The organism is Methylobacterium sp. 10, assembly GCF_000519085.1.
Classification (GTDB): Bacteria; Pseudomonadota; Alphaproteobacteria; order Rhizobiales; family Beijerinckiaceae; genus Methylobacterium.
This window is the reverse complement of the sequence record NZ_KI912577.1, coordinates 4,056,800-4,516,617: the sequence shown is the minus strand read 5'-3', so window position 1 is coordinate 4,516,617 and position 459,818 is coordinate 4,056,800. Positions and strand designations below refer to the sequence as shown.

At 67.9% G+C, this 459,818-nt stretch carries 415 protein-coding genes, 2 tRNA genes and 2 pseudogenes (1 of these 419 cut by a window edge); 226 read left to right on the top strand and 193 right to left on the bottom strand.

Features of this window, described 5'->3' with window-relative positions:
• Both ilvD and K368_RS0121255 read left to right on the top strand, forming a co-directional pair.
• Positions 1-1,506: the 3' portion of a dihydroxy-acid dehydratase gene (gene ilvD, locus K368_RS0121260; protein ID WP_027174109.1), read on the top strand. Its footprint begins 225 nt before the window's first position; only the last 1,506 of its 1,731 coding nucleotides appear in the window; its start codon lies off the left edge, out of view; its stop codon occupies positions 1,504-1,506.
• Entirely contained in the window at positions 1,493-2,392 is a 900-nt protein-coding gene (locus K368_RS0121255) for a tetratricopeptide repeat protein (protein ID WP_027174108.1), read from the top strand. Before ilvD ends, K368_RS0121255 begins: the two co-directional genes overlap by 14 nt.
• A 52-nt stretch (positions 2,393-2,444) precedes the next feature.
• Here K368_RS0121255 and K368_RS0121250 read toward each other — a convergent pair whose 3' ends face one another.
• From K368_RS0121250 to xth, 4 genes are all read right to left on the bottom strand, one after another.
• Positions 2,445-3,068, bottom strand: coding sequence for a glutathione S-transferase family protein (locus K368_RS0121250; protein WP_027174107.1), 624 nt, complete (start codon positions 3,066-3,068; stop codon positions 2,445-2,447).
• 65 nt (positions 3,069-3,133) lie between these two features.
• Entirely contained in the window at positions 3,134-3,760 is a 627-nt protein-coding gene (locus tag K368_RS0121245) for a class I SAM-dependent methyltransferase (RefSeq protein ID WP_051439953.1), read from the bottom strand.
• 26 nt (positions 3,761-3,786) lie between these two features.
• On the bottom strand, positions 3,787-5,034 hold the full coding sequence (locus K368_RS0121240; RefSeq protein WP_027174105.1) for a DUF3419 family protein: 1,248 nt from the start codon (positions 5,032-5,034) through the stop codon (positions 3,787-3,789).
• 161 nt (positions 5,035-5,195) lie between these two features.
• On the bottom strand, positions 5,196-5,990 hold the full coding sequence (gene xth, locus K368_RS0121230) for an exodeoxyribonuclease III (protein WP_027174104.1): 795 nt from the start codon (positions 5,988-5,990) through the stop codon (positions 5,196-5,198).
• Positions 5,991-6,075: 85 nt separating this feature from the next.
• Between xth and K368_RS0121225 the strand changes: the two genes are divergently transcribed.
• From K368_RS0121225 to K368_RS0121210, 4 genes are all read left to right on the top strand, one after another.
• Positions 6,076-6,798, top strand: coding sequence for a ceramidase domain-containing protein (locus tag K368_RS0121225; protein WP_027174103.1), 723 nt, complete (start codon positions 6,076-6,078; stop codon positions 6,796-6,798).
• A gap of 214 nt (positions 6,799-7,012) precedes the next feature.
• Complete coding sequence (locus K368_RS0121220) at positions 7,013-8,335, top strand: homoserine dehydrogenase (protein ID WP_027174102.1); 1,323 nt, start codon at positions 7,013-7,015, stop codon at positions 8,333-8,335.
• Positions 8,336-8,465: 130 nt separating this feature from the next.
• Positions 8,466-9,461: a class II fructose-bisphosphatase gene (gene glpX, locus K368_RS0121215; protein ID WP_027174101.1), complete on the top strand. Its 996-nt coding sequence runs from the start codon at positions 8,466-8,468 to the stop codon at positions 9,459-9,461.
• Between the two features lie 5 nt (positions 9,462-9,466).
• On the top strand, positions 9,467-9,922 hold the full coding sequence (locus K368_RS0121210) for a GNAT family N-acetyltransferase (protein WP_027174100.1): 456 nt from the start codon (positions 9,467-9,469) through the stop codon (positions 9,920-9,922).
• Positions 9,923-9,992: 70 nt separating this feature from the next.
• Here K368_RS0121210 and K368_RS0121205 read toward each other — a convergent pair whose 3' ends face one another.
• The 4 genes from K368_RS0121205 to K368_RS0121190 all read right to left on the bottom strand — a co-directional run bounded on the left by K368_RS0121205 (position 9,993) and on the right by K368_RS0121190 (position 13,487).
• Positions 9,993-11,036 (bottom strand): YihY/virulence factor BrkB family protein, encoded by a 1,044-nt coding sequence (locus K368_RS0121205; protein ID WP_027174099.1) that lies wholly within the window; start codon positions 11,034-11,036, stop codon positions 9,993-9,995.
• A gap of 287 nt (positions 11,037-11,323) precedes the next feature.
• Complete coding sequence (locus K368_RS0121200; RefSeq protein ID WP_051439952.1) at positions 11,324-11,833, bottom strand: lysozyme inhibitor LprI family protein; 510 nt, start codon at positions 11,831-11,833, stop codon at positions 11,324-11,326.
• Positions 11,834-11,843: 10 nt separating this feature from the next.
• Positions 11,844-12,716 (bottom strand): tetratricopeptide repeat protein, encoded by an 873-nt coding sequence (locus tag K368_RS0121195; RefSeq protein ID WP_027174097.1) that lies wholly within the window; start codon positions 12,714-12,716, stop codon positions 11,844-11,846.
• A gap of 582 nt (positions 12,717-13,298) precedes the next feature.
• Positions 13,299-13,487 carry a hypothetical protein gene (locus tag K368_RS0121190; protein ID WP_245259638.1) on the bottom strand — a complete coding sequence of 63 codons (189 nt, stop codon included), beginning with the start codon at positions 13,485-13,487 and terminating at the stop codon, positions 13,299-13,301.
• Between the two features lie 1,492 nt (positions 13,488-14,979).
• On the opposite strand from K368_RS0121190, the gene K368_RS25245 reads away from it, so the two are divergent.
• Complete coding sequence (locus K368_RS25245; RefSeq protein WP_051439951.1) at positions 14,980-15,714, top strand: helix-turn-helix domain-containing protein; 735 nt, start codon at positions 14,980-14,982, stop codon at positions 15,712-15,714.
• Between the two features lie 7 nt (positions 15,715-15,721).
• On the opposite strand, the gene K368_RS0121180 is transcribed toward K368_RS25245, so the two are convergent.
• From K368_RS0121180 to K368_RS0121170, 3 genes are all read right to left on the bottom strand, one after another.
• Entirely contained in the window at positions 15,722-16,825 is a 1,104-nt protein-coding gene (locus K368_RS0121180) for a 5-(carboxyamino)imidazole ribonucleotide synthase (protein WP_027174095.1), read from the bottom strand.
• The gene (purE, locus tag K368_RS0121175; protein ID WP_027174094.1) at positions 16,822-17,319 is read right to left on the bottom strand and encodes a 5-(carboxyamino)imidazole ribonucleotide mutase; all 498 of its coding nucleotides are present in this window, start codon (positions 17,317-17,319) and stop codon (positions 16,822-16,824) included. The genes K368_RS0121180 and purE overlap by 4 nt, the downstream gene beginning before the upstream one ends.
• A gap of 167 nt (positions 17,320-17,486) precedes the next feature.
• On the bottom strand, positions 17,487-17,705 hold the full coding sequence (locus tag K368_RS0121170) for a DUF465 domain-containing protein (RefSeq protein ID WP_027174093.1): 219 nt from the start codon (positions 17,703-17,705) through the stop codon (positions 17,487-17,489).
• A 222-nt stretch (positions 17,706-17,927) separates the two neighbouring features.
• Between K368_RS0121170 and K368_RS0121165 the strand changes: the two genes are divergently transcribed.
• The 4 genes from K368_RS0121165 (at position 17,928) to K368_RS0121150 (ending at position 22,161) form a co-directional block, all read left to right on the top strand.
• Positions 17,928-18,110 carry a DUF465 domain-containing protein gene (locus tag K368_RS0121165; RefSeq protein WP_027174092.1) on the top strand — a complete coding sequence of 61 codons (183 nt, stop codon included), beginning with the start codon at positions 17,928-17,930 and terminating at the stop codon, positions 18,108-18,110.
• A gap of 150 nt (positions 18,111-18,260) precedes the next feature.
• Entirely contained in the window at positions 18,261-20,204 is a 1,944-nt protein-coding gene (locus tag K368_RS0121160) for a propionyl-CoA synthetase (protein ID WP_027174091.1), read from the top strand.
• Positions 20,205-20,665: 461 nt separating this feature from the next.
• Entirely contained in the window at positions 20,666-21,784 is a 1,119-nt protein-coding gene (locus K368_RS0121155) for an NADH:flavin oxidoreductase/NADH oxidase (RefSeq protein ID WP_027174090.1), read from the top strand.
• Positions 21,785-21,804: 20 nt separating this feature from the next.
• A complete protein-coding gene (locus K368_RS0121150; protein ID WP_027174089.1) occupies positions 21,805-22,161 on the top strand; it encodes a hypothetical protein in 357 nt (118 codons plus the stop codon).
• 10 nt (positions 22,162-22,171) lie between these two features.
• Here the strand turns inward: K368_RS0121150 and K368_RS0121145 are convergent, their stop codons facing one another.
• On the bottom strand, positions 22,172-22,933 hold the full coding sequence (locus tag K368_RS0121145) for a phosphodiester glycosidase family protein (RefSeq protein WP_036266574.1): 762 nt from the start codon (positions 22,931-22,933) through the stop codon (positions 22,172-22,174).
• 224 nt (positions 22,934-23,157) lie between these two features.
• Here K368_RS0121145 and K368_RS0121140 point away from each other — a divergent pair, with 224 nt between their 5' ends.
• Positions 23,158-23,652 (top strand): hypothetical protein, encoded by a 495-nt coding sequence (locus K368_RS0121140; protein WP_027174087.1) that lies wholly within the window; start codon positions 23,158-23,160, stop codon positions 23,650-23,652.
• A gap of 84 nt (positions 23,653-23,736) precedes the next feature.
• Here K368_RS0121140 and K368_RS0121135 read toward each other — a convergent pair whose 3' ends face one another.
• Positions 23,737-24,141 (bottom strand): DUF4174 domain-containing protein, encoded by a 405-nt coding sequence (locus tag K368_RS0121135; protein ID WP_027174086.1) that lies wholly within the window; start codon positions 24,139-24,141, stop codon positions 23,737-23,739.
• A gap of 175 nt (positions 24,142-24,316) precedes the next feature.
• On the opposite strand from K368_RS0121135, the gene K368_RS0121130 reads away from it, so the two are divergent.
• On the top strand, positions 24,317-25,333 hold the full coding sequence (locus K368_RS0121130) for an NADP-dependent oxidoreductase (protein ID WP_027174085.1): 1,017 nt from the start codon (positions 24,317-24,319) through the stop codon (positions 25,331-25,333).
• Positions 25,334-25,514: 181 nt separating this feature from the next.
• Complete coding sequence (gene ssb / locus K368_RS0121125; protein WP_027174084.1) at positions 25,515-26,081, top strand: single-stranded DNA-binding protein; 567 nt, start codon at positions 25,515-25,517, stop codon at positions 26,079-26,081.
• 251 nt (positions 26,082-26,332) lie between these two features.
• On the opposite strand, the gene K368_RS0121120 is transcribed toward ssb, so the two are convergent.
• On the bottom strand, positions 26,333-27,025 hold the full coding sequence (locus K368_RS0121120) for a haloacid dehalogenase type II (protein WP_027174083.1): 693 nt from the start codon (positions 27,023-27,025) through the stop codon (positions 26,333-26,335).
• A gap of 127 nt (positions 27,026-27,152) precedes the next feature.
• Between K368_RS0121120 and K368_RS25240 the strand changes: the two genes are divergently transcribed.
• The gene (locus tag K368_RS25240; protein ID WP_036266571.1) at positions 27,153-27,527 is read left to right on the top strand and encodes a YciI family protein; all 375 of its coding nucleotides are present in this window, start codon (positions 27,153-27,155) and stop codon (positions 27,525-27,527) included.
• A gap of 75 nt (positions 27,528-27,602) precedes the next feature.
• Here the strand turns inward: K368_RS25240 and K368_RS0121110 are convergent, their stop codons facing one another.
• Positions 27,603-28,571, bottom strand: coding sequence for a catalase family peroxidase (locus K368_RS0121110; RefSeq protein WP_036267228.1), 969 nt, complete (start codon positions 28,569-28,571; stop codon positions 27,603-27,605).
• A gap of 391 nt (positions 28,572-28,962) precedes the next feature.
• Between K368_RS0121110 and gyrA the strand changes: the two genes are divergently transcribed.
• The 7 genes from gyrA to K368_RS25235 all read left to right on the top strand — a co-directional run bounded on the left by gyrA (position 28,963) and on the right by K368_RS25235 (position 36,271).
• Entirely contained in the window at positions 28,963-31,719 is a 2,757-nt protein-coding gene (gyrA, locus tag K368_RS0121105) for a DNA gyrase subunit A (protein WP_027174081.1), read from the top strand.
• 200 nt (positions 31,720-31,919) lie between these two features.
• A complete protein-coding gene (locus K368_RS0121100) occupies positions 31,920-32,771 on the top strand; it encodes a porin family protein (RefSeq protein ID WP_027174080.1) in 852 nt (283 codons plus the stop codon).
• A gap of 195 nt (positions 32,772-32,966) precedes the next feature.
• Positions 32,967-33,467 carry a pantetheine-phosphate adenylyltransferase gene (gene coaD / locus K368_RS0121095; protein ID WP_027174079.1) on the top strand — a complete coding sequence of 167 codons (501 nt, stop codon included), beginning with the start codon at positions 32,967-32,969 and terminating at the stop codon, positions 33,465-33,467.
• Between the two features lie 59 nt (positions 33,468-33,526).
• Positions 33,527-34,078 carry a peptidylprolyl isomerase gene (locus tag K368_RS0121090; protein WP_027174078.1) on the top strand — a complete coding sequence of 184 codons (552 nt, stop codon included), beginning with the start codon at positions 33,527-33,529 and terminating at the stop codon, positions 34,076-34,078.
• 13 nt (positions 34,079-34,091) lie between these two features.
• Complete coding sequence (locus K368_RS0121085; protein ID WP_155935264.1) at positions 34,092-34,592, top strand: hypothetical protein; 501 nt, start codon at positions 34,092-34,094, stop codon at positions 34,590-34,592.
• 3 nt (positions 34,593-34,595) lie between these two features.
• Complete coding sequence (locus tag K368_RS0121080) at positions 34,596-35,054, top strand: peptidylprolyl isomerase (RefSeq protein ID WP_027174076.1); 459 nt, start codon at positions 34,596-34,598, stop codon at positions 35,052-35,054.
• 128 nt (positions 35,055-35,182) lie between these two features.
• Positions 35,183-36,271: a GSU2403 family nucleotidyltransferase fold protein gene (locus tag K368_RS25235; RefSeq protein WP_051439950.1), complete on the top strand. Its 1,089-nt coding sequence runs from the start codon at positions 35,183-35,185 to the stop codon at positions 36,269-36,271.
• A gap of 44 nt (positions 36,272-36,315) precedes the next feature.
• Here the strand turns inward: K368_RS25235 and K368_RS25230 are convergent, their stop codons facing one another.
• From K368_RS25230 to K368_RS0121050, 5 genes are all read right to left on the bottom strand, one after another.
• Positions 36,316-37,062, bottom strand: a complete 747-nt coding sequence (locus tag K368_RS25230) for a L,D-transpeptidase (protein ID WP_081739632.1) — start codon at positions 37,060-37,062, stop codon at positions 36,316-36,318.
• 264 nt (positions 37,063-37,326) lie between these two features.
• Entirely contained in the window at positions 37,327-37,566 is a 240-nt protein-coding gene (locus tag K368_RS0121065) for a hypothetical protein (protein WP_027174075.1), read from the bottom strand.
• Positions 37,567-37,822: 256 nt separating this feature from the next.
• The gene (gene mobA / locus K368_RS0121060; RefSeq protein WP_027174074.1) at positions 37,823-38,431 is read right to left on the bottom strand and encodes a molybdenum cofactor guanylyltransferase MobA; all 609 of its coding nucleotides are present in this window, start codon (positions 38,429-38,431) and stop codon (positions 37,823-37,825) included.
• 6 nt (positions 38,432-38,437) lie between these two features.
• Positions 38,438-39,574: an Mrp/NBP35 family ATP-binding protein gene (locus tag K368_RS0121055; RefSeq protein WP_027174073.1), complete on the bottom strand. Its 1,137-nt coding sequence runs from the start codon at positions 39,572-39,574 to the stop codon at positions 38,438-38,440.
• Positions 39,575-39,699: 125 nt separating this feature from the next.
• Positions 39,700-39,966, bottom strand: a complete 267-nt coding sequence (locus K368_RS0121050; protein WP_027174072.1) for a hypothetical protein — start codon at positions 39,964-39,966, stop codon at positions 39,700-39,702.
• 166 nt (positions 39,967-40,132) lie between these two features.
• On the opposite strand from K368_RS0121050, the gene K368_RS0121045 reads away from it, so the two are divergent.
• Both K368_RS0121045 and pncB read left to right on the top strand, forming a co-directional pair.
• Positions 40,133-40,636: a pyridoxamine 5'-phosphate oxidase family protein gene (locus K368_RS0121045; protein ID WP_027174071.1), complete on the top strand. Its 504-nt coding sequence runs from the start codon at positions 40,133-40,135 to the stop codon at positions 40,634-40,636.
• Positions 40,637-41,032: 396 nt separating this feature from the next.
• Positions 41,033-42,325, top strand: coding sequence for a nicotinate phosphoribosyltransferase (gene pncB / locus K368_RS0121040; protein WP_027174070.1), 1,293 nt, complete (start codon positions 41,033-41,035; stop codon positions 42,323-42,325).
• A 53-nt stretch (positions 42,326-42,378) separates the two neighbouring features.
• On the opposite strand, the gene K368_RS0121035 is transcribed toward pncB, so the two are convergent.
• The gene (locus tag K368_RS0121035; protein WP_036266570.1) at positions 42,379-43,473 is read right to left on the bottom strand and encodes a methyl-accepting chemotaxis protein; all 1,095 of its coding nucleotides are present in this window, start codon (positions 43,471-43,473) and stop codon (positions 42,379-42,381) included.
• A 371-nt stretch (positions 43,474-43,844) separates the two neighbouring features.
• Here K368_RS0121035 and K368_RS0121030 point away from each other — a divergent pair, with 371 nt between their 5' ends.
• The 3 genes from K368_RS0121030 to hisN all read left to right on the top strand — a co-directional run bounded on the left by K368_RS0121030 (position 43,845) and on the right by hisN (position 47,716).
• Positions 43,845-44,606: a 5-oxoprolinase subunit PxpA gene (locus tag K368_RS0121030; protein ID WP_027174068.1), complete on the top strand. Its 762-nt coding sequence runs from the start codon at positions 43,845-43,847 to the stop codon at positions 44,604-44,606.
• Positions 44,607-44,836: 230 nt separating this feature from the next.
• On the top strand, positions 44,837-46,771 hold the full coding sequence (locus K368_RS0121025; RefSeq protein ID WP_027174067.1) for an AI-2E family transporter: 1,935 nt from the start codon (positions 44,837-44,839) through the stop codon (positions 46,769-46,771).
• A gap of 156 nt (positions 46,772-46,927) precedes the next feature.
• Positions 46,928-47,716 carry a histidinol-phosphatase gene (hisN, locus tag K368_RS0121020; protein ID WP_027174066.1) on the top strand — a complete coding sequence of 263 codons (789 nt, stop codon included), beginning with the start codon at positions 46,928-46,930 and terminating at the stop codon, positions 47,714-47,716.
• Between the two features lie 88 nt (positions 47,717-47,804).
• Here the strand turns inward: hisN and K368_RS25225 are convergent, their stop codons facing one another.
• On the bottom strand, positions 47,805-48,809 hold the full coding sequence (locus tag K368_RS25225; protein WP_036266569.1) for an alpha/beta hydrolase: 1,005 nt from the start codon (positions 48,807-48,809) through the stop codon (positions 47,805-47,807).
• 179 nt (positions 48,810-48,988) lie between these two features.
• Here K368_RS25225 and K368_RS0121010 point away from each other — a divergent pair, with 179 nt between their 5' ends.
• Positions 48,989-49,462 carry an Hsp20 family protein gene (locus tag K368_RS0121010; protein WP_027174065.1) on the top strand — a complete coding sequence of 158 codons (474 nt, stop codon included), beginning with the start codon at positions 48,989-48,991 and terminating at the stop codon, positions 49,460-49,462.
• Between the two features lie 57 nt (positions 49,463-49,519).
• On the opposite strand, the gene K368_RS27500 is transcribed toward K368_RS0121010, so the two are convergent.
• Together K368_RS27500 and K368_RS0121000 are read right to left on the bottom strand one after the other, a co-directional pair.
• The gene (locus tag K368_RS27500) at positions 49,520-49,825 is read right to left on the bottom strand and encodes a hypothetical protein (RefSeq protein ID WP_027174064.1); all 306 of its coding nucleotides are present in this window, start codon (positions 49,823-49,825) and stop codon (positions 49,520-49,522) included.
• 90 nt (positions 49,826-49,915) lie between these two features.
• Positions 49,916-50,359, bottom strand: a complete 444-nt coding sequence (locus tag K368_RS0121000) for a DNA-directed RNA polymerase sigma-70 factor (RefSeq protein ID WP_027174063.1) — start codon at positions 50,357-50,359, stop codon at positions 49,916-49,918.
• 324 nt (positions 50,360-50,683) lie between these two features.
• Here K368_RS0121000 and K368_RS0120995 point away from each other — a divergent pair, with 324 nt between their 5' ends.
• Both K368_RS0120995 and K368_RS0120990 read left to right on the top strand, forming a co-directional pair.
• Positions 50,684-51,550, top strand: a complete 867-nt coding sequence (locus K368_RS0120995) for a Kdo hydroxylase family protein (RefSeq protein ID WP_027174062.1) — start codon at positions 50,684-50,686, stop codon at positions 51,548-51,550.
• Between the two features lie 37 nt (positions 51,551-51,587).
• Positions 51,588-51,887: an antibiotic biosynthesis monooxygenase family protein gene (locus K368_RS0120990; protein ID WP_027174061.1), complete on the top strand. Its 300-nt coding sequence runs from the start codon at positions 51,588-51,590 to the stop codon at positions 51,885-51,887.
• Positions 51,888-52,420: 533 nt separating this feature from the next.
• Here K368_RS0120990 and K368_RS26275 read toward each other — a convergent pair.
• Complete coding sequence (locus K368_RS26275; RefSeq protein ID WP_081739631.1) at positions 52,421-52,783, bottom strand: hypothetical protein; 363 nt, start codon at positions 52,781-52,783, stop codon at positions 52,421-52,423.
• Between the two features lie 217 nt (positions 52,784-53,000).
• On the opposite strand from K368_RS26275, the gene hemC reads away from it, so the two are divergent.
• Both hemC and K368_RS0120970 read left to right on the top strand, forming a co-directional pair.
• Positions 53,001-53,924 carry a hydroxymethylbilane synthase gene (gene hemC, locus K368_RS0120975; RefSeq protein ID WP_027174059.1) on the top strand — a complete coding sequence of 308 codons (924 nt, stop codon included), beginning with the start codon at positions 53,001-53,003 and terminating at the stop codon, positions 53,922-53,924.
• 254 nt (positions 53,925-54,178) lie between these two features.
• Positions 54,179-55,108 carry a diguanylate cyclase gene (locus tag K368_RS0120970; RefSeq protein WP_245259637.1) on the top strand — a complete coding sequence of 310 codons (930 nt, stop codon included), beginning with the start codon at positions 54,179-54,181 and terminating at the stop codon, positions 55,106-55,108.
• 8 nt (positions 55,109-55,116) lie between these two features.
• Here K368_RS0120970 and K368_RS25220 read toward each other — a convergent pair whose 3' ends face one another.
• Entirely contained in the window at positions 55,117-55,524 is a 408-nt protein-coding gene (locus K368_RS25220) for a response regulator (protein ID WP_036267218.1), read from the bottom strand.
• Positions 55,525-55,617: 93 nt separating this feature from the next.
• Here K368_RS25220 and K368_RS0120960 point away from each other — a divergent pair, with 93 nt between their 5' ends.
• The 6 genes from K368_RS0120960 (at position 55,618) to glmM (ending at position 62,824) form a co-directional block, all read left to right on the top strand.
• Positions 55,618-56,016 carry an Hpt domain-containing protein gene (locus tag K368_RS0120960; protein WP_027174057.1) on the top strand — a complete coding sequence of 133 codons (399 nt, stop codon included), beginning with the start codon at positions 55,618-55,620 and terminating at the stop codon, positions 56,014-56,016.
• A 324-nt stretch (positions 56,017-56,340) separates the two neighbouring features.
• Positions 56,341-56,841: a peptidoglycan-associated lipoprotein Pal gene (pal, locus tag K368_RS0120955; RefSeq protein WP_018043035.1), complete on the top strand. Its 501-nt coding sequence runs from the start codon at positions 56,341-56,343 to the stop codon at positions 56,839-56,841.
• Between the two features lie 117 nt (positions 56,842-56,958).
• The gene (ybgF, locus tag K368_RS0120950) at positions 56,959-57,927 is read left to right on the top strand and encodes a tol-pal system protein YbgF (protein WP_027174056.1); all 969 of its coding nucleotides are present in this window, start codon (positions 56,959-56,961) and stop codon (positions 57,925-57,927) included.
• Positions 57,924-58,937 (top strand): tRNA lysidine(34) synthetase TilS, encoded by a 1,014-nt coding sequence (gene tilS / locus K368_RS0120945; RefSeq protein WP_027174055.1) that lies wholly within the window; start codon positions 57,924-57,926, stop codon positions 58,935-58,937. Before ybgF ends, tilS begins: the two co-directional genes overlap by 4 nt.
• 145 nt (positions 58,938-59,082) lie before the next feature.
• Positions 59,083-61,002, top strand: coding sequence for an ATP-dependent zinc metalloprotease FtsH (ftsH, locus tag K368_RS0120940; RefSeq protein WP_027174054.1), 1,920 nt, complete (start codon positions 59,083-59,085; stop codon positions 61,000-61,002).
• Positions 61,003-61,483: 481 nt separating this feature from the next.
• Complete coding sequence (gene glmM / locus K368_RS0120935; RefSeq protein ID WP_027174053.1) at positions 61,484-62,824, top strand: phosphoglucosamine mutase; 1,341 nt, start codon at positions 61,484-61,486, stop codon at positions 62,822-62,824.
• On the opposite strand, the gene K368_RS0120930 is transcribed toward glmM, so the two are convergent.
• Positions 62,821-63,144, bottom strand: a complete 324-nt coding sequence (locus K368_RS0120930) for an MmcQ/YjbR family DNA-binding protein (protein WP_027174052.1) — start codon at positions 63,142-63,144, stop codon at positions 62,821-62,823. The two genes, glmM and K368_RS0120930, sit on opposite strands and share 4 nt — an antisense overlap.
• 230 nt (positions 63,145-63,374) lie before the next feature.
• Between K368_RS0120930 and K368_RS0120925 the strand changes: the two genes are divergently transcribed.
• The 3 genes from K368_RS0120925 to K368_RS0120915 all read left to right on the top strand — a co-directional run bounded on the left by K368_RS0120925 (position 63,375) and on the right by K368_RS0120915 (position 66,345).
• Positions 63,375-64,226 (top strand): outer membrane beta-barrel protein, encoded by an 852-nt coding sequence (locus K368_RS0120925; RefSeq protein WP_036266565.1) that lies wholly within the window; start codon positions 63,375-63,377, stop codon positions 64,224-64,226.
• Positions 64,227-64,455: 229 nt separating this feature from the next.
• On the top strand, positions 64,456-65,304 hold the full coding sequence (locus K368_RS0120920; protein ID WP_027174051.1) for an outer membrane beta-barrel protein: 849 nt from the start codon (positions 64,456-64,458) through the stop codon (positions 65,302-65,304).
• Between the two features lie 213 nt (positions 65,305-65,517).
• Complete coding sequence (locus tag K368_RS0120915; RefSeq protein ID WP_027174050.1) at positions 65,518-66,345, top strand: outer membrane beta-barrel protein; 828 nt, start codon at positions 65,518-65,520, stop codon at positions 66,343-66,345.
• Between the two features lie 376 nt (positions 66,346-66,721).
• On the opposite strand, the gene K368_RS0120905 is transcribed toward K368_RS0120915, so the two are convergent.
• Together K368_RS0120905 and K368_RS26890 are read right to left on the bottom strand one after the other, a co-directional pair.
• On the bottom strand, positions 66,722-67,270 hold the full coding sequence (locus tag K368_RS0120905) for an HNH endonuclease (protein ID WP_027174048.1): 549 nt from the start codon (positions 67,268-67,270) through the stop codon (positions 66,722-66,724).
• Positions 67,271-67,747: 477 nt separating this feature from the next.
• Positions 67,748-67,903: a hypothetical protein gene (locus K368_RS26890; RefSeq protein WP_155935260.1), complete on the bottom strand. Its 156-nt coding sequence runs from the start codon at positions 67,901-67,903 to the stop codon at positions 67,748-67,750.
• 162 nt (positions 67,904-68,065) lie between these two features.
• Here K368_RS26890 and K368_RS0120900 point away from each other — a divergent pair, with 162 nt between their 5' ends.
• The gene (locus K368_RS0120900; protein ID WP_036266564.1) at positions 68,066-70,552 is read left to right on the top strand and encodes a DUF3772 domain-containing protein; all 2,487 of its coding nucleotides are present in this window, start codon (positions 68,066-68,068) and stop codon (positions 70,550-70,552) included.
• 36 nt (positions 70,553-70,588) lie between these two features.
• Positions 70,589-71,086 (top strand): CAP domain-containing protein, encoded by a 498-nt coding sequence (locus tag K368_RS0120895; RefSeq protein ID WP_081739711.1) that lies wholly within the window; start codon positions 70,589-70,591, stop codon positions 71,084-71,086.
• Positions 71,087-71,101: 15 nt separating this feature from the next.
• Here K368_RS0120895 and K368_RS0120890 read toward each other — a convergent pair whose 3' ends face one another.
• Together K368_RS0120890 and K368_RS0120885 are read right to left on the bottom strand one after the other, a co-directional pair.
• Positions 71,102-71,932 carry a flagellar motor protein MotB gene (locus K368_RS0120890; RefSeq protein ID WP_027174045.1) on the bottom strand — a complete coding sequence of 277 codons (831 nt, stop codon included), beginning with the start codon at positions 71,930-71,932 and terminating at the stop codon, positions 71,102-71,104.
• Positions 71,933-71,952: 20 nt separating this feature from the next.
• A complete protein-coding gene (locus K368_RS0120885) occupies positions 71,953-72,726 on the bottom strand; it encodes a MotA/TolQ/ExbB proton channel family protein (RefSeq protein WP_027174044.1) in 774 nt (257 codons plus the stop codon).
• Between the two features lie 278 nt (positions 72,727-73,004).
• Here K368_RS0120885 and K368_RS0120880 point away from each other — a divergent pair, with 278 nt between their 5' ends.
• On the top strand, positions 73,005-74,786 hold the full coding sequence (locus tag K368_RS0120880) for a glucan ABC transporter ATP-binding protein/ permease (protein WP_027174043.1): 1,782 nt from the start codon (positions 73,005-73,007) through the stop codon (positions 74,784-74,786).
• Positions 74,787-74,940: 154 nt separating this feature from the next.
• Here K368_RS0120880 and K368_RS0120875 read toward each other — a convergent pair whose 3' ends face one another.
• Together K368_RS0120875 and K368_RS0120870 are read right to left on the bottom strand one after the other, a co-directional pair.
• Positions 74,941-75,768 (bottom strand): transglutaminase family protein, encoded by an 828-nt coding sequence (locus K368_RS0120875; protein WP_027174042.1) that lies wholly within the window; start codon positions 75,766-75,768, stop codon positions 74,941-74,943.
• A 123-nt stretch (positions 75,769-75,891) separates the two neighbouring features.
• Entirely contained in the window at positions 75,892-76,776 is an 885-nt protein-coding gene (locus K368_RS0120870; protein ID WP_027174041.1) for a YihY/virulence factor BrkB family protein, read from the bottom strand.
• A gap of 168 nt (positions 76,777-76,944) precedes the next feature.
• On the opposite strand from K368_RS0120870, the gene K368_RS0120865 reads away from it, so the two are divergent.
• Both K368_RS0120865 and K368_RS0120860 read left to right on the top strand, forming a co-directional pair.
• Positions 76,945-77,844: a DMT family transporter gene (locus tag K368_RS0120865; protein WP_036266563.1), complete on the top strand. Its 900-nt coding sequence runs from the start codon at positions 76,945-76,947 to the stop codon at positions 77,842-77,844.
• Between the two features lie 190 nt (positions 77,845-78,034).
• Complete coding sequence (locus K368_RS0120860) at positions 78,035-79,717, top strand: acyl-CoA dehydrogenase family protein (RefSeq protein ID WP_027174039.1); 1,683 nt, start codon at positions 78,035-78,037, stop codon at positions 79,715-79,717.
• 152 nt (positions 79,718-79,869) lie between these two features.
• Here K368_RS0120860 and K368_RS0120855 read toward each other — a convergent pair whose 3' ends face one another.
• Both K368_RS0120855 and K368_RS0120850 read right to left on the bottom strand, forming a co-directional pair.
• Complete coding sequence (locus K368_RS0120855) at positions 79,870-83,031, bottom strand: multidrug efflux RND transporter permease subunit (protein ID WP_027174038.1); 3,162 nt, start codon at positions 83,029-83,031, stop codon at positions 79,870-79,872.
• A 3-nt stretch (positions 83,032-83,034) separates the two neighbouring features.
• Complete coding sequence (locus K368_RS0120850) at positions 83,035-84,216, bottom strand: efflux RND transporter periplasmic adaptor subunit (protein WP_245259704.1); 1,182 nt, start codon at positions 84,214-84,216, stop codon at positions 83,035-83,037.
• 1,068 nt (positions 84,217-85,284) lie between these two features.
• Between K368_RS0120850 and K368_RS0120840 the strand changes: the two genes are divergently transcribed.
• Positions 85,285-85,821 carry a L,D-transpeptidase gene (locus tag K368_RS0120840; protein ID WP_081739709.1) on the top strand — a complete coding sequence of 179 codons (537 nt, stop codon included), beginning with the start codon at positions 85,285-85,287 and terminating at the stop codon, positions 85,819-85,821.
• A 62-nt stretch (positions 85,822-85,883) separates the two neighbouring features.
• Positions 85,884-86,687, top strand: coding sequence for a TSUP family transporter (locus K368_RS0120835; RefSeq protein ID WP_027174034.1), 804 nt, complete (start codon positions 85,884-85,886; stop codon positions 86,685-86,687).
• 9 nt (positions 86,688-86,696) lie between these two features.
• On the opposite strand, the gene K368_RS0120830 is transcribed toward K368_RS0120835, so the two are convergent.
• Both K368_RS0120830 and K368_RS0120825 read right to left on the bottom strand, forming a co-directional pair.
• On the bottom strand, positions 86,697-87,743 hold the full coding sequence (locus K368_RS0120830) for a MaoC family dehydratase (RefSeq protein WP_027174033.1): 1,047 nt from the start codon (positions 87,741-87,743) through the stop codon (positions 86,697-86,699).
• 50 nt (positions 87,744-87,793) lie between these two features.
• Complete coding sequence (locus tag K368_RS0120825) at positions 87,794-88,096, bottom strand: YggT family protein (RefSeq protein ID WP_027174032.1); 303 nt, start codon at positions 88,094-88,096, stop codon at positions 87,794-87,796.
• 112 nt (positions 88,097-88,208) lie between these two features.
• On the opposite strand from K368_RS0120825, the gene K368_RS0120820 reads away from it, so the two are divergent.
• Positions 88,209-88,284: transfer RNA gene (locus K368_RS0120820), tRNA-Ala, on the top strand.
• 202 nt (positions 88,285-88,486) lie between these two features.
• Here the strand turns inward: K368_RS0120820 and K368_RS0120815 are convergent.
• Positions 88,487-89,029: a sigma-70 family RNA polymerase sigma factor gene (locus K368_RS0120815; protein WP_027174031.1), complete on the bottom strand. Its 543-nt coding sequence runs from the start codon at positions 89,027-89,029 to the stop codon at positions 88,487-88,489.
• A 539-nt stretch (positions 89,030-89,568) separates the two neighbouring features.
• On the opposite strand from K368_RS0120815, the gene K368_RS0120810 reads away from it, so the two are divergent.
• On the top strand, positions 89,569-90,624 hold the full coding sequence (locus K368_RS0120810; protein ID WP_027174030.1) for a GNAT family N-acetyltransferase: 1,056 nt from the start codon (positions 89,569-89,571) through the stop codon (positions 90,622-90,624).
• A gap of 9 nt (positions 90,625-90,633) precedes the next feature.
• On the opposite strand, the gene atzF is transcribed toward K368_RS0120810, so the two are convergent.
• From atzF to K368_RS0120760, 10 genes are all read right to left on the bottom strand, one after another.
• Positions 90,634-92,433, bottom strand: a complete 1,800-nt coding sequence (gene atzF / locus K368_RS0120805) for an allophanate hydrolase (protein WP_027174029.1) — start codon at positions 92,431-92,433, stop codon at positions 90,634-90,636.
• A 127-nt stretch (positions 92,434-92,560) separates the two neighbouring features.
• Complete coding sequence (locus K368_RS0120800) at positions 92,561-96,310, bottom strand: 5-oxoprolinase/urea amidolyase family protein (protein WP_027174028.1); 3,750 nt, start codon at positions 96,308-96,310, stop codon at positions 92,561-92,563.
• Positions 96,310-96,963 (bottom strand): urea amidolyase associated protein UAAP2, encoded by a 654-nt coding sequence (locus K368_RS0120795; protein ID WP_027174027.1) that lies wholly within the window; start codon positions 96,961-96,963, stop codon positions 96,310-96,312. Before K368_RS0120795 ends, K368_RS0120800 begins: the two co-directional genes overlap by 1 nt.
• A 15-nt stretch (positions 96,964-96,978) precedes the next feature.
• Positions 96,979-97,788 carry an urea amidolyase associated protein UAAP1 gene (locus tag K368_RS0120790; RefSeq protein ID WP_027174026.1) on the bottom strand — a complete coding sequence of 270 codons (810 nt, stop codon included), beginning with the start codon at positions 97,786-97,788 and terminating at the stop codon, positions 96,979-96,981.
• Positions 97,789-97,884: 96 nt separating this feature from the next.
• Positions 97,885-98,346, bottom strand: coding sequence for a cupin domain-containing protein (locus K368_RS0120785; protein WP_245259636.1), 462 nt, complete (start codon positions 98,344-98,346; stop codon positions 97,885-97,887).
• Between the two features lie 229 nt (positions 98,347-98,575).
• Positions 98,576-99,949, bottom strand: a complete 1,374-nt coding sequence (gene glnT, locus K368_RS0120780) for a type III glutamate--ammonia ligase (RefSeq protein ID WP_027174024.1) — start codon at positions 99,947-99,949, stop codon at positions 98,576-98,578.
• A gap of 17 nt (positions 99,950-99,966) precedes the next feature.
• Positions 99,967-100,734 carry a creatininase family protein gene (locus tag K368_RS0120775; protein WP_027174023.1) on the bottom strand — a complete coding sequence of 256 codons (768 nt, stop codon included), beginning with the start codon at positions 100,732-100,734 and terminating at the stop codon, positions 99,967-99,969.
• Positions 100,735-100,906: 172 nt separating this feature from the next.
• Positions 100,907-101,848, bottom strand: a complete 942-nt coding sequence (locus K368_RS0120770; RefSeq protein WP_027174022.1) for an ABC transporter ATP-binding protein — start codon at positions 101,846-101,848, stop codon at positions 100,907-100,909.
• Positions 101,845-102,978 (bottom strand): ABC transporter permease, encoded by a 1,134-nt coding sequence (locus tag K368_RS0120765; protein ID WP_348625540.1) that lies wholly within the window; start codon positions 102,976-102,978, stop codon positions 101,845-101,847. The genes K368_RS0120770 and K368_RS0120765 overlap by 4 nt, the downstream gene beginning before the upstream one ends.
• On the bottom strand, positions 102,975-103,991 hold the full coding sequence (locus tag K368_RS0120760) for an ABC transporter substrate-binding protein (protein ID WP_081739630.1): 1,017 nt from the start codon (positions 103,989-103,991) through the stop codon (positions 102,975-102,977). Before K368_RS0120760 ends, K368_RS0120765 begins: the two co-directional genes overlap by 4 nt.
• A gap of 102 nt (positions 103,992-104,093) precedes the next feature.
• Between K368_RS0120760 and nikR the strand changes: the two genes are divergently transcribed.
• Positions 104,094-104,612 carry a nickel-responsive transcriptional regulator NikR gene (gene nikR, locus K368_RS0120755; protein ID WP_027174019.1) on the top strand — a complete coding sequence of 173 codons (519 nt, stop codon included), beginning with the start codon at positions 104,094-104,096 and terminating at the stop codon, positions 104,610-104,612.
• A gap of 79 nt (positions 104,613-104,691) precedes the next feature.
• On the opposite strand, the gene K368_RS0120750 is transcribed toward nikR, so the two are convergent.
• The 3 genes from K368_RS0120750 to K368_RS0120740 are packed head-to-tail and all read right to left on the bottom strand — an operon-like array spanning position 104,692 to position 111,415.
• Positions 104,692-105,609, bottom strand: a complete 918-nt coding sequence (locus K368_RS0120750; RefSeq protein ID WP_027174018.1) for a transglutaminase family protein — start codon at positions 105,607-105,609, stop codon at positions 104,692-104,694.
• Positions 105,606-108,149, bottom strand: coding sequence for a circularly permuted type 2 ATP-grasp protein (locus tag K368_RS0120745; RefSeq protein ID WP_036266561.1), 2,544 nt, complete (start codon positions 108,147-108,149; stop codon positions 105,606-105,608). Before K368_RS0120745 ends, K368_RS0120750 begins: the two co-directional genes overlap by 4 nt.
• Positions 108,146-111,415, bottom strand: a complete 3,270-nt coding sequence (locus tag K368_RS0120740; protein WP_027174016.1) for a transglutaminase family protein — start codon at positions 111,413-111,415, stop codon at positions 108,146-108,148. Before K368_RS0120740 ends, K368_RS0120745 begins: the two co-directional genes overlap by 4 nt.
• A 360-nt stretch (positions 111,416-111,775) precedes the next feature.
• On the opposite strand from K368_RS0120740, the gene K368_RS0120735 reads away from it, so the two are divergent.
• Positions 111,776-112,924 carry a putative zinc-binding peptidase gene (locus tag K368_RS0120735; RefSeq protein ID WP_027174015.1) on the top strand — a complete coding sequence of 383 codons (1,149 nt, stop codon included), beginning with the start codon at positions 111,776-111,778 and terminating at the stop codon, positions 112,922-112,924.
• 18 nt (positions 112,925-112,942) lie between these two features.
• Here K368_RS0120735 and yciA read toward each other — a convergent pair whose 3' ends face one another.
• The 6 genes from yciA to K368_RS0120705 form a co-directional block, all read right to left on the bottom strand.
• Positions 112,943-113,353 carry an acyl-CoA thioester hydrolase YciA gene (gene yciA / locus K368_RS0120730; RefSeq protein WP_027174014.1) on the bottom strand — a complete coding sequence of 137 codons (411 nt, stop codon included), beginning with the start codon at positions 113,351-113,353 and terminating at the stop codon, positions 112,943-112,945.
• A gap of 151 nt (positions 113,354-113,504) precedes the next feature.
• A complete protein-coding gene (locus K368_RS0120725) occupies positions 113,505-113,804 on the bottom strand; it encodes a hypothetical protein (protein ID WP_027174013.1) in 300 nt (99 codons plus the stop codon).
• 178 nt (positions 113,805-113,982) lie between these two features.
• On the bottom strand, positions 113,983-114,168 hold the full coding sequence (locus tag K368_RS0120720; protein ID WP_027174012.1) for a DUF1508 domain-containing protein: 186 nt from the start codon (positions 114,166-114,168) through the stop codon (positions 113,983-113,985).
• Between the two features lie 162 nt (positions 114,169-114,330).
• Positions 114,331-115,824, bottom strand: coding sequence for a DEAD/DEAH box helicase (locus K368_RS0120715; RefSeq protein ID WP_027174011.1), 1,494 nt, complete (start codon positions 115,822-115,824; stop codon positions 114,331-114,333).
• Between the two features lie 290 nt (positions 115,825-116,114).
• Positions 116,115-116,468, bottom strand: coding sequence for a hypothetical protein (locus K368_RS0120710; protein ID WP_027174010.1), 354 nt, complete (start codon positions 116,466-116,468; stop codon positions 116,115-116,117).
• Between the two features lie 2 nt (positions 116,469-116,470).
• Complete coding sequence (locus K368_RS0120705) at positions 116,471-116,713, bottom strand: hypothetical protein (RefSeq protein ID WP_027174009.1); 243 nt, start codon at positions 116,711-116,713, stop codon at positions 116,471-116,473.
• Positions 116,714-116,896: 183 nt separating this feature from the next.
• Here K368_RS0120705 and sseA point away from each other — a divergent pair, with 183 nt between their 5' ends.
• Together sseA and K368_RS0120695 are read left to right on the top strand one after the other, a co-directional pair.
• Positions 116,897-117,745 carry a 3-mercaptopyruvate sulfurtransferase gene (gene sseA / locus K368_RS0120700; RefSeq protein ID WP_027174008.1) on the top strand — a complete coding sequence of 283 codons (849 nt, stop codon included), beginning with the start codon at positions 116,897-116,899 and terminating at the stop codon, positions 117,743-117,745.
• Positions 117,746-117,773: 28 nt separating this feature from the next.
• A complete protein-coding gene (locus K368_RS0120695) occupies positions 117,774-118,634 on the top strand; it encodes an urease accessory protein UreD (protein WP_027174007.1) in 861 nt (286 codons plus the stop codon).
• Between the two features lie 177 nt (positions 118,635-118,811).
• Here the strand turns inward: K368_RS0120695 and aqpZ are convergent, their stop codons facing one another.
• Positions 118,812-119,552: an aquaporin Z gene (aqpZ, locus tag K368_RS0120690; protein ID WP_027174006.1), complete on the bottom strand. Its 741-nt coding sequence runs from the start codon at positions 119,550-119,552 to the stop codon at positions 118,812-118,814.
• Positions 119,553-119,826: 274 nt separating this feature from the next.
• Here aqpZ and K368_RS0120685 point away from each other — a divergent pair, with 274 nt between their 5' ends.
• From K368_RS0120685 to K368_RS0120670, 4 genes are all read left to right on the top strand, one after another.
• Entirely contained in the window at positions 119,827-120,096 is a 270-nt protein-coding gene (locus K368_RS0120685; protein ID WP_027174005.1) for an acyl carrier protein, read from the top strand.
• A gap of 54 nt (positions 120,097-120,150) precedes the next feature.
• Entirely contained in the window at positions 120,151-121,647 is a 1,497-nt protein-coding gene (locus tag K368_RS0120680) for an AMP-binding protein (protein ID WP_027174004.1), read from the top strand.
• Positions 121,640-122,941, top strand: coding sequence for a type III PLP-dependent enzyme (locus K368_RS0120675; protein ID WP_027174003.1), 1,302 nt, complete (start codon positions 121,640-121,642; stop codon positions 122,939-122,941). The genes K368_RS0120680 and K368_RS0120675 overlap by 8 nt, the downstream gene beginning before the upstream one ends.
• A gap of 140 nt (positions 122,942-123,081) precedes the next feature.
• Complete coding sequence (locus K368_RS0120670; RefSeq protein WP_027174002.1) at positions 123,082-123,657, top strand: hypothetical protein; 576 nt, start codon at positions 123,082-123,084, stop codon at positions 123,655-123,657.
• A gap of 261 nt (positions 123,658-123,918) precedes the next feature.
• Here K368_RS0120670 and K368_RS0120665 read toward each other — a convergent pair whose 3' ends face one another.
• From K368_RS0120665 to K368_RS0120650, 4 genes are all read right to left on the bottom strand, one after another.
• Complete coding sequence (locus K368_RS0120665; RefSeq protein WP_027174001.1) at positions 123,919-124,632, bottom strand: amino acid racemase; 714 nt, start codon at positions 124,630-124,632, stop codon at positions 123,919-123,921.
• A gap of 160 nt (positions 124,633-124,792) precedes the next feature.
• Positions 124,793-125,689, bottom strand: a complete 897-nt coding sequence (locus K368_RS0120660) for a LysR substrate-binding domain-containing protein (RefSeq protein ID WP_027174000.1) — start codon at positions 125,687-125,689, stop codon at positions 124,793-124,795.
• Between the two features lie 58 nt (positions 125,690-125,747).
• Positions 125,748-126,200 carry a manganese-binding transcriptional regulator MntR gene (gene mntR, locus K368_RS0120655; protein WP_026175811.1) on the bottom strand — a complete coding sequence of 151 codons (453 nt, stop codon included), beginning with the start codon at positions 126,198-126,200 and terminating at the stop codon, positions 125,748-125,750.
• A 66-nt stretch (positions 126,201-126,266) separates the two neighbouring features.
• Positions 126,267-127,202: a LysR substrate-binding domain-containing protein gene (locus K368_RS0120650; protein ID WP_197031046.1), complete on the bottom strand. Its 936-nt coding sequence runs from the start codon at positions 127,200-127,202 to the stop codon at positions 126,267-126,269.
• Positions 127,203-127,271: 69 nt separating this feature from the next.
• On the opposite strand from K368_RS0120650, the gene K368_RS0120645 reads away from it, so the two are divergent.
• The 8 genes from K368_RS0120645 (at position 127,272) to K368_RS0120610 (ending at position 134,771) form a co-directional block, all read left to right on the top strand.
• A complete protein-coding gene (locus K368_RS0120645; RefSeq protein ID WP_027173998.1) occupies positions 127,272-127,583 on the top strand; it encodes a septum formation initiator family protein in 312 nt (103 codons plus the stop codon).
• A gap of 133 nt (positions 127,584-127,716) precedes the next feature.
• Positions 127,717-128,802 carry a pyruvate dehydrogenase (acetyl-transferring) E1 component subunit alpha gene (gene pdhA, locus K368_RS0120640; protein ID WP_027173997.1) on the top strand — a complete coding sequence of 362 codons (1,086 nt, stop codon included), beginning with the start codon at positions 127,717-127,719 and terminating at the stop codon, positions 128,800-128,802.
• 136 nt (positions 128,803-128,938) lie between these two features.
• A complete protein-coding gene (locus tag K368_RS0120635) occupies positions 128,939-130,384 on the top strand; it encodes a pyruvate dehydrogenase complex E1 component subunit beta (protein WP_027173996.1) in 1,446 nt (481 codons plus the stop codon).
• 142 nt (positions 130,385-130,526) lie between these two features.
• A complete protein-coding gene (locus tag K368_RS0120630) occupies positions 130,527-130,817 on the top strand; it encodes a DUF5076 domain-containing protein (protein WP_027173995.1) in 291 nt (96 codons plus the stop codon).
• A gap of 44 nt (positions 130,818-130,861) precedes the next feature.
• Positions 130,862-132,301: a pyruvate dehydrogenase complex dihydrolipoamide acetyltransferase gene (locus tag K368_RS0120625; protein WP_027173994.1), complete on the top strand. Its 1,440-nt coding sequence runs from the start codon at positions 130,862-130,864 to the stop codon at positions 132,299-132,301.
• A 172-nt stretch (positions 132,302-132,473) separates the two neighbouring features.
• The gene (locus K368_RS0120620) at positions 132,474-132,923 is read left to right on the top strand and encodes a DUF559 domain-containing protein (RefSeq protein ID WP_081739629.1); all 450 of its coding nucleotides are present in this window, start codon (positions 132,474-132,476) and stop codon (positions 132,921-132,923) included.
• A 9-nt stretch (positions 132,924-132,932) separates the two neighbouring features.
• On the top strand, positions 132,933-134,372 hold the full coding sequence (gene lpdA, locus K368_RS0120615) for a dihydrolipoyl dehydrogenase (RefSeq protein WP_027173992.1): 1,440 nt from the start codon (positions 132,933-132,935) through the stop codon (positions 134,370-134,372).
• A 165-nt stretch (positions 134,373-134,537) separates the two neighbouring features.
• A complete protein-coding gene (locus K368_RS0120610) occupies positions 134,538-134,771 on the top strand; it encodes a hypothetical protein (protein ID WP_027173991.1) in 234 nt (77 codons plus the stop codon).
• A gap of 135 nt (positions 134,772-134,906) precedes the next feature.
• Here K368_RS0120610 and K368_RS0120605 read toward each other — a convergent pair whose 3' ends face one another.
• From K368_RS0120605 to K368_RS25210, 4 genes are all read right to left on the bottom strand, one after another.
• The gene (locus K368_RS0120605) at positions 134,907-136,382 is read right to left on the bottom strand and encodes a glycosyltransferase family 61 protein (RefSeq protein ID WP_027173990.1); all 1,476 of its coding nucleotides are present in this window, start codon (positions 136,380-136,382) and stop codon (positions 134,907-134,909) included.
• A 255-nt stretch (positions 136,383-136,637) separates the two neighbouring features.
• On the bottom strand, positions 136,638-137,984 hold the full coding sequence (locus tag K368_RS0120600) for a sorbosone dehydrogenase family protein (RefSeq protein WP_027173989.1): 1,347 nt from the start codon (positions 137,982-137,984) through the stop codon (positions 136,638-136,640).
• Between the two features lie 258 nt (positions 137,985-138,242).
• Complete coding sequence (locus K368_RS25215; protein WP_036266557.1) at positions 138,243-139,382, bottom strand: GSCFA domain-containing protein; 1,140 nt, start codon at positions 139,380-139,382, stop codon at positions 138,243-138,245.
• Between the two features lie 168 nt (positions 139,383-139,550).
• Positions 139,551-140,765, bottom strand: a complete 1,215-nt coding sequence (locus K368_RS25210; RefSeq protein ID WP_245259634.1) for an SDR family oxidoreductase — start codon at positions 140,763-140,765, stop codon at positions 139,551-139,553.
• 401 nt (positions 140,766-141,166) lie between these two features.
• On the opposite strand from K368_RS25210, the gene K368_RS0120585 reads away from it, so the two are divergent.
• From K368_RS0120585 to K368_RS0120570, 4 genes are all read left to right on the top strand, one after another.
• The gene (locus K368_RS0120585; RefSeq protein WP_027173988.1) at positions 141,167-141,457 is read left to right on the top strand and encodes a GlsB/YeaQ/YmgE family stress response membrane protein; all 291 of its coding nucleotides are present in this window, start codon (positions 141,167-141,169) and stop codon (positions 141,455-141,457) included.
• Between the two features lie 104 nt (positions 141,458-141,561).
• The gene (gene lipA, locus K368_RS0120580; protein ID WP_027173987.1) at positions 141,562-142,530 is read left to right on the top strand and encodes a lipoyl synthase; all 969 of its coding nucleotides are present in this window, start codon (positions 141,562-141,564) and stop codon (positions 142,528-142,530) included.
• A gap of 6 nt (positions 142,531-142,536) precedes the next feature.
• On the top strand, positions 142,537-142,992 hold the full coding sequence (locus K368_RS0120575; RefSeq protein ID WP_027173986.1) for a type II toxin-antitoxin system RatA family toxin: 456 nt from the start codon (positions 142,537-142,539) through the stop codon (positions 142,990-142,992).
• Between the two features lie 90 nt (positions 142,993-143,082).
• Positions 143,083-143,343, top strand: a complete 261-nt coding sequence (locus tag K368_RS0120570) for a PepSY domain-containing protein (RefSeq protein ID WP_027173985.1) — start codon at positions 143,083-143,085, stop codon at positions 143,341-143,343.
• 21 nt (positions 143,344-143,364) lie between these two features.
• On the opposite strand, the gene K368_RS0120565 is transcribed toward K368_RS0120570, so the two are convergent.
• Entirely contained in the window at positions 143,365-143,874 is a 510-nt protein-coding gene (locus tag K368_RS0120565; RefSeq protein WP_027173984.1) for a nicotinamide-nucleotide amidohydrolase family protein, read from the bottom strand.
• The gene (locus K368_RS0120560) at positions 143,871-145,151 is read right to left on the bottom strand and encodes a bifunctional 2-C-methyl-D-erythritol 4-phosphate cytidylyltransferase/2-C-methyl-D-erythritol 2,4-cyclodiphosphate synthase (RefSeq protein WP_027173983.1); all 1,281 of its coding nucleotides are present in this window, start codon (positions 145,149-145,151) and stop codon (positions 143,871-143,873) included. The genes K368_RS0120565 and K368_RS0120560 overlap by 4 nt, the downstream gene beginning before the upstream one ends.
• 134 nt (positions 145,152-145,285) lie before the next feature.
• Here K368_RS0120560 and dusB point away from each other — a divergent pair, with 134 nt between their 5' ends.
• Genes dusB through K368_RS0120540 form a run of 4 tightly spaced genes read left to right on the top strand, consistent with a single transcriptional unit; the run spans position 145,286 to position 149,546 of the window.
• A complete protein-coding gene (dusB, locus tag K368_RS0120555) occupies positions 145,286-146,332 on the top strand; it encodes a tRNA dihydrouridine synthase DusB (RefSeq protein ID WP_027173982.1) in 1,047 nt (348 codons plus the stop codon).
• Positions 146,329-147,468 carry an ATP-binding protein gene (locus K368_RS0120550; RefSeq protein WP_027173981.1) on the top strand — a complete coding sequence of 380 codons (1,140 nt, stop codon included), beginning with the start codon at positions 146,329-146,331 and terminating at the stop codon, positions 147,466-147,468. The genes dusB and K368_RS0120550 overlap by 4 nt, the downstream gene beginning before the upstream one ends.
• A gap of 9 nt (positions 147,469-147,477) precedes the next feature.
• Positions 147,478-148,941 (top strand): nitrogen regulation protein NR(I), encoded by a 1,464-nt coding sequence (gene ntrC, locus K368_RS0120545; protein ID WP_027173980.1) that lies wholly within the window; start codon positions 147,478-147,480, stop codon positions 148,939-148,941.
• On the top strand, positions 148,938-149,546 hold the full coding sequence (locus tag K368_RS0120540) for a DUF6886 family protein (protein ID WP_027173979.1): 609 nt from the start codon (positions 148,938-148,940) through the stop codon (positions 149,544-149,546). Before ntrC ends, K368_RS0120540 begins: the two co-directional genes overlap by 4 nt.
• 175 nt (positions 149,547-149,721) lie before the next feature.
• Here the strand turns inward: K368_RS0120540 and K368_RS0120535 are convergent, their stop codons facing one another.
• The 5 genes from K368_RS0120535 to K368_RS0120515 form a co-directional block, all read right to left on the bottom strand.
• Positions 149,722-150,663: an alpha/beta hydrolase-fold protein gene (locus K368_RS0120535; protein ID WP_027173978.1), complete on the bottom strand. Its 942-nt coding sequence runs from the start codon at positions 150,661-150,663 to the stop codon at positions 149,722-149,724.
• 43 nt (positions 150,664-150,706) lie between these two features.
• Positions 150,707-152,917 carry a TonB-dependent siderophore receptor gene (locus K368_RS0120530; protein ID WP_027173977.1) on the bottom strand — a complete coding sequence of 737 codons (2,211 nt, stop codon included), beginning with the start codon at positions 152,915-152,917 and terminating at the stop codon, positions 150,707-150,709.
• A gap of 381 nt (positions 152,918-153,298) precedes the next feature.
• Positions 153,299-154,573, bottom strand: coding sequence for an oxalate/formate MFS antiporter (oxlT, locus tag K368_RS25205; protein ID WP_036266555.1), 1,275 nt, complete (start codon positions 154,571-154,573; stop codon positions 153,299-153,301).
• Between the two features lie 62 nt (positions 154,574-154,635).
• On the bottom strand, positions 154,636-155,511 hold the full coding sequence (locus tag K368_RS0120520) for a class I SAM-dependent methyltransferase (protein ID WP_036266554.1): 876 nt from the start codon (positions 155,509-155,511) through the stop codon (positions 154,636-154,638).
• Positions 155,512-155,563: 52 nt separating this feature from the next.
• A complete protein-coding gene (locus tag K368_RS0120515; RefSeq protein WP_027173975.1) occupies positions 155,564-157,162 on the bottom strand; it encodes a gamma-glutamyltransferase family protein in 1,599 nt (532 codons plus the stop codon).
• Positions 157,163-157,378: 216 nt separating this feature from the next.
• Between K368_RS0120515 and K368_RS0120510 the strand changes: the two genes are divergently transcribed.
• From K368_RS0120510 to hflX, 4 genes are all read left to right on the top strand, one after another.
• A complete protein-coding gene (locus K368_RS0120510; RefSeq protein ID WP_027173974.1) occupies positions 157,379-159,700 on the top strand; it encodes a PAS domain-containing sensor histidine kinase in 2,322 nt (773 codons plus the stop codon).
• On the top strand, positions 159,697-161,067 hold the full coding sequence (locus tag K368_RS0120505) for a sigma-54 dependent transcriptional regulator (protein ID WP_027173973.1): 1,371 nt from the start codon (positions 159,697-159,699) through the stop codon (positions 161,065-161,067). The genes K368_RS0120510 and K368_RS0120505 overlap by 4 nt, the downstream gene beginning before the upstream one ends.
• Positions 161,068-161,219: 152 nt before the next feature.
• Complete coding sequence (hfq, locus tag K368_RS0120500) at positions 161,220-161,474, top strand: RNA chaperone Hfq (RefSeq protein ID WP_003600267.1); 255 nt, start codon at positions 161,220-161,222, stop codon at positions 161,472-161,474.
• A 144-nt stretch (positions 161,475-161,618) separates the two neighbouring features.
• The gene (gene hflX, locus K368_RS0120495; RefSeq protein ID WP_027173972.1) at positions 161,619-163,028 is read left to right on the top strand and encodes a GTPase HflX; all 1,410 of its coding nucleotides are present in this window, start codon (positions 161,619-161,621) and stop codon (positions 163,026-163,028) included.
• A 221-nt stretch (positions 163,029-163,249) separates the two neighbouring features.
• Here the strand turns inward: hflX and K368_RS0120490 are convergent, their stop codons facing one another.
• From K368_RS0120490 to K368_RS0120460, 6 genes are all read right to left on the bottom strand, one after another.
• On the bottom strand, positions 163,250-163,822 hold the full coding sequence (locus K368_RS0120490) for a fasciclin domain-containing protein (protein WP_051439943.1): 573 nt from the start codon (positions 163,820-163,822) through the stop codon (positions 163,250-163,252).
• A gap of 243 nt (positions 163,823-164,065) precedes the next feature.
• Positions 164,066-165,037, bottom strand: coding sequence for a transporter (locus tag K368_RS0120485; RefSeq protein ID WP_027173970.1), 972 nt, complete (start codon positions 165,035-165,037; stop codon positions 164,066-164,068).
• A gap of 496 nt (positions 165,038-165,533) precedes the next feature.
• Positions 165,534-168,524, bottom strand: a complete 2,991-nt coding sequence (uvrA, locus tag K368_RS0120480; RefSeq protein WP_027173969.1) for an excinuclease ABC subunit UvrA — start codon at positions 168,522-168,524, stop codon at positions 165,534-165,536.
• Between the two features lie 286 nt (positions 168,525-168,810).
• Positions 168,811-170,718 carry a PAS domain S-box protein gene (locus K368_RS0120470; protein ID WP_036266551.1) on the bottom strand — a complete coding sequence of 636 codons (1,908 nt, stop codon included), beginning with the start codon at positions 170,716-170,718 and terminating at the stop codon, positions 168,811-168,813.
• 265 nt (positions 170,719-170,983) lie between these two features.
• On the bottom strand, positions 170,984-171,787 hold the full coding sequence (locus K368_RS0120465) for a Crp/Fnr family transcriptional regulator (protein WP_027173967.1): 804 nt from the start codon (positions 171,785-171,787) through the stop codon (positions 170,984-170,986).
• A 177-nt stretch (positions 171,788-171,964) separates the two neighbouring features.
• Entirely contained in the window at positions 171,965-172,213 is a 249-nt protein-coding gene (locus K368_RS0120460) for a hypothetical protein (protein ID WP_027173966.1), read from the bottom strand.
• A gap of 238 nt (positions 172,214-172,451) precedes the next feature.
• Between K368_RS0120460 and K368_RS0120455 the strand changes: the two genes are divergently transcribed.
• Positions 172,452-172,658 carry a hypothetical protein gene (locus K368_RS0120455; protein ID WP_027173965.1) on the top strand — a complete coding sequence of 69 codons (207 nt, stop codon included), beginning with the start codon at positions 172,452-172,454 and terminating at the stop codon, positions 172,656-172,658.
• 9 nt (positions 172,659-172,667) lie between these two features.
• Here the strand turns inward: K368_RS0120455 and K368_RS0120450 are convergent, their stop codons facing one another.
• On the bottom strand, positions 172,668-173,735 hold the full coding sequence (locus K368_RS0120450) for a hypothetical protein (protein WP_027173964.1): 1,068 nt from the start codon (positions 173,733-173,735) through the stop codon (positions 172,668-172,670).
• A 41-nt stretch (positions 173,736-173,776) separates the two neighbouring features.
• Entirely contained in the window at positions 173,777-176,848 is a 3,072-nt protein-coding gene (locus K368_RS0120445; protein ID WP_027173963.1) for a transglycosylase domain-containing protein, read from the bottom strand.
• A gap of 303 nt (positions 176,849-177,151) precedes the next feature.
• Between K368_RS0120445 and K368_RS0120440 the strand changes: the two genes are divergently transcribed.
• Positions 177,152-177,433: a type II toxin-antitoxin system RelE/ParE family toxin gene (locus tag K368_RS0120440; RefSeq protein WP_027173962.1), complete on the top strand. Its 282-nt coding sequence runs from the start codon at positions 177,152-177,154 to the stop codon at positions 177,431-177,433.
• A gap of 19 nt (positions 177,434-177,452) precedes the next feature.
• Positions 177,453-177,752 carry a HigA family addiction module antitoxin gene (locus K368_RS0120435; protein ID WP_027173961.1) on the top strand — a complete coding sequence of 100 codons (300 nt, stop codon included), beginning with the start codon at positions 177,453-177,455 and terminating at the stop codon, positions 177,750-177,752.
• Positions 177,753-177,770: 18 nt separating this feature from the next.
• Here the strand turns inward: K368_RS0120435 and K368_RS0120430 are convergent, their stop codons facing one another.
• Positions 177,771-179,405, bottom strand: a complete 1,635-nt coding sequence (locus K368_RS0120430) for an AarF/UbiB family protein (RefSeq protein WP_027173960.1) — start codon at positions 179,403-179,405, stop codon at positions 177,771-177,773.
• Between the two features lie 316 nt (positions 179,406-179,721).
• On the opposite strand from K368_RS0120430, the gene K368_RS0120425 reads away from it, so the two are divergent.
• Positions 179,722-180,366, top strand: coding sequence for an MBL fold metallo-hydrolase (locus K368_RS0120425; protein WP_027173959.1), 645 nt, complete (start codon positions 179,722-179,724; stop codon positions 180,364-180,366).
• 22 nt (positions 180,367-180,388) lie between these two features.
• On the opposite strand, the gene K368_RS25200 is transcribed toward K368_RS0120425, so the two are convergent.
• Both K368_RS25200 and K368_RS0120415 read right to left on the bottom strand, forming a co-directional pair.
• Complete coding sequence (locus tag K368_RS25200) at positions 180,389-180,766, bottom strand: XRE family transcriptional regulator (RefSeq protein ID WP_036266549.1); 378 nt, start codon at positions 180,764-180,766, stop codon at positions 180,389-180,391.
• A complete protein-coding gene (locus tag K368_RS0120415; RefSeq protein ID WP_027173958.1) occupies positions 180,763-181,131 on the bottom strand; it encodes a type II toxin-antitoxin system RelE/ParE family toxin in 369 nt (122 codons plus the stop codon). The genes K368_RS25200 and K368_RS0120415 overlap by 4 nt, the downstream gene beginning before the upstream one ends.
• Positions 181,132-181,390: 259 nt before the next feature.
• On the opposite strand from K368_RS0120415, the gene gyrB reads away from it, so the two are divergent.
• The 6 genes from gyrB (at position 181,391) to K368_RS25675 (ending at position 186,578) form a co-directional block, all read left to right on the top strand.
• Positions 181,391-183,844, top strand: a complete 2,454-nt coding sequence (gene gyrB, locus K368_RS0120410) for a DNA topoisomerase (ATP-hydrolyzing) subunit B (protein WP_027173957.1) — start codon at positions 181,391-181,393, stop codon at positions 183,842-183,844.
• A 24-nt stretch (positions 183,845-183,868) separates the two neighbouring features.
• On the top strand, positions 183,869-184,186 hold the full coding sequence (locus K368_RS0120405; protein WP_027173956.1) for a hypothetical protein: 318 nt from the start codon (positions 183,869-183,871) through the stop codon (positions 184,184-184,186).
• A 303-nt stretch (positions 184,187-184,489) separates the two neighbouring features.
• On the top strand, positions 184,490-185,323 hold the full coding sequence (locus K368_RS0120395) for a 3-keto-5-aminohexanoate cleavage protein (protein WP_027173955.1): 834 nt from the start codon (positions 184,490-184,492) through the stop codon (positions 185,321-185,323).
• A gap of 117 nt (positions 185,324-185,440) precedes the next feature.
• Positions 185,441-185,899, top strand: coding sequence for an alpha/beta fold hydrolase (locus K368_RS27495; RefSeq protein ID WP_245259633.1), 459 nt, complete (start codon positions 185,441-185,443; stop codon positions 185,897-185,899).
• Positions 185,900-186,025: 126 nt separating this feature from the next.
• On the top strand, positions 186,026-186,238 hold the full coding sequence (locus K368_RS27490; RefSeq protein WP_245259632.1) for an alpha/beta fold hydrolase: 213 nt from the start codon (positions 186,026-186,028) through the stop codon (positions 186,236-186,238).
• Positions 186,239-186,284: 46 nt separating this feature from the next.
• The gene (locus K368_RS25675; protein WP_051439942.1) at positions 186,285-186,578 is read left to right on the top strand and encodes a hypothetical protein; all 294 of its coding nucleotides are present in this window, start codon (positions 186,285-186,287) and stop codon (positions 186,576-186,578) included.
• Here K368_RS25675 and K368_RS27485 read toward each other — a convergent pair.
• Positions 186,513-186,688 (bottom strand): annotated as a pseudogene (locus K368_RS27485) (IS3 family transposase); the annotation flags it as partial. The gene K368_RS25675 and the pseudogene K368_RS27485 overlap by 66 nt on opposite strands.
• Before the next feature lie 165 nt (positions 186,689-186,853).
• Between K368_RS27485 and K368_RS0120375 the strand changes: the two are divergent.
• Together K368_RS0120375 and K368_RS0120370 are read left to right on the top strand one after the other, a co-directional pair.
• On the top strand, positions 186,854-187,063 hold the full coding sequence (locus K368_RS0120375; RefSeq protein WP_027173954.1) for a hypothetical protein: 210 nt from the start codon (positions 186,854-186,856) through the stop codon (positions 187,061-187,063).
• Positions 187,064-187,356: 293 nt separating this feature from the next.
• Positions 187,357-187,998, top strand: a complete 642-nt coding sequence (locus K368_RS0120370; protein ID WP_027173953.1) for a DUF2147 domain-containing protein — start codon at positions 187,357-187,359, stop codon at positions 187,996-187,998.
• A gap of 78 nt (positions 187,999-188,076) precedes the next feature.
• Here K368_RS0120370 and K368_RS0120365 read toward each other — a convergent pair whose 3' ends face one another.
• Entirely contained in the window at positions 188,077-189,294 is a 1,218-nt protein-coding gene (locus K368_RS0120365; protein WP_027173952.1) for a serine hydrolase domain-containing protein, read from the bottom strand.
• Positions 189,295-189,501: 207 nt separating this feature from the next.
• Complete coding sequence (locus K368_RS0120360; RefSeq protein ID WP_027173951.1) at positions 189,502-189,996, bottom strand: DUF427 domain-containing protein; 495 nt, start codon at positions 189,994-189,996, stop codon at positions 189,502-189,504.
• 241 nt (positions 189,997-190,237) lie between these two features.
• On the opposite strand from K368_RS0120360, the gene otsB reads away from it, so the two are divergent.
• Positions 190,238-190,984: a trehalose-phosphatase gene (gene otsB, locus K368_RS0120355; RefSeq protein WP_245259631.1), complete on the top strand. Its 747-nt coding sequence runs from the start codon at positions 190,238-190,240 to the stop codon at positions 190,982-190,984.
• A 126-nt stretch (positions 190,985-191,110) separates the two neighbouring features.
• A complete protein-coding gene (locus tag K368_RS0120350) occupies positions 191,111-192,121 on the top strand; it encodes a glucokinase (RefSeq protein WP_027173949.1) in 1,011 nt (336 codons plus the stop codon).
• A 9-nt stretch (positions 192,122-192,130) separates the two neighbouring features.
• Here the strand turns inward: K368_RS0120350 and K368_RS27155 are convergent, their stop codons facing one another.
• Both K368_RS27155 and purD read right to left on the bottom strand, forming a co-directional pair.
• Complete coding sequence (locus tag K368_RS27155; RefSeq protein WP_197031045.1) at positions 192,131-192,301, bottom strand: hypothetical protein; 171 nt, start codon at positions 192,299-192,301, stop codon at positions 192,131-192,133.
• A gap of 84 nt (positions 192,302-192,385) precedes the next feature.
• Positions 192,386-193,669, bottom strand: a complete 1,284-nt coding sequence (gene purD / locus K368_RS0120340; RefSeq protein WP_027173948.1) for a phosphoribosylamine--glycine ligase — start codon at positions 193,667-193,669, stop codon at positions 192,386-192,388.
• Between the two features lie 597 nt (positions 193,670-194,266).
• Here purD and xseA point away from each other — a divergent pair.
• The 15 genes from xseA to K368_RS0120260 all read left to right on the top strand — a co-directional run bounded on the left by xseA (position 194,267) and on the right by K368_RS0120260 (position 208,867).
• Positions 194,267-195,922 carry an exodeoxyribonuclease VII large subunit gene (gene xseA / locus K368_RS0120330; RefSeq protein ID WP_027173946.1) on the top strand — a complete coding sequence of 552 codons (1,656 nt, stop codon included), beginning with the start codon at positions 194,267-194,269 and terminating at the stop codon, positions 195,920-195,922.
• A 172-nt stretch (positions 195,923-196,094) separates the two neighbouring features.
• On the top strand, positions 196,095-196,322 hold the full coding sequence (locus K368_RS0120325) for a DUF4170 domain-containing protein (RefSeq protein WP_018043154.1): 228 nt from the start codon (positions 196,095-196,097) through the stop codon (positions 196,320-196,322).
• Positions 196,323-196,449: 127 nt separating this feature from the next.
• The gene (locus K368_RS0120320; RefSeq protein WP_019903469.1) at positions 196,450-197,394 is read left to right on the top strand and encodes a ribose-phosphate pyrophosphokinase; all 945 of its coding nucleotides are present in this window, start codon (positions 196,450-196,452) and stop codon (positions 197,392-197,394) included.
• A 293-nt stretch (positions 197,395-197,687) separates the two neighbouring features.
• On the top strand, positions 197,688-198,398 hold the full coding sequence (locus K368_RS0120315; protein WP_027173945.1) for a DUF1013 domain-containing protein: 711 nt from the start codon (positions 197,688-197,690) through the stop codon (positions 198,396-198,398).
• Between the two features lie 155 nt (positions 198,399-198,553).
• Positions 198,554-199,132 (top strand): hypothetical protein, encoded by a 579-nt coding sequence (locus tag K368_RS0120310; RefSeq protein ID WP_027173944.1) that lies wholly within the window; start codon positions 198,554-198,556, stop codon positions 199,130-199,132.
• Positions 199,133-199,416: 284 nt separating this feature from the next.
• Entirely contained in the window at positions 199,417-201,147 is a 1,731-nt protein-coding gene (gene rpsA, locus K368_RS0120305) for a 30S ribosomal protein S1 (RefSeq protein WP_027173943.1), read from the top strand.
• 724 nt (positions 201,148-201,871) lie between these two features.
• A complete protein-coding gene (mqo, locus tag K368_RS0120300) occupies positions 201,872-203,602 on the top strand; it encodes a malate dehydrogenase (quinone) (protein ID WP_197031044.1) in 1,731 nt (576 codons plus the stop codon).
• A gap of 395 nt (positions 203,603-203,997) precedes the next feature.
• Positions 203,998-204,978 carry a signal peptide peptidase SppA gene (gene sppA / locus K368_RS0120295; protein WP_027173941.1) on the top strand — a complete coding sequence of 327 codons (981 nt, stop codon included), beginning with the start codon at positions 203,998-204,000 and terminating at the stop codon, positions 204,976-204,978.
• A 78-nt stretch (positions 204,979-205,056) separates the two neighbouring features.
• On the top strand, positions 205,057-205,377 hold the full coding sequence (ihfB, locus tag K368_RS0120290; RefSeq protein WP_027173940.1) for an integration host factor subunit beta: 321 nt from the start codon (positions 205,057-205,059) through the stop codon (positions 205,375-205,377).
• 40 nt (positions 205,378-205,417) lie between these two features.
• Complete coding sequence (locus K368_RS0120285) at positions 205,418-205,789, top strand: LapA family protein (protein WP_027173939.1); 372 nt, start codon at positions 205,418-205,420, stop codon at positions 205,787-205,789.
• 13 nt (positions 205,790-205,802) lie between these two features.
• Entirely contained in the window at positions 205,803-206,447 is a 645-nt protein-coding gene (locus K368_RS0120280; protein WP_027173938.1) for a phosphoribosylanthranilate isomerase, read from the top strand.
• Positions 206,448-206,582: 135 nt separating this feature from the next.
• Positions 206,583-207,824, top strand: coding sequence for a tryptophan synthase subunit beta (gene trpB, locus K368_RS0120275; RefSeq protein WP_027173937.1), 1,242 nt, complete (start codon positions 206,583-206,585; stop codon positions 207,822-207,824).
• A gap of 116 nt (positions 207,825-207,940) precedes the next feature.
• A tRNA-Met gene (locus tag K368_RS0120270) sits at positions 207,941-208,017 on the top strand.
• A 308-nt stretch (positions 208,018-208,325) separates the two neighbouring features.
• Positions 208,326-208,598, top strand: a complete 273-nt coding sequence (locus K368_RS0120265) for a BrnT family toxin (protein WP_027173936.1) — start codon at positions 208,326-208,328, stop codon at positions 208,596-208,598.
• On the top strand, positions 208,577-208,867 hold the full coding sequence (locus K368_RS0120260; protein ID WP_027173935.1) for a BrnA antitoxin family protein: 291 nt from the start codon (positions 208,577-208,579) through the stop codon (positions 208,865-208,867). The genes K368_RS0120265 and K368_RS0120260 overlap by 22 nt, the downstream gene beginning before the upstream one ends.
• Before the next feature lie 124 nt (positions 208,868-208,991).
• On the opposite strand, the gene K368_RS0120255 is transcribed toward K368_RS0120260, so the two are convergent.
• From K368_RS0120255 to K368_RS0120245, 3 genes are read right to left on the bottom strand one after another with little or no spacing between them, the layout of a single operon-like run.
• On the bottom strand, positions 208,992-209,885 hold the full coding sequence (locus K368_RS0120255; protein WP_027173934.1) for an NAD(+)/NADH kinase: 894 nt from the start codon (positions 209,883-209,885) through the stop codon (positions 208,992-208,994).
• Positions 209,886-209,887: 2 nt separating this feature from the next.
• The gene (locus tag K368_RS0120250) at positions 209,888-210,871 is read right to left on the bottom strand and encodes an SPFH domain-containing protein (RefSeq protein ID WP_027173933.1); all 984 of its coding nucleotides are present in this window, start codon (positions 210,869-210,871) and stop codon (positions 209,888-209,890) included.
• Between the two features lie 17 nt (positions 210,872-210,888).
• A complete protein-coding gene (locus tag K368_RS0120245; protein WP_027173932.1) occupies positions 210,889-211,614 on the bottom strand; it encodes an NUDIX domain-containing protein in 726 nt (241 codons plus the stop codon).
• Positions 211,615-211,906: 292 nt separating this feature from the next.
• Here K368_RS0120245 and K368_RS0120240 point away from each other — a divergent pair, with 292 nt between their 5' ends.
• Genes K368_RS0120240 through hpxZ form a run of 3 tightly spaced genes read left to right on the top strand, consistent with a single transcriptional unit; the run spans position 211,907 to position 213,905 of the window.
• On the top strand, positions 211,907-212,113 hold the full coding sequence (locus K368_RS0120240; RefSeq protein ID WP_081739628.1) for a DUF4089 domain-containing protein: 207 nt from the start codon (positions 211,907-211,909) through the stop codon (positions 212,111-212,113).
• An 8-nt stretch (positions 212,114-212,121) separates the two neighbouring features.
• Complete coding sequence (locus tag K368_RS0120235) at positions 212,122-213,516, top strand: AtzE family amidohydrolase (RefSeq protein ID WP_027173930.1); 1,395 nt, start codon at positions 212,122-212,124, stop codon at positions 213,514-213,516.
• A gap of 8 nt (positions 213,517-213,524) precedes the next feature.
• Positions 213,525-213,905, top strand: a complete 381-nt coding sequence (gene hpxZ, locus K368_RS0120230; RefSeq protein ID WP_027173929.1) for an oxalurate catabolism protein HpxZ — start codon at positions 213,525-213,527, stop codon at positions 213,903-213,905.
• Positions 213,906-213,987: 82 nt separating this feature from the next.
• Here hpxZ and K368_RS0120225 read toward each other — a convergent pair whose 3' ends face one another.
• From K368_RS0120225 to K368_RS0120210, 4 genes are all read right to left on the bottom strand, one after another.
• Positions 213,988-214,578 (bottom strand): hypothetical protein, encoded by a 591-nt coding sequence (locus tag K368_RS0120225; protein WP_027173928.1) that lies wholly within the window; start codon positions 214,576-214,578, stop codon positions 213,988-213,990.
• 43 nt (positions 214,579-214,621) lie between these two features.
• Positions 214,622-216,052: a protein adenylyltransferase SelO gene (locus tag K368_RS0120220; RefSeq protein WP_027173927.1), complete on the bottom strand. Its 1,431-nt coding sequence runs from the start codon at positions 216,050-216,052 to the stop codon at positions 214,622-214,624.
• Between the two features lie 97 nt (positions 216,053-216,149).
• The gene (locus K368_RS0120215) at positions 216,150-216,644 is read right to left on the bottom strand and encodes a hypothetical protein (protein WP_027173926.1); all 495 of its coding nucleotides are present in this window, start codon (positions 216,642-216,644) and stop codon (positions 216,150-216,152) included.
• Between the two features lie 194 nt (positions 216,645-216,838).
• Complete coding sequence (locus tag K368_RS0120210) at positions 216,839-218,527, bottom strand: methyl-accepting chemotaxis protein (RefSeq protein WP_027173925.1); 1,689 nt, start codon at positions 218,525-218,527, stop codon at positions 216,839-216,841.
• 300 nt (positions 218,528-218,827) lie between these two features.
• Here K368_RS0120210 and K368_RS0120205 point away from each other — a divergent pair, with 300 nt between their 5' ends.
• A complete protein-coding gene (locus K368_RS0120205; protein WP_051440118.1) occupies positions 218,828-219,844 on the top strand; it encodes a KpsF/GutQ family sugar-phosphate isomerase in 1,017 nt (338 codons plus the stop codon).
• 83 nt (positions 219,845-219,927) lie between these two features.
• Here K368_RS0120205 and K368_RS0120200 read toward each other — a convergent pair whose 3' ends face one another.
• Positions 219,928-220,581 (bottom strand): TetR/AcrR family transcriptional regulator, encoded by a 654-nt coding sequence (locus tag K368_RS0120200; protein ID WP_027173923.1) that lies wholly within the window; start codon positions 220,579-220,581, stop codon positions 219,928-219,930.
• A 39-nt stretch (positions 220,582-220,620) separates the two neighbouring features.
• On the opposite strand from K368_RS0120200, the gene K368_RS0120195 reads away from it, so the two are divergent.
• The 3 genes from K368_RS0120195 (at position 220,621) to mutL (ending at position 223,915) form a co-directional block, all read left to right on the top strand.
• Positions 220,621-221,070 carry an ABA4-like family protein gene (locus tag K368_RS0120195; protein ID WP_027173922.1) on the top strand — a complete coding sequence of 150 codons (450 nt, stop codon included), beginning with the start codon at positions 220,621-220,623 and terminating at the stop codon, positions 221,068-221,070.
• Positions 221,067-221,891 (top strand): hypothetical protein, encoded by an 825-nt coding sequence (locus K368_RS0120190; protein ID WP_027173921.1) that lies wholly within the window; start codon positions 221,067-221,069, stop codon positions 221,889-221,891. Before K368_RS0120195 ends, K368_RS0120190 begins: the two co-directional genes overlap by 4 nt.
• A gap of 71 nt (positions 221,892-221,962) precedes the next feature.
• Positions 221,963-223,915 carry a DNA mismatch repair endonuclease MutL gene (gene mutL / locus K368_RS0120185; protein WP_027173920.1) on the top strand — a complete coding sequence of 651 codons (1,953 nt, stop codon included), beginning with the start codon at positions 221,963-221,965 and terminating at the stop codon, positions 223,913-223,915.
• A 24-nt stretch (positions 223,916-223,939) separates the two neighbouring features.
• On the opposite strand, the gene K368_RS0120180 is transcribed toward mutL, so the two are convergent.
• Positions 223,940-224,551 (bottom strand): FMN-dependent NADH-azoreductase, encoded by a 612-nt coding sequence (locus tag K368_RS0120180; RefSeq protein ID WP_027173919.1) that lies wholly within the window; start codon positions 224,549-224,551, stop codon positions 223,940-223,942.
• 76 nt (positions 224,552-224,627) lie between these two features.
• Between K368_RS0120180 and K368_RS0120175 the strand changes: the two genes are divergently transcribed.
• Positions 224,628-225,032 carry a helix-turn-helix domain-containing protein gene (locus K368_RS0120175; RefSeq protein ID WP_027173918.1) on the top strand — a complete coding sequence of 135 codons (405 nt, stop codon included), beginning with the start codon at positions 224,628-224,630 and terminating at the stop codon, positions 225,030-225,032.
• Between the two features lie 43 nt (positions 225,033-225,075).
• Here K368_RS0120175 and K368_RS25185 read toward each other — a convergent pair.
• The 4 genes and pseudogenes from K368_RS25185 to K368_RS0120155 form a co-directional block, all read right to left on the bottom strand.
• Positions 225,076-226,209 (bottom strand): annotated as a pseudogene (locus tag K368_RS25185) (spore photoproduct lyase family protein).
• 66 nt (positions 226,210-226,275) lie between these two features.
• Positions 226,276-226,833: a 16S rRNA (guanine(966)-N(2))-methyltransferase RsmD gene (gene rsmD, locus K368_RS0120165; protein WP_027173917.1), complete on the bottom strand. Its 558-nt coding sequence runs from the start codon at positions 226,831-226,833 to the stop codon at positions 226,276-226,278.
• Complete coding sequence (locus K368_RS25180) at positions 226,830-229,052, bottom strand: pseudouridine synthase (RefSeq protein ID WP_036266545.1); 2,223 nt, start codon at positions 229,050-229,052, stop codon at positions 226,830-226,832. The genes rsmD and K368_RS25180 overlap by 4 nt, the downstream gene beginning before the upstream one ends.
• 151 nt (positions 229,053-229,203) lie before the next feature.
• Positions 229,204-229,407 carry a CsbD family protein gene (locus tag K368_RS0120155; protein ID WP_026175827.1) on the bottom strand — a complete coding sequence of 68 codons (204 nt, stop codon included), beginning with the start codon at positions 229,405-229,407 and terminating at the stop codon, positions 229,204-229,206.
• Positions 229,408-229,549: 142 nt separating this feature from the next.
• Here K368_RS0120155 and K368_RS0120150 point away from each other — a divergent pair, with 142 nt between their 5' ends.
• Together K368_RS0120150 and K368_RS0120145 are read left to right on the top strand one after the other, a co-directional pair.
• Positions 229,550-230,023 (top strand): nucleoside deaminase, encoded by a 474-nt coding sequence (locus K368_RS0120150; RefSeq protein ID WP_027173916.1) that lies wholly within the window; start codon positions 229,550-229,552, stop codon positions 230,021-230,023.
• Between the two features lie 64 nt (positions 230,024-230,087).
• Entirely contained in the window at positions 230,088-230,789 is a 702-nt protein-coding gene (locus K368_RS0120145) for an SDR family NAD(P)-dependent oxidoreductase (protein ID WP_027173915.1), read from the top strand.
• A 34-nt stretch (positions 230,790-230,823) separates the two neighbouring features.
• On the opposite strand, the gene K368_RS0120140 is transcribed toward K368_RS0120145, so the two are convergent.
• Complete coding sequence (locus K368_RS0120140) at positions 230,824-232,302, bottom strand: MFS transporter (protein ID WP_027173914.1); 1,479 nt, start codon at positions 232,300-232,302, stop codon at positions 230,824-230,826.
• Between the two features lie 124 nt (positions 232,303-232,426).
• Between K368_RS0120140 and K368_RS0120135 the strand changes: the two genes are divergently transcribed.
• Together K368_RS0120135 and K368_RS0120130 are read left to right on the top strand one after the other, a co-directional pair.
• Complete coding sequence (locus tag K368_RS0120135) at positions 232,427-232,681, top strand: hypothetical protein (protein ID WP_027173913.1); 255 nt, start codon at positions 232,427-232,429, stop codon at positions 232,679-232,681.
• Between the two features lie 551 nt (positions 232,682-233,232).
• Positions 233,233-234,957 (top strand): sensor domain-containing diguanylate cyclase, encoded by a 1,725-nt coding sequence (locus K368_RS0120130; RefSeq protein ID WP_027173912.1) that lies wholly within the window; start codon positions 233,233-233,235, stop codon positions 234,955-234,957.
• Between the two features lie 84 nt (positions 234,958-235,041).
• Here the strand turns inward: K368_RS0120130 and K368_RS0120125 are convergent, their stop codons facing one another.
• The 6 genes from K368_RS0120125 to K368_RS0120100 all read right to left on the bottom strand — a co-directional run bounded on the left by K368_RS0120125 (position 235,042) and on the right by K368_RS0120100 (position 242,150).
• Positions 235,042-236,139 carry an ABC transporter permease subunit gene (locus K368_RS0120125; protein ID WP_027173911.1) on the bottom strand — a complete coding sequence of 366 codons (1,098 nt, stop codon included), beginning with the start codon at positions 236,137-236,139 and terminating at the stop codon, positions 235,042-235,044.
• A complete protein-coding gene (locus K368_RS0120120) occupies positions 236,136-237,059 on the bottom strand; it encodes an ABC transporter permease subunit (protein ID WP_027173910.1) in 924 nt (307 codons plus the stop codon). Before K368_RS0120120 ends, K368_RS0120125 begins: the two co-directional genes overlap by 4 nt.
• Before the next feature lie 13 nt (positions 237,060-237,072).
• Positions 237,073-238,671 carry a peptide ABC transporter substrate-binding protein gene (locus tag K368_RS0120115; protein ID WP_027173909.1) on the bottom strand — a complete coding sequence of 533 codons (1,599 nt, stop codon included), beginning with the start codon at positions 238,669-238,671 and terminating at the stop codon, positions 237,073-237,075.
• 8 nt (positions 238,672-238,679) lie between these two features.
• On the bottom strand, positions 238,680-239,114 hold the full coding sequence (locus K368_RS0120110; protein ID WP_027173908.1) for a heme-binding protein: 435 nt from the start codon (positions 239,112-239,114) through the stop codon (positions 238,680-238,682).
• A gap of 73 nt (positions 239,115-239,187) precedes the next feature.
• Entirely contained in the window at positions 239,188-240,204 is a 1,017-nt protein-coding gene (locus K368_RS0120105; RefSeq protein WP_027173907.1) for an alpha/beta hydrolase, read from the bottom strand.
• A gap of 71 nt (positions 240,205-240,275) precedes the next feature.
• Entirely contained in the window at positions 240,276-242,150 is a 1,875-nt protein-coding gene (locus K368_RS0120100; RefSeq protein ID WP_027173906.1) for an ABC-F family ATP-binding cassette domain-containing protein, read from the bottom strand.
• A gap of 107 nt (positions 242,151-242,257) precedes the next feature.
• Here K368_RS0120100 and K368_RS0120095 point away from each other — a divergent pair, with 107 nt between their 5' ends.
• Positions 242,258-243,193: an AEC family transporter gene (locus K368_RS0120095; protein WP_027173905.1), complete on the top strand. Its 936-nt coding sequence runs from the start codon at positions 242,258-242,260 to the stop codon at positions 243,191-243,193.
• Positions 243,194-243,214: 21 nt separating this feature from the next.
• Here the strand turns inward: K368_RS0120095 and K368_RS0120090 are convergent, their stop codons facing one another.
• A complete protein-coding gene (locus K368_RS0120090) occupies positions 243,215-244,129 on the bottom strand; it encodes a UDP-3-O-acyl-N-acetylglucosamine deacetylase (RefSeq protein ID WP_245259628.1) in 915 nt (304 codons plus the stop codon).
• A 334-nt stretch (positions 244,130-244,463) separates the two neighbouring features.
• Here K368_RS0120090 and K368_RS0120085 point away from each other — a divergent pair, with 334 nt between their 5' ends.
• The 4 genes from K368_RS0120085 to K368_RS0120070 are packed head-to-tail and all read left to right on the top strand — an operon-like array spanning position 244,464 to position 247,907.
• Positions 244,464-245,156 carry a Crp/Fnr family transcriptional regulator gene (locus tag K368_RS0120085; RefSeq protein ID WP_036266543.1) on the top strand — a complete coding sequence of 231 codons (693 nt, stop codon included), beginning with the start codon at positions 244,464-244,466 and terminating at the stop codon, positions 245,154-245,156.
• The gene (locus tag K368_RS0120080) at positions 245,153-246,238 is read left to right on the top strand and encodes an ABC transporter ATP-binding protein (RefSeq protein WP_027173902.1); all 1,086 of its coding nucleotides are present in this window, start codon (positions 245,153-245,155) and stop codon (positions 246,236-246,238) included. The genes K368_RS0120085 and K368_RS0120080 overlap by 4 nt, the downstream gene beginning before the upstream one ends.
• A complete protein-coding gene (locus K368_RS0120075) occupies positions 246,238-247,125 on the top strand; it encodes an ABC transporter permease subunit (RefSeq protein WP_027173901.1) in 888 nt (295 codons plus the stop codon). The genes K368_RS0120080 and K368_RS0120075 overlap by 1 nt, the downstream gene beginning before the upstream one ends.
• Positions 247,122-247,907, top strand: a complete 786-nt coding sequence (locus K368_RS0120070; RefSeq protein WP_027173900.1) for an ABC transporter permease subunit — start codon at positions 247,122-247,124, stop codon at positions 247,905-247,907. The genes K368_RS0120075 and K368_RS0120070 overlap by 4 nt, the downstream gene beginning before the upstream one ends.
• Here K368_RS0120070 and K368_RS0120065 read toward each other — a convergent pair.
• The gene (locus tag K368_RS0120065) at positions 247,895-249,826 is read right to left on the bottom strand and encodes an AsmA family protein (protein ID WP_027173899.1); all 1,932 of its coding nucleotides are present in this window, start codon (positions 249,824-249,826) and stop codon (positions 247,895-247,897) included. The two genes, K368_RS0120070 and K368_RS0120065, sit on opposite strands and share 13 nt — an antisense overlap.
• Before the next feature lie 429 nt (positions 249,827-250,255).
• On the opposite strand from K368_RS0120065, the gene K368_RS0120060 reads away from it, so the two are divergent.
• A complete protein-coding gene (locus tag K368_RS0120060; RefSeq protein WP_027173898.1) occupies positions 250,256-250,984 on the top strand; it encodes a CoA transferase subunit A in 729 nt (242 codons plus the stop codon).
• A gap of 20 nt (positions 250,985-251,004) precedes the next feature.
• Positions 251,005-251,664, top strand: coding sequence for a 3-oxoacid CoA-transferase subunit B (locus K368_RS0120055; protein WP_027173897.1), 660 nt, complete (start codon positions 251,005-251,007; stop codon positions 251,662-251,664).
• 180 nt (positions 251,665-251,844) lie between these two features.
• Here the strand turns inward: K368_RS0120055 and K368_RS0120050 are convergent, their stop codons facing one another.
• From K368_RS0120050 to K368_RS25175, 6 genes are all read right to left on the bottom strand, one after another.
• Positions 251,845-252,846 (bottom strand): polysaccharide pyruvyl transferase family protein, encoded by a 1,002-nt coding sequence (locus K368_RS0120050; protein ID WP_036266542.1) that lies wholly within the window; start codon positions 252,844-252,846, stop codon positions 251,845-251,847.
• A 239-nt stretch (positions 252,847-253,085) separates the two neighbouring features.
• Positions 253,086-253,790 carry an ABC transporter ATP-binding protein gene (locus K368_RS0120045; protein WP_027173895.1) on the bottom strand — a complete coding sequence of 235 codons (705 nt, stop codon included), beginning with the start codon at positions 253,788-253,790 and terminating at the stop codon, positions 253,086-253,088.
• Positions 253,777-255,693: a branched-chain amino acid ABC transporter ATP-binding protein/permease gene (locus K368_RS0120040; protein ID WP_027173894.1), complete on the bottom strand. Its 1,917-nt coding sequence runs from the start codon at positions 255,691-255,693 to the stop codon at positions 253,777-253,779. The genes K368_RS0120045 and K368_RS0120040 overlap by 14 nt, the downstream gene beginning before the upstream one ends.
• Positions 255,693-256,568, bottom strand: coding sequence for a branched-chain amino acid ABC transporter permease (locus K368_RS0120035; protein WP_018043210.1), 876 nt, complete (start codon positions 256,566-256,568; stop codon positions 255,693-255,695). Before K368_RS0120035 ends, K368_RS0120040 begins: the two co-directional genes overlap by 1 nt.
• Positions 256,569-256,579: 11 nt before the next feature.
• Entirely contained in the window at positions 256,580-257,893 is a 1,314-nt protein-coding gene (locus K368_RS0120030; protein ID WP_027173893.1) for a substrate-binding protein, read from the bottom strand.
• A 92-nt stretch (positions 257,894-257,985) separates the two neighbouring features.
• Complete coding sequence (locus tag K368_RS25175) at positions 257,986-259,008, bottom strand: carbon-nitrogen hydrolase family protein (protein WP_036266540.1); 1,023 nt, start codon at positions 259,006-259,008, stop codon at positions 257,986-257,988.
• 143 nt (positions 259,009-259,151) lie between these two features.
• Here K368_RS25175 and K368_RS0120020 point away from each other — a divergent pair, with 143 nt between their 5' ends.
• From K368_RS0120020 to K368_RS0120010, 3 genes are all read left to right on the top strand, one after another.
• Positions 259,152-260,120, top strand: coding sequence for a LysR family transcriptional regulator (locus tag K368_RS0120020; RefSeq protein ID WP_027173892.1), 969 nt, complete (start codon positions 259,152-259,154; stop codon positions 260,118-260,120).
• A gap of 589 nt (positions 260,121-260,709) precedes the next feature.
• A complete protein-coding gene (locus tag K368_RS0120015; RefSeq protein ID WP_197031043.1) occupies positions 260,710-261,273 on the top strand; it encodes a helix-turn-helix transcriptional regulator in 564 nt (187 codons plus the stop codon).
• A gap of 239 nt (positions 261,274-261,512) precedes the next feature.
• Positions 261,513-262,943, top strand: a complete 1,431-nt coding sequence (locus K368_RS0120010) for a phosphomannomutase (protein WP_027173890.1) — start codon at positions 261,513-261,515, stop codon at positions 262,941-262,943.
• Between the two features lie 134 nt (positions 262,944-263,077).
• Here K368_RS0120010 and K368_RS0120005 read toward each other — a convergent pair whose 3' ends face one another.
• Positions 263,078-263,842 (bottom strand): Crp/Fnr family transcriptional regulator, encoded by a 765-nt coding sequence (locus K368_RS0120005; RefSeq protein WP_027173889.1) that lies wholly within the window; start codon positions 263,840-263,842, stop codon positions 263,078-263,080.
• Positions 263,843-264,186: 344 nt separating this feature from the next.
• On the opposite strand from K368_RS0120005, the gene K368_RS0120000 reads away from it, so the two are divergent.
• From K368_RS0120000 to K368_RS0119990, 3 genes are all read left to right on the top strand, one after another.
• Positions 264,187-265,638, top strand: coding sequence for an ABC transporter substrate-binding protein (locus K368_RS0120000; protein WP_027173888.1), 1,452 nt, complete (start codon positions 264,187-264,189; stop codon positions 265,636-265,638).
• A complete protein-coding gene (locus K368_RS0119995) occupies positions 265,635-266,492 on the top strand; it encodes an ABC transporter permease (RefSeq protein ID WP_027173887.1) in 858 nt (285 codons plus the stop codon). Before K368_RS0120000 ends, K368_RS0119995 begins: the two co-directional genes overlap by 4 nt.
• Positions 266,493-266,569: 77 nt before the next feature.
• On the top strand, positions 266,570-267,367 hold the full coding sequence (locus tag K368_RS0119990) for an ABC transporter ATP-binding protein (protein ID WP_155935385.1): 798 nt from the start codon (positions 266,570-266,572) through the stop codon (positions 267,365-267,367).
• Positions 267,368-267,575: 208 nt separating this feature from the next.
• Here the strand turns inward: K368_RS0119990 and K368_RS0119985 are convergent, their stop codons facing one another.
• The 5 genes from K368_RS0119985 to K368_RS0119965 all read right to left on the bottom strand — a co-directional run bounded on the left by K368_RS0119985 (position 267,576) and on the right by K368_RS0119965 (position 271,814).
• Positions 267,576-268,589, bottom strand: a complete 1,014-nt coding sequence (locus tag K368_RS0119985; protein ID WP_027173885.1) for an NrtA/SsuA/CpmA family ABC transporter substrate-binding protein — start codon at positions 268,587-268,589, stop codon at positions 267,576-267,578.
• A gap of 34 nt (positions 268,590-268,623) precedes the next feature.
• Positions 268,624-269,358 carry an ABC transporter ATP-binding protein gene (locus K368_RS0119980; RefSeq protein WP_027173884.1) on the bottom strand — a complete coding sequence of 245 codons (735 nt, stop codon included), beginning with the start codon at positions 269,356-269,358 and terminating at the stop codon, positions 268,624-268,626.
• Positions 269,355-270,125 (bottom strand): ABC transporter permease subunit, encoded by a 771-nt coding sequence (locus K368_RS0119975; protein ID WP_155935383.1) that lies wholly within the window; start codon positions 270,123-270,125, stop codon positions 269,355-269,357. The genes K368_RS0119980 and K368_RS0119975 overlap by 4 nt, the downstream gene beginning before the upstream one ends.
• A 162-nt stretch (positions 270,126-270,287) precedes the next feature.
• Positions 270,288-271,250, bottom strand: coding sequence for a sulfonate ABC transporter substrate-binding protein (locus K368_RS0119970; protein ID WP_027173882.1), 963 nt, complete (start codon positions 271,248-271,250; stop codon positions 270,288-270,290).
• A gap of 18 nt (positions 271,251-271,268) precedes the next feature.
• The gene (locus K368_RS0119965; RefSeq protein WP_027173881.1) at positions 271,269-271,814 is read right to left on the bottom strand and encodes an OsmC family protein; all 546 of its coding nucleotides are present in this window, start codon (positions 271,812-271,814) and stop codon (positions 271,269-271,271) included.
• 455 nt (positions 271,815-272,269) lie between these two features.
• Here K368_RS0119965 and K368_RS0119960 point away from each other — a divergent pair, with 455 nt between their 5' ends.
• Together K368_RS0119960 and K368_RS0119955 are read left to right on the top strand one after the other, a co-directional pair.
• Positions 272,270-273,388 (top strand): MBL fold metallo-hydrolase, encoded by a 1,119-nt coding sequence (locus tag K368_RS0119960; RefSeq protein WP_027173880.1) that lies wholly within the window; start codon positions 272,270-272,272, stop codon positions 273,386-273,388.
• 46 nt (positions 273,389-273,434) lie between these two features.
• Positions 273,435-273,995, top strand: a complete 561-nt coding sequence (locus K368_RS0119955; RefSeq protein ID WP_051440109.1) for an SCO family protein — start codon at positions 273,435-273,437, stop codon at positions 273,993-273,995.
• Between the two features lie 34 nt (positions 273,996-274,029).
• Here K368_RS0119955 and K368_RS0119950 read toward each other — a convergent pair whose 3' ends face one another.
• The 5 genes from K368_RS0119950 to K368_RS0119930 form a co-directional block, all read right to left on the bottom strand.
• On the bottom strand, positions 274,030-274,920 hold the full coding sequence (locus tag K368_RS0119950; RefSeq protein ID WP_027173878.1) for an ABC transporter permease: 891 nt from the start codon (positions 274,918-274,920) through the stop codon (positions 274,030-274,032).
• Positions 274,917-275,822: an ABC transporter ATP-binding protein gene (locus K368_RS0119945; protein ID WP_027173877.1), complete on the bottom strand. Its 906-nt coding sequence runs from the start codon at positions 275,820-275,822 to the stop codon at positions 274,917-274,919. Before K368_RS0119945 ends, K368_RS0119950 begins: the two co-directional genes overlap by 4 nt.
• A 10-nt stretch (positions 275,823-275,832) precedes the next feature.
• The gene (locus K368_RS0119940) at positions 275,833-276,864 is read right to left on the bottom strand and encodes an ABC transporter substrate-binding protein (RefSeq protein WP_027173876.1); all 1,032 of its coding nucleotides are present in this window, start codon (positions 276,862-276,864) and stop codon (positions 275,833-275,835) included.
• Positions 276,865-277,179: 315 nt separating this feature from the next.
• Positions 277,180-277,845 carry a methionine ABC transporter permease gene (locus K368_RS0119935; protein WP_027173875.1) on the bottom strand — a complete coding sequence of 222 codons (666 nt, stop codon included), beginning with the start codon at positions 277,843-277,845 and terminating at the stop codon, positions 277,180-277,182.
• Positions 277,835-278,956, bottom strand: a complete 1,122-nt coding sequence (locus K368_RS0119930; protein ID WP_027173874.1) for a methionine ABC transporter ATP-binding protein — start codon at positions 278,954-278,956, stop codon at positions 277,835-277,837. The genes K368_RS0119935 and K368_RS0119930 overlap by 11 nt, the downstream gene beginning before the upstream one ends.
• A gap of 482 nt (positions 278,957-279,438) precedes the next feature.
• Here K368_RS0119930 and soxC point away from each other — a divergent pair, with 482 nt between their 5' ends.
• A complete protein-coding gene (gene soxC / locus K368_RS0119925; RefSeq protein ID WP_027173873.1) occupies positions 279,439-280,692 on the top strand; it encodes a sulfite dehydrogenase in 1,254 nt (417 codons plus the stop codon).
• On the top strand, positions 280,682-281,269 hold the full coding sequence (locus K368_RS0119920) for a cytochrome c (RefSeq protein WP_027173872.1): 588 nt from the start codon (positions 280,682-280,684) through the stop codon (positions 281,267-281,269). The genes soxC and K368_RS0119920 overlap by 11 nt, the downstream gene beginning before the upstream one ends.
• Here K368_RS0119920 and K368_RS0119915 read toward each other — a convergent pair.
• From K368_RS0119915 to K368_RS0119905, 3 genes are all read right to left on the bottom strand, one after another.
• Positions 281,233-282,051 (bottom strand): MetQ/NlpA family ABC transporter substrate-binding protein, encoded by an 819-nt coding sequence (locus K368_RS0119915; RefSeq protein WP_027173871.1) that lies wholly within the window; start codon positions 282,049-282,051, stop codon positions 281,233-281,235. The genes K368_RS0119920 and K368_RS0119915 overlap by 37 nt on opposite strands.
• 123 nt (positions 282,052-282,174) lie before the next feature.
• Positions 282,175-282,975 carry a MetQ/NlpA family ABC transporter substrate-binding protein gene (locus K368_RS0119910; RefSeq protein ID WP_027173870.1) on the bottom strand — a complete coding sequence of 267 codons (801 nt, stop codon included), beginning with the start codon at positions 282,973-282,975 and terminating at the stop codon, positions 282,175-282,177.
• 39 nt (positions 282,976-283,014) lie between these two features.
• A complete protein-coding gene (locus K368_RS0119905) occupies positions 283,015-284,412 on the bottom strand; it encodes an LLM class flavin-dependent oxidoreductase (protein WP_027173869.1) in 1,398 nt (465 codons plus the stop codon).
• 324 nt (positions 284,413-284,736) lie between these two features.
• On the opposite strand from K368_RS0119905, the gene K368_RS0119900 reads away from it, so the two are divergent.
• Positions 284,737-285,954, top strand: a complete 1,218-nt coding sequence (locus K368_RS0119900; RefSeq protein ID WP_027173868.1) for an acyl-CoA dehydrogenase family protein — start codon at positions 284,737-284,739, stop codon at positions 285,952-285,954.
• Positions 285,955-286,065: 111 nt separating this feature from the next.
• The gene (locus K368_RS0119895; protein WP_027173867.1) at positions 286,066-287,418 is read left to right on the top strand and encodes an LLM class flavin-dependent oxidoreductase; all 1,353 of its coding nucleotides are present in this window, start codon (positions 286,066-286,068) and stop codon (positions 287,416-287,418) included.
• Between the two features lie 45 nt (positions 287,419-287,463).
• Here K368_RS0119895 and K368_RS0119890 read toward each other — a convergent pair whose 3' ends face one another.
• The 10 genes from K368_RS0119890 to K368_RS25170 form a co-directional block, all read right to left on the bottom strand.
• A complete protein-coding gene (locus K368_RS0119890; RefSeq protein ID WP_027173866.1) occupies positions 287,464-290,790 on the bottom strand; it encodes a helicase-related protein in 3,327 nt (1,108 codons plus the stop codon).
• Positions 290,791-290,983: 193 nt separating this feature from the next.
• Positions 290,984-291,376, bottom strand: coding sequence for a hypothetical protein (locus K368_RS0119885; protein ID WP_051439939.1), 393 nt, complete (start codon positions 291,374-291,376; stop codon positions 290,984-290,986).
• A gap of 143 nt (positions 291,377-291,519) precedes the next feature.
• Positions 291,520-292,314, bottom strand: coding sequence for an ABC transporter ATP-binding protein (locus tag K368_RS0119880; protein ID WP_027173864.1), 795 nt, complete (start codon positions 292,312-292,314; stop codon positions 291,520-291,522).
• Positions 292,308-293,351 (bottom strand): ABC transporter permease subunit, encoded by a 1,044-nt coding sequence (locus K368_RS0119875; RefSeq protein WP_036266539.1) that lies wholly within the window; start codon positions 293,349-293,351, stop codon positions 292,308-292,310. Before K368_RS0119875 ends, K368_RS0119880 begins: the two co-directional genes overlap by 7 nt.
• A 9-nt stretch (positions 293,352-293,360) precedes the next feature.
• Positions 293,361-294,434: an ABC transporter substrate-binding protein gene (locus K368_RS0119870; protein ID WP_027173862.1), complete on the bottom strand. Its 1,074-nt coding sequence runs from the start codon at positions 294,432-294,434 to the stop codon at positions 293,361-293,363.
• 70 nt (positions 294,435-294,504) lie between these two features.
• Positions 294,505-294,789, bottom strand: a complete 285-nt coding sequence (locus K368_RS0119865; RefSeq protein ID WP_245259627.1) for a hypothetical protein — start codon at positions 294,787-294,789, stop codon at positions 294,505-294,507.
• A 257-nt stretch (positions 294,790-295,046) separates the two neighbouring features.
• Positions 295,047-298,139: an efflux RND transporter permease subunit gene (locus K368_RS0119860; protein ID WP_027173860.1), complete on the bottom strand. Its 3,093-nt coding sequence runs from the start codon at positions 298,137-298,139 to the stop codon at positions 295,047-295,049.
• A gap of 50 nt (positions 298,140-298,189) precedes the next feature.
• A complete protein-coding gene (locus K368_RS0119855) occupies positions 298,190-299,422 on the bottom strand; it encodes an efflux RND transporter periplasmic adaptor subunit (protein ID WP_027173859.1) in 1,233 nt (410 codons plus the stop codon).
• Complete coding sequence (locus tag K368_RS0119850) at positions 299,422-300,102, bottom strand: TetR/AcrR family transcriptional regulator (RefSeq protein WP_027173858.1); 681 nt, start codon at positions 300,100-300,102, stop codon at positions 299,422-299,424. Before K368_RS0119850 ends, K368_RS0119855 begins: the two co-directional genes overlap by 1 nt.
• Entirely contained in the window at positions 300,099-300,377 is a 279-nt protein-coding gene (locus K368_RS25170) for a hypothetical protein (protein WP_036266538.1), read from the bottom strand. Before K368_RS25170 ends, K368_RS0119850 begins: the two co-directional genes overlap by 4 nt.
• 62 nt (positions 300,378-300,439) lie before the next feature.
• On the opposite strand from K368_RS25170, the gene K368_RS0119840 reads away from it, so the two are divergent.
• On the top strand, positions 300,440-300,949 hold the full coding sequence (locus K368_RS0119840) for a hypothetical protein (RefSeq protein WP_245259626.1): 510 nt from the start codon (positions 300,440-300,442) through the stop codon (positions 300,947-300,949).
• A 398-nt stretch (positions 300,950-301,347) separates the two neighbouring features.
• On the opposite strand, the gene K368_RS0119835 is transcribed toward K368_RS0119840, so the two are convergent.
• From K368_RS0119835 to K368_RS0119790, 10 genes are all read right to left on the bottom strand, one after another.
• Positions 301,348-301,746, bottom strand: a complete 399-nt coding sequence (locus K368_RS0119835; protein WP_027173856.1) for a hypothetical protein — start codon at positions 301,744-301,746, stop codon at positions 301,348-301,350.
• Between the two features lie 190 nt (positions 301,747-301,936).
• Positions 301,937-302,806, bottom strand: coding sequence for a transporter (locus K368_RS0119830; RefSeq protein WP_027173855.1), 870 nt, complete (start codon positions 302,804-302,806; stop codon positions 301,937-301,939).
• 347 nt (positions 302,807-303,153) lie between these two features.
• On the bottom strand, positions 303,154-304,734 hold the full coding sequence (locus K368_RS25165; protein WP_036266533.1) for a cytochrome c: 1,581 nt from the start codon (positions 304,732-304,734) through the stop codon (positions 303,154-303,156).
• Between the two features lie 46 nt (positions 304,735-304,780).
• On the bottom strand, positions 304,781-305,119 hold the full coding sequence (locus tag K368_RS0119820) for a hypothetical protein (protein WP_051440104.1): 339 nt from the start codon (positions 305,117-305,119) through the stop codon (positions 304,781-304,783).
• 17 nt (positions 305,120-305,136) lie between these two features.
• Positions 305,137-305,658 carry a TspO/MBR family protein gene (locus tag K368_RS0119815; protein WP_027173853.1) on the bottom strand — a complete coding sequence of 174 codons (522 nt, stop codon included), beginning with the start codon at positions 305,656-305,658 and terminating at the stop codon, positions 305,137-305,139.
• On the bottom strand, positions 305,655-306,839 hold the full coding sequence (locus K368_RS0119810) for a geranylgeranyl diphosphate reductase (RefSeq protein WP_027173852.1): 1,185 nt from the start codon (positions 306,837-306,839) through the stop codon (positions 305,655-305,657). Before K368_RS0119810 ends, K368_RS0119815 begins: the two co-directional genes overlap by 4 nt.
• A 10-nt stretch (positions 306,840-306,849) precedes the next feature.
• Entirely contained in the window at positions 306,850-308,187 is a 1,338-nt protein-coding gene (locus K368_RS25160) for a BCD family MFS transporter (protein ID WP_036266531.1), read from the bottom strand.
• Positions 308,187-309,110 (bottom strand): chlorophyll synthase ChlG, encoded by a 924-nt coding sequence (gene chlG, locus K368_RS0119800; RefSeq protein ID WP_051439937.1) that lies wholly within the window; start codon positions 309,108-309,110, stop codon positions 308,187-308,189. The genes K368_RS25160 and chlG overlap by 1 nt, the downstream gene beginning before the upstream one ends.
• Positions 309,111-309,213: 103 nt before the next feature.
• Positions 309,214-310,656: a transcriptional regulator PpsR gene (gene ppsR / locus K368_RS0119795; RefSeq protein WP_051439936.1), complete on the bottom strand. Its 1,443-nt coding sequence runs from the start codon at positions 310,654-310,656 to the stop codon at positions 309,214-309,216.
• 35 nt (positions 310,657-310,691) lie between these two features.
• On the bottom strand, positions 310,692-311,435 hold the full coding sequence (locus K368_RS0119790) for a cobalamin-dependent protein (protein WP_027173849.1): 744 nt from the start codon (positions 311,433-311,435) through the stop codon (positions 310,692-310,694).
• A gap of 444 nt (positions 311,436-311,879) precedes the next feature.
• Between K368_RS0119790 and bchF the strand changes: the two genes are divergently transcribed.
• The 22 genes from bchF (at position 311,880) to K368_RS27150 (ending at position 339,334) form a co-directional block, all read left to right on the top strand.
• Positions 311,880-312,386, top strand: a complete 507-nt coding sequence (bchF, locus tag K368_RS0119785) for a 2-vinyl bacteriochlorophyllide hydratase (protein WP_027173848.1) — start codon at positions 311,880-311,882, stop codon at positions 312,384-312,386.
• Positions 312,383-313,666 (top strand): ferredoxin:protochlorophyllide reductase (ATP-dependent) subunit N, encoded by a 1,284-nt coding sequence (locus tag K368_RS0119780; RefSeq protein ID WP_027173847.1) that lies wholly within the window; start codon positions 312,383-312,385, stop codon positions 313,664-313,666. The genes bchF and K368_RS0119780 overlap by 4 nt, the downstream gene beginning before the upstream one ends.
• Positions 313,667-313,670: 4 nt before the next feature.
• A complete protein-coding gene (bchB, locus tag K368_RS0119775) occupies positions 313,671-315,419 on the top strand; it encodes a ferredoxin:protochlorophyllide reductase (ATP-dependent) subunit B (protein WP_027173846.1) in 1,749 nt (582 codons plus the stop codon).
• Complete coding sequence (locus tag K368_RS0119770) at positions 315,394-319,104, top strand: magnesium chelatase subunit H (RefSeq protein WP_027173845.1); 3,711 nt, start codon at positions 315,394-315,396, stop codon at positions 319,102-319,104. Before bchB ends, K368_RS0119770 begins: the two co-directional genes overlap by 26 nt.
• Entirely contained in the window at positions 319,101-319,994 is an 894-nt protein-coding gene (gene bchL / locus K368_RS0119765; protein WP_027173844.1) for a ferredoxin:protochlorophyllide reductase (ATP-dependent) iron-sulfur ATP-binding protein, read from the top strand. Before K368_RS0119770 ends, bchL begins: the two co-directional genes overlap by 4 nt.
• A gap of 11 nt (positions 319,995-320,005) precedes the next feature.
• A complete protein-coding gene (bchM, locus tag K368_RS0119760) occupies positions 320,006-320,749 on the top strand; it encodes a magnesium protoporphyrin IX methyltransferase (RefSeq protein WP_027173843.1) in 744 nt (247 codons plus the stop codon).
• Complete coding sequence (locus K368_RS0119755) at positions 320,746-322,206, top strand: BCD family MFS transporter (protein ID WP_027173842.1); 1,461 nt, start codon at positions 320,746-320,748, stop codon at positions 322,204-322,206. The genes bchM and K368_RS0119755 overlap by 4 nt, the downstream gene beginning before the upstream one ends.
• Before the next feature lie 2 nt (positions 322,207-322,208).
• Positions 322,209-322,982, top strand: coding sequence for a photosynthetic reaction center subunit H (puhA, locus tag K368_RS0119750; RefSeq protein ID WP_027173841.1), 774 nt, complete (start codon positions 322,209-322,211; stop codon positions 322,980-322,982).
• Positions 322,979-323,665, top strand: coding sequence for a photosynthetic complex putative assembly protein PuhB (gene puhB / locus K368_RS0119745; protein WP_027173840.1), 687 nt, complete (start codon positions 322,979-322,981; stop codon positions 323,663-323,665). Before puhA ends, puhB begins: the two co-directional genes overlap by 4 nt.
• Before the next feature lie 18 nt (positions 323,666-323,683).
• The gene (puhC, locus tag K368_RS0119740) at positions 323,684-324,157 is read left to right on the top strand and encodes a photosynthetic complex assembly protein PuhC (RefSeq protein WP_027173839.1); all 474 of its coding nucleotides are present in this window, start codon (positions 323,684-323,686) and stop codon (positions 324,155-324,157) included.
• Positions 324,154-324,453 carry a hypothetical protein gene (locus K368_RS0119735; RefSeq protein WP_036266529.1) on the top strand — a complete coding sequence of 100 codons (300 nt, stop codon included), beginning with the start codon at positions 324,154-324,156 and terminating at the stop codon, positions 324,451-324,453. Before puhC ends, K368_RS0119735 begins: the two co-directional genes overlap by 4 nt.
• Before the next feature lie 8 nt (positions 324,454-324,461).
• Positions 324,462-325,541 (top strand): magnesium-protoporphyrin IX monomethyl ester (oxidative) cyclase, encoded by a 1,080-nt coding sequence (acsF, locus tag K368_RS0119730; protein ID WP_280940258.1) that lies wholly within the window; start codon positions 324,462-324,464, stop codon positions 325,539-325,541.
• Positions 325,542-325,552: 11 nt separating this feature from the next.
• Positions 325,553-326,470: a putative photosynthetic complex assembly protein PuhE gene (puhE, locus tag K368_RS0119725; RefSeq protein ID WP_027173836.1), complete on the top strand. Its 918-nt coding sequence runs from the start codon at positions 325,553-325,555 to the stop codon at positions 326,468-326,470.
• 67 nt (positions 326,471-326,537) lie between these two features.
• Entirely contained in the window at positions 326,538-327,755 is a 1,218-nt protein-coding gene (hemA, locus tag K368_RS0119720; protein WP_027173835.1) for a 5-aminolevulinate synthase, read from the top strand.
• 364 nt (positions 327,756-328,119) lie between these two features.
• A complete protein-coding gene (gene bchI, locus K368_RS0119715) occupies positions 328,120-329,151 on the top strand; it encodes a magnesium chelatase ATPase subunit I (protein WP_027173834.1) in 1,032 nt (343 codons plus the stop codon).
• Positions 329,148-330,914 (top strand): magnesium chelatase subunit D, encoded by a 1,767-nt coding sequence (locus K368_RS0119710; protein ID WP_027173833.1) that lies wholly within the window; start codon positions 329,148-329,150, stop codon positions 330,912-330,914. Before bchI ends, K368_RS0119710 begins: the two co-directional genes overlap by 4 nt.
• Positions 330,915-330,924: 10 nt before the next feature.
• Positions 330,925-331,842 (top strand): alpha/beta fold hydrolase BchO, encoded by a 918-nt coding sequence (gene bchO / locus K368_RS0119705; protein WP_027173832.1) that lies wholly within the window; start codon positions 330,925-330,927, stop codon positions 331,840-331,842.
• Positions 331,843-332,167: 325 nt separating this feature from the next.
• Positions 332,168-334,981 (top strand): hypothetical protein, encoded by a 2,814-nt coding sequence (locus K368_RS25155; RefSeq protein ID WP_155935254.1) that lies wholly within the window; start codon positions 332,168-332,170, stop codon positions 334,979-334,981.
• A 105-nt stretch (positions 334,982-335,086) separates the two neighbouring features.
• Entirely contained in the window at positions 335,087-336,253 is a 1,167-nt protein-coding gene (locus K368_RS0119690; RefSeq protein WP_245259625.1) for a helix-turn-helix domain-containing protein, read from the top strand.
• Between the two features lie 333 nt (positions 336,254-336,586).
• Positions 336,587-338,116: a phytoene desaturase gene (locus tag K368_RS0119685; RefSeq protein ID WP_027173830.1), complete on the top strand. Its 1,530-nt coding sequence runs from the start codon at positions 336,587-336,589 to the stop codon at positions 338,114-338,116.
• On the top strand, positions 338,097-339,185 hold the full coding sequence (locus tag K368_RS0119680; RefSeq protein WP_027173829.1) for a phytoene/squalene synthase family protein: 1,089 nt from the start codon (positions 338,097-338,099) through the stop codon (positions 339,183-339,185). The genes K368_RS0119685 and K368_RS0119680 overlap by 20 nt, the downstream gene beginning before the upstream one ends.
• Positions 339,182-339,334, top strand: a complete 153-nt coding sequence (locus K368_RS27150; protein WP_018043277.1) for a hypothetical protein — start codon at positions 339,182-339,184, stop codon at positions 339,332-339,334. Before K368_RS0119680 ends, K368_RS27150 begins: the two co-directional genes overlap by 4 nt.
• A gap of 178 nt (positions 339,335-339,512) precedes the next feature.
• Here the strand turns inward: K368_RS27150 and K368_RS0119670 are convergent, their stop codons facing one another.
• Complete coding sequence (locus K368_RS0119670) at positions 339,513-340,391, bottom strand: SDR family oxidoreductase (protein ID WP_027173828.1); 879 nt, start codon at positions 340,389-340,391, stop codon at positions 339,513-339,515.
• A gap of 76 nt (positions 340,392-340,467) precedes the next feature.
• Here K368_RS0119670 and K368_RS0119665 point away from each other — a divergent pair, with 76 nt between their 5' ends.
• Complete coding sequence (locus tag K368_RS0119665; RefSeq protein WP_027173827.1) at positions 340,468-340,896, top strand: helix-turn-helix domain-containing protein; 429 nt, start codon at positions 340,468-340,470, stop codon at positions 340,894-340,896.
• A gap of 171 nt (positions 340,897-341,067) precedes the next feature.
• On the opposite strand, the gene arsH is transcribed toward K368_RS0119665, so the two are convergent.
• Entirely contained in the window at positions 341,068-341,814 is a 747-nt protein-coding gene (gene arsH, locus K368_RS0119660) for an arsenical resistance protein ArsH (protein ID WP_027173826.1), read from the bottom strand.
• 50 nt (positions 341,815-341,864) lie between these two features.
• Between arsH and K368_RS0119655 the strand changes: the two genes are divergently transcribed.
• The 3 genes from K368_RS0119655 to K368_RS0119645 are packed head-to-tail and all read left to right on the top strand — an operon-like array spanning position 341,865 to position 343,984.
• On the top strand, positions 341,865-342,224 hold the full coding sequence (locus K368_RS0119655; protein WP_027173825.1) for a metalloregulator ArsR/SmtB family transcription factor: 360 nt from the start codon (positions 341,865-341,867) through the stop codon (positions 342,222-342,224).
• A complete protein-coding gene (gene arsC, locus K368_RS0119650) occupies positions 342,217-342,654 on the top strand; it encodes an arsenate reductase (glutaredoxin) (RefSeq protein WP_027173824.1) in 438 nt (145 codons plus the stop codon). Before K368_RS0119655 ends, arsC begins: the two co-directional genes overlap by 8 nt.
• Before the next feature lie 34 nt (positions 342,655-342,688).
• Positions 342,689-343,984, top strand: a complete 1,296-nt coding sequence (locus tag K368_RS0119645; protein WP_027173823.1) for an arsenic transporter — start codon at positions 342,689-342,691, stop codon at positions 343,982-343,984.
• Between the two features lie 322 nt (positions 343,985-344,306).
• On the opposite strand, the gene K368_RS0119640 is transcribed toward K368_RS0119645, so the two are convergent.
• On the bottom strand, positions 344,307-345,206 hold the full coding sequence (locus K368_RS0119640) for a hydroxyneurosporene synthase (protein WP_027173822.1): 900 nt from the start codon (positions 345,204-345,206) through the stop codon (positions 344,307-344,309).
• Positions 345,164-346,726, bottom strand: a complete 1,563-nt coding sequence (gene crtD, locus K368_RS25150; RefSeq protein WP_245259624.1) for a 1-hydroxycarotenoid 3,4-desaturase CrtD — start codon at positions 346,724-346,726, stop codon at positions 345,164-345,166. The genes K368_RS0119640 and crtD overlap by 43 nt, the downstream gene beginning before the upstream one ends.
• A 74-nt stretch (positions 346,727-346,800) precedes the next feature.
• Here crtD and K368_RS25145 point away from each other — a divergent pair, with 74 nt between their 5' ends.
• From K368_RS25145 to pufC, 12 genes are all read left to right on the top strand, one after another.
• Positions 346,801-347,670 (top strand): polyprenyl synthetase family protein, encoded by an 870-nt coding sequence (locus K368_RS25145; RefSeq protein WP_036266526.1) that lies wholly within the window; start codon positions 346,801-346,803, stop codon positions 347,668-347,670.
• Between the two features lie 379 nt (positions 347,671-348,049).
• Positions 348,050-349,222 (top strand): acetylserotonin O-methyltransferase, encoded by a 1,173-nt coding sequence (locus tag K368_RS0119620; RefSeq protein WP_245259623.1) that lies wholly within the window; start codon positions 348,050-348,052, stop codon positions 349,220-349,222.
• A 100-nt stretch (positions 349,223-349,322) separates the two neighbouring features.
• Positions 349,323-350,258: a chlorophyll synthesis pathway protein BchC gene (bchC, locus tag K368_RS0119615; RefSeq protein WP_027173819.1), complete on the top strand. Its 936-nt coding sequence runs from the start codon at positions 349,323-349,325 to the stop codon at positions 350,256-350,258.
• Complete coding sequence (locus K368_RS0119610) at positions 350,255-351,241, top strand: chlorophyllide a reductase iron protein subunit X (RefSeq protein WP_027173818.1); 987 nt, start codon at positions 350,255-350,257, stop codon at positions 351,239-351,241. Before bchC ends, K368_RS0119610 begins: the two co-directional genes overlap by 4 nt.
• 5 nt (positions 351,242-351,246) lie before the next feature.
• Entirely contained in the window at positions 351,247-352,824 is a 1,578-nt protein-coding gene (gene bchY, locus K368_RS0119605) for a chlorophyllide a reductase subunit Y (RefSeq protein WP_027173817.1), read from the top strand.
• Positions 352,824-354,290, top strand: coding sequence for a chlorophyllide a reductase subunit Z (bchZ, locus tag K368_RS0119600; protein ID WP_027173816.1), 1,467 nt, complete (start codon positions 352,824-352,826; stop codon positions 354,288-354,290). Before bchY ends, bchZ begins: the two co-directional genes overlap by 1 nt.
• A 113-nt stretch (positions 354,291-354,403) precedes the next feature.
• Positions 354,404-354,652, top strand: coding sequence for a hypothetical protein (locus tag K368_RS0119595; RefSeq protein WP_081739626.1), 249 nt, complete (start codon positions 354,404-354,406; stop codon positions 354,650-354,652).
• 170 nt (positions 354,653-354,822) lie between these two features.
• Positions 354,823-355,050, top strand: coding sequence for a light-harvesting antenna LH1, beta subunit (pufB, locus tag K368_RS0119590; protein WP_018043292.1), 228 nt, complete (start codon positions 354,823-354,825; stop codon positions 355,048-355,050).
• A 14-nt stretch (positions 355,051-355,064) separates the two neighbouring features.
• Complete coding sequence (gene pufA / locus K368_RS0119585) at positions 355,065-355,253, top strand: light-harvesting antenna LH1, alpha subunit (protein ID WP_018043293.1); 189 nt, start codon at positions 355,065-355,067, stop codon at positions 355,251-355,253.
• A gap of 266 nt (positions 355,254-355,519) precedes the next feature.
• On the top strand, positions 355,520-356,344 hold the full coding sequence (pufL, locus tag K368_RS0119580; RefSeq protein WP_027173814.1) for a photosynthetic reaction center subunit L: 825 nt from the start codon (positions 355,520-355,522) through the stop codon (positions 356,342-356,344).
• 14 nt (positions 356,345-356,358) lie between these two features.
• On the top strand, positions 356,359-357,336 hold the full coding sequence (pufM, locus tag K368_RS0119575; protein WP_027173813.1) for a photosynthetic reaction center subunit M: 978 nt from the start codon (positions 356,359-356,361) through the stop codon (positions 357,334-357,336).
• Entirely contained in the window at positions 357,333-358,442 is a 1,110-nt protein-coding gene (gene pufC / locus K368_RS0119570) for a photosynthetic reaction center cytochrome PufC (RefSeq protein WP_027173812.1), read from the top strand. Before pufM ends, pufC begins: the two co-directional genes overlap by 4 nt.
• A 358-nt stretch (positions 358,443-358,800) precedes the next feature.
• On the opposite strand, the gene K368_RS0119565 is transcribed toward pufC, so the two are convergent.
• On the bottom strand, positions 358,801-361,674 hold the full coding sequence (locus tag K368_RS0119565) for an EAL domain-containing protein (protein ID WP_027173811.1): 2,874 nt from the start codon (positions 361,672-361,674) through the stop codon (positions 358,801-358,803).
• Positions 361,675-361,820: 146 nt separating this feature from the next.
• Between K368_RS0119565 and K368_RS0119560 the strand changes: the two genes are divergently transcribed.
• The gene (locus K368_RS0119560) at positions 361,821-362,171 is read left to right on the top strand and encodes a hypothetical protein (RefSeq protein ID WP_051439934.1); all 351 of its coding nucleotides are present in this window, start codon (positions 361,821-361,823) and stop codon (positions 362,169-362,171) included.
• A gap of 28 nt (positions 362,172-362,199) precedes the next feature.
• On the opposite strand, the gene K368_RS0119555 is transcribed toward K368_RS0119560, so the two are convergent.
• Positions 362,200-363,234 carry a hypothetical protein gene (locus K368_RS0119555; protein ID WP_245259622.1) on the bottom strand — a complete coding sequence of 345 codons (1,035 nt, stop codon included), beginning with the start codon at positions 363,232-363,234 and terminating at the stop codon, positions 362,200-362,202.
• A 349-nt stretch (positions 363,235-363,583) separates the two neighbouring features.
• Between K368_RS0119555 and K368_RS27145 the strand changes: the two genes are divergently transcribed.
• Positions 363,584-363,745: a hypothetical protein gene (locus tag K368_RS27145; protein ID WP_197031040.1), complete on the top strand. Its 162-nt coding sequence runs from the start codon at positions 363,584-363,586 to the stop codon at positions 363,743-363,745.
• 90 nt (positions 363,746-363,835) lie between these two features.
• Here the strand turns inward: K368_RS27145 and K368_RS0119545 are convergent, their stop codons facing one another.
• The 5 genes from K368_RS0119545 to K368_RS0119525 form a co-directional block, all read right to left on the bottom strand.
• On the bottom strand, positions 363,836-364,900 hold the full coding sequence (locus tag K368_RS0119545) for a cytochrome c peroxidase (protein ID WP_027173808.1): 1,065 nt from the start codon (positions 364,898-364,900) through the stop codon (positions 363,836-363,838).
• Positions 364,901-364,979: 79 nt separating this feature from the next.
• A complete protein-coding gene (nhaA, locus tag K368_RS0119540) occupies positions 364,980-366,179 on the bottom strand; it encodes a Na+/H+ antiporter NhaA (protein ID WP_027173807.1) in 1,200 nt (399 codons plus the stop codon).
• Between the two features lie 107 nt (positions 366,180-366,286).
• A complete protein-coding gene (locus K368_RS25140; protein ID WP_155935381.1) occupies positions 366,287-368,311 on the bottom strand; it encodes a TonB-dependent receptor in 2,025 nt (674 codons plus the stop codon).
• A gap of 642 nt (positions 368,312-368,953) precedes the next feature.
• Positions 368,954-369,889 (bottom strand): FecR family protein, encoded by a 936-nt coding sequence (locus tag K368_RS0119530; protein WP_027173806.1) that lies wholly within the window; start codon positions 369,887-369,889, stop codon positions 368,954-368,956.
• A gap of 104 nt (positions 369,890-369,993) precedes the next feature.
• Positions 369,994-370,503 (bottom strand): sigma-70 family RNA polymerase sigma factor, encoded by a 510-nt coding sequence (locus tag K368_RS0119525; protein ID WP_027173805.1) that lies wholly within the window; start codon positions 370,501-370,503, stop codon positions 369,994-369,996.
• Between the two features lie 801 nt (positions 370,504-371,304).
• Between K368_RS0119525 and K368_RS0119520 the strand changes: the two genes are divergently transcribed.
• Positions 371,305-372,774 carry an amino acid permease gene (locus tag K368_RS0119520; RefSeq protein WP_027173804.1) on the top strand — a complete coding sequence of 490 codons (1,470 nt, stop codon included), beginning with the start codon at positions 371,305-371,307 and terminating at the stop codon, positions 372,772-372,774.
• Between the two features lie 89 nt (positions 372,775-372,863).
• Positions 372,864-373,772: a transporter gene (locus K368_RS0119515; RefSeq protein WP_245259621.1), complete on the top strand. Its 909-nt coding sequence runs from the start codon at positions 372,864-372,866 to the stop codon at positions 373,770-373,772.
• A 50-nt stretch (positions 373,773-373,822) separates the two neighbouring features.
• Here K368_RS0119515 and K368_RS0119510 read toward each other — a convergent pair whose 3' ends face one another.
• The gene (locus tag K368_RS0119510; RefSeq protein ID WP_036266522.1) at positions 373,823-376,516 is read right to left on the bottom strand and encodes a glucosidase; all 2,694 of its coding nucleotides are present in this window, start codon (positions 376,514-376,516) and stop codon (positions 373,823-373,825) included.
• A gap of 475 nt (positions 376,517-376,991) precedes the next feature.
• Here K368_RS0119510 and K368_RS0119505 point away from each other — a divergent pair, with 475 nt between their 5' ends.
• Positions 376,992-378,416 (top strand): phosphatase PAP2 family protein, encoded by a 1,425-nt coding sequence (locus K368_RS0119505; protein WP_027173801.1) that lies wholly within the window; start codon positions 376,992-376,994, stop codon positions 378,414-378,416.
• Between the two features lie 61 nt (positions 378,417-378,477).
• Here K368_RS0119505 and K368_RS27140 read toward each other — a convergent pair whose 3' ends face one another.
• The gene (locus K368_RS27140) at positions 378,478-378,621 is read right to left on the bottom strand and encodes a hypothetical protein (RefSeq protein WP_197031039.1); all 144 of its coding nucleotides are present in this window, start codon (positions 378,619-378,621) and stop codon (positions 378,478-378,480) included.
• Positions 378,622-378,832: 211 nt separating this feature from the next.
• Here K368_RS27140 and K368_RS27630 point away from each other — a divergent pair, with 211 nt between their 5' ends.
• From K368_RS27630 to K368_RS25135, 5 genes are all read left to right on the top strand, one after another.
• Positions 378,833-378,958 (top strand): hypothetical protein, encoded by a 126-nt coding sequence (locus tag K368_RS27630; RefSeq protein WP_280940244.1) that lies wholly within the window; start codon positions 378,833-378,835, stop codon positions 378,956-378,958.
• A gap of 221 nt (positions 378,959-379,179) precedes the next feature.
• Entirely contained in the window at positions 379,180-381,585 is a 2,406-nt protein-coding gene (locus K368_RS0119490; protein WP_027173800.1) for a PAS domain S-box protein, read from the top strand.
• A 203-nt stretch (positions 381,586-381,788) separates the two neighbouring features.
• Positions 381,789-382,946, top strand: coding sequence for a Gfo/Idh/MocA family oxidoreductase (locus tag K368_RS0119485; protein WP_027173799.1), 1,158 nt, complete (start codon positions 381,789-381,791; stop codon positions 382,944-382,946).
• 98 nt (positions 382,947-383,044) lie between these two features.
• Positions 383,045-384,889, top strand: coding sequence for a glycoside hydrolase family 15 protein (locus K368_RS0119480; protein ID WP_027173798.1), 1,845 nt, complete (start codon positions 383,045-383,047; stop codon positions 384,887-384,889).
• A complete protein-coding gene (locus K368_RS25135) occupies positions 384,886-386,124 on the top strand; it encodes an MFS transporter (RefSeq protein ID WP_036266519.1) in 1,239 nt (412 codons plus the stop codon). Before K368_RS0119480 ends, K368_RS25135 begins: the two co-directional genes overlap by 4 nt.
• An 18-nt stretch (positions 386,125-386,142) precedes the next feature.
• Here the strand turns inward: K368_RS25135 and K368_RS0119470 are convergent, their stop codons facing one another.
• Positions 386,143-386,376: a hypothetical protein gene (locus tag K368_RS0119470; RefSeq protein WP_027173797.1), complete on the bottom strand. Its 234-nt coding sequence runs from the start codon at positions 386,374-386,376 to the stop codon at positions 386,143-386,145.
• A 378-nt stretch (positions 386,377-386,754) separates the two neighbouring features.
• Between K368_RS0119470 and K368_RS0119465 the strand changes: the two genes are divergently transcribed.
• The 5 genes from K368_RS0119465 to K368_RS0119445 all read left to right on the top strand — a co-directional run bounded on the left by K368_RS0119465 (position 386,755) and on the right by K368_RS0119445 (position 390,688).
• Complete coding sequence (locus K368_RS0119465; RefSeq protein ID WP_027173796.1) at positions 386,755-387,042, top strand: hypothetical protein; 288 nt, start codon at positions 386,755-386,757, stop codon at positions 387,040-387,042.
• Between the two features lie 49 nt (positions 387,043-387,091).
• The gene (locus K368_RS0119460; protein ID WP_027173795.1) at positions 387,092-387,853 is read left to right on the top strand and encodes an endonuclease/exonuclease/phosphatase family protein; all 762 of its coding nucleotides are present in this window, start codon (positions 387,092-387,094) and stop codon (positions 387,851-387,853) included.
• Between the two features lie 482 nt (positions 387,854-388,335).
• A complete protein-coding gene (locus tag K368_RS0119455) occupies positions 388,336-389,313 on the top strand; it encodes an HWE histidine kinase domain-containing protein (RefSeq protein WP_027173794.1) in 978 nt (325 codons plus the stop codon).
• Between the two features lie 44 nt (positions 389,314-389,357).
• On the top strand, positions 389,358-389,993 hold the full coding sequence (locus tag K368_RS0119450; protein ID WP_027173793.1) for an NAD(P)H-binding protein: 636 nt from the start codon (positions 389,358-389,360) through the stop codon (positions 389,991-389,993).
• 224 nt (positions 389,994-390,217) lie between these two features.
• Positions 390,218-390,688: a hypothetical protein gene (locus K368_RS0119445; protein ID WP_027173792.1), complete on the top strand. Its 471-nt coding sequence runs from the start codon at positions 390,218-390,220 to the stop codon at positions 390,686-390,688.
• Positions 390,689-390,999: 311 nt separating this feature from the next.
• Here K368_RS0119445 and K368_RS0119440 read toward each other — a convergent pair whose 3' ends face one another.
• The 3 genes from K368_RS0119440 to K368_RS0119430 all read right to left on the bottom strand — a co-directional run bounded on the left by K368_RS0119440 (position 391,000) and on the right by K368_RS0119430 (position 394,605).
• Positions 391,000-392,124 carry a metallophosphoesterase gene (locus K368_RS0119440; protein ID WP_027173791.1) on the bottom strand — a complete coding sequence of 375 codons (1,125 nt, stop codon included), beginning with the start codon at positions 392,122-392,124 and terminating at the stop codon, positions 391,000-391,002.
• Between the two features lie 177 nt (positions 392,125-392,301).
• The gene (locus tag K368_RS0119435; RefSeq protein ID WP_027173790.1) at positions 392,302-393,900 is read right to left on the bottom strand and encodes a phospholipase D-like domain-containing protein; all 1,599 of its coding nucleotides are present in this window, start codon (positions 393,898-393,900) and stop codon (positions 392,302-392,304) included.
• A gap of 24 nt (positions 393,901-393,924) precedes the next feature.
• Complete coding sequence (locus tag K368_RS0119430) at positions 393,925-394,605, bottom strand: TVP38/TMEM64 family protein (protein ID WP_027173789.1); 681 nt, start codon at positions 394,603-394,605, stop codon at positions 393,925-393,927.
• 350 nt (positions 394,606-394,955) lie between these two features.
• On the opposite strand from K368_RS0119430, the gene K368_RS27685 reads away from it, so the two are divergent.
• The 8 genes from K368_RS27685 (at position 394,956) to K368_RS0119385 (ending at position 403,764) form a co-directional block, all read left to right on the top strand.
• Positions 394,956-395,231, top strand: coding sequence for a DUF2934 domain-containing protein (locus tag K368_RS27685; RefSeq protein WP_036266517.1), 276 nt, complete (start codon positions 394,956-394,958; stop codon positions 395,229-395,231).
• A gap of 249 nt (positions 395,232-395,480) precedes the next feature.
• A complete protein-coding gene (locus tag K368_RS0119415) occupies positions 395,481-397,166 on the top strand; it encodes a methyl-accepting chemotaxis protein (RefSeq protein WP_027173788.1) in 1,686 nt (561 codons plus the stop codon).
• 228 nt (positions 397,167-397,394) lie between these two features.
• Positions 397,395-398,645: an ABC transporter substrate-binding protein gene (locus tag K368_RS0119410; RefSeq protein WP_036267178.1), complete on the top strand. Its 1,251-nt coding sequence runs from the start codon at positions 397,395-397,397 to the stop codon at positions 398,643-398,645.
• A gap of 11 nt (positions 398,646-398,656) precedes the next feature.
• Entirely contained in the window at positions 398,657-399,523 is an 867-nt protein-coding gene (locus K368_RS0119405) for a branched-chain amino acid ABC transporter permease (protein ID WP_027173786.1), read from the top strand.
• Positions 399,520-400,590, top strand: coding sequence for an urea ABC transporter (locus tag K368_RS0119400; protein ID WP_027173785.1), 1,071 nt, complete (start codon positions 399,520-399,522; stop codon positions 400,588-400,590). Before K368_RS0119405 ends, K368_RS0119400 begins: the two co-directional genes overlap by 4 nt.
• A gap of 20 nt (positions 400,591-400,610) precedes the next feature.
• The gene (locus K368_RS0119395) at positions 400,611-401,366 is read left to right on the top strand and encodes an ATP-binding cassette domain-containing protein (RefSeq protein WP_027173784.1); all 756 of its coding nucleotides are present in this window, start codon (positions 400,611-400,613) and stop codon (positions 401,364-401,366) included.
• Positions 401,367-401,374: 8 nt separating this feature from the next.
• Positions 401,375-402,145 (top strand): ABC transporter ATP-binding protein, encoded by a 771-nt coding sequence (locus K368_RS0119390; protein WP_245259620.1) that lies wholly within the window; start codon positions 401,375-401,377, stop codon positions 402,143-402,145.
• 62 nt (positions 402,146-402,207) lie between these two features.
• Positions 402,208-403,764 (top strand): amidase, encoded by a 1,557-nt coding sequence (locus K368_RS0119385; protein WP_027173782.1) that lies wholly within the window; start codon positions 402,208-402,210, stop codon positions 403,762-403,764.
• 319 nt (positions 403,765-404,083) lie between these two features.
• Here the strand turns inward: K368_RS0119385 and K368_RS0119380 are convergent, their stop codons facing one another.
• Together K368_RS0119380 and K368_RS0119375 are read right to left on the bottom strand one after the other, a co-directional pair.
• Positions 404,084-404,857, bottom strand: coding sequence for an MOSC domain-containing protein (locus K368_RS0119380; protein ID WP_027173781.1), 774 nt, complete (start codon positions 404,855-404,857; stop codon positions 404,084-404,086).
• Between the two features lie 178 nt (positions 404,858-405,035).
• Positions 405,036-406,406 carry a carbohydrate porin gene (locus K368_RS0119375; protein ID WP_155935377.1) on the bottom strand — a complete coding sequence of 457 codons (1,371 nt, stop codon included), beginning with the start codon at positions 406,404-406,406 and terminating at the stop codon, positions 405,036-405,038.
• 825 nt (positions 406,407-407,231) lie between these two features.
• On the opposite strand from K368_RS0119375, the gene K368_RS0119370 reads away from it, so the two are divergent.
• The 8 genes from K368_RS0119370 to K368_RS25125 all read left to right on the top strand — a co-directional run bounded on the left by K368_RS0119370 (position 407,232) and on the right by K368_RS25125 (position 416,358).
• Positions 407,232-407,984, top strand: a complete 753-nt coding sequence (locus K368_RS0119370; RefSeq protein WP_027173779.1) for a DeoR/GlpR family DNA-binding transcription regulator — start codon at positions 407,232-407,234, stop codon at positions 407,982-407,984.
• On the top strand, positions 407,959-409,281 hold the full coding sequence (locus K368_RS0119365; RefSeq protein ID WP_027173778.1) for a Zn-dependent hydrolase: 1,323 nt from the start codon (positions 407,959-407,961) through the stop codon (positions 409,279-409,281). Before K368_RS0119370 ends, K368_RS0119365 begins: the two co-directional genes overlap by 26 nt.
• Positions 409,278-410,228, top strand: a complete 951-nt coding sequence (locus K368_RS0119360) for a phosphotransferase (RefSeq protein ID WP_027173777.1) — start codon at positions 409,278-409,280, stop codon at positions 410,226-410,228. The genes K368_RS0119365 and K368_RS0119360 overlap by 4 nt, the downstream gene beginning before the upstream one ends.
• A gap of 151 nt (positions 410,229-410,379) precedes the next feature.
• The gene (locus K368_RS0119355; RefSeq protein ID WP_027173776.1) at positions 410,380-411,318 is read left to right on the top strand and encodes a choline kinase family protein; all 939 of its coding nucleotides are present in this window, start codon (positions 410,380-410,382) and stop codon (positions 411,316-411,318) included.
• A complete protein-coding gene (locus K368_RS0119350; RefSeq protein WP_081739624.1) occupies positions 411,318-412,118 on the top strand; it encodes an inositol monophosphatase family protein in 801 nt (266 codons plus the stop codon). Before K368_RS0119355 ends, K368_RS0119350 begins: the two co-directional genes overlap by 1 nt.
• Positions 412,119-412,186: 68 nt before the next feature.
• Positions 412,187-413,113 carry a histone deacetylase family protein gene (locus K368_RS0119345; RefSeq protein WP_027173774.1) on the top strand — a complete coding sequence of 309 codons (927 nt, stop codon included), beginning with the start codon at positions 412,187-412,189 and terminating at the stop codon, positions 413,111-413,113.
• A gap of 405 nt (positions 413,114-413,518) precedes the next feature.
• Complete coding sequence (locus K368_RS0119340) at positions 413,519-415,717, top strand: histidine kinase dimerization/phosphoacceptor domain -containing protein (RefSeq protein ID WP_027173773.1); 2,199 nt, start codon at positions 413,519-413,521, stop codon at positions 415,715-415,717.
• The gene (locus tag K368_RS25125) at positions 415,714-416,358 is read left to right on the top strand and encodes a biliverdin-producing heme oxygenase (RefSeq protein ID WP_245259619.1); all 645 of its coding nucleotides are present in this window, start codon (positions 415,714-415,716) and stop codon (positions 416,356-416,358) included. Before K368_RS0119340 ends, K368_RS25125 begins: the two co-directional genes overlap by 4 nt.
• Before the next feature lie 13 nt (positions 416,359-416,371).
• On the opposite strand, the gene K368_RS0119330 is transcribed toward K368_RS25125, so the two are convergent.
• Complete coding sequence (locus K368_RS0119330; RefSeq protein ID WP_036266514.1) at positions 416,372-416,677, bottom strand: hypothetical protein; 306 nt, start codon at positions 416,675-416,677, stop codon at positions 416,372-416,374.
• Between the two features lie 243 nt (positions 416,678-416,920).
• Between K368_RS0119330 and K368_RS0119325 the strand changes: the two genes are divergently transcribed.
• Positions 416,921-417,100: a hypothetical protein gene (locus K368_RS0119325; protein ID WP_018043340.1), complete on the top strand. Its 180-nt coding sequence runs from the start codon at positions 416,921-416,923 to the stop codon at positions 417,098-417,100.
• Positions 417,101-417,158: 58 nt separating this feature from the next.
• Positions 417,159-417,533, top strand: coding sequence for a hypothetical protein (locus K368_RS0119320; protein ID WP_027173770.1), 375 nt, complete (start codon positions 417,159-417,161; stop codon positions 417,531-417,533).
• A gap of 13 nt (positions 417,534-417,546) precedes the next feature.
• Here the strand turns inward: K368_RS0119320 and K368_RS0119315 are convergent, their stop codons facing one another.
• The 5 genes from K368_RS0119315 to K368_RS0119295 all read right to left on the bottom strand — a co-directional run bounded on the left by K368_RS0119315 (position 417,547) and on the right by K368_RS0119295 (position 424,265).
• Positions 417,547-419,157, bottom strand: coding sequence for an ABC transporter ATP-binding protein (locus K368_RS0119315; RefSeq protein ID WP_027173769.1), 1,611 nt, complete (start codon positions 419,155-419,157; stop codon positions 417,547-417,549).
• 3 nt (positions 419,158-419,160) lie between these two features.
• Positions 419,161-420,582 (bottom strand): M20 family metallopeptidase, encoded by a 1,422-nt coding sequence (locus tag K368_RS0119310; protein WP_027173768.1) that lies wholly within the window; start codon positions 420,580-420,582, stop codon positions 419,161-419,163.
• Positions 420,583-420,625: 43 nt separating this feature from the next.
• Positions 420,626-421,591, bottom strand: a complete 966-nt coding sequence (locus K368_RS0119305) for an ABC transporter permease (protein WP_027173767.1) — start codon at positions 421,589-421,591, stop codon at positions 420,626-420,628.
• Positions 421,588-422,502 carry an ABC transporter permease gene (locus tag K368_RS0119300; RefSeq protein ID WP_027173766.1) on the bottom strand — a complete coding sequence of 305 codons (915 nt, stop codon included), beginning with the start codon at positions 422,500-422,502 and terminating at the stop codon, positions 421,588-421,590. Before K368_RS0119300 ends, K368_RS0119305 begins: the two co-directional genes overlap by 4 nt.
• A 227-nt stretch (positions 422,503-422,729) precedes the next feature.
• The gene (locus tag K368_RS0119295) at positions 422,730-424,265 is read right to left on the bottom strand and encodes an ABC transporter substrate-binding protein (RefSeq protein ID WP_081739623.1); all 1,536 of its coding nucleotides are present in this window, start codon (positions 424,263-424,265) and stop codon (positions 422,730-422,732) included.
• A 168-nt stretch (positions 424,266-424,433) separates the two neighbouring features.
• On the opposite strand from K368_RS0119295, the gene K368_RS0119290 reads away from it, so the two are divergent.
• Complete coding sequence (locus K368_RS0119290) at positions 424,434-425,342, top strand: LysR family transcriptional regulator (RefSeq protein ID WP_027173764.1); 909 nt, start codon at positions 424,434-424,436, stop codon at positions 425,340-425,342.
• Positions 425,343-425,352: 10 nt separating this feature from the next.
• Here the strand turns inward: K368_RS0119290 and K368_RS0119285 are convergent, their stop codons facing one another.
• On the bottom strand, positions 425,353-426,363 hold the full coding sequence (locus K368_RS0119285; protein ID WP_027173763.1) for a 1-aminocyclopropane-1-carboxylate deaminase: 1,011 nt from the start codon (positions 426,361-426,363) through the stop codon (positions 425,353-425,355).
• Between the two features lie 159 nt (positions 426,364-426,522).
• On the opposite strand from K368_RS0119285, the gene K368_RS0119280 reads away from it, so the two are divergent.
• Positions 426,523-426,987, top strand: a complete 465-nt coding sequence (locus K368_RS0119280) for an Lrp/AsnC ligand binding domain-containing protein (protein WP_027173762.1) — start codon at positions 426,523-426,525, stop codon at positions 426,985-426,987.
• A gap of 87 nt (positions 426,988-427,074) precedes the next feature.
• The gene (locus tag K368_RS0119275; RefSeq protein ID WP_051440093.1) at positions 427,075-428,355 is read left to right on the top strand and encodes a D-serine ammonia-lyase; all 1,281 of its coding nucleotides are present in this window, start codon (positions 427,075-427,077) and stop codon (positions 428,353-428,355) included.
• 64 nt (positions 428,356-428,419) lie between these two features.
• Here the strand turns inward: K368_RS0119275 and K368_RS0119270 are convergent, their stop codons facing one another.
• The 3 genes from K368_RS0119270 to K368_RS0119260 form a co-directional block, all read right to left on the bottom strand.
• Positions 428,420-429,592 carry a zinc-dependent alcohol dehydrogenase gene (locus K368_RS0119270; protein ID WP_027173760.1) on the bottom strand — a complete coding sequence of 391 codons (1,173 nt, stop codon included), beginning with the start codon at positions 429,590-429,592 and terminating at the stop codon, positions 428,420-428,422.
• Positions 429,593-429,977: 385 nt separating this feature from the next.
• Positions 429,978-431,081 (bottom strand): tlde1 domain-containing protein, encoded by a 1,104-nt coding sequence (locus tag K368_RS0119265; protein ID WP_027173759.1) that lies wholly within the window; start codon positions 431,079-431,081, stop codon positions 429,978-429,980.
• Between the two features lie 311 nt (positions 431,082-431,392).
• Positions 431,393-431,689 carry a hypothetical protein gene (locus tag K368_RS0119260; protein ID WP_027173758.1) on the bottom strand — a complete coding sequence of 99 codons (297 nt, stop codon included), beginning with the start codon at positions 431,687-431,689 and terminating at the stop codon, positions 431,393-431,395.
• Positions 431,690-431,948: 259 nt separating this feature from the next.
• On the opposite strand from K368_RS0119260, the gene K368_RS0119255 reads away from it, so the two are divergent.
• A complete protein-coding gene (locus tag K368_RS0119255; protein ID WP_027173757.1) occupies positions 431,949-432,938 on the top strand; it encodes an Ldh family oxidoreductase in 990 nt (329 codons plus the stop codon).
• 87 nt (positions 432,939-433,025) lie between these two features.
• Positions 433,026-434,222: a phosphatase domain-containing protein gene (locus tag K368_RS0119250; protein WP_027173756.1), complete on the top strand. Its 1,197-nt coding sequence runs from the start codon at positions 433,026-433,028 to the stop codon at positions 434,220-434,222.
• A gap of 18 nt (positions 434,223-434,240) precedes the next feature.
• On the opposite strand, the gene K368_RS0119245 is transcribed toward K368_RS0119250, so the two are convergent.
• The 10 genes from K368_RS0119245 to mdcA form a co-directional block, all read right to left on the bottom strand.
• Complete coding sequence (locus K368_RS0119245) at positions 434,241-434,534, bottom strand: hypothetical protein (protein ID WP_027173755.1); 294 nt, start codon at positions 434,532-434,534, stop codon at positions 434,241-434,243.
• Between the two features lie 79 nt (positions 434,535-434,613).
• Positions 434,614-435,063 carry a GNAT family N-acetyltransferase gene (locus tag K368_RS0119240; protein ID WP_027173754.1) on the bottom strand — a complete coding sequence of 150 codons (450 nt, stop codon included), beginning with the start codon at positions 435,061-435,063 and terminating at the stop codon, positions 434,614-434,616.
• 233 nt (positions 435,064-435,296) lie between these two features.
• Positions 435,297-435,548: a hypothetical protein gene (locus tag K368_RS25120; protein WP_051439932.1), complete on the bottom strand. Its 252-nt coding sequence runs from the start codon at positions 435,546-435,548 to the stop codon at positions 435,297-435,299.
• A gap of 69 nt (positions 435,549-435,617) precedes the next feature.
• The gene (locus tag K368_RS0119230; protein ID WP_027173753.1) at positions 435,618-436,562 is read right to left on the bottom strand and encodes a malonate decarboxylase subunit epsilon; all 945 of its coding nucleotides are present in this window, start codon (positions 436,560-436,562) and stop codon (positions 435,618-435,620) included.
• A complete protein-coding gene (gene mdcB / locus K368_RS0119225; RefSeq protein ID WP_027173752.1) occupies positions 436,559-437,419 on the bottom strand; it encodes a triphosphoribosyl-dephospho-CoA synthase MdcB in 861 nt (286 codons plus the stop codon). The genes K368_RS0119230 and mdcB overlap by 4 nt, the downstream gene beginning before the upstream one ends.
• A complete protein-coding gene (mdcG, locus tag K368_RS0119220) occupies positions 437,416-438,087 on the bottom strand; it encodes a malonate decarboxylase holo-[acyl-carrier-protein] synthase (protein WP_027173751.1) in 672 nt (223 codons plus the stop codon). The genes mdcB and mdcG overlap by 4 nt, the downstream gene beginning before the upstream one ends.
• Positions 438,080-438,811 (bottom strand): biotin-independent malonate decarboxylase subunit gamma, encoded by a 732-nt coding sequence (locus K368_RS0119215; protein WP_027173750.1) that lies wholly within the window; start codon positions 438,809-438,811, stop codon positions 438,080-438,082. Before K368_RS0119215 ends, mdcG begins: the two co-directional genes overlap by 8 nt.
• Complete coding sequence (locus tag K368_RS0119210) at positions 438,798-439,730, bottom strand: biotin-independent malonate decarboxylase subunit beta (RefSeq protein ID WP_027173749.1); 933 nt, start codon at positions 439,728-439,730, stop codon at positions 438,798-438,800. Before K368_RS0119210 ends, K368_RS0119215 begins: the two co-directional genes overlap by 14 nt.
• Complete coding sequence (gene mdcC / locus K368_RS0119205; protein ID WP_027173748.1) at positions 439,730-440,041, bottom strand: malonate decarboxylase acyl carrier protein; 312 nt, start codon at positions 440,039-440,041, stop codon at positions 439,730-439,732. Before mdcC ends, K368_RS0119210 begins: the two co-directional genes overlap by 1 nt.
• Before the next feature lie 12 nt (positions 440,042-440,053).
• Positions 440,054-441,700, bottom strand: coding sequence for a malonate decarboxylase subunit alpha (gene mdcA, locus K368_RS0119200; protein WP_027173747.1), 1,647 nt, complete (start codon positions 441,698-441,700; stop codon positions 440,054-440,056).
• A gap of 224 nt (positions 441,701-441,924) precedes the next feature.
• Between mdcA and K368_RS0119195 the strand changes: the two genes are divergently transcribed.
• From K368_RS0119195 to K368_RS0119175, 5 genes are all read left to right on the top strand, one after another.
• Entirely contained in the window at positions 441,925-442,593 is a 669-nt protein-coding gene (locus tag K368_RS0119195) for a GntR family transcriptional regulator (protein ID WP_027173746.1), read from the top strand.
• A gap of 116 nt (positions 442,594-442,709) precedes the next feature.
• Positions 442,710-443,072, top strand: coding sequence for a hypothetical protein (locus K368_RS0119190; RefSeq protein ID WP_027173745.1), 363 nt, complete (start codon positions 442,710-442,712; stop codon positions 443,070-443,072).
• Positions 443,073-443,114: 42 nt separating this feature from the next.
• The gene (locus K368_RS0119185) at positions 443,115-444,506 is read left to right on the top strand and encodes a PepSY domain-containing protein (protein ID WP_027173744.1); all 1,392 of its coding nucleotides are present in this window, start codon (positions 443,115-443,117) and stop codon (positions 444,504-444,506) included.
• A gap of 25 nt (positions 444,507-444,531) precedes the next feature.
• Positions 444,532-444,945 (top strand): hypothetical protein, encoded by a 414-nt coding sequence (locus tag K368_RS0119180; RefSeq protein WP_027173743.1) that lies wholly within the window; start codon positions 444,532-444,534, stop codon positions 444,943-444,945.
• 63 nt (positions 444,946-445,008) lie between these two features.
• Entirely contained in the window at positions 445,009-447,372 is a 2,364-nt protein-coding gene (locus K368_RS0119175; protein WP_027173742.1) for a TonB-dependent receptor, read from the top strand.
• Between the two features lie 79 nt (positions 447,373-447,451).
• On the opposite strand, the gene K368_RS0119170 is transcribed toward K368_RS0119175, so the two are convergent.
• Entirely contained in the window at positions 447,452-449,671 is a 2,220-nt protein-coding gene (locus K368_RS0119170) for a TonB-dependent siderophore receptor (RefSeq protein ID WP_081739622.1), read from the bottom strand.
• 520 nt (positions 449,672-450,191) lie between these two features.
• Here K368_RS0119170 and K368_RS0119165 point away from each other — a divergent pair.
• From K368_RS0119165 to K368_RS0119140, 6 genes are all read left to right on the top strand, one after another.
• Entirely contained in the window at positions 450,192-450,989 is a 798-nt protein-coding gene (locus K368_RS0119165; RefSeq protein ID WP_027173740.1) for a lytic transglycosylase domain-containing protein, read from the top strand.
• Positions 450,990-451,141: 152 nt separating this feature from the next.
• On the top strand, positions 451,142-451,603 hold the full coding sequence (locus K368_RS0119160) for a DUF4126 family protein (protein ID WP_027173739.1): 462 nt from the start codon (positions 451,142-451,144) through the stop codon (positions 451,601-451,603).
• A 460-nt stretch (positions 451,604-452,063) separates the two neighbouring features.
• Positions 452,064-452,444, top strand: a complete 381-nt coding sequence (locus K368_RS0119155) for a response regulator (RefSeq protein ID WP_027173738.1) — start codon at positions 452,064-452,066, stop codon at positions 452,442-452,444.
• An 84-nt stretch (positions 452,445-452,528) separates the two neighbouring features.
• A complete protein-coding gene (locus tag K368_RS25115; RefSeq protein WP_036266511.1) occupies positions 452,529-454,439 on the top strand; it encodes an AI-2E family transporter in 1,911 nt (636 codons plus the stop codon).
• 3 nt (positions 454,440-454,442) lie between these two features.
• Positions 454,443-455,831: a pentapeptide repeat-containing protein gene (locus K368_RS0119145; protein WP_027173737.1), complete on the top strand. Its 1,389-nt coding sequence runs from the start codon at positions 454,443-454,445 to the stop codon at positions 455,829-455,831.
• A 67-nt stretch (positions 455,832-455,898) separates the two neighbouring features.
• Positions 455,899-458,871 (top strand): response regulator, encoded by a 2,973-nt coding sequence (locus tag K368_RS0119140; protein ID WP_027173736.1) that lies wholly within the window; start codon positions 455,899-455,901, stop codon positions 458,869-458,871.
• An 84-nt stretch (positions 458,872-458,955) separates the two neighbouring features.
• Here the strand turns inward: K368_RS0119140 and K368_RS0119135 are convergent, their stop codons facing one another.
• Complete coding sequence (locus K368_RS0119135) at positions 458,956-459,213, bottom strand: hypothetical protein (RefSeq protein ID WP_245259618.1); 258 nt, start codon at positions 459,211-459,213, stop codon at positions 458,956-458,958.
• 224 nt (positions 459,214-459,437) lie between these two features.
• Positions 459,438-459,635: a hypothetical protein gene (locus tag K368_RS0119130; RefSeq protein ID WP_027173734.1), complete on the bottom strand. Its 198-nt coding sequence runs from the start codon at positions 459,633-459,635 to the stop codon at positions 459,438-459,440.
• Positions 459,636-459,818: the final 183 nt, after the last annotated feature.

Genomic DNA, 459,818 nt, shown 5'->3' with positions numbered 1-459,818 from the left:
GGCACGCCGCGCGAGTTCTGCACCATCACCGTCACCGACGGCATCGCCATGGGCCATGCCGGCATGCGCGCGTCGCTGCCCTCGCGCGAAGTCATCGCCGATTCGGTCGAGCTGACCATGCGCGGCCATGCCTACGACGCCCTCGTGGGCTTGGCCGGCTGCGACAAGTCCCTGCCGGGCATGATGATGGCCATGGTGCGCCTCAACGTGCCGTCGATCTTCATCTATGGCGGCTCGATCCTGCCGGGCTCGTTCCGGGGCAAGCCCGTGACGGTGCAGGACCTGTTCGAGGCCGTGGGCAAGCACGCCGTCGGCGACATGTCCCTCGACGATCTCGACGAGCTGGAACAGGTCGCCTGTCCCTCGGCCGGTGCCTGCGGCGCGCAGTTCACCGCCAACACCATGGCCACCGTCTCCGAGGCCATCGGCCTCGCGCTGCCCTATTCGGCGGGCGCACCGGCCCCTTACGAGATCCGCGACAGATTCTGCATGACCGCCGGCGAGAAGGTGATGGAGCTCATCGCCAAGAACATCCGCCCGCGCGACATCGTCACCCGCAAGAGCCTGGAGAACGCCGCCGCCGCCGTCGCGGCCTCGGGCGGCTCCACCAACGCGGCCCTGCACCTGCCGGCGATCGCCCATGAATGCGGTATCAAGTTCGACCTGTTCGACGTGGCCGAGATCTTCAAGCGCACGCCCTACATCGCCGACCTGAAACCGGGCGGACGCTACGTCGCCAAGGACATGTTCGAGGTCGGCGGCATCCCGCTGCTGATCAAGACGCTCCTCGACCACGGCTTCATCCACGGCGACTGCATGACGGTGACCGGCCGTACCATCGCCGAGAACATGGAAAAGGTCGCCTGGAACCCCGACCAGGACGTGGTCCGGCCCGCAAACGCGCCCATCACCGTCACCGGCGGCGTCGTCGGCCTGCGCGGCAACCTCGCGCCGCAGGGCGCCATCGTGAAGGTGGCCGGGATGTCGGAGGAGAAGCAGGTCTTCACCGGCCCGGCCCGCGTGTTCGACGGCGAGGAGGCCTGTTTCGAGGCGGTCCAGAAGCGCACCTACAAGGAAGGCGACGTCCTCGTCATCCGTTACGAAGGTCCGAAGGGCGGCCCCGGCATGCGCGAGATGCTCTCGACCACCGCCGCCCTCTACGGGCAGGGCATGGGCGACAAGGTCGCCCTCATCACCGACGGGCGCTTCTCCGGCGCCACCCGGGGCTTCTGCGTCGGCCATGTCGGCCCCGAGGCCGCCATCGGCGGCCCGATCGGCTTGGTCCGCGACGGCGACCTGATCACCCTCGACGCGATCAAGGGCACCCTCGACGTGGCCGTGACCGACGAGGAATTCGCCAAGCGGCGGGCGGAATGGACGCCGCGGACCAACACCGCGACCTCCGGCTACCTTTGGAAATACATGCAGACCGTCGGGCCTGCGGTGGACGGCGCCGTCACCCATCCCGGGGGCGCCGAGGAGATCCAGACCTATGCGGATGTCTAGGACTGACCTTAGCCGGCCCGCGCGGCCGGCAGGGGCCGATCCCGGTCGCGCCGCTCGTCGGGTGAGGCGATTGGGGGCGGCCCTCGGCCTGCTCCTCGTCGGCGCCACCTCGGCGCTGGCGCTGGATCCCGCCGCGCGCACACCCGTGCCCGCGACGGGCGGTTACCGCACGGCGCGCGAGGCCCTGCGCTCGGGCGTCCGCGACTACAATGCCGGTGACAAGGAAGGGGCCGCCCGCGCCCTCGAATACGCCGCCGGCCAGGGCCATGCGCTGGCGCTGTGGAAGCTCGGCCGCATGTATGCCGAGGGCGACGGCGTGCCGCACGATGACCTGAAGGCCTTCGAGTTCTTCTCGCGGATCGCCGACGACAATACCGACGACGGGCCGGACACACAGAATTCAGGTGTCGTCGCCAGCGCCTTCACCGCGCTCGGCACGTATTTCCTCGACGGGATCAAAGGCACCTACGTGCGCCCGAACCCGGAGCGGGCCTACGACATGTTCAACTACGCGGCGTCGTATTTCGGCGACCCGAATGCGCAGTACAATCTGGCCCGCCTTTACCTCGAAGGGACCGGGGTGGATGCCGACCCGCGTCAGGCGGCGCGCTGGTTCAACCTCGCCGCCGAGAAGGGCCATGCCCCGGCCCAGGCCCTGCTGGGCGACCTTCTGGTGAACGGGCAGGGCGTTCCGGCGCAGCGGGCCCGTGGCCTGATGTGGCTGTCGCTGGCACGGGAAGCGGCCCAGGGACGCAAGGACGACTGGATCGTCACCCTCTCCGACAAGGCGTGGGCGACAGCCTCCGAGGAGGAAAAGGCCGCCGCCCAGGCCCAGGTTCTGCAGGCGCAGGCGCAGGTCACCGGTTCGTCGCGTCGTCGGCGCTAGGGCAAACAACCGGAGACGAAGGCCGGGCACTGGGCTCGGCGAGAGTGATGGCTTAGTTGGTCGCCGCCGCGATCGCCTTCACGAAGGACGGACGCGCTAGTGTGGCATCGATATAGGCCGCGAGCTTCGGCCAGCGACCGGCATCGACCGGCTCCTTGGCGAGTCGGAGGTTGTGGAAGGTCGTAGCAACCGCGATGTCGGCGATGCTGAAGGCGCCGCCCACGAGGTAGGGGCCGTCGATCTGGCTCTCCAGGTAGTCGTAGAGCTTCGGGAACTCGTCCGTCACCGCCTTCACCGCGACGGCCTCGTCGCCGGGCTTGCCCATCAGGACAGGCTTTACGACGCGCTCGGCGAAGGGTTTGATCAGCACAGGGAACAACTCGGTATCGCCGAACTTGTCGAACCAGACGGCGCGAGCCCGCTCCTTCGGTGCCTGTGGCCATAGGGCCGGATTCGGGTGCTTGGCCTCGATATAGGCCGAAATCGCCGTGGAATCAGCCAGCCGAAAGCCGTCATCCTCGAACGCCGGGATCTTGCCGAGCGGGCTGCAGGCCTGGAACGACTCGTCCGGCGCATGGAAGAAGACCGGCCTGTGCTCGAAGGCGACGTCCTTCTCGGCCAGGGTGACGAGAATCTTGCGGACGAAGGGCGAATAGCTCGTGCCGTAGAGAATCATGCGGTGAAACAACCTGTTGTGGCGGGAGGAGGGACTGGCCGTGATGGCTCATGCCGTCCGACGCCTCAGATAGGGCCGCGATCCCGTTCGATCACCCCATGGACGGCATAGCCGCGAAAACGCTGCGCGATCCGGGCGCGCCGCCGCGAGGGTCGAGCGACCTCGCCGAGGGCATCGGCGAGCCCCTGCCGCGGAGTGACGTCGAAGCCCGCGAGCCATCGGTTGAGCAGCCATCGGGCCGGCCTGGGCAAACCATCCTGATCGCCGAAATCGACGACGTGGAGGGCGCCACCGGGCGCGAGGTGACCGGCAGCCTCGGCGAGGACGGCGCGCCAGGGCGGGATCATGGAGAGAGCGTAGGAGATCACGATCCGGTCGAACTCCGCCTCTCCGAACAGTGCGGCGGGGTCGAAGGCCGTGGCATCGCCGCGGGCGAGGCGGATGCGGCGGGCGAGGCCCGCGCGCGCGGTGGCGCGAGCCGCCGTATCGAGCATCTCGGCCGAGACGTCGAGGCCGAAGCAGCGGGCATCCGGGTAGGTCCGCGCGATGCGCACGAGGTTGCGCCCTGTGCCGCACCCGATCTCCAGCACGCTGCCCCCGGCGGGGGGCCGAAGATCGGCGATCATGCCGTCGCGGCCGAGGAGATAGAACTTCCGGCTCGCATCGTAGATGTGCCGCTGGTGCCGGTACATCCGGTCCATCAGCCGCGCCGCCTCGCTCACGACGCGGCCAGCCGGTAGAGGTGGAACGCGCCGTAGATCGACGAGCGGTCCTGCTCGCCGAGGCGGCGGCTCTCCGCCTCGGCATAATCCCAGGCGCCGAGGATCGACTCCGGAACCCGGCCCGGCAGCCGGCGCTCGTCCGCCGCCGTCCGGAAGATCACGCGGGCGCCGGGCCGGGCGGCGCGGGTGATCTGGGTCCAGAGATCGGTGAGGTCGGCATCCGTCATCCAGTCCTGCGCGTCGAGGAGGATGACCGCATCGACGCTCGCGGCCGGACTCTCCCGGAGAAATTCGGTCATCGATTGCTGACGGAAGCTGAGGCGTCCGGCGCGCTCGCGGAGGGCCACATGGTTCCCGGCCTGGAGATAGGGCGGCAGCGATGCGTCGGGCGCGGTGTCGTAGGTACGCCCGAAGGCCTGCCAGGCGAAGTAGTTGGACCGGACCGGGAAGCCACAAGCGAGCCGCTCCAGACGGTGGCGCAGGATCGCCGCCATCCCGCCCGGACCATCGCCGGCGAGGGCGACGTATTGCGCGGGCGGGATGCCGAGACCGTAGAGGGAGGCCGGCTGGCGGATCAGCCAGCGGATGAAGGTCTTCTCGAACAGCGGCGCCAGTTCGGCCTCGAAGATCGCCCGCTGCTCCGCCATGTCGCGCGCCGTGAGCACGGCGCCGAGGTCGCAGCCGTAGCGGCGGGCGAGCCAATGCCCCGCGCCGATGAAACGCCCGAGCAGGCCGTAGCGGTAGAAACCGTGCTCGAAGGCCGAGATGCGACGGCGCCCGTCGAGGCGCCGTGCCTCCCAATAGGCGCGGGACGTGGCGTCGAGATGCGGTCGGATGGTCTCGTCATAGGCCGCGACGTTCTCGGGCCGGGCCGGGCGGCCGAAGAACCCGAAGAAGGCGGCATGGTCAGGCAGGTGACGGAGGGCGGCGAGCTTGAGCTTCCCCAGGGCCACATGGGCGCCGTTGAGGTCGACGGCACTGATCCGGCCGGGATTGGCGGTGAGATAGGACAGGGCGTTGCAGCCCCCCGAGGCGATGGTGACGACGTGGTCGTCCGGCCGCAGCCGGAGCGCCGCCATATCCACCACGGGGTCCTCCCAGATCTGCGGATAGACCAGACCGCTGAAGGCCGCCGTGAACAGGCGTTCCGACATTCCCGCCTTCGAGAAGGCTCGGTTGCGATGGACGGCCTGGGTGAGACCCAGACTCGTCTCGCGGCGGATGGCCCGTGCTGCGCGCGTCATGCTGGGTCTCGCCTCGCTGGTTGCGTGATCGACGCCAGCGCCGTTACGGCATCCGCATGACCGCCCGGTGACGGAGGATCATCCACGGGCGCCCCCCGGCCATGGAGAATCGCTTCCTCGCGGCGGTCCCGCCCGGCGGGTTCATCCCATGCGGGCCTCGTTCAGCGCGGTCGCAGCTCGATCGTCACCGGCACATGGTCGGAGGGTTTTTCCAGGCCGCGCATGTGCTTCTGGACGGAGGCCGAGACCAGGCGGTCCGCCGCCTGGGGCGAGAGCAGCAGGTGATCGATGCGGATGCCCTGGTTCCGCTGCCAGCAGCCGGCCTGATAATCCCAGAAGGTGTAGAGGCCGGGGGAGGGGTCGCAGGCGCGTAGGGCCTCGGTGAACCCCTCTGCCAGGAACGCGCGGAAGGCCGCGCGGGTCTCCGGCAGGAACAGCGCATCGTTCACCCAGGCGGCGGCGTCCGCCGCGTCCTCGGGCTCGGGGATCACGTTGTAGTCGCCCGCCAGCACCAGGGCTTCCTCGTCGGCCAGGAGCGCACGCGCATGCAGCCTCAGCCGCTCCATGAAGCCGAGCTTGTAGGTGTATTTCGGTCCCGGCGTCGGATTGCCGTTGGGCAGGTAGATCGAGGCCACCCGCACGGGCGCCACGTCCTCCCCCGAGATCAGCGCCTCGATGTAGCGGGATTGCTCGTCTGTCTCGTCGCCGGGCAGGCCGCGACGGACCTCGCTCATGCTGAGCGGCGCCCGCACCAGCAGCGCCACGCCGTTATAGGCCTTCTGCCCCAGGGTCTCGACGGCATAGCCCGCCGCCTCGATCTCGGCACGGGGAAAACCCTCGTCCTGGCATTTCAACTCCTGCAGGCAGACCACGTCGGGCTTGGCCTCGTGGAGGAAGCCCACGAGATGGCCGACCCGCTGCTTGATCGAATTGACGTTCCAGGTGGCGATCCGCATGGGCTCTGAGATCCGGTCGGAGAGGGCCGACCGTCATCGGGCCTTCGTGCCGGGCTGGCAAGGCGTGCAGGCGGAGGGAGACGGGATGTCCGACGGCTGGTTCACACCGATCCGGGCCTATTGCGAGCGCGGCGACGCGGCCTTCTGGGCAGAGCCGCTGAACGCCGCCTCCAACGCCGCCTTCCTCGTCGCCGCGTTCCTGGCCTTTCGCCTCGCCGGCTCCGGCCCCAAACGCGACCATGCGGCGACGGCGCTGGCCGGGCTCGTCGGCGTCGTCGGCATCGGCTCGTTCCTGTTCCACACCCTCGCCGTCCGCTGGGCGATGCTGGCCGACGTGATCCCCATCGCCCTCTTCATCTACGCCTACTTCTTGCTCGCCCTTCGCCGCCTCCTCGGGCTCTCCATCGTTCCGGCGATCCTGGCGACGCTCGGCTTCGCCGCCTTCGCCGCCGGGCTGGAACCGGCCCTCGACGCGCTCGCGGGCCAATCGGTCGACAGGTTCAGCAATGGCTCCATCGCCTACGCGCCCGCCATCCTGGCCCTGATCGGTGTCGCGGCCGGCCTGCTGATGCCGCAGACATGCTCCCTCGGCCCGGCACGGCGCCGCGCCGGCCTGTCGCTGCTGGCCATCGCCGGTTTGTTCGCCCTCTCGCTAAGCTTCCGGACCTTGGACGCCGCCCTCTGCCCGAGCCTGCCGATCGGCACCCACTTCCTCTGGCATGGCCTCAACGCCGCCGTCCTCTACGGCCTCATCGCCACCGCATGGCGCTTCAAGGCAGAGATGAACGATCGGCGCCCCGCACGATGAGTACAATGGCTGGTTGGTCTTCCGCTTGCCAACTCGCGCCCGCGCAGCGGCGCATTGGGAGGAACTACGGGCTTTCTCGCTCCTGCAGGTTTTCTTGCACCACACAGGGATTCGTTGCAGAAGAGCCGGCCGTTCGAAGGAGCGGCGTCGCGCACAGGCTTGAACGACGCGTTACCCGCGCTCGGCCGAGCGAAGTCAGATACGGATCGCGTCCATGTCACAGAGCCTCCGCCTCGGCGTCGCCGGTCTCGGCACCGTCGGTGCTTCCGTCGTCCGGATGGTGGCTCGCCGCGCCGAAGCCATCGCCGCCGCCACGGGGCGGGAGGTGCGCGTCACCGCCGTCTCCTCCCGCGACAAGACCCGCGACCGCGGCCTCGATCTCTCGGGCGTGACCTGGTTCGACGATCCCGTCGCCCTGGCCGCCTCGGGCGAGATCGATTGCGTGGTGGAGCTCATCGGCGGCTCGGAAGGCCCGGCCAAGGCCACGGTGGAAGCCGCCATCGCGGCCGGCAAGCACGTGGTCACCGCCAACAAAGCCCTGCTCGCCCATCACGGCGCGGCCCTGGCGAAGGCCGCCGAGGCCAAGGGCGTGACCCTGGCCTACGAGGCATCCGTCGCCGGCGGCATCCCCGTCATCAAGGCCCTGCGCGAGGGGCTCACCGGCAATGCCGTGTCGCGCGTCTACGGAATCATGAACGGCACCTGCAACTACATCCTCACCCGGATGGAGCGCGAGGGGCTGACCTTCGAGGCCTGCCTCAAGGACGCGCAAGCGCTGGGCTATGCCGAGGCCGACCCGACCTTCGACGTCGAGGGTTTCGACACCGCCCACAAGCTCGCCATCCTGGTGAGCCTCGCCTTCGGGGTGGAGATCGATGCCGAGGGCGTCTCGGTGGAGGGCATCTCGGCGATCCAGCCCCTGGATCTCACCATGGCCGAGGAGCTCGGCTACCGGATCAAGCTGCTCGGCGTCGCGCAGGTGGCCGAAGGCGGCATCGAGCAGCGCGTCCACCCGACCATGGTGCCGAAATCCTCCGCCATCGCGCAGGTGATGGGCGTCACCAACGCGGTCACCATCGACGCCGACGCGGTGGGGGAACTCACCCTGATCGGCCCGGGAGCCGGCGGTGAGGCGACCGCCTCGGCGGTGGTGGCCGACATCGCCGACATCGCGGCCGGCGTCACGCGCCCGACCTTCGGGCGTCCGGCAGCGAGCCTCGCCCCGTCCGAGCGGGTGGCGATGCAGCGGCACGAAGGCGGCTACTACATCCGCCTCACCGTCCACGACCGCCCCGGCGTCGCGGCCGGCGTCGCCACGCGGATGGCCGAGCGCGACATCTCCATCGAGAGCATCCTCCAGCGCCGCTCGGAGAGCGCCGCCACCAAGGACCCGCATGGCCGCTCCGGCCAGCCGGTGCCCCTGGTGCTGATCACCTACGCCGCCACCGAAGGGACCATCCGCGCGGCGCTCGACGCCATCGCGGCCGATGGCCTCCTCGCCGAGGCGCCGCAATTGATCAGGATCGAACGCGAATAAACGTGTCTCACAAAGCTTCCGATCACGGTCGGTTCTCGCTCCGAGCACGATGGCGCATCGGGAGTTTTGTGGGAGACACTCAGAAGGCCGCCCATCGCGGCCCAGACATCGGTTGAGGGGCGGGACCAGGATGGCGGATGACATCGTCGGGGTAGCGGGACGTCCGGTGTCCCGCACCATGAGCCTCGAACTGGCGCGGGTGACCGAACGCGCCGCCATCGCCGCCGCCCGCCTGCGCGGGCAGGGCCGGGAGAAGGAGGCCGACCAGGCCGCCGTCGACGCCATGCGGCACGAGCTTAACCTCCTGCCGATCAGCGGCACGGTGGTCATTGGCGAAGGCGAGCGCGACGAGGCGCCGATGCTCTTCATCGGCGAGCAACTCGGCACCGGGGCCGGGCCGAAGGTGGACATCGCCGTCGATCCGCTGGAGGGGACGACTCTCTGCGCCAAGGACATGCCCGGCGCCATCGCGGTGATGGCCCTGGCCGAACACGGATCGCTGCTGGCGGCACCCGACGTCTACATGCAAAAGATCGCCATCGGCCCCGGCTATCCCCAGGGCCTCGTCGATCTCGATGCCAGCCCGGCCGACAACATCGCCGCGCTCGCCCGGCACAAGGGCTGCGCCCCCTCCGAGATCACCGCCATCATCCTCGACAGGCCGCGCCATATGGGCCTGGTCGCCGCCGTGCGCGAGACCGGCGCGGGAATCCGCCTGATCTCGGACGGCGACATCGCGGGCATCATCCATACCACGAGCCCGGACGAGACCGGCGCCGACATCTATCTCGGCATCGGCGCGGCACCGGAGGGCGTCATCGCCGCCGGCGTCTTGCGCTGCATCGGCGGTCATATGCAGGGGCGTCTGATCCTCGACAACCACGACAAGCGCGAGCGCGCGGCCCGGATGGGCATCAGCGATCCGAACCGGAAATACGAGCTCGCCGACATGGCGCGCGGCGACGTGATCGTGGCCGCTACCGGCGTCACCGACGGGGCGCTGCTGCAGGGCGTGCGGTTCAAGACCGGCATGATCGTGACGGAGACGGTAGTCTACCGGTCGTCCACCGGCACGGTCCGCCGCATCGTCGGCGAGCATCGCCGCCCCGAGCGGTTCGAGGCCTGAACGCCGTGTCGGGTCCGACGATCCGCCCGGTCCGGCCCGACGAGCGCGAGGCCTGGGAAGGATTGTGGTCGGGCTATCTCGAGTTCTACCGGGCCGCGATCGGCCCGGAGATGCGCGCCCTCACGTGGTCGCGGCTGAACGATCCCCTCGTCCCGATCCATGCCTTCGTGGCCGAGGACGAGGGCGCGCTGGTGGGGCTCGTGCATTACCTCTTCCACGCCTCGGCCTGGACGCGCGGCCCCTACTGCTACCTGCAGGACCTGTTCACGGCGCCGTCGTCGCGGGGCAGGGGGATCGCCCGCGCCCTGATCGAGGCGGTGGCAGCGGAAGCCCGTCACGCCGGCGCCGACCGCATCTATTGGCTGACCATGGAAGACAACGCGCCGGCCCGCGCCCTCTACGATACGCTCGCCGACCGGTCGGGCTTCATCCAGTACCGGCGGATCCTGACTTCGGGTTGAGCGGACGACTGGTGGTAGACATCCGGCATCAGATTCTCGATCCGACCATTCGGGTTGGGTCGGAAGTGCTCTATTCCCGGCCCGGCCCGACGTTGTCGGCGGCGAAGGCGTCCCGGCCGCCGAGGGGTTTCGGCCGCCCCTCCGTGCTGTCGCGGCCGGTCTGGCGTTCCATCTCCGAGTTTATCTCGGCGCCGAGCAGGACGACCACGATCGACAACCACATCCATGACATCAAGCCGATGCCGGCGCCCAGCGATCCATAGATGCGGTTGTAGCTGTCGAAGCTGGCGACGTACCAGGAGAACACCCCGGAGGTGCAGACCCAGAGAAACGCCGCCAGCCCACCACCCCAGGTCACCCAGCGCCATTTCGCGCGGCGCCGGCTCGGGCCGTAGCGATAGATCAGCGACAGGCTCAGGCTCACTACGACCAGGATGACCGGCCACCGCGCCACGGACAGGATCGTGTCGGCCAATCCCCCGACCCCGAAGCGCTCCATGATCGCGGGAAGGACGACGACCACGCTGATCGTCAGGAGGAGAAACGCGGCGCCGCCGAGGGTGAACAGGAAGGTCGTTGCGTAGAACCGGACCAGGGTCCGATCCTCTCGCTCCCTGTAGATGACGTTGAGGGCATCGAAGAGGGCGCTGACTCCGGAATTCGCGCTCCACAGGGCGATGAGCAGGCTGATCGTCGAGGTGAGGCCGAGCGCCCCCGTGCTGCGTTCGGCGATCCGCACGAGCTGTTCGGTGAGCAGATCGATGGCCGCGGCGGGGAGAATATAGGTCAGGAGGCCGACATGCTGGCTGATGACGTTGGGATCGGAAAACACCCCGTAGATCGAGACCACGGCGACGAGACCGGGAAACACGGCGAGCAGGGCGAAGAAGGCGACGCCGCCGGCGGTGGTCAGCACGCGATCCTGCGGCAGGGCCCACAGGACACGCCAGAGGATGTCCTTCCATCCGGCCCCCGGAATGTCGGAGGGACGGCTGGCATCGCGGCCACGGTCCGGCTCCCGCGACCGCTGCCGTGCCGTCTCGAGGGAGGCGGCATCCTGCGAACGCGTGCCCACCGAGCGCCAGTCGTCTCCCTCGTCAACGTCCTGAGCCATAGCTACGTCTCTGGGGGGGCCGGCTACGCCTACTCGGACTCACGGTACCGACCGACACGCGTCCGACGCTGACGGTCCGCCGCGATGTCAGCTTATGGCATCGGGCACGGAGGTGCATCGGCTTTCGAGAAGGCCGACGCACGGGCAAACCGCTGATGGGCAAACCGTTCATGGGCAAACCGCTCATGGGCAAACCGCTCATGGGCAGGACCGATTGTCCGGAGCTGCTGCGAACGCTCATGACGGGTCGGCTGCGGAGCCATCAGCCTCGGACCATCACGCCGCAATCATCGCTCCGTCAGCGCCGCCTTGATCCGGTCGAGGTCGAGGGCGCGCCGTCCGGTCTGGATCTGCAGGCATTCGCCGCTGAGCGGGCCGATGATCGAGCCGCCAGGATAGACGAGGGACGGCCAGTCGCAGGCCTTGTCGCGGAACGCGATCCAGGCCCTCTGGGCGTCGCGCAGGGTGAGGCCGGCGCTCTCGCTCATGGCGGCGCCGACATCCTTGTAGGTCCGGTTGAGGCGCGTATCCCAGGCCGCGATCTCGCGGGCGTAGCACCCGCTCATGCCCATGGTGGACGAGCCCGAACCGTCCGGCGCATCGAGGCAGGGCTGGGAGACGCGCCCGATACAGGACAGGCGCGCCCCGTCGTCCTTGGCGGATGCGACGCAACGTTCGATCGTCGCGAGGTCGGACGAGGCCTGACGGCCCGTATCCGTCTGGGCGAGGGCGCCTCCGCCCGACGACAGCGCGAGCATCGCCAAGGCGGCGATGCCGTTCGGAACACCTCGGCGCATGGTGCGGACTTCAGTTGAAGAGCGACCCGACGCCGCCGGAGACGCGCCCCAGCCCCTGCTTGGCCACCGGGTTGCCCGGTTCCAACTGGGCGGCACGCTGGTAGCTCTCCATCGCCTCCTTCTTGCGGTTCGTCTTCTCGTAGGCGAGACCGCGATAGGCCCAGGAGCTGGCGTCCTTGTTGTTGACGTTGAGGGCCGCGTTGTAGTCTTCGATCGCCTTGTCGAACTGGTTCGTGGCGATGAGGCTCTGGCCCCGCGCGGCGTAGGGTGCCGCGACGAAGGGATTGCGGTCGATGGCGGCGTCGAAATCGCCGATGGCCTGGGTGTTCTGGCCCTGGCGCTGACGCACTAGGCCGCGCGCATGATACGCCTCCGCCGATTCCGGCGTCAGGCGGATCGCCTGGTTGAGGTCCGACATCGCACCGTCGAGATCGCCCTGGGCACGCAGCACGTTGGCGCGCCCGATATAGGCGGGGCCGTAGTTCGGATCGGCCGAGATGGCCTTCGAGAAGTCGGCGAGCGCCGCGTCGTTGCGGCCGGTCTGGCGGTAGGCCAGCGCCCGGTTGTTGTAGGCGGAGGCCGAGTTCGGGTCGATCTGCACGGCCTTCGAGAAGTCGCCGATGGCGTCGTTGAACTGGCCCGAGCGGGCATAGGCCGCGCCGCGGGTGACGTAGGCGCCGGCATCGTTGGGATTGCGCTGGATCACCTCGGTGAGCGAGGCGATGTTGACGTTGGTGGCGCCGGTGGCGTCGGTCTCGACCACGGCGAACTGGCGCGTCGCCGCTGCCCCGCCACCGCCATAGGTCTCGCACCCGGCCAAAGCCGCCGCGATCGCCACGGCCCCGACCAGACCCGCCTTCGCGCGCGGCACTACAAACGTCATTGCCCCTCTCCCCTCGGGATCGCCATGCCCCCCGAGGCACGCTCCCGTCCGCTGCTATCGATCATCCCATCCACCGTGGCGCTTCGAAGCGCTTCGGATGCCGGACAAGACGACGAGTGCCGGCACAGTCTCGCATCGCGGTGAACACGCGCTTAAAACCTGCCGGCTCACCCGCTGAAGCGGCGCGATGTGGCGAAGGTAAGGCTCGCTCCCACGCGGCGTCGCGAAGGTCGTCCCGCAGGTCGCGGCGAGGACAGACTGTGTCCGACAAGACGCAGTTTCGACACCCTCGCCGATAGCCGCGGGGCTTGTCCCGCCATGCCGCCATCGCCAGCCTCGGACAGATGCCGGGTGCCCGAATCGACAATTCGTAACGCATCGCAGTCCCGCCCGCCCGGCTTCGCCCCACCGATGAGGCGAAGACTTTCGGATGGTCTCGCCGATACGCGCGGCCGTGGGCGGATCGCCGACAGGGGACGGGTCGACGCAACAGGGCCGAGCACGGCGAAGGGGTGTTTGCGGCCCCCGCACTGCGCGACCCGGATCAGATTGGGTTTGTCCGCCCGATCCGATCGGCACGTCCTATCGCGATTTTATTCCCTGCTGGATATCCGTGAACGCACGCTCAGAATGCTCGGCCAGGATACCTTTGATCGATATCGGCGTCGCTGCCCACGCAACCGCCGCCAGGAACACCATCGCCGCAATCGCGTAGGCAAACGTCTCCATGATCCCCAGCCAGCCCAGCAGCAGTGGGACGAGGCTGATCACGAATGCAGCTCCAACATTTCTCGATATATACAGTATCGACACGAAACAAATGAGTCCCAAAGCAATAGGCTTGGCGAATGCGACGATAGTCCGTTGCACGGCGAGGCGCCTCAGATAACCTGTGTTTATTGGCGTGCTCATCTGGCATGAGTTCCGAAACTCAGCTTTCAGCGGCCACAACAAGAAAATACGATATGTTCCGTTAAATGTCCGTGAAATTAAATTTACTCACTTGAAAATCCATAGATTAACACAGGATAATATGCAGCACCGATGAACTTCATACCAGTATATATGTACCAGCGACCGTATCGTCATTTGCTTTCGAATCATCGTCCGCATGAGATAGCGCGAACCAAAGATGAGACGGACCTAGGAATGACCTGAATGTCTCGACGTTTCGGCCTGCCTGATAAAATCCATGACCTCTTCAGCCGGCTGGCTTACGTTGTTGCAGATCGGCCGTACCGTAGCTCCGGCGCCGGATTGTCTTACGTACCTCAATCTGGAACCGGCATTCGATGCAATGACATCAATCAGAAGAGACGTATTGGCGTAGACATCTTCGTCAGCTTGATCCAAGCCATGAACTTAGTTCTACCTATATCTTCTATCTGAAGTTGAATTTTGTTTCGGCATCGATCCCGGCAATGCCGCAACCATTATGCTCGTCCAGTATTTCTTCACGGCGCGCGGATCGAACACTCAACGACGACGGTCGCGCAAGCCTAAAACTGCGACCGAACCATGATCGCCATTATTGTCGTCGATGACATGCATCGACCAATAAGCGCAGCTCGCCCCTGCATAACTATTTCACCGATTAATATGAAAATTTCCAATAAATTACGGTTCTATCTTAATAAGACGTCCAATTAATCTTAACAAATCAAATAGACGACACAAAAATAGCAGTGATCTTTTCGATCGCCATGAATTGCGCAACGAGCGAGCTGCGTCGATGGCAATACCGGCATCGAGCGGCCCGGGTCAATGTGCAGGAATTGTCTCTCCGTCCCAAAATGATGGTTCGGAAAACCTGCGCACTGTGCGCTCAGCGTAATCGCCCGCGCCGACCAAACCACATTCCCCTGACTAATTAGGCACTCCAACGCAGCACATCGCACGGAAACCAATCACGCCGTCAGCTGTTGTGCGTTCGGTTCATGATCCTGGAATTGAATACGCATGCGGCATCGGCCCGACGGGATGGGCCGGATGCGTGCGTCCGGCACGAGTTCCGACCGAACGATATCAGGAGTTGTACGTGTCTTCCCCCCTCGAAGGTGCTGACGGTTGTCGAAACGACGAAGCACGTCGAGCCCATGCGAGCCTTTGAGTTCTGGCGAAACACCGCGTTGAAGAATCTCGGCATCGTGGACCGGTCGAATCCCCACGAAGCGTTTTCGGCCACCCGACTGGCCGCCCTTTCAGGGCACACGACATTGCCTCTCACAAAGCGGCCCGGTGAGCGTCGAGGGCGATCTACGCCATGTCCGTCGGGCCGGCGGCGACGGAGGTCGTCGTCAGCTTCTTCCTGGCGAGACATGGGTCCCTGGAACAGGGCAATTGCGGTCTTGTGGTCGGCGTCGGGGATATCGGTTTCATCAGGCTCGACCGCCCCTTTGCCGTGGGAGGTCTGTCGCCGTATCGGGAGATCCGTTTCAGCGTCCCCCGGTCGGACTTCGAAGCACGGGTCGGGAACGCCGATGCCCTGGCCGGCCGTCGCATCCGCGCGAGTCCCTCCACCGAGTTGCTGGCGATCGACATGCACGACGTCGCGCAATCTGCCACGGGGATGTGCGAGGCCGAGGTCGGGATCGCGGTGGAGGGGCGCGCTTCACATCCCGAGCTCATTGGTCGGAGATCGGGACGGGGACGACGAGGGTCGGGGTTCGCCCGACATGCTCCGGGTCTCGCGCGCGCGCGCACCGAACGACATTCGCACGACGGGTCGTATGGGCCGCAGGCAATGGCCGCGGCGCTCAACGTTTCCCGCTCGAAACTCTATCGTGCCTTTGCCGACGGCGAGGGGATCGCCGCAGAGATCCGCGATGCCCGGCTGGGCCGCGTCCATCGCTGGCTGACAGCGGCCTCCAACGACCGCACACCCATCAATGTCATGAAGCATGCGTGCGGCTTCACGGATGCACCCGGCTTCGGCAAGGCTTTCAAGGGGCGGTTCGGCATGTCGCCGAAGGACGCCCGCGCCCTTCGGCGGGGCTGATCCGGCCTCACGAAGCCGGGATCACCCGTGTGACGTGGCCCATCTTGCGGCCGGGCCGGGCGTCGCCCTTTCCGTAGAGGTGGAGATGCGCGCCCGGTTCGGCGAGGAGGGCCGGCCAGGCATCGATGTCGTCGCCGATCAGGTTCCGCATCTCCACGGAGGCGCCCGCGACGCGGGAGGCATCGCCCAGGGGCCAGCCGCAGACGGCGCGGACATGCTGGGCGAATTGCGACGTCACCGCCCCCTCGATGGTCCAGTGACCGGAATTGTGCACCCGCGGCGCGATCTCGTTGACGATCAGGTGCTCGTCGGCCTCGTCGCGCACCAGGAACATCTCGACGGCGAGGATCCCGACATAGTCCAGCGCCTCGGCGATCAGGCGGGCGATCTCCACCGCATTCCGGGCGGTTTCGTCCGACAGGTTCGGGGCCGGCACACGGGTGAGGGCCAGGATGTGGTCGCGGTGCTCGTTCTCGCACAGGTCGAAGGCCGCGAAGCTCCCGTCGGGGGAACGGGCCGCCACCACCGAGACCTCTCGCTCGAACGGCACGAACCCTTCGAGGATGAGGGGAGCGCCGCCGAACTCGGCGAAGATCGCGTTCCGGTCGCCCTCTTCGGCGGTGCGGATGATGCGCTGGCCCTTACCGTCGTAGCCGAAGCGGCGGGTCTTCAGAACGGCCGGCAAGCCGATCGCCTCCAGGGCCCTGGCGAGGTCGTCCGGCGTGTCGACCTGCCGGAACGGCGCGGTCGGGATGCCGAGACCGTTGATGAAGCTCTTTTCGGACAACCTGTCCTGCGTCGTCGAAAGGGCGTCGGCGCTCGGGCGAAGAGGCGCATGGCTTGCCAGCAGGTCGGCGGTCTGGCGCGGGATGTTCTCGAACTCGTAGGTCACGGCGTCGACACTCGCCGCGAACCGGGCCAGCGACTCGGCATCGTCATAGGCGGCGCAGGTCGTCTCGGCCGCCACATCGAAGGCCGGGCTCGTCGCGTCGGGGGCGTAGACATGGACCTTGAGGCCGTAATTGGCTGCGGCCAGCGCGATCATACGGCCGAGCTGGCCGCCGCCGACGATGCCGAGGGTGGAACCGGGCGCGAGGGAGATATGGGTCACGAAATCTGTGTCTCCGGCCTTTCGGCCACGGATGCGGTCTGCGCGGCCCGCCACGCATCCAGGCGCTCGGCGAGGGCGGTGTCGGTCAGCGCCAGAACGGCGGCGGCGAGGAGGGCCGCGTTGACGGCTCCGGCCCGGCCGATGGCGAGGGTACCCACGGGAATGCCGGCCGGCATCTGCACGATGGACAGCAGGCTGTCCTGGCCGGACAGGGCCTTGGATTCCACCGGTACGCCGAAGACCGGCAGCGGCGTCATGGAGGCGGTCATGCCGGGCAGATGCGCGGCCCCGCCAGCGCCCGCGATGACCACCTTGTAGCCGGCCTGTTTCGCACCCTTGGCGAAGGCGACCAGACGATCCGGCGTGCGATGGGCGGAGACGATGAACGCCTCGTGCGGCACGCCGAGGGCGTCGAGGGTATCGGCGGCATGCTGCATGGTCGCCCAGTCCGACTGGCTTCCCATGATGATCGCGACCGGGGGCGCTCCCGCCATCGTCGTCACTTCCTTCCCGAGATGATCACGGCCGCTTGGTCCTGCACGGCCGGGCGACGGCCGGGTGATGGTGGCAGCGCGATCCCGGGAAGCATCCGGCCACCCGATCTTGCCGCATACGCGCGCGGGCGCTTGCCCGCAAGCCGCCGGTCAAGCCAAGCCACCGCTCAGGCGATGATGTCGGGCGTGATCTGGTCCTCGATATACGAAATCCTGTCCCGCAGGCCGAGCTTGCGCCGCTTGAGGCGCTGGATCTGCAACTGGTCGCCGGCGACGCTCAGTTCCAATGCGTCGATGGCCCCGTCGAGGTCGCGGTGCTCCTGGCGGAGCCGCGCCAGCTCTTCGACGAACTCCGCCGTCCCGTTGTCCTCGAACTCACCCGCCATCGCACCTGCAGCCCCGACACGCCTCGCACCGAAACCATGCGGCACACGCGCTCTTGCGGCAAGGCGGCGCCTGCAAATGGCTCTGGAAGACGCTTCTTCCATCGGGGAGAGCTCCGGCGATCGTGATTAACCAATGTTGCCCGCAGGACCGATTTCGGTTTCGACAGCCGGCTCATACTGTGCCAATCTCCCTGAGTCGGAACGAGACAGGAGAAACGACTCATGTCGCTGCAGACGCATCTGAGCCAGCTCGCCCTCAAGCACGAAGCCCTCGAGCGGGAAATCCACTCCGCGATTCAAAGCCCTTCCGAGAACGATCTACGGATCGCGGAATTGAAGCGACGCAAACTTCACCTGAAGGACGAGATCAATCGGCTGCGCGCCGATACGGACTCGGTGCATTAGCCTGTTCCCCATCATTCCCCTTCCTTGACTGACCTTTGCCGCCGCGCTGCCCAGCGCGGCGGTTTTCATTTGTATCGCCACGGACAGGTTGGGCTACATTCCCCCACAGACGCCGGCATCCTCAGACCGGCCGCCCGGGGACGATCCGCCATGCAGGCTGCTGCGACACCTCCCGCTTCGACTGGAAGGGCGGATGCCTACCGCCCGGTCCACGCGGCGTCCCTCGCCGATCCCGAGGGCTTCTGGCTGAAGGCCGCCGCCGCTCTCGACTGGGCGACCGCCCCATCGCGCGCCTTCGACCCGGAGGCGGGCACCTATGGACGCTGGTTTCCAGACGCGTGGCTGAACGCCTGCCACAACGCCGTCGACCGGCACGTCACGAACGGACGGGGCGAACAGGCGGCGATCCTGTACGATTCGCCCGTCACCGGGACGAAGCGCACGATCAGCTACGCGAGCCTGCGCGACGAGGTGGCGACGCTCGCCGGCATCCTCGCCCTCCTCGGCGTGGAGAAGGGTGACCGGGTCGTCATCTACATGCCGATGATCCCCGAAGCCCTGTTCGGGATGCTCGCCTGCGCGCGTCTCGGCGCGATCCATTCGGTGGTGTTCGGCGGGTTCGCCGCCAACGAACTCGCCATCCGCATCACGGACGCCGCCCCGAAGGTGGTGCTCGCCGCCTCCTGCGGCATCGAACCGAGCCGGGTCGTGCCCTACAAGCCATTGCTCGACGCGGCCATCGCCGCCTCGCCGCACAAGCCGGACGCCTGCCTCATCCTCCAGCGCCCGCAGGCCGAGGCGGCACTGGTGGAGGGGCGGGACCGCGACTGGGCCGAGACCGTAACCCGCGCGAAGGCCGCCGGGATCAGCGCCGAATGCGTCCCCGTCGCGGCCACCGACCCGCTCTACATCCTCTATACCTCGGGAACGACGGGCAAGCCGAAGGGCGTGGTGCGCGATACCGGCGGTTACTGCGTGGCGCTGTCGTGGTCGATGCCCAACCTCTACGACGTGAAGCCGGGCGAAGTGTATTTCTGCGCCTCCGATATCGGCTGGGTGGTGGGCCATTCCTACATCGTCTACGCCCCGCTGCTGCACGGCTGCACCACTGTGCTCTACGAGGGCAAGCCGGTGGGGACACCCGATGCCGGGGCGCTCTGGCGGGTCGCGGCGGAATACGGCGTCGCCTGCCTGTTCACGGCGCCGACGGCTCTGCGCGCGATCAAGAAGGACGACCCGCGCGCCGAACTCGTCGCCTCCTACGACCTCTCCGGCTTCCGCTCGCTGTTCCTCGCCGGCGAGCGCGCCGACCCGGATTCCGTGGCCTGGGCCGAGCGCGCCCTGGAACGACCGGTCATCGACCATTGGTGGCAGACGGAAACCGGCTGGGCCATCGCCGGCAATCCGGTCGGGATCGGCATGCTGCCGGTGAAGCATGGCAGCGCCTGCGTGCCGATGCCGGGCTACGATCTCGCCGTCCTCGACGAGGCCGGCAAGCCGCTGCCGCCCGACACGATGGGCACGATCGCCCTTCGGCTGCCCCTGCCGCCGGGCTGCCTGCCGACCCTCTGGGGCTCGGACGAGCGCTTCCGCCAGAGCTACCTCACCACCTATCCCGGCTGGTACGACACGTCCGATGCCGGGATCGTCGACGCGGAGGGCTACGTCACGGTGCTGGGGCGCACCGACGACATCATCAACGTCGCCGGGCACCGCCTCTCCACCGGGGGCATGGAGGCGGTCCTGGCCGCCCATCCCGATGTCGCCGAATGCGCCGTCATCGGCATTCGCGATTCGCTGAAGGGCGAGCAGCCCTGCGGCTTCGTGGTGCTGAAATCCGGCGTCTCCCGCGACACCGCCGAGATCGAGCGCGAACTCGTCGCCTCCATTCGCGAGCGCATCGGCCCCGTGGCGGCGTTCAAGCTGGCGCTCACCGTGGCACGGCTCCCCAAGACCCGCTCGGGCAAGATCCTGCGGGGCACCATGAAGAAGATCGCCGACGGCGAGGCCTGGACCACCCCGCCCACCATCGACGACGCCGCCGTGCTGGACGAGATCGGCGAGAGTTTGAAGGGGAGGGGGATCGGGGGTTGAGCGCCCCCTTCCCAGGATGGGTTAAGCGCAAGTGGAACCCGATCCGGGGGCTAGCGATAAATAGACGCGCAGCGCCCTATTTCCGACGGCGCAGAGGAAAAGCCGTTGACGCGGCACACCTTGCGCTGGGCCACGGCCCCCTTCCGGTGACGCTCCTCCGACATTCGCACATGTCGCGGGACGCGCGGCCCTCCTCTCCCTTATGGGGAGGAGTTGGAGATGGGGGTGGTTGGGCAACCCTCATGCTGCTTCGGAGGCTGGCGGAGCCACCCCCACTCCTAACCTCTCCCCACAAGGGGGAGAGGGACGCGCTCTGCCGGCGAGAAAAGGTGCGTGAATGACGTAGCGCCGCGAGCGGGGCATACGGAAAAGGGAGCGGGAAACGCAGATGCGGCCTGTCCATCTCTGGCGCACCAGACCCCATTGCGCCATCTACGATCCAGTTCAACCGGAGCCCGCACATGACCGCACGCCTGTTCGAGCCCCTGTCCCTCGATGGACTGACGCTGCCCAACCGCATCATCGTCGCCCCCATGTGCCAGTATTCGGCCTATGCGGGTCAGGCGGGCGACTGGCACCTGATGCATCTGGGGCAGCTCGCCATGTCGGGCGCCGGCCTGCTGACCCTGGAGGCCACCGCGATCTCATCGGAGGCGCGGATCTCGCCCACCGATCTCGGGCTCTATTCGGACGAGACCGAGCTGGCTCTGGGCCGGGTGCTGGACGCGGTACGGCTCCGTGCGCCGATCCCCATCGCGATCCAGATCAACCACGCCGGCCGCAAGGCCTCGAGCCGGGCGCCCTGGGACGGCGGATCGCAGATCGATCCCGAGGCGCCCGAAGGCTGGCGCACCGAGGCGCCCTCGGCTGTTCCCCATGGCGAGGGCGAGGTGCCGCCCCATGCCCTCGACGCGGAAGGGTTGAAGCGCATCCGTGACGGGTTCGTGGAGACGGCCCGGCGCGCCCTGCGCATCGGGATCGACGGGTTCGAACTCCACGGCGCCCACGGCTACCTGCTGCACCAGTTCCTCTCGCCGCTCTCCAACCACCGCACGGACGCCTATGGCGGCAGCCTGGCGAACCGCATGCGCTTTCCGCTGGAATGTTTCGAGGCGGTGCGCGCGGTGGTGCCGGCCGGCAAGCCGGTCTGGATGCGGGTCTCGGCCACCGATTGGGTGGAGGGCGGCTGGACCCTCGACGAGACGGTGGAGCTGGCCCATGCGCTCAAGCGGCGCGGTTCGGCGGCGATCCACGTCTCCACGGGGGGACTCTCCACCCGCCAGGAGATCCCGCTCTCGCCGGGCTATCAGGTCCCCTTCGCCGAGCGCGTGAAGGCCGAGACCGGCCTCACCACCATCGCAGTTGGCCTCATCACCGAGGCGGCCCATGCGGAATCGATCCTGGCCGAGGGCAAGGCCGACGCGGTCTCGCTCGCCCGCGCCATGCTTTACGATCCGCGCTGGCCATGGCACGCGGCGGCCGAACTCGGCGCCCAGGTGAGCGCCCCCAAGCAGTACTGGCGCTGCCAGCCGCGCCAGTTCAAGACCCTGTTCCGCGACACCCAGTTCGGGCAACGCTGACCCGATTTCAGGCAATGAGCATGGACGACGACATCACGACGATCACGGTGCAGCGCGTCCGCTACGACGAGGAGAACGGCATCAGCCTGATCTCCGGCGCGGACGACGAGGAGGAGCCCGCCGGCTACTTCATCATCCAGATCGAAAAGGGCGATCCCGACGGGCCGCTCATCGAGATCTTCGGCGAGGACCTGACCCAATCCGACGGCGTCACGGCCCTGGAGATCGGCGTGCGCCACCTGCAGTTCAGCTTCGAGCCGACGAGCCTCATCGGGGCGGAGATGCCGATGGTGCGGATCGAGTCGATGACCGAGATCGCCGAGCTCGCCAAGGCGCGCCTCCGGGTGGCCTTCGGCAAGCGGGCGCGGCTGGCCTGATCGGCGGATCCTACTTCGCCACCGCCCCCACCAGCGGCCCCAGCGGCCGGCTGATGTCGGAGCGGTTGATGCCCGGCGCGTAGAGGCTGGACACGCTGCCGTCGAGGAAGAGGGCGTTGGCGCAGCCGAGGGTGTCCTTGAACAGGCGGGCGAAGGAACCGAAGGTCACGGGGCGCTCGGAGATGGCGAAGATCGCGGTGCGGCCGTCGTCGCGGACGCCGACCCCGTTGCGGATCTTCTGGCTCGGCCCGTCGGTGGAGATCTTCGGGTGGATCTTGCCGTCGATCACCAGCATCGGCCCCGATTGGGTGGCGAAATCCGGCTTGATCTTCTGGCGCAGGTAGCGGGCCGTGTCGGCGACGCCCGCGCGCTCGCCCTTCACGTAGAAGATGCCGTTGGGCTTGAGATGAAAGTTGCCCGGCCCGTTGGCGGTGGAGACGCCCTTCATCTCGCGCCCCTCCTCCACATAGAGGCCCACCGGCGCCTGGCCCTTGTCGTACATGCCGCCGTTCATGGCGAAGCTGAGCTTCGGCCCCATCTTCTCGCCCAGCGTCGAGAGCGAAGAATAGGGAAGGCCGTCGGCGCCGAGCCAGAACACCCGCACCCGCTCGCGGCGCAGATCCACCGTGCAGACCGTGAAGGTCTCGCCCTCGGACTCCACCGCCTTGCACGGCGACGGGACGGCGGGCGCGGCCTGCGCGGGCAGGGGAGCGAGACCCGCCGCCACCGCGACAAGCATGGCTCCGGCAAAAGCGTGTCGCAGTGACGTCATCGTTGAATCCCGAGGCGGAGCCATCATCCGCCCTCCCGTGCGGACGAGGTGGCGCGCGGTGTCCTGGCCCGAAACGGGAGGCGTTTTCAAGACGTGCCGACCGCCTCTCTCACCGACCTGTGATCGGCCCGACGGGTGCGGGACAAAATGTGCGATGAACCGTTTGGCAAGCCTGGGCGTTCTGCAACCACTGGGGACAAGAACCTGTCTTTGGAGACAAGACGATGAAACGCATTGTTCTGGCAGCGACCGCGATGGTCGGCGCTCTGGCGATGATCCCGGCGACGGCGGAAGCCCGCGGTGGCTGGGGTGGCCACGGTGGTTGGCATGGCGGCCATGGTGGCTGGGGTGGACACGGCGGCTTAGGCGGTTTCCGCGGCGGCGGTTTCCGCGGTTATGGCGGCGGCTTCCGGGGCGCAGGCTTTGGCGGCTATCGCGGCGGCTGGGGTGGACATCGCGGCTACGGCTGGAGAGGCGGCTATGGCCGTGGCTACGGTTACGGCCTCGGAGGGCTCGGCCTCGGCGTGGGCCTCGGGCTCGCCGCCGGCGGCCTCTATGGCGGCTACGGTGGGTATGGCGGATACCCCGCCTACGGCTACGGCTACGCTCCTGCCGCCTATGGCGGATACGGCGGCTACGGTGGCGGATGCTACACTGTTCCGCGTACCCGCTGGACCCCCTACGGTCCTCGCCGCGTCCTGATCGAGCGCTGCTACTGATCGGTTCCGTTCGGGACGATCTCCCGAGGAAGGGGCCGCCCCGGCGGCCCCTTTTTCGTTGCTCCAAACCACCCGGCCGATCCGTTACCGCCGGCCCTTCTCGTTCCTCCGCATCGGCATGGCATCGATGGTGGAGAACAGGCGGGCGGCCGGGATCGGCGCGGCCTCGGCGAGCTTCGCCTCGCCGTCCTTACCCACGAGCACGACGCGGAAATCCCGGGGCCCGATCCCGAACCGGTCGCGGATGCGGTCCGCCTCGGCACCCGTCCCGATCGCCTCCACCAGGACGAGGTCGCGCTCCGCATACTCCGCTCGTCTCGTCCGCGCCTCGCGCCTCTGCGCCTCAATGCGCGGATCTCCGCCCTCCGGGGCCACGACGACGAGAACCCGCGACCTCCAGCGATGGACGGCGAGGGGGTCGTCGGCCAAAGCCGGCGCCGCGAAGCCGGACATCGCGGCGATGGCGGCGAGGAGGAGCGGGCGGGTCATCGGGGCAGTCCTATCGCTGGCAGGGCGGCAACCCTTGCGCGTCAACGCGGCTGGGCGCAGGCGGTGCCTGGGTCTCGTCGGTGGAACACCGGCGCCCGATCGGCCTTGTCGACATGTCCCCTGAGGCTGGAACGCCCGTCCAGAAGATCCTTCCTGTCAACCGGAGCGTCAGATCATGGTCGCCGTGAACCGCAGCATCGTCCTCGCCTCCCGTCCGCACGGAGAGCCGACCGCCGCGCATTTCCGGCTCGAGGAGAGCCGCACGCCGACGCCGGGGGAGGGCGAAGTGCTGCTGCGCAACCGCATCCTCTCCCTCGATCCCTACATGCGCGGGCGGATGAGCGCGGCGAAATCCTATGCCGAGCCCGTCGCCATCGGCGCGACCATGGTCGGGGCCACTGTGTCGGAGGTCGCGGCCTCGCGGCATCCGGATTTTCGCGAGGGCGACATGGTCACCGCCTTCGGCGGCTGGCAGGATTTCGCCGTCTCCGATGGCCGCGGCCTGCGCAAGCTCGATCCAGAGGCCGCACCCGTCAGCACGGCCCTCGGCGTCCTCGGAATGCCGGGCATGACGGCCTATACCGGCCTCCTCACCATCGGGCAGCCGAAGGCGGGGGAGACCGTGGTGGTCGCCGCTGCCGCCGGGCCGGTGGGCTCCCTCGTCGGCCAGATCGCGAAGCTGAAGGGTGCGCGCGCCGTCGGCGTCGCCGGGGGACCGGAGAAATGCGCCTACCTCACCGAGGTGCTCGGCTTCGACGCGGCGGTGGATCATCGTACCGACGATCTGCCCGGCGCGCTTGCCGCCGCCTGCCCCGACGGGATCGACGTCTATTTCGAGAATGTCGGCGGCGCGGTCTTCGACGCCGTGCTGCCGCTCCTCAACGACTTCGCCCGCATCCCCGTCTGCGGCCTGGTCTCCGGCTACAGCCTCACCGAATTGCCGCCGGGGCCGGACCGCAGCCCCGTCGTCATGCGCGCCATCCTGACCAAGCGCCTGACCCTGCGCGGCTTCATCGTGTGGGATTTCGCCGAGCAGGAGGGGGAGTTCCTGAGTGAGGTCGGAACCTGGCTGAGGGAGGGGCGCATCCAGCATCGGGAAGACATCGTCGATGGCCTGGAGGCGGCGCCGGAGGCCTTCATCGGACTATTGAAGGGGCGCAATTTCGGCAAGATGCTGGTGCGGATCGCGTGAGCGCCAGACGCGCGATCCTTGCGCACCAAAACGAACAAATATAGAACATCGGTCTGTGATCGGTGGGGACAAATCCGCCCCCCTGATTGCGGGCCGACTGTCCGAAGTTCATGAAGGGCGAACGGGACGGACGGCGTGTGAGGCCCTTTCCGTCAGTGAGATCGATCGAGAGGAGAGCGGCATGGCCGGCAGCGTCAACAAGGTGATTTTGGTGGGCAATCTCGGGCGCGACCCCGAGACCCGGCGCCTCGCCTCCGGCGACCCCGTGGTCAACTTGCGCATCGCCACGTCCGAATCCTGGAAGGACAAGGCGTCGGGCGAGCGCAAGGAAAAGACCGAGTGGCACGCGGTCGTGATCTACAACGAGAACCTGGCGCGGGTGGCCGAGCAGTACCTGCGCAAGGGCTCGAAGGTCTATATCGAGGGCCAGCTCCAGACCCGGAAATGGGCGGACCAGTCCGGCGTCGAGAAGTACACCACCGAGGTGGTGCTCCAGCGTTTCCGCGGTGAACTCACCCTCCTCGACGGCCGCAGCGGCGGCGGAGAGATGGGCGCCGACGACGAGGGCGGCGGCCAGATCAGCCGTGGCGGCGATTACGGCGGCGGCCGTGGCGGGGATCGCGGCGGCGACAGGGGCGGCGATCGCGGCGGAGAGTATGGCGGTGCCCGCTCCTCCGGCGGAGAACGTCGTCCGGCGGCAGCTTCGTCGAAGCCCAACTACGACCTCGACGACGATATTCCGTTCTAGACATTTACCGTTGCGGTCATCCGCATCCAACTGGCGGGACGGATAGTGTATCGGCCACCACCCGTCCGGTCACGGCTGCGATGTTTACACATCCGGTGGGCACCACGGGTCCCCTCTCCTGGAAGGAGAGGGAGCCCGTCGCGCCTCACGACGAACCCTCTCAGGCAGAGGGAGCAGCCATCGAGCAGACTGGTGAATGCAATTGGTCGCTCACGGAGCTGACCGGCAGGTGCCACCGAGACGTTCGGGGATCAGGCATCGGGCTGTAAAGTCGAGACCCGCGCCATCCCCGAGGCGACATCCAAGAGGGTTTCCCCGGTGAGATCCGGCGCCTGCAAGGCAGGTGAGTACGGCACTCCACGAGCAACGTAGCCGGTCATGAGGCCGGCGATCTTGGCGCCGTGCAGGTCCCACGGGTGGGTTGCGATCAAAGCCATCTCGCCCGGGGCGATTCCGGCGGCCCGTGCCGCATGGTGGTAGACCTCGGCGCGCGGCTTCGACAGCTTCACTTCCTCGACGGAGAGAACCCGCTCCACGAGCCCCGCCATCCCTGCCGCAGCGAGCAATCCCTCCGTCGTCGCGGCCGCGCCGTTGCTCAGGGCGAAGACCCTGATGCCGGCGTCCGCGAGACGCTGGAACGCGGTTTTGGCGTCCTCGTGCGGGGGAAGGGCCTTCATCATGGCGAGCAAAGCCGCCTTGTCCTCCGACGAGGCGGCGAGGCCGTGCATGGCGAGCACCTCGTCGAGACACCCCGACAGCACGGACTGGAAGGGCGCGAAGGTGCCGGTCGCCGCCAGGGCGAACGTGTCCCGCAACCCGGCGGTGTAGAGGAAGTCCAGGGCAAGCGGCGGCAGGCCCATCGCCACCAGCGCGGGCCGCATCGGCTCCATGCTGAACACGGTGCCGATGATGTCGAAGGCCACGGCCTTCGGGCGAGTGAGCATGACGGTGCCCCTGTCGATGGGTGCGGCGGAATCGATGACGTCGGGTAACCGTCCCCACCGTCGGTGAGTTCACACGAACCGCATCTGTGTGCTTCCATGGGCTCGATCGAGCAGGGGAGGGGAATCGATGCGCGTCATGGTTCTGGTCAAGGCGACAACGGACAGCGAGGCGGGGATCATGCCGTCCTTCGAACTGCTCACCGCCATGGGCGAATTCAACGGGGAACTCGCCAAGGCCGGCATCCTGCTCGCCGGGGAGGGCCTGCACCCATCGGCCAAGGGCAAACGGGTCGCCTTCGACGGCGCCACCCGCAGCGTCAGCGACGGTCCCTTCGCCTCTACCGGGGAACTGGTCGCCGGCTTCTGGCTCTGGCAGGTCAAGGACATGGAGGAAGCGCTGGACTGGGTGAAGCGCTGTCCCAATCCGATGCCCGGCCCGAGCGAGATCGAGATCCGGCCGCTCTACGAGATGTCCGATTTCGCCGGCATCGCGGCGGGGTGAGGGAAGTGGGCAGCACGGCGCTCCGAGTCCACCTTTACCGGACACCCGGAGCGAGGCGGAGGGGTCGGGCGGCGCCTATTGCAAGCGTTTGCCGAAGGATACGGCATAGGCTTGGTTGCGGGCGTCGATCAGCGGGTCATCCGAGACCTCGATCCCATCGGCAAGATTGCTGGGCAGGAACACCAACGCCTTCTCCGCCGCGGCACTGTCGGCCACCGCCCGGTCGAGGGTGATCGTGCCCAGGGTGACGACCTTGCGGTCTTCCGGCCAGGGCTGGCTCGGATCCCTGGTCTGGTCCCCGGGATTGGCCAGCTGGGCCTGTATGGTGAACACGACCGGTGCCGTGGCAAGGGCGGCGGGCAATTCGGCCCTCAGGTAATTCGGCCCCCGCTTGGCCGCGTCGTCGGGGAACAGGTAGTCCGGGCTGGCGGCGGGGACGAAGCGGAACCGGAACGGCTGGCGCTTGCCCCCGGCATCGACGAACAGGAAGGCGTCGACGCCGTGATAGGTCTCGCGGGCAAAGCTCGAAGGGGTCTGAACGCTGGCGAAAGCCTTGGGCGCCGCAGGGTGCTCGGCCATGAAGCGCTCCACGGGCGTGGGCTTTTGCGCTTCCGGCTTCGTCTGCGCGATGGCGGTGAGAAGCGCCAGGAACTCCTCGCCGGTGGCCACGGGGAAGAACGCGAGGGGATTCGTCACCACGTCCATCTCGACCCCGTCGGCGAGGACGAACTTCATCGACATCCCATGCGGGTTGGCCAGATCGGCCCCGTCGGGAATCTTCGGCAGCCCAGTGGAATCCGAGAAGCGCACCGTCACCGGCACCGGCTCCCCGTCGAACAGGGAGGCCTTGCTCAAACCGGGGCCCTGGGGTGTCGCGACGAAGCTTCCAGTGACAACGACGCCCTTGGCGTGATTGGCGCGAAAGCCTTCTTGACTTCCCCACAACGTCTTCATGGCAGCAACGATCTGTTCGGCGGTGGTGCCTTCATCGGCCCGCGAAGTTCTCACGCCAATGATAGCGATCAAGGCTAGCGGCAATGCCATCGCCAAGCCGAACGTCCGATTGCGATATCTGGCAGCCACGCGGTTTTTCCTTCATGGGCGACTTTGAAGTCGGCACTACGACTCAAGGATTACACCGCGACGCCGCTCCCTCGATCGCAGACGGACACCGGCAGGCGACGGAGATCGTTCAGGGCATCTCGGATCGGACGCGGTAAGCGCTTGCGGCGCATGGGATTTGTCGATGTGGTCGCGACGTGTCCGGCGGTGGCGCGGCGGCATCGGATGGCGTATGGAGAAGGCCCGAGCCAGGACGTGACGCGGCCGGCCTTTTCGAGGCCGCGCGGAACGCCCCGCTCCCCACATTCCCATGCGCCCGGCGCTCCATGCGGCCCCGGCCCGCCGGACCCGTCACAGGCAGAGATCGAAGACCTTGGCAGAGAAAGACGATACCGGCGCCGGCGCGACGCCGCCCGCCTCGGACATCAAGCCCGTTTCCATCACCGACGAGATGCGCCGCTCCTATCTCGATTACGCCATGAGCGTGATCGTGAGCCGGGCGCTGCCCGACGCGCGGGACGGCCTGAAGCCGGTGCACCGGCGCATCCTCTACTCGGCCTATGAGAGCGGGCACCTGCCCGAGCGCAAATACGTCAAGTCGGCCCGCATCGTCGGCGACGTGATCGGTCTCTACCATCCGCATGGCGACCAATCGATCTACGACGCCTTGGTCCGCATGGCCCAGGACTTCTCGATGCGGCTCATGCTCATCGACGGGCAGGGCAATTTCGGCTCCGTGGACGGCGATCCGCCGGCGGCCATGCGCTACACCGAGTCGCGCCTGGCCAAGCCCGCCAACGCGCTGCTCGCCGATATCGACAAGAACACCGTCGACTTCCAGCCGAACTACGACGAGTCGCGCGAGGAGCCGAAGGTGCTCCCGGCGCGCTTCCCCAACCTCCTCGTGAACGGGGCCGGCGGCATCGCGGTGGGCATGGCCACCAACATCCCGCCGCACAATCTCGGCGAGCTCATCGACGCCTGCATCGCCCTCATCGACGATCCGGGCCTGACCATCGAGCAGCTCACCGAATACGTCCCCGGCCCGGACTTCCCCACCGGCGGCTCGATCCTCGGCCGCGCCGGGGTGCGGCAGGCCTACGCCACGGGCCGCGGCTCGGTCATCATGCGGGCGAAGTCCCACGTGGAGGAGTTGCGCAAGGAGCGCGAGGCGCTGATCTTCACCGAGATCCCATATCAGGTGAACAAGGCGACTCTCATGGAGAAGATCGCCGAGCTGGTGAAGGAGAAGCGCGTCGAGGGCATCTCGGACCTGCGCGACGAATCCGACCGCGACGGCATGCGCATCGTCATCGAGATCAAGCGCGATTCCATGGCCGACGTGGTGCTGAACCAGCTCTACCGCTTCACGCCGCTGCAGAGCTCGTTCGGCTGCAACATGGTGGCGCTCAACGGCGGCCGCCCCGAGCTGATGAACCTGAAGGACCTGCTGACGGCCTTCGTGGATTTTCGCGAGGAAGTCGTCTCGCGCAGGACCAAGTTCCTCCTCGGCAAGGCCCGCGAGCGCGCCCACGTCTTGTGCGGCCTCGCCATCGCGGTAGCCAACATCGACGAGGTCATCCGCCTCATCCGCACCTCGCCCGATCCGAACACTGCCCGCGAGGCGCTGATGGGCCGCGTCTGGCCGGCCCTCGACATCGCGCCGCTCATCGCCCTCGTCGACGACCCGCGCCACCGCGTGGACGCAGAAGGCAATTACCGCCTCTCCGAGATCCAGGCCCGCGCCATCCTCGACCTGCGCCTGCAGCGCCTCACGGCTCTGGGCCGCGACGAGATCGGCGACGAACTCCAGAAGCTCGCCGACGAGATCGCCGACTACCTCGACATCCTGCGCTCGCGCCTGCGCATCATGACCATCGTCAAGGATGAGCTGACCGAGGTCCGCGAGGCCTATGCCACGCCGCGCAAGACCATGATCCTCGACTGGGATTCCAACGTCGAGGACGAGGACCTGATCCAGCGCGAGGACATGGTCGTCACCGTGTCCCATGCCGGCTACGTCAAGCGCGTGCCGCTCTCGACCTACCGGGCCCAGCGCCGGGGCGGCAAGGGCCGCTCGGGCATGTCGACCCGCGACGAGGATTTCGTCACCCGCCTGTTCGTGGCCAACACCCACACGCCGATCCTGTTCTTCTCCAACATGGGCCAGGTCTACAAGGAGAAGGTCTGGCGCCTGCCGATGGCCGCCCCCAACGCGCGCGGCAAGGCACTCGTGAACATCCTCTCCATGGATGCGGGCACGGAGCGGATCACCACGATCATGCCGCTGCCCGAGGACGAGGCGTCCTGGGAGACCCTGGACGTGATGTTCGCCACCGCCAGCGGCGGGGTGAGGCGCAACAAGCTGTCCGACTTCGTGCAGGTTAACCGCGCCGGCAAGATCGCCATGAAGCTCGACGAAGGCGACCACATCGTCCACGTGGAGATCTGCCGCGCCGACCAGAACGTCCTGCTCACCACGCAGGCCGGCCAGTGCATCCGCTTCCCGGTGGAGGACGTCCGCGTCTTCAAGGGCCGCGATTCCACCGGCGTGCGCGGCATCACACTCGCCAAGGACGACCGCGTCATCTCGATGACGATCCTCAACAGCTTCGACGCGACCCCCGACGAGCGGGGCGCGTTCCTGAAGATGCAGCGGGCCGTGATCGGCGATACCGAGGGCGGCGATGCGGATTCCGAGGACATCGCGACGGATGCGCCGCTCCTCTCGCAGGAGCGCTACGCCGAGATGGGGGCCGCCCAGCAATTCGTGCTCACCCTCTCCGAGCGCGGCTACGGCAAGCGCAGCTCGTCGTTCGAGTATCGAATCTCCGGTCGCGGCGGCAAGGGCATCACCGCCATGCGGGTCAATCCGCGCAACGGCAGCCTCGTCGCCTCCTTCCCGGTGCAGCCCGCCGACCAGATCATGCTGGTGACCAATGCCGGCCAGCTGATCCGCGTACCGGTGGACGATATCCGCATCGTCGGCCGCGCCTCGCAGGGCGTCACGGTGTTCAACACCGAGAAGACCGAGCGCGTGGTCTCGGTGGAGCATATCGAAGGCGAGGGCGAAGGGGAGGACGATGGCGGGGATGCGTCGGGGACCGAGCCCGCCGGCGATGCCGTCTGAACCGAGCCTCTTGGGCGCCGGGCTTATTGGTTAAAAAACTTCCGTTACTCAGGATTAAAATGCCGGCCAAGTCGTATGACTTGGCCGGCATCGTCTTGTTCTGCACTGATCTTCAGTGTTGCTATCGGGTGATATCGGGCCTCCGTCCGCACGGCTAAGTTCCGGTTCAGAGACAGATCGCTCGCCCCAGGATTTCAGCCGTGTTCAAGTCCCTCCTCCTCGCCGGTGCGGCCACGATCCTGGCCGCTGGCGCCGCCTCCGCCGCGGACCTTCCCCGCCGCGCCGAGGCGCCGGTCTTCGTGCCGGTCCCCGTCTTCGCCTGGACGGGGTTCTATTTCGGTATCAACGCCGGCTACGCCTATACCGAGAGCGATACCGTTCGCACCACGGGTATCAACAACCTCAATTCCGGCGCTCCGAATGCCGCGAACCTCCAGGGCAATGTCGACAATCGCCTGCGTCCCGCGGCCCTCAAGCTGCCCCAGGAAGGGTTCTCCGCCGGCGCACAGATCGGCTACAACTACCAGCTGACGCCGGGCAACGGCATCGTGATCGGCATCGAGGCGGATGCCCAGTACACGGATCTCGAGACCAGCCGCGTGAACGTGGCGACCCGCACGGCGTTGCCCTCCACGCTGACGAACACGTACCGGTCCGATCTGCAGTATCTCGGCACGGTGCGCGGCCGCGTCGGCTACGCCTTCGACAAGGTCATGGTCTACGGCACGGGCGGTTTCGCCTATGGCGGCATCGAGCAGAGCGTCAGCTTCCAGACCGGCTCGCCGGTGACCTATGCCGGTGCGCGCTCCACCATGGAGACCGGTTACGCCTATGGCGGCGGCATCGAATATGCCCTTCCCACCGATTCGTTCCTGAACTTCTTCCGTTCCAGCGCCGTCACGCTGAAGGCCGAATACCTCCGCTACGATCTCGGCAGCCGCAACCTCCTCGTCGCCTCCACCGGCGGTCCGGGCATCGGCTACAACGCAGTCTTCAAGACTGAGGGCGCCATCGCTCGCGCCGGGCTGAACTACAAGTTCGGCAGCTACTAGGATCTCGTGGGGCTCAGCCCCGCGTCATCCGGACGTCCGAGACACTAGACTTCGCAGACCGAAACTTCGGGCGGGCGCTCCTTTGGGGCCTCCGCCCTTTTTCGTGCCGCGCCGGGGCGCCGGGGCGGACCGCTACCGCGATGGGATGCGCCGAGCGGTTCCGTTTCGAGGCGAAATGCTCTACGCCCACGGGTAATGATCCGCACCGCGCTCTACGCCGGCTCCTTCGACCCGGTCACGAACGGACACCTCGACGTCATCCGTCAGGCGTGCCGTCTCGTTCAGCACCTCGTGATCGCCATCGGCGTGCATCCGGGCAAGGCCCCCATGTTCTCGCCGGAAGAGCGGGCCCACCTCCTGCGGGCGACCTGCGCGCCGCTCGCGGAGGCCGAGGGGACCGGCCTCGACATCGTCACCTTCGACGATCTGGCGGTGTCGGCGGCACGGCGCTCGGGCGCGAGCATCTTCATCCGCGGCCTGCGCGACGGCACGGATCTCGACTACGAGATGCAGCTCGCCGGCATGAACGGCGCCATGGCGCCCGAAGTGCAGACGGTGTTCCTGCCCGCCTCCACCGGCGTACGCCCGATCACCGCCACCCTGGTGCGGCAGATCGCGGCCATGGGAGGCGATGTCTCGCCCTTCGTCCCGCCCCTCGTGGCCGAACGGCTCGCCGCGCGGTTCGCGAAAGCCTGATCCCCTTCACTCACCATCTTCAACGGACCGGAGACCGCCTACCCATGACTCATCGGACCATCCATCGTCGGACCGCCTTCCTGTCCCTGGCGCTTGCCGCCATGATCGGCCTGTCGCCCATGGCGCAGGCCGCCGACGACAACACGGTCTATCTCGACACCAAGGATGGCCGCGTCACCATCGAGCTGCGACCGGACCTCGCGCCGCAGCACGTGGCCCAGCTCAAGACCCTCATCAAGAAGGGCTTCTACGACGGGTTGAAGTTCCACCGGGTCATGGACGGCTTCATGGCCCAGACCGGCGACCCGAAGGGCAACGGCACCGGCGGCTCGTCCCTGCCGAACATCCCGGCCGAGTTCTCGCAATCCCCGTTCCGCCGCGGCACCCTCGGCATGGCCCGCTCGTCCGATCCGAACTCGGCGAACTCGCAGTTCTTCATCTGTCTCGGCGATGCGCCGTTCCTGAACGGCCAGTACACCGTGATCGGGCTGGTCTCCTCGGGCATGGAAGCCGTGGACAAGATCAAGAAGGCGGCCCCCGGCGCTCCCGGCGGCGCAGTCCAGAACCCGGACAAGATCGTGAAGATGCAGATGGCCCAAGGCGCAAAATGACCCGAGGCGCGAAATGACCGGAAGCGCGACAGTGAGGCGCCCGACGCGCCTCGCCGTCGTTGCGTCGGCGGTCGCCATCGCGTTCGGAGCGCCCTTTTCCGCGGTCGCCATCGCCGGTGCAGGCCTGTCGCTGACGCCGCCCGAGGCCCTGCGGTCCACGGTGCAGGCGCCGGAGGGCGGCATCGCCGCTGGCCCGGCCGATACGCTCCAGGAGCTCTATCCGAGGCTCGCCGCCTGCTGGGAGGTCCCGCAAGGCCTCGCCGGTTTTCCGCGCACCGAAATCACCGCCCGCTTCGCCTTGCGCCGCGACGGGTCCGTCATCGGCGAGCCTCGCATCACCTTCTCGATGCAGAATGCCGATCAGCGCGGCAGGGACATCCTGACCCGCTCAACCCTCGACGCGATCCGGCGCTGCACGCCGGTCGCGATCACGCCGGCGCTCGGCGCCGCCATCGCGGGGCGTCCCATCGCCCTGCGATTCATCTACCAAGGTCCCAAGGGACAAGGAGTCTGACCCATGGCCGATACCGAGACCATCATCCTCGAAACCACCAAGGGCCGCATCGTCATCGGGCTGCGCCCGGATCTCGCCCCCAACCATGTCGAGCGCCTCAAGACTCTGGCCGGGCAGGGATTCTATGATGGCGTACCGTTCCACCGCGTCATCGACGGGTTCATGGCCCAGACCGGCGACCCGACGGGCACCGGCTCTGGCGGTTCCGACCTGCCGGACCTGAAGGCCGAGTTCAACGACGAGCCGCATGTGCGCGGCACCTGCTCGATGGCCCGCACCAACTTCCCGCATTCGGCCAATTCGCAGTTCTTCCTCTGCTTCGGCGATGCCCGCTTCCTCGACAAGCAATACACCGTCTGGGGCAAGGTGACCGAAGGCATGGACGTGGTGGACAGCCTCAACAAGGGCGAGCCCCCGCGCTCGCCGGACAAGATCGTCAAGGCCACCGTCGGCACCGCCTGAACCGATCGGGCGATCGATGACAAGGGCGTCCGCGCATCACCCGCACGGACGCCCTTTCTCGTTTGGACACCTCGCTTCTGCGCGTTACATGAAAATGGCTGTTTTCCTGTAACGGGCAGAGGCGAGCCATGCCGTCCATCGATGCCGCCGCGCAGACGGTCTTCGCCGATCTCAATCAGCGTTGCGCCGATGCGGAGTTCGACCGCGATTTTCCCGAGAACGGCAAGTTCATCAGGCGCACCATCAAGGCGCGCGAATACTGGTACTACCAGGGCTACGATGCAGCCACCGGCACGAAATCCAATCGCTATGTCGGCACGGTGGCGGATCCCGAGACGACACGGCGAGTCGAGGCCCACGACCGCCAGCGGGTCGATTACCGCACCCGCATCGACGCGGTTCGCATGTTGCGCAGCGCCGGTTTTCCGGCAGCGGACGGCCTGACAGGCCGGGTCGTCGAACGTCTGGCGCAGGCAGGCTTCTTTCGCCTGCGCGGAGTTCTGGTGGGCACGGTGGCGTTCCAGACCTTTCCGGGCCTCGTCGGAGAGCGCCCGACGAGGGCTCCCAGGACCGGCGACATCGGTCTCGCGCAGGATTACGGCATCTCGATCGCGATCGGGGAGAGCATGTCTTCCGTCCAGGAGGAACTCCGGGCCGTCGATGCGAGCTTCCGTCCGGTGCCGAACCTGTCGCGACCGGACAGCGCGAGCGCATTCGTGAACGCCAGCGGGTTTCGGGTCGAGTTTCTGCTCTCGAACCGCGGCTCCGACGAGGTGACCGGTGCGCCCGTCTGGATGCCGGCCCTCGGCGGTGTCAGCGCCCAGCCGCTTCGCTACCTCGATTTCCTGATCTCGGATCCGGTCCGCTCGACACTCCTCCATGCCGGCGGGATCTCCGTCACGGTGCCGGCTCCAGAGCGCTACGCCGTCCACAAACTCATCGTGGCGAACGAGCGGACCGAGCGTGAGAAACAGGCGAAGGACCTGACCCAGGCGGGCTTCCTGATCGAGGCCCTGGCCCGGAACCAGCCCGTCGCCCTGGCGGCCTCCTGGGTCGAGGCGTGGAACCGAGGCCCGACCTGGCGCCGTCATCTCGAGACGGGACTGGCGCGGCTCGATGAGGCTGCGCGCATCGCCATCGCGGGAGCCGTCGGGGCGCATGGCGGGATGCTGGGCTACGAGCCGACGCGGGTCGGGTTTCCCGCGTCCCTCCCGTAGCGGCCCGCGCAAAGGTCTCTCCGGGTCGCGTCCCAGATCTCGTTCTATCCCGCCTCACCCATCCCGTCGCTAGGCCCGCCAGCCGTCTCGGTCCCTCCGGTCCCGGGGCCCGCGGGCAGGACCACCACCTTCGTGCCGATCGCGACGCGGGCGTAGAGGTCGATGACGTCCTGGTCGACCATCCGAATGCAGCCCGACGATACGGCCTGGCCAATCGTATAGGGTTCGAGGGTGCCGTGGATCCGGTAAAGCGTGTCCTTACCGTCGCGCCAGAGATAGAGCCCGCGCGCGCCGACCGGGTTGGCCTTGCCGCCGGCAATGCCCCGGCCGCTCCGGAGCGGTGACAGCATCCCCACGATATCGGGGCGCCGGGCGATCATCTCCCGGGTCGGATACCAATCCGGCCATTCCTGCTTCGCACCGACCCGCGCGACGCCGGACCAGGTCATTCCCTCGGCGCCGACACCGACACCGTAGCGTCGTGCACGTCCGCCGGGTTCGACCAGGTACAGGTAGCGAGCCGCCGTATCGACCACGATCGTGCCGACCGGCTCCGCCGTGACGTAGTCGATCTCGCGCCGCAGATAGGCCGGGTCGATCCGCGCCGTATCCACCGCCTCCACCGGGAAGGGTTCCGACACCAGGGCGGCATAGCCGGTGGGCGGAGCGTCATCGGACCGCCTCCCGGCGAGATTCACGTCGATACCCGGTCCCGCGATACAGCCGCCGAGGACGAGGAGGATCGTCGCCTTCGTGAGGATGAGGCGGATCGACGAGAAGGGGAGGATCATGGTCGCTGCCGAGTGAGGTCGCTCAGGTTTGATCCCATCCACGTCGAATTTACGGCCAAGCTTGGCCTCGGGTATGGCCGATTCACGTCGGCGCCGTGTCGCGCTCGAAAAGGGAAGCGGGGAGATCGCCGCGCAGGGACACGACCCGGAGCGCCACGGCTTCACATGCGCGATCGCGCCCGTGACTCAGTTTCCGAGCGGCAAGCGACTGACGCCATCGAACTCGAGCGAGGCCAAAGGCTCCGAGCCCACCCGGAGTCAACGCTATCGAATCAGCCATGTCCCCGTAAAGGCGAGCGCCGCCAGATAGACGGCTTTGCCGTCCTCGTCCGTCACCAACACGGTGATCGCCTGGCGTTCGCCATCCTTGGGCACTTCGTCGGCGGCGATGGTGGGCAGCGACTTCTTGGCCTGGAGCACGGCGGCCTGCAGGTCGGCGCAGTAGACGCCTTCTTCGTCCCGCTCGTTACGACCATCGTTGATGTCGAAATAGTAAACGGGCACAGGTCTCTCCACGCATCGAAGGCGGGAGCACACATCTGTCTCTCAAGCGCGGAAGGCCGAGGTCAGAGCCGCGATCACCCTAACTTAGAGCGCCGCACCGAGAAAAGCACATATTAACTTAGGTATGTTTTCGGACATTCGTCGATCGGACGCTCCATACCGCATCGTCGTCTTCGAAGATCCTGCAATCGCGTGCCGTTTCCCGGGCACCGACCTCGCGTCGGACCTCCGCCATCGTCCGACGCCCGAAATCCGATCAGGAGGTTTCCAGAAAAGCCTCCGCCATCGCCAGATCCTCCGGCGTATTGATGTTCAGGAACGGGTCGACCGGTTTCGCCGGCCAGTCCACGGCCGCGGCGCCGTGCCGCGCCAGGAAGGCGCCGACGCGGCGCTCGCCGCGTTCCACCAGGGTCGTGCGAAGATCCCCGCGCAGGGACAGAGCCCAGAGCGCCACGGCAAAATGCTCTCGCCCGGCCGAGGAGGCCATGGCGATGGGCGCGCCGTCCCCCTCCGCCGCCAGCCGTTCCACCAGGTCATGCGGCAGGAACGGCGCATCGCCGGTGACGCTGGCCACATGCGTCGCGGAGGGGTGCTGAGCGGCCGCATGATCGAGGGCGGCGAGGATGCCGGCCAGCGGCCCCGGATGGTCGGGCACCCCGTCCGGCACGATCGGGCCGGGGAACCCGGCGAACCGGGCCGGGTCGCCATTGGCGTTGAGGATGACGCCCAGACCGCATTGCGGCGTGAACCGCTCCACCACGCGGTGGAGGAGGGTGCGCCCCGCCAGGATTCTCAACGGCTTGTCGCCGCCGCCCATGCGGCGGGACAGGCCGCCGGCCAGGATCACCCCGAGGATGGGCGCCACGCCGGGCTACTCGATGACGATGCGCGGCGCGGCACGCGGGGCCGGCCCGCCGGTGAGGTTGGCCCAGAGCTGCGCGGCGATGCCGCGATAGACCTTCGCGTGCGGCCCATCCGGGTCCACGGCCACCACGGGACGCCCGGAATCGGAGGTCTCGCGGATGGTCATGTCGAGGGGGATCTCGCCGAGGAACGGCACGTCGAGCCGCGCAGCCTCCTCGCGGGCGCCGCCATGGCCGAAGATGTGGGAGGCATGGCCGCAATTCGGGCAGATGAAGGTCGCCATGTTCTCGATGACGCCGAGGATCGGCACCGAGACCTTGCGGAACATCGTGACCCCGCGCCGCGCATCGATCAGCGCCAGGTCCTGCGGCGTCGAGACGATGACGGCCCCCGAGAGCGGCGTCGCCTGGGCCATGGTGAGCTGGGCGTCGCCGGTACCGGGCGGCATGTCGACCACGAGGATGTCGAGCTCGCCCCACGCGACCTCGCGCAGCATCTGGGTGATGGCCGATTGCACCATCGGGCCGCGCCAGATCATCGCCGTCTCGGGCTCGATCAGGAAGCCGATGGACATCACCTTGATGCCGTAGCCGTCCATCGGCGCGAGCAGGCGCTCCTCGATCACCTTCGGCTTGCCGGAGAGGCCGAAGAGCTTGGGCACCGAGGGGCCGTAGATGTCGGCATCGAGCAGCCCGACCTTCAGCCCCTGCGCCGCCAGGGCGAGGGCGAGGTTGCAGGCGGTGGTGGACTTGCCGACGCCGCCCTTGCCGGAGGCGACGGCCACGATGTGGCGGACGCCGGGCAAGGCAGGGCCGGTGCGGGGCGGCGCGGGCCGTCCCGGCTGGGGCGGTTGCGGCACCGCCGCCTGCGCCGGCGGGGCGGGCTGATTCGGGCCACGCTCCGAGGTGAGGCTCGCGAACACGCCGGAGACGCCCGCCATCGCCAGGACGGTGCCCTCGGCCTTGCGCCGGACCGGCTCGAAGCGCTCCGCCTCGCTCGGGTCGATCAGGATCGAGAACATGACCCGGTTCGTGGGATCGACCACGACCTGGGACAGGCGGCCCGATGCGGGCAGCGTGGTCCCGCCGTCATCGACGGTGACGGCGGACAGCGCCTTGAGCACGTCGTCGCGAGTAATGGCCAAGATGGTTCTCCGGGCGAGGCAGGCGGGCACGGCGGCCCGGACGCCCCTCTGCATGTAACCGACGACCATGAGAACGCCAGACCTCTTGCGGTCTCACCCCTCCGATATGCGTGACGCGGACGGTTTCAGCGCCGCCCCGGCGGGATGGCGATGAGGTTGCACCGCTCCATCGGCCCGCGCACGACCGAGCCGTCGCCGCGCCGGTAGGTTCCGTTGCGGACATGGCGGCATCCGAGGGGACCGGGGAGCCGCTTCACCCGCTCCACATGGACGCTGCCGTAGCGTCGGTGGGAGAAATCGTGGCCGCCGATTCGCACGCCCTGGCCGAAGCGGACTTCGGCCCCGGCCGCTCCCGCAGAGACGCCGAGCGCGCAGGCAGCGGACAGACACAGACGTATGATTCCAGGAGTCGAGATGGCCAAGGATCGTCGTCCTCTTCTCCGAACGGGGCTGAACCAAGCGGCCCCTGGCCCGTTGTGAGTGCAGCCTTCAGGGCCGGCCCGCGACCGGGAGCACCGCGCCCCGATACGGACGACAGACCTTCAGGAGACCCGTTTCATGCATCAAGGCAACCACCGCGACCACGAGGGCGCGAAGAAGCTGTTCGATCTCGTCAAGGACATCAAGGTCGCGATGATGACCACGGCGGATCAGGACGGGAAGCTCTACAGCCGCCCGATGTGGAGCCAGGACACCGACGAGAACGGCGACATCTGGTTCTTCACCAAGCTGCACTCGCCCAAGACCGAGGAGATCGGCAAGGACAACCAGGTCAATCTCGCCTATTCCGACCCGTCGAGCCAGACCTACGTCTCCATCGCCGGCAAGGCCGAGATCGTCACCGATCAGGCCATCGTGGACGACAAGTGGAGCGAGAGCATGAAGACCTGGTTCCCCAACGGCAAGGACGACCCGGAAGTCGCGCTCATCCGCATCCACCCTGAAAAGGGCGAGTACTGGGACAGCCCCAACGCCACGGCCTTGCACATCTACGGCTACGTCAAGGCCGCGCTCACCGGCGAGTCGCCCAAGACCGAGACGAAGAAGGTCGATCTCGCCTGATCTGTTTCGACGACGCGGACAGTGGGGCGGCCATCCGAAGTGGGTGGCCGCCCTTCTGCGTTTTCCAGCGCACGGCTACCTCTGCTGGATGCGCCCATTCCGTGAGATGCACGGGCCCCTCCTGCCCTTGTGGGGAAGATCCGGAGGTTGATGTGGTGGGCCGACCCTCAGCCGTCGGAGGCTGGCGGAGCCATTCCCACTCCTCACCTCTCCCCACGAGGGGGAGAGGGACCCGCTACCAACCTCGCCCTCCGGCGATACGCGCGAAGGGCCGAACCGTTCGGTCGCCATCAGGTCCCCGTCAATCATCGGGCGCACGATTGACTCGCGCCCGAGGCCCATGCGCTCCTCGCAGGCGAGCGGGCGCCCAAGTTCCGCACCGGATCCGTCCCGACCATGCTCGATCTCGCGACGCGGGTTTACAACCACAACTTCAAGATCGACCCGATCATCCGGTCGCTGCTCGATACCGATTTCTACAAGCTCCTCATGGCGCAGACGATCTTTCGCCGCCATCGCGACGCCGACGTCACCTTCGGCATCCAGAACCGCAGCCGCTCCGTCCGCATCGCCGATTTCGTCGATGTGGGCGAATTGCGCGAGCAGCTCGATCACGCCCGCACCGTCCGCCTGAGCCGGGGGGAATCGACCTGGCTGCGCGGCAACACCTTCTACGGCCACCGCCAGATGTTCTCGGCCGATTTCATGGACTGGCTCGAAGGCTTCCGGCTGCCAGATTACGAACTCGAGGCGCGCGACGGACAATACGTCCTCACCTTCCACGGACCCTGGATCGAGACCACCATGTGGGAGGTGCCGGCGCTCGCCATCCTGAACGAGCTGCGCTCGCGCGGGATCCTGCGGGCGCTCGGCAAGTTCGAGCTGCAGGTTCTCTATGCCCGGGCGATGACCCGCGTGTGGGAGAAGATCGAGCGCCTGAAGGCCTTGCCCGACCTCTCCATCGCCGATTTCGGCACCCGCCGCCGCCACGGTTTCCTGTGGCAGGAGTGGTGCGTCGAGGCGATGCGCGAGGGCCTGGGCGAGGCCTTCCTCGGCACGTCGAACTGCCTCATCGCCATGCGCCGCGAGGTCGAGGCGGTGGGCACCAACGCCCATGAACTGCCGATGGTCTACTCGGCCCTCGCCGAGGACGACGAGGCCCTGGCCCAGGCGCCCTACGACGTGCTGCGCGACTGGCAGCAGGATTACGCCGGCAACCTGCTGGTGATGCTGCCCGACACCTACGGCACCACGGGCTTCCTCGCCCATGCGCCGGACTGGATGACGGCCTGGACCGGGATCCGCATCGATTCGAAGGATCCGATCGAAGGCGGCGAGGAGGCCATTGCCTGGTGGGCGTCGCGCGGCTGCGACCCCCACGAGAAACTCGCGATCTTCTCGGACGGGCTCGACATCGACACGATCGAGGCGATCCACGCGCATTTCCATGGGCGGATGCGCATCGGCTATGGTTGGGGCACCCTGCTCACCAACGACTTTCGCGGCCTCGTGCCCGGTCACGGGCTCGATCCGATCTCCATCGTCTGCAAGGTCATCGCCGCCAATGGCCGCCCCACGGTGAAGATCTCCGACAACCCGTCGAAGGCCATCGGTCCGGACGACGAGATCGCCCGCTACAAGCGCGTCTTCGGAACCGGCGAGATGACGGCGATGCCGGTGGTGGTGTGACACCCTACCGGCATCGCCGTCCGGGGAAGCGCTCCCGTGTCGCCGGAGGATCGTCAGCCCTCGGGCCGCTGCACGATGACCCCGTACCAGCCGAGCCCGGCATAGGTCTCGTAACCGGGGGTACGATGGAACGCGGTCAGCGCGCCGGAGGCGACCTCGCGATCGGCGCCGCTCGCGCGGTCGCCCGGCTGGAACGCCAGGATTTCGGTGAGGAGGCCGCGCCGGTCGGACGAGGCGAGGACGCGGCGCTGGGCGTCGAGCAGCAGCACCCGCGTCCGGTCCCGATCCTCCGGCGCCACGCGCACGCCCTCGACGATGGACCGGGCCTGGGGCTCCCAGTCGAAATGGACCGCCAGCACACCGACCGCCTGCGCCCGGCCCTTGCCGCCGTCGCGGATGACGGCGCAGTAGGTGGCGACCTGAGCGCCCCCCAGTCGCGGCTGGCGCGCCACGTCGGCGGCCACGTAGGCGTCGCCGTCCGGCAGGCCGGCTGCCTTTCTGAACCAGGGTTCGTCGGATACGACGCGGCCGATGACGTCGCCGTAGCGCTCGGGCCGTCCATGGGCGATGACCCGTCCGTCCATCCCGCAGAGCCAGAGGTCGAGATAGACCGTGTAGGCCCCGAGAATCACGGCGAGGCGCTCGGTGGCGTGGGCGACCTTGTCCGGGGTCGGATCGGCGGCGCAGGCCACCAGGGTCGCATCGGTCGCCCACCAGCGCACGTCGCAGGTCCGCTCGTAGAGGTTCCGGTCGATCAGTTCGACGGCATTGAGGGCGAGGTCGATCAGCCGGTCCTTGCGCGAGCACTCGGCCAGGGTCTCGACCTTGGACTGGACGGCGGCGATCCGGTCCGACAGTTCGTCTTCGAGGGCCCGTGCGATGGTCTCGACCTCGGCGCCGATGGCGCGGACCTCCTGCGCCACCACGGAGAAGCCCCGTCCGGCCTCGCCGGCCCGCGCCGCCTCGATCAGGGCGTTCAACGCCAGGATCTTCACCTGCCCGGTGATGTTCTGGATGCGCCGGCTCTTGTCCGAGGAGATGCGCTTCAGCTCGGCCATTTCGGCCGCCACACCGTGCAGGCTGGTCGCGCCGGGACCGTCCTCGCGACGCCCCGACGGATCACCGTCCTTGAATGCCAACCCGCTCATCTGTCTACCGATCGCCGAACGACCCATCATCGAATGCGGCGAACCGCCTAAGATTTCGCTAAATTTGCATCAGTTTGTATATTATCCGAAAAACGATGGGTCTGCTCTGAAATCAGCGAACAAGAATACACACAATTGTATTGATATTAGTAATATATTTCCGATCGATTCGGTAATTGTGACGCCTGTACCCACCGTCAGGCGACAACAATTGCCGTTTGGTGCAGATACGCGCAAAGAATGGTGATGGGCGCATCACGTGACTTCGCTTCACTGTCCTGCCGCGACATCGACGCCGCTGCGCTCATGGCGGACCGAACACGGTGACGCCTCCCTCGGCAAACGGTAGATCGCGGAGGGAGGCGAAATCCATGCGCATCGATCTCAACGCCGATCTCGGCGAAGGCTACGGCCCCTACACCTTCGGCGACGACACGGCCCTCCTCGCGCTCGTCACGTCGGCCAACGTCGCCTGCGGCTTCCATGGCGGCGATCCCGAGATCATGGTCGCCACCGCCTCGGCGGCCAAGGCGCGCGGCGTCTCCATCGGCGCCCATCCGGGATTCCAGGATCTGCGCGGCTTCGGCCGTCGGGTCATCGCCGAGAGCGCGGCCGAGATCGAGGCGGGGGTCGCCTACCAGATTGGCGCGCTCCGGGCCTGCGCGGCTCTCGCCGGCCATCGCGTCACCCATGTGAAGGCGCACGGAGCCCTGGCCAACCTGTCGAATGCCGATGCGGACGTGGCCCGCGCCCTCGCGCGGGCGGTCCGCGCAGTCGACCGGACCCTGCCCCTGGTGGTGATGCCGGGCCTCGCGTCCGAGCGCGCGGCTCTCGATGCCGGTCTCGCCGCGGTGCGGGAGATCTATGCCGACCGGGCCTATGCCGAGGACGGGCAGCTCTGCGCGCGCTCGCTTCCCGGGGCCGTGATCCACGATGCGGCCGAGGCAGCGGCGCGGGTCCGCCGCATGGTGGAGGAGGGGGCGGTGATCACCCTGTCCGGCCGCCGGATCCCGGTGCCGATCGACACGATCTGCGTCCACGGCGACACGCCGAGCGCGGTGGAAACGGCGCGCGCGGTGCGGCTGGCCCTGGGGCAGGCGGGCTTCGAACTGGCCGCCTTCGACGTCGCCTGACCGCGAAATGAATGCAAAGCCCCGGGTGAGCAGGGATCGTTTCCCGTCGCTACTCCGTTCCCCATCACGATCGCGCCGGTCCTCCCGCCGCGCGGTCGCATGCGTGGCGTTGAGACGGACCCGAGATGGCGACACCGAAACCGGCTGACGAGGCACCGAAGCAGCCGCCGGCCTCCCGCGATACGAGCGCCAGAAATGGGGTTTCGCGGGCCACTCCGGTGCGGAACGCCATGCTGCCGCCTCGGGCGACCCGCGTCGCCCCGGCCGAATCGATCCCGCCCTCCCTGGCCTCGCCCCTCATCGTCACCGCGCTGATCGTCTCCGGGCTCTATATCGGCCGCGACGTCCTCATTCCCATCGCCATCGCGGTCCTGCTCTCCTTCGTCCTCGGCCCCATCGTCTACCTGCTGCGGCGCCTGCGCTTCGGGCGGTTCCTGTCGGTCGCCACCTCCGTCGTCATGGCACTGGGAGTGGCGGCGGCCTTGGCCACCCTCATCGGCGTCCAGCTCGCGGATCTGGCCAAGGACGTGCCCCGCTACCGCACCACCATCGAGCAGAAGGTCGAGGGCCTGCGCGACAGCCCGGCCGGGCGTCTGGCCGACTACGTCGCCAATATCGGCCGGACCATGCACCAGGGCGGCGAGGAGAGCGCCAAGCCCGAGGCGCCCAGGCCCGAGACCGGGAAACCGAGTGCTCCGCCGCCGGAGAAACCGGTCGTCGTCGAGATGAAGGAGCGGGCGCCCGACCCGCTGGCCCTGGCCAACACCATCCTGTCGCCGATCCTGCATCCGCTGGCCACCGCCGGCATCGTCTTCATCGTGCTGCTGTTCCTGCTCATGCAGCGGGAGGACCTGCGCGACCGCATGATCCGCCTCGTGGGATCGAGCGACCTCCACCGGACCACCGTGGCGATGGACGATGCCGCCCGGCGGCTCAGCCGCTACTTCCTGGTCCAGCTCGCCCTCAACGCCGCCTTCGGCGTGGTGATCGGAATCTGCCTCTCCGTCATCGGCGTGCCCAACCCGGCGCTCTGGGGCATCTTCTCGGCGCTGATGCGGTTCGTGCCGTATATCGGCGCGGCCCTGGCGGCCTTGTTCCCCCTGGCCCTTGCGGCGGCGGTCGATCCCGGCTGGTCGATGGTCATCGCGACGCTCGCGGTGTTCCTGATCCTCGAACCCCTCACCGGGCATGTCATCGAGCCGATGCTCTATGGCCAGTCCACCGGAATGTCGCCCTTCGCCGTCCTGGTCTCGGCTCTGTTCTGGACGTGGCTGTGGGGGCCCGTCGGCCTGCTGCTCTCGACGCCTCTCACGGTCTGCCTCGTGGTGCTGGGGCGGCACGTGGACAAGCTCGAATTCCTCGACGTGCTGTTCGGCGACCGGCCGGCCCTGACCCCGGTGGAGAATTTCTACCAGCGCATCCTCGCCGACGACCCGGAGGAGGCGGAGGAGCATGCCGAGCTGATCCTCAAGGAGTGTTCGCTCTCCTCCTACTACGACGACGTGGTGCTCAAGGGTCTCGAACTCGCCGCCCGCGACGCCGCCCGCGGGGTACTCACGCCCGAGCAGAAGACCGACATCCGCGATACGGTCGCCGTCCTCATCGCCGGCCTCGACCGGCGCGATGTCGAGGTGCCCGACGACGATTTCGCCGCTCCGGCCGAAGTTCCCGCAGCCTGGAAGCAGGACGGCGCGGTCCTGTGCGTGACCGGGCGCAGCTTCGTCGACGAATCGGCCTGCAAGATCCTGGCTCAGCTCCTCAACAGGCGTGGCATCGGAACGCGAATCGTTCCCTTCTCCGACGTGGCCCGAGTCCAGATCGACGGGTTCGATCCCGGCCCGGCCCGGATGATCTGCATCGTGTCTCTCGCCATCAGTGGGGAGCCGACCCATCTGCGCCGCCTCGTCGGACGGCTGAAGAACCGAATGCCGGACCTGCCCATCGTCGTCGGTCTCTGGCAGGCCGATCACGAGGTCCTCAACGACGAGGGACTGCGGACGGCGATCGGCGGGGACGTCCACGTGTCGTCCCTCGATGCGACCCTGCAGGCCGTCCTCGGCCGGGCCGGCACCACGGCCTCGGTCGCCAAGGCCGAGTCTTCCGCGCCGGACAATTCGCCCGAGACACCGCCATCGGCGCCCGTGGCGGCCGCCATTGCATCGTGATTGCGTAGGCGGCCGCTGGGGGTCGAAAAGCCGCCCGATGGCGGTGAATCCACCAGGGTGATGGCGGTGGTTCGGGGCGTCTCGTGGCGGTCCGGGCTTGACGCGGCTCGCCCGTCACCGCTTCGGTTGCGGGGCGGTTCCACCAGGAGGCTTTCGATGAGCGTCGTCGATCTCGCACGGTTCATGGAAGACCTCGCCACCGAGTCGGGCCAGGCCATCCTGCCCTTCTTCCGGGCTTCGTTCGGCATGGACGACAAGGGCAGGGGGACGGGCGCCTTCGACCCCGTCACCGAGGCCGACCGGGCGGCGGAGACGATCCTGCGCGGACGGATCCGGAGCACGTTTCCCACCCACGGCATCGTCGGGGAGGAGTTCGGCTCCGACCATGCGGATGCCGAATGCGTCTGGGTCCTCGACCCGATCGACGGCACCCGCGCCTTCATCACTGGCCTTCCCACATGGGGAACTCTGATCGGCCTGCTCCATGACGGCGTGCCGGTACGCGGGTTGATGAACCAGCCCTATCTCGGCGAGCGCTTCGTCGGAGACGGGGCGAGCGCCACGTTCCAGGGCATTCGCGGCCCGCGCAAACTCATGACCCGCCGCTGCGAACGCCTCGCCGACGCGCTGCTCGCCACCACCGATCCGCGCCTGTTCGCGCCGGGCGACGAGCAGGACCGCTTCCGGAGCATCGAGGGCGCCGTGCGCATGTCGCGCTACGGTACCGATTGCTACGCCTATTGCATGCTCGCGGCAGGCCAGATCGACCTCGTTGTCGAGGCAGGCCTGAAGGCCCACGACATCGTCGCGCTGATCCCGATCATCGAGGGAGCGGGCGGCGTCGTCACCGCCTGGGATGGCAGTTCAGCCGCAAAGGGCGGCCGGATCGTCGCCGCCGGGGACGTCCGGCTCCACGCCGCGGCCCTGCGCCACCTCAACCCGTAAAATGCTTACATCTCAATGATTCAGGCCCTGCACCGCTCATCCAGCCGAGGAGTGGCGACGGCTTCTTTCAGTCAGTCGGACGCGCGTCTCAACGCGTCATTGCGAGGGCAATGGCCTGCCCCGTATCTGCGTGTTGAGCCCTTTCCGACACGACCGTCCCCGGCACGAAGGCATCGAAAGCCGCCCAGAAATCGTCTCGAATCGCGTCGCGCTCCGAGAGGATCTCATGACGAGCGTCGGGCAGGACGAGGAGGAAGCCGGAGGAGAGGCGGCCCACGAACCGTTCCGTGATCGCGGTGTCGCAAACAGGGTCGGCGCCGGCGCCGATCACGAGGGTCGGAATGCGGATCGAGGCGGCCTTTCGCGGATCGGCGAGCTTCGCCATCGCCCGGAACGCGCCGACGATCCAGGCCACGCTCGGATCCCCAACGGCGCTGGCACCGACGGCCCGGGCCGCCTGGGCATTGCGTTCATAGCGGACGGTATCGCCTGAGAGGCGGTTTCCCGCAAAGGGTTTCGTGGCCAGGGAAGCCGGATTGCCGAACGGGATGTAACGGCACCCGAGACCCAACGCATGCAGCACACGAGCGAGGAAGAAGGACGCCGCCGGGAAACGGATCATCCGGATCGACAGCATCGGCGCAACGGTGACAAGGCGGGCGAAGGGCAGCCACCCATCCATCGCCCCGGTCAGCGCCACCGCACCGCCCATGGAATGGGCAAGGCACATGTGCGGATGCGGCATCAGCGGCCGCAGGATCGCATCCTCGATCGCCTTGAGATCGCGACGATAATCGTCGAACCGCGCGACGTGGCCGCGATGCGCGTCGGAGACCTGCCGTTGCGATTCCCCCTGGCCCCGCCAATCGAACGCGACAACGGCGAACCCACGGCGGCGCAGTTCCGTGATGGTCTCGTAGTACTTCTCGATGAACTCGGCCCGGCCCTGCAACAGGCACACCGTCCCCTTCGCCAACCGGGTCGTCGGGCGCCAATGGGCGGCCCTCAGCCGAATCCCATCATCGGCATGGACGACAACCAGCGTTCCCCCCGGAGGGACCGAATTTCCGCGCGTGGAAGCAAGGGTTAGCATGGGGAGGATCCAGACAAGAGAAGCAGCAGCAAATTTTGCATGAGAAGGGCCATCCAAACTCTTGAAGCCTTCCGACGCACCTCCGATATTGGAGGAGCGCCGGCCGATACGGCGGCGCAACGGTCCGGCCCTTTGGGCGGACGATAACGTTACATGTTGCTTCCTACGGAGAATATGTCATGCGCCAGTTCGATCTTGCTCCCCTCTATCGCTCTACCGTCGGCTTCGACCGTCTTTTCTCGGCCCTCGACCAGTTCGTGAGCGCCGATGCGGTCCCGACCTATCCTCCCTACAATATCGAGCGAACAGGCGAGAACGCTTACCGTATTACCGTCGCGGTGGCTGGATTCACCGAATCCGACCTCACCATCGAGGTTAAGGAAAACGCGCTCACGCTCAAGGGCGAGCGCAGTCCCGATGTGACCCGGAAGGTCGAGGTTCTTCATCAGGGGATCGCCGCCCGTGGTTTCGAACGCCGGTTCCAGCTTGCCGACTATGTCCAGGTAACGGGTGCGGCCCTGGAGAACGGTCTGCTCCATATCGATCTCGTCCGTGAGATTCCGGAGGCAAAGAAACCCCGCCAGATTCAGATCGCCACCTCGGGCGCCGCGAAAGCGCCCGTGATCGAAGGTCAGGTACAAGCAGCGGCGTAATCGCCGGTCTTTCGACAATGAGCGCCCCGACCGAGAGGTCGGTGCGCCTGCCCGCGTTCAAAACCTATTGAACCGGTCGCCTCGGCCCGGTTCCCGGCATCGGTAGCCGATGAAGCAGTCCGCCGTATCGCGGGTGGGCGCGTAGGCGGGGATCGTTATCTCGGTGACCTCGCATGCGCCACGGTCGCGCACGAAGCGGTCATAGGTCGATCCACCTGTCCCGAGGACGATGCCCCGGCTCCGTGACACGACGGCTCTCGCCTCCGGGCAGGTCATGTCGAGGGTGGATGCCCGCTGTGCCATGGCGGGCCAACTGACGCCGAGGACGGCACTTATAACTCCGACGAATCGGGAAACCCCCATCACAGCCCAACGCCCCTCGTCTTCCACCGCACGGAAGCGCGGTTTGACCTAGGTAACTCCGAGCCGATCAGCCAGGTTTCGATAGGGGATTCAGAGGTCGCCGAAGACAAGTTGCCCTTGGGGGCTCTGCCTGCGGCGCGCGGCGACCGGACGCTCCTTACGAACTGAAAGTTTTGGTGCGGGACAGTGCGGTTTAGGCTCGCCGCGTATCCGGGCTTTCGCCTTGTCGCGGGCCACGGCTTCGGGTGCATTCGGGTTATCGCTAAGCCATTTGCCGCGCTTGATGACCTCATTGACCCGACCCTGATTCACACCAACTTTGAAGGCGATCTCTTGCTGGGTCATTCCCGTGGAAGCGTGAAGATCAAGGATCGCCCGTGCCAGATCCGGCGTCATCTTTTGGCCAGTGAGGCGTCGTGCCGGCTTGATCGTGCGGGTCGCCCGGTCGCGTTCGCGCAGGCGCTGGAGCAGGGCGAGCGCCATGTTCATGCCCTGCTCGCGCAGAGCCTCCTCGAATTCCTTCAACGTCGCCATCGTCGGCTTCCTCGTTGCCGTCGCGGCCGGACCTTCGGACCTGCCCGCAACCGAAAGAACGGTCGGGCATGCGCCAAGGTTGCGACGAATGCCATCGGTCGATTCATGATGGTTGAGCCGATGCCGGACCGATGACAACCGGGCGAAGACTTCATCCACCGCTAATGCAGCGCAGGTCCCGCATGGTAGCGCCGATGTTCCCATGCTTGTCGTCGCCCTCGACGGTGCTCGCCCTCGCTTTTTCCCTTTGGCGGCCTGCCCGTGGCGGAAACCTCGAGCTTCGGCTAAACCGCGCGGCACACGCGGCTTTCGAGGACGCTTCCAATGATCAGCCCGATCCTTTCCGTCGCCCGCGACGGATCAGCGCCCGGCGCTCCCTCCCTTGTCGAAGCGCTGGAAAGCGGCTCGGTCCTGGTTTTCCATGACGAAGATTTCCCAATCACCGACTTCGAGAAGCGCTTCGTCGAACGACCCTTTGCCGACGGCAAGGCCAAGAACGTCAACATCCGCGGCAGGGACGCGGCTCTGAGAGGAGCCGCCGGAACGCCGGAGGAGCAGGAGGCGCTGCGCCAGCTTCTCATTCGCTACAAGGCCTTCGCCCAGGGGCTGCTCGAGCGCCACTTGCCGGCCTATACCGGCAAGGTCACGCTGGCCGGCACGTCCTACCGCCCGTTCGAGGTGGACCAACGCAAGCTCAGTTGGCGCCGAGACGACACACGACTGCACGTGGACGCCTTTCCGTCGAACCCGATCGGCGAGAAGCGTATCCTGCGCATCTTCCGCAACATCAATCCGAACGGGCAGCCCCGCCTTTGGCGGGTGGGCGAGGATTTCGGCTCGATGACAGAGAAATTCCTGCCGCGCCTGCCTGGCTACTCGCCCCTGTCGGCGCGACTGCTAGCGGCCCTGCGGATCACCAAGGCGCGCCGCTCCGAATACGACCACTTGATGCTGCATCTCCACGATGCACTGAAGCAGGACATGGAATACCAGCAGAACGGCCCCCAAGCCGACGTGCAATTCACACCGGGCCAGACCTGGGTGACGTTCTCGGACCTCGTGATGCACGGCGCCATGGGCGGTCGCTACATGCTGGAACAGACCGCCTACCTTCCGGTGACGAGCCAGGCGGATCCAGAGCGCAGCCCGCAGCGGATCCTCGCCCGGAAGCTCGGTCGCAAGCTGCGCTAAGACCTCATTGATACAGAGACGGGTTTAGGACTACATCATGATTCTCGAAATTGCACAGATCGATATCAAAGCCGGCATGGAAGCTGATTTCGAAGCAAACATCGCCAAGGCATCCGAGATCTTCAAGATCGCCAAGGGCTGCAAGAGCTTCGCCGTGCGCCGATCCGTGGAGAAGCCCCAACGCTACCGGCTACTGATCGAGTGGGAGACGCTCGCCGACCATACCGAACTCTTCACCGGCTCGCAGGCCTGGAAGGATTATCGCGCCATGGTCTCTCCCTTCTTCGAGGGCCCTCCCAGCGTCGAACATACGGAACTGACCCTCCAGGCTTTCTGACGGCGGGAACGGTCAGGGCCTAGATTGGCGGACCAGCATCGTGACGCGGCTGTCGAGGAGCGCCCGGCACTTCGCGATGTCGTCGCGGGCACAAGTCCGAAAGGACTCGCCAACGGAGAAGCCTACATTCGCGTCGATATGCCGACAGGCCAGGACCGACAGCACCATCACCCCGAGGGGGATGGGCAGGAGGATCAGGCTGACATCCAGCAGACGCCCCAGCGCCGAGCCTTTGCGCGGACGGAGCGCTTTGGCATCCTCAAGCTTCGTGACGAAGTCGCCGAAGACCTCTTTCGGATGGCTCTGATCAGCGTACCGCGATGCGACCGCCCCTCCGCGGAGCGGAGTGATACTGGCAGAGCCAGAGCGCGGCAGGGAAATGGCGGGCGAAGTTAATTGCATTACCCCCCAGCCTTTCTCGTGGGGTTGTACAATCGAACGCCCACGTGATGCCGCTCGAAACTGCGCAACCGGCCGTAAGGTCCGGCTATGGTTGACACTCGTTACATTCACAACACCGCTACCGGACGACGTCAGCGCAGACGGTCCGACACGGTTTTGAGCGTATTCTCGATGGACCAGACGTGGCGGGTGAGGTCGCGCCGTGCGCAGGCACTCGCTTTTAAAACGTCTGGTAGCAATGATGAGGAGTGAGGTCCGCATTCGGCGACGGCCGACAGAAGCAGGAAGGCCAGCGGCCCAAGCGTCACAATGAGCTTGAGACCGAAATAGGCACGACCCAGAACGCTACGCCGCCCATGACGAGGAGGCTTTTCCGAACGGACCGGGGCGATTCCACCCGACAGCACGCCCCGCTCGAGTGATCGGCGAAGGGCTTCGCCGTCATCCGTGGGAAAATGCGCGTCTCGGAACCGTTCAAGCTTACTCGGAGCCATCTCTCTTGTCTCGACCAGAGGCCGCACCACACTCGCCCGCCTTTCGTAACGAATTGATGATCGGGGGTGGGTGAATTGATTCCGTTCGCTGCCTGGCGCTCACTTCGCGCGAAGCCTTCGCCACGGTGACAGCCGAACGCTGACTGCTTACTGAAGGAAACCGTCCTCGATAGAGGCGGCTTTGTCCGAAGCGTCCTTGCACAGGCGGCCATCGTCCATGATCCAGCGCCCCCTCCGCATTGGAACCCGCGGCAGCCCCATGGCTCTCGCGCAGACGGGAATGGTCCGCGACAAGATCGTGGCGGCCAATCCGGGGCTGGAAACGGAGTTGGTGGTCGTTAATACGGTGGCCGACCGCATCCTCGACCGGCCGCTCTCCGAGATTGGCGGCAAGGGGCTCTTTACTAAGGAACTCGAACAGGCCCTTTTCGCCGACGTGGTCGATGTGGCCGTGCATTCGATGAAGGATGTGGAGACCTGGCTGCCCGACGGGCTGGTCATCGCTTGCATCCTGGAACGTGACGATCCGCGCGATGCCTTCCTTTCCGCTCAGGCGGACGGATTTGCCGGCCTTGCGCCAGGAGCTCGCGTCGGCACCTCCTCCCTGCGCCGCGCCGCTCAGGTCCTCATGCGGCGGCCGGACCTGCGCATCGTCCCGATGCGCGGCAACGCCAATACTCGGATGCGCAAGCTTCGAGAGGGCACCTGCGAGGCGACGCTTCTAGCCCTCTGCGGCCTCGAACGCCTTGGCATGGCCGATATGGCACGGAGCGTCCTGTCCGTGGACGAGATGCTCCCCGCCGTGGCCCAAGGAGCGCTCGGCATCGAATGCCGGGAGGCCGATTCCAACGTTCGAGCATTGCTGGCCCCGTTGCGATCATCTACGGCCTCGGCCGAACTCGACGCCGAGCGCGGGCTCCTTGCGGAACTCGATGGGTCGTGCCGTACCCCGATCGCAGCCCTGGCACGGATCGACGGCGAGGTGCTGACCCTCGACGGCCTATTGTTCCTGCCCGACGGCAGCTCCCATTGGGCGGTCCACCGCTCGGGCGCGGTATCGGATGCTGCCCGAATCGGACAGGATGCCGGTGCCGAACTCAAACGCGCGGCCGGAGATACCTACGCCAAGCATCTGCAATAGCCGGGCTCCCACACGGTTAGCAGCAGCGCCGATTCCGGTCAGGCGCGGCATCTTCTCGCCTTGCGGACAGGAGAGGAACGGTTAATCGCTGATCCGCTAAGGTCAGTGTACAGTCTCATACACTTTGCGGCCTGGGGATACCGATGCATGAGGTCTGTGCCGACCTGTCGTCCTGCTCACCGGTGTTGATCCATCTCGATGGGGATATTCCCGGCCAGGAAGAGATCACGATTGGGCGTAGCGGGGATGCACAGTTGATTGCAGCCCTCCTGGCACGTCTTGAGGACCAAGCCCGCTTCATCGACGCGCAAGCGCTGTCCCTCGCCCATAGCCAGAAGATCTTCGAACGCGCTTCGGCCGTGGCCAAAATCGGAGTCTGGGAATGCCGCCTTGTAGATGAGGCACTGACATGGACCGATGCTGTCTACAGGATGTTCGACCTGCCGGTGGGCTCAGCGGTCGACCGTGAGACGACCTTAGGCTGCTACAGCCCGGAGTCACGTATCCGCCTCGACGCGCTCCGGAGCCAGGCCATCGCCGAGCGTGGCGGCTTTACCCTCGATGCGGAGATCGTCACGGCTTCGGGCAACCGACGCTGGATCCGCCTGACCGCCACGGTGGAATGCGAGGAAGGAATACCGGTCCGCATCTTCGGCATGAAGCAGGACATCACCGAGGAGAAGATCCTCGCCGACCGAACCCGCTACCTCGCGGAGTTCGATACCCTGACGGGCCTGCCCAACCGCACCGCCTTCTACGGCCGTCTCGCCGACATGAACAGACAGGGTGCCCTGCTGCTCCTTGACCTCGATGGCTTCAAACAGGTCAACGACACTCACGGCCACATGGCAGGCGACGCCTGTCTCGCCGAGGTGGGGCACCGCCTCAACGAGACGTGCCGTCGCACGGAGTTCGTCGCACGCATCGGGGGTGACGAGTTCGGGATCGTCGTCGACGGCACAATCAGCACACAGGGACTCGCCGCCCTGGCGGAGCGAATTATCGCCGCCATGGCGCCGCCCATTGCCTGGGGGCAGGGGACCTTCACAATTGGCGTTTCCATCGGCATCGCCATAATGGAGCAGCGTAGCCCTGAGGACGTCTTCGCAGAGGCCGACGTGGCGCTTTATGCGGCCAAGGCAGAAGGGCGCGGGACGTTCCGCTTGGCTCCTCCGGCGAAATGACGACCGCTTCACGCCGATGCGTGGTGCGAGACCTGAGCGGAGGCTAGGCCGCGCTCGGCCGCCATCATCCGGGCAAGGGCGGCGATCTCGCGTATCTGGAATGGCTTGCGGACCGAAAGGCTCCCTCGAAGCGGCCTGCGGTCGAAATATGCATTCGTCGATGCATAGATTACCGGGCGGTCAGGACGAACCTCGCGGAAGGCGAGAGCCACTGTCCATCCATCTATCATTCCCGGAAGATTGATATCGGTCAGCAACCAGTCGAAATCGACACCACGAGTCCTGATAAGCGTCAAAGCGTCTTCGCCACTGGACGCCGCCACGGCAGTGAGGCCGGCACGCTCGCACTGGATCGTCAACATATCCAGCAGGAGGAAATTGTCCTCGACGATCAGAACTTTCGGTGCGCCACTCATCCCGGCCATCGACCCTTTCGTACATCAACAAATGACTGCATTAATGGTTAAGCTTCCATCAATGGTCGCGTCGATTCGGAAATCGCGGGCGACATGGACGGTGGGTCGTTCGAACACCCTGTGACGATGCGCGAGGCCGCGGTGGAGCCAACGGCAGATAAGGGGAGAGGGACGGTCTGCGATGCGGCGACGCTCGCCGAACTCGAAGTCCTTCTCGGGCATGATCATCTGAAACGGCTTCTGTCCCTGCTCGTCGTCGAGATCCGCGTCCGCTTTCCTGCTGGGAACGACGATCGGCTCGCCATAGCGCAGGACGCCCATGCGCTGCTGGCATCGAGCGGATCTCTCGGCTTTCTCGACCTTTCGCGGTGTTGTTCCGTGATCGAACGGGCCTGCCTGAAGGGCGACGACATCGCCATCCCGCTGCAAGAAGGACGGATCGCCGCCGAACGCGCGCTGACCGCACTCGCCACCTTGGGGGTGCGCGCGTGACGGCACCGGTACTCCTTTTAAGAACCTCACGGGACGAACCCGTTGCGCCGAAGGCACACCCGCCGAGAGTGCGGAGGGCGCTGCTTATCCGTCGCGTGGCTGCCGCATTATGGGTGTGACACAGCTAATCCCGCAGGTCGCGGCGCCATTTCGCTGAATTGAGGTGCCGAGTGTCACAGACCGCAACTGGAATTCGGCCTTTGGAACGTCCCGTCAAGGTTGACGGAACCTTCGCTTAACCCGCTCGACCTACACAGGTCGCACCACCGAACGGCCCCGCGGGGACGCTCCGGAACCGGCCCCCCGCCCGAGGAGAGCAAGACCATGTCCATGACCGCGCGATTTCGCGTGTTTCCGCTCGCGGCAGCCCTTTGCGCCGCGCTTAGCGTCGCTGCCTGCACCAACGACAAGGATCTCGCCGACGCCTCGGGTTTCGCAGGCGGCGCAAATACACCGGGCAGCGCGCAGGACTTCGTCGTCAACATAGGCGACCGCGTCTTCTTCGAGTCGGATTCGACCGACCTGACGCCCACCGCTACCGCCACGCTCGACAAACAGGCCCAGTGGTTGCAACGCTATCCTCGCTACACGTTCCTGGTCGAGGGCCATGCCGATGAGCGCGGCACCCGCGAATACAATTTCTCGCTTGGCGAACGCCGAGCCCAATCCGTCAAGGACTACCTGTCATCACGCGGCCTCGCCGCTGGACGGATGCGGACGGTCTCTTACGGCAAGGAACGACCGGTCGCCGTGTGCAACGACATCTCATGCTGGTCGCAGAACCGCCGCGCCGTAACCGTCCTCGACCGGGGCGCCGGCTCCTGAGGACGAGGAATAACCTTCACAGTCGTGGTCCTATTTTTGCCGCGCCCCGACACATCTGCTATCGGCGGGGCGCTGCCGATGCCTACTCGTCCGATCCGACCACAGGTGCCGTTTCCCATGCTCCGCCGCCTGCTTTTCGCGTTCACGTTTCTCGCATTCCTCTCTCCCTTGACCGTCGTCGGTCCAGCGGCGGCGCAGGACGCGTCGGAATTCATCGTTCGCCTGAACCGCATCGAGAACCAATCGCGTCAAATGGCGGGCCAGATCGAGACGCTGCAATACGAGAATCGCCAGCTCAAAGAACAGCTTCGCAAGTTCCAGGAGGACGTCGAATACCGGCTGCAGGAAGGCAAGGGCGGCGGTGGAAAACCTGCCGCCCCCCCGTCCGGCACCAATCCCGGCCAATCCAAGCAGCAGAAGCGCAGCGATGCTTTCGACCCGGAGCAGAACCCGGGCCGTCCCGGCGGGCCGATGCAGCTGGGCACGACCGTCCCCTCCGCCGCCATCGCCGCTGCACCGTCGTCACGGGTACCGAGTGTGCCGCCCACGGTGGTCGATGCCGATGACGAAGAGCCGGGCCTGTCGCCTCCGGGCCTAGGCGGCCCCGTCGATCTCACGCCCCCCTCACGTGTGCCCACGACAGGCACGTTGCCAAATCCGCCGCGCCCGATGACCAGCGTGGCTGCAACGACGACGGGGGACGCCCGGGCGGATTACGAGACAGCCTACGGCTACATCGCGGCGCGCCACTATGAACAAGCGGAGATGAGCTTGCGCCAGTTCATACAGTCGCATCCGCGAGACGCCCAAGTGCCGTCGGCAACCTACTGGCTCGGTGAGAGCTACCTTCAGCGCAACCGCAACCGGGAAGCGGCCGAGCAATTTCTGAAGGTCTCCACAGATTACGCGCGCTCACCCCAGGCGCCGGATGCCATGCTGAAGCTCGGAATTTCCCTGAACGCCCTCGGCGCTCGCGAACAGGCCTGTGCGACCCTCGCGGAGCTGGAGCGCAAATTCCCTTCCGCCGCACAGGGTGTCCGCCAGAGCGTGGTCCGCGAGCAGAAACGCGCGCGCTGCACCGCTTGAACGCCGCTCCATCGGGCGACAGGGACGGGATCGACGCGACGCTCGCCGCGGCGCTGAAGCCTTATCTTGAGTCCTGCAGCCTGCTCATCGCCGTCTCCGGCGGACCGGATTCCACCGCATTGATGCATGCATCTGCCCGATTCGGCTCCGTGCAACCGATTCAGGTGGCGACTGTGGATCATCGTCTACGTGCCGAGGGACACACCGAGGCCCTGAGCGTCGGGCTCGTCGCAAAATCGCTTGGTCTAAGCCACCACATCCTGACCTGGGACGGCGACAAGCCGAGCCGCGGTATTCAAGCCGCAGCACGCCACGCGCGCTATAACCTCCTCGCAGAATGCGCGGGCCGGATCGGCGCCGATACCATTCTCACCGGACATACCGCAGACGATCAGGCGGAAACCGTGCTGATGCGGCTCCTGGCCGGAAGCGGTCCGGCGGGTCTCGCGGGCATGCGGCGCGAGCGGGCCCTCGTTCCGGGCCTGCGCCTTGCGAGACCCTTTCTTCATATTTCGAAGGCGGACCTCGTTGCCTACTGCGCAGCCCATGGGCTGGCGCCCGCACACGATCCCTCGAATGTGGATGAGCGCTTCGCACGCGCACGCCTGCGCCGTCTAATGCCCGGCCTCGCGACGGAAGGCCTCAGCTCCGAACGGCTCTGCCGCCTCGCCGTACGCATGGCTCGCGACGAAAAGGCGTTACGCGATACGGCGAGCGCTGCCTTTTCCGCCCTCCGTATCGCCGCCGATGTTGTCGCTCTTGATGCCCGACAACTGGCCGCCCTGCCGGACGCGATCCTCGTCCGTGTGGTCGACCTCGCACTCCGCGAAGCCGGAGGGGGAGGGGCCGCTCGCCTGGAACGTCTGGAACGGCTCGTCTTCGAGGACCTTCAATCAGCCCTCGCCGCTGGCACTCCCATGCGGCGGACACTTCGTGGCGTTCTCATCGACATGAAGGCTGAGGGTATCCTGTCCTTCCGTACAGCCCCCGCGCGGCGGTCTCCGTCTTAGGGGCGCGCTCACCTTTCCCCTGACTGGCTTGCCGCAGGCTGGCCCGATTTACTTGGCAAGGGGGTCGGCACTGCCTACATTGCCGACATGCATCCGCGTGATCCGCCCACCAAGCGCGGAACCGGACGCCCCCAGGGATTGATCGATGAACCCGAACTTCCGCAACTTTGCCTTGTGGGTCGTCATCTTCCTGCTCGTGCTGGCCCTCGTCACCCTGTTCCAAAATCCGGGACATCGCGGCGGCGGCAGCGAGATCGCCTATAGCCAGCTTCTGAACGACGCCGATTCCGGCAAAATCCAGACGGTGGTGATCTCCGGGCAGGACGTGAGTGGTACCTATGTCGGCGGTGGCAACTTCACGTCATACGCGCCCAACGACCCGAACCTGGTGTCGAAGCTGCAGAGCAAGGGCGTGCAAATCACCGCGCGCCCCCCTTCAGACAACACGCCTTGGTTCATCCAACTTCTCGTGAGCTGGTTACCCATTCTCGTCTTCATCGGCGCATGGATCTTCCTGAGCCGCCAGATGCAGTCGGGTGCCGGGCGTGCCATGGGCTTCGGCAAATCCAAGGCCAAGCTTTTGACCGAAGCATCGGGCCGCGTGAGTTTCGACGACGTTGCCGGCGTCGAGGAAGCGAAGGAGGACCTGCAGGAAATCGTGGAGTTCCTGCGCGACCCGCAGAAATTCCAGCGACTGGGCGGTCGCATTCCGCGCGGCGTTCTTCTTGTCGGCCCTCCCGGTACGGGTAAGACGCTCATTGCTCGTGCCGTAGCTGGCGAGGCCAACGTGCCGTTCTTCACCATTTCCGGCTCCGACTTCGTGGAGATGTTCGTCGGTGTCGGCGCGTCGCGTGTGCGCGACATGTTCGAGCAGGCGAAGAAGAACGCACCATGCATCATCTTCATCGACGAGATCGATGCGGTCGGGCGCCATCGCGGTGCCGGCCTCGGCGGCGGCAACGACGAGCGCGAGCAGACCCTCAACCAACTTCTCGTCGAAATGGATGGGTTCGAAGCCAACGAAGGCGTGATCATCATCGCGGCCACCAACCGCCCCGACGTGCTCGATCCCGCCCTGCTGCGTCCGGGCCGCTTCGATCGTCAGATCATGGTGCCAAATCCCGACGTCGTCGGTCGCGAGCGCATCCTGCGTGTCCACGTCCGCAAGGTACCTTTGGCGCCAGATGTCGACCTCAAGGTCATCGCGCGCGGAACCCCAGGCTTCTCCGGCGCCGACCTGATGAACCTCGTCAACGAGTCGGCTTTGCTCGCGGCGCGCCGCGGCAAGCGCATCGTCACGATGCACGAGTTTGAGGATGCCAAGGACAAGGTGATGATGGGCGCCGAGCGGCGCACCCTGGTCATGACCGAGGACGAGAAGCGGCTGACCGCTTACCATGAAGGCGGCCACGCTATCGTCGCTTTCAACGTGCCGGCCACTGATCCCGTCCATAAGGCGACGATCATCCCGCGCGGCCGGGCGCTCGGCATGGTTATGCAGTTGCCGGAACGCGACAAGCTGTCCATGAGCTTCGAGCAGATGACCTCGCGTCTCGCCATCATGATGGGCGGCCGCATCGCCGAGGAGATGACGTTCGGTGCCGACAAGGTGACCTCGGGCGCCCAGTCGGACATAGAGCAGGCGACTCGTCTCGCCCGCATGATGGTTACCCGGTGGGGCTTCTCGCCAGAGCTCGGTACCGTCGCTTACGGTGAGAACAACGACGAGGTATTCCTCGGCATGTCCATGGGCCGTCAGCAGACGGTGTCCGAGGCCACGGCCCAGAAGATCGACGCCGAGGTCCGCCGCCTCGTTGAGACCGGCCTCGAGGAAGCCCGCCGTATCCTCGGTGAGCACAAGGACGATCTTGAAGCGCTGGCACAGGGGCTCCTCGAATACGAGACCCTGTCGGGTGACGAGATCAAGAACCTGATTGCCGGCAAGCCTCCGATCCGTGACGCTGGGGACGGGCCGACTCCGATCCGCGGTTCCTCTGTTCCCTCCGCCGGTCGCGGCCGGCCGCGGGATAACGAGGGTGGACTGGAGCCTCAACCGCAGGCGTGACGCGAGCGTGGATGTCCTTGAGGATAGTGGAGCGGCGAGGGAGACCTCGCCGCTTTTCTTTCAATTGCCAAAGGCCAATTTGAATAGCTTCGCGGATTGAACCTACGACGAGGCTCGGGTTGGCCGCGCCATAGTTGCGTTGAGGGCTTCCACTAACGACGGCCGAGCTCGTAATCTCTACCCGGCCTTCGATCCGCTGGCCTATTCGTTCGTTACCTTCATGCCGCTCTTCGATGTCGCCACGGACTGGTTCTGGCGTGCGAACGCGGCGACCTGGCGGGAGCCTCTATTGTTTCAGTAGCGCTGGGCAGCTTGAAGGCGCAGTCCTCGTCTCGCTGATCATCATCGGCTTCACCAACCTCCCCACCTGCGACGAAGCTTGACCGAGCCCGGGTCCGGCACCATTCGTTTGCCATGCTTCGATACCATTCAGCGAGGCGAAATCGCCTATGGTGGGCCGTGACGATCGGGATTGAAGAACGTGCGTAAGTATTTCGGCACAGACGGCATCCGTGGCCGCGCCAACGGGGTAATCACGCCCGAACTCGCCCTTAAGGTGGGCCAAGCGGCAGGATTGGTGTTCCAGCGGGGCGATCACCGCCACAGGGTGGTGATCGGCAAGGACACCCGCCTGTCCGGTTACATGATCGAGACAGCCCTCGTCGCGGGCTTCACCTCTGTCGGCATGGACGTGATGCTGCTCGGCCCTATGCCGACGCCGGCGGTGGCCATGCTCACCCCCTCCATGCGCGCCGATCTGGGAGTGATGATCTCCGCCTCGCACAATCCGTTCGAGGATAACGGTATCAAGCTGTTCGGACCCGACGGGTTCAAACTCAACGACGACGTCGAGCGCGAGATCGAAGCGTTGATCGACGGCGAGTTGCACAAGAAACTCGCCGGATCTCGCGCGCTTGGCCGCGCCAAGCGGATCGAGAGCGTGCATGCCCGCTATATCGAATTCGCCAAGCGTACGCTGCCGCGCAACGTGACGCTCGACGGTTTGCGCGTGGTGGTCGATTGCGCCAATGGCGCGGCCTACCGCGTCGCGCCTGAAACCCTGTGGGAGCTCGGCGCTGAGGTTATCGCCATCGGCGTCGACCCCGATGGTTTCAATATCAATCACGATGTTGGCTCGACGGCACCGGCGGCCCTTGCTGCCAAGGTGAGGGAATTACGGGCCGATATCGGCATCGCCCTCGACGGCGACGCGGACCGCGTTCTGATCGTCGACGAGAAGGGCCAGTCGGTGGATGGCGACCAGTTGATGGCTGCCGTGGCACGGTCCTGGAAAGACGACGACCGGCTAACTCAGCCGGGCATCGTCGCGACAATCATGTCCAATCTCGGCCTAGAGCGGTTCCTCGGCGGAATCGGCCTCGGCCTCGCCCGCACCGCGGTCGGCGATCGCTACGTCCTCGAGCATATGCGCGAGCACGGCTACAATCTCGGCGGAGAACAGTCGGGTCACATCATCATGTCGGATTACGCCACCACGGGGGACGGTCTCGTGGCAGCGCTCCAGTTGCTCAGCGTGGTGAAGCGCCAGGAGCGTCCGGTGAGCGAGGTCTGCCATTGCTTCGACCCGCTGCCGCAGATCCTCAAGAACGTGCGCTACCGCTCCGGCGCACCGCTGCAGCAGGATGCAGTGGTCACCGCCATCGCCCATGGCCGCGAGCGTCTCGGCGAGACCGGCCGTGTCGTCATCCGGCCCTCTGGCACCGAGCCGGTCATCCGCGTGATGGCGGAGGGCGATGACCGAAGCCTCGTTACGGAAGTCGTGGACGACATCGTTGACGCCGTCACCAAGGCCGCGGCCTAATCTCGCAACGCGTCCGGCGCGAGGCAGCGCCATGCCGTGAGGAGGGCGCTCCTGAGCGTCTCCTCATCAGCCCCATCGAGCGACAGGCTGGTCCAGCCACGCCGTCCCCAGGCGCCGGGGACGGGCTCGTACAGGTCTGGCTCGGCCTCGACCACGAGTGCCTGATGCTCGGCGGGAAACCTCAGGACGACGCGCTCTTCGTCGACCCAGAGGGTCGCGAAGATCCGCCTGCCCATGCGGAAATCCGCATGGCCCATATGAGCGCCTTCCTCCACCCCAGGAAGCATCAGCGCCAAGGCGCGCACATCTTCAGGACGCATCGATCATTCCACCTCATTACTCGCGACAACCACTGAAGCTTGGCGCGAATGCAGGTCCCGCGACAGCCCGATGGCCACTGCAAGTTCCAGTAAGGTTCTGGACGTCTAATGGTTCGGAAAGGCTAACGTTTAACGTTAAGCGCGATTTAACTCATCCCACAGATGATGGGATCGTCATCCAGGCTCGTGCTCCCACACGTCCGCCGAACGATCGAGTTGAAGGATCCATTATGCGCCGTTCCAAGCTTTCCGCCTTGGCGCGCTCGATCACGCTCCTTGCGAGCGTGGGAGCGCCATGCCTTGCGCAGGCCGCCGACCTGCTCCCCACTCTGCCACCAGAGCCGCTGCCCCCGCCCATCGAGATCGGCGGCGCATGGTATCTGCGCGGCGACGCCGGTGCCGGCATTCTGGGCGAAGGGCACACCGTCGCCAAGGACGTAACGACCCCTCCGATCCCGTACAATTACAATGTCCTGAAGGATTATTTAGGCAACCAAGCCTTTGTAGGCGCGGGTATCGGTTATCAGGCCAATTCCTGGCTCCGCTTTGATTTTACTGGTGAGTACCGCTCAGAAGCAAAATGGATCTTCTATGCGGCCGAAAAGCCGAGCGGAGGCATCAACCGTACATCCGGGAAGTTCTCGTCGGTGGTTGGTATGGCCAACGGCTACGTCGATCTCGGCACCTATTACGGCGTCACCCCGTTCGTCGGCGCGGGTGTCGGCTTTGCTCACCACATGTTCGGCGGCGTGACCGACAACGGCCAAGGCTTGTATCAGGGTGGGTATGGCGTGGGCCCGGAGAAACAGAAGCTCAGCTTTGCCTGGGCGGCCCATGCCGGCCTCGGCTATTCCATCACGCCGAACGTGAAACTCGAACTGGCTTACCGCTATCTCAACATGGGCTCGGCGCAAACCGGCACGGTCACGTGCGAGGCACCGCCCTTCTGCAAGACGGATTACCACCTCAAGGACATTGCCTCGCATGACGTAAAGGTCGGCTTGCGCTGGATTCTTGGCGGTGTCGTTGCGCCGGTGGTCGAGTATCAGCCGATGCCGGAACCGATCGTCCGCAAGTACTGAAATTTCCTCAACGATACCGGGAAAACGGCGCGGATTGGTATCCGCGCCGTTTTTGTTCGGCCAGATGCGGCGATCAGGTTAACGACACCGCGTTTTATCTTTTCCCGGCCCAGGGACCGTTAGGGTTAAGACGATCATAACCTTTTAATTTCATCATCTTGGTCGGTCGACCCCCTCGCCGGCATGCATCCGTATCATGCGCTTTCCGGCCGATGCCTCCGTGAGGACCATGATGACTCCGCCCTGCACATCCCGCTCCGCAGCCGTCGCTGTGATCCTCACCGGACTGGCGATCGGCACTGCCGCGCCGACCCTCGCCGCGGACCTCCTGCCACCTCCGCCAGCTCCCGCCCCGGTTCAGATCGGCAGCGGTTGGTACCTACGCGCCGATTTCACCGAGAGCTATTTCGATCACCCCAAGGACGCGACGCTGGTCGAACCGGGCACGCCGGCGCTCGTGCGCTTGCGCCTGAGCCATCAACCTAGCTATGGCGGCGGCATCGGCTACCGCTTCAACAACTGGCTGCGCATGGACGCCACCATCGACCAGCGCCTGCCAAGCCGCTTCAGCACCTACTCGTCCGGATCAAACTTCGCGAACGGATACAATATCGAAGCCGGAAAGCTCGACGTGCTGACGGCTCTCGTGAACGTCTATGCGGATCTTGGCACTTGGTGGGGTCTGACCCCTTACATCGGCGGTGGCATCGGTATCGCTCAGAAGGACTTCCGCAACGCCTACACCCAGACGACCTGCACCGTTCCCGTGCTCTGTGACGGAAGCCCCGTGGTCGGTCCTCGCCCTGCCGCCGCGCGTCGCAACGGTTCGGTCACATCACTGGCCTGGGCGCTGACTGGAGGCGTCTCCTACGAGATCGGCGCGGGTTTCGCGATCGATGCGAATTACCGTTACGTCAATCTCGGCCGCGCCAAGACAGGCCTCGACGATTTTGGGTTCGGGACCCGCCTGAAGGATATCTCGGCCAATGAGGTTCGCGTGGGTCTGCGCTACAGCTTCGCCGGCGGCGCTGCTGCCTTTGGAGGAAACGGTTACGGCGGCGGTAATCCCTACGAGTAGGCGGGACGCCTGGCACGCGGTGACTTTCGGCTGACTTCAGACACTCCAAGCCCGCCCGGCCATGCCGTGCGGGCTTTTTCGTCGTGCGATCGCGAAAATCGAACTCAGCGTTATCCATCAGGCCTAAATGCAACGGACCATTAAGGTTACTCAATTAACAATGTTGCAAGGTTCGGAAAGAACAGTCGGGCTGCAGCCCTGAGGATGACCTTGATGCGTACCGTCACCCTTGCACTCCTCACCGGCGTGGCTCTCAGCTGGGTTCCAGCCGCCCACGCCGCCGATCTCGACTATGGCGTGCTGCGCGGCCCGGATTACGAGCCTGCTTCCGCCGAAATCGATTGGAACGGTGGATACTTCGGTGCGCATGCTGGCTATACGACCACATCGATCAATTTTGGCCCGTCCGGACAATCGGATCTCGCGCAAATTCTTCGTAGTACGACAGTCGAGAGCGAGTATCGCATCTCGGGAACAAATACCCTGAAGCCTGCTCGCCCCCACGATGTCGGATTCGGAGGCCTTGCCGGCTATAACTACCAATTCGACGAGGCCGTCATTGGCCTTGAGGTCGATTATACCAGCGTCAACCAGAAAGGCCGATCCGAGGACAGCCTCACTCGGCGCGTGATGCTCAGCAACGGAACCTACGATATCTACAGGATTTCCACCGCCGCGCATGCCGACCTCAAGGATTATGCCACGATACGCATGCGAGCGGGTTATCCGATGGGGGCATTTCTGCCCTTCGTGACAGCTGGCTTGGCGATAGGGCGGGCCGTGGTCGGCAACGACGTGAGCATCGATCTCAGAGAATATTCAGACGTCAATCGGACGAATCTCATCGGCGGCCTGAGCGAAAACGGCGGCACCGTAAAAGAAAAATACAGCCTCGGATATGCGCTCGGGATCGGCGGCGATTACCTGCTTACCCAAAACATATTTGTGCGCGGCGAATACCAATATCTTCAGTTTGCAAAATTTGGAGACGTGAAGGTGAACGTTAACACGGTCCGTGGCGCGGTTGGCATCAAGTTCTGAGTATTTCTGGAGTTTGAAGACGGCCCAAGACACTCGAACACATGTCCGGTCGCCCGCTCTGAAGGGTTGCGCCATGCTCCGATATATGATCGCTGCCGGCATCGCGGCTATCCCGCTGATCTCCGGGCCGAATGCCGAGGCAGGAGGCCGACGGAGCTGCATCCAAGTCGGATACGGTTACCCCCTGGACGTTCATCGCCTTCGTAACTTGCTGTCGCCGCAGATTCCTTATCGCGACCATTGCTACCGGCCAGCGCCGCGCATGACGCGGACCATCTACGAGCCGCCGCTCGCCGTGGGGATCGTTCCCACACACAACCCCAACGCACCGGTCTATAACGAACCTCCGCCCGGCTTCTCGCACGATTGACCGACGTCAGCTTTCGAGCTCGCTGTCCCAGTACAGGTAGTCCAGCCAGCTGTGATGGTATTCGCGGTGGTCAAATTCCGGCTGGCGGCGATGGAGTTCGTGCCGCGTCGGCCGGTGGGGTTCGTGCAGGAGCGGCATCTCCGCTTCCGCCGGAGTACGGTTCGCCTTGCGGAGGTTGCAGGGTGAGCAGGCGGCGACGACATTCTCCCAACTCGATAATCCACCGCGTGAACGCGGGATGACGTGGTCGAAGGTCAGCCCACCCGAGGGCATCCGCAGGCCGCAATACTGACAGGAAAACGTATCGCGGAGGTAGATGTTGTAGCGGGTGAAGGCCGGACTGCGCGCCAGGGTCACGTAATTCTTGAGGGCGACCACACTCGGCACGCGCAGGGCACGGCTCGGGGAGCGGGCCTCGACGTCGTAGCTGGCCACCAGTGTGACCCTGTCGAGGAAGAGGGCGGTGAAAGCGTCCTTCCATGACCATAGCGAGAGCGGATTATATGAAAGCGGCCGGTAATCCGCATTGAGGACGAGCGTTTGGAGATCCAGCATGGCGCTACTCTCTTGACGGATCGACAGGGGGACGACGCAGCCCGTTTCGGCGCAGCATCGTCCCCGGATGATGAAAGATCGGCGGTCCCGGCAGTTCGGTCCTCGGCATCGGGCGACTGGACCGTGGTCGACTGTCCGGCACAGTAGGCGAAGAGAACTGGTGATCGGGCAGGGTGGACCGGCCTGGGCTTAGCCAAAAGCGGTCGCATCGGGCGGGAACGCCCGGTTTGTGGCGAGGCACATCGACATGGACGGCCAACGCCACCTCCTCGCGTCGATACGAAAAGGCTCTGCCCATTGCGCGTTAGTCTAATATCACCATGACACGCTTGTGAAGGTTGCTCGGAGGATCCGCGACGTCGCGGCCCACAATCTTTCGGGAGGACCGGGCGAATGATGCGCCTGCAGCACCCTTTCGCCCCATTGATCGGCCATCCGACAATCCGACTCTGGACCCTATGCTGCCGACGGCGCGATTTAGCTCCCCTGGAGACCACGGCTCTTGCCGGAGAGGGAGCCAGGAGCGACCGGCCCGCCGCAAAGGGTCCGCGTGCCGGCGCCGGAGGGGCGGGCGACGAAGCCGACGAAAGGAACGACATGGAACTGGGATTTTCGAAAGGCAGAATGCGACATGCAGCACTCCTTGCCGCGTGGATGGGCGCTTCCCTTCTGAATCCTGTTCCCGTCGTGGCTCAGGCGGCGCCCACCGCCCCAGCGCAGACGGAGCCGGCAAAACCGGCACCCGCCGCTGGCGTCCCCACTCCGGCGGCGAAGCCGCTCGTGCCGAAACCAGCGGTGTCGGAGGCCATCAAGAATGTCCGCGATCGACTCGACGAGGCGAAGGCCAATCTCGACGAGCGCGAGAAGCTGCTCGCCGGCCGCAACGTCGATCCCGCAAACTTGCTCAAGGCACGCGAGGGGCTCGATGCCATCGCCGACCGGATTCGTCAGATCATCGACGCCACCACCCCCCGCCTCGAAGCGGCCCGCGAGCGCCTGACGCAGCTCGGCCCGAAACCCAAAGAGGGCGAGGAAGGCGAGGACGTCGCCAAGGAGCGCGCCGAGCGCGAGCACGCGGTAGCCGAAATCGACGAGACGCAGAGACTGGCTAAATCGCTTCTGGTCCAGAGCGATCAGATCATCGACCAGATCACGAACAAGCGCAGGGCAGCCTTCACCCGCGGATTGTTCGAGCGCTCGTCGGCGCTGGTAAACCCCGATCTCTGGATGCGCATCGCCGACGATGTCCCGCGCGACATCCGGGCGCTACAGGCCGCCGTAAGCGACATCGCCGGTCTGTTCGGCCGCAACGGATCGATCTGGAACCTTCTCCTGCTCGGGGTCGCGCTGGGCATCTCCGTGGCGCTGTATTTCGGTCGTCGGAACATCGCACCGCGCCTGGGGCGACGCAGCCAGAGCGTGGTCGACCCGACCCAGCGCATGAAGTTGATGGCGGCCTGGCGTGTGTTCCTCCTCGGCACCGTGCCGGCCGTGGTTGGAAGCTACGCGGTCTATTACGCCCTCGATTCCACGGATCTGCTACCCCAGCGGCTCATGCCAGTGGCAGGGGCCATCCTCGGCGGCCTCGCTTTTATCGCCTTCGTCGAAGCCCTGTGCGATGCGCTGCTGTCCCCGGAAAAGCCGTCCTGGCGCCCGGCACCGCTCAGCGATTCCACCGCCTCACGGTTGACGCGGCTCGCCGTCGGCATCGCCACGGTGATCACGGTGGTGAAGTCCATCGAGGCGCTCAACTCCGGCATCTACGCCGCGCTTTCGATCTCCATCGCCACCCGTGGCATCGGCGCGCTCGCCACCATTCTGATCCTCGCCATCGGCCTGCATCGCTTCGCCGATACGGCGGACAAGGAGGAGGCCTGTTTCGGTCCCTACGTGGCGCCGGAATCCACCACCACGATCGGCGGGCCGGCGCGACTCCTCGGATGGGCCGCCGTCATCGTCATCGGCATCGCGCCGCTCGTCGGCTATGTCGCTTTCGCCGCCTTCCTGATCGACCAGTTGGTCTGGACGGCCTGCCTGATCGCACTGCTCTACCTGCTCATCTCCAGCGCTGACACGTTCATCGGTGGCACGCTGAAGGACGAGACCCGCTTCGCCACAGCACTCCAGGCCAATACCGGCCTGCGCAAGCGCTCAATCAACCAGATCGCCGTGCTCTCCACCGGCCTCGCCCGCGTGGTTCTGATCCTGGTGGCCGCCCTGTTGGCACTGGCGCCCTGGGGGCTCGATTCCACCGACGTGTTCACCTCCGTGCGCAGCGCCTTCTTCGGCTTCAAGGTCGGAGATGTGACGATCTCGCTCTCCACCATCGCCTATGCGGTGGGGCTTCTCGTGATCGGCGTGGTCATCACCCGCGCCATCCAGCGCTGGCTGGAACAGACCTACCTGCCGGCCACCGATCTCGACGCGGGTCTTCGCAACTCCATCTCCACCATCACCGGCTATTGCGGCTTCCTGATCGCCCTCGCACTGGCCTTCTCCTATCTCGGCCTCAGTCTCGAAAAGTTGACCATTGTCGCCGGTGCACTCTCCGTCGGTATCGGTTTTGGCCTTCAATCCATCGTCAACAACTTCGTCTCGGGTCTGCTGCTGCTGTGGGAGCGCCCGATCCGCGTCGGTGACCAGGTGCTCATCGGCGACAGCGAGGGCATCGTGAAGCGCATCTCCGTGCGTTCCACCGAGATCCAGACCTTCGACCGTTCAGCGGTGATCGTGCCCAACTCGAATCTTATTTCGGGCATCGTGAAGAACAGGGTGCGCGGCGACCGCACTGGCCGGGTCACCATCACCGTCAACGTCCTGCGCAACCAGGATCCGGTCCGTGCCGCCGAGATGCTGGTGGCCTGCGCCGTCGCCCATCCGGACGTGCTGAAGGAGCCGGCGCCGCGGGTGGTGTTCCGCAAGATCGGCGATCCTTTCCTCGAGTTCGAACTGATCGCAATGATCGTCGATGTCAGCATGGGCTTGAAGGTCACGAGCGACCTGAACTTTTCCGTGTTTCAGGCCTTGTCCGGCGCAGGGTTCATTCCGGCCCTCGGCCCCGGATCGAGCGTCGTCACCGTCCAAGGCCTGGAGCCGGTCCAGACTGCGCTCGGGCAGATCGCGGGCGTGTTCGCGCAGAACCGGAGCCAGATTCGGCCGGCCCAGGCGGAGGAAGTCGATGATCGGCAGGCCAGCCCCTCCGCGAACGAGGAAGCCGAGCCGATGCGCTCGGCAACGCCCCGTGAACCGAACCGGCTTAGGAGCCCTGTGGAGGTGTCGTAGACCGACATGACCGACGACGAAGGCGAGGCGGGAACGATGACGATGGGATTCCGGGTGTTCGGCCTCGCACTCGTGGGCGGCCTCGCTCTGTCAGGCTGCGCCAGGGAGGCGCCGACGACCGGTGCGCTTCCGAGTCTGTACTGGCCGATGACCACGTCGGGCGCGTCCGTCGATTCCGCCACCGCGCGCGACATGATCTCGGCCTATCGTGCGCGCAGTGGCGGCACTCCGTTGCAGATAGACCCAGACTTGCAGCGTCTCGCCGAGGCTGAGGCGGCGGCAATGGCGGCAGCCGACAAGCCGAGTCAGGCCCAGACGGTGAAGATCGCGGTGCAACGCCTTGGCTATGCGGGCGCGCAGGTCAATCTCTCCGCCGGCTACCACACCCTGGCAGAGGCCTTCTCGGGGTGGCGCGACAGCCCGGCTCATAACGCCGTCATGCTGGCGCCCCGTGCCACCCGCATGGGCATCGCCACGGCCTACGCGCCTCATTCGAAGTACAAGGTCTATTGGGCGCTGCTGGTCGCAGAGTGAGCTTGCGTGCCACTCTCAGGGTAGCTTCATCGAACGCGGCGTCGGTGCCTGCTCGCTCATGAGGGTCACGGTCACGCGGCGATTCGATGAGAGATACGGATTGTCCGGGAATAATGGTTCGGTGTCCGCCTTGCCGGAGACCGAAGCGAAGCGATCATCGGGCACACCGGCACCGGCGAGGATCTCTCTCACGCTGATCGCTCGGTTGGCCGAGAGTTCCCAGGGCGGAGCAGGCGGGCGTGTACCGGGCCTGTCGGTCGCGGTGTAGCCCGTCACCGCGATACGGTTGGGCAATTGGCGGATGACGGGAGCGAGCTTCTCCAGGAGACGCCGCGTCCGGTCGTTCGGGCGGCTCGACCCGTTCGGGAACATCGTGCTGCCGTCCTGATCGACCAGGGAGAGGTCGAGACCTTTCTGCGTCGGGGTGACGATGACGTTCTTCGACAGCTCCGCGATCTCGGGCATGTCTTGCATCGCCTGACGCAGGCTCGCGGCGGCCAGACCGAACGCTTCTGGGTAGCCGCTGTCTGGGGTACCCTCCGTAGCGCTCGCTTCGAGGTCCGGCGGGTTAGGCCGATCGGTGGCCTGTTCGGGCGGGATGTCGCGGCGATTCTTGATATGCCCAGGCGCCGGAAGTCCGTTCACTTCGATGATTCCTGCGAAGCGCGATTCCTTATTGACGCCGAACGCGTCGCGCATGGAGCCGGCCACAGCCTGCATCTTCTTCTGGTCCTGGGTGGAATATGCGGCGATCATCACGAAGAAGCTCATGAGTAGCGCCATCAGATCGGCGAAGGTCACGAACCAACCGTGACCGCCATGGCCCCCGCGCTTCTTCCTGGCCACGGCCGGTTACCCTCTTTCCGTTAAGCCGCTTCCGCCGCGAGTTCGTCGCGGTGGTTGTGCGGCAGGTAGGCGATCAGCATCTCGCGCACGAGGGATGAACTCTTCGAGTCGCGGATGAGGAGAATGCCGTCGATGATCAGCGAGCGCGACACGTCCTCCTCCTCCAGCTTCACATGCAGCTTGTCGGCGAGTGGCAGCGCAATCGCGTTGGAGATCAGCGCGCCGTACAGAGTGGCCAGGAGAGCGGTCGCCATGGCGGGACCGAGCTTCGAAGGGTCCGACATATTGGCGAACATCGTCACCATGCCGAGGATGGTGCCGATCATGCCCCAGGCCGGAGCACAATCTCCGAAAGCGCGATAGATCTTCGAGCCTTCGTCGAGATGCATCAAGAAGTTGTCACGGTCGCGCTCCATCGTGTCGCGGATAAATTCGCGATCGTACCCATCCGCGATGTAGCGGGCGCCCTGGGCCAGGAAGGGATCCGAGATCTCCATGTTCTCGAGAGCCATCGGACCGGACTTACGCACCACATCGGCGATCTTGGTGATCTCTTCGATGAGTTCGCGCGGCCGGATCGCCCGCATGGTGAAGGCATAGCGCAGGCCCATCGGCAAGCCGTGCATCATCGTCGAAAAAGGGAAGCGCATCATCGTCGCCGCGGTGGAACCGCCGAAGATGACAATGACCGCGTGCTTGTCGAAAAAGGCGGCGAAGTTGCCGCCATCGATCATGATCAGGGTGAAGACGACACCGAAGCCGCCCAGAAGCCCGATACCGGTTGCGAGATCCATGGTGAACCCTGGTCGACTTGCCCAGCACCACGGAACAGGATCCGAGCGGAAAGCGACCCGCTCAGACTTATGCAGACGCGCTGAACGAACCGTAAAGGATAACGGTCCGCCTCTGTCATTCCCGTCATTCCCCGTTCAGGCTCCGCTCGTCATAAGCCGATCACGCCAAAGGGTTTGAGAGCTTTCCGAGACGGAAGCCGACCCCTGGGGAAAAGGTTAAGGGCGAAGGTTCCAGCAAAAGGAACCGCGCCGGGATTGGCATCGGAGCATACGTCGTCATGCCGTTGGTTCGTCTTTATGCGCGTGTCATGAGCCTGCTCGGCGCCGATCGGCACCTTGCGATCCTGCTCGCCCTCGCCAATGTGGCCCTCGCGGTGGCGGCTTTCGCCGAGCCGCTGCTCATGGGACGCATCATCGATCAGCTGACGCATCTGAAGAGCGACGGCAACGCCTTCTCCACGCTGGCGCCGCTCATCGGCGCGTGGGTCGCCTTCGGCCTGTTCACCATAGCGGCTGGCGTCACCATCGCGCTGCATGCCGACCGGCTTGCCCATCGTAACCGTCTCGCCTCCATGGCGAATTATTTCGAGCACGTTCTCGAACTTCCGCTGGCCTTCCATTCCTCGAACCATTCCGGCCGCGTCCTAAAGGCGATGCTGGAAGGATCGAACGGCATGTTCTGGCTCTGGCTCGGCTTCTTCCGCGATCATTTCGTAGCCGTCGTGTCCCTGGCAGTGCTCCTGCCGATGACCCTGTTCGTGAACTGGCAGCTCGGCTCGATCCTGGTCGTGCTGGTGACGATGTTCACCGTCCTCACCACCTTCGTCATGCGCCGCACCGAGATGCTGCAAGGCCGGGTCGAGGCCTACCAGTCGGGCCTCGCCGCCCATGCCTCGGATGCCCTCGGCAACGTCGCCGTCATCCAGTCCTTCACCCGCGCCAAGGCGGAGAAGGAGGCCATGCACGGCATCATTCGCAACCTCCTCGCGGCCCAGATCCCGGTCCTTTCCTGGTGGGCGCTCGCCAACGTCGCGACCCGCGCTGCTGCGACCCTGACCATGACGGCCATCTTCATCACCGGCATCGCCCTGCATCAGCACGGCATGGCCTCGATCGGCGAAGTGGTGGCCTTCATGAGCCTGGCCACCATGCTCGTCGCCCGCCTCGATCAGGTCGCCACCTGCATTAACGGCCTGTTCCAGCAGATGCCCAAGATCGCCGAGTATTTCGAGATCCTCGACACCACCCCGGCGGTGCGCGATCGTCCCGGCGCCATGCAGGTGGCCCGTTTCGAGGGCGAGGTCTCGTTCGATCAGGTCGGCTTCTCCTACACCCCGCGCCGCAAGGCCGTGGAGAGCGTCTCCTTCACCGCGCAGGCCGGGCAGACCATCGCCCTCGTCGGCACCACCGGGTCAGGCAAGTCCACCACTTTGGGCCTCCTGCACCGCGCATTCGACCCGGATACCGGCGCGATCCGCATCGACGGTACCGACATCCGCGACATCGGCCTCTCCTCTCTGCGGCACAACATCGGCGTGGTGTTCCAGGAGCCGATGCTGTTCGCCCGCTCGATCCGCGAGAACCTTCAGGTCGGCCGTCCAGATGCCACCGATGCGGAGATGCTCGACGCCCTCGACCGCGCCCAGGCTACGGAATTTATGGATCGCCAGTTCGACGGTCTCGACACGATCATCGGCGAGCGCGGCCGCTCGCTCTCCGGCGGTGAGCGCCAGCGCCTGTCCATCGCAAGGGCGCTGCTCAAAAACCCGCCTGTACTGATCCTCGACGAGGCGACCTCTGCTCTGGACGCCACCACTGAGCGCAAGCTGCAGGGTGCGCTCGAGGCCGTGATGGAAGGCCGGACGACCTTCGTCATCGCTCACCGTCTGGCGACGATCCGCAACGCCGACCGCATCCTCGTCTTCCACGAGGGCCGGATCGTCGAATCGGGGACCTTCGAGGAACTCGTCGCAGAGAATGGCCGCTTTGCCGATCTTGCCCGAGCGCAGTTCATGGCTGGTACGGACGCCTCGGAACCCGCCCTCGCCCTGGCGGCATGACATGAGATGACCCTCCCCCTATCCGGGGGAGGGTGCCTGCAGAGCAGCTGGAAGAGGGGGCGATCTCTCCGGAAAACGCGCTCCCCTCATCCGACCCGCTGCGCAGGCCACCTTCTCCCGTTGAGGGGAAAAGGGAATTTCCATTCAATGCTTCTTATCGCGACGGGGAAGTGTCTTCGACGTCCTCCTCGGCCCACACCCTGAACTTAGTCAGAACGTTCGATCCAAACGTATGGGTCAATGGCACGTCGGCCGCGTCTCGCCCGCGGGCGACCAGGATGCGGCCACGGCGCGGAGCGTTGTTGCGGGGGTCGAAGACGTGCCAGGCGCCGCCGAGATAGACTTCGGTCCACGCCGCGAAATCGCCCGGCGCATGCGGCTCCGGTTCACCGATGAAACTTAGGTAGCCGGTGCAGTAGCGCGTCGGCATGTTCAAGCCACGGCAAAAGGCCACGAGCAGGTGGGCGTAGTCGCGGCAGACCCCGCGCCCCACGGCGAGGGCATCGGCGGCGGTGCGATCCACGTTCGAATAGCCGTAGCCGAAACTGATATGGCCGTGGACCCAATCGCAGACCGCCTGGGCGCGGGCCCAGCCGGGCGGGACATCGCCGAACAGGCGCCAAGCTTCGTTCGAGAGCAGGTCGGATTCGCAATAGCGGCTCGCCACGAGGAAAGGCAGGGCCTCCAGCGGCAGATCCTCGATGGGATGCTGGATCGCCTCGGGCACCACCGAATCGAGATCGCCGTCATCTTCGATCCATCCCTCCACCGAAAGGGTCACCGCCCCCGCTGGCGCCACGAGGCGGCAGCACCGGTTGCCGAAATCGTCGATGAACACTTCGTGCGGCGTCTCCGGACCAATGGCCAAGTAGTCCGGTTCCGTCGCTCGCGAGAACCGGCTTGGATGCGCCGTCAATCGAGCGATCATCGGAGTAGGATAGGCGAAGTCATAGCCCATCTCGCAACCGAACCTGATGCGCATTACCCTTGAACCTCCGACCGACCATCGCGCCAGCCCCGCTGCCCTCATGCCCGCGCGAGACCGTTCGGCATAGGCCGCGAAGGTCACAGGTGGATGTCGGCATGCAGGCTGCGGCACCCTGCTTCAGTGCTGGCGCGCCTCGGCCTGCCTTGCCAGCATCCGGGCCTGGAGCCGCTGGCGCCGTGCTGCAATGACGGTGCCATTGATTTCGCCACCGAAGAGGAACATCGCGGCGAGCCAGTAGAGGAAGACCAGAAACACCATCGCTGTCGCCAACCCGCCATAAGTGGAGGCGTAGGCGGTGGAGAACCGGTCGAGGTAGAAGCCGAACCCGAGGCCGGCGAGGAACCACAGGGCCAGCGTCACCGCCACGCCGGGGAGCACCGATAGGATCGGGCGTCGGCCGGCCGCCACGAATTTATGGGCGATGACGAGAACCGCCGCGAGGAGAAAGGCGGTGATGCCGATGCGGCCGAGGGCGACCGTGAGGCTCAACGGTTCGAGCCCCGGCGCCACGTCGATGACCCTGCGCCAGATCAACGGGCCCAGGACCACGAGAAGCGCGAAGGCGAGCATGGCGAAGGCGCCGCAGACGACGTAGCCGATCGATTCGAGGCGGGTGAGCCACCAGGGCCTGATCTCGCGCAGGCCGTAGGCGCGGTTGAGCCCCACCCTAAGGCTCTCCACTCCCGAGGACGAGAAGTAGAGGGCAAGGAGAGCACCGATGGTGAGCACGCCGCCGCGCTGCTCGGTGAGCACCCGGTGAACCTCTCCGGCAATGGGTTTGGCCACCTCGCGAGGCCACGCATCGAAAATGAGGATGCCGGCTTCGTCGGCGAGCGACTTGGTGCCGAGGAGGCCGGCCAAAGCCGCGAGCAGGATCAGGAAGGGAAACAGCGAGGTCAGGATCGAGAGAGCGATATGGCTCGCGATCGCCCAGCCGTCATGTGAGACGAAGCGCTGGGCGGCGAGGCTGGCGACGTTGGCGCTGTTGCGGAGACGGCTCACGGCGGGTGGGGCGCTTCTCGTGACTGTGGGGCTCGGATGATACCGCCTGTCTAAACGCGAGGCCGGGCGATGGCGCAACGTCCGGTTCGATCGTCCGGTCGATGCAGTGCTGCACGCCGCCGGGACAGCTTGCGTTCAGCGGTTTGGTGTGTTGCCTGCGCCACCGTCATGTCAGTCGATACACCGGTTTCCCCAACCCGTACCGTGCCCGCTTCGGCGGTCTCGTCGGTCTTCGTCCTGATCTGGGCGTCGGGATTCGTCGCGGCGCGCTTTGTGGCGCCCCATGCGGAGGCCTTTACTTTCGTCGCCATCCGGGTCGTCGGTGTCGCGATCGTGCTGACCGCTATCACAATCGGCCTTGGCGCGAGATGGCCTCGCAGTCGGACGGGATGGCGCGATGCCCTGGTTGCCGGCGTATTGATGCAGGGCATCTACGTCATCGGCGTGTTCTGGTCGGTGGAGCGTGGCCTGCCATCCGGCATTGCCGCCCTGGTCGGTAGTCTCCAGCCCCTGCTGACAGCGACCATGGCACGTCCATTCCTCGGCGAGGTCGTCAGCCTGCGTCGCTGGTCTGGGATCGCAATGGGCTTTACCGGCGCGCTTCTCGTGCTCGCCCCGAAAATCGGTACGGCGGACGCGTCCGGCATCCCGGTGCTTCCCCTCCTCGCCTGCCTCGCGGCCATGGTGGCGATGACCATCGGCACGCTGTGGCAGAAGAGCCATGCTGGACAGGCCGAACTGTTGCCGAATGCGGCGATCCAGTTTGTCGGGGCGGCGCTCCTCGCCGTGCCGGCGGCTCTTCTGTTCGGCACCAACCGTTTCGACGCGTCCCTGCCACTATGGGGCGGACTGGCCTGGTCGATCCTCGTCAATTCGGTGGCCGGCATCCTGCTCCTTCTCGCCCTGATCCGGCGCGGCGAGGTGGCCGGCGTGGCGTCCCTGCTCTTCCTCGTGCCGCCGGTCTCGGCGGCGATGGCCTATCTGCTATTCGGCGAGACCCTAGCCCTGATGCAGATGGCCGGCATGGCGGTGGCCACGATTGGCGTCGCCGTCGCTAGCCGCAGATGACTTTTTCTTTGATTCATCTCTCAATAAAATTCAGCTCTCCTGATTTTGTTGAGCAGATCCGGGCCTTTCTCCGAGAAAAATAATGAATTCAAGCGGGATAGTGCCGCGCTGCGGCGAGACGCCTCTACAGACTTGGCAAACCTGCCTATAATGAGCGCCAACCCTCATTCTAATTTGAGAGATTCGAACCATGTCCGCTTCCCCGGCCGTCTCCACCGAACCGCAGGATCTCCCGACCCTCGCCCAGGGCGCCGGCGAAGCCGCCAAGGCCCTCGTCGCCGAGGCGACCCGTCGGGTTCGCGCGAAGGTCCTCGGCACCGATGGGAAGATCTCGCCTGAGAAACTCGAGGCCGAGCAGCATGCGGCCCACGGCCTGGCCTGGCTCGCCACCTATGCAGAGGGTGTGCGCGAGCTCGGTGCCTATGCGACGCGACTGACCGAGACCGGAGAGTTCGGGGAGACCGAGTCTTTGCTCGTCAGGATCGGCATCGGCGAATATCTTGACCAGATGTTCTCCGGCATTCCCATGAGTCAGGGCGAGATTGTGCGTCCGGTCGGCTCGCTGGGCCTGTCCGCTCGCGAGGTTGCAAAGTTCCGGACCGATGCCGTCGAAAGCATGATCGTCGATGGCAACACGGTTGAGAACCGCGCCGCGCTCGTGGCGCGCATCCGCGACAATGGCGGCTCCGCCACTATCGGCAAGTCCGGCCTGGACGAAGACATGGAGGCGATCCGCTCCGAGATGCGTCGCTTCGGTCTCGCCGAGGTCGTGCCGCACGCCCACGAGTGGCACAGCCAGAACGCCTACATCCCTATGGAAATCGTTACCAAGATGGCCGAGCTCGGCGTCTTCGGCCTGACGATCCCCGAGGAATACGGCGGTATGGGCCTGCCGAAAATCTCCATGTGCGTCGTCTCAGAGGAACTCTCCCGCGCCTATATCGGCGTCGGCTCGCTCGGCACCCGTTCGGAGATCGCCGCCGAACTCATCCTTTGCGGTGGCACCGAGGAGCAGAAGCACCGCTTCCTGCCGGGAATCGCATCGGGCGACACGCTCCCCACTGCCGTATTCACCGAGCCGAATACCGGCTCCGATCTCGCTTCCCTTCGGACCAAGGCGGTGAAGGACGGTGACGTCTGGAAGATCTCGGGCAACAAGACCTGGATCACACACCCGGTCCGTGCCGACATCATGACCTGCCTCGTGCGCACCAAGCCCGAGGAGAAGGGCCATAGGGGCCTTTCGCTGCTCGTTGCCGAGAAGCCGCGCGGCACCGATGCGGATCCCTTCCCGGTGGCCGGCCTATCCGGCGGCGAGATCCACGTCCTCGGCTATCGCGGCATGAAGGAATACGAGCTCGCATTCGACAATTTCGAAGTGCCTGCGGCCAACCTCCTCGGAGAAGTCGAGGGCAAGGGCTTCACGCAGCTCATGCAGACCTTCGAATCGGCCCGTATCCAGACGGCGGCCCGTGCCATCGGCGTAGCACAGAACGCCCTCGACCTCGGCCTGCGCTACGCCGAGGATCGGGTGCAGTTCGGCAAGGCACTGATCAACTTCCCCCGTGTGGCCGACAAGATCGCGATGATGGCGGTGGAGATCAACATCGCCCGCCAGCTGACTTACTTCTCCGCCCGCGAGAAGGACGAGGGCAAACGCTGCGATCTCGAGGCCGGCATGGCCAAGCTGCTCGGCGCCCGCGTCGCCTGGGCGGCGGCCGACAACGCCCTGCAGATCCACGGCGGCAACGGTTTCGCGCTGGAATACGCGGTTAGCCGCGTGCTCTGTGACGCGCGCATCCTCTCGATCTTCGAAGGTGCCGCCGAGATCCAGGCTCAGGTCATCGCCCGCCGCCTGCTCGAGACTGTCTGAGCCTCCACGCCGCGCGCGGCGGCTGGGCGGTCAGCCCGGTCGCCAACGCGGTTTCCGAACGAAAAAAAGGCCTGGAACCGGGTTATCCCTGGTTCCAGGCCTTTTCTGTGTTGATGTCCCTCTCCCCCAAATAAGGGTAGGAGGCGCGGATCCTACTCCGCTGGTGCGTGATGGCTCGACGGCATAGAGCCCGCATCAGCCGCCTTCGGCTCGTGCTCCACCGGCTTCGTCTTGAACAGGCGCATGACGAAGACGAAGAAGACCGGCACGAACAGAACCGCCAGGATGGTGGCGGAGATCATGCCGCCGAGCACGCCGGTGCCGATGGCCTGCTGGCTCTTCGACGCCGCGCCCGAAGCGATGGCCAGGGGCACCACGCCGAAGATGAAGGCCAGCGAAGTCATCACGATCGGCCGAAAGCGGAGCGTCGATGCCTCGATGGTCGCATCGACCAGCGATTTACCCGGTCGCCACAGGTCCTTGGCGAACTCCACGATCAGGATCGCATTCTTGGCCGAGAGGCCGATGATCGTGATGAGCCCGATCTTGAAGTAGACGTCGTTGGGCATCCCCCTCAGGTAGACCGCCGCAACCGAGCCAATGACACCGAGCGGAATCACCAGCAACACTGAAAACGGGATCGACCAGCTCTCGTAAAGGGCCGCAAGACACAGGAACACGATCAGGATCGACAGGGCCAGCAACAGAGTCGCCTGACTACCGGCCTGCTTCTCCTGCAGCGACTGGCCAGTCCAGATGTAGCCGAAGCCCTTGGGCAGCTGCTGCATCAGGCGCTCCATCTCGGCGATCGCATCACCGGAGGTGTAGCCCGGTGCTGGCTCGCCTGTGATACGCACCGACTGATAGCCGTTAAAGCCGATGATCTGCGCCGGCCCGACACTCCATTTGAGGTCGGCGAAGGACGACATCGGCACCATCGCGCCCTGGCTGTTCTTCACGCCGTAGTTCAGCAGGTCGGCTGCCTTCAGACGCTGGCTGTCCTCGGCCTGCACGATCACGCGCTGCATTTTGCCCCGGTTCGGAAAGTCATTGGTATAGACCGAACCGAGATTGACCTGGATCGTGTTGTTGATCTCCTCGAAGTCGACGCCCAGGGCTGCCGCCTTCTCGCGATCAATAACGAGCTCCGCTTGCGGCGCCGGGGGAAGGCCCTCGACATAGACCTTCTGCAGGATCGGGCTCTTCTTCGCGAGCGAGAGCAACTGTTCCTGCGCCGCCATCAGGGCCGAATACCCCTTTTGGGCGCGGTCCTGAAGGCGGAAGCTGAAGCCCGAGGCGTTGCCGAGGTTGTCGATCGGCGGCGGCTCCAGCGCCTGAATCACAGCATCCTTATATGTGCCGAGGGCCTTGTTGGTACCCTCCACCAGGGCAGCCGCCGAGTTGGCCGCGTCGCGCTCACCCCAGGGCTTCAGCGTCACGAAGGCCTGACTCGTCACCTGACCCTGTCCGGAGAACGAGAAGCCGTTGACGACCGTCACCGTGGCAACGCCGGACTGGGCCATCAGATGCTCCTCCACCGCCTTCACGGCGTTGAGGGTGCGGTTGAAGGAAGAGCCGGGCGGCGTCTGGATGTCGACGGTGAAGAAGCCCTGATCCTCCACCGGAAGGAAGCCTTCCGGCATCCGCACAAAAGCGAAGGCGAGGCCGATGACGAGGGCGAGATAGATCAGCATCACCCGGCCGGACCGCTTGATCATGCCCGCGACGCCGCGCCCGTAACGCGCGGTCTCACGGTCGACCACCCGGTTAAACCATCCGAACACACCGCCCTTGGCATGGCCGTGGCCCTTCTCGATGGGCTTGAGCAGGGTGGCGCAGAGAGCGGGCGTCAGCGTCAGGGCGAGCAGCGCCGAGAAGCCGATGGATGTTACCATGGCGATGGAGAACTGGCGGTAGATGATGCCCACCGAGCCCGGGAAGAACGCCATCGGGATGAAGACCGCGATGAGCACCAGAGTGATACCGATGATGGCGCCGGTGATCTGGCTCATCGCCTTGCGGGTCGCCTCCTTCGGAGACAGCCCTTCCTCGTTCATAATGCGCTCGACATTCTCGACCACCACGATGGCGTCATCGACGAGGATGCCGATGGCCAGCACCATGCCGAACATGGTGAGCACGTTCACCGAGAAGCCGGCGAGAAGCATCACTGTGCAGGTGCCCATGAGGGCGATCGGCACGACGATGGTCGGAATCAGCGTGTAGCGTATGTTCTGGAGGAAGAGGAACATCACCACGAAGACGAGAATGACGGCCTCCACCAGCGTCATCAGCACCTTCTTGATCGAAGCTTCGACCGCGGGCGTGATGTCGTAGGGGATGTCCCATTGGACGTTGGAGGGGAAAAACTGCGACAGCTCCTCCATCTTCGCGCGGATGGCGGAGGCAGTCTCGAGGGCGTTGCCGTCCGGCGCCAGGGTCACTGAGATGCCCGCGGCCTCACCGCCATTCAGCCGGGTGGTAAACTTGTAGTCTTCACCACCGAGCTCGATCCGGGCGATGTCACGCAGTCGCACGTTTGACCCGTCCGGGTTGGCACGCAGGACGATGGCGCCGAACTCCTCCGGAGCCGTCATCTGTCCCTTCACGATGATCGGGAAGTTGACGGTATTCGAGGCCGGGCTCGGCATGGCGCCGACGGCCCCCGATGCGATCTGGACATTCTGGTTGGTGATCGCCTTCGACACGTCAGAGGCGTTGAGCGACAGGCCGCGCAGCTTGTCGGAATCGATCCAGATGCGAAGGCTGCGCTCGGTGGAATAGAGCGTGGCGCGGCCGACACCGGGAATGCGGCGGATCTCGTTGATGACGTTGCGAATGAGGAAGTCGCCCAGCGCGATCTCGTCCATCGACTTATCGGGTGAGATCAGGGTGATGATGTTCAGCGTCGCGGCGGAGGCTTCCTCCACCAGTGTGCCCTGCTGGCGTACCTCGGCCGGCAGTCGCGCCTCGACGCGCTTGAGGCGGTTCTGCACTTCCACACCAGCAAGGCTAGAATCTGTGCCCGGTTGGAACTGCGCCGTGATCTCGATGACACCGAACGCGTCGCTCGCGGATTCGAAACTGAGGATATTGGCCGCGCCGTTGAGCTCGTCCTCGATGAGGCGTGTGGTGCCGGTATAGAGGTTCTCGACCGATGCTCCGGGATAGGACGTGGAGAGGGCGATCGAGGGCGGAGCGATGACGGGATACTGCGCCACCGGCAGGCTCGGGATCGACAGGATGCCACCGAGGCAGATGAAGAGCGCAACGACCCAAGCGAAGATAGGGCGATCGATGAAGAAGCGGGCCATGGGTCAGCGCACCTGAGCGGAAGCGGGCTGCGCAGCGGGCGCCTTGTCGTCGAGATCGGTATCGTGAGGCTTGGCCTCCGCCTGGGCGGCGACCTTCATCTCGACGGTCTTGACCGACGAACCCACCGAAATCTTCTGGACGCCCTCCACCACGACGCGGTCGCCGGACTTGAGCCCGTCGCGAATGACCCACTGCGAATCGACGACGGGTCCGACCTCTACCGGCTGGAGCATGACCTTGTCGTCCTTGCCGACCACCCAGACCTCGGCCTTGCCGTCGTTGGTGCGCTGGATCGCCTGCTGAGGCACGGCGATGGCGTCGACATCGATGCCCTGCTTGATGCGGGCGCGGACATACATGCCCGGGAACAGCTCGTCATGCGGGTTCGGGAACAGCACTCGCAGGGTGACCTGTCCGGTACTTGGATCGGCGGTGACATCGGAGAACAGCACCTTGCCCGCCGAGCCGTAGAGTGAACCGTCATCCATGATGAGATGCGCGTTGGCGGTGTCGTTCGACAGGCGCGAGAGCTCACCGCTGGCGAGGTCCCTGCGGAGCTTGTTCAGCTCGCCGACGGACTGGGTTATGTCCACGTAGATCGGATCGAGCTGCTGGATCGTGGCAAGGTTGGCGGTAGCGCCCTGTTCCACCAGCGTACCCTCGGTGAGCAGGGCGCGGCCGATCCGGCCGGAGATCGGCGCACGGACGTCGGTGTAGTTGAGGTTCAGCTTGGCCCGGTCGCGGGCGGCTTTGGCGCCGGCCACTTCGGCCTGAGCCTGCTTCAGGCCGGCATAGGCGCTGTCGTATTGCGCCTGGCTTGCGGTCTGGCGGGACAGGAGCTGCTCGAGCCGGTCGGCCTGCTGGCCCGCCAGGACCTGGGCGGCCTCCGTGCGGGCGAGCGCTGCCTCTGCACTCGCCAGTTCTGCCTCGAACGGGGCCGGGTCGATCTTGTAGAGGATGTCGCCTTCCTTAACCAAGCTGCCCTGTTCGAACGTGCGCTTGACCACGAGACCGGACACGCGGGAACGCACTTCGGCGATGCGCAGCGGCGCGACGCGGCCAGGCAGGTCGCGGAGATAAGGGATCGGCTGCTCGCGAACTGTGACGATGCTGACTTCGGCGGGTGGGCTTGGAACCGGAGCCGCAGCCTGCTGTTTCTGATTGCAGGCAGACAGGGCGACCATGACGGAGGCTGCAGCCAGGGAGGCCGGCCAGACACGTCGGGTACGAAGGGCAGTGGACGTCACGATGATTTCGCTCCTGTGCGACACACGGTCGATCGCAACCCGCCCGGCGGATTGGCAGCTCTGGCACTCAAGGCCCGGGCGAAGATCCGCGTAGCGACTTCGGCACCGTGGCAATCGCTGGGCCACGCGAGGCGGCCATGGCGTCATAGGCGTGCGTCGGCCGATACAGGGCAGACCACACACGTCCCGGCTTCAGCAATCGTTCACAATCTTGGCGATCGCGCGACGCAAGCCGGGAAAAGGATAAGCTTCGACGCAGCGTGGTCAAAACGCCGCGGCTAAACTCTCACGCGACGATCCTGGGAGGGCGGTGAAGTGGGGCGTCCGCGCTGATACCGAGAGCAAGCGCCGAACGCCCGCGCAAGGTCGGCGCCGACACTGTACCGAGAACCCGCGATCCCGGAAGGGAGGGCGACGTCACCGCGTCATCGATCTCCAGACGCGATGCGGCACCGGTCGACGGAGCCTCACCCTGGCTCGAGAAACCATCCGGCCCCTGGCTGCTGACAGGCGCACCGACGCCGGCAGCCCACAGCTCCTGCGGGAGGCTCGGCAGCACCATCACGAGCAAGGAGAGCAACACCAGAATCGTCGACAGGGCCGAGCACGGACGCCCGACCGACTGCGCTCGAATGGCGGTCGAAGCGAGGCATCGTACCTCCGGCGAGGCAACGGCGGATATGGTCGGCACTGAGGTCACGAAACTGAGGGTGGTGCGAAAGTTCCCGCAACGCAATAACCTGCGACATTCTGTCAAACAGCCGTATGGTAGTTCGAATTACGGCCGTTGCTCCAATCCCACAGCATATTTCGTTCGCATCGCAGCGGGTTGACCGTCCTTAACCATCCGGCCAAGTCTGCTCGCCCGATCATCTGTAGTCCGGCCCCCTCAGGCCGGACCTCGCCGGAATGGGAGATGGGGTGCGTATGCACCGGCCTGTCCAGGTCCGGCCGGAGACGACCAAAATGGGCATGCGCTCCCTTCTCGCCGCCACGGCTCTCGCGATGGGCATGGGCTTTGCCACGTGCGGCGGCGCCAGCGCCGGAAACCCGTTCGACAGCGGGCCGATCGCCGACTTCATGAACATTTTCAAGGAGCAGGCGATCCCACGCGAGACAATTGCGTGGAAGGGCGCGGAGAAGCCCGGCACCATCGTGGTCTCGACGAGTCAGCGCCGTCTCTACTACGTACTCGGCGGGGGCCAGGCCGTCCGCTATGGGGTCGGTGTCGGGCGCCAGGGCTTCTCCTGGTCCGGTCAGAAGTCGGTGACGATGAAGAAGGAATGGCCTGCTTGGCGCCCACCGGCGCAGATGCTGGCCCGGCGGCCCGACCTGCCGCGCTTCATGGCCGGCGGCCAGGACAATCCCCTTGGCGCACGGGCGATGTATCTCGGCTCCTCGCTCTACCGTATCCACGGCTCCAACGAGCCGGAGACCATGGGGGCCGCCGTCTCGTCGGGCTGCATCCGCATGACCAACAAGGATGTGGTCGACCTTTACGATCGGGTGAAGGTCGGCACGAAGGTGATCGTGCGCAACTAAAAGACCCGATCCGCCTCCCGCCGGTCTCCGGTCGGCTGCGACCGGACGAAGTAGGAATCGGAATGATCTTCGGCATCGACATCGGCCTCATAGCGGGCCTGTTCGCGGTGGCCGTGGCGGCCGGGTGTGTCGATGCCATTGCGGGGGGCGGCGGCCTCATCACGGTGCCGGCCCTGCTCCTCTCCGGACTCGATCCGGTGAGCGCCATCGCCACCAACAAGCTCCAGGGCAGTGCGGGGGCCGTCTCATCGACCATCGCGTTCGCGCGGCGCGGTCACATCCATTGGCCGGCGGCCTGGAAGATCGCGCTCAGCGCCGGCCTCGCTTCGGTGGCCGGCGCCCTATGCGTGAGCCTGCTGCCACGATCTGTGCTCGACGCTGCGGTGCCGATCCTGCTCATCGGAATCGCGCTCTACTTCGCCTTCGCGAGACGCATGAGCAGCGAGGACGCGACGGCGCGGATGCGGCCCGGCCTGTTCGCGCTCACCTGGGCGCCCGCCGTCGGGTTCTACGACGGCGTGTTCGGCCCGGGCGCCGGCGCGTTCTACATGATCGGGTTCGTGACGCTGCTGGGCCTCGGCGTGGTACGCGCCACCGCCCACACCAAGCTCGCCAATGCGGCGAGCAACCTCGGCAGCCTCGCTCTGTTCGCGGCCGGCGGGCACGTGGTCTGGCCGATCGGCCTCGCCATGGCGGTGGGTGCCTTCATCGGGGCTCAGATCGGTTCGATCCTGGCGATCCGCCTCGGTGCGAAGCTGATCCGGCCGCTCCTCGTCACCATCGCGTGCGCGATGGCGATCCGGCTGCTCTCGAACCCCGAGAACCCGCTGCGGCAGGCCGTGATGGGTCTGTTTGCCGGGAGCTGAGCGCAGGCGTCAGCGCGGCATGAAGGCCCAGTAATCCAGGTCGAGGATCACGGCGGGGTCGTAGCCTTCGGGCGTCTTGTCCGGGTGGTTGCCGCAGGGCTGGTTCTTGGTGGCGACGGTACGCAGGCGCAGGGCACCGATATCGGAACGGCCGGGAAGCTCAGCGGCTTCAAGCACTTCACTCCACGCGTAGACGGTATCACCGGCAAAGAGCGGTGCCACGTGGCGCCCAGCATTGATGCCGGCGAGGGCGAAGGCGTTGCCGAGGCCGTTGAAGCTTAGCGCGCGGGCGAGCGAGATCACGACGCCGCCATAGATCAGGCGACGGCCGAACCGGGTATCCTTCGCGGCGAACCCGTCGAAATGCACCTTGGCGGTGTTCTGGTAGAGGCGCGTGGCGATCTGGTGCTCGGCCTCCTCGACGGTCATGCCGTCCACATGGTCGATCTTCTCCCCGACCACGTAATCGCCGAACCGGTGCGGAGAGCCGGCGAGGTCGAGATCGTAGGCGCCGACGTTGAGCGGGGGCAGGGCACCGGCGAGGTCGGCCGGATCGACCGCCTTGGCGAAGGTCGGGACGTGCTCCTGTTCGATCTTTGCTTCCGGATCGCGCTTCTTCACCAGCACCCAGCGGCAATAGCTCAGAACCGTCTCGCCATTTGCGTCCGAGCCGGTGGAGCGCACGTAGACCACGCCGGTCTGGCGGTTCGAGCTCTCCTTGAGGCCGATCACCTCGGAGACCGTGGACAGGGTCTCGCCCGGATAGACCGGACGGCGGAAGCCGCCCTCGGCATAGCCGAGATTGGCGAGCGCGTTCAGGGAGATGTCCGGCACCGTCTTGCCGAACACGACGTGGAAGGTGAGCAGGTCGTCGAGCGGGCTCTGCGGGTAGCCGATCGCCTTGGCGAAAGCATCCGAAGACTGCACCGCGAAGCGTGGCCCGTAGAGCGAGGTATAGAGCGCGACGTCGCCGCTCGTCACCGTGCGTGGGGTGGCATGGCGGATGGTTTCGCCGAGGCGGTAATCCTCGAAGAAGCGGCCGGGATTGGTCTTCATCACTGGGTCGTCCTTCGGATTGGGTCTCGTCTCTTCGGCCCGGGGCGGACTCAGCCGCCGTAGACGACGGTCTGGGGCGGAATGAACTCGTGCAGGAGGCGGCTCACGAAGAGCAGCAGGAGCACGAGGACGATCGGCGACAGGTCGATGCCGCCGAGATTGGGCAGGATGCTGCGGATCGGGCGAAGGACCGGCTCGGTCAGCCGATACAGCACCTCACCGATCTGCGAGACGATCGGATTGCGGACATTGACCACGTTGAAGGCCACGAGCCAGCTCAGCACGGCACTGGCGATGAGTACATAGATGAAGAGCTGCACGACGGTGTCGAAGAGCCAGAGAAGAGCATACATGCGCGGTCTGATGTCCTCGTTCGCCCTGCCTTGTCAGGCTTGGGTCTAACGTCGGGAATTCCGGAATTGACAGGTCGAGGTACGCGCGCCTACAAGGCCGGCACCTCGGAACGGGGCTGTAGCTCAGATGGGAGAGCGCCGCAATCGCACTGCGGAGGTCAGCGGTTCGATCCCGCTCAGCTCCACCAGGTTTCTTTCAAGCCCCTGGTGAACAACGATCTTGTGAGGATCGCGCCGTCGCCTCGACGACCGTGCGGCCCATCACCGCCACCGCCATGAGACGGTGGTTTCAAGCGCCATCGGACGGCGTTTCGAGCGCCATCCGACCCCCTTTATCCCTCCAGGCGTCCCATGCGGGATGGCGGTGGTCCGTACCGGCGCGAAACCGGTTCAGGACGCTGCGGATCGGCACAGGGCCGTGCCGTCACGGATCATGAAATTCACCAGCGTCGGGGAGACGCCGTTCTCGCGGGCGAGGACGGTCTGCGGAATGCCGTCGATCCTGTGGGCGAGGAAAACCCGGCGGGTGCGCTCCGACGTCGTCTCCAGCGCGGCCAGGACGGCCTTCAGCGCCTGGCATTGTTCGAGGTGGTCCTGCGGGCAGGTGCAGGGGGCAGGGACGGCCTCGGCCTGATCGTCCGGCACGAAGCGGCAGCGCTCGCGGAGGGTGCGGCGCGCCCAGTCGATGGCGGCGTTCCGCACCATCCGCCGCAGGTACGGCAGCGGCGCCTCGATGCGGCGCCCACCACGCAGGTCGGCGGCCGGCTCCTCGCAGAGCTTGAGCACCACCTCCTGCACCACATCCTCGGCCGCGGCGCGATCGTGCAGGATCTGCGTCGCGTAGGCGACGAGGCTCGATTGTTCGGCGATGAGAGCGGCCAGCAGCGGAGCGTCGATGTCGCTTCGCGTCTCGTGCGTATGACGTTGTCCCATGGACGACCTTCTTCGAATGTGCAGGCCAGGACGAAACCGGGCGAAACCACCCCGCCGCGCCACATCGCCGGGCAAGTGCCACCCCCCAACTCGGATACGGAGGCTAAAGAGGGAAATTTCACAGACTTACAAGGGCGCAATGGTCAGAAAATATTTGAATTAGAAGTCTTCTAAACTCAACACGGATAGTCGAGAATGACGATTCGGTGGCGATTTAGGCTCGTTACGAAGGACTTATGCTGCCGCAAGACATCGTACCTGCCCGAATCGCGGCTTTGCATGGCCGCGAGTCATCCTTTGCATGGCCAGCGACATTTTCGGATCGTGATCGGTTGTATCCAGACTATCTTACCCGCTCGGCGTTAGATAGGCCGGTTGTGGTGAGGCCGCGAGGCGACCGATGCTGGATCGTTCGGCCGCGCGGCATGCGATCGCCGGGAGTTTTTCGAGCGCCACTAAATTTACCACGCTGCCGGTCGTCTTCTCCCAAAAGGGCGTCCCGGTTCGCGGATGCCGGTTCCAGCCAACGACGAGACACGATGCTCCGGACGACAGCACCCTTTCGATGCGGCGAGGCGACGGGCCGTCCCCTCGATGTCTATCGCGACGGCGACCGGCTCAGCGTCGTGGCGGAGGGTCGGGTTGGTCTCCGCCTGCGCCTTCAACAGGGGAGCCGTCCGCATCTCTCCCTCGAGGAGCCCGCGAGACCCGATCCGAGCGAGATCCTGACCAGCGTCACGGCGGCCTTCGAGATGGTCTCGGCGACCCATCCCGAGGCCGAGCGGATCGGGCTCGATTCCGCGAGCTTCGCCGGCCTCGCCGATTCGCTGATGGAACGCGGGCTCGCCGTGCGGGAGGGAGACACACTCGGCGTCGATCCAGCGATGCTGTGGCAGCGGCCCGAACCCTGGCTCGCCACCCTGGTGGCGCGCGATTTTCCGGCGCGGCCGGTGATGAGCGACGGCAAGCGCCATCCGCAGCGGCCGCCGAAACCCAACGGTACGATCTATTCCCGCTTCATCCCCTGGCTCGGACAGGCCGTGGCGTTCCGCGCCGCCACAATCGACGACGTCGATACCCTGCATCGCTGGTTCAACGACCCGGTGGTCGATGCCGCCTGGGGCGAGGCGGGCGGGCGCGACAAGCATGAGGCCTATCTCGCCGGCCTCATCGCCGACCCGCACATGATCCCGCTGATCGGCACGATCGGCGGCGAACCCTTCGGCTATTTCGAGATCTACTGGGCCAAGGAGAACCGCCTCGCCCCGTTCTACGACGTGCAGGATTACGATCGCGGCTGGCATGTCCTGATCGGCGAGAGCCGCTTTCGCGGCAAGGCCTACATCTCGGCCTGGCTGCCCTCGCTGATGCACGCGCTCTTCCTCGACGACCCGCGCACGGAGCGGATCGTCGGCGAGCCCAAGGCGGACCATGTCCAGCAATTGCGTAACCTGGAACGGTCGGGCTTCGCGCGGATCAAGACCTTCGATTTTCCGCACAAGCGTGCGGCCCTGGTGATGCTCCTGCGCGAGCGCTTCTTCTGCGAACGGCTGTGGTCGCCGACGGGGGGCCTGCCCGCTTCGCCGGCGAGCTGACGGGATGCCTCAGCGGGAGGCGAGATAGGCGCGCCAGCCGCCATGGCGGGTGATGTCCTCGGCGCCCGCCACCGCATGGGCTTCGCACAGGAACCCGGACACGTCGGACCCGTCCTCCAGGGTGACTTTGCCGATGCCGAGGGGGGCGGGGATCGCCGCGGCGAAGCGGCCGAAACCCGCCGGGGGCAGGGCCCAGACCTCCACCTCCAATCCCCCGCCGGCAAAGCCTGGCTCGTGGACCAGACCGGGCTTGGCCGGCTGGGTGCCGGGCAGGGCGTAGAGGCGGTACGCCCCCGAGGTCCGCGCCGCCCGCACCTTCCTGCCGCCGAGATCGGTGAGCTGGTGGTTGAGCGGCAGGCCCGTGAGATGGGCGCCCACCACCGCGATGGCGATCTCGTCCGCCTCCGGGGCGGGCACCCGGCTGGCCTCGGGCAGAACCGCGTCGCGCGCGATCCCCATTCCGCTCGCCGCCGCGCGGTGGAGCGCGTCGGCCCAGTGGCCCAAAGCCTCGTCGCTGAAGCCGGGGCCGACGAGCGTCACGCCGCCGGGCAAGCCATCGGCGCCGAAGCCTCCGGGCACCGCGATCGCGGCGAGGCCGAGGAGGTTGGCGAAGTTGGTGTAATGCCCGAAATGGCTGTTGAGGCGGATCGGGTCGGCCAGCATCTCCTCCACCGTGTAGGTGGTGGGGGAGGTGGGCAGGAGCAGGATGTCGACCTTCGCCCAGATCGCCTCCGTGCGTCGCCGCAGGGCCTCGAACGCGTAGCGGCCCTCGAACGCGTCGACGGCGCTGTAGCCCTTGGCGGAGTCGACGATGCTCCTCACGCTCGGGTCGAGGGCGTCGGCATGGCCGGCGAAGAACCCGGCGATGGCGGCCAGGCGCTCGGCCACCCACGGCCCGTTGTAGAGCAGGGTCGCGATCTCGCGGAACGGCGCGTAATCGAACGGCAACGCCACGGCGCCCAGCGCTTCGAGGCGGGCGATGGCGGCGTCGTAGAGGGCCTCGCGCTCGGTATCGCCGTAGAACTCGCGCTCGTCCGGGGTGGGCACGCCGAAGCGCAGGCCCCGGGCGGGGAGGGGATGCGGCACAGCCCGCCGCGAGAACGGATCGGCGGCGTCGAACCCCTCCGCGATGCGGCGGATCGCGAGACCGTCGCCCACGGTCGCCGCGAAGATGCTGATGCAGTCGAGGCTGCGGCAGGCGGGGACGAGGCCCGTCGTGCTGAACAGGCCCGGCGTCGGCTTGATCCCCACGAGGTTGTTGAACATCGCCGGCACGCGGCCGGAACCGGCCGTGTCGGTGCCGAGGGAAAAGCTCGCGAGCCCCGCCGCCACGGCGACGGCCGAGCCGGAGCTCGACCCGCCCGAGACATGGGCGGCGCTAAACACGCTGCGCGGCGCGCCGTAGGGCGAGCGGGTGCCGTTGAGGCCGGTGGCGAACTGGTCGAGATTGGTCTTGCCCGTGCAGAACGCACCCGCCGCCTTGAGGCGCGCCACCACCCCGGCATCCGCTTTCGCCTCGTAGGCGAAAGCGGGGCAGGCCGCCGTCGTCGGCAGGCCTGCGACGTCGATATTGTCCTTCACCGCGAAGGGCACGCCCCAGAGCGGCAATGAGTTCGGCTCGGGGTGGCGCGCCATCAGGTCCCGCGCCGCGCTCACCAATGCCTCCCGGTCGAGGGCGGTGATGAAGATGGCGGGGTCCGTCGACGCCTCCATCCGGTCGGCGACGGCTTCGGCGACGGTCACGGGGGTGATACGCCCCGCCGCGTAGAGGTCGCGCAGGGTCGACAGGTCGAGGATGGTCGGCAGCATGTCGGTGGGCTCTCTCACCTGCTCTAAGCAGGTTTCGCAAAAGTGGTGACCGGTTTTGCGAAACAAAACCTGCGTCATTTCAAAGACCTAAACCAGGTGACGCGTTGGCTTGCCAACGCGAACCTGCTTAAATCTCTTCGAGGATGGCGACGAGATCGCCGCCACGCAGGGTGCGGCCCGGCTTCACCCGGACCTCACGCACAATTCCCGCCACCGGGGCGGAAACGGCGATCTCCATCTTCATCGATTCGAGGATCGCCACCGTCTCGCCGGCCGCGACGCTCTGTCCGTCCTCGACCAGCACCTTCCAGACGTTGCCCGGCACGGTGGTCGGCACGCCCACATGGCCGGCCGGCACCGCGTCCTCCTCGCCCACGGGTGCGCCCTCGTCGGCGACGAAACTGTCGAGCCCCTCATCCTGCCAACGCTGCCGCTCGACCTCGAAGGCGGTCTGCTGGCGCAGCTTCGCGGCCGTGATCTCGACGGCGTTGCGGGCGAGCTCGGCGCGATGCTCGGCATAGGAGAACGTGCCCTCCTCGATCCTCAGGGGGTAGGCCCCGTGCGGGAAGGCGGCGCGGGCCTCCATCAGCTCGTCGTGGCTCACGGGGAAGAAGCGGATGCGGTCGAACGGGCGCAGCAGCCAGGGATGGCCGGGGACGAAGTCCTTCGTCATCCGCCAGGTGTTCCAGATCTGGATGGTGCGGCCGAAGAGCTGGTACCCGCCCGGCCCCTCCATGCCGTAGATGCACATATAGGCGCCGCCGATGCCCACCGCGTTCTCCGGCGTCCAGGTGCGGGCGGGGTTGTACTTGGTGGTGACGAGGCGGTGGCGCGGGTCCACCGGCGTCGCCACCGGCGCGCCGAGATAGACGTCGCCCAGCCCCATCACGAGATAGCTCGCATCGAAGATGATGCGTTTCACATCGGCTTCCGACTCCAAGCCGTTGATGCGGCGGATGAACTCGATGTTCGAAGGGCACCAGGGCGCGTTGGGGCGGACCAGCTCCTGATACTTGCGCATGGCGCGTTCGGCCTGGGGGTCGTTCCAGGACAGGGGCAGGTGGACGACGCGGCTCGGCACCGTGACGTCCTCGACGGCGGGCAGGGCGGCCTCGATCTCGCGCAGCTGCCCGAGGAGGCGCGAGCGCGGCAGCGTCGCGCCGTCGTAGTGGATCTGGAGCGAGCGGATTCCCGGCGTCAGATCGATGAGACCGGGCAACCGCGCCTCGGCCACCGCCTCTGCCAGGAGATGGACGCGCAGGCGGATGCCGATGTCGAGGGCCATCGGCCCGTACTCGACGAGGAGGTTGTCGTCGCCCTGGCGACGGTAGACCACTGGCACGGCGCCGGCGGACTCAGTGGCGAGGATGGGCGAGCCGGCCGAATCGACCCTCCCCCCGTTGCGGGCTACTGAATCCCCACATCCGCTCGACAGCTCTTCCTCGATCCGGGAGGGTTCGAGATGAGGCGCGACGGGCTCCCTCTCCTGGAAGGAGAGGGCTGGGGTGAGGTGTGGTCCATCTCCGGAAAAGTCGCACACCTCACCCTGTCCCTCTCCTTCCAGGAGAGGGGACCCGTGCTGCCCGCCAAACGTGTGAATATCGTAGCCCGCAGAGGGGGAAGGGACCGGAGGGCGATCCCCCGCCCGCTCCACCGCCGTGAACCGTACCGTATCCCCCGGCCGCAGCTGGCCCATCTTCCACTGCTCGTCGCGGGCGATCACGGCCGGGCAGACGAATCCGCCGAGACTCGGGCCGTCCGGCCCCAACAGGATCGGCATGTCGCCGGTGAAGTCGATGGAGCCGATGGCGTAGGCGTTGTCATGAAGGTTCGAGGGGTGAAGCCCCGCCTCGCCGCCGTCGCTCCGCGCCCAGAGCGGGGTCGGGCCGACCAGGCGCACGCCGGTGCGGGCCGAGTTGAAGTGAACCTCGTAAGAGGCTGAGAACAGATCGGAAATGTCCTCGTCCCGGAAGAAGTCCGGTGCGCCGTGCGGCCCGTAGACCACGCCGATCTCCCAGGCATGGGTGAGGGGCGCAGGCTCGGGTATCGATGCTTCGACGCCCGGGACATCGCCGAGATGCAGCACGTCGCCGGCCTTCAGGACACCGGTGGCATGGCCGCCGAAGGCGCCGAGGGCGAAGGTCGCCCGCGAGCCGAGGATGACGGGGGCGGCAAACCCGCCGCGCAGGGCGAGGTAGCTGCGCTGGCCGGGGCCGGCGATCGCGCCGATGCTCAAGGTCTGTCCGGGTTCGACCGCGAAGGCACGGCCATGGGGCCGTTCGACCCCGTCGACACGCGCAATCATCGCGGCTCCGGCGAGCGCTACCTTCGCGGCGGCGTGGAAGCGCAGGGTCGGCCCCGACATTGTGAGTTCGAGGGCGCAGGTATCGGGAGGGTTGCCGACGAGGGCGTTGGCGTCGCGGAACGAACGCGCGTCCATCGGCCCGCTCGGCGGCACGCCCACATGCCACAGGCCGATGCGGCCGGGCAGTTCCTGCAGGCTCGATTGGGCACCGGGGACCAGCACCTCGATGCTGCGTGGCGCATAGGGAAAGTCGCGCAACGCCGTGGTGGCGACCCGGCCCGAGGCGAAGAGCTCGGAACCGGCGATGGCGCGCAGATAATCGAGGTTGGTCTCGATCCCCGAGACCGCGCTGTCGTCGAGGGCCTTCCGCAGGGCGGCGAGGGCGGCCGGGCGATCCTCGCCGGTCACGATGATCTTGGCGAGCATCGGGTCGTAGTTGGTGGTGACCTCGGTGCCGGTCTCGATCCAGCCGTCGATGCGGGCCTCGGCGGGGAACCGCACCTCGGTGAGGAGGCCGGCGCTCGGGGCGAAGTGCGCGTGCGGGATCTCGGCATAGAGCCGCGCCTCCATGGCCGCACCGCGCGGGACAAGGGGACCGGCGGCAGCAATCACGTCCTCGCCGGCCGCCTGGCGGATCATCCATTCGACGAGGTCGATGCCGAACACCGCCTCGGTGACGGGATGCTCGACCTGGAGCCGGGTGTTCACTTCGAGGAAGGAGAAATCCTCGCGGACGGGATCGTAGATGTACTCAACGGTCCCCGCCGAGGCGTAGGCGACGCTCGTCCCCAGGGCCACCGAGGCCGCGTGGAGCCGCTCGCGCACGGCATCCGACAGGCCCGGCGCGGGGGTCTCCTCGATGACCTTCTGGTTGCGGCGCTGGAGCGAGCAGTCGCGCTCTCCGAGCGCCACCACGCGGCCGGCGCCGTCGCCGAAGATCTGCACCTCCACATGGCGCGCCTCGCCGACGAAGCGTTCGAGATAGACGCGGGCATCGCCGAAGCTCGCGCGGGCCGTGCGCTCGACGCTGGTATAGTGCTCGCGCAGCTCCTCGGCCGAGGCGCAGAGGCGCATGCCGATGCCGCCGCCGCCCGCCGTGCTCTTGAGCATCACCGGGTAGCCGATGGTCTCGGCCGCCGCGATCGCCGCGTCCAGGTCCGGCAGCAGGCCGGTGCCGGGCAGGAGGGGCACGCCGCTCGCCCGCGCGAGGTCGCGTGCCGTGTGCTTGAGGCCGAAGGCGCGCAGGTGCTCGGGCCTGGGGCCGATGAAGACGATGCCCTCCGACGCCAGACGCTCGGCGAAGGCGACGTTCTCCGACAGGAAGCCGTAGCCGGGATGGACGGCCTGCGCCCCCGTCGCCTTACAGGCGGCGATCACGGCCTCGACGTTCAGATAGCTCTCCGCCGCCGGTGCGGGTCCGAGGCGGACGGCCTCGTCCGCCTCCAGCACGCTGCGGGTGAACCGGTCGGCATCGGAGTAGACGGCCACGGACGCGACGCCCATGCGCCGGCAGGTGCGGGCGATCCGCCGGGCGATCTCGCCGCGATTGGCGATGAGGATCTTGCCGAACATCAGCGCGCGTCCTCGATCGTCGCCTGATCCCGGATGGAGACGTGTATCGGCGTCGGGTTGAAGCCGTTGCAGGGGTTGTTGATCTGCGGGCAGTTCGAAATCACGCAGATCACGTCCATCTCCGCCGTCACCTCGACGTAGTCGCCCGGCGAGGAGACGCCGTCGACAATGGCGAGTTCGCCGTTCTGCTCGATGGGCACGTTCATGAAGAAGTTGATGTTGGGCGGGATGTCGCGCTTGGAGAGGCCGTATTTGGCGACCTCCAGGGCGAAGTTCTCGCGGCAGGCATGGAGATAGCGGGTGGCGTGGCCGAAACGCACGGTGTTGGCCTCGCAGGAGCAGGCCCCCGCCGAGGTGTCGTGCCGGCCGCAGGAATCGGCGGTGACCGTGGCCATCACCCGGCCCTCGTTGGAGACGAGGCGCGTGCCCGTCGTCACGTAGGCCGAGCCCTGCATGCGCAGGGTGTCCTGCGAGGAATAGCGCTCGCCCATGTCGCCGGCGCGGTAGAACAGGGTGTCCACCGCCTGGCAGCCGTCGGTGTCGGTGATGCGCAGGGTCTGGCCCTTGCGCACGAGGCCGGACCAGGGCGCCTGGGCCGGCACGACCTCATTGAGCAAGACCTCGTCGAGGAGAAGCGTGGTGTCGCTGGTCATGATGCGTCCCTCCCGTCAGAAGCCGATGGCGGCGTTGTTCTCGAAGCCGCGCACGGCCTCGATCGTGGCGTTGCGGCAGAGATCGTCCGCCGCCGGGACGGGCGCCCGGAAGCGGGTCACCACCACGGGGTTGGGCGCGTAATCCGGGTTCGGGTCGAGGGGGTGCGGGCAGTTGGAGAGGGTGACGAGGAGGTCGAGCTCGGCGCGCAGATCCACGAAGTCACCCGCGCGACGTCCGGCCCCGTTCCAGGCGAAGCGCCCCTCCGCGCCCACGGAGACGGGGGCGAAGAAGCTGACGCAGGCGGGGATGTCGCGCCGGTCGAGCCCGGCCTTGAGGGCGGCGAGGACGAGGTTGTCGCGGGTGTTGCGATAGGGCCCGCCCGGGTAGCGCGCGGCGTTGGATTCGGCATTGGAGCCGCCCACCAGCGCGTCGTGCGCCCCGCAGGAATCCTCGATGAGGGAGAGCATCACCCGGCCCATGTCGGAGAACAGCACACGGCCGCGCTGGAGGGCGGCGGTCCACTGCACCTTCACGGTGTCGGCGTAATTCAGCCGTTCCGACGTCTCGGCGGCGTTCCAGGCGACGAGGGCGACGCTGGAGGGGCCATGGTCGAGGCCGATCCGCAGGGCTTCGCCGGCATTGAGCTCGAAGGTGCGATACCAGCCGCCGGGGATGGTCTCGACATGGAAGATCGCCGCCTCGTCCAGGGGCAGGCCCCGCGCGGAGGGCGGCGGCAGGGTGCGCGGGGCATGCCCCTGGCCCTGGGCCTTCAGTTCCTCGTAGCGCCGCCGATTCTCGGCGATGATGCTGGCTGTGTCGGTCATGCCCGTCTCCTCAAGGCTGTTCTCCGGGTCGTCCCGGAAAAACAGCCCTGGCGCGGCCGGGTCGTCCCGGCGGGCATGCGTCGTTAGCGGTGCTGCTTAACCCGGCGGACCACCGAGTGCGAAATACTTGCGGACCGGCTCCCTGACGTCCCAGGTGCCGGAGAAACCGGCGGGGGAGACGAAGGCGTCCCCCGCCCGATAGGTCTTGGCGAGCCCGTCTCCGTCCGTGACCACCACCACCCCTTCGAGGATGTGCACGAACTCGTTCTGCGCGAACGCGATGTGCCATTTGCCCGGCTGGCAGGTCCAGGTGCCGGCCGAGAAGAGACCATCCTCGCTCTGGTAGGCGAAGCTCACCGTCTGGGCGGGGTCGCCCGAGACGATCCGTTCCGGCTCCGGCCGGTAGGGCTTGCAGGGGCGGGGCGACCCGGCGAAATCCACGGTCCGGATGCCGCTCCCCATGTCGGTCACGAGCGCCCCCATCGAACGCGCGCCGATTCCGCCGAACAGGGCGAGCAACGGACCGCCGAACGTATGAAGCAGTCTCGCAATCTCCACCGAACCATCTCCCCCGCAACCGCATCCGCGGCCGGCCGAATCTCGACCACCCTTGCGAATACCAATAATTACAGCGGCAGAGAAGCATGAGTGTGTTGAGAATCCGCTTCGAGTGAGGGTTAACGACAAGCAACGTTCGTATCAGCACGCCAATGCTTCACCTCACCCGGGCCTTTGAAGTGTTGCCGGTTTTACAATGCAAAACCGGCGACATGTTTGTTGAGACTTCCTAGAAAAGATGGCTGTAGCGCTCGATCTCCCAGGCGCTCACCGTCAGGTGATACTCCTCCCACTCGGCGCGCTTGTAGCGGATGAACTCGTCGCGCAGAGCCTTGCCGAGGGTCTTCTCCACCAGCGGGTCGGCAGCGAAGGCGTCCACCGCCTCGGCGAGGGTCTGGGGCAGGAACTCGATGCCGCGCTCGGCGCGCTGGGCGTCGGTGAGGTCGTAGAGGTTGTCCTCGTTGGGGGCTCCCGGATCGATGCGCTCGCGCACCCCCTCCAGACCCGCCGCCAGGACGAGGGCTGCGGCGAGGTAGGGGTTGACCGCGCCGTCGGCGTTGCGGCTCTCGCAGCGCCCGCCGCCGGCGGGCACGCGCACCGAATTGGTGCGGTTGTTCGAGCCGTAGGAGTTGAACACCGGCGCCCAGGAGAAGCCGGCCATGGAGCCCTGGCGCACGAGGCGCTTGTAGCTGTTCACCGTGGGCGCGAAGGCGGCGCAGAGCGCCCGCCCGTGCTTCAGCACGCCGCCGATGAAGTGGTAGCCGGTCTCGGTGAGGCCGAGGCCGCGCGGATCGGCCGATGGATCGCAGGCGAAGACGTTCTTGCCCGTTTCCTTGTCGAAGAGGGACATGTTGAAATGCGCGCCATTGCCGGTGCGATCTGCAAAGGGCTTGGGCATCATCGTGGCGATGAGGCCTTCTTCCTTGGCATAATGCTTGGCCATCATGCGGAAGAAGGTGAGCCGGTCACACATGGTCAGGGCGTCGGCATAGTTGAAGTCGAACTCGAACTGGCCGCACGCATCCTCGTGATCGAAGGAATACAGGTCCCAGCCGAGGTCGTTGATCGTGGTGGCGACCTTGTCGAGCCAGGAGAAGTTGTCGACGAAGCCGCGCACGTCGTAGCAGGGCTTCACCAGCTTATCGTCGGGGATCGGCGTGTGCAGCGAGCCGTCCGCCTCCTGCTTGAGCAGGAAGATCTCGCATTCGATGCCGAGGTTGAAGCCGAAGCCCATGGCCTCGGCGTCCTTCAGCACGGTCTTCAGGGCGACGCGGGTGGAGAGCGGGTAGGGCTGGCCCTGGAAGGTGAGGTCGGCCGGACACCAGGCCAGCTTTGATTCCCAGGGCAGCTGGATCAGCCCCGAGAAATCGGGGACCGAGGCGAGTTCGTCCTCGTTCGGAGCCTGGCCGAGTCCGTCGAGAGCATAGCCGGTATAGCGCTCGGACCCCGCCGCCATCTGCGGCAGGTGGTCGACGGGCACCACCTTGGCCTTCTGCGCGCCGTGGATGTCGACATAGGCGCCGATGACATATTTCACGCCCTTGGCGCGCAGCTCGTCCTGCAGCTTGGCAATGGCGGGATCGATTTCGGTGGCATGCGCCATCGGGCGGCTCCTTGGTTTTAAGCGGAAACGGAGAAGGAATGGGGGAGGGGCGGGGTCTCGGAGAGACCGCGCAGGACGAGGGCGGACAGGTCCTCGACCATCCAGGCGAACAACCGCTCGCCCTCGTCGCGGCTCGCCTGCGAGGGACGTCCGGTGACACCGTTCAGGCTGGTGCGGTTGACCGGATGCGAGAAGACGAGCCCCTCCGTCCGGTCTGGATCGTCCGCATCGGCGATGCGGTCCGGGCGCACGAGGTCCGGCGCCGTCGCCATCATCAGCGCGGTCTCGGCGGCGTTGGCGTGCCAATCGTCGGCATCGGCGAAATGCGCGGCGCGGACGCGCTCGCTCACCGTGGCGGAATTCACCAGGGCGACCATGAGGTCGTCATGGGCGGCGCGCAGCATCTCAAGGGTGCAGCGCAGGGGCGCCGCGTTGGTGACGTGGGCGTTGACGATGAACAGCCGCCGCACGCCCGAATGGTAGGCGGAGGTGCCGATCTGCGCCACGAGCCGCGTCATCATCACGGGATCGAGGGTGATGGTGCCGGGCCAGCGCCGGCTATGCCCGAGGGAACAGCCATAGGGCAGGGTGGGGAGCACCGGCACACGGGTCCGCGCCGAGACCGCATGGGTCAGGGCCTCGGCGAGGACGAAATCCATGCCCGTGCCGAGATGCGGCCCGTGCTGCTCGGTGGCACCCACGGGCAGGATGGCGGCATGAGCGACGGCGGCGAGGTCGCCGGGGATCTCGTCCCAGGTGCGGTTCGCCCAGAGGAGGGGGGTCATCGTTTTGCTCTCCGATCACCGAGAGCGCGCACTTCCCTTCCCCTTGTGGGGAGGGACCGAGGGTGGGGGTGGTGCAGGATGAGACGCGAGAGGTGCCTTCTGCGCCACCCCCACCTCCAGCTCCTCCCCACAAGGGGGAGGAGAGCCACGTGGTCGGTATCGGAGAGAGGCATCATTCCACCTCGTCCCCGGCGGAGGTCATGCGCGTCACGACATCCGGCGCCACGGATTCCTCGGCCTCATCCTTCGGCGGGTGGATCAGCGCGTCGAGGCGGGCGCGGGTGGCGCGGAATTCGGGGGTGAGCGCCTGGTTGTGGCTGCGCGGGCGCGGCACCGGCACCTCGATGAGTTCGGCGACCTCGCCCGGATGGGCGCTGAGGACAAGGATGCGGTCGGCCAGATGCACCGCCTCGTCGAGGTCGTGGGTGATGAAGACGATGGTGATGTCGATCTTCTTCCAGATCTCGATCAGATAGGCCTGCATCCGGGCGCGCGACTGGGTGTCGAGGGCCGAGAACGGCTCGTCCATGAGCAGGATGCGCGGCCGGGTGGCCAGCGCCCGGGCGATGGCCACCCGCTGCTTCATGCCGCCGGAGAGCTGATGCGGGTAGCTGTCGGCGAAGGCCTCCAGGCCGATGAGCGCCAGCCATTGCCGGGCCTCGCGCTCCGCCTCACGACGCGGCGTGCCGTTCTCCTCCAGGCCGAAGGCGACGTTGCGCAGGACGCTGAGCCAGGGGAACAGGGTGTAGCCCTGGAACACCATGCCCCGGTCGGCGCCCGGCCCCGAGACCGGCACGCCCTCGACGCTGACCACGCCCGAGGTCGAGGTCTCGAGGCCGGCGAGGATGCGCACGAAGGTGGACTTGCCGCAGCCCGACGGGCCGACGACGCAGAGGAACTCGCGCCGGTGGGTGACGAGGTCGATGTCCTTCAAGGCCACCGTGGTGCCGCCGTCCGGCTTGGCGAACGTCTTCGTGAGCTTCTCGACCCGCAGGGCGACCTCGCGGCTCTTCAGCTTGTCGAACCGGGCGCGGACGGGCTCGCACTGGGTGCGATAGTCGCAGGCCTCGATCGGCAGAACGACGGGAGAAACGACGGGGGAGGCGGAATTCATGCTTCGCTCCTGTCGTAGGGGAACAGCCGGCGGCCGAGCCAGGCGAGGGCGAGATCCGTGATCGAGCCGACGAGGCCGATGATGAGGATCGCGGCGTAGACGTTGTCGAAATGCTGGTAGCGGGCCTGCTGCGTGATGAAGAAGGTGATGCCCGACGAGGTGCCGATGAGTTCGGCGACGATGAGGTAGGTCCAGGCCCAGCCGAGGAGGATGCGCTGGTCGCGGTAGAGCTGCGGCAGCATCGCCGGCACGATCACCCGGCGGATGAGGCGCAGGTTGCGCGCGCCCAGGGTCAGGGCCGCCTCGATCAGCAGGGGCTCGATCCGCCGGGTGGTGTTGGCGATGACCAGCACCTGCTGGAAGAACGTGCCGATGACGATGATCGCGATCTTCGGCCCGTCATAGATGCCGAGGATGGCCACCATCAGCGCGCCGAAGGCGGGCGCCGGCATGTAGCGCACGAACTCGATGACCGGTTCGGTGAGGCGCGCCAGGGTCGGCTGGGCGCCGCAGAGGATTCCCAGCGGCACGCCGATCAGCGACGACAGCAGGAAGCCGAAGGCGATGATCTGGATCGAGTGCCACAGGCTCAACGGCAGGCGGATGGCGTCGCGCTGGGTCGGCTGGGCCGTCAGCGAGGTCCAGAACGCGGTGGCGACCTCGTGCGGGGCCGGGAGGTAGACCGGGTTGGCCGGCCTGCCCGCCGGTTCGGCGGTGCCGGCGGTCTTGGCCGAGGCGACCTCCTCGGCGAAGGCGGCCTTCGGCACGCGCATCCCCGGCTCCATCCAGGCGATGTCGCCGGGCTCGGTCACCTCCACCAGGGGATGCCACAGGAACGGCACGTAGGAGACCGCCGCCCAGGCGAGGAGCGGGATCAGGAACGAGAGGATGGCGAGCGTCGTCCTCCGGCGCGGCGAGAGCGGCCGGGCCACGCCGACCCAGGAGCGGCGGCGCGGGGAGATGGGAGACGAGACGCGGGCCCCTCCTCCCCCTTGTGGGGAGGAGTTGGAGGTGGGGGTGGTTGGGTGACCCACCGCGGCCGAGGCTGGCGGAGCCACCCCCACCCCTGTCCCCTCCCCACAAGGGGGAGGGGAAGTGCGCTCCACGCCCTGGCGCATCTCCGCGTTCATTTGCCGTCGGTCAGCGCGGGGTCGATGTAGCTCTTCACGTCCTGGGCGGTCTTGTAGACCTCGTACTTGACGTTGAAGGCGTCGGCGTAGCGGCTGGAGCCGTAGAGGGAGCCGAACCCGTCGGCATCCTTCATCACCTTGGCGCCCTCGGCCAGGGTGAGGAGCTTGGTGCCCTTGAGGAAGCGGGTGAAGGTGGGCGCGTCGATGCCGACCTTGGCCGCCATGATCGCCACGGCGTCGGGTTGCGTCTTCGGGTCCTGGATATAGGCGACGACCTTGTCCCAGACGCCCACGAACTTGATCCACTCGGCCCTGCGGCCCGACAGGCTCGCGGGCGAGACCGCGACCACGTCGTAGATCAGGCCCGGCTCGTCGGCGGAGGTGTAGAGCGGCTTGGCGCCGGCCGCGCCCTTCATCGCCTGCCCGGCGATGGGCTGCCACGCGCCGATGGCCGAGACGTCGCCGGAGGCGAGCACCTGCGGGGTCTCGTTGGTCTTGGCGTTGACCAGGGTGACGTCGGTCTCCTTCAGGCCGAGCTTGGCGAGACCGTTGATGAGGAGCAGGTGCTCCACGAGGCCGACTTCGAGGCCGACCTTCTTGCCTTTGAGGTCGGCCAGCGTCTTCACGCCCGGCTTGCCGACGATCATGTCGTTGCCGTTGGAGTAATCGGTGAGCATGATCATGACGTTCTTGGCGCCGTTGCCGCCCATCACCAGGGCATCGCCGTTGGTGCAGGTGACGGCGTCGAGCTTGCCGGCGGAGAACGCGTCCATGGAGGCCGAGTAGTCGAACCACTCGAACTTCGCGTCGATCCCGGCCTCCTTCAGCCAGCCCTTCTCGATGGCGACCTGCCAGGCCACCCAGCCGGGCCAGTCGCTGTAGCCGATGCGCAGGGGCTCCGCGGCATGGGCCGCGGGGATGGAGGCGGAGGCCGTGAGGAGGCCGATGGCGAGGGCGCAGCCCGTGATGGCCTTGCGTCCGGCGGTCAGGATCGTCGAAAGGTGCATCTGCATTCTCCGAACCGCGTAGTACGATCGCTGTAAATCGTAATACCGATTGCTGTTCACCCATACAAGAGATGTGCCAGGTTTGGCCCGGCATGCAGGAGAGGCCCGATGGCCAGTGGCGACGAGACCGAGGCGAGGACCGATGACGGGGCGGTCCCGGAGGAAGGCGCGGGCGGCCGGCGCAAGCCGGTGAGCCGAATCAGTCTGTCGCTGTCCGAGGATCTGCTCTGCGAGCTCGACACCATGGTGGGGGAGCGAGGCTTCGCCAGCCGCTCCCAGGCGGTGGCGACGATCCTCCATCGCTCGCTCGTGGAGCACCGGCACAAGGTCGGCGACCGGGTGATGGTCGGCACGATCACGCTGTTCTACGACCACCTCGCGCCCGGGGTGCAGCAGCGCCTGGCCGACCTGCAGCGGCGCTACATCGCCGAGGTGATCTCCTCCCTCCACGTCCACCTGATGAACAACCAGACCCTCGAAGTGGTGCTGGTCCAGGGACCGGCGGCGACGCTTCAGACCATCGCCGACACGATGATCACCGAGCGCGGCGTCATCTCCGGCCGGCTGGAACTCGCCGCCGCCCTGATCCCGCCGATCCATCCGTTCCAGGGGGAGGGGGGCGGCTGAGGCTTCGCCCGATGATTCCGCCCCGACGGCGGCTTCCAGCAGCCTCGCGCGATCCAGATGCGTCCTTCGAGGCCCGGACTCAGGCCGTTTCGGCCTCCGGTTCGCCCGCCGCTTCCGGCATGGCCTCGCCATCGGGGATCACGTCCACCTCGACCTTGAGCTTCTGCGGGCCGGAGGAGGAGACGATGCCGTCGATGGGCGAGACGTCGGTGTAGTCGCGGCCCCGCGCCACCACGATGTGGTCGTCGCAGGCGCCGATGTTGTTGGTGGGATCGAGGCCGATCCAGCCGTCCCCGCACCAGACCGAGACCCAGGCATGGCTGGCGTCGGCGCCCCTCAGGCGTGGCCGGCCGGCGGGCGGGATGGTGCGGATGTAGCCGCTGACATAGGCGGCCGGCAGGCCGAGGCCGCGCAGCCCCGCGATCATGATATGCGCGAAATCCTGGCACACGCCCGCCCTGAGGGCGAAGGCCTCGGCCAGCGGCGTGTGGACGGTGGTCGCCTTGGCGTCGAAGGTGAAATCGGTGCGGATGCGCCGCATCAGGTCGACGGCTCCGCCATAGGCACTCCGCCCGGGGGTGAAGCTCCGGCGGGCATAGTCGGTCACGTCCGGGTCGAGGGGAACCCTGACGCTGGGGAACACGAAATGCACGGGCGCGTCGGGCGCCATCGAGCGGCCGGAGATCGCCGTGTCGCGCACCGCCTCCCAGGGCAGGCCGGATTCGGGCTCCGGCAGCGGCGGCCGCGTCACCTCCACCCGCGAGAGGGCTTCCACCCGCAATTCGCTATGCGGGGTGTCGATCAGGAAGGTCACCACGTCGAGGCCGAAATAGTCGCGCCGCACGGTCCGGGTCCGCGGCGTCGGCGAGATGGTCAGCTCGCTCGACAGGACGCTCTGCCCCTCCCCGTCGCGCGGCTGCAGCCTGAGGGCGCAGCGGGCGTAGCGGACGGGCTTGCCGTAGCGGTAGGTGGTGAGGTGGCGCAGCGTATAGATCACGCGAGCCCCACCAGCTTTTCCGGCCGCATGGCATGCGGTCCGTTGGGGAAGTAGCGGGTGACGATCGCGTCGGCGAGGCCCTCGAAGGTGTTCTCGAGGCGGGCCAGGGCCGCCCCGTCGAGGTCCGACGCCTCGGCGGTGGTGAATTCGGCAGCGAGCTTATGGGCGAGGCGCCGGTGCGGCTCGGGCAGGCCGTCGACGCGGAGAGCCGGCAGGTCGGCGAGATGCCGGCAGATCGCCTCGATCTGGAAGGCGACGGAGCGCGGGTTGAAGGGATCGAGGAGCACCATGTCGCGCACCGGGTCGATGGCCACGCCCTGCATGTAGCGCGCGCCGAAGGAGACGTGCGAGTCGCAGAGGGACAGCACCACGCCGAGATCCTCGGCCGTCGCCTCGTCCCCCGCGAAACGGGCGGCGAAGGAGCAGGTGTTGATCGCCCGCTCGATCCGGCGGCCGAGATCGACGAAGTGCCAGCCCGCCGTGCGGTTCATGTTCTCCTGCGCCAGCCCCGCCAGGGCGGCGATATGGCCGAGCGCCCGCTCCGCCAGCCCGAGGAGTTCGGCCTCGGCCAGTTCCTTGGCCTCGTCGAGGTCGAGGAGGTCCCTCAGGTCGGCCAGCGCACGCCAGGCCTCGCTGGAGAGCCGCTCGCGCAGGGACGCCGCGTTGTGGCGCGCCGACAGGCTGTGGGACAGGGCCGACCCGTAGGTCGCCCGCCCGCTCAGGGCCTCCTGCGCGAGTTTGGCCGTCGGCAGGTCGGGCGCTTCGATGGCGCCCCATTCGTCCAGCAGGGCGCGGATGCGCAGGGCGGTGGGCGCGCTCTCGGTGCCGGCCATGTCGGCGATCACCGCGTTCCCGACGCTGCCGAGATGGGCGATGACGAGGCGGATCACCGCCTCCGCCCGTTCGACGTAGCGGCCGAACCAGAACAGGTTGTCGGCCGCCCTGGACGGCAGGTGGCCGGCGATGCGGCGCACGCGGGGCGCGCCCGGATGCATCAGCGAGACGGGCTCCACCGGGCCGTCCGAGAGCACCCAGACATCCGCAGACTTGATCCCGGCCCGCATCTCGATCGGGTTGACGTCGGGCCGCTCGGAGATGCGGCAGAAGCCGCCGGGCATCACCCGCCAGCCGTCGGGAGTCGCCGCCGCGAAGACGCGCAGCACGAAGGGGCGCGGCACGAGGCGCATCCCGTCGGGGCCGGGCTCCCAGCCCGGCATGGTGGAGAGGGGGGCGTGCTCCTGCGCCACGTAGTCGAAGGGACGGTCGCGCAGGGCGGCCACCACGCGCTCGCGCTCGGCGACGATGGCGTGCGGCCCGAGGATGGCGTCGCGCCCCATGCCCTTGGTCGGGGTCGCCACCGGCCTCAGGTCCAGGTGTTCGAGGTTGTCGCGCACATGGGCGAGGGATTCGGGATCGCCGCACCACCAGCTCTTCGGCCCCTGCAGGCTGAGGTCGGTGCCGAGGAAGTAGCGCGCGATGCGCGGCAGGTAGGCCCCGAGCGCCCCCGATTCCAGGATGCCGGAACCCGGCATGTTGCCGACGACGAGGCTGCCATCGCGCAGGGCCTCCAGCACGCCCGACACGCCGAGGCGCGAGGCCGGGTTGAGTTCGAGCGGGTCGAGATAGTCGGAATCGATGCGCCGCCACAGGGCATCGATGCGCTTGAGGCCGGAGACGGTGCGCACGTGCAGCACCCCGTCCTGCATCACGAGGTCGTCGCCCTCCACCAGGAGCAGACCGAGATAGCGCGCCAGCGCCGCCTGCTCCACATAGGTCGAGCTCAGGGGGCCGGAGGTGAGCAGGCCGATGCGCGGGTCGCTGCGCTGCGCGCCCATGACCAGCCCGTCGCGAAAGGCCTGGAAGAACGGGGCGAGGCGCTCGACATGGAGGTCGGCATAGAGGTCCGGGAAGGCGCGTGTCAGCACCATCCGGTTCTCCAGCGCGTAGCCGGGGCCGGAGGGAGCCTGAGTCCGGTCGGCGAGCACCCGCCAGCGCCCGTCCGGCCCCCGGCCGATATCGGCGGCGTAGAGCTTGAGCCAGCGCCCGCCGGGGGGCGTCACCCCCGAGAGCGGACGCAGGAATTCCGGTGCACCCGCCACCAGGGCCGCCGGCAGCACCCCTTCCGACACCAGCCGGCCGGGTCCGTAGATGTCGGAGACGATGGATTCCATCAGCCCGGCACGCTGGACGATGCCGGCGCTGAGGGCGCGCCATTCGGCGCCCTCGATCACCAGGGGCAGGGAACTGAGCGGCCAGGCGTGTTCGCGCTGGTCGCCGTAGATCCGATACGAGATGCCGGTATCGCGGATGTGCCGCTCGGCCGAGGTGAAGCGGGCGGTGATCTCGGCTCCGCTCAGGGCTCCGAGGCGGTCGAGCAGGCGCGGCCAGGCGCCTTCACGAGCCCCTTCGTAAGCCCCTTGGCGAGGCCCGTCGGGTCCCGCGAGCTCGTCCGGGATTCCGGGCCGAGGTCGGTAGTCCGAGGTCCAGCGCGCGACATGCGACGCCGTTCCTCCGGCTTGCGCCTCGGCCACGTGGGTCATCTGGGTGCTGGCGTTCTGAGATCGAGGGTGAGCGGGAACTCGCGGCTGATCTCCTCGGCCGGCATCTCGACCTTGCCGGGGGTGTGGCCGTGGGCCTGGAAGCGCGCGAGACGGCGCCCCTCGGCCTCGTAGGTGTTCACCGGGAAGGTCTCGTAGTTGCGCCCGCCGGGATGGCTGACATGGTAGCGGCAGCCGCCGATCGAGCGTCCGCTCCACGCATCGAGGATGTCGATGGTGAGGGGCGAGTGCGCGGGGATCGTCGGATGCATCGAGGAGGCCGGCTGCCACGCCTTGAAGCGCAGGCCCGCCACCGCTTCGCCCACCGTGCCGGTGCTCGTCATCGGAAGGCGCCGGCCGTTGCAGCTGATGATGTGGCGGCCGGGGACGAAGCCCTCGACCTTGACCTGCAGACGCTCCACCGAGCTGTCCACGTACCGCACCGTTCCACCGATCGACCCCTCTTCGCCCAGGACGTGCCAGGGCTCCAATGCCTGCCGCAGTTCCAGCTTGACGCCGCCCTGCTCCACCGTTCCGAAGACGGGGAAGCGGAACTCGTACTGCGCTTGGAACGCCGCCGGGTCGAAGTCGTAACCGGCTTGGCGGAGGTCTTCCAGCACACCGAGGAAGTCCGTCCAGAGGAAGTGGGGCAGCATGAAGCGATCGTGCAGGCCCGTGCCCCAACGGACACAGCCGCCTTCCTGCGGTTCGCGCCAGGCCCAGGCGACGATGGCCCGCAGCAGCAATTGCTGGGCGAGGCTCATGCGCGGGTCCGGCGGCATCTCGAAGGAGCGGAACTCCAGGAGGCCGAGGCGGCCGGTGGGGCCGTCCGGCGAGTAGAGCTTGTCGATGCAGATCTCGGAGCGGTGGGTGTTGCCGGTGACGTCCACGAGGATGTTGCGGAAGATCCGGTCGACGAGCCAGCGCGGGATGTTGGGCTCGTCGGGTTTGGGCACCTGCGCCATGGCGATTTCGAGTTCGTAGAGCCCGTCGTGCCGGGCCTCGTCCATGCGCGGCGCCTGGCTCGTCGGGCCGATATAGAGGCCGGCGAACAGGTAGGAGAGCGAGGGGTGGCGCTGCCAGTAGAGCACGAGGCTCTTCAGAAGGTCCGGCCGGCGCAGGAACGGGGAATCGTTGGGCGTCGCGCCGCCCAGCACCACGTGGTTGCCGCCGCCGGTGCCGGTATGGCGGCCGTCGGTCATGAATTTCTGCGCGCCGAGGCGGATCTGCCGGGCATCCTCGTAGAGCTCGCTCGTGATGGTCACGGCCTCGCGCCAGGAGGTGGCGGGATGCACGTTCACCTCGATGACGCCGGGATCGGGCGTGACCTTGATGACGTTGAGGCGCGGATCGAACGGCGGCTCGTAGCCCTCAATATGCAGGGGCTGCTTCAGCTCGGCGGCGACGGCCTCGAGATGCCCGATGAGTTCGAGATACTCGTCCACCCGCTGCAGCGGCGGCATGAACACCCGCAGCACCCCGTCCCGCGGCTCGACGGCGAGCGCCGTGCGCACGGCGACGCCGGTGACGCCCGATCCGTTCTCGGTCTTCGTGCCGGGATGGCCCTCGGGGAGCGCGCCCCGCTCCTCCAGCGGATCCTGGGGCTGGTAGTAGGGGTAGTGCTCCGGCGGCACGAAGGGCAGCGAGCTCAGGGGCAGGCGATACCCAACCGGTGAATCGCCCGGCGTCAGGAAGGCGTGGGTGCGGCGGAACTGCCAGGGTTCCGAGATCCAGCGGCGGTCGTCGGGATCGTCCTTGCCGAGCGGCAGGCTCGCCAGGGGGAGGGCATAGCCGGCGGCTTCGCCGAGGCCGCGCTCGAACACCCGGGCGATGCGGGCATTGGTCTCCGGGTTCGGGAACTTGGCGTCCGAGGTGGTGACGTTGATCGGCAGCTCCTCCCGCTTCTCCTCCCAGTAGATCGGGTCCTCGAAGGCGGGGAACACGTAGGCTTCGAGGCCGATGCGCTTGGCGACGCCGTCGATCAGTGCCTTCGCCTTGCTGGAGGTGGCGTCACGCGGGCCGTCCTCCTTGGCGACGAGGTCGGGATTGCTCCAGATCGGCTTGCCGTCCCGGCGCCAGTACAGGGCGAAGGCCCAGCGCGGCAGGCTCTCGCCCGGATACCACTTGCCCTGGCCGTAATGCAGCATGCCGCCGGGCCCGAAGCGGGTGCGCAGGCGTCGGATCAGCTTGTCGGCGAGGCCGCGTTTCGTCGGCCCCACGGCGGCGGCGTTCCACTCGGCCGATTCGAAATCGTCGATGGAGACGAAGGTCGGCTCGCCGCCCATGGTCAGGCGCACGTCCTGCTCGGCGAGATCGACGTCGATCCGCTCGCCCAGCGCATCCATCTTGGCCCAGACCTCGTCCGAGAACGGCTTGGTGATGCGCGGCGCCTCGGCCACGCGGGTCACCGTCATCTCGAAGCCGAACTCCACCTCGGCGGGTTCGGCGAGGCCGGAGATCGGCGCGGCCGACTGGTAGTGCGGGGTGGCGGCGAGCGGGATATGGCCCTCGCCGCAGAGGAGGCCGGAGGTGGCGTCGAGGCCGATCCAGCCGGCGCCCGGCAGGTAGACCTCCGCCCAGGCGTGCAGGTCGGTGAAGTCGGTGGAGGTGCCGGCCGGACCGTCCACCGCCGTGGTGTCGGGAATGAGCTGGATCAGGTAGCCGGAGACGAAGCGCGCGGCGAGACCGATGCGGCGCAGCACCTGGACGAGGAGCCAGGCGGAATCGCGGCAGGAACCGCTCTTCAGGGTCAGCGTCTCGGCCGGCGTCTGGACGCCCGGCTCCATGCGGACGCCGTAGGTCACCTCGGAGGCGATCATGGCGTTGAGGGCCACGAGGAAGAGTACGGTGTTGGGCTGTTCCGGCAGCCGCTCCAGCAGCGCGTCGATCTCCGGTCCCGTGGCGTCGTCGGTGACGAGATAGGGCTTCAGCTCCGCCGTGAGGTCGTCCTCGTAGGCGAAGGGGCGGGTCTGGGCGTAGTCCTCCACGAAGAAGTCGAACGGGTTGATCACCGCCATCTCGGCGGTCAGATCGACTTCGATCTTCAATTCGGTGGTCCGCTCGGGGAAGACCAGCCGGGCGAGCCAGTTCCCGTTCGGGTCCTGCTGCCAGTTGATGAAGTGGTTCTCCGGCAGGATCTTCAGGGAATAGGCCGGCACGATCGAGCGCGTATGCGGCGCCGGGCGCAGGCGGATCACCTGTGGTCCGAGCTGGATCGGCCGGTCGTACTTGTAGTGGGTGACGTGGTGGAGGGCGGCTTTGATGGACACGGGGACTCCCGCTGGTTCAGACGTGGTGCCGGGCGCGCGGTGAACGCGCGCCGGCGGCGGGAAGCCGGAGCGCATCGCCGAAGCGCATCCAGGCTGTCATCGGCGTTTTGAGGCCGAATGACCATAGGCCGGGAACAGCGCCGACGGCAGTCGAATTCGGTGCTAGTCTACAGCGACGTTGCCCGACCGGGTGGTGGGAGGCGAAGACGTTCATCGCGTGAGGATCTTGGCCCTGGCAGTTCAGACATACGGCGTGGCGATGCGGCCCGTCGCCGAGCGCGAAGCAAATTCCGTGCATCGTGGCGCGGGACGCCGCCGCGCCGCGCTCCCGCGCGCTCGCCCGGCGGACATGGCCGCCCGATGAAGGTCTTCCAGTGCCAGGCCTGCGACCAGCCGGTGAGCTTCGAGAGCACGGAATGCGACAGCTGCCAGCGGCGGCTCGGCTATGTCTGCCAGTCCCATGAGATGTCGGCCCTCGAACCCTCCGGTGCGGTCTGGCATGCCTATGCCGATCCGGCCCGGAAATACCGCTTCTGCGCGAATGCCGATTACCATGCGTGCAACTGGCTGGTGCCGGAGGACAGCGCGGACCGCTACTGTACCTCCTGCCGGCACAACCGCGTGGTCCCGGACCTGACCCTCGACTGGAACCTCACCCGCTGGCGCCAGATCGAGGCGGCCAAGCACCGGTTGTTCTACTCGCTCCTGCGCCTGGACCTGCCCCTGATGACGCGGGAGGAGAACCCGGCCACGGGCCTCGCCTTCGATTTCCTGGTCGATCCGGCCGAGAGCTACAGCGTCGGCCCGCCCGTCCTCACCGGGCATCGCAGCGGTCTCATCACCCTCAACATCGCCGAGGCCGACGACGTCGAGCGCGAGCGCCGGCGGATGCTGTTCGGCGAGTATTACCGCACGCTGCTCGGCCATTTCCGCCACGAGATCGGGCATTATTTCTGGAACGTCCTGGTCCGCTACGACCAGAGCATCTGGGCGTTCCGCGACCTGTTCGGCGACGAGCGCGCCAGCTACGGCATGGCCCTGCAGCGCTACTACGCCCACGGCGCGCCGCCGGACTGGCAGGAATCCTACGTCAGCTCCTACGCCACCAGCCATCCGTGGGAGGATTTCGCCGAGACCTGGGCGCATTACCTCCACATCGTCGACACGGTGGAGACGGCGAGCGCCTTCGAGCTCCATCTGCGGCCGCGCCTGCGCAGCAGCGCGCCGGAGCCCGTGGTGATCGACTTCGATCCGTATCAATCCCCCGACCTCGACCGGCTGGTCTCGGTCTGGCTGCCGCTGACCTATGCGGTGAATTCCCTCAGCCGGAGCATGGGGCAGCCGGCGCTCTATCCCTTCAAGCTGACCCCGGCCGTCATCGCCAAGCTCGCCTTCGTCCACGACCGGATCGACGCCGTCCGATCGGCCACGGGGCAACAGCTCGATTCCGACGTGCTGAAGGCCGTCATCACCGGCCTGCGCCAGCGCGTGGCCCCTCCGAACGTTTGATGCCCGCCTCGCCCGGACTCACGATTCGGGCGAACGCTCCGGCTCTGGCTTGGGGAGCCGGCGCGGGCGTCCGTCGTCGTCGATGGCCACGAAGGTGAAGGTCGCCTCGGTCACCTTTTCGCGCAGCTTGGTGCGGAAGCGCCGGGCCCAGGCCTCGACCTGGATCTTCATGGAGGTGCGGCCGACGCTCTCCACCCGGGTATAGACGCAAAGCACGTCGCCCACCCGCACCGGGCGAATGAAGGTCATCGCATCCACCGCCACCGTGACCACGCGGCCTTGGGCCTGGTCGACGCCGGCGATGCCCCCGGCCTGATCCATCTGCGACATCACCCAGCCGCCGAAGATGTCGCCGTTGGCATTGGTGTCGGCCGGCATCGCGATGGTGCGCACCGTGAGGTCCCCACGCGGATCGCTGGTCTCGCCCATTGCGGTCTCCACCCTGATCGCCGCCGGCCTTCGTTCGTCCGAGGCGCGGCTTGGCCTTCTGCATCGGCCGACAGGTGGCATCAGGTCAAGGAAAAGGCCCGGATGTCCCTCGCGGGACATCCGGGCCTCGACAGAGATCGGCGCTATCGGCTCAGTAGTAGAAGCGACGCGGGCCGTAGAACCGGCGCGGGCCGTAATACGGCCGGCGGTAGAACGGGCGCGGCGCGAAGTACGGGCGGCGATAGTAGGGGCGGGCGTAATAGGGACGACCGTAGAACGGGCGACGGTAATACGGCCGGCGGTAATAGTACTGCGCCTTCTCGGCGACGGCCGGTGCCGCCTCGCCCTGAAGCGCGGGAACCGGGCCGATGGGCGCGGCCGAAGCGCCCTGGGGTGCCAGGGCGGCGAAGCCCAGGGCCAGCAAGGCGGCCAAAAGGAGTTTCCTCAACACGTTCATGACTCCTCGGATGATCGAACGACGATGATGATACGACGGCATGCGGGGGAATGCATGCTTGGCCGTCAGCCGAACGCATGGAATCGGCAAACCGTTTCATGCCCTCTGCCGGCAAGCTTAACGGTTAGGCTTGCCGGGAACGGCCTTCGCTCGAGCTGACGGCGTGGACCGGTCAGGCGATCTTCAACGTCATGTCGACGATGCTGGCCTCGGCCGAGCCCTTCACCAGGGTGATGCCGTGTTCGCAATCCTCCCTGCGGGCATAGCCCTCGGCCGAATCGGCGATGACGTTTCCGTTCGTCACCCGAAGGCGCCAGCGCCATTCGCCACCCGAATCCCGGTAGAGTTCGAAACGCATGTCCACGCCTCCCTCGCGGCGATGACCGCCAGACCGTGAGATGGCGCGGAATCGTCCATCGGCAATCCCGGTCCGGCGGAAGCCCCGGCACGAAAACGCCGCCCCGGAAGATCCGGGGCGGCGTCTGGTCGGGCGCGCCCGACCGTTCGGGCATGGATGAGATCAGGAACGCGGGAAGCGATCGAGCCAGCCGATGGCACGGCCTTCGCCGCCGGCATTGCCGCCGCCGCCGCCGCTGCGCGGGCGCTCGCCCTGGCGCGGAGCGCGGTTGTCGCCGCGCTGGTCGGGACGGGGGCCGCGGCCCTGTCCGTCCGACGGACGATCGCCGCGGCCTTCCTGGGGACGGCCGGACCGGGCCTGCCCGGCGGGCTGGCCACCGCGACCGCCGCCCGGACGGGCACCGGCGCCGGGACGACCCCCGCCGGGACGCTGGCCCTGGCGCTGGCCGGGACGCTGGCCCTGGGGCGCCGGACGGCGCTCCTCGGCCTGGGCAGCCTCGGCGGCCTCCTGGCGGGTCGGGGGGTTGAAGCCCTCGGGGAAGGCGCCGACGGGGATCTTCTGGCGCGTGGTGCGCTCGATATCCCGCAGGTAGGCCTTCTCCTCGTCGTTGCAGAACGAGATGGCGAGCCCGTTCGCCCCGGCGCGCGCGGTGCGGCCGATGCGGTGGACGTAGCTCTCGGGCACGTTGGGCAGGTCGTAGTTGATGACGTGGCTCACCGCCTCGACATCGATGCCGCGGGCGGCGATGTCGGTGGCGACCAGCACCCGGCAGGACCCGTCCTTGAACGCGGCGAGAGCCCGCTCACGCTGCGGCTGGGACTTGTTGCCGTGGATCGCGGAGGCGTTGATCCCGACCTTCTCCAAGCCGCGCACCACGCGGTCGGCGCCGTGCTTGGTCCGCGTGAAGACGAGGACGCGCTCGATCTTCGGGTCGCGCAGGATGTGGTTGAGCAGGGCCTGCTTCGCGCCGGTATGGGCGAAAATGACTTCCTGGGTCACGCGCTCGGCGGTGGTCGCCACCGGCGTGACGGCGACCTGGACGGGATCGCGGAGGTACTGGTCGGCGAGGCCGGCGATGTTCTTCGGCATGGTGGCCGAGAAGAACAGGCTCTGGCGCTCCTTCGGCAGCATCTTCACGATGCGCTTGAGGGCATGGATGAAGCCGAGGTCGAGCATCTGGTCGGCCTCGTCGAGGACGAGAATCTCGACGGCCTCGAGGGTCAGCGAGCGGCGCTCGATGAGATCCATGAGGCGGCCCGGCGTGGCGACGAGGATGTCGACGCCGTTGGCGAGCGCCTTCTCCTGGCGGGAGATGGTGACGCCGCCGAACACCACGGTGTTGGTGAACGACAGGTATTTTCCGTAATCGGAAAAACTCTCGGCGATCTGGTTGGCGAGCTCGCGGGTGGGCGAGAGCACCAGCACGCGGCAGCCGCGGCGGATGGCCTTGCGCGGGTTCTGGGCGAGGCGGTGCAGGATCGGCAGCGCGAAGGCCGCGGTCTTGCCGGTGCCGGTCTGGGCGATGCCGCAGAGGTCGCGGCCTTCCATGGCCGGGCGCAGGGCCTGGGCCTGAATCGGGGTCGGGGTCTTATAGCCGGCCTCATCCAGGGCGCGCAGCACGGGCTCTGCGAGGCCGAAATCGGTGAATTGGGTCAAGGGTAGACTTTCAGGCAGCGGGACCGGCCGGACGCCACCGAAACGATGGCCGTCTTGTCGAAGGGGCTGGTCCGTTGAGCTGGAGGTCGCCCGCGTGATGGGGCGATCCGGGTGCATGCACGTTGAAGAGAGGGGCTCAGGTCGCTTGGGCCGCGCTGACGCGCAATCGGCGATCCGTCACGCAGCCCTCTCAAGCGAACCTGTCACGGCCGCTGACGCTGCAACTGCGATATGCGCTTTCGCGCCTGCGAAGTCAACGTGGTGGCCGAGCCATTCGCCGGGCGCAGGGTCTACCACCCGTATCGCGCCATCTGGTCGAGCTTGGCCTGGACCGCATTCTCGTCGCGGCCGAGGGCGGCGATGCTCTGGGACAGGCCGTAGCAGGTGCCGCAGAACGGGAGCTGGACGAGGGGTATCGACTCGGCCCGGAACCGGGACACGGAGCCGATCAGGCAGGCGATGACCACCTCGTCCGGGGGCGTGCCGACGCAATCGCCGCGCGGGCTGCCGAACAGGGCGCGGTTGGGATAGGCCAGGGCCAGGGTGGTGCCGCCCCGCCGGTCGGGAGCCGGGGGCACGGTGTAGCTGCGCACGAACAGGCCGGCGAACAGCACCGTCACGCCGAGGGCCGCGAGGAGGCGCATGGTCAGGCGGTCTCGTCGAAGCGGGTCCGGTGGAACACCTCCGTCCCGGCCCCGTCGATCACGCGCACCGCCTCGGCCGGCCCCCCTGAGCGCTGCGGCGCCCGTGCCCGCGCGAACAGGAGGAGCGCGCGCTCCGTGGCGCTCTCCGCCCCGCTCGCGCGGATCGACAGGCGCTGGCGCACGCGGTCCTCGCCTTCGTCGTCGGAGCCGAGGATCTCGATGTGGAACGTCTCGCGCGGAGTCACGATCGGGCCGCCTCCGGGTAAGGTCTGTGGGGATGGCTGGTCATTGAGGGGAGCTTTCGCCTCAACGCGGCGCGTGTGCAAGGTGACGCGTGTGCAAGGTGCCGACCGGCGAGCTGGCGACTGGGCAAGCCGGGGGCGGATGTGGTTGAGTGGCGTCGACCTCCCTCATCGGACAGAACAGACATGGCGCCTTCGCATTTCGTCACGACCGACTGGCTCAAGGAGCGTCTCGGCGCGCCGGGCATCATCGTGCTCGATGCGTCGTGGTACCTGCCCGCCCAGGGGCGCGATGCCGCAGCCGAATACGAGGCCGCCCATATCCCCGGCGCGATCCGCTTCGACATCGACGCCATGAGCGACGAGACCTCGCCCCTGCCGCACATGCTGCCGCGGCCGGAGGTCTTCGCCTCGCGCATGCGCGAGCTCGGGATCGGCGACGGCATGCACATCGTCGTCTATGACGGGATGGGCCTGTTCTCCGCGCCTCGGGTCTGGTGGATGCTGCGCACCTTCGGCGTGCGCGACGTGCAGATCCTGGAGGGCGGCTTTCCAGCCTGGCTCGCCGCCGGCGGTCCCACCGAGGATGGCGACGGCCCCCGCCGCGACCGGCGCCATTTCTCCGCGCGCCTCGACCACGGGGCCGTGGCCGATGCCGACGACGTGGCCCGCGCCCTGGAGACCGGCTCGGCCCAGGTGGTCGATGCCCGCTCGGCCCCGCGTTTCCGCGGCGAGGAGGCCGAGCCGCGCCCCGGCGTGCGGCCGGGCCACATGCCCGGCGCCCGCAACGTCCATTACTCCGCGCTCCAGACGGACGGCCGGCTGAAGGACGCGGATGCCCTGCGCAAGGTCTTCGCCGATGCCGGCGTCGATCCGGAGAGGCCCGTGGTTACCACCTGCGGCTCGGGCGTGACGGCGGCCATCGTCGCCCTGGCCCTCGAGACCCTCGGTCATCCGCCCCGCGCGCTCTATGACGGCTCCTGGTCCGAATGGGGCGTCGACCCGGCGCGGCCCGTCGCCACCGGGCCGGCCTGAGGCGGCGACGGGCCGAGCCCGCACGCGCGTGGCCCAGGACCAATCGGGTATCGGCGTCCCGTCCCCCTACGCGGCGCCGGCGCGGCAGCGCTCCGACGGGCGCGTCAGCGTGCGCGTCGTCCGCCACGGAATCGGCACGCATGTGGCCGACCTGTCCGAGGCCGGGCCGCTGCGCCTGCGGCTTCCGCGCCATGCCGCGGGGGCCTGCGAGGCGGTCCTCCTCAACACGGCGGGCGGCATTGCCTGCGGCGACGGGTTCCGGGTCGAGGCGGAGGTCGGCGCGGGCGCCCACCTCGTCCTCACCACCACCGCCGCCGAAAAGATCTACAAATCCGACGGCCCATCGAGCCATGTGGGCACCAGGGCGGTGCTCGCCGAGGGGGCACGCCTCGACTGGCTGCCGCAGGAAACCATCCTGTTCGACCGGGCGCGGCTGGAGCGGCGGTTCCAGGCCGATCTCGCCCCGGATGCGCGCCTGCTCGCTTTCGAGGCAGTGGTCTTCGGGCGCACCGCCCGCCACGAGCGCCTGGATTCCGGCCTGTTCCGGGATGCGTGGCGCATTCGCCGGGGCGGGCGTCTGGCCTATGCCGAATCCCTCGCCTTCGACGGTCCAATCACCGCCCTGCTGGAGCGGACCGCCCTCGGCGGCGGCGCCCGGGCCATGGCGACCCTCCTCGACGTCTCGCCCGATGCCGAGGCGCGGCTGGAGGAATTCCGCAGCCATGTGGACACCCTCGCATCACCGGGGGTCGACGTCGCCGCCAGTGCCTGGAACGGGCACCTCGTTGCCCGATTCCTGAGCGCCGCCCCCGATGCCCTGCGGGCGACGGCCGCCCGCCTCCTCGTGGCCTACCGGGGCACGCCGATGCCGCGGGTCTGGCAGAGTTGAAGGGGAGTGCGCAGCTTGATCGGCCTCTGAGGTGGCACGGCGGGCGGAGGCTTCCCGTTCGCACCGTGGATTCTGGAGGCCTCCTTCGAGTCCGCTTCGCGGCGCCTCAGGATGAGGTGGATGAGTGGGAAGAGGAAAATGTCGGCCCCGGCAACCCGGCGGCCGGCCCGTCGCCACCTAAGCCGCCGACCGCTTCTCGACGATCGTGGTCTCGATGAGCGTGTCCGGCTCGTAGAGCCAGCGCGCCATGGCGCCCGCCATGACGGCACCGAGGATCGGCGCCAGCCAGAACAGCCAGAGCTGCCCCATGGCCTCCGCGCCCGCGAACAGGGCCGGGCCGCTGCTGCGGGCCGGGTTGACGGAGGTGTTGGTGATCGGAATCGAGATCAGGTGGATCAGGACCAGGGCGAAGCCGATGGGAATGCCGGCAAACCCCGTGGCCGCACCCTTCGACGTCGTTCCGATGATGATGAACAGGAAGAAGAAGGTCGCGAGGGCTTCCACGAGGAAGCAGGAGAGCAATCCGTACTTGCCGGGGCTGAGGTCGCCGTAGCCGTTCGAGGCGAAACCGCCGGGCACCCATCCGGCCTTGCCGGAGGCGATGAGGTAGAGCACGCCCGCGCCGAACACCGCTCCGACGACCTGCGCCACGATGTAGGGGACCACGTGATGGTCGGCGCAGCGCCCGGCGGACCACAGGCCGAGGGTGACGGCCGGGTTGAAATGGCCGCCCGAGATATGCCCCACCGCGTAGGCCATCGTCAGCACCGTGAGCCCGAAGGCGAGGGCAACCCCGAGGAAGCCGATGCCGAGGGCGGGATACGAAGCGGAGACGATGGCCGCGCCGCAACCCCCGAAGGTGAGCCAGAACGTTCCGAAAAACTCGGCCGTCGATCGCCGTATCGTATCATGCATCATGGCAGCCCCGCTCGAATGCAGGAGAAATTCTCATGTATTCACGACACGAGAATCGGCTTTATCCTTGGTCTTTACGCGTAGAGCCTAGATTTCGCCCCGACCCCTGGCAATCGCTCATTGGGCGTATCCGGTCGGTCCGGCCGATCGGCGACGCCGTTATTGCCCCGGTTGCTTACCCCCCGAAGGTCGCGCCGGGGAGCGGCTCATGGACTTGCCCGGCCGACATCGCTATGGGCGGCGACGGCCGACGGGGCGGCCGATGGGGGACCGGAACGTGGTCGAGACACATGCCGCCGCGCGCGAGGCGATCCTCGCCTTCATCGCCGGCCGCAATCCCGGCCTCGCGCCGGGTGCGGTGACCGGATCGACCTCCCTCGTCACCAGCGATGCCCTCGATTCCATCGGCGTGCTCGACCTGATGATGGAGCTCGGCGACCGGTTCGGCTTCGAGATCGAGGAGGACGCGTTCGCGCTCGCGCATTTCGAGAGCGTCGACGCCTTGGCCGCCTTCGTCGAGGCCAAGCGGGTCCGGGCGCAGCCCTGAGCAGGTTCGAGGACGCAAAACCGGTGACCACTTTTGCCGAACCCGCTTAGCACCATGCCGGCGCCCGCCCTGCTGCACGATCTCCTCGACGGTCCGGCCTGCGCGTCCGAGCGGATCGCCCTGGTCTCCGGCGACGAACGGCTGAGCTATGCCGGGATGCGGGCCGAGGTCGAGCGGCTGGCTCGAAGGCTGCGCGAGGACGGCGCCGAACCCGGCGACCGGATCGCGATCCTGCTTCCGAAATCCATCGCCGAATGCGTGGCGATCTTCGCCGTCAGCCGGGTCGGGGCGGTCTTCGTGCCGGTCCATCCGAGCCTGCGCCCGCGCCAGGTCCGGCATATCCTGGCCGATTGCGGGGCGCGGTTCCTCGTCACCGACGGCACCCTGCTCGCCGCCCTCGACCTCGCCGCGTCGGACCCGCTCCGATCCCCTCAGATCGTCCGCCTCGCCCCCGACGCCGTCACCGCTCCGCCGCCCGGCCTCGCGGCGATCCTCTACACGTCCGGCTCCACCGGGCTGCCGAAGGGCGTGATGCTGAGCCACGCCAATCTCCTGGCCGGCACGCGGATCGTGCGCAGCTATCTGGCGATCGGGCCGGAGGACCGCATCCTCTCGGTCCTGCCGTTCTCGTTCGATTACGGCCTGAACCAGCTCCTTACCGCCATCGAGCAGGGTGCCTGTCTCGTCCTCCTCGAGTTCCGCTTCGGCGACGAGGTGGTGCGGGCCGTCGAACATCATCGGATCACGGTTCTGGCCGGCGTCCCGACCCTCTGGACCCTGCTGACCCGCGCGGCGCCGAGGCTCGGCAAGGCGGATCTCGCGAGCCTGCGCATCCTCACCAATTCGGGCGGCGCGGTGCCGCAGGAGACCGTGGCGCGCCTGCGCCGGGCGCTGCCGCACACCGACATCGTCCTGATGTACGGCCTCACCGAGGCCTTCCGCTCCACCTTCCTGCCTCCGGGCGAGATCGACGCGCGGCCTGGCTCCATGGGCCGCGCCATCCCCGAGACCGAGATCTTCGCCGTGGACGCCGACGGGCGGCGGACCCGGCCCGGCGAGCCCGGCATCCTCCACCATCGCGGTCCCACCGTGTCCCTCGGCTACTGGAACCGGCCGGAGGATACGGCCCGAATCCTGGTGCCGGACCCGCGTTTCCCGCTGGACGGCACCCTGGTCTGCCGCTCCGGCGACCTCGTGGTGGAGGACGAGGACGGCTATTTCCGCTTCCTCGGCCGCGAGGATGCGATGATCAAGAGCGCCGGCTTCCGCGTGAGCCCCACCGAGGTGGAGGAGGCGCTGATGGAGACCGGCGCGTTCCGGGCGGTGGCGGTCATCGGTCTGGCCGATGCCGGCCTCGGGCAGCGCATCCACGCCGTCGCCGTGCCGGCCGGGAGCGGCCCCGCGCCGCAGGAGGTCCTGCAAGCCGTGCGGCGGACGTTGCCCCCGCACATGGTTCCGCGCGCCGTCGAGACCGTCCCGGCCCTGCCCACGACGCCCAACGGCAAGGTCGATTACAAGCGCCTCGTGGCGGAACGGACGAGCTATGTCTGACACGATCGGCGACAGCCTCGCGGACCGTCTCGTGGCCGCGAGTTTTTCGCGACGCGGCGGCGTGCTCCATGTGGGCGGCCTCGATCTTCGCAGCCTCGCCGAGACCTACGGCACGCCGTTCTTCGTCTACGATACCGACCTCTTCCGCCGTGCCTATCGCGACCTCGCGCGGGCAGTCGCCGGCTTCGCGGTGGTGGATTATTCGGTGAAGGCCAACCCGGCCCCCGCAATCATCCGCGTTTTCCGCGACGAGGGGGCGGGGGCGGAGATCGCATCGGCTGCGGAATTCGCCGCCTCCTGGGCGGCCGGTGTCGATCCCCGCCGCATCCTGTTCGCCGGGCCCGGCAAGAGTGACGTCGACATCGAGGCCACCGTCGCCGGCGGGATCGGCGAGATCCATCTGGAGAATCACGAGGAGATGGTCCGCGTCGCCGCGGCCGCGGAGCGCCACGGTGTGGTCCAGCGGGTGGCGATCCGGATCAATCCGGGACCCGACGCGCAGGGCGGCGCCATGCGGATGGGCGGCAAGCCCTCGCCCTTCGGCTTCGACGAGGAGGAGCTCGATGCCGTCGTCGATGCGGTGGAGGCCGAACCGCGCCTGCATCTCTCCGGCATCCACCTCTTTGCCGGGACGCAAGGGCTCGTCGCCACGACCCTCCTCTCGCAATGGGCCTACGGCCTGTCCCTGGCGGAGCGGGTCGCCGACCGGATCGCCCGGCCGCTCGAGACGATCGACCTCGGCGGCGGCCTCGGCATCCCCTATTTCTCCACCGATACGCCCCTCGACCTCGGCGCCATCCGCGACGGGCTGCCGGCGCTCGTCGCCCGTGTGGAATCCGATCCCCGCCTCAGGGAGGCGCGGATCGTGCTCGAACCCGGACGGTTCCTCGCCGGCCCGGCGGGCCTCTACGTGGCGCGGGTGAGGGCGGTGAAGGTCTCGCGGGGCAGCCGCTTCGTCATCACCGACGGAGGGATGCACCACCATCTCGCCGCGTCCGGCAATCTTGGGCAGGTGGTCAAGCGCGATTATCCCGTGACGAGCGTTGTGGATAGGGGCGGCCCGCGCTCGCCCTGCGCCGTGGTCGGCCCGCTCTGCACGCCCCTCGACATGCTCGCCCGCGCGACTCCGCTGCCGGACCTCGCGGCGGGCGACCTCGTGGCCGTCCTGCAATCGGGCGCCTATGGGCTGACGGCGAGCCCCACCGGCTTTCTCAGCCATCCGCGGCCGGCGGAACTGCTCGTGGATCAGGGCACGGCGCGCGAATGCGGCGCGGCGCGGCCGCCGGCGGATTGACGCCGCCGCAAGCTTTCCCCTGACCGCAGGCTTTCCCCGGACCATGGGATCGCTCCAGGACGCTCGAGTTCCGCAACGGAACGGAAACCCTCACGGAGTTAGGGTCCGCGGCGTTCGGACGCGATGCGGGAGGTGACCGATTGAGACGCGGTCTCGCCGTCAGGCAGAAATCGACCAAGCTCGAGTTTCTCAAGCACATCGTCGCCAGCACGCAGACGGGCCCGGACGTTTTCTCGACCGTCATGACGAGCGACGACTACGCGCGCGACCACGTCCAGATGATCTGCGAATCGCTCCAGCTCGGCCTGACCCGCCTGCATCGGGACCAGGAGGGATACGGCTACGAGGTGCGCATCACCCGCGCCGGCAAGCTCCTGGCGGTGGGCGAGATCGAGGCGGCGGCGGCCGTCCTCGATGCTGGCGGAGGCGTCATGCGCCTTGCCGGCGGCCCACCGGAGGGCGCCCTCGGCACGCTGCTGGCGCCTGGCATCAAAGGCATGTCCCTCTTCGGGATCGCGGCCCGGCAATATGCCCCCGAGATGATACGCGGCGTCGCCACCGGCCACCTCTCCGTCGCGGATGGCGTCATCCAGGCATCCCGGCTCCTTGAGAAGGGAACCGGATTGGGCGGATGGGGCGACGTCGGCGGACTCGCCCGTCCCTCGTCGCTCCCGTCGAGCCGTTCGCCGCGACATGTCTCGGCGCGAAAGCCCTAAGCAGGTTTAGCAAAAGTGGCCGCCGGTTTTGCGCCTGAAAACCTGCGGCGCTTCAAAGACCTGAGCGAGGTGACGCCTTGGCTTGCCCATGCGAACCTGCGGAGGGTCTCTCACAAAACTCCCGCTGCGCTGTGGTGCTTGGTGTGGGAACCGACCGTGACCGGGAGTTTTGTGAGGCACTCTTAGAGCCTCGTTCCCAGCCGGGATCCCGGCTCCTGCGGACGGGCGATGACGCGCGAGCGCCGTTCGGGCCGGATGGCGTCAGGCCGCGAGCGGCAACGCTCGGCCGTCCGCCGGCCGGATGAACGCCGCGACGCAGGCGCGGGCCAGGGCCTCGGTCGCGTCCACCAGCCGGGACCGGAGCTCCCCCTGGACGGGGGACAGGGCCACCGGAATCTCCGTGCAGGCCATCACCACCTTCTGGCATCCCGCCGCGACCAGGGCCTCGGCCTGCCCCTGCAGGAGAAGAGACGCGTCGGCGAGCTGCCCGGCCTTCACCAGCCGGATCGCCCGCATGACCTCCCTCTGGCCGGCGGGGTCGGGCATTCGCGACGCGAACCCGTGCCGGGCGAGACCGTCCCGGTAGATCCCTGACTGGAGGGTGCCGTCGGTCGCCAACACGCCGATGCGCCCCCGGCTCTCGGCGCCGAGCGCATCGGCCACCGCATCGACGATGTGCAGGATGCGCACCGACGTTTCGGCCTGCAGGGCGGCGTGCCAATGATGCGCCGTGTTGCAGGGGATGGCGATGCAGCTGGCGCCCGCCGCTTCCAGCCGTCGAAGGGTCTCGCGCATGGCGGGGAAGGGGTCGGCTCCGTCTCCCAGGATCGCGGCGGTCCGGTCGGGGATCCCGACGGCCGAGCAGACGATCATCTGGATATGGTCCTGATCGCGGGAGGCCGGGGTGTTACGGACGACCTTGCCCATGAAATCCACGGTCGCCATCGGACCCATCCCGCCTAGAACACCGAGCATCGCCATCTCCCTTCCGGAACCGCGTCCGACCACGTCGGGGCGGGCACGGTTCCAGGCCTCTGCTGTGCTGCGCTCTCTTTCGCCGAACCGGCATCCACTGCGGCGGAGAGCGCTCTGGCCGCGACGTTGCGGCGCCAGCCTCCGTGGGTCCAATGCCGTGTCAGACCGGGCTATTCCGATCTTGCATAGTTTGCGCGCCGATCTCCGTCGCGGCCTGCCAGAGCGCGGAGACGGCGGCACGGCGATGGCCGGCATTGCGATAGAGGCGGATCTCGAGCGGGGTCTCGTCACCCGTCGCGACAAGCTCGCCGGCCGCCAGTTCGCGGGCGACGAGGCTGCGCGGCAGCCACGCCAGCCCATGGCCTTCGAGGGCCATGAACTTCAGCGCCTCCGCCATGGCGTTCTCGTTGGTATGAGCGATGGTCGCAGGCGCACCGCCTGCCTGGGCATGAAGCGCCACGCGGCCGAGGAACGAGGTCTGCGGATAGCCGAGCAGGGGTAGGGCGGCCGCCTCGGTCGCCAGTCCGGCACCGCAAACGGGAACGAGGCTGTCGGCGCCCACCACGCGATGCGGGTAGTGTTCGGGATCGAGGAGAATCGGCACGCTCGGATGGTGGAACGTGAGCAGGAAATCGTAGCCGCCTTCCGCGACCGCCTGGATGCAGGTGTGGAAATCGTCGGGAAGCAGCCGGCTGTCCAAGGGGCCGGTCCGCTCTTCGATGCGCCGGAACCAGCTCGGAAAGAAGGTCAGGGCCAGGGTGTGGAGGGCGGCCACCGCCACGGTCCGGGTGTTCGGCCGGGCGCTCGCCTGCAGGCTGGACCGGCTGGCATGGAGCATCCGGACGGCCTCCTCGGCGGTCTCGCGGAACTCACGGCCCGCCCCCGTCAGGGTCGTCGGATAGGTGCTGCGGTCGATGAGAGCGACGCCGAGCCAGGTTTCGAGGGCGCGGATGCGGCGGCTGAAGGCCGATTGGGTGACGTGGCGCTCCTCGGCGGAGCGGGAAAAGCTCCCCGTCCGCGCGAGGCTGACGAAATCCTCAAGCCATTTGAGCTCCATGATTCCGAAAGCCTCATGACTCCAATGGCCCGGCGACGATGCGACGGGAGGGAGGGCGTCAGCCCTTGCGCTCGGTGAAGTCGCGAAACGCCTCGAGGGTCTCGGCGCTGACGTGATGCTCGATCCCCTCCGCATCGCGCCGCGCGGTCTCGGCGCTGACGCCGAGAGCGCAGAGGAAGTGCTCGACGATGCGATGGCGCTCGCGGCTCTGGACCGCGAGCATGCGACCGCTTTCGGTGAGGAAGACGCCGCGATAGGGGCGCTGCTGAACCAGGCCGTCCTCGGCCAGACGCTTCAGCATCTTGGCGACGGTGGGCTGGGCGACGCCCAGGCGGGCGGCGATATCCACCTGCCGCGCCTCGCCGCCATCGCCGATGAGGTCGGCGATCAGCTCGACATAGTCTTCCACGAGTTCGAGGCGGCGCGCCTCGCGCGCCTGCCGGAAGCTCTCCACATGGACGTCCGGATCGACCAGCGGGGCGTCGGGCATGGATCGCGAGGAATCCTGCATGGTGCCGGGCAACCCTTGCTTCACCGGTGTGACGGACACGGACCATCCGGTGCCCCGAGCCCGTGTTTAGCCAAGGCGGGCGCCGGAGGGGAGCCCTAAACCGGGCCGGCTCGCGCCCTCGCGCAGATGGGCGACGAACTCCCGTGCGAAAACCGGCAGCGCGTCGAGGGAGCGCAGACAGATGGTGAGGTCGCGCGCCGCCCAAGGATCGAGGAGCGGGACGATGTCGAGGCCCATGGAGCGCGCGGCGCGCCGGGCGGTCGTCTCGGGGACGATCCCGAGCCCGACGCCGCATTCCACCAGTCGGCACACGGCATCGAAGCCGCGCAGCTGGACACGCAGCCGCATGAACGGCCGCCCGGTGCGCATGGCCTTGTCGGCGAGGAAGCGGGTGATGGCGCTCGCCCTGTCGAGGCCGACGAGATCGTAATCCAGGACCTCGGCGAAGGGTACGCTCTCCCGCGCTCCCAGGGGATGGCCGGAGGGCAGCACCGCCACGAACCTGTCCTGGCGGAACGGGTGGGTCTCCAGGGTGCCCGTATCCACCGTGCCGGAGACGATGCCGAGATCGGCGCCCCCTTCCGCCACGAGACCGACGATCTCGTCCGAGGTCCGCTCGACGATATCGACGCTGACGCCGGTATGGAGGGCGAGGTAGGCGCTCAGGGCTTCCGGCAGGAATTCGGTGAGCGCGTGGGTGTTCGACAGCACCTTGATCTGGCCGATCGCGCCGCCGGCATAGGCGGCCAGATCCCCCTGCATCCGGTCGACGCTCTCCAGCATGCTACGGGCATGGGCGAGGAGAGCACGCCCGGCCGGCGTCAGGACGACGCCCTGGCGGCTCCGGCTGAGGAGGGCCGCCCCGAGGGAGACCTCCATCGCCCGGATCCGGCTCGACGCGGCGGCGAGGGCGAGATTGGCCCGGGCCGCCCCGTGCGTGATGGACCCCGCCTCGGCCACGTGGCGGAACAGACCGAGGTCGACGAGGTCGAAACGCATCATCGGGCGGGAATGGAGAAAGTGAGCGGCATCGGCAACACATCCTTAACCCTGTAGCGCGATGGTCCGGACATGGTGGTCCGTCGTCGCGTCCGTTCCGTTCTCATGCCGCTCGGCCTTTACGCCGTGTCCGCGCTCGTGGTCGGCTATTTCGTGCATCAGGCCGAGAGCGGCAATCGCGGCCTGGAGGCCAAGCGCGCGCTCAAGATCCAGGCCTACGGCCTGAAGCAGGAGCTCACGGCCGCCAAGGCCGACCGGGCGATCTGGGAGCACCGGGTGGCGCTTCTGCGCAGCGAGCAGATCGACCGGGATCTGTTGGAGGAACGCGCCCGCATCGTCCTCGGCCGCGTCCACGCGAACGATGTCGTCATCATCAATCCCTGATCGTGCCCCGATCGCGTTTTTCCCGCAGCATTCTACCTGACAACTCGATCGATCTGTCGACGGGACGGCCTCGCTTTCCTGAAAACCCTGTCCTAGAAACGGTTCAGAATAGCCGTTCACGGGAGGAAAGCCGATGGATGCCGCCAACGAAGCGGGTCAGGCGAAAGCCGATTCGGCCAAGGGTTCGGCTCAGTTGGGGACGGGGGGCGGTGACGCCCCGACGCATGCTCCCGCACCGAACACGCCCCAGTTCACACGGGAGGAAGACCTCCATGCCTATCACGAGATGCTGCTGATCCGGCGTTTCGAGGAGAAGGCGGGCCAGCTCTACGGCATGGGCCTGATCGGCGGATTCTGCCATCTCTATATCGGCCAGGAAGCGGTCGTCATCGGCATGCAGATGGCCTCGGTCGAGGGTGACCAGACCATCACCGGATACCGCGACCACGGCCACATGCTCGCCTGCGGCATGGACCCGAAGGGCGTGATGGCCGAGCTGACCGGCCGGCGCGGCGGATATTCCCGCGGCAAGGGCGGCTCGATGCACATGTTCTCCAAGGAGAAGCAGTTCTTCGGCGGCCACGGCATCGTCGGCGCGCAGGTTTCCCTCGGGACCGGCCTGGCCTTCGCCGACGCCTACAAGAAGAACGGCAACGTCAGCCTGACCTATATGGGCGACGGCGCGGCCAACCAGGGCCAGGTCTACGAGAGCTTCAACATGGCCCAGCTGTGGAAGCTGCCCGTGGTCTACGTGATCGAGAACAACCGCTACGCCATGGGCACGTCGGTGGCCCGCGCCTCGGCGCAGACCGACTTCTCGAAGCGCGGCATCTCCTTCGGCATCCCCGGCGAGCAGGTGGACGGCATGGACGTCCGCACCGTCCGCGAGGCGGCGAGCCGCGCGGTGGAGCATGCCCGCTCCGGCCAGGGCCCCTACATCCTCGAGATGCAGACCTACCGCTATCGCGGCCACTCGATGTCCGATCCGGCGAAATACCGGACCAAGGACGAAGTCTCCAAGATGCGCGACGAGCACGACCCGATCGAGATGGTGCGCAAGCGCCTGATCGAGATGCACGGGGTTCCGGAAGCCGACCTCAAGGCCACCGACGCCAAGGTCCGCGAGACCGTCAACGACGCGGCCGAGTTCGCCACGCACGATGCCGAGCCGGATCCGTCCGAACTCTGGACCGACATCCTGCTGGAAGCCCGCGCTTAAAGCCGACCTCGCGACGCTCCCCTCCACCGGGACATCTCCCGTGCCATGGCGGCACGGGGAGAGCCGCAGCGAGGGACCGGGAAGCCGCCGCTTCCTCTCCAGAAGGCCGCCCGCCAACCTACGGATCAGAAACCTCATGGCGACCGACATCCTCATGCCCGCGCTGTCTCCGACGATGGAGGAAGGCAAGCTCGCCAAGTGGCTCAAGAAGGAGGGCGACGCGGTCAAATCCGGCGATGTCCTCGCCGAGATCGAGACCGACAAGGCGACGATGGAGGTCGAGGCCATCGACGAGGGCATCCTCGCCAAGATCCTCATCGAGGAGGGCACCGAGGGCGTGAAGGTCAACACGCCGATCGCCATCATCGCCGGTGAGGGCGAGGACGTGGCCGCGGCGGCGGCGGGCGGAGGTTCGAAGCCGGACGCTTCGGCCCCGGCGCAATCTGCCCCCACGCCGACGATGCAGGCCGAGGGCCAGGCCTCGGCGCCGGCCGCCACGGCGAAGTCGGGCGACGACAAGGCGAACGCTCCGGCGGCTCCGGCCGTCATCACCAACAAGGCGCCCGCGCCGGTGATGGAAGAGTTCCCGGCCGGCACCGAGATGGTGACTATGACCGTGCGCGAGTCGCTCCGCGACGCCATGGCCGAGGAGATGCGCCGCGAGGATTCCGTCTTCGTGATGGGCGAGGAAGTCGCCGAGTACCAGGGCGCCTACAAGGTGACCCAGGGCCTGCTGCAGGAGTTCGGCGCTCGCCGCGTGGTCGATACGCCGATCACCGAGCACGGCTTCGCCGGCATCGCGGCCGGCGCCGCCTTCACCGGCCTGCGCCCCATCGTCGAATTCATGACCTTCAACTTCGCCATGCAGGCGATCGACCACATCATCAACTCAGCGGCCAAGACCCTCTACATGTCCGGCGGACAACTCGGCTGTCCCATCGTGTTCCGCGGCCCCAACGGTGCCGCCGCCCGCGTCGGCGCCCAGCACAGCCACGATTACTCCGCCTGGTACTCCAACGTCCCCGGCCTCAAGGTCATCGCCCCCTATACGGCCTCCGACGCCAAGGGACTGCTGAAGGCCGCGATCCGCGACCCGAACCCGGTGATCTTCCTCGAGAACGAGATCCTCTACGGCCAGACCTTCCCGGTGCCGAAGCTCGACGATTTCGTGCTCCCCATCGGCAAGGCGCGCATCCACCGCACCGGCAAGGACGTGACCATCGTCTCCTTCTCCATCGGCATGACCTACGCGCTGAAGGCGGCGCAGGCGCTGGCCGAGGAGGGGATCGAGGCCGAGGTCATCGACCTGCGCACGCTGCGTCCGATGGATACCGACACGATCGTGGAATCGGTGAAGAAGACCGGCCGCTGCGTCACGGTGGAGGAGGGCTTCCCGCAATCGGGCATCGGCGCCGAGATCATCGCCCGCCTGATGGCCGACGCCTTCGACTTCCTCGACGCCCCCGTCCTGCGGGTCACCGGCAAGGACGTGCCGATGCCCTACGCCGCCAATCTCGAGAAGCTCGCCTTGCCCAACGTCGCCGAGGTGATCCAGGCGGTGAAGGCCGTCTGCTATCGGTGAGCCGGCGCCGCCCACTTCCCTTCCCCTTGTGGGGAGGGATCGAGGGTGGGGGTGGCTCCGCCAGCCTCCGCGCGTCGAGGGTCAACCGACCACCCCCACCTCCAACTCCTCCCCACAAGGGGGAGGAGAGTAGAGCAGCACCATGACCGACAAGTTCCAGGAACTCTCCGCTCCCCCCGACGCCCTCAACAATGGCGGCATCGAGGTCGTGCGCGCCAGCGTCGTGGACGGCGCGGTGAGCGTGGCCCTGCGCCGCTCCTTCGACGATCCCTATACCTGGGGCCGCCTTCTCATCGATCTCGCCCGCCAGGCCGCGCGGGTCTACGCGCTGGAGACCGAGATGTCGGAGGAGGAGGCGTTCGAGCGCATCCGCGCCGGCCTCGACTCCGAGAGCTTCGACCCGGACATGCCGCCCGGCGGCACCCTGAACTGACCGCCCCGCCCACGCCCCTTCGCTGACGATCAGGATTCACAACGATGCCCATCAACGTCCTGATGCCCGCCCTGTCGCCGACGATGGAGAAGGGCAACCTCGCCAAATGGCTGAAGAAGGAGGGCGACGCGGTCAAATCCGGCGATGTCCTCGCCGAGATCGAGACCGACAAGGCGACGATGGAGGTCGAGGCCATCGACGAGGGCATCCTGGCCAGGATCATCGTGGCCGAGGGCACTGCCGACGTTCCGGTGAACGATCTCATCGCCATCATCGCCTCCGAGGGCGAGGACCCGAAGACCGTCGGGGCCGCGGGCGATGGCGGCGCGAAGGCGGAGGCCCCGAAAGCCGACGCTCCCAAGACCGACGCTCCCAAGACCGACGCTCCGAAGAGCGACACGCCGGCGCTGAACACCACCCCCGGCGACGGCCATAAATCCTACGCGCGCGTCGACGCGGCGCCGGACGGAGCCAAGCCGGATGGTGCCGCCGCGCCGCAGGCCGGGCAGGGCGGCCGCATCGTCGCCTCGCCCCTGGCGCGCCGCATCGCCAAGCTCGAAGGCATCGACCTCTCCGCCGTCTCTGGCTCCGGTCCGCATGGCCGCGTGATCGAGCGCGACGTGCGCGCGGCCATCGCCGGCGGCTCGGCCAAGGCCGGCGCTCCGAAGACGGCGGCCCCCGCCGCGGCGCCGGCGGCCGCTCCGGCTCCCGCAGCACCCGCACCGAAGGCCGCCGCCCAGGGGCTCACCACCGATCAGGTGCGCGGCTTCTACCAGAAGGGCACGTTCGAGGAGGTTCCCCTCGACGGCATGCGCAAGACCATCGCCAAGCGCCTCACCGAGGCGATGCAGGTGGCCCCCCACTTCTACCTCACCGTCGATTGCGAGCTCGACGCGCTGATGGCCCTGCGCGAGCAGCTCAACAAGAGCGCCGGCACCACCAAGGACGGCAAGCCGCTGTTCAAGCTCTCGGTGAACGACTTCGTCATCAAGGCCATGGGCCTCGCCCTGATGCGGGTTCCCGCCGCCAACGCGGTCTGGGCCGAGGACCGGATCCTGCGCTTCAACAATGCCGAGGTCGGCGTGGCCGTCGCCATCGACGGCGGGTTGTTCACGCCCGTGATCCGCAAGGCCGACCAGAAGACGCTGTCCACCATCTCCAACGAGATGAAGGATTTCGCCGGCCGGGCCCGGGCCAAGAAGCTGAAGCCGGAAGAGTACCAGGGCGGCGTCACCTCGGTGTCGAACCTCGGCATGTTCGGCATCAAGCACTTCACGGCGGTGATCAACCCGCCGCAATCCTCGATCCTGGCGGTGGGTGCCGGGGAGAAGCGCGTGGTGGTGAAGGACGGCGCCCCGGCGGTGGTCCAGGTGATGACCGCCACCCTCTCCTGCGACCACCGCGTCCTCGACGGGGCGCTCGGCGCCGAACTGATCTCGGCCTTCAAGAGCCTGATCGAGCATCCGATGGGGATGCTGGTGTGATCGTTGTGGAAGGCTGAACCGGCCCTCCTCCCCCTTGTGGGGAGGAGTTGGAGGTGGGGGTGGCTGGGTGACCCTCCGCTGCGGCAGGCGGAACCACCCCCACCCTCGATCCCTCCCCACAAGGGGGAGGGAGGTGCGCGAGCTTGGTGGGGTTCACGGGAGGCGACAGCCGATGCCATGGAAAGAACCGCCTCGGCACTCGGCATCTCCGCGCGCCGCAATCCATGCGACGATCCTGCGCCGGACATCGACAGATGCCGAGAGGCGACTGTGGCGGCACCTGAGGCATCGCTTGCCGATCGAAGGCTCGCACTTTCGGCGTCAAGTCGCCCTGGGTCCTTACGTCGCCGATTTCTGCTGCCTGTCGGCGCGGTTGATCGTCGAGGTCGATGGCGGGCAGCATAGCCACGATCACACCGCCGCTTACGATGAAATCCGCACGCTCGCTCTCGAACATCAAGGTTTCCAGGTCCTCAGATTCACCAATGCCGATGTGATGCAGCGGATCGACAGCGTCCTCGACACGATTTTCGCCGCCCTCGTCACTGCCCCGTCAGTCGCCCGCCAGTCCGGCGGAACCACCCCCACCCCCGGCCCCTCCCCACAAGGGGGAGGGCAGTAGGAGCGCGCCATGTCCAACACCTACGACGTCCTCATCATCGGCGCCGGCCCCGGGGGCTACGTGGCGGCCATCCGGGCGGCGCAGCTCGGCTTCAAGACCGCGGTGGTGGACCGCGAGCATCTCGGCGGTATCTGCCTGAACTGGGGCTGCATCCCGACGAAGGCGCTGCTGCGCTCGGCCGAGATCTACCATTACATGCAGCACGCCTCGGATTACGGCCTGTCGGCCGAGAAGGTCGGGTTCGACACGGCCGCCATCGTCAAGCGCTCGCGCGGGGTCTCGGCCCGGCTCAACGGCGGCGTCGGCATGCTGCTGAAGAAGAACAAGGTCGACGTGATCTGGGGCGAGGCCACCATCGAGGCCGCCGCCAAGGGCAACGAGCCCGGCAAGGTCACCGTTAAGGAGACGAGCCGCGCCCCCGCGCCGAAGGGGGCGCTCGCCGCCGGCTCCTACTCGGCCAAGCACATCATCGTCGCGACCGGCGCCCGTCCCCGCGCGATCCCCGGCATCGAGCCGGACAGACAACAGATCTGGACCTATTACGAGGCCATGGTGCCGGAGACGATGCCGAAGAGCCTGCTCGTGATGGGCTCGGGCGCCATCGGCATCGAATTCGCCTCGTTCTACCGCACCATGGGGGCGGAGGTGACGGTGATCGAGCTGCTGCCGCAGATCCTGCCGGTGGAGGATGCCGAGATCGCCGGCCTCGCCCGCAAGCGCTTCGAGAAGCAGGGCATCAAGATCCTCACCGGCGCCAAGGTGACGAAGGTGGAGAAGGCGGCCGATTCCGTCACCGCCACCATCGAGACCACGGACGGCAAGAGCCAGCAGCTGACGGCGGAGAAGCTGATCTCGGCGGTGGGCGTCGTCGGCAACATCGAGAATCTCGGTCTCGAGACGCTCGGCATCGGCATCGAGCGCGGCATCGTCGTCACCGACGGCCTGGGGCGGACCAACGTGCCGGGCATCTATGCCATCGGCGACGTCGCCGGACCGCCGATGCTGGCCCACAAGGCCGAGCACGAGGGCGTGCTCTGCGTGGAGACGATCAAGGGCCTGCACACCCACGCCATGGACAAGGCCAAGATCCCCGGCTGCACCTATTGCCAGCCGCAGATCGCCAGCGTCGGCCTCACCGAGGCCAAGGCCAAGGAGCAGGGTTTCTCCGTCAAGGTCGGCCGCTTCCCCTTCGCCGGCAACGGCAAGGCCATCGCGCTGGGCGAGCCGGACGGCCTGGTGAAGACGGTGTTCGACGCCAAGACCGGCCAGCTGCTGGGCGCCCACATGGTGGGGGCGGAAGTCACCGAGCTGATTCAGGGCTACGTCGTCGCCATGAACCTCGAGACCACCGAGGAAGACCTGATGCACACGGTCTTCCCGCACCCGACCCTGAGCGAGATGATGCACGAGAGCGTGCTCGACGCCTACGGCAAGGTGATCCACAGCTGATTCCGAGCGGCGCCGATCCCGACCGTTGGTCGTCTTCGGCGCATTCGGCGGACACCCGCCGCGCGGTCGCACGGATGTCCACAGCCTTCTCGCGACCCCGTTAAGGATCCGTTAATCCTCCTGGCGTGTTCTGTCTTCGTTCTCAACGCGAGTCGGAGACGGGCCATGCCGAAGACGCTGACCAGGATCAGGAACGAGGGTGAGGCGGCGCCGGACCTTCACTGCCCGGTGGAGGAGATCGCCCAGGCCTATCTCACCAGCACGGCGGGGAATGCGGAGATCGCGCTGCGATGCGCCATCACCGATGCCCTGTCCGACCTGATGCAGGCCGAGCGCCGGGCGCGCGCGACGAGCCGCCTGATTTCGCGGGGTTATGTCCGCTCCGCCATGCGGGACTGAAACGCACGTTAAGCAGAACGCATCGCTTGAAGCGCGCCCCCTCCGGCGCATGTACCCTCGCATCCTACCGAGGACGATCATGCGCCGCAGTCTCGCCACTGCCCTGCTGGGCCTCGCCCTGCCGGCAGGCCGCCGTCACGCCCCCCGCATCGTGCGGGCCAGAAACGGTCCGAAGGCGGGCAGGTCCACCGTCCAGCCATCGACCTTGACCGGTTGGGGCTCCATCCAGGCGACGTAATCGTGACCTTTGGCGAGGCAGAGGCGCGCATAGTTGAAGCGTAGATTGTAGGCCCCGTCCTTGATGGGAAGAATCTCGATGACCCGTGTTTTCGGGCGAGAGAAGATGAGGTGGGCGAGGCCCGCACCGTGCGGCGAGGCGATGACTGACGCTTGGTGGGCGATGGCGATCTGATGCCAGAGCGGGAGGGTAGAGAATTCCGCGATCGCGAATCCGTGGGCCTGCATCTCCCGCTCGACCTCGACCTCGTTGGTGAGCGGGCGACGCTTCGCGTCCCGTCGGGTGATGTAGACCCGCTCCGGAAGCGTGACGCCGTGAGCGCGCGCCATCTCGGTCGCCCGATCGGCCATCACCGCGAAGACGCTGTCGAGATGCCGGCAACCGGCCATCCCCTCGAAACGCACGATGGGAACGAGAAGGCGTTCGACGAAGACCGGCCGGTCGACGCGATGGGCCGTATCACCCAGGCCGATCATATCGAGCGAGGTCTGCTCGAAACCGGGGTTACTGCCGTTCAACAGAACCTTGAACGTGTCGTCCGCGATCAGCCCGCTGTCGCCGAGGAAGGCCAGGCGGGGAAGGTGATCGACCAGCCAGTGATAGATTCCGGCCGAGGGCCGATTGGACGACATGGCGATGCCGATCTGGGGGACGGCGGATCGTTCGACGCACGGGATCGGGGATTTCCGCTGCCTGAGAATCCGGCCGTCCTCGGTCCAGACCTGACCGATTGCGCTCGTGAACACATCGCGGAGTTCCAGAACCTCCGGCTGGACCTGATCGACGATCACCTTTTGGAATGACCTGGCCTCCCGCCGTAAGGCGATGACATGATGAGGGGAGGTCGCGGACGATCTTTGAACCTTGACGCTTCCCGGCTGATCGATTGGAGGCTGGGGAGCGAACAGGAACTCCGTGGGCATCGGCTTCATCTCCGATCCGCCACGACTGACTGTCTTCATCAGGTCGCCCAAAGCAACCTGCAGATCCTCGTCCAACGTGTTTCTGATGATGCTGTCGGCCGCGTCCAGAAGTCGATGATCGGCGTGCAGGAAGTCATTATCGAGCAGTATCCGTCCCGCCAGACCGCTTCTCCGGTTCGCGACCAGATCGCGTATGACGGCATACGCAATGGCCTCTCTGCCCGTCAGCGATGAGACGTGGCGAGCGACATCATCGATAACGTGGTCCTGTCCGGTGGCGAGGGCACCATTCAAGCGGTAGATGAGGAGTTGCGGCAGGGACAGGATCAGTGCGGGGTCGTGCGTTCGAGCGACGACATCGTTCCAGCGCCCCTGCTCGACATCGTCGCGACACAGCCTGAGGGTTTCCCGGGCGGATCGGTCCAGGGCCTTGTCTTTGGGCTTGATCATGTTTTTACCGGCAGAGGCACATCGGACCGGGGAAACTCAGTTCGGCACCGCAACCATACCCCTTCAAACCTCTTCCAACTTTTACCCACCCGCGCAAGTTCATACGGTCGACCGCCCGGAAGAACGTCGCGAGATCTGCGATGGGAGATCGATCGTATTGCGGGACATCCAGATCGAGAAGTCGTGGTCATGAGATGAACGGCTTCCGTTTCTGCCGTAGACCGGACCAGTCGACACGGGAAAACCAGAGTTCGACTATTGTGTCCCAGCCGAACCGCTTACCCGCCAGATCACCTTCCCCACATCGTCCGACACCAGCAGCGCTCCGGTCTTGTCCAGGATCACGCCGACGGGCCGTCCCTGCGCCTTCTCGTCGGTGTCGAGGAAGCCGGTGAGCGCGTCCACCGGCTGCCCCGCGGGCTTGCCGTCCTTGAAGGGAACGTAGATCACCTTGTAGCCGCTCTTCGGGCGGCGGTTCCACGAGCCGTGCTGGGCCACGAAGAGGCCGCTCGTCCACGCCTCCGGCAGGGACGAGCCGTTGGAGAAGGCGATGCCCAGGGACGCGGTGTGGGTGCCCACCGCGTAGTCCGGCGCGATGGCCTTGGCGACGAGGTCGGGCTTCTGCGGCTGGACCCGCTCGTCCACGTGCTTGCCCCAGTAGCTGTAGGGCCAGCCATAGAAGCCGCCCTCCTTCACCGAGGTGACGTAGTCGGGGACGAGGTCGCTGCCGATCTCGTCGCGCTCGTTGACCGCGGTCCAGAGGGCACCGCCGGCGGGCTCGAAGGCGAGGCCGTTGGGGTTGCGCAGGCCGGTGGCGAATTCGCGCATCCGCTTCGTCGCGATGGTGTATTCCCAGATCGCGGCGCGGCCCGTCTCCTTGTCGAGACCGTTCTCGCCCACGTTGCTGTTCGAGCCCACGGTGACGAAGAGCCTCGTGCCGTCCGGGCTGGCGATGACGTTCTTCGTCCAATGGTGGTTGATGCCGGACGGCAGTGCGACCACCGTCTCGGGCTTGGCCGCGATCTCGGTTTGGCCCTGCGCATAGGGCACCTTCACCAGGGCGTCGGCATTGGCGACGTAGAGGTCGCCGCCCACCAGGGCCATGCCGAAGGGCGAGTGCAGACCGGTGAGGAAGACGTGGCGCTCGTCGGCGATCCCGTCGCCGTTCGTGTCGCGCAGGAGCACGATCCGGTCCGGGCTCGGCACCCCGGCGCCGGCCATGCTCTTCACCTTGTCGGCCACCCAATCGGCGATGCCGGTGGAGGGGTCGTCGGTCTTGGGCTTGTTCGCCTCCGCCACGAGCACGTCGCCGTTGGGCAGGAGGTACATCCAGCGCGGATGCTCCAACCCGTCCGCATAGGCCGCGACCTGTAGCCCCGCCGCCGCCTTCGGCTTGGCGCCGTTCTCCCAGCGGGCGACGCGGGCGATATTGACGGTGGGCATCAGCGTCGGGTTCGGCGCGGGGAGGGTGGGGTTGGGTCCTATCCCAGCCGAGGCTTCGAGACTGGCCTTCTCAGGGTAGACGACGAAGCGGAGGAACGCCGCTCCGCCAAGAAGCACCACCGTCAGAGCCGCAAGGCCGAGCTTCGATCGATTCCGCATGGTCGTGACCCTGGATCCGCGCCCGAGCCGGACGCCCTTCGCGCAGGGTAATGGCCGACCAACCCATTGGCTACGTCAAAGGAAGAAGGGAGCGAACGCCAGGGAGCTTGCGCGTCGTGGGAAGTGAAAGCCCTGAGGCCGCGGAGGCGGGCGTGGGAGATCGAGGCCGACACGAGAAACGGGGGGGAGCGTGTTCGAGCGATCACCCCGGGGGAGACGAAACGTCGACCCGACCCGCCCCGGCTCGCCATGCGGTGGTCATGGAGATTTGCGCCGGGCGGCCTGACGTTCCTGAATCCGTTCGGCCCGTCGCTGCTCGGCTTCCGCAGCCCTCAGCTCGATCCTCAGCGCTCGGCGCCGCTCGATGATGTCGTCGATCCGGCCCTGATCGATCTCGTCCCAGGTCCGATCACTGCCGGCGATGACCTTGTCGTCGCGCAATGCCGCGCGGAACGCCTCACCGACGAAATCCTGCGGGAAGTCGTTCAGGCAGAAGTAGTTCTCGAAGATCTTCATGTTGAGATCGATCACCTGCAGGCAGACGTGACGCCGATCCGACCGAAACGGTCTGAGAAAATTGCTCGTGACGATTTCGTAGCTCGGAAAATAGAACAGCTTGTCGTCCTCCGGCTTCGTCTCGCGATAATACTGGTCGATCGCGGCGCGCAGGATCGCTTTGGAGACGGAGTTCGCGGCTTCGCAGGCGAGAGGACGGAACGTCGCCGTCAACGCCACCGGCGACAGGGTGAAGATGATCGTCGCCGAAGGCCTGAACCGACGAATGAGCGCGTGGATGACTCGAATATTGTCGAGACTTTCTCCAAACTCGCTGACACGAAACTTGTGCCTTTCGCGATCGAAGACCTCCCGCGGCGGTGCCCGCCAGAAGACCTCCTTGGTGACGTCGTCGTACCAGATCTCGCTCAAGCCAAAGGTGATGATGAAGACATCGGCCTCGTCGAACAATTGCTTCGTCTCGAGCCGGGCGGACTCGTCGTAGCCGAAATCTTCCGCCTTGTAGCCGTGCCAGAGCGCCTGCCTCGGCACGCGGTCGAGCCAAGCCCATTCGAATTGCTGGCGGATCGCATGGGTATGCACCATCCCATCCCCCATATGGGTCACATAGGCCTTGCTGCGCTTCTTGTTCGTGACGTTGTAGCCGGCCTCATGGAGATAATCCGCCACGTGCGAAGCAAAGCAGGAGCCGAAGGCGACGATCGGCGCCGATTTGTCGATGAACGGCCGCTCGGGCATCAGGCCTTTCACGAGATACTCGGCCACAACGTCGTCGCGCTGCAGTGATGCGTCGGTCGGATAGAAGCTCGGGTTCTCGCCGCGGAAGTAACTGCTTGAGGTTTTTTTCAGAACACCATCCTGGATGAACTCGATCATTGTCATTGGCTGGGTGCTCCCTCTGCGCCGGAGACGTTCCGCGTCACCGCCGGTCATGGCACCTTCCAGGCCTTCGGAACACCGTCTTTCACCGTGCATGTCCGCCGCGAGGCATCCCGGCCCGGTGCGCGCCGGGCCGGGCCGACCCTCACGGACGCGTCACGAGGACATCGATCAGCGACTTTGGGAACGCGGTCGCGTGTTGCTCTCCCGCGCCGGCATCGTCTCGGGAAGCGGGGGTGCCGGGCGGGCCGCGTCGCGCCGCGGCGCAGACCCGACCGCGAACTGCCCGAAATCCTCCCGGAACTGGTCGATGATCTCGCCGGAGGTCTCGATGCAGCGGCCGATATACTGCGAGAGCGCGGGGGGAGGGGGAAAGCCTTCCGCCAGGAGGCGCGCATTGTCGAAGGTCACGTCGAGCTCGCAGAACCGGTAATAGGCCTGCAGCGCCCGGAACATCGCCACCTTGATGGCCTCGTCCAGGCCGAAGACCTCGCAAAAGCGCGCGTGCAGGGTCGCCCGGTCGCGAGCGGAGAACTCGTCGTAATGGCGCGGGCCATGGGCGGGATCGACGCGGTCGAGGGTGCGGCCGAGGTCGCTCCAGCGGGTGCGGCTCACCGTGCCGGCGGAGAGGTGGTAGGTCCGGTGGGCGAGGCCAGGTCTCGCCAGCATCTCCACCAGGGTGTCGGCCACCCAGTCGATGGGGACGATGTCGACGGTCCCGTCGCGGTCGCCGGCGACAAGCCGCAGCCGGTCGCAGGCGCGGATCACCCAGAGGATGCTCGCTCCCGGCCGGGCGCCCAGCGTCGAATGGCCGAGGACGATGGAAGGGCGCGCCACGACCACGGGCAGGTCGGCGAAACGGGCTGCCAGCGACACCTCGGCCGCGGCCTTCGAGGCGCTGTAGGGCACGAGATGCGTGGCGTCCGCGTCGGGGTAGCGCGCCTCCTCCACCATCGCGGGCGGGTTGCCGCCGCAGATCATCGCCGTGCTCACATGAAGGAACCGGTCGAGCCGCGTCATCCCGGCCGCGCGGCGGGCCAAGGCCAGGGTGCCGTCATGGTTGGTCCGGTGGACCTTTTCCTGCGCCCACCACGACGTGTCGGCGGCCAGATGCAGGACCTGCGTCACCGAATCGAGGCGCGGATCGGCGTTCTGGTCGGCCTTGGTGAAATCCCCCGCCACGATCTCGACGCGCTGCGCCAAACGCTGGGCGTTCAGGGCGCTGGTGAAGCGGCCGAGACGCGCCGCGATCCGCTGACGCCCCGCCTCCTCGTCCGAGGCCCGCACCAGGCAGACCCATTCCGTATCCGTCTTCGCCACCAGGGCACGGTGCAGGACGGCACCGCCGATGAGCCCCGTCGCACCCGTCAGAAGAATTCGACTCACGGCACTCACTCCATGGGCCGCGCATCAGGAACGACGCGGCGGCAACCCAAAGAGAGTTAAGAGATCGTTAACGGAATACTGACAAGTCGACGGAAATCAATGCGTAGAATTTTACGGACATATGCCGGTCTTGTTCCGAATATAGTTAATATTAATAATTAATTTCTCACACTGTCGTCGCTTCGATCGGGTGTCTTGCCAGGCGCGGAGGCGCCTCATGCCGATCGGGTCGCACCAAACCTGGCGGACGAGCGGCGGTGCGCATCGTCGCCTGCCATTCGGCATGACGGACACCGTCCTGTCGCGCGCCGCGGCGACTTGCGTCGCGGGGGAGGGCGTCACAGGTAGGATCCGTAGCGGGGCGACCGGCACGCCCCGATCCTTGCGAGGGAGCGACGGGTATGAACGGAGAAGTCTACGGTGCGCTGGGGCAACCGGGCGTGGGATTGTTCATGGCGATCGTCATCGGCGCCCTGGCGGGCTGGCTCGCGGAACAGTTCACCTCGGCGAATATGGGCCTCTTCGCCAACATCGCGATGGGTATCCTCGGCGGCCTTCTCGGCAACTATCTGGCCGCCAAGCTCCACATCCCGGTCTATGGCTTCTGGCGCAACCTGCTCTCGGCCACGGTGGGGGCGGTGATCATCATCACCATCTACAGGGCGATCCGCGGACGCGGCATGAGCTACTGACAGGTTCGTCGGATCGTTTCCCGATCGTTTGCGATGCGGGAGCCGAGTCATTACGTTTCGATCCGAGCGCCGGCCCCTCGCCGGTGCAGTTTGCCCGGTATGCCATGGCCGTCGTCCTCGACCTCCTGCGAAACGACCAGCGCCCCCGGCACCCGGAAAAGGCGCATCGCCCCGACAACCCGATCCAGCGCAAGCCCGACTGGATCCGGGTGAAGGCACCGGGTTCGCCCGGCTGGAACGCGACACGCGCCATCGTGAAGGAGCACGGCCTCGTCACCGTCTGCGAGGAGGCCGGCTGCCCCAATATCGGCGAGTGCTGGGAGAAGAAGCACGCCACCTTCATGATCATGGGCGACACCTGCACGCGGGCCTGCGCCTTCTGCAACGTGCGCACCGGCCTGCCCAACGCCCTCGACGGGGACGAGCCGGCCAAGATCGCCGATTCCGTGGCCAAGCTCGGCCTGCACCACGTGGTCATCACCTCGGTGGACCGGGACGACCTCGCCGATGGCGGGGCCATGCATTTCTTCCGCACCATCCGCGCCATCCGCGAGCGCAGCCCCGCCACGACGATCGAGGTGCTCACTCCCGATTTCCTGCGCAAGGACGGCGCGCTGGAACTGGTGGTGGAGGCGCACCCCGACGTGTTCAACCACAACATGGAGACGGTGCCGGGCAACTACCTCACCGTCCGCCCCGGCGCGCGCTACTTCCATTCGGTGCGGCTGCTGCAGCGGGTGAAGGAGCTCGACCCCACCATCTTCACCAAGTCCGGCATCATGGTCGGCCTCGGCGAGGAGCGGAACGAGATCGTCCAGCTCATGGACGACCTGCGCTCGGCGGATGTGGACTTCCTCACCATCGGCCAGTACCTGCAGCCGACGAAGAAGCACCACGAGGTGAAGCGCTTCGTACCGCCCGACGAATTCAAGACCCTTGAAACCACCGCCTATTCCAAGGGTTTCCTCCTCGTCTCGGCGACGCCCCTGACCCGCTCCTCGCACCATGCGGGCGAGGATTTTTCACGATTGAAGGCCGCCCGGCTCGCTCGCCTCGCGCCTGCCAACGCCTGAGGGCCGATGCCTTCCTTCCGGATCAACCGCGCGGTGCGCCACTCGCCGCAGCAGATGTACGACCTCGTGGCCGACGTGGAACGCTATCCCGAATTCCTGCCGCTCTGCGAATCCCTGCGCGTCCTTCGCCGCCAGCCCGGCCCGGACGGTACCGAAATCCTCGTGGCCGAGATGGGGGTCGGCTACAAGGCGATCCGCGAGCGCTTCACCACCCGCGTCACCCTCGACCCCCAGAACCTGAAGATCGTCGCCGAATACATCGACGGGCCGTTCCGGCACCTCGAGAACCGCTGGGGTTTCAAGGAGAGATCCCCCGGCGGGTGCGACGTCGACTTCTTCATCACCTACGAGTTCAAGAGTCGCACCCTCGGCCTGCTCATGGGCACGATGTTCGACCGCGCCTTCCGCAAGTTCACCGACGCATTCGAGGGCAGGGCGGACCGGGTGTATGGGGTGGCGTGACGCGCCGAAGCTCATGACGTGATGACACTGGCGGACAATGAGGTGCGGAGCCCTAGATACCGGTGAGCGCCCCCACCGGAGAACAGCCCCGTGAGACCGATCCCGACCCTCCTCCTCGCCCTCGCCCTGAATGTGGGCGTCTCCGGCTTCGCCGTGGCGGACCAGCCCGGCGCCGACTGGATGCCGATCGATCAGGTCAAGAAGGCGCTGATGGCCGAGGGCTACACCGAGATCTTGAAGCTCGAGGCCGATGACGGCCATTGGGACGGCGAGGGCATCAAGAACGGCCGGAAGATGAAGTTCGATGCCGACCCGAAGACGGGCGCGATCCTCGGCGAAGTCGCCGACTGAGGGCGGACGGGGATCGGCCGCTCAGTCCGATCCGACCGGCGCCACGGCCCTGCCGAACAGGTCCAGCGCCTCTGCAACGGCGAGGCGGCGAATCTCGGTGCGGCCGAGATCGCCGTAGCGGCGCTCGATATGCCGGGTCGCGGCGCCCCGGCGGGCGAGGCCGAAATGCACGAGGCCCACGGGCTTGCCCTCGCTGCCGCCGCCCGGACCGGCGATGCCGGTGATCGAGACCGCCACATCCGCGTGCGAATGGGCGAGCGCCCCCTCCGCCATGGCGCGGGCCACGGATTTGCTCACCGCCCCATGGGTCGCGATGAGGTCGGCGGGCACGCCGAGCATCTCGGATTTGGCCGCGTTGGAATAGGTGACGAAGCCGCGCTCCACCACCGCCGAGGAACCGGGCACGGCGGTGAGCAGCCCGGCGACGAGGCCGCCGGTGCAGGATTCGGCGCAGGCCGCCCGAAGCCCGGCGGCGGCATAGGCCGCCACCAGCGCCTCGGCGCGGGCGAGGAGCGCCGGGTCGTCGATCACGCCGCGTCGATCCCATCGGTCTCGGGCAGGCGGATCGTCGCCGCCGCCTGGGCGGCGAGCCCCTCGGCGCGACCGACGAAGCCGAGCTTCTCGGTCGTCGTCGCCTTGATCGAGACCGAACTCAGCGGCACGCCGCAGATCTCGGCGATGCGGGCGCGGATCGCCTCGCGGTGGGCGCCGATGCGCGGGGCTTCGGCCAGGACGGTGATGTCGAGATGGTCGATCCGGCCGCCCCGGTCGCGGACGAGCTTCACCGCATGGGCCAGGAAACGGTCGGACGAGGCGCCGCGCCATTGCTCGTCGCTCGGCGGGAAATGCGTGCCGATGTCGCCATCCGCGATCGCCCCGAGGAGGGCGTCGGTGAGGGCGTGCAGCGCCACGTCCCCGTCGGAATGGGCGAGCACGCCGCGATCGGCGGGAATCTTCACGCCGCCGAGCCAGACATGGTCGCCCTCGGTGAAGGCGTGGACGTCGAAGCCGGTCCCGAGGCGGGTCACGTAGGTCGTCATGGAATCGGTCTCTGGTTCGGAGAGCAGGGCATCACTGCCGGAAAAGCCGCGGTCGGCCTCGATCAGGTCCGAGGGCTGGGTAATCTTGCGGTTGCGCGGGTCGCCCTCGAACACCACCACGTCGAGCCCGGCCCATTCGGCCAAAGCCCCGTCATCGGTGAAACCGTGGAGGTCCGCGGCGGCCGCCTCGCGATGGGCGGCGAGGAGGTGCGCGAAGGCGAAGGCCTGGGGCGTCTGGACGGCGCGCAGGGATTCCCGGGCGGGGGTCTCACGCACCCGGCCGATCCCCGTCCCGAGATCCTCGACGATCTTGATCGTATCGGTGACGGCGATACCGGGCACCGCCGCGCCGTGGTCGCGACCGGCGACGAGGGCCCGGTCGATCAGCGCCTCGTCCACATGCGGGCGTGCCGCGTCGTGGACGAGGACGAGGCCCGGCGTACCCGTCGTCGCCGACGTTGCGTTCAAGGCTTCGAGGCCGGCCCGGACGGATTGCTGGCGCGTGGCACCGCCCTCGACGGGGGCCGCGAGCTTGGCTCGCAGAACGGGGTCGAGTTCCGCGACGCAAGCATGATAGAACGATGCAGCATCCGCGGCGATCACGGGCTGAATGAGCGTCAGGTCGGGATGCGCCGCCAGCGCGGCGAGGGTCCGTGTGAGGACCGCGCGTCCGCCGACGCTGCGATATTGCTTGGGAACGTCACCGCCGATGCGGATCCCGCGGCCGGCTGCGACGACCACCGCGGCGTTCCAGGCGGTGCCGGACATGAAAAAGTGCTCCCGCATCAGTTCGAGGTGGCGTGAATGGCTGGGGTGGTGTGTCGTTTAAGCGGGGCATAGCCCGAAATCAAATCGCGCAAGGTGCTTGCGTCCCCCCGGCGATTGTCTATTTGTTGGGCACAATGAAAGCTGATGATTATTTGAGCGTTCTGCGCTCGGACGATGGCCAAGGCCAGGTCGGCGAGGGGGCAGGCGCCAAGGCTTCGGTGCCGGTCCTGCTCGCCCCCTTGTCCGGCGTCACCGACCTGTACATGCGTCGCATCGCACGGCGCCTGGGAGCAAGCGCCGTCGTCTCGGAAATGGTGGCGGCGGCCGAGTTCGCCCGTGGGGCGGAGGAGGCACGCCTGCGGGCCGAGGGCGGCGGGGTCGATCCCCACGTGGTCCAGCTCGCGGGCTGCGTGCCCGAATCGATGGCGGAGGCCGCGCGGCTGGCCGAGGCGAACGGCGCCGATGTCATCGACATCAACATGGGCTGTCCGGCCAAGACCGTCACCGGCGGGGAGGCGGGCTCCGCCCTGATGCGCGATATCGAGGGGGCGACACGAATCCTCGCGGCGGTCCGCGCGGCGGTGGCGATCCCGGTCACCGTCAAGATGCGCCTCGGCTGGGACCATGCGAGCCTGAATGCCCCCGATCTCGCCCGGCGCGCCGAGGGACTCGGTCTCGCGGCGGTCACCGTGCATGGCCGCACCCGCCAGCAATTCTACAAGGGCCAGGCCGATTGGGCCGCCATCCGTGCCGTGGTGGACGCGGTCTCGATTCCGGTCATCGCCAATGGCGACATCGTCGACCTGGCCGGTGCGCGGGCCTGCCTCGCCGCCTCGGGCGCCGCCGGGCTGATGATCGGCCGCGCGGCCCTGGGGCGACCCTGGCTGGTAGGCGAGATCGCCGCCGGACTCGCGGGCCTCGCACCCCGTTCCCTCGATGCCGAGGAGAAGGCCGCCCTCGCCCTGGAGCATTACCAGGGGCTCCTCGCGCTCTACGGCCCCGCCATGGGCGTGCGTCACGCGCGCAAGCACCTGGCGGCCTATGTGGACGGATCCGGCGCGCTCGGCCCCGACGACCGGACGCGGCTTCTCACCACCACCGATCCGGTCATCGCAGCCGACCTTCTCTCGAGGGCGATGCGGCACCCGCGCGAACCAATCGTCACAGAGGAGGCAGCGTGAGCGTGGAGAAGGAATACGGCACGCGGTCCATCGCTCCGCCCACGAGCGAGGCGGTGATCAACGCCCTGCCGCTGCCGGTGATCACCATCGGTGCCGACGACCGCATCCTCCATGTGAACCACGCGGCGGAGACGTTCTTCGATCATTCCGCCCGGTTGATGAAGCGCCGGCACCTGCGGGACATCATCCCGTTCTCGTCCCCGATCAGCGCCCTCGTGGCCGAGGTCCGCCGCCGCAGGGCGAGCGTCAGCGAATACGGCGTCGAACTGGTCCAGCCGCGCTCCGGCCTGGAGCGCAACGTCGACGTCTTCGCGACCCCCCTCGGCGACGAGGAGGATGCCGTGGTGATGATGCTCCAGGAGCGCACCATCGCCGACAAGATGAACCGGCAGCTCACCCATCGCGGTGCCGCGCGCTCGATGATCGCGCTGGGGGCCATGCTCGCCCACGAGATCAAGAACCCGCTCGCGGGGATCCGCGGGGCGGCGCAGCTCCTCGAACAATCGGGCACCGAGGACGACCGCCTGCTCACCCGACTGATCTGCGACGAATCCGACCGGATCGTCCGTATCGTCGAGCGGATGGAGCTGTTCGGCGACGAGCGCCCGGTGGAGCGCGGTCCAGTCAACGTCCACGGCGTCCTCGACCAGGTGAAGCGCTCGGCCCAGTCGGGCTTTGCCCGGCACATCCGCTTCGTCGAGACCTACGACCCGTCGCTGCCCCCCGTTCTGGGCAATCGCGACCAGCTGATCCAGGTCATCCTCAACCTGGTGAAGAATGCCGCCGAGGCCATCGGCGCCGATGCGGTGGACGGGGAGATCACCCTCTCCACCGCCTTCCGCACGGGGCTGAAGATGCAGGTGCCCGGCACACGGGAACGGGTGAGCCTGCCCATTGAAGTGGCGGTGCGGGACAACGGGCCGGGGGTCTCGGCCGAGCTCCTGCCCGACCTGTTCGACCCGTTCGTCACCACGAAGGCTCAGGGGTCCGGCCTCGGACTTGCACTTGCGGCCAAGATCATCGGCGATCACGGTGGCATCGTCGAATGCGATCCCGTGCCGCGCCGCACCACTTTCCGTCTCCTCCTTCCCATGTCGAGCGCCCGTGACGGGCGCGAGTCGGCCGCGGAGCAATAGAGTCGCGTCATGCCCAACGGCCACATCATCGTCGCGGACGACGACGCCGCCATCCGCACCGTCCTCAACCAGGCCCTGTCGCGGGCCGGCTACGAGGTCCGCTCCACCGGCAACTGCGCCACCCTCTGGCGCTGGGTCGCGCAAGGGGAGGGCGACCTCGTCATCACCGACGTGATGATGCCGGACGAGAACGTGTTCGACCTGCTGCCGCGCATCAAGCGCGTGCGGCCGGAACTGCCGATCATCGTCATGAGCGCGCAGAACACGTTCATGACCGCGATCCGCGCCTCCGAGCGCGGCGCCTACGAATACCTGCCCAAGCCCTTCGACCTGAAGGAGCTGATCGCCATCGTCGGCCGCGCCCTGTCGCGGCCGCGCGGGACGCCCGCTCCCGGCGCCGATCCCGGCAACGAGGATATCCCGCTGGTGGGCCGTTCGCCGGCCATGCAGGAGATCTACCGGGCGCTGGCCCGCCTGATGCCCACCGACCTCACGGTGATGATCACCGGCGAGTCGGGCACCGGCAAGGAGCTCGTGGCCCGCGCACTGCACGATTACGGGCGTCGCCGCTCCGGGCCTTTCGTGCCGGTAAACATGGCGGCGATCCCGCGCGACCTCATCGAATCCGAACTGTTCGGCCATGAGAAGGGCGCCTTCACCGGCGCGCTCTCGCGCTCGGCCGGCCGGTTCGAACAGGCCGAGGGCGGCACGCTCTTCCTCGACGAGATCGGCGACATGCCGATGGAGGCCCAGACCCGTCTGCTGCGCGTGCTGCAGCAGGGCGAATACACCACGGTGGGCGGCCGGGTGCCGATCAAGACCAATGTCCGCATCATCGCGGCCACCAACAAGGACCTGCGCGTCTCGATCCAGCAGGGCATTTTTCGCGAGGACCTGTTCTTCCGGCTCAACGTCGTGCCGCTGCGCCTGCCCGCGCTCCGCGAGCGCTCGGAGGACGTGCCCGACCTGATCCGCCACTTCTTCATCCTGGTGGAGAAGGAGGGCCTGAGCCGCAAGCAGCTCGACGGCGAGGCGATGGACCGCCTGAAGCGCTACCGCTGGCCCGGCAACGTCCGCGAACTGGAAAACCTCGTCCGGCGCCTCGCCGCCCTCTACCCGCAGGAGACGATCACCGGCCCGGTGATCGAGGCCGAGCTCGATACGCTGCCCCTGGCGCAGCCGCAGGGCAACGGCTCCGGTCCGCGCAAGGCCGGCGCGGCGGAGAACGAGACCCTGTCGGCGGCGGTGGAACGGCATCTCGCCGAGTATTTCGGCGGATATCGCGACACCCTGCCCCCGCCCGGCCTCTACCACCGCATCCTGCGCGAGATCGAAGGCCCGCTCATCGGCGCGGCTCTGGCCGCTACCCGCGGCAACCAGATCCGGGCGGCGGAACTGCTCGGCGTCAACCGCAACACCCTGCGCAAGAAGGTGCGGGACCTCGACCTCCAGGTGTTCCGCAACGCGCGGTGAGTTCGGAGCGCCCGGGTCCGCCGGCCGAGCTGTTCCATTTCAGCGAGGACCCGGCCATCCGGGTCTTCACGCCGCGCCCCGTCCGCGTCGGCGTGGATCGCGGAGAGGCGGGGGCCTGGCTGAACGGGCCCCTGGTCTGGGCGATCGATGAGGCCCACAGCCTGCTCTACCTGTTTCCGCGCGACTGCCCGCGTATCGTGATCTGGCCCACGGCCCGGACCTCGCCGGAGGACCGGCGCGCGTGGTTCGGCGATGTCGCCGGGCGCGCCGTGGCCTATGTGGAGGAGGACTGGGCGGAGCGGATCGCGATCGCTGCGATCGAACGCTACCGGATGCCGCCCGAGACCTTCGCGCCCGCCGGCGAGCCCGGCACCTGGGTCTCGAGAAGCCCGGTCGTCCCCACCGGCCGCGACACGATCCGAGACCTGCTCGGCGCGATGGCAGAGCATGGCCTCGAACTGCGCACCCTGCCGCGCCTCACGCCGCTCGCGCCGATCTGGCGCTCCACCCTGCACGCCAGCGGCATCCGACTCAGGAACGCGCAGGACTGGGTCGCGCCGGAGGGCGGGCCGCCGAGGCCGATCACAGGGGCCGTTGTGCGATGAGGTGACGGTCGGGTTGCAGGCCCGATGCACGGGACGGGTGAGGTTGCGATTGGCCGCTCATGCCACGGGACCACGAAGTCCGACGGTCGCTCGGGCCGCGGCGATCGGCAACGCTGCGCCCTCGTTCCGCCAGTGCGTCCGGGCCACGTGGAAGGCGATGAGTTTCGCTACGCGCCTATCGAGATGTCTGCAGGAAGAAGCGAACGGCATCGTTCACGGCATCGGGCAGGACGGTCATGTGCGTCCGCTCGGGGATCAGCCGGAACTGACTCGCCAATCCCGGGATCCGATCGAGCCGGTCCGCCATCGCGCGGGCGAGCTCGACCATTCGCGCCGATGACAAACGGCTGAGGCGTGCGTCGCGATCCGGTGCATCCCGCTGAAACGGTGCCAGTTCCTCTTCGTAGGCCCCCGCCAGAAGAAGCACGCGAGCGCGAACGGGCGGCCCGTTTTCGAGCCGATCGATGCTCTTCAGCAGGACGAGATCCTCCCAGTAGATGGACGGGCTCGCCGCGATCCAGTGTGAGAACGCCGTCGGCATGCTGGCGAGCGCGTAGAGGACGAACAGCCCGCCGAAGGAATGTCCGAAGAGAGCCTGCCGTGTGGTGTCGACCGGGCAGCGCCGCTCGATCGCGGGCCGGAGCTCCCTCGTGACGAAGTGCAGGAACTCGTCGGCGCCGCCCGTCCGAAGCGTTGGTCCGCCGGGCGCGTACGGCGGGTAGGACCGGCCCGGCGGCGGCGTGTAGTCCCAGGAGCGACGCAGGCCGTCGTAGGCCTCATCCCCCGGGTAGCCGATCCCGACGATCACGAACCGGGAAGCGATCCCGGTGGCATCCGGGTAGCGTGCCTGCACGCGCTCGATATCGATCGCAGTGGCCGTCACCGCGTTGCCGTCGAGGAGATACAGGACGGGCCAGCCGGCGACGGGCGCCTCGCCGGGGGGCACGTAGAGCGTGATCCGCCACGGCGCCCGTTCTCCGCCACCGCCGAGATCGAAGCCGATCGCGCCCGGGAGCCGAGCCAGCTCGTCCGAAGCGGCCACGGAGCGCTCGCACACCATCATCCCGGCTGCCATCGAGACGCCCGCGAAGGCTCGCCGCGAGATGAGTGGCCTCATCGGACCCGGCCCGTGAAAACTCCCGCCGTCACCCGCCTTTCGGCTACCACCGGTAGATCAGGCTGCCGATCACGGTTGCCGGCTGGTTGCGGTTGCAGAAGCCGAAGGAACACGTCTGGTAGTTCCGATCGAAGATGTTGTAGCCGTTGAGTTGTGCACGGAAGCCCTTGTATCGCGGATCGATCGCGGCAAAGTCGTAGGCGACCAGCGCGTCGAAGAGCGTCACGGTGGGGTTGCGGGCCGTATTCTCGTCATCCGCGTAGCTCGTACCGATGTAGCGGATACCGCCACCGATCTGAAGGCCGCGAAGCGGCGAGGATGGCGGGAAGGCATAGGTCAGGAACGAGGCGTAGGTGTCACCGGGGATGCCCGAGACGCGGTTCCCTTCAAGCGGATCGACGGTGCCGGCGATCTGGTTCACGAAGCGAATGTCGACATGCGTGTAGGCGATCGTCAGGTTCGTGCCGGGCGCTAGGTTCGCCGTCGCCTCGGCCTCGAAGCCGGTGGAGCGCACGGCGCCGGTGGCGGACTGGAACGCGATGTTGTTCGGGTCGGTTCGCAGGATGCTCGATTGAACGATGTCGAAGCCGGCGAATGCCGCCTGGATGTTGGTGCCGGGGATCAGGTACTTCACCCCCGCCTCGATCTGATCGCCTGTCGCGGGCTTGAACGCGTTGCCGCCGGCATCGAGGCCCACCTGTGGCGTGAAGGTGGTGGCGTAGCTCGCATAAGGGACGAGGCCGGGCGCGAGGACGTAGCCAAGGCCGACGCGGCCGGTGAAGGCGGTGTTGTCCTGGCGTGACACCGCACTGTCGGGCGTCGCGTAGTTGTCCTGGAAGACCGAATCGTGGCGTCCGTTCACGGTCAGGATGAAGTTACCGAACTTGGCTTGATCCTGCAGGTAGACACCGACTTGATCCTGGGTCTGGCGCGAGGCCGGCCCCAGCAACGGCGTCGCGATGAACTGCTGACCGTAGTTTCGCGTGACGAGGTTCAGGTCCGGGACTGCTACGTTGTCGCCGAAATAGCCTCCGAAGCGGCTGGTCAGGCTGTAGCGGGCATAGTCGACGCCCGCCACCGCGGTGTGTGCGACGGGACCGGTGACGAAGTGCGCCTCCAACTGGTTATCCAGCGTCTGCTGCACGAGGCCGCCGCGGAGATACCCGTTGTCGCGTGTGCCGACCGTGCGCTCCGCGTTGATGGACGAGATGTCGACGTATTTCGCGCTCTGGAACAGGCCGTAATGGCGGAAATTCTGACGGAAGATCAGATCCGGCGTGAATTTGTGCTCGAAGGCGTAGCCGACGCGGTACTGCGTCTGATCGAGCCCGGCAAAGCGCGGATCGCCCATGTAGTAGTTGGTCGCCCGGAAGCCCGGGTCATTATAGTAGAACGTCGTCGCCGGGGTGTTGGTGACCTGGAATTCACTGAGAAACGTGAGCGTCGTGTCGGCCGACGGCTTCCACGTGAAGGCGGGAGCGATGTTGAGCTGGTCGTCGTTCGTGCCGAGCCCGACGAAGGTCCCGGCCTCTCGCCGCAAGCCGGTAAGGCGATAGGCCATGGTGCCACCGGACCCCTCCAGCGGGCCGCCGACGTCGAAGGCGCCCTGATAGCGGTCGAAACTGCCGGCCTGGAACTGCACCTCGCCGAAGGGCACGAAGACGGGACGCTTGCTCGTCGCGTCGAGGATGCCGCCGGGCGAGCCGAGGCCATAGAGGCCGGATGCAGGACCGCGGAGGATGGTGACCGCCTCGAGGCCGTAGGGCTCGGTCTTCGGGTAGGCGAAGCCGCTGCCAATCACGCGGAGCCCGTCGCGGTAGATGCCCTGGTTGGTCAGCACATCGAAGCCGCGGATGAAGATCTGGTCGAACCGCGGATCGAAGCCCGACCGGGCGGTCGCGGCGCCGGGAACGTAGGCGACCGTGTCGGCGAAGGTCTGGACGTTGCGATCGTTGAGCTGCTCGCGAGTCACGACGGAGACCGATTGCGGTGTCTCGATCAGGGGGGTGTTGGTTTTCGTCGCCGCCGTGGCGACCCGAGCCGTATAGCCGGTGATCCCGGAAGGGCCACCTCCACCTCCACTGGTCGCCGCCGTGCCGCCATCTCCGCCACTGAGGTTGCTGCCGCCTCCCACAGGCGCGGGAGCCGTGCCTTCGACCGAAAGCTGATCGAGTTGCACGCTGGCTTCCTGCGCTGTCGCAGTTCCGACGAGGGCGGTCGTGGCGAGGAGGAGGAAGGATAACCGGTAAGTCATGGCGCACGCTGCAAGGCGCCTTCAACGGCGCAGTACAGGTCTCATCGCCGGTCGTGGATTAAGAGGCAAGCCGAAAACGTGTTGTAAATCACACACTTAGAGCTCTTCAAATCTGAAGCAATTCTAAGCTGAAACGCGATCGGCCTGACAAGAACGACACCGCGATAACTTGCGGCAACGCCTCCATGGCGCCGCTTCATTTCAGATTGAATGTCCGTTCCGGGCGACGAGCCAACCGACTGCTACGCCCGGGTCGGATCGGAGGGAAACCCGGCACACGAATACCGCCCGGCATCGAGCCTTCATCGCCCGCAGTTCCTCACAGCAAAACGCGGGCGGGTTTCCCCGTCCGCGCTTTAAAGTTCGACCCAACCGGGAAGATCAGGCCATGGCGGGCTTGGCCGTCATGGCGCGCTCGTCGCCGAGGCCGAGCCAGCGCCGGCGCATGGGCTTGAGGACGAAGTAGGCGAGGATCGCGGTCAGCACGTCGAGGGTGATGATGATCGCGAAGACCGGGAGCCAGGAGCCCTGGACGAGGTAGATCCAGGCCGCGATCGGGCCGCCGAAGAGCGAGCCGATGCCCTGCGCCATGTAGAGGAAGCCGTAATTGGTGGTGGCGTGCTTGGTGCCGAACGTGTCCGTGAGGATCGAGGGGAACAGCGAGAAGATCTCGCCCCAGGCGAAGAACACGACGCCGGAGAGCAGGGCGAAGGCGTAAGCGTTCTCGCGGAAGACGAGGAGCAGGGCGATGGCCGCCGCCTCGGCGGCAAACGCGATGCCCATCGTGTTCTCGCGGCCGATCTTATCCGAGACCCAGCCGAAGAAGGGCCGGGTGAGGCCATTGGTGATGCGGTCGAAGGTCAGGGCGAAGGGGAGCGCCACGAAGCCGAAGATGATCGCGTCGGCGACACCGAAGTCGCGGGCGAAGGAGGCGAAGTTCGCCACCACCATCAGGCCGCCGGTGGACATCATCGTCATCATCGCGAACATCAGCCAGAACAGCGGCGTCTTCAGCATCTCCCTCGGCGCCGTGTCGTGGACGCAGGTCGAGAGGTTGCGGGCCGGGGCCGGCAGGACCTCGTCGGCACGGGGCGCCCGCAGGCCGAGGGCGGCCAATGCGCCGACGGCACCGAGGATGATGCCGAACACCGTCAGCGTGTGGCGATAGCCCGAGGCGGTGAGCATGTCGCTGATCGGGAAGGTGCTGAGCATCGCGCCCATGCCGTAGCCGGCGGCGACCACGCCCACGGCGAAGCCCCGGCGATCGGGAAACCACTTCACCATCAGGCCGACGATGCCGACATAGACGATGCCGGTGCCCAGACCGCAGAACAGGCCGTAGGTGGCATAGACGCCCCACAGGGTGTCGACGCGGGCGGCCAGCACCCAGCCGAGGCCCGAGAGGATGGCGCCCAGCGCGATCATCAGTTTGGGGCTGAACCGGTCGATCAGGTAGCCCTGGACCGGCGAGAAGAAGGTCTGCAGCACGATCAGGATCGTGAAGGTCCATTGAAGCTGCGGCAGGCTCGAGCCCGTCGCCGCGATCAGCGGCTTGGTGAACAGCGTCCAGACGTATTGCGGGCTCGAGATCGCCATCATGGCGACGAGGCCGAGGCCGAGCTGGATCCAGCGCTGCCGGGAAAGGGTCGTATCCATTATGCACTCCATGCTGCAGGCACGGAGACGCAAAGTGTATACCAGCTGGCGCGGGCTCGCCGTCAGCGCCGGGCGGAAACCAGCCAGCAGCCGGCATCCAGGGTCACGGCGCCGGAGACGGCACGCTTGGCGAAGTCGTCACTCACTCGCTTGAGGGCGTCCGCACGGACCGAAGCGGGCTGATCGCGCAGGAGACGGGAGACCGGACCGAGCTCGGTGGCGAAATCCGCGGCGGCCTCCGCCGCATCTTGGGCGCTGCCGTCGCCGGACCTTGCGAGGGTGAGGGGCCGGTCGATCGCCTCGAGGGTGATGTCGAGGAAGCCGGCCTGCGCCAGCACCGCGCCGAGGGTCTCCGCCTCGGCGAAGCGGAACGGCCCCGGCGCGTCGACCGGGCTGGGTTCGGGTTCCGGCACGAGGGGCAGGACGAGGTTCCTCGGCACGGTGATCCAGGGATTGTCCTCGATCCGCCGCCAGCACAGGAAGGTCAGGCGGCCACCGGGGACCAGGGCCTTGCGGATATTGGCGAAGGCGGCGCCGGAATCCTCGAAGAACATCACCCCGAAGCGGGAGACCGCCTGCTCGAAGAGGGCATCGCCGAAATCGTGGGTCTGGGCATCCGCCTCGACGAACGCGATCGGGGCCAGGGCGGGAGCCTCGATCCCGGCCCGTTCGCGCGCGACAGCGAGCAAAGGGGCCGAGAGGTCGGCCGCCACCACACGCCCCCTCGGGCCGAGCCGGCGTGCGGCGATGATGGCGCAGTCACCGGCGCCGCAGCCGATATCCAGCGCCGAGCCGTCCACCCGAAGGCGCGCCTCTTCGAACAGGGCGGCGGTGAGGGGCGCGAAGACCGCATCGATCCTGCGCTGGTTGCGGGCCCAGCGCGCCCCGACCTCGCCGTTCCAGTATTCGCGCTGGGTGATCGCGCCATCCGCCATCATGAACCTTCCGGTTTCTGAACATCGATCGTCCGGCCCACGGCGGGGACCCATTTCACAATCCGGACGAGCCGCCATCCGAGCGCGGATCGTGGACCGCCTCGATCCGCCCGTTGCCGGGATGACGGACCAGCATGCCGGCATGGCCGAGGGAATCGATGTAGGCGCCGCCGAGTTCCTCGATCTCGTGGCCCATGGAGCGCAGCTCGGCGATGCTGGCCGGATCGAACCTGTCCTCCACCTTCACGCTGAGGGACTCCGCGCCCCAGGTACGGCCATAGAGCAGGCGGGGCGCGTCGACGGCCTCGGCCGGGCTCATGCCATAATCGGCATACCGCGAAAAAATCTGGGCCTGGAATTGCGGCTGCCCGTCGCCGCCCATGCTGCCGTAGGACATCACGCGCCCGTCGTCGAAGGCGGCCAGTCCGGGGATCAGGGTGTGGAACGGCCGGCGCCCCGGCTCCAGGGGGTTCACCGCGCCCTTCTCGAGGGAGAACGAGGTGCCGCGGTTTTGCCAATGGATCCCGGTCTTGGGCAGGACGATCCCCGAACCGTACTCCCAGTAGATCGACTGGATGTAGGAGACGGCCAGGCCGTCCTTGTCGATGGCGCCCATCCAGACGGTGTCGCCGTCGCCCGGTCCCTTGAGGGGCACGGAGGCGGCGCGGCGCATGTCGATCTGCGCGGCCTCGCGGTCGAGACTCTCCGGGGTGAGGAAGCTCGCCGGATCGACGCTCAGCCGGTCGTAATCGGTGACCGTGCGGTCGCGTATGGCGAAGGCACGCTTCGTCGCCTCGATCAGCCCGTGATATTGCGCCGTGCTCTCCGGCCGCGACACTTTCAGCCGGTCGAAGATACCGAGGATGATGAGGGCCGCGAGGCCCTGGGTCGGCGGCGGGAAGTTGTAGAGCACCGCGTCGCGCCGGCGCAGGGACAGGGCCGCCCGCTCTCGCGGCGCATAGGCTTCGAGATCGGCCCGCGTCACCGGCGAGCCGAGGCGGTCGAGGTCGGCGGCGATCTCGCGGCCGAGGTCGCCCCGGTAGAAATCGTCGAGCCCGGCATGGGCCAGCTGTTCGAGGGTGTCGGCCAGAGCCGGCAGGCACCGCGTGGCGCCGGCGGCGAAAGGCTTGCCCCCGTCGAGGAAGGTCTGCGCGAAACCCGGCTGGTCGTGGAGCGTGTCGATCTCCTTCGGCACGTAGCGGGCCTCGGAGGGCGAGACCGCGCAGCCCTGGCGCGCATGGCGGATCGCGTCGGCCAGCAGGGTCTCGAGGGGGAGCCGGCCGCCCAGCGCCCTGGCGAGGTCGAGGGCGAGACGCCAGCCGCCGATGGCACCGGCCACGGTGAGCGCCGCGTCCGGCCCGCGGGAGGGGATCGTCTCGTGGCCCTGGCTGCGATAGCGGCCCACCGTGGCGAGGGACCCGGCCGGGCCGCAGGCCTCGATGCCGCGCACCCGCCCGCCCGGCTCGCGCACGAGCCAGAACCCGTCGCCGCCGATCCCGTTCATGTGCGGATAGACCACGGCGATGGTGGCCGCCATGGCCGCCATCGCCTCGATGGCATTGCCGCCCTGCGCCAGCACGGTCTGCCCGGCGGTGGCGGCCAGGTGGTGAGGCGCGGCAACGGCGGCGGAGGAATAGACGGGCGTCTCGGGCATCGCGAACTCGGTGTGAGGGAAAGCGTGAGGATAATGTATTTTTTCGGCCGGTCGACCGCGACGTGTCCCTGGCAAGAACCGGACGCAGCATGCTGCGGCAGCATCGGTTTCACGGCGCGAAGCCGGGTGTGAGGGCGTACTGCCTGGGCGGTTTCCACGGATAGGCCTGCCCGATTCGTATTAATTTCGCCACACTGTTGTGGCGACGCATCAGCCATGGCGTGGCTTCGACGTTCCAGACAATCGGCCGCCCCGGGAGACGACGTCTCACCGGAGGGCGAGGCCGAACCGCATACCATTCGGGCAGCACCGCGCGGCCCCGGCTGGATCGGCGCGCTCGTCGTCACCACGGCCCTGGTCTCGGCCATCGCGACGTTCCTGATCCTAGCCGGCGTGATCCGGGTGACGCCGACGCCGACGATCGGCCTGACGCTGCTGGGCATCAACGTCTTCCTTGTCCTCAGCCTGTTCGTCATCATCGGCTGGGAGGCGCGGGTCTTCCTGCATGCGCGCCGGGCCAATGCGGCGGTGGCGCGCCTGCATACCCGCATCGTCGGCCTGTTCAGCCTGATCGCGATCCTGCCCACCGTGCTGCTGGCCGTCGTCGCGGCGGTGACGATCGATCGCGGCCTGTCCCTGGGCTTCACCGATCGCGTCCGCGACGTGGTGCTGAAATCGGTGGAGGTGGCCGACGCCTACCAGGAGAACCAGTGCCAGTCGCTCGCCCGCGAGATCCGCATCCTCACCGACGACCTCACGCGGGCCCGGCCTAATTTCGATGTGAACAGGGAGTGGTTCGAGAACTTCCTCACCACGCGGGCGACCGCGCTGGGACTGCCGGTCGCCGAGATCATGCGCGGACCGAACGAGCTCGTGGCACGGGCGAAGATCGACGTCCTCAAGGAGCGCCGGCTGCCCTCCGCCGCGGCCTTCGAGGAGGCCGCCAAATCCAACGAGACGATCTGCCTGAGGCCGAGCGAGGGGCGGGTCTTCGCCGCCCTGCTGCGGATGCCGGCCTATGACGGGGCCGTGCTGCTGGTCCAGCGCGAGGTGAGCCAGCTCGCCGTGGACTTCCCCGGCGTCTCGCGGGCGGCGGCGGCCGAGTATCTCACCTACGATTCGCTCAAGCGCTCGATCCAGATCAGCTTCGCCTCGATCTTCGTGCTGATCGCCCTCATCGCCCTCCTCTCGGCGGTCTGGTTCGGCCTCAACTTCGCCAACCGGTTCGTGGCGCCGATCCGCCGGCTCATCAACGCGGCCGATCAGGTCGCCTCGGGCAATTTCTACGCCCAGGTCCCGGCACGGAAGAGCGACGGCGACCTCGCCCATCTCGGCGAGAGTTTCAACAAGATGACGCAGGAGCTGCGTCGCCAGCACGACGGGCTGACGGCCGCGAGCGAACTCATCGACCGCCGCCGCCGGTTCACGGAAGCGGTTCTGGCCGGGGTCTCCCCGGGCGTCATCGGCGTCGACGCGGCGGGCCTCGTCACCATCGCCAACCCCTCCATCGAGCGCACGTTGGGGCTGAAGGCGGACGCCATCATCGGCAAGCCGCTGGTCCAGGCCGTGCCCGAGCTCCAGGCCATCCTGCCCGAGGGCGGCGAGGGACGCCTGCGCGCGCTCCAGCAACAGATCCAGCTGACCCGCGACGGGCGCGAGCGCACGGTCACCGTGCGCGTCACCAGCGAACAGGCGCAAGGCGGCGCAAGGGGCTTCGTGGTGACCCTGGACGACATCACCGACCTCGTCACGGCCCAGCGCACCTCGGCCTGGGCCGACGTCGCCCGCCGCATCGCCCACGAGATCAAGAACCCGCTGACCCCGATCCAGCTCTCGGCCGAGCGCATCCGGCGCAAATACGGCAAGGTCATCGTGGCGGACAAGGACGTGTTCGACCAGTGCACGGCGACGATCATCCGCCAGGTGGACGAGATCAAGCGCATGGTGGACGAGTTCTCCTCCTTCGCGCGGATGCCCAAGCCCGCCATCGCCCGGAACGACCTGAGCGAGATCGCCAAGCAGAACCTGTTCATGATGCGGGTGGCGCATCCGGACATGGATTTCGCCTTCACCGAGGCCGGGCAGGACCGCCTGCATGCCGCCTTCGACATCCGGCTGCTGTCGCAGGCGATCACCAACATCCTCAAGAACGCGGTGGAGGCCGTCTCCGCCGTGCCCGAGGCCGAACTCGGCAAGGGTCGGGTCGATCTGCGCCTCCTCGTCGAGGAGGGGTTCGCGGTGATCGAGATCACCGACAACGGCAAAGGCTTCCCCGTGGAGGGGCGCCAGCGGCTGCTCGAGCCCTATATGACCACCCGCGAGGGCGGCACCGGGCTCGGACTCGCCATCGTCAGCAAGGTGCTCGAAGAGCATGGCGGCGGCATCGAACTGAACGACAACCCCTCGGGCAGGGGCGGATGCGTGCGGATGCGCGTTCCCCTCGATACCCGGGAAAAGACGACGGAGGGGAAACCCTCCGCGCAGGCTGAGAAGGTTGCCGCATCGACGGCACCCCCAATCGCGGAGATGACGTCATGAGCGCCGATATTCTGATCGTCGACGATGAGGCCGACATCCGCGACCTCGTCGCCGGCATCCTCGACGACGAAGGTCACCGGACCCGGACGGCCGGAGGCTCCGACGAGGCGCTCGCGGCCATCGAGTCGCGTCGCCCCCACCTCGTCTTCCTCGACATCTGGCTGCAGGGCTCCCGCCTCGACGGGCTGCAGGTGCTCGACCAGATCAAGCTCGGACATCCCGACCTCCCGGTGGTGATGATCTCGGGCCACGGCAACATCGAAACGGCGGTGGCCGCCATCAAGGCAGGCGCCTACGACTTCATCGAGAAGCCGTTCAAGGCCGACCGGCTGGTCCTGGTGGCCGAACGCGCCCTCGAAGCCTCCCGCCTCAAGCGCGAGGTGCGCGATCTCAAGGCGCGTTCCGGCCAGGCGAGCCGCCTCGTGGGCGGATCCGTGGCGGTCAACCAGCTGCGCCAGACGGTGGAGCGGGTCGCCCCCACCAATGCGCGCGTGATGATCCTCGGCGCGCCGGGGTCCGGCAAGGAACTCTCGGCGCGGACCCTCCACGCTTCGTCGTCCCGCGCCAGCGGGCCCTTCGTCGTCATCAACGCGGCGATGATCACGCCCGAGACCATGGAAGCGGAGCTGTTCGGCGTCGAGGCCGGCGAGGGCCGCGTCCGCCGGGTCGGCGCCCTGGAGGAGGCCCATGGCGGCTCCCTCTATATCGACGAGATCGCCGACATGCCGCGCGAGACCCAGAACCGCATCCTGCGGGTGCTGGTGGACCAGAACTTCCAGCGCGTCGGCGGCACCACCCGCGTCCATGTGGACGTGCGCATCATCTCTTCCTCCTCGCGCGACCTCGCCGAGGAGATCGCCGCCGGCCGCTTCCGCGAGGATCTGTTCCACCGCCTCTCGGTGGTGCCGATCCGGGTGCCGTCCCTGTCCGAGCGGCGCGAGGACGTGCCCGAACTCATCAACTTCTTCATGGAGCAGATCTCGGCCGCCACCGGCCTCGCCCGCCGGCGCATCGCCGAGGACGCCATGGCGGTGCTGCAATCGCACGACTGGCCGGGCAATATCCGCCAGCTGCGCAACAACGTCGAGCGGCTGATGATCCTCACCCATACCGACCCCGAACAGGAGGTGACATCGGAGATGCTGCCCACCGAGATCGGCGCCCTGGTTCCGACGACGCCGAACGGCGCGGGGGGCGAGAAGCTCATGAGCCTGGCCCTGCGCGAGGCGAGGGAAATCTTCGAGCGCGAGTATCTGATCGCACAGATCGCACGATTTTCAGGAAACATATCGCGGACCGCCGAGTTCATCGGCATGGAACGGTCCGCCCTGCACCGCAAGTTGAAGTCCCTCGGCATCGGTCCTTGACGGGAGGGGGCGCGACCTTCCTCTTGCATAAGAGTGGCATTGAACGTGTAATAGTCGAGGTTGCCCGGTTCACCCGGTCTGCTTCGCATTCGAACCAACAAGAACCCGCCAGTCACGGCGGGCGGCAGGTTTCTAAGAAGGATTAATAAAAAATGGCGGGCGAACGCGCTCAGAACCTGCAGGACACGTTTCTCAATCATGTCCGCAAGAACAAGATCCCGCTCACGATCTTCCTCGTCAACGGCGTCAAGCTTCAGGGCGTCGTGACCTGGTTCGACAACTTCTGCGTCCTCCTGCGACGGGACGGGCATTCGCAGCTCGTCTACAAGCACGCCATCTCGACGATCATGCCCGGCCACCCGGTACAGTTGTTCGAGCCGGACGAGACGGCGCCCGAGAAGGCGTGAAACGACGTCGGCAGTCTTGCCTATGACGAGACGTTGCCGAACGTCTGACGCCGAACATCGAACGAGGACCCGAGACTGCCCTTGTTTGACGTCGGCAAAAGCCCATTCTCCTCATCTTCAGGGGACAGGGTCGAACCGAATTTCATGACGCAAATGACAACGCCGGGCGAAGCCCGGCTCCAGGCGATGGCCGCTCCCGAAGGTGAGATCGCGGCGGCGACCCATACGCTGGTGATCGGCCCCTATCTCACCCGGTCCGCCGCACCCCGGACGGGTGGCGGACCGGCCGACGTCACGCGCTCCAGCGAGGCGCGGATCGACGAGGCGGCGGGTCTGGCCGTGGCCATCGAGTTGGACGTCACCGAGGCGATCATCGCGCCGGTCTCGCGCATCCGGCCCTCCACCTATCTCGGCAAGGGCCGGGTCGAAGAACTCGCCGGCCGGATCAAGGCCGAGGAGATCGGCCTCGTCGTCATGGATTGCGCCCTCTCGCCCGTGCAGCAGCGCAACCTCGAAAAGGCCTTCGGCTGCAAGGTCATCGACCGTACCGGGCTCATCCTCGAAATCTTCGGCCGGCGCGCCTCCACCCGCGAGGGTACGCTGCAGGTGGAGCACGCCCATCTCGCCTACCAGCGAAGCCGCCTCGTGCGGTCCTGGACCCACCTCGAACGCCAGCGCGGCGGCTTCGGCTTCCTCGGCGGCCCCGGCGAGACGCAGATCGAGGCCGATCGCCGGATGATCCAGGAGCGGATGACGAAGATCGAGCGTGAGCTCGACAGCGTCACCCGGACGCGCGGCCTGCACCGGGAGAGCCGGGCGCGGGTGCCGTATCCGATCGTGGCCCTCGTCGGCTACACCAATGCCGGCAAGTCGACCCTGTTCAACGCCCTCACCAAGGCCGAGGTGATGGCCAAGGACATGCTGTTCGCCACCCTCGACCCGACCGCACGCGCGACGAAGCTTCCCCATGGCGAGACGGTGATCCTCTCGGACACGGTGGGCTTCATCTCGGAACTGCCCACGGCGCTCATCGCCGCCTTCCGCGCCACGCTTGAGGACGTGATCGAGGCCGATATCCTGCTCCATGTCCGCGACGTCAGCCACGTCGATTCGGAGGCGCAGGCGGAGGATGTCGGCGAGGTGCTGCGCGAACTCGGGATCGAGACCACGGCCGAGCGAATCATCGAAGTCTGGAACAAGGCCGACCTCCTCGACGATTCGGAGCGGACCCGCCTCCTCAACCTGAGCGCCCAGGGGCGCAACGACCGGGACAGCGACGTGCCGATCCTGGTCTCGGCTCTCACGGGTGAGGGCCTGGCGGCCCTGTCGGGCCGGATCGAGGCACGGATCGCCAAGCGACGCTCCACCTTCGCCGTTACCCTGGCGCCCGAGGACGGTGCGGCGCTCAACTGGCTCTACGAGAATGCCGAGGTCCTCGACCGCCGCGCCGAAGAGGCCGGCACGATCCATCTCGCCATCCGCGTGGCGCCGGAAAAGGAGCCGCGTTTCCTCAACCGCTTCGCCAGCGCACGCAAGCTCAGCCGCGCGGACTAGGCGAAGGAGCGGGCTGTTCGTGGAGGTGCGGACGGGAATGGTCCCTCCGCGACCGCGGGGGTCTTTTGAAAGCACTATAAAAAACCCCGGCTCTGGGGAGCCGGGGTGAGAGTTTCGGGTCCTGAAAAGCGTCTACCCGCGCGACCGCGCGACCGCGCGGTGGCGGGCGTCCGCCGAACGCGCTGATGCCGGCCATTGGTCGGGATCAGCGCCGCTTTGTATTACGGCTGCAGCACGCCGTTGATGACGTGGATCACGCCGTTCGACTGCATCACGTTGGCGATGGTCACCTTGGCGGTGTTGCCCTTGGTGTCGGTGAGATACACGGCCTTGCCCTTGGTCTGGACCACGAGCGGGGTGCCCTGCACGGTCTTGATCTGGCCTTCACCGCCGCCGTCCTTGGCGATCTTCATGAGATCCTTCGCGGTCAGGGTGCCGGGGACAACGTGATAGGTGAGGATCGCGGTGAGCGTCGCCTTGTTCTCGGGCTTCACCAGGGTCTCGACGGTGCCGGCCGGCAGCTTGGCGAAGGCCGCGTTGGTGGGCGCGAAGACGGTGAAGGGTCCGGGGCCGGCGAGGGTGTCGACGAGGCCGGCAGCCTTCACGGCGGCGACGAGGGTCGTGTGGTCCTTCGAGTTGACGGCGTTCTCGACGATGTTCTTCGACGCATACATCGGAGCGCCGCCGACCATCGGGTTCTTGGCAAGCGCAGCCATCGGGAAAGCGGCGCCCATGGTGAAGGCGAGGGCGACGGCGGCGAACGTGGAGGCCACGGGGCGACGGGCGTTGGTCATGGAGCGTTCCTCTTGAGCTATACCCCTTCGCGGGGGTCATTGCTCGTTACGGAGCCCGGAAGAGGAAAGTTTCGGCACAGTCGAAAAACGCGACATTTGGTCGAAGCGCTCGCTGCCGGGGCACTTCGTGAAGCAATGAGAAGACCTGTCGCCGAACAAGCAAAAGCCCACCCGACCTTCCGGTCGGATGGGCTTTCGAGACCCGGATTGCGACGAGACTGAACCTCGTCGCAGAGCCCGTGATCAGTACTTGCGGATGATCGGGGCCGGAGCAGCGGCGACCGGGGTCGGCGAGTACAGCGGAACGATCAGGCGGCCCGAGATCTCGGTGCTGTCGAAGCTGGTGGTCGCGACGGTGCGGGCGACGTAGACCTGCGCGGTGGCGAAGCCGAAATCGTAGCCGACGAGGCCACCCATCAGGAACCGGCCGCGATCGTTGAGGGCGGCGTTGATGATGCCGGCAGCCTTGGCGCCGGTGTCGAAGTTGACGGTGCCGTAGGCGATGGCGCCGATCTCGAACTTGCCGAACTTCTTGGTGGCGGTCAGGTCGAGGTTGAGGGAGTCGGAGAGTGAGTAAACCGTGGAGAAGCCAGGGCGGCTGGGGTCACGGCCACCGCCGAAGGAGGACGGCGAGTCGTAGATGTTGGCGGTCAGGTTGGCGGTCAGGTTGTAACCGTCGCCGGTGTAGCTGCCGGCGACACCGAAGCGGTAGGTGTTCGACGAGAGCTGGGGCAGCACGGCCGTGGAGGCGACGACACCATTGTTCTGCACGAGGACGCCGCGGTCGCCGTTGAGCTCGTTCAGGTAGACACCGCCGAGCAAGCTGACGCCGAAGTTGTTGCCGAGATCGAAGGCCCAGATACCGCCGACGAAGGTACCGACGTTGATCGAGAGATCACGCAGGCCGGTCGCGCCGCCACGGTTGCCGAAAGCGAACACGGTCGGGGGAGCCACGAGGAGCTCGATGCGGCCGCCGAGCGGAACCAGCGGGGTCGACCAGACCAGGACGGGGATGTTGATCCCGACGTCCAGAGCCGAGTTGTCACGCGACTGGTAAACGAAGGTGTTCAGGGCGTAGATGCCCTCCGGCAGCGGCGCGCCGGTGGCGAGGCCGACCTGCTCGCCGGGGATCGTGGTCGTCTGGGCGTAGGAAGCCGTGGCGCTCATGCCCATGGTCAGCGCGAGCGCGCCGGTGGCCAGCCAGTTCTTCGTCATTGTCTAGTCCTTCCCAAGGATTTCAGGCATTCGCCGCGCAGACCTACGAACCATCGTGCCGAGTGCCGCGTTCTCGCGGCTTGCTGACATCCAGTGCGTAGGGCCCCCCTTGCGGCCCGAATTCGTGTCTCAACGCTGAGAACTATTCTACAGGTCGGCTCGGATTGACAGTCCAATGCTTCGGATCGAGGCAGTTCCAAACCCACCGTTGCGGAAAAGCCGCAATTTCGATGCGGTGCAGTGCAAGGTTTCGTTAACTTTCTCAGCAGAATTCCGGCGGGCATGACGCCGCAATGAGCAACGCGTCGGCAAAATAACGCTTAGTGGCCAATCTGTTGCGGTCGATCCGTGCGACAGGACGATTGCGCAATCGACGACGGGAGTTTGCGCATCGCCGGAGGGCAGCGATCCCCGCCCGCCCGGAGCCTGTGCACCGCAGCAGGGCCCCCGTTCCCAAAAGCCGCCGAATCGAGCTTGGCCTTAGCGGGGCGGATGCCTATTCCGCCGCGTCCCGGCCCTTGGCGGCGACCTCGGCGAGGGGGCGGCGGGCCAGCACGTCGCGCAGGAACCGGCCGGTATGGCTCGCCTTCGACTTGGCGATCTGCTCCGGCGTCCCCTCGGCCACCACGATGCCGCCGCCGTCGCCGCCCTCGGGGCCCATGTCGATGACCCAGTCGGCGGTCTTGATGACCTCGAGGTTGTGCTCGATCACCACGACGGTGTTGCCCTGGTCCACGAGTTCGTGGAGTACATCCATGAGCTTGGCGACGTCGTGGAAGTGAAGGCCCGTGGTCGGCTCGTCGAGGATGTAGAGCGTGCGGCCGGTGGCGCGCTTGGAGAGCTCCTTGGACAGCTTCACCCGCTGCGCCTCGCCCCCCGACAGCGTCGTGGCCTGCTGCCCGACCTTGACGTAGCCGAGGCCGACCCGCGCCAGGGTCTCCATCTTCTCGCGGATGGTGGGCACCGCCTTGAACAGGTCGGCGGCCTCCTCGACGGTCATGTCGAGGACGTCGGCGATGGAATGGTTGCGGTACTTCACCTCCAGGGTCTCGCGGTCGTAGCGGCGGCCCTTGCACACGTCGCAGGTGACGTAGACGTCCGGCAGGAAGTGCATCTCGATCTTGATGACGCCGTCGCCCGAACAGGCCTCGCAGCGCCCGCCCTTGACGTTGAACGAGAAGCGCCCGGCCTGGTAGCCCCGCGCCTTGGCCTCGGGCAGACCGGCGAACCAGTCGCGGATCGGGGTGAAGGCGCCGGTATAGGTGGCCGGGTTCGAGCGCGGCGTGCGTCCGATCGGCGACTGGTCGATGTCGATGACTTTGTCGAGGTTCTCCAGCCCTTCCAGCCGCTCGAACGGAGCGGGATGCTCCATGGCGCCGTTGAGGGACTTGGCCACCGCCTTGTACAGCGTGTCGATGATGAGGGTGGACTTGCCGCCGCCCGATACGCCGGAGACGCAGGTGAAGGTGCCGAGGGGGATCTCGACACTCACGTCCTTGAGGTTGTTGCCCCGGGCGCCGACGAGGGTGAGCTTGCCCTTCCTCGACTTGCGCCGGGCGGAGGGCACCCGCACGCTCATCTCGCCGGTCAGGTATTTCGCCGTCAGGGAATCGGGGCTCTTCAGCACCTCCTCCGGCGTGCCCTGGGCGATGATCCGGCCGCCATGGATGCCCGCCCCCGGGCCGACATCGACCACGTAATCGGCCTGGAGGATGGCGTCCTCGTCGTGCTCGACCACGATCACCGAATTGCCGAGGTCGCGCAGGCGCTTCAGCGTGCCGAGCAGGCGCTCGTTGTCGCGCTGGTGCAGGCCGATGGACGGCTCGTCGAGGACGTAGAGCACCCCCGTGAGGCCGGAGCCGATCTGCGAGGCGAGGCGGATACGCTGGCTCTCGCCGCCCGAGAGGGAGCCCGAGCCGCGTGCGAGGGTGAGATAGTCGAGGCCGACATCCACGAGGAAGGTGAGCCGGTCGCGGATCTCCTTGAGGATGCGGAAAGCGATCTCGTTCTGCTTCGGCGTCAGCTTCCCGGAGAGCTCGGAGAACCAGCGGTGCGCCTCGCGCACGGAGAGGGCGGTGACGTCGCCGATGTCCTGCATGGCGACCTTCACCGCCAGGGCCTCGATCTTGAGGCGCTTGCCGCCACAGGAGGCGCAGGGCGTCTCGCTCATGAAGCGGGCGATGTCGTCGCGGGACGCGTCGCTCTCGGTCTCCTTGTAGCGCCGCTCCAGGTTCGGGATGACGCCCTCGAACGGCTTGTTCACCTCGTAGGCGCGCATGCCGTCATTGTAGGCAAACCGGATCGCCTCCCGACCTGATCCGTAGAGGATCACCTTGTGCGCGGTCTCGGGCAGGTCCGACCAGGGCACGCTGGTCTTGAAACCGTAATGCTTGGCCAACGCGTCGAGGGTCTGGCCGTAATAGGGCGAAGTCGATTTCGCCCAGGGGCCGACCGCGCCGCGCTTGAGACTGAGCTTGGCGTCGGAGATCACCAGTTCGGGGTCGATCCGCATCTCGTGGCCGATGCCGCCGCAGGTCGGGCAGGCGCCGAACGGGTTGTTGAACGAGAACAGGCGCGGCTCGATCTCGGCGATGGTGAAGCCGGAAACCGGGCAGGCGAAGCGCGACGAGAAGGTGATGGTCTCGCCCTCGGCCGGGTCGGCGAATTCGATCAGGGCGATGCCGTCGGCCAGCTCCAGGGCGGTCTCGAAGGAATCGGCCAGCCGCGCGGCGATGTCGGCACGGACCACGAGGCGGTCCACCACCACGTCGATGTCGTGCTTGAGCTTCTTGTCGAGCTTGGGCGCATCGTCGATCGGATAATACTCGCCGTCGATGCGCAGGCGCTGAAAGCCCTTCTTCTGGAACTCGGCGATCTCCTTGCGGTACTCGCCCTTGCGGCCCCGGACGACGGGGGCGAGGAGATAGAGCCGGCTCTTCTCCGGCAGGGCCAGCACCCGGTCGACCATCTGGCTCACCGTCTGGCTCTCGATCGGCAGGCCGGTGGCAGGCGAGTAGGGGATGCCGACCCGCGCCCAGAGCAGGCGCATGTAATCGTAGATCTCGGTCACCGTCCCCACGGTGGAGCGCGGGTTCTTCGACGTCGTCTTCTGCTCGATGGAGATGGCCGGGGAGAGCCCGTCGATCTGGTCGACATCGGGCTTCGACATCATCTCGAGGAACTGGCGGGCATAGGCCGAGAGCGATTCGACGTAGCGGCGCTGTCCTTCCGCATAGATCGTGTCGAAGGCGAGCGACGACTTGCCCGACCCCGACAGGCCGGTGAACACGACGAGCTTGTCGCGCGGAATCGTGAGATCGATGTTCTTCAGGTTGTGCTCGCGCGCGCCGCGCACGGCGATGACGCGACGGTCGGGGCTCCCCTCGAACAGCTTCTCGATCCGCGCCTCGACGCTCTCTTCCTGAGCCTGCGCGGCTCGGGTCTTCAGGCCCTGTGGTTTCTTGGCGGCGGCTTTTGCTTTGGCCATTGGGTCTCTTCGGCGGCAGGGCTTGCAGGAACGGGCAATCGGCGATGATGCTCGGGGGAGATGGTCTCCGAGACGTCATGCGGCGAGGTCGACGACGATGGTCCCGCCGCCGGTCGCCATGTCGGGCGCACGAGCCGGGCGGGCAAGACGCACGCCACGCATATCCGCCACCCAGCTAGAACAAAAAGCGTACAGCTACAATATCGACGCTGAAATCCGGCCCGGATCGAGCTCCGGCGAAGCTTTCGCGACGGCAAGCGCCACGCGAGCGGGACGCCTTGCGCCGCTAAAGGCTTCCCTGGAAACCGGAGAGAGGCGCCACGACCCGGCAGACCAGCCCGTCCGGTTCGTAGGCGAGGGAGACCTCGCCGCCGACAGCACCGGCGAGGCCGCGCTCGATGAGGCGCGAGCCGAAGCCCTTGCGGGTCGGGGGATGCACGAGCGGGCCGCCGCGCTCGGACCATGTGAGGTGAATCGTGTCGTCCTCGTCCGCAGCGACCACGCTCCACGCCACGGTGACGCGGCCGTCCGGTCGGGAGAGGGCGCCGTACTTGGCGGCATTGGTGGCGAGTTCGTGCATCATCAGGGCGAGAGACAGCGCCGCCTTCGAGCCGATGACGATGTCGGGGCCCGACAGGTGGAACCGGCCGGGCTGCTGGTCGTCATGCAGCGACAGGGCGCTCGTCAGCACCGCCGCGATCTCCGCGCTCTCCCGCTGTCCGGTCAGCAGGATGTCGTGGGCCTTGCCCAGGGCGATCAGGCGCGCGGCGAGCGCATGCTTGGCGGCTTCGATGTCGGTGACGTTGCGCAGGCTCTGCGAGGCGATCGCCTGAACCATCGCCAGGGTGTTCTTCATGCGATGGCTGAGTTCGCGGTTGAGGATGCGCTGCTGCTCGTCCGCCTCGATCCGGGTCAGCCCGCTCCAGGCCCGCTCCGCCACGTCGCGGACGAAATCGACCTCGTTCTGGGTCCAGGCGCGGGGCGACGCCTCCGTCGCATAGAGCACGCCGACGAGGCGGCCGCGCTGGAGCAGGGGCACGGAGATCACCGCCCGGACCCCTTGGGCGATGTAGAGGGCCGCGTCCGTGTCGAGTTCGGGCGCGGAGGCGAGATCGGCCACGGCGAGGACCTCTCCGCGCCGAAGGCTGGCGACGCTCGCGGGGTACTCGTCCAGTGGCAGGGTCTGGCTCGGAAAGATCTGTCCATCGGCGGACCATGAATGCGCGACGGTCACCAGGCCGGCCGGCAGGTCGACCATGCCGTAGCCGGCCCGTGTCGTGCCCAGGGTCCGGCCCAGGATCTCCGCCGTCATCGCCACGACATCCGCGTTCGAGCGCAGTTCGCGCAGGCGGTCGCCCAGGCTGAGGAGCGCGTCGCGGCGTGCATCCGCGCGTTTCTCCTCGGTGATGTCCTCGATCATCGCCATGGCGTGGACTTCATCGCCCAGGGTCTGCGAGACCAGGTTGACCCTCGCCCAGATGAGCCGCCCGTCCCGCCGGCGGTAGCGCTTCTCGAAACGGTCCTGCAGGGTCTCGCCGGTGGCCAGCCGCTGATGCAGGGCGTCGCGCTCGCCCGCATCCTCGGCGGGCGTCCATTGGGCGAGGGAACATCCGACGATCTCGGATTCCGGCGCGCCCCAGATCTCGCAGAGCTTGGCGTTGACCCTGAGCGCGAGGACGCTGCGGGGATCGAACTGGACGATCCCGATATTCGCGCCCTCGAACACCGCGCGGAACTGTGCCTCCAGCTGGCTCCGCACGGTGATGTCGAGCATCGCACCGACCATCCGCAGCGGCACGCCCGAAGCGTCGCGGACGAGATACCCGCGATCCAGCACGTCCGCGTAGCCACCGCCCCCCTTCAGGAAGCGGTATTGCTGGCTCCACAGGTCGGAGCGTCCTTCCAGGACGGCGTTCAGGCAGGCGGAGACCGCGCCCCGGTCGTCGGGATGGATGTTGCCGAGCCACCAGGCCGAACCCGGGCCGACATGGCCCGGCGGCCAGCCATAGGACGTCTCGAGCGCCTCGTTCCACACGATGGTGTCGTGCCTCAGATCCCAGTCCCAGACGACGTCGTTGGTCGCCTTGGCGACCAGCCGATAGCGCTCGTCGGTGGCGTTCCGGTCGCGGGAGGGCTCTTCGCCGCCGGCATCCGCGCCGACACCGTCCCGCCTGTCGCCGGCGCCGACGGCCATGGCCGGCACTGGCGATGAAGGATCGCCACGGCTCCCCCGGCGGGGTGACGGTGCTTTCGCAATGGTCATCGGATGCGGATCTGGATCGGACGGTCGTCTTCCCATCAGATGCCGTCAGACCTTGCAGTGAACAAGTCCCGCCGTCAGATTTCGCAAGTTGCCCCCACGCTTTCCGGCACGACAATGAGATTGGTGACTGGGCCCGGCAAGTTCCCGCCGGCGCAGATTTCTTCGCAGGCTCCCACGGCTCTCGACCGCCCCCGGTTCAGACGGATTCCGGCGCACGGACGGGATCGTCCTCGCGCGGCTGCGTCGGAGGATCGACGGAGAGCATCCGCCCGTCGGCATCGTAGACGGCCCCGAGCACGGTCTCGAAATGGCTCACCACGGCGCCATGGCACTCGCAGGCCGCCTCCTGGATCTTGGCCCGGTCGAGGATGGTGATGCGGCCGCGCCCGACCTCGATCAGTCCCTGGATCTGCAGGGTCCGCAGGATCCTGGTCAGGTAGGTGCGCTGGACACCCAGCATGTTGGCCAGGAGTTCGTGGGTCACGGGAAGCGTTTCCGTACCGATCCTGTCCTGCAGCGTCAGCAGCCAGCGCAGGCAGCGCTCCTCGATCGGGTGGAGAGCGTTGCAGGCCACGGATTGCAGCACCTGTCCCAGAAGGCAGTCCGCATACCGGGTGAAGAGGTTGCGCAGGGTGGTCGAGCGGAGCTTGGCGTCCTGCAGCTTGGCGGCATCGAGCCTCAGGACCGGGCCGCCGATCTGCACCAGGGCCGTACTGAAAGCCGGGAGACTGCCGTGGCTGACGACGCCGCCCACGGCGCCCTCTCGCCCGATGGTGGCGGTTTCCGCGCTCCGTCCGTCGCGCATGGAGACGATCAGGTTGATGACCGTCTGCTCGCAGGGAAACGAGATGTACGAGACTTTGGACCCGACGGTGAACAGGGTCTCGCCACGCCGAACGTCGGCACGCTCGACATGGGGCGCGAGCAGTCCCCGATCCTCCGGGGACAGAGCCTTCAGCAGGAGATTGCCTTCGAGGAAGGACTCAATCGACGAGAGCATGGGACACGCTGTGTTCACCTTCTGTCTCGCGCCATAGCGTATCACCGATGGAGCGTCTGTCCACAAGTGGACGAAGGCGAGAAGAAATATATCGTCCCGGCGGGATTCGGCGTGCGCCTTACGTCCCGTCAGGGCAAGGAGGCGCCCGGACGCGTCACGCTCCGAAGCGGGCTCCGTTCAGCCCTGGCCGGCCTCGTCGCCTTCGCCGATGCAGTCGAGCGCCCGTTCCACGGCGCTGACCGCCTCGCGCAGGTTGCGGACGGTGAGTTCCATCTCCCGGCGGGGACGGCCCATGGAGGCGGCGCGCTCGGTGACGCCCTGAAGCAGTTCCAGGGCAGCGAACAGATCGTCGGCGACGGCGACCACGTCGCTGATCTGTGGCGCCGGAACGGCGCGGGGGCGGGAGAAGGGGACCACGTTGCTCATGTCGGACAATGTGTCGCCCAAGGTGGGCCGAAGCACCAGATCCAGGGGCGGCGATTCCGCAGGATTGCGCCTCCGATGCCCGACTGTCGTCAAGCGTAGTGAGCGTTTTCGTGGCGCGGGAACATCACTCTGCCGGTAAGCCGTGACGTTTCGTTATCCTTGTGCTTGACGCGGCGACCTCCCCGGCACCACCACAGGGGCGATCGGTCCAGCAGGACCAGCACACCAGGAACTTCCGATGCGTCCCACCGCCCTCCTCGTCGCCGCCGGCCTGTTCTGTGCCCTCGGGGCCTGCAACAGCACCGACCGCAGCGGTCTCTCGGACAGCTTCAGCACCGAGAATTACCGCCGCTCCAACGACACCAACGGCACCCAGACCCGCCGCGACGTGAACCGCGCCTACACTGCCCCGTCGATGCCCTCCATCGTCAGCCGCGGCAACTGAGGCCACCCTTCAGTTCTTCGCCAGGGCGTCCGCGAAGGCGATCATGCGGTTGCGGGCGTAGGTGGGAAGGCCGGCACTGATCGACGTGCCGGTGTTGAAGGACGAATTGCCCATCAGCACCTGGGCCGGGAGCAGGTTCTTCAGCACCGGCACGCGGGCATATTCCTGCTTGCGGTCGAGGACATCGGCCTTGATCGCCAGCGCCATGTAGGTCGTCACCACCGTCTTGCCGGGGTCGTTCGGCATCGGCTGGAACACGGCGAGGAACTTGCCGAAGCGCAGGATCTGGTTGACCCAGAAGATGGTCTGTTCGAGGCCGCCGGCCACCGGCGTGTCGACCCGCGTGAGCGCCGCAAGCGAGGCCGCCTCGGCCGCCGGCAGGGTCCGCAGCTCGCTCTGGAACGAGACGAACTCGGCGACCTTCTTGGAGGCGCCGTCCTCCAGCTTGTTGGCGAGCTTGACCCCCAGCGGCAGCTTGCCCTCGAGATCGTAGCGGGATTCGATGCAGGCGGCCGCACCCTCGCACCAGGCCCGGTCCGGGCGCCGGGCGAAGGCGGCGGCCGGGTCCTTGGTCGGCGTCACCTCGGCGGGGCTCAGGGTCTTGTGCTTGATGACGGGGTCCATCTTGGAGACGAAGCCGAGAGTGGCGAAGGCCGAGAGGTCGATGGATTCGGCGGGCTTTCCCACCACGAACCGCCCCTGCGCCACATAGACCTTCAGGGTCTCGTGCCGCTGCTTCGTGACCCCGTTCAGCGTCACCGCGTAGTCGGGCTCGGCATAAGCGGGGAAGGGCGCCAAAGCCGCCTGCTCGGCCGGGCGCAGCTTTCGCCATTCGAGATAGGGCGTGAGGCCGCTTTCAGGGTTGGCGGGGTTGTCCCGATGGTCGGTGAACAGGATGGTGCCGGGCTTGAGGCCGGCCACGCCCGACGGCTCGATGGCGGCCACCTCCTTGATCCGGTCGGCGGGAACCTGGACCTTCATTCCCTCCTGCGCGGAGGCGGGAACGCTGAGCGCCAGCACGGGCAGGAAGCTGAGAATCTGGGCAAGCACACGTGTCGCCGGAAGCTGCGTCTTCACGTCGGGGCCTCTGTTTGCTGATGGGGGAGGGGATCCGCGCCTCAGTAGCGCGGGTCGTCGCCGAACAGGTAATCGGGATCGCGGCGGCGGGCGCGGGGCGCCTCCTCCTCGCCGAAGGGCGAGCGCTGAGTGCCGGGCCATGACGGGCTCCGCGACCCCTCGTAGCCATAGCCATCCCCTTGCGCCCGGCGGCTGCGTGCCTGCGGCTGCCGCTCGCCGAAGGGGTCGAGGAGGTCCGGCTCGGACCCGCGCCGGGTGGTGAGGTTGCCGTACAGGTCGCCCGTCGCATCGGCGCCGTCGTCGAGGCCGCCATTGTCGCCGTCCTCGGCATCCGGGCGCATGGCGGTCTGCACCTCGCGCGGCAGCAACTGATACTGCGTGTCGGCCACGCGGCCGTTGCTCAGCCGGAAATGTTCGAGGAAGCCGCCGCCCGCGACACGCTCGCCGCTGCGCGGGTCGATGGGCAGGTCGGCGAGCAGGCGTTTCGCCTCCGGCGAGGGTGGGGCGAGGGGGGTGCGCGCCACACCGTTGGCCCAGGCGGCCTGGAGGATGGTGCCGGCGATCGGCACGGCGAGATGCCCGCCGGTCTGGCCGCGCCCCAGGGTCCGGCGGGTGCCGTCGGCATTGTCGTAGCCGACCCAGACCACGATGGTGATCTCGTTGGTGAAGCCGGCGAACCACGCGTCGTTCTCGTTCTCCGAGGTCCCGGTCTTGCCGGCGATGGAACCCGAGAAGCGGGCGAGGGCCGCCGCGGTGCCGTGGTTGGTGACGCCCTGCAGCATGGTCTTCAACTGGTAGAAGGCGACCCTGTCGGCCGAGCCGATCCGCACCGGCTCCTTCGGCTCGCGCTTGTAGAGAACCGTTCCGTCGCGCTCCACCGCCTCCAGCGCGTAGGGCGCGGGGCGTGCGCCCTCATTGGCGATCGCACCGTAGAAGGCGGCGAGATCGACCATTCGGACCGGCTGCGAGCCGAGGACGAAGGGATAGTAGCGCTCGCATTCGGCGTAGAGCTGCGCCTCGAGGGCGAGGTCGCAGATGCGGGTGAGGCTCGCCGGCGCGGTGTCGGCGATGCCGCCCTGGAGCAGGCGTGCGGTGACGAGGTTCTTCGAGAATTCGAGGCCGCGCCGAAGGGTCGTCGCCCCCGAGCCGCCGCCATCGTAGTTCTTCGGGCTCCAGGACTGGCCGACGCCGCCGATGGGCGGCAGGGTCACGCTGGCGTCCATCACCAGGGTATTGGGTTGGAGGCCGGCATTGAGCGCGGCGAGATAGGTCAGTGGCTTCAGGGTCGAGCCGGGCTGGCGCACGGTCTGCGTCACCCGGTTGAGCTGGCTCAGCGGGTAGGAGAAGCCCCCGTCCATGGCGAGGATGCGCCCGGTGCGGTTCTCCAGCACCAATGCCGCGCCCTGGACCGAGGGGCGCACCCGCAGATCCGCGCGAAGAACCTTGGCCTTGGGGTCGCGCAGCTTCACCCGCACCACGTCGTAGGGCTGGAGCCGCCCCTTGGCGATGCCCGGATCGAGGCTGACGATCCTCCCATCGGCGAGCCCCGCCTTCACCGGACCGCGCCCGGATTCGAGCACCACGGCCAGCGGCCAATGCACGTCGTAGAGCACCGGCCGCGCGCTCTCCAGGGCACGCTGCCAAGTGGGTTTCTGCGGCACGGGCTTCGGCCCGGCGGTCGCCGCCGCGGGCTTGGGATTGACCGGCGCAGGCTTGGGATTGACCGGCGCAGGCTTGGGATTGACCGGCGCAGGCTTGGGTTTCGTCTCGCCGCCGACGACGAGGGGCATGGATTGGACCGATCCCTCTACGGCCGGCGCGGCCCCGCCGAGCTTCGCGACGCTGTCGGCGAGGTTGAATTCCGGCCCCTCGTAGCGCTGGCGCCCGGTGGCCCGCTCGTAATTCGCGAGCCCGTCCTGCAGGGCGGTTTCCACGGCGGTCTGGAGGCCGGCATTGATGGTCGAGCGCACCACGTGGGAGGCGGACGTGAGCGAGTCGATGCCCGCGAAAGTGCGCGCCTCGCGGGTGAGGTGATCGACGAAGTAGAACCCCGAATCCCGCCGCGTCGTCTCGATGGGCCTCAGCCCGAGGGGGGCGTTGGCGGCCTCGGTCAGCTGCGCCTCGGTGATGACGCCCTCGTCCTTCATCCGCGCCAGGACGTAGGCACGGCGCTCCTTGGCGCGGTCGGGGTACCTGTCCGGGTTGTAGAAGTTCGGCCCCTTCGGCATGCCGCCGAGAAGCGCCGCCTCGGGCACCGTGAGCTGGCCCACGGATTTGCCGAAATAGCTCCTCGCGGCCATCTCGATCCCGTAGGAACCGCGGCCGAGATAGATGCCGTTGAGGTAGAGTTCGAGGATCTGCGGTTTCCCCAGGATCCGCTCCAGGCGCGAGGCCACGATCATCTCGCGGATCTTGCGCTCGTAGGTGACGTCGTCGCCCACCGAGAGGTTCTTGACCACCTGCTGAGTGATAGTGGAGCCGCCGGCCGGACGACCGGGCGAGGCGAGATTGCCGATGAAGGCGCGGATGACGCCGCGCTCGTCGATGCCCTTGTGGGTCTCGAAGCGCTTGTCCTCGGCCGCCACGAACGCCTTTTGCACCATCACCGGCACGTCGGAGATCGGCACGCTGAGACGGCGCCCGTTGGCCTCGAACGCCTCGGCGTAGCGCTTGCCGGCCCCGTCGAGGATCAGGCTGGCGCCGGGCAGCTTGCGGTCCTTCAGGTCCTGGGCCGAGGGCAGGTCGGCCACGGCCTTGTTGTAGAAGGCGATGACCTCGGCCGCGTCGAAGGGCGAGTTCGCCGGGTTCTCGCCCTTGCAGAACTGGCGGTAGCTGGTGTTGAGCTCGCCGATATCGAGCCCGTGCAGGAGCTTGGGCGCGGAGGCACCGGCGATGGCCGAGGGGTCCTCCATCGCGGTGGAGATCAGCTCGTCGAGGTTGATGTCCTCGATGTCGAAGGCTTTCCGCATATGGGCGCAGCCGTCGCGCAGGATCTGCACCACCTGCCCCCTGTCGGCCACCGGATCGAACTGCGTCTTTACCGCATCCGGCCGCGTCGTCACCTGACTGAGCGTCAACGCCGTGGCGAACAGCTTGATCAGGATGATGTTCATCGCAGGGAGGGCACCGGAGATTCGATCACGTAGGGTCGGCTGGAGCGCTCTCCTCGCCCTCGTGGGCAGGGAAGGGCGCCATCCCGCGGTCGAAATGCGATGCACAACGCGGCTGATTTAAGGACGCCCTCGATATCCCGCGACGTCGGACTACCGATCGGAGGGAGATATCCAGCGTCGAGTCCCATCGAGCCGGTGGCGCTTTGCTCCTTCGTAAAAGCACAAGGTCGATGGGGATTTGATACCCATAACTTGTCCAATCGCATCGATGATGATACACGTAACGTATCACGTAGTGCGCGCATGATTCAGAGCTTTGCAGACAAACGCCTCGAAGCCTTGTTCTACGATGGAACGGGCTACAGGCCCTGGCGTGCTTTCGAGGCCGCGGCCAAACGCAAGCTCGATATTCTCGATGCCGCAACGACCCTGGACGATCTACGATCACCCCCCGGGAACCGGCTCGAACGTCTCAGGGGCGATCGTGCCGGGCAGTACAGCATCCGCATCAACGACCAGTGGCGCCTTTGCTTCCGGTGGACAGCACAAGGACCGGAGCAGGTCGACATCGTCGATTACCATTGAGACACGAAGGAGAGCGAACATGTCTCGCATTCGCACGCATCCGGGTGAAGTTCTGGCCGAAGAATACCTCGCCCCACTCGGGCTTTCCGCCCGGCAGGTCGCGGCCGAGATCGGTGTTCCCCCCAACCGCCTGTCCGAGATCATCCGCGAACGACGTGGCGTGAGTGCCGACACGGCGATCCGGCTCGGTGTCCGCTTCGGCACATCGCCCCAGTTCTGGCTCAACCTCCAGAACGCGCACGATCTGTCCAAGGCACGCGCGACGATGGACTACTCCGCCATCCGCTCCTGCGAACCCCAGACCGTTCCGGTGCCGTAGAGGGGAGCCGAGGCTCCCCTACTTGTTGCGCCCCAGCAGCACGAGCCAGCCGATTCCGATCACGCAGACCATCGCGCCCACCGTCACGAAGGCCGGGGTGCCGAGGTCCATGAAGCGGGGGGCGAGCTGCGTCGCGAAGGCGGCGACGATGAGCGCCACGGCGATGCGGGCGGCGGCGCGCTCGATGCCGCGGGTGAGCTTCTCGATCCCCTTCAGCTCGATCTCGACGGTGACGCGGCCCTGCTTCAGGCGCACCAGCATGAGATGGATCAGGGTCGGCAGTTCGGAGGCCGCGCCGAACAATCCGGCGCCCACCGCCTCGACCTTGCGCGTGATGCCCTTGATCGAGAATTGCGAGGCGAGCTTGCTCTTCACCGTGGGTCCGGCGGCGGTGAAGAGGTCGAATTTCGGGTCGAGGTGGCGCATCACCCCGTCCGCCGTCACCAGACCCTTGAACAGGATGGCGAGGTCGGTGGGCATGGCGAGGTCGTTCTCGCGGGCCATGGTCATGAAATCGGTGAGGAGGTCGCCGAAATTCAGCACCGACCCGGCATGGCGGTTGATGAAGGCCTGCGACGAGGATTCGAGCTTGGTGAGATCGGGGTTGCTCGATCCGGTCCAGTCCAGCAGCACGGCCATCAGCCCGTCGGAATCCTCCTTCAGCATCGCGCCGATGAGCATCAGGAGCTGCGTGCGGCGACGCTCGGACAGACGGCCGATGATGCCGAAATCGATGAAGCCGATGCGGTTGCCGGGCATCACCAGCATGTTGCCGGGATGCGGGTCGGCGTGGAACACGCCCTCGATCAGCGCCATGTTGAGGAAGGCGTCGGTGCCCTTCTGGGCGACCTTGACCTTGTCGATCCCGGCCGCGTCCAGGCGGGCATGGTCGTTGGGCGGGATGCCGTGGATGAATTCCTGGACGAGGACGCGCTCGGAGGTGAACTCCCAGTGGATCTTGGGGATGACGATGTCGTCCCGGTCGGCGAAGATCGCCGCGATGGTCTCGCAGTTGCGTGCCTCGTTGACGAGGTCGAGCTCGCCGTAGAGGCCGCTGGCCAGATGGCGCATCTGCTCGTGGGGCTGGTAGCGGCCGAATTCCGGCCACTCGTCCACCACGATGCGGGTGGCATGGGCGAGGAGGCGCAGATCCGCCTCGATGATCTTGCGCAGGCCCGGACGAAGGACCTTCACCACCACCTCTTCGCCCGACATCAGCCGCGCCCGGTAGACCTGGGCGATGGAGGCCGCGGCCAGGGGAACGACGTCGAACTCGGCGAAGATCTCCGAGGGCGGCGCGCCGAGATCGGCCTCCAGTTGCGGGCGGATCTTGTCCCAGGCGATGGGCCGGACCTGGCTGTGGAGTTTCTCCAGCTCCTCGGTCCATTCCGGCGTCAGTAGGTCCGGCCGGCTCGCGAGGATCTGGCCGAGCTTGATGAAGGTCGGCCCCAGAGCCTCGATCGCCCGGCGCACGCGCTGCGGCTGGGACAGGCGCGCCACGTCCACCTGAGGCCGGCGGCGCTTGGCGAACCGCGCCAGATGGCCGAGGCCGAGACGTTCCACCACCTTGGTGACGCCGTAGCCGATCAGGACGGCGGCGATCTCGCTCAGGCGCTGCCGGTCGCGTGCGGCGACGAAAGCGGTTTTCAGCATGTGCTCAAGGGACTGCCCCGGCTGGCGTGAGGGTGGCCGCGTCGTCGTCTCAGGCCGGCGGGCCTGTCCTGGACGGTGCCGGTGTCCAGATAGGCCACGTCTAGGAAGCCGGCGAGGCCGAATTTTGGCGGCGCAGCGGCAATCGTCGGCACGCCGCACCGACGACCGGTCCTGCGGCCTGAAACCTGCGACACTCCGATGGCCCAAGCTCCGAGGGCCCGAGCGAGGGGAAGCGTTGGCTTGCCGGCGCGAACCCGCTTAGACAGGCGGTTCCCGCGCGATCCTCGCGCGCCCAATCGACGGAGAGACGGTCCCGATGGCAGGCACGCCCCGCGCCGGAATCATCCCGGTGACGCCCTTCCAGCAGAACTGCACCCTGATCTGGTCCGACGAGACCAAGGTCGGCGCCGTGGTCGATCCCGGCGGCGACCTCGACCGGATCGAGGCCGCGATCCGCGACCAGGGTATCACCATCGAGAAGATCCTGCTCACCCACGGCCATATCGACCATGCCGGCGGCGCCGACGAGCTGCGCGAGCGCCTCGGCGTCCCCATCGAGGGCCCGCACGAGGCCGACCGCTACCTCCTCGACAGCCTGCCCGAGACGGGCGCGAATTACGGCATCGACGGGGCTCGCGCGGTGACGCCTGACCGCTGGCTCGCCGAGGGCGACGCGGTGAGCGTCGGCGATCTCGCCTTCGACATCCTGCATGCGCCCGGCCACTCGCCCGGCAGCGTCGTCTTCGTCAGCCGCGACGCGCGCTTCGCCCTGGTGGGGGACGTGGTGTTCAAGGGCTCGGTGGGCCGCACCGACCTGCCCGGGGGCAACCACGACCAGCTCATCCGCGCCATCAAGGAGAAGGTCCTGCCGCTGGGCGACGACATCGCCTTCATCCCCGGCCACGGCCCCACGAGCACGCTGGGCGAGGAGCGGATGACGAACCCGTTCCTGCAGGAGTGAAGCCGAAGACCGGCCGGTGATGTCATTCGGCGGTCTTGATTTTTCGGGCCGGGCTTTTGCGGACACGGGGAACGGCCGCACCGATGTCGTTCAGACGTACGGTGCGGCCTTCCGGAAACGTCACCAAGAGCTGGAGATCGCCGCCTATCGCCCGCACATAGGCACGCAAGGTCGAGAGCTTCATGTCCGCGCGCTTCTCGAGGCGCGAGACATAGACCTGACGGCCACCCAGCCGTTCGGCGACGGTTGCCTGGGTGATCTCCTCGGCGCGTCGCAGGTCTCTCAACGCGAACTCCTCGGCGATCAGTTCGGCGCCGCGCGCTCTGATCCGTGCCTGTCGCTCCGGCGTGAGCGTCGCGAGGATGTCGTCCGCCGAAACAGGGTGATGGTCATCGGTCACCGGGAGCTCCCATCCCTGCTCATGGCCTTGAGATGCCGGTCGAAACGAGCGTCGGCCCGCTTGATCAACGCGGTGTAGAAACGTTTCCCCGAAACACCGGACTTGTCACCGGCAACGAGGAGAATGCCTGTTCGAACAGGATCGAAGGCAAAGGCCACCCGCCAGACACCATCGTCCGCCTCGAAGCGAAGCTCTTTCATGTTGGCATGCTTCGAACCATTGAGCGTATCCGCCCCGGGCCGTCTCAATCCAGGGCCCGCGACCTTCAGAAGCTCGATCATGGCTAACAACTCGTCCTGAACCGCCTCCTGCAGCTCATCGAACTCGCGCCGGAATTCATGGTGAAGCTCGACCTGCCAGCCCATTCTTCATACCCTGCATGGTATGTTTTCGAAAGGGTCGGCACGACCCTCGATGCAGAGTGAGATTGCGGCGATGTCAAGCTTGGCGGCAAGCCTCCGAGTCGTCGGGAAGACACGGGGACCGCCTATGCTCATGCGGTGCATTTTCAAGACGCACCGCTTATATATGGCTCACTGAACGAATCGCAGGCGCGCCCGGGGCTCGAGCCGTGGCACGAAAATCAAGCAAAGACCCGCCTGCCTGGGGAACTTGATGTCCGACATGACCGACGACGACACCTCCCGCAACCTGGCGGCTACGGCCTATGGCGCGGAATCGATCCGTGTGCTCAAGGGCCTGGATGCCGTGCGCAAGCGGCCCGGCATGTATATCGGCGACACCGACGACGGGTCGGGCCTTCATCACATGGTCTACGAGGTGGTGGACAACGCCATCGACGAGGCGCTGGCAGGCCACGCCGACATCGTCACCTGTACCCTCAACGCCGACGGCTCGGTGACGGTGTCCGATAACGGCCGCGGCATCCCCACCGACATCCACAAGGAGGAGGGGGTCTCGGCGGCCGAGGTCATCATGACCCAGCTCCATGCCGGCGGTAAGTTCGACCAGAATTCCTACAAGGTCTCCGGCGGCCTGCACGGCGTCGGCGTGTCCGTCGTCAACGCCCTGTCGCAATGGCTGCGCCTGCGCATCTGGCGCGGCGGCAAGGAGCACGCCATGGAGTTCCGCCACGGTGACGCGGTCTCGCCGCTGGTGATCGTCGGCGACGGCAACGGCCGGCGCGGCACGGAGGTGTCGTTCCTGCCCTCCACCGACACGTTCACGATGATCGAGTTCGACTACGCCACGCTGGAGAAGCGCCTGCGCGAACTCGCCTTCCTCAATTCGGGCGTGCGCATCGTGCTCACCGATGCGCGCCATGCCGAGCACAAGCGCGAGGAGCTGTTCTACGAGGGCGGGATCGAGGCCTTCGTGCGCTACCTCGACCGCTCGCGCAAACCCATCGAGGGCATGACGAAGCCGGTCTTCGTGCGGGCCGAGCGCGACAACATCCGCGTCGAGGTGGCGCTGTGGTGGAACGACTCGTTCAACGAAACCGTGCTGCCCTTCACCAACAACATCCCGCAGCGCGACGGCGGTACCCACATGGCGGGCTTCCGCGCCGCCATGACCCGGCAGATCACCGGCTATGCCGAATCCACCGGCATCACCAAGCGCGAGAAGATCACCCTCACCGGCGAGGATTGCCGCGAGGGCCTCACCGCCGTGATCTCGGTGCAGGTGCCCGACCCGAAATTCTCGTCCCAGACCAAGGACAAGCTGGTCTCGTCGGAAGTCCGTCCGGCCGTGGAGAACGTCCTCAACGAGGGCCTCTCCAACTGGCTCGAGGAGAACCCGTCCCAGGCGAAATCCGTAATGGGCAAGGTCATCCTGGCGGCCTCCGCCCGCGAGGCGGCGCGCAAGGCCCGCGAGACCGTGACCCGCAAGGGCGTCCTCGACATCGCGTCCCTACCGGGCAAGCTCGCCGATTGCCAGGAGCGCGACCCGTCGAAATGCGAGATCCTGCTGGTGGAGGGCGATTCCGCCGGCGGCTCGGCCAAGCAGGGCCGCGACCGCCACTTCCAGGCGGTGCTTCCGCTGCGCGGAAAGATCCTCAATGTCGAGCGCGTCCGCGCCGACCGCATGCTGTCCTCGGCCGAGATCGGAACGCTGATCACGGCGCTCGGCGCCGGCATCGGCCGGTCCTCCACCGACCGCGAAGGCTTCAACCCGGACAAGCTGCGCTATCACCGCATCATCATCATGACCGACGCGGACGTGGACGGCTCCCACATCCGCACCCTGCTCCTGACCTTCTTCTTCCGGCAGATGCCGGAGCTGATCGAGCGCGGCTACGTCTATATCGCCCAGCCGCCCCTCTATAAGGCCGCCAAGGGCAAGACCGCGATCTACCTCAAGGACGAGCGGGCCCTGGAGGATTACCTCATCGATGCCGGCGTCGACGGGGCGGTGCTGCGCCTTGCCTCCGGCGCCGAGTTCGGCGGCCCGCAATTGAAGGTCCTGGTGGAGGAGGCGCGCCAGTTCCGCGGCCTGATGCAGGCGCTCCACACCCGCTACGACCGCGCCACGGTGGAACAGGCGATGATCGCCGGAGGCTTCCGCACCAACGTGGACGAGAACCACGCCGAGGCGACCCGGCTCGCCACCGAGATCGCCCGGCGCATGGACGTCATCGCCGACGATATCGAGCAGGGCTGGGAAGGCTCCGTCAGCGAAGGCAGCTACATCCTCAGCCGGACCCTGCGCGGGGTGCGTCAGGTGGTGACCCTCGACGCTTCGCTCATCGCCTCGCAGGAAGCTCGCCGCCTCGCCGACCGGGCCGAGGCCCTGCGCGAGATCTACGGCGAGCCGGTGACCTACGCCCGCAAGGGCGAGGAGACCGTGCTGCACGGGCCCGTCGGCCTGTTCGAGGCGGTGATGGCCTTCGGCCGCAAGGGCCTCCAGCTCCAGCGCTACAAGGGCCTGGGCGAAATGAACCCGCAGCAGCTCTGGGAAACGACCCTCGACAGCGAGGTCCGCTCGCTCCTCCAGGTTCGGATCAAGGACACCCAGGATGCCGACGACCTGTTCGTGAAGCTGATGGGCGACGTGGTGGAACCGCGCCGCGAGTTCATCCAGGAAAACGCCCTCAGCGTCGCCAATCTCGACGTCTGAACGAATGCGGCCGGGAGGGTCGACATGAGCAACATCATCCGTCCGACCTTCGGTCAGCCCCGCAAGCCGGCGCGCGCCGACGACGACCGGATCGAGGTGACGACCGAGCGCGTCTACGGCGAGGCCGGCGACCATCGCGTCTGCCTCGTGCGCGACGACGAGGCCCCGGAAGGGGACGTCTACAAGGTCGTGGTCGGCCGCCTCGCGGGGCAGGAGGTCAGCACAGTGGCGATCCTCCCGGCGACCCCCGAGGGGGAGATCGATGCCGAGATGGTCGCCCTGGCGATCCTGCGCACGCTGAGCTTGATCGAAGAGGACGACGAGGATCCCGACAGCGCCTGACGCCGAAGCGGGTTCGCATCGGCAAGTCGGCGACTCCCCTCACTCGGGTCGTTCGAGTGTCGCGGGTTTCAGGATGCACAACCTGCTCAGGGACGCGGCTTTCCTTCCCCGGCGACAGGCTGATCGAGATCGATCCAATGGCCGATGCCGGGCCGATGCCGGGCCGATGCCCCTGCCGTGACGGACCGGTCGCGCGCCGCGGCATCGAGACGACGCCACTGCGCCCTCGTATACCTTTTCGACATCGTGCTGTGCGCCAAGGCCGAAACCGTGTTCTTCGACCTGTAGCGGAAGGATGGAGCCATGAGCAGCAACCCCGTCGTCGTCGCCGTGGCGATCACCGGCTCGGTGCCGCGCAAGACGGACAACCCGGCCGTGCCGGTGACGATCGCCGAGCAGATCGAATCCACGCATCAGGCCTACGAGGCCGGCGCGACGCTCGCCCATATCCACGTCCGCAACGACGACGAGAGCCCGTCTTCCGACCCGGACAAATTCGCCGCCGTGCAGGAGGGCCTGCGCAGGCATTGCCCCGGGATGGTCGTGCAATTCTCCACCGGAGGACGCGGGCGCGACCCGGCCGCGCGCGGCCTGTCGCTGAAGCATCGGCCCGACATGGCGTCGCTGTCCACGGGCTCGGTGAACTTCCCCACCATCGTCTACGAGAACTCCGCCAGTCTCGTGAGCGCCCTCGCCAGCCAGATGAAGGCGTACGGCGTACGGCCGGAGATCGAGATTTTCGACCTCTCGCATCTGCACGGCGCCAAGCGCCTCGTGGAATCGGGCCTCATGGACGCGCGCCCCCATGTGCAGTTCGTCATGGGCGTCCAGAACGCCATGCCGGCGGACGAGCACCTGCTCGACATTCTGCTCGGCGAGATGCGGCGCATCCTGCCCAAGGCGACCTGGACGGCGGCCGGCATCGGCCGCAATCAGGCGGTGGTCATGGAATGGGCCCTGGCTCGCGGGGCCGACGCGGTGCGCACCGGCCTGGAGGACAACATCCGCATCACGAAGGACCGCCTGGCGGCCAGCAACGCCGAACTCGTCGGCCTCGCCGTGGACGCGGTGACCCGCCATGGCAGGCGGGTCGCCAACCCGGCCGAGGCTCGCTCCGCCCTCGGGCTGGGAACCTGACGGATGAGCGTCCCGGCCCTCGATTCGGACCAGCTCGGGCCGCTCTTCGCGACCTCGGCGATGCGCGCCAGCAGCGTGGAAGGCGACACATTTTCCCAAGATGGAGCCTGACCGCGCATGCCCCTGATCCGAGCCAACGGCGTCGACCTCAATGTCGACCTGTCCGGACCGGCGGGCGCGCCGGTCCTCGCCCTGTCGAACTCCCTGGGCACCACGCTCGCGATGTGGGACGGCATGGAGACGCGCCTGCGCGGCCTCTATCGGATCCTGCGCTACGACACGCGCGGCCACGGCGCTTCTCCGGCCCTTGATACCGAGACCCGTATCGAGGATCTGGCGGCCGACTTCATCGGCCTTCTCGACGCCCTCGATATCGAGAAGGCGCATCTCGCGGGGCTTTCCCTCGGCGGCATGACCGTCCAGGCCGTGGCGGCGCAGGCCCCCGAGCGGGTTCTCAGCCTCGGCCTGATGGCGACCGCCGCCCATCTCCCCAGCCGCGAGACCTGGGGCGAGCGGGCCGCGACGGTGCGGATGCAGGGGACGGCCGCGATCGTGGAGGCCACTCTCGGGCGGTGATTCACCGCCGGCTTCCGCGAGGCATCACCCGCTGTCCTCACGACGATCAGGGATGACTTCGTCGCCTGCGATCGAACCGGCTACGCACGTGCCTGCGAGGCCATCGGCGAGATGGATCTCAGGCCCATGCTGGGGCGCATCCGGGCGCCGACCCTGGTCATCGCCGGGCGCGACGACCCGTCCACCCCCCCGCCCATGGCCGAAGAGATCTGCGCCGGCATCCCTCAAGCGGAACTCGTCCTCCTGCCGCGGGCGGCTCACCTTCTCGCCGTCGAGCATCCGGGCATGGTGGCCGCCCATCTCGGCGCCTTCCTCGGCCGGTCAAGAAGCGAGGTCTAGGGCGACCCCCGCCTGCCGGACGCGCTCCCTGGTCACCCTGGCGCTGATGCGGGGGGAGGAGTTCAAGCTCCACATTTGCCCGGCACTCGACAACGGCGTCGATCTCCACGACTTGCAGGCGCGGCTCTTGCAGACGGCGATTCCTGCCGGCGCGCCGGCGACGAGTGGCGCCTTCCGGCGGGTGCGCGACATCCTGGGCGAGAATATCGGCACGGACGAGGCGGGCGCGCCGTTGAGCCTGGTCCGGTCGAGCAGTCTCGGTCTCCGGAACCATCATCTGTCGAACTCGGTCCGACGACAGGCCGCCGCACTCACGCCGCCACCGGTAGCCCGTCACTGAACTCACGCCGAGCGCGTGGATGGCATCTGCGACGCTCTCGCCCCGTGAGATCGGCACAACTGCCTGCGCAGCGTGGCAGCAACCTCCTCAGGCTTCGGGTGCTTTGCCATTATGATCGCGACACTCGGGGCCCGGCAGCCATACCAAAGGGCGGACCGCTTCAAGGAGGAGGAACCAGCCCTTGACCTCAGTCTGGAGTTATTCTAATTAATAACTATGCGGCGGCGAGGCTCGATATGCCTCCTCTGCCTGGACCGGACCATTGGGAGATACACATGGCACACAGCACCAGCGCGGCCTGCGAGAGCTGCCGTTTCTTCGACGATCACAAGATCAATGGCGGCCTCTCGGCCGGTGACGAAGGTCTCTGCCGCTACAACCCGCCGGTGAGCCAGCCCGAGCCGAAGTCGCCGGGCCTGTGGCCGGTGGTGGCGTCCAAGGATTGGTGCGGCCACTTCACCTCCGAGATGACGGCGGCCGAGTAAGGCCGCGTTCCTCGTCAATGGCGGGATCAGGGTCGGTGCGTGAGCACCGGCCCTTTTTCATGCGGCATCGTCCGAGGCGAGATGCCTATGACCTCACGAAGAATTCTCTCGTTGCCCCCGCGAAATCCGTTAGGACGCCGTGGGCCGGCCATGATCCGGTCACGTTCACATCCGAAGCCGGGGCCTTCAGACGAGGGCGGCTCCCGCCACCGCGTGCTCGACCACGCGCCCCGGACGGGCGGACGGCATGGGCACGGACGGTCGCGTTTCGGGTCGGGTTAAGGATGTTCTTGATGACGTATCGACCCATTTCGGTCATGGCCGGGCGCCTCCTGGCGCCGGCGGCCGGTCTCGCACTCAGTGCGATATCCGGTCTCGCCATGGCTGCTCCCAACGATCCGAGCGGAACCTGGCTCACCGAGGATGGCCGGGCTCGCGTCCGCCTCGAGAAATGCGGTGCGAAGAACGATCACGTCTGCGGCTACGTCGTCTGGCTGAAGGTGCCGCTGAACGACAAGGGCCAGCCCCGGATCGACTTCAAGAACCCCGACCCGAAGAAGCAGGCCCGCCCCTCCCTCGGCCATCAGCTCATCATGGGCATCAAGCCCAACGCCGAGAACCATTACGAAGGCAAGATCTACAACGCCGAGGACGGTTCGTTCTACGACGTGACGATCTGGAGCGAGAAGCCCGGCGAACTCACCGTGCGCGGCTGCATGCTGCGCTTCATGTGCATGTCGCAGGCCTGGACCAAGGTCACCGACACTTTGCCGGGACAGATCACCGGACCCACCAACGGCCCGGGTGGTCCCCGCTCCGATCCGGAATGGGCGCCCAAGCCCGCGCCGGCCGCGACGGGGGCCGGTGCGCCGGCCGCGCCCGCCACGAAACCGGCCGCGACGGCCCCGAAGCCGGCGACCAAGCCCGCCGAGTAGGCTACCGGCCGGACGCGCCGACCGACGATCCATGAAAGCGGCATCGTCCCGGATCCGGGACGATGCCTGGAAGCTCCGTCACTCCACGAGGGCGGCGTAGGTCAGCACCCGCAATTCCCGTCTGATCGGCAGGGCCGAGGACGGGATGAGCTGGGCCAGCATCACCACCGCGAGATCCTCTGCCGGGTCGATCCAGAACGAGGTACTGGCCAGGCCGCCCCAGGCGACTTCGCCGGGCGTGCCGACGATCTGCGCCCGCGCGGGGTCGAGCATGACCGAGAATCCGAGCCCGAAGCCGATTCCGGTATAGGACGATTCCGAGAAGCGCGGCTGGCCCATCGAGGCGAGGTCGCCGCCGAGATGGTTCATCAGCATCAGGTCCACCGTCTTGCGGCCGAGGAGCCGCACGCCGTCGAGGGCGCCGCGCCCGAGGATGAAGCGGCAGAAGCGCATGTAGTCCGACGCCGTCGAGACGAGACCGCCCCCGCCCGAGGCGATCGCGGGCCTGGCGGCGAAGCGGCTTCCCACCGCGTCGTCGTAGAGCTTGAGGCTGCGGTCGCGGAACAGGCTGTAATTGGCCGCCAGCCGCGAGACCTTGTCGGCTGGCACGAAGAAATCCGTATCGACCATGCCCAGCGGATCGATCACCCTCGTTTTGAGGAAATCGCCGAAATCCTGGCCCGAGACCACCGCGACGAGGTGGCCGAGGAGGTCGGTGGCGACGCTGTAGTTCCATTCCGCGCCGGGCTGGGCGAGGAGGGGCTGACGCGCCAGCCGGGCGACCACCTCGGCGAGGCTCGCGTCCTGGTTCTCGCCGAAATCGACACCGTTCTGCCGGTAGAGCGCGTCGACGAGGGTCGCTTCCATGAAGCCGTAGGTGAAGCCCGCCGTATGGGTGAGGAGGTCCCGGATGGTGATCGGGCGCTCCGCCGGCACGGTCTCGGCCTTGACCCGGTTGCCGCCGGTGAAGACCCGCATCTCGGCGAATTCGGGCAGGAAGCGGGTGATCGGGTCGTCGAGCTGGAAGCGCCCTTCCTCGTAGAGCATCATCACGGCCACCGAGGTCAGCGGCTTCGTCATCGAGTAGATGCGGGTGATCGTATCGGCGGCGAACGGCGTCGCGCGGGCGATGTCGGCCAGACCATGGGCGCGGAAGAACGCGGTCTCCCCGCGCCGCGACAGCATCACCGAGAGGCCGGCGAGCTTGCCCTCGGCCACCAGCCTTCGCATCCAGCCATCGACCCGCTCGAGCCGCTCGGGGCAGAGGCCGAGGGCCTTCGGGTCGGTTATGGGCATCTCCTGCACCGGGATGTCCTGCATGCGCGCCACTCCGTCTTCACCGCCCTCGGGCGGCCGTCTCGTCGAACCTGATCCCGGGCTTTAGAGCATCGTTCGGCGCCATGGGTACCGGTATCTGCCGGCTTTCGGTGACACGCCGAAGGGCCGTCGCATGGCGCATCGAAGGCCCGTCGCGTGGCGCAGGGAAACCGCCGGCCGTGGCGCTCACCAGCCCATGCTCCCCGGCCCGCCCTTGAACGGGCCGACGACCTCCGGGGTGATCCAGCCGCCATAGAAACCGCCGGGCTGCGGCTCGACCTTCACGTCGCCGACGAAACAGGCCTCCATCGCCCCGGCATAGAAGGAGACATAACCGGCGATGGCCGCGAAATCCGGTTTGGGCGCCGGGTAGGCCCAGGCCGCGCCCGGAGCCCGATGCCCCCCGGCCACGACATCGTAGAGGACGGCGCGGCCCTTCCATTCGCAGATCCCCGCCGTCTTGGCCGGTCCGAGCACGCCGTCGGCCACGTCGCCGGGGGGCAGGTAGTAGGTCGGCGGATGGCTCGTTTCGAGCACGCGGTAACCCGCCGCCGTCTCGGCGACGATCGTGCCGGCGAAGACCACACGCAGGCGCCGGGCCACGCGCTCCAGCCGCGGCGGGCGCGGATAATCCCACACGCTTTCCTGGCCGGGACCGCAGGGCAGGGGTGTCGGGTGCATCGGCGTCATCCTCGATTCGAAGGACTGTCAGGGGGGTGTCGGTCGAGCGTCCTCCCGGAAACGGGAGACCGCTGTCGCGACGGGGCCGGCGCGGAGGCGATATTCGAGACACGGCGTTTGCGCGTGGCGCGGGCCATGCTAGCCCCGCTCGCGACGCGGATGATAGGTATTCGGCCGCTTTGGTGGATCGGCCGTCTCGGTGAGCCGGCCATCCCGAGCGAGACACCCTGGGACAATGCCTGTGACGGATTTCGCCCTCTTTCTCGATTTCGACGGCACCCTCGTGGAGATCGCTCCGCGGCCGGACCAGGTGGTGGTCGCCCCGGAGCTCGCGCCCGCGCTCCTGCGCTTGCGGGACCGCCTCGGCGGAGCGCTCGCCATCGTCACCGGCCGCCCCATCGCGGTGATCGACGACTTTCTCTCGCCCGCCAGGTTCGACGTCGCCGGACTTCACGGGGTCGAGCGGCGGGTCGACGGGATCGTATCCGGCGGAAGCGCCGAGGATCATCCCGCCCTGCGCGCCCGCATCGCCGGTTTGAAGGACGCCGTGCGCGACCTCGAATCCGTGCTGATCGAGGACAAGGGTGCCTCCGTCGCCGTGCATTGGCGCCTCGCCACGCCCACCGACGCTGCGCAGGCGGAGGAGGCGGTGAAGGCGGCGGCGGCCGATCTCGGCGCCGATTACCGGCTGCAGCTGGGCAAGGCGGTTGGTGAGATCGTCCCGGCCTCGGCCACCAAGGGCCATGCCATCCGCGCCTTGTCGGAAGCGCCGCCCTATGCCGGCCGTCGCGCGATGTTCCTCGGCGACGATCTCACCGACGAGAAGGCCTTCGCCGTGGTGAACGAGACGGGCGGGGTCAGCGTCCGCATCGGCGGCAGCGACACCATCGCCACGCGGCGTCTCACGGATCCCGATGCCGTGCGCGCACTCATCTATGCCTGGGCCGATGGAGCGCCGATCGACCCCGACGCCCTGCCGCCCGCCTGAGGGCGCGACCGGCCGCGGTCCCGTATCCGGGCCGGTGCCGCAGACCCGATCGTGACGCTCCGCCCTCGATTCGAGGGCAGGAGAGATGTCAAACTCCGGATTCCAGCGCGAAGGACAACCGTACGCATGTTCGAGTTCCCGGTCCTCGTCGGCGATATCGGCGGCACCAATGCCCGTTTCGCACTCGTGCCGGAGCCGGGCGCCGAGGCGGAGATCGTCGGGCATGTCCAGACGAACGCCTTCCCCGACCCGAGTGCCGCGATCAGGTCCGTTCTCGATACGCATGCCGGACCGGCGCCGCGCTCGACGATCCTGGCCGTCGCCGCCCGGATCGATGGGCCCGCCGTCCGCCTCACCAATGCGGACTGGGTCATCGAGGGTGCGCGGATCGGGCGGGATTTCGGCCTTTCGCGTGCGGTCGTCGTCAACGATTACGTGCCTGTCGCCGCCGGCGCCGTGGATATCGCACCCACCGACCTGACGCCGATCGGCCCCTATCGCGACGGCGGGCTGAAGGGCGACCAGGGGACCAGGCTCGTCCTTGGTCCCGGAACCGGGTTCGGCGCCGCAGCGGTCATCCCCTACGCGGACCGGCTCACCATCGTCTCCACCGAAGCGGGACACGTGGATTTCGGGCCCGCCGATGCGGCCGAAGAGGAGATCTGGCGGCATGTGGAGCGGATCGAGGGGCGGGTGACGGTCGAGGCGCTGCTCTCGGGGCCTGGGCTCGCGCGCCTCTACAAGGCGGTCCATCGCGCCCGAACCGGTCGGGACGCGGCGGAGGCCGAGCCTGCCATGGTAACCACGCGGGGGGTCGACGGGAGCGATCCTCATGCGGTCGAATCCGTCGCCCTCTTCACCAAGCTTCTCGGCCGGGTCTGCGGTGACCTTGCCCTGACGTTCCTCGCCACGGGTGGCGTCTATATCGGCGGCGGCATCGCGCCGCGGATCCTGCCCATCCTGGAAAAGGGCGATTTCCGGCGGTCCTTCGAGCACAAGCCGCCCTTCGTCACGCAGATGGAGGCGATCCCCACCAGCGTGATCTCCGTCCAGGACCCCGCCTTTTCAGGCCTCGCCGCCCTGGCGAACCGGTACGACGTGTTCGTCTATCACGGACAGATCTGGACCAAGGACTGAGCCGGGCGGCTACTCGTCCGAGTCGTCGTCGACGTTCTGCTCGGCCTCGTCATAGGTGTAGCCTTCGAGCCAGTCGGCGCTATTCTGCGATCCGGCGGGGTAGGGGTTGGACGCATCCGGCTGGCCCGCGATCTTGGCGGCCTTGCCCTCTTCCATCACGGTCTTCGAGACGTAGCCCATCGGTCGATTCCTCCGCGCCGGCGCGATACCGGCCGTCACCGTGCAAGATGAGCGGGCGCCCGGGATTTCAAGGGCACCGTCCCGTCAGATGCCGTCCCCGGCCACTTCGCGGGCCACGGCCCGTCGGCCGATGTCCCGGCGGCAGAAGCCCTCGGGCCAGTCGATCCGCGACACCGCCGCATAAGCGCGGGCCTGGGCCTCCATCATGCTGTCGCCGGTCGCCGTCACCGCCAGAACCCGGCCGCCATCGGCGACGATGCGGCCATTCTCCGCCCGCGTGCCGGCCTGGAACACGATGACCGCGTTGTTGGCGCCGGCCTCCGCGATCCCCCGGATGGTCGAACCCCGCATCACCGCGCCGGGATAACCGGCCGCCGCCATCACCACGGTCAGCGCGGCGCGATGGGCGTCGAATTGCAGCGCGATGCCGGTGACGTCGCCCTCGCAGGCGGCGAGCAGGGCCGGCACCAGATCCGAGGCGAGACGGGGCATCAGCACCTGCGCCTCGGGGTCGCCGAAGCGGGTGTTGTACTCGATGAGCTTGGGCCCTTCGGCGGTCAGCATCAGGCCGGCATAGAGAATGCCGGTGAAGGGCGTCCCGCGCTCGCGCATTCCCGCCAGGGTCGGGGCGATGATCGTGTCCATCACCTCACGTTCGAGGGCGGGCGTGAGGATGGTGGCCGGGGAATAGGCGCCCATGCCGCCGGTATTGGGGCCGCGATCCCCGTCGAACACACGCTTATGGTCCTGCGCCGTCCCGATCGGCACCGCGTTCGTGCCGTCGCAGAGGGCGAAGAAGCTCGCCTCCTCGCCGAACAGGCATTCCTCGATGACGATCTCGGCGCCTGGCTCCCCGAGCATGGACCGGACCGCGCTCTCGGCCTGTTCCAGGGTCTCCGCGACCACGACGCCCTTGCCGGCGGCGAGGCCGTCGGCCTTCACCACGATGGGCGCACCGGATTGCGCCAGATAGGCGAGGGCGGCGTCCCGCTCGGTGAAGCGGGCGAAGGCGGCGGTGGGGATGCCACGCTCGGCGCAGAGATCCTTGGTGAAGCCCTTCGAGCCTTCGAGCTGCGCCGCCGCCCTGGTGGGCCCGAAGGCTCGGATGCCCGCCACCAGGAGATCGTCCACGAGGCCCGCCACGAGGGGGGCCTCCGGCCCGACCACCACGAGACCGATCCCGGCGGTCTCGCAGAACCGCCTCACCGCCTCATGGTCTGTGACCGCGAGATCGGGACGGTTCTCGCCGTACTCGGCCGTGCCCGGATTGCCCGGGGCCGTGAACAAACGGGAGCAGAGCGGGCTTTTGGCGATGGCATAAGCCAGGGCATGTTCGCGTCCGCCGGAGCCGATGAGGAGGATGTTCATAAGTCACGCTTCGAAGGACGCGGAAGGCATGCCGGGATGCCGGAGCCGGCATGAACTGGAGCCGGAGCGAATGGCCAAGTGGCAACGGGTCGAGTGGCGAACGGTCGGTCCGAAATATAGCATCGTCGAAGGCCTACAGCGCCGGGCGGCGGGCATTCCCGAACAGGGTTTCCCCCGAAAAGCGAAAGATGGAAAGCCTTCCCGCTAGGCATGCGCTCGCGAAGGCCCCGGCACACCGATCGTATCGATGCCCAAAATTCCTTCTCCGACCTCGCGCAATTGATGATTATCGCAGGAACGATGCGAGCCCTCCGCGGGTTGGATAAAGTCATGCCAGGATGTCGCCACTCCGCTGCCCCGCCGATGGTCCCGCAAACCGGGTCCGGACTTCGTTTGTCGCAGTTCCTCGTGAGTGGCCGACCCTCGGTCCGACCCGTCAACGACAACAGACCGCCGCACGTCCCGGGGTTCTGGCCCTGGGCGCTCGCCATCGGAGTCGCTCCCGTCCTGTCGGGCATTCTCCTGCTGGCCTTCATGTTCTAGCGGACGGCGCCGGGGTTTACCCCATTGCCGGCCCGGCCTAGCGTCCGCCGCACCATGGCCCTCGTTCCTCCCCCCGCCTCAAATCCTGCCTCTTCAAATCCCACCGCTTCGACTCCGGCGGTCTCCAACGCACCTGAATGGTCCGTGGGAGATCTCGCTTCGGCTCTGAAACGGACGTTGGAAGATGCGTTCGGCCATGTCCGATTGCGCGGCGAGATTTCAGGCTATCGCGGCCAGCATGGCTCCGGACACGCCTATTTCTCGCTGAAGGATGGCACTGCCCGCATCGACGCGGTGGTTTGGAAGGGAACGTTCAACCGCCTGCGCCAGCGACCCCAGGAGGGGCTGGAGGTGGTTGCCACCGGGCGCATCACCACCTTCGCCGGCAAGTCGTCTTATCAGATCGTCGTCGAGACCCTCGAGCCCGCTGGGATCGGCGCCTGGATGGCTTTACTGGAGGAGCGCAAGCGTGTCCTCGCGGCGGAAGGCCTGTTCGCCACCGAGCGCAAGCGTGCGATCCCCTATCTTCCCCGGGTCGTCGGCGTGGTGACCTCACCCACCGGCGCCGTCATCCGGGACATTCTTCACCGGTTGGAAGATCGCTTCCCGCGACCGGTCCTGGTCTGGCCGGTGCGTGTCCAGGGGGAGGGGGCGGCCGAGGAGATCGCCGCCGCTATCCGTGGCTTCAATGCGCTCGTGCCGGACGGTGCGATCCCACGGCCGGACGTGCTCATCGTCGCGCGGGGCGGCGGCTCGATCGAGGATCTGTGGGCGTTCAACGAAGAGATCGTGGTCCGCGCCGCCTCGGAGAGCACCATCCCCCTGATTTCGGCGGTGGGCCACGAGACCGACACCACCCTGATTGATTTCGTCTCGGATCGCCGCGCGCCGACGCCGACGGGCGCCGCCGAGATGGCCGTTCCCGTTCGCGCGGATCTCGTCGCCGAGATCCGCGACCTCGGCCACCGCCAAGGCGAAGCCGTCCGGCGCAAGCTCGACCGCGAAGGCTCCGACCTACGGGCGCTCCTGCGCGCCATGCCGGGGGCGGATGCCTTCCTCGCGGGAAAACGCCAACGGCTCGACCTCGCCGAGGCCCGGCTCATGCCGGCGCTGGCCGGAAATGCGCGCGACCACCGGGCGCGGTTCGGCCGCCTGCTCGATCGGCTCGGGCGGCACCCGCCGGAATTGCGGCTGGCCCAGGCGCGCGGCCGCCTCGCCCTCGTCGCCGACCGTCCTCGTTCCGCCCTGCAGAACTACGCGACGCGCAAGAGCGAGGCGCTGGCCTATCTCGGCCGGCGCCTCGTCGTCGCCCGCGAACAGACCCTCGTTCGCGCCCGCACGGAGACCGCCCGCCGCTCCGAACGCCTCGGCGCCCTCGATACGCGGCTCGGCCAGGCGGTCCGTCGCCTGATCGAGCGCCGAAGCGACAGGCTCGGCAATTTCGCAGCGCTCCTCGGCACGCTGAGCTACCGCGCCGTCCTCGCCCGCGGCTTCGCCCTGGTCCGCGACGAGGACGGGGCCCCGGTGCGTGCCGCCGCCTCGGTGACGCCGGGACAGCGCCTCGGCATAGAGTTCGCGGATGGGACCCGGTTCGTCCGCTCCGAACCTCAGGACGATGCGGCGCCCGGCGGGAAGGGACCGCCGAAGCGCAAGCGGCCACCGCGAAAGCCGGCGGGGGCCCCGCCTCAGCAATCCCTGTTCGAAGTGTGAGTCCCGCGGCCGGCGCATGGCGGCCCTGAGACAACTGGCGCGGCGGATGCTTGACGACGCGCGGTATCTCGCTTCGCGTCTCGAACACCGCTAAAGCGCGGCGCCGCATGTCGGCCCCGCACCCTCGATCCTACCCCGTGCCAGCGGCCCCACAGCCTGCCAAGGAGAAACGATGACCACCACGATCGATAGCGGACAGAAGCTGCACCTCGTCTTCGGCGGCGAGCTCGAGAACCTCGAAGGCATCAATTTCCGCGATGTGAAGGGGCTCGACATCGTCGGAATCTTTCCAGACTATGCCTCCGCGCAGAGCGCCTGGAAATCCAAGGCGCAGGCCACCGTCGACAGCGCTCAGACTCGCTATTTCATCGTCCATCTCCACCGCCTGCTGGAGCCATGATCTGTGCAGGGCAGCCCGCCATGATCGGTGAAGGCATTGTGACACCGGGTCGGGGCCTGTAAGGGGTGCCGCGCCGAGGGGGCCGGTATCCGGCGCGGCACAGGAATCGTGAGATGAAGACGGCGGCATGAAGTCCTCGATCAAGATCATCGCTGGAAATGCCAGCCGTCCGCTGGCGGAGGCGATCTCCGCCTATCTCGAGCTTCCCCTGGCCAAGTGCATGGTCCGCCGATTCGCGGACATGGAGATCTTCGTCGAACTGCAGGAGAATGTCCGCGGCGAGGACGTCTTCATTGTGCAGTCGACCTCCTTCCCCGCCAACGATCACCTGATGGAACTGCTCATCATGATCGACGCGGCACGGCGCTCCTCGGCGCGGCGCATCACGGCGGTGATCCCCTATTTCGGCTATGCCCGGCAGGACCGGCGCACCTCCGGGCGCACCCCAATCTCGGCCAAGCTCGTGGCCAACCTCATTACCGAGGCAGGTGCCGACCGGGTGATGACCCTCGATCTCCATGCGGGACAGATCCAGGGCTTCTTCGACATTCCCACCGACAACCTCTTCGCCGCCCCGGTGATCGTGCGCGACATCAAGGAGCGTCTAGACCCGAAGGAATGGATGGTCGTCTCCCCCGATGTCGGCGGCGTGGTCCGCGCCCGCGCCATCGCCAAGCGCATCGACGCGACGCTGGCCATCGTCGACAAGCGCCGGGAGCGCCCGGGCGAATCGGAGGTCATGAACATCATCGGCGAGGTCGAGGGTCGGTCCTGCATCCTCGTCGACGACATCGTCGATTCCGGCGGCACCCTGGTGAACGCCGCCGAGGCCCTCCTGAACGCCGGCGCCAAGGATGTGTCGGCCTACATCACCCATGGGGTGCTCTCGGGCGGTGCGGTCTCCCGCATCGCCGCATCGCGGATGAAGGAATTGGTGATCACCGATTCCATTCAGCCGACGCAGGCGGTCAAGCTCGCTCGCAACATCCGCGTGGCCACCATCGCCCCGCTCTTGGGTGAGGCCATCGGCCGAACGGCGACGGAATCGAGCGTTTCGAGCCTGTTCGTCTGACGGTCGGCGCCGCGTATCGCGGGCGCCCCACCGCGCCGATGCGCTGGAGCCGGTCGTTGGGCGGCATCGAGACTCCGCCGCACGGTTGCGAATCGCCAGGGGAGATCGCGCGTATCAGGCCATCGATTGGCGATGACCGGACGTGAAGGCAATTGCGCGCCCTTCGGCCGCCGCCTATATACGCTGATCCCCTTTTGAGAGCGTGAGACGGGACTTCCGGATCGATTCATCCGGAGCCTGCGGACCGATGCCCGGCGCCGCCCGTTCCCCCGCTAACGTCGGAGCCATAGAGCATGTCCCAAGGTCCGCTGATGCCGAAGGCGACCGCCGTCTGGCTGGTCGAGAACACGTCCCTCGCCTTCGAGCAGATCGCCGATTTCTGCAAGCTGCATCCCCTCGAAGTGAAGGGCATCGCCGATGGCGAAGTCGCCGCCGGGATCAAGGGCCTCGACCCGATCACCACCGGGCAGCTCACCCGCGACGAGATCGAGAAGGCGCAGAACGCCCCCAACTACAAGCTCAAGGTCGCCATCTCGAAGGTGAAGCTGCCCGAGGTCAAGCGCACCACCAAGGGGCCGCGCTACACACCGCTGTCGCGCCGCCAGGATCGGCCGAACGCCATCCTCTGGCTGCTGCGCAACCACCCCGAGCTCAAGGACGCGCAGGTCATCCGACTCGTCGGCACCACCAAGTCGACGATCCAGCAGATCCGGGAGCGCACCCACTGGAATTCCGGCTCGCTGCAGCCGATGGACCCGGTGACCCTCGGCCTCTGCACGCAGATCGACCTCGATTTCGAAGTCCAGCGCGCCGCCAAGGACCGCCCGGCTGTCTTGCCCACCGATGCCGGCGCGACCCTGCTGCCGACCGAAGTCTCCACCGCCGGCAATTTCGAGGAAGCCGACGAGCATCACCGCAACGAGCGCGACGAGAAGCTCAACGCGGATTCGGTCTTCGCCAAGCTCAAGGGCATGCGCAGCCCCGAGGACGAAGACGAGGAGTAGTCGTCGCGTCGAACGTCCGCCAACCAACAGACATCAGACCAAAGGCGCCGCTGTTGCGGCGCCTTTGTCGTCTTGGTGCGCTGCATGATCGCCAAACATAAGAAAATGCGCAATATTGATCGCCCTCGATTGCCGGGGACACTTTTACGGGGCGAATGATGGCCTCTCACGAAACGGCACACGACGTGGCGGAGTACGAGCCGGGCGGCCACGCGATCGGGTCCGACATCCTGGCCGCGGGATCCGGTCCCGACACGGCGGCTGCCGACGCCGATCCGCGACTGGTGGCATCAGAACCGGTGACGTTGGCCGAGTCGCTGATGAACGAAGAAGGCTGGAGCCCGCTCAACTTCAGCGAGGCCGGGCCGAACCCGCCCTATCTGCGCATCGGAGGCAAGCTCCGGATGACGCTCACGGAATACGAGCCCTGTTTCTCGTCCCACATCCGCGACCGCATCCTGTTCCGGTCCAAGGTCTCGATCGCGGAGCACCTCCGGAAATACGATCAGATGATGATCGATCCCCTGGCTTTCGAGGAGTGTTTCGGCCCCGGTCAGGGTACTGACGCGACATTCCCCTTCGGCGCGTGGCTGACGATCCGCAAGATCGGCTTTTCCGGAATCGAACTCTGGGACAAGGGCCGCGGGGACGTGGAGATGCCGCTCGAGGCGCTCTCGGTCGCCTCCGCGATCTGGCTGCGCCACGCCGATACGCCGCGGTGGATGCTCGCTTGAACGCGTCCCTCGCCGGGGATCGTAAGCGTTCTGTTGCCGAAACGGACGCGATCGGTTATGGGAGCGCCGTCCTCCCTTCGGATTCGACTGTGCGCGGGCTTTTCGTCCCGCCATCGGCCCGTTGGGGAATGGCCCTCGACCATTGTTCCAGATTGCGTCGGCCCTCCTGCGGGGGGTGAGCCTGTTGGGTCCTCCAGGGGCCTCGTAGGCGGCGATCGCCGAGGGTGCCCCGTCACACGAACCGCCGACGCCGGCCTCGACCATGAGGCCTGTCAGGAGACAGAATGACCGCTGGTAACGCCCTGCAGCGTAACCCGAGCCGCGACGACTTCGCGGCTCTCCTCGAGGAGAGCTTCCTCGAGCACGAGATCACCGAAGGTTCCGTCGTCAAGGGTCGCGTCGTCGCGATCGAGAAGGACGTGGCCGTCATCGACATCGGCGCCAAGACGGAAGGCCGTGTCGCCCTCAAGGAATTCAACGGCCCCGGCCGCGAAGGCGAACTCGTCGTCGGCGACGAGGTCGAGGTCTATGTCGACCGCATCGAGAACGCGCTCGGCGAGGCCGTCATCTCGCGCGACAAGGCGCGCCGCGAGGAGAGCTGGGTCAAGCTCGAGAAGGCCTTCGAGGCCAACGAGCGCGTCACCGGCGCGATCTTCAACCAGGTCAAGGGCGGCTACACCGTCGACCTCGACGGCGCCGTGGCGTTCCTGCCGCGCTCGCAGGTGGACATCCGTCCCGTCCGCGACGTCACCCCGCTGCTGGGCACCCCGCAGCCGTTCCAGATCCTCAAGATGGATCGCCGCCGCGGCAACATCGTCGTGTCGCGCCGCACCGTCCTCGAAGAGAGCCGCGCCGAGCAGCGCTCCGAGCTCGTGGCCAACCTCGAAGAGGGTCAGGTCATCGACGGCGTCGTCAAGAACATCACCGAGTACGGCGCCTTCGTCGATCTCGGCGGGATCGACGGCCTGCTCCACGTCACCGACATGGCGTGGCGCCGCGTGAACCATCCGTCCGAAGTCGTGACCATCGGCCAGACGGTCAAGGTCAAGATCATCAAGATCAATCACGAGACCCACCGCATCTCGCTCGGCATCAAGCAGCTGCTCGCCGATCCGTGGGAGGGTATCGCCCAGCGCTACCCGGTCGACGCCAAGCTCAAGGGCCGTGTCACCAACATCACCGATTACGGCGCCTTCGTGGAGCTGGAGCCGGGCATCGAAGGCCTGATCCACGTCTCCGAGATGTCCTGGACGAAGAAAAACGTCCATCCGGGCAAGATCGTTTCCACCTCGCAGGAAGTGGAAGTGCAGATCCTCGAAGTCGATCCCGTCAAGCGCCGCATCTCGCTCGGCCTCAAGCAGACCCTCCAGAACCCCTGGGAGGCCTTTGCCGAGCAGCATCCGGTCGGCTCCGAGGTCGAGGGTGAGGTCAAGAACAAGACCGAGTTCGGTCTGTTCATCGGTCTCGACGGCGACGTCGACGGCATGGTCCACCTGTCGGATCTCGACTGGAACCGTCCCGGCGAACAGGTCATCGAAGAGTTCAAGAAGGGCGACATGCTGCGCGCCCAGGTTCTCGACGTCGACGTCGAGAAGGAGCGTATCTCGCTCGGCGTGAAGCAGCTTGGCGGCGACCCCTTCACGGAGGCCGGCGAGTTCAAGAAGGGTCAGATCGTGACCTGCGAAGTGCTGGAAGTGAAGGATTCGGGCGTCGAGGTGAAGATCGTCGACACCGACCTCTCCACCTTCATCCGCCGGGCCGAGCTCGCCCGCGACCGTGGCGATCAGCGTCCCGAGCGCTTCGCCGCCGGGGAAAAGTTCGATGCCCGCGTGATCCAGTTCGATCGCAAGGCGCGTCGGGTCCAGCTCTCGATCAAGGCCCTGGAAATGGCCGAGGAGAAAGAGGCGATGGCTCAGTTCGGCTCCGCCGATTCCGGCGCCTCCCTCGGCGAGATCCTCGGTGCCGCCTTCAAGAAGGCCCGCACCAGCGACGACAAGGACGACGCGCAGGACTAAGTCCGGCGCCGACAGAACGGTCGCCGGCTCTCGCGAGCCGGTGATCGCATCCTGAAAGCCCGCGTGGGATCGCCTCCCGCGCGGGTTTTTCTTTGTCTCGACATGGCCCCTTACGGGCATACGCGCCATGACACGGCAGTTTCAAAACCCGGCATTTGAACGGATTGCGGCTGCCGGCAGATTGTTGGCCGCCGGTCCATCGTCTAGGAGACGGGCAAACAAGGGATCGGCTCGAACTGCAAACGCCACTGTTCGAGACACCGTCTGTGCCGGACGGGATTCCGGAACGGCAGCCCGGATGGGACATTCGGGCCGCACGACCACCTGCCGAAACAGCCCCGACGCTTGGCGGTTAGCTGATGCCCTTCGCGCCGGCTCGCCGTCGATCATGGCCGGGCCGTCCTGCTGAATTCGTTAGGCTATGGAAACATAACCGGCGTCATGAGGCGTCGAACGGATACCTCGTCTATAAATATTCCAGAGAGAAAATCAGAACAACCAAACGTATCTTGGGACTGACAAATAATAGCTGGAAGACCATTGCCGATCCCGTTACCTGTCGAGATCAGCAAGGCATCGATCCGGTAGACTGGTCTAGCCAGCACACCGGGCAAGAATGCCCTTTGGGAAGAAGCGCTCCTCCGATCCTCTCGATCCGATGCCCTGGACGGACAGACGTCCGATGAGGGTCCTCCGGACGTGTTCCACAAAACGAGGTATGGCGATGAGCGCCGATGACAACGATACCCGCCCGTCCAAGGACATTTCCTCCACGGCACCTGCCTTGAACCGCAGGCAGATCCTCGGCACGGCCTTGACCGGGATGGCGGCCGTGGCCATGCCCGGCTCCCTTGTCCTCGCCGCCCCCGCGGCGAAGAAGGTCGATGTCCTCCTGATCGGCGGCGGCATCATGAGCGCAACGCTCGGTGTCTGGCTGCGTGAACTCGAACCCAACTGGTCAATTCAGATGGTCGAGCGGCTCGACGGCGTGGCGAAGGAGAGTTCCAACGGCTGGAACAACGCCGGCACCGGCCATTCCGCCCTCGCTGAGCTCAACTACACGCCCGAGAAGAAGGACGGGCAGATCGAGATCGCCAAGGCCGTCGAGATCAACGAGGCCTTCCAGGTCACTCGCCAGTTCCTGTCGTGGCAGGTTCGTAACGGCGTCCTGAAGAACCCGCGCTCCTTCATCAACTATACCCCGCATATGAGCTTCGTGTGGGGTGACGAGAACGTCGCCTTTCTCAAGAAGCGTCATGCCGCGCTCAAGGCAAGCCCGCTCTTTGCCGGCATGGACTATTCGACCGATCCCGAGCAGATCCGGAAATGGGTTCCCCTCATGATGGAGGGGCGCGATCCCAAACAGAAGATCGCAGCCACCTGGACGTCGCTGGGCACCGACGTGGAGTTCGGCGAGATCACCCGCCAGTTCGTCGCCCATCTGCAGAGCCAGCCGAATTTCGAGCTAAAGGCCTCGACCGAGGTCCGGACCATCGACAAGAACCCCGACGGCTCATGGCGCGTGGTCTCGCGGAACCTCAAGGACGGGTCCGAGCAGAGTTTCGACGCCAAGTTCGTGTTCATCGGCGCGGGCGGCGGATCCCTGCATCTCCTGCAGAAATCCGGCATTCCGGAAGGCGACGATTACGCGGGCTTCCCCGTAGGCGGCTCGTTCCTCGTCAACGAGAATCCCGATGTGACGACGCAACATCTGGCGAAGGCCTACGGCAAGGCCTCGGTCGGGTCGCCGCCGATGTCCGTTCCGCATCTGGACACACGCGTTCTCGACGGCAAGCGCGTCCTTCTGTTCGGTCCCTTCGCGACCTTCTCAACCAAGTTCCTGAAGGAGGGCTCCTATTTCGACCTCCTGTCCTCGACGACCACCAGCAACGTCTGGCCGATGGTTCGCGTGGGCGTGGATGAATATCCGTTGGTGGAGTATCTGGCCGGTCAGCTGATGCTTTCGGACGATGACCGCATCGCCGCCCTGCGCGAGTATTTCCCCAAGGCCAAGAAGGACGAATGGCGCTTGTGGCAGGCAGGCCAGCGCGTGCAGATCATCAAGCGCGACAAGGAGAAGGGCGGCGTCCTGAAACTCGGCACGGAAATCGTCAGCGCGAAGGACGGCAGCATCGCGGCCCTACTCGGCGCCTCGCCAGGCGCGTCCACCGCTGCCCCGATCATGCTGAAGGTGCTGGAGAAGGTGTTCGCCTCGAAGGTCTCTTCCCCTGAATGGCAGGCGAAGCTCCGGCAGATCGTCCCGAGCTACGGTCTGAAGCTGAACGACGATCCGGAGCGGGTCGCTCAGGCCTGGGCCTATACGAGCGAGCAGCTGCAGCTCCCGTCGCCCCCACAGATCGACGTGGAGGCCCTGAAGCAGACGCCGGTCGGCAACACCGTCCTCAACAGCAACCGCACCACCACAACGCAGCCGGTCCACGACCTCGCTCCCTGAACGGGCGAATGAGGACGCCGAATTCCCCGATGCCGCGAGTTCGGCATCGGGGGATTCCGCATGAGTCGGGCGATCGAAGGAATGACCGGGCGCCACACCCAAGCCCCCGCATCCCGCGTGGCTTTGCGCCGAAGCCTCGCGTGCAGTCGACGAGTCCTCTTGCCGGTCCACCGGAGGGGGCGCTAGAACACGGCCCTGCTTTCGCGTACCCCGAACTCCATCGGTATTCCGGCGGAAGGACACGAGAGCTGCCAAAGGCTTGATGCAATCCGGCGGCGGGTGTGGAACACATCTCAAGGGGACGTTTGGAGGCACCTTTACCGGTACATCCATACGTACCGTGAGCGAACAGCCGGCCACAACGGTCGGACGAGTCAAGGGAGCGGGACGATCGCATGGCTGCAGACGCCGAACTACTGATCGATCGCCGGCGCTTGCGCCGCAAACTCTCGTTGTGGCGCGTCGTCGGGATCGGCGGGTTGATCGTCGCCGTCGGTGCGGTGGGCTACCGGGTTCGGGGCAATGACGGCTTCGGTTTCCCTGCCGTGAAGCCGCAGATCGCCCGCATCTCCATCGGTGGCTTTATCGCCGGCAGCGAATCGACGACCAAGCTCATCGAACGGGTCCGCGACGCCAGCGCCGTGCAGGGCGTCATCGTCTCGATCTCGTCGCCGGGCGGCACCACCACCGGCTCGGAAGAACTCTACCGCAACCTGCGCGCGCTGTCCGAGAAGAAGCCGATGGTGGCCTTCGTCGACGGTACGGCGGCCTCCGGCGCCTATATCGCCGCCATCGCGGCCGATCATATCATTGCGCGGGAAACCGCCCTCGTCGGTTCCATCGGCGTACTGTTCCAGTATCCCGATCTGTCCGGCCTGCTCGACAAGGTCGGCGTCAAGGTCGAGTCGGTGAAGTCGTCTCCGCTGAAGGCCGAGCCGTCGGGCTTCACCCCGACCTCGCCCGAGGCCCGCGCCGCCCTGGCCTCCGTCGTCGGCGATACCTATGCCTGGTTCAAGGGCCTCGTCTCCGAGCGGCGCAAACTCTCCGAGAAGGAACTCGCAACCGTGTCCGACGGGCGCGTGTTCAGCGGCCGCCAGAGCGTTCCGCTGAAGCTGGTCGACGGGGTCGGCGGCGAGCGTCAGGCAGTGGCCTGGCTCGAGACCGAGCGCAACGTCACCAAAGGCCTGCCCGTGCGTGACTGGAAGGCGAAATCCGAGAGCGATTTCAAACTCTGGTCGGCCCTCGGCATGGGTGCCGACCTCCTGGGGCTAGGCGGACTTGCCACGCGCCTGCGGCAGGTCGGCGACGAGACGGCAGGTCTCGCGCAGGGGGGCCTCCTCGCCCTTTGGCGTCCGGGCTCCGCCGATGTGCCTTGAGGGCGACGCCGAACCACGCCTGCCTGGATCACGTCCGCAGGGGTGCCGGAACCGCATGAATTCAGGGAAGACCGCCGCATGATCAAGTCGGAGCTCGTGCTCAGGATCGCAGAGCAGAACCCGCATCTCTACCAGCGCGACGTGGAAACCCTGGTGAAGGCGATCCTCGACACGATCGCCGAGGCTTTGGCGCGCGGCGACCGTGTGGAACTGCGTGGCTTCGGCGCGTTCTCGGTCAAGCGCCGCGATGCGCGCCGGGGGCGCAACCCGCGCACCGGTGAACCCGTTGCCGTCTCCGAGAAGGCCATCCCCGTGTTCAAAACGGGCAAGGAGATGCGCCAGCGACTCAATGAAGCCGGGATCGGCGCGGAGGAGCCCTCCGAGAATGAGGAATCCTGAACGCCATGCACAGCCTCGTCCCATCGATCGGAGTGTCTCGATGATCCGCTTCTTCAAGGGTTTGGTCCTGCTTCCCGTTGCGATCGTGGTCGTCGCCCTGGCCGTCGCCAATCGGGAGGTCGTCCGCCTGTCCTTCGATCCGTTCACGACGGACACGCCGGCCTTCAGCCTGCCGCTGCCGCTCTACGTCCTGATCTTCGCCTCCGTCGCCATCGGCATTCTCTGCGGCGGCATCGGAACGTGGCTGGGCCAGTCGGGCACGCGGCAGACGAGCGCCGCCCGCCGCCGCGAGATCCGTCGCCTGGAGGGCGAGACCGAGCGTCTGAAGTCGCGAGTCGCGGCCACCGAAGCCGAACCCGCCCAGCGCTATCCCGGTCTCGACAGCCGCGTCGCGCTCCCCGCGCCGCGTTAGACCGGGCACCGTCATGCCGTCGATCCGCGTCAAGATCTGCGGGCTGAGCACGCCCGACACTCTCGACGCGGCGATCTCGGCCGGGGCCGACCTCGTCGGCTTCGTGCATTTTCCCAAGAGCCCGCGCCATGTCCCTCTGGAGACGGCGTGCCTGTTGTCGGAACGGGCGAAAGGCAGGGCGGAGCGGGTCGTCCTCCTCGTGGACCCGGACGATGCATTGATCGATGCGGCCCTCGGCGCCGTCGATCCGGACTGGATACAGCTCCACGGGCACGAGACACCCGAGCGTGTCGCGGCCATCCGCGATCGCAGCGGCCGCCCCGTGATGAAGGCGGTCGGCGTCTCGACGCGCTCGGACCTCGCCGCCATCGCCGGGTATGGAGCGGCCGACCGCATCCTTCTCGACGCGAAACCGCCGCCGGATGCAGCTCTTCCCGGCGGCAACGGCCTCGCCTTCGATTGGGACTTGCTGGCAGGTCTGGACCTGCCGGCGGGGACCATGCTGTCCGGCGGTCTCACGCCCGGAAACATCGCCGAGGCCCTCGTCCGGACGGGCCTGCGCGCCGTCGACGTCTCCTCGGGCGTCGAGACCCGGCCGGGAGAGAAGAGCCCTGAGCGCATCGCCGCCTTCATCGCGGCGGTTCGGACCTACGAATAGGGTCCGATTTCACAAATCGACGCGTTCGCCGCATTGTAGACGCCCCCCACGCGGGTCTAGGCATTGGCGCAACCCAATACCGAACGCACAGGCCCGGCGGAGATTCGCCGGCCGAAGACGCGAAGGACGACAACCGTGACCATCGCCCCCTCTCCGAACTCGTTCCGCAACGGACCGGACGAGCGCGGCCGCTTCGGCATCTTCGGCGGTCGCTTCGTCGCCGAGACGCTGATGCCGCTCATCCTCGACCTTGAGAAGGCCTATACGGAGGCCAAGGCCGATCCGTCCTACCAGGAGGAGATGAACGGCCACCTGACCCATTACGTCGGTCGCCCGAGCCCGCTCTACTACGCCGAGCGAATCACCGAGCACCTGCGCGCGACATCGGCCCCGGGCCATGGCGCCAAGGTCTTCTTCAAGCGCGAGGAGCTGAACCATACCGGCTCGCACAAGGTGAACAACGTGCTCGGCCAGATCATGCTGGCCCGCCGCATGGGCAAGCCGCGGATCATCGCCGAGACCGGCGCCGGTCAGCACGGTGTCGCCACCGCCACCCTCTGCGCCCGGTTCGGCCTGAAATGCGTCGTCTACATGGGCGCCGTCGACGTGGCGCGCCAGGCGCCCAACGTCTTCCGCATGAAGATGCTCGGGGCCGAGGTGATCCCGGTGGAATCCGGCACCAAGACCCTCAAGGACGCCATGAACGAGGCGCTGCGCGACTGGGTTACCAACGTCGCCGACACGTTCTACTGCATCGGCACCGTGGCCGGACCTCACCCGTATCCGGCGATGGTGCGCGATTTCCAGTCGATCATAGGTCGCGAGACCAGGGAGCAGATGCTGGAGATGGAAGGGCGACTGCCCGACTCCCTCATTGCCTGCATCGGCGGCGGATCCAACGCCATGGGCCTGTTCCATCCGTTCCTCGACGACCGCGAGGTGGAGATCTACGGCGTCGAGGCCGCCGGCCACGGCATCTCCTCGGGCCTCCACGCCGCTTCCCTGTCGGGTGGAAAGCCGGGCGTTCTCCACGGCAACCGGACCTACCTGCTGCAGAACGAGGACGGCCAGATCGCCGACGCCCACTCGATCTCGGCCGGCCTCGACTATCCCGGCATCGGCCCCGAACACGCCTGGCTGCACGAGGCCAAGCGCGTCACCTACCTCTCGGCGACGGATTCCGAGACGCTGGAGGCGTTCAAGCTGTGCTCGATGCTGGAGGGCATCATCCCGGCCCTCGAGCCGGCCCACGCCCTCGCCAAGGTGTTCGAGATCGCTCCGACGAAGCCCGCCGAGCATCTGATGGTGCTCAATCTCTCGGGCCGTGGCGACAAGGACATTCCGCAGGTGGCCGAGATCCTGGGCACCCGCCTCTGAGAAAACCGCGACGGGGAGTGGCCAAGTCGCAAACTCCCCGTTGACACCCGAAGGCGGATTTCTTTATACCGCCGATCTCTTCAGGGGCGCCCGCACCGCGCGGGTTCCTTTGTTATGGCGGGGTAGCTCAGTTGGTTAGAGCAGAGGAATCATAATCCTTGTGTCGGGAGTTCAAATCTCTCCCTCGCTACCAAAGTTTTCGCCCGCTAAGTCTCTGACTTAGCGGGTATTTTTCTGCCTGATCCGGTATTGGATCGTCTAGCAGCACATCGCGGCAGTTAAGGCCTTCGACAGCCGGCCGAAACACCACGGCAAACGATGCTCAAGCAGCATCAAGCGACGCTGATCCCGACCGATGGTCGTTTTCAGCGCCTCCGGTGTGAGCCCTCGGTCACGCCGATCGAACGTCGGACCGACGCTCCACAGATCCGCGAAACAGCAGCCATTTTTGTACGCACAAAAATGTTTGCGAACGGTATTTGATGTGCGTACAATAAATTTATACCGATCACGTTCGACCCCGCCAAGAGCGAGAAAAACGCCGAGGAGCGCGGCTTGCCGTTCTCCCATGCAGAGGGCTTTGCCTTTGAGACTGCAGTGATCCGGCGGGATACACGGTTCGCCTATCCCGAGCGCCGCTTCCAGGCCCTCGGCAGGATCGGCAACCGCACCGTGATGCTCGTATTCACCCCGACCGCCGATGGCTTCAGGGTGATCTCCCTTCGCCCCACCAACCGTAAGGAGCGTGCGCTATGGCTCGCAAGCCAAATCTGACCGATGACGACGCCCCGGCTCTGACGGATACAGAGCTTTCCGAGATGCGCCCCGCACGCGAGGTTCTCACCGCCGACGAGTTCGCGGCTGTCACGTCGGTGCGCAAGGCCGCCAGAGGCCGGCCTATCGCCGCGAATCCCAAGGTGCCGGTGACGATCCGGCTCGATCCCGAGATCGTGGAGGCCTTCAAGGCCACTGGCTCCGGCTGGCAAAGCCGCATGAACGACGTCTTGCGCAAGGCCGCACGCGACCTTCAATCGGCGGCGTAAGCCTCGGGATCGCTTGGCGGATCATCCGTAGGGAAGCGCTATGTCTTCGCTTTCGTGAAGCGGATACTCGTCTTGCGCCGATGAAGGACCAAGGTGAGTGCGGCCAGCTTGCCGGCGAACGTGGTTAGGCCACCGCTAAATTAAGCGTGCGATCCGCCGGCGAGAGCCTGACCTGCCGGCCCCATTCGAAGGCCAGGAAATCCTGCTCGATCCCGTCGGCGAAGACGACGCCACCGTCGTTCATCCGCGAGGTGACGAGGAGCCCGGCATCGATCAGCTTGCCCGCGCGCAGCCGCGTGCCGCTGGCGATGCTCGGGAACGGCTCGCGCACCCAGTAGCCCACCGCCGCCTCCTCCGTGCCGAGGGGAACGGCGAGATGCGTCGCCTCGGCGATGGACCGCGCCCAGCCGGTCACTCCCGTACCGGACGCGACGATGAGACCGCTGGAGGATTGATCCTCGGCCTCGCCCGCCACCTCGACCCTGTAGCGCGCGGATTGGTGGCTGCGGTGCCCGACGAAGATCTCGTTCAGCGCGAACAGCGTCTCGCCCTGGTCGAGCACGGCCTGGACCATGGTGCGCCGCTCCACCTGCGCCGCGCCGTGGACGCTGGCGGTGAGCACCTGCCCGAGCCGCTCGACGGCGACCCGGACGAGGACCCCGTCATAGAGGTCGGGCGCCGGGTTGACGCCGATCACCGGCTGCGCACCGAGATACTTCGCGACATTGGCCACGAGCCCGTCCTGGCCCACGGCGACGACGACGTCGTCCGAGGCGAACAGGAAACGGTCGAGGTCGGCGCGCCGCACCAGGGCCTGGCGCCACTCACCCGGCACCGAGGCCCGTGCCTGGCTAAGCACGGCGTGGAACCGTTCGTGCCGCTCGACCACATCTTCCAGCTTCTGCCCACGGCTCTCGAGGAAGAAGCGTGCCTGCCCACTCGTCGCGTGCCGGGCGATCAGCGCCTCGTAATCCGTCTCGCGGATGACGAAGACCGCGCGGTGGGTGAGGGCGACCATGCCTAGCGCCCTCCTACCATGGGACGGGCCTTGTGGAACTCGCCCATCACGGCGGCCAGCAGATCGGGCGTCACGTTGACATGCTCGATCGTATCGAGCTTGCCCGCCAGTTGCTGCGCGGCGAGCCCGAGCAGGATCGCAGGCGACAGGTCACGGTAGATCGCGACGCGCTGCCCCTCGGCCAGGACCCTGGCTCCCTCGACGAGGCGGATGCGCTCGGCTTCCGCCATCGACTCGACGCCCTGGGCCTCGGCGCGGCCCGCCGCACGGCTTCGCGCGTTCTCCGCCTCCTCGGCGATGAGGAGCTTCTCCCGGCGCGCCAGTTCCGTCCGCGTGGCGAGCTCGTTCTCGGCGATGGCGCGCTCCTTCTCCACGGCGAGGGCGCGACGGGAGAAGGTGGCCTCATCGGCCTTCTGCTGCAGCGCCTCGAAGGTCGGAGTCTGCAAGGCGCGTTCGAGTTCACTGGTCGGCGCGAGGTTGGTGAGCCGCACCGACACGGCGGCGACGCCGATCTCGGCCAGGGACTGGTCCGCCGCCAGTACGGCCTCCAGCCCCCCACGCAGGGGTTCGGGCCCGGCATCGAGGATGGTGCGCACCGGCTTGCCGCCGAGATATTGCAGCACCGCCTGGCTGGCGATGCCGGCCATGCGCGCCTCGATCTTCTCGATCGGCTCGCCCTGGAGTTTGCCGGTGCGAAGGCCAATGGAAAAATCGATGCGGCTGGCGAGACGCTCCGGATCGACCACGTGCCAGCCGATCGTCCCCTGCACGGCGACGGCCTGGAAATCCTGGCTGCGGCCGCGGACGAACAGCGTCATCTCGCGGTCGTCCATCGGCATCTCGGCGATGCTCGACGTCTCCGGGCGGAACCAGAAGACGAGGCCCCGGCCACTCTGGCGGATGCGCCCCTTACGATAGCGGATGACGTGGCTGCTCGCCTCGCTCCGCAATTGCGCGATCAGGCCGATGTTGCGGATCGACGCCATGGAAACCTCCTGTCGGGTCAGCGGGACGGTTGAAATCGGTAGAGTTCGGCGGGGCGAAACGACGTTCCGGCCTCGCGCGATCCGGTCGGCATCAGCCAGCCCCGGTCGAGCATCCGGCGTCGGAAGGCCGGCTTGTTGAGCGTGGTGCCGAGCACCGCCTCGTGCACGTCCTGCAGCTGCCGCAGGGTGAAATGCTCGGGCAGGAGGGCAAAGCCCACATCCGAATAGTCGAGCTTGCCGCGCAGACGCAGCATCGCCATCGCCAGGATGTCGGCATGGTCGAAGGCGAGGGGTAGAACCTCCCCCTTCGCCGACAGCGCCGCCACGTCACCCCCGGCCTCGCCCGACCAGGGCACCTCGATCCTGGCCGCGACCAGGGAGGGTGCGCGTTCCAAGGCCTCGGCGAGGGCCGCCTCCGGCAGGAGGGCGAGATAGGCCACGCTGATGATCCGCATGCGCGGATCGCGGGCGAGCGCGCCGAACGTGTAGAGTTGCTCCAGATGCACCCCGGCGATGCCCGCCTTCTCATGCAGGACATGCAGGGCGGCCGCGTCGAGGGTCTGGTCGATCCCGACGAAGCCGCCGGGCAGCGCCCAGCGGCCGGCATGCGGATGCTGGGCGCGCTTCAGCAGCAGCGCCGCCGGGCGGCCCTCGCGCAAACCCAGCAGGACGAGATCGACGGCGAGGGCAGGGCGCTCGTAGACGGCAGGATCATACTCGGCCAGGAATTCGGATTCAGTCACGGGACAACTCTTATATTCGTTCTGCATCTTAGTTAGATGCGATTTGCGTATAAGACAAGGGCCGAGTTCGACGTCATCCGGAACGATGGCGAGGATCGGATGCCATCGGGTCCGACGGACCCGTTTCGCCCGCTCTCACGATCTCCTGACGGCGGATGGGGGGAAGACGCCTGACCTCCTAGAGAGGGCCGTGACGCCCGGGGTACTTCCGTGAGATCGTCATCGGGTCCGGCCCGACCCTTGCTCCCCGGGATGCGGCGGTTCCGCCGGATCGGGGTTTGAGGAGGAAGCCATGGCCGAGATGCCGAAGACCGAGCCCGCATCGGGTGGGCTCGATGCCTATATCGACGCCGCCTCCGCCCTCCTCGGCATTCCCCTCGATCCCGCCTGGGTCGCGGCTGTGGGGGCGAACCTCACCGTGCTCCACGGCGCCGCCGGCCTCGTCGCCGGGTTTCCCCTGCCCGACGAGGCGGAGCCGGCTCCGGTCTTTGCGGCATGAGCGGAGAGATGAACGATCCGAGCACGATGCACGCGGCCGACCTCGCCGGGTCCGTCAGGGACGGGGTGATCAGCGCCCGCCTGGTGACCGAGGCCGTGCTGGCGCGCATCGCGCGGGTGGACGCGTCGGTCAACGCCTTCACCGACGTGCTGCCCGAGCGCGCGCTGGGCAGGGCCGACGCCCTGGATGCGGCGCGAGCCCGTGGGGAGGCGTTGGGGCCGTTGGCGGGCGTGCCCTTCGCGGTGAAGAACCTCATCGACATCGCGGGCCTGCCGACGCGGGCGGGCTCGAAGATCAACCGCGATCTCGCTCCCGCCGAACGGGACGGTGCCCTGGTGCGACGGCTCGAAGCCGCCGGGGCCATCCTCGTGGGCGGCCTCAACATGGGCGAGTATGCCTATGATTTCACCGGCGAGAACGTCCATGACGGCGCGACCCGCAACCCGCACGATCTCGGGCACATGTCCGGCGGCTCGTCCGGGGGCTCGGGTGGCGCCATCGGCGCGGGCCTCGTTCCCCTGGCCCTCGGCTCGGACACCAACGGCTCGATCCGCGTCCCGTCCGCCTTCTGCGGCTGTTTCGGGCTGAAGCCCACCTATGGCCGGCTGACGCGGGCGGGCAGCTTCCCCTTCGTCGGCAGCCTCGACCATCTCGGGCCGATGGCCCGCAGCGTCACCGATCTCGCCCTGTCCTACGATGCCATGCAGGGACCCGATCCGGACGACCCGGTGGCGACCACCCGGCCCCCCGATCCCGCCATGCCGAGCCTCGATGTCGGCATCGGCGATCTGCGGATCGCCATGGCGGGCGGATACTTCGCGCGTGGCGGTGATAACGAGGCCTTCGTGGCGGTGGAAACCATCGCCGCATCCCTGGGCTCCGGGCGCCGGGTCGAGATCCCCGAAGCCGCGCGGGCGCGGGCTGCCGCCTACCTCATCACAGCCGCCGAGGGCGCCGCCCTCCATCTCGACCGGCTGCGGACCCGGGCCGCCGATTTCGACCCAGCCGTGCGCGACCGTCTGATCGCGGGGGCGATGATCCCGGCCCCCTTCGTCGAGCGCGCGCAACGCTTCCGCCGCTGGTACCGGGCGGCGATGCTCGACCTGTTCCGCGAGGTCGACATCATCCTGGCCCCCTCGACACCGTGCCGGGCTCCGAGATCGGGCCAGGTCACCTTCGAACTCGACGGGGTGACCCTGCCGGTGCGGGCGAATATCGGCGTCTTCACCCAGCCGATCTCGTTCATCGGCCTGCCCGTGGTGGCGGTGCCTGTGCGGCTCGACGACGGTCTGCCCCTCGGCGTCCAGGTGATCGCCGCCCCGTGGCGCGAGGATCTGGCGCTTCGAGTCGCGCGGCATCTGGAACGGGAAGGCGTGGTCTCCGCGCCGCATGCGATCCTGTGAGTGAGCCGATGGAGATCGATGCGCCCGACGTGATCGCCGAGGTCGAGGCCGCCTTCGCGGCCTATGAGGCGGCGCTCACCGGCAACGACGTGGCGACCCTGGAAGCCCTGTTCCACGACGATCCCCGCACCATCCGCTATGGCGGGGGTGAGAACCTCTACGGCATGGACGCGATCCGTGCCTTCCGCCGTGCCCGCTCGCCGGCCGGGCTGGAACGGACTCTGTCGGATACGGTGATCACGGCCTACGGGCGCGATACGGCGGTGGCGATGACCCTGTTCCGCCGCGACGGCTCGCCCGGCAAGGTCGGCCGGCAAAGCCAGACCTGGATCCGCTTCCCCGACGGCTGGAAGGTCGTGGCGGCGCATGTGAGCGTCATCGACGGGTAGGGCGCAGCCCCCCTAAGCCCCCGCTCTTTGCCCAGAAAGGAAGCGGCCAAGCTTCAGCGAATGGGAAATCCGCGGCGTCTGCTCAGGGCTCCTGAGATGTTTTCTCGGTCACGACACGACGCAGGCGTCCCTTGCGCTTTTCGTACTGGAACATCGACGTCAGGGTCGGATCGGTCGGATCCGGTGCCGGGACCGTCGGCTCCGGCTCGGGTACCGACTGGACCGCCGGGGCGGGTGCCCTCCGTTCGAGCGCGAGGCGCACCACCTCGCGGTCGCGCAGGATCAGAGCCGCCACGGCGCCGTCGGCGGCCATCGTCGCGCTGGCGCCGTCGGTGAACGTGATCGGCAGGGTCGCGGCGGTAGTGGCCGTGGATTCGAGGACGTCGAGCCCGAGCCCCACGAAGGAGGCGGCAAAACCGAAGGGCGACGGCAATCCCTTGGTCGAGGTGGCAAGAGCGCCCTGGAGACCACGCACGATGTCTCCGCTCCAATGGGGCTCCGGCGCCGCTTCGGTCGGCAGGCCGAGGTCGGAGAGATCCTCCACGCCACGGATATCGCCGTTGGGAAAGCGGAACACGCCGTTGTCGTAAGTGGCCACTCCCTCGCCGAAGGAGCCCGCCGTGATCCGAATATCCGTCATCGTGCCGTCCAGGCGGACGTCGACCGCCGCCATCGCCTGAACCTACGCAGCCATGTGTCCGAAACAGGGCGCCGTCTCAGGCGACGGGTGAAGGCGCCGTACCGTAGGCCTCCGCCATCTGGGCGATCGCATCGAGCTTGGCATGGAGCGCCGACCAGTCGTCCCGCTCGGCGATGGGATCCCACAGGCTCTCGACCTCCTCGATCAGCATCGTGCAGGGCGTGGTCCCGGCAAAATACGGATGATCGAGACGGATGTTCTCGACCGGGGACAAGGATGCAAGGCTGGCCCGGACGGCGGCGAAATCCTCGCGCTCGTAGAAGGCGGCAGAGGGGCTCGCCGCCGCGCGATCGGAACTGGCGAGACCGCCGTACCAGTCGAAGAAGGTCTGCTCGAACGGCGCCCGGCTCTTCGCGAGAAACCCCCAGAACGCGGCGACGAAGCGGTGCAGGTCTGCCTCATCGGCGGGCTTGGCGAGACCGAGCCGGGCCAGGAGCGCATCGGCGAAGGCGTCCTGCAGGCTCGATCCGAAGACTTTGAGGGCGCCTTCGAGGGCGTCGCGGTCGGCGAGCGGCATCAGGCATTCCGCGAGCCGGCTGAGATTCCAGAACAGGGCCTCGGGCTGGCGGCCGAAACTGTAGAGTCCATGGACGTCGAAATAGGCGGCGGTGAAGCTCGGGTCACTGGTCGGCGCGAAGCGCCAGGGGCCGTAATCGAAGCTCTCGCCCGTGATGTTGATGTTGTCGGTGTTGAGCACCCCGTGGACGAAGCCCGCCGCCATCCACTGGGCACCCGTGCGGGCGACCCGCCGGCAGACCTGCTCCAGGAAGGCGACGGCACGGGGGGCGGTCTCCTCGCGCCAGGCCTCCGGCAGGTAGGTGCGCACCGCATAATCGAGGAGCTTCTCGATGTTGTGTGGCTCGTCCAGCGCCAGCGGGCGCTGGAAGCTGCCGATGCGGATATGGGAATGGCTGAGGCGCACCAGAACGCTGGACCGGGCGGGCGAGGGCTCGTCGCCCCGCTCCAGCTCTTCGCCGGTCTCGATCAGGCTGAACGTCTTCGACGTGTCGACGCCCAGCGCCTCGAGCATGGAGGTGGCGAGGATCTCGCGCATGCCGCCCTTGAGGGTGAGGCGGCCATCGGCCGTGCGCGACCACGGCGTGGTGCCGCTGCCCTTGGTGGCGAGATCGAGAAGACGACCGTCAGCGAGGTCGTAAAGCTGGGCGAACAGGAAGCCGCGCCCATCGCCGAGTTCGGGGTTGTAGGAGCGGAACTGGTGGCCGTGATAGCGCAGCGCCAGAGGCTGGGGCAGGCTGCCGGCGAGGGGCTGGAACCGGCCGAAATGCGCGAGCCACGATTCGTCGGAAAGGCCGTCGAATCCTACCCGTGCCGACCAGGGCCGGTTCCGATAGCGCAGGATCGTCTTCGGGAAATCGGCGGCAGCGACGACGTCGTAGAAATCGGGGCCGAGTTCGGCGTGCTTCGCGGCGGTGCGGGGTGATGGCATGGGCTGGCGCGGGTTCCTACGATGCGCCGGACTCTAGCGAGGGCGGGCCGGAGATGACACCGGTCCCCGATCGATGCGAGCGCCTATTGGGGAAGGGTCACGTCCCTTCGAACCGGCGCTGCTCCGCCCGGCTCGCCAAAATGACGACCCTGCCGGGAAACCGCTCGATCAGGGCGAGGTTCCGGGCCCGCCTCTTGCGGTTCCAGGTCCAGACGTAGCGCAGGAACTCGGCATCGAGCCGTTCCGGGCATCCGCGCGCTGCATCCGGCCGGACCCTGCCATAGCTCGCCACCAGGCGCCGGATCACGCGCGCCATCGTCAGCCAGGCCGGAAGATCGAGATAGACCAGGATGTCCGCCGCCGCGAAGCGCGGCCCGATCACGTCCGTGTAGTTCCCGTCGATGATCCAGTGGGGGAGGGCCGCGAGACGCTCGACCTCGGCACGGAACTCGGTGGCCGGCACGGGCTCCCACCCGGGGCGGAAATAGGCTTGGTCGAGGTGGAAGACGGGCAGGTCATGCACGGCGCCGAGACGCCGCGCCAGTGTCGATTTTCCGCTTCCGGGCGGCCCCATGACGATGACGCGCTGCATCCGAAACGCATACCGCGCCGGGGGACGATTTCACCAGTTGACCAAGGGGCATTCGGCGCCGCGTCTTCGCCTTTCGCGTCGGGGCGGGCGACCCGGAAGGCAATCGCCACGTGCCGCTGGTGGCGACCCCATTGAGGCGACCTGACCTGTCGCGGAGGGAGACGGCGCTCCCCCGCGCAGGAGCCCGACCCCGGTCAGGCCGCGCGGATCGTGGCGAGGAAGCGGCCCAGCTCGGAGTTGAGATGTTCGGACTGCCGCGACAGCTCCGAGGCCGCACCGAGCACCTGGCTGGCGGCAGCGCCGGTCTCCTCGGCGGCGCCCGCCACGCCCGCGATGTTCACCGTGACCTCCCCCGTGCCAGTGGCGGCCTGGGACACGTTGCGGACGATCTCCTGCGTGGCGGCACCCTGCTCCTCCACCGCGGCCGCGATCGTGGTGGCGACGGCGCTGATCTCCTGGATGCGGGTGGTGATGCCGCCGATCGCCGAGACCGCCTGATCGGTGGAGCCTTGGATCGAGGCGATGTGGCCGCCGATCTCCTCGGTCGCCCTGGCGGTCTGGTTGGCGAGTTCCTTCACCTCGGCGGCCACGACGGCGAAGCCGCGCCCCGACTCACCGGCACGGGCCGCCTCAATGGTTGCGTTCAGGGCCAGGAGGTTGGTCTGGCCAGCGATGGCGCTGATCATCGTCACCACGTCGCCGATCTTCGCCACGGCGCTGTTCAGGTCCTTCACGAGCAGCGCGGTCCGCGCGGTTTCCTCGACGGCGACATGGGCCAAGCCGGCCGAGGCGCTGACCTGACGGCCGATTTCCTGCACCGACGAGCCGAGTTCCTCGGCCGCGGCCGCCACGGTGGTGACGTTCGAGGCGGCCTGTTCCGCGGCGGCGGCAACGCTGGTGGATTGCGCGGCGGTCTCCGTCGCGGTGCCGGCCATGCTCTGCGCGGTGGCCTGCAACTCCGTCGCCGAACTGGACACGCTCTGGATGATCCCGCCCACGGCGGACTCGAAGCCGTCGGCCATGGACCGCATGGCGGCCTTGCGCTGTGCTTCCGCGCCGGCACGGGCCAGGGCGGTCTCGTCTTCCAGAGCCTTCATCCGGTGCAATCCGTCCTTGAACACCTGCACGGCGTCGGCGATGCGCCCGATCTCGGTCCTGACGTTCTGGTGCGGAATGGTCACCGACAGGTCGCCGGCGGCGAGCGCCTGCATCGGCTGCACCACGGAATCGATGCCCCGGCTCACGCCGCGGATGATCAGGAAGGCGGACAGGACGGAGAGGAGGACGGCGACGACGATGGCGGCGATGCCCAGGGTCCGGGCCTCTTCGAAGACCGACTTGCTCCGCGCCTGCGCCTGATCCGCCCCGACATTGTTCAGGCTCACCAGCTTTTCGAGGGCGTCCGACATGCCCCGGCGGATGGTGATCCCCTTGGTCTCGTAGAACGAGAAGGCCTGCGCCTTCTCCCCGCTGCGGGACATCTCCAGGATGGTCTGGCGGATCGCGGCGAATTTCGCGGCCTCGCGCGTGAACGTGTCGTAGAGTTCGCGCTCTTCGGGAGAGGCGATCATCCGCTCATAGGCGATCTTCTTCTCGTCGATCCTCTTTCCGAACCGCACGAGGTCGCCCTCGATGGTCGCCAGCCTCTGGGGGTCGGTCTCCTGCGTGTGACGCAGCATGACGCCGTTGTTGCGAGCCGTCAGAGTATCGATCTCGCCGAGGATACGAACGCTCGGAAGCCAATTGTTTTCGATATCGAGAGCTTGCTCGCGCATGCGCTGCGTACTGACGATCCCAAGCACCCCCAGGCCAATGACAAACAAAGTAAGCAGGGAAAATGCCGTGATGAGCTTGGCACGAATCGAGCGAGTCTGGATCGACATGAAAACCTCTTCCTGACCGCGGATCGCAACGATCAGCCTTTACTTGAAATTTGACATTCCAGCCGAACGGTTAACGATCACTTGTTGCGATCGGAAATTTTTCAACATCGGCACAGTATAGTTCCATCCACCGGGCAGCCTGGAACTCCTGCCGCCCGCCCCCGATACCCTCGTCTCCGCCACCCCGCCGCAAATACCGGTGCGCGGCGTCCCACGCGCCCAAGCCCCCATCCGACCACATTCGCCTTGCATAGGCGGCACGTCATGGCGCCGCGCGCGCCGGCGAAGGCGGGGATTGTCATGGGCGGTGCTGCAGCGGAGAAGCGGATGTCGCCCCCCGATGCCGGCCATGCGCCCGCCATCGCCTCGGCCCTGCGCACCATCGAGACCGAGTGCGAGGGCCTGCGCTGCCTGATGGAGGCCATCGGCAACGGTCTCGGCACGGCCTTCTCGGACGCCGTCGCCCGCATCTCCACCGCCAAGGGCCGCGCCATCCTCACCGGCATGGGCAAGTCCGGCCATGTCGGCCGCAAGATCGCGGCGACCATGGCCTCCACCGGCACGCCTGCCCTCTATGTCCATCCGGCAGAGGCGAGCCATGGCGATCTCGGCATGATCCAGCCGGAGGACGTCGTCGTCGCCCTGTCCTGGTCGGGCGAGACCACGGAACTCGCCAACATCATCGGCTATGCGCGGCGCTACCGGGTCGGCCTCATCGCCATCACGGCGAATGCCGGCTCGACCCTCGGGCGGGAGGCCGATGTCTGCCTGACTCTGCCCAAGGCCCGCGAAGCCTGTCCCAACGGGCTCGCGCCCACCACCTCCACGGCGATGCAGCTCGCCCTGGGCGACGCGCTTGCCATTGCCCTGCTCGAGGCCCGCGGTTTCTCCGCCCGTGAATTCGGCATCTACCATCCCGGCGGACGCCTGGGAGCCTCGCTCCGGCAGGTCCGCGAAGTGATGCATGCGGGCGAACAGCTGCCGGTGGTCCAGCGCGGCACGGGCATGCGGGCCGCCATCGCCGAGATCGACGCCAAGGGGTTCGGATCGGTGGTGGTGGTGGAAGAGGACGGCCGCCTCGCCGGCATCCTCACCGACGGCGACCTGCGTCGCAACGTCTTCAGGGCCGACCTCGACAGTCTCGTCGTCGAAGCCCTGATGAGCGTCAGGCCACGCACGGTGAGCCCCGAGACCCTTCTCGCCAAGGCCCTGGAAATCCAGGAATCGATGAAGATCACCTCGCTGATCGTCGTGGAGAACGAGCGGCCCGTGGGCCTCGTGCATTATCACGACCTGCTGCGGGCGGGGGTCGCCTGACGACGGGCCCTATCCCGCGAAGACCGGAGCGGATCCCCCCGGCCTCGCGATGAGAGCGGGCATTGGGCCGCGTCGTCCCGGCATCACACCGTCAGGCAGTCGAGGACCGGCTCCAGCATCCCGTCGATGGCTCCGCGCGCCGCCTCTGCCGGCCCTAGCGCCCCGTCGAGGGCGAGCCGCGCGAGACCATGGACCAGGGACCAGCAGGCGATGGCCTTCGGGTCCGGTGCGGTGTGATGGGATGCAGCCGGTAGCTCGCCATCCTCGAAATGGGTTCCGGCCACCGCCGCTTTCAGGAGCCCGAACGCGCGGCCGGCCGCTGCCACATAGGCCGCATCGCCCGTATCGATCCGCGCACAGCGCCACATCGTGTCGAACTCGGCCGGGTGGTCGAGGGCGAAGGCGACATAGGCCCGGCCTTGCGCGCGGATGCGCCCGTCGCGGTCGGTCGCATCGGAATCGGCCGCCGCCAGCGCGTCGCCCAGCATCAGGAACCCCTCCGTCGCCAATGCGGTGAGGAGCCCGCGCGCATCGCCGAAATGATGCTGCGGGGCCGCCGGCGAAACGCCCGCGCGCCGTGCCGCTTCCCTCAAGGAGAACCCGTCGATCCCGCGTTCCCGCACGAGGGCCGTCGCCGCCTGGATCAGAGCGGCCCGCAAGTCGCCGTGATGGTAAGCGGCGACCCCTGCCGCTTTGACGCCCTTCGAGGGATTGACAGTGTCAAGATGCTCACTCATGCTCGATCTATACAGTGTTAAGATAAGGTTGGACAAGACGTGATCTCCGCAGCCGGTCTGTTCTCCTTTTGCAACTCGATCGCCTTTCTTGGCTGGATCGCCCTTGCCGTCGCGCTGTTCGTTCCTCGACTCCGACGGGCGACCTGGATCGGCGTCGGCCTCGTCCTGCCGGCGCTTCTGGCGGTGGCCTATATCGGCGCCCTGGTGGTGGGGCTGGCCGGCGGCGCGACGGGCGGATTCGACTCCATCGAGGCGGTGCGTTCCCTGTTCGCCGACGACCATGCGCTCACCGCCGGCTGGATCCATTATCTCGCCTTCGATCTCTTCGTGGGCGCCTGGATCGCCAGAGCCGGCACCGGAGCGGGGCTCTCGCCGCTGCTGATCCTGCCCTGCCTCGTCCTCACTTTCCTGGTCGGCCCGGCCGGGCTGCTCCTCGCCCTCGTCATTGGATTCAGCACCGGCAGGCTCGGCCTGGAGGCCCGGGCATGAGCGCGTCCGCCCTCACCGCACAAGACCGCCGCCACACGGCGCTCACCCGGCTTCGCGCGAACGATCCCGCCCTCACCGCCTTTGGCCTCGCTTGTCTGCTGACTGGCGCAGTGATCCTGGCACTGCCCCTCATCGACGGCCGGCTCATCGACGGCGCGTTCGTCTGGATGAAACCGGCGAAGTTCTTCGTCTCGGTCGGCCTATACGCGCTGACCTTCGCCTGGTTCACCGGCTACGTCCGCCCGGACCATCGCCGTTCCCGCTCCTTGCGCACCGGCCGGTTTCTCCTCGTCACGGCCGGCGGGTTCGAGCTCGGCTACATCACCCTGCAGGCCGCCCAGGCCCAGGCGTCGCATTTCAACGACGGCGATCCCTTGCACGCCGTCCTTTACGCCCTGATGGGGGTCATGGCCCTGGCCCTGCTCGCTGCCAAGATTCCCCTGGCCATCGCGGTGATGGTCCGGCCGCTTCCCGGCCTCGAACCAAGCCTGCGTCTGGCGGTGGTTCTCGGCCTCGCCATGACGGTGATCCTCGGGGCTGCCACCGGCATCGCCCTCAGCGCCAACCACGGCCATGCGGTCGGCCCGACCGGTACGGCATGGCCCCTGCTCGGCTGGAACCGGGCGGGCGGCGATCTGAGGATCGCGCATTTCCTCGGGATGCACGGGGAACAGATCGTGCCGCTTGCCGCCGCCTCCTTCATCGCCCTCGGCTTGCCCCGGCGACGGGTGCTCGTGACGCTGGCGGCCTGCCTCCTGTGTGGCCTCATCGCAACCGCCTGGATCCAGGCCGGACGGGGCCTCGCCTTTCCCTTCGGTTGACCGCGCCCTTCCCACCGCGATGACGCGGGCGGCGCTTTGAGGCGGCGGCGCCCTCGCCTATGGTCAGGGGAATGCCGCCCGTGCTCCGCCCCGTCCGCCGCCTCGACCCGATCCTCGTGGACCGCATCGCCGCGGGCGAGGTGGTGGAGCGTCCGGCCTCCGCCGTGAAGGAACTGGTGGAGAACGCCATCGATGCGGGCGCCGCCAGCATCGAGGTGACCATCGAGGCGGGGGGCCGCCGGCTGATCCGCGTGGTGGATGACGGCGCCGGCATGAGCGCCGACGATCTCGCCCTGGCGGTGGAGCGTCACGCCACCTCGAAACTCCCCGGCGGCGACCTGACCCGCATCGATTCCCTCGGCTTCCGCGGGGAGGCGCTGCCCTCCATCGGGGCGGTGGCACGTCTCTCCCTCACCAGCCGCACCGCCGAGGCCGAAACCGGATCGACCCTGGTGGTCGATGCCGGCATCAAGGGCGAGGTCCGCCCTGCACCGAGCCCGCGCGGCACGCGGATCGAGGTCACTGACCTGTTCTCGGCGACGCCGGCGCGACTGAAATTTCTCAAGTCCGACCGCGCCGAGGCCCTGGCCATCGCCGATGGGTTGCGGCGCCTCGCCGTGGCGCAGCCGCGGATCCGCTTCGCTCTCCGCTCCGAGAGCGGCAGCCCTCTCGTCTTTTCCGCCGAGACCGGCGACGATGCGGCCCTGCGACGGCTCACGGCGGTGCTGGGGCCGGATTTCGGCGCCAGTTCGGCCCCGCTCCACATGGCGCGGGAAGGCTTCGCCCTGTCCGGCCATATCGGCCTGCCGAGCTACCATCGCGGCGCGGGCAACCAGATCCATTTCACCGTCAACGGCCGACCCGTACGGGACCGCCTGCTGCTGGGTGCCGTGCGCGGCGCCTATGCCGACACGATGAGCTCCGACCGTCATCCGGTGCTCGGCCTCGCCATCACCTGCGACCCGGCCCTCGTCGACGTGAACGTCCATCCCGCCAAGACCGAGGTGCGCTTCCGCGAGCCGGGCCTCGTGCGCGCCCTCATCGTCAGCGCCATTCACGAGACCCTGCGGCAAGTCGGAGCGCGCAACGCCAGCACGGGCGCGGCCCGGACCCTGGACGCCCTGCGTCCGGGCCATCCCTCACCAACGACGCGGCCGGAAATGACGGCGCATTCGGGACGCGGGGCCTGGTCGGGCAGGGCGGCGCTCCCGCCGGGGCTGCCCTCGTTCGGCGCGCCCGCCGGCCATGCGCCGGCATCGTCCTTCAGGGCGGGCGGGGGGCTGTTCGAGGCCCCGCAAGCGACGTTCGATCGAGCGGAAGCAGGGTTCGGGGACACGGCGCAAGCGCTGTTCTCCGGCGATCTCGCGCCGCCTGGGGCCGACCTGCGCCAGCCGGAGATCGAACCGCCCGAGAGCGAGCATCCCCTGGGGGCCGCCCGCGCGCAGCTTCACGAGACCTACATCGTCGCACAAACCCGCGATGGGATCGTCCTCGTCGACCAGCACGCGGCCCATGAGCGCCTCGTCTACGAGCGGTTGAAGCGCGAGCGGACCGCCGGCGGTATCGCGCGCCAGGGCCTCCTGATCCCCGACGTGGTGGAGATGGCGCCCCAGGATGCCGAGCGCCTGATCGCGGCCGCCCCCGACCTCGACCGTCTCGGCCTCACCCTCGAGGCCTTCGGCACCGGCGCGGTGCTCGTGCGCGAGGTTCCCGTGGCGCTGGCCGATTCGTCCACCCGCAATCTCCTGGAGGACATCCTCGACGCCCTCGACGAGAGCGGGCTGGAGGAGGGGAGTGCGGACGGCACCGAGGGCGGCCCGCTCGGAAGGCGCCTCGACGCGATCCTCTCGCGCATGAGCTGCCATGGCTCGATCCGCGCCGGACGCCGCCTGCGCCCCGAGGAGATGAATGCGCTCCTGCGCGAGATGGAGGCGACCCCCTTTGCCGGCACCTGCAACCACGGCCGCCCGACCTTCGTGGAATTGAAGCTCCACGACATCGAGCGGCTGTTCGGCCGGCGCTAGAGGGTGGCGCCGGCTCGTCGGTCCTCAGGCAGTCGGCAGCGCGGAGGCGGCGTCGAGCGCCGCAGCGAGGGCCTTCTCGCGGGCTTCCGGACCGAGGGCGATCCCCTCGGCGATGATAAATTCCGGGTTGGTGATGCCGATGAAGCCGAGGACGACCCGCAGATAGGTCTCGGCATGCTCCGCCGAGGCGGCGGGTGAGCCCGTACCGTAGAGGCCGCCGCGCGCCACGGCGACGATGACGCGCTTCTCGGGCACCAGACCAACGGCGCCGCTCTCGGTGTATTTGAAGGTCTGGCCAGCCACGAGAATACGGTCGATCCAGGCCTTGAGCTGGGTCGAGATCGTGAAATTGTAGAGCGGTGCGCCGATCACCACGATGTCGGCGGCCAGGAACTCCGCCAGCACCGCGCGGCCGAGCGCGACGTCGTTCTGGATGTCGGGAGTGTTGGTGGCGTTCGGCTGATGGCCCGCGAGATAGGCGCCGGAGAGATGGGGGATCGGCGTGGCGGCCAGATCGCGATAGGTCGTCTTGAGGTCCGGTGCCCCCGCCTGGAGGCGGGCGACGATGGCGGCCGAGACGGCGCGGCTGACTGAATGCTCGCCCAGGATGCTGCTGTCGATGTGCAGAAGGTTCATGTTCGATCCTCGGTATCAGAATGATACCGAGGCGCTATAGATAACCGGCGCGGCACACGCGCAAGGAGGCACATTCGTGGAACCCGGACACAGCGAGGTAACCGAGGCACAGCCATCTCACCGCCCCGGCGATTGCCGGGTGGTCGGTACCGTGCTGGCGCGGGTGGGCGACAAGTGGAGCATCCTCGTGGTGATGACGCTCACGGACGGCCCCCGGCGCTTCAACGAGTTGAAGCGGATCATCGGCGGCGTCTCGCAGCGGATGCTCACCTTCACCCTGCGCGGCCTGGAGCGCGACGGCCTCGTCTCGCGCACGGTGACGCCGACGATCCCGCCCCGGGTGGATTACGAACTCACCGACCTCGGCCGCTCCCTCCAGGTACCGGTCCAGGCGCTCGGCAGCTGGGCCTTCGCGAACCTGCCCGCGATCCATGCCGCGCGAAGCCGCTTCGACGCGGGCGGCGAGACGGACTCGGCCTGAATCCGGAACATTCGACGGGCGCGACATCGGGCCGATCGGCCGATCAGGTCCAGTAGAGGATCCGGGCGAAGGGGAGTTCGCGCGCGACGGCGGCGGTGATCGTCTCGCGCATGGTCCGCATGAGATCGCGCGGATAGACATACTTCACAGAGCCGAACTTGGTGAGCTTGCGACTGCGCTCGTCCTCCCGCATCGGCAGGTCGGAGCCGGGATACCAGCCCTAGAGCACGTCCTTCGACCCCGGGGTGAACCGGTGCGTGATGAGTTCCACGGTGAGATCGGGGCTGGATACGCCGGACAGCGCATCGGCCACCTCCCGCAGGAGGCCGCCATAGGCGTCCGGCCAATCGGCAACGGCGATGATCGGCGCGATGGTGAGCCCGACCGGGTAGCCGGCGCGGGCCATGGCGCCGAGCGCCTGCAGGCGGGCGTCGAGACTGGCGGTACCGCCCTCGTAGCGCGCGGCGGCACGGGCGTTGAGGGAGAAGCGCACGCGGGTCCGGCCCCGATGGGGCAAAGCCAGAAGGGGTTCTACGGCAGCGAATTTCGTGGTGAACCGCAATTGCACCGCCGCGTCCCAGGCGCCGAAATGCGTGATCGCCGCCGAGAGGGAGCCGGTCAGGTGCTCGATGCCGAGGGGATCGGTATAGCATGAGGCCTCGAACGTGGTGCCTTCCTCGATCCGGCCGGCCTGGGCCGAGGTGACGCCGCCCTGGCCGAGATAGGCCGGCAGGTTCTGAAGGATCGCGTCGAGATTGGCGTAGGCCCGCGTCACCGGCGGGCCGGACAGGGAGCCCGCGAGGTAGCAGTATTGGCAATGGGCCGGGCAGCCCTCGGCGAGATCGAAGCGCCAGTCGGCACTGGGTGGGATCGGCTGCAGCCGCAGCTTGCTCGGGGGCGCCACCACGATGGCGAGGGTCGCCTTCGCCTCGCGATAGGCGCGGCGCGGATCGTCGCCGCGCAGGCCCGTGAGGCGGTTGTTCTTCAGGCGCTCCACCGGGAGACCGAGCGCCTCGGCCCGAGCCAGCATCGCGCGGCCATGGGCGTAGTCCAGGGCCGCCGGCGTCACCAGGACACGGCGGGGGCGCCAGAGGCGGGAATCGCGCGGAGCATCCACCGTCTCGGCCCTCGCCGGTTCGGCCGTGACGGGATCGCGCGTGGTGTCATCGAGGACCATGCCGGGGCAACGCGGCGGCGATGCCCCAGGGTTCCCGGCGCGCGCCGGAGCCGCAGGGCCGAAGGATCAGGCCTGGAAGCGCGCGAAAGCCAGGGCGGTGTCGCCGTAGACTCGCCGTTCGAGCTCGGTGAAACCGGGCGGCAGCGCGACATTGGCGCCGGCCGCCTCCTCCACCACCACCAGGGCGCCGGGGGCGAGCCACCCCCCCTGGGACGCGCTGGCGAGAGCGGCCGGCGCGAGATCCCGGTTGTAGGGGGGATCGCAGAAGACGAGGGTGAAGGTCCCGCTGGTGCCGGCGGGGCCGAGCCTGGTCGCATCGCGGCGGAACAGCCGGGTCTTGCCGGCGCAGCCCAACGCGTCGATGTTTTCGCGGATCAGACCGCGTGCTTCCGCCCCCTCGTCCACGAGGAGGGCGTAGCTCGCCTCGCGGGACAGGGCCTCGAAGCTCAGAGCCCCGGTTCCGGCGAAGAGATCGAGAACCCGCGCGCCCGCCACCGCGTCGTCATAGGCATGGGCGAGGACGTTGAAGAGCGCCTCGCGCAGGCGGTCCGACGTGGGCCGGATCGCGTCCGATTTCGGGGTGGCGAGGCGGCGGCCACGCAGGTCGCCGCCGACGATCCTCACCGTGAGCCGCCGCGGGGCGGACGTCCGCCGCCGCCACCGGGCTTACCGCCCGCGCCACCGCCGCGATTGCCGAACCCACCAGGCTTGGCCGAACCGCCGGGACGGGACGAACCACCGGCCTTGAAGCCGCCCGGCCTTCCGGCCCCAGCGGGTTTGCCCGATCCGCCGGGCTTGCCAAACCCACCCGGCTTTCCGAACCCACCGGGCTTGCCACCCGGGCGGAAGCCGCCACGATCGGCGCCCGAGCGTTCGGCGCCGATGTCACGGTCGCCGCCCTGGCGGTCGTCGGAGCGGCCCTTGAAGCCCGCTCCCTTGAAACCGCCCGGCTTGAACCCGCCCGGCCGCCCGCCACCGGGACGATCGTCGCCGCCACGATTGAAGGCCGGCTTCTCGCTGCGGAATCCCGCCGGCTTGTCCCCGCGCGGCTCGCCGCGATTGAAGGCCGGCCGCTCTGCCCGGTCGTTGAAGCCGCCGCCGTCGCGAGGCTTGAAGCTGCGGGGGCGCTCGTCGCCGCCACGAGGCGGACCCCGCCGCTCGGCACCGTCCTGCCGTCCAAAACCGCCGCGCGGAGCATCGTCCCGGCGCGGGGGCCTCGCATCGCTGCGCGGGGGCCTGGCATCGCTGCGCGGGGGCCTGGAATCTCCGTCGAACCGGCGCTGCGGCGGCCGGGCATCGGTCTCCTCGCGGCGGGCCGCCTTGGCATCGGATTGGCGCAGCGTCCGGACCGGGCGCTCGGCGGCGCCCGTCTCGTCGCGCCGGGCGCCGCGGTCGCGGCGATGCGGCTCGGGGGCCGGCTCCTGCGGGCTCGCCTTCAGGCGCTCCACCAGAACCCGACGCTCGCCGGTATTGATCGCGCCCACGCGCTCGCGGCCTCGGGCAGCGGAGGCCTCACGCTCGGCCTTGGGATCGGCGCCACGACGGGGGATCTTGACCCGGCGCGGACCATCCTCCTGCGGCACGGCCTCTTCGGCGCGCCAGACCGAGCGGCGGGGGCCGGCGCTGTTGCCGCCGGTGGGAACCCGTGCGGGTTCGGCGGGCCTGCGCAGGGGGCGGTCGCCGCCACGGTCGCGGTCGCCACCACGCTCACCGCCGCGCGGGGCGTCGTCGTAGCTCCGGCCAGCACTCCTCGCCGCGGCCGCCGAGGCGCTGCGGGCGGGCTGCTTGGTCTGTTGCTGAGCCGCTTTCGGCGAACCGAACGGGGCGATGGGCTCGCGGTTGGGGCTGGTGAAATCGACGCCGGCCTGGTCGGCGAGGGTTGGGCCCAGCTGCTCCTTGAGCACCTTGGTGCGGATCTCCTCGACGAGGCCCACTTCGAGGTCGCCGAGCTGGAACGGGCCGAAGGACAGGCGGATCAGCCGGTTCACGGCCAGACCCAGATGTTCGAGGATGCGTTTGACCTCGCGGTTCTTGCCCTCGCGCAGGCCGAGCGTCAGCCAGAGGTTGTCGCCCGAGGCCCGGTCGAGGACCGCGTCCACCGGGCCGTAATCCATGCCGTCGATGGTGACGCCCTTGCGCAGCTTGTCGAGCTCGGCCTGGTTCGTGTCGCCGTGCGCGCGGACGCGGTAGCGCCGGAGCCAGCCGGTATCCGGATGCGCGATCACCTTGGCGAGGCCGCCGTCGTTGGTGAGCAGCAGCAGGCCCTCGGTGTTGATGTCGAGACGGCCGATGGCCACGACGCGCGGCAGGTCCTCGGGCAGGGCCTCGAAGACGGTCTGGCGCCCTTCCGGGTCGCGGGCCGTGGTCACCAGACCCCGCGGCTTGTGATAGATCCACAGCCTGGTCCGCTCGCGGGCGGGCAGGGGCTCGCCGTCGACGGTGATCTCGTCCGCATCCGTCACGTTGATCGCAGGCGAGGTAAGGACCTTGCCGTTGAGGGTGACGCGGCCCTCGGCGATCATCGCCTCGACGTCGCGGCGGGACGCGATGCCGGCGCGCGCGATGGCCTTGGCGATACGGTCGCCCTCGGGCGTCGCCGCATCGGAATCACCGGCGGCGGCCGTCTCCGCGGCCTTGGCCGCCGGCCGCGGCAACGCCGCCTTGCGGCGCAGGGGAGCGTCGCCGCCCCTGGCGGGCGCGGCCCGGCGCGGGGCCGGCTGCTCTTCGGCGGAAGGTCCGGGCACGCCCGCATCAGTCGCCGGGGACCACGCTTCGCCGGAAACGTTATTGGTCTCGGGCGCGTCCTCGGACCCGCCCGTCTGTTCGTCTGTCTTGTCGCTCATCCGAGCCCCATAACAGAGCGGAGGCGCGGTTGCGAGCGATTGCGCGTGGAGCGGCCCGCCCTCCGCGCAAGGGGGCGTTGCGGCCGCACACGGAAAAGGCGGCCTCCCGGCCACCTTCTCGTGCGTATTTTCTAATGTTCGGTGCCGAGGCTCAGAGCTTGCTCTTCACCGTGTCGGCGGCATTCTTGACGCCGTCCTTGGCGTCACCGACGGTCTTCTGGGCTTCGCCCTTCAGTTCCTGGGCCTTACCCTCGGCCTTGAGCTTGTCGTTGTCCGTGGCATTGCCGATGCCCTGCTTCACGTTGCCGACCGCTTCGTTGGCGAGACCCTTGATCTTGTCGGTGGTGCTGCTCATCGTCTGCTCCTGAAAAGATCCTGCGGCCTTGCCGCGTCGGAATGGAAACGGCTCCGTCGCCGCGAGGTTCCTGCCGGGGCGGATCACGGGGTCGCGACTCGGACATTTCCTCAACGACGACATAAGTTTGGGGCCGACGATCATGACTGCGCCCGTCTCCCCGAAGGCCGCGACGGACCCGCTGAGCCTCGCCTTCGATGCCGCCCGCCGCGCGGCCTACGAGGGAGAGGTGCCGGTGGGAGCCGTGATCGTGCGGAACGGAGCGATCCTCAGCGTCGCCCATAATCGCCCCCGCGCACTGTGCGATCCCACCGCTCATGCAGAGATCCTGGCGATCCGCGCCGCCTGCGCCGCCATCGATGACGAGCGCCTGATCGGCTGCGACCTCTACGTCACCCTGGAGCCCTGTCCGATGTGCGCCGGCGCCATCTCGTTCGCGCGCATCCGCCGCCTTTATTTCGCGGCCCTCGATCCGAAGGGCGGCGGGGTGGAGCACGGACCCCGGGTCTTCAACCAGCCCACCTGCCACCATGTGCCAGACGTCTATGGCGGCTTGCGCGAGGCGGAGGCCGCCACGCTCCTGCGCGATTTTTTTCGCGATCGGCGGGAGGGCTGAGGCCAGGAGCCTTCCCAGGCATTGGGACGTTCGGCAACAGAACCTCTACATCCGGAGATACCCCATGGTCCCGACCTACCAGCGTGCCCTCATCGTCGGCGCCGGAGAAGGCCTGAGCGCCTCGCTGGCGCGGCGCCTGTCCCGCGAGGGCCTTCGCCTCGGTCTCGCCGCGCGCTCGATCGGCAAGCTCGAAGGGCTGGCGGCCGAGACCGGAGCCGCCTTGCATTCCTGCGATGCCGTCGACTCGTCGGACGTGGAGGCGCTGTTCGCCCGGATGGAACCGGCGCTCGGGGGCCAGCCCGACGTCGTGATCTACAATGCCAGCGGCCGGTTGCGCGGACCCGTCGCCGATCTCGACCCGGACGCAGTGCGTCACTCCCTGATGGTCTCGGCCTATGGCGGATTCCTCGTGGCCCAGGCCGCCGCACGACGCATGCTGCCGGGGCGCCATGGCGCGATCCTGTTCACGGGGGCGTCGGCGAGCGTGAAGGGCTATGCCGAATCCGCAGCCTTCGCCATGGGCAAGTTCGCCCTGCGCGGCCTGTCGCAGAGCCTGTCACGGGAGCTCCAGCCGAAGGGCATTCATGTCGCCCATTTCGTCATCGACGGCGGGATCCGCAGCAGCGCCCGCCCCGAGACCGCGGATGCCCCCGACAGCCTGCTCGATCCCGACGCCATCGCCTCGGCCTATTGGGACGTCCTGCGCCAGGACCGCAGCGCCTGGACCTCGGAGATCGCGCTGCGTCCGTGGGTGGAGCGGTTTTGAGGCATCCGGAAGGCGCCCCGGTCCTGGCCGGCGTTCAGGCCGCCGCCAGCGGCTTCGAGACATCCTCCAGGGATTTGCCCTCGGCGGCCGTGCCCCAGATCCCGCCGACGATGGCGGCGATCAGCATCAGCACGGCACCGATGCCGTAGCCGATCAGCACGTTGTCGCGGGATCCTGTCTCCACCAGGGCGCCGAACAGGAGCGGGCCGGAGACGCCGCCGATGCCGGTGCCGAGCGCATAGAACACCGCGATGGCGAGCGCCCGGATCTCGAGGGGAAAGGTCTCGGCCACGGTGAGGTAGGCGGCGGAGGCCGCGGCGGAGGCGAAGAAGAACACCACCATCCAGGCCGCCGTCTGACCGACGGGGCCGAACACCTCGATCTTGAACAGGTAGCCGGTGATGGTGAGCAGCACCGCCGAGATGCCGTAGGTGAAGGCGATCATCTGGCGGCGGCCGATCGTGTCGAACAGGTGGCCGAGCAGCAGCGGGCCGAGGAACGATCCCAGCGCGAAGGGCAGCAGGTACCAGCCGACATGGTCCCCCGGCACCCCGTAGAAGCGCTGGAGCACGAGGGCGTAGGTGAAGAACAGCGCGTTGTAGAAGAACGCCTGCGCGATCATCAGTGCGAGCCCCACCAGGGTCTGCTTGCGGTAGCCGACCAGCATGGTGCCGAAGACTTCCTTGAGCGGCGTATGGCTGCGCGTCTTCAGCTTCATCCGCTTGGATTCGTCCACCGGCGGCAGGGTGATGCCTTCGTCGGTGAAGCGCTTCTCGATGCCGGTGACGACCCTGTCCGCCTCGGCGACGTAGCCGTGGGTTGCGAGCCAGCGAGGGCTCTCGGGAATCCAGGTCCGCAGCAGCAGGATCACGAGGCCGATGCCGCCGCCGACGAAGAAGGCGATGCGCCAACCCCAGGCCGGGTCGATCATGCCGGGACGCAGCACGGCGATGGAGAGGAAGGAGCCGAGAGCCGCCCCGATCCAGAACGATCCGTTGATAACGAGGTCGGTCCAGCCGCGCACGCGGGCCGGGACGAGTTCCTGGATGGTGGAGTTGATGGCGGTATACTCGCCGCCGATGCCGGCGCCGGTGAGGAAGCGGAAGAGGCAGAAGCTGTAGATGTTCCATGACAGGCCGGTGGCCGCGGTGGCAGCGAGGTAGAGGGCCAGCGTGATGAAGAACAGCTTCTTGCGGCCGATCCGGTCGGTGAGCCAGCCGAAGCCGAGCGCCCCGACCACCGCGCCGACGAGATAGGAGCTCGCCGCCAATCCGATATCGAACTCGGTGAAGCTCATGGGCTCGGCCCTCAGGGCGCCGACCAGGGAGCCGGCGAGGGTGACTTCCAGCCCGTCGAGCACCCAGGTGATGCCGAGCGCGACGATGACGAGGATGTGGAAGCGTCCCCAGGGCAGCCGGTCGAGACGAGCGGAAATATCGGTGTCGATCACCGTGCCCATCGGAACCCGCTCGGGCGGGGCGGAGCCCGGCTTTGCCTCGACCGTACTCGTCATCGACGCCTCGTTAACTCTCGAACACGATTGCTGTTGGCAATGAACGGCCAAGCCTCGGGGTTCCGTCGGCGTCTTTACCTATTCACGCTCCAATCATGGCGCTCGTCTCCGGGTGTCTCGACCGATGAATCCCCGCCTTCTCTCCGCCATCCTCGCCACCACCGCGCTTGCGGGTGCCGTGCTCACGCCATCGCCACTTCGCGCCAACGAGGCCTCGCACAGGCCACCGCGCGGAGCCGAAGGCTGGCGTCTGCGCCCCGCCGACGTGACGACGACGGGAAGCACCGTCGCCGCGGTCAAGGACCGCCCGACCGCCGACATTCCGGCGGAGCGGCGCACCGTGCGGGTGGTCTATCCCGGGCTCCTTGCCGACCGGTAAGCATCCGTCACAGCGGCGCGGACGCGCTTCGAGGACGCGGATACGAGCGTCTACCTCGGGTCGACCCGTCGACGGTCGTTCCGCTCGGCGCCCGGCAAGGGCGATGGGCGGCTTCCGGACGCGGCAGGCACATGACGGCGTGACAATCCACACCGACATGAACAGAGCGACAGATTAGCGCCCAATAATATATAAAAATATGATCCAGTTATTTTGACTGCATGCTACTATAAACACTGTAAGAAAGTTCATGAATATTCTCACTCTATTAAGATATTATTGAAATTATCCTATTATAAATATTTAACTATTGTGTTGGTAATTTTAGTTGGTAATTACCAATGTATTCTTGAATTATAACGATGATAATAAAATCAATAATTTGACACATGGTAGCGAGATTTTTCCAGAGCTGCCCCCCGCCCCGTGGCATACTATTCATCGATTCCCATATGTGACACTTTTGATTTAAATGAAAAATTGACTCTGCGGGTTGACGCTCTCTCAAGCCCAAGAGCTGCAGGGTCGGTTCCGATGAAGGGTCAGAGACGATGCTGGGACGGCTGGCCGACAAGATATCCCTGCGGCACCAGATCAGCCTGTTCGCCGGGGCAGTCGGCCTGTCCATCGTAGCCGCGAGCACATTGAGCTCCGCGCTGCTGGCGCGCGAGCAAGCCACCGAGATGGCGCAGAACGCCCTGCTGCAGGTGGCCCGATCCGTCGCCGATCGCCTGGACCAGGACATGGCGGAGCGCCTGCGCGAAATTCGCAACGTGGCCGCACTCGATCCGCTGCAATCCCACTGGATGGAAGAGACCGGAAGTCTGCGCAAAGTCCTGCAGACGATGCAGAAAACCCTTCCCGACTATGCCTGGATCGGCTTTGCCGACGAGACCGGAAAGGTGCGCGCGGCGACCGGCGGCATCCTGGAAGGCGCGAATGTCGGGCAGCGTCCCTGGTTCATCGACGGGATGAAGGGCGCGGTCGCCGAGGACGTTCACGTCGCGGCCTTGCTGCAGAGCCTGCTCAAGCCCAGTACGGACAAGACTCCGTTCCGGTTCGTCGATTTCGCATCTCCCGTCACCGATGCATCGGGCCGGATCATCGGCGTCCTGGGAAGCCATCTCAGCTGGAGTTGGGCGGACGTGGTGCGTCGGGAAGTCCTGTCCTCGCGCAGGTCGGAACTGAAGGAGGAGATCGTCGTCCTCGACCGGACCGGCCGCGTGCTCCTCGGACCGGGGCTCGGGACCACACCCTATTCGCCAGCCGATCTCGCGGCGGGCCATTTCATCGCGAGCGGACCGGATGGCCAACGGCTTGCCGCCGTCTCGGCTACCCGCGGCCGGGGCGACTATACCGGTCTCGGCTGGATCGTGGTCGCCCTCCAACCGGTGGATACGGCGCTCGCGGGTGCCCACCGCCTGACATTCCTCATCACTCTGATCGGCCTCGGTGCCGCTGCGGTCGGCGTACTCGGCATCTTCCTGGTGGTGACACGCCTGAGCCGCCCGCTTACCCACCTCACGGATGCGGTGGACCGGATCGGCCGTGAGCCGAATGCGACGATGACGGAGCGGGTCCATGGCTCGCCCGAGGTGCTGCGCCTGTCCGCCGCCGTCAGATCCCTGCTGAGACGGATCGGCACCGCCGAGGCCGATGCGCGAGACGTCGAGACCGAAGCGTCACGGGCGGTCCAGGCCGCGCAGGACCGGGTCAAGCGCATCGGAGCCGACCTCCAGGCCATGCAGCTCATCGCCAACAAGGACGCGCTCACGGGCCTTCTCAACCGGCGCGCGTTCCTTCCCCTCGCGAAGGCGGCGTTGAACGACTTCAAGCTCCAACGCCGCCCCATCGCGGTGCTGATGATCGACATCGACCATTTCAAGCGGGTCAACGACCGTTACGGCCACCCGGCGGGCGATGTGGTCATCCGCAAGGTCGGCTCCATCATCAACGACACCATCAGGACGACGGACAAGGTCGCGCGCTTCGGCGGCGAGGAGTTCGTCGTCCTGCTCGTCGACAGCAGCTCCGTCGGCGCGGCGTTGATCGCGGAGCGCATTCGCCAGACCGTGGCGAGCACCGTGTTCGAGCCGGACAACAATCGCCTCCTGGCGACGATCAGCATCGGCATCGCCGAGGCGGAGCCATCCGACAGGGACATCGACCGCACCATCGAGCGCGCGGACCGTGCCCTCTACGAGGCGAAATCGCGGGGACGCAATTGCATCCACACTTTCACGACGGACATCGCCGACCTGAAATCGGTGGCATAGCCAATCCTCAGGATCCTATGATCGACCTCAATTCGAGGCCGCCGAGGTCCATGCCGGTCCGATCGGGCCACGGCCTCGAGGCCGTCATCTCTCGGCGATCCGCGGATCGAGGGCGTCGCCGAGGCCGTCACCGAGGACGTTGAGGGCCACCAGGGTGGAGACGAGGAAGGCGGCGGGGCCGGCGAGCATCCACGGGGCGGATTCGAGGGCGCGCGCGCCCTCCGCGATGAGCGCGCCCCAGCTCGTGGCCGGTTCCTGTACCCCGAGGCCGAGGAACGACAGGAAGCTCTCCAGCAGGATCACCTTGGGCACGAGGAGGGTCGCCGCCACCGTGACGGGACCGAGCGTGTTCGGGACGATGTGCCGGCGCAGGATCGCCGCCGTGGACAAGCCGAGGGCCTCGGCGGCGCGGACGAAATCGCGATGCCGCAGGGAGAGGGTCTGGGCGCGGACGAGGCGGGCCATGTCGAGCCATTCCACCGCGCCGATGGCGACCAGGATCAGCCCCAGCCCGGAGCGGAAGAACACCAGCAGCATGATCACGAAGAAGACGAAGGGCAGCGCGTAGAGCATGTCGACGACGCGCATCATCACCGCGTCGGCCGCGCCGCCGAGATAGCCGGCAAGCGCGCCGTAGGCGATCCCGATGAAGAGCGCCACAGCGGTGGCGACGGCCCCGATGAGGAGGGAGACGCGCCCGGCGACGAGACTCCGGGTGAGAATGTCCCGCCCCAGCATGTCGGTGCCCATGAGGAACCGCAGGCGGCGCAGAGGTGCCTCGACCACGAGGCGGCGCCCCCCGTCCCGGCGCTCGACGATGGAGGCGGGGCCGAACAGGTCCGAGCGGGGCAGATAGACCAGGACCCGTTCGTCGATGGGACCGGTATCGTTAGGCTTGGAGACACCCGAAAACACCATGCGGACCGTATCGCCGGTGACCGCGATGTCCGAGACCGAGAGCCGCATGCGGAAGGCGAGGCGCGTGAGGGCGGGGGCGATCTCGTCGGGCTCGGGATGGGCGGCGAGGCCCGGCGCGGTGCGCACGAGGTCGGGGTAGATCCGCCCCGGCTCGTGGCCGGTGAGAAGTGGCCCGACGAGGCAAGCGAGCGTCATCGCCACGAGAATCAGGAAGGCGGCAAGGGCACCGCGGTTGCGCGCGAACCGGGTCCATGCGCGCCTCATCGGGCTGTCCTCAAGCGCGGATCGAGGAGGGCGCAGACGATGTCGGCGACGATGTTGAGGAGGGTGACGAACACGGCCACCAGCACCACGGTCCCCATCACCAGGGTGTAGTCGCGGTTGAGCGCCCCGTCGACGAAGGCGCGGCCGATGCCGGGCAGGCCGAAGATCGTCTCCACCACGACGGAGCCGGTTAGCAACGCGGCGGCGGTCGGTCCGAGGACGGACACCACCGGCAGCAGCGCACCGCGCAGGGCGTGGCGGGCGATGCGATGGGGCGGCAGGCCCATGGCGCGCATGGTGCGGACCGGCTGGGCGTTCAGCGCCTCGTTGAGCGAGGCCCGCGTCAGGCGGGCGATGGCGCCGACCTGCGGCAGGGCGAGGGTGAGGACGGGAAGCATGAGATGCGACGGCGCTCCGCCCTCCCAGCCTCCCACGGGGAGCCAGCGCAGGGTCAGCCCGAACACGATCTGGAGCAGTGGCGCCACGACGAAGTTGGGCAGCGCCAGGGTCAGCCCCGCGAGGAGGCCGATGGCCCGGTCGATCCATCCGCCGCGACGGTGAGCGGCCCAGCCTCCCAGGCCGATCCCGCAGGCCAGCGCCAGGACGAGGGCGAGGCCGCCCAGGGTCATGGAGACGGGCAGGCCGCGCGCGAAGAGATCCGCGACGGTGAGGTCGCGGAACGAGAAGGAGGGGCCGAGATCGCCCCGCATCAATGCGCCGAGATAGCGCCCGTACTGGACGAGAAGCGGCTGATCGAGGCCGTAGACGGCAGCGAGGTTGCGCATCGCCGCCGGCGGCAGCGGACGTTCCAGGTCGAACGGACCTCCGGGGGCGAGGCGGATCAGGAAGAAGCTGCCGGTGACCACGAGGAACAGGGTCGGGACCGCCTGGGCGATGCGGCGCAGGATGAGGCCGATCATGCCGCCGCCGGCCTCACGGTTCGAGTCTCAGGAAGCGCGTCGGCGACGCGTTGCGCAGGTTCGGGTGATAACCCGTGAGACGGCTTGAGATCAGCGCCTTCGAACGGGTGTGGAGCACCGGGATCCACGGCAACTCGTCGAGGATGATCGTCTCGGCCCGGAACAGGAGGTCGGCCCGCCTGCCGAGATCCCGCTCGGCGGCCGCCTCGCGCATCAAGCCGTCATAGGCCGGATTGCTGTAACGGCCGGGGTTGAGCCCGTCATTGCCGGTCTCCAGCAGGAACAGGAAGTTCTGCGGATCGGAGTAATCGGCGAACCAGGACATGCGGGCGACGTCGAAATCGCCGCCGTCGCGCAGATGGGCGAAGTGGGTCTTGGCGTCGGTATAGACGAGGCGGGTCTCGATGCCGATGGCGCGCCACATGTCGGCGATGGCCACCGCCGTATTGCGGTTGTTGTCGGTGGTGTTGAAGCGATACTCGATGTGGAGGGGCTTGCCGCCCGGGCCGAACCCGGCCTCGGCGAGCAGTGACCTCGCCTCCTCCTCGCGGTCGATGGGCATGGCGTTCCGCCCGGCGAGCTCCGGCGGCGCGCGGTAATTGTCGAGGCCCGGCGGGCACAGGGACCAGGCCGGCGCCATGGTCTCGCCCCACAGCCTCTCGGCCAGGAACTCGCGGTCGATCACCAGGGACAGCGCCCGGCGCAGGCGGGCGTCGTCGAAGGGGGGCTTGCGGGTGTTGACGGCCAGGGCATAGAGCCCGAGCGACGGGCCGAGGACGACCTGACCGCCGAACCTCGCCTTGAGGGAGGAAATCTGGTCGCCGGGCAGGTCGGCCAGGGAATCGATCTCCCCGGCGGCATAGCGGCGGACCGCGCTGGACAGGTCGGGCGTCGGCAGGAAGGCCACGGTCTCGATGGAGATCCCGTCCGCCGCATGGAAATGCGGGTTGCGCCGCAAGGTGATGCGGTCGTTCGGCACCATGTCGACGAGGGCGTAGGCGCCGTTGCTCACGAGGTTGCCCGGCCGGGTGAAAGCATCGCCGAAGCGCGCGATCGAGGGCGGGTGTACCGGCAGGGAGGTCTGGTGGGTCAGGAGTTCGAGGAGATAGGGCGTCGGCCGGTCCAGGGTGACGACGAGGGTCCGTGCATCCGGTGCCGTCACGCCCAGCATCTCGGGCGCCGCCTCGCCCTGGTTCACCGCGCGGGCGTTCTTCAGCGGATACAGCACCTCGGCGTATTTCGCCGCCGTCTCCGGGGCCATGATCCGGCGCAATCCGAAGACGAAGTCGGCCGCCACCACGGGATCGCCGTTCGACCAGCGCCCGTTCTCGCGCATGTGGAACGTGTAGGTCAGGGCGTCGTCGGAGACGGACCAGTGCGTCGCGGCGCCGGGAATGAGGGCGCCGTGATTGTCGTAGGTGAGCAGGCCCTCGTAGAGGTCGCGCAGGATGTGCGCCTCCGCCACGGTGGAGGACTTGTGCGGGTCGAGGGTCTCGGGGTCGGCATCGTTGCCGCGCCGGTAGACGGGAGACGCCGCCGCACGCGCCGGACCGGTTCCTGCCACGAGCAGGGCGCCGCCACCGAGAAGGCAGGCGCGCCGGTCCATGCGCATGGCGGCGCTCAGGCGCCGGTCTGCGCGGTGAAGCCGGCCGCCTCGATGCCAGCCAGGGCACAAAGCTCGTCGTTGTCGGAGGTATCGCCGGAGATGCCGACGGCGCCGATGACCGCATCTCCGTCGCGGATCAGGACGCCGCCCGGCACCGGCACGAGCGCGGCGGGACCGACGAGATGGCTGACGGCCGCCACGAAATAGGCCTGCTCCTCGGCCCGCTTTTGGATCGCTCGGCCGCCGAGGCCCAGCGCCAGGCAGCCATTGGCCTTGCCCATGGCGACCTCCGCCCGGCGCAGGGACGTACCATCCTCCGCGGCCATGGCCTTGAGCGCGCCGCGCGCATCGTAGACCACCACCGCGAGGGGCTTCAGGCTGTGCCCGCGCGCCGTCTCGAGAGCGGTGGCGACGATGGTCTGGGCAGAGGCGAGGGTGAGGTCGGGCATCGGCTTACCGGGGGATGAGTTCACGGGTCATACCGGACGTAGCCCGGCCGTCGATGCCGGACCAGCCCCGGCTTCACCCGTCAAGGGCGGACTGGAACGCATCGTAGTGCCGCGTCACCGCCGCCACGTCCTCGAAATGCGGGAAGGCTCCGGTGGGCAGGACATCGACGGTCCAGTTCGGGCGGCCGGCGACACGGTCGGCATGGCGATAGTCGACGAAATCCCCGCGCACCCCGTGGATCATCCAGACCGGGAGGACGAGCGCCTCGTAGAACCGCCCCGGCGCATCGGGAAACAGGGAGCCGGACAGGAACGAGAACGGCGCATGCCGCGCGCCCGGGCGATGCGCCGAGGCGTGGTCGTAGGCGAGCAGGCCCTCGTCGATGTCCTTCGAGCCCCAGGTCTTCTCCAAGAAGAAGCGCATGCTCGGCCGGCTTGCGAGGAGATCGAACAGCGGCTCTCCCCAGAGCGGCGCGTTCAGCATGGCGCGGGCGACGGCGCCGCCATGCCGTGTCCGGTCGCGATGCCGGCCGACGAAGCGGGAATCGAAGCCGGTGGGGCTGACGAGGCCGAGGCTGCGATAATCGCCGGGCGCCTCGAGAGCGGCGGCGGCGAGGTACTCGCAGGACAGGGACAGGGCGACGGCATCGATCTCCCCGCCGCCGTGTCGAGCACGGATCTCGGCGGTGACGGCCTGGATCGCATCGGTCATCAAGCGGGGCGTGTAGACCCGGTCGCTGCGCTCCGAGAAACCGAAACCGGGCAGGTCGAGGGCATAGACCGGGCGGCTCCCCGCATAATGCCGGTAGAGGGGACGGATCTCGTAGGCATTCGCGGCCGCGTTGACGGAGTGGATCAGCAGAAGCGGAACGCCCGGCGCGGTTGCGTCGCCGTAGAGGCCGATATCCCCGGCCGGCGTTTCCAGGCGCTCGTGCCGGCCCGGCAGGGCGGGATGCAGCGTCCGATCGTGGTCGATCGCCAACCGGCTCCATGCGATCCATGCGCCCGCCGCGCCGAGGGGCAGGAGGGCGAGCTTGGCGGCGAGGCTCACGCGGGATGCGGGCCTGTCGCGGTGGATCGGTGCGGGCATCGTGTCGTCCAACTAGGGAGTCGGTTGCGGGAAACGCGAAGCGTCCTGGGTTGATCCAGGCCTTCCCCTCGCTACGCCGTCGCGCCCTCGATCTCGCCGCTGAGTTCCAGCCATTCCTCCTCGGCCGCTTCCAGGGCGGCGGCCGCGTCCGAACGCATCTTGGCGAGCTCGCCGGCCTTGGCGGCGTTGGTCTGGAAGGCGGTGCCGTCGGCGAGCGCCGCGTCGATCTTCGTCATGGCATCGGTGAGCTTCTTCATCCGCGCCTCGACCCCCTCCAGCTTCTTGCGCAGGGGGGCCAAGGCCACGCGACGGTCGGCGCTGGAGCGGCGTTCCAGCGCCTTCACCCCGCCGGTCGCCTCGGACGTGCCCTTCTCGGCCTCGCGTTCGGGGCCGGCGAGGACGAAGCGACGGTAATCGTCCATGTCCCCGTCGAAGGCCTTGACGCTGCCGTTCGCCACGAGCCAGAGCCGGTCGGCGCAGGCCTCCACCAGGAAGCGGTCGTGGCTCACCAGGATGACCGCGCCCTCGTACTCGTTGATCGCCTCCACCAGGGCCTGCCGGCTCTCGATGTCGAGGTGGTTGGTGGGCTCGTCAAGGATGAGGAGATGCGGCCCCTTGAAGGCCGCGAGGCCCATCAGCAGGCGCGCCTTCTCGCCGCCCGAGAGCTGCGAGACCGGCGTCTCCGACTTGGTCCCCGAGAAGCCGAGCCGGGCGGCGGCGGCGCGGGCCTTCGATTCCGGCACGTCCGGCATCAGGTCGCGGACATGGGCGTAGGCGCTCTCGGCCGGGCGCAACTCGTCGAGCTGGTGCTGGGCGAAGTAGGCCACCTCCATCTTGCCCGAACGCCGCATCTCGCCGCTCAAGGGGGGCAGGCGCCCGCCGATGAGCTTGCAGAAGGTCGACTTGCCGTTGCCGTTGGCGCCCAGCAGCGCGACCCGGTCGTCGGGGGCGAGGCTGAGGTTGAGCCCCGACAGCACGATCCGGTCAGGATAGCCCGCCTGCACCCGCTCCATGGCGACGATGGGCGGGGACAGCGGCCGCTCCGGGCTCGGCAGGCGGAAGGCCGGCACGTCGTCCTCGATCACCGAGGCGATGATCTCCATCTTGGCGAGACGCTTGACCCGGGACTGGGCCTGGCGCGCCTTCGTGGCCTTCGCCTTGAATCGGTCGACGAAGCTCTGGAGATGCGCCCGCTCCGCATCCTGCTTGGCCTTCGCCTTGGACTGGAGCACGCGCTTCTCGGCCACCTGCCGGGCGAAGCTCGTGTAGCCGCCCCGGTAGATGCTGAGCTTGCCGCGATCGAGATGGAGGATGTGGTCGACGCATTCGTCGAGCAGGTCGCGGTCGTGGGAGATGATGACGGCGGTGCGCGGGTAGCGTTCGAGGTAGTCGTAGAGCCAGATCGTCCCCTCGATGTCGAGGTAGTTGGTGGGCTCGTCGAGGAGGAGCAGGTCGGGTTCGGAGAACAGCACGGCGGCCAGGGCCACGCGCATGCGCCAGCCGCCGGAGAAGTCGGAACAGGGCCGCCCCTGCGCCTCCGCATCGAAGCCGAGGCCGTGCAGGATCGCCGCCGCGCGGGCCGGGGCCGAATGCGCCTCGATATCGACGAGTCGGGTCTCGATCTCCGCCCGGCGCAGGCCGTCGGCATGCTCCGCTTCCGCCATCAGGCGCGCCCGCTCGGTATCGGCGGCGAGCACCACGGCATGCAGCGTCTCCGGCCCGGCCGGAGCTTCCTGCGCCACGGCGCCGATGCGCATGCCTTTGGGCATCGACACGGTGCCGCCCTCGGTGGGCAATTCGCCGAGGATCGCCTTGAACAGCGTCGTCTTGCCCGCGCCGTTGCGCCCCACGAGCCCGACGCGGGCCCGGTCCGGAATGACGAAGGTGGCGCCGTCGAGGATCAGGCGTTCGCCGATGCGGTAGGTGAGGTCGTTGACGCGGAGCATGACAGGCTTCTGGCGGCGCGCGGCAAGGGTTGCAAGGGGAAGGACAATAGGAGGAGGGCGGCTGTCGACCGTATCCGGCGCGGGCGGAGCGCTGTAATCCGGCCGCCATGACCCTGACGCTTCTCGCCGCCCTCGTGCCGATCGCGCTTCTGATAGGCCTCGGCGCGGCCCTGCGCCGCCTCGGCTTCCTCGCCGAGGGCTTCTGGCCGCAGGCCGAACGCCTCGCTTATTACGTGCTGCTGCCGAGCCTGCTCCTGGACAGCCTCGCCACCGCCCGCCTTGCCGACGTCCCGGTGGGTGCGCTCGCCCTGGTCCTGGTTTTCTCCACCCTCGCGGTGGCGGGGCTCGCACTGGCAGCCCGGCCGCGCCTCGGCTTCGAGGGACCGGCCTTCACCTCGGTGTTCCAGGGAGGGATCCGGTTCAACAACTATGTGGGGGTCTCGGCGGCGGCGGGTCTCTACGGCGCCCAGGGCGTCGCACTGGCGGCGGTGGCGAACGCCGCCATCGTGCCGACGGTCAACGTCCTTTGCGTGCTGGTCTTCGCCCGTTTCGGCACGGCGGGGAGGCCCTCGGCCCTCGGCCTCGCGCGTCAGATCGCCCTCAATCCCCTCGTCGTCGGCAGCCTCGGCGGCATCGCGCTCCAGGCCTCGGGGCTCGGCCTGCCACCGGGACTCGAACCGATGTTGCGGGCCCTGGGGCAGGCGTCCCTTCCACTGGGCCTGCTCTGCGTCGGCGCCGCCCTCGATTTCGGGGCAGCGCGAAGCTGGATCCGGCCGGTCGCCGTGGCGTCCTTGATCAAGTTCGGGCTCATGCCGGCCGCCACCGTGCTGGCCTGCCTCGCCTTGGGACTCAAGGGTCCGGCTGCGGTGACGGCCCTGCTGTTCCAGACTTTGCCGACCGCGTCGTCGTCCTACATCATGTCACGCCAGCTCGGCGGGGACGCACCGCTGATGGCAGGGATCACGGCGACCCAGACCGTAATCGCAGGGGTGGCGCTCCCTCTCGTCCTGGCCATCGTGCTCGCTTTGGCGGGAATCGGCTGAAACACCCCGGCTGGGTCTGCATCAGGCCAGTTCCCAGGCGGCGGGATCGTTCATCAGCGCCGCGACCAGGGCGTGGTTCAGTTCGTGCCCCGTATGCGCGGCCTCGATCCGGCCAAGGATCGGGACTCCCGCCAGCGCCAGATCGCCGATCAGATCCAGCATGCGATGGCGCGCCGGCTCGTCCGGCACCGTCATCCCGCCGAGGATGCGGCCGCCCACGATGCAGGCGGTCGAGGACAGGTTCGCCCCCCGCAGCAGCGGCTTGCCCATGAGCGTACCGTAGATCTTGGCCGGAATCGCCCATTTGGCACGCCCGAAGCTGCGCGAGGGAGCCAGTTGCTCGGTGAACACCTTCGGGGTGATCGTGCCGGACCAGTGCATGGGGGCGAAATGGGAGAGTTCGAGGCGACCGGAGAGGTGGAGCGCGTCCGCCGGCTCGATCCTCAATGTCCGGTGGTCCTGACGGACTTCGACCGACCGCAGCACCCGGATGCTGCGCAGCGGCGCGCCGCTCTCGGTCCGGCCGCTCGCGCGAAGGCCCTCGCACCAGGGCAGGGCGCCTCCATTGAAGATCGGCAATTCCTCCGCGTCGAGGGAGATGAGCGCGTTGTCGATACCATGGGCGTAGAGCGCGGCCAGAAGATGCTCCACGGTCCGGACCAGGGGGCCTTGGGGCGAGCGCAGGGCGGTGCAGAGCGGCTGCGTCTCGCGAAAGGTCCAGAGGGCCGGCACATCCACCATACGGCCACGGCCGAGGGTGCGTCGGAACACGATACCATGGTCGTCGTGGGCGGGCGCGACGGTGACTGCGACGCTGCGCCCGGTATGCAGGCCGTAGCCCGTCAGACGGAAGCTCGCCGACAGGGTCGCCTGCCGGCGGCGCGAACTCGGCAGCGCCACCTCGCGCGCAGCCTGGATCGATGGCGGGGAGAGCAATCCCGGTTCGATCCTCGATGGCTCTGACGGAAGGGTCGCGCCTGTGACGTCTCTCGATGACGCTGGCTCTACCAACACTTCCCGGCTCCCGGCGCGATCAACCGGGATTGTCTTAAGACAGGCGGTTCATTCTCGGCGTACGCCCAGCGTAACCCGGATCAATCGCAGAGGCGGGTAAACTACGCGCGATGAGCAACGTCTTTCTCACACGATCGCAATGCCGCACCGGAGCCGAAAATCTGGCGGCTCGACTTTTGGTAGGGATGGTTTGTCGGAATGGGTTGACCCACGGGACCGGCAGCTTAACGATCACCCGCTTTAGGAGACGATACCCGTGACTGCAGGACGGCTGGCGACAATCCCCTTCTTCAAGGAGCCGGGAATCGAGCTGTCTGCCTACGAGACCCGCTGTCATTGGCGTCGGTTCGACGAGAACGAAGTCCTGGTCGATTACGACGACATCTCCACCGATGTGTATTTCCTCGCCTCGGGCGAGGTCCGCATCCTCAACCGCTCGCAATCCGGCAAGGAAGTCATCCTGGGCGAGATGCGGGGCGGCGCGTTCTTCGGCGAGCTCGCGGCGCTCGACGGGATCGGCCGCTCGGCCAACGTCACCGCCCTGACCCGCGGCGAGGTCTGTGTCGTCCCGGCCCCGACCTTCCGGCAGATGATCTTCGCCTCCGAGGCCATCGCCGACCGTCTGTTCCGGCTGCTGGCCAAACGCGTGCGCGAACTCAACACGCGGCTGATGGAACACGCGCTCCTCGACCTGCGCCACCGCCTCTATGCCGAGCTGCTGCGCCTGTCGGTGCCTCGCGCGGGCGGCGATGGCGAACGGGTGGTGACACCGCCGCCCTATCACCACGTGCTGGCCGCCCGCATCGGTTGCCGGCGCGAGCAGGTGACCCGCGAGTTCACCGTGATGGCGGCCGATGGTCTGATCGACCGGACCCGGGGCGCCCTCGTCATCCGCCGGCCCGATCTGCTGGAGGCGCGGGTGGCCGAAGCCTTGCGCGAGGACAATTGACGGCGCGGAACGCCGTGGCTCCGTTCCTCACCCTCCAACGGTTGACGAAGACGTTCGGTACCCATGACGCGGTGGCGGATCTCTCGCTCGACATGCCAGCCGGCGAAATTCTCTGCCTGCTCGGCCCCTCCGGTTGCGGCAAGAGCACCCTGCTTCGCCTCATCGCCGGGTTCGACGCGCCCACGGGCGGAACGATCCACCTCGACGGGACGGATCTCACCGGCCTCGCCCCGCACAGGCGGCCGGTGAACATGATGTTCCAGTCCTACGCGCTGTTTCCCCATCTCAGCGTCGCGCGCAACATCGCCTACGGGCTGAACGGCCTCGGTCGCGCGGCCGCCTCCGCCCGCGTGGACGAGTTGCTGCGCCTGGTGCGGCTGGAGGATTTCGGGAACCGGCGTCCCGAGACCCTGTCCGGAGGCCAGCGCCAGCGCGTCGCCCTCGCACGCGCCCTGGCGCGGGAACCGAAGGTCCTCCTCCTCGACGAGCCCCTCGGCGCCCTCGACCGGGGTCTTCGCGAGGAGACCCAGGGCGAGCTGCGCGCGATCCAGCGCCGCCTCGGCACCGCCTTCATCATCGTCACCCACGACCCCTCGGAGGCCATGGCGCTCGCGGACCGGATCGGCGTGATGGACAAGGGCCGTCTCGTCCAGATCGGCCGATCCGAGACGCTCTACGAACGGCCGGTGAACCGCTTCGTCGCCGGCCTCCTCGGCGACGTGAACCTCATTCCGGGGACGGTCCGGGACAGTGACGGGGCGCTGGTACGGGTCGAGACCGCCCTCGGTCCGGTCCTCGCCCTCGGGGAGGGAGCCCCGGCCGCCGGCGCTCCCGCGCTGATCGCCCTGCGCCCCGAACGCGTAGGAGCTTCACCCGTCGATCCGAAGGCCGCCGAAGGTCGCAATGCCCTCGACGGGCAAGTCGAGGCCTCGACCTATCTCGGCGACCGCATCCGCCTCCAGATCCGCATGGTGGACGGCAGCACGATCCGCGCGACCCTGCCCGCCGGAGCCGGGCTCGCCAGTGGCGCCCCGGTGCGCCTGTCCTTCGCCCCCGACGCCGCGACGGTCATGGCGGCGTGATGAAGCGGTTCCTCCCGGTTGCGCCGTATCTGTGGCTCGCCGCCTTCGTGCTGCTGCCCTGCCTCATCACCCTCAAGATCAGCCTGTCCTCGCCGGCAACGGCACAGCCGCCCTACCTGCCGGTGCTCGACTGGAGCGCCGGGATCGACGGATGGGGCGCGTTCCTCGAAGCCCTGGACTTCGCCAATTTCGAGACCCTGGCCGGCGACAGCCTGTATCGCGACGCAGCCCTGTCCTCCCTGCTTTATGCGGCCACAGCGACGGCGATCCTGGTGATCCTCGGCACACCCGTCGCCCATGCGCTGGCCCGCTCGCCGGCCCGACTCCAGCCGCTCTTCGTGGCCCTCGTGATCGTGCCGTTCTGGACGAGCTTCCTCATCCGCATCTATGCCTGGATCGCGATCCTGAAGCCCGAAGGCCTGCTCAATGCCGGCCTCATCTGGACCGGGCTCATCGCCCGCCCCCTCGACATCCTGAACACGCCGGCCGCGGTGATGATCGGCCTGACCTATGCCTATCTGCCCTTCATGGTGCTGCCGCTCTACGCGGTGCTTTCCCGCCTCGACCCGACCCTGACGGAGGCCGCCGCCGATCTCGGCGCCTCACCGGCGCGGGCGTTCTGGACCGTGACACTGCCGCTGGCACGGCCCGGCATCGTCGCGGGCGCGCTCCTGTGCTTCATTCCGATGGTGGGCGAGTTCATCATCCCGGATCTCCTCGGCGGCTCCGACACGCTGATGCTCGGCCGCGTCCTGTGGAGCGAGTTCTTCTCCAACCGCGACTGGCCGCTCGCCTCGGCGGTGGCGGTGCTGCTCCTCGTCCTCATCGTCGGACCGATCGTGCTGTTCCGCGATGCCGAGCGCCAGCGCGGGGAGGTCGGCCGATGAGTCCGCTCAACCGCCTCAGCCTCGGGCTCGGACTCGCCTTCCTCTACGCACCGATCGCCGTCCTCGTCGTCTTCTCGTTCAATGCCTCGTCCCTCGTCACGGTCTGGGGCGGGTTCTCCACACGCTGGTACGGGGTACTCCTCAACGACGGCCCGCTCATCGCCGCCGCCCTGGTCTCCCTGAAAGTGGCGTCGCTCGCCGCCCTGGTGGCGACGATCCTCGGCACGCTGGCGGCCCTGGCCCTGAACCGCAGCGGCCGCTTCGGCGGACGGGGCGCCTTCACCGGCCTCGTCTACGCGCCGATGGTGATGCCGGAGGTGATCACCGGCCTTTCGCTGCTGCTGCTCTTCGTCGGGCTCGGCCTCGACCGCGGCCTCGCGACCCTGATCATCGCCCACGCCACCCTCGGCCTCGGCTTCGTCGCCGTGGTGGTGGGCGCCCGCTTGAAGGGGCTCGACCGCTCGCTGGAGGAGGCGGCGGCGGATCTGGGGGCGGGACCGCTCCGCGTCTTCGCCACGGTTACCCTGCCGCTGATCGCACCGTCCCTGGCAGCGGCGTTCCTCCTCGCCTTCACCCTCTCCCTCGACGACCTCGTCATCGCGAGCTTCGTCTCGGGACCGGGGGCGACGACGCTGCCGATGCGGCTCTACAGCCAGGTCCGTCTCGGGGTGAACCCGGAAATCAACGCCGCTTCGACGCTTCTGGTCGGCGGCGTCACCCTCGTCGTGCTGACGGCGTCGTTCCTCGCAGGCCGCCCCTCCGCCGGGGTTCAGGGCACGTAGGCCCGCACCCGTGTGGGCAGGTCGAGCGCCCCCGTCCGCGGCCCCCGCATGGCATCGGGAGCGAGGATCGAGCCGCCCCGGGAATCGAGATCGGAACCGCCCTCGCGCGGGATGAGGCGAACGGCGACGGCGTCCCAAGGGCCATCGATATCGAAGAGCGGCCCCTGCGCCACGGCCGGCGGCAGGCTCTGGGGCGCGACCGGCCGCAGGACGGTGTCGGCGGATGCGCGCGGTATCAGCTCGGCCCTGGCGGCGAGGGTCCGCTCCGGCAGCGACAGGGTTCCGTGCAGGGACGCGGACAACGACGTCGTCTTCAGCATTCCGTCAGTGATGTCGCCGATCCCGTCGACGAAGCGAAGGATCACCCCCGCGCGCTCGAAGGGCGTACGGCCATTCCGGCGGACCAGGGCGCCATCGGCGGCAACGCCGTTGCGGTGGACCACGTCGGCGAGGTCGAGCCCGGCGAGGGTGCCGTTTTCCATGGCCAGGGACGAGCGGCCGTTGAGGTGAGCGATCAGCCCGGCGGCGGTGCGGCCCGAGCCCTCCAAGGTGAACTGTCCCTGGGCGTTGCCCAGGATCCAGCCCTCCTGTCCGACATCGACCAGGAGGGCGCCGACATCGAGCTGGTCGAAAGCCCCCTGCGCACGCAATTCCGTCTCGCCGCGATCGGTGGCCGAGGTGGTGAGGCCGAACCGTCCCTTGACAAGACCGCCCCTCACCATGGCGCGGACGAGGGAGCCCTCCACGCTGCCTTCGCGCACCAGGAGGCTCGATGCGAGATCCTCCATCACCACCGGGCCGAGGCGGGCACTGCCCGCCGAGAGGCGCAGGTCGAGGTCGCCTCCGGTGAAGGGCCGCAGGGCCAGACTCTGCCGGCTCCAGCCGTTGGCGTTCAACGTGTCGTCCGAGCCGAAGACCCGGACCAGCGTGGCCAGAACGGGGGCGAGGTTGAGGCTCTCCGCCGCCAGGGTCGCCTGCAGGGCCGGGCGCCCCTCGCCGAAGCTGATCGAACCGGCACCTTCGAGGCTGTTGTCGCCGAGCCGCAGACGCATGGAGGGCAGAAGCAGGTTGCGGCCCGAACTCTCGAAGGTCCCGTCGATGGCGAGCGTGTCGAGGAAGGGCGACAGGGCGATGTCGGTCCCCGCCCAGGCTAAGGTCTCGCGCAGGGAGCGGGTCTGCAGGCTGCCCTGGCCGCGAAGCGACACCCCATCGGCGAGGCTGCCGCTTCCCTCCGCCGTCATCTGGCCCGCGGGCCAGGTCGCGCTGGCCGAGAACGGGGATTCGCGGCCCGAGAACAGCTCGTCCAGGCGAACCCCGGACAGCGAGAACCGGGTGGGAGTCTCGTTCCAGACGAAGCTTCCCGCGACGTTGGTCTGCGAACTCCAGAACGGCCAGGCGAGAACCAGATCGACGTCGCTGGCGGTCTGAGCACTGCCGTCGCGGGGATCGCGCCCCACCAGAATCGCATCCGTGAGGCTGATGCGACGGGGACGCGACGCACCGCCCTCGGTCAGGCGCGCCTTCAGGCGACGGAACGGCTCGACCCAGCGCCGATCCCCGTCATCGGCGGGGAGAGTGATCGTGGTGCGTTCGAGGGAGAGGGTATCGATCTCGATGCGGCCGGCAATGAGGGCGCGGATTCCGAGCTTGAGAGTGAGCGATCCGCCCTCGGCGAGAAGCGGCCCGTCCACCGTCCCGGCGTTGAGCCGGACGCCCTCGAAATCCAGCCGGGGAATGGGAAGCAGGGCGATGCCCGCCGGCCCCTCGGCCGTCATCGCGATTCCGTAACCGGTCGCCAGCGACTTGCCGACGCCCCGTATCAGGCGCGCGGAGGCCACGGACCAGGGCAGGCAGGCAGCGATCAGGGCGAGGACGAGGCTGCCGAGACAGACGGCCGGCAGAAGGCGGCGGAGCGGCATATCTCTCCCTATCGGAGCAAAACCGCGACGCGCGGTCCCGCGCACGGCCTCGCCTAGCCGCTGCGGTCGATCTTCAAGAACCTGCCCCCCGTTCCATTCCATAGCGAGCCGGACGGGGTTTGTCTGCCATGCATCATTTCTCCACAGTGGAGCATTCGGAAGCGGGCTCCCGTCCTCGCGGCCGCCATCTCCCCCAGACGGCTCATTCTGCTACAGGTCTCGCCACCCTTATCCTTTCCATCACGATGTTCTCCCGCAGGATCTTGCCGAAACGCCATGTCCTGGCGCAGAGACAGGACGGACGGACGCGGCCCTCCCCGGTAGGTCTCAAGCCCCGCGCGAGCCGGGCCGGGGAGGCTGGATTGGCTCGCGTTTCGCAGGGCGGCCCGAAACGGCGCCAGGGACCGGATTTCGGGAGGAAGGCTTGAGATGAAGAAGGTATATTCCGACGCCACGCAGGCGGTTGCCGGCTTGCTCAAGGACGGCATGACGATCATGGCCGGCGGCTTCGGCCTTTGCGGCATCCCCGACGAGCTGATCGACGCGATCCAGGCGTCGGGGGTCAAGGATCTCACCGTCATCTCCAACAATGCCGGCATCGACAATGTCGGCCTCGGCAAGCTGCTGCAGACCCGCCAGATCGGAAAGATGATCTCGTCCTATGTGGGTGAGAACAAGGAATTCGCCCGCCAGTATCTCGGCGGCGAACTCGCCATAGAGTTCAACCCGCAAGGCACGCTCGCCGAGCGCATCCGCGCGGGCGGGGCGGGCATCCCCGCCTTCTTCACCAAGACCGGCGTCGGCACCCTCATCGCCGAGGGCAAGGAGGTGCGCGAGTTCGACGGCGAGGATTACGTGATGGAGCGGGGCCTGTTCGCGGATCTCGCCATCGTCCATGCCTGGAAGGGCGATACCGAAGGCAATCTCGTCTACCGGAAGACCGCCCGCAACTTCAATCCGATGATGGCCACCGCCGCCAGGGTGACGGTCGCCCAGGTGGAGCATCTGGTCCAGCCCGGCGAGATCGACGGAGACGCGATCCATACGCCGGGCATCTTCGTCAAGCGCATCATCCACGTGGCGATCCGCGAGAAGAGGATCGAGCAGCGCACCACGCGCAAGCGTGGCGAGACCGCCGCCTCCTCCGCCGCCGTCTGACATCCTAGGGAGACACCACCATGGCCTGGACCCGCGAACAGATGGCTGCGCGCGCCGCCAAGGAGCTGCGCGACGGCTACTACGTGAACCTCGGCATCGGCATTCCGACCCTGGTTTCGAACTACATTCCCGAGGGCATGTCGGTTCAGCTGCAATCCGAGAACGGCATGCTCGGGATGGGGCCGTTTCCGTTCGAGGGTGAGGAAGACCCCGACCTCATCAATGCCGGCAAGCAGACGATCACCGAATTGGCGACCACGAGCTATTTCTCGTCCTCCGATTCCTTCGGCATGGTCAGGGGCGGGCACATCAACCTGTCGATCCTCGGTGCCATGCAGGTGGCGGAGAACGGCGACCTCGCCAATTGGATGATCCCCGGCAAGATGGTGAAGGGCATGGGCGGCGCCATGGACCTCGTCGCCGGCGTGAAGAAGGTGGTGGTGGTGATGGAGCACACCGCCAAGGGCAAGGACGGGTCCGAGGCGCCCAAGCTCCTCACAGCCTGTGACCTGCCGCTGACCGGCACCGCCGTGGTCGACATGGTGATCACGGATCTGGGCGTCTTCACCATCGACAAGAAGGGCGATGGCGGCATGGTCCTGGTCGAACTCGCCGATGGCGTGACCGAGGAAGAGATCCGCTCGAAGACCCAGGGCGCCTTCACCGTGGCGCTGAACTGAGTGTCTCTCTCACAACTCCCGCCCGCCGCCGTGCCCAGAACGAGAACCGGTGGCGGCCGGGCGTTGTCTGAGGCCCTCTCAATCGCCGCGGCCCGAAACCGACGATCGGCAACGAAAGGGCTCCCGATGCAACCGCATCGGGAGCCCTTTGCCTGACGGGCCCGATCTTTCGCGTGTGCCCTACGCCCGTGTGGCCGGCGGTTCCGGAAACCGGACCGGGAATGGGAAGGCGGCCCGCAGGGGCTTCGTGTCGAGGGGCGAGGGCGGGAGCACGCAGGCCCGGCGCTCGAGCCAGGCCAGGTCGCCGAAACTGCGGGGAAGCTCGAGGGCTTCGTCGGAGAGGCCAACGGATCGCTTGTAGTCCCGCATCTTGAAGGAATCCTTCGCCTCTTTCTCGCCCTCCGACAGCCGCGCCGATTGGGCAGGGACACCATAGGCATGCGCCACGATGAGGCCGTGCAGCGAGGTGGTGACGATCTCGTCGCAGGAGAGGATCTCGCGGATCACCCGCTCGATATCCTCGAACGACACGGCGAGGAGCGAGATGACCTTGACGTGGTCGGCGCCCACCGCCTCGACGGCCTTGCGGATCCGCGCTTCCTGCAGGACATGCGCGATGATGCCGACCTTGTGGGTTTTCTCCACTACGGGCGCATAGAGTTCGGGGAGCAGGATGGCCGCGTCGCCGTAGATTTCGGGGCATTGCCCGCCGGCGGCCAGAACGGCGTCGCGCGACAGCGGCCCGCGAACCGCCGAATAGATCGCGGTCGGGCAGATGTCATCGGTGCTGCGGGGCATGCCGGTTCCCCACAGATACATGCCGGGACGGGCGAACTTGGCGATGCTGCCGATGCAGAGACCGTCCGCCTGTTTCGAATTGTACCAGCGGGGCATGACGCCGAAGGAATGCCAGAGCACATAAGGTGTCAGGATATCGCCGAAATTCCCGGGGAACGGACTGCGCATCCACCAGATCTTCGGACGAAACCGCTCATCGAGCCCGGCCTCCGCCGCAATGTCGTCGAGGGTGAGCAGGGAGCGATAGGCCGACACGAGGGCTCCCCATTTCTCGACGGACTGGCCCAGCAACTCGGCTTCCAGCTGGAGGAAGGCGTCCCGCTCGCCATTCCTGAGGAAGGTTAGGAACGTCCGCTCGGCAAGAGCCTCTTCATCATTCGCCAATGTTCGTCTCTCCCTACAGAGCCGGCCCCGGATTCGGAACCGCTTCTCGGAAAATGCGGAGCGGTGACAAAGACTTAAATGCCTCGTCATCCAGCGATCGCGGGAGGCTTATCTCAGGGCGCAAAGCCCCTGTCGAGGCGATTCATCGTGCTCTCCACCCGAGCGGCGGCGTGTCGGGTCACGGGTGCAGGCGGATGCCGCGTCGTCCGACGCGTAGGCCGCAATCCGGGACAGGCGCTCTATGCGGCGAGCCCCATGAAGGCCCGCATCGGCGCGGCATCGGCGCGGAGATCGGCGGCCTGCCCCTCGTAGACGACGTGGCCGTTGTTGAAGCCGTAGACCCGCTGGGCGAAGCTCAGCACCGCCGCCACGTTCTGTTCCACCACGACGATCGTCCGGCCTTCCTGCGCGAGGCGGCGCGTGAGGGCGATCAGGTCCTGGACGATGAGGGGTGCCAGGCCCTCGAACGGCTCGTCGAGGAGGATGATCCGGGGATCGCGGATCAGGGCACGGGCGATCGACAGCATCTGCTGCTCACCGCCGGACAAGGTCCGCCCCCGTGAGGTGCGGCGTTCCTTCAATCGCGGAAAAACCTCCCAGATCCGGTCGAGGGACCATGGCTTCTGCGCGGTCAGGCGGGCGACGCGCAGGTTCTCCTCCACCGTGAGGGTGCCGAAGATGGCGCGCTCCTCCGGAACGAGCTGCATCCCCACGCGGGCGATCTTCTCGGGCCGCAAGCCGTGGATCGGCTTGCCGTCGAGGCGGATGGTCCCGCTGCGGGGAGACAGGGCGCCCATCAGCGTCCGGAGCGTGGTCGTCTTGCCCGCGCCGTTTCGGCCGAGCAGCGCCACGACCTCGTTCTCCTCGACCCGGAGCGACACGTCGAACAGGACGTGCGAATCCCCGTAGAGCGTATTGATGGTCTCGACCTCAAGCAGGCTCATCCATGGCTCCCCGTATGCGAGTGGGCTCGCCGGTCTCGTCCTCGTCCGGACCCGTGCCCAGATAGGCTTTCCGCACGGCGGGATCGCGGCGCACGTCCTCGGCCGGTCCATCCGCGAGCAGGTGCCCGTCGCTCAGGACGGTCACCTGCTCGGCGAGGTCGAAGACGGCATCGAGATCGTGTTCGACGATGAGGATCGTGCAGGACCGTCCGATCCGCCGGATCAATGCGCAGGTCGCGACCCGCTCGGAAGGACTCATCCCGGCGAGCGGTTCGTCGAGGAGGAGGACATTGGGGCTGGTCGCCAGCGCCATCCCGATCTCGAGGCGACGCTTCTCGCCGTAGGCCAGGATGCTGGCGCGAGTCTCCGCCCGCAGGCCGAGATCGAGGATGGCCAGCATGGTCTCCACCTGCTCCTCCACCTCCGCCCGACCGACCGAGGGGGCGAGGAGATCGAGGCGGAACCTGCCGCGCGCGCGCGCGAGGGCGGCCACCCGCAGGTTCTCCCGCACCGTCAGGTTGAGGAAGAGCTGGTTGAGCTGGTTGCTCTTGGCGACGCCGAGCTGGGTGGCACGGGTCACCCCCGCCCCCGTGAGCCGCTCACCGAACAGCAGGACCGAGCCGGCGCTCGGACTCACCTCGTCGGAGAGCATCTTGAAGAGAGTGCTCTTACCGGCACCGTTCGGGCCGATCACCGCATGGATCGATCCTCGCCGGACCCGGAAGCTGACCCCGTCCACGGCCTTCAGGCCTCCGTAATGCCGGGCGAGATCCTGAGCCTCCAAGGCGATCTCCGCGTCCGACGCGCGGCCGTCGATGGCCGGCCGGGGCATGGGGAGCGCGACCTCGGCCGGGATTTCGGGGGTGAGGGCGCCGGTCGTCGCCTCGATCGCCTCGGTGCGGGCCTCGGCGGCGCGCAGGTGCGCCGCGTCGCGACGACGCTCCCAGCGGTGCAGGATCTCGCCGCAGATGCCGCGGCGCAGGCCCATCACGAGACCGATGAAGGCGATTCCGAGAATGAGCTTCCAAAGCGGACCCAGGCCGGGGATGAGCTGAAGGTTGTCGCGCAGCCACAGCCAGAGCGCCGCCCCCACCAGGGGGCCGACGAGGGTGCCGACCCCGCCGACGATCGTCTGCACCACGAGCTGGCCCGACGTCTCGAGTGCGAAGGCGTCCGGCGGCATGTAGCTCTGGAAGGAGCCGAGCATCGCTCCGGCGAGGCCCGCATACAGCGCCGCGATGGTGAAGGCCGCGAGCTTGTAGGCGGGGACGTCGTGTCCGAGCATGGCCACGCGGGGCGTGTTCTCCTTGATGGCCTTCAGGATCAGGCCCACCGGCGACCGCACGATGCGCCGGGCCAGCACGAAGCCGAGGAAGAAGGTCGCGGCGAGAAGCGCATACATCGGCAGGCCCGCCGTAACCCGGATGGCGCCGTCGCCGAAGCCGATCACCGGCACGGGCACCCCGGCGATACCGTTCTCGCCGCCCGTGTAATCCGACAGCGACGAGTTCTGGATGAAGTAGGCCATCTGGCCGAAGGCCAGGGTGATCATGGCGAAGTAGATGCCGATCCGCCGCACGGCGAGCCAGCCGACGGCGATGCCGAACAGGCCGGCGGCCAGCGTGCCGATGAGGAACGCGAGCCAGACGCTCTGGATCGTCCCCGAGACCAGCAGGTAGGCGGCGACGAACCCCCCGGCCCCGTAGAAGGCCGCCTGCCCGAAGGAGAGCAGACCGGCGAGCCCGAAGAGGATGTCGAAGCCGAGGCCGAACAGGGCCCAGTTCAGCGCCCGCGACAGCAGGTCGTGGGAGAAGCCGAGCGGGGGCAGGAGAAAGGGGGCGGCGAGGAGAACCACGAAGAGAGCGAGCTCGGGCAACAACGCCCGGAGGGGGCCGCGTGTCATCAGACGCGTCCCTCCGTGCCGAACAGGCCCTGCGGCCGCGCCACGAGGACGAGGGCCATCAGACCGTAGAGCATGACTTCCGAGTAGGCGGAATCGAAGGCGCTGGTGAGGCTGATGATCTCGCCCGCGATGAGACCGCCGACGATGGCGCCGGGAAAGGATCCGAGGCCGCCGAGCACGATGACCACGAAGGACTGGACCATGAAGCTCGCGCCCATGTCGGGCGTCACCGCCACCACGGGGGCGTAGAGCATGCCGGCGAGCCCGACGGCGACGATGCCGACCGCGAACACGAGCAGGAAGGTCCGCCGCACGTCGATGCCGAGGATGCCGACCATGCCGGCATTCTCGATGCCGGCCCGCACCACGAGGCCGACCGAGGTCCGGTAGAGCACGAGGTAGAGACCCACGAGGAGCGCCGCGACGATGCCGATGAGCTGCAGGCGATAGGTCGGGTAGACCATGAACCCGAGCTTCGTCGCGCCGGTGCCCCAGGAGGGCACCGGAACGCGCTGGCTGTTGCCGCCGAAACCGGCCCGCAACCCCTCCACCAGGACGATGCCGATCCCGTAGGTGACGAGGATCTGGTCCTCGTCCGGCCGGGCATAGAAGTGGCGGATCACGAGCCGCTCCATCGTGAAACCGATGATGAGCATGATGGCGCAGCCGCCGAGCATGGCGAGCACGAAGGAGTGCGTGGCCTGCATCATCACGAAGGCCGTGTAGGCGCCCACGGCGAACAGCGCGCCATGGGCGAAGTTCAGGACGCCGAGCGTCCCGAGAATGATGGTGAGCCCGCTGGAGACGAGAGCCAGGAGGCTGCCGAGGGCGAGGCCGTTGAAGGCCTGGGAGAGGAGAACGGCGGTGCTGGGCATGATGGTGCGCCTCAGCTGTAGGGGCCGAGCTTGCACCCGAACAGGTCGGGCGGGTTCATCACGGTCTCGCCGTCCACGAGGTCGACGACCTCGTAGAAATCCTCCGGCCCCTTCATGGCCGAGGGCGCCTTGCCGCGCAGGATCGGGATCGGGCGGACCATCTGGTGGTCCTCGGCGCGGAAATAGACGCGACCGATCGTGGTCTCGTAGGGCTGGGCCTTCGAGCCCTCCATCACCTTGATGATGTCGACCGGGTTGAAACCACCCGCCCTCTCCACCGAGAGCGCCCAGAGATAGGTCTGCATGTAGGCGATGTGGGCGCCCCAGCGCGGGCGATAGGCGTTTCGGGCGAGGAAGGCGTCCACGAACGTCTTGGCGAGGGGGAAGAGGTCCTCCAGCGTCCACCAGAAGTCGCAGGAGCCGTAGACGCCCTGCATCAGTTCCGGGCCGACCTCCTTGTCCTGGAACGAGGACAGGTTCGGCACCACGAGCTTCATGCTGGACAGGACACCGAACTGCTCGGCCTGCTTCGTGGAGGCCACGGCATCCGAGCCGAAGCAGATGTTGACGAAGACGTCGGCGCCGCTGTTGGCGATGTTGAGGAGCGCCGAGCTGTAATCGGCCGTCCCCAGGGGGACCGTCTCCTTCAGGACCTGCGTCCAGCCCTGCTCCTTCGAGAACTTGGCGAAGGAATCGTAGACCGTCTGGCCGTAGGTGTAGTCGGGGACGAGGAAGGCGGCCTTGAGCTTCTTGCCGAGCGCCTTGGCGACGACGGGGGCGAGGGCCTTGGCGGCCATGTAGGCGTTCTGCTGCGAGCGGAAGCCGTAGCGCTGGCAGTTCTTCCCGGTGACGTCGTTCGAGCCGGCGATGCCCACCATGTAGAGGACCTTGTCGCGACTCGCGAGCTCCTCAAGGGCGATGGCCTCGGCGCTGCTCACGGAGCCCTGGAACATGATGGCCTTGTCGCGCTGGATGAACTGCGTCGCGGCCTGGACCGCCACGTTGGGCTTGCCCTCCGTATCGGCGATCTTGTGGCGGATCTGACGGCCGAGGACGCCCTTCCCCTTGAGCCCCCAGGCGGCGGGGATCTCGCCGCCCGCGTTGATCTGCGCGATCGCGAGTTCATAGCCGAGCTTCAGGTCGTTTCCATCGCCGGAAAAGACGCCGGTGAGCGGCATGTTGAGGCCGACGAAGACCGAATCCGCGCCGACGCCCCCGGGAAACGTTCCGATCTGGGCCGGACTCTGGGCGAAGGCTGCGCGAAGATCCGGCAGCATCAGTCCGGCGGCACCTCCGAGGATGAGCTTGCGACGATCGATGGTCATGGCACATCTCCATTCTGGGTCGTTGAGGCGAAAGGTTCGACGCGGAGGATCGGACGAAAGGAAGAGGAGCGGACTTCCGCGGGTTCGGTCGCTTACACGCCGTTCGCTGGCGGGGCCGGGGGCTCGGACGCGGCAGCAAGCTCCGGGCCGTCGCGGAACCGGGCGGGGACGAGCCGCTGACGATTCACGCCGAGGTCGAACACATCGAAGCGGTTGTAGTAGCCGACCACGTCGTGGAACTGCTTGGGCTCTACGCAGGCATTGAGGTCGATCTCCGCATAGAGGATCCCCTCGTCCTGCAGCGCCTCGCCGATCTGCGTCCCGGTGGGATCGACGAAGAACGAGGCGGCGCGCGGTGTTGCGTCGAGCACGGCGGCGGCTCCGGGATCGCGGGACGCGAGGAAGTCGTAGGCCTTGTCGTCCAGCATGCCCGCCGTCACGAGGCCGAAGCACTTGGCCTCGAAGCAATGGGCGCTGGCCCGCAGGCGGTTGGCCGCCAGGTTGTCGTAATTGCCGCCCCCCTTCGGTCGCCGCGTCGGCCAGACCGGGGGCCAGGACGAGATGTGGAACTGCTCGCCCTGCGCCATCAGGGCATAGCGCGCCAGCGGGTTGGTGTTCTCGCCGCAGATGAGCTGGCCGATGCGCCCGATCCCGGTCTCCACCACCCTGAGCCCGGCGCCGTCGCCCGGGGCCCAGATGAGCTTCTCGTAATAGGTCGGCATCAGCTTGCGATGATGGTTCAGGATCGCGCCATCCGCGCCGATGATGAGGTTGGCGTTCCACAGGCAGCCGACACTCACGGGCGAGCGCTCGCTGATACCCAGGGACACGACGATGCCCGCCTTCTGCGCCGCCTGACGGATGCGCCCGATCTCCGGTCCATCGACCAGGATTGATTGCTCGACCATGAGGGCGAAGAGGTCGTGGTTGTCGATGGGAGCCGAGAGCGCCGCCCAGACCGGAAAGGCCGGGATGAAGGTCTCCGGGAAGGCGACGAGGCCCGCCCCCGCCCGCGCCGCCTCGTGGATCAACGAGACCGCCTTGTCGGTGGTGGCGGCGGCGTCGAGGAAGACGGGGGCGGCGTGGATCGCCGCGGCCTTGAAGCGTGGAAGCATGGACTTAACCCTTTCGTGAACCAGCCTAGCCGCCGTCCGGCCGGCGCGAAGTGGGCAAATCTGCAAGGCGCCTTGCGGAAGGGGCTCGCCGGGGGCGGCGACCAAATGGCCGAGCTTGGCGCGAGTCTTGCCACACGATCCCCATGGCTGCGCTCGATCTGCTCGACTGGGACGACCTGAAGGTCTTCCTCAACGCCGCCAGGGGCGGCAGCCTCGCCGGGGCGGCCAAGCGCCTGAAGATCGATCAATCAACGGTGAGCCGCCGCCTCGCCCATCTGGAGAGTGCGCTGGGCATCGCGCTCTTCGAGCGCGTGCCGTCAGGCCTTCGCCTGAGTGAACCGGGCCAGCGCCTCCTCGGGCATGCCGAGCGGGTCGAGAGTGCGGTCATCGCCATGGGCGAGGAGGTTTCTCCCTCGGCAGCGCAGGCCAGCGGGCGGGTGCGGCTCGCGACGATGGAGGGCATCGCCTCGCTCTACCTCGCCGAGCGCTTCGTGCGCTTGCGTGAGACCCACCCGGATCTCGCGGTGGAACTCGTCACCTCGTCCCAGACCGTCTATGTCAACCGGCGCGAGGCCGACCTCTTCCTGAGCTTCTTCAAACCGCCGGGCCAGGGGCTGGTCTCAGAACAGGTGGGGCGCTTCCGGCTCGGCCTCTACGGCGCCCCTGCCTACCTCGCCCGGGCCGGCATGCCACGGAGCGTCGACGATCTGCGCCATCACGCCTTCGTCTCCTACATCAGCGATCTCATCCAGGTGGATTGCGTCCGCTGGCTAGACGACGTCGTGCTCGACCGTCACATCGTGTTCCATTCCAACAGCATGATCGCACAGAAGAATGCCGCCGCGGGCGGTCTCGGCCTCGTGCTTCTGCCGAGTTTCGCCGTGAACGGGCGCGACGACCTCGTCCCCGTGCTCCGTGAGACCGCATCGACCAGCCGCGATCTCTGGCTCAACGTCCATACTGACCTGCGCTTCTCCCCTCGCATCCAGGCGGTCACGGGATTCCTCAAGCGGCTGTTCCGCACCGATCCCTCGCTTCAGGTCGGGATGCCGTCACCGTCCCTTCCCTGCCTCCGCACCCTCGCACCGGAGGGGTTGCATCACGCGGGATGAGCGTGCGCGCTCGACCGACGGAATCGTCACGCCAAAGGGAGCGGGTGATCACAGATCGCAACCTCAAAAAATGCAACTCGAGGCCAGCAGACGGGGAAGCGCTTCACATCGCGCGTTCGAGGAAGCGACCCGCAAATAAAATCCCGCCCGCCTCCCTCATATGAGTGATGACAAACCGGAATTATCTCTTGAGCAGGGATAGAGTACTGATCCCAAATCTGCTGAAAATCTAAAATTTCCTACGTCGGTCAATCAGTTATCAAGGCGAACGAAAAATATCGGCCCGCCCCGTAATCTGGACGAGCAACCAGCGGAAAGAGTGAGAATCATGGATATGCTCGTTCCGTTGTGGAAACGATCGTTGTAAGGCATGGTTGCATGAGTTCACGGCTCTGAAAGTTTTTGGCGAGCTGTCGTGATTTCTACTTCAGTAGTTGGATGAGGGGATGCGGACCTTGGAGATTTCACGTCGCGTTTCATGCCCTCTCGCTCTCGGGACAGGCCAGTCCGGCCTTGCCCCGTAGGGCCGAAGAATTGGCAGTTCTTCGGACACAACAACAATGAACAAAATAGTATTGGGGTGCACATCGTGTCGATCAACAGCCGTTTCTTCGGCGTTTTGGATCGCATGGGCTGTGGCGCGCTGCTTCTCGATTCCGACGGGGACGTAGTGGAATCCAACCAGGCGGCCATCCGGGCCATCCAGGAATTCAACGACGACGAAACGCCGAAATCCGTGGACCTGAGGGCTGGCTTCAAGAACGTTCTCGAAGCGGGTGGAACACGGTTTCGGCACAAGTCCGAGTCGTGGATCATGGTGCCGCGCCACGGAAAGCGCCCTCTGGCGATTCACGCCATGCCCGCCGGCGATGAGACGGATGCTTACGGCCAAACGCTCGTGACGATTGTCGATCTGAACGAGAACCCGGACCCCAGCAGCGAAGTCATGCAGAAGATGTTCGGCCTCACGCAGACCGAGTCCAGCATCGCCAAGCAGATTTGCTTCGGAAAGACACTCGCGGAAATCGCATCCGACAAGCGCATCACGTTGTGGACTGTGCGGACACATCTGGCGTCGATCTTCTCGAAGACCCAGACACGCCGCCAATCCGATCTGATGTCGCTCCTGCACCGCATCACCGCGATTGCGTGAAGCGGCGTCCACCCCGCCGCCGAACCACCTGACGTCGCGCTGAGAGCGGGAGCCGGTGGCGACCGGGAATTTGGGGAGGCTCTTTGCACACCCGATCGTCGCAGGGCGGTCCGAGCCCGCGCTTGAACCCGGTGGAATGATCGTCCCGGGACCGATTGAGGCGGCGGCACACTCCACCTAAAAGCGGAGCTTGTCTCACCGCTCGGCGTGCCGTCGCGCCCATCGCAAGTGGAAAGCTCATGAGCAGTCTGAAATTCGGGACCAGTGGCCTGCGCGGATTGGTGACCGATCTCGTGGGTTGGCCGAGCTACGCCTATGCCAGCGCGTTCTTCCGTTCGATCGCCGCGACGACCGGCGGCAGCCGCGACGTCGTGATCGGGCGGGACCTGCGCGACAGCAGCGAGGGGATCGCAGCGACGGTGGCCGCCGCCGCGGCGGCGGCCGGCTTCACCGTGTTCGATTGCGGCGCCTTGCCGACACCGGCCCTCGCGCTCGAAGGCATCCGGCGCGGGGCCTGCGCCGTCATGGTCACCGGCAGCCACATTCCCTCGGATCGCAACGGCCTGAAATTCTATCGGCCCGATGGCGAGATCACGAAGACCGACGAGGTCGCGATCCTCGCCGCCCTCGGCGACATCTCTCGGGTCGGCGACATGCCGCCCGCCGATGCCGCCACGCAGGAACCGGGGGCGATCGACCGCTACCGCCAGCGCTACACCGATGCCTTCCCGTCCACCATCCTGGCCGGCCAGAGGATCGCGGTCTATCAGCAGAGTTCCGTGGCGCGCGATCTCCTCGCCGACGTGCTGGCCGCCCTCGGGGCCGATATCGTGGCCATCGGCCGCTCCGACAGTTTCGTGCCGATCGACACGGAAGCCCACCGTCCCGAAGATATCGCGTTCATCCGCGACGCGATGGCATCGGGCGGCTTCGACGCCCTGGTGACGACCGATGGCGACGCGGACCGGCCGCTGCTCGCGGACGCCGCCGGTCGGATCGTCCGGGGGGATGTGCTCGGGCTGATCACCGCCCGCTATCTCGGCGTCGACACGGTCGTCGTTCCCGTCACGGCGGGTTCGGCCATCGAGCATGCGGGCGGTTTCCGGCGCGTCCTGCGCACCAGGGTCGGCTCGCCATTCGTCATTGCCGGGATGGGCCGAGCGGAGAGCGACGGAGCCACGACCGTCGTCGGTTTCGAGGCCAATGGCGGATTCCTCCTCGGTTCGGACATTGCCGTCGGCGACAAGATCCTCTCGGCCTTGCCCACGCGCGATGCGATCCTCCCGATCGTGGCGACCCTGGCGGCGGCACGGGACGCCGGCATGACGCTCGCCGAACTCGTCGTCTCCCTGAATGTCGGCGAGACCGCCAGCGACCGCCTGCCCGAAACGCCCGCGGAGCGGAGCGGCGCGCTGCTGCGCCAGCTCGGCCAGGAGCCGTTCCGCGCGGTCTTCTTCCGCCCGCTCGGCACGCCGCAGGCCGTGGATGAACAGGACGGTGCCAGGGTCGAACTCGACGGGGGACGAACGATCCACTTCCGTGCGTCCGGCAATGCGCCCGAGCTGCGTTGCTACGCCGAGGCGGGAACCGCCGCGGAAGCCGAGGACATGGTCCGCTGGGGACTGGCCGCGGCGGCAGCGGCCATGAAGGACGGAGCCGGACGGGTCTGAGCAGGTTCAGCAGAAGCGGGCGCCGGTTCCGCTTACCGAAACCTGCGACACTTCTAAGGTCCAAGCGAGGTGAAGCATTGGCTTGCCAATGCGCACCCGCCTAGCGAACGCATCGTCCCCTCCGGGCCGCAGCGTCAGCCCTCGGTCAGCACGATCTCCTGCAGCCGGCCCGGCCGCAGCAGGCGGATATGCGCCTTGTCGACCGCCACGATCCCATCCTGCTGGAAGCGCTTGAGCATCATCGTCACCCATTGCCGGGTGGAGCCGACCAGTGCGGCGATCTCGTCATGGGTGATGCGGCGGTGGATCACCACCGTGCCGCCCTCGCTTGTCCCGTACAGATCGCCGAGATTGAGCAGGAGTTGCGCCAGTCGCTCGATCACCGAGCGGGTGCCGAGCATCTGCGCCATCGCCGTGTAGCAGCGCCCCTTGGCCTCCAGCGCCGCGATCAGGCAGAGGGCGAAGTCGGGCATCTGGCGGATCAGGCTGCGCAGGGTCGCGCTCGACAGCACGGTGACGCGCACCGGTTCGATGGCAATGCCGGACCATTGGTGGGAGCCGCCGCCATAGATGCTCGGTCCGCCGATGAAATGCCCCGGCGTCCAATAGGCGAGGGTTACCTGCCGCCCGGACGGGCCGGAATAGAAGATCCGGACCCGCCCCTCCTCGATGAGGAAGATGCCGGCATGGGGGGCTCCTTGCGTGAACACGCTGTCGCCGGGGGCGAGGGTCAGCGAACGCCCCGCCGCCCGGACACGGGCGATCTCGCTCGCGGACAAGCCGTCGAGGAAGCCCGCGCCGTCATCGAGACCGTCGACGGTCTCGCTGAGGAAGAGCGCGCTGGCGATCAGTGGGGCTGGCCTGCGGGTTTCGGACTGTACGAGAGCCGCCGAAGACATGATGGGAACCGCTCTCGAACGATCGATACGACGGGGAATCGGCCGCGACGCATTGGATTACGCCGCACCGCGATTATCGCCCCGTCTTCGCCTGGAGCAATTCCAAAGAAAGGTTCCGCAACAACAGAAACTCCTCATTCTTGATGTGGAAAGAGATATTGTTTCCGTCACGCCGGAAAAGCTTTGTTACTCCACACTACATCCAGCCGGGATGAAATTAATTGCTCGCCGCGATGCGGCCGGCCGCCGCTTAATGGGTGCGTCGCCAAAGCCTCGAGACGCCGACCGGAAGCCGCCCCCGGCGCCGCATCGTGGCGACCGTTCCGTCCGATGGAGACCGTCGCGTGATCCAGTCCAGCCCGCTTGCCCGCCCCCTTGCCCGAACCCTCGCCCTTGCGGTGACGGCGCTTCTTCTCACCGTCACGGCCGGCAGTGCGGTGCGGGCGGAGACGATCCGCATCGCGGTGGGCACCCAGGACACCACGATCAACTGCGCCACCGGCGGCCTGCTGATCCGCGAGCTGAAGCTTCTCGAGAAGTTCCTGCCCCGTGACGGCAAGTACAAGGATGCGACCTACGCGATCGAATGGCGCAACTTCACCAGCGGTGCGCCGCTGACCAACGAGATGGTCGCGGGCAAGCTCGATCTCGGGGCCATGGCCGACTTTCCCGGCTCCCTCAACGGCTATGCCTTCGCCAAGGCCGGGCGCCGGAGCCTGTTCGTCAGCGTGCTGTCGGGCAGCGTGAAGGGCAGCGGCAACGGCATCGTGGTGCCCAAGGAATCCGCCGTCCAGTCCCTCGCCGACCTGAAGGGCAAGACCATCTCCGTGCCCTTCGCCTCCACGGCGCACGGGCTCCTGCTCCGCGCCGTGCAAGCGCAAGGGTGGGATCCGGCGCGGGACGTCACGATCATCACCCAGGCACCCGAAGTCGCCGGCTCGGCGCTGCTCGCCAACAAGATCGATGCCCATGCCGACTTCGTGCCCTTCGCCGAGCTGTTCCCCTGGCGCGGCTTCGCCCGCAAGATCTACGACGGCTCGCAGGCCGGTGCCCCGACCTTCCACGGCGCCCTCGCCGATGCGGATTACGCGGAGAAATACCCGGAGATCGTCACGGCCTATCTCCGCGCCGGCATCGAGGCGGACCGTCTCGTCGCCGCCGAGCCCGAGACATATGCGGAGCTGATCGAGACGATCACCGGGATCGAGGCCGAAGTCGCCTATCTGTTCCACGGCCCCCTCGGCCTCCAGACCCGGGACGTGACCTGGAAGCCGGAATACCGTCAGGCGGTGAAGACCTCCTTCGAGACCCTGAAGCTCCTGAAGAAAGCCGATTCCGACATCGATCTCGACCGGTTCGTCGATGACCGCTTCATCCGTGCCGCCTCGGCCCAGGCCGGCCTGGACTACGAGGTCCGCCTCAAGGACTACGCGCAGGCGCCCCTAGTGGCCGACGATGCCGGGACCGGGCTGTCGATCACCGACCCGACCCGCGTCGCCCAGATCTGGGTCCGGGGCGAGCCCAAGGTCCGGCACTACGCCTCGCCGGAGGCGGCCTTCGCCGGTCTGGCCACCCTGACCCGCGAGGGGCGCGAGGCCCGCGCCTTCTATGCCCAGGACCGGCAATCGGGGATCAAGCTCCTGGCGACCCAGGCCTGGTTCGTGCGCGACGCGGACAAGCACCTCGACGCCTTCCTACTCAAGGGCGACGCGGAAGCCCATGCCGCGCGCCAGGGCGGCGAGGTCATCGACTTCGCGGCCGCCCGCAGCGGCGGCGCCCGGTTGAGCGCCCGATGAGCGCCTCCGCGGCGGCATCCCTCGCGCCGGTGGCCGCGCGGGCAGGCGGTCCGGCCCGGCTCGCGGCCCTGCGCCTCCTTCCCGGGCGGCGCATCGCCCTGCGGGCCACGTCCCTCCTGGCGAGCCTCGCCCTCTGGCATCTCGCCGCGAGCGGCAAGGTCGATCTCGGCTTCATCAGCTTCCGCAACGTGCCGAGCCCGGCCGAGGCCGCGCGCGCGGCCCTCGCCCTCGTCCGATCGCCGACGCTCTGGCCGCATCTGGCCGCCAGCCTGACACGGGTCCTCCTCGGCTTCCTGGCGGCACTCACCGCCGGGATCGGCCTCGGCCTCGCCATCGGCCGCTCCCGTCTGGCGAGCGACCTCCTCCTGGCACCCCTCGAGGTGCTGCGCCCGATACCCGCCGTCGCCTGGATTCCCCTGGCGATCCTGATGTTTCCCTCATCCGAGCTGTCGATGGCGTTCATCACCTTCACGGGCGCGCTGTTCCCCATCCTCCTCAACACCATTCACGGCGTCGAGACCGTCAACCCGCGCCTCGTCGCGTCCGCCCGCAGCCTCGGCGCCGGCAAGGCCGCGATCCTGCGCGAGGTGATCCTGCCGGGTGCCACGCCGAGCATCGTCACGGGGGCCGCCATCGGCATGGGAACCGCATGGTTCTGCCTCGTGACGGCGGAGATGATCTCGGGCCAGTACGGGATCGGTTACTTCACATGGGAATCCTATACGCTGCAGAACTACGACGACATCGTCGTCGGCATGCTGCTGATCGGTCTGCTCGGGATGGGGTCCAGCCTGCTGGTGCGACAGGCCGGTGCGCGGATGACGCCCTGGGTCAGTGCGGGGGCGCAACGATGACCGGGGCGATCCCACTGGAGACACGGGTGCCGCCCTCGCGCATTGCGCCGACGGCCTCGTCGGGCGGCCATGTCGCCATGGAGGGCGGCGTCATCCGCCTCGGCCGGGGGGCCGCCGCCTTCGATGTGGTCGAGAACATCGACCTCGACATCGCGCCCGAGCAGTTCGTCTGTCTCCTCGGTCCCTCGGGCTGCGGGAAGTCGACCCTGCTCGGTGCCGTCGCCGGGCATCTCACCCTGCATCGCGGTCGCGTCAGCCTCGACGGGGCGGCCATCACCGGCCCTCATCCCGACCGCGGCATCGTCTTCCAGCAGCATACGCTGTTCCCCTGGTGCAGCGTCATCGACAACGTCGCCTTCGGCCTCAAGATGAAGGGCGTCCCGAAACGCGCACGCCTGGACCGGGCCCGCGATTTCATCGCCGAGGTCGGGCTCGCCGGTTTCGAGGACCGTTATCCGGCGGAACTCTCAGGGGGCATGCAGCAGCGCGTCGAGATCGCCCGCGCGCTCATCACCCGCCCCCGCGTCCTCCTGATGGACGAGCCCTTCGGCGCGCTGGACGCCCAGACCCGCATGACGATGCAGGAACTGCTCCTCAAGGTCTGGAGCCAGCATCGCACGACGATCGTCTTCGTCACCCACGACATCGACGAGGCGATCTTCCTCGCCGACCGCATCCTGGTGATGACGCCACGGCCGGGGCGCATCCTCGACGATCTCACCATCGACTTCGCGCGGCCGCGCCAGCGCGAACTGATCGCCGATGAGCGTTTCACGAAACTCAGGCATCACTGCCTGACGCTGCTGCATTCCGACCGGAACAGCCTGCCCCTGCCGCGCCTCACGCCGATCGGCGTTCCCACGGGCATAGTCTGAACCGCCCCCGATCCACCTACTCGATTCACACATCTGCTCGACGGCTGTGCGCTTTATCTGAGAGGGTTCGACCTGAGGCGCGACGGGTCCCCTCTCCTGGAAGGAGAGGGGACCCGTGCTGCCCGCCAGATATGTGAGTATCGTAGCCCGATCCACGGCGGGCACGTTCGCGCGGCATCGATCCTGAAGAATTCAGACGGACATCGCGTCAGACCCGGACGAGGTGATCGGTGACGGTCACCGGCTCGGGCAGGACCTTGCGCGTGACCAGCCACTCGGCCGCCTTCTGGAACTCCGACAGGAAGGCCCGGTCGTCCGTCGCGTAGAGCTTGTATTGCTTGCGCAGGCCGATGAAGTGGTCGCGCACCCGGTCGCTGTAGCCTGCCTTGGCCTGTGTGAGGCGCTCGGCCTCTTCCGTGTTCGCGGACGCCCAGTCGGCGTCGTTCTTCAGAGCCGCATGGAAGGCCCGGACGAGATCGGGGTTCTTCGCGACGAAATCCCGGCGTGTCAGGTAGGAGGTGAAATCGATCTGGAAGGGCAGGTCGCGCTCTTCGAGAAAGATGTCGTGGGCCTTGTAGTCGAAGCGGGCGATGTCCACGCCGGGGCTCCACATCGACCACGCATCGACCTTGCCGGCGGCGAGGGCCGGGGCGGCATCCGGCGGGTTGAGATAGACGAACTTGACCTTGGACCGGTCGATGCCGTGCTTCTCCAGCGCCGCCACCACCAGGAACTCGCCGAGACCCGACCGGTTCACGGCCACCGACTTCCCGACCAGATCCTCCACCTTGTCGATGCCGGACCCGTCCTTGGCGATGATGGCGGTGGTGCGCGGGCTGTAGATGAGGAACTGGGTGAAGACCAGCGGCGAGCCGGCGGAGATGGCGGCGAGCGCCGGCGTCGTGCTGCCGCCGAAGCTGAAATCGGCGGTGCCGCCGGTGACCGCCTGAAGGGTCGGCGCGTGGTTGGGGAACGGGCCGACCCATTCCACCTTGATCCCGTCCTTGGCGAGGGTCTTCACCAGTTCGCCGCGCTCCTTGGCGATGAAGGTGAGGCCGGTATAGCCCCAGGTCAGGCGCAGCGTGTCGGTCGCGCGGCCGGTGGCGGCAGCGGCCGAATGGCCCGCGAGACCACCGGCGAGGGCACCTGCACCGATGAGGGACGTCTCGAGGAAACGGCGGCGGGAGGGGCCGGAGGACGGGGAGCGGAATGAGGTCGTCATGGGAGTCTCTGGCCGATCGACTACGAGGGAGAGTTCAGGCTGGCTCGGATTCGGCGTGAACGCCGAGTTCAGCGAGGAGGCGGAGGCGGAGGGCCGCCCGATCGCCGGAGCCGTCGAGCCGATGCTCGGCGGCGATGATCCCCGCCCGCATCACCAGCACGCGGTCGGCGAGGGAGATGGCCTCGTCGACATCGTGGGTGACGAGGAGAACGCCCGGCCGGTGGCGGGCCACGAGTTCCTTGACCAGCCCGTGCATGCGGATGCGGGTCAGGGCGTCGAGCGCCGCGAAAGGCTCGTCGAGCAGCAGCAGTTCCGGCTCCTGCACGAGCGCGCGGGCCAGGGCCACACGCTGCGCCTGACCGCCGGAGAGATTGCGCGGCCAATCGTCGAGGCGGTGCCCGAGCCCGACCTCGGAGAGCGCGGCGGCGGCGCGCTCCCGAGCCCCCTGGTCCGGCAGGCCCAGCGCCACGTTCCGCCAGAGGCTGTCCCACGGCAGCAGCCGATGCTCCTGGAAGACGACGGCGGCCTCTCCCGGCGCGTCGATGCGGCCGTGATCGACGGGATCGAGGCCCGCCAGGGCCCGCAGCAAAGTCGTCTTGCCGCAACCGCTTTCGCCCAGCAGGGCGACGAACTCACCGCGCTCGATGACGAGGTTCAGGCCGTCGATGACGACGCGCGTGCCATAGGCGCGGGTGAGGTCGGTGACGACGACGGCGGGACGCGAGAAGGCGGGCACGGCGACAGCGCTCCCGGCAGGCGCGCGGCTCATCGGCGGTCGCCGTAATTCGGGTGCCAGGCGAGGAGCGAGCGCTCCAGGTGCCGGGCGATGGAATCGGCGGCGATCCCGATGAGCGCATAGAGCACGATGGCCAGCACGATCACGTCGGTGCGCAGGAATTCGCGGGCATCCATCGCGAGGAAACCCAGGCCGGATTGCGCGCCGATCGTCTCGGCCACCACCAGGGCCAGCCAAGCCGTCGCCAGAGCGTAGCGGACGCCGGTGAGGATCGAGGGCAGGGCGCCGGGCAGGATGATGCGCCGGATCAGCTGGATCGGACCGAGGTTCCGAACACGGCCGAGTTCGACGAGCTTCGGATCCACCTGCCGGATGCCGAGCACGGTGTTGATGTAGATCGGAAAGGCGACCCCCAGCGCGACGAGGAAGATCTTCTGGCTCTCGCCGACGCCGAACCACACGATGACCAGGGGCAGCAGGGCGAGGAACGGGATGGCGCGGATCATCTGGACGCTGCGGTCGATGGCCGCCTCCGCGAGACGGGAGAACCCGACCAGGGTGCCGAGCGCGAAACCGATGCCGCCGCCGATGGCGAAGCCCACCGCCGCGCGCAGCAGGCTGGTGCCGAGATCGAGGAGCAGCGACCCGTTCAGCGTCAGCTTCCAGGCGGTCGTCAGGACCTTGCTCGGCGCCGGAAGCACCTGCGGCGAGATCCAGCCGGCACGGGCGAGGACTTCCCAGACCGCCACGAGGGCGACGGGGGCGAGCCACGAGATCACGAAGAGACCGTAGGGGCCCAAGCCGGACCGGGCCGTTTGGCGCGAGGGGGAGGGGGAAACGGCCTTGGGCAGCACCCGCCGGGGCGGGACGCCCGCTCCCGGCAGGGACAGACTCGCGATGGGGTCGAGGGTGGTCACGATGGTGGGGCTCCGGGGCTTGCGGGTCGACGGGGCGGGCCGGGATCAGGTGCGCGGCGGGGTCCAGACGGCGTCACGCACCTGGATGGCGCGGGGGATGAGTCCGAGACGGTGGAAGCGGTCCGCCGTCGCCTGCTGCCCCGACAGGATCGCGTCGGTGAGGGGCCGGACCCCGAACTGGGTGCGGTCCGCCGCGACCTTCTGGATCTCGTAGGGGATACCCGTCACGGCGTTCAGCGCCTTGGCCACCTCGTCGCGGTGCCCGTCGGCCCAGGCGGCCGCCTCGGAGAGGCCCGCCAGGCTATGGACGATGACGTCCGGATGCTTGTCGGCGAAGGTTCTGTTGGCCAGGAAATAGGCCGACACGTCGAGGGTCTGGCCGGAGGTCGCCAGGACCCTGGTCTTGCTCCGCGCCTGCCCCACGGCGAAATAGGGGTCCCAGATCGACCACGCGTCGACGCTGTCGTTGGCGAAGGCCGAGCCGGCATCCGCAGGCGTGAGGTAGGCGGGCGTGATGTCCGCGAAGGTCAGGCCGGCCTTCTCCAGGGCGGCGATGAGGAGGTTGTGCGCGCTCGTGCCGCGACCGAACGCGACCTTCCTGCCCTTCAGGTCGGCGACCGACCGGATCGGCGAAGCCTCCTTGACCAGGATCGCCTCGCCGTCGCCGGAGGGCGCCGCGGCGCTGACATAGACGAGGTTGCCGCCCGCCGCCTGCGAGAAGATCGGCGGCGCGTCTCCGGTATAGCCGAAATCGATGCTGCCGGCGCTCAGGGCTTCGAGCAGGGGAGGGCCGGCCTGGAACTCGACCCACTGCACCTTGGTCCCCTGCGCGGCCAGGCGCTTCTCGATCACCCCCTGTTGCCGCGCGATGACGATGAGACCGATCTTCTGGTAGCCGATCCGGAACTCCTTCGGCGCCGCCTCCTCGGCGGCGGCGCCGGTGAGGGCGGCGAGGCTGGCTCCGAGCGCGAAGAGCAGGCTCGGCACGCGGCGTCTGGTGATCGTCACGGATTGATCTCCCTCAGGTCATGCATCCGCCCGGCGAACCGGTGCGGCATCGGTGAAGCGGCCGCTCACGCCCTGTGGCAGGCGCAAGAGGTTGAGGATGGGGCAGGCCTTCTCGACCCGGGCGTGGAGCGCCGCGATCCGGGCCGGATCGGCCGGTGAATCGAGACGCACCTCGTAGGCGAGGTCATGCGGATGGACGGGGACGTCCTCGTACCCCTCCGCGCCGGCACGGGGATCGAAGGTGCCGGAGACCTCCACCTCCAGGGACGTGGTCGGCACGTCCTGCAGAGCGGCCTGGATCAGCACCGTATGCGCGAGGCACGACCCGAGGACCCCGAGTTGCAGTTCGGGCGAACTCGGCCCGAGATCGAAGCCCGCGAGATCGGGACCGCTATCGCTGACGATCGCGTGCCGGCGGATTCCGATCCGGCGCACGCCGCTGCCGCCCTCCACCGTCGCGCGCGCCGCAAGGGACGATGCGGAGACCTGGCCTTCGCGAATTCGCGTCGTCCGGAGATCGAGCGCACGACGCTTCGCGTGGAGATACGAGTCTATGTCGCCCATCGGCCCGCCGCCTCGTCGATGACGGACCGGACAACCCCGGCTTCGTCTTGTGAAGACGCTTGTATAGTCCGGTGGCGACAGAATGAGCTTCCGTTGTTCTAGCAAAGGTGGGAACGCTCTTCTGACTCATGCCTGTGTCATGGCTTTTCCTTGCATTCGCCCCGGACCCGCGCCGCATCGGGGCACAAGGCTCTCCTTTCACGGGCGGGAGCGGGGACCCGTCCCACCTGAGGGCGGCCGATACGCAGGCCACGTGACGATCAGAGACCCTGTGGGGGCCGAGAGCCGACCATGCAGCGGGACCGGCATCCCGAAGAATGGAATTCCAGCGACGTCGCCGAATACAGAACGAATACCTTCGCCTCCCTAGAAATACAGCATACCAGTCAGGGCGAGCTCGGCTATAAAAGAAGACAGCGTGAGACATGCGGCGCGAGGGCGTCGGGGAGGATGGCATGGCCGGAGAGATCGACAGGCGCGGCTTTCTGAGGGCGTCAGCGGCCTTCGCCGCGAGCGCGACCGCGGGGTTCTCCTGCATCGAGATCGCGAATGCCGCGGCGATCGAGGTGCCGACGGTGGACAGGCTCAGCCTGCGCGTGCTGATCGATTCCTCTCACGACCAGTTCCTCAAGCCCGCGACGGTGCAGGGCGTCGTCCACCAGCCGCCCGGCAACGGGCGCGGCAGCGACTACCGCAAGGTTCTCCACAACCAATGGGGCCTGTCGCTCTTCGTGGAATCGCGGCGCGCGGACGAGGAGCGCACGATCCTGCTCGATTTCGGCTACAGCCCCGACGCGCTCCTGAACAACATCGAGATCCTGCAGGTCGACCCGTCCAAGATCGACGCCCTCATCGTCAGCCACGGCCATCACGACCATTACGGCGGCCTCAACGGGTTCCTGGACAAGTATCGCGCTTCGCTGCCCGCCGACCTGACGCTCTATGCCGGTGGCGAGGACAATTTCTGTCACCGCGTCAGCCCGAGCAAGGTGCAGGGGCAGTTCACGGATTTCGGTCAGCTCGACCGGCGCGAACTGACGGCGCAGAAGATCAGGACCGTCCTGTGCGAGACGCCGACCGTGGTGGCGGGGCACGCCTTCACCACGGGCCAGATCAAGCGCTCCTCCATCGAGCGTATCCTGCCCAACACCTTCGTGGAACGCGGGATCAAGGACGGTCTCGGCTGCGATGCCACCCATTATTCGCCGGCCGAACTGCAGGGGCAGATCATCCCCGACGAGCATGTCCACGAACACGCCACCTGCTTCAACGTGAAGGGCAAGGGTCTCGTCGTCATCAGCTCCTGCGGCCATGTGGGGATCGTCAATTCGGTGCGGCAGGCGCAGGCCGTCTCGGGCGTCGAGAAGGTCCACGCCATCGTCGGCGGTTTCCACCTCGGGCCGGCGCCGAAGGATTATCTTACCCAGATCGTCGCCGAGATCCGGAAGCTCGACCCCGACGTGGTGATCCCGATGCATTGCAGCGGCCTGAACTTCGCCCTGGAAGCCCAGGCGCAGATGCCCGCCAACGTGATCGTGCCGACCACGGGCAGCCGTCTCACCTTCGGTGCGTAGGTCCAAACCCGCGGCGCTGCTCCTGTCGCTCCTGGCCTCGCACCCCATGATGCCGGTCAAGGGCGCGGAGCCGGCGCGACGCTCGGCGGCGGAGCTGATGGACGTGCTGATGTGGAACCGCGAGCCGGTGGGCGGACCCTTCACCCTGGTCGATCACCAGGGGCGCGGGCGCACGGAGGCCGACTTTCGCGGCAAGCTCCTCCTCGTCTATTTCGGCTACACCTCGTGCCCCGACATCTGCCCGACCGACCTCATGGAGATCGCCCGCGCGCTCACCCTGCTTGGCACGGAGGCCGATTCGGTCCAGCCGCTGTTCGTCACCCTCGATCCGGAGCGGGACACCGTCGCGCATCTCGCCGAATACGTCCCGAACTTCTCGCCCCGGCTCGTCGGCCTGACGGGCGAACCGGGGGCGATCCGCCGGGCCGCCGATGCCTACCGGGTCTTCTTCGAGAGGGGCGTGGGGCCGAACGGAGACAGGACGATCGACCACTCGGCCTTCATCTACCTGATGGACCGGTCGGGGGCCTATCTCGGCTTCTTCCCGCCGGGCACCTCGGCCGAGCGAATGCTGACGATCATCCGCCCCCATCTCGCTCATCCCTGACGGTTGCGCGTCGAGCCTCCGACGTCGATCGGGACTATCGCGCCATGCCCCAGCGCCGCACGGTGAGCCGCTCGAACGCCGCGAACACCACGTTCTCGATGACGAGGCCGATGACGACGACGAGGACGAGACCGGCGAAGACGCGGTCCGTGTAGAGTTCGTTGCGGTTCTGGAAGATGTACCAGCCGAGACCGCCGCGCCCCGAAGACGCGCCGAAGACGAGTTCGGCCGCGATCAGCGTGCGCCAGGCGAAAGCCCATCCGATCTTGAGGCCGGACAGGATCGCCGGCAGCGCGGCGGGGATGAGGATCTGGATCACGTAGGACGGGCCGCGCAGTCCATAGTTGCGCCCGGCCATGCGCAAGGTTTCGGGCACGCCCTGAAAGCCCGCATAGGTGTTGAGCGCCATCGGCCACAGCACCGAATGGATGAGGACGAAGATCAGGCTGCCGGAACCGAGGCCGAACCAGAGCAGGGCCAGCGGCAGCAGGGCGATCGCCGGTAGCGGGTTGAACATCGCCGTCAGGGTCGAGAGCAGGTCGCGGCCGAACTGGGTCGAGACGGCCAGCGTGGTCAGCAGGAAGGCCAGGACGATACCGCAGACATAGCCCTGCAGCAGCACGACGAGGGAGATCCGCACCCGGTCCAGCAACTCGCCGTTCACGAGGCCTTCGACCAGGGCCGCCATCGTGGCGCCGAAGCCGGGCAGCAGCAGGTCGTTGTCCTGCCAGCGCGCCAGCCCCTCCCAGACGAGGACGAGGGCGACGATGATCAGGCCCTTGCGCAGCCAATCCTGCTGCCAGAGCCGGGTCGAGAACGGCAGTACCCGTTCCACCGGGGCTTCCACGAAGGGGGCGAGCACGTGGTCGTATTCCGGGCGGATCGGCGGCACGAGGGGCCGGCCCGCGAGACTGGCCTCGCTCATGCGGACCCCCCCGTGGATCCTGCGGGTTCGGGAGCGGCCTCGAACAGGCGGCTATGCAGACGCTGCACCGCGTCCTGAAAATCGCGGCTTCCGATGCTGGTCAGATCGAAGGCATGGCTGTTGATCTCGGCCCGCACGCGGCCCGGATGGGGCGAGAGCAGCGCCACCCGGTTGCCGACCACGAGGGCCTCCTCGATGGAATGGGTGACGAAGAGCAGGGTGAAGCGGGCCTCGTCCCAGAGGGACAGCAATTCCTCCTGCATCCGGCGCCGGGTCAGGGCGTCGAGGGCCGCGAAGGGCTCGTCCATCATCAGGACCTTCGGCTGCATCGCCAGCGCCCGGGCGATCGCCACGCGCTGCTTCATGCCTCCCGAGAGCTGGTGCGGGTAGCTGTCGGCAAAGCGGGTCAGCCCAACCTTGTCGATGTAGTGCCGCGCCCGCTCGGCGGCCTCGCGCCGGCCGAGGGCACGGGCCGCGCGCAGGGGGAAGGCGACGTTCTGGGCGACCGTCTTCCAGGGCGGCAGCTGGTCGAATTCCTGGAACACGACGATGCGGTCGGGACCGGGCTCGCGAACCGGTACGCCGCCGAGGGTGATCTCCCCCTCCACGGGGCGGAGGAAACCGGCCGCCGCCTTGAGCAGGGTGGACTTGCCGCAGCCGGAGGGCCCGAGCAGGACGAACCGATCCCCCTGATGGATATCGAGGTCGATGCGATGGGTGGCGCGCACCACCCGCTCCGGCGTGCGGTATTCGAGGGTCACGCCCTTGATCCGCAGCAGCGGCGATGCGTCGGCCGCGACCGGGGCATGGACGCTCGCCTCCTCACGCCGCGCCGATCCCCATGCGCGGGGATCGGGAAGCCCTGTGATGGAAAACTCGGAGCGGGGGGCCGTGGAGATCATGGCGCGCCGCTCAGCTGCCGTTGCTGATGCGCGGGTCATCGAAGAAGTAGTCGCCGATCGTCTTCGGGTCCGCCTTGATGGCGCCGACCCGGTGCATGAACGTGCCGAGACCGAGCGTGTTCTCGGGCGTCACCTTGAAGGATACGGCGGGGTTCTTGATGATCGTCGTCAGGAAGGCCGGGTCGATCTTGCTGCCGTTGATCCGAACGTAGATCTCGGCCGCCTTCTCCGGATTCGCGGTGATGAACTTCGCGGCGTCGTCGAGGGCACCGAGGAAGGCCGTGTAGGTCTTCGGGCTGTCCTTGTAGAACTTCTCCGTGGCGTAGAGCACGGTGGAGGAGGCCGGCCCGCCCTGCACGTCATAGGAATTGAGCACGATCCGGGCTTTCGGATTGTCGGCGAGTTCCTGCTCCTGGAAGGGCGGGTTGCCGAAATGGCCGGAGATCTCGGTGCCGCCCTTGATGATCGCGGCGGCGGCCTCCGGATGCGGGACCGCGACACTGATCTTGTCGAGCTTGGCGAAGTCCTTGTCACCCCAAAGCTTCGCCGATGCCAGCTGCAGAATGCGCGACTGAACCGAAACGCCGACGGCGGGGACCGCGATGCGGTCCTTCTCGGTGAAGTCGGCGATGGTCTTCACGTCGGGATTGTTGGTCACGAGGTAGTAGGGGAAGTTGCCGAGCGACGCGACGCCCTTGACGTTCTGCCGTCCCCTGGTGCGGTCCCAGAGGGTGAAGAGCGGGCCGACGCCGGCACCGGCGATCTCGATGTTGCCGGACAGCAGCGCATCGTTGACGGCCGAACCACCGGAGAGCTGGACGTAGTCCACCTTGATGTCGAGGCCCGCCTGCTTGCCGTGCTTCTCGATGAGCTTCTGGTCCTCGACGACGTTAAGAAGCAGGTAGACCACGCCGAATTGCTTGGCGATGCGCAGCTGACCCTCGTTGGCGGCGGCCGGGACGAGACCAGCGAGGGTGAGGGCGACTCCACCCAGAAGAGCCGCCGCGGTCCGGCGCGAGAGGGAAGGGCGTCGGGTCGTCATGGGAAAACCTGCTGTCGAACTCGGACGCGGGACGCGGCGCCGGGAAGAGAAAGTGTCCTGCGAATCTGCTCGGCGGAGCCCCCGGCGTCAATGAAATCGTTCTCTTTATAGAACAAACAAGGGAGATGATCCGTCTCTCTGACGGTCAATCCGTAGTCATAATCGATCCCATGACAGCAACTCTAAGAATGTTTCCAGCCGAGCAATGGAATGTCGGAGACCATCGATTTACCTCATCACGCCCGCCGTTCGTTTTACGGGACATGCCGGGTGGGTTAACCGGTGTGTGCCCTCACGAAACCTGCCGGGGCGGGATCACGCCCGGCGGATGCGCCGGTTGAGCCGGCTGGCCAGACGCTCGCCGATGGTCTGCACCGCCTGGACCAGGACGATCAGCACGACGACGACGGCCAGCATCATCTCGGGCCGGAAGCGCTGGTAGCCGTAGCGGATGCCGAGATCGCCCAGGCCCCCGCCGCCGACGGCGCCGACCATGGCCGAGTAGCCGAGCAGCGACACCACCGCGAGGGTCAGGCCGAGGAGGATGCCGGGCAGAGCCTCCGGGATCAGCACCTTGCGGATGATGGTGAGCGGGCCGGCGCCGAAGGCGCGCGCCGCCTCCACCAGCCCGGCATCGACCTCGCGGATCGCCGCCTCCACGAGGCGGGCGATGAAGGGCGTCGCCGCCACCGTCAGCGGCACCGTGGCGGCCCACATCCCGATGGAGGTGCCGGCGATGAGCCGGGTGAAGGGGATGATGGCCACGACCAGGATGATGAAGGGAGTCGAGCGGGTGGCGTTGACGATGAGGCCCAGCACGCCGTTGAGCCAGGGCGCGGCGAGCAATTCCCCACGCCGGCTCGTCGCCAGGAAGACGCCCAGCGGAAGGCCGAACAGCGTGCCCAGAATGGCCGCCACGGCCACCATGGACAGGGTGTCGCCGGTGGCTTGCAGCAGCAGGCGGATCATTTCAGGCGACACGGCGATCCTCCGCGCTGTGGGCCGGCAGATAGCCGAGAAGATCGGAAACGAGGCCGTGAGCGTCGAGGAAGGCGCGGGCCCGGCCGACGACGTCCGGCCCAGCGGGCAGGCCCACCGTGAGGGAGCCGAAGGGCTGGCCGGCGATCTCGTCGACGGTGCCGGACAGGATGTTGGCCTCGATGCCGGTCTCGCGCGCGAGCCGCGCGACGATCGGGTCGTTGGCGTGAGGCCCGCGGAAGGCGATGCGCAGGACCGCCCGGCCACCCGCGATCGGTCGGGTCTCGATCCCGGCGCGGAGTGCTGCCGGCAGGGTCAGCCCCATCTCCCCGGCGAGGAGCGTGCACGTCATCTCCGCCTGGGGCCGGGTGAAGACCTCGAACACGTCGCCCTGTTCGACGATGCGGCCCGCTTCCAGCACGGCGACGCGGTCCGCCACGGCGCGGATCACCGACATCTCATGGGTGATGAGCACGATGGTGAGGCCGAGGTCGCGGTTGATGCGGCGCAGGAGCGCCAGGATCGACCGCGTGGTCTCGGGGTCGAGGGCGGAGGTGGCCTCGTCGGAGAGGAGGACGCTCGGCCCCGTGGCCAGGGCCCGGGCGATGCCGACCCGCTGCTTCTGTCCCCCAGAGAGCTCGGCGGGATAGCGGTCGCGCTGCTCCTCCAACCCGGTCAGGGCCAGCAATTCCTCGACGCGGGCGCGGATCGCGGCCTTGCCCCGGCCCTCGATCTCCAGGGGCAGGGCGATGTTGCCGAAGGCGGTGCGCGAGGAGAGCAGGTTGAAATGCTGGAAGATCATGCCGATGCCGCGGCGTATCCGGCGCAGCGCGCGCTCGTCGAGGGACGAGACCTCCGCATCCCCGACAAGGACACGACCGGAGCTCGGGCGTTCCAGCCCGTTGATGAGCCGGATCAGGCTCGATTTCCCCGCGCCCGAGCGGCCGATCACCCCCAGCACCGAACCGGCCGTCACCGACAGGTCGATCCCGCTCAGCGCCGAGACGCCGGCGCCGTCGCGGGTGGAGTAGGTCTTCGCCACCTGCTCGAAACGGATCAGCGCATCCGGCGGCGGGACGGCATCGCCGCCGCGGTCGATGTGAATTCCAGGCACTCGCCAAACCTCATGCGCCCGGCACGCGCAGGCGCCGGGCGGTGGAACGGAACGATGATCGTCTATCGTGCAATTCTATGAGCTATACTTAGCGCATTCAATGAAATCGGCTGTCGAATCCTTCGTTCGTCAAGCAAGATCGATCCCCGCAGCCCTACCGCGAGAGAACAATCCTCCAAGTCGACCGGCATTCACGTCGCCCCGGCATTCGGGCCGGCCGCATGCGCGGCGTCGGGCGGGCAATCTCGGTCTCGCCCAAGCGACACCACGCGATCCGGAAAATTCGCCTCTCGGCATCCCGGTTCGAGGGAAGACCTGTTCGCGTCTCCGCAAGAAATGAAAAATCCATGCCGTTGATTGCGAAGACTAAATACGGTCCAATGTAGGTCATAGATAGAGACGCAGCCACGTTTCTCTTTCGCCATCAGCCCCGACATCTCGCTTCGCGTTCTCCTCCGAACGCCCATTCGGACCCCGTTGTCATGCCGTCTGACACATCGCGCGCACCGCGCCGGTCTTCGAGCCGGCGCGGCTTCCTTCGGCTGGCCGGCGGCGCGGCGGGCGGGATCGCCACCGCCGCTCACGCCCTGGAGACGGGCGATCCCCTTGCCATCCCCGAATGGAGCCGTACGCCCGGAGCGCCCTCGGCCTCTCCCCCCTATGGCCGTCCCTCGCCCTACGAGAATCTGGGCCGCCGATCGCGGACGCCGCCGGCCTTTCCCGGCGCCTCCTCCACCGGCACGCCGCTCCAGCACCTGCACGGCATCATCACGCCCAATGGGCTGCATTTCGAGCGCCACCATGCCGGGGTGCCGGCCATCGACCCGGAGCGCCACCGGCTGGCGATCCACGGCCTCGTGGAACGGCCCCTCGTCCTCACCATGGACGATCTCGTGCGGATGCCGTCGGTCTCGCGCATCCATTTCCTCGAATGCTCGGGCAACACGCCGTGGCTCGGGGCCAAGCCGGGCTGGACCATCCAGGACAGCCACGGTCTCCTCTCCTGTGCCGAATGGACCGGCGTGGAGTTGAGCACGCTCCTCGACGAGGTCGGGGTGAAGCCCGGCGCCGCCTGGATCCTGGCGGAGGGCGCGGACGCGGCCGGGATGACCCGGAGCATCCCCCTCGACCTCGCACGCGACGGCGCGATCCTGGCCTATGCCCAGAACGGGGAACGGCTCCGCCCGGAACAGGGCTACCCGCTGCGCCTGTTCGTGCCGGGGGTCGAGGGCAATCTCAGCATCAAGTGGCTGCGCCGGCTCAAGGTCGGGGACCAGCCGTTCCAGACCCGCGAGGAGACCTCGAAATACACCGACCTGATGCCGGACGGGTCGGCGCGCCAGTTCACCTTCGTGATGGAGGCCAAGTCCGTCATCACCACGCCGTCGGGCGGCGAGCAGCTGCGCGCGCCCGGATTCCGCGAGATCCGCGGCCTCGCCTGGACGGGGCGCGGCCGCATCGCGGGTGTCGAGGTCTCCACCGATGGCGGCGCGCGCTGGCAGGCGGCCAGTCTGGAGGGTCCGATCCTGCCCAGATGCCTCACCCGGTTCCGGCTCCCCTGGCGATGGGAGGGCGGCCCGGCTCATCTCCTCAGCCGGGCCACCGACGAGACGGGCTACGTCCAGCCGCCGCGCGCGGCGCTGGTCTCGGTCCGGGGCACCCAATCCTTCTACCACAACAACGGAATCGCCGGCTGGCACATCGCCGCCGAGGGGGGCGTGAGCCATGCGGTTTAGCGGCCTCGGCCTACTCGCCTGCCTGACGACGACGGGCGCCGCCCTGGCGGACCCGTCCGGGCCCGTCTCCCTGTCCGGGATCGGCCGCCCCGCGACCCCTCAGATCCTGGCCCCCTGGGACATCGAGGTGCGGGCCGACGGGCAGGGCCTGCCCGCCGGCCATGGCAGCGTGCGCCAGGGCGAGGCCCTGTTCGGGGCACGCTGCGCCGGCTGCCACGGGGCGCAGGGGGAAGGGTCGGCGGCCGACAGACTCGCGGGCGGCCTCGGCAGCCTCGCGACGGGCAAGCCGGTGCGGACGGTGGGCAGCTTCTGGCCCCATGCCACCACCCTGTTCGACTATATCCGCCGCGCCATGCCCTACGACGCGCCGCAATCCCTCAGCGCCGACGAGACCTACGCCCTCAGCGCCTATGTGCTGCATCTCAACGGCATCCTGCCGGAGGGAGCCGAACTCGATGCCGCCTCGCTGCCGAAGGTGCGGATGCCGAACCGGGACGGTTTCACCACGGACGGCCGCCCCGACGTGCCGGTGCGTGCCGGTCAGGCCCCTCTCACGGGGATCACGGCGCCGCGATAGCGCTCGCGGATGAAGCCGGCGACCTCCGCCGATTGCAGGAGGGCGGAGAGCGTCAGGATGCGCGCATCCTGGGCCAGGGCCTCTGTCGTCACCAGCACGTTGGCGTAGGGGTTACCCTCCGCCCGCTCCAGCCCGAGGGCATCCTTGGCCGGATCGAGCCCGGATTCGAGGGCATAGTTGCCGTTGATGACCGCGAGGGCGACGTCGTCGAGGGAGCGCGGCAATTGCGGCGGCGCCACCTCGACGAAGCTCAGGGATTTCGGGTTCTCGGCGATGTCACCGGCCGTGGCGAAGGTGCCGTCGCCGCCGGGCCTGAGACGGATGAGGCCGTTCTCCTGCAGAAGCTTCAGCCCCCGGCTGAAATTGGTGACGTTGTTCGAGAGGGCGACGGTCGCCCCCTTCGGCAGGTCGGCGAGGCTGCGGACGCGGCGCGAATAGAGCCCGAGGGGCTCCACATGCACGCGCGCCGTCACGGCGAAGCGGACGCCGAGCTCGGCCTCCTCGCTGCGCAGATAGGGCACGTGCTGGAAGAAGTTGGCGTCGGCGTCGCCGTCGATGACGAGGCGGTTGGGGCGGATGTCCCCGCTGATCTCGATGATCCGCAGGGGCAGGTCCGGAGCGAGCGTGTCCTGCACATAGGTCAGGATCTCGGCATGAGGCACCGAGGAGGCGACCACCTTGAGGGGTGCCGCGGCCCGGGCCGTGGAGGCCGTGAGGAGGGCGAGGGTGCCGCCCAGCAGGGGAAGGGTGCCGCCCAGCAGGGCGCGACGGTTCAGGGGCATGGAGGGTCTCTCTGTTCGGGTGCGCCTGAGCGACCTCATTCGGGCGTCGTGCGGGGCTCGTCCGGACGGCGGGCTCACGCCTGCGACAACGGGTCGGGACCGAAGCTGAAATCCGACGCCGCGCTACCAGACCGGCTCGAGGAAGCCCTTGTAGGTCCGCTCGATGTAGTCCCGCACCGGCGCCGAGCGGAAGCTGCGGATGAAGGCGGCCAGACGCGGATCGTCGCGGTTGTCCGGGCGGGCGACGAAGCTCAGCGTGTAGCGCCGATCCCCGACCCCGTCGGTGATGAGGGAGGTCTTGGGGTCGCCGCCCGCGGCGATCAGGTAGGTGAAGCTCACCTGCGCCAGGGTCACGTCGTCCATCGCGCGCGGCAGTTGCGCCGCTTCGAGTTCGAGGATCCGCAGGTGCTTCGGATTGGCGACGATGTCTCCGACGGAGGCCTCGTCGCCGACGCCCGGTTTCAGGGTGAGCAGCTTGGCGGTCTCCAGCAGGCGCAATCCCCGCGCCGCGTTGACGGGGTCGTTGGCGATGGCCACCGAGGCGCCGTCGGGGACCTTGTCGAGGCTGGTCACCGTCTTCGAGAACAGGCCCACGGGCAGGACGATCGCGCCCTCCACGGCCACCAGCTTGTAGCCCCGCGAGCGGATGGCGCTCTGGAGGTAGGGCACGTGCTGGAACAGGTTGGCGTCGATATCGCCCGAGGCCACGGCCTCGTTGGGCGTCACCCAATCGGTGAACTCGACGATCTCGACATTCTGCCCCTGCTTGCGGGCGAGATCGGCGGCGAAGGCCAGGGTCTGCCCCACCGGTCCCGGCGTCGCGCCGATGCGCAGGGGTTTTTCCGCGAAGGCGGGGCCGGCCCCCAGAGCGAACAGGGCGGCCGCGAAGCCGAGGAGGCTGCGGCGGGTACGGAGCGGGGGCATCGTGGACACCTGTGATCGGGGAGGGGAAGAGGGTGCCGGTCAGGCGGCGGAGGCGCGGGCCTCGCCGCCGGCCCGGCGCAAGCGTGCGCCGGGATGGGTCGCCTTCAAGTGGGCGCCGCCCTCCGGAAACAGCTTTTGACGGAGCGTGCCCTCGCGATACCGCGTCTTGAACGCGCCCCGGTCCTGCAACGCGGGCACGACGAGGTCGACGAAGGCCTCGATGGTCTCGGGCGCGACGGCGCGGGTGAGATTGAAGCCGTCGATATCGGCCTCGTCGGCCCAGGAGAGCAGCGCGTCGGCCACCTCGGAGGGCGATCCGACGATGAAAGGAGCCCGTGCCCCGCGCGGGCCGAACTCGGCGAAGTCGGCGCGGGTGAAGGGGCGTTCGCCGGGCAGCGTCAGGTTCTCGAGCAACGACTGCATGGCATTGGTCTTGACGTAGGCGAGCCCCTCATGCGCATCGAGCCCGGACAGGTCGATCCCGGTCCAGCCGGAGACGAGGGCGAGCTGGCCTTCCACGTCGAGATACTGGGCGTACTCCTCGCGCAGATCGAGCGCCTCGGCGCGGGTGGGCGCCACGATCACGGTGGCCCCGAGGAACATCCGGATGTCGTAGGGATCCCGGCCCGCCTCCTTGGCCGCCTGTCGCGTTGCGCGCACCGCCTTGCCGGCGATGGCCTTGGTCTGGCCATTGAGGAAGATGCTCTCGGCATGGCGGGCGGCGAAGAGACGTCCGCGCGACGAGGCCCCGGCCTGGTAGAGCACGGGCGTCCGCTGCGGCGACGGCTCGCTGAGATGCTGTCCGTCGACCCGGTAGCTCGGCCCGTCATGGATGACGCGGTGGACCCGGCCCGGCTGCGTGAACAGGCCGGCCGCCCGGTCGCGCAGGGCCGCGCCGTCCTCCCAGCTTCCCTCCCAGAGCTTGTAGGCGGCCTCGAGGAAATCCTCGCCGGCATCGTAGCGCGCATCGTGTTCGCGGGCTTGGGGCAGGCCCATGCCGCGCGCGCCGCTCTCCAGATAGCCGGTGACCACGTTCCAGCCGATCCGGCCGTTGGTGAGGTGATCGAGGGTCGAGAGCCGGCGGGTGAAGGTGTAGGGATGCTCGTAGGTGAGGTTCGCCGTGACCCCGAAGCCGAGATGCGTCGTGGCATGGGCCATCGCCGGCACCAGCAGGAACGGATCGAGGTTCGGCGCCTGCGCCGCCCGGGCGACGGCGGTGGCGGGCGAAGCCCCGTAGACGTCGTAGACCCCGACCACGTCGGCGAGGAAGATCCCGTCGAACAGGCCACGCTCGGCGGTGCGGGCCAGCGACACCCAGTAATCGAGGGTATTGTAGCGCGCCGCCGTATCGCGCGGATGCCGCCACAGCCCGGCCCAGGTATGGCCCGGCGCTCCCATCTCGAAGGCGTTCAGCCTCAATTCGCGGCGTGCGCTCATGGCAGATCCAGGCAATCCGGGGCGACGGTATGGTGCGATGGAGAGAGAGGCCTCGTTCCCGCGATGCGCGAGGCATTCATGCGCATGAGCCTAGCCGGTGACCGGACCCGGTCAACAAGAATGATCTTTCAACGATCATCCCTTTCAAGCATACATCGTCTATTTTACGATGGCTTAGAGCATAACATCTCCAAATCGCACATCTGACCATAATTTATACTTGTCTGCCCTGCCCGGATTGACGATCAGGACGACCACGATGCCGGGGGCCATCGAGCGCGACCACCCTCGGCGTCACGGCATCACGGGCACGGGATCGACGGAATGTCTCAGACGGAAGCGGGATGGGGCGCGGGGCCGAGCGCGGGCTATGAGGCGCTCGCGGCCGGTTTCCGGCCGGTCTTCGCGCGCATCCGCGCCACCGCCATCGCCCGCGATCTCGCGCACACGCTGCCCCATGACGAGATCGGCTGGCTGAGAGAGGCGGGCTTCACCACCCTGCGCCTCGCCCGCGAAGAGGGTGGCCACGGCGCGAGCCTGCCCGAACTGTTCAACCTGCTGATCGAGTTGTCCCAGGCCGACCCCAACGTCACCAACGCCCTGCGCGCCCATTTCGGCTTCACAGAGGACATGCTGTGCTCGTCCTCGCCGGAATGGCGGGCGTGCTGGACAGGCCGGATCGGCGATCGCCAGACCGTCGGCAGCGGCGTGTCCGAGACCGGCGAGGCCAAGGTCGGGCAGTTCGATACGGTCCTGCGGCCGCAGGGCGGGCACTGGCTGCTCAACGGCCGGAAATTCTACACCACCGGCTCGCTCTTCGCCGACTGGATCCACGTCTCGGCCCAGGACGAGGCGGGCGCGTCCCTGGTGGCGGCCGTGCCGGTGCGGGCGCCGGGCGTCGAGATCGTCGACGATTGGGACGGTTTCGGCCAGTCGCTCACCGCCAGCGGCACGGCGATCTTCACGGACGTCCTCATCGGGCCGGAGCTCATCAAGCCCGATCCGGAGCGTTTCCCCTACGCGATGGGGTTCTTCCAGCTCGTCCATCTGGCGACGCTGGCCGGCATCGGCCGTTCGGCCGCCATCGACGTGTCGCGGCTCGTGGCCGAGCGCAAGCGGGTCTACAGCCACGGCAACGGCAGCCGGGCCGGCGACGATCCCCAGATCCAACAAGTGGTCGGGCGCGTGCGCGGCGCGGCCTATGCGGCCGGCGCCATCGTCCTCAAGGCGGCGGAGTCCCTGCAGCGGACCTACGAGATCCATCGCACGGGAGAAGCGGCGGACCATGCTGCTTCTATCGCCGACATCGAGGTGAACCAGGCGGTGACCGTGGTCACCGACCTCGTTCTGGAGGCCACCACGACCCTGTTCGATGCGCTCGGCGCCTCGGCCGTGAAAAGCGGTCTCGGCCTCGACCGGCACTGGCGCAACGCCCGCACCATCGCCTCGCACAATCCCCGGATCTACCGCGACCGGGCGGTGGGCGATTTCGCGGTGAACGGCACCGCCCCGCCGCGCCAATACCGGGTCGGCTCGGCCTGACGCGCCCCCTGCCAAACAAGCCCGCTGGCAAGCCCGCTGGCAGGCCCGCTGGCAGGCCCGCTGGCAGGCCCGCTGGCAGGCCCGCTGGAATGAGAGATCAAGGACAGACCCATGTCACGTCGCCGGGACACGATGCGCCTCGGTGCCTTCCTCTATCCGGGCGGGCACCACGTCGCGGCATGGCGGCATCCCTCGTCGCAGGCGGATGCGGGGATCGATCCCGCCCATTACCGGCGCCTCGCCAGGGTGGCCGAGGCGGCGAAGTTCGACCTGATCTTTCTCGCCGACGGGGTCAGCATCCGCGGCGACGACATCGACGCCCTGAGCCGCACGGCGATCCGCTATGTCGGGCAGTTCGAACCGCTGACCCTGCTCTCGCATCTCTCGGCGGTGACGGAGCGCATCGGCCTCGTGGCCACCGCCTCAACCACCTACAACGAGCCGTTCCACGTGGCGCGCAAGTTCGCCTCCCTCGACCATCTCAGCGGCGGCCGGGCGGGCTGGAACCTCGTGACCTCGGCGGACCCGCGCGAGGCCTACAATTTCAGCCGCCACAGCCACCTCGCCCATGCGAACCGCTACGCCCGCGCCGAGGAATTCGTGGACGTGGTCGCCGGGCTCTGGGACACGTTCGAGGATGACGCCTTCGTCCGCGACCGCGGTGAGGGGCGCTTCTTCGATCCGGCCAAGCTGCACGTGCTCGGGCACGAGGGCGAGCATTTCTCCGTGCGCGGGCCGCTCAACGTGCCCCGGCCGCCGCAGGGCCACCCGGTGGTGGTGCAGGCGGGCTCGTCGGAGGCCGGCAAGGCCCTGGCGGCGCGCACCGCCGAGGTCGTGTTCACCGCCCAGGCCACCCTGGAGGACGCGACCGCCTTCTATGCCGACGTGAAGGGCCGGCTCGCCCGCCACGGCCGCGAACCCGACGCGCTCAAGATCCTGCCGGGCGCCTTCCCGGTGGTCGGCCGCACGATGGGCGAGGCCGAGGACAAGTACGGCGCGTTGCAGGAGCTGATCCACCCCGTCGTCGGCCGCTCGCTCCTGGAGCAGCTCGCCGGGCTCGACCTCTCCGGCTACCCTGACGATGCCCCCGTTCCGGAGGCCAGCGGGACGGAGGGCGGCAAGAGCCGGCAGGACCTCCTCGTCACCATCGCCCGGCGCGAAGGCCTGACCATCCGCGACCTCTACCTGCGCATCGCCGGAGCGCGCGGGCACTGGACCCTGATCGGGACACCCGCCCGGATCGCCGACGCCCTTCAGGAGCGTTTCGAGGCTTATGGCGCCGACGGGTTCAACATCATGCCCCCGACGCTTCCGGGCGGGCTCGACGATTTCGCCACCCTGGTGATCCCCGAATTGCAGCGGCGTGGCCTGTTCCGCACGCAATACGAGGGCACCACCCTGCGCGAGAATCTCGGCCTCGCCCGCCCCCGTCACCGCCGCCACGCATCCGCCCGGACCCCGTAGCCCCATCTCAACCGGCGCCGCCCGGTGGAGACCCGACCGGCGATCTCACCCCGCCGGGCGCCGCGTCCTGGCCTCCCGCAGGCGTTCGAGGAACCGAGCTGCGAGGCAACCGCGCTCGACCGGATCCTCGCAGCCGGCGCGCAACAGCACGCGGCGGTCGCGACGCTCGATATGCGCGTTGACCGGCAGCAGGATCGGCGGGGCATTGGCACGAAAATCCGCCGCCAGCCCCTGCGGGCCGCCGCTCAACCGCGCGATCCCGAGTTCGAGGCACCCGACCCGGAGGCGGGCCAGGGTGACGAGGGCCTCGAACGCCTCCGGTGGCGGACCGAACCGGTCGGTCACCTCGTGGCGGAGCGCCTCGACCTCGTCCGGGGTCGTGAGGCGCAATAGGCGGGTGTAGAGGCTCAGCCGCACGTCCGGCTCCGGCACGTAATCGGCCGGCACGCCACCGGACAGGCCGATCCGGATCTCGGGCGTCCAATCCTCCGCGACCTCCCCCTTCGCGGCCCGCAAGGCGAGGTGCAGGAGGTGCTGATAGAGTCCGAGCCCGATCAGCTTGACGTGGCCGGCCTGGTTCTCGCCCACGAGGTCGCCCGCTCCGCGCAGGTCGAGGTCGCGGGCGCTGATGGCGAAGCCCGCGCCGAGCCGGTCCAGGGCCTCCAGGGTGCGAAGGCGCTTTTCCGTCGCCGGACTCAGCGGCTTCTCCGGCTGGTGGAGCAGGTGAACGACGCCCCGGCGCTGGCCACGCCCGACCCGGCCCCGCAGCTGGTGCAGCTGGGACAGGCCGAAGCGCTCGGCGTCCCAGACCAGCATGGTGTTGGCACGCGGCACGTCGAGGCCGCTCTCGATGATGCTGGTCGCCAGAAGCACGTCGCCCTCGCCATCGGCGAAGCGCACCATCACATCGTCCATCTCCGCCGGCTTGAGGTCGCCATGGGCGATCATCGTGTGCAAGCCGGGGACGAGCTTGGCCAGTCGCTCCGCCATGGGGCCGATATCCTCGATGCGCGGACACACGACGAAGCTCTGACCGCCCCGGCGATGCTCGCGCATGAGCGCGTCGCGGAGGGATTCAGCCTCGAACGGCGCGATCACCGTGCGGATGGGCTGGCGCACCGCGGGCGGCGTCGCGATGACGCTCAGGGATTGCAGGCCGACCAGGGCGGATTGCAGGGTCCGGGGGATCGGCGTCGCCGTAAGCGTCAGGACGTGGCCGTCTCCCGCCGTCTTTCGCAGGGCCTCCTTCATCTTCGCTCCGAAGCGCTGCTCCTCGTCGATGACCACGAGGCCGAGATCTGCGAAAGCGACGCCCTTGGCGGTGAGGCAATGGGTGCCGACGACGAGGCGGATGCTGCCGTCGGCGAGCCCCGCCTTCACGCGCTTCGCTTCGGCCGGGGAGACGAGGCGGGAGAGATGGGCGACCTCGATGCCGAAGCGGGCGAAGCGCCGGGTGAAGGTCCGCACATGCTGGCGGGCCAGAACGGTGGTGGGCGCCACCACCGCCACCTGGCGGCCGGCGAAGATCGCCGCGGCGGCGGCGCGCAGGGCCACCTCGGTCTTGCCGAAGCCGACATCGCCGCAGACGAGGCGGTCCATCGGCCGCCCCGAAGCGAGATCGCCCAAGACACCGTTCACCGCCCTGGCCTGATCGGCGGTGAGGTTGAACCCGAACCCGGCGGCGAAGCGCTCCATCTCCCGCAGCGGCGGCGACAGGACCGGCGCCTCGATCGCCCGGCGCGCCTCGGCGGCGGCGAGCATCATGCGGGCGGCTTTTGCCATGCACGCCTCGGCTTCGAGGCGCCGACGGCCCCAGGACCCGCCTTCGAGCTTGTCGAGGGTGACCGCCTCGACCTCCGAGCCGTAGCGCCAGATCCGGTCGGCCTGGGAGACCGGGACCATCAGGATCGCATTCCCGGCAAAGCGCAGCCGGAGGGCGTCCTCGCCGCCATCCTCTCCGGTCTCGACGCGCTCCAGGCCTTCGAAGACGCAGAGACCGTTGTCGCGATCCACCGCCACATCGCCGACGCGCAGCTCCACCTCGCCGATGGGAAGGCTCGCGACGGGCTCGCCCTCCTCGACGGCGGCCCGGCTCCCGAACAGGTCGGCGGCGGCGATGACGCAGACACCCTGTCCCGGCACCCTGAACCCCGCCTCAATGGGCGCGGCCAGCGCCAGGATCGCGCCGGGCCTGGCGCGGGCCACCGCGGTCCAGTCCGCCACGCGCCGGGCCTTGCGCCCCAGCGACCGTTCGGCGACGCGGATCAGGCGACCGAGGGGTTCCTCCGGCCCCGTCAGCAGGATGCGCTCGCCCGCCTCCAGGTGCCGGCGCAGGGTCTCGGCCAGGGCCGCGTTGGGACGGGCCTTCCGCACGAAGGCGGGGATCGCCAGATCCTCGGATTCCTCCGCCGTCGCGGTGGCGACGCGGCGCGCCTCCTGAAGCGAGGCCCAGCTGCGGGGATCGAGGTAGAGCTCGCCGAAGTCGCCCTTCCCACTGCCGCCGTTACGACTGCCGTCATTGCGACCGCCGGTGTCCTGCCCCTCAGCGATCTGTTCGAAGAAGGCGGCGGCACGCTCCTCGGCGCCGGTCTCCACCACGAGGCGGGCATCGGGGACGTAGTCGAGTACCGTCGTCAGGGCGGGATAGAAGCGGGGAAGCTGATGCTCCTGGCCGGTGAAGGGCCGGAGCCGGGTCTCCGATCCTTCGGGGAGGAGGATTTCCGTAGCCGGATCGACGACCAGACACGCGGCTTCCGCCAGGGAGCGCTGGGACACCGGATCGTAGGACCGGATGGCGGTGACGCGGCCGCCCTCGTGCTCGATCCGGCAGGGGCGCGGTGCCGCGGCGGGGAACACGTCGACCGTGCGCCCCCAGACCGCCACCTCGCCCGGCTCGTCGACCCGGTCATCGAGGATGTAGCCCAGGCGCTGCAACGTCGCGGTGATCGCAGCCGGATCGAAGACGTCGCCGACATGGATCTCGAGATGCGCCTCCGCCCAGGTCCCGGGCGGCGGAACCCGCTGGATCAGGGCAGGGGCGGTCGTCAGGACGATGTCGGGCAGGGCGGCGGCATCCGTCAGCCAGCGCAACACGCCCGTGCGCTGCCCCATGACGCCGCGCGACGGCGAGGTCCGGTCGAAGGGCAGGCAATCCCATTCCGGGTAGATCGCCACGCTGCGATCCGGGGCCAGGGCACGGAGGATTGCGGCGATGGCATCCTGCCGGTGCGTCTCGCGCACCATGTGGATCAGAGGCTTGTTCAGGGCCACGAGGTCGAGAAGCGCCACGGCCAGGGCGCCGGTGGGAACGAGGGGAGCGACCGGCTCCTCGGAGGCGCTGTCGGGAGACGTCCGGGTCCGGCGTTTTGCCATCGGGAAGTTCGCTGCCCATCACTGGTGTCGGGAGTCGGCAAACGTGGGCCGACGCGACTCGGCTCCGTCGATTCCCGGCCTGTCCCCAGTTTGTCGCAGACTGTACCGAGCGCGGCATGATGGGGTGGACGAGGGCGTCAGCCATGGCCGGGCGGAGGGGGCATTCCGCCGGGTCGGCCGCATCGACGCCGTGTCAGTTCCCGGGCCGCGCGATGGTCCGCTCCACTCTGCGAAGCGCGGCCCGGCAGGCGCGGGCATCGCCGGAGGCATCCGCCCGGCGTGCCCATGCGAGCGCGGCGACGGCGCGTCCACCGGCCGGCCAGCCGTCGTACCGGCTCTCGACCGCCGCGATGGTGGCGGGGGTCGGTTGCCGGCTACGCGTGGCGAGGGCGCTTTCGGGAGCGAAGGGTCCGGCCGCCGCACGGTTCTCCAAGGCGCGGTCTAACCGCGCCTGCATCCGGCCAATGCCGCGAGCGCAGGACCCCGCCTCGGCCTCACCGCCCGGCAGGAGGATGGCCCCTATCAGCAGGGACGAGAGAAAGAGGGGAGGGAACCGCCGCCGACCCGTGCTCGACCTGTCGCCCATACCACCCTCCGCCCGCGTGAATCCCCGCCGGTTACGAGCGCGGGACATAGGGAATCATGCGGATCGCCCGCGGTAGAGTAAATCCGCCGGATGACGCATGTTTGCCCCCTCCGATGGCGGTGGTTTACCCCCTCGGATGGCGGTCATTTCTCCCCGAGGATGCCGAGGATTTCGGTGCGCAGGTTCAGGAGCTTCGGGTCGTCGCGGCGGCGGGGATAGGGGGCGTCCACCACGATCTCGGTCCTGATCCGGGCCGGCCGGTCGCTCAGCACGATCACCCGCTGGGCGAGGATGAGGGCCTCCTCGACGTCGTGGGTGACGAGGAGCGCCGTGAAGCGGCTCTCCTGCCAGAGCCGGACGAGTTCGCCCTGCATCGCGAGGCGGGTGAGGGCGTCGAGCTTGCCCAGGGGCTCGTCGAGGAGCAGCAGGCGCGGGTCGTTGACCAGGGCCCGGGCGAGCGCCGTGCGCTGGGCCATGCCGCCTGAGAGCTGATGCGGATAGGCCTCGGCAAAGTCGGAGAGCCCGACGAGGTCCAGGGCCTCGTCGATCCGGCGGCGATGCCGCCGGAGCAGGCCGCGCGCCTCCAGGCCCAGCGAAACATTCCCCCGCACCGTGCGCCAGGGATAGAGCGTCGGATCCTGGAACACGAGGAGCCGCTCGGGATCGGGCCCGGTGATCGTCTCCCCGTCGAGGGCGAGGGTACCGGATTCCGGCGGTTCGAGACCGGCGGCGAGGCGCAGCAGGGTCGACTTCCCGCAGCCCGACGGACCGAGCAAGGCGACGAAGGAGCCCGGCGCGATGGAGAGGTCGATGTCGTCGAGGACGGGCAGGCGCGTGCCGCCGATGTCGAAGGCGTGGGAGACGCTCCTTATGGTGAGGGCCCCGCCCCGGTCGTTTGCGGAGGCGCCGGCCGGCGCTTCGAGGGTGGCCGCTACCATTGGACGAGCCCCTTCTGCCAGGACAGCACGCGGTCGCGCAGGCGGAACAGCAGGGTGATCAGGGTCGAGCACATCAGCGCCATAGCGATGAGGGCGGCGTACATGTTGGCATAGGCCGCCCACCCTTGCGCCCATTGCAGATACCAGCCGAGGCCGGATTTCACGCCCAGCATCTCGGCCACGACGAGGACCGCGAAGGAGGCGCCGAGCCCCATGAACAGGCCGACGAAGACGTAGGGCAAGGCCGCCGGGATCGCGACCTTACGGATGAGGAAGCTCTGCGAGGCGCCGAGCGTCCGGGCGACGTCGTAGTAGGATTTGTTGGCCGCCGCGATCCCGGACCAGGTCAGCACCGTCACGGGAAAGCCCGTGGCCAGAGCCACGAGGAACGTGCTCGCCGACCAGGAAGAGGGGAACACGAAGAAGGCCAGCGGCAGCCAGGCGGTGGCCGGCAGCGGCCCGACGAAGCGCAAGACCGGATGGACCCAGTAGCCGGCCGTCCGCGACCAGCCCACAGCGACTCCGAGGACGAAGCCGACGGCGGCCCCGATCAGGTAGCCGCCCGACAGCAGGATCAGCGAATTGACGATGCTGCCCCCGAGCTTCGGCCAATCCTCGGCGAAGACTTCGAGGATCGCCTGGGGCGGCGGGAAGAACGGCATCGGCAGCCATTCGAGCTTGGCCGTCACCAACTCCCAGGCAATGAAGGCGAAGGCGAGGGCGACGATCCACGGCCCCCAATGGCGCAGGCGGGGTCCGACCCGGCCAAGGACCGGGAGGAGGGGGCTCGCCAGGAGGAGGACGGCCCCGATCAGTCCGGAGCCATGGCCGAACGTGGCGGAATAGGGAAAGTCACCGTTCTCCGGCAGAACGAGGGTCAGGCCCGCGAGGGCGAGCCAGAGGGAACCGGCGAAGAGGCCGACCCACCACAGGGCGGCGAGACGGGTCCGCCACGCGGAGTCGTTCGAAACCGTGGCATTCGCATCGGGCGCCCGGCGGAAGCCGCCGCCGAACGCCCCCGTCAATGAACTCGACATAGTTGCCCCTCAGCTCAGCACGTCGGCATAGACCCGGTCGGCGAATTTCGCCGTGTCGGTGGAGCGGCGGATCACGTTCACGCGCTTCAGTTCGTCGCCGTAGAGGGCGATTTCCTGCTTGAGGGTGACGCCCACGGGTCGGTGATCGTGGGTATGGCTGCGCAGCATCGCCGCCAGATCCTCCACCGAGCCCTTGCCGCCGTAAGTCGAGAAGATGCCGGCGGCGTCCAGCGGATCGGTGGCGACGCGGTGCCCGCCCTGGAGGATGGCGCGGGTGAGGGCGGTGGCCACCGCCCGGTCGTTGCGGATCAGGCTGCCGCGCAGGGCCACGACGCAGCAGGAGCGCGTGGCGAAGATGCCCGTCAGATTGGTAGCGACTTCCGTGAAGCGCGGGTCCCTGAGCCAGATGAAGGTACGCGGGTCGGCATCGGCCAGGGCCTGGGCCTCGCCCTTCTCCACGGCGAGGTTGAGGAGATCGGCCGGGTACTGCCGCCACTCCACCTCCCGGTCGGGATCGATGCCGGCATCGGACAGCAACAGGGCGAAGAAGTTCTTGGCCGGGCTGGCATGGTCGCTGATGGCGATGGTCTTGCCCTTCAGGGAGGCGATGTCGCTGATGCCGGCAGATTTCGCGCCGAGCAGCCTCAGGCAGCCGCCATGGAGGCCGGCGGTGATCTTGACGTCGAAGCCTTGTTCGAGAGGCTTCAGCCAGCGCAGGGCCATGCCGATCCCGGCATCGGCCTTGCCGGTGGCGATGGCCTCCAGCAGGGCTTCCGTGGACCCACCGAAATTGATGAACTCCACGTCGAGCCCGTGAGCGGCGAAAATTCCGCGCTCCTTGGCAACGGGGGCGGCGGCCGTGCAGACGGCGTTGGCGTTCCAGGCGAGCTTGATGGGCCGGAGCGGACCGCTCCACGCCTCGGTGGCCGCCGCCGGCGCGCAGAGAGGACCGGGATCGAAGGGCGCGGCAGGGCCGGGAACCCAGGCACGCCCCGCCGTCGCGGTAAGGCCGAGGGGCAGAGCGGCCGCGACGGTTGCGCCCGCTCTCAGCAGGCGGCGTCGGGACAGCAGGTCGTCGGTCATGGTCGTCTCCAGGGCCGCGAGCGGCCCGCCTTCATGGATCAATGGAAGGTCGGGGAGGCCCGGCGGCGGGTCAGGCCGGGGCGTAGCTGAGATAGGCGACCATCATCTCGGCCACCGCGCGATGGGCGTAGTCGGAGACGCTCTCGCCGCCATCGACCGGGAAGGCCTCGACAACGCGGCGGCCGCCCAGCACTTCGGACAGCTCCTCGGGCATCAGCCCGTTCTCAATGGCAGCCTCCACCGCCGCCCTGCCATAGGCGCGGCGAAAGTGCCTCGGCGCGATGGCGCCGCCTAAAGCCCATGCGGGGCCGGCCCCAACCGCCTCAAATCGCGTGTCGTGATAACCCATGACCATCAACCCTATTCGTCATAATCGTCCCATGATGAGCTCCGCCGAAATCGGCGAGACACGCATGACGGCAACGACTGTGCTTGAGGTTGAGGCTCTTCATTTCGCCCTCGCGTCGGCAACGGGCCGATAGACGTGTTGACAAGCCGGACTATAGGCGAGGGCGTGCGAAATGTGCTTCCAAATGTCCCGCGATCGGCAGGCCGGAGACCTCGCCCGACGCATGGTTGGGGAAAGTTCCTGATCCCGGCTCCGCCGCCACGTCAGCGGGCGGCGCTCGGGGTGGGGCCGGGTACCGCCTCGTCGCGGGCGCCGACGAAGCGGCCGAACAGGCGCCTAATGAACTTGCCGAGGCTGTCGATCAGCAGGAATACGGCCGGTACGAAGACCAGGGACAGCAGGGTCGAGACGATGAGGCCGGAGATCACCGCCACCGCCATCGGCGCGCGGAACTCGCCGCCGACACCGAGCGCCAGTGCCGAGGGGACCATGCCGGCCGCCATGGCGATGGTGGTCATCACGATGGGGCGCGCCCGCTTGCGGCCGGCATCGACGATGGCGGTGACCCGGTCGACGCCCCGCGCCATCTCCTCGACTGCGAAGTCCACCAGCATGATCGCGTTCTTCGTCACCAGCCCCATCAGCATGAGGATGCCGATGACCACGGGCATAGAGATCGGCATGTTGAGGATGAGGAGACCGAGGATCGCCCCGCCGATGGAGAGGGGCAGGGAGAACAGGATGGTGAGCGGCTGCAGGAAGTTGCCGAACAGCAGCACCAGCACGGCATAGACCATCATGATCCCGGCGCCCATGGCGAGGAGGAAGCCCGAGAAGACCTCACCCATGATCTCGGCGTCCCCGGTCTGGCGGATTGTGACGCCCGGCGGCAGCGACTTCGCGGTCGGCGTCTCCAGAGCCTGCGCGATGAGGGAGCCCAAAGCGTCGGAGCCCTCCATGTTGGCCTCCACCGCCACGCGGATCACGCGGTCGTAGCGCTCGATGGCGCCAGGGCCCTGGTCGAGCTCGATATCGGCCACGGCGGCGAGCGGCACGGCGGTGCCGTTCTTGGCCGGAACCTTGAGGTTCTCCAGGCGCGAGACCGCGCCCCTTGCGCTCTCGGGCAACTGCACCCGGATCGGTATCTGGCGGTCGGCGGCGTTGAACTTGGCGAGATTCAGGCCGATGTCGCCGATGGTGCCGACCCGCACCGTCTCGGCGATGGTGTCGGTGGAGACGCCGAGATCGGCGGCCGAGCCCTCCTTGGGGCGTATACGAACCTCCGTACGGTTGAGGGGAGCGGTGGACATCACCGAGACGAGGTGGGGGATCGCCGCCATGTCGCGCTGGAGGCGAGCGGCCACCTCAGCTACCACCTCGGCATCGGCGCCGCCGACCACAAGAGCGAGATCGCGCTGGCCGGAATCCCGCAGAAACCAAGAGCGGATGTCGGGCTCCTCGGCGATAAGGGCGGAAATGTCGGTCTCCACGGTCGCTTGCTTTTTCGCGCGGCTGTTCTTTGGGGTGAGGTTGACGATGAGGGTGGCGAGCCGCGTCTCCTTCTTGCCGCCGACCTGGCGTCCGCCATCGACGAAGACCGAGGTGACTTCCGGCAGGGAGCGGATGCGGGCGACGAGGCGGTCGGCCACGGCGATCGTGTCGGGGAGCCGGGCGCCGGGGGCGAGTTCAACCATGAACAGGGTGCGGGCATTGTCCTGCTTCGGCACGAAGCCCGAAGGCAACAGGCCGGTGGAGGCCAACGACGCGGCGAAGAGCGCGAGACCGACGATCAGCGTGATCACCCGGTGGCGCACGGACCAGCCCACCAACCGGCCATAGGCGCGCATCACCCATCCCTCACGCTCATCGTGGTGGCCGTGGTCGCGCAGGAAGTAGGCGGCGAGCATCGGCGTGATCAGCCGCGCCACCAGCAGGGACATGAACACCGAGACGGCGATGGTGAGCCCGAACTGCATGAAGTAACGGCCAGCGATGCCGCCCATGAATGAAACCGGAGCGAAGACCGCGATGAGGGTCGCGGTGATGGCGATGACGGCGAGCCCGATCTCGTCGGCGCCTTCGAGGGCGGCGCGGTAGGCGGATTTCCCCATCCGCATGTGGCGGACGATGTTCTCGATCTCGACGATGGCGTCGTCCACCAGAATGCCGGTGACGAGGGTGATGGCGAGAAGGCTGATACCATTGAGGGTGAAACCCATCGCGTCCATGGCCCAGAAGGTCGGGAAGACCGAGAGCGGCAGGGCGACGGCGGCGATGAGGGTGGCGCGCCAGTCGCGCAGGAACAGGAACACCACGATGACGGCGAGCACGGCGCCCTCGATCAGCGTGTGCATGGCGGAATCGTAGCTGCCGATAGTGGCCGAGACCGAGGAATCGATCGTTTCGAAGTCGAGGTCGGGATAGGTCTGGCGGAACTCCGCGATCCGCTTCTCGACGGCCGCCGCCACCTCGGCGTCGCTGGCACCCGAACCGCGCGACACCGCGAAGGCCACCACCGGCTCGCCGTTGAAGCGAGCGAAGGTGCGCGGCTCCTCGATCGCGTCCTGTACCAGAGCCAGATCGTCAAGGCGGACCTTGCGGCCGCCGGCGAGGACGATGGAGGTCGCCTTGAGATCGCGCACGGTGCGCGAAGCAGCGAGCGTCCGGATCGACTGCTCGCGCCCGCCGACCTCGCCGCGCCCGCCCGCCATGTCGGCGGAGGTGAGGCGCAGCTGGCGGTTGACCTCCGCAGCGGTGATGCCCAGGGCCAGGAGGCGGTCTGGCTGAAGCACCACCCGCATCTCGCGGGCGACACCGCCCACCCGCTCGACGCCGCCGACGCCTTTCACCCCCTGGAGGGTGCGGGCGATCTTGTCCTCCACCAGCCAGGACAGCTCGGCGGGGGTCATAGCCGGCGCCTTCACACCGTAGATCAGGATCGGCAAGCCGGCGATCTCCACGCGGCTGATCACCGGCTCGTCGATGGTGCGGGGCAGGTTGATGCGGATCTTGGAAACCGCGTCCTTCACGTCATTGACGGCGCGGTCGGTGTTCACCTCGAGGCGGAACTCCACCGTGGTGACGGACGAGCCCTCGGTGATGGCGGAGGTGATGTGCTTCACCCCGCGCACGCCGGCGATCGAGTCCTCGACCCACTTCGTCACCTGGGTCTGCAGCTCGGAGGGCGCCGCCCCCGACTGGGTGATCGCAACGGAGACGATGGGAACGTCGATATTGGGCATCCGCGTGACCGGTAGCCCACGGAAGCTGACGAGGCCGAGCACGATCAGGACGAGGAACAGGACCAGCGGGCCGATCGGCTTGCGTATCGCCCAGGCGGAGATGTTGAGGCGCATCGCGGCAACCCGTTCTGATGGTGCGGAAGGGGAGGAAGGCGGGATAAGCCCTAGGGCTGGCCCGCCTCCGCGGTCTCCTTGGGTGAGGGAACGGTCACCATGGCCGGTGCCGGTAACGCGACGGGGACGGCGCGGACCCGGTCGCCGTCGCGCAGGAAGCTGCCGGCGCGCGCGACCACGGCCTCGCCCTCGGCGAGACCGGCCCGGATCTCGATGTCGTTATCGTCGGAGAGGCCGGCGCGGACCTCGCGCGCCTCCACCACCCCATCCGTCACCACGAGGACGCTGCTGCGCTTCGGCCCGCCGTAGAGGACGGAGGCCTGGGGCACGGTCACGCCGCGCGTCCGGGCGATCTCGATAGCGCCGCGGGCGAAAGTGCCGATGCGCAGGAGCGGATCGGGGTCGAGCCGGACCCGGACCTTGCCGAGGCGGCTCGCTTTGTCGACTTCCGGATAGACCGCGCGCACGCTGCCCCGCACCCGCTCGCCATTGGGGAGCTCCATCGAGGCGGGCGTGCCCTCGCGCAGCAGAGGCAGCTTGGTTTCGATGACCTCGCCTTCTAGCTCGATCTCCCCGCGGGCAATCAGCCGGAACAGGGGCTCGGCGGAGGACGTGGCGGCCATGCCCACACGGGCGACGCGGCGGCTGACGATCCCGGCCTCCGGCGCGCGGATGTCGGTGCGGGCGAGACGCAGGTCGAGTTCGTCGCGCAAGGCCTTCGCCTGGGCGAGTTCGGCCCTGGCGATGACGAGGCCGTTGCGGGCGAAGGCAAGCTTGCCTTCGGCTTGGCGCAGGGTGGAGGTCCGCCCCTCCATGATCACCGCCGTGCCATTGCCGCTCTGCATGAGCTGCTTTGCCCGGTCGTGGGAGAGGCGCGCCTCCATCTCGGCGGCTTCCGCCTGCTCGATGCTGCTCTGAGCCTGAGGCACGACGGCGGCGGCCTTGGCGACGAGGGCGTTCTGCTGGGCGATCTGGCGGTCGATCAGGTCGCGCGAGAGTCGTGCCAGAACCTGACCGCTCTCCACGCGCATCCCCTCTTCGACCAGGACTTCGGTGACCCGATAGCCTTCGATCTCGGGGGTCACCAGGATTTCATCGCGGGGGACGAGGGTTCCAGTGACGACGACCTGCTCGACGATCTCGCGGCGCCGGGCCTCGACGGTGCTCACCGCCGGCGCCAACCTGACCGGGGCCGGCGCGACCTCGGCGAAGGACGTCCCCGACGGCAGGCCGAGGACGAAGACGAGGATCGCGGGACGGACGACCTTGAGGACGGCACTCATCAGCTGCTCTCCAGGACGGGGCGGGATGGAAGACAGAGAGAGGTGGGAAGGGTACCGGATCCTGATTCGAGCGAGACCGCCGGCGGCCGTCCCGCCAACCCTGCCTCGATCAAGGCGCACAGATGTGCCACGGCCGGGGCCGGATCGAAGGCCGGCCGCAGGGCTAGGTTGACGAGAATGCCCTTCATCAGCGGGTTCAGCGTCTCGTCGTAGAGGGTAGCAGCATCGCAGGCCCGCGAGGTGGCCAGGGACGAGAGGGTCTCGACGAACCAGAGGCGGGCCTCGGTCTCCCCCCGATCGATCATGGCGGCGATGTCGGGATTGCGGGTGGCCTCGGACCAGAGATCGACGCGTAGGACCGCGCTCTCGCGGGTCGCCCGGGCGAAGTAGCGTTCGAGGATGCTCATCAGGGCGCCGCGGCGATCGCCGACCCGCTCCATCTCCTCGACGAGGGTCATGCCATGCCCACGCTCACGCTCGGCGAGCCCGAGCACCACAGCCTCCTTCGACTTGAAGTAGTGATAGATATTGCCAGCCGTCATGCCGGCCTGACGCGCGAGGTCCTGCATCGTCGTGCGATGGAAGCCATTCCGTACGAAGCAGGTCTCGGCGGCATCGAGGATGTCCTGGCGCCGGGCCGAGGGGCCGGACCTGCCTTCAATGGCGGCACCGACGCTCACGACGCCGACCTGCCGTCCGCGCCGTCTAGATGGGTCGTCCCGCAGGACCGTGCCTGCCAGGACCTGGACTGCTCGGCGTGATCGGCGCAGACCCGCGCCTGCCAGCCGTCGGAGCCCGCACCGGTCCACCCCAGGAAGGCGAGCCAACCGGCCAGTATCAGCAGTCCCGGAAATAAGGTGGACGGCCGGCAGGCGAAGCGGACTGACCTCAGAACGCGCCCGGCATCCCAGCCGCGCGGCGCATCGACATCGTCATACCAACCGAATTCGCCCATCGCGACCTCCTATCCCGCATGTCTATTGAACGTTCATTCATCTGTCAATGAACGACCGTTCAATGGCTCTGGCGGCGTGTGCGATGGACCACCTCGACAGGAAAGGCGATGCGCCTACTTTACTGGCCATGCATTTCTTCATCCTGACCGCTACCGTACTCTCACTCTCAGTCCTGTCTGCCCGCGCAGATTCCTGCGGTGATCTCATCGACAGCATCGTGGCCGGGACGAAGGCTACCCTCGTCAACCGCACCGTCGATTTCGCCGAGATGTCGGCTACAGATGGTATGACTCTGACCCTCGCCTGCGGCGATCCCTCCGCGGTGGGGGTACAGTTCAAGGGCGAGACGCCGGGTGATGCCTATTATGGTCTGTTCGGCCGGGCCGGGCGGATTGCCACCGGCATCGGAGCCGATTTAATCGAGGCTGCCGCGCGCCGCGCCCGCGAGCAGGCAGTCGTTACCCGTCACAGTCATGCCGACGCGGCGACAGCCCTCGTCACCTGCTCGGTGATCAACGGAAGCCGCGGACCAATGACCGGCTGCGCCGTGGTGGACAAGCGGGACCGCTGAGAGAGCCCCGCCCTGGCCGGAGGGGATGCCGGCGCGTCGATGCCGGGCTCACGCCAACTCCATGCCCCCGATCGATCCATGCCCCTGGCTCGGTGCTTCGACAGGGTCGAGCCTTCGAAAAACTTGAACGAAAGATCCGCCTCAGCGCGAGCCCAGTTTGTGTCCCTAGGCGCGGTGTAGCTTGGTAAAGACCACCACGATCACCGGCTCGGGCCGGGAGGATCAGCCTGCCAGGGTCGGCAGGCTGACGGGGGATCATCGCCGATCGAGAACGATGCTTTATCGGATCATTTAGCGCGAGCGCTCTCGCTGGCCCGCTCGTCGTTCCGGCCCCGGCGGGAGCGCGCCGACGAGCCTGCCTCCGCGGGTTGTGAGAACCCCGGTTTCGCGGTGAGAAATCAGGCCGAGACACCTGCGGAGGAATCGAACAGGAAATCGTCGGCGGCCGGGACCGTGACGGACAGGCCCGAGCCGTAGGCGGCCTTCGACAGGCGCCACGGGCGATCGACCTGGGCACGGATGGCCTCGGACGGACGCAGGCGCCGCAATGCCCCGTCCTCTCCAAGTTCCTCCACGGTGAGAAAGCCGTAGACCTGCAGGCGGGCGGCGATCAGCTTGGTCTCGCGGTCGCCGGCCGCGACCGCGAGCGTCCCGCTGGCGTAGACCGCATCCATGAGCGCGCGCTGGTCCACCCGTCTCGCGGCAAGGGAGGGCGAGACGACCAGAGCCTTGGGCTGGGGTCTGCCGGGACGCCGGAAGGGAACCACGTTGTCGATCGCCGTGTGAACGCTACGCATACACCGTTACCCTTGAAACCACGCGTGGGGACCAGCGGACGCCGCTGCGGCCCCGACGACCGCTAGGTTTCGACGAGTCGGATTAATGGGCAGTTTACGGTAACCCCCGGACCTGTCTCGAAGGTACCTCTCTTCCCGCGGCGCGGGGCGACGAGAGCCACTCCATCTTCCCGCCCCTCGTGACGATGCCCTACCGCAGGGATTGCCGCCCGCTCAGTGGGATCGAGGGCGCCGCCGAGTTGGTGCTCTCCTTGTAGATCGGCAGGATCAATCGCAGCCAGCCGCGGGTCTCGCGGCCACCGTAACTGCGCTCGGCCACGTCCCGCGTGACGTAGGCCTGCACGTTCACCGGCCCGAAATTGTAGCCGACAAGGCCACCCACCGCGATCTGGCCCTGGCGTTGATAGCCGGGGAAACGCGTGGGCAGATCGGTAGAGGCAAAGGCCACCGGACCGACCTCCCATTTGCCGAACTTCTTCGTCGCAGTGAGATCGAGGTTGATATAGTCGGGATAAACCACGCCCTGCGCCGTCACCGGATCGACGAAGATCCCATAGAGAAGGTTGGCGGTCAGGTTGAAGCCGTTGCCGCTATAGGTCGCGGCGAAACGGTGGCTCAGTGACGCGTTCTGGGTCAGGAAGCCCGTCTCGATTGGCAGGTATCCGCCGAAGAGATAGCTCACCCCTACATCGTTGCCGAGATTCCAGGCAAGCTGGGCGGCGAGCAGGGGCTGGCCGATGCCGCTCTGGTAGGGCGCGCCGCGCGGGCTCGAGGCCACGACCGGCTGGATCGCCGCGAAGTTGAGCCGCGCGCCCAGCAGGTTCCACGGTGTCGCCCAAAGGAAAGTGGGAAGGTTGATGTTCGATTCGGAATCGAGCGGCCGGGTGTCGCGGACGCCGAAGCTCGACGTGTTGACGAAGTAGAGGCCGACGGGAAGCTGGGCGCCGACGGGAAGGCCGACCGTCTGCCCAGGCTGCGCCGCCGAACCGGCCTGGGCCGGCCCGGAGGCGATGGTCGTCAGGCCGAGGCCGAGGCCGACGCAGAGGGTGACACCGAGCATGGAGGTTGCGTGTCGGAAACCGTAAATCATCCAGTGCCTCTTCCGAGAGCGCGACAGGGAAAGCGCCGCATTCGAGCAAGCTCTCCTTCATCGACGCACCAGCACCTGATCCCATTCCCTCCGTCCTTCAATCGAAGCGGCGCTGTCACCCAAAGGTCACATTAGTATAGCTCGTGTTTCGCCGACCAAGTCAATGAAGTATAAAACTGTCAGCCACTATTTGATATTTCAATATCACTGTTTGTATTATCGTCTGCGGCGACTTAAACTTATGTGTCAATGAAAATTATCGACGGCAGGCCTGCAGTCTCCACCTGGCCGATGCGGGCAACGTCGTCCCGTATCAATTACGGCGTCGGCGCGGCGCTGGCGGGGGCCGGCAGTGCGGCTCGCTTCTCAGGGTTCCTGATTTGGCTGTAGACGACGCTGGAAAAGCTTCCGATCACTGCGTGCCAGCCGGGCTTGCCGTAGGCCGGGTCATCGCGGGCGGCTTGGCAGAACGCTGTGGTCAGTCCGTTGACGATGTCATCGTCCTTAGCGCCACCGGCCGCGGCCTTCACCTTGGGAAGCAGAGCGTCGACGACCGGAATAAAGTTCTCCTGCGCCAACCCCTTCAGGCTCGTCGCGGCGCCTGCGTCGGCGATGGCTTTGGCCACGTCCGGTTGTGCGATCACGGCGCAGGATGCCGTTCCCGCCAGCATGGTCTGGGTGGCGGCGCGGGCGGTGCCGACGATGCCGCGCTGGGCGATGACGGGGGCGTTGTTGCCCCAGGCGTTGCGGATGTAATCGGTCACGTCGGCGACCTCCTGATCGGTCATGCCCGCCCCCACCGCCGGCATCGGCGCGTAGCCGTTCTGGGCGGCGAGCCCGCCGAGGATGACGCGGATCACCGTCTCCGGGCCTTCCGCCTGGACGGAAGTGTTGCCGGCGAGCGCCGGGATCGCCCCCTCGACGCCCTTGCCGTCCGGCTTGTGGCAGGAGGAGCAGTAGCTGAGATAGGTCGCCGCTCCCGGCGCATCGGCCTGGTTAAACGCCTGAATATCCTTGACTTTATAGCTCTCTTTTGCCTTCTGCGTCCGCAGATAGGCGACCATCGCCCTCAGGTCGGCATCGGTCAGCTTGGAGAGGGATTCCTCGATGGTCTGGCGCATCGGCCCGGCGGCGACGCCCGGTCGGTTGCCCGGTGCTGTGCCGGTTTTGAGGTATTCGACCACTTGATCGTCGGTCCAGGCGCCGATGCCGGTGTGGTCGTCGGGGGTGATATTGGGGGCGTACCAACCGTCGATGACGCCGCCGCCGAGTTTTCCGGCGAGTCCGCTGTTTCCGACGATCTTGTTGGCGTTGTGGCACATGCCGCAATGGCCGAGCCCCTCCACGAGGTAGCCGCCGCGATTGACCTCGGCGCTGGCATTCGGATCCGGCTTGAATTCGCCGGCGGTGAAGAACGCGGTGCGCCAGGTGATGAGCGCAGTGCGAATATTGAACGGGAACGGGATCTCGGAAGGCTTGCGCGGCTCCTTCACCGGTTCGAGGGAGCGCAGATAAGCAAAGATCGCGTCGGAATCGTCACGGGTGACTTTGGTGTACCAGGCAAAGGGAAAGGCCGGGTAGAGGTAGCTGCCCTCGTTGTCGATGCCCTCGTGCAGGGCGCGGTAGAAGTCGTCGGCGGTCCATTTGCCGAGCCCGGTCTCGTCGTCCGGTGTGAGATTCGGGGTGCGGATCTTCCCGATCGGCGTGTTCAGGACGTAGTTCCCCGCGAACGGTTTGCCGCCCGGCGCGGAATGGCAGGCGACGCAATCGCCCGCCGTCGCCAAGTATTCCCCCCGCTTGATCTGTTCCGCATCTTGGGCCGAGGCTTGGGAGGAGATACCGGTCGCGGCGGCGATGAGACCGGCCGAACCGAGCAGGAGGGCAGATATGCGACGCATGAAGCCGGTTCTCCACTCATGAAACCCAAGATGGGACAGCTGTCGTTCAGGCACGCTTCGTGACCGGTCTGCCCGGTTGGCGAAGGTCGGGCATGGCCGGATCGGATGCGCCACGCGACCCCCCGAACAAGCGCCACGCGACCTCCCCTAGATGCGCCATCAGCGAGGCGAAAAGGCAGAGCGCCACCACCGTCCAATCCGAGCCGATCAGCGCGGCGCGGACCGCCAGCATCAGCGCCGCGCCCGAGGCGAGGTTGCAGAAAAGGGGCGGAAGGAGCGGGCGATCTCCACCATGAAGACGCCATGCCACGAGGGCGGCGGCCTCCAGGGCCACGAGACCGAGGATCACGTCGATGATCCGCCCGGAGGCGAACAAGGCCGCCATGGTCGCCCCATCCGGAATCATGCCCGGCTCCCGATACTGCGAGCGGGGCGGGCCTCACCGAACGGCCCGTTCAGCCGCACGATCGCCCGGTTGAGCAGCGTCGCCACGCTGACCCAGGCGAGGTAGGGCGCGAGCAGGAGCGCCGCGATCCCCGAGACCTGGGCCGTCACCGCGATCAGCGCCACGATGGAGAGCCATAGGGCTATCACCTCGAGATAGGCCCAGTCCGGACGGCGCAGGCGGAAGAAGATGCCGCTCCAGGCGATGTTGAGGACGAGGTTGACGCCGTAGGCGGCCAGCAATGCGCCGCGCGCCGAGGTTCCGGCATCCGCGTGCCAGGCGATCACGGCGGAGATCGCCGTGAGGGTGAAGATCGTGGTCCACACCGGGCCGAAGGCCCAGTCCGGCGGCTTCCAGGACGGACGTCGCAGGGATTGATACCAAGGGCCGGTCGTCGTCAGGAGCCCGCCGGCCAGGGCGGTGACGAGGGCCGCCCCCGCCGCGACCACCACCGGGCCGGTCTCGAACCCGGCGATCACGGGGAGACCCAACGGAACAGGTGCGCCAGATCCTTGAAGAAGATCCGCACATGGGCGGCGGGCTTTGCCCGGACCAGCTCCTTGTTCATGTAGGAATCCCAGGTGAGCTGCTGGACGTCCTTGTCCTTGCAGATCGAGACGAAACGCTCGCGCAGGGCATCGTTGCGGTACCAGACCCACTGCATCATCCGCAGGATCAGGAAGACCCGGCCGTGCAGGCGCATGAAACGGCGCCGGGCAAGGGCCAGGGAGGCGGCCTTGCCGGTGGCGAGGAAGGTGTCGGCCGCCTCCGCCGCCAGCCGACCGCCGAGCATGGCATAGTAGATGCCCTCGCCCGAGGCCGGGGCGACGATGCCGGCGGCGTCGCCGGTGAGGAGCACGTCGCGGCCATTGTCCCAGCGCCTCAGGGGTTTCAGCGGCAGCGGCGCGCCTTCGCGGCGCAGGGTCTCCCCGGCATCGAGGCCAGTGGAGGCGCGCAGGGAGCGGATCGCCCCACGCAGGGAAAAGCCCTTGCGGGCGCTGCCGGTGCCGATGCTGATCGTGTCGCCGTGGGGGAAGACCCAGGCGTAGAAATCCGGCGAGAGCTTGCCCTGGTAGTAGACGTCGCAGCGCGTCCCCTCGACGTCGCCGCTCCCATCCGACGGCCGCCGAACGATCTCATGATAGGCGAAGACCTGTTTCATCGCCGCGTGGCCGGGAATCTCGGCCCGCCCGACCACGGAACTCGCGCCGTCCGCGCCGATGACGAGGCGCGTCCGGACCCGGTACTCCGCGTCGCCGGCGCGGTAATGCACCACCGCCCCGCCGTCATCGTCGCGGACGATGCGGGTGAAGCTGCCGGGGCGATGGTCGGCTCCGGCCAGGGCCGCGCGGTCGCGCAGCCAGGGGTCGAAATGCTCGCGGTCGACCATGCCGACGAAACCGTCGCCGATTGGCATGTCCACCCGCTTGTCCTTGGGCGAGACCATCCGCGCCGAGCGCACGCGGGCGACGAGCAGATGGTCGGGAATCGCGAAGTCGCGGATCAGGCGCGGGGGTATCGCGCCGCCGCAGGGCTTGATCCGGCCCGGCTTGTCGAGGAGCAGGACGCGGCGCCCCATCCGGGCGAGATCGGTGGCGGCGGTGGCCCCGGCCGGGCCGCCCCCTACCACCACGACGTCGAAGGTCTCCGGCTCCGGCATGGGACTTACCTCAGCGATAACGGGGTTGAAGCACGGGCCGTCGCGGGCGGACAGCACGGCGCAGCAGCGTGGCGCTCGCGTGCTCGATCCTGAGAGCGAGGAGGGCTCCCACGAGGAACAGGGCCGCCTCGGCCAGGAACACAGCGGCATAGGCATGGACCGGCTCGGGGCTGACGAGGCGGGCGAGGTCCACTGCCATGGTGCCGAGGAAGCCGCCAGCCCCGAAGGCGACGCCCTGGGCCGCGCCCCAGACCCCCATCCGGGTGCCGCGCTCGGCCTCGCCGCCGGCCCCCGCCAGGCCCATCATCGAGCCGATGGCGGCCACGGCGAACATGCCGTTGAACAGGCCGAGGGCGAAGACCGCGACGCGCAGGGGGAAGTCCGGCCCGACGAGTCCGCCGCCGGCGATCGCCGCCAGCGCCAGGGCCGAACCGGCGCAACCGGTGGCGGTCCACAACTTCAGCGAACCGAGATACGGGCCGCCGATCCCCATGGTGAGGCCGGCCACCGTGAGCATGCCGGCGAGCACGCCGCCATGCTGCAGGCCCGAAAGCTTGGTGGTGACGCCGGGCGTCATCGCGAAGACGAGGCCGGCGAAGGGTTCGAGGATGAGCTCCTGCGCGCTGTAGGCCAGCATCGCCACGAAGATGAAGACGGTGAAGCGGCGCGAGGCCGGCTCGGACCAGACCCGAGCCAGCACCTCGCGGAACGGCCGCTTCGGGGCGCCCTCCGCATGGCCAGAAGGCGCCCGCTCCGGCTCGATGCCGCTGACCGCGAGCACGGCCAGGAGGAAGGCGAGGAGCGAGACCGTCCCCGACACGGCCACCAGCCGGGCGCCGGAGAACGGATCGAGGAAATGTCCGGCGATCGGCGCGGTGATGGCGAAGCCCGCGATCATCATCACCCAGACGATGGTGGCCGCAGCCCCCCGGCGGCGTGCCTCGACGCCGCCCGCCAGGAGCACGAGGAGGGAGGTGCCCGCAGCACCCGCCCCCATGCCCACGGTGAGGAAGGACAGGATCGCGAGGGCGATGCCGGCGGAGAGATGGGTTTCCATGAGGGCGGTGGCCGCCGCCGCGCCGAAGCCGCCGAGGCAGAGCGCGGCCATGCCGCCGACGATCCAGGGTGTGCGCCGCCCGCCCACATCCGAGCCGTAGCCCCAGCGCGGGCGCAGGACCTGCACGGCGTAATGGAGGGTCACGAGGGCGCCGGGAATCATCGCCGGCAGAGCGAGTTCCACCACCATGATCCGGTTGAGGGTCGAGGTCATGAGGACGACCACGGCGCCGAGCGCCGTCTGCACGAGGCCGAGGCGGACGATGGCGATCCAGCCCATGGTCGACGCCATCACACGGCTCCCTGGTGCGCGAGGGCCCTCACGGCAAAGGCCGCCACCAGCATGCCCAGCACGTAGAGGGTGGTGCCGGTGCCGTTGTACCAGGCGGCCTTCTCGCGGGGGCTCTGGAGCAGGGGCACCATCAGGACGAGCTGCACCATGAGGAGGAGCCCGATCATGGTCGCGTGCCAGGGCCGGTCCCAGGCGGAGAGACAGAGGATGACGACCACCTGCGGCAGCGCCATCACCAGGCAGGCGAGGCGGGCCGCCCAATCCGTCCCCAACTGAACCGGCAGCGAGGCGAGGCCCATGCGCCGGTCCCCCTCCACCGACTTGAAGTCGTTGAGGGTCATGATGCCGTGGGCGCCGAGGGAATAGAGCAGGGCCAGGATCAGGACGCGGCCGTCCGGCAGCGCCCCGGCCATCACGGCAGCACCGGTGAACCACGGCAGGCCTTCGTAGCAGAGCCCCACCGCGGCGTTGCCCCACCAGCCGTTCTGCTTCAGCCGCAGGGGCGGCGCGCTGTAGACCCAGGCGAGGATGAGCCCGAACATGGCCGCCCCGAGGATCCAGGGGCCGAGGACCGCCGCCACGAGGAGCGAAAGCCCGGTCCAGGCCAGGGCGACGTAGAGGCCGGAGCGCCCCGGCATGCGGCCGGACGGAATTGGCCGATTCGGCTCGTTGATCGCGTCGACATGGCGGTCATACCAATCGTTGGCCGCTTGGGAGGTGGCGCAGACCAGAGGGCCGGCCAGGACGATCCCGGCGACGATGACCGGCCAGTGCCCGCTCGCCGGCACCCCGGAGGACACCACCCCGCAGGCGAAGGCCCACATCGGCGCGAACCAGGTGATCGGCTTCAACAGCTCCAGCAAGGCGCTGGGGGCGGGCAGTCCGCGAATGGCGGAAGGAGCGGGGGAAACCGACGTTGCCATGACGTCGAAGCTAGGTTCCGACGCCGCCACGTGTCAAGTTTGATTTACACGTAGACCGACAAACAAAGGCGACAGTCGGACGCAGGCTGCCCGCGGTCGAGACTCATTCGTCGGCCACATCCGGCCCGTCGAGGTCGCCGATCCCGTAGCGGCGCAGCTTGGCGTAAAGCCCCTGCCGGCTGAGGCCCAGCATCTCGGCGGCCGAGGCGCGGTTATCGCGGGTGATGCGCAGGGCGGCCTCGATACAGAGGCGCTCGATCAGGTCCGTCGATTCGCGCACCAGGTTCTTCATGGAGACCCGTCCGACCAGCTCGGTCATCTGCTCGACGGACCGCGGCAGCTCCCGGCCGCCGGGGGCGGCGGCGGTGCGGCGGGGGGTCGAGCGGACGGTGAAGCCGAGGCAGGGCTGACCGCCGCCGGGGACCGAGACGGCGGCGACCTCGACCTCTTCCACCACCCCGTACTCGCCGCGCAGGCTCGTAGCGTAGTGGCGCACGGAGCCGTGGTGGCCGAGGGTCGAGAACAGGGCGGCGGCCTCGGTCTCGTCGCGGCCGAGCCAGCGGTCGAGGGGTTCACCGCGCACCTGCTCCTCGGTGGCGAGCTGCACAAGATCGAGGAAGGCGGCGTTGGCCGCGAGGATGCGCCGCTGCGGATCGGTGACGACGAAGCCCTCCGGCAGGCTCTGGATCACGTCGAGGGCCGAGGCCCCCGCCCGGCTCGGGGGAACCGCGTCGGTTGGCTCCGCCGACAGCCGCAGCAGGGCGCTGGTGGCGTTCTCCTGCCGGAACAGCGAGGCGGCGACGCGGGTCTCGCCGCGCCCGTTGCCGAGACGGGCGACGAGGTCGCCCGCCTGTCCGGTCACGCGCAGGCCGGCGAAGAGCGATTCGAGCTCGCGGGTACTGCCCGCATCGAACAGGTCCACCACGTCCTGACCGATGATGCGCTTCTCCACGCGGCCGATAAGGCGGGCGGCGGCCGGGTTCACCTCGGTGACCCGGCGCGTGGCGGCATCCACCACCAGGACCGGCTCGCCGGCGAGCTGGAACAGCAGGCGGTAGCGGGTCTCGGCGCCGCGCAGGCGCAGGTAGTCGCGCTCCAGCGCCTGCTGGGTCTCGGCGAGCTTGCGCTGCAGCGCCGCCATCGCGCGCAGATTGCGGCCGATGACGATGACCGGGCCGCCGGTCTCCAGGCGCAGGGCCGAGTAGCGCACCGGCAAGTCGATGCCGGTGGCGGAGGGATGGTTCACCTGGCGCCAGCGCGTGACCGCGCCGGGGGCCGCGTCACGCAGGAGGGCGGCGATCTTGGGCCGGCTCTCGACGGTGACGGTGTCCACCCAGAGCTGGCCGAGCCAGGTCTCGCAGCCCTCGTCGGTGAAGTCGGCATTGCCGAAGGCCGCGTCGCGGATGACCCCGTCCGCGTCGATGATCAACGCGAGGTCCGTCGCCGCGGCGACGAGGAGCCCGGCCGCCTCCGCATCAAGGGGACCGAGGGTTTTGCGAAGCGCTGCGAACGTTTCCGCCGCTGCAGGGAGTGCCAGACTGGTCAAGGATCACCACGATGTGACGACGTCGAGCCGGTCTTTCAGCAGGGTCTGGCCCGCGGATCAAGCAAGCTCTCGGCGATGGAAATGGCGACACGGGCATCGCTCGCCGTCGCGTCAGCGCCGACGAGAACCGAATGATCGGGGTTTTCGGTGAAGATCGGCCCGCCGACCATGACACGGACCGACGGATTGCGCGAGGCGCGCCGAAGCTCGGCCACCATGCGCGCGAGGGCCGGAAGGAGGGTTTCGGACCCGAGCGACACCCCGATCACGTCGAACCAGCCCGTGCGGGCGGTCCGGATCGGGTCGGGATGGAGCTCGTGCGCCGCGCTCGTGACGTCCCATCCGGCATCGAGAAAGAAGCGCTCGATGAGGGAGAGGCCGAAGCTGTGCGTCTCGCCCGGGCAGGCCATCAGGAAGATGCTGCGCCCGTGCGGATCCGGTGCCGGCTCCGAGCGGAACCGGGCGGTGAGGTCGTGCATGATGCGCTGGAGGCGCCCCATGGCGATGGTGAGCTCCGCGAAATCGCAGAGATCCTCCTCCCACAGGTGGCCGAGATGGCGTGCCGTGGGGGCGAGGAGGTCGAGGAGCAGGCTGTCGAGGGCGAGGCCGTCCTCGATAAGGACGACGATCCGGCTCTCCACATCCTCGCAATCGGGCGCGAGCACCAGGGCGGCGAATTCGGCGATCTGGTCCGGCGTCGGCAGGATGCCGGGGCGCTCCGAGCGCGGGTCGGCCCGATGGGCCAGCATCAACCGCGGAATGATCTCGGCTTCGACCACGCTGGCGAGATCGCGGTCCCAGGTCCGGCCCCGATCCTGAAACGGTCGATCGGGATATAATGCATTATTACGTCGCAGATGGACTTCGCTGGACGACCTCTCAAACATCGAGGCCGCCCGAAGCGAACTGACGTCATCCATTGGAACCTCCCAATGTTGCTGACGGCTTCTTGATCCAGCTCGATCTTGAGTGTCGAACTTCGCATCATCGACTTGCGAATGCCTTTGACGCTGCTTGTGACGCGAAAATTGTTACAAGCGGGCCTTGACGACGACGATACCGCTTACCAACGATTTGGCAATCCTATCACTCACATTATTATGCATCAAATCTGTAAAATGAAAACGACGTAAAGCTAGCTTGACACTCTTCCGGCGGGTTCCTAACCTCCCTCTCAACGGGCCACCGACCATGCGGGGCCGGGTCGAGACGGGGTGGAGCCGATGCCTGCAAGAGGAGGCCAGCCGAGACGACCTCTCTATTCGCCGGCCGAGCGCGCCCGGCGCGACGCCTCCGCCTGGACCCTGGTGCAGGGCATCCTCGCGCCGCTGCAGTTCCTGGTCTTCCTCGTCAGCCTCGGCCTCGTCCTGCGGACATTGGCGACGGGGGAGGGCGCGTCGGCTGCCAACGCCTCCATCGTGGTCAAGACCCTCGTCCTCTACGCGATCATGGTCACGGGCTCGATCTGGGAGAAGGACGTCTTCGGGCGCTACCTGTTCGCCCCGTCCTTCTATTGGGAGGACATGGTCAGCATGCTCGTGCTGGCCCTCCACACCGCCTATCTCGCGGCGCTCGCCACAAGCGCCCTCGACACGACGGGGCTGATGCTCCTGGCCCTGGCGGCCTACGCCTCCTACGCCGTCAACGCCGCGCAGTTCCTGCTGAAGCTGCGGGCCGCGCGGCTGCAGGCGTCGCCCCGCGGGACCCTCTCCACGGAGGGCGCACGATGAATGCCCACGCTCCCCTCACCGCGTTCGAGAGCGAACGCGGACTTGAGATCCGGCAGGAACGCGGCCAGCGGGCGGTGTTCTGCGGGCTCACCGGCATCGTCTGGCTTCACCGCAAGATCCAGGACGCCTTCTTCCTCGTGGTGGGTTCCCGCACCTGCGCGCATCTCATCCAATCGGCGGCCGGGGTGATGATCTTCGCCGAGCCGCGCTTCGCCACCGCCATCATGGACGAGCGCGACCTCGCCGGCCTCGCCGACATGAACGACGAACTCGACGCGGTGGTGGGCCGCCTCGTGGCGCGCCGGCCCGAGATCAAGCTCCTGTTCCTGGTGGGGTCGTGCCCCTCGGAAGTGATCAAGCTCGACCTGTCGCGCGCCGCCCAGAGGCTGTCGCGCAGCCTCGCGCCCGACGTGCGGGTGCTGAGCTATTCCGGCAGCGGCATCGAGACCACCTTCACGCAAGGGGAGGATGCCTGCCTCGCCTCCCTCGTGCCCGAGATGCCGGCCGAGGCGGCGCAGGCCGAGCCCGCGCTCCTCGTGGTCGGGGCCCTCGCCGACGTGGTCGAGGACCAGTTCGCCCGGATCTTCTCGGAGATGGGAATCGGCCCCGTGCGGTTCCTGCCCGCGCGCCGGGCCGGCGCGATGCCCCCGGTGGGACCGAACACCCGCTACCTCCTGGCCCAGCCCTTCCTGACGGAGGCGGCGCGGGTCCTGGACGAGCGCGGCGCCACGCGCCTTTCCGCGCCGTTCCCCCTCGGCGCGGAGGGCACCACGGGCTGGCTCAGGGCGGCGGCGGATGCGTTCGGCGTGGGGGCCGAGCGGTTCGCGACCGCCACGGCGCCGGGACTGCGCCGGGCCGAGCAGGCGCTCGCCCCCTACCGGGCGATGCTGGCGCAGCGCCGGATCTTCTTCTTCCCCGATTCGCAGCTGGAGATCCCCCTGGCGCGCTTCCTCTCGCGGGAGATGGGCGCCGAACTGGTGGAAGTCGGCACCCCCTACCTCCATCGCGGGCATCTCGATCGCGAAATGGCCCTGCTGCCGCGCGGCACCCGGATCGTGGAGGGGCAGAGCCTCGACGACCAGATGGACCGCTGCCGGCAGGCCCGCCCCGACCTCACCGTCTGCGGGCTCGGCCTCGCCAACCCGCTGGAGGCGGAAGGGCTCGCGACCAAATGGTCGATCGAGCTGCTGTTCACCCCGATCCAGGGCTACGACCAGGCCGGCGACCTCGCCGAGCTGTTCGCGCGCCCCCTCGTCCGCCGTACCCGGCTGGAGGTGTAGCCCGATGCAGCTCACCGTCTGGACCTACGAGGGACCGCCCCATATCGGCGCCATGCGCGTCGCCACCGCAATGAAGGGTCTGCACTACGTGCTGCACGCCCCCCAGGGCGACACCTATGCCGACCTGCTGTTCACCATGATCGAGCGGCGCGATGCCCGCCCGCCGGTGACCTACACCACCTTCCAGGCGCGCGACCTCGGCTCCGACACCGCCGCGATCTTCAAGGACGCGGTCGCGGCCGCCTACGAGCGCTTCCGCCCCGAGGCGATGATCGTCGGCGCCTCCTGCACGGCGGAGCTGATCCAGGACGATCCGGGCGGTCTCGCCAAGGCCCTGGCCCTGCCGATCCCGGTGATTCCGCTGGACCTGCCCGCCTATCAGAAGAAGGAGAACTGGGGCGCCTCGGAGACCTTCTATCGGCTGGTGCGGACCCTCGCCGCTGCGGTCAAGCCCGCCACGCCGCGCGAGACCCGGCGTCCGCTCTGCAACATCCTCGGCCCGACCGCTCTCGGCTTCCGCCATCGCGACGATCTCGTGGAGATCCGGAAGCTACTCGACGCCCTCGGCATCGACGTGAACGTGGTGGCGCCCCTCGGTGCGAGCCCCGCCGATCTCGGCCGCCTCGGCGAGGCCGATTTCAACGTGGTGCTCTATCCCGAGATCGCGCGCGCCGCCGGGCAGCACCTAAAAAAAACCTTCGGCCAGCCGATGGTCGAGACCGTTCCGATCGGCGTCGCCGCCACGATCCGCTTCGTGGAGGAGGTGGCGACGATCGCCGGCGTCGATCCGGCCCCGGTCCTGTCCGGCGCGCCCTCGCGACTGCCCTGGTACTCGCGCTCGGTCGATTCGACCTATCTCACGGGCAAACGCGTCTTCATCTTCGGCGACGCAACCCACGCCCTCGCCGCCGCCCGGGTCGCCGCCACCGAACTCGGCTTCAAGGTGGTGGGTCTCGGCAGCTATGCCCGCGAATTCGCCCGCGAGATCCGGGCCGAGGCGGCGCTCCACGGCATCGAGGCGACGATCACCGACGATTACCTCGACGTGGAGGCGGCGATCCAGGCCAGCGCCGCCGAACTGGTGCTGGGCACGCAGATGGAGCGTCACATCGCCAAGCGTCTGGGCCTGCCCTGCGCGGTGATCTCGGCCCCGATCCACGTCCAGGATTTCCCCGCCCGGCACTCGCCGCAAATGGGGTTCGAGGGCGCCAACGTCCTGTTCGACACCTGGGTCCACCCCCTGATGATGGGACTCGAAGAGCATCTGCTCGGCATGTTCCGCGAGGATTCCGAGTTCCACGCCGACGCCGCGCCCTCGCATCTCGGCCCCGGCCACCAGGCCGTCCCTCCCCCCCCTGCGCGCTACGATACTCATGCATCTGGCGGGCAGCACGGGTCCCCTCTCCTGGAAGGAGAGGGACAGGGTGAGGTGTGTGGCCTCTCCGGAGATGGACCACACCTCACCCCAACCCTCTCCTTCCAGGAGAGGGAGCCCGTCGCGCCTCATGTCGAACCCTCTCGGATGGACGAACAGCCGTCGAGTAGAGGTGCGAATCCGGTCGCCAATGCGGGCGAAGAAAGGGGTTCTAGTTCCGCCGCTTGGGCCGCAGATGCCGAGAAAGAGCTGAAAAAAATCCCGTTCTTCGTGCGGGGCAAAGCCCGCGCCAACACCGAACGCTTCGCCCGCGAGCGGGCGCTCCCCCTCATCACCGTCGAGACGCTGTACGATGCCAAAGCGCATTTCGGACGCTGAGCGTCCTGCCCTCAGCCTCGTCGTCGTGACGATGGACAATCACATGGCGAGCGCCCTGGAGCGCGCCCGTCACCAGTTGCGCGACGAGATGCCGGGGCTCACGCTCTGCTTCCACGCGGCGGCGGAATGGGACACCGATCCGGGAGCTCTCGCGGCCTGCAAGGCCGACATCGCCCGCGCCGACATCGTAGTCTCGACCATGCTGTTCATGGACGAGCACGTCCGCGCCATCCACCCGGCGCTGCTCGCCCGCCGCCCGCATTGCGACGCGATGATCGGCTGCCTCTCGGCCAGCGAGATCGTCAAGACCACCCGCCTCAACCGCTTCGACATGGACGGCACCAAAAACGGCGCCCTCGAATTCCTGAAGAAGCTGCGCGGCAAGACCGGCGCCCAGGGCAACGGCGCCCGACAGATGGCGATGATCCGCCGGCTGCCCAAGATCCTGCGCTTCATCCCCGGCTCGGCCCAGGATGTCAGGGCCTATTTCCTCACCCTGCAATACTGGCTCTCGGGCTCGGACGAGAACATCGCCAACCTCGTGCGCTTCCTCGTCGGCCGCTACGCCGCCGGGCCGCGCGAGAGCTGGCGCCGGATCGCCGCCGCGCCGGCGCCCCTGAGCTACCCCGAGACCGGTCTCTACCATCCGCGCATGAAGGGCCGGATCGGCGAGGATCCCTCGCGGCTGCCGGTCCCGTCAGCGGGGGTGAAGGGCCGCGTCGGCCTGCTGGTGATGCGCTCCTACGTGCTCGCCGGGAACACCGCCCATTACGACGGCGTCATCGCCGCCCTCGAAGCGCGCGGGCTCAGTGTCGTGCCGGCCTTCGCCAGCGGCCTCGACAACCGTCCGGCGGTGGAGGCCTTCTTCCGGAGCAACGGCCGGCCCGCCATCGACGCCCTCGTCTCGCTCACCGGGTTCTCTTTGGTGGGCGGCCCCGCCTACAACGATGCGGCCGCCGCCGAGACCACCCTGCGCGACCTCGACGTCCCCTACCTCGCCGCTCACGCCCTCGAATTCCAGACCGTGGAGCAATGGGAGGCATCGGACCGCGGCCTCTCCCCCGTGGAGGCCACGATGATGGTGGCGATCCCCGAACTCGACGGGGCCACCGCGCCGATGGTGTTCGGCGGCCGCTCCAGCCGCTCGACCGGCGCCAATGCCCGCGACATGAGCGTCCACCTCGAGCGGGCCGACATGCTCGCCGCCCGCGTCGAGCGCCTCGTCTCCCTGCGCCGGAAGGATAGGGCCGCGCGCAAGGTGGCCATCGTCCTGTTCGGCTTCCCGCCCAATGCCGGGAGCATCGGCACCGCCGCCTTCCTCTCGGTCTACCAGTCCCTTCACAACACGCTGACGGGCCTGAAGGCCGACGGTTACGACGTCGCCGTGCCCGACAGCGTCGACGACCTGCGCAACGCGGTGCTGGCGGGCAACGCCGCCCGCTTCGGCACCAGCGCCAACGTCCATCACCGCATCCCGGCCGACGACCATGTCCGGCGCGAGCGGCATCTCTCCGAGATCGAGGCGCAATGGGGTCCGGCTCCGGGCCGCCAGAACAGCAACGGGTCGCAGATCTTCGTGCTTGGGGCGCAGTTCGGCAACGTCTTCGTCGGCGTGCAGCCGGGCTTCGGCTACGAGGGCGACCCGATGCGGCTGCTGTTCGAGCGCGGCTTTGCCCCGACCCACGCCTTCTCCGCCTTCTACCGCTACCTGCGCGAGGATTTCCGCGCCGATGCCGTGCTGCATTTCGGCACCCACGGGGCGCTCGAATTCATGCCCGGCAAGCAGACCGGCCTGTCGGATTCGTGCTGGCCCGAGCGCCTGATCGGTCCGCTGCCCAACGTCTACCTCTATGCCGCCAACAACCCGTCCGAGGGCATGATCGCCAAGCGCCGCTCGGCCGCCACCATGGTGAGCTACCTCACCCCGAGCCTCACCCAGGCCGGGCTCTACCGGGGACTCATCGACCTCAAGGCCTCCATCGAGCGCTGGCGCGGCCTGGAGCCGGAGGCGGAAGCCGAGCGCCGCGATCTCGGCCAGATGATCCAGGCCCAGGGCTCCGCCCTCGACCTGACCCCGGCCGAGCCGGCCTGGTTCGGGGACATGTCCGGCAGGGTCCTGGCCCTCGGCCTCGCCCTCAGCGAACTCGAACACACCTTGATCCCGCACGGAATGCACGTGGTCGGCGAGGGCACGCCCGCCGAGGAACGGATCGACCTGCTGCTCGCCCTGGCGGACGCGTCGGGCGGGCTGAAGCCCGACCGCGCCGGCATCGAGGCCCTGGTGGCGGGGGCACCCCTCGACCGGGCGCTGGCCGCAGCAAACCTGCCCCTCGACGAGGAGCACCGCGCCGCCTTCGCCGCCCTGCGCGAGACCGACGCCCTGCTGGCGCAAGACCACGAGCTTCCCGCTTTGCTGCGGGCGCTGGACGGCCGCTTCATCGCGCCGGTCGCCGGCGGCGACCTCCTGCGCAATCCCTCCGTGCTGCCCACGGGACGCAACATCCACGGTTTCGACCCCTACCGCCTGCCCTCCGCCTTCGCGGTGGCCGACGGCACGCGGCAGGTCGCCCGCATCCTCGCCCGCTACCGCGACGAGGGCGCGCCCCTGCCGGAGAGCATCGCCCTGGTCCTGTGGGGCACCGACAACCTGAAGAGCGAGGGCGGCCCCATCGCCCAGGCCCTGGCCCTGATCGGCGCGAGCCCGCGCTTCGACGGCTATGGCCGCCTCTGCGGCGCGACGCTGATCCCCCTCGATGACCTCGGCCGCCCGCGCATCGACGTGATGGTGACCCTGTCGGGCATTTTTCGCGATCTGCTCCCTCTCCAGACCAAGCTGCTGGCGGAAGCCTCCTATCTCGCGGCCACCGCCGACGAGCCGGCGGAGCGGAACTTCGTGCGCAAGCATGCCCTCGCCCACATGGAGGAGCACGGCATCGACATTGAGACCGCCGCCCTGCGGGTGTTCTCCAACGCCGAGGGCACCTACGGCGCCAACGTCAACAACCTCGTCGAGTCCGGCCGCTGGGAGGACGAGGACGAGATCAGCGAGACCTTCTCGCGGCGAAAGTCCTTCGCCTATGGCCGCAACGGCCGGCCCACCGCCCAGCGCGCCCTGATGGGCAGCGTGCTCGCCAAGGTCGATCTCGCCTACCAGAACCTCGATTCGGTGGAGGTCGGGGTGACCTCCGTCGACCATTACTTCGACGGTCTCGGCGGGATGGGCCGGGCGGTGGCCCGCGCCAAGGGCGAGGCCGTGCCGATCTTCATCAGCGACCAGACCAGAGGGGAGGGCGTCGTGCGCTCCCTCTCGGAGCAGGTCTCCCTGGAGACCCGGACCCGCATGCTCAACCCGAAATGGACGGAGGGCATGCTCGGTCACGGCTACGAGGGCGTGCGCCAGATCGAGGCGCATCTCACCAACACCATGGGCTGGTCGGCCACTTCCAACGCCGTCGCGCCCTGGATCTACCAGCGCATCACCGAGACCTACCTCCTCGATCCGGCGATGCGCGAGCGCCTCGCCGCCCTCAACCCGACCGCGTCGGCCAAGGTCGCGCACCGGCTGATCGAGGCGCACCAACGCGGCTTCTGGACTCCCGACGCGGCCACGCGCGACGCGCTCGACCGTGCCGAGGAGGAGCTCGAAGACCGTCTCGAAGGCATCACCGCAGGGGTCGCCGCATGAACATCGCCATCCGAAACCCAGTGGCCACGCGCCGCGAGGAAGGCAGCCTCCAGGTCGAGCTCGACCCAGGCCTGAAGATCGGCACGGCGAAGGTCTTCGCCGTCTACGGCAAGGGCGGCATCGGCAAGTCGACCACTTCGTCGAACCTGTCGGTGGCCTTCTCCAAGCTCGGCAAGCGCGTGCTGCAGATCGGCTGCGATCCGAAGCACGATTCGACCTTCACCCTGACCAAGCGCCTCGCCCCCACGGTGATCGATGCCCTGGAGGCCGTGCAGTTCCATTCCGAGGAATTGCGGATCGAGGATTTCGTGGCCGAGGGCTACAACGGCGTGATGTGCGTGGAGGCTGGCGGCCCCCCCGCGGGCACCGGCTGCGGCGGCTACGTGGTCGGCCAGACGGTAAAGCTCCTGAAAGAGCATCATCTCCTGGAGGACACCGACGTCGTCATCTTCGACGTGCTCGGCGACGTGGTCTGCGGCGGCTTCGCCTCACCGCTCCAGCATGCCGACCAGGCGCTGATCGTCACCGCCAACGACTTCGATTCGATCTTCGCCATGAACCGGATCGTCGCCGCGATCCACTCGAAGTCGAAGAACTATCCGGTACGCCTCGGCGGCGTCATCGCCAACCGCTCGGCCAAGACCGACGAGATCGACCGCTTCAACGCCGCCGTCGGCCTGGAGCGCATCGCGCATTTCCCCGACCTCGACGTGGTCCGGCGCTCGCGCCTCAAGAAATCGACCCTGTTCGAGATGGAGCCGACGCCGGAACTGATCGCGGTGACCGACGAGTACATGCGCCTCGCCGCCCATCTCTGGGCCGGCGGCAAGCCGCTCTCGGCGATGCCGATGAAGGACCGCGACCTGTTCGAGTTCCTCGGGTTCGATTGAGGGTGGGCGCCATGACGAGCACCAGCTACGCGGCGCGCCGCACGCAGCTGACCACCTATTTCGACCGCACGGCGGTGGAGGCCTGGGCCCGTCTCACCACGGACGCCCCGGTCTCGAAGATCCGCGCCACGGTGCGGGCGGGGCGGGACGCCATGCGGGCGAACCTGCTCTCCTGGCTCCCCGACGACCTCACCGGCCGGCGTGTCCTCGATGCCGGCTGCGGGACGGGAGCCCTCAGCGTCGAGGCCGCCCGGCGGGGAGCGGAGGTGGTCGCCATCGACGTGTCGCCGACGCTGGTGGGCCTCGCCCGCGAGCGCAGCGCCGAGCTTCTCGGCGGCCACCATATCGACTTCCGCGTCGGCGACATGCTCGACCCCCGGCTCGGCTGCTTCGACCATGTCGTCGCCATGGATTCGCTGATCCATTACGGCGCCGGCGACATCGTCCGCGCGCTCGCCGAACTCGGCCCGCGTACCGACGGATCCCTGGTCTTCACCGTGGCCCCGCGTACGGCGCTTCTGACCGTGATGCACGCCGCCGGCCGGCTCTTCCCGCGCGGCGACCGGGCGCCCGCCATCGTGCCGATCACCGAAAGCGGCCTGCGCCGCCGGATCGGCAGGGAGGCCGCGCTTGCCGGGTTCGCCGTGGGGCGGACGCGGCGGGTCAACAGCGGGTTCTATCTCTCGAACGCCGTCGAGCTGGCGCGCACCTCTCTTCCCCACCTCTTCCCGCAAGGGGGAGGGGGCCTGTCATGAAACCCGCCGACCTCACCGCACGCCTGCTCACGCGCCTCGGCCCCGGCCTGATGCCGTTCCTGCCCTTCGCCGATGCGGCGACGCCGGAGCTGCCGCTGGGGAGGCTGCTGCGGCTGTCGCTGTTCCAGGTGACGGTGGGCATGGCCGCCGTGCTCCTCATCGGCACGCTGAACCGGGTGATGATCGTCGAGCTCGAAGTCCCGGCCTGGATCGTGGCGGTGATGCTGTCGCTGCCCCTGGTCTTCGCACCCTTGCGGGCCCTGGTCGGCTTCCGCTCGGACACCCACCGTTCGGTGCTCGGCTGGCGCCGCGTCCCCTACATCTGGTTCGGCACGCTGCTGCAGTTCGGCGGGCTCGCCATCATGCCGTTCTCCCTGCTGATCCTGTCCGGCGACACCACCGGCCCGGTCTGGCCCGGCCATGTGGCCGCGGCTTTGGCCTTCGTCATGGTGGGGGCCGGCCTCCATACCACCCAGACCGTGGGGCTGGCTCTGGCCACCGATCTCGCCCCCGCCCATGCCCGGCCGAGGGTGGTGGCGCTCCTCTGCGCCATGCTGCTCGCCGGCATGATGGTCAGCGCCATCGCCTTCGGCTTGGCTCTGGCGAATTTCTCGGCCCTGCGGCTGATCCAGGTGATCCAGGGCGCGGCCGTCGTGACCATCGTGCTCAACGGCATCGCCCTGTGGAAGCAGGAGGCGCGACAGCCCGGACGCACGGCGACGGACCTGCCGCGCCCGAGCTTCTCGCAATCCTGGGCCACCTATGCCGACAGCGGCCTCGCCCGCCGGCGCCTCGTGGCCACGGGGCTCGGTACCGCGGCCTTCTCGATGCAGGACATCCTGCTCGAGCCCTATGGCGGACAGATCCTGCACCTGCCGGTGGCCGCCACCACTGCGCTCACCGCCATGCTCGCGGCCGGCGGCGGGGTCGGGCTGATGCTGGCCGCGCGCTGGCTCAACCGAGGCGGCGATCCGTTCCGGGTGGCGGCCGCCGGCAGCGGGGTCGGCATCATGGCCTTCTCGGCGGTGATCTTCGCGGCCCCCCTCGCCTCAGCCCAGCTCTTCACCACGGGCGTCACGCTGATCGGCCTCGGCGGCGGGCTGTTCGCCCACGGCACGCTCACCGCCTCCATGGCGAAGGCGGGGCCCGAGGATACCGGCCTGGCGCTCGGCGCCTGGGGCGCGGTCCAGGCCAGTGCGGCCGGCATCGCCATCGCCGCGAGCGGCATCCTGCGGGACGTGGGCTCCAGCCTCTCGGCATCCGGCGCGCTCGGCGAGGCCATGAGCGATCCGTCCGTGGGCTACCTCATCGTCTACCACATCGAGATCGCCCTGCTGTTCGCGACCCTCGTCGCCATCGGCCCCCTGGTCCGCGACACCACCGGTCGTGACACCGCCACCCGCGACAGGGAGGCACGCGCCCTCCTGCCGTCCTCCGTTCCCGGTCAAGGAGCCTGATCATGCCAAGAGGTGAAATCACGGGCTATGTCGATGTCGCCCAGGTCGTGCTCTACGCGTTCTGGATCTTCTTCGCCGGCCTCGTCTTCTACCTGCGCCAGGAGGATCGCCGCGAAGGCTATCCCCTGGAGAGCGAGGCGGCCGGCCGCCTCAAGCGCCCCGACCCGATCCTGATCCCGAGCCCGAAGCAGTTCCTGCTCTCCAACGGCCTGGTGAAGACCGCACCCCAGACCGACATGCAGCCGGCCTGGAACTACAAGGGCCACAAGCGCGAGGTCTGGCCCGGCTCGCCCCTGGAGCCGGACGGCGACGGCCTGCACGACCACATCGGCCCTGGCTCCTATGCCGATCGCGACGACCACCACGACCGCACCTGGGACGACGAGAAGCGGATCGTCCCCCTGCGGGTCGCCGAGCATTTCGTGGTCCATGAGGACGGCCCGAACCCGATCGGCATGACCGTGTTCGGCGCCGACCGGCAGGTGGCCGGCACCGTCACCGACCTCTGGATCGACCGCGGCGAATCCATGGTCCGCTACATCGAGGTCGAGCTCGGCTCGGGCGGGCGCCGGGTGCTGATGCCCAACACCTTCTGCCGGACCGGGCGGTTCTCGCGCACGGTGAAGACCGAGGCCCTGCTCGCCCACCAGTTCGCCGACATTCCCGGCCAGAAGGACCCCGACTCGGTGACCCTCTACGAGGAGGAGCGGATCATGGCCTTCTTCGGCGCCGGCACCCTCTACGCCACGGCCGGGCGCCAGGAGCCGTTCCTGTGAGCCGCGCCGCGAAATCCCCCCTCGGCGTGCCCGCCAACGCCTTCGACGCGCCGCCGGGCCTGCCCGCGCCCCTGCCGCCCGGAGAGCACATCCTCTGGCAGGGTCGTCCCTGCGCCTTCGGCATCGCCGCGCGGGCGCTGCATGCCCGCCTCGTCGGCCTCTGGTTCGTCGGACTGGCCCTGTGGGCGGCGATCCCGCCCCTCGGCGAGGGTGCCTTTGGACAGGCCCTGCTTCTCGCCGGGCCGACCCTCCTCGTCGGCGCCGGCGCAGTCGCGCTCCTCGGCCTCCTCGGCTGGCTCTCGGCGCGCTCGACCACCTACACCATCACCAACCGCCGGGTGGTGATGCGCCTCGGCATCGCCCTGCCGATGACCCTCAACCTGCCGTTCGGCCTGATCGAGGGCGCGGGTTGCAAGGTCTTTACGGACGGGAGTGGCGACCTGCCTTTACGGCTGCGTCGGGGCAACCGCGTAGCCTACCTCCATCTCTGGCCGCATGCCCGTCCCTGGGCCGTCACGAACCCCGAACCGATGATGCGATCGGTACCGGATGCAAAGCTCGCCGCGGAAATCCTCGCTCGCGCACTGTCAAGCGCACTTGACACAACGGAGGAAACTGCGACTCCTATGGTGGTCGCGCGGCAGCGGCCCGTCCGCCCGCCGCGCCTCGCCAACGCGAGTTGAAATCAGGGAGGAGACGCGATGACGGCGAAGGCTGATGCCGCCCGGATTCCGCGACCGCTGGTCATCGGGGCACTCGGGCTCATGGGGTTCGTGACCGTCGTGGTCGGGGTCGGCCGCAGCGAGGGGATCGGCCTCTCGCACATGCCGCCGGCCCGGATCGTCCGCTCCGTCGACCTGAACCCGGAGGACCGCGCCGACGGCGCCATCGTCATCCGGGATGCGCGCTCACAGGACGTCATCGCCACGATCGAGCCCGGTCAGGACAATTTCGTCCGCGCCACCCTGCGCGGCTTCGGCCAGGCCCGCCTGCGAGCCGGCCTCGGCCGGGAGCAACCCTTCCGCCTGACGCGCTTTGCCGACGGCGGCCTCGAACTCTCCGACCCGTCGACGGGTCGCGCCGTCAATCTCGGTGCCTTCGGCCCGTCGAACTTCGTCGCCTTCACGAGGCTCCTCCCCGAGACGAGGCTCGCCGACAGCGGAGCCGCCCGATGATCGCGTCGTTCGGACGTCGTACCGTCGAGGTACCCTGCACCGTCGAGATCGAGCAGACCCCCGAGACGCTCCACGCCCACGTGACCCTGGACGCCACGTTCGAGATCGAGCCGGGCGACGAAGTCCAGGTCCACGACGCGCCGACCTCCGTCCCCTATGGCGAGCGCCTCGTGGTCCGCCGTACCGCCACGGTCACCCGTGCCGGCATCCTGGAGCGGTTCTGGACCAAGTTCGCCGGCCATTTCGAGCTCACCGAACTCTACGAAGTCAGCTTCTCAGAGAGGAGGCGCCTGTGAACGTCTCGATCCAGCACCAGGCCCCGAAGGCCGTCACGCCGAAGCTGCCCATGAACGAGGGCACCAAGGCCGCCCAGGAGACGACCTTCCTCTCGCCCCGCTTCTACACCACGGATTTCGAGGAACTCGACCGCACCGATGTGGAGCCCGTGCGCAAGCAATGGGACATCCTGATCGCGGAGCTGCGCGCCGACCCGAACAAGCGCCACTTCACCCGCAACGAGGAGTTCGACCTCGACATGTCCGGCCTCGATCCGGACCTGCGCAAGGAGTTCATGGATTTCCTCGTCTCGTCGATCACCGCCGAGTTCTCCGGCTGCGTGCTCTACGCGGAGATGAGGAAGCGCGCCAAGAACCCCGATATTCGCGAGCTGTTCGGCTTCATGAGCCGCGACGAGGCGCGGCACGCCGGCTTCATCAACGACGTGCTCAAGGATTTCGGCATCGGCGTCGACCTGGGCTTCCTGACTAAGTCCAAGAAATACACCTTCTTCCGGCCGAAGTTCATCTTCTACGCCACCTATCTTTCCGAGAAGATCGGCTACGCCCGCTACATCACGATTTTCAGGGAGCTGGAACGCAATCCGGACCGGCGCTTCCACCCGATTTTCAAGTGGTTCGAGAAGTGGTGCAACGACGAGTTCCGCCACGGCGAGGCCTTCGCGCTGCTGATGCGGGCCAACCCCAAGCTGACCACGGGGATCAACCGCTACTGGATCAAGTTTTTCCTGCTCGCCGTCTTCGCGACCATGTATGTGCGCGACCATTGCCGACCGCATTTCCACAAGGCGCTCGGGGTCGATCCGACCGATTACGACTTCAAGGTGTTCCGGATCACCTCCGACATCTCGAAACAGACCTTCCCGCTCACCCTCGACCTCGACAACCCGAAGTTCAAGGCAGCCCTCGACCGGCTCCTCGTCTGCTCCAACAAGCTCGCCGACGCCAAGGCGCAGGGCGGGATCGTGGGGAGGCTGAAACAGGGTGCCTGGATCGCGGCATCGGCGGTGAACTTCGCCCGGCTCTACGCGCTACCCACCATCGATAACCCGATGCCCGCCGAGATCCGCCTCGAGCCGGTCTGGTAGGACGCGGGAGGATGGCCGCCCACGCCGTTCCCGCGCTCTACGCGGTGTTGATCTGGTGGTTCTCCACCGGACTCATCATCCTGCTCGATCACCGCCCCCGCCACACCCATCCCTGGAGCATGGCGGCCGGCACCCTGGTGCTGATGGCCGCGCTCTACGCCATCGGTGCGAGCGCCGGGGACACCAGCGAGGCGGGCGCCTACACGGCGTTCACGGCGGCACTCCTGGTCTGGGGCTGGCAGGAGATGAGCTACTACATGGGCTACGTCGCGGGGCCGCGCAAAACCGGCTGCCCTCCCACGACGACGGGGTTCGCCCTGTTCCGGGCGGCAGCGGCCACGAGCCTGTGGCACGAGGCGGCAATCGTCGCCGGGATGGCCGGCATCCTCGCCCTGACCTGGGGCGAGCCCAACAAATTCGCCCTGTGGACCTACCTGATCCTCTGGGGAATGAACCTCTCCGCTCGGCTCAACATGTTCCTCGGCGTGCGCAATCTCAACGCCGAGTTCCTGCCCGAGCGCCTCGGCTACCTCGCCTGCTTCCTCAGGAACCGGCGCATGAACGCGCTCTTCCCGTTCTCCGTGGCCATCGCCGCCCTGGTGACGATCCTGCTCGCGCGCGCCGCGATGGGGGAGGGGATCGGCACCCACGAGGTCGCCGGCTTCACCATCGTCACCACGCTGATGGCGCTGGCGACCCTGGAACACGGCTTCCTGATGCTGCCCCTGCCCTCGGCGGCCCTGTGGGCCTGGAGCCTGCCGAAGGCTGCGGGCACCCCGAACCCTCCCGTCTATGCGGGGGAGGGTGCCTGCAGTGCAGGCGTGAGGGAGGGCGGCACAGGCTTTTCCGGAGAGGCGGTTCCCCTCTCCCGACCCTCGCTCACGCGAGGGCCACCCTCCCCCGCAGAGGGGGGAGGGACCGCTCTCTGACGCTCCAGCAAGACGAGTCTCAAGCAGCCAACGCGAAACATCGCGATCCATAGGGAAGGGGACGGCCATGAACTACGAAGACTTCTTCGGCGATGCCTTGTCCGGTCTCCACCGCGAAGGCCGCTACCGCGTCTTCACCGATCTCGAGCGCCAGAACGGTCGCTTCCCCCACGCCACCCATCACAGCCCCGGCGGCGAACGCCCGGTGACGGTGTGGTGCTCCAACGACTATCTCGGCATGGGTCAGAACCCCGTCGTGCTCGAGGCCATGCACGAGGCGCTGGACCGCTGCGGCGCCGGGGCCGGCGGCACCCGCAACATCTCCGGCACCAACCATTATCACGTACTCCTCGAGCGCGAGCTCGCCGACCTCCACCGCAAGGAGGCGGCCCTCCTCTTCACCTCCGGCTACGTCTCGAACTGGGCGGCTTTGGGCACTCTCGCCGGCAAGCTGCCGGGCTGCGTCGTGCTGTCGGATGCCGAGAACCACGCCTCGATGATCGAGGGCATCAAGGCGTCCCGCGCCGAACGCCACATCTTCCGCCACAACGACCCGGAAGACCTCGATCGCAAGCTGAGGTTGATCGACCCGGCACGGCCGAAGCTGGTGGCCTTCGAGTCGGTCTATTCCATGGACGGCGACATCGCCCCCATCGCCGAGATCTGCGACGTCGCCGAAGCACACGGCGCGCTCACCTATCTCGACGAGGTCCACGCGGTCGGCCTCTACGGCCCGCGCGGCGGCGGCATTTCCGAGCGCGAGGGCCTCGCCCATCGCCTCGACGTCATCGAGGGCACGCTCGGCAAGGCCTTCGCGGTGCATGGGGGCTACATCACCGGCTCGGCGAAGCTCTGCGACTTCGTCCGCAGCTTCGCATCCGGCTTCATCTTCACGACCTCGCTGCCGCCCGCCGTGGCGGCGGGGGCCGCGGCGAGCATCAAGCACCTGAAGGCCAGCGGCACCGAGCGCGCCCGACATCAGGAGCGCGTCGCCCAGGTCCGCGCCCGGCTCGACGCCGCCGGCATCCCCTATCTCCCCAACGACAGCCACATCGTCCCGGTGATGGTCGGCGACCCGGTCCTGTGTAAGGCGATCAGCGACACGCTCCTCGACGAGTTCGGCATCTACGTCCAGCCGATCAACTACCCCACCGTGCCGCGCGGAACCGAGCGCCTGCGCATCACCCCGTCGCCGCTGCATTCGGACGCCGACATCGACTATCTCGTCGGGGCGCTGGCGGCGATCTGGACGCGGATGGGCGTGGAGCAGGCGGCGGCGGAGTAGCATTCCCCTCTCCGCACGGGCGGGGAGAGGGCCTCGTCCTCCCTCCGTCGGGAGGCGAGGTGAGCCCGGCAGGGCGAAGGTGAGGGGGGCCCTCCGGAAAAGGCTCCTTCGACGGCGTCCCCTCACCCTCGGCTGCCGCCTCGTTTCGGACCCGACGAGGGGGCCGAAACCCTCTCCCCGCAGGCGGGGAGGGGGGACCATCCAGAGCCTGAATCGGGCCCCCGGGAGACTGTCGATGATCGTCAACGGAACGACCCGAACCGCATCCCTTCCGTCACACGCCCACCCTCGTCCCGAATCGCCGGAGCGCGGCGCGAGCCAAGGAATCCTCCGGAGGCCCCGAGGCGACCCCGAACCGTCCATCATGGCCCCGGCCCCGCCCATCACCTTCCCCTTCTCCGCCATCGTCGGCCAGGACGAGATGCGGCGCGCCCTGATGATCGCGGCGGTGGACCCCTCCGTGGGCGGCGTCCTCGTCTTCGGCGACCGGGGTACCGGCAAGTCCACGGCGATCCGGGGCCTCGCGGCCCTGCTGCCGCCGATGAAGGCGGTGATCGGCTGCCCCTATTCCTGCGATCCCGCCAAGCCCGCCGGCGAGTGCCCGCATTGTTCCGGCCGCGCCGAAGGCAGACGAAGCCACCTCGCGCCGGTGCCGGTGGTGGACCTGCCCCTGGGCGCCACCGAGGACCGGGTGGTGGGCGCCCTCGACCTCGAACGCGCCCTGACGCGCGGCGAGAAGGCGTTCGAGCCGGGCCTGCTGGCCCGCGCCAATCGCGGCTTCCTCTACATCGACGAGGTCAACCTCCTCGACGACCACCTCGTCGACCTCCTCCTCGATGTGGCGGCCTCCGGGATCAACACCGTGGAGCGCGAGGGGTTGAGCATCCGGCACCCGGCGAAGTTCGTGCTGGTGGGCAGCGGCAACCCGGAGGAGGGCGAGCTGCGGCCCCAGCTTCTCGACCGGTTCGGCCTCGCCGTGGAGGTGACCACGCCCACGGACCTGCCCACCCGCATCGACGTGGTGCGCCGGCGCGACGCCTATGAGCGCGACCCTGCGGGGTTCTGCGCCGCCTATGCCAAGGCCGACAGGGCGCTGCAGAAGCGCCTCACCGCCGCCAGGGCGCGCTTGCCCACCCTCGACATGCCCGACGCGACCCTGGAGGCCGCCGCCCGGCTCTGCCTCGCGCTCGGCACCGACGGCCTGCGCGGCGAGCTGACCCTGATGCGCACCGCCCGGGCGCTGGCCGCCTATGAGGGGGCCGACACCGTGGGAATCGACCATCTCCGGCAGGTCGCGCCGTCGGCTTTACGGCACCGCCTGCGCCGCAACCCGCTCGACGAATCTGGCTCCACCGCCCGCGTCGCGCGGGCGGTGACGGAGGTGCTGGGGTCGTGAGCGAGGGGCCGGCGATCTGGGCCGACGCCCTGCGCATCGCCCGGCTCGTGGCCGCCGACCCTCACGGCTGCGGCGGCGTGGTGGTGCGCGCCGGGGCCGGGCCGGTGCGCGACCGCTGGCTCGACGCCATTTTCGAAAACATGAGCGCCGGCAAGCCGTTACGGCGGATGCCGGCGGGGATCGCCGAGGACCGGCTCGTGGGCGGGCTCGACCTCGCGGCGACGCTCGCCGCCGGGCGGCCGGTGGCCCAGGCCGGGCTGCTGGCCGAGGCCCATGGGGGACTTCTCGTCGCCGCGATGGCCGAGCGGATGGGGCAGGGCACCGCCGCGCATCTCGCCGCCGCCCTCGATACCGGGCGTCTTAGGGTGGAGCGGGACGGGCTGGCGGAGACCCGGCCGGCGCGGTTCGGGCTCATCCTCCTCGACGAGGGGATCGGCGAGGACGAGGCCGCCCCGGCCGCCCTGGCCGATCGGTTGGCCTTCCATCTCGACCTCACGGACGTGCCGCCGAGCGCCACGCGACCCGTGCTTCCACCGCCATCGGACGGCCTTTCGCCGGAATCCGAAACGCCGTCGGATGGCGGTGGGCAGAGCGGCCACGATCCCGTCGCCGACCTGAGCGAGGTCGCGGCCCGGCTCGGCATCGACTCCCTACGTGCGCCGCTCCTCGCCCTCCGGGTCGCCCGCCTCCTCGCCCGCCTCGACGGGCGCGCCGAGATCGCCGAGGCGGATGCGCGGGAGGCCGCGCGCCTCGTCCTCGGCCACCGCGCCACCCGCCTCCCGGAGCGCGAGTCTCCCCCCGAGGAGGGGGAGGGGCGGGACGAGGCCGCGCCGGACAGGCCGCCGCCCCCGGACGGGGCGGCCCCCGGCCCCGACCCGGAGGAGGGCACCGCGTCCGCCCCCGACGACCGCATCGTCGAGGCCGCCCGTGCCGCGATTCCGGCCGGGCTCCTGGCGATGCTGATGCGGGACGGCCCGCGCCTGCGGATGCCCCGCGCCGGCAAGGCCGGGGCGAAGGCCGTCTCCGCCCGTTCCGGCCGCCCCATGGGGGCGCGGCCGGGCGATCCGCGCCGGGGCCGGCTCGATCTCATCGCGACCCTGAGCGCCGCAGCCCCCTGGCAGGGCATCCGCCGGTCGCCGGACGGGAGCGCCGCCTTCCTGGCGATCCGCCCCGACGACATCCGAATCACCCGGTTCCGGCAGCGGACCGAGACCACGACGATCTTCACGGTGGACGCCTCCGGCTCCTCCGCCCTGGAGCGGCTGGCAGAGGCCAAGGGGGCCGTCGAGCTGCTTCTGGCCGAGGCCTATACGCGGCGGGACAAGGTCGCCCTCGTGGCGTTTCGCGGCGCCGGCGCGGAGCTGGTCCTGGCGCCGACGCGCTCCCTGGTGCGGGCGCGGCGCGGCCTCGCCGCCCTGCCCGGAGGCGGCGGGACGCCGCTCGCCGCCGGCATCGACGCCGCCGGAGAGGTCGCCCTCGGGGTCAGGCGCGGCGGCGGGACGCCGGTGGTGGTGATGCTCACCGACGGAAGGGCCAACGTCGCCCGGTCGGGGATCGCCGGGCGGGAGCGGGCGGGCGAGGATTCGCTCAAAGCCGCCCGCCTCTTCCGCGAGGCGGCCTTCCGCGCCATCCTGATCGACACCGCCCAGAGGCCGCAGGATTCGGCGCGCCGCCTCGCCGCCGCCATGGGGGCGCGCTATCTGCCCCTGCCCCATGCCGATGCCGGGGCGATGAGCGCCGCGATCCGGTCGGCGAGGGAATAAGGTCACCAGCATGCGCGCGCCCGCCGAACGACCCCGCTGGGAGCGCGAGGGCGCCGACTGGCCGCACCGGGAGGCGAGCCGCTTCGTCACGGCCTCCGGCCTCAACTGGCACATCCAGGAGATGGGGGAGGAAGGGGCTCCGACCGTGCTGCTCCTCCACGGCACGGGCGCCGCCACCCATTCCTGGCGGGGGCTGATGCCGCTCCTGGCCAAGCGCTTCCGGATCGTCGCCCCGGACCTGCCGGGCCACGGCTTCACCGACCCGCTCCCCGCCGCAAAACTCTCTCTGCCGGGGATGGCTGGCGCCGTAGGCGACCTCCTCGACGGGCTCGCCCTCCGCCCGACTCTGGTCGTCGGCCATTCGGCGGGGGCGGCGCTCCTGGTCCGGCTCTGCCTCGACGGGCGGATCACCCCCGACCTCCTGGTGGCGCTCAACGGCGCGCTGACCCCGTTTCCGGGCCTCGCCTCGGTGCTGTTCCCGAGCATGGCGCGGCTGCTCTTCCTCAACCCCGTCACCCCCAAGCTCTTCGCCTGGACCGCCGACCGCCCGGCGGTGGAGCGCCTGATTCGCGGCACCGGCTCCCGCCTCGACCCGCAGGGGCTCGATCTCTACCGACGCCTGTTCCGCACACCCGGCCACGTGGCCGGGGCGCTGGGCATGATGGCGAACTGGGACCTCGCCACCCTCGACCGCGCCATTACCCGCCTCGCCACCCCGACGCTCCTCGTGGTCGGCAGCGAGGACAAGGCCATCTCCCCCGACACCGCCTTCGCCCTGCGCCAACGCTTAGCCAACGCCCGCGTGGAGCTGCTGCGCGGCCTCGGCCACCTCGCCCATGAGGAGGCGCCGGAGAAGGTGGCGGAGGTGATTTTTGGGGCGGTGGTCCCGGCGGTGGGGGAAGATGTCGGAGCTATCGCGTCGCCTTGACGATGGGTCGGTGGTGTCTCGGTTCTGAATTCGAGGATGAGGTCTGCGGTGAGTGGTCACCGGACCTTGGCCCCGCCCCTGGAATCGGACGTTGTGCCCCCCTTACCGAACAACGTTACTTCATCCGATTGGCAACAGACTTTCAGCACCGACATTAAATCCTGGCTCCGCCGATCCTGAGGCAGGCTGATATGCGACATACGCGCACCGAACGGGGCGATGAGACGCTGTGACAAGGGATTCGGCCTAGTAGGTAGCGTCCGCCCCTGTTTTCCAATCGAATTGCGATCTACCAACGGGCACTTACTAGAGGTGGGTTCGTATTATGGCATCGGCACTCAAAGGTCTCGGCTATTTTAATGACATCAAGGAGGTCGCTGGTTCGGCCCTCAACTTGATCGGGCTGATACCGGGCGTTGAAATACCTGAAGAATTGCTAGCCGTTTTTGGAGGATCGAATAACGATCCAAGCTTGGAACTCATCAAGGGGATGGATTCAAAGCTGGACGTGATCGAAGCGCAAAATCGCCAAGTACTCGCTGAACTCGGGGATATCAATGAGGAACTTAACAAAAATGTCATCCTCGACATCAAGACAGAATCTGTAAATGCCAACAACAATCTCAGTCTGTATAACCACAACAACAGTATCAGCACCTACCGTGATGCTGCACTGAACTCCTCGGGTTTGGCGCTAACCCGGGCCGTCGTATACGCCGAAGACCAGAATGCAGACATCCGCATCGTCGTGCCTGCACTCCTTTCCGCACTCACCACCCGCATCAACGTGATCCGCGATATCGGCGATGGCGCGACGTCGGGAGAGTTCGTGGATGAACTCCGGCGGGCCATCGTCGCCCTGGATGCAGAAATTACTCCCTACCGGGAACAGGCGAACGATACGATCCGAACATACGCTAGGGTATCCGTTCGCAACGACAGCGATGTCTATGTGCAGATTAGATATAATGACTTATTAGATATAAATGAAGGTCCTGTCGTTAATAGGGATTTAACGAGTCAATACACTTTGTATATTGGACAAAATGGGTCCGAAGAAGTGAAGCAGATGCTGCAGGCCGTTGGCCTCACCTCTGTTGGCGCAGGTGCGCGTATAGATAATCTCGATATTTTGAATATGGATGTGCTCAGAAATTTCTACGCACATGGCGAAGATACTTTCATGGACAAAGATCACATTATCAAAAGCCCTCCAGGCTGGTTTGATCAGCAAAAGAATTATGTATTCAACGAGTTTCTCAACGAAAGATCTGGCGTCGCCGATATGGAGTCGGCCGTCAACGCCTTGCGGAATGTCATCAGCGGTCAGCACGTGATCGATCGGGACGGCACGTATAACGGGATCATTCAAGCATCCGGTGTGCTGCCCGGATCCACGGCGCCCAACACCCTCGAAGGCAGGGCCGGCGACGATCAGCTCATCGGCAACGAAGGCAACGACACGCTCCGGGGCGGCGACGGCAATGATCGCCACCACGGCAATGGCGGCGACGACATCATCCTGGGCGGCGCCGGCAACGATTGGCTCGACGGGGGCGCCGGCGATGATCGCCTGGATGGGGGCGCTGGCAGCGACACGGCAAGCTACGCGTCGGCGACCTCGCGTGTGCTCGTCTCCTTGGACCTGACAAACTGGCAAGACACCGGCTTCGGCAAGGACCGACTTATCAGTATCGAGAACCTGGAAGGCAGCAACTTCAACGATCAGCTGAGGGGTGACGCCGGGAACAATACGATCAGCGGGCTCGCCGGCAACGATTTCATCAAGGGAGGCCTTGGTGCCGATCGCATGATCGGCGGGACGGGCGACGATATCTATATCGTCGACAACGTGAAAGATACTGTCGTTGAGCTCGCCGGCGAAGGCGTTGATATAGTAAACAGCAGCGTAAACTATACGATAGCTGCAAATATTGAAAACTTATACCTGTCAGATGATGCAATCAAGGCAACAGGCAACGCTAGTGCTAACCACCTAAGAGGCAACTCGGCTAACAATATCCTCGACGGCAAGGCCGGAGCGGATACGATGGAAGGGTCGGACGGGTCTGACACCTACTACGTCGATAATGTCGGCGACAAAATCATTGAAGAAGATTTTTACACCGATACGGACCGCGTTTTCGCATCCGTCTCCTATTCTCTCGGTGTTGCAGTCGAGAACCTGACGCTCACCGGCACGGGTGATCTGAAGGGTACGGGTAACGATCTTGCCAATGTGCTGACCGGCAACAGCGGCAACAACGTCCTCGACGGCAGAGGCGGTGCCGATACCATGGTCGGCGGCGCGGGGTCGGACACGTACATCGTCGACACCATCGGCGACAAGGCCGTCGAACTGAGCGGCGCCGCCGGCACAGACCTCGTCAAGGCCTCCGTGTCGTTCTCGCTGGGGGGCTCCTACGTGGAGAACCTGACACTGATCGGCACCGGCAATCTCGGCGCCACCGGCAACTCGCTGGACAACGTCCTCAGGGGCAATGCCGGCGCCAACGTCCTCGACGGTAAGACGGGCGCGGATACCATGATCGGCGGGGCCGGCTCGGACATCTACATCGTCGACAATACCGGCGACAAAGCCGTGGAACTCAGCGCCTCCGTCGGTACCGATCTCGTCAAGGCCTCTGTGTCCTTCTCGCTGGGCGGCTCCTACGTGGAGAACTTGACGCTGACCGGCACCGGCAATCTCAGTGCCACCGGCAACACGCTCGCCAACGTGCTCAAGGGCAACGCCGGCGCCAACCATCTCGACGGTGGCCTCGGGGCGGATAAGCTGACGGGTCTGGCTGGTCAGGATACGTTCGTGTTCAGCACGAAGCTCGGCGCGACCAATATCGACCACATCACCGATTTTTCGGCCATGGACGACACGATCCAGCTCTCGAAGAGCGTCTTCGCGGCGCTCTCGGCCGGCGATCTCGCGGTGACGGCGTTCAAGGACCTGGGCGTGACCGGCGCCAAGATCGATGGGAACGACCGCATCATCTACGATCACGAAACCGGTGCCCTGTCCTTCGATGCCGATGGCAGCGGCACCGCCGCAAAAGCCATCCAGTTCGCCGTGATCGACAACCACGACAAGGTGACGCTGACTCACCTCGATTTCCTGGTTGCGTAAGCCCATAATACCCCTTGGCCGAACGCTCCTTGTTCGGCCAAGGCTCCCACGTCGCTCAAAGTCCTTGCTCGCATTCGCCACTGGTCGGCATGGGCAAGATCACGGGTGCACGACAGCGTCGTGCGCTTCTTTGTCGTGTTCGCGGCATATTTTCGCAACGGTGACTGCGATCCGTCAATCGGCTTGTTTCGCTTAGGGCAGCATGCCTATCGTCATCTGCCGCACACACCAGATGGCGGACGACTTGGCCGGTTGGGTGCAGACGACATGACGGCTGGCGAGGGCGTTCCTTACTCCTATCTCACGACGTCCGGCCTGTCGCTCGATGAGGCTTTCGAGCGATGGCGCACCCTCCTGGCACCGATGTACGCGGTCAGTCCGACAACGCCCTCCGCCCCCCTGCCTTTCGGCGCCAACATCACATACCAGATCGGCGATCTCGTTACCCAGCGCTCGCTGCTCTCGACCCAGCGACTCCAGCGTGACCGCAAGCGCGTCGAGGCCGGTCCCGACCACTACATGGTCCAACTCTACCGATCCGGCCGCTTCCAGGGCACTGTCGCCGGCAAGGGGGTCTCTGCCTCGGCTGGCACCGTGACCCTCATCGGCCGCCGCAACCTGCTCGACGGCATGCTCGACCGAGCCGACGTGGTCGGCATCGCCGTACCCTGTGCCCGCCTCCACGGGCTGCCGCTCAAGGAGCGCGGCCTGCTCTTCGATGCGGCCCGCAACCGGCTGCTGGCTGCGCGCATTTCGGACATCTACCGCCGATTGCCGACCATACGCGCCGACGAGGCCCCGGCTCTCGCCGATGAGTTCGTCGCCTTTCTGCACCGCCTGCTCGATGGCTCGCGGGCCATCGACGTGCTGGACGGCCGCGAACTCGACGGCGGCCTGATGGCGCTGGCCAGGATGATCGTGCAAGCGAACCTGTCGCGGCCCGATCTTTCGCCCGAGTTCATCGCCGGGCAGATGCAGGTCTCGCGGGCCACCCTCTACCGGCTGTTCGAGCCGGAGGGGGGCGTGATGCACTTCGTGCGGGGCGAGCGCCTGAGGGCGGTGCGCGACGCTCTCGCCGATCCCATGGAGACGCGTACCCTCAACCGATTGTCCGAGGTGTTTGCCTTCAGCAGCAGCTCGCAACTCAGCCGCAGCTTCCGCGACCGCTACGGCGTCCCACCCCAAGCTTGGCGTGCCGAGCGTCGGGTGGTCCAGCGGGTCAGCGGTCAGGGATCGCCGCAAAACGTCTGGAAGTGGCTGCGCGAAGCGTGATCACCTCGTCAGGGCGTGCCTCGTAGATCGATGCCGTAAGACGGCGGCCGCATCTCACACGCATCGAACCGGGCCTTCGAGAACGCACCGACGGAAGTCCTGGATGGTGGCCGCCAAAGGCGTTCCTTGCCCAGTCGCGAACCGGCAGCCATCCTGGCGTACGTCTCGATTGCAGAAGATGCCTCGCAGCTGACCTTCAGATCTTCTGCGACAGGTCGAAACCGGCCGACGACCGAGATCGAACCTCAAACCGAGACCCGACCAAAAAACTTCGCCATGCCGGTCCCAAATCAACGCTTGCCTCCGAGATTTTACCCCTGATAGTGTCACCCTATGTTGACACTCAGCGATGTGCCGACCTCCTCGTCCCGGCCGGCCAGTCGCCCCCACGCGGTGGTGATCGGCAGCGGTTTCGGGGGTCTGGCCGCCGCGATCCGGCTCGGGGCGCGGGGCTACCGGGTCACGGTGCTGGAGCGGCTGGACCAGCCCGGCGGGCGGGCGCGGGTGCATCGCCAGGACGGCTTCACCTTCGATGCCGGGCCGACCATCGTCACCGCGCCGTTCCTGTTCGAGGAACTCTGGACCCTGTGCGGGCGGCGCATGGAGGACGACGTCGTCCTGGCGCCGATGCTGCCGTTCTACCGCATCCGCTTCGAGGACGGCGCGACCTTCGATTACAGCGGCGATCTCGACGCCATGCGCGAGGAGGTGGCGCGGTTCTCGCCCGGGGATGTCGCCGGCTACGAGCGCTTCATGGAGCGCTCGCGGGCGATCTGCGAGGTTGGGTTCGAGCGGCTCGGCCACGTGCCCTTCACGTCGGTCTCGGACATGCTGCGGATCATGCCCGATCTGGTGCGTCTGGGCGGGCACCGCAGCGTCTACGACGTGGTGGCGAGTTACATCCGCGACGAGCGCCTGCGGACGATCTTCAGCTTCCACCCGCTCCTCATCGGCGGCAGCCCGTTCCGGGCGAGCGCGATCTACTGCCTCATCGCCCATCTCGAACGGCGCTGGGGCGTGCATTTCGCGCTGGGCGGCACCGGCCGCCTGGTGGACGGGCTCGCCGGGCTGATCCGGGGGCAGGGCGGGTCGCTCCGCTGCAGCGCGGAGGTCTCGCGCATCCTCGTGGAGAACGGGGCCGCCACCGGCGTCGCCCTCGCCTCGGGCGAGCGCATCGCCGCCGACATCGTCGTCTCCAACGCCGATTCCGCCTTCACCCACCGCACCCTCCTGCCCGACGGGGTGCGGCGGCGCTGGACCGACCGCCGCCTCGACCGGTCGCACTCCTCCATGGGGCTGTTCGTCTGGTATTTCGGCACGAACCGCACGTTTCCGAACATCGCCCACCACACCATCCTGATGGGGCCGCGCTATCGCGGGCTCATCGACGACATCTTCCGGCGCAAGGTGCTGTCGAAGGATTTCAGCCTCTACCTGCACCGCCCCACCGCCACCGATCCGCTGCTGGCGCCTCCCGGGTGCGACGCGTTCTACGTGCTCTCCCCGGTGCCCAACCTCGCCGGCGGCCAGGATTGGACGGCGGAGGCGGAGCCCTATCGCCGCGCCATCGAGCGCCATCTCGACGCCACCGTGATGCCGGGCCTGTCGCAGAGCATCGTCACCTCCAAGGTGACGCATCCGGGGGATTTCGCAGCGGATTTCCTGAGCTTTCGCGGCTCGGGCTTCGGCCTCGAACCGGTGCTCACGCAATCGGCCTGGTTCCGGCCCCACAACGCCTCCGAGGACGTGGCGCGGCTCTACCTCGTGGGGGCCGGCACCCATCCCGGCGCCGGGCTGCCCGGCGTCCTCTCCTCCGCCCGAATTCTCGATACCGTGGTGCCGGATGCGCGCGTCTTCGCTTGACTTACTTCGGCCGCCCCTCTGGGCGATCCCCCATGCGGATGCGGCCGACCATGCCGCCTGCCGGGCGGCGATCCGCACCGGGTCGCGCAGCTTCTTTGCCGCCTCCGCCCTGCTGCCGCCCTCCATCCGCCGGCCGGCCTACGGGCTCTACGCCTTCTGCCGCCTCTCCGACGACGCGGTGGACGACGTCGCCGCGAGCGGCCGCCCTCCCGCCGTGGCGCGGCTGCGGATGCGCCTCGCCCGCGCCTATGACGGACAGCCCGTCGACGCCCCGGCGGACCGGGCGCTCGCCGACATCGTCGCCGACCACGCCATTCCCCAGGCGCTGCCCGCCGCTTTGATCGAGGGGCTGGCCTGGGACGCGGCCGGGCATGGCTACGAGACGCTTTCCGACCTCACCGCCTATGCGGCGCGGGTGGCCGCCTCGGTGGGCGCGATGATGACCCTGGTCATGGGCGTGCGCGATCCCGACGTGCTGGCCCGCGCCTGCGACCTCGGCATCGCCATGCAGCTCACCAACATCGCCCGCGACGTCGGCGAGGATGCGCGGGCCGGCCGGCTCTACCTGCCGCGCGCCTGGCTGAGGGAGGCGGGGATCGACCCGGACGACTTCCTGCGCGCGCCCAGTTTCACCCCCGCCCTCGGCGTCGTCGTGGCGCGCCTGCTGGCGGCGGCGGAGCTGCTCTATGCGCGCTCGGAATCCGGCATCGTCGGCCTGCCCCCCGCCTGCCGCCCGGCGATCCGCGCGGCGCGGCTGATCTATGCCGAAATCGGCCGCGAGGTGGAGCGGGCCGGCTACGATTCGGTCTCGAGGCGCGCCCGCGTGGACGGGCGCCGGAAGCTCGCGCTCCTCGCCCGCGCCCTCGTCTCGACGGACGACAAGACGGCCTTGGCGGAACCACCCCTGCCGGAGATCCTGTTCCTGATCGAGGCGGTGGCCGCCCGGCCGTCGATGGCCCCCCGGGTCCCGCCCTGGTGGAACGTGCCGGCGCAGGTGGCGCAGGTGCTCGACCTGGTGGAGACCCTGCGCGAACGCGAGGCGCTCGGCCGCGCGACCGCCCCCTCGTGAGCGACCGGCTCTTCGCCGCCTTCGACATCGGCCTCGTCTTCGCCCTGGCGCTGGGGCTGGCCCTCTGGCAGCTGATCGTCGTCCGGCGCAGCATCGCCAAGGACCGCGACGCCGCCGCCCGCCGCCCGCCGGACGATCCCGCCGGCTGAGGGCGTTCCTCCCCACAAGGGCTCCTGAATTCACCCATCCGCTCGACGGCCGTTCGCTCTATGCAAAAGGGTTCGACGTGAGGCGCGACGGGCTCCCTCTCCTGGAAGGAGAGGGGACCCGCGCTCGCCCCGAAACCGCAGGGATCATCCCAAGACGATCTGAACTGACGCTCCGGCCTCACCCGAGCGCGGCGGCGATGCCGGCCGACAACGGCGTGGTCGGGCGGCCGAGCAGGGTCGAGAGCTGGCGGCCCTCGTCGAACAGGGCGCCCTGCGCGGCGTCCACATCCCACGCGGCGAGCCCCTCGGCCAGGACGTCCGGCAGGCCGAATCCCGTGAGCAGCGCCGCATACTCCGCCTGCGGCAGGTCCCTGTAGGGGATGTCGCGGCCCGTCTGCCGCGAGAGTTCGGCGGCGAGATCGGCCAGGGTGTAGGCCTCGTCCCCCGCCAGTTCGTAGGTCCGCCCCTCATGGCCCTCGCCGGTCAGCACCAGGGCGGCCGCCTCGGCGTAGTCGGCCCGCGCGGCCGAGGCGATGCGGCCCGCGCCGGCGCTGCCCAGGAACGCGCCGCCCGCCAGCGCGCCGGGGATCGCGGCGGTGTAGTTCTCCGTGTACCAGCCGTTCCGGAGGATCGTCGCCGGCAGGTTTGAGCCCGCGATGGCGGCCTCGGTGGCGCGATGCTCCCCGGCCAGATTGATCGGCGAAGTGTCGGCATGCAGGAGGCTGGTATAGACGAGCCGGCCGATCCCGGCCGCCTTCGCCGCCGCGATGACGTTCCCGTGCTGGGGGACGCGCTGGCCGATTTCGCTCGAGGAGATCAGCAGCAGGCGCTCGATGCCCAGGAAGGCCTCGGCCAGGGTCTCGGGCCGTGCGTAATCGGCCACCCGCACGGCGACGCCCCGGTCTCGCAGGCCCTGGGCGGCCTCGCTCTCCAGGGACCGCACACCGGCGGCGACGGTGGAGGCCGGCACCCGTTCCAGCAGCGCCGCGATGACGAGGCGGCCCAATTGACCGGATGTGCCGGTGACGAAGATCGTCGGATGAGTGGTGTCGGACATGGCGGGCTTCCCTGTGGTTCATTTTCGGTACAAGGGAACTAAGTGAGACCGCGTCGGCTGTGAAGGAGGCAGGATTTTGGGACAAGGTGACGCCGGGGGAACCACCCCCGCACCGGCTCAGGCCGAACTGGCGCGGACCTTCGTGGGCTGGCAGGCCGAGCGGTTCGACGCCGCCCGCTGTCCCGTCCGCAATGTGCTGGACCGGACCGGCGACAAATGGTCGATCCTGATCCTCACCGCTCTGGCCGGCGGCCCGCACCGGTTCAGCGCGATCCTCCGCCTCGTCCCCGACATCTCGAAGCGCATGCTGACCCAGACCCTGCGCGACCTCGAACGCGACGGCTACATCGCCCGCACGGTCTACCCCACCAAGCCGCCCAGCGTGGACTATCGCCTGACGGATCTCGGCGGCACGCTCATGGAACCGCTTGCGGTGCTCATCCGCTGGGCGGAACGGAGCCATGCGGAGATCGAGGCGGCGCGGGCGCGGTTCGATGGCATGTAGTTCGGCGGCTCGCTTCACCCTGAGCGTCCATCCGTGATCATAGTGAGTGCTTTGAGCCGGTCGTGATTCGAGCCGGGGCTTTCTGGAGCCTTTGCTGACTCGCCTTCCGACCCCACGCGGACCTTCGAAATGATGAAGTCGAACGTCCGAACGAGCTTGGGAGCAGACGATCTAGCGCTTCACGAACCCGATGTCGGCGGCCACCGCCCGGAGCCGCTCCGGCTCGCGTTCCTGACGTTCGCTGTAGCGATCCACGAGGTAGTCGGAGCGCTCGCGCGTCAGCAGCGTGAACTTCATCAGTTCCTCGCACACGTCCACCACACGGTCGTAGAGCGGGCCCGGCTTCATCCGGCCGGCGTCGTCAAACTCCTTGTAGGCCATCGGCACGCTTGACTGGTTGGGGATGGTGATCATCCGCATCCAACGGCCAAGGAGGCGCAGGCCGTTCACGGCGTTGAAGCTCTGCGAGCCGCCGGATACCTGCATCACGGCCAAGGTACGGCCCTGGGTCGGGCGCACGCTGCCCTCGGAGAGCGGTAGCCAGTCGATCTGGCTCTTGATCACGCCGGTCAGGTTGCCGTGCCGCTCCGGCGACACCCACACATGCCCCTCAGACCAGAGCGAGAGGTTGCGCAATTCCTGCACCTTCGGGTGGTCGGCGGTGGTGTCGTCGGGAAGGGGCAGGCCGTCCGCATGGAAGATCCGCACCTCGCCGCCCATGGCTTCCAGCAGGCGGGCCGCCTCGTAGGCCAGGAACCGGCTGAACGACCGCTCCCGCAGTGAGCCATAGAGGATCAGGAAGCGCGGGGCGTGGACGAACGGCTGCGCCACCTGCAGGTGCGCGGCGGTGGGTGTCTCGAAGTGCGCGGCACTCAGGTTCGGCAGGCCATCGGTGAACGGTCGCGCGAGCTTGTCCAAGGGGTGGCTTTCATCTATATTTCAACAATGATTGAGATATTGCAGCAATGATGGGCGAACGGCAAGCCGTCGCCGCCTTCGCGGCCCTCGGCCAAGATCATCGCCTGCGCATCGTGCGGGCGCTCGTCACCGCCGGACCGGACGGCCTGGCGGCCGGCGTGCTGGCCGGCGAGATCGGCGTGTCCGGCACCAACCTCTCGTTTCACTTGAAGGAACTGAGCCACGCCGGGCTGATCCAGTCCCGGCGAGAGGGTCGCTCGGTGATCTACAGCGCCGCCTTCCAGGGTCTGTCCGACCTGATCCAATTTCTGATGCGCGATTGCTGCCAGGGCCGCCCGGAAGTCTGGACGCCGGCCATCGAGGCTCTGGCGGCTTGCCTTTGCACCCCGGGAGACACCGCCCATGCCTGAGCCGTTCGACGTGATCATCTACCACAACCCGGCCTGCGGCACGTCCCGCAACACCCTGTCGATGATCCGCAACGCCGGCATCGAGCCGCACGTGATCGAGTACCTGAAAACCCCGCCATCGAGAGCCTTGCTGGGCGCGCTGCTCGACCGAGCCGGCCTCTCGGTGCGTGACGTACTGCGCGAGAAGGGTACGCCCTACGCCGAGTTGGGGCTTGCTGATCCAGCGCTGACCGATGCGCAGCGCCTCGACGCCATCGCAGCGCACCCGATCCTGCTCAACCGCCCGCTGGTGGTCACGCCCAAGGGTGTGCGCCTGTGCCGGCCGTCCGAGGCCGTGCTGGATCTGCTGCCGGCGCAACAGGGCGAGTTCGTGAAAGAAGACGGCGAACGGGTCGTGGACGAGCACGGCCGGCGCGTCGCCACCGCCTGAGCTTCACGTCAACCGACAACAAGAAACGTCCCCTATGCTGGCGCTTGCCATCTTCCTCGTCACCCTCGTCTTCGTCATCTGGCAGCCCAAAGGACTTGGAATCGGGTGGAGCGCCCTGGCCGGGGCCGCCGTGGCGCTCGCCACGGGCGTGATCCACCCCGGCGACATTCCGGTCGTCTGGCATATCGTTTGGGACGCTACGTTCACGTTCGTAGCGCTGATCATCATCTCCCTGCTGCTCGATGAAGCCGGATTCTTCCATTGGGCCGCTCTGCACATCGCCCGCTGGGGCGGCGGCCAGGGCCGGCGCCTCTTCCCACTGGTGATCCTGCTCGGAGCGGCGATCGCGGCGGTGTTCGCCAATGACGGCGCGGCGCTGCTGCTGACGCCGATTGTGCTGGCGATCCTGCTCCGCCTTGAATTCAAGCCAGCGGAAGCGTTGGCGTTCATCGTCGCCTGCGGTTTCGTGGCCGACAGCACCTCCCTGCCGCTGGTCATCTCCAACCTGGTCAACATCGTCTCGGCCAACTTCTTCGACGTGACGTTTGGCCGGTACGCCGCCGTGATGGTGCCGGTAGATCTGGTCTCGCTGGCGGCCACGCTGGCAGTGCTGTGGTGGTATTTCCGGCGGGTGGTGCCGGCGGCCTACCCGGTCGAAGCGCTGGAACGCCCGGCCGACGCGATTCGCGACCCGCTGGTGTTCCGGGCCGCGTTCCCGCTGCTCGGCGTGCTGCTCGCCGCCTACTTCATCACCGCGCCCTTGGCCGTGCCGGTGTCGGCCGTCACCTGTGCCGGCGCGGCGGCGCTCCTGCTGCTCGCGGGCCGCAGCCGGGTCATCGCGATCCGTAAGGTCTTGGCCGGTGCGCCCTGGCAGATCGTGCTGTTCAGCCTCGGTATGTACCTGGTGGTCTACGGCCTCCGAAACGCCGGCCTCACCGACGAGCTGGCCAAGGGCCTGGTCTGGCTGGGCGGGCAGGGGCCGTGGGTGGCAACGGTCGGCACCGGCTTTGCCGCCGCGATCCTGTCGTCGGTCATGAACAACATGCCAAGCGTGCTGATTGGGGCGCTCTCGATCCAACAGGCCCCGGACCTGTCGCCACTCACCCGCGAGCTGATGATCTACGCCAACGTGATCGGCTGCGACCTTGGGCCGAAGTTCACACCGATCGGCAGCCTGGCAACGCTGCTCTGGCTGCACGTGCTCGCCAGCAAGGGTCAGACGATCACCTGGGGGCAGTACATGAAGGTCGGCCTGGTCATCACCCCGCCCGTGCTGCTGATGACATTGCTCGCGCTCGCCGCTTGGCTGCCGCTGCTCGGCACCGGGTAGCCCATCTCAACGTCTCGTCCGCGTCGCCCCACTGATCCAGACTTTCCACGCGAGATCAGCGAATTTCTGCTTCCCACCCGACACAAACGTTCGGGGCGGGACCAAGCGTCAGATCTTACCTCGAGACACCAAGAGATGAGTTTGCCGCACTGAGCCATGCGGACATCGGTCGATTTGAATTTTCGTTTCATGACTGCAATCGCGTTCGCGCCTGCGGTGTCGAAGCCAACATCTGCATTCCGTCGTCACGGATATCGACCCCGCTCAAAACGTGAGCCTCGTGGTTCGAGGCCTCCCCAACGCGGAAGGGCCACAGCCCCCATCACCCCACCCGCCGCGGCATCCGGAACGGCAGCATGAACTGCACCAGCGGGTTGCGGAATCGGTCGAGCGACAGGCTTTCGTGGACCGGGCGCACGGGCTCGCCGTCGAGGGTCGAGGCCAGGAGCGAGCGGGCGTAGAACGGCGTGTCCTCGAAGGTGCGGACGACGCGGGAGGCCCCGTCGTCGCTGCGCGTGGAGCGGGGCATGCGCCAGAACCGCGTCGGCGGCAAAGCGGCGGGGAGCGGCGGGCGGATGTCGCGGCGCGTGCCGTCGGCGGCAAAGCGCAGGGAGAGGTTCTGGAGACTGCCGTCGCGGCGGCGCACGTCGTAGAGGATCGCCGATCCGTCCCTGAGATCGGCCCGGCACCAGGTCCAGTCGCTGAAGTCCCGGCCCAAAGCGGCGTCGCCGTGGTTGGTGTCGAAATAGGCGGTGCCGCGCCAGGACAGGGCAGGGGCGTCGAGGGTCACCTCCACGGGGGAGGAGGGCGCCATCGGCCACCAGCGGTGCCGGCCTGTCGCGTCGAGGGTGAAGGTGTCCCGCGTGAAGCCGTTGGGGCGCAGGCGGATCGTGCCGCGCACCCGCGAGGGGATCGGCGCCGTCACCTCGTCGAGGGTGACGGTGAGGGTGGTGCCGTCCCAGCGCAGGCCGCTCGGGCCGATCCGGATCTGCGACGCGTCCCGCCTCAGCGAATCCCGGCCGCGTTCGGTCATGCAGAAGCGGCTGGCACGCTCGCCGTAGAGCACGACGTTCATGGTGCAGTGGTTGAACGGGTCGCGGCTGAGATCCAGGGCGTAATAGGGCGAGAACACGCTGCCGATGAAGGCGATGAGGGTGAGCCCCTGGCGTCCGTCCTCGCTCAGGGCGTCGACATACCACCAGACGTAACCGTCCCGTGCCACCGGCGTGTCGAAGCGCGGCCCTTCGCGCCGAGATCGGCCAGCAGGCTGTCCGCCGCGATCCGCCCCGATTGCGCCGCCATCGGCACCCCCGGCCCCGGATGGACGCTGCCCCCCGCGAGATACAGCCCCGGCAGGGCCGTCCTCGCGCCCGGACGCTGGAACGAGGCCATCCAGCCGTGCGAGGCCCGGCCGTAGAGGGCGCCCCCCGTCGCCGGAAACAGCCGCTCGAACCCCGCCGGATCGGTGGTCACCGTCCCGGGTGTCGCCTCGATCGTCAGCCCGCATTCCGTCAGCTTGCGACGCAGGTTGGTCTCGCATGTGGCGATCTCCGTGGGGGCGAGGGGGCGGGCCCGGCCCAGAGCCGGGGCGTTGACGAGGCAGAGCAGGCGCTCCGGCGTATCGAGGGCCGAATCGTCGTCGGCGCGGTCCTGCGCGCAGACATAGATCGTGGGGTCATCCGGCAGCCGGCCGGAGCGGAGCCCGGCGAATTCGTTCGCGTAGTCCCGAGAGAAGAACACGTTGTGCCGCACCAGGGGGAAGCCCGAGGTCCGGGCCCTGGCGCAGAGCGTCACCGCCGAGAGGGAGCGCGCGCCCGGCGGCACCGCCTCCACGGCCCGCGCGGCGCGCGATCCGAACAGGCCCGCGCCCAGAGCCGCCGCATCGGCATTGGCCACCACGAGATCGGCCGCGATCCGCTCGCCGTCGGCGAGGTCGAGGCCGACGATGCCGCGCCCGTTCTCCACCGCGATGGCGGCCACCTGCGCGTGATAGCGGATGCGGGCACCACGCTCCTCCGCGAGATCGGCGATGATGGCGGCGAGGCGGCTGAGACCGCCGTCCACGTGCCAGACGCCCTGGCTCTCCACATGGGCGACCAGCATCAGCGTCGCCGGGGCCTCGAAGGGCGAGGAGCCGCAATAGGTGGCGTAGCGCCCGAACAATTGGCGCAGGCGGGGATCGCGGAAGTACTCGCCGAGCGCGCTCCAAAGGGTGGTGAAGGGCTGGATGCGCAGCAACCCGCCGAGCCCGGACAGGCCGACGCGGCGGCCGAGATCGATGGGGCTCGGCCGGTCGCCCCGGATGAACGGCCCCTCCAGCGTGCCGTAGACCTCCGCCGCGCGGGCGCGGAAGCGGCGGTAGCCGTCCTCCTCGCGGGCCCCGGCGAAGGTGCGGATCGCCGCCGCCGAGGCCTCGGGATCGGCGAACAGGTCGAGGCGCTGGTCCGCCCCCCAGGCATGGCGGGCGAGGATGGAGGCCGGGCGGAGCGCCACGCGGTCCGACAGGTCGGCGCCGCATTCCGAAAAGATCTCCTCGAAGACCCAGCGCATGGTGAAGACGGTGGGGCCGGCCTCCACCCGCGCCCCGTCCGCCGGAACGCTGCGCATCTTGCCGCCGGGCGTCGAGCCCCGCTCGAGCACGGTGACGTCGAGCCCCGCATGGGCGAGGCGCAGGGCCGCCACCAGCCCGCCGATCCCCGCCCCGATCACCGCAACCCGCTGCGCCGCCACTGTGTCACCCATTTCTGCCTTGACGAGTGTCAATATTATCTGACACTTTGCAATGGCAATATCAAAAGACACCAGGGAGTGGCGCCATGGATGCCAACCGCCGGATCGAGCAGGCTCTCGACGCTGCCGTCGCCCATGCGGAGGCGCCCGGCGCCCCGCCGCTCCTGGCCGAGGCGATCCGCTACGCGGTCTTTCCCGGCGGCCACCGCATCCGGCCCCGCCTCTGCCTCTCGGTGGCCAAGGCCTGCGGCGACGACGATCCGGCGGCCTCCGACGCGGCGGCGGCGGCGATCGAACTCCTGCACTGCGCCTCCCTGGTCCATGACGACCTGCCCTGTTTCGACGATGCGCCGATGCGGCGGCAGAAACCCTCGGTCCATGCCGCCTTCGGCCAGCCCCTGGCGGTGCTCACCGGGGACGCGCTCATCGTCTCGGCCTTCGAGACCCTGGCGCGCGGCGCGGCGCGCTCGCCGGCCCGGCTCGCCTCCCTCGTCGGCCTCGTCGCCCGCGCGGCCGGTTCGCCCAACGGCATCGCCGCCGGGCAGGCCTGGGAATCGGAGCGCCATGTAGGGCTCACCGAGTACCAGCAGGCCAAGACCGGCGCGCTGTTCGCCGCGGCCACGGTCACCGGGGCGGCGGCGGCGGGCGCCCAGGCCCTGCCGTGGCGGCTGCTGGGGGAATGCCTCGGCGAGGCCTATCAGGTCGCCGACGACCTGCGCGACGTGGCCTGCCGCCAGGAGGAGGTCGGCAAGCCGGTGGGCCGCGACGCCACGTTGGGCCGGCCCAACGCCGCCGCCCTGCTCGGCATGGCCGGCGCGCTCTCCCGCCTCAAGCGCCTCGTGCGCGAAGCCGTGGAGGTGATCCCGGCCTGCCCCGGCGCCGATGAACTCCGCGCCGAGATCGAGGCGCAGACGCGCCTGTTCCTGCCGGCGAGCCTCGCGCGGGAATTGGCGTGAGGGGAGGGCGTTGTCCTCTCCTGCCTGCAGCTACGATAGCCCCACATCTCGCGGGCCGCTCGGGTCTCCTCTCCTGGAAGGAGAGGGACAGGGTGAGGTGAGTGACCTCTCCGGAGAGGAACTACACCTCACCCCAGGCCTCTCCTTCCAGGAGAGGGAGCCCGTCGCGCCTCATGCCGAACCCTCTTCGAGAGACCGAACGGCCGTCGAGCAGAGGAGCGAATCCAGTCGCTCGCTGCGGGAAGGGAGCAGGGATGGGGAGGATGACTCCGCCCAGCCGAACCTGGCGAAGGTGGTCGTCTTGCAGCAACAAAGGGCCGCCCAACCACCCCCACCTCCAACTCCTCCCCACAAGGGGGAGGAGAGGCCCGCGCCTATCGTGAGCGGGCTGAACACTTTGCGCGGAGAAGGGACGCACGCCCTCTCCTGGCGCGAGCGCTGGCTGTCCTTCCGCAACCGCACCATCGCCAATCCGGCCTTCCAGCGCTGGGCCGCCGCGTTTCCGCTGACGCGGGGCATCGCGCGGCGGAACACCCGCGCCCTGTTCGATCTCTGCGCCGGCTTCGTCTATTCGCAGACCCTGTTCGCCTGCATCAGGCTCGACCTGTTCGTGATCCTCGCGTCCGGCCCGCTCGGGCTCGAGGCCCTGGCCGCGCGGACCTGTCTGAGGCCGGAGCGGGCGCTGCGCCTGCTGGACGCCGCCGTCTCGCTGAACCTGCTGCGGCGCCTGCCCGACGGGCGCTTTGCCCTGGCCGATCTCGGCGCGGCCCTGATCGGCAATCCCTCGATCGCCGCGATGATCGAGCACCATGCGCTCCTCTACGAGGACCTGCGCGACCCGGTGGCGCTCCTGCGCGGGGAGGGCGGCACGAGCCGCCTCGCCGCCTACTGGCCCTATGCCGGATCGGCCGGCGACACGGCGATCCCGGCCGAGGCGGTGGCGGAGTACTCGGCCCTCATGGCCGCCTCCCAATCCCTCATCGCCGAGGACATCCTCGACGCCTATCCCATGCACCGCCACCGCCTGCTCATGGATGTGGGCGGGGGCGAGGGGGCTTTTCTGCGCGCGGTCATGCGGGCGACGCCCGGCCTCGCCGTCCGGCTGTTCGACCTGCCGGCGGTGGCCGCCCGTGCCGCCGGGCGTTTCGCCGCCGAGGGCCTGTCCCACCGCGCGCAAGCCCGCGGCGGCAATTTCCGCACCGCGCCCCTGCCGAAGGGCGCCGACGTCATCTCCCTCGTCCGGGTCATTCACGACCACGACGACGACACCGTCCGCCTGCTCCTGCGCGCCGCCCACGAGGCGCTTCGCGACGGCGGCACGCTCCTGATCGCCGAGCCGATGGCGGGGACGGCGGGGGCCGAGCCGGTCACCGACGCCTATTTCGGCTTCTACCTGCTGGCGATGGGGAGCGGACGCTGCCGCAGCCCGGCCGAGCTCACCGCGCTCCTCCACGAAGCCGGCTTCGGCGATTGCCGCGAGATCCCGACCCGGCGTCCGCTGCTGACCCGGCTGCTGGTGTGCCGACGAATTGACACTCCGAAGCGTAAGTAGGGCTTGACGAATAAAAGTGTCAATCTAGGATGACACATCGAACAAGCGCCGAACCCGTCGCCATCGGGTCGGAGCAAGGGACAGGGGAGGGTCGACCAAGATGCACGCGCTCGCCGTCCTCCTCGAACGCCCCGAACACCTGTCGCTCGCCGAGCTCGCCATCGATGCTCCGGGCGCCGCCGACGCGGTGGTCGAGACCCTGTGGAGCGGCATCAGCACCGGCACCGAGCGCCTGCTCTGGTCGGGCCGGATGCCGCCCTTCCCGGGCATGGGCTATCCCCTGGTCCCCGGCTACGAATCGGTGGGAGAGGTGGTGGAAGCCGGCCCCGCCTCCGGTCTCGCCGTTGGGCAGAGGGTCTTCGTGCCCGGCGCACGCTGCTTCGGCCCGGTGCGCGGCCTGTTCGGCGGCGCGGCCTCGCGCCTGGTGAGCGAAGGCGCGCGCCTCGTTCCCATCGATGCGGCCTTGCGCGAACACGGCATCCTCATCGCCCTGGCGGCCACCGCCTATCATGCGCTCAACGCGCGTCCCGAAGGCCGCTCGCTCATCGTCGGCCACGGGGTGCTCGGGCGGCTTCTCGCCCGCCTGACACGGATCGCCGGCGGCGAGCCGGTGGTGTGGGAGACGAACGCGGTCCGGGCCACGGGCGCGCATGGCTACGAGGTCCTGCATCCCGATGCGGACGAGACCCGCGATTACGGCTCCATCACCGATGTCAGCGGCGACGCCGCGATCCTCGACACGCTGATCGGGCGGCTCAGGCCCGGCGGCGAGATCGTGCTCGCCGGTTTCTACGAGGCGCCGCTCTCCTTCGCCTTCCCGCCGGCCTTCCTGCGCGAGGCCCGCATCCGCGTCGCCGCCCAGTGGCGGCCGGAGGATCTCGCTGCGGTCCTGACCCTGATCGAGGGGGGGCGTCTCTCCCTCGACGGCCTGATCACCCATCGTGAACCGGCGGCGCACGCGCCGTCCGCCTATCGCACGGCGTTCGGCGAGCCCGAATGCCTGAAGATGATCCTCGATTGGAGAGCCGCGTCATGAACATGCAGCTGAACGGAGCCGCACTCCTGCGCGCCGAAGCCGCCATCGAACCGGATCCGGCCCCCGTCTCCGCCACCAAGGAGACGCAGATCATCGCGATCTACGGCAAGGGCGGCATCGGCAAGTCGTTCACCCTGGCCAATCTCAGCTACATGATGGCCCAGCAGGGCAAGAAGGTCCTGCTCATCGGCTGCGACCCGAAGAGCGACACGACGTCCCTGCTCTTCGGCGGCCGCGCCTGCCCGACCATCATCGAAACCTCCACGAAGAAGAAACTCGCCGGCGAGCAGGTCGCCATCGGCGATGTCTGCTTCAAGCGCGACGGCGTCTACGCCATGGAGCTCGGCGGGCCGGAAGTCGGGCGCGGCTGCGGCGGGCGCGGCATCATCCACGGTTTCGAACTTCTCGAAAAACTCGGTTTCCACGAATGGGGCTTCGACTACGTCCTGCTCGACTTCCTCGGCGATGTGGTCTGCGGCGGCTTCGGTCTGCCGATCGCCCGCGACATGTGCCAGAAGGTCATCGTCGTCGGCTCGAACGATCTTCAATCGTTGTATGTGGCCAACAACGTCTGCTCGGCGGTGGAATACTTCCGCAAGCTCGGCGGCAATGTCGGTGTCGGCGGCCTCGTCATCAACAAGGATGACGGCACCGGCGAGGCCCAGGCCTTCGCCGCCGCCGTGGGCATCCCGGTCCTGGCCTCGATCCCGGCCGACGACGACATCCGCAAGAAGAGCGCGAATTACGAGATCATCGGCCGGCCCGAGAGCCAATGGGGCTCGCTCTTCGCGGATCTGGCCCAGAACGTCCACGACGCGGCGGCCAACCACCCCACGCCGCTCTCCCAGGACGGGCTGCTCGGCCTGTTCAAGGGCGAGGCCGTCGGCCGGGGCGTCACCCTGGTCCCCGCCACCTTCGAGGATATGTGCGGCACGGTCCAGGTCGTGAAGCCGTCCCTCGAAGTCGTCTACGACGAGGTCTGACGCGCATGGCCGTCTCCCTCGACATCGCCGATCTGCGCGCTCGTCAAGAGCGCCCCGCCTCGACCCTGGCTCCCGCCGCCTTGCCCGCGGAGGCGATGAACCTCGCCGCCACAAAGTCCGACGGGCTCGGCTGCCATTCCGGCAAGGACGCGATGCGGGCGGCCGCCGAAGCCGCCGGGATGTCGGAGACGCTGGAGCAGCTCAAAAAAGACTATCCCCAAGGGCCGCACGACCAGCCCCAGAGCATGTGCCCGGCCTTCGGCAGCTTGCGCGTCGGCCTGCGCATGCGCCGCACGGCGACGATCCTGTCGGGCTCCGCCTGCTGCGTCTACGGACTCACCTTCACCTCGCATTTCTACGGGGCCAAGCGCAGCGTCGGCTACGTCCCGTTCAATTCCGAGACCCTGGTTACCGGCAAGCTGTTCGAGGATATCCGCGAGGCGGTATTCGACGTGGCCAAGCCCGCCGATTACGACGCGGTCGTCGTCATCAACCTCTGCGTCCCCACCGCCTCCGGCGTGCCCCTGCGGCTCTTGCCCAAGGAGATCGACGGGGTCCGCATCATCGGCATCGACGTGCCCGGCTTCGGCGTGCCGACCCATGCGGAAGCCAAGGACGTGCTCGCCGGGGCGATGCTGAAATTCGCCCGTTCGGAAGCCGAGCAGGGTCCGGTCCAGGCGCCGCGCCTCGGCCGCTCCGAGCGCCCCAGCGTCACGCTGCTCGGCGAGATGTTCCCGGCCGACCCGGTGGTGATCGGCGGCCTGCTGGAGCCCCTGGGCCTCAGCGCCGGCCCCGTGGTGCCGACCCGCGAATGGCGCGAGCTCTACGCGGCCCTCGACTGCGCGGCGGTGGCGGCGATCCACCCGTTCTACACCGCCTCGATCCGCGAGTTCGAACTCGCCGGCCGCCCCATCGTCGGCTCCGCCCCCGTGGGCCATGACGGCACCGCCGACTGGCTCGACCGGATCGGCGAGGCCTGCGCCGTGCCCCGCGCCACGGTGGAGGCCGCCAAGAACCGGCTCCTCCCGATGATCCGGGGGGCGCTGGCCGCCACACCGATCAAGGGCCGGATCACGCTCTCGGGCTACGAGGGTTCGGAACTGCTGGTGGGCCGGCTCCTCGTCGAGAGCGGCGCGGACCTCGCCTATGTTGGCACCGCCTGCCCGCGCACGCCCTATTCGGAAGCCGACCGCGACTGGCTCGAGTCACGCGGCGTCATGGTCCGCTTCCGCGCCTCGCTGGAGGACGACCTCTCCGCCATGCGCGAGTTCCGCCCTGACCTCGCCATCGGCACCACGCCGGTGGTGCAGGCGGCAAAGGAGCGGGCGATCCCCGCCCTCTACTTCACCAACCTGATCTCGGCCCGCCCGCTCATGGGCGTCGCCGGAGCCGGGTCGCTCGCCAAGGTCATCAACACCGCCCTCGGCAACCGGCACCGGTTCGACGCCATGCGGGACTTCTTCGACGGGGTCGGCGAGGGCCATGCCGCCGGCATCTGGGAAGAGGTGCCGACAATCCGCCAGAACGTCGCCTCGGCGACGCGCGGAAAACCTTCCCACAACCCGATCGGGGAGATGGCCTGATGCTCGTCCTCGATCACGACCGGGCCGGCGGCTACTGGGGCGCCGTCTACGTCTTCACCGCCATCAAGGGATTGCAGGTCGTCATCGACGGACCCGTGGGCTGCGAGAACCTGCCGGTCACCTCGGTGCTCCACTACACCGACGCCCTGCCGCCGCATGAATTGCCCATCGTGGTCACGGGCCTTGCCGAGGAGGAACTCGGCCGCCACGGCACCGAGGCCGCGATGAAGCGGGCCCATGCCACCCTCGATCCGGGGATGCCGAGCGTGGTCGTCACCGGCTCCATCGCCGAGATGATCGGCGGCGGCGTGACGCCCGAGGGCACCAACCTCCAGCGCTTCCTGCCGCGCACCATCGACGAGGACCAGTGGCAGACCGCCGACCGGGCGATGTCCTGGCTCTGGCAGGAATACGGCGCCCGCAAGTTCGCCAAGAAGGGCATCCCGGCAAGGCCTCCCCGCAAGGAGGGCGAGCGCCCCCGCGTCAACATCATCGGCCCGGCCTACGGCACCTTCAACATGCCCTCCGATCTGGCCGAGATCCGCCGCCTCGTGGAGGGGATCGGCGCCGAGGTGAACCTCGCCTTTCCGCTCGGCTCGCATCTCGCCGACGTGCCGAAACTCGTGAACGCGGACGCCAACATCTGCCTCTACCGCGAGTTCGGCCGCCTCCTCTGCGAAGCCCTCGAGCGGCCCTACCTGCAGGCGCCGATCGGCCTGCACGCCACCACCAAGTTCCTGCGCAAGCTCGGTGAGATCCTCGGCCTCGATCCGGAGCCCTTCATCGAGCGCGAGCGCCACACCACGATCAAGCCGGTCTGGGACCTGTGGCGCTCGGTGACCCAGGACTTCTTCGGCACCGCGAGTTTCGGCATCGTCGCCTCGGACACTTATGCGCGGGGCGTCCGCCGCTTTCTCGAAGACGAGATGGGCCTGCCCTGCACCTTCGCGATCTCGCGTCGGCCCGGCGCCAAGACCGACAACGCGGCGGTCCGTGAAGCGATCAAGGCCAATCCGCCCCTCGTCCTGTTCGGCTCGTTCAACGAGCGCATGTACGCGGCCGAATGCGGATCGCGGGCGGTGTTCGTGCCGGCTTCCTTTCCGGGCGCCATCATCCGGCGCCATACCGGCACGCCCTTCATGGGCTTCTCGGGCGCGACCTACCTCATCCAGGAGGTCTGCAACGCCCTGTTCGACATGCTCTTCCACATCCTGCCGCTGGCCCGCGACATGGACCGGGTCGAGGCGACGCCGGCGCGGATCCATCGCGAACTGCCCTGGGACGAGGCCGCCCGCACCCTCCTCGACGACCTCGTCGAGGCCCATCCGGTGCTGGTGCGGATCTCGGTGGCCAAGCGCCTGCGCGACGCGGCCGAACGGGCGACCCGGAATGCCGGACAGGAGCGGGTCGGCCCGGCCGAGGTCGAGCGCGCCCATGCGGACCTGACCCTCGGAGCGGCGGCATGAGCGCCTCCGCCCCGCACCCTCTTTCCGGCTGGAGCGGCGCGGCGCCGTTTCCGTCGAGAACCGGCCTCCCCGCGAGGCCGACCGCCGCGGATTGCGGACAGGAGATTTCCGCCATGCAGTCGATGACCATGCCCTCCCGCCAGGCTCTGTCGCGTCCCGCCCCGTCGCGCCTGCAGCGGCACGAGCTGCAGTTCCGCCTCCTCCTGGTGGCGACCTACCCCTTCTTCCTCGCGGCGGCCGCACTCCAGCGCCTCGTCCCGGCACGGGCTCCGGTGGGCCACGGACTCATCGCCCGGCGCTCGGTCTTCGGCGAGGCCAAGGCCATGGCCGTGTCGGCGATCCCCTTCGTCTTCATGGGCTGACGCTTTCCGGAGCCGGATCGCCCCGGGCCGATGCCCGCCCGATCCGGAACCCGAACGACCTCCCGTCCGACGAGGGGGGAACGACCGTCGCGAGCGCCGTTGCCGGCCCCCGCGACCTCACCCGCCGCGCGTGGACCACGCACGGCCAGACGAAAGCGGAGGCTCACACCATGTCCAGCGGAATCGAGAAAGCCAGCAGCCTGTCCGGGCTGACGGAACCGGAAGCCAAGGAGTTCCACGCGATCTTCCTGACGAGCTTCATCATCTTCACGGCCATCGCCGTGGTCGCGCATATCCTCGTCTGGATGTGGCGCCCGTGGCTGCCCGGCCCCAAGGGCTACGCCGCCCTCGACACCGTCACGAGCGCCGCGCACGGCCTCGTCTCGATGATCTCCTGAGGAGGAACGCACCCATGCACAAGGTCTGGCTTCTCTTCGATCCGCGCCGCACGCTGGTGGCGCTCTTCACCTTCCTGTTCATCCTGGCGCTGCTGATCCACTTCATCTTGCTCAGCACCGACCGGTTCAACTGGCTGGAAGGCCCCAAGGCCCCGCGCGCCGCCAATGCGCAGACGCTGGTCCTGCCGACGATGCCCGCCTGACCGGCGGGATGCGGACCATCCTCCTCCCCCTCCGGGTCTCGGGCTCGCCCGAGACCCGCATCTCCGGTGCCCCTATCGGGCAAGCCCGAGATGGGTGCGGGGAGGAGTTGGAGGTGGGGGTGGCTGGGCGACCCTCGGCTTGCGGAGGCCAGCGGCGCCACCCCCACTCCTCACCTCTCCCCGCAAGGGGGAGGGGACGACGCGCAGCCTGACGGATGCGCGAATCCATCAAGAATCGTGACCTGTGAAGCCGGGAGGTATTCGCGATGGCGATGCTGAGTTTCGAACGAAAATACCGCGTCCGCGGCGGCACGCTGCTTGGCGGAGACCTGTTCGATTTCTGGGTCGGGCCGTTCTATGTCGGGTTCTTCGGCGTCACGACGCTGTTCTTCTCGGTGCTCGGCACCGCGCTGATCATCTACGGCGCGGCGCTCGGGCCGACCTGGAACATCTGGCAGATCAACATCGCGCCGCCCGATCTCAAATACGGGCTGGCGCTCGCCCCCCTCAAGGAGGGCGGCCTCTGGCAGATCATCACCTTCTGCGCGGTCGGGTCGTTCGTCTCCTGGGCCCTGCGCGAGGTCGAGATCTGCCGCAAGCTCGGCATCGGCTACCACGTGCCCTTCGCCTTCTCGGTGGCGATCTTCGCCTATGTGTCGCTGGTGGTGATCCGGCCGTTCCTGATGGGCGCCTGGGGCCACGGCTTCCCCTACGGCATCCTCAGCCATCTCGATTGGGTCTCGAACACCGGCTACCAGTACCTGCACTTCCACTACAATCCGGCGCACATGCTGGCGGTGTCGTTCTTCTTCACGACGACCTTCGCCCTGTCCCTGCACGGCGCACTGATCCTCTCGGCCACCAATCCCGGCAAGGGCCAGGTGGTGAAGACCCCCGAGCACGAGGACACCTTCTTCCGCGACACGATCGGCTACTCGATCGGCACGCTCGGCATCCACCGGCTCGGCCTGTTCCTCGCCCTCTCGGCGGGCTTCTGGAGCGCCGTCTGCATCATCATCAGCGGCCCGTTCTGGACCCGTGGCTGGCCGGAATGGTGGGGCTGGTGGCTCAATCTCCCGGTCTGGCGCTAGAGGGGGGCACGACCATGGCCTACTATCAGAACATCTTCACCGAGGTCCAAGTCCGCTCCACCATTCCGGAACTCGGCGTTCCCGTCGATGTCGACCGGCGCTGGGGCACGCCGTTCCACAGCTACCTGTTCGGCCTGTTCGGCAACGCCCAGGTCGGCCCGATCTACATCGGCTATCTCGGCGCCCTCTCGGGCGTGTGCTTCCTCATCGCCTTCGAGATCGTCGGCCTCAACATGTGGGCGAGCGTGAACTGGGACCCGGTCCAGTTCGTGCGCCAATTGCCCTGGCTCGCCCTTGAGCCGCCGCGACCGCAATACGGGCTCAAGATCCTGCCGCCGCTGCAGGAAGGCGGATGGTGGCTGATCGCCGGCTTCTTCCTCACCGCCTCGATCCTGCTGTGGTGGGTCCGGCTCTATCGCCGCGCCCGGGCGCTCGGCCTCGGCACCCATGTGCCCTGGGCCTTCGCCTCCGCCATCTGGCTGTTCCTGGTCCTCGGCTTCATCCGGCCGGTCCTGATGGGGTCGTGGAGCGAGGCGGTGCCCTTCGGCATCTTCCCGCATCTCGACTGGACCGCCGCCTTCTCGCTGCGCTACGGCAACCTCTTCTACAACCCGTTCCACATGCTCTCGATCGTCTTCCTCTACGGGTCGACGCTCCTCTTCGCGATGCATGGCGCCACGATCCTGGCGGTGAGCCGCTTCGGCGGCGAGCGCGAGATCGACCAGATCGTCGATCGCGGCACCGCCACCGAGCGCGCCGCCCTGTTCTGGCGCTGGACCATGGGCTTCAACGCCACGATGGAATCGGTCCACCGCTGGGCCTGGTGGTTCGCGGTGCTGACCACCCTCACCGGCGGCATCGGCATCCTGCTCACCGGCACGGTGGTCGACAACTGGTACCTCTGGGCGGTCAAGCATGGCGTCGCCCCGTCCTATCCGCAGGTCTATGCGCCGGTCGTCGATCCCTTGAGCATGCCGGGGGCGGTCCCATGAAGACGTTCGTCACAGTTCTCGGCGCCTCGATCGCCTTCTTCCTCACCATCGCGATGTTCGGTACGTCCGGCTGGGACCGGCCGCCGCTCCAGACCACCCAGAACGGCTTTCGCGGAACGGGGATGGACCAGATCCATACTCGCGACGGGGTGGCCGAGACGAAGGCGGCCAACGTCGCCCCGGCGCCGGCCGACCCGGCCGAGCCCGGCGAGGAGCTCGCCGGCGCCACCTACGAGAACGTCCAGGTCCTCAAGAACGTCAGCGTCAACGAGTTCAACCGCCTGATGGTCTCGATGACCGAATGGGTCAGCCCGGAACAGGGTTGCACCTATTGCCACAACACCGAGAACATGGCCGACGACAGCCTCTACCAGAAGAAAGTCGCCCGCCGGATGCTGCAGATGACCCAGCACATCAACGAGAGCTGGAAGGACAACCATGTGGGGGGCACGGGCGTCACCTGCTTCACCTGCCACCGCGGCCAGCCGGTGCCGGCCCATGTCTGGTTCACCGATCCCGGCCCGAACCGGCCCGGCGGCTTCACCGCCCGCAACAACGGGCAGAACCTGGCCAAAGCCTCGGTGGGGCTCGCCTCGCTGCCCTACGACACCCTGACCGAATACCTCGCCGATAAAAACATCGACAACAACGCCATCCGGGTGAACGCCACCACGGCGCTCCCCACCACCAAGGGCAAGCCGATCCAGGATGCCGAGAAGACCTACGGCCTGATGATCCACATGTCGGAGGGTCTCGGGGTCAATTGCACCTTCTGCCACAACACGAGGGCGATCTCGAACTGGTCGCAGAGCACGCCCCAGCGCACCACCGCCTGGCACGGCATCCGCATGGTGCGGGACATCAACGGCAACTTCCTCGAGCCGCTGACCTCGACCTTCCCCACCGCCCGCCTCGGCGTGCTCGGCGACGTGCCCAAGGTGAACTGCACCACCTGCCACAACGGACAGAGCAAGCCCCTCAACGGCGCATCGATGATCGAGGCCTATCCGGAATTGGCCAAATCCACCGAGACGGCGAGCGCGGCGGACCCCGTGCCAGCGGAGCCGGCGCCAGCCGCCCCTGCGCCGCCCCCCGCACCACAATAGGGTTTCGGAGATAGACAAAGGGGGGTGGGTTCTTTGGAATCCGCCCCTTTTGCTTGAGCGAACGGGCATCACACCAAGTCCCAAGCGAGCCCGTCCCAGCGCGCACGGTCGAGCATCCCCTCACTCGGCACGCCTCCCGGATTCACACAGCAGCTGTTTCAGGCAGAGCGCGTCCCTCTCCCCCTTGTGGGGAGAGGTCAGGAGTGGGGGTGGTGGCGCCAGCCTCCGCAGCTTGAGGGTCGCCCAACCACCCCCACCTCCAACTCCTCCCCACAAGGGGGAGGAGGGCTCGTCGGCGCAGCCCGCGAAATGTGTGAATGCCGTCGCCCGGCGGGGAGAGGGGGAGGCGCGGTTCTCCTCAGGCGACGGCGTGCTTGGCGCGGCCGCGCCGTCCCGACCAGCGCTGCAGCACCTCGGGGATGCTCCCGGCGCCCTCGGGGCGGCCGATATAGTAGCCCTGGCCCTCGTCGCAGCCTTCCTGGCGCAGGCGCTCGAACTGGATCTCGTTCTCGATCCCCTCGCCGGTGGTGCGCATGTGCAGGCTCGATCCGAGGCCGATGACGGCGCGGACGATGAAGGCGGATTCGTCGGCCGCGGTGATGTCCCGGACGAAGGACTGGTCGATCTTGATCTTGTCGAAGGGGAAGCTGCGCAGGTAGCTCAGCGACGAGTAGCCCGTGCCGAAATCGTCCATGGCGATCCGGACGCCGAGGCGACGCAGGGCGTGGAGGGTGGCGAGGGTCGCGGCGTTGTCCTTGAGCAGGACCGATTCCGTGATCTCGAGCTCCAGGCGCGCGGCGGGGAGTCGACTGACGCCGAGCGCGTCCTTGACGGACTGGATGACGATGCCGTCCCGGAACTGGGCCACCGAGACGTTGACCGCGACCCTGATCCCGTCGGGCCAGCGCATGGCCTCGCTGCAGGCCGTGCGCAGGGCCCAGTCGCCGAGCGGCACGATCAGGCCGATCTCCTCGGCGACCGTGATGAATTCCGCGGGCGAGACGAGCCCGCGCTCCGGGTGGCGCCACCGCATCAGCGCCTCGAACCCGCCGACGCGCCGGCCGCGAAAATCGTAGATCGGCTGGTAGAACATCTCGAACGCACCCTGGGCCACCGCCTCGCGCAGGTCGAGTTCGAGGGCGCGGCGGGCCTGGAGCCGGATGTCCATCTCCACCTCGAAGAAGCGCCAGGTGCCGCGCCCGTCGGCCTTGGCGCGGTAGAGGGCGACGTCGGCGTTCTTGAGGAGCTTGTCGCAGCTCGTGCCGTCGCCGGGGGCGAGGCAGATGCCGATGCTGACGCCGACGGCGACCTGCTGGCCGTCGAGCTCGTAGGGGTTGCTGATCACGTCCACGATCCGCCGCGCCAGGATGGTGGCCTCTTCCGGGTAGGTCACGCCCGCGAGGATGATGGCGAATTCGTCGCCGCCGAGCCGGGCCACGGTGTCGACCTCGCGCAGGCAGGCGGTGAGGCGGTTGCCCACCGCTTTCAGGAGTTCGTCTCCCACAGGGTGGCCGAGGGTGTCGTTGACCTCCTTGAACCGGTCGAGATCGAGGCAGAGCACGGCGAACATGCCGCCGCGCCCGAGATGGGCCAGGGCCTCCTCGATCCGCTCGCCGAACATGGCGCGATTGGGCAGGCTGGTGAGGACGTCGTGACGGGCCATGTAGGCGATCCGGGCATCGGCCTGGCGCCGGTCGGTGACGTCCTCGTAGGTGGAGACCATGCCGCCCCCGGCCACGGGCTTGTGCGTGACGGCGAGGACGCGTCCGTTGCCCATCTGGCGGAAGCCGGAACCGGCGGCCGAGATCTGCCGGCCCTCGATCTCGAAGACCGTGCCCTCCTCCGCCGAGGCCAGGTAGAGCGCCGCGACGTCTTCATACGGGGTGCCGAGCGGCAGGTCTCCCGGCGCGAGGTCGAACAGCTCGCAATAGCGCCGGTTGACGACGATGAGGTGCCCCTCGGCGTCGAACAGGCACAGGCCCTGGGACATGTTGTCGAGGGCGGTGTCGAGGCGAAGGTTGGTGGCCTGGAGATGCGCCTCCTGGACCTTGAGCAGGGTGATGTCGCTGCAGACCGCGATGAAACCGCCGGTGCGCGTGCGGCTGCGGCTGATCCGGAGCCAGCGCCCGTCGAAGAGCTGCGTCTCGCGCGGCATCGTCCAATCGTCGTCCTCGGAGAGGAGGATGCGGGCGAGCGCGTTGCCCTCGAAGGCCACGCGGGCCATCGACGTGTCCCGCGGCAGCGGCTCGTGACCGAACCCGAGGAAATCCTCCGCCTGCCCGTTGATGAGCGCGATCCGGCCGGATTCGTCGACCACGACGATGCCTTCGAGGGAGGTCTCGAGGGCGTCGGCGAGATGGGCCTCCGCCGAGATGCGCTGGGCGACCTCCTGCTCCATCGCCCGGCGGATGTTGTCGCGCATGACGCCCATGGAGGCGAGGAGGGCGCCGAGTTCGTCCGCACTGCCGGACGGGATCGTCACGCTGAGGTCGCCCGCCGCGATCCGCGAGGCGACCATGGAGGCGTCCGCCACCGGCCGCATGATGCGCCGGGCCAGCAGGAAGGCGACGGAGGCCGACATGAGCAGGGCGAGCAGGGTGCCGAAGAGGTTGATCTGGGTCTCGCGGGCGACGATGGCCCTGGCCTGCTGCCGGTAGATGAAACCGTCGCCGGCGGTATGGTTGATGAAGAGGTCGAGATGCTCCTCGGCGGCGGCGGCATGCCGGTCGACGGCGTCCCAATCGGAATCCCTGGTCTCGCGGCCGGCGAGGACGGAGCGGGCCGCGTCCCAATCCTTCACCGCCCGCTCCACGGCCTCGGCCGCCTGGGTCGCACGGCCCGACTGGGCGCGCTCCACCGCCACGGCGAGATCCTCGGCGAAGACGCGGCGCAGGGTGTCGAGCCGGCCGTCGAGCTCCGCCTTGACGCCGGGATCGGCGATCATCCGCCGCCGGGCCTCCAGGGAGCGCATGTTGGCGAAATCGGCGGCGGCGGCCCGCGCATAGTTGATCGACATGAGAGACTGATCGAAAGTCCGGCTCACGAGTTCGTCGGCCCGGCGAATCCCCGAAGCCGCCGATAATCCGAGGATGCCCGTGATGGCGCTCATGATGAGAAAGGCGACCAGGATCCGGCCGCGGATGGTGCCCGCGAAAGAGGCGACCGCGGTGATGGGCCTCGGCCAGTTCCTCTCGCCTGCCTTGGCAGATTTCCAACCGTAGATAGATTTCATCCAGTTCGTCTCATCCGGCCTATCGTAAATTCTTCGCCCGCAATAGTTAAGTCGGGCTTGAAATCTTTGTAAATTTTGGCCAATTAACAACCTGTTTACTTGCACCGGCAAGGATGCAAAAGGACGAAATCGTATCGGCGGGCTGCATGAGACGCATCACTTCACTCGGTCTTGCGTTCGCCCTCGTCTCCACCGGTGTGGCCGCCTTCGCCCTCCATGCATCGGCGGCGGGACAGGTCTACCGAATCTCGCAGAAGGGCCGGGCGTTCCAGCCGAGCGCGCTGGTGATCAAGAAAGGGGAGACCGTGCAGATCGTCAACGACGACGGCGATCTCCTGCATCACGCCTATGTCGACTCGCCGACGTTCCACTACGATTCGGGCGATCAGGAGCCGGACGGCAAGGCCGAGATCGTCTTCCCCGTGAGCGGGACCTTCGCCGTCCTGTGCGGCATCCACCCCAAGATGAAGCTGGCGGTGCGCGTCGACGGCAACTGACCGCGACGCTTCGGGACGGCGGCCCGGGCTACAGGGCCCCGGCCGCGGACAGCACGGAATGGGCGCCGTAATAGAGCCCGATGAAGCTCGCGAGGGCGGCCCCGTAGCCCAGGGGAAGCGCCGCCAGCTGTCGCACCCGCAGGGGAACCCTGACATCGTCGGCGGCGATGGCGACCATCGCCACGATGATCGGGGAATGGCCGATCGCGTCGACCTTGCCGAACTCGAAGATCGCCGAGACGAAGGCCGCCGCGAGCATGATCGCCGCCACGCGGCGCACCAGCGGCGTGCAGATGAGCGCGAAGGCGAGGGCGAATTCCACCGCCCCGGCGGCCTTCATGAAGAAGGCGCCGTCGAACCCCATCGTCAGTTCCGGACGGTCGATGAAGAGCGGGAACGACCATTGCGGATAGGCCCATTTCTCCACCGAGGCCCACATCAGCGTCACCGCGGCCGAGTAACGGACGATGTCGAGGGGACGGATCCCGAACAGGTCGCGCCGGAGGCCCGTCAGGGCGAGATAGGCGGCGACACCGAGGAAGACGGGATAATCGGCCAGGTGGAACACGCCGTAATTCGCCACCGCGATCCCGAACAGGACGACGATGCCCAGAGCCGAGAGCGGCATCGTCTGCCGCCACAGGAATCCGGCGGCGATGGCGAGCTGGAACCAGGGCAGGGCGGTGCTGGTGGTGGTGAGTTCGGGCGTGAGGATGATGCCGCCGAGCGTCCAGAGCGACACGAAGAAGCCGCCGCAGACGGCCCGGAACATCAGCTCGGTGTTCTCCCGCGCCCAGGCCGTGACCCGGTCGAGGGAGCGCATCATCGCCTCGCCGAGGATCGTCCGCTCGAGCAACGCACCGACGAACAGAGCGAGGAACGAGACGACGACGAGCTGCTCGAAGCTATCACACAGTACCTCGGCAAGGCCGACCGGTGAACCAGCGACGTCGAAAGCACAGAACCATTTAACGTGAGCACTGGCACCAGTGGAGCCCGCGAGGAGCACAAACAGGGCGGCGGACAATGCACTGGGGCCGGGCAACCGACAACGCAGACTCATGTGGTGAAGCCTTGGCGAAAGCTGAAACGCCGACGGCCGGCGGCAGCAGCACCGTTCTACGTAGTTTTGAGTGATCCTGGAAGGATTTCGTTAATGATTTTTAAGCATCGTTAACACGGTCGGCGATTCGGCGCCCCTCCCATGATTCCGGCGCCCGCCGTCCGTGGACGCTCGCGGATGAGGGGCGGTCGGCGTATGCGTTGTGGAGGATGAGGGACCCATCGCGTCACCCCCGAGCAACAACGTAGCCGTTCGTCGAGAGTGGCGACGGGATCATTCGGCAAACGCTGGTCTTCATGGAGGGTGGGCGCCTAAGCCCTCACATCGCATCAAGCAGAAAGGCTCTTGCGTGATTACAACACTCAGCCTGTCCACCCTGATCGCAGGCGGCAGCTTCGCTTACGCGTCGACGCGGGTCGCGGCGCGTGCCGCCATCTACGAGACCTGGGGCGGATCCCTGATGATCGTGGGCCTGTCGCTCGCCGGCGTCGGCTTGACGTTGTTCCGATAAAACCGAGGCGGGACCGGACGGTAACCTGTCAGCGCAGCGTGCCGTGATATGTGCGGCGGGCTTCGAGACTGCGAAGCCCGCGCCGAAGACTTACTTCGATGCGGCCTTCCGCTTGGGCTCCGCGGCCGTCAGCGTGTCGAGGAATGCCAGGAGATCGGCCTTCTCGGTCTCGGAGAGGTGGAGCGGCCTGATCTTGGGCGACCGGCTCGGGCGTTCGATGCCGCCGCGATCGTAGAGATCGATCACGTCGCGCAGGGTCGCCACCGAACCGTCATGCATGTAGGGGCCGCGCTGCGCGACGTCGCGCAGGGTCGGGGTCTTGAAGGCGTATTGCAGGCCCTTCGATGAGGGGAACAGACGTCCCCGCCCGATATCGTCGCCCCGGCCGACGCCGATATCGTGGAACGACCCGTCGGTGAACGCCCAGCCGCCATGGCATTCGTGGCACCCGGCCTTGCCGTTGAAGAGCGCGAACCCCGCCTTCGCGGAGGCTCCCACCGCCGAGGCATCGCCGTCGCGCCAGCGGTCGAACGGCGCGCTTTCCGAGACGATGGTGCGCTGGAACGCCGCCAGCGCCCGCTCGATCCCGCCGCGCGTGATCTCACGATCCTCGAAGGTCGAGGCGAAGGCGGCGACGTAATCGGGATCGGCGCGCAGGCGGGCGATGAGCTCCTCCTCCGACAGATTCATCAGGTTGGGGCCGGTGATCGGCGTGAAGGCGACGGATTCGAGATCCGGGAACTTGCCGTCCCAGCCGAGCGGCGCGGTCCAGCCGGTGTTGAGCAGGGTGGGCGTGCGCAGCTTCAATTCGATCCCGGGCTCGCCGATGCCGCGCATGCGCCCGTCGCCCCAATGGCGCGACGGCTCGTGGCAGGTGGCGCAGGCGATGGTGCGGGAGCGCGAGAGAACCGGATCGAAGAACAGCGTCCGGCCGAGATCGACCTGCGCCGCCGTATCGGGACCGCCCTCGGGCGCGGCCAGTTCGGACGGGCGCGCGAAGGCGATGCGCCAGGCGGTGGGGTCGTCGGTCATGCCATGGTCGGTCCTGCCATGGTCGGTCATGCCATGGGTGGCGAACAGGCTGGCGCCGATCACGGCCGCGACCGAACCCATCAGTGCCGCTTTGACGAACGCCGAGCCTGCCTTTCGATTCATCCCGCTCTCCGACTGCGCAGCGTAGGATGCTTCATTTAAGATTGTCTTGCGTCACGGGTTTTTGACCGGGGGCGCGTCCTCACGCCGCGGAGCCCGTCTGGCGAACAGGACGCGGTGCGAGAAACAGAACGGTAGCACCGGCGATCATGCAAGACACTGATCCGAGGAGCACGCCGATCTTGGTCTTGGCCTCGAGATCGGGGCTGTCGGCGAAGGCGAGGAGGCCGATGAACAGGCTCATGGTGAAGCCGACGCCGCAGAGCAGCGACAGGCCGTAGATCTGCCACCAGCCGGCATGGGCCGGGCGCTGGGCGAGGCCGAGCTTCACGGCGGCGAACACGGCGCCGAACACGCCGATCTGCTTGCCGGCGAACAGGCCGAGCGCCACGCCCAGGGTTACCGGATCGGACAGCATCGCCGGCGACATGCCGCTGAACGAGACCCCGGCATTGGCGAATCCGAAGACCGGAAGGACGAGATAGGCCGACCAGGGATGGAGCGCATGTTCCAGCTGGTGGAGCGGCGAGGCCGGATCGTCGGGTCTGGCGGGGCTCGGGCGCAGGGGAATGGTCAGCGCCAGGAGCACCCCGGCGATGGTGGCGTGGATGCCCGATCTCAGCACGAGGACCCACAGGACCGCGCCGAGGACGAGGTAGGGCGAGAGGCGGCTCACGCCCGCGCGGTTGAGCCCGAACAGGATCGCGACGACGACGCCCGCGCCGGCCAGGCTCGGCAGCGACAGGTCGGCGGTGTAGAAGGCGGCGATGATCAGCACCGCGCCGAGATCGTCGATGATGGCGAGCGCCGTGAGGAACACCTTCAGCGAGACGGGAACGCGCGATCCGAGCAGGGCGAGGACGCCGAGCGCGAAGGCGATGTCGGTGGCGGTGGGGATCGCCCAGCCCCGCAGGGTCTCGGGCGAGGACCGGTTGACGAGGACGTAGATCAGCGCCGGCGCGACCATGCCCCCCAACGCCGCCACCCCCGGCAGGACACGGTCCGGCCAGGTGCGCAGGCGCCCGTCGAGCACCTCGCGCTTGATCTCCAGGCCGACGAGCAGGAAGAACAGGGCCATCAGGCCGTCATTGACCCAATGCAACACGGAGAGGCCGCCGACATAAGCCCCCAGCAACGCGAAATAGCCCGGTGCGAGGGGCGAATTGGCGACGATCAGGGCGAGCACGGCGCTCGCCATCAGGATCAACCCGCCGCTGGCCTCGCTCCGGAGGGCGTTGCGCAGGGCGGAGAGGGGGCGACGGGCGGGCGTGGTTTCCAGCATGGGATACGCCTGACAGCGCTCGAGCGCGGCGGCAAGCCGTCAAGGCGTTGGAACGGGCATGCGTTCCTGTACCGACCGGGAACTCGCGCGGGTCGCACCGTCGCCGATCAAAGGTCGATCGACATCGACAACAGATAGGTGCGCGGCGCCCCCTGGAAGAACGTGCCGAACGACGCCACGCCGGTCCAGTAATCCGCCCCCGTCACGTTCAGCACATTGGCGCGAAACGTCGTCCGGCGCCCTTCCAACAGGGTCGAATAGCGAAGTCCGAGATCGAGACGCGCCCAATCCGGCAGGGCTTGAGCGTTCGCCGTGTCGACGAATTGCCGCCCCGTGTAGATGACCGCGCCATTCAGGGTCAGACCCGAGACCCAGGGCAGATCCCACTCCGCTCCGAGATTGAGTTGCACATCGGGGACGCCGATCGGCCGATTGCCCACATTGGCGGCCAGCGCGGATCGCGTGCGCACGCCGTCGAGCAAGGTGAGGCCGCCGAGGACACGCATGTCCGGTGCGATCTCGCCATAGACGTTGAACTCGAGGCCGCTCACGGTCTGTTCGCCGGTTTGGGCATAACGGCTTTCCGGGCTCAGCTCGCCGATGGGCCGCGTGATCTGGAAGGCGCTGAAGGAGGTGCCGATCCGGCCGAAATCCACCTTCACGCCGGCCTCGACCTGTCGCGCGACGTAGGGCGCCAACACCTCCCCGAAGTTGGTCGCGGTGGCCGGAGCGATGTCGCCACGGCTCAGGCCCTCGATATAGTTGCCGTAGAGCGAGACGGTCTCCCAGGGTCGTACGACGAGACCGACGAGGGGACTGGTCGCGCTCTGATCGTAGGACGAGGCCAGGGTGCCGACGTTCGAGACGTAGTTGCGGGCCTCGATACGCTGCTGACGCATGCCCACGGTGAGGAGAATGCGCTCATCGAGGACGGACATCGTGTCCGCCACCGAGACTCCCGTCAGCGTACCGTCGGACAGGCGCGGCCGAAAGGACGAGATGACGGGAGCGATGTAGGGGGCGAGGACGGGATCGTAGATGTTCGACAGATAGCTGCCGCGCACGGCGGAAAGCTCCCGCCCCGTATCCTCGCTGTACACCGAGGCCTGCACGGCGAAGGCGTGGCGGATGAACCCGGTCTCGAACTTGGTCCGGATGCCCGCGTCATAGGTAAGCCGGTCGACGCCGAGGTTGTAGTATTGCGGGGCCGTCGTGGTGTCGCCGAGGACGTTGGTGATGGTCGGTGCGGAAGCGAAGTAACGCTCGACGCCCGTTTGCGAACCGCCGATGTCGGCGAAGAGGGTGATCTGGTCGCTCAGGTCGTACTCCATGCGCAGCAGACCGCCGCGATCGTCCACCTTCGAGTACTCCCAGGGTTGGCTGAGATTCAGACGACCGCCGGCTGCCCTCGGTACGGGCACGCCGGCCCTGAGAAGGAAAGGACGCAGGGGTGCGGTGAAGCGATCGTCCTGCGCCAGCAGGTAGAGCCATGCCCGGAACCGGTCCCCCTGGTAATCGAGGGCGAGCGACGCGACCCCCGTCGTCTCGGATTGACGGTCGATGGGCGTATCGCCGCCCCGCAGGCTGCCGACGAAGCGCGCCCCCCATTCCCGGTTCGCACCGTATCGCCGCGCGACGTCCAGTTGGCCGCCACCCCGTGCGATCGAACCGTAATCCAGGGTGACACGTGTCAGATCCTCGCCCGCACGCTTGGGAACCACGTTGATGACGCCCCCGATTCCCCCGTTCGGCGCGATCCCCGAGAGTGCCGCCGAGGGCCCCTTCAGGACTTCGATGCGCTCGGCATAGTCGGTGAGGACACGCAGGCTCGGCGCGACGCCGTAGATCCCGTCGAAGGCGATCTCGCCGCTGGTCCCCTCATTGATGGGAAAGCCGCGGATGTAGAACGAGTCGAAGGGCGCGCCCGTCGTCTGCGTGGCCCGGACGGAGGGATCGAGGATGAGTGCCTCGGACACGGTACTCGCCTGCCGGTCCCGGATGAAGCGGTCCGTATAGCTCGTCACATTGAACGGCGTTTTCGCCGTGTCGACGTTGCCGAGCAAACCGATCCGTCCCCCCCGTGCCACCTGGCCTCCGGCATAGGGGGCGGACAACGCCGAGGCGGCCGACATCGAGTCCGCAATGCTCGCGCGCTGCGCCTCGACCGAAAGCTCATCGAGGAAGACGCCTCCCGGCGGCGCTTCGAGCTGGACGAAGCGCGGGTTGACGAGCGTGATGGTCGACGTTCCGGCCGAACGATACGTCAGTCCGGTGTTTTCCAGCAGCTTGGCCAATGCCTCGAGGGGCAGGAAATCGCCGTCGATGCCCGCCGTGAAGAGATGTTCGGTCAGCGACGTCTTGTAGGCCAGCTTGAGCTGCACCTGTTTGGACAATGCCGCCAGTGCCGGCTCGAGGGGGCCTGCCTGGATGGAGACCCTGACGCGGATCGTGGTCTGTTCGGCGGAGTGTTCTGCCATCTGTGTCGAGCCCGGGACGAGGTCGAACCGGGGCGGGGTTTGAAAGAGCCGGCGTGCGGAGACATGCTGCTGGGCCGCCGCAGCGTGACTCATCGTGATGACCGACACCCCGATCAACGCTCCGCGCGCGAGCCAGCGCGCCCCGACATCTCGACCCTGCATCACCATCATCGGCCCCATCCGTCCAAAACCGGGCGGTGCGCTTCGCGCTTCTTCGTCCCTGCGGAGATAGACCGTCGACCGGCGAAACTCCTGACGTCCTCCCCGGAACTTCTTTCGCGCGTCGGACAAGGGCGGCTAACGAACCAGGATCACGAACGATGTCAGGCGGGTGACGCGGATTCCCATTGTGGCGACCAGCACGTCGAGCGCCTCGTCGGTATCGCGCGGATCGAGCGTGCCGCTGAAGCGCCGCTCGCCGACGGCGGAATCCATCAGCAAGATCCGTCCGCGCCGATAGCGCTCGAGTTCGGCGATGACCTGCCGAAGGGTCTGGCCGGAGAACGAGAGCTTGCCGTCCCGCCACGACATCGCCTGGGCGACATTGCCCTGCCGGGCGACGGGGCGGTCGGCGGCGTCCCGGAACGCGACCTCACCCGGATGGAGCAGCGTGCGACCGACGGCCGTCGAGACATCGACACGCCCCTCGGCGACGCCGACGGGATCGGCGGCTCCGTCGACCCGCACGTAGAAGCGGGTTCCGACGGCGCGGGCACTGACACCGTTCCCGCGAACGATGAAGGGACGCTGCGGATCCGGCACGACATCGAACACCGCCTCGCCTCGGAGGAGATCGACGGCGCGCTCTTCGGCCGTGAAACGCAGCGCGATGGCCGTGTCGGTGTTGAGGTCGATCCGGCTCCCATCGACCAAGGTCCGCGTTTCGATCTCGCCCACTCCCGTCCACGCATCGGCTCGCAGGCGATCGATCCAACCGAGCTGAGCCCCCGCCAGTCCGGAAAGGGCGATCGCCACGACGGCGTTCAGCCCCACAGCCCGCCTGGACTTACGCTCGCGCGGATCGGGCACTTGGCCCATGGTTCGACGCCATGTCTCCATCTCCGCATAGGCTTCGGCATGGGCCGGATCGGCCCTGCGCCAGACCTCGAAAGCCTTTCGATCGGCGCTGCTCGAATCGGCCGAGGCGAGCCGTACGACCCAAAGGGCCGCGGCCTCATAGACGGGATCGTCCTCCGCCCCGTGCGATGCATCCGGTGAGATGCGTTGGTTCATGCCGCTCTACCGGTGTGCCGAAGGGGGATAAGCCGATCCGGTTCCTTCACGGACGACGCGCCGGATCGCAAGCTCACGACATACGGGGTCAGAGCATCGCAACGCTAGAAGAAGTCGGCGCAGCGACGGCGTGTATGGAGGAGCGCCTTCATGAGGTGCTTCTCGACCATGTTGCGGCTGATACCGAGACGCCCTGCGATCTCCCCGTTCGCAAGTCCATCGAAGGTACTGAGCAGAAAGACCTCCCGGCAACGTGGCGGCAGCTCATCGATGGCGGCCGCGACCAAGCGGAGCTGCTGGCGCGCGACGACCTGCTCCTCCGTGCGGACCGTCTCATCGATGCCGTTCGCGAGATGTACGTCCGTCACCTGCCGGAACAGATCGGCTTCGAACCGGCGACGTTTTCCCAAGCTGTTGGCGACGTTGCGGGCCACGAAAAACAGGAAGATCGGCGGGTGCTCGATCTCGGTCCGGTTGAGCGCCTTGATGAGGCGGAGATAGGTTTCCTGCATCGCATCGGCAGCGTCGGCGGGATTGTCGAGCAGCCGAAGCAGAAAGCGTTGAAGCTTCAGGCCCTGGCTACGATGCAGTGCATCGACTGAAACCGTTGGCATGACACCAGCCCCACCCACTTTGGATCATGACAGCACCGCTCGATGACCGTGACTTCGAGCAAAGGAGTTCGCGCCTCGATTATGCAAGCCCCGCTGCATTTTGTATGATCTCTAAACTATCGGCCTTTCCCCTCAGCAAATATTTGTATTCCCGGGATAAAAAATCTCGTTCAGGACATATCCAAACTACAACCCGGTTCCAGGTTGCCATCAATTCCCCGTGGTGTTGCAGCGCCACAACAAGACGGGATCGAGGTTCATGGCCGCGGCATGGGAGTCCGGTTGCCTCGCATGGGACCTCCTGACTGTCCGGGTACCGAGTCCGGGCGAACGGTTCCCATCCTCGAAGCGCAGCCATGAGCGACGATGAGGGCGTCCGGCTCAGCCCGGCTTCGCCATGGGTCCTTGCCGGCCGTCCGCGATCATTCCAGGCAACGTTCGAACGGGATCCCGTCTCGCTTGAGAACGACAGGCCGGCTCCCGCGTTGCCCGCCGCTCGCCCGCTCCACATCGGTGGCAGCGACAACCGGACCGACCCAGAAGAACCGGCTCTTCCGGCTGTGCGGGACGAGAGGAGCCTCGGGCTGATCCCTCGCCGGAGCAAATCGGGACAGGGGCCGCATTGTTGTGCGAAGAAACCATGCCCCGATTGATAGAAAAGATAAACCATTCTCGTGTTAAAAATGCAACAAATTCCATTGTCTGCGAGAAGACTTATAGTTGCAAACGAATGGTGACTGGCTTAACTCCGATCAAGCGGAGCCGATCGACGTCGACGCGCATCGAAGATGAAGGTGTCGTATGGCGGGACTTCCAGGTGATGCGCGAAGTCAGGATTCTTCGGCCGAAATCGGGGGCTACAGACAGGAACTGAAACGAACCCTGGGTTCGTTTCAAGTCTTTGCCGTCTCCTTCGCCTTCATTTCGGTGGCCGTTGGTATATTCGGCACCTTCGACGACGTCCTCCGTACTGCGGGTCCCGTCGGAATTTGGCTCTGGGCCATCGTCGCCGTCGGGCAGACCTTCGTGGCCCTCGTCATCGCCCAGTTCGCGGCCCGCATTCCGCTGACGGGCTCGTCCTATCAATGGGCCTCGCGGCTGGCCAATCCGGCGATCGGCTGGTGGTTCGGCCTGTTGAGCTTCTGCTACCTCGGCATCGGCGTGGTGGCGGTGGACAATGCCCTCGCGAGCCAGGCGCTCATGCCCTTGCTCGGCATGGAGCCGAACGAACAGACGGCCCGGTGGATCACCCTGGCGATCCTGCTGGTCCAGGCCGTGCTGACCATCGTCTCGACCCGCGTCGTCGGACTGATCAACGGGACCGCCGTCGGCGTCGAGGTGGTCATCGTCGTCCTGCTCGTGATCCTTCTGCCGATCGCCATCGCGATGAACGGGACGGGCTCCTTCTCCAACCTGACCTCCCGTGGGACGGCCGTCGCCGATGCCGATTATTTCAAGGTCGGCGGCGGCCTGATGCTCGCCATGCTCATGGGCCTCTCCACCCTCGTCGGCTTCGACGCCGCGGCCAACGTCGCCGAGGAGGCCAAGGACCCGTTTCGCAGCGTCCCGCGCGCCATCGTCGGATCGGTGATCGCCGCGGGCGTGCTGGGCCTCCTCTTCCTCATCGCCCTCACCGTCGCCATCCCGGATGTGGAGCGGATCACGCTGAGCGACTCTCCCGTCGCCGAGATCCTGAACGACCAGTTCGGTCCCGCGATGAAGGCGGTCATGATGGCTGCGGTGACCTTCGCGTTCTTCGCCTGCGGGATGGTGGTGATGGCCACCGCCGCGCGGCTCGTCTATGCGATGTCGCGCGACGGTCGCTTTCCGGCCTCGCGCCTGATGAGCCAGGTCCATCCGCGCACGCAGACGCCGATTCCGGCAACCATCCTGGTCTTCGTCGGGGGCGTCCTGCTGATGCTCGCACTGCCGGGCGAAGCCCTGCTGCAGCTGATCACGGCATCGACGATCCTGCCGATCCTCAGCTACGGGGTCACGGTCATCCTGTACCTGGCCGTGAGGAAGAAACTCGACCGGAAAGTCGGCGCCTTCGATCTGGGCGCCTTCGAGATCCCGGTCGCCGTCATCGCCCTCGTCTGGCTGATCGGTGCCTTGTTCGTCCTCGTCACCCCCGCCGCCGCCCTGGTTCCCGTCCTGATCGTGATGGGCCTCCTCCTGACGGGCGGCGTCTATTTCCTCTACCTGCTGACGTTCGATCGCGCGGCCCTCGAGATCGAACCGTCCGCCGCGTCTCCCGTCACGTCGCGATGACACAGGAATGCGGCCGGGGCACCCGGCCGGCAAGACCTTCGCTTGGTGACGCAAGACCTTCGCTTGGTGACGACCGGAAAGTAATCGCCGTGACAGATTCAGCCACCGGGTTCATCACCTCGCGGGCCCTGGCGGGATTGCTGGGTGTCGCCCTGGCGACGTCCCTGTCCGGTCCGGCGCGGGCCGACGAGGGCGGCGCGAACCTGTATCTGGCCGGCTCCTTCGCCAGCATGGCGGCGGTGCCGGGCGTGGCGGGGTGGTCGACGAGCCTGACCTATTACCATGCGACGGCGAAGGTGCAGGCCGTCACCGAGAAGGCGGATCTCGCCTATGCGGGCGTGACCTATTCCTTCGCCACGCCGGTGCTCGACGGGCAGCTGGCGCTGAGCCTGTTCGGCGCGGTGGGCAGAATGGATGTCGGGATCGCCGACGTCAGGAACGATACCCGGCTGGGAATCATGGACTTGACGCCGGCCGCGTCGCTGCGCTGGAGCGCCGGCAATCACAACTACCTCGTCTATACCCTCACCAACGCCCCGTCAGGCACCTACAACGCGTCGCGCCTGGCCAATTTCGGCATCGGGCACTGGGGCCAGGACGGAGGGTTCGGCTACACCTATTACGACAAGGACCTGGGCTACGAACTCTCGGCCGTCGCCGGAATGACCTATAATTTCCAGAATCCGACGACGAAGTACCAGAACGGCATCGATGCCCATATCGACTTCTCCGCCTCAAAGTTCATCGGGACGCAGTATCAGCTCGGTCTGGCCGGCTACGTCTACCAGCAGGTGACCGGCGATGATGGGCGAGGCGCCACCCTCGGTCCGTTCAAGGGCCGGGTCGCCGCCCTGGGGCCCCAGGCCGGCTACCTCTTCCCGGCCGGCGGCGCCCAGGGCTATCTGAACCTGAAATTCTACCGCGAGTTCGCCGCGGAGAACCGTCCGGCGGGATGGAACCTGTGGCTGACGATCTCGATCTCGCCGCAGGGCGCATAGCGGCCCGTCCGGGCCGGGGCGGCACCCGAGGTACGCCCCCCCCGCGTCGCTCAGAGCTGTGCGGGGCCGGCACCTTCGGTTTCCTGCGCCTTCTCGGGTCTCTGCGCTTTCTGGTGCAGGAGGTTGAGGATCAGCGCCGTCCAGCCGGTCTGATGTGAGGCGCCGAGGCCGCGGCCGGTATCGCCGTCGAAGAACTCGTGGAACAGCAGGGCGTCTTCGGCGCCGGGGGCCGAGGCGATGGGCGGGCGGTCCCCGAAGGCCGGCCGGCGCCCGTCCTCGCCCTTGGCGAAGAGGGCGATCAGGCGGTCGGTGAGGGCGTCGGCGATGGCGTTCAGGGTGAGGAACGTGCCCGATCCCGTCGGATACTCCACCAGGAAGTCGTCGCCGTAATAGGAATGGAACCGCCGCAGCGCCTCGACGACGAGGTAGTTGACCGGCATCCAGATCGGGCCGCGCCAGTTCGAATTGCCGCCGAACATGTTCGACGTGGAATCCGCCGGGTCGTAGCGCACGGTGAACGCATCGCCGAACCCGTTCAGGGAATAGGGCCGGTCGAGATGCGCCTTCGACAGGGAGCGCACACCGTGGTCCGAAAGGAACTCGGCCTCGTCGAGCATGCGCCGCAGCAGCGCCTTCATCCGGTGCCCGCGCAGGAGCGACAGGAGCTTGCGGTCGCCGACGCCGCCTTCGTCCCAGCGCGAGACGAGGCAGGCGAGGTGGGGCCGGTTCTCGAGGAGCCAGTTCAGACGGCGGGCGAAATCCGGCAGCCGCTGCAGCACCGAGGGCTCGATCACCTCGACCGCGAAGAGCGGCACCAGCCCCACGACGGAGCGGACGCGCAAGGGGAGCATGCCGCCGCCGGGAATGTCGACCTCGTCGTAATAGAACTCGTCCTCCTCGTCCCACAGGCCGAAGCCCTCGCCGCCCATGTCGGTCATCGCCTCGGCGATGAGCAGGAAATGCTCGAAGAACTTCGAGGCGGTGCTTTCGTAGACGTCGTTGTGGAGCGCGAGTTCGAGGGCGATGCGCATCATGTTGAGCGAATACATCGCCATCCAGGCGGTGCCGTCGGCCTGATGGATGCGGCCGAAGCCGGGGGGCGGGCGCGACCGGTCGAACACGCCGACATTGTCGAGGCCGAGGAAGCCCCCCTGGAAGACGTTGCGGCCCTCCGCATCCTTGCGGTTCACCCACCAGGTGAAGTTGATGAGGAGCTTGTGGAAGACGCCTTCGAGGAAGGCGAGGTCGCCGCGCCCGCCGCGCCGGTCGCGGTCGATCTCGAACACCCGATAGGTCGCCCAGGCATGGACCGGCGGGTTGGCGTCGCCGAACTCCCATTCATAGGCTGGAAGCTGGCCGTTGGGGTGCATGTACCATTCGCGGGTGAGGAGCAGCAGCTGCTTCTTGGCGAAATCCGGGTCGAGCAGCGCCAACGGGATGCAGTGGAAGGCCAGGTCCCAGGCCGCGAACCAGGGATATTCCCATTTATCGGGCATGGAGAGCACGTCGGCCCCGGCGAAGTGGCGCCAGTGGACGTTGCGTCCGCCGTCGCGCTCGCGCGGCGGGGCCGGCTGGAGCGGGTCGCCCTTCAGCCAGAGCCGCACGTCGTAGCAATAGAGCTGCTTCGACCAGATCAGCCCGGCGGCGGCCTGGCGGAAGATCGCGCGTGAATCCGCGTCTGCGATCCCGTCCTGAAGGGCGTCGTAGAACGCGTCCGCCTCGGCGATCCGGCGCAGCAGGATGGCGCCCTCGCGGTCGACGGGACGGGGCCGCGCGCCGGCCGACAACCGCAGGGTGACCCGCTTCGATTCACCCGGCTCGAGGCGAAGCCCGTAGTGCAGCCCGAGCTTGGTCCCGCCGTCACGGCGCACGGCGGATTCATCGCCCCCGACGATGGCCGCGTGGAGTCCGTCCTTGAACGGGCCGGGGGCGTCGGGCTGGCAGCCGTGCAGACGCAGGTTGGTGTCGTTCTCGCAGAACAGGACCTCCGGTTCGCCGTCATAGGAGAGCCGGTATCGGCCGAGGCGCGGATGCTCGCAGGCGATGCTTCCATCGGACTGGACCGCCATCCTGGGGCGCGATTCCGCCGGTCCCTCGCGCCACGACCAGATGTTACGGAACCAGAGCTGCGGCACGAGGCGCAGATCGGCCGCCTCCGGACCACGGTTGGTCGCCGTGATCACCGCATGGATGTCGTCGATCTCCTCCTTGGCGTATTCCACGGTGACGTCGAAGAAGCGGTCCTCGGCGAAGGCGCCCGTCTCCTCGATCTCGTATTCCGGCTGGTCGCGGCCCCGGCGCAGCCCCTCGCGGACGAGTTCGTCGTAGGGATAGGCCGCCTGCGGATAGCGATAGAGGAATTTCAGGTAGGCATGGCTCGGCGTCGCATCGAGGTAGTGATAGACCTCCTTGACGTCCTCGCCGTGGTTGCCTTCCTCGTTGGTCAGGCCGAAGAGCCGTTCCTTGAGGATGTAGTCGCGGCCGTTCCACAGGGCGAGGGACAGGCACAGCTGCCCACGCTCGTCGCAGATGCCGGCGAGCCCGTCCTCGCCCCAGCGATAGGCGCGCGAGCGTGCCTCCTCATGCGTCAGCGAGCGCCAGGCATTGCCGTCGCGGCTGTAATCCTCCCGCACCGTCCCCCATTGGCGCTCGGCGAGATACGGCCCCCACAGGGACCATGCGCGCTCGCCGCGCGCCTGCTCCGCGATCCGGCGGCGCTCGGCCCAGGCGTCGAGCTCGCTCACGCCCGGCCCCCGCGTCCGAGACCGGGCCGGAGGGACCCGCCGCGCGGACAGGACCGGTGGGCGGCGGACGGCGGCCGGCAAGGGTGGGAGATCGTGCGGCAGGGAATCGTGCGGCAACACATGGAAAGCGGCTCTTGGGCGGTCATCGGTCCCGATGGGCTTTGGCTCGGTGGGAGCGGAGATGCACCATTGGCGCCAAGCACGGATAGGTCTGCGAGGAACGTTCCGCCACGGGCGGTCTTCGACCGGCCGCCAGAGAACCGGTCACGGGGGCGTCACGGAATGGTGCGCGTGGTACGCCGCGAAAACCGGCGGCGGCGGGCCGAGCACTCTGCCAAGCAGGTTTCGCAGAAGTGGCCGCCTGTTCTGCGATAAAAACCTGCGGCACAGCAAAGAGCTAAGCAGGTTCGCGTTGGCTTGCCAACGCGAACCTGCTTAGCCTGCACCACCGCCACAGCAGCCTGGTTCCGGTGCCATGATCAGATCACGCTCGCATAGTGCCCGCACGCTCGGGCTCGTCGCATTCCTCGCCCTCGCCCCCGTTCACGCCCTGGCGCAATCGGCGACGAATCTCGAAGCCCTGCGCGGACTGGCGCCGGTGAGTGCCCTGGCGACGACGCCGGAAGGCAAGGCCGCGCTGGCGGCGAACCTCAAGGTCACCGGTGACATCCAGATGGGGCGGCATGACCAGCTGCTGCTGCTGTCCTTCGCCGAGCAGCAGCAGCTCGCCCTGCGCGACTGCTTCATCACCGACGGCAACGCCGCGCAACTCGCCGACGGCCTCGGCACGTCCCTCGGGGAAGCCTATCAGGCGAAAGCGCGCTACGAGGACTTCAAGACCTTCACCAGCGTCTCCGGCAGCCTCGCCCGGCTGATCGGCTACACCAACAACATCACCAAGTCGGATTCGAATGCGGGGAAGTACTTCTTCGCCAATGCGACGACCAATGGCGAAGCACCCGTCTCCGACCCCGCCCGCGCCATCCTCACCAAGATCGGCGGCACGACGGATGTCTTCGGCAAGGCCTACGACCGTCCGGCCGGAACGCCGGGTGCCGACGCCTTCGGCAATTCACGCCCGTTCCAGACCGAGCCGAATTTCCTCTCGTATCGGGGCAAGGATTACTTTGGCGCCGCCTCCCACAGCATGGACTGGCTGCGCGGCCCGAAACAGAACCTGACGGACAGCCCGTCCTATCCGAGCGGCCACACCACCTACGGCTACACGGAATCGCTCCTCCTCGCCCTGCTCGTCCCGGAGCGCTACCAGCAGATGGTCGCGCGCGGGGCCGAGTACGGCAACAACCGCATCGTCGTCGGCGCCCATTACGCCATGGACGTGCTCGGGGGCAGGGCGGTGGCCCTCCACGCCGTCGCCCATCTGCTGGCCAACGACCCCGCCTATGTCGGACAGACCCGCGCGAACCCGGCGATCATCAATGAAATGAGCCGCGCCACCGACGGCGCGGTGACCATCACCGACTATCCGGAGGCCCTGACGGCGGCACGCGCGGAACTCCAGGCGTTCCTTCGCGAGCGCTGCGGCGACGCGGTGGCCGCCTGCGCCGCCGCCGACCGGAGCCGGTTCAAGGATGCCGCCGCCAACGCGGCCCTCTACGCCTCGACCCAGACCTACGGCCTTCCGGTGGTGCATCAGGGCCGGTCGGACCAGGCAGTGGACGTCGGCAAAGCCGCGCCGGAGGCGGGGTATCTCCTCACCGCCGCCTTTCCGGCCCTGACACTCGCCGAGGCCAACGACATCCTCACCGCCACCCTCGGCCCGGCCGGCGGTTTTCTCGACGACGGCTCGGTCTTCGGCCTGTATTCCCGCCTCGACCTCTACGCGGCCGGGGGCAAGGCGGCGGCGCTCGCCGCCACTAGGCGGACCACTGCCCCGTAGCGCGGCGATCCTGGAACCGACCCGCACCGGCATGGGGTGGCGGACGGCAGGCCGCCCATCCTCACTCGGATACGCGTTTGACCATGTGGACGATGCGGGAATGGCCGGATTCGGCGTCGGGATTTCTCAACTCGCGCATTCCCGGCGCCCGGCCGGTGGTCAAGAAGACCAGGACCGTCAACGCAAGGACCCATTTGGCGGCCATCGCCCTTTTCCTTCTCGGGGGAGAGGGGAGGGCTCTACGCCGGCAAGCGAGCCGACGGGTTGCGCTGGCGCACATCCACGCGGACGTGCCCTGGTGGGCGCTTCGACATGACGAGCGGGCGGCATGGGCCGTCGTCTCGCGGGCGTTCAGGCTTTCTTAGCCACAGCACCGGAGAATGCGGGCTTACCACCCTGCTGCGAGGGCCTCGTTCGTGCTCGACCTCATCCTCTACATCAGCGCTTCGGTCTGTACCGTGGGATGCCTGGGGCTCTGGGCTTTGCGCGAACCGCCGGTCTCCTATCCGCGGGTGGAATGGGACGACGACGTCATCGGCTGATCGCGGCCCCGCCCCGCACCTCTGCGTCGTTCCGCGCGATGGCGTCACTGGACAGGCTGAGGCAGCACTCCGTCGCGAACGGCGCCCGATTTATGGGCGGACCAGGACCCATCGGAGACGCGACAGCCGCCCCCCATATGGGTTAGGGAGCCGTCCGGCGTGTCGATCGTTGGGCTCCCTCGAGCCCGAATGAACGCGGCGGCCGGATGGGAACGGGCGGTATGGGGGACGACATCGACCGGTTGCGGCGACGCGAGGCCGATCTCGAAGCCGAGGTCGCGCGTCTGAAGGCGGAGATCGCGTCCGGCATCCATGCGCCGGACAAGGACCAGAAGACCTCGGCGGCGGGGCCGGAACTGCTGTTCACGGCGGCGGAGAAGACCCGCATGCCGCAGATCATCACCGACCCGAACCTGCCCGACAATCCCATCGTCTTCGCCAACCGCGCCTTCCAGGACCTGTGCGGCTACTCGGCGGAGGAACTCGTCGGGCGCAATTGCCGGTTCCTGCAGGGGCCGGGAACCGACCTTGCCGACGTGGCGCGCCTGCGCGACGCCATCGCGGCGCGGCGCGACGTGGTGGTCGAGATCGTCAACTACCATCGCGACGGGACGCCGTTCCGCAACGAGCTCTATATCAGCCCCGTCTTCGACCGGGACGGGCGCCTGCGCTACTTCTTCGCCAGCCAGCTCGACGTCACCCGCTTTCGCACCGAGGAGGGCAAGCTCGCCGAGAGCGAGGCCCGGTACCGGACGCTGTTCGACGCCATCGATGCCGGGTTCTGCATCGTCGAGATGCGGTTCGACGCCACCGGCCGCGCCATCGACTACCGCTTCATCGAGGTCAATCCGGCCTTCGAGCGTCAGGCCGGCCTCGGCAATGTCGAGGGCCGCTGGGTCAGCGAGGTCATTCCCGGCATCGAGCCGCGCTGGCTCGACATCTACGGCGAGGTCGCCCTGTCCGGCGAACCCGTCCGGTTCGAGAGCGGGGCGGTGACGCTGGGGCGCTGGTTCGATGTGCACGCCCTGCGCATCGGGGTGCCGGTCCAGCGGCGCGTGGCCATCCTGTTCAACGACATCACCGACCGGCGCGAGGCCGAGACCGTGCTGAGGACGACGGCCCGCGAGCGGACCACGGAGCGCGACCTCGTCTGGCGCGCGAGCCGCGACCTCCTCGTGATCTGCGGCTTCGACGGCATCTACCGCTCGGTCAATCCGGCCTGGAGCGAGATGCTGGGCTGGCCCGCCGAGGCCCTGGTGGGCGCGCGGTTCGACGCTTTCGTGCATCCCGAGGACCGCAAGGCGGTCGAGCAGGCCATGGACCGGCTGCGGAGCGGCGCCGTCCTCGACAACCTCGACATCCGGCAGAGGGCGGCGGATGGCGGCGAGCGCTGGATCTCCTGGAACGCGATCCCGCAGGGCGACCATTTCTACGCCGCCGGCCGCGACGTGACCGAGCGCAAGGCCCTGGAGGATCAGCTCCGCCAGTCGCAGAAGCTCGAAGCCGTGGGCCAGCTCACCGGCGGCGTGGCGCACGACTTCAACAACCTGCTGACCGTGATCCGGTCCTCCACCGACCTCCTGCGCCGTCCCGACCTGCCCGAGGAGCGCCGGCGGCGCTACGTCGATGCCATCTCCGACACGGTGACGCGCGCGGCCAAGCTCACGGGCCAGCTCCTGGCCTTCGCCCGGCGGCAATCCCTGACGCCCGAGGTCTTCGACGTCGCCAAGGGCGTAGCCTCCGTGGCCGACATGGTCGGCACCCTCACCGGTGCGCGCATCCAGGTGGTGACCCAGATCGAGACCGGCCAGGACGCAGCGGGGCAGCCGCTGGCCTGCCTCATAGACGCCGATCCGAGCCAGTTCGACACCGCCCTCGTCAACATGGTCGTCAACGCCCGTGACGCCATGGACGGCGAGGGCCGGCTGACCATCCGGGTCCGCCGCGCCTCGATCATCCCGGCCGTCCGGGCGCATCCCCGCATCCGGGGGGATTTCGTCGCCGTCTCGGTCACCGATACCGGCTCCGGCATCGCGCCGGAGGTGCTCGACCGGATCTTCGAGCCGTTCTTCACCACCAAGGGCGTGGGGCAGGGCACCGGCCTCGGCCTCAGCCAAGTCTTCGGTTTCGCCAAGCAATCGGGCGGCGAGGTGGTGGTGGAAAGCCGCCTCGGCCAGGGCACGACCTTCACCCTCTATCTCCCGCGCGCGGCGGGGGAGGCCGTGGCGGCCGAGCCGGTGCAGGAGCCCGCGCCCTTGGCCGAGCGGCACGGCACCCGTGTCCTCGTCGTGGAGGACAACGCGGAAGTCGGTGCCTTCGCCACCCAGGCCCTGCAGGAACTCGGCTACGTCACCCATTGGGTGACGGATGCGCAGCAGGCCCTCGACGCGCTGGCCCGCGCTCCCGCCGGTTTCGAGGTGGTCTTCTCCGACGTGGTGATGCCAGGCATGAACGGCATCGATCTCGGCCACGCCATCGGCCGCAGATGGCCCGATCTGCCCGTCGTGCTGACCTCCGGCTACAGCCACGTCCTCGCCGAGGAGGGCAGCCACGGGTTCGAGCTTCTGCGCAAACCCTATTCGGTGGCCGACCTGTCGCGCATCCTGCGGCTCGCCGTCTCACGCTGAAGCGGCCCGGCCTGCGGGCGCGACCGGGCGACGCGGCAACCTCTGTTGCAGTGCAACGTTCTCTCCTCATGAAAACCGGCGCGCGGTCACCGGGACGACGGGCCATGCCTGTCGCCGCCCCGCGGCCCGTCATCGCCGCCTCGCCCGGGCACCCGGGCAGTGCGGGCCGGCCCCGAACGAAGCCCGCCCGATACGGATATTCCATGAGCATCGCCTCGGCCCTCGGCCTGACATCCTCGAAAAAGGTCCGCTACGCCTTCGTCGCCCTCGGCGACATCACGCAGGAAGCCATGCTGCCCGGCGTGAAGCACACCGGCAATTCGGAGATCGTCGCCTTCGTCACCGGCGATCCGGTGAAGGCGCGCGGCGTCGGCGCGCAATACGGCGTCACCGATACCTACGGCTACGAGGAGTTCGACGCCTTGCTGGCCTCGGGCACGATCGATGCGATCTATCTCGCCACGCCGAACTGGCGCCACGCCGAATTCGCGGTTCCCGCCCTGAAGGCCGGTATCCACGTCCTCGTCGAGAAGCCGCTGGAGATCTCGGCGGAGAAGTCCAGGGAGATCATCGCGGCGCAGAAGGCCTCCGGCGCCAAGCTCATGGTGGCCTACCGGCTGCATTTCGAGCCCTGCACCCTGGCGACCATCGACCTGATCCGATCCGGCCAGCTCGGCGAGCTGCTGACCTTCTCCTCGACCTTCACCCAGATGGTCTCGCCCGAGAACCACCGGGCGACGAGCGGCATCCAGGCGGGCCCGATCTTCGACATGGGTCCGTATCCGATCAACGCCGCCCGCTATATCTTCGGCGACGAGCCGACGGAGGTGGTCTCGGCGGTGGGCATCCGCCACCCCGGAGCCGGGCTGGGCGATTTCGACGATACCGTCGCGGTCACGCTCCGGTTCCCGCAGGACCGCATCGCGCAGTTCGTGCTGTCCTATTACGGCAATACCCTCGACAGCTATTCGGTCGTCGGCACCGAGGGCAGCGTCGAGGTCAACCCGGCCTATATGTACGGTAAGCCCCTGGAGCACACGGTCACCATCGGTGAGGACAAGAGCCACGCCAGCTTCAAGAACACCGACCATTTCGGCGGCGAACTGAAATACTTCTCCGATTGCATCCTTCATGACCGGGAACCCGAACCGGATGGCGAGGAAGGCCTCGCGGATCTCCGCGTGATCGAAGGCATCGTCCGCGCCCTCGAGACCGGGACGTCGCAGAGTCTCGAACCCTTCACCCGAACCAGGCGCATCGACACGAAGGCCCAGGAGCAGACGCTCTCGGCACAAAAGTCGCCGGAACTCATCAACACGTCGAATCCCGGCAAGGGCAAGGACAAGGTTCCGCTGAACTAAACAGGTTTCGCAGAACTGGTCCCCGGTCCTGAGATCACACTCTGCTTAGCCCGGCCGCATCGAGACCATATCCGTCCCTCGCTCTACAAGTTTTCAAGATGAATGACCGAGCCCAGGCGGGCACCGACCTCTCCGTCGATGCCGCGTGCATCGACCCGGGCGGCACGGAGTATCCGATCCAGGATTACGCTCCGCTGGGCGACGGCCGCTCCGTCGTCCTCGTCGGCCCGGACGGCGCGGTGGCGTGGTGGTGCGTCCCCGAGATGGATTCGCCGCCCCTGTTCGACCGGCTCCTGGAGCCGGACAGCGGCGGCTATTTCCAGGTTCGCCCCGAGGGCGCGTTCACGATGGAGCGGCGCTACCGCACCGACAGCAACGTGCTGGAGACGATCGTCGTTACCGGGACCGGGACGGCGCGGATGACCGAATCCCTCAACAGCAGCCGCGCCGGGCGCCTGCCCTGGTGCGAACTGGCGCGCCGGTTGGAGGGCGTATCGGGCACGGTTACGTTCCGGATCCGCGCCGTGTTCGGCACGCGCGGCGATTCTCTCTCGCCCTGGCTCCAGCCGACCCCCAACGGCTGCGTCTTCCATGTGGGACCGGTCCTCGGGGTAGTCCGCTTCAGCGACAACATCCGCGTCCTCGAGGAGGAGGATCGCACCATCTCCGCGACGGTGACGCTGGGGGAGGGGGAGCGCGCGCTGGTGGCGCTTCTCGCCGGCGAGGACGAGCCCATGGGCATCCCCACCATCGCGGAAATCGACGAGCGCATCGATGTCAGCGACGACGCCTGGCGGCACTGGGCGGAGGGGCTGCATTACGACGGCCCACATCGCTCCGAGGTGCGGCGCAGCGGCCTTGCCCTCAAGCTGCTGCTCTACTCGCCGACCGGCGCCATCGCCGCGGCGGCCACCACCTCCCTGCCCGAGCGGATCGGCGGGCCGAAGAACTACGATTACCGCTATGCCTGGATTCGCGACGCCGGTTACACCGTCAACGCCTTCCTGCGCGTCGGCGCGATGCCGGAGGCGAAGGCCGCCTTCTCCTGGCTGATGAAGCATCTCGGCACGCATGGGGCGCAGGTCTTCTACACCCTGCGCGGGGGTCAGGTGCCGGAGGAGACCTCCCTCGGCCTTGCCGGCTATCGCGGGTCGCGCCCGGTCCGGGTGGGCAACGCGGCGGCCCGCCAGCACCAGCACGGGATCTACGGCGACATCTTCGAGACCGCGACCCTGTTCGTCGCCGACGGCAACATCCTCGATCAGAAGAGCGCGAAAGTCCTGGCGGACCTCGCCGACGAATGCGCCGACCGCTGGCGGCAGAAGGATGCCGGGATCTGGGAACTGGAGGTCCCGCAGCATTACACGATGTCGAAGATCAGCGCCTGGCAGGCGCTTGCCCGCGCCGTCGAACTGGCGGAGGCCGGTCATATCGCGGAGACCTGCGTGCCGCGCTGGTCGCGGGAGCGGGATCGGATCCAGGCCTGGATCGAGGAGCATTGCTGGTCGGAGACGCGCCAAGCCTATACGTTCTACCCTGGCACCGACCGCCTCGACGCCTCCCTGACCCTGGCGGTCCGTTTCGGCTTCGACGGACGCGACCGCCTGTCCTCCACCCTCAATGCGATCCGCGAGGAACTCGGGCGCGGTCCGCTTCTCTATCGCTATTCGGGGGCCGAGAGGGAGGAGGGCGCCTTCATCGCCTGCTCGTTCTGGCTCGTGGAGGCCCTGGCCGAACTCGGTCGGCTGGACGAGGCCGAAGCGGTCTTCACCGGCATGCTGCACGCCGTCACGAGAGGCGTCGGCGTGATGAGCGAGATGGTCGATCCCGACACCGGCGACCATCTTGGCAACACACCGCAGGGCCTGAGCCATCTCGCCCTGCTTCACGCGGCCTGCTCCCTGCGTGGCGACCGCGAACGAGATCTGAAAGCGGCCCGATGACCGGCACCACCCTCGACACCCGTTCCGGCGCTCTCAGCCTGCCGGACGCGGCACCCAGCCGGCATCCCGGCCTCGTCCTCACCGCCCTGGCCATGGGCGGCTTTGCCATCGGTACCACCGAATTCGCGACGATGAGCCTGCTTCCGGCCTTCGCGCCCGATCTCGGCATCGACGCGCCGACGGCCGGACATGTCATCAGCGCCTACGCCCTCGGCGTCGTGGTCGGGGCGCCGGTCATCGCCGTGCTCGCGGCGACCATGGCTCGCAGGACGCTCCTCGTCGGGCTGATGGTGCTGTTCGCACTGGGCAACGTCCTGTCGGCCCTGGCACCGAACTATCACGGGATGCTGCTGTTCCGGTTCCTGGCGGGCCTGCCGCACGGCGCCTATTTCGGTGTCGCCGCCCTCGTCGCCGCCTCCCTCGTCCCACGGGAGCGGCGGACCCAGGCGGTCTCGCGGGTGATCCTGGGCCTCACCCTCGCGACGGTGGCGGGCGTGCCCCTCGCCAACGTGATCGGCCAGCTCGTGGGCTGGCGCTGGAGCTTCGGGCTCGTCGCCGTCCTGGCGCTCCTGACGGCGGTGTGCGTACGGATCCTGGCGCCCCTCGGACGACCGGCCTCGGGCGCCAGCGCGCTACGCGAACTCGGGGCCCTGCGGAGCGGACAGGTCTGGCTCACCCTCGCCATCGGCGCCATCGGCTTCGGCGGCCTGTTCTCGGTCTACACCTACCTCGCCTCGACGCTGATCGAGGTCACCCATGCCGCGCCGGCGGCGATCCCGCTGGTCCTCGCCGTGTTCGGCCTCGGCTTGACCGTCGGCAACCTCGTCTGCGCCTGGGCCGCCGACCGCGCCCTGATGCGGGCGGCCGGGCTGACCCTGGTCTGGACGACGGCGGCTCTCGCCCTCTACCCGTTTGCGGTGGGCAGCGTCTGGACCCTCGCGCCGGTGGTGTTCCTCATCGGCTGCGGCGGCGGCCTCGCCACCATCCTGCAGACCCGGCTGATGGATGTGGCCGAGGATGCGCAGACCCTCGCGGCCGCGCTCAACCACTCGGCCTTCAACTTCGCCAACGCGCTGGGTCCCTGGCTCGCCGGCCTCGCCCTTACCGCCGGCTTCGGCCTGCCCTCCACCGGCTGGGTCGGGGTGGCCCTGGCGCTCGGCGGGCTGGCGCTGTGGGGGGTCTCCGCCTCGCTGGAGCGGCCGCGCGCCCCCTCGTCCGCACTCCGGAGAGAGTGAGCGGCGGGCCGAGCCGACTCAGGGGGTCAGGGGCTGGATATCGAGATGCATGCCCCGGCCCCTCAGGACGCGGACGAGGCGGTCTTCGAGTTCGTCATCGAGCCCATTCACCTGCATGTGCAGGCGGCTCCCCTTCGCCGTGCCCGTCACCCAGAGACGATAGACCAGACCCTCCTCGCGCAACTGCGTCAGAAGCCGCTCGGACCCGATCCGGTTGGCTTCATCGTTCATCGCAATGAGGCTGGTGTCCATTCGAATCTCCCGTTACCGATTAGGACAACGTCCCAGGGCTCTGTTTCGTCCTGATGTCTCGGGTGCCTTCTTCGAACGAGGATAACGATCGGGACACGGCGAGCCTTTGGGCATCGAGGGAATCGAGTGTTCCGCGCCCCCATCCGACGCCGATCGACGGAGGCTAGCAATGGGCGGGCCGGCATTGTCTCCCCCGATACGGGGACGACCATGCAGGGTGCCCGAGGGATTCGGGGAGCGCTCTCCGGCGGCGTGCGCAGGTTTCCGCCACGCGGAATCGGCCTTAATCGGTCTTCAGCATAGAAATTTACTGTCGTTTATCGCCCCCGGCTCGATAATGTCTGGCGACGGAGCCGACGCGGCGCCTGGAGGCATGAGATGAAGTTCGGATCCGCTATCCTGATGGGACTCTTCGCGGCGTCCCCGGCCGCCGAGGCGCTGGCCCAGAGCCCGCGCGACGTGCCGATCACCCAGGACCTGCGCCGCGAGGAGCGCATCGAGCGCCGCCTCGACCGGAACATGCCGCCGCCGGTGGACCCCAACGTGTCGCCGGACAATCCGGACGGCGTCGTCGGCTTCGACGGCCCGCCCGGCATGTTCGAGAACGGTGTCGAGAACGGCAGCCCGATCCCCTCCGGATCCCCGGTGGACGACGACGACGATTGAGCATCGCGGCGGCATCCCCTTTCGCGGGGACGCGCCCTAGTTACGGCCTGTGCCTTCCGGTTTGATCAGCGTCCGCCTCCTGTCCTACAACATCCGTCATTGCCGCGGCATGGACGGGCGCGTGTCGCCGGAGCGGGTGGCCGAGGTCATCTCGGCTTGCGAGGTCGATCTCGTCGCGCTCCAGGAAGTCGATGTCGGACGCGGCCGGACCGGCGGCCTCGACCAGGCCGAGACCATCGCCCGGCGCCTCGGCATGGATCACCACTTCCAGCCGGCCCTGCATCTGGGCGAGGAGCGCTATGGCGACGCCATCCTGACCCGCCTTCCGTCGCGGCTGATCCAGGCGGGCATCCTGCCCGGTCTCGCGAACAGGCCGGGCCTGGAGCCGCGCGGAGCCCTGTGGGTGGAGGTGACGGCGAACCGGCAAACGCTGCAGGTCTTCAACACCCATCTCGGCCTGTCGGCGCGGGAGCGGATGGCCCAGGCGCAGGCCCTGCTCGGTCCCGACTGGACCGGATCGCCGGCCTGCGCCTCCCCCTTCGTCCTGATGGGAGATTTCAACGCGATCCCGCAATCGGCCGCCTACCGGCGCCTTGCCGCGCACCTCGCCGATGCGAGGCGGATCGCCGGGCGAAGGTCCGGCTCCGCCACCTTCCCGAGCCGCTGGCCGCTGCTGCGGATCGACCATGTCTTCGTCGGGCCGGGGATGCGGGTCCGGCGCATGGAGGTGGTACGCACGGGGCTCGCCCGCCGGGCCTCGGACCACCTGCCCCTCCTCGTCGAATTGGAGATCGCGCCGCCCTCGGTCTGACCCGGAGCCTCGAACGCTACCGGATTCGCACATCCGCTGGACAGCGGTGCCCCTACGCCAGAGCGTTCGACATGAGGCGCGACGGGCTCCGTCTCCCGAAAGAAGAGGGCTGGCGTGAGGTGTGGTCCATCTGCGGAAAGCTCATACACCTCACGCTGTCCCTCTCCTTTCATGAGAGGGGACCCGCGCATCCCGCGAGATATGTGAATATCGGAGGCCTCGAACGCCGGGGAGGATGGGGCGGTCCGACCGCTTTCGGTCGCGGGATGTCGTCAAGACGATGCCGCCCGCAGGGAACGACCCGAACCGCCCTCTATGGACCGCTGCGCACCCGCTTTGCCGAGCCAGGAACGGAGAAGGCGAAGTGACCGCCGTGGGTCGGATGATGACGAGGGCGTGAGGGAGCAAACCGCTTCCGCGCGGCTTGTCCCCCCGGCGGTGCGACGGGCATCGACCATGTTCAGGGATCGATCAGGAAGTGCATGGCCGAGGATGTGACGTCGACGGGCTACGAGTGGACGCTGGCGAGCTTTACCGACACCATCCATCGTGGCGGTGTCGCCCTATGGGCCTGGTCACCGACGCGTAGGCTGGCCCAGCTCGACGGGCTCTGCCGCGAGTTCTGGGGTACGTCCGAGTCCGTCGTCCCCATCGACGACCTCTTCGAGCGTGTGAACGCCGAGGACCGCCGCGCAATGATGCGCGACTGGGCAGCGAGCGAGGCGGAGTCCCATCCCTACAGCTTCGACTTTCGCATCGGCGACGGCCCTCACGCACGCTGGGTCTCCGCCCGCGGGGTCGGTGGGGAGGCCGGCAAGGTCGGCGAGTGGGTCCAGGCCATCTTTCTCGACGTCACCCGGCAGAAGCGCGCCGAAGAGGCCGAGCACCTCCTGACGGCGGAGCTCGCCCATCGTGTCTCGAACATGTTCTCCGTCGCCCGGGCGCTGACCGCCATCGTCGCCCGGAGCGCCACATCGACCCCGCACTTCGCCGAGGACCTGTCGCAACGCTTCGGCGTGCTGCACGAAGCCACCACCCTCGCGACGCGAGCACAGGCCGGAGACCAGGGTAAAGTCAGGCTGCGGACCCTCGCCGAGCGGATCCTGTCCCCCTATCTCGACGGCGGCAACATCGAGATCGACGTCGAGGACGGCGCCGTGGCGCCCCCCGACAAGGTCAACGACTACGCCATGATCCTGCACGAGCTCGCCACCAACTCCGCCAAGTATGGCGCCCTGTCGGGAGGTGGCACGCTGACGGTGACGGGTCGCGTTTCGGACGGCACGCTGACGCTCGATTGGGAGGAGACCTCGGTAGCCTCGGGGACGGCCGCGTCCGATGGTGGCGGGTTCGGATCCCGGCTGTTGAAACAGACGATCGAGCGCAGCCTCGGCGGCCGCTTCACCCGCCGGATCAACGAGGCCGGTCTGGGCTTCAAGATGCACGTCCCGGCCGTCTGAACGACCATCCGTCCCTCTTCACGTCACCGACCAGGAAACCGGACATGGCCCACGTCCTCGTCATAGGCGCCAGCCAGGGCATTGGCCTGGAAACGGTGAAGGCGGCCCTGGCGGCCGGCCATCGCGTGCGGGCCTTCGCCCGGTCTGCCGCGACCATGTCGCTGTCGGGCCAGGGGCTGGAACGCTTCCCCGGCGACGCCCTGAACGCCACCGACGTCGCGTCCGCCCTGGAGGGCATCGACGTCGTGGTGCAGGCCCTGGGCGTCCCGGCGAAGAACCTGCTCGGGCCGGTGACCCTGTTCTCGGACGCGACCAACGTGCTGGTGCCGGCCATGGAGAAAGCCGGCATCCGGCGCATCCTCTCCGTGACCGGCTTCGGCACCGGCGACAGCCGTGACGCCATCGGCCTCTTCCAGCGCATCCCCTTCCGCCTCGTGTTCGGGCGGGCCTACGACGACAAGGACGCCCAGGAGATGCGGATCCGCCGAAGCGGCCTGGACTGGACCTTCGTCCGGCCAGGCGTCCTCACGCCCGGCTCGGCCACGGGACGCTACAGGATCCTGACGGAGCCCTCATCCTGGCGGAACGGCCTGATCTCCCGGGCCGACGTGGCGCATTTCATCGCCGGGGAGATCGACGGGCGATCCTACGAACGCAAGGCCGTCGTGCTCATCGGCTAGGCAGGTTTCGCAAAGCGATACCCGGCTCTGCGATGAAAATCTGAGGCATATCAAAGCGCTGTCGCTACCGATCTTTGGCCGCTTTCCCAAGGGTGCGTCCCAAAGCTGGTCGGATACCTGTCTCTCCGTTGTGGACCTCATGGGTTGAGACCAACGTTCATGTGTCAGGCGGAAAGCCGTGCGCCGGCCGAGAACGGTCGGATGTGGAACCCGGAGGAAACGACATGCCGAACCATATGTTCGACGAGACCAACATCACGTGGCGGACGCTCGATTGGCTCCCTCACATCGCGTTCTTCGTCTACAAGGTCGACGAGGAAAACCGCATCGTCGACGTCGTATTCAAGTTCGCGGCGAACCAGAAGGTGATGCTCCATCGGCATAAGAGCCCCTACGTGACGCTTGTGATGCAGGGTGAGCTCAGGTTCTATCGCGAGAACGGGACCCTGAAGGAGATCCGCCCGACCGGCAGCTACGTCTCGGGCGTGGCGAACGGCGACCCACACATGGAGGGTGGTGGCGACGAGGACGCGATCGTGTTCTTCAGCAACCGCAACATCGAGGACGCGCTGTACGAGTTCCTCGACGAGGCGGGCAATCCCGTCCAGGTCCTCGGCATCGCGGACTTCAAGGCGCAGCTCGAAGACCAGATCGCGACGGGCACCTTCGCCAAGGTCACCGCCAGGGCAGCGTAGCCCTCGTGTTCACCGGGGATGCGGAAGGCATCCCCGGCATTCGCCTATGCGATCACCTGGCCCAGTTGCTCATGCGGATGGGCTACCGCACGATCGAGGCTAAGACCTATGTCCGCATTGCGAACATCAAGCGACCGAAGGGAGCCGGTCCGCTCACTGTTCGATCCGGTCGACCCCTCCGTCCTGTTAGGTAGCTTGAAAGCGGACCTTCCCAATGCTTGCCAAGGGTCGAAAGCAGTCCGACAGCGTGTACCAAACGTCAGACTTTCATCACTAGAGTTGCGCTCGACCCGACTCGATCGGGCGCAACTCTAGGATCGGGGCTTACCCCGCAGCGTGATGCGCGTCAGCTCGGACGGTGGCCCGAGCCGCAAGGCGAAGCCCGGCCACAGCCCCGTGCCGTTATTGACGTAGAGCGTCATGCCTCCGACCGCGTATGCGCCGGAGACGAAGCCGGCATTGGCGCGCGCGACCAGCCGGTCGAGGCCCCAGACCATCCCGCCATGCGTATGCCCGGAAAGTTGCAGGGCCACCCCCTTCGCGGCCGCCCGCGCCGCATCCTTCGGCTGATGGTCGAGCAGGACGATGGGGGCATCGGGCGGCGCACCGGCCAGCGCAGCGTCGAGGTCGTGCACCGGCCGACCCGAATGCGACGCCGACAAGTCGGTCACGCCCGCGAGGACCAAGGCATCGGCACCGCGCCGCAGGACCGTATGCTGGTTCTCGAGCACGCCCATCCCCAGCTCGGCATAGCGACGCATCCACCCTGCATAGTCGAAGAAATACTCGTGGTTGCCGGGGATCACCCAGACCCCGTCCGCGGCATGGAGACCATGCAACGGTTCGACGTCGGCGCGGCGCGATGCGAGGGCTCCGTCGATCAGGTCGCCGGTGACCACCACGAGATCGACGCCGAGCGCGTTGGACCGCGTCACCACCTCCCGCGCCCACGCCGCCGGGAATAGGCGGCTGAGATGCAGGTCCGTCAGCTGGAGCAGGGTGAAGCCGTCGAAGCCGGCCGGAAGGTTCTCGATCTCGACGGTGACGTCCTTGAGCGGTGGCACCCGCACCGCCTGCTGCACCGCCACCGCCGACAGAAGCATGGCCAGCGCCGCCTCGGCGTAGCGCCAGCCGGCCGGGATCATCCAGCCTCCGCCGGGCACGAGCCTGGAGACCAGCGCCACGACGTCGAGGGCCAGCTGCATCGCCGCCAGGAGGAAGATCGCTCCGAAGGCCCAGTTGAACAGCACGATCAGCAACCGGGGAAACTCGGGCGCGAAGACCGAGCCGGACGAGAGGCGGCTCCACAGATGGTACTGCGACGCGACGAGCAGGAGGAGAGCGATGCCGGCCTTCACGGCGAACGGCCATGGCAGAGGCCAGAGTACTCTCGTGATGACGTACAGGCAGGGCAGACCGAAAATCAGGTGGAACATGCTCTCGTATCGGCGACGGTGGACGGTCGGCACGGAGCCGATCCTGCTCCCGCATGGAATGAGGCCATATCACCGACCGCGCGACGTGGGACGCGGCGATCCACCTCGCCCGCACCATCACGTGCTTTCGAGCACACCCACTGTCCTCGAAAGGTCCCGTCCGTTGGATCTCGACCTCTATGAGGCCTCGGCGGGCTCTGCCGCTCCGGCCGGCGCCGGCCCGGGATCCGCGACCGCGTCGGCCCCCTCGCGGCGCCGGCAAAGGGCGCGATGGCGGCGCCAGGGCCGCCAGGCATCGGCGAGACCGACGGGATCGCCGAGGTGGAACGCTTCGACGAGGCGCGCGACGGGTCCGCGCCGGGAGGCCACGAGGGAGCATAACCGCCGCGACGGGACGAGGGCGGGATCGTCGATCGCCGCGAGCAGCCCCTTGTTCCGCACCGCCTCCTCGAAGGCGTCGCGCGGGCAGCCGGCATGATGGGCGATCAGGCCGTTCCTCACCCGGGCGATGGCGATGCGCCGCGCATCGTCCGCCTGCACGTCGAGCGCTTCGAGGGCGAGGTCGCATTCGGTGTCGTAGCCCATGGAGCGGTTGTTCAGGTTGGTCGACCCGACCCGAAGCATCCGGTCGTCGAAGATCGCGACCTTGGAATGGACGAGGATCGGGCGACCCTGGACCGTGTGTGGGGCCAGGATGCGCAAGCGACGATACGGGTCGGCTGCGCGGAGCCGCGCGATCAGGCCCCGCCGCGCCCCGTCCATGGTGATCCGGTCGAAACCGTTCGGGCTCTGTTCGGCAAGTACCACCACGATGTCGGGTCCCTCCGGTTCGGCGAGGCGCGCGGCCAGGGCCTCGCCGATGAGGGGAGAGGTGAAGTACTGGTTCTCGAGATAGATGTGGCGGGACGCGCGGCGGATCGCCAGCAGATAGAGGGCCTCGTTCTCGCGGATCGCATCCCCTGATTCCCGCCCCGGTATCGTGCGGGCGAGCCCCACGGCCACGTCCTCGAAGAGCGGCGTCACCGAATCCGGCCAAGGATCGGAGAATGAAGGATCGGAGAATGAAGGATCGGAGAATGAAGGATCGTCGGGGCGAGGATCGCTCGCGTTCCGACTGCCCGCCTCTGGCACGGCCGGCGCGAGACGCGCGCCCGTCGCCTCCTGCCAGCGCAGGCGAGCGAGGTCGGAGAGGGCCGAAGCGGCCAGGCCGTCGACGAGCATCATGACGTCGTGGCGCGGCGGGTAATCCTCGCCGGTCGGTAGGCGCCGGCGAGGGTCGCGGTCCCGATGGGCCGGCGTGTCCCAGCGGTTCACCTCGAAATCACTGCCGCCGCAGAAGGCGATCCGGTCGTCCACCACCAGCACCTTCTGGTGCTGGCAGGCCCCGAAGGAGAGGCGGGAATCGACGACGTAGTCGATTCCGGGTCCGAGCCGGGCGCGGATGTCGTCGGGCTTGAGATCGGTGCCGGCGGAGATCGGCCAGGGCATGTCCCAGATCAGGAGGCGGATCTCGACCTCGGGCCGCGTCGCTTTCAGGCGCCGCAGCAGATCGGCCATGGTCTCGCGGTCCGCCTCGCCCTGGGGCATCAGCCGCACGCGCGGGTCGAAGCTCCAGCCGACCAGCAGCACGGAGGATCGCGCCTTGAGGATCGCTTCACGCGCCGCGGCGAAATAGGCGGCCCCATCGTGCAGGATCGCCACGCGGGCCGCCCGCTCCTGGCGCCAGCAGGTCGAACCGGGCACCAGCCAGGATGTCGGGGGGGACGAACCGCTCATATCAACCTTTCGACGTCACCGCTCTCACGCCGGCGTCCCCGCGTGACGGGCGTTCAGCTTGTGCCTCACCCGGCGCCGTGTGAGGGCGACGGCCGCGACCGTGGCGGCAAAGCCGAGACCGAGAAAGAGCCAATGCTCGGTCGTATCGCTGCCGGCCGCGCGCCCGATGATTCCAAGATAGACGCAGACGACCGTACCCGGCAGCATCCCGAGGATCGTCGACACGAGATAGGCGCCCATGCCCACATCGGTGAGACCCAGGGCGTAGTTCTGGGCGTTGAAGGGGACGAAGGGGCTCAGCCGCATCAGGGTGAGAAGGCGCCATCCGCCATCCCCCACCGCCTCCATGGTGGCGACCATGGTCGGCCGCCGCGCGATGAGCCCGCGCAGGCGTTCGCGAAACAGGTACCGGCTGGCGACGAAGGCCAGGACGGAGCCCGCCGCGGCCGAGACCAGGGCGATGGGCATGGCCCACCAGCCGAAGGCCACCGCCCCGGCGATCGTGAGCGGGGTGCACGGGACCACCGCCAGGGTCGCCAGGAAGAAGATCGCGCCGAAGGCGAGGGGACCGAGGACGCCGAGGCCCGCCGTCCATTCGGCAAAGCCGCGCAGCCACTCGTCCATGGGCAGCCACCACCAGGCGCCCGCCAATCCCACAAGGGCGAGGGCAGTCACGCTCCAGTATCGGATGTCGCTGTCGGTCACGGACCCCTCTGTTTCATCGGCCGAGCCATCCATCGCATCTCGCACCGCGGCAGGAAAACCCCAAGGGGTTTCGCCTGCGAAAGCCTGTTCTCGTCGAGCGACCCGACCCGGTGGAGGAAGCGCTGGGAGCGCGCGCCCGACTTTTGCATGTGCGACAACGGCGCGTAGGCGCCCTGGTTCGAGGTGGATCGTTGTCGCTTCGGGAGTCGTCGCAGGGCGCTTCGGGAGCCGTCGCAGGGAATGGCCCAAAATCGGCTTGCTCTTGCCATGTGTGAATGTCCCGCCGCCGGGACCATGCCATGGCCCCATCCACACGATACGCGACAAACGCGAAACGAGGCCGGCGGGCGATGCTGAAACAGGATTCGGACGAGGCAGGATCCGCGGATAGTGCGGCTCGTAACAAACGACATGCCGCGGGCCGTGCCGCCGCACCCACATTCGACCAGATCCGTCGGCGCGCCTATGAACTCTGGGAGCGCAATCACCAGCCGATGGGGTTCGAGATCGAGTTCTGGCTCATGGCCGAGAAGGAGTTGCGGGCCGAGCGGGACCGTGCGGCGAAGGCCGAGGCGACGGAATCCGGCGACACCCTCCCGCTTTCGCGAGGCTCGAGCGGGCCGTAAGACGAATTCCCCCGCGATTTGGCCAGCGGCACATATCGCTCATATCGAAAGCGCATCAGCGCATGACTACCTCCAGAAAATTGATGATCGATTATAATAAAACTGCATAACCAGTGAGCATTCGCGCCAGTTCTTGGAGATAAAGTTCGCAACAGGTCGCCTCATGGTTTTAGGAATTATTTAGGTTTTTTGCGTATATTGGAGGCGGATACCATCAAGGGATGACCTCCCGTCATCGGAACGCTTTTCATGCTGAGCCGCCTTTCCCTGCGAGCGCGCCTCATCGGCGCCTTTTCGATCACGACGCTGCTTCTCGCGAGCATGGGGGCCGTGGCGTTGACCGCCACCCGAACGATCAACGGACATCTGGTGACGGTGCAATCGGACGCTCTGCCGAGCGTCGCCAAGGCCGGTGAGATCTCCGGCTGGATCGGGCGCTACGCGATCAGCATCTATCGCCATCTCGGCGCGATCGATCCGGATTCGAAGAAGCGCTACGATGCCGAGATCATCGACCGTCAGGGCAAGGTCACGCGCATGCTGGCCGAGTATGCGAGCCTCGCCACCTCCCCGAGCGAGAAGTCCGTCTACGGCACGCTCAACACGACCTGGCTCGATTACCAGAAGGAGAACAAGGCGATCCTCGATCTCTCGCGCAGCGGGATGAACGAGGATGGGCTCGAGCGGCTGCAGGGGAAGTCAACCGAACTCCAGCGCCTGTGTAGCTCGCTGGCGGACCGGCTCGTGGCCATCAACAACGAGGTGGCGGAGACGTCCCGGCTCGCGAGCCGGCAGGCCTTCGACCGCACCGAGACCCTCGTCCTCGGAGCGGGCCTCGGCGGCCTCGTCCTGTCGGCCCTGCTCGCGTTCTGGATCATCCGAGGCGTCACCGGAGGCATCGCCTCGGTGGTGCGGCCGATGCAGGCGCTGGCCTCCGGCGACCTGTCCGTGGCGATCCCGCGCCAGGGGGAGGGGACCGAGATCGGCACGATCGCGGATGCGGTGCAGGTGTTCAAGACGCGCCTCGTCGAGATGCGCGCATTGGAGAAAGAGACCGTGCTCGCGCGCGCCGGTGCCGAAGCCCAGCGGCAGGCCGCCATGCACACGATGGCGGTGGATTTCGAGCAGGCCGTGGGCGGCATCATCGGCACCGTGGCGGCGGCGGCGAGCCAACTCCAGGGCACCGCGCGTTCCATGACGGCGACGGCCACGCACACCGCCTCGCAATCCCTGAATGTGGCGGCGGCGGCGGAAGAGGCGGCCTCCAACGTCAACACCGTGGCGGCGGCCGCCGAACAGCTCGGCTCCTCGGTCCAGGAAATCGGACGTCAGGTCGACGGATCGGCCGATCTCGCCACCCTCGCGGTGAACGAGGCGGCACGGACCGCCACCCTCGTCGAGGAACTCAGCAGGGCGGCGGGCCGGATCGGCGACGTTGTCTCGATCATTTCGGACATCGCCGGGCAGACCAACCTCCTGGCGCTGAACGCCACCATCGAGGCGGCGCGGGCCGGTGAAGCGGGCCGGGGCTTCGCCGTGGTCGCCGCCGAGGTGAAACAGCTCGCCAGCCAGACCACGCGCGCGACCCAGGAGATCGGCGACCAGATCGGCCGGATCCAGGCCTCGACCGGACAGGCGGTCTCGGCGATCGGAACCATCACCTCGCGGATCGGCGAGATCAGTACCGTCGCCACCTCCATCGCCGCCGCCGTGGAGCAGCAGGGCGCGGCGACCCAGGAGATCGTCCGCAACGTGTCCCAGGCCGCCCTGGGGACGGGACAGGTCACTGCCAACGTCGCCAGTGTCGCGAACGCGGCCGAGGAGACGGGCGCCGCCGCGAGCGAGGTCCTCGCCTCGGCCTCCGCGCTGTCGCGGCAATCCGAGCATCTCAGCGCGGAGGTGGCCCGTTTCCTCGCCACCGTGCGCGCCGCCTGACCGGCCAAGCGGGACGCTCTCCGCGCCGATGCGGGACGTGCGTGATCTGTGGCTTTCGTGCCTTGAGGCGAGGCGAAACGGCCCTCGGCCTGCCTATGGAGGAGGCATCCGGCGCGCTCGCCCGACCTTGCCCGTAATGTGAGTTTTGTTGGCATCGATCTTGTTACGTCACTCCCGCGCGGCCGGCGGCGATCGTCCGTGCAGACGGCACGAAGCGGAGTGATGTTGATGACCAAGGGCACGATGAACCGTCGCCATGCGCTCAAGCTCGGTTTGGCAGGGGCGGGCGGCGCGGTGGCGATGCCGTTCTTCGCCCGGAGCGGATTGGCGGCGGAGCCGATCAAGCTCGGCAGCCTCCTCGACGGGACGGGGGCGCTGGGCCTCGAAGGCAAGCGGATGATCGAGACCACCGAATACACGGTGGAACTGCTCAACAAGGCCGGCGGATTGCTCGGACGGCCGATCAAGCTGATCGCCTACGACACCCAGTCCAACATGCAGCTCTACACGCAATACGCCCAGACCCTCGCCCTGAAGGACAAGGTCGACGTCATCCAGGGCGGCATCACCTCGGCCTCCCGCGAGGCGATCCGGCCCATCTTCGGCCGCTCCAAGACCCTCTACTTCTACAACACCCAGTACGAGGGCGGCGTCTGCGACCGCAACGTCTTCTGCACCGGCTCGACCCCGGCCCAGACCGTCAACCACATCGTCGACTACGCCCTCAAGAACTGGGGCAAGAAAGCCTACATCGTCGCCGCGGACTACAATTACGGCCACATCACCGCGAGCTGGATGACGAAGTTCATGAAGGATGGCGGCGGCTCCGTGGCCGGCACCGACTTCTTCCCCCTCGACGTCACGAACTTCTCCTCCGCCATCAGCCGCATCCAGCAGGCCCAGCCCGAGATCGTCCTCTCGGCCCTCGTCGGCGCCAACCATTCGGGCTTCTACCGGCAGTGGGACGCCGCCGGCATGAAGGGGAAGATCCCCATGGGTGCCACGGTGTTCGGCCTCGGCGACGAGCTGACCACCATGGACACCTCCACCACCAACGGCATCCTCACCTGCTACGGCTGGTACAACGACCTCGACACCCCCGCGAGCAAGGCCTTCGTCGCCGGCATGCAGGCCAAGTTCGGCGCCGACGTCACCGATCTCAGCGAGCTCGACACCGCCACCTACGAGGGCATCATGTTCTGGGCGGAGGCGGTGAAGAAGGCCGGCTCGATCGAGCGCGACGCCGTCATCGCGGCGCTGGAGAGCGGTATCAGCATCGACTCGCCAACGGGCAAGGTGACGATGGATCCGGGCACCCACCACACCATCCGCAACACCTACCTCGCCCGGCCCAAGGACCGGAAATGGGAGCAGCTGGCGACCTTCCCGGATTCGTTCCCGGCCGATACCGGCGGCGCCTGCGACCTCGTCAAGAACCCGCGCATGAACAAGCAGTTCACGCCCGACCTGAAGGGCTGAGGCGCCTCTCCATGGATCTCGCGGGGCTCCTGACCTTCAACGTCCTCACCGGTATCGCCACCCTGGTGCTGATCACCCTCGGTCTGGGGGTGATCTACGGCATGATGCGCATCATCAACCTGGCGCACGGCGAGTTCATGATGCTCGGCGCCTACACCGCCGTGATGGCGAACGGCGCCGGGGTGAACATCTGGGTCGCCATGCTCGTCCTGCCGCCCCTGGTGGTGGGGGCGGTGGGGCTGATCCTCGAACGCACCGTCATCCGCTTCCTCTACGGGCGGATGATGGACACGATGCTGGCGACCTGGGGCATCAGCCTCGGGCTGATCGGCCTCATCACCACGCTCTACGGCAACGTCGTGCGCGGGGTCTCGACCCCGGTCGGGAGCTTCGAGATCGGCCGCTACGGCGCCAGTCTCTACAGCCTCGTCATCGTCGCCACGGCTCTCGCCGCGCTCACGGGCATGTTCCTCCTGCTGCGCATGACGAAGTTCGGGCTGATCCTGCGCGCCACCATGCAGAACCCGCGCATGGCCGCCGCCATGGGCGTCTCGCCCGACCGCATCTACATGGCGACCTTCGGTCTCGGCGCGGCTCTGGCCGGCCTCGCCGGCGGCGTGCTCGCCCCGATCTCCGGCGTCTCCCCCTCCATGGGCGCGGCCTACATCTCCCGCGCCTTCATCACCGTGCTCGGCGGCGGGCCGGCCATCGTCACCGGGACCGGCCTCGCCTCGTCGGTGTTCGGCGTCATCAACGAACTGGTCTCGTTCAGGACCACGCCCGTGATCGGCGACGTCGCCCTCCTCGTCGCAGCCATCCTGCTGATCCGCGTGCTGCCGCAGGGCATCACCGGCCGCTACCTGAGGCGCAGCCTATGAACCCCGTCGCCCGTCGCTCCGCCATGGGGTTCCTCGTCACGCTCGGCGTCATGCTCACCATCCTGTTCGGGGCGCCGCACGCCCTCGACACGTTCGGCCTCGTCCAGGCCACGGGCTTTGCGGCTCTGGCCATGTTCGCCCTGAGCCAGGGCTTCATCTGGGGCTATGGCGGGGTGATGTCCTTCGGGCAGGCCGCCTTCCTCGGGCTCGGCGGCTACGCCTACGCCGTCTCCGTCATCAACATGGGCGACAGCACGCTGCCGATCCTCATCGCCATCCTGGTGCCGACCCTGTTCGCGGGGCTGCTCGGCTATTTCATGTTCTACGGCCGGATCTCGGACGCCTATATCGGCGTCATCACGCTGACCGTTTCGGTGATCCTGTTCCAGCTCGTGAACACCACCTCCGGCAGCCAGTACCGGATCGGCGAGGCGGAACTCGGCGGCTTCAACGGCATCCCGGCGATCCCGGCGCTGAACAAGCTCGGGGATGCGGGCAACCCGCTGGACAATGACGGCATCTGGTACGCCGCCATGGGAGCGCTGATCCTGGTCTACGCCACCTTGCGCTGGGTGCTGGCCAGCCGCTTCGGCCGCGTCGTGGTGGCGATCCGCGAGAACGAGACCAGGGCCCAGCTGATCGGCTACGACCCGCGCCTCTACAAGCTCCTCGCCTTCATGATCTCGGGCGCCGTCGCCGGCCTCGCGGGCTGCCTCTACGCCAATTGGGGCGGCTTCATCAGCCCCACCGTGTTCGGCCTGTCGATGTCGGCGCAGGTGATCATCTTCGTGCTCGTCGGCGGCCTCGGCACCCTCGTCGGCCCGATGCTCGGCGCGGTGCTGATCCAGTGGCTCATCATCGAGGCCGGCTCGCAGAACGTCGTCGATTCCAATCTCGGCCTCGGCATCGTGCTGGTCGCCTTCGTCCTGCTGATCCCGCAGGGGCTCCTGCCCGTCGTGAGGACCCTGCTGATGCGGATCCCCGACTTCGTGGCGAAAGCACGCCCGGCCCGGGACGGGGTGTCCGATCCCGTCCGGGACGCACGGCCCGCGGAGGTCCGCCCATGACCGCGACGATGACCGCGACGATGACCGCGACGCATCCGGCAGCCACCGCGAAGGCTCCGCTTCGCCCCCTCGTCGAGGCCAAGGGCGTCACCATGCGCTTCGGCGGGGTGACGGCGGTGGGCAATGTCGACTTCACCCTCGGCGAGGTGGAGCTGCGCTGCCTCATCGGCCCCAACGGCGCGGGCAAGAGCACCTTCTTCAAGATGCTCACCGGGCAGTTGACCCCCACCGAAGGCGTTATCCGCTTCCGCGACACGGACATCACCGGGGCGGAGCCGCACCGGATCGCGAGGCTCGGGGTCGGCATCAAGACCCAGGTGCCCAACGTCTTCAACGGCCTGTCGGTGCGCGAGAACGTGTTCGTGGCGGCCGGGCGGCGCAAGTCCATCGCCCGGACGCGTTCCATCGTCGACGAGACCCTGACCCGGCTCCAGCTCACGACCATCGCCGAGCGCAATGTCGGCCAGCTCGCCCACGGCCAGCGCCAATGGGTCGAGATCGCCACCGTCCTCGCCCAGGAACCGGAACTCATCCTTCTCGACGAGCCCGCCGCCGGCATGACCCATGAAGAGGTCCACCGCACCGCCGAGCTCATCCGCGAGATCAACCGCACCCATGCCCTCATCGTGGTGGAGCACGACATGCCCTTCATCCGGATGATCGCCAGGAAAGTCACCGTCTTCAACCAGGGCCGCATCCTGATGGAGGACAGCGTGGAGCGCGTGCTGGCCGACCAGCGCGTCCGCGACGTCTATCTCGGCAAGCAGGCCGCATGAGCCGCCCGATGATTGCGATAGACCCCATCCCGCTCTCCACCTGCCCGAACGCCGTGGCGACGGCGGCACGGCCCACGCTCCTCGCCGTCGAGGGGCTGCATTCCGGCTACGGCCGCATCCCGATCCTCGGCGGCGTCTCGCTCACCGTGGGGGAGGGCGAGTTCGTGGGCATCCTCGGCCATAACGGCATGGGCAAGACGACCCTGCTGCGGACCCTGATGGGCTACCTGCCCGTCACCGCCGGCCGCATCCGCCTCGGGGACGAGGACATCGCCCGGCGCTCGCCCACGGCGCGGGCGCGGCTCGGCATGGGTTTCGTGCCCCAGGGACGGGAGATCTTCGCGACCTTGAGCGTGCGCGAGAACCTGCGCATGGGCTGCCTCCTCTCCGACAGGGACGAGGACGAGACCATCGCGGATAGCCTCAGTGTCTTCCCCCGGTTGAAGGCCTATCTCGACCGGCCGGGCGGGGCGCTCTCGGGGGGCGAGCAGCAATTGCTGGCGCTGGCCCGCTGTCTCTGCGGCAATCCCCGCATCCTCCTCCTCGACGAGCCGACGGAGGGGATCCAGCCCTCGATCATCGAGGAGATCATCGAGACGCTGCAGGCCATCGGCCGGGCGCGCGGCCTGACGATCCTCCTCGTGGAGCAGAACCTCACCTTCATCGCCGGTCTCTCGGAGCGGGTACTGATCCTGCAGAAGGGCGTCGTCACCCGCGAGATCCCGCCCGAGATCGCCCGCGACCGGGCGATGATCGAGGAATTCGTCGGCATGGAATGAGGCCGCCGGCCCCATCCCGTCCCACACGCCATTTTCCCTTCCCACCAAGGAGACGTCCCGCGATGGCCGCCGCCCCGACCCCCATCCCCGACCTCGACATCGTCGAGATGACCCTGGCCGACGTGGCCGACGCCTTCGCCAGCGGCGTCACCTCGGAGGCGCTGACCCTGGCCTTCCTCGACCGGATCGCCGCCTACAACCCGCATTACAACGCCATCATCGTGATGAACCCGCAGGCGCTGGACGATGCCCGCGCCATCGACGCGCGTCGCGGCGCCGGCGAGGCGCTGGGACCGCTGGCCGGTGTCCCCGTGGTCATCAAGGACCCGATGGACATGGCCGGTCTGCCGACCACCGCGGGCTGGCGCTTCCTCAGCGCCAAGGCCGGCGGCGTCGACCTGATCCCCGAGACCGACTCGCCCGTCGTGGCGCGGATGCGGGCGGCCGGCTGCGTCATGCTCGGCAAGACCAACGTCCCCGTCCTCAGCGCCACCGGCAGCCACGCCAACGACAGCTGGGCCGGACCGACCCTGAATTCGGCGGCGCCCGATTGCCTGCCCGGCGGCAGCAGCGCCGGAACGGCCACGGCGGTGGGCGCCAGCCTCGCGGTGCTCGGCCTTGCCGAGGAGACCGGTGGCTCGATCCAGAACCCGGCCTCGGCGCAGGGGCTCGTCGGCATCAAGCCGACCTTCGCCCTCGTCCCCAATGCCGGCGTCGTGCCCCTGGCCGGCAGTACCCGCGACGTGGTCGGACCCATCGCCCGCTGTGTGCGCGACGCGGCCCTGACTCTCGACGTGCTGGCCGGCTACACCGCCGCCGATCCGAAGACCGTGGCGGGCATCGGCAAGCGGCCCAAGGGCGGCTACACCTCGAAGCTCGATAGGAACGGGCTCCAGGGCAAGCGCCTCGGCCTGTTCGGACCCGGCTGGCGCGACCTGCCGCTCTCGCCGGAGGCGACGGAGCTCTATGGGCGGGCACAAAGCGAGATCACCGCCTGCGGCGCCACGCTCGTCGCCGATCCCTTCGCCGGCACGGGCTTCGCAGCACTCGCCGAGCCCACCGACGGCCTGAACTATTTCGATGCCCGCGGCATGGAATCCGTTCCCTACGACCTGCATCTCTACCTGCAGCGGCTCGGATCGAGCGCGGCGCTCCGGAGCGTCGCGGCCTTCGCCGAGGCGACCGCCGACGAGGATGCGTTCGGCCCCGAGGGCGTGCTGCGCTACCTGCACCAGTATCCGGCCTTCGAGGCGATCCTGGCCGACCCGACGCGACCGCCCGACCTGTCGGACTTCCTCGCCCTCAGAGAGGCTTACCTCGACATCTTCAACCGGGTCATGGACGAGAACGGGCTCGACGGGCTGGTCTTCCCGCAGATGCGCGATGAACTGCCGCCCCTGCATGGCGGCCTCGCCATCAACGAGACCACGGTCTGCGAGATCAACATCGCCGGCCTTCCGGGCGTGACGCTGCCGGCCGGAGCCTATGCGAGCGGCTCGCCGTTCAACCTGATCTTCGTGGGCCGGATGTGGAGCGAGGCCGAGCTCCTGGGCTACGCCTACGCCTTCGAGGCGGCCACCGGCTACCGCAAGGCGCCGAGCCTGGTGAGGCCAAGCTGAGGACGGACGAAGCCACGACTCGAAGCCCTCCTCCTCCTTGTGGGGAGGAGTTGGAGGTGGGGTGGTTGCGCGACCCTCCGCCGGTCACGAGGGAGCACCCGCCAAGATCAGCCGCCCGCGCAAGATGTCCACCGCGGAGGCTGGCGGAGCCACCCCCTCCTCACAAGCTACTGGCTTAACGCATCTACTTGACGGCTATTTTTCTCGCCGAAGACATCGATATGAGGCGCGACGGGCTCCCTCTCCTTCCAGGAGAGGGGACCCGCGGTGTCCGCGAAATGGGTGAATAGTGTAGCCCCGAGGGGGTGGGGCAACCCCCTCAGCCGAGGGTGACGCCGTCCGCCGTGGCGATCGTCCCGCCCTCGACCACCTCGAGATAGATCCCGAGGTCCACATGCCCGAAATGTTGCTTGATGGCCTTGGGCAGGTTGGCGTCCCGCTCGGCGGTCTTCGGGTTGACGTTGACCGCGCCGCAGCGCGGCGTGCGGGCGAGGCCGCGCAGGCGCACCGGGCCGATGCTTACCTCGCGCCCCACCCAATCGAGTTCCTGCCACGGCTCCAGCCCGTCGAGATGGATGTTGGCGCGGAAGCGCAGGGGATCGAGCTCCCGCCCCGTCGCCTCCGAGAGCGCCCGCACCGAGGCGAGGTTCACCACCGAGATCGCGCGCATCATCACCGGCGACAGCACGCTGGCATCGGTGAACTTGTGGTTCTCGGCCCGCACGAGGCGGGGCCGCCCGCGCGTCTCCTCGCCGAGATAATCGGCGAAGAACGCCTCCGTCGCGGCCCGCCCGACCTCCGTGGACAGGTCGGCGGCGAACAGCTCCTTCCCGTCACGGCAGATCGTCAGGCGATGGCTACCGGGGTCGAGTCGCGTCGAAAGGGCCGCCAGCGCCGTGTTGTTGCGCAGCATCAGGAAGAAGCCCTTGTCCAGGGGCTCCGGCTTCTCCGGATCGAACCGGGTCGTGCCCAGCGCCAGGGCGTATTCCCGGTCATGGGCGAGGCCGTCTTGCGGAGTGACGCTCATGCGCATCAGCGCCTCGGCCGACAGACCCTTGATCGGATAGCGGTAGAGAGCGTCGACGGCGGGCATGGCGGATTCCTGGAGAGGGTGCCCCCCTCGATGCCGGGAGACGGCGCGATCCGCCATACGCTGTTTTGCGCAAGGGATCGGACCCGTATCGGCGAGGCGCCGGAGACGAAAGAAGCCGGCTCCGCGCGAACGGAACCGGCTGTCGGACGATGTCGGAGCCGAAGCCCCTCCGGGTGCTTCAGCCCGGCGCGAGGCCGAGCAGGGTGCCGAGGGGGACGACGAGGGTGAAGCCGCCGTAGAACCCGTCCTTGGCGCGGCGGGCCGTGTAGGGGTTGTAGAAGGAATTCGGGTTGACGACGTACTGGACCACCGGCTCGAGGACGACGCCCGCGCCGAGATCGAAATGGGCGTTGACCTCGAACACGAACTTGTCCCGCGAATAGGGCTCGCCGGTGCCGCCGGAGATGAAGTTCGCATCCGACAGGAAGTCGGCATAGTTCTGGTTCAGCCGCTGCCAGTTGGCCTTGATGCCGTAGGTGTCGTTGGGCCGGCCCTGGTCGGGCGCCGACAGCAGCAGGCCGGCGAAGGAGTTGAAGCGGATCGGGATCGTCGGGTCGAAGGCGTAGCCGGTGCCGGTATAGGCCGAGATCGCGGTGGGATGCGGGTTGCTCGCATCGGCCCCGCCATCGGCCCGCCACAGGGTCTGCGTGCCGGTGAGGACGACGCCCGAGGTGCCGGATTTCTGCAACGACGGGGTGCCCGGGTTGAGGCCCTTCGAGGTGCCGGCAATGGTCTTGAAGTTATCGTCGTGGTCGGCGGTGTTGTAGAAGCCGGTGAGCGAGACGCGACCGGGATAGGCCTCCATCGTGTAGTCGGTCTTGCGCCCGATCTCGGTCATCACGACGGCGCCGGACAGGCGCTCGTAGCCGAAATCATAGCCCGACAGGACGTTGGTGTTGGGGTTCACGCTGAAGGCGCCGGCCTGGATGTACGTGGTCGGCGAGAGCTTGTAGGCGATGTTGGCGCCCCAGACGCCGAAGAGCGGCGAGGTGAAGCCGGCATTGAAGTAGAACATGTCCTGGAAGCAGGAATTGATCGAGTTGCACGGCGGCAGGCCGTAATAGCGGTCGGGATGCGTGCGGCCGACCTCGACCACGAGGCGGTCGTCGAGGAGCTTCTGCTGGTAGGTCAGCAGCGAGAGGCGGGTGCTGTTGGGCGTGTAGGGCGGCTGGTAGCCCACCGTGGTGTCGCCGATGTCACCGGCCATGTTCAGGTTGCGCACGAGGCCGAAGAAGGTCTGGGTGAAGTTGATCGAGCCGCCGGCGATGCCGGCAAGCTTCTGCATGTCGGCCGTCATGCTGAGCACGAAATAGGCGGCGTTCGATTGTTCGCCGGTGCGCAGGCCGGCGCTCGGGTTGGCCTGGTAGAAGTCGTAGATGTTGACGTCGAAGGTCAGTCCCCGCGCCGCCATATCGGTGGCCCAGGGCGCGAGGGGGCCGGTGCGGACGGGATCGGCGGGTTTCGAGGCGATGTCGCGATCGGTGCGCGGCTGCGTCTGGGCGTTGAGTTCGCCGACGGGCGAGGCGGTCTGAGCCTCGGCGGACAGCATGCCCGCGGCGAGGAACGTACCGCCCAGCAGAACCGGAAGCCCGGTGCGGCGAGCCCGGCGCGCGAAGGCGGCGCTTCCGGATCTTTCTGTCGCGTCTGTCGGCATCGTCGAACGTCCCCATTCTGCTGTTCCCCGCGCCTCTCGATCTCGGGCTCGTCGAAGGAGCCGAGGCGCAGGGAATTGTGAGATTGGGAGGGATCAGCAAGGCCAATGCCACAGCGAAAGGCGGAACTCATAAAAGTTCCATTTCTCACCCGAATTCTTTGGATGACACCGCCAGATTGTGTTTTTGACGCTAAATCCTTGAGGTTCAATCAGAAGAAGCAGACCCGCCAAACCTGCCGCGGCGAGCCTGCCGGTGCCGGAGGGACAGGAGGGGCACCGAAACGGGCATGCGTGGTCCCACAGATGGCAGAAGGCAGAAAATTCAGGCAAATAAGCATAAATCCCACAATTCGGTCAGAATCAGATTGACAGCCGGCCTGCGCCGGGGACCTTTTCGTCGATGTCCGGCCGTCACGTTTCCTCATGGAAAGCGACATCGGCATCCCTCGTCATCTGGGCTCAGGCAGCGTGATTCTGGCGGCATGATCAATCGGACAGGACAGGCCGGCGCGTTGGATCTGCCCGATCCTGCCCATCCGGCTCCCGTGCGGCTCTCTATCGCCGGAGGGTTCGGGAAACCGCCATCGATGGCGGCTTACCCTGGCACGAGCGACGCGATTGCAATCTCCGTGGGAAACACTGTGAGGGACACGTGTTTTCCTGCGGCCTCGGCTCACCAAAATCGCTACGCTCCGGCGGATTGGGGAGACGCCGACGCCGATGCTGACCGACCACCGCTATCAGGAGATCCTGTCCCGTCTGAACGGGACGGGACGGGTCGGCGTCTCCGACGTGGCCGCTTATCTGCGGGTCTCCGAGGAGACCATCCGGCGCGACCTCAAGGTGCTGGAGGAGCGCGGCGTCCTGCGGCGTATCCACGGGGGCGCGGTGCCGCCCCGCCTGGATCAGGACCGGCCGCTCCAGGAGCGGGGCAAGACCAACCCGCGCGAGAAGGCGAAGGTGGCCGCCAATGCCGAGGTGCTCATCCGCGACGGGATGTCGATCTTCGTCGATACCGGCACCACGACCCTCGCCTTCGCCCGGCGCCTCAGCGGCCGCAACCTCACGGTGACGACGAATTCCATCGACGTGGCGCTCCATCTCGGCAGCGGCCCCGCGCGGGTGAACCTGACGCCGGGAATGCTGCGGGCGCGGGACAACGCCCTCGTCGGCTACGAGACGGTCGCCTACGCGCAGCGCTTCTATTTCGACCTCGCCTTCATGGGCATCGCGGCCTGCGATCTCACCCATGGCTGGATGGATTACGAGGAGCACGAATCCGCCCTGCGGAAGGTGCTCCGGGGCCAGGCGCGCCAGAGCGTGCTTCTGGCCGATTCCCGCAAGTTCGGGCGTCAGGCGAACCTCTGCACCTTCGGACTCTCGGAACGGCTCACCCTCGTCACCGACCGGCCGCCGCCGCAGCCGTTCCTGGATCATTTCACGCAGCATGACATCGACCTCATCAGTTCCTGACACGGCAGCGGCAGCCCGCGCGTTCCACGCGCTCTTTGCCGGCATCTCCGCCTGCGGGGCGACGCCGGGCGGCGGCATCACCCGGCTTTGCGCCTCGGCCGAGGACGGGCAGGCCCGTCGCCTCTTCGCCGAGGCCGCCCGGGAGGCCGGCGCCGAGATCCTCGTCGACGAGGTCGGCAACCAGTTCGCCATGTTCCGCCTCGCAAACGGTCCCGGCGCGCCCCTGGTGATGATGGGCTCCCATCTCGACAGCCAGCCGAAGGCCGGCCGCTTCGACGGGACCTACGGTGTGGTCGCGGCCGCCGGCATCGGCGCCGCCCTGATGCGGGCGAGGCGGGCGGGCGAGACCTTCGGGGCGGATTTCTGCGCGGTGAACTGGACCGGCGAGGAGGGCGCGCGCTTCCGGCCGAGCCTCCTCGGCAGCGGCGCCTATGCCGGGGCGCGCCGGGTCGAGGAAGCGCTCTCCTCCCGCGACGATGCCGGCATCACCCTGCGCGAGGCCCTGGGCGGGATCGGGTTCCTCGGGACGGACCGGCCGCCGCCGCTCCCGTCCTGCTACCTCGAACTCCATGTGGAGCAGGGGCTCGTCCTGGAGAGGGCGAAGGCGAGCATCGGCATCGTCACCCGCAACTGGGGAGCGGCGAAGATCGACGTGGTCTTCACCGGCGAGCAGGCCCATACCGGCCCGACCCCGATGCCGCGCCGGCGCGACGCGCTGCTCGCCGCCGCCTATCTCATCGCCGAGGTGAGGGAGATCGCCGAGCGCTGGCCCGGCCGCTTCCATTCCTCCGTCGGCCGCCTCCTGGTGGAGCCGAATTCCCCCAACGTGGTGCCTGCGCGGGTGGAGCTCAGCGTGGAATTGCGCTCGGCCGACAATGCCCTCCTCACCGATGCGAGTCTCATGGCGGAGGCGGCGATCACGGAGGCGGCGGAGCGCGCCGGCGTCTCGGCGGCGATCACCGGCCGGACCCTGCGGCCGATCCGCAGCCTGCCGGAGGCCGTGTGCGATCTCGTCTCGACCTGCGCCGAAGAGGCGTCCCTGCGATCGCTGCGCATGGATACCGTGGCCGGCCACGACGCGATCAGCCTGCTCGGCCTGTGCCCGACCGGCATCGTCTTCGTGCCCAGTGTCGACGGCATCGCGCATAACGAGGCCGAGCTGACGCGGCCGGCCGATCTCGAAGCCGGGCTGGCGGTGGCCTTGCGCGCCGCATGGCGCCTCTGCCGCAGCGGCGGATCTCCGGAACGGGCCTTGCTGGTCAGGCGGCCGAACGAAGGGCTCGGAGGGGAGCGATGATATCCTACGGCGAGGCCGGTACCGCTTTCGACCACCGCGTCGAGGCCGTCATCGCCACGCGGGCCGACTGGGTCCCGCGCCAGCCTCGCTATGGGCTGGCTGCAGCGCCCGTGGCATCCCCGACCCACCGCGCCGTGGCCTCGGATTGCGTCCGGGTCGCGTTCCGCGAGGGCGAGCCGGTCTTCCTCAAGATCCGCCACGCCGACATGGCGGGTGATGTGACGCCCATGGCCGGGCAGGCGGCCCGCAAGGCCGCGCGCCTCGGCATCGCCCCGGAGGTGGTCTTCGAGGCGGACGGGGCGCTCGGCCTCGAAGACCTGCCCGAGCCCTGGCGCTATGCCCGCGTCGGCGACCTTCAGGACGGGACGATCCTGGGCAGGGTGCTGGACGCCAAGGCGCGCCTCCATGGCGACGGCCTTCTCGGCCATCGCGTCTGCCCCTTCGCACGGATCGAGAGCCTCACCGCCGAAGCCCGTGCCGCCGGCGCGCCGCTTCCCGACGGGACCGACCGCCTCGTGGCGACGATGGCGCTCGTGCGCGAGGCGATCCATGCGTCGGGGATCGACCTCGCCTTCTGCCACAACGACGGCATCGCCTCGAACGTCATGATCGGGGCGGGTGAGGTCCGCCTCGTCGATTTCGACCTCGCCGGCGACAACGACCCCTGGTTCGACGTCGGCGCCCTCCTCAACGAGGCCTGCGCCTTCGAGCCCGAGCGGCGCGAGGCGATGGAGCATTATGCCGGCCGGTTCGACGAGCGCCTCTACAACCGCTGCCGCCTCTACGGCGCCGTCGACGACGTGATGGGTGGGCTCTGGGGCGTCACCCGCGCGGTCACCTCGGCGCGGAGCGGGATCGAGTTCTACAAATACGGAACCTGGCGGCTTCTGCATGCGCGCACGACCATCGGCACGCGGGACTTCGAAAGCTGGCTGCGCCGGCTGTGATACCAGACGACGATGAGGAGAACTCATCGTCGTCCGCCCGCGCGACCGCGCGGCGGCGGACGTCCGCCGAACGCGCTGAGGACGACCATCGGTCGGGATCAGCGCCACTTGGTATGACACCTCAATCCGGAACGGGAGGCACCGAACGGCGATGAGCTGGACAGGCTTGGGCGACGGCATCAGCGAGGGCGAGCGCGCTTTGGAGGGGGTGCTCGCCGGCATCGCCGCCTGGCAGGGCCGGACGATGCGCTACAGGCCGGTGGCAGGCGGAATCAGCAACACCAACTGGCACGTCGCCATCGGGGACGCGCGGGATGTCTTCGTGAAGATGCCCGGTCGCGGCACGGAGATGTTCATCACCCGCGACCATGCCAACGAAGCCAGCCGCCGGGCCCATGCCTGCGGCTACGGCGTCGAGGTGATCGACTACCTGCCCGATGCCGGCGTCGAGATCTTCGCCTTCGTCGAGGGCTATCGTGCCTCCTCGAACCTCGACTTCCTTCGCCCCGCATTGCGCCACAACGCCGTGCGCGCCCTGAAGGCGTTCAACGATTCCACGCCGCTCGGGCTGACGAAGACGATCTTCGAGATGATCGAGGAGCATGTGATCCAGGTGGCGGAGGTGGGCGGCCGGCTTCCCGCCGATCAGGCCCATCTGATGCGCTGCGTCGCCGAGGCGAAGGCGGCCATGACGGCCTCGGGTCTCGATCTCGTGCCGTGCATGAACGATACGCTGGCCGGCAACTTCATGATCGACGCGGCCGACAATGTCCTGCTGGTCGACTTCGAATACGCCTCCAACAACGAGCGCGCCTACGAGCTCGCCCTCTGGTTCGACGAGATGGCGTTCCCCGACAGCATCGAGCGCGAGATGATCGAGGCCTATTTCGGCCGCTGGACCCCCGGGATCGAGGCGCGGGTCGCGGTGCTGAAAGCGCTCGGCGATCTCAAATGGGCGACCTGGGCGATGATCCAGGAGGCCGTCTCCACCCTCGATTTCGACTATTACAAATACGGAACCTGGAAGCACATGCGGGCCCGAACCCTGTTCCACCATCCCGACTGGCCGCTCTGGCTGAAGCGCCTGTGATGAGCATGGACGCAGAGTCGCCCCCCATCGGAGACACGGCGACGAAGGCGGGTTTCCTCGCCTTCGCCCATCGCCTCGCCGATTTCGCCGCGCCGCTCGCCCGGCACTATTTCCGCACCGAACTGCCGGTGGAAGCCAAGGCCGATGCGAGCCCGGTCACCGCCGCCGACCGCGCCATCGAATCCCTGCTGCGCGCCGAGATCCGCAGCGTCTATCCCGAGCACGGCATCCTCGGCGAGGAAGAGGGCGGCGATTTCGAGCGGCCGCTCACCTGGGTCATCGACCCGATCGACGGCACCAAGAGCTTCATCACCGGCATGCCGCTGTTCGGCACGCTCATTGCCCTGGTCTCAGATGGCCGGCCGATCGTCAGTGTCATCGACATGCCGGCACTGGGTGAACGCTGGTGCGGCACCGGCGAGGCCGCATGGTTTGGCGGTCGTCCCGCCCTGACGAGCGACAGGCCGCTGGCCGAGGCCCGCCTGTTCGCCACCTCCCCGGATATCTTCGAGGGAGCGGATGCGGAGGCGTTCGCACGGCTCAGCGGAGCGGTGGGCCTGCGCCGCTTCGGCGGCGATTGCTACGCCTACGGCCTCCTCGCCAGCGGTCATTGCGATCTCGTCGTGGAAGCGGGGCTCCAGGTCTACGACGTGATGGCCCTCGTGCCGGTGGTGGAAGGGGCGGGCGGGGTGATGACCGATTGGGACGGACGGCCCCTGACGCCTACCTTCGACGGACGGGTCGTGGCTGCGGCCAATGCCGGGCTCCACGCCGACGCCCTCCGTTACTTGCGGACCTGATTCCCGCTCCTGTCATCCCTCGACTAAGCTGGTATACCTGATGCCAGATTGACGAGGGGAGATGTCCGATGACCGTTCTGTTCCATCACGCGGCTTCGCTGGAGCACCGCACGCCGCACGGGCATCCCGAGCGGCCGGAACGCATGAAGGCGGTTCGGGAGGCCCTCGCCACGGAGGACTTTTCCGGCCTCGACCGTCGCTCGCCCGAGGTGGCCGCCCTCGAATCGGTGTTTCTCGCCCATCCCGAGGAATGGGTGCGCACCATCCTCCGCTCGGTGCCGAGCGAGGGCCTTGCCCATCTCGATTCGGATACCGTGCTCTCGCCCGGCACCATGGAATGCGTCCTGCGCGGCGTAGGCGCCGCGGTGCAGGGCGTCGACCTCGTGATGACGGGCGCGGCGCGCAACGCGTTCTCGGCCATGCGTCCACCGGGGCATCACGCGGAACGCACCAAGGCAATGGGCTTCTGCGTCTTCAACAACGCGGCGATCGCCGCCCTTCACGCCAGGACGGTCCACGGGGCGGAGCGCGTGGCCATCGTCGATTGGGACGTGCATCACGGCAACGGCACGCAGGATATCGTCTGGTCCGACCCATCGGTGCTGTTCTGCTCGACCCATCAGATGCCCCTCTATCCCGGCAGCGGCGCGGTCTCCGAGGAGGGGGAGCACGGCACGATCGTCAACGCGCCGCTCAAGCCCTTCGCCGACGGCGACGCCTTCAAGGAGGCGATGCGAAGCCGCATCCTCACCCGTCTCGAGGCGTTCAAGCCCGACCTGATCGTCATCTCCGCCGGGTTCGACGCCCATTGGCGCGACCCGCTGGCCAACCTGATGCTGGAGGCCGAGGATTTCGCCTGGGCCACGGCCCAGGTGATGGAGATCGCCGACCGCACCTGTGACGGTCGGATCGTGTCGGTGCTGGAGGGCGGCTACGACCTCAAGGGGCTCGGCGATTCGGTCGCCGCCCACGTGTCGGTGCTCATGGGCGCCTGATCGACGCCGGCTATCGGCACGGCAAAGACTAGGCAAGTCATTCCAGAACGTTGTTCATCCTAGATCAATGTGCCATGTGGTAAACCAATCTCCTCTGTATGAATACATACATTGATTGTCGGAAAACTACGATCTCGTTGGATATGGCAAAGCTGCCGATCGTTCCTAAATAACACTCAGCCCACCTCCTGAGGGGCACCGGCTTTTCGTTACGTAACGCTGCCATGGGGGTTGCGGGACAATGCGAACCGCCCTCTTCTCCGATGGACCGGGGGAGTGATTTCTTCCAGGAGGTGCGAGCCGGGTGGTGCGGAAGGACGTTCTTCCGCGATGCCGACAGACTCGCGGGGATCGCCCAGCGGCCTCGCTGCTGTCGAGGATCAACCTACGTTACCGAATGAACGAATGACGCAACTGAGTGCCACCCGGACGGCCGACCCTGCTCAAGATCCTCGCCGGAATGCCGACGTCTCGGATCTCGGTCCCGATCTGACCGTCTGCGACCGCGAGCCGATCCATATTCCGGGGGCGATCCAGCCGCACGGGCTTCTGCTGGTCGTGGATGCCGACGACCAGAGGGTGGTCGGTGGCGCGGGCGACATCGAGGGAATGCTGGCCGCAGAATGGACCGGCCGGACGCTAACCGAACTCCTCGGGGCGTCCCACGCCGCTCTCCTCCTCGAGGCGCCGCAGGACGAGACCATCGTGATCGGTCGGGTCGAGGGCCTGCGCGCGGCGATGGATGCCACCGCCCGCTTCCAGGACGGCCAATGGCTGATCCAGCTCGAACCGCAATCCGCCCAATGGGCCGATGCCGCCAGTCTGCTCGGTTGGCTCGACCGTGCGGGGAGCGCCCTTGAGCGAGCCGCCGACCTCAAGACGTTGTGTGAGCGGGCGGCGGCGTCGTTCCGCGAGGTCACCGGGTTCGACCGGGTGATGGTCTATCGCTTCCTCGACGACGATGCGGGTGTGGTCATCGCGGAGAGTCGCGTCCCCGAGCTCGGCAGCTTCCTGCACCATCATTTCCCAGCCTCCGACATCCCGAAACAGGCGCGGGCGCTCTACATCCGCAACCGTGTCCGCGTGATCCCCGACGTCGCCTATGCGCCGCAGCCGATCCGGCCGAAGGAGCTGTCCCGGCTCGACCTCAGCGACATCGACTTGCGCAGCGTCTCGCCGATCCACCTTCAATATCTGCGCAACATGGATGTGGCGGCCTCGGCCTCGATCTCCATCGTCAAGGACGGCATCCTGTGGGGGCTCGTGGCCTGCCACCACCGCACGCCCCGCACCCTCGCCTTCGGACAGCGGATGGCCTGCCAGGCTCTCGCGGGGAGCGTCGCGCGCCAGATCAGGTCGCGGGAGGAAGCCGAGAATTACCGCGAGCGGCTCCAGCTGCGTAGCGCCGAGGACGTGGTCTCCGGAAAGGTCCTGGGCGAAGCGCCGCTCTCCGACATCCTCATCGAGACGAGCGAGGATCTGCGCCGCATGCTCGGGGCCGACGGCTTCGCCATCCTGCAGGCGAGGGATCTCCACCATACCGGACGCTGCGCCGAGGAGGCCGACCTGCGCGAGATCGCGTCCTGGGTCCGGACGGTGGGCGGGGCGCAGGCCTTCCACACCCACGCCCTCAGCAAGCGATTCCCGCGCGCGGCCGCCTATCGCGCCCTGGCGAGCGGACTCCTCGCCGTGGTCCTGTCGGGAGAGGAGCCGATCATCCTGATGTGGTTCCGGGCCGAGCAGATCGAGCTCGTGAACTGGGCGGGCAACCCGCACAAGGCCGCCGTCACCGTCGGCGACACCCTGAGCCCCCGCGCCTCTTTCGAGGCTTGGACCGAGGAGGTCCGTGGCCATGCCAAGCCCTGGACCCTGCCCGAGATCGAGGCGGCGCAGCGCATCGTGCGTGAATTGTACGAGGCGCGCCAGACCCGGCGCATCCGCGAGCTCAACCGCGAACTCGCCGCCACCGTGGCGGACAAGGAGAGCCTGCTGGTCCAGAAGGATTACCTCATCAAGGAAGTGAACCACCGCGTCCAGAACAGCCTTCAGCTCGTCTCGGCCTTCCTGTCCCTGCAGGCGAGGGCGGAGGGCAATGCGGATCTCAGCAATTCCCTGGGCGAAGCTCAGCGCCGCCTGTCCGCCGTGGCCCTGGTCCATCGGCGGCTCTACAGCGACGACAATGTCGAGATGATCGATCTCGCGCGCTACCTCGAGGATCTCGTCACGGAGATGAAGTCGTCGATGGGGCCCGAATGGGCGGATCAGTTCAGCACCGATTTCGCCCCGGTGACCATACCCACGGACTCCGCGGTGAGCATCGGCCTGATCCTGACCGAGCTCGTCATCAACGCCAATAAATATGCCTATGCCGGTGCCGTCGGGCCGATCGCCATCAGCCTCGAACAGCACCGCAACCGTTTCCGGCTGATCGTCGCCGATCAGGGCCGGGGCAAGACCGGCACGCGGAGCGGTTTCGGAACGCGGATGCTCAACGCCATGGTCGACCGCCTCGGCGGCAGCATCGAGAACACCAGCAACCAACCCGGTTTGAGGGTGATCATGACAGCCTCGATCGGCGCACCCGAGCCGGCCGGCCTGCCGTGATTCCTGCGGCGCAGACCCCCACCGACCTCGCGCATCCGGCATTGAGCGAACGGCTCCGCGAGGAAACACGCGACAGTCACGAGGATCTGGAACACCGGCTCGACTGGCGGCGGCGGATGGCGACGCGGGAGGGATACCTTGCTCTCCTCACCCGCTGGTGGGGGTTCCATCGGGTCTTCGAGCCCGCCGTCGCCGCAAGCTTCGGGCCTGCCTTCGCGCAGCCGCGCGGCAAGCTGCACCTGCTGGAACGCGACCTCGTCCATTTCGGACTGACGCAGGACATGATCGAGGCGCTGCCGCGCTTTGCGGCGGGCACCGGCTTCCATACCCGCCCCGGCCTTCTCGGCGCGCTCTACGTCACGGAAGGCTCGACCCTTGGCGGCCAAGTCATCGCCCATCACATCCGCCGCAGCCTCGGGGCGGAGATCGCCGCGGGCGGCTGCGCCTATTACGAGGGCTACGGCAAGCGGGACACGGGGGCGATGTGGGCCTCGTTCCGAGCCTTCCTCGACCGATCCGGCAAGGAAGGCGAACCCCGCCACGTGATCGAGGGCGCCCGTTGGACCTTCGACGCCCTCAAGCTCTGGCTCACCACCGGCCTCCCGCCGGATTCCAGCCAGACTGGACCGTCACAGCACTGATCGTCGAGGCGGATCAGGCGGCGTCGATCGCGCGTCCGCCATAGGTCTCGAAAGAGGTCATCACCTTCTCCGTCAGTCCGTCATCGAACGCGACGGTGACGCGGATCTCGCCTTCCAGAGCGGGTTCGCCCTCGGTACCCTCCTTCAGGCGGCCATCCTCGATATCGGCCCGTGCCGCCTCGGTCCCGGCGGTGTTGTCGTCGCCGACGGGAGCGATGGTCACGGCGCTCTGGTCGATCCCGTGTTCCTGGACGATGTGCTCGACTGCGGTCTCGGCATCGCGGCGGCTCTTGAAATCGGCGGACATCGTCTTCGACATGATCACGGGTTCCGGGGGTTGCCTCGAGGCTTTGTGAACCCGCGGCCGTGGGAAAGGTTCAGCGCCGGATCGGAGCCGCCCGCGCCGGACGCCCGATGGCGGAGGTGAAATACGCAGCCGTTAGTTCATCTTGGCCACACTCCGATGGAATCTTGTGTTTCAGGGTCTGTTTCCACCAACAGCACGTCAATTTCCTTGCAAACAAATGTTGTCGATCGCGCAACGTGCGGTTAAGTGCGGCTCATGCCTAAGCTCGAATCTCTCCTGGACCGTCTCAAAGCTCGCCAGCGCGCCCTGATCCTGGAAGCGGCGGAGCATGAAACGATGCCGGCCGACAGCACGTTGCGCCGCATCGCGGAGCTGGAAAATGCGATCGCTGCGGTGGAAGCCGTCCTCGACGAGACGCGGGCGCTTGCCCGCTAGCCAGCCCCGGCCGGCCACATATCCGCGACCTGGGCGCCGGGCGAAACCTCACGCCCTGATGGCGGCTGCATTCATGGCGGGCATCGCGGCATCGACGAGCGGCATGGCTCAAGAGGCTATGGCGCAGGAGGCGCCGGCTGCCGGGGTCGATCTCGATCTCCTCGAACGGCGCTGGCACAAATGCGTGCGGCAGGCCTTCTCCGGGCAACCCGCCGGCTTGGCGACCCATGCCGCGCAGAAGGCGGCCTTGGCCGAGTGCAAATCCCTGGAGAACCAGTACGTCTCGGCGATGCTGGTGGCCCAGGCGGCCGAGGCGGAGGCCCGTCGGCAGGGCAAGCCATCGATCGGCGCGAGGGCGAGGGGCTGGGCCACCTCGCTTCTCTCCTACGTGGTCGAGCCGGTGACCTCCTGGATCGACGCCTGGCGCAAGTGACGTCTCTCGCGCTTCAGGCCACGTCCATCTGCAATCCGGGCACGGCCGAGAGCAGATCGCGCGTGTAGGGATGGTCCGGCCGGCGGAACAGGTCGGCGGTCCGCCGCTGTTCCACGATCTCCCCGCGATGCATCACCGCGATCCGGTCGCAGATCTTGGCCGCGACGCGCAGGTCGTGGGTGATGAACAGCATCGCGAGGTTCAGGCGCTGCTTCAGATCCTCGAGAAGGTCGAGCACCTGGGCCTGGACCGACACGTCGAGGGCCGAGACGGCCTCGTCGGCCACCAGCACGTCGGGCTCCATTGCGAGCGCCCGGGCGATGCCGATGCGCTGGCGCTGGCCGCCGGAGAAGGCGTTGGGATAGCGCTCGGCGGCGCTGGACGACAGGCCCACGAGATCGAGCAGTTCCCGCGCCCGCGCCCTGGCCTCGCGGGCCGGAACGCCATGAGCGATCGGGCCGGCGGTGATGATCTGCTCCACCGTCCGGCGCGGGTTGAGGGAGGCGAAGGGGTCCTGGAAGATCATCTGGATACGCTTGCGCTCGGTGCGGAGCGCCCGCGGCCCCAGCGCCGTGTAATCCAGCGCACCGAGGCGGACGGTGCCCCGGTCGGGGTCGATGAGCCGGATGGCGAGGCGCGCCGTGGTGGATTTGCCCGAGCCCGATTCCCCGACCAGCCCCAGGGTCTCGCCGCGCCGGACGTCGAAGGCCACCTCCTTGACCGCGTGGACGATGCGCGGCGGCCCGAACAGCCCCCGGCGCGAGGTGTAGGTTTTCGTCAGGCCGATGGCCGAGAGGGCGATGGGCGCGCCCTCCCGTGAGTCGCGCTCCGGGGGCACGATGCTGGGCACCGCCGCCAGCAGCGCCTTGGTGTAGGGATGCCGCGGGTTCCTCAGGACCTCGTCGGCGGAGCCCGATTCCACCAGCTTGCCGCGCTGGAGCACCGCCACATGATCGGCGATGTCCGCGACGACGCCGAAATCGTGGGTGATGAACAGGACGCTCATGCCCCGCCGCCGCTGCAAGTCGCGGATGAGCTTCAGGATCTGCGCCTGGGTCGTGACGTCCAGCGCCGTGGTCGGCTCGTCGGCGACGAGGATCGACGGCTCCAGCGCCAATGCCATGGCGATCATCGCGCGCTGGCGCTGGCCACCCGACAGTTGATGCGGATAGGCGCGTACGATCTGGGCCGGATCGGGCAGGCCGACCTCGGTGGCGAGCGCGATGGCCTTGGCCCTTCGCTCGGCCGGCGTCAGGAGCCCGTGCGCCTCGAACATCTCGGCAATCTGGTCGCCGATCCGCATGACCGGGTTGAGCGCCGTCATCGGCTCCTGGAACACCATGGCGATGCGGCGCCCGCGCAAGCTCCGCCAGTCGCGCTCGCCGAGGGTGAGGAGGTCGCGGCCCTCGAAGACGATGCTGCCGGCGACGGGCGTGAGGGCGCGCGGCAGCAGGCCGGTGAGCGCGTAGGCGCTCATGGATTTGCCTGAGCCCGATTCGCCGACGACGCAGAGGATCTTGCCCGGCATCAGGTCGAGGGAGAGGTCCTCCACCGCATGCGGCCGGTCCGCTCCCTTGGGCAGGGCCAAGGTGAGGTTGCGGATGCTGACGACAGGCTGGCTCATGGTTCAGGTCTCCCGTTTCGCGTCGCGCTCGGCCAGGATGCCGGGCCCGGTCTCCCCGAGATCCCAGAACAGGCCGGCCATCAGCATCAGCGCCTCGCGGCTCATCGGCCCGAGCAGGTGCTCGTCCGGCCCGTGCTGGAGGCAGGCCGGGTAGGAATGCGGCACCCACAGGGTCGGCAGGCAGAGGATCTCGGAGAAGGCGTCGTTGGGCAGCGAACCGCCGAGATTGGGGAGCAGGGCCGGGCGCTTGCCCGTGCTGGCCTCGATGGAGGCCAGCGCCCAGCCGACCCAGGGATCCTCCACGGGAAGCCGGGTGGCGCGGAACACCTCGGAGCGGGTAGCGCGTACCTCGACCATGGGGAAGCCCTTCGCATCGAGATGGGCGCGCACGGCCGGGATCAGGCTCTCCCAGTCGGTGCCGACGACGAAGCGCAGCTGCAGCGTCGCCTTGGCGTGGGGCGGCACGGCGTTGAGGGGGCCGTCCGGGTCGCCGGTCTTGAAGGCCAGCACTTCGAGGGTGTTCCAGCCGAAGACGCGCTCGGCCGCACTGAGTCCGGGCTCGCCCCATTCCTCGTCGATCGTCGGCGCGGTGGGATCGGTCCCCACCGCGATGTCGGCGAGCGCCGCGCGCACGCCCTCGGGGATCGCGGGCGGCCGCAGGGCATCGAGGAGGATCGTGCCGCGCCCGTCGACAAGGGTGGCGATGGCGTTGGCAAGCACCGTGCCGGGATTGCGCAGCAGGCCGCCCCAATTGCCGGAATGATGGCTGCCCTCGCGCAGGTTCACGACGAGCTCGAACGTGTAGCCGCCGCGCGAGCCGAGGAAGAGCGTGGGGCGTTCCGCGCTCACCCGTGGCCCGTCCGAGGCGATGAGCACGTCGGCGGCGAGCGCCCGCGCTTCGGCCCGGCAGAGATCGCGCAGGCCCGGCGAGCCGGATTCCTCGCCCATCTCGATGAGGAGCTTGGTGTTGAAGCCGAGGCGCCCGTCCCGGGCCGCCATCACCGCCTCGAGCGCCCCGAGATTGATGATGTGCTGGCCCTTGTTGTCGGCGGTGCCGCGGCCGTACCAGCGGTCGCCCTCGACGACGATCGCCCACGGGTCGAGGCCGGCGCGCCACTGTTCGGGATAGCCGCGCACGGTGTCGCCATGGCCGTAGATCAGTACGGTGGGCAGGTCGTCGCCCTCGTGCCGCTCGGCGATGAGGAAGGGGCCGTGCTCGCCGTCGGGATTGTCGAGGATGCGGCCGGCAAAGCCCAGCGGCGCGATGGCGGGCATGAGGAAGTCGGTGAGGTAGGCACGGAGCGCCGGCAATTGCCCGGTGGTCTGGCTCTCGGTGGGGCGGGCGACGGCATCATGCAGGACGCTGAGGAAGTCGCCCTCGTCGTAGTGGCGCGCGGCGCGCGCGATCGCATCGTGTCGGGACATGGATCCGCTCGGTGTCGGGTGGGAATGGGAGGGAAGGGGGCGCTCAGCGCCGCCCCTCGGGGGCCGTGACGTCGCGCAATCCGTCGCCGAGGAGGTTGATGGCCAGCACGAGGACGAGGAGGGCGACGCCCGGGATGGTGATGACCCAGGGCTGGAAGAACATGTACGGCTTGCCCTCGGCGATCATCAGCCCCCAGGAGGGCAGGGGCGGCTGGACGCCGAGGCCGAGGAACGACAGGGCCGCCTCCAGCAGGATCGCGTGGGCCATCTCCAGGGTCGCCACGACGATGAGGGCATTGAAGATGTTGGGCAGGATCTCCTGGAACAGGATCCGGGCATTCGAGAAGCCCGAGGCGCGGGCCGCCGCGATGAAGTCCTGGTCGCGGATCTGACGGGTGGCGGCGCGGGTGACCACGGCGAACCGGTCCCACAGCAGGAAGCCGAGGACGAGCACCACCACCTTGAGCGAGCCGCCCACCAGGGAGGCCATGGCCAGCGCCACCAGCACCACCGGCATGGCGAGGCGCGTGGTGACGATGTAGCTCACAACCGCATCGACCTTGCCGCCGAAATAGCCCGCGCAGATGCCGAGCACGGTGCCGATCAGGCCGGAGATGCAGGCCGCCGCGATGCCGATGAGGAGGGAGATCTGGCTGCCGTAGATCAGGCGGCTGAGATAATCGCGCCCGAGCTTGTCGGTACCGAGCACGTGGTCCCACGTCCCCTTCGCGTTCCAGATCGGCGGGATCAGGCGGCGCGAGACGTCCTGGGCATAGGGGTCGTGCGGGGCGATCAGGGGCGCGGCCAGAGCCGCGAGGACGATCCCGCCGAGGATCACCGCGCCGATCATGAAGCCGCCGTGATGCAGACCGCGCCGGAGGGCCAGCGCGGTGGGCGAGCGCGACGCGGCAAGCGGCGCGTTCGCCTCGGGCAGGGGAGCGGCCTGGACCAGAAGGTCGGCGGAGGGGAGGGCGGGAGCCACCGGGGAGGAGGACGGCTGACGGGTCATTGGCGCAGCCGGGGATCGAGGAAGGCGTTGAGGAGGTCGGCGGCCAGCGTCAGGGCGATGTAGATCATCGCCAGGACCAGCACGATCGCCTGGACCACGGGGAAGTCGTTGCGGGCGATGCTCTCCCAGGCGAGCTGCCCGAGCCCCTGGAGCGAGAACACCGCCTCGATCACGATGGAGCCGCCGAGCATGAAGCCGAACTGCACGGCGGCGAGCGCGATCACCGGGATCACGGCGTTGCGGAGCGCATGCCGGATCAGGATTTTTCGCGGGGGCAGGCCCTTGGCGCGGGCGGTGCGGACATAGTCCGAGGCCAGCACCTCCAACATGCCGTTGCGGGTGAGCCGCATCACGGCCGGCATGGCGTAGTAACCGAGCGCGACGGCCGGCAGCACGAAGTGCTTCCAGGTCGTGTTGCCCGAGACCGGCAGCCAGCGCAGGTTCACCGAGAACACCATGATGAGCGTCAGGCCGAACCAGAAGCTCGGCATCGCCTGGCCCAGCACCGAGACGGACAGAGCGAGCCGGTCGATCCAGGTATCGCGCTTCACCGCCGCCAGGACGCCGAGCGGGATCGCCACGAACAGGGCGACGGTGAGCGCTACCACGCCGAGGAACAGGGTGATCGGCATGCGGGAGGCGAGGAGATCGACCACGCTTTCCCGGAAGTAGAACGAATTGCCGAAATCGAAATGCAGCGCCTTCCAGGCCCAGGCGGTGAACTGCGCCAGCATCGGCTGGTTCAGCCCGTACTGGACCCGGATCGCCTCCACCTGGGCGGAGGTGGCCTCGGGGCCGGCGATGGCGGCAGCGAGATCGCCGGAGAGGTGCAGTAGCATGAAGCTCGCCACCGACACCGTCACGGCGACCGCCATGGCGACGAGGATGCGTTGCAGCATGAACCTGAGCATGGGCCGGTTCCTTCGTTACGGGTCGTGTCGTACCAATCCTGATGGATTGCCTCGTTCGCTCCAGTCGCGACGCGGCCCTCCTCCCCCTCGTGGGAGGAGTTGGAGGTGGGGGGTGGCTCCGCCGGCCTCAGCCGACTGAGGGTCGCCCAACCACCCCCACTCCTAGCCTCTCCCCACAAGGGGGAGAGGGACGCGGTCTGCGGACAGAGCCGGCGCCTTTGGAACCGTTACTTCCAGCTCGCCGCGTAGAAGCGCGGCAACTCGTCGGGCTGCGCGGTGAAGACGAGGTCCGAGGTGAAGGCGTAATTCGTCGAGTAGGAGAACAACGGCAGGATATAGGCCTGGGCCGCGATGCGCTTGAGCGCCTCGGCATATTTCACCTTGCGCGCGGCCGGATCGGTGGCGCCGTCGCCGGCCTGGAGCGCCGCGATGGTCTCGGGATCCTTGGTCAGGTCCTCGTCACCGCCCTTGAGGTAGACGCCGGTGAAGGCCGAGACGTCGAGGACCGAGAACGAGCCCCAGGTCTGGAAGGCGATGGAGACCTTGCCGCCCCGGATCATGTCGCGCAGAGCCGCGTAGCGCAGATAGTTGAGCCGGGCGGTGATGCCGACGGCGCGCAGGTAGCCGATCACGGCCTCGGCGTAGTCGCGCTCGCGATAGGCGCCGAGATCGATCTCGAACCCGTCGGGATAGCCGGCCTCCTTGAGGAGCGCCTTGGCCTTGGCCGGATCGTAAGCGTAGCGCGGCACGCCCTCGTCGGTACAGCCGAACTGGTCGATGAAGCAGGCCGCGTTCATGACGCGGCTGCCGCCACGGACGAGGTTGTCCACCATCGCCTTGCGGTCGATGGCGTAGGAGATTGCCTGGCGGACGCGGGGATCCTTCAGGGGCGAGTTCTCCTTCGCGCGGCCGAGCGTATCGAATTGCAGGAAGCCGACCCGCATGGTCTCGGCGCTGAGCACGGAGACGTTGGGAGCGCCCTTCAGCTGGTCGGCCTGATCGCTCGGCACGCGCCAGATCCAGTCGATGCCGCCGGTGACGAGTTCGGCCATGCGGCTGTCGGCATCGGGGATGACGCGGAATTCGAGCTTGCCGATCTTGGGCATCCCGATGGGGCTGCCGGGCCAATACTTGGCGTTCCGCTCCATCTTCACCCCGCGTCCGTTCTCCACGCTGTTGATGCGGTAGGGGCCGGTGCCGATGGGAGCCTTGGCGAACCCGTCGAGGCCGACCTTTTTGAAGTAAGCGGCCGGGAAGATCGGCGTCGGTCCGGCGAGGTATTCGAGGGCGGCCGGAAAGGCGGTCTTGAGGTGGATTCGGACGGTCTTGGCGTCCACCACCTCCGTCGACTTCATCCAGTCGACGTTCTGCTTCGTCACCGTGCGGGCTTCCGGCGTCAGCACGTAATTGAAGGTGAAGGCCACGTCCTCGGCACTGAACGCGTCGCCGTTATGGAAGGTCACGCCCTCGCGCAGGGTCAGTTCGAGGGTAGTCGGGTCGACCCATTTCCAGGCGGTGGCCAGCATCGGCTGATACGCGCCGGTCTTCGGGTCGCGGTAGAGCAGGGTGTCCCAGACGTTGCGGGCGAGCACGACGCCCTCGCGGGCGCTGTTGTGATACGGGCTGACGTTCTCCGGCTCGGTATCCGAGGCATAGACCAGGGTATCGTTGGCCTTGCCGGCGAGCGCCGGAACGCTGAACGTCGTTAGCAGGAGAGCGAGTGTGGCGCCTGCCGCGGGAAGGTATCTCGCCATGATCTGCATCCCTTCAGCTCCGCGACATCTCGACGGACACTCTCGAGTCCCATCCTGCCGCTTTTTTCCTCGTGCCATGATGTTGTGCATTTTGCATCGCAACAAGTAGAATTTGTCGAAGCTTGCCGTGCCGTTTCGGCAATGGTCATGGAGCCGGCGAGGGATGGGACAGCGACCATGCAGATGTCAGGCCTGCGCTACTTCCTCGCCGTCGCCCGCACGGGCTCCATCGCGGCGGCGTCCGCCCAGCTCAACGTCGCGGCCTCGGCGATCAGCCGGCAGATCGCCAATCTGGAGACCGAACTCGATTGCGTCCTGTTCGAGCGCCGTCCGCGCGGGATGGTCCTGAGCCCGGCGGGCGAGCTGCTGGCCCGGCATGCGCGCCAGACCCTGGTGCGGGCCGAGCAGGTCGCGGCCGAGATCCAGGAACTACAGGGGCTTGCGCGCGGCTTCATCCGGGTTGCCACGGCGGAGGGATTCGCCCTCGACCTCTTGCCGAACGCCATCGCCGAGTTCCACGCCCGCTATCCCGGCATCCGGTTCGAGATCCAGGTCCTGCCGCCGGCACAGGTGACACAGGTGGTGGCGGCCGGCGACGCCGATATCGGCATCACCTTCGCGCTGGCGCCAACGAACCTCGTCACGGTGATCTACGACGCGACGGTGGAGATGGTGGCGCTGGCGGCCCCCGACCATCCACTGGCCGGCCGGGCGTCGATCCGGATCGACGAGCTCCAGGCCTATCCGATCGCGATGCCGCCCCTCGACACCACGGCGCGTCTCGTCTTCGATACGGCCTGCCGGGCGGAGGGCATCGCCATCGAGCCCACGCTGACCTCCAACATCCTCACGGCGCTCCTCCCCTTCGTGCGTCGGACGAAGGGGATCGCGCTGATGTCGGCCCTCTCGGTGCAGACGCCGGTGCGGCTCGGCGAACTGGTCTGCATCCCGGTCCAGTCACAGGCGAGCTTGCGGCGCGGCATCCAGGTCCAACTGATGCGGGACCGCAAGCTGCCGCACGCGGCCGAAGCGTTCCTGCGCCAGCTCGTGGCCGCCCTGCCGCCGGCGGAAGCCGGCGGGGCGTGAACCGTCCCGATCAGCCGTTCCGGAACGTGTAGCTGTAGCCGTTCAGGGCCGGCGCGCCGCCGAGATGGGCGTAGAGCACCTTCGAGCCCTTGGGGAAGAACCCCTTCCGGGTGAGGTCGATCATGCCCTGCATCGATTTCCCCTCGTAGACCGGGTCGGTGATCATGGCTTCGAGCCGCGCCGAGAGGCGGATCGCCTCGACCGTCTCCTTCGAGGGCACGCCGTAGACCGGATAGGCGTAATCCTCGTTGAGGACCACGTCGTCGGCCGTGATCTCGGGGGCGCCGATGAGGGCGGCCGTCTTCTGCGCGATGTCGAGCACCTGCGCCTTGGTCTGGGCCGGGGTGCAGGAGGCGTCGATGCCGATGACGTTGCGGGCGCGGCCATCGGCGGCGAAGCCCACCACCATGCCGGCATGGGTCGAGCCGGTGACGGTACAGACGACGATGTAGTCGAACTTCAGGCCCATCTCGGCTTCCTGGGCGCGGACCTCCTCGGCGAAGCCGACATAGCCGAGGCCGCCGAACTTGTGCACCGAGGCGCCGGCGGGAATCGCGTAGGGCTTGCCACCCTTGGCCTTGACGTCCTCCAGGGCCGCCTTCCAGCTCTCGCGGATGCCGATGTCGAACCCGTCATCCACGAGCTGCGTCTCCGCGCCCATGATGCGCGACAGCAGGATGTTGCCGACCCGGTCGTAGACCGCATCCTCGTGCGGCACCCAGGCTTCCTGGATCAGCCGGCATTTCATGCCGATCTTGGCGGCCACCGCCGCGACCATGCGGGTGTGGTTGGACTGCACGCCGCCGATGGAGACCAGCGTATCGGCCCCGCTCGCGATGGCGTCGGGCACGATGTATTCGAGCTTGCGCAGCTTGTTGCCGCCATAGGCGAGGCCGGAATTGCAATCCTCGCGCTTGGCGTAGATCTCGACATCACCGCCGAGATGGTCCGTGAGGCGCGACAGCTTCTCGATCGGGCTCGGACCGAAGGTGAGGGGATAGCGCTCGAATTTCGACAGCATGGTGTGACGCGTCCTCGATGTGGCGACGGTCGAACGCTAGCAAAAGACGACCGGAAGGTGCTCTCGAAGATCGGACGATTTCAGCGGCCCCGGCTTGCATCGACGCCGCAATACCGCCCATACTGTCCACAGATACTAGCTATCGCGAAAGAATCTTCCATGTCGGCTGCGCTCGACCGGATCGACCTCAAGATCTTGCGCCTGCTCCAGGCCGATGGGCGCATGAACAATGCCGAGGTCGCCAAGCGGGTGAATACCAGCGCCGCCACCTGCCACCGCCGTACGCAACGCCTGTTCGACGAAGGCTACATCCGCGGCGTCCATGCGCAGATCGCGCCGGAGAAGGTCGGGCGGGGGTCCCTCGTCATCGTGGGCGTCGTGCTCGACCGCTCGACGCCGGAGAGCTTCGCCGCTTTCGAGGCCGCCGCCCAGGCGATGCCGACCATGCTCGATTGCCATCTGGTGGCCGGCGATTTCGACTATTTCCTCAAGATCCGCGTCTCCGACATGGCGGATTTCAACCGCCTCCACAGCAACACCCTGATCGCCCTGCCGGGCGTGCGGCAGACGCGGACGTTCTTCGTGATGAAGGAGGTAGTGGACAATGCGCCGATGGATCTCTGACGGCGAGGCTTGCGTGACGCCCTCCCGCCGGTTCATCGAGCGCCGCGACGCCGCCCCGAGCACCACATACGCAGGAGAATGGAGCGCATGAGCATGGATGCCGAAACCCCGCCCGCTTATTCCCTCGATGCCATCCCGGCCAGCGTGCGGCAGGCCCGTCCCACCATCTGGCTCAATCCCCATCTCAGGCCGGCCGCCGAATTCCTGCCGACCCTGGCTTTCTCCCTGGCCGATGTGGAGGCGGCCGAGGCGCGCTGGCGCCGCTTCGATCCGCTGCTGCGCCACCTCTTCGACGATCTGGACACGGGGCGCATCGACTCGCCCCTGATTCCTCTCGCCGACCCTATGACGCAGGCCATCGCGGGTCCGGCCGGCGGCGCGGTCTGGGTGAAGGCCGATCACGACCTGCCGGTCACCGGCTGCATCAAGGCGCGGGGCGGCGTCTACGAGGTGCTGGTCTATGCCGAGCGGCTCGGGCTCGAGAAGGGCCTGCTGCGGCCGGGGGATTCCTATGCCCGGCTCGCGGAGGCGGCAGCCCGCGACGCGTTCGGTGCCCATACGGTCGCGGTCGGCAGCACCGGCAATCTCGGCTTCAGCGTCGGCGTGATGGCGCGGGCGCTGGGTTTCGCGGTTGAGGTCCATATGTCCCACGACGCCAAGGCGTGGAAGAAGCAGCGTTTGCGGGACATCGGCGCCAAGGTGGTCGAGCACCAAGGCGATTACGGCAGCGCCGTCGCTGCGGCACGGTCGACCTTCGAGGGCAGGGCCGACGCACATTTCGTCGACGACGAGAGTTCGGTCGACCTGTTCCTCGGCTATGCGGCAGCGGCTTTCGACCTGCGGCGCCAGCTGGATGAAGCCGGGATCCGGGTCGATCCGGCCCACCCGCTCTGCGTCTATCTCCCTTGCGGCGTCGGCGGCGCGCCCGGCGGCGTCACCCTCGGCCTCAAGCTGCTGTTCGGCGACGCGGTCCGTTGCGTCTTCGTGGAGCCGGTGGCCTCGCCCTGCATGCTGGTGCAGCTCGCCGCCGGCCTGTCGCGCCCGGTCGACGTCTACGAGATCGGCCTCGACAACCGTACCGCCGCCGACGGGCTCGCCGTGGCCGGTGCCTCCATGCTGGTAGCGGGCACGGTCGGCCCGCTCATCGAGGCGGTGGTCACGATCGCGGATGCCGAGCTGTTCGCCTGGGTGAAGCGCCTCTGGTCCGATCCGGGCCTGCGCCTCGAACCCTCGGCGGCGGCGGGGTTCGCCGCGGTCCGACCCTATCTCGACGCCACTGGGGCCGGACAGGCGACGCATGTGGTCTGGACCACCGGCGGCGCGCTGTTGCCGGAGGCGGAATTCCAGGCCGCCCTGTCACGGGGGTAGAGGTGAAGGACGGACTCATCATTCGGATGTGGCCCCGCTCCGGGCCACATCCGGATCGATGCGATCAGTTCGGGTGGAACACGACCTTCACGCAGCCGTCCTTCTTGTCGCGGAACGTCTTGTAGAGGTCGGGGCCGTCCGCGAGGTTGGTGGAGCGGTGGGTGATCATCGAAGTCATGTCGATCTTGCCCTCCTGGATCAGCTTCGTCAGCGGCTCGAGGTAGCGCTTCACATGAGTCTGACCGCTCTTCATGGTCAGGCCCTTCTGTACGATCGAGCCCATGTTCACCGGGATCGGGCCGCCATAGACACCGGGGACCGAGACGATCCCGCAGGGACGGACCGCTTTGATCGCCTCCATGAGCGCGTAGGGGCGCTGGGTCGAGGTGAGCTTCTCCTGGATCGTATTGACGATGCCGGCGATGCCGTGCCCGGCGCTGGCCTCCATGCCGACGCAGTCGATCACGCCGTCGGCGCCTTCGCCCTTGCTGATCTCCTTGATCCGCTCGAACACGTCCTCGTTCATGAAATCGATGATGTCCGTGGCGCCGTATCTGCGGGCGAGGGCGAGGCGCTCCGGCACCGTGTCGATGGCGATGATGCGCTCGGCGCCCATGATCTTGGCGGATTGGATCGCGAACAATCCCACCGGGCCCGCGCCCCAGACCGCGATGATCTCGCCGCCCTTGATCTCGCAATGCTCGGCACCCTGCCAGCCGGTGGGCAGGATATCGGTGAGGAACAGCAGGGACTCGTCATCGACGCCTTCGGGCGCCAGCATCGGTCCCACATCGGCCATCGGCACGCGCACGTATTCCGCCTGACCGCCGGAATAGCCTCCGGTGAGGTGCGAATATCCGAACAGGCCGGCGGTGGTGTAGCCGAACTGGGCGGCCGCCATCTCGGCATTGCGGTTCGAACGCTGGCAGACCGACCAGTTGCCGAGCTTGCACTGGCGGCACTCGCCGCAATTGATGTTGAAGGGCACGACGATGCGGTCACCCTTCTTGAACTTGGTGAAGCCCTGGCCGACCTCGACCACCTCGCCCATGAATTCATGGCCGAGGACGTCGCCACTCTCCATGGTCGGCATCTGGCCGTCCATCAGGTGGAGATCGGAGCCGCAGATGGCGCAGGACGTCACCTTGATGATGACGTCGCGCGCATCCTCGATCCGGGGATCGGGCACCGTATCGCAGCGGATGTCGCCCTTGCCGTGCCAACACAGTGCTTTCATCGCGCTCTCTCGAAACCGGAATGTCAGGACAATCGCGGGGAACGCCCTGGCGGCCTGGACGCCGCGGGGCCGAACCCCGTCGCCGATGGCTCCAGAGGAAAACCCTAGCCGAGTCCATGAGTTCCGAAATGTCGATGGCGCCATATCAAGCAAATTCGAGCTTGAGCATATCGCGATCTGGCCCGTATGAATTAAGACAAACGATTCAATTCGAAAAATACCATCGCCAAACGTAGGTTCTTCGTCGCTTCGGCAGGAAGTACCGCCGCCCAGCGACGGCACGCCACGAGGTTAGTCTGCGACGTGCAGGACGCGTCGCAGACTAACCTCGTGGCGTGCCGGAGTATTTTGGACTGGTATCGGCCGGATGGGAAACGACCGGGGATCAACGGCCGAACAGCTTCGCCGTGAACGAGGCCGGTGCATCGCCCTTGTGACCGGCCACCACCACGAGGCGGCGGATGTCGCCGCGCAGATAGGCCTGCAGGAAGCGATTGTAGTCCTTGAACACCACGCAGCCATTGGACGCGCCGCTCGGGCCGAGCATGTAGGTATGGGCGAGGATGCCGTCGCGGCCGTGGATGGCGGCGCTGCCGCCGACGGGGTTGAGGCGGATGGCGCGCACCCCGTGGAACAGGGCCTCGCGCTCGGTCAGATCGTAGGTGCCGGGCGGCGTCGCACCGCGCATGCGGACATGGACGAGGCGCGGGTTATCCATGTGCTGGCCGAGACCGGAATGGGCTTCCAGCTGCTCGCCGCTCGGCAGCGTCACCGTACTGGCGCTGATGTCGTAGATCGCGGTTCCGCCGGCCGCCGTCGCGGGTACGCGGTCGAGGACACGGCGCTGGCTCAGATCGATGGTCCCCGTATCGGCTGAGGCATAGGCGAGGGCAGGAGCAGGGCTCCGATCCGGATCACGCCGGCCGAACACCGTCTCGAAGAACGAGCGCTCGGCCTCCACGTCCTGGCGGGCCGCCACCACCGTACGCGACGGCGGGCGGCGGGTGGCGACGCGAGGCTCGCGGGAGAGAGGCTTCAGGTCGAAGGGGCGCGGCACCGGTGCTGGCATCGGCTGGACGAGGCGGGCGGTCTGCTGAAGCGGCCGTGCTGCGGGTGCGAGTTCTGAAGAGGCCGGCGCCACGGCAGCGAGCGCGATCCCGGGGGCGATCTCGACGGGCGAGGCTTTCGGTGCCGCGAACCCGGCCACCTGCATCGGCTCCGAGGCGCGCCAGTCCGGCGTCCGTGCACCCAAAGCCGCGGAGGGGTCGAGCATCCAGGCATAGCTGCGGGCGACAGCGGTGGGCGTCGCCTCGGGGAAGACCTGCCGGCTGGCGAGGGGCGCCGTCCCGGCGGGCACGGGCGCGTCCGATCCGGTCAATCGGGGAAAGGTCGCGACGAACAGCGCGACGACGGCGGTCTTCAGAAGGACGCGGCTGCGCGGCCGGGAACGGCGTGGGCGGCGGCGATAGGTGGACGCATCGTCGATCATGCGGGCTGTACTCGGATACGCGTACCCTGCCCGCATGGACCTCGAACGACCTCACCAAGCTCCCGCAAGAGCCTCGCGAAGGTCACATCGATCGTCCATGTCGTTTTAGGGAACCATCAACCTTGATGCCCCCCATTCAGCGCGAAGTTGGTTAATCACCGATAAATCGCGAGCACGTTTTTCGACAGAATGTACTGGCCGGCCGAGTAACTTCCGGCCCCCACATGAAGGCGCCCCGCCTACCTTTCGGCGGACGGGGCGGCATCTTCATATATCCGGCACTCCACCTTCGTGGCGGGCGCCCCGGAACCTTACTTGCCGCTGGGAGCAGCACCGCTGCCGGTGGCGGCGTTGCCACCATTCGAGCCGGCCGGCGCGCCCGGCGTCGCATTGGAGGGGACGTCGGTCGCCATGCCCGGAGCCATGGTGGAGCCGGTGGTGTTGGCGCCGCCCATACGCTCCGCACCCTTCTCGCCGTTGCTCTTCACGCTGCCGGGATTGTTCATGTTGCCCTCGGCGCTTCCGCCGCCAGCGGCCGTCTGGGCGAAGGCCGCGCCGCTCAACGAAACGGCGAAGGCGGCAGCGATAGCGAATGTCCTGATCTGCATAGTCTATTTCCTCGTGTCATACGGACTTGGCCTAATAACGTCGCACCGCCCACATGGTTCACTAAAATAACGTCCCGAAAATTTTCATTTTACAATACGAAGCATGCCGGTTGACAACCACGGTTCAGCTCATTCGCTCAACGTTTTGTCTTAAACCATACCATCGGGAACGTTCAGCTGAAGCTGGCTCCGGCGACGCCCGGTGCGGAACCGGACTTCTCCCTCGACAGGCCACGGAGAGCTGCCTTAAGGCCACGCCATGCCGATCCTTCGCCTCGACGCCGCCCATCGCCTCGCCACGGACACCCTGATCCGCTGCGGAACCGCGCCAGCCAATGCCGAGAGCGTCGCCCGCGCCCTCGTCGCGGCGGAGGCCGACGGGCTGCGGACCCACGGACTCATGCGGCTGCTGGCCTATGGCGAGCAGGTACGGGCGGGCAAGGTCGTCGGCGATGCCGTCGTGTCGAGCACGCGGCCGAGACCGGGACTGCTCGCCATCGATGCCGCCCACGGCTTCGCCTATCCGGCCCTCGACACGGCCATCGCCCTCCTGCCGGAGATCGCCCGCGAACAGGGGATCGCTGCGGCCGCCATCCGCCGCTCGCACCATTGCGGGGCCGCGGGCCGGCCGGTGGAGGCCCTGGCCGAACACGGTCTCGTCGCCATCCTCTTCGCCAACGCCCCCGCCTCCATGGCGCCCTGGGGCGGAACCCGGCCGGTCTTCGGCACCAACCCGATCGCCTTCGCCTGCCCGCTGCCGGGGGCGGAGCCGATCATCGTCGATCTCTCCCTGTCGAAGGTGGCACGCGGCAACATCATCACCGCCAAACAGCGCGGCGAGACGATCCCCGAGGGCTGGGCCCTCGATGCCGAGGGCAACCCGACCACGGACCCCGTGGCGGCGCTGGCCGGCACCATGGTGCCGTTGGGCGATGCCAAGGGCACGGCCCTCGCCCTGATGGTGGAGCTGCTCGCCGCCGGCCTCACCGGGGCGCGCTTCGCCAGCGAAGCCACGTCCTTTCTCGATGCCGAGGGCGAGCCTCCGTCCACCGGACAGCTCATCCTCGCCATCGATGCCACGGCCTTCGCCGGCAATGCCCTGGAGCGCTTCGCGGTGATGGCCCGCTCGGTGGCGGAACAGGACGGCGCGCGGCTGCCCGGAACACGCCGCTTCGCCGCCCGCCTCCGCGCCGCCGAGGAGGGGATCACCCTCTCCGAGACGCTGCTGGCGGAGATCGAGCGGCTGTGACGACGCTCGAACCGAGCCGTCCCGCGCAACCTTCGGCCCTGACGACGGCTTGACCGCGATCACGATCGTATCGCTTCGGACCGGCCCATGACCTCACCCCCTCCGACCCTCGAACGGGCGACGCCGCGTTGGCGCAAGGCGGGCGGGCGCCTGCTGGCGCTGGCCGCCCGCCCGGTGCGCCGGGCGCAGGGGACGGGCGGGACCGTGATCGAGGCCTATCGCGGCTACGGCTCGACGAGGGAAATCTTCCTGATCGGCCGGGTCTTCCGGCAGGCACGCCGCGAGCCGGACCCCGAGGCCGACGACATCGCCGCCGACCTGCGCGACATCGCCCGGCGCATCCGCCGGCGCAAGGTCGCCGATGCGTCCATCGTCGCGCGTTTCGGCGGGGCCGAGACGACCGCCGTCACCGACCGCGACGGCTATTTCCGGGTGAGCCTCAAGCCGCCGAGCGTGCCCGCCGGCGAGGGCCATTGGCACCTCGTGGATCTCGAACTCGCGGCCGATCCGCCGGTGCGGGCGCAGGGGCAGGTGTTCATTCCGCCGGAGAAGTGCCGTTTCGTCGTCATCAGCGATATCGACGACACGATCATGCATACGGGCGTGGCCAACAAGCTCAAGATGCTGTGGCGGCTGTTCGTGGCCGATGCGGAGGACCGCGTCGCCTTCCCCGGCGCGGCGTCCCTGAGCCGGGCGCTGCATGCGGGCGCCACCGGCGACCAGGCAAACCCGATGCTCTACGTCTCCCGCGCCCCCTGGGGCATCTACGACATGCTCAGCGAGTTCTTCCGGCAGCACGGGATTCCGGCGGGGCCCGTGCTGTTCCTGCGGGAATGGGGCCTGTCCTGGCGCCATCCGCTGCCGCGTCGCGCCGAGGACCACAAGCGCGACCTGATCCGCCACATGCTGGCACTCTACGGCGACCTGCCCTTCGTGCTCATCGGAGACAGCGGCCAGCACGACCCGGAAGTCTATGCCAAGATCGTCTCGGAGAATCCGGGCCGGGTTCTCGCCGTCTATATCCGCAACGTCTCACGCGACCCGTGCCGCGCCGTCGAGATCGAGCGCCTGTCGCAGGCGATCCTCGAGGCCGGCAGCAGCCTGGTGCTGGCCGGCGACACGACCATCATGGCCGACCATGCTCTCTCCCTGGGCCTCATCGGCAAGGAGGGAGCAGAGGCGATCCTGGCGGAATGCCGGTCCCAGGACATGCCCGAGACGGTGGAGCCGATCATCATCGAGCCGGGCGACGACACCGCCACCGCCCGCAAGACTCCTGTCTGACAGCGGAGAGTTACCTCGTCAGTATCCGTACCCGTCATAGCCACGACGCGAGGGCCGATAACCGTACTCGCCGGCGCCGCCATAGGGGCGGGGCGCGACGTAGCGCCGGCCGTAGGTCTGCAGATAGGGGTCGAGGCGGGGATCGCGGTAGTTGCCGTTGTTCACGCCGGCCGAACGGTCGTTGCCGCTGAGCGCAGAATAGGGCGAGAGCCCGTCGCCACCGCCGCCGCTGCCGCCGCGCGCCTGGGCCGCACCGGCGAGGCCGAGGATCAGTGCCGAGGCGAGCGCCGTGCGGATGAGAGTCCGTGTCATGCCGGTCTCCTTGATCGGATCGAAACGATCCAAGGAAGGAACAGCGCGGTGAATCTCCCGGTTCCCTTCGCCCGCGGCCTCAGCTCTTCTTGCGCAGCGGCCGGGTGAACAGCGATCCGGCGCGCTCGAACCCCGTGCTCTCGCAGAAGACGCGCAGAGTATCGTCATCGGGCAAGGCGGTCAGTTCGAGGGTGGCGCATCCGGCCGTGCGCGCGGCCTGCGACGCGGCCTTCAGCAGCAGGCGGCCGATCCCGCGCCGACGCTCCTCCGGCCCGACCAGGAGGCCGGTGATCTGGGCGACCGGTTGAGCCGCCATCAGCGAGCGATACCAGTGCAGGACGACGAGGCCGCTCGGCGGCCCCCATTCGACGGCGATCAGGGCCGTCCCGCTCCCCAGGCGCAAGGCCTCCAGCCGCTCGGCCAGGTCGCTCACCGCGTTGGTCTGTCCCGACGCCCGGAACAGGGCGGCGAGGCCCGCCGCGTCGGCAGCCGTTGCAGCCCGGATCTCAAGCCCATAGCGGCTAGCCAAACGCGTCTCCGATGGAAGTCACGCGGACATCCATAGACCACCGGCGGAAAACTCGGGACATCCCCTCGCGCGCGACCCGTCCGGGCGGGCCTGAAGACGGACGGGGCAGCGTGCCATCGGCACGCCGCTCCGTCCGTCCGCTGCGCCTCGCTTGGGGGCAATCGGGGCGCAGCACGTGCGTTTCGCGCGCTTACGTTTCTGGATGATGTCCGAGCCCCGCGGGAGCCTCTGATTCAGCGGTCGCAGCCGATGCAGATGTCGCGCACCACGCGGTTGCGCATCGGGCCGGTCCGCTGGTTCGGAAGCTCGCCCCCGAAGGCGTGGAGCTGTGGACGCGGAGGCGGTCCGGGATATCGGACGGGCTCGCTCGGGACGGTGCTCGGCGGAGGTGCCGGCGGCGTGAGCGCCATGTTCTGGGCAAAGCAGGGGCTCGCCGATGCGAGGGCAACGACCAAAGTACCCGCCCCGTAGATCCGTCTCGACATGGCCAAGTCTCCGCCCGATCCCTCAACGCGCCGGCGGGGCATAGGGTTCACGGCGGATACCCAAGCGGCTCAGTTAGCGCCGGCCTTCGCCGCGAGCCAGTCCGTGAGCCCGGACAGGGAGCGGAAATCGGAGACGGCATGGACGGCCGCGTGCGGCATCGCCTCCCGCGCCATGGTCGCCAGGGCATGGCCGGGGCCGAGTTCGAGGACGGCCCGCGCCCCGGCCTCGCGGATACCGTCGAGGCAGGCCGACCAATCGATGGTCCGCGAGATCGCCGCAGCGAGCTTGTCGAGCCCCTTCGCCGCGTCGAAGACCGGGGCACCGTCGAGACCGCTGAGGAGGCGAGGCGGCGATGGGCCGAGGCGAGGCGGCGTCAGGATCTCGGTCCGCGCCAGGTCCTCGGCAAACCGCGCGCTGGCCGCTGCCAGGAGCGGCGTGTGCGAGGGGGTATGCACCGGCAGCACCACCGCCCGCGCAGCCCCCGAGGCGAGAGCCCGAACGCACAGGGATTCGAGAGCGGCCACCGCCCCGCCCGCGACCACGCTGTCGGCGGCGTTGAGGATGGCGAGATGACAGCCATGCTCCTCGACCAGGGCCGCGACGCGCGCGCGCGGCAGGCCGCGCAGGCCGGCGAGCCCGTAGCCCGGCCCGCTGGCCTCATCCATCGCCTCGGCTCGCGCGGCGGCCAGATGCAGGACCGGGGCGGGCGAGAGCCGCCCGGCACAGCCCCAGGCGGCGAGATCGCCGATGCTGTAGCCGGCAAGGACCACAGGGCCGGGATACCTGTCCCGCAAGACGGTCCAGGCGGCGAGGCCGGCGACGCAGCACAGGATCTGACCGGTGCGGTTGCCGTGCAGGGCCGGGCCGCCCGTCCGGGCGAGATCGCGCGGATCGGCGCCGAGGAGGGGCGTCGCCGCTGCGAAGATGTCCTGCGCGGCGGGATGATCGGCCGTGAGATCGAACATGGCGGGATCCTGGCCGCCCTGGCCCGAGAGCAGGACCGCGAGACTCATGCCGCCGCCTCCAGCCCGTCGACGAACAGGGTCATGGCGAGGAGGTCGGCGCTGCCGCCGGGGCTGAGATTGCGCGCGACGAAGGCATGGTGGATCGCCACCGCCCGCGCCCGCCAATCGCCCCGCGCAATGCCTCCTCCGGCAAGGAAAGCCCTGGCCGAGGCGCGGGCGAAGGCATAGCCCGCCTCGCCGCCGCGATGGAGCAGGTTGGTGTCTTCGAGATGGGCGATCAGGGCGAAGCAGGCCTCGACGCGGGCAGCCTCCTCGTCGCCGGGCCGGAGCCCCCGCGCCCGGCGCAGGGCGGGAAGCCCGACCCCGTAGAGGGTGGAGAAGCCGGCGGCGGCCTCGGCGGGCGCGCCGCCGATTCCGTAGCGGCGTCGCGCCACCGCGCCCGGCGCATGGAGTAGGACGGGTCCGGCGAGGATCGCCTCGCCGTGACGCTCGCTCACGTGGCGCCCGAGCGCTCCCGGCCGAAGGCGGGAGGTGCCGAGGGCGCCCGCGGCGGCGGCGAGAAGACCGAGGCCGAAGATGGCGCCGCGATGGGTGTTCACCCCGCCCGTCGCCTCGCGCATGGCGGCTTCGGCCTCGATGCCGATCCGCCGAAGGGTGGACATGCCGGCGCCTGCGGCACCGGCACGGGCGAGGTCGGCGAAGTGGGGGGCCAGAGCCGTGGCACTGGCGCGAAAGGTGCCGGCATCCATGTCGGCATGGCTGCCGCGATCCACATGGCTGACGAGGCCGGGCTTGGGATAGGTCTCGATTTCGAGGCGCAGGGCCTCCACCGCACGTCCCGCGATGTCGCCGGGGCCGAGCGTAGCCCGGGCGTCCCAGGTCGGAGAGCGGGCGAGGGCGCTCATGACGCCGCCTTGCCGAGGAACGACGCGGCGGGGCGCAGGGCGAGGCTCTCCCGCCCCTTCCACAGGACGGTTCCGCCCTCGGGCGCGGCGAGCAATTCGCGCCAGTGGATGCCGGCCCCGTCGGGCAGGACGATCTCGCCGTCGAGGCGCATCGGCGCGCGCCCCTCGATCCGCGCGAGGGCCTGCAGGAAGCGGGGATCGACCCGGCCCGACACCGGCCAGAGCAGGTCGAGATCGGAGCCGGCCCCGAGATAGGGAAGACCGGTCAGCGCCTGCCACAGGAGGCTTCCGAACACCGTCGGCGCGAGGCCGTGCTCGCTCCCGAGGGCCAGCACGTCATCGACGACCGGCCGCCATGCCGGCGGCGCGGTCTCGCACGCGCTCACCAGGGTGACCGGCGGATACAGGCTCGCGGCAGAGGGCGGCAGGGCGAGGCCGATCCGGCGCTTGCCGGCCGATGGCGGCAGCGGCAGGCCGACGGGGATGTGATCCGTCGGCTGGCCGGGATCGCGGCGGCGGACGATGACCGGCCGGCCGCGACGGGCCCAGTCGGCGACATGGGACACGCCGTCGAGATCCCGGCGCCCGGCGAGGAGGCGGCCCCAGCATTCCGGGTCGACGCGCAGGAGGTCGTGGCGGGCGAGCCCCGACGCCTCGTCCTCAGTCATGGGGCGCAGCATTGCCCGTCGCCGCCAGCACCACTTGCCCGGCAATGTCGCGCGCCATGAGCCGCCCGCCGCGCACCTCGCCGAGGGCGTCGCGGCAATCAGCCGTGGAGCTCCCGGCGATGAGGGACTCGATCTGGGGGCCGAGGGGCGTCGACGGGTCGAGCACGGCATGGACCGCCCCCGCCTTCACCATGTTGTCGAGGCCGGGCGCGAAGACGGAGGTGGATGTCGCCATCTCCTCCAGCCGGTCGAGGGGGAGCTTGGTGACGCGGGCCACCGAGGCCAAGTCCATCACGCTCGGATGGGCGCCGGGCAGGGCGGCGAGCACCCGCGTCGCCAGGGCCGTGGCGATGAAGGCGCCTGCCGCCGTGTGCCCGTAGACGAGGCCGATAGTGGGGTGGCCGCTGGCATCGGCAAGGAGCAGCGCCTTGGCGAGATGGGCGAGATACTCGTTGAGGCCGAGCAGCTCGTCGCGGCGGCTCATGCGCTGGCTGTCGGAATCGATGGCGACGAGAATCGGGGTCTCGCCCCCCCGGCGCACCACATCGAGGACGCGCCCGGCAAGGAGACAGGCCCCCTCGATCCCGAGCGGCGTGTTCCCGTCGATCCCGACCACAGCGAGGCGGCCTGCCCCGAAAGGCCCGTCGCCGCCGATGAGGCCATCCTCGACCTCGACGCCGTGCCCCGCGGGAAACAGCGAGGCAAGGATTTCAGCGAGCGTCATGGGGCGCCTCCGGCAGGCGGGCGAGAAGGGCGTCGAACCGGTCCGTATCCAGGCCCGGCACGGCCGCCGGATCGTTTACGCCGAGGCGGCCCCAGATCTCGGTGGCGTCCCGGGCATCGCCGAACCGATCGAGACGGGCTTCGAGGCGGGCCTGTTCGGCCTCCAGGGTGGCGAGGTCGAAGGGCGCCGCTCTGCCGATCTGTTCGCGGGCGGCATCGCGAAACGCGCGGATCGTATCGTCCGCGAAGGCGTCCGCCCCGCCGATGAGGCGGCGGTGCTTGCCGCCCATGGTGCGCCAGACCAGTGCCCGGTCGCGGGAATCGAACTCCTCCGCCCCCTTGTTGGTCTCGATCACCTCCGGGCCGGAGACGCTGATGCGTCCGCCCTCCGAGACCACGAGGCGCGAGCAGGTGCCGGCGATGAGGCCGCCGCCGCCGTAGCAGCCAGCGCGCCCGCCGATCAGCCCGACCACCGGCACGCCGGCCCTGCGCAGATCGGCGATGGCGCGCATGATCTCGGCGATGGCGGTCTCACCGGCATTGGCCTCCTGCAGCCGGACGCCGCCGGTATCGAACAGGATCAGCACCGCCGCCGGCCTCACCTGGAGGGCCGCCCGCAGCAGGCCGACGAGCTTGGCGCCATGGATCTCACCGAAGGCCCCGCCCATGAACCGGCCCTCCTGCGCGGCAAGGAAGACGAGCGAACCGTCGAGGCCCCCACGTCCCACCACGATACCGTCGTCGAAGGCGCGCGGCAGGTCGAAGGCGGGCAGGTGCGGACTCATCACCCGCTGTTCGGGGCCGAGGAACTCCTCGAACGTGCCGGGATCGACGAGGGCGTCGATGCGGGCGCGGGCGCTGGCCTCGTACCAGCTCTGGTCGAGGGGATCGGCGGAGAGGGAGACGGGGCTCAGCGCCATCACACGGCCTCCATCAGCCGGGCGCCCTGGAGCAGGCGCAGGGTCACGGTATCGGGCCGTGCCCCGCCGTCGTTGATGGTGATGCGCAGGCCGCCGGGCTGGCGGCGGGCCACGAAGTCGGTGACCACGGCCTCCCAGACCGGACCGTAGCCGTTGATCGCGGTATCGATCTCGATGGTGCATTCGTCGGCCGCGAGGCTGCGCTCCATCAGCACTTCGAGGTTGCCCGAGGCGACCACGCCGGTGATCGCCTGGGCCTTCGTGCCGGGCAGGGGCTTCGACGTCCGATGCCGGAAGGTCAGCTTTTCCATGGGGGCGCTCCCTCACCAGTTCCGGAACTTGGCCGGCGGCTCATAGAGGCCGCCCGACCAGTGCACGAGGTCCTTGATCGACCGCGCCGCCAGCAGCGAGCGGTCGGCATCGAGGGGATCGATGCCGAGATCCTCCGGCCGGCGAATGATCTTTCGCGCCCGAAGCGCCTCGACCATGGCGTGGTCGCGCCCGCGCCCGACATCGGTGTAGCCGGCGACACCGCGGATCGCCTGCTCGCGCTCGTCGAGCGTCCGGCACAGGAGCAGGTTGGCGATGCCCTCTTCCGTGACGATGTGGGTCACGTCGTCGGCGTAGACCATGACGGGGGCGAGTTCGAGATCGAGCTTGCGCGCCAGTTCGAGGGCGTCGAGCCGCTCCACGAAGGCCGGGACCAGCTTGTCGCCGAAGGTCTCGACCAGCTGAACCACGAGCTTGCGCCCCCGGCGCAGGGCGGGATCGCCGGTGCCGCCGGCTTCCTCGCCGGCCTTCATCCACGGGTCGGAGGGGTGGCGCCGTCCGTGCGGATCTGAGCCCATGTTCGGCGCGCCGCCGAACCCCGCCACCCGGTTGGTGGTGACGGTGGAGGAATTGCCCTGAAGGTCGATCTGCAGGGTCGAGCCGATGAAGAGGTCGCAGGCATAGAGCCCCGCCGTCTGGCAGAAGGCGCGGTTGGAGCGCAACGAGCCGTCGGCGCCGGTGAAGAACACGTCCGGCCGCTCGCGGATGTAGCGGTCCATCCCGACTTCAGAGCCGAAGCAGTGGATCTGCTCGACCCACCCCGATTCGATGGCCGGGATCAGGCTCGGATGCGGGTTGAGCGCCCAATGGGTGGCGATCCTGCCCTTGAGACCGAGCCGCTCGGCAAAGGTCGGCAGCAGGAGCTCGATGGCGGCGGTGCCGAAGCCGATGCCGTGGTTGAGCCGGCGGATGCCGTATTCGGCATAGATCCCCTTGATCGCCATCATGGCCATCAGGATCTGCGTCTCGGTGACCGCGGCCGGGTCGCGGGTGAAGAGCGGTTCCACGTAGAACGGCCTGTCGGCCTCGACCACGAAATCCACCCGGTCGCCGGGGATGTCGACCCGGGGCACCCGGTCGACGATCTCGTTCACCTGCGCGATCACGACACCGTTCTTGAAGGCGGTCGCCTCCACGACGGTGGGCGTGTCCTCCGTGTTGGGGCCGGTATAGAGGTTGCCGTCGCGGTCCGCCGAGACGCCGGCGATGAGGGCGACGTTGGGCGTCAGGTCGATGAAGTAGCGCGCGAAGAGTTCGAGATAGGTGTGCACCGCGCCGAGCGCGATCTGCCCGCCATAGAGCATCCGGGCGATGCGGGCGCCCTGCGGCCCGGAATAGGAATAGTCGAGGCGCCGGGCGATGCCCTGCTCGAAGATGTCGAGATGCTCAGGGAGCACGATGCCGGACTGGACCATGTGCAGGTCGTGCACCCGCGCCGGGTCGCAAGCGCTCAATCCCCTTGCGAGGCAATCCGCCTGTTTCTGGTTGTCGCCTTCGAGACAGACCCGGTCGCCGGGCAGCAGCACGGCCTCCAGCAGGTCGACCACCGCCGAAGCGGCCACGACCTTGCCCTCCGCAAGCGCGCGACCGCGCTCGATCCGCGCGTCCCTCGCCTTCCGCTGCACCCGCCAATCGGCCATCCGACCCGCCTCTCGACATCCGGCCCCGCATCGGCGGACGGCCATGGAGACGCGATGCTCCCGGTACAGGGCTTCCGATATCCGTGAACCGCCGCATCTCACGCAAGGCGTACCCCATAGCCCGTGAAAGTCAACGAGGTGTATACTGAACAATGGTTTACGGGCATTCTCGGATACCCAATGGTCCGCAGCCGCGGATCGGCTGCGCGGAGGGGACGACGACGATGGACGGCATCGCCGAGGAGCGGGGGCTTCTCTCCGACCTGATCCGCAATGCCCTGACCGACGAGATCGCGGCCGGCACCCTGAGCGCCGGCACGGCCCTCGACGAACAGGATCTCGCCGACCGCTTCGGCGCCTCCCGGACGCCGGTGCGGGAGGCTTTGCGCCAGCTCGCCTTCAACGGTCTCGTGGAGCTGCGGCCACGCCGGGGCGTCGTCGTCACCCGGATGACGCCGGAGCGGATCATGGACATGTTCGAGGCAACCGCCGAGTTCGAGGCGATGTGCGTGCGCCTCGCCACCTACCGGATGACGCCGCTCGAGCGCAGTCGCCTCCTGGATCTGCATGCCCGATCGGAAGCGATGGTGGAGGCGGGCGACGTCGACGCCTACGACACGCTGAACCGCGGCTTCCACGAGGCGCTCTACGCCGCCACCCATAACGGCTTCCTCCTGGAACAGGCCCTCGCCTTGCGCACCCGCCTCTCGGGGTTTCGCCGCACGCAGCTGCGCCACGGCGAGCGGATCCGGACCTCCCGCGCCGAGCACGGCGAGATCCTGGCCGCCATCGCAGAGGGCGACGGCGACGCCGCCGCCCGGCGGATGCGCGCGCACATGCTCAACGCCGCCAGCGCCATCGGCCATTACATCGCCGAACATGCCGGTGCGTGAGGTCCGCGATCTCTCGGACATGGACCTGCCGGAGGGCTCCCGCTATCGGGGAAGAGCCTGCGAACCCGGGAGGAACCAGATTGACGGCGCGAGAACCCGTGCCGTAAGGCCAAGTCATGCGGAAGCTCTCGCCAGGGACGGCCGGCCTGCGCGCGATCATCGCCATGATCGCGCTCTACGGCCTGTGCCTCCAGGCCTTCCTCGGCACGATGGCGCCACCGGCCCCGGCGGGATGGGAAAGCGCCCTGTGCGGGCATGACGCGCCGGACGATCCCGCCGATGCGAGCCCGGCCTGCGGGCATGCGTGCTGCACGGCGGCCCATGCGGGACCGCAGGCGCCGGGCCAGGACACGGCCTTCGCAACGGTGGTCTGGGAGGTCTCACCGGCCCCGCTTCCGCCACGTCCGGACGTGGCGCTCCCACGCGCCCGAGCACCGCCCGACCAATCCATCGGATCGCGAGGTCCGCCGTCCGCCTGAGAGATCAAACGTCTTCGATCGCTCCGACCCGGACCTTTCCCGATGACTTCTTCCCGACAGGGCGCCTCCCCGGCGCAGGCCGCCATGCGCGTATCCCGCGACGGCGTCTATCGCGCCGTCTGGCGCTGGCATTTCTATGCCGGACTGCTGTGCCTGCCGTTCCTCATCCTGCTCTCGGCCACCGGCGCGATCTATCTGTTCAAGGATGAGATCAACGCCACGCTCTTCGCCCACCGCACCGAGGTGGCGGCGCAGGCTCGGGCGCCCCTGAGCCCGAGCCGTCTCGTCTACACCGCCTCGGAAGCCGTTCCGGGCGGCGTGCCGACGACCTTCACCGATCCGGCCTCCGCGACCGCCTCGGCGATCGTGACCATGAGGGAGGGCGCCGCCCGGATTCAGGTCTACCTCAACCCCTATAACGGCGACGTGCTCGACACGGTGGCCGCCGACAGCGACCCGATGATGGTGGTGCGGCGCCTGCACAGCCTCAGCTATTTCGGCACCATCGCCAACGGCATCGTCGAGGTCGTGGCGGGGTTCGCCATCATCCTCGTCGTCACCGGAACCTATCTGTGGTGGCCGCGCGGGCAGGGGGGCGGGACAAGGGGCGGTGTCGTCACCGTCCGGGCAACGCCGTCCAAGCGCGTCTGGTGGCGGGACCTGCATGCGGTGACCGGCCTCGCGGCCGGCGCCGGTCTGTTCTTCCTCGCGATCACCGGGCTGCCCTGGTCGGTCTGGTGGGGCCAGCAGGTCCGCACCCTGTCCAACGAAGCGGGGCTCGGCCAGCCGCGCGCCCTGTGGGCGGACAAGGCGGTGTCCACGGTGCCGATGAAGGACCGGCTGACCGACACCGGCTGGACCATGGAGGACGCGCCGATGCCGGTCTCGCAGGCGGCGGAGGCGCCGGCCATCGGCCTCGACCGGGCAACCGCCATCCTGGACGGTCTCGGCATGCCGCACGGCTACGAGGTCGCGCTACCGGTCGGTCCGACCGGAATCTACGCCGCCGCGATCTATCCCCGCGACGTGAACCGCCAGCGGCTGATCTCCCTCGACCAATATACCGGCGCGCGCCTGCTGGACGTGGCCTTCGCCGATCTCGGCGGGGTGGGGCAGGCGATCCAATATGGGATCGGCCTGCACAAGGGCGAGTATTGGGGTCGGCTCAACCAGCTGACCATGCTCGCCTTCTGCCTCGCCACGATCCTGCTGAGCGTCACCGCCGCGGTGATGTGGTGGAAGCGCCGGCCCGCCGGCGGTCTCGGCGTCCCGCCCTGGCCGCGCGACCGCCGGATCGCGGCCACGGTCACCGCCCTCGTCCTCGGTCTGGGCGCGCTGTTTCCCCTCACCGGCCTCGCGATCCTCGCCATGATCGGGATCGACCTCGGCATCCAGGCCCTCCGGCGCGGAGCGCGGCGACCGGCGGCGGCCTGATCCGAGCGACGCGGGAGCAGCCCCCGTGACCGACCTCATCCGCCTTTTGTGCGCCCTGCGCGCCCTGCGCCTCTGCCTCGGCGGCGGATTGATCCTGCTCGCCCTGTGGGGACAGGCGATCGTGCCGGTGGCCGCCTTGCGGATGGTGGCGGACCCCGTCGCCGTGGTGGGATCCTCGGCCGACCCGCTCGGTCTCTCGGCGATCTGCGGCCATGCGGAGGGCTTCCCCGCCATCGGAGATCAGGCTCCCGCCACGCCGGCATGCAAGGCCTGCCCGCTCTGCGCGGTCGGGCTGTCGAGTCCTCTGGTTCCGCAAGCGCCATCGGTGGCGCGGCGCCAGGGATGGTACGCGCTGGCCTGGCCGATCCCGCCGCCATCCGCGCCGGCCCGTCCGCAGCGCCCGTCCGGCCAGCCGCGCGCGCCGCCGACCGCGTCCTGATCCAGCGCGCGCCGTCCCCCCACGGTGCATCCCCTCTGCCGCGATCCGGAACGAACCCCCTCGATGCCCAGCTCACGTCCCCCTCACGCCCCACGCCGCACAGGCGCCCGGCGCGCCATCCTCGCCCTCGCCGTCCTCCCGCTTTCGGGCGCCGACGCCCTGGCGCAGGCCGCCGAGGACGGCGTCACCCTGCCGGAGCTCTCCGTCGTCGGAGAAGCCGGCCGGAGCGGCTTCGGCGTCGCCTCGTCCCAGGGCTCGGCCCCCAGCGTCATCGAACAGCCCGTGGGGCAGGTGGTGACCCAGGTCGGGCGCAGCGGCACGATCGGCGACCGGCCCGCCACCGATATCGGCTCGGTCCTCGTCAACAGCCCAGGCGTCACCGTGCGCCAGGGCAACGGCGCGCGCGACGTCGTCATCTCGATCCGGGGCAACAACGCCCGCTCCACCGGCGTCACCAAGAACATGGTGGTTCTGGAAGACGGGTTCATCCTGACGCAGCCGGACGGCGCCTCCCGCTTCGACCTCGTCGATCCGCGCGCCTATTCCCGCATCGACGTGTTCCGCGGGCCGCAATCGGCCCTGTTCGGCAATTACGCCACCGGCGGGGCGCTGGCCTTCCGGACGCGGACCGGCCGCGAGATCAATGGCTACGAGATCGGCACCGATGCGGGCAGCTTCGGCTATCTCAGCAATTACTTCACTGTCGGCGGCGCCAGCGGACCGGTGGAGATCAGCCTGTTCGCCAGCGATGCGCGCGGGAACGGCTACCAGGACCATTCCTCCTACGACACCCAGACCATCAACCTGCTGGCGAGCTACACCCCGACCCCGGACAACCGCTTCACCCTGAAGGTGATCAACAACCAGGTGAACGCGGACCTTCCCGCCCGCTCCTCCCTCGACCAGTTCGGCATAAACCCCTACCAGCGCGGCTGCGCGGCGGCGGCCACCGCGGCCCCGGGCTGCACCCTCACCGGGCTCTTCGCCAATGGGGCTTACGGCACGAGGATCCCCGTCACGGCGGATGAAGGCGGCTTCGGCCGCAAGGACCGCCGCACCATCGTGGCGGCGCGCTGGGAGCACGATATCGACGCGCAGACCACGTGGCGCACGCAGCTCGGCTTCGACGAGCGCAACTTCAACCAGCCATTCTATACGACCTCGTCACGGGGCTCCTATCCGTCCTGGAACTTCCTCACCGACCTGACCCGGCGAGGCGACCTGTTCGGTCTCCCGGCGGTGGGCTACGTGGCGCTCGCCTACAACACCATCGACAACCACATCACCACCTACAACCGCGCGCCCTACGGAGGGCCGACGCTCGGCGCGCTCATCGGCGAGCAGGAGGCGGTGCAATCGAATCTCGGCGGCCGCGCCCGGACGGAGGTGGCGCTCTCGGACCAATGGACGGGTGTCCTCGGCATCGCGGCGGAGAACACCACCATCACCGGGCGCAACCTCGCCTACGGCTATTCGGCGGCGGGGCGGACGACGACTTTGGCGACGACCGACCGCAGCTTCCTCAACGTCGCCCCCGAACTCGCCCTGGTCTACCGGCCGAACGCCGCCTGGGCGTTCCGGGGACGGGTCGCCACGGGCTACACCACGCCGGCGGCGAGCAACCTGTTCATCACCCCCGCCGGCCTTCCGGGTAGCAACACCCAGCTCCAGACCCAGGAGAATCTCGGCTTCGATCTCGGCGCCGACTGGACGCCGACGGAGAACCTGCGCCTCAGCCTGACCGGGTTCTACGAGTTCTTCCGCAACGAGCTCGTTTCGCAATCCCCCGGCGCCGGGTTCCTGAGCTACACGTTCAACGCCCCGGCCTCGGAGCATCGCGGCATCGAATTCGCGGCCGACTGGGCCTTCTCACCCGGATGGCGGGCGGTGGCCGCCTACACGTTCGACGACCAGATCTACACGAAGTATACTGAGCAACTCAGCGTCTGCCTGCTCACCCCTCCGCTCAGCCCCCCATGTTCAGGAATGAGCTCGGTCACCACCCGGTTCGACCGGGCCGGCAACGCCATTCCCGGCGTGCCCGCCCACCAGCTCCTCGCCCGCATCGGCTACGACCAGCAGACCGGGCCGCTCGCCGGCCTCGGCGCCTATGTGGAAGCGGTCGTCCAGGACGGGTTCTTCATCGACAACGCCAACCAGTTGAAGGCGCCGGGCTACACCGTCGTCAATGCCAACGTGCATTACGCGGCCGACCTCGCCGGCGGCTACGCCAAGCGCATCAGCCTCTATGCGGAAGTCCGCAACGTCTTCGACGAGACCTACGTCTCCTCGGCCCAGAACCTCGCCAACACCCTCAGCGCCACGAACGGCTCGCAGAACGGTGCGGGCGTGCTCGCCTCCACCCCGGGCTCGGTCTTCGCCGGGGCGCCGCGCAACGTGGTCGCGGGGATGAGGCTGTCCTTCTGACGATGGCGACAGGCCGGATGCCACATCCGGCCTGTCGCCATCGGGGCGGATCGTGAGATCGGCTATCGGCGGATTGCCGTCACCACGACACCCGCGCGGTCACCAGGGCCTGGAACGGCTCGCCCACGGCCACCAGCAGGGGGCTGGCCGCCGACGACGCGTAATAGGTTTCGTCGAACAGGTTCTTGAGGTTGAGCTGGATCGTCGTCGCCCGACCGTTCACCGCAGTGCGATAGGCGAGGAAGGCATCGCAGACGAGGTAGTGGGGCATGGTGAATGTGTTGGCGGCATCGCCCGGCCGCTCACCGATATAGCGGGTGCCGAAGCCGGCCTCGAGGAAACCGGGGCCGAGGCGCAGCGAGCCGAGCTCGGCCTCCCGCGTTACCGCGCCGAACTGGTGGGTGAGGAAGGCGGACGCCGTCACGCGCGGCGTGTTCTGAAGCTCCTTGCCCGCGAGGATGGGATCCTCGGTCACGAGGGCCTGGGTGAAGCCGTAGCTGCCGATCACCGCCCAATCGGGCAGGATCTGGCCGGCGAAATCCAGTTCGAACCCGCGCGAGCGGGCCTTGCCGGCGGTGGTGGCGATCCGCGCTCCGTCCACCACCTGAGTGACCAGCACGTTCGCCTTCTCGACATCGAACATCGCTCCCGTCACCGTCAGGCCGGGGCCGAGATCCGCCTTCACGCCGACCTCGTAGGCCTCGCCCTCCTCGGGGGCGAGGGAGCCGCTGGTCTCCAGATCGGTGACGTTGGGCCGGAACGAGCGGCTGAAGCTGCCATAGAGCGAGAGATCGGGCGTCAGCTTGTAGACGATCCCGGCACGCGGGACCGGCTGCACGCCGTTGATGTCGGTGGTGACCACGGAAGGCCGCCCGGCATAGGCGAGCTGATCGTAGATCTGGGCGCTGACACCGGCCACCAGGATGAGCTGGTCGGTGAGGTGGAACGAATCCTGGAGGTAGAGGCTGGTGTTGTTGAGCCGGTCGCGGACGTCGCTGCCCGTGAGCGAAACCCGGTCCGACGGGCCGAGGAGGCCGTAGGTTGGGTCGAAGACGTTGAAGCCGCCCTGGTTCGCTCCGCGAATGGTGGTCTTGCGGAAGTAGTCCACCCGTTCGTACATCGCGCCGGCCAGGATGTCGTGCCTCAGGCCGAAGGTATCGACCCGTCCGGTCAGGTCGAGGCGTGCCACATGGGCGTTGAAGTCGCCGCCCTGCGTGGAATCGGCCCGTCGGGTCAGGAAGCCCGTCTCGGCATTGTACGAGACCGCGCGGACCTGATTGTCGTCGTAGCCGAGATGGCTGAAGCTGTAGCCGAAATGCAGCCGCCAATCGTCATTGAAGCGATGCTCGATGTCGAGGCTGGCGAGATGGCTCGTGGCGTCGACGCGGCTGAAGCGCTCGTCGAAGCGGCGGTCGCGCGGGACCCGCAGAGGCCGGCCGTTGCGCGGATCGAAGATGGTGCCGCGGTCGAACGGGATATTGTAGTGCGAGAACTCGTAGGCCACCGTCACCTTGGTGTCGTCGCCCTTCCAGGTGAGCGACGGGGCCACGACCTGCCGTTCGATCGCTCCGAAATTACGCCAGTATTGGTAATCCTGAAAGTCGCCGACTACCCTGTAGGCGAGGTTGGTGCCCTCTACCGGCCCGGTCACGTCGGCCTGAACGAGGCCGCCGCCGAAACTCGTCCCCGTGATGCTGAGTGCGCCATGCGGGGTGAATTCAGGACGCTTCGAGACGAGGTTGATGAGGCCGCCGGGCTCCGAGATGCCGTAGAGGAGTGAGGCGGGGCCTTTCAGCACCTCCACCTGCTCGATGGCGTAGTTGAAGTTCTGCTGCAGGACCGTGCGGCGGCCGTCCCGCAGGATCGAGCTGTCCCGCGTGGTCCCGAATCCACGCCGGATCACGCCTTCCTGCGTGCCCCCGAGGCTGTTGGCCTGGGCGGTGCCGCTGACGTTGCGCAAGGCCTCGTCGAGGGACAGGACGCGCTGGTCGCGCAGGACCGTGGCGGGCACCACGGCGATGTTGGCGGGCGTGTCGAGGAGCGAGGTGTCCGACCCGGCCCCGAAACTGGTGCGACGGGGCTGGTACCCGACGGTGCCGCTGCCATCGCCGTCGACGGTGATCTGATCGAGGAACACGGCGGTCGGGGACGCGGCCTGCACCGCCGCCGGGCTGTTCTGCGCCCAGGCCGTGTCAGCGAGGACGAGTGCGGCTCCGCTCGCCAGCAACCAGGGCAAGCGGTTGGCGGATCGGCGATCGAGCCTCGTCGCCTGAGACAGGCATCCGGTCTGGTCTGACATCGTCTACTCCTGGAAAACTCCAAGATCACGAGTATGGCTAAAGTCATGCCCTGACAATATCGAGTATAAAGATTGTAGATATTCTAATAGTGAAGTTTAGTGGTCTTTTTATATGCGTTATTTTTCATGTGAAAGAATATTTCATCAATCGGTAAAATTCCACCGCCTCGACATAACTGCACAATAGCCTGACAAACGAAAGAATGAGGCAATGCGTGGAAACCAACGGGCCACCCCGAGCAGCACGGAGGATCGGACGCATCGCGATGCTGGCAACCGGAGGAAGCCGGGCGAATTCACCCCGCAACCGGCGAGCTTCCGCGAGGAGCCACGCGGGATCGAGCGCGGGCAGCGGATTCGCGGAAGATCAGGGTGGTAACCGTAAGATCACATCTTGGCGGGAACTGGTACGGGGCGCCCCGACACCTCGGCAAGGTTGTAGCCTTCCCATGCGGAACGGCTTAGGGCGATCGGCAAAGCTGGCGGTCTCCTGAGAGCTGCCGCGATGGAGGAGTTTCGGATGACCAGACGCGGCTACAAGGGGGCCATCATCGCCGCCGGCCTCGGTGCCCTGGCCTGCATGGCCGGCACGGCGCAGGCGGCCCAGTGCGGCAACACGGCGAGCGGCTTCGAAAACTGGAAGACCCAGTTCGCGCAAGAGGCGAAGGGACGCGCCAGCGCCGCGAGCCTCGCCGCCCTGATGGAAACTTCCTATTCCGGCGCCACCATCTCGGCCGACCGGGGCCAGAAGAGCTTCCGCCTGACCCTCGACCAGTTCCTGGCCAAGCGCGGCGGCCCCACCATCGTCGCTCGCGGCCGCAAGCTGAAACAGACCAACGCGGCGTTGTTCGCCTCGATCGAGCAGCGCTACGGCGTACCGGCCGGTCCACTCCTGGCGATCTGGGGCATGGAGACGGGCTTCGGCGCGGTCCGCGGCAACATCAACACGCTGTCCGCCGTGGCGACCCTCGCCTATGATTGCCGCCGCTCGGACTTCTTCACGGACCAGCTCTACGCGGCTCTCACCCTCGTCGATCGCGGCATCCTCAATTCCGCGACCCGCGGCGCCGCCCATGGCGAGGTCGGACATACCCAGTTCCTGCCCAAGAACGTGCTGACCTACAGCACCGGCGGAAGCCTCGACAGCGCTCCCAATGCGCTGAACGCCACCGCCAACTTCCTCAAGGGCCACGGCTGGAGGGCCGGAGCGGGCTACCAGCCGGGCGAGCCGAACTTCGCGGCGATCCAGGGATGGAACGCGGCCACCGTCTACCAGAAGGCGATCGCCCAGCTCGGCCGCCAGATCGACGGCGAGTGACGGATCACGGGGCCCTTCGGGGTCCCGTTCTCGTCGGGCCGTGCTCATGGCGCCGGGGGGCTCGCTCGCCGCTGCCATAGGCCCACCTTGACTTAGCCCCTCCCTGATCGATCTTCCGGCTTCGACGATGGCGTCGCAGCGGGACATACTCCATGGCCGGGATCGTTCTCGCGGGATTGATCGGAATGGTGGCGGGCCTGCGGACCATGACCGCGCCGGCGGCCATCGCCTGGGCGGCGCATCTCGGCTGGATCTCCCTCGACGGCAGCTGGCTCGCCTTTCTCGGCTACCGCTCGACGGCCGTCATCCTCACCCTTCTCGCGCTCGCCGAGTTCGTGACGGACATGCTTCCCGCCACGCCGAGCCGCACCGTGCCCGTGCAATTCGCCGCGCGGATCGTGAGCGGCACCCTCTGCGGCGGCGCGATCGGGATCGGCCTGGGACAGCCTGTCGCCGGAAGCCTGGCGGGCGCGACCGGCGCCGTCATCGGGACGCTGAGCGGCGCCCGGGCGAGGGCATGGATGGCCGCCTCCTTCGGTTCGGACAAGCCGGCGGCCTTCACCGAGGATGCCATCGCCGTCATCGCCGCGATCCTCATCACGAGCGCGCTCTAAGCAGGTCTTCATCGCAGAACCGCGGGCCGCTTCCGCGAAACCTGCTTGGCGCTGCCTCCGGGGCTCGCCCCCCCGATCCGGTTTCCTCGCGCCCTCTCCGTGACGAGGGACAGAATTGTCGTGGTCGAGGACCGGAAACACGATTGGTGCGTTGCACTTCGTCACCACGCCTGACACCAGGGCGCTCCGCCTTCGGGAGCGACCCGTGCGGGGCCGGGCGGGGAGGGGACGATGCCAACCTGCCCCCATCCGCCAAGTGCCCGGACCTATCCGGCGCCGGCCTTCGGCGGAGGCGGGGGAAGGACGTTGTGACAAGGACGCCGTGACCGGGCCGTCAGGCACGGACACCGACGGTCAGAACACGAGCGATCGGACGTGAGGAATCCCGGCCTCCCGCACGACCGCTCAATCAAAACGCAGCCCCGACGCGTCGGGTCGACATGATGCCGGAGTTCCATTGATGGCCAAGATCCTGCTGGTGGAAGATCACGAAGAGATCTGGGACTTCCTCTCCCGCCGTCTCAAGCGACGCGGCTACGACGTCATCCTGGCCCATGACGGCGAGGCCGGCGTGCAGCAGGCGCGCGCCGGACGGCCGGACGTGATCCTCCTCGATATGAACCTGCCCATCCTTGATGGCTGGTCCGCGGCCCGCGCCCTGAAGTCCAGCGGCGACACGCGGGGCATCCCGATCATCGCCCTCACCGCCCATGCCATGCTCGGCGACCGCGACAAGGCGATCCAGGCCGGCTGCGACGACTATCACCCCAAGCCCATCGACTTCTCGAAGCTCCTCACCCAGATCGGCGCGGCTTTGGGCGGCGCGGAACCCCAGGTCTGACCGTCGGTCTGGTCCAAGACTTCGCACCTCCCGTCGGGACGGGGCTTCCACTGACACGCGTCGAGACGAGAAGACCCATTTCCCATGAGTGACGATCCCATCACCGCGCGCCTGATGCGGCAGGCGATGCCGGTGTTCACGATCCTGGCCTCGTGCCTGCTGGTCGTCACCATCGCGTCGATGCTGTATTTCGGCCGCGACATCATCGTGCCCGTCGTCCTGGCGATCCTCCTGAGCTTCGTCCTGGTGCCCGCCGTGCGCGTCCTGAGACGGGCGATGGTGCCTCGCGCCGCCGCGGCGCCTCTCGTCGTGGTGGCGGCCTTCGCGGCGATCATCGGGGTGGGGCTGCTCATCACCACCGAGGCTGGCCAGCTCGCCTCCGACCTGCCGCGCTATCAGATCACCATCCGCGAGAAGATCGCCTCGGTGAAGGAGGCCACGTCGGGGAGCGGAACCCTGTCGCGCATCGTCGACATGGTGCAGGATCTCGGCGAGGAGCTGCAGCCCGCGCCCCCCAAGGACGAAGACCTTCCGGGCCGGTCGGGCAGCCGCGCCAACCCGCTCCACGTGGTGGTCGCGACCCCGCAGGCCGCCCTCGCCACGACACTCGGCGCCTTCGTCGGCCCGATCCTGCACCCGCTCGCCACCGCAGGCCTGATCCTCCTCTTCACGATCTTCATCCTGCTGCAGCGGGAGGACCTGCGGAACCGCGCCATCCGGCTCGCCGGCTCGGGCGACCTGCGCCGCACCACGGCGGCCATCGACGACGCCACCAGCCGGCTGAGCCGGTTCTTCCTCGCGCAGCTTGCCCTGAACATTGCCTTCGGCGCGGTCATCGGCACCGGCCTCTGGGTCATCGGCGTGCCGAGCCCGATCCTGTTCGGCGTGCTCGCGGCGATCCTGCGCTTCGTGCCCTATATCGGCGGCGCCATCAGTGCCCTGCTGCCCCTGATCCTGGCGGCGGCGGTGGATCCCGGCTGGTCGATGGTCATCGCCACCGCGCTCCTGTTCCTCATCGTCGAGCCCATCGCCGGCCACGTGGTCGAGCCGTTGCTCTATGGCCATTCCACCGGTCTCTCGCCGCTGGCGGTCATCCTGGCGGCCACCGTCTGGACCTTCCTGTGGGGACCGATCGGCCTCGTCCTCGCGACGCCGATCACGGTCTGTCTCGTCGTCCTCGGCCGCCACGTGGACCGGCTCTGGTTCCTCGACGTCATCCTCGGCGACCAGCCTGCCCTGGCGCCCCCGGAGATCTTCTACCAGCGCATGCTCGCCGGAGACCCGGCCGAGGCGATCGAACAGGGCCGGCAGGTGCTGAAGGCGCGGGCGCTGGTGACCTATTACGACGAGGTCGTTCTCGCGGGCCTTCGCCTCGCCCAGGACGACCTCGCCCGCGGTGCCCTCGACCGGTCGCGCCAGAGCGAGGTCGGCGCGGCGATCCGCACCGTGGTCGACAGGCTCAAGCTCGCGCCGATCAAGCGCTCGGGTTCGGCCGGCAGCGCCGAGGCCGCCGCCGCCATCGCCGCCGCCGGTCCGGATCGCAGCAGCGCCGGCATCGTCCTGGCGCGGGACGACCTCGCCGCGAACTGGCGCGGCACCACCCCGATCCTCTGTGTCTCGAGCCGGGGGCCGTTCGACGAGGCGGCGACCCTGATGCTGAGTCAGATCCTCGGCCGTCACGGCCTCGCCGCTCAGATGACCTCGCTTGCCGACCTGCGCGCCGACAAGCGGCCCGAGCGCGCGGACGAGATCGCGATGATCTGCTTCTCCTATCTCGAACCTGTCAGCCTCTCGCAGATCCGTCTCACCGTCCGGCAGGCCCGCAAGGAGCTTCCCGGCGTGAAGGTGCTCGTCGGGTTCTGGCGCGAGCGCGATCCTTCGACCCTCGACCGCCTGCGCCGGACCACCTCCGCCGACGTGCTGGTGACCTCCCTCAACGATGCCCTCGACGCAGCCCTGCGCTATGCCGCGCCGGGGCGGGCGGGACGCGGCTGAGACATGGCCGATCGCGATCCGACCCCCGCCCACGCCGCCACCGAAGGGCTCCTGGCCCGTATCGCGGCCGCGGAGGGGCATCCCTTCCGCGCCGATGACGAGCGGCTCGCCCTGTCCGGCCTCCGGGCCGGGCGCGAGGCTCTGCTGGCCCGCATCCCTCGCGGCGAAGCCGCCCCCCCATGGTGGGACGCCAGGCATCGCGGCCTCGGTCTGTCCCGCGCGCATCTCGACGGAGCCGACCTCGTCGAGGCCGACCTCTCCGGTGCCAACCTGTCCGGCGCTTCCCTGGTCGGGGCGCTGGCCCGCTCCGCCCGGTTCGAGGGCGCGATCCTGGAGGAGGCGAATTTCAGCGAGGCCGATTGCAGCGGCGCGAACTTCACCGGCATCGTCGGCGGCGAGGCGCATTTCTCCGACGCGATGCTCGAGGACGCCGACTTCACCGGCGCGACGATGCGCTTTGCCCGGATGCAGCGCGCCCTCCTCGACGGGGCGACCTTCGCCCGCGCCGATCTCTGGGGTGCCGACTTCACCGGGGCGGATGCCGATTACAGCCGGTTCGACGGCGGCCGCCTCGACGAGGCGAACCTCTCCGACATGAACCTCACCTTCGCCAATTTCGACGGGGCGAGCCTCAAGAAGGCACGTCTCACCGGCTCGCGCCTGCGCGGCGCCAGCCTCTCCGGTGCCGCCCTCGACGGGGCCGACCTCTCCGGGGCCGACCTGTCCGAGACGAACCTCGTGCGCCTCAACCTGATGTCCTGCCGCCTGCGCCATGCGCGGTTCTCGGGCGCGCTCCTCACCGGCGTCCGCTTCCGGGTTGACCAGCTCGGCGGCGCCGTGGGCGAGGAGATCGCGGGCGAATACGAGGCCGCGCAGGCGAGCTACCTCGCCATCGAGCACAACATGAAGAGCATCGGCAGCCATGACGAGGCGAGTTGGGCCTACAAGCGCGGCCGTCGCATGGGCCGGCTCCATGCCGGCGCCGAGGCGCGGGCGGCCTGGGCCCGGCGGACCCGGTCACCCAGAACCTGGAAGCCCGTCCTGCAATCGGGCTATCGCTGGGTCGCCGACCGGTTCGTGGAATGGCTGTGCGATTACGGCGAGAGCCTGTCGCGCATCGCCCGCGCCTTCGTGATCCTGATCTTCGTCTTCGGTGCCCTGTTCGGCATCGCCGGCGGGCTGATCCCCGAGGGCGGCGGCGGAAGCGCGACGTACAATCCCCTCGACCTTCTGAGCTACAGCGCCCTCAACATGATGACGGCGAACCCGCCCGAGATCGGCGTCAAGCCGGTCGGGCGCTTCACCAACCTCCTCGTCGGGATCGAGGGCGCCGCCGGCATCATCCTGATGGGCCTGTTCGGCTTCGTCCTGGGCAACCGGCTGCGACGATAGGCACCTGCCGGAAACGCCGTCCCCGCACACCACCGATCCGTCATCGACATTACCGCGAGCCGCACCGATGGACACCCCGACCTCTTCCCGCCGCCTTTGGCGCTGGCGCGGCCCCAAGACCGTTCCCACCGCCCTGCAGGGGATCCCCGGCTCTCCGGTGGCCTTCGGGCTGTTCGCCGTCGCCGTGGTCGCCGGCCTCGCCAATTATGTGTTCGCCGAGAGCAGCCGCACGGAAGCCTCCCGCCAGCACGACATTATCACGCTGAACGAGCGCCTGCTCTCGACCATGAAGGATCTCGAGACGGGCATGCGCGGCTACACCCTCACGGGGATGCCGAACTACCTCACGCCCTACAAGCGCGCGGTCGAGACCCTCGACGGCCAGATCGGCGAGCTCGACCGGCTGGAATCGGAATCCGCCGATCCCGGAACCGCCCGGCGCCAGGAGTTGCGGACCCTCATCACGGGTGAGCGCGATTTCGCCCGCCGGGTGGTGGAAGCCCGGGATGCCAGCGGCTTCGACGCGGCCGTGACCCTCGTTCGGACCGGGGAGGGCAAGCGCATGATGGACGGCATCCGCGAAGCCACCCGGGTCGGACAGGACCATGCCCGCGACAGCCTCGCCCGCTCCGAGACGACGGAGTTCTGGCGGGGATTGATCCTCTCCCTCGTCTGCGCGGCCTCGGCCCTGGCGGCAATGGGCCTCCTCGGTCGCATCGCCCTGCTGCGCCGGCGCGACAGCCAGCGCATGACGGCACTCCTCGATGGGGTCCTCGCCAACGCCCCGGTGGGCCTCGGCTTCCTCGACCACACCCTGTCGATCCGCCACATGAACCGCGCCCTGGAGACGATGAACGCGCGCGGCTTCCAGGCGTCCCTCGGCGGCCCGATATGGGCCGCGATCCCGGAGCTCGAGGACCTGCTCCGTCCGAAATTCGAGGCGGCGCGCGACAAGGGCCTGATCACACCCGATATCGACGTCGCCGTGCCGACCCCGAGTGCGCCGGGCGGCGTTCGCCACCTCCAGATGAGCGTCTATCCGCTGCCGGGCTCGGCGGGTCTCTCCGACGGGAGGGTGGACGGCGTCGGCTTCGTCGTCACCGACGAGACCCTGCGCAAGCTCACCGAGGAGCGCACGCGCCAGAGCGAGCAGCGGTTCCGCTCCCTGACCGAGGCCACCTCCTCCATCGTCTGGGCGACCCCGCCGGATGGCGGCTTTACCGTCGCCCCGTCCGAATGGACCCGCTTCACCGGCCAGAGCCCGACGGAGGCCGCCGGCCACGGCTTCCTCGGCGCGATCCACCCCGACGACCGCGACAAGACGCAAGCCGCCTGGGACCACGCGGTCTCGAACGTCACGCTCTACGAGATCGAGCACCGGATCCGCCGCCACGACGGCGTGTGGCGCCACATGGCCGTGCGCGGCGTCCCCATTCTCGACGAGGCGGGGACGGTCCGCGAATGGGTCGGCGCCCATACCGACATCACCGCGCGCAAGGAGGCCGAGCAGGCCCTGGAAGCCGCTAAAGAAGCGGCGGAGGAGGCCAACCGCGCGAAAAGCCAGTTCCTGGCCAACATGAGCCACGAGCTGCGCACGCCGCTCTCGGCGGTGATCGGCTATTCCGAGATGCTGCAGGAAGAGATGGAGGATCTCGGCCAGGAGAGCCTGCTCGCCGACATGCGCAAGATCGAGGCGAATGCCCGCCATCTCCTCGGTCTCATCAACGACGTCCTCGACCTCTCGAAGATCGAGGCCGAGCGCATGGAGATCTATGCCGAGGACTTTCCCGTCGCCGAAATGGTGCGCGAGGTCGCCTCCACCGTGGACGCCCTCATCGGGAAGAAGGGCAACGCCCTCGCCCTCGACCTCGCCGAGGATCTCGGGCTCGCCCATACCGACCAGACCAAGCTGCGCCAGTGCCTGATCAACCTCCTCAGCAACGCGGCGAAGTTCACCGAGAACGGGCGGATCACCCTCTCGGCCGTGCGTGAGGGCGATCACGAGGACGGCTGGCTCGTCTTCCGCGTCGCCGATACCGGCATCGGGATGAGCCCGGAGCAGCAGGCCAAGCTGTTCGAGCGTTTCACCCAGGCCGATGCCTCGACCACGCGCCGCTTCGGTGGCACCGGCCTCGGCCTCGCCATCACCCGCGCCTTCTCCACCATGCTCGGCGGGCAAATCGACGTGGCGAGCCGCGAAGGGGAGGGTACCACCTTCACGATCCGGATTCCCGCCCGCTACGTCGAGGTGCAGCCCGCCTCCGCGATCGCCCATGACGGCCCCGCAACGGCGCCCTCCGGCGCTGCCAAGGGGGATCAGGTCCTCATCATCGACGACGATCCCGCGACCCGCGATCTCCTCACCCGTTACCTCGAGAAGGACGGCTTTCGCGTGGCCAGCGCGGCGGACGGGCGCGAGGGCCTGGAACGCGCCCGCGCCTTGCGCCCGCGGGTGATCCTCCTCGACGTGACCATGCCGCGCATGGACGGCTGGTCGGTGCTGCGGGCGCTGCGCGCCGACCCCGATCTCGGGGCGACGCCGGTGATCATGGTCACGGTGCTCGACGAGCAGAGCCTCGCCTTCTCCCTTGGCGCCACCGACTACCTGCACAAACCCATCGAATGGGGACACCTGAAGGAAGCGATGGAGCGCTTCCGGGCCACGGGCTCCGATGGCCCGGTCCTCGTGGTGGATGACGATGCCGACGTGCGCGAGCGGATGACCGCGATGCTCACCCGCGAGGGCTGGCGCGTGACCTCCGCCGAGCACGGTCGGGCCGGGCTGGAGGCGGTGGCGGTGAAGAAGCCCTGCCTCATCCTCCTCGACCTGATGATGCCGGAGATGGACGGGTTCGGCTTCCTCCGCGTCCTGCGGGCGAAGCCCGAATGGCGCGACATCCCCGTGGTGGTGCTCACCGCCAAGGACGTCACCGCCGACGACCGCCGGCGTCTCGCCGGCCAGGCCGACCGAGTGCTGCAGAAGGGCCAGCTCAGCCTGTCCGACCTCGCCGACGCCCTCCGCTCCCTGGTCACGTCGTAGGCGGACGGGGCGCGTTCACACGTCGTGCGCGTTCCCCGTCGAGCACCGGCGCACGTCCCCAACGGGGAAAAGGTTCGCGTCGGCTCAGATCGCTTCGTAGGCGAAGAGAATGGTGATCGTGGACAGGCCGAGGAGGCCGATGACGAAGCAGATATCGGCGACACGCTCCAGCCGAAGGGCGAGGGGACGGTCGTTGTCGAGGCGCATGGAGAGATACGAGGCCGCCGCACTGACGAGGAACAGGATCGCCGTGAGGGAAATGGCCTCGTCCACGTGACTCGGGCCGATCTGGACCTCGACGATCTTCACCAACCCCACCAGCGTCGTGCAGACCCCGATCATCGTTCCCGCGGCGGGCAGGATGTGCTGGGACAGGGCACGGGCGCCTTGCCCGCCCTTCGGGCTTCGTCCGTTCGTGCGTGGCTCCGGCGCCTGGAAAAATTCAGGCCGGATCGACTATCGCATGATGGACGCTCCCTCTTCGAGACCTCTTCCTGCCCGGGCTGGGGCACGACGAAAGCGGACTGGAACCGCCGGCCGGACGGCACCGGCCGGGCGGCATGCGGTCAGGTCGCCTTCTGCGGATCGACGGTTCCGGCTTCGGTCGTGCTCTCGTCGCCGGCGGCCTCGCCGAAGGCCTGTATCCAGGCAGCGTAATCGTCGCTTCCCTCGGAATAGGGACAGCTGTCCCGTGTCTTGCCGTAGAGGCGGGCGTTCCGGCCCTTGATGAAGGGGCTGTCGCTCGCAGTGGCGCCGTCGCTCATGATCGTCTCCCGTTGGTGCGGATGCGGGAGGGAACGCGTCAGCGGGCGTGAGGATCGGGGCCGCCCCTGCGACGAAAAACCCGCCGCGGCGCGAGCCGGGCGGGGGAAGGGGGAGTCTCGTAGCCGAGGTGAAACGGCCTCGGCCGCCGCCGGTTCCCTGCGCGCCCAGTGACATTGGCGGGA

Coding starts and splice junctions, on each gene's coding strand:
- K368_RS0119545 (WP_027173808.1), bottom strand. CDS start 364,900: ATGAATCGAAAGGCAGGCTCGGCGTTCGTCAAAGCGGCACTGATGGGT.
- K368_RS0120200 (WP_027173923.1), bottom strand. CDS start 220,581: ATGAGTGAGCATCTTGACACTGTCAATCCCTCGAAGGGCGTCAAAGCG.
- K368_RS0120710 (WP_027174010.1), bottom strand. CDS start 116,468: ATGCGCCTCCTCGCGGCCCTCGGCGTGACGGTGCTGTTCGCCGGCCTG.
- pufM (WP_027173813.1), top strand. CDS start 356,359: ATGGCCTACTATCAGAACATCTTCACCGAGGTCCAAGTCCGCTCCACC.
- K368_RS0120745 (WP_036266561.1), bottom strand. CDS start 108,149: ATGACCCACGTGGCCGAGGCGCAAGCCGGAGGAACGGCGTCGCATGTC.
- K368_RS0119330 (WP_036266514.1), bottom strand. CDS start 416,677: ATGTCGAAGACGATGTCCGCCGATTTCAAGAGCCGCCGCGATGCCGAG.
- K368_RS0121240 (WP_027174105.1), bottom strand. CDS start 5,034: ATGACGCGCGCAGCACGGGCCATCCGCCGCGAGACGAGTCTGGGTCTC.
- K368_RS0119270 (WP_027173760.1), bottom strand. CDS start 429,592: ATGAAAGCACTGTGTTGGCACGGCAAGGGCGACATCCGCTGCGATACG.
- K368_RS0120530 (WP_027173977.1), bottom strand. CDS start 152,917: ATGACTTACCGGTTATCCTTCCTCCTCCTCGCCACGACCGCCCTCGTC.
- K368_RS0120235 (WP_027173930.1), top strand. CDS start 212,122: ATGAACGATCCGAGCACGATGCACGCGGCCGACCTCGCCGGGTCCGTC.
- K368_RS0120350 (WP_027173949.1), top strand. CDS start 191,111: ATGTTCGAGTTCCCGGTCCTCGTCGGCGATATCGGCGGCACCAATGCC.
- K368_RS0120790 (WP_027174026.1), bottom strand. CDS start 97,788: ATGACCGACACAGCCAGCATCATCGCCGAGAATCGGCGGCGCTACGAG.
- K368_RS0120770 (WP_027174022.1), bottom strand. CDS start 101,848: ATGAATTCCGCCTCCCCCGTCGTTTCTCCCGTCGTTCTGCCGATCGAG.
- K368_RS0119875 (WP_036266539.1), bottom strand. CDS start 293,351: ATGTCGAGTTCATTGACGGGGGCGTTCGGCGGCGGCTTCCGCCGGGCG.
- K368_RS0120795 (WP_027174027.1), bottom strand. CDS start 96,963: ATGACCAGCGACACCACGCTTCTCCTCGACGAGGTCTTGCTCAATGAG.
- K368_RS0120630 (WP_027173995.1), top strand. CDS start 130,527: ATGACCGACAAGTTCCAGGAACTCTCCGCTCCCCCCGACGCCCTCAAC.
- dusB (WP_027173982.1), top strand. CDS start 145,286: ATGAAAGCTGATGATTATTTGAGCGTTCTGCGCTCGGACGATGGCCAA.
- puhA (WP_027173841.1), top strand. CDS start 322,209: ATGCCAAGAGGTGAAATCACGGGCTATGTCGATGTCGCCCAGGTCGTG.
- K368_RS0119735 (WP_036266529.1), top strand. CDS start 324,154: ATGATCGCGTCGTTCGGACGTCGTACCGTCGAGGTACCCTGCACCGTC.
- K368_RS27155 (WP_197031045.1), bottom strand. CDS start 192,301: ATGGGCTACGTCTCGAAGACCGTGATGGAAGAGGGCAAGGCCGCCAAG.
- K368_RS25135 (WP_036266519.1), top strand. CDS start 384,886: ATGACCGGCACCACCCTCGACACCCGTTCCGGCGCTCTCAGCCTGCCG.
- K368_RS0119565 (WP_027173811.1), bottom strand. CDS start 361,674: ATGAAATCTATCTACGGTTGGAAATCTGCCAAGGCAGGCGAGAGGAAC.
- K368_RS0119920 (WP_027173872.1), top strand. CDS start 280,682: ATGCGGTTTAGCGGCCTCGGCCTACTCGCCTGCCTGACGACGACGGGC.
- uvrA (WP_027173969.1), bottom strand. CDS start 168,524: ATGGCCAAAGCAAAAGCCGCCGCCAAGAAACCACAGGGCCTGAAGACC.
- hpxZ (WP_027173929.1), top strand. CDS start 213,525: ATGGAGATCGATGCGCCCGACGTGATCGCCGAGGTCGAGGCCGCCTTC.
- K368_RS0119955 (WP_051440109.1), top strand. CDS start 273,435: ATGATGCCGGTCAAGGGCGCGGAGCCGGCGCGACGCTCGGCGGCGGAG.
- K368_RS0120005 (WP_027173889.1), bottom strand. CDS start 263,842: ATGTCTTCGGCGGCTCTCGTACAGTCCGAAACCCGCAGGCCAGCCCCA.
- mutL (WP_027173920.1), top strand. CDS start 221,963: ATGCCGCCCGTGCTCCGCCCCGTCCGCCGCCTCGACCCGATCCTCGTG.
- K368_RS0120430 (WP_027173960.1), bottom strand. CDS start 179,405: ATGCTGAAAACCGCTTTCGTCGCCGCACGCGACCGGCAGCGCCTGAGC.
- K368_RS0119980 (WP_027173884.1), bottom strand. CDS start 269,358: ATGAGCCGCGCGCCTGCCGGGAGCGCTGTCGCCGTGCCCGCCTTCTCG.
- K368_RS0121145 (WP_036266574.1), bottom strand. CDS start 22,933: ATGACGTCACTGCGACACGCTTTTGCCGGAGCCATGCTTGTCGCGGTG.
- K368_RS0119190 (WP_027173745.1), top strand. CDS start 442,710: ATGCGGAAGCTCTCGCCAGGGACGGCCGGCCTGCGCGCGATCATCGCC.
- K368_RS0120325 (WP_018043154.1), top strand. CDS start 196,095: ATGACCACCACGATCGATAGCGGACAGAAGCTGCACCTCGTCTTCGGC.
- K368_RS0119285 (WP_027173763.1), bottom strand. CDS start 426,363: ATGCTGTCGAAATTCGAGCGCTATCCCCTCACCTTCGGTCCGAGCCCG.
- K368_RS0120425 (WP_027173959.1), top strand. CDS start 179,722: ATGGCAGGCACGCCCCGCGCCGGAATCATCCCGGTGACGCCCTTCCAG.
- K368_RS0120315 (WP_027173945.1), top strand. CDS start 197,688: ATGTCCCAAGGTCCGCTGATGCCGAAGGCGACCGCCGTCTGGCTGGTC.
- K368_RS0121165 (WP_027174092.1), top strand. CDS start 17,928: ATGTCGCTGCAGACGCATCTGAGCCAGCTCGCCCTCAAGCACGAAGCC.
- K368_RS0119610 (WP_027173818.1), top strand. CDS start 350,255: ATGAACATGCAGCTGAACGGAGCCGCACTCCTGCGCGCCGAAGCCGCC.
- K368_RS0121120 (WP_027174083.1), bottom strand. CDS start 27,025: ATGCTCACTCGCCCGAAGGCCGTGGCCTTCGACATCATCGGCACCGTG.
- K368_RS0120440 (WP_027173962.1), top strand. CDS start 177,152: ATGATTCAGAGCTTTGCAGACAAACGCCTCGAAGCCTTGTTCTACGAT.
- ybgF (WP_027174056.1), top strand. CDS start 56,959: ATGCTCCGCCGCCTGCTTTTCGCGTTCACGTTTCTCGCATTCCTCTCT.
- K368_RS0120880 (WP_027174043.1), top strand. CDS start 73,005: ATGCCGTTGGTTCGTCTTTATGCGCGTGTCATGAGCCTGCTCGGCGCC.
- coaD (WP_027174079.1), top strand. CDS start 32,967: ATGATCCGCACCGCGCTCTACGCCGGCTCCTTCGACCCGGTCACGAAC.
- K368_RS0119365 (WP_027173778.1), top strand. CDS start 407,959: ATGACATCGACCTCATCAGTTCCTGACACGGCAGCGGCAGCCCGCGCG.
- K368_RS0119445 (WP_027173792.1), top strand. CDS start 390,218: ATGCCGAACCATATGTTCGACGAGACCAACATCACGTGGCGGACGCTC.
- puhC (WP_027173839.1), top strand. CDS start 323,684: ATGACGGCGAAGGCTGATGCCGCCCGGATTCCGCGACCGCTGGTCATC.
- K368_RS0121250 (WP_027174107.1), bottom strand. CDS start 3,068: ATGATTCTCTACGGCACGAGCTATTCGCCCTTCGTCCGCAAGATTCTC.
- K368_RS0120620 (WP_081739629.1), top strand. CDS start 132,474: ATGCCATGGAAAGAACCGCCTCGGCACTCGGCATCTCCGCGCGCCGCA.
- K368_RS0120360 (WP_027173951.1), bottom strand. CDS start 189,996: ATGCACCCGACACCCCTGCCCTGCGGTCCCGGCCAGGAAAGCGTGTGG.
- K368_RS25245 (WP_051439951.1), top strand. CDS start 14,980: ATGTCCGTCGGGCCGGCGGCGACGGAGGTCGTCGTCAGCTTCTTCCTG.
- pncB (WP_027174070.1), top strand. CDS start 41,033: ATGCTCGATCTCGCGACGCGGGTTTACAACCACAACTTCAAGATCGAC.
- K368_RS0120285 (WP_027173939.1), top strand. CDS start 205,418: ATGATCCGCTTCTTCAAGGGTTTGGTCCTGCTTCCCGTTGCGATCGTG.
- K368_RS25165 (WP_036266533.1), bottom strand. CDS start 304,734: ATGCGTCGCATATCTGCCCTCCTGCTCGGTTCGGCCGGTCTCATCGCC.
- K368_RS0119385 (WP_027173782.1), top strand. CDS start 402,208: ATGGCCGCCGCCCCGACCCCCATCCCCGACCTCGACATCGTCGAGATG.
- K368_RS0120055 (WP_027173897.1), top strand. CDS start 251,005: ATGGCCTGGACCCGCGAACAGATGGCTGCGCGCGCCGCCAAGGAGCTG.
- K368_RS25155 (WP_155935254.1), top strand. CDS start 332,168: ATGGCATCGGCACTCAAAGGTCTCGGCTATTTTAATGACATCAAGGAG.
- K368_RS0120035 (WP_018043210.1), bottom strand. CDS start 256,568: ATGCCCAGCACCGCCGTTCTCCTCTCCCAGGCCTTCAACGGCCTCGCC.
- K368_RS0119455 (WP_027173794.1), top strand. CDS start 388,336: ATGGCCGAGGATGTGACGTCGACGGGCTACGAGTGGACGCTGGCGAGC.
- K368_RS0120520 (WP_036266554.1), bottom strand. CDS start 155,511: ATGATGGCGGATGGCGCGATCACCCAGCGCGAATACTGGAACGGCGAG.
- K368_RS0120585 (WP_027173988.1), top strand. CDS start 141,167: ATGAACGGAGAAGTCTACGGTGCGCTGGGGCAACCGGGCGTGGGATTG.
- K368_RS0120280 (WP_027173938.1), top strand. CDS start 205,803: ATGCCGTCGATCCGCGTCAAGATCTGCGGGCTGAGCACGCCCGACACT.
- K368_RS0120370 (WP_027173953.1), top strand. CDS start 187,357: ATGACGTATCGACCCATTTCGGTCATGGCCGGGCGCCTCCTGGCGCCG.
- K368_RS0121110 (WP_036267228.1), bottom strand. CDS start 28,571: ATGGCATTGCCGCTAGCCTTGATCGCTATCATTGGCGTGAGAACTTCG.
- K368_RS0120125 (WP_027173911.1), bottom strand. CDS start 236,139: ATGAGGCGCGCATGGACCCGGTTCGCGCGCAACCGCGGTGCCCTTGCC.
- K368_RS0119840 (WP_245259626.1), top strand. CDS start 300,440: ATGGCTCTGGCGGCGTGTGCGATGGACCACCTCGACAGGAAAGGCGAT.
- K368_RS0119525 (WP_027173805.1), bottom strand. CDS start 370,503: ATGCCAACGGTTTCAGTCGATGCACTGCATCGTAGCCAGGGCCTGAAG.
- purD (WP_027173948.1), bottom strand. CDS start 193,669: ATGAACATCCTCCTCATCGGCTCCGGCGGACGCGAACATGCCCTGGCT.
- K368_RS0119680 (WP_027173829.1), top strand. CDS start 338,097: ATGCGCGCGTCTTCGCTTGACTTACTTCGGCCGCCCCTCTGGGCGATC.
- hisN (WP_027174066.1), top strand. CDS start 46,928: ATGAGCGTCGTCGATCTCGCACGGTTCATGGAAGACCTCGCCACCGAG.
- ntrC (WP_027173980.1), top strand. CDS start 147,478: ATGCCCAACGGCCACATCATCGTCGCGGACGACGACGCCGCCATCCGC.
- K368_RS0119130 (WP_027173734.1), bottom strand. CDS start 459,635: ATGAGCGACGGCGCCACTGCGAGCGACAGCCCCTTCATCAAGGGCCGG.
- K368_RS0119440 (WP_027173791.1), bottom strand. CDS start 392,124: ATGTTCCACCTGATTTTCGGTCTGCCCTGCCTGTACGTCATCACGAGA.
- K368_RS0120490 (WP_051439943.1), bottom strand. CDS start 163,822: ATGACCAACGCCCGTCGCCCCGTGGCCTCCACGTTCGCCGCCGTCGCC.
- K368_RS0119300 (WP_027173766.1), bottom strand. CDS start 422,502: ATGCTCAGGTTCATGCTGCAACGCATCCTCGTCGCCATGGCGGTCGCC.
- mdcC (WP_027173748.1), bottom strand. CDS start 440,041: ATGGAAAAGCTGACCTTCCGGCATCGGACGTCGAAGCCCCTGCCCGGC.
- K368_RS0121205 (WP_027174099.1), bottom strand. CDS start 11,036: ATGGCTCAGGACGTTGACGAGGGAGACGACTGGCGCTCGGTGGGCACG.
- lipA (WP_027173987.1), top strand. CDS start 141,562: ATGGCCGTCGTCCTCGACCTCCTGCGAAACGACCAGCGCCCCCGGCAC.
- pdhA (WP_027173997.1), top strand. CDS start 127,717: ATGGATGCCGCCAACGAAGCGGGTCAGGCGAAAGCCGATTCGGCCAAG.
- K368_RS0119645 (WP_027173823.1), top strand. CDS start 342,689: ATGCTGGCGCTTGCCATCTTCCTCGTCACCCTCGTCTTCGTCATCTGG.
- K368_RS25170 (WP_036266538.1), bottom strand. CDS start 300,377: ATGGGCGAATTCGGTTGGTATGACGATGTCGATGCGCCGCGCGGCTGG.
- K368_RS0119890 (WP_027173866.1), bottom strand. CDS start 290,790: ATGGCAAAACGCCGGACCCGGACGTCTCCCGACAGCGCCTCCGAGGAG.
- K368_RS0120455 (WP_027173965.1), top strand. CDS start 172,452: ATGCGTCCCACCGCCCTCCTCGTCGCCGCCGGCCTGTTCTGTGCCCTC.
- K368_RS0119655 (WP_027173825.1), top strand. CDS start 341,865: ATGGGCGAACGGCAAGCCGTCGCCGCCTTCGCGGCCCTCGGCCAAGAT.
- mdcA (WP_027173747.1), bottom strand. CDS start 441,700: ATGGCCGATTGGCGGGTGCAGCGGAAGGCGAGGGACGCGCGGATCGAG.
- bchF (WP_027173848.1), top strand. CDS start 311,880: ATGCCTGCAAGAGGAGGCCAGCCGAGACGACCTCTCTATTCGCCGGCC.
- K368_RS0119290 (WP_027173764.1), top strand. CDS start 424,434: ATGCAGATGTCAGGCCTGCGCTACTTCCTCGCCGTCGCCCGCACGGGC.
- K368_RS25180 (WP_036266545.1), bottom strand. CDS start 229,052: ATGAGCGACAAGACAGACGAACAGACGGGCGGGTCCGAGGACGCGCCC.
- K368_RS27495 (WP_245259633.1), top strand. CDS start 185,441: ATGCCCCTGATCCGAGCCAACGGCGTCGACCTCAATGTCGACCTGTCC.
- ssb (WP_027174084.1), top strand. CDS start 25,515: ATGGCCGGCAGCGTCAACAAGGTGATTTTGGTGGGCAATCTCGGGCGC.
- K368_RS0119865 (WP_245259627.1), bottom strand. CDS start 294,789: ATGGTCATGGGTTATCACGACACGCGATTTGAGGCGGTTGGGGCCGGC.
- K368_RS0120855 (WP_027174038.1), bottom strand. CDS start 83,031: ATGGCCCGCTTCTTCATCGATCGCCCTATCTTCGCTTGGGTCGTTGCG.
- K368_RS0120030 (WP_027173893.1), bottom strand. CDS start 257,893: ATGACCATCGATCGTCGCAAGCTCATCCTCGGAGGTGCCGCCGGACTG.
- K368_RS0119230 (WP_027173753.1), bottom strand. CDS start 436,562: ATGAGTCTCGCGGTCCTGCTCTCGGGCCAGGGCGGCCAGGATCCCGCC.
- puhE (WP_027173836.1), top strand. CDS start 325,553: ATGGCCGCCCACGCCGTTCCCGCGCTCTACGCGGTGTTGATCTGGTGG.
- K368_RS0120180 (WP_027173919.1), bottom strand. CDS start 224,551: ATGAACCTTCTGCACATCGACAGCAGCATCCTGGGCGAGCATTCAGTC.
- K368_RS0120145 (WP_027173915.1), top strand. CDS start 230,088: ATGGTCCCGACCTACCAGCGTGCCCTCATCGTCGGCGCCGGAGAAGGC.
- K368_RS0120435 (WP_027173961.1), top strand. CDS start 177,453: ATGTCTCGCATTCGCACGCATCCGGGTGAAGTTCTGGCCGAAGAATAC.
- K368_RS0119950 (WP_027173878.1), bottom strand. CDS start 274,920: ATGAGCGAGGCCAGTCTCGCGGGCCGGCCCCTCGTGCCGCCGATCCGC.
- K368_RS0120605 (WP_027173990.1), bottom strand. CDS start 136,382: ATGATCAAGCCCAAAGACAAGGCCCTGGACCGATCCGCCCGGGAAACC.
- K368_RS0119940 (WP_027173876.1), bottom strand. CDS start 276,864: ATGACGACCCGACGCCCTTCCCTCTCGCGCCGGACCGCGGCGGCTCTT.
- K368_RS0119885 (WP_051439939.1), bottom strand. CDS start 291,376: ATGGGCGACAGGTCGAGCACGGGTCGGCGGCGGTTCCCTCCCCTCTTT.
- K368_RS0119250 (WP_027173756.1), top strand. CDS start 433,026: ATGACCTCACCCCCTCCGACCCTCGAACGGGCGACGCCGCGTTGGCGC.
- K368_RS0120515 (WP_027173975.1), bottom strand. CDS start 157,162: ATGCCCGAGACGCCCGTCTATTCCTCCGCCGCCGTTGCCGCGCCTCAC.
- yciA (WP_027174014.1), bottom strand. CDS start 113,353: ATGGGCGAGACCAGCGATCCGCGTGGGGACCTCACGGTGCGCACCATC.
- K368_RS0120415 (WP_027173958.1), bottom strand. CDS start 181,131: ATGGGCTGGCAGGTCGAGCTTCACCATGAATTCCGGCGCGAGTTCGAT.
- nhaA (WP_027173807.1), bottom strand. CDS start 366,179: ATGCTGGAAACCACGCCCGCCCGTCGCCCCCTCTCCGCCCTGCGCAAC.
- K368_RS25115 (WP_036266511.1), top strand. CDS start 452,529: ATGAGTGACGATCCCATCACCGCGCGCCTGATGCGGCAGGCGATGCCG.
- K368_RS0119960 (WP_027173880.1), top strand. CDS start 272,270: ATGGCCGGAGAGATCGACAGGCGCGGCTTTCTGAGGGCGTCAGCGGCC.
- K368_RS0121085 (WP_155935264.1), top strand. CDS start 34,092: ATGACCGGAAGCGCGACAGTGAGGCGCCCGACGCGCCTCGCCGTCGTT.
- rpsA (WP_027173943.1), top strand. CDS start 199,417: ATGACCGCTGGTAACGCCCTGCAGCGTAACCCGAGCCGCGACGACTTC.
- K368_RS0120810 (WP_027174030.1), top strand. CDS start 89,569: ATGCTCCGGACGACAGCACCCTTTCGATGCGGCGAGGCGACGGGCCGT.
- K368_RS0120070 (WP_027173900.1), top strand. CDS start 247,122: ATGAGTCCGCTCAACCGCCTCAGCCTCGGGCTCGGACTCGCCTTCCTC.
- K368_RS0119995 (WP_027173887.1), top strand. CDS start 265,635: ATGAGCGCCTCCGCGGCGGCATCCCTCGCGCCGGTGGCCGCGCGGGCA.
- K368_RS0120665 (WP_027174001.1), bottom strand. CDS start 124,632: ATGCTCGGTGTTCTAGGCGGGATGGGTCCGATGGCGACCGTGGATTTC.
- K368_RS0120720 (WP_027174012.1), bottom strand. CDS start 114,168: ATGCGTTTCGAACTCTACCGGGATTCGGGTGGCGAATGGCGCTGGCGC.
- pufC (WP_027173812.1), top strand. CDS start 357,333: ATGAAGACGTTCGTCACAGTTCTCGGCGCCTCGATCGCCTTCTTCCTC.
- K368_RS0119410 (WP_036267178.1), top strand. CDS start 397,395: ATGACCAAGGGCACGATGAACCGTCGCCATGCGCTCAAGCTCGGTTTG.
- glpX (WP_027174101.1), top strand. CDS start 8,466: ATGGCGGATGACATCGTCGGGGTAGCGGGACGTCCGGTGTCCCGCACC.
- K368_RS25120 (WP_051439932.1), bottom strand. CDS start 435,548: ATGTCGAGACGGATCTACGGGGCGGGTACTTTGGTCGTTGCCCTCGCA.
- K368_RS0121130 (WP_027174085.1), top strand. CDS start 24,317: ATGGTCGCCGTGAACCGCAGCATCGTCCTCGCCTCCCGTCCGCACGGA.
- K368_RS0120930 (WP_027174052.1), bottom strand. CDS start 63,144: ATGCGTCCTGAAGATGTGCGCGCCTTGGCGCTGATGCTTCCTGGGGTG.
- K368_RS26890 (WP_155935260.1), bottom strand. CDS start 67,903: ATGTCGCATTCTGCCTTTCGAAAATCCCAGTTCCATGTCGTTCCTTTC.
- K368_RS25140 (WP_155935381.1), bottom strand. CDS start 368,311: ATGTCGGCCGCCTCGGCGTTGTCCGCCCCCTATGCCGGAGGCCAGGTG.
- mdcB (WP_027173752.1), bottom strand. CDS start 437,419: ATGAGCGCCCTCGCCCGCTCTCCGACCTGGGACGCCCGGGCTACGCTC.
- K368_RS0120250 (WP_027173933.1), bottom strand. CDS start 210,871: ATGGCGTCGATCCGCAACATCGGCCTGATCGCGCAATTGCGGAGCGAG.
- K368_RS0119140 (WP_027173736.1), top strand. CDS start 455,899: ATGGACACCCCGACCTCTTCCCGCCGCCTTTGGCGCTGGCGCGGCCCC.
- K368_RS0121155 (WP_027174090.1), top strand. CDS start 20,666: ATGACCGCACGCCTGTTCGAGCCCCTGTCCCTCGATGGACTGACGCTG.
- K368_RS25240 (WP_036266571.1), top strand. CDS start 27,153: ATGCGCGTCATGGTTCTGGTCAAGGCGACAACGGACAGCGAGGCGGGG.
- K368_RS0120395 (WP_027173955.1), top strand. CDS start 184,490: ATGAGCAGCAACCCCGTCGTCGTCGCCGTGGCGATCACCGGCTCGGTG.
- K368_RS0120635 (WP_027173996.1), top strand. CDS start 128,939: ATGGCGACCGACATCCTCATGCCCGCGCTGTCTCCGACGATGGAGGAA.
- K368_RS0121080 (WP_027174076.1), top strand. CDS start 34,596: ATGGCCGATACCGAGACCATCATCCTCGAAACCACCAAGGGCCGCATC.
- aqpZ (WP_027174006.1), bottom strand. CDS start 119,552: ATGATGCATGATACGATACGGCGATCGACGGCCGAGTTTTTCGGAACG.
- K368_RS0120895 (WP_081739711.1), top strand. CDS start 70,589: ATGACGATGGGATTCCGGGTGTTCGGCCTCGCACTCGTGGGCGGCCTC.
- K368_RS0120650 (WP_197031046.1), bottom strand. CDS start 127,202: ATGATGCGTTTCGACCTCGTCGACCTCGGTCTGTTCCGCCACGTGGCC.
- K368_RS0119400 (WP_027173785.1), top strand. CDS start 399,520: ATGAACCCCGTCGCCCGTCGCTCCGCCATGGGGTTCCTCGTCACGCTC.
- K368_RS0120375 (WP_027173954.1), top strand. CDS start 186,854: ATGGCACACAGCACCAGCGCGGCCTGCGAGAGCTGCCGTTTCTTCGAC.
- bchC (WP_027173819.1), top strand. CDS start 349,323: ATGCACGCGCTCGCCGTCCTCCTCGAACGCCCCGAACACCTGTCGCTC.
- K368_RS0120875 (WP_027174042.1), bottom strand. CDS start 75,768: ATGCGCATCAGGTTCGGTTGCGAGATGGGCTATGACTTCGCCTATCCT.
- K368_RS0119340 (WP_027173773.1), top strand. CDS start 413,519: ATGACGCAACTGAGTGCCACCCGGACGGCCGACCCTGCTCAAGATCCT.
- K368_RS0120925 (WP_036266565.1), top strand. CDS start 63,375: ATGCGCCGTTCCAAGCTTTCCGCCTTGGCGCGCTCGATCACGCTCCTT.
- K368_RS0120470 (WP_036266551.1), bottom strand. CDS start 170,718: ATGGCCGTCGGCGCCGGCGACAGGCGGGACGGTGTCGGCGCGGATGCC.
- K368_RS0119985 (WP_027173885.1), bottom strand. CDS start 268,589: ATGACGACCTCATTCCGCTCCCCGTCCTCCGGCCCCTCCCGCCGCCGT.
- ihfB (WP_027173940.1), top strand. CDS start 205,057: ATGATCAAGTCGGAGCTCGTGCTCAGGATCGCAGAGCAGAACCCGCAT.
- K368_RS0119810 (WP_027173852.1), bottom strand. CDS start 306,839: ATGCCGGAGCCGGAGACCTTCGACGTCGTGGTGGTAGGGGGCGGCCCG.
- K368_RS0119215 (WP_027173750.1), bottom strand. CDS start 438,811: ATGACGCTCGCTGAAATCCTTGCCTCGCTGTTTCCCGCGGGGCACGGC.
- K368_RS0119685 (WP_027173830.1), top strand. CDS start 336,587: ATGTTGACACTCAGCGATGTGCCGACCTCCTCGTCCCGGCCGGCCAGT.
- K368_RS0120225 (WP_027173928.1), bottom strand. CDS start 214,578: ATGGCGGCGGTCGACGTCCGCCTGGACGGCACGATGACGGATATTCGG.
- arsC (WP_027173824.1), top strand. CDS start 342,217: ATGCCTGAGCCGTTCGACGTGATCATCTACCACAACCCGGCCTGCGGC.
- K368_RS0121030 (WP_027174068.1), top strand. CDS start 43,845: ATGCGCATCGATCTCAACGCCGATCTCGGCGAAGGCTACGGCCCCTAC.
- K368_RS25235 (WP_051439950.1), top strand. CDS start 35,183: ATGCCGTCCATCGATGCCGCCGCGCAGACGGTCTTCGCCGATCTCAAT.
- K368_RS0119830 (WP_027173855.1), bottom strand. CDS start 302,806: ATGCTCGGTGTCACCCTCTGCGTCGGCCTCGGCCTCGGCCTGACGACC.
- K368_RS0119310 (WP_027173768.1), bottom strand. CDS start 420,582: ATGTCCCGACACGATGCGATCGCGCGCGCCGCGCGCCACTACGACGAG.
- K368_RS0120765 (WP_348625540.1), bottom strand. CDS start 102,978: ATGAACGCGGAGATGCGCCAGGGCGTGGAGCGCACTTCCCCTCCCCCT.
- pufA (WP_018043293.1), top strand. CDS start 355,065: ATGCACAAGGTCTGGCTTCTCTTCGATCCGCGCCGCACGCTGGTGGCG.
- K368_RS0120505 (WP_027173973.1), top strand. CDS start 159,697: ATGAGCGCCGATATTCTGATCGTCGACGATGAGGCCGACATCCGCGAC.
- bchO (WP_027173832.1), top strand. CDS start 330,925: ATGCGCGCGCCCGCCGAACGACCCCGCTGGGAGCGCGAGGGCGCCGAC.
- K368_RS0119965 (WP_027173881.1), bottom strand. CDS start 271,814: ATGGGCGACATAGACTCGTATCTCCACGCGAAGCGTCGTGCGCTCGAT.
- K368_RS0119990 (WP_155935385.1), top strand. CDS start 266,570: ATGGAGGGCGGCGTCATCCGCCTCGGCCGGGGGGCCGCCGCCTTCGAT.
- K368_RS0120840 (WP_081739709.1), top strand. CDS start 85,285: ATGGGCATGGGCTTTGCCACGTGCGGCGGCGCCAGCGCCGGAAACCCG.
- K368_RS0120460 (WP_027173966.1), bottom strand. CDS start 172,213: ATGAGCAACGTGGTCCCCTTCTCCCGCCCCCGCGCCGTTCCGGCGCCA.
- K368_RS0120825 (WP_027174032.1), bottom strand. CDS start 88,096: ATGTATGCTCTTCTCTGGCTCTTCGACACCGTCGTGCAGCTCTTCATC.
- K368_RS0119835 (WP_027173856.1), bottom strand. CDS start 301,746: ATGCGTAGCGTTCACACGGCGATCGACAACGTGGTTCCCTTCCGGCGT.
- K368_RS0120320 (WP_019903469.1), top strand. CDS start 196,450: ATGAAGTCCTCGATCAAGATCATCGCTGGAAATGCCAGCCGTCCGCTG.
- K368_RS0119915 (WP_027173871.1), bottom strand. CDS start 282,051: ATGCCCCTGAACCGTCGCGCCCTGCTGGGCGGCACCCTTCCCCTGCTG.
- glnT (WP_027174024.1), bottom strand. CDS start 99,949: ATGGCGCATGCCACCGAAATCGATCCCGCCATTGCCAAGCTGCAGGAC.
- K368_RS0119880 (WP_027173864.1), bottom strand. CDS start 292,314: ATGGTAGCGGCCACCCTCGAAGCGCCGGCCGGCGCCTCCGCAAACGAC.
- K368_RS0120060 (WP_027173898.1), top strand. CDS start 250,256: ATGAAGAAGGTATATTCCGACGCCACGCAGGCGGTTGCCGGCTTGCTC.
- K368_RS0120260 (WP_027173935.1), top strand. CDS start 208,577: ATGGCTCGCAAGCCAAATCTGACCGATGACGACGCCCCGGCTCTGACG.
- K368_RS25145 (WP_036266526.1), top strand. CDS start 346,801: ATGGATGCCAACCGCCGGATCGAGCAGGCTCTCGACGCTGCCGTCGCC.
- K368_RS0119380 (WP_027173781.1), bottom strand. CDS start 404,857: ATGCCCGCCGTCGACGCTCTCTACCGCTATCCGATCAAGGGTCTGTCG.
- K368_RS0119450 (WP_027173793.1), top strand. CDS start 389,358: ATGGCCCACGTCCTCGTCATAGGCGCCAGCCAGGGCATTGGCCTGGAA.
- bchL (WP_027173844.1), top strand. CDS start 319,101: ATGAACATCGCCATCCGAAACCCAGTGGCCACGCGCCGCGAGGAAGGC.
- K368_RS0119275 (WP_051440093.1), top strand. CDS start 427,075: ATGAGCATGGATGCCGAAACCCCGCCCGCTTATTCCCTCGATGCCATC.
- K368_RS0121225 (WP_027174103.1), top strand. CDS start 6,076: ATGTCCGACGGCTGGTTCACACCGATCCGGGCCTATTGCGAGCGCGGC.
- K368_RS0119895 (WP_027173867.1), top strand. CDS start 286,066: ATGTCACGTCGCCGGGACACGATGCGCCTCGGTGCCTTCCTCTATCCG.
- K368_RS0120445 (WP_027173963.1), bottom strand. CDS start 176,848: ATGAACATCATCCTGATCAAGCTGTTCGCCACGGCGTTGACGCTCAGT.
- K368_RS0120205 (WP_051440118.1), top strand. CDS start 218,828: ATGGGCGGTGCTGCAGCGGAGAAGCGGATGTCGCCCCCCGATGCCGGC.
- K368_RS0120830 (WP_027174033.1), bottom strand. CDS start 87,743: ATGAAGACCAATCCCGGCCGCTTCTTCGAGGATTACCGCCTCGGCGAA.
- K368_RS0119170 (WP_081739622.1), bottom strand. CDS start 449,671: ATGTCAGACCAGACCGGATGCCTGTCTCAGGCGACGAGGCTCGATCGC.
- K368_RS0120190 (WP_027173921.1), top strand. CDS start 221,067: ATGAGCGCGTCCGCCCTCACCGCACAAGACCGCCGCCACACGGCGCTC.
- K368_RS0119165 (WP_027173740.1), top strand. CDS start 450,192: ATGACCAGACGCGGCTACAAGGGGGCCATCATCGCCGCCGGCCTCGGT.
- K368_RS0121140 (WP_027174087.1), top strand. CDS start 23,158: ATGAAACGCATTGTTCTGGCAGCGACCGCGATGGTCGGCGCTCTGGCG.
- K368_RS0120465 (WP_027173967.1), bottom strand. CDS start 171,787: ATGCTCTCGTCGATTGAGTCCTTCCTCGAAGGCAATCTCCTGCTGAAG.
- K368_RS0119435 (WP_027173790.1), bottom strand. CDS start 393,900: ATGAGCGGTTCGTCCCCCCCGACATCCTGGCTGGTGCCCGGTTCGACC.
- sppA (WP_027173941.1), top strand. CDS start 203,998: ATGGCTGCAGACGCCGAACTACTGATCGATCGCCGGCGCTTGCGCCGC.
- bchM (WP_027173843.1), top strand. CDS start 320,006: ATGACGAGCACCAGCTACGCGGCGCGCCGCACGCAGCTGACCACCTAT.
- K368_RS0119520 (WP_027173804.1), top strand. CDS start 371,305: ATGGCGGGACTTCCAGGTGATGCGCGAAGTCAGGATTCTTCGGCCGAA.
- K368_RS0119465 (WP_027173796.1), top strand. CDS start 386,755: ATGAAGTTCGGATCCGCTATCCTGATGGGACTCTTCGCGGCGTCCCCG.
- K368_RS0119155 (WP_027173738.1), top strand. CDS start 452,064: ATGGCCAAGATCCTGCTGGTGGAAGATCACGAAGAGATCTGGGACTTC.
- K368_RS0119415 (WP_027173788.1), top strand. CDS start 395,481: ATGCTGAGCCGCCTTTCCCTGCGAGCGCGCCTCATCGGCGCCTTTTCG.
- K368_RS0120075 (WP_027173901.1), top strand. CDS start 246,238: ATGAAGCGGTTCCTCCCGGTTGCGCCGTATCTGTGGCTCGCCGCCTTC.
- K368_RS0120995 (WP_027174062.1), top strand. CDS start 50,684: ATGATCAGCCCGATCCTTTCCGTCGCCCGCGACGGATCAGCGCCCGGC.
- K368_RS0119260 (WP_027173758.1), bottom strand. CDS start 431,689: ATGCAGATCAGGACATTCGCTATCGCTGCCGCCTTCGCCGTTTCGTTG.
- K368_RS0119470 (WP_027173797.1), bottom strand. CDS start 386,376: ATGGACACCAGCCTCATTGCGATGAACGATGAAGCCAACCGGATCGGG.
- K368_RS0120860 (WP_027174039.1), top strand. CDS start 78,035: ATGTCCGCTTCCCCGGCCGTCTCCACCGAACCGCAGGATCTCCCGACC.
- chlG (WP_051439937.1), bottom strand. CDS start 309,110: ATGGCAACGTCGGTTTCCCCCGCTCCTTCCGCCATTCGCGGACTGCCC.
- K368_RS0119870 (WP_027173862.1), bottom strand. CDS start 294,434: ATGACCGACGACCTGCTGTCCCGACGCCGCCTGCTGAGAGCGGGCGCA.
- K368_RS0119160 (WP_027173739.1), top strand. CDS start 451,142: ATGGCCGGGATCGTTCTCGCGGGATTGATCGGAATGGTGGCGGGCCTG.
- K368_RS0119265 (WP_027173759.1), bottom strand. CDS start 431,081: ATGATCGACGATGCGTCCACCTATCGCCGCCGCCCACGCCGTTCCCGG.
- K368_RS0120960 (WP_027174057.1), top strand. CDS start 55,618: ATGGACGGTGGGTCGTTCGAACACCCTGTGACGATGCGCGAGGCCGCG.
- K368_RS0119280 (WP_027173762.1), top strand. CDS start 426,523: ATGTCGGCTGCGCTCGACCGGATCGACCTCAAGATCTTGCGCCTGCTC.
- K368_RS0119210 (WP_027173749.1), bottom strand. CDS start 439,730: ATGGCGCTGAGCCCCGTCTCCCTCTCCGCCGATCCCCTCGACCAGAGC.
- K368_RS0119185 (WP_027173744.1), top strand. CDS start 443,115: ATGACTTCTTCCCGACAGGGCGCCTCCCCGGCGCAGGCCGCCATGCGC.
- K368_RS0119780 (WP_027173847.1), top strand. CDS start 312,383: ATGAATGCCCACGCTCCCCTCACCGCGTTCGAGAGCGAACGCGGACTT.
- K368_RS0120610 (WP_027173991.1), top strand. CDS start 134,538: ATGCCGAAGACGCTGACCAGGATCAGGAACGAGGGTGAGGCGGCGCCG.
- K368_RS0120215 (WP_027173926.1), bottom strand. CDS start 216,644: ATGCAGCGCGTCATCGTCATGGGGCCGCCCGGAAGCGGAAAATCGACA.
- K368_RS0120735 (WP_027174015.1), top strand. CDS start 111,776: ATGAAGGTCTTCCAGTGCCAGGCCTGCGACCAGCCGGTGAGCTTCGAG.
- K368_RS0120535 (WP_027173978.1), bottom strand. CDS start 150,663: ATGAGGCCACTCATCTCGCGGCGAGCCTTCGCGGGCGTCTCGATGGCA.
- K368_RS0120120 (WP_027173910.1), bottom strand. CDS start 237,059: ATGATCGGCCTCATCCTGCGCCGCATCGCCCAGGCGGTCCCGACCCTG.
- ftsH (WP_027174054.1), top strand. CDS start 59,083: ATGAACCCGAACTTCCGCAACTTTGCCTTGTGGGTCGTCATCTTCCTG.
- K368_RS0121170 (WP_027174093.1), bottom strand. CDS start 17,705: ATGGCGGGTGAGTTCGAGGACAACGGGACGGCGGAGTTCGTCGAAGAG.
- atzF (WP_027174029.1), bottom strand. CDS start 92,433: ATGCTGCCGACCATCCTCGACCTGTCGACCCTGCGCGACCTCTACGCG.
- K368_RS0119855 (WP_027173859.1), bottom strand. CDS start 299,422: ATGAGTGCCGTCCTCAAGGTCGTCCGTCCCGCGATCCTCGTCTTCGTC.
- K368_RS0121035 (WP_036266570.1), bottom strand. CDS start 43,473: ATGAGCGGGTTGGCATTCAAGGACGGTGATCCGTCGGGGCGTCGCGAG.
- K368_RS0120150 (WP_027173916.1), top strand. CDS start 229,550: ATGACTGCGCCCGTCTCCCCGAAGGCCGCGACGGACCCGCTGAGCCTC.
- K368_RS0120990 (WP_027174061.1), top strand. CDS start 51,588: ATGATTCTCGAAATTGCACAGATCGATATCAAAGCCGGCATGGAAGCT.
- purE (WP_027174094.1), bottom strand. CDS start 17,319: ATGGCGGGAGCGCCCCCGGTCGCGATCATCATGGGAAGCCAGTCGGAC.
- K368_RS0120240 (WP_081739628.1), top strand. CDS start 211,907: ATGGCCGAGATGCCGAAGACCGAGCCCGCATCGGGTGGGCTCGATGCC.
- bchY (WP_027173817.1), top strand. CDS start 351,247: ATGGCCGTCTCCCTCGACATCGCCGATCTGCGCGCTCGTCAAGAGCGC.
- K368_RS0120800 (WP_027174028.1), bottom strand. CDS start 96,310: ATGTTCGGCAAGATCCTCATCGCCAATCGCGGCGAGATCGCCCGGCGG.
- K368_RS0120110 (WP_027173908.1), bottom strand. CDS start 239,114: ATGCCCGACCTCACCCTCGCCTCTGCCCAGACCATCGTCGCCACCGCT.
- K368_RS0121135 (WP_027174086.1), bottom strand. CDS start 24,141: ATGACCCGCCCGCTCCTCCTCGCCGCCATCGCCGCGATGTCCGGCTTC.
- xseA (WP_027173946.1), top strand. CDS start 194,267: ATGGCCCTCGTTCCTCCCCCCGCCTCAAATCCTGCCTCTTCAAATCCC.
- K368_RS0120760 (WP_081739630.1), bottom strand. CDS start 103,991: ATGCAGATGCACCTTTCGACGATCCTGACCGCCGGACGCAAGGCCATC.
- K368_RS0119405 (WP_027173786.1), top strand. CDS start 398,657: ATGGATCTCGCGGGGCTCCTGACCTTCAACGTCCTCACCGGTATCGCC.
- K368_RS0119360 (WP_027173777.1), top strand. CDS start 409,278: ATGATATCCTACGGCGAGGCCGGTACCGCTTTCGACCACCGCGTCGAG.
- K368_RS0119315 (WP_027173769.1), bottom strand. CDS start 419,157: ATGAGCCAGCCTGTCGTCAGCATCCGCAACCTCACCTTGGCCCTGCCC.
- K368_RS0120680 (WP_027174004.1), top strand. CDS start 120,151: ATGCCGGCGCCCGCCCTGCTGCACGATCTCCTCGACGGTCCGGCCTGC.
- K368_RS27140 (WP_197031039.1), bottom strand. CDS start 378,621: ATGGCCGCCAAATGGGTCCTTGCGTTGACGGTCCTGGTCTTCTTGACC.
- K368_RS0120510 (WP_027173974.1), top strand. CDS start 157,379: ATGGCGTGGCTTCGACGTTCCAGACAATCGGCCGCCCCGGGAGACGAC.
- K368_RS0121245 (WP_051439953.1), bottom strand. CDS start 3,760: ATGTACCGGCACCAGCGGCACATCTACGATGCGAGCCGGAAGTTCTAT.
- K368_RS0120140 (WP_027173914.1), bottom strand. CDS start 232,302: ATGACGAGTACGGTCGAGGCAAAGCCGGGCTCCGCCCCGCCCGAGCGG.
- K368_RS0119900 (WP_027173868.1), top strand. CDS start 284,737: ATGTCTCAGACGGAAGCGGGATGGGGCGCGGGGCCGAGCGCGGGCTAT.
- K368_RS0121160 (WP_027174091.1), top strand. CDS start 18,261: ATGCAGGCTGCTGCGACACCTCCCGCTTCGACTGGAAGGGCGGATGCC.
- K368_RS27490 (WP_245259632.1), top strand. CDS start 186,026: ATGCTGGGGCGCATCCGGGCGCCGACCCTGGTCATCGCCGGGCGCGAC.
- K368_RS0119860 (WP_027173860.1), bottom strand. CDS start 298,139: ATGCGCCTCAACATCTCCGCCTGGGCGATACGCAAGCCGATCGGCCCG.
- K368_RS0119245 (WP_027173755.1), bottom strand. CDS start 434,534: ATGACACGGACTCTCATCCGCACGGCGCTCGCCTCGGCACTGATCCTC.
- K368_RS0120600 (WP_027173989.1), bottom strand. CDS start 137,984: ATGCGGAATCGATCGAAGCTCGGCCTTGCGGCTCTGACGGTGGTGCTT.
- K368_RS0121045 (WP_027174071.1), top strand. CDS start 40,133: ATGCATCAAGGCAACCACCGCGACCACGAGGGCGCGAAGAAGCTGTTC.
- K368_RS0120045 (WP_027173895.1), bottom strand. CDS start 253,790: ATGAGCCTGCTTGAGGTCGAGACCATCAATACGCTCTACGGGGATTCG.
- K368_RS0120905 (WP_027174048.1), bottom strand. CDS start 67,270: ATGCTGGATCTCCAAACGCTCGTCCTCAATGCGGATTACCGGCCGCTT.
- K368_RS0119305 (WP_027173767.1), bottom strand. CDS start 421,591: ATGACCCGTCAGCCGTCCTCCTCCCCGGTGGCTCCCGCCCTCCCCTCC.
- K368_RS0119195 (WP_027173746.1), top strand. CDS start 441,925: ATGGACGGCATCGCCGAGGAGCGGGGGCTTCTCTCCGACCTGATCCGC.
- K368_RS0120915 (WP_027174050.1), top strand. CDS start 65,518: ATGCGTACCGTCACCCTTGCACTCCTCACCGGCGTGGCTCTCAGCTGG.
- K368_RS0120310 (WP_027173944.1), top strand. CDS start 198,554: ATGATGGCCTCTCACGAAACGGCACACGACGTGGCGGAGTACGAGCCG.
- K368_RS0119375 (WP_155935377.1), bottom strand. CDS start 406,406: ATGCTGTCCGCCGAGGCTCAGACCGCCTCGCCCGTCGGCGAACTCAAC.
- K368_RS0120485 (WP_027173970.1), bottom strand. CDS start 165,037: ATGACGAAGAACTGGCTGGCCACCGGCGCGCTCGCGCTGACCATGGGC.
- K368_RS0120010 (WP_027173890.1), top strand. CDS start 261,513: ATGAGCAGTCTGAAATTCGGGACCAGTGGCCTGCGCGGATTGGTGACC.
- K368_RS0119555 (WP_245259622.1), bottom strand. CDS start 363,234: ATGAGTCTGCGTTGTCGGTTGCCCGGCCCCAGTGCATTGTCCGCCGCC.
- K368_RS0120155 (WP_026175827.1), bottom strand. CDS start 229,407: ATGAGCAGCACCACCGACAAGATCAAGGGTCTCGCCAACGAAGCGGTC.
- K368_RS25675 (WP_051439942.1), top strand. CDS start 186,285: ATGCGGGGGGAGGAGTTCAAGCTCCACATTTGCCCGGCACTCGACAAC.
- K368_RS0120645 (WP_027173998.1), top strand. CDS start 127,272: ATGGTGGTCCGTCGTCGCGTCCGTTCCGTTCTCATGCCGCTCGGCCTT.
- K368_RS0121255 (WP_027174108.1), top strand. CDS start 1,493: ATGCGGATGTCTAGGACTGACCTTAGCCGGCCCGCGCGGCCGGCAGGG.
- K368_RS0120560 (WP_027173983.1), bottom strand. CDS start 145,151: ATGTCCGGCACCGCCTGGAACGCCGCGGTGGTCGTCGCAGCCGGCCGC.
- K368_RS0120220 (WP_027173927.1), bottom strand. CDS start 216,052: ATGCCATCACCCCGCACCGCCGCGAAGCACGCCGAACTCGGCCCCGAT.
- K368_RS0119770 (WP_027173845.1), top strand. CDS start 315,394: ATGCCAAAGCGCATTTCGGACGCTGAGCGTCCTGCCCTCAGCCTCGTC.
- hemC (WP_027174059.1), top strand. CDS start 53,001: ATGATCCAGCGCCCCCTCCGCATTGGAACCCGCGGCAGCCCCATGGCT.
- K368_RS25230 (WP_081739632.1), bottom strand. CDS start 37,062: ATGATCCTCCCCTTCTCGTCGATCCGCCTCATCCTCACGAAGGCGACG.
- K368_RS0120850 (WP_245259704.1), bottom strand. CDS start 84,216: ATGGTCGCCCTGTCTGCCTGCAATCAGAAACAGCAGGCTGCGGCTCCG.
- K368_RS0120115 (WP_027173909.1), bottom strand. CDS start 238,671: ATGCGCATGGACCGGCGCGCCTGCCTTCTCGGTGGCGGCGCCCTGCTC.
- oxlT (WP_036266555.1), bottom strand. CDS start 154,573: ATGGATACGACCCTTTCCCGGCAGCGCTGGATCCAGCTCGGCCTCGGC.
- K368_RS25160 (WP_036266531.1), bottom strand. CDS start 308,187: ATGGCGTCGACCATGGGCTGGATCGCCATCGTCCGCCTCGGCCTCGTG.
- K368_RS0119345 (WP_027173774.1), top strand. CDS start 412,187: ATGACCGTTCTGTTCCATCACGCGGCTTCGCTGGAGCACCGCACGCCG.
- K368_RS0120660 (WP_027174000.1), bottom strand. CDS start 125,689: ATGGAGCTCAAATGGCTTGAGGATTTCGTCAGCCTCGCGCGGACGGGG.
- K368_RS27685 (WP_036266517.1), top strand. CDS start 394,956: ATGCTGAAACAGGATTCGGACGAGGCAGGATCCGCGGATAGTGCGGCT.
- K368_RS0119485 (WP_027173799.1), top strand. CDS start 381,789: ATGAGCATCGCCTCGGCCCTCGGCCTGACATCCTCGAAAAAGGTCCGC.
- K368_RS0119905 (WP_027173869.1), bottom strand. CDS start 284,412: ATGAGCGCACGCCGCGAATTGAGGCTGAACGCCTTCGAGATGGGAGCG.
- nikR (WP_027174019.1), top strand. CDS start 104,094: ATGGCCAGTGGCGACGAGACCGAGGCGAGGACCGATGACGGGGCGGTC.
- pufB (WP_018043292.1), top strand. CDS start 354,823: ATGTCCAGCGGAATCGAGAAAGCCAGCAGCCTGTCCGGGCTGACGGAA.
- pufL (WP_027173814.1), top strand. CDS start 355,520: ATGGCGATGCTGAGTTTCGAACGAAAATACCGCGTCCGCGGCGGCACG.
- K368_RS0121010 (WP_027174065.1), top strand. CDS start 48,989: ATGCGCCAGTTCGATCTTGCTCCCCTCTATCGCTCTACCGTCGGCTTC.
- K368_RS0120625 (WP_027173994.1), top strand. CDS start 130,862: ATGCCCATCAACGTCCTGATGCCCGCCCTGTCGCCGACGATGGAGAAG.
- K368_RS0120815 (WP_027174031.1), bottom strand. CDS start 89,029: ATGGGACAACGTCATACGCACGAGACGCGAAGCGACATCGACGCTCCG.
- K368_RS0119480 (WP_027173798.1), top strand. CDS start 383,045: ATGAATGACCGAGCCCAGGCGGGCACCGACCTCTCCGTCGATGCCGCG.
- K368_RS0119350 (WP_081739624.1), top strand. CDS start 411,318: ATGAGCATGGACGCAGAGTCGCCCCCCATCGGAGACACGGCGACGAAG.
- K368_RS0119505 (WP_027173801.1), top strand. CDS start 376,992: ATGATCAGATCACGCTCGCATAGTGCCCGCACGCTCGGGCTCGTCGCA.
- K368_RS0119175 (WP_027173742.1), top strand. CDS start 445,009: ATGCCCAGCTCACGTCCCCCTCACGCCCCACGCCGCACAGGCGCCCGG.
- bchI (WP_027173834.1), top strand. CDS start 328,120: ATGGCCCCGGCCCCGCCCATCACCTTCCCCTTCTCCGCCATCGTCGGC.
- K368_RS0120885 (WP_027174044.1), bottom strand. CDS start 72,726: ATGGATCTCGCAACCGGTATCGGGCTTCTGGGCGGCTTCGGTGTCGTC.
- K368_RS0119530 (WP_027173806.1), bottom strand. CDS start 369,889: ATGAACCAACGCATCTCACCGGATGCATCGCACGGGGCGGAGGACGAT.
- K368_RS0119390 (WP_245259620.1), top strand. CDS start 401,375: ATGATTGCGATAGACCCCATCCCGCTCTCCACCTGCCCGAACGCCGTG.
- K368_RS0119295 (WP_081739623.1), bottom strand. CDS start 424,265: ATGCAGATCATGGCGAGATACCTTCCCGCGGCAGGCGCCACACTCGCT.
- K368_RS0120210 (WP_027173925.1), bottom strand. CDS start 218,527: ATGTCGATCCAGACTCGCTCGATTCGTGCCAAGCTCATCACGGCATTT.
- mntR (WP_026175811.1), bottom strand. CDS start 126,200: ATGCAGGATTCCTCGCGATCCATGCCCGACGCCCCGCTGGTCGATCCG.
- K368_RS0120020 (WP_027173892.1), top strand. CDS start 259,152: ATGGCTGCGCTCGATCTGCTCGACTGGGACGACCTGAAGGTCTTCCTC.
- K368_RS0120100 (WP_027173906.1), bottom strand. CDS start 242,150: ATGCTCCGCGTCAACGACCTCACCTACCGCATCGGCGAACGCCTGATC.
- K368_RS0119325 (WP_018043340.1), top strand. CDS start 416,921: ATGCCTAAGCTCGAATCTCTCCTGGACCGTCTCAAAGCTCGCCAGCGC.
- K368_RS0121025 (WP_027174067.1), top strand. CDS start 44,837: ATGCTGCCGCCTCGGGCGACCCGCGTCGCCCCGGCCGAATCGATCCCG.
- K368_RS0119945 (WP_027173877.1), bottom strand. CDS start 275,822: ATGATCTCCACGGCCCCCCGCTCCGAGTTTTCCATCACAGGGCTTCCC.
- sseA (WP_027174008.1), top strand. CDS start 116,897: ATGGCGCCTTCGCATTTCGTCACGACCGACTGGCTCAAGGAGCGTCTC.
- gyrB (WP_027173957.1), top strand. CDS start 181,391: ATGACCGACGACGACACCTCCCGCAACCTGGCGGCTACGGCCTATGGC.
- K368_RS27500 (WP_027174064.1), bottom strand. CDS start 49,825: ATGGGGGTTTCCCGATTCGTCGGAGTTATAAGTGCCGTCCTCGGCGTC.
- xth (WP_027174104.1), bottom strand. CDS start 5,990: ATGCGGATCGCCACCTGGAACGTCAATTCGATCAAGCAGCGGGTCGGC.
- K368_RS0120095 (WP_027173905.1), top strand. CDS start 242,258: ATGACCCTGACGCTTCTCGCCGCCCTCGTGCCGATCGCGCTTCTGATA.
- soxC (WP_027173873.1), top strand. CDS start 279,439: ATGCCGTCTGACACATCGCGCGCACCGCGCCGGTCTTCGAGCCGGCGC.
- K368_RS0119255 (WP_027173757.1), top strand. CDS start 431,949: ATGCCGATCCTTCGCCTCGACGCCGCCCATCGCCTCGCCACGGACACC.
- hemA (WP_027173835.1), top strand. CDS start 326,538: ATGAACTACGAAGACTTCTTCGGCGATGCCTTGTCCGGTCTCCACCGC.
- K368_RS0119135 (WP_245259618.1), bottom strand. CDS start 459,213: ATGATCGGGGTCTGCACGACGCTGGTGGGGTTGGTGAAGATCGTCGAG.
- K368_RS0121150 (WP_027174089.1), top strand. CDS start 21,805: ATGGACGACGACATCACGACGATCACGGTGCAGCGCGTCCGCTACGAC.
- K368_RS0120065 (WP_027173899.1), bottom strand. CDS start 249,826: ATGCCGCTCCGCCGCCTTCTGCCGGCCGTCTGTCTCGGCAGCCTCGTC.
- lpdA (WP_027173992.1), top strand. CDS start 132,933: ATGTCCAACACCTACGACGTCCTCATCATCGGCGCCGGCCCCGGGGGC.
- K368_RS25215 (WP_036266557.1), bottom strand. CDS start 139,382: ATGACAATGATCGAGTTCATCCAGGATGGTGTTCTGAAAAAAACCTCA.
- K368_RS0120130 (WP_027173912.1), top strand. CDS start 233,233: ATGCTGGGACGGCTGGCCGACAAGATATCCCTGCGGCACCAGATCAGC.
- K368_RS0119595 (WP_081739626.1), top strand. CDS start 354,404: ATGCAGTCGATGACCATGCCCTCCCGCCAGGCTCTGTCGCGTCCCGCC.
- K368_RS0119370 (WP_027173779.1), top strand. CDS start 407,232: ATGCTGACCGACCACCGCTATCAGGAGATCCTGTCCCGTCTGAACGGG.
- K368_RS0120040 (WP_027173894.1), bottom strand. CDS start 255,693: ATGACACGCGGCCCCCTCCGGGCGTTGTTGCCCGAGCTCGCTCTCTTC.
- K368_RS0121195 (WP_027174097.1), bottom strand. CDS start 12,716: ATGACGTTTGTAGTGCCGCGCGCGAAGGCGGGTCTGGTCGGGGCCGTG.
- K368_RS0120255 (WP_027173934.1), bottom strand. CDS start 209,885: ATGGTCGCCCTCACCCACCGCGCGGTCTTCGTCATCCGCGAGACGGAT.
- bchZ (WP_027173816.1), top strand. CDS start 352,824: ATGCTCGTCCTCGATCACGACCGGGCCGGCGGCTACTGGGGCGCCGTC.
- K368_RS0119670 (WP_027173828.1), bottom strand. CDS start 340,391: ATGTCCGACACCACTCATCCGACGATCTTCGTCACCGGCACATCCGGT.
- K368_RS0120135 (WP_027173913.1), top strand. CDS start 232,427: ATGAATCCCCGCCTTCTCTCCGCCATCCTCGCCACCACCGCGCTTGCG.
- K368_RS25220 (WP_036267218.1), bottom strand. CDS start 55,524: ATGAGTGGCGCACCGAAAGTTCTGATCGTCGAGGACAATTTCCTCCTG.
- K368_RS0119320 (WP_027173770.1), top strand. CDS start 417,159: ATGGCGGCTGCATTCATGGCGGGCATCGCGGCATCGACGAGCGGCATG.
- K368_RS0120365 (WP_027173952.1), bottom strand. CDS start 189,294: ATGCCCATAACCGACCCGAAGGCCCTCGGCCTCTGCCCCGAGCGGCTC.
- K368_RS25175 (WP_036266540.1), bottom strand. CDS start 259,008: ATGCTTCCACGCTTCAAGGCCGCGGCGATCCACGCCGCCCCCGTCTTC.
- K368_RS0119355 (WP_027173776.1), top strand. CDS start 410,380: ATGAGCTGGACAGGCTTGGGCGACGGCATCAGCGAGGGCGAGCGCGCT.
- K368_RS0120405 (WP_027173956.1), top strand. CDS start 183,869: ATGAGCAACATCATCCGTCCGACCTTCGGTCAGCCCCGCAAGCCGGCG.
- K368_RS0119820 (WP_051440104.1), bottom strand. CDS start 305,119: ATGGCGGCCTTGTTCGCCTCCGGGCGGATCATCGACGTGATCCTCGGT.
- mdcG (WP_027173751.1), bottom strand. CDS start 438,087: ATGACTGAGGACGAGGCGTCGGGGCTCGCCCGCCACGACCTCCTGCGC.
- K368_RS0119560 (WP_051439934.1), top strand. CDS start 361,821: ATGAGACGCATCACTTCACTCGGTCTTGCGTTCGCCCTCGTCTCCACC.
- mqo (WP_197031044.1), top strand. CDS start 201,872: ATGAGCGCCGATGACAACGATACCCGCCCGTCCAAGGACATTTCCTCC.
- K368_RS0120675 (WP_027174003.1), top strand. CDS start 121,640: ATGTCTGACACGATCGGCGACAGCCTCGCGGACCGTCTCGTGGCCGCG.
- K368_RS0119145 (WP_027173737.1), top strand. CDS start 454,443: ATGGCCGATCGCGATCCGACCCCCGCCCACGCCGCCACCGAAGGGCTC.
- K368_RS0121000 (WP_027174063.1), bottom strand. CDS start 50,359: ATGGCGACGTTGAAGGAATTCGAGGAGGCTCTGCGCGAGCAGGGCATG.
- pal (WP_018043035.1), top strand. CDS start 56,341: ATGTCCATGACCGCGCGATTTCGCGTGTTTCCGCTCGCGGCAGCCCTT.
- K368_RS25225 (WP_036266569.1), bottom strand. CDS start 48,809: ATGCTAACCCTTGCTTCCACGCGCGGAAATTCGGTCCCTCCGGGGGGA.
- K368_RS0120865 (WP_036266563.1), top strand. CDS start 76,945: ATGTCAGTCGATACACCGGTTTCCCCAACCCGTACCGTGCCCGCTTCG.
- crtD (WP_245259624.1), bottom strand. CDS start 346,726: ATGGGTGACACAGTGGCGGCGCAGCGGGTTGCGGTGATCGGGGCGGGG.
- K368_RS0120575 (WP_027173986.1), top strand. CDS start 142,537: ATGCCTTCCTTCCGGATCAACCGCGCGGTGCGCCACTCGCCGCAGCAG.
- K368_RS0120920 (WP_027174051.1), top strand. CDS start 64,456: ATGATGACTCCGCCCTGCACATCCCGCTCCGCAGCCGTCGCTGTGATC.
- K368_RS0120835 (WP_027174034.1), top strand. CDS start 85,884: ATGATCTTCGGCATCGACATCGGCCTCATAGCGGGCCTGTTCGCGGTG.
- bchB (WP_027173846.1), top strand. CDS start 313,671: ATGCAGCTCACCGTCTGGACCTACGAGGGACCGCCCCATATCGGCGCC.
- K368_RS0119490 (WP_027173800.1), top strand. CDS start 379,180: ATGGGGGACGACATCGACCGGTTGCGGCGACGCGAGGCCGATCTCGAA.
- K368_RS26275 (WP_081739631.1), bottom strand. CDS start 52,783: ATGGCTCCGAGTAAGCTTGAACGGTTCCGAGACGCGCATTTTCCCACG.
- K368_RS0119395 (WP_027173784.1), top strand. CDS start 400,611: ATGACCGCGACGCATCCGGCAGCCACCGCGAAGGCTCCGCTTCGCCCC.
- K368_RS0119910 (WP_027173870.1), bottom strand. CDS start 282,975: ATGCCCCCGCTCCGTACCCGCCGCAGCCTCCTCGGCTTCGCGGCCGCC.
- hfq (WP_003600267.1), top strand. CDS start 161,220: ATGGCGGGCGAACGCGCTCAGAACCTGCAGGACACGTTTCTCAATCAT.
- K368_RS0119755 (WP_027173842.1), top strand. CDS start 320,746: ATGAAACCCGCCGACCTCACCGCACGCCTGCTCACGCGCCTCGGCCCC.
- K368_RS0121220 (WP_027174102.1), top strand. CDS start 7,013: ATGTCACAGAGCCTCCGCCTCGGCGTCGCCGGTCTCGGCACCGTCGGT.
- K368_RS0120105 (WP_027173907.1), bottom strand. CDS start 240,204: ATGCCCGCACCGATCCACCGCGACAGGCCCGCATCCCGCGTGAGCCTC.
- K368_RS0121200 (WP_051439952.1), bottom strand. CDS start 11,833: ATGCGCCGAGGTGTTCCGAACGGCATCGCCGCCTTGGCGATGCTCGCG.
- K368_RS0120775 (WP_027174023.1), bottom strand. CDS start 100,734: ATGACCCCCCTCCTCTGGGCGAACCGCACCTGGGACGAGATCCCCGGC.
- hflX (WP_027173972.1), top strand. CDS start 161,619: ATGACGCAAATGACAACGCCGGGCGAAGCCCGGCTCCAGGCGATGGCC.